Here is a 453873-nt window from a genome sequence, read left to right on the forward strand (position 1 = left end):
GCACCGCAGCAACGAGCGCTCCCCCACCTCACCGCTCCGTCCGTGTTTTTCCGTTTCCGAGGGGAATCCGACATGCAGGCCGCGCCCGGCGACCCGACAACGGCGACAGCCACCCGCGCCCCGTCCGCACTGCCTTCCACCCTCTTCGTACGGCCTCCCACGGTCAGCGGCGCGCTGCGCGCCCTCGAAGAGCTGCTGATGCGCCGGGGCCAGCGCACCGCCCGCCGCAACGCCTGGACGGCCGTGCTGGAGGACCGCCGCCGGGCCAGGGACCGCAGGGAGGCACAGCACCTGCTGGAGGCCGCGGCGGCCCCGGGCCCGCGGGCCACGTAAACTTCGCCTTATGGCGAGGAAGGAAACATCCGAGAACCCCGGGCGACTGAAGCAGATCGCCCTGACCTACAGGATGACCAAGAAGGTCGATTCCAAGGTCGGTCTTGTCGTCGCGGCTGTGGGCATTGTCACCTTCGGTGTCCTTCTCGCCATCGGCTTCTGGATCGATCACCCGATCTACCTGGGCATTCTGGGCTTCCTGCTGGCCTTCCTCGCGATGGCGATCGTCTTCGGACGACGGGCCGAGCGCGCTGCCTTCGGGCAGATGGAGGGCCAGCCGGGCGCCGCCGCCGCGGTGCTGGACAACATCGGCCGCGGCTGGACGACCACCCCCGCGGTGGCCATGAACCGCAACCAGGACGTGGTGCACCGGGCCGTCGGCAAGGCCGGCATCGTGCTGGTCGGTGAGGGCAACCCCAACCGGGTCAAGGGCCTGCTGGCCGCCGAGAAGAAGCGGATGGCGCGCATCGTCGCGGACGTGCCCGTCCACGACATCGTGGTGGGCGACGGCGAGGGTCAGGTGCCGCTGAAGAAGCTGCGCACGACGCTGCTCAAGCTGCCCCGGGTACTGCCGGGCGCGCAGGTCACCACGGTCAACGACCGGCTGCGCGCGCTGGGCGACCTGATGAGCAATATGCCCATCCCAAAGGGTCCGATTCCCGGAAAGGGCATGAGGATGCCCAAGGGCCGCTGAGCTCCGAGCAACCGAAACGAGTGCGGGGCGGGACCGGAAAAGGTCCCGCCCCGCACTCGTCTTCCCAGCCGCTCTCGGCCGCTCTCAGCCGCGCACCTGGACCGCCCGCGCCAGCCGGTCGTGCAGCCCCCGGGAGTCCCGGTCCCAGACCAGCGCCGGAATGGCCAGGGCCAGCAGCACACTGCGCAGCGCCGCCCGGGGGAACGGCAGCCTGCCCCCCGCCTCGCCGACCACCCGCAGGCCCAGCAGCCGCTTGCCGGGCGTACAGCCCACCGTGCCGACCGTCAGCAGACTGAGCACCAGGAAGATCAACAGGGCCCAGTTGCTGGCCCGTTGCATATTTCCGCCGGCGAACAGTCCAAAGCCGATGAGCAGGCACAGGGCCCAGTCGATGAAGATCGCTGCAAAGCGCCGGCCGAGCGGGGCGATCGAGCCCGGTCCGCTCTCCGGCAGCCCCAGGCGCTCGCCCCGGTAGCCGAACTCGACGCCCATCTGCTCCGCGGCCGCGCGGGGACCAGAGAGCCACGAACCGATTGCTTGCCTTTTGTCCACCCGACAACGGTACTGCGACCGCATACGTTCTCCGGCTCCCGGGTCGTCCTCCCCTCGCCCCGCCCACCTCCCGCTTAACCTCATGGAAACAATTGGGTCATGCCCGGGAAATCCGCTCTCTCTAGGGTCGGCCGCAGCACCACCGAAGCAATCCCCGGCCGATGGTGGCCGGGCTAGGAGGGTTGGATGTTCCAGAACGCCGACGACGCGAAGAAGTTCATCGCGGACGAGGACGTCAAGTTCGTCGATGTACGGTTCTGCGACCTGCCGGGCGTGATGCAGCACTTCACGGTGCCGGCCGAGGCGTTCGACCCGGCGGAGGAACTGGCCTTCGACGGATCGTCGATCCGCGGCTTCCAGGCCATCCACGAGTCCGACATGGCCCTGCGCGCCGACCTCTCCACTGCCCGGGTGGACCCCTTCCGCCGCGACAAGACGCTCAACATCAACTTCTTTATCCACGACCCGATCACCGGCGAGCAGTACAGCCGTGACCCGCGGAACGTGGCCAAGAAGGCCGAGGCGTACCTGGCCTCCACCGGCATCGCGGACACCGCCTACTTCGGCCCCGAGGCCGAGTTCTATGTCTTCGACAGCGTCCGCTTCGAGACCACCGCCAACCGCTCGGTCTACGAGATCGACTCCGAGGCCGGCGCCTGGAACACCGGTGCCCTCCAGGACAACCGCGGCTACAAGGTCCGTTACAAGGGCGGCTACTTCCCCGCCCCGCCGGTGGACCACTTCGCGGACCTGCGCGCGGAGATCTCCCTGGAGCTGAACAAGGCCGGCCTGCAGGTCGAGCGCCAGCACCACGAGGTCGGCACGGCCGGCCAGGCCGAGATCAACTACAAGTTCAACACCCTGCTCGCGGCCGCCGACGACCTGATGCTCTTCAAGTACATCGTGAAGAACGTCGCCTGGCGCAACGGCAAGACCGCCACCTTCATGCCCAAGCCGATCTTCGGTGACAACGGCTCCGGCATGCATGTCCACCAGTCCCTGTGGAACGGCGGCGAGCCCCTCTTCTACGACGAGCAGGGCTACGCGGGCCTCTCCGACACCGCCCGCTACTACATCGGCGGCATCCTCAAGCACGCCCCCTCGCTGCTGGCCTTCACCAACCCCACGGTGAACTCCTACCACCGCCTGGTCCCCGGCTTCGAGGCCCCGGTCAACCTGGTCTACTCGCAGCGCAACCGCTCGGCCGCCATGCGCATCCCGATCACCGGCGCCAACCCCAAGGCCAAGCGCGTGGAGTTCCGCGCCCCGGACCCGTCCTCCAACCCCTACCTGGCCTTCTCCGCCCTCCTCCTGGCCGGCCTGGACGGCGTCAAGAACAAGATCGAGCCCGCCGAGCCCATCGACAAGGACCTCTACGAGCTCGCCCCCGAGGAGCACGCCGGCGTCCCCCAGGTCCCGACCTCCCTCCCGGCCGTCCTGGAGGCCCTGGAGGCCGACAACGAGTACCTCCAGGCCGGCGGCGTCTTCACCGCCGACCTGATCGAGACCTGGATCGACTACAAGCGCGTCAACGAAATCGCACCGATGCAGCTGCGGCCGCACCCGCACGAGTTCGAGCTGTACTTCGACATCTAAAGGGTGGGGTCGGGTAGTTGGGGCGAGCCCCGGAAACCTGCTGTGACCTGGGAAAACACTGCTCGGCAGTTCTCACTGCTCCCGGCTGTTTTCCAGGGTCCTGTGCACCAGGTGTACACCGACCACAGCAATACCTGACTCATCATCAGATGCGAGCATGAGGGCCGCCGTCTCCGGGGAGGAGGCGGCGGCCCTTACTCGTGAAGGAAGGCTGAGGGTGCCGTCCATCGGCTCATCACGGCGATGGGGCAGGACAACGGGCCGTGCCGGGTGTGGCAGGTAGGGCGTTATCCGGCCCGTTCAGCCAGGAGCAGGGCGAGGTGGCCGGCCGGGAGGAGGAAACGGCCCTCGGCAGCGGCCGTGATGGCATCGACCAGAGGCCACCAAGAGAGCTTGAAGTCTTCTTCGGTGGGCGTGAGTTGCTGCGGGCCGAGGGTGAGGTCTCGGGCATCGTAGAGGTGGACACGGGCGGTGGACTCCAAGGTGATGGCATAGGCGCCCAGGGGCCGCCACTGCCGGGCGATGATCCCGGCCTCTTCCTGGAGTTCTCGCTGTGCGCACTGCTCGGGGCTCTCGCCGTCTTCGCGTCGGCCGCCGGGCAGAAACAGGAACTCGCCGCCGTGGCGCGGGAAGTTGGCGGTCAGGATGGCGACGAGGCCCTGCTTGTCACGGGCCACCACCACGGCGGCGTCGCGGGCCGGGCCTCGTCGGTGAACCTCATCGCTCATGGCGAGCGAGCCTAGCGGTGGCCTTTAGAGCACGGTGGCCGCATAGGGAACATTCATCACGACGGGGTGGGCGATGCCCCGGCCGTGATAGCCGTCGTCCCCGTAGGCGTCACCGTGGTCGGCGCACAGGATGACCAGCCAGGGGCACTTGGCGGTCAAGGTGGTGATCAGGCGGCCGAGGTGTTCGTCGGCATAGGCGAGCGCGGCCCGCTGCGACTTCACGGTGTCGGTGCTCTGGCCGAGATAGTGGCCGTGGGGCACGTGGGTGGCGGAGACGTTGAGGAAGAGGAACAGCGGTCGGCCTTGGTGCTTGTCGGCGACGTCGAGCGCGTGGTCCACCTGGTGGCGGGTGGAATCGGCCTCGGGGGAGCAGAACTCCGGCCGCCAGTAGTCCTCGTCGAACAATTCGGGCAGCACGCTGCCGAGCGGTGTCTGGCGGGAGAAGTAGGTGACGTCGCCGATGCACACCGTGCGGTAGCCGTGCTGTCCGAGACCGGTGAGGAGGTTGGGGGCGTCGAACATGAACGTCTCGGGCGGCACGGTCTTGAAGGCGGGGGGCCGGCACTCCCACAGGCGGGGCGGTTGCTGCGGCTTGGGGAGTTTGGGCAGGAAGCCGGAGAAGAACGCCATGTGGGCCGGGAGCGTGAACGATCCGGGCGTGTGCCGGCGTTCCCAGCCACCGCGCGGCAGGAGTGCTGCCAGGTGCGGTGTCCGGCCCATCTCGTAGGCGGTGCGGGCGACGTCGTAGCGCAGGGAATCCAGGGTGACGAACAGGATGTTCGTCCCGGAGGTGATGATGCCGGCTGCGCTGATCACTTCCCGGCTCCTTCCGGACGCCTGTAGTGCTCGATGTGCCCTCGGGCCTGCTCATTGACGGGAATGGGCACATGACCGTCGGCGATCATCTGCCGGATGCGGGCCAGGCCCGCATCCTCCGTCAAGTGCTGGCCGTGACGGTCATAGAGGGCGATACGAACGGTCTCGGCCTCATCGGTGACCGTTGTGGTGACCAAGGCACCGGGCACGCCGCCCAGCTCCTTCATGGCGGCCCGCAGCTGATGCTCGTCGGCGATGTGCAGGTCCGAAATGGTGCAGGCGAAGTGCTGGGCGTTCATCGCGCCGCGGCACAGGCAGCGGTAGAAGGAGGCGCTGGTGGCCCGACTGTCGTAGGCGACGGCGACGCGGGCCGCTTGGGTGACGACGACGAGGCAGGCGCCGACCCACCAGCCGACGCCCTCGTGGATCTGGTCCGGATACCGGCCGATGGCGCCGCCGTCGCGGATCACTTTCTCGGTGTCGATGGGGTTAAGCACGCAGAGCCTCCATGCGGGAGGTGATCCAATCGCCGAGTTCGTCGGTGTTCTTGTCGTCGGTGTCCACGACGATCGCGGTGGGATCTGCTTCGGCGACCGCATCGAAGTTGGCCACCAGCCGCCTCAGGCGGCCAGGGACACTGAACAGCTCCGCATCGTCGGCCGTGAGCTTGCCGTGCCGTTCCTTGGCCGCGAGCCGCCGCCGCAGCTCGTCCTCGCAGCAGCGCAGGTAGAACGTCTGATCCGGGGTCTCCAGGTAGGGCCGGTAGGGCTCCAGGAGCCGTGTGACCTCCTCCAGGGGAATGTCGTGGACGGCGGCGTGGCAGGCGGCCACGGAGGAGACGTACCGGTCGGCGACGACGGGGCCGTGCTGACGGTACTTGCGGACGATGTCGGAAGCGTGCAGGAGCCCGGAGAGGTAGAACGCGAACTGAGGCAGGGGCAGCAGCAGCTTGTTGACCAGCGCCGACCAGCCGGAGTGCGGGAAAAGCAGGGTGTGCAGGCTCCCAGCCGCCTGCCGGGTGGCGATGGTCTGCGTAATCGTGGTCTTCCCGACGCCGGACAGGCCCTCGAAGACGGTGAACGAGCCCTGTGCGCGGTCGTAAGTGAGCGGGGCGTACGCAGTCGGCCGGCTCATAGCGTCCCCTCGGTGAAAGCGGCGACGTGATCGGCGACGACGGCGGCAAGCCGGCCCGGGTCGTCGAGCACGTTCTTCAGGTCCATACGCAGGTCCCGGCGGAGCAGGCACGGCATCAGGCCGCCGTCGTGGTCCAGGCGCAGGGCCCAGAACCCTTCAACACACTTGGGGCGTTGGGGGCAGGTGCCGCACTGGCCCACATGGTAGCGGCCGAGATGACGGTGGATGACGTCGATCTCGATGCCGTCGATGCGAAAGACACGCCGACCCTGGCCGACGCCGGTGACCTCGGTGTGCTCCTGGCAGGTCAGGGTCCGCAGGTGGGTCACGATGTCCTCTGCCGAGACGGCCGAGACGGCCCGGTCCTCGTTGAAGTCGGTGCCGACCAGTTCGATGAACTGCACGGGCATCCGGCGGGCCAGGGCGAAGTCCAGGATGGAGCGGACCTCGTGGGCGTTGTCCTCCAACAGCAGACAGTTCAGCTCCACTTGCTCGAAGATCTCGCGGGCGGCCTCGATGCCGTCCAGCACCATCGCGATGCCCTGGTGGGTCGCGGCGATGGCACGGAAGGTGGCGTCGGAGAAGTAGTGCAGCGAGACCTTCACCTTGTCCAGCGGGACGGCGGCCAGCCAGCTCCGGCTGGCACGCACTCGGGTGCCGTTGGTGATCAGGGTGTAGGAGGCGTCCGGGCCCGGCTGCGGGAGCTGTTCCAGCACCGGCCGGGCCAGGGGCGAGGTGAGCGGTTCGCCGCCGGTGAAGTGGACCCGCTTCAGCCCCGCCTCCATCAGCGCGGTGATGACCGTGACGTAGTGCGCGGCGCACAGCGAGCGCGGTCGCTGCTTCTTCGACCGGTCACGGCGGGCCACCCCCGGCGGGATGTCGCCCTCGTCGTGGCAGAACCAGCACGCGATATTGCAGGCCGGGCCGAAAGAGATGCGCAACTGGCCCCGCAGAGCAGCAAAGTTGCGCAGGGCGGTCCAGTCGGTCTGGTCCCGGGCGGGTGATGGGGCGAGGGTGAGCGGGACTTCCATGGAAAGCCTCCAAGGCGAAGCGCCCGTCGATGACGGGCGGACCGGGCTGCGGCCGATCGGTTGGTCCCGCCTCTCCGGCGCGTCAGGTCGGCAGGAGCGGTGCCGAAGAGACGGGACGCCTGGGTCAGGCCGGGTCGTCCCCCTCCGGAGCCAGGGTGGCCAACGTGGTTGCCGGATACAACAGTTGCACCTCTGCCATCCCCGCCGTGGCCGTGAGTCCGGTCAGGGTGTTCACTGCCCACAGCCAGGTCAGGGCGGTCTCCAGCGGATCGACGACGGGCCGCCTCACAGCATGACTCCGGTGCGTTCGCGGTCCTTCTGGCGGAGCTCGATGGCCCGCTCGACCTGGATATGCAGCAGCTCGACCTGGCCGGGCTCCATCAGCAGCGTCTCCTCCGTGGAGCCGTCCCGGTGGTGCACTGTGACCGGCAGGACCGCCTGTTGAGCCCGGGAGTCATAGGTGAGGTCGCGTTTGATCAGCGTGACGTGGGAGATCATCATGGGGCCTCAGATCTATTCGGGGGTTGTTGGATCTGCCCAACCAGCGTGCTGCGGTGGTTCATTAGCCGGTAGTGAGAGCTGGCCGCACCCACAGTGCGGCGGTGCCTCACCGTTATGTGCTCGGGCGGCACCGGATGGCAGGCGGCTAGAGGAGGCAGTCCTTGACCAGACCGCAACCGCACCCCGTGTCCTGTGCACGAGCCCTGCGGGAACGCATCGTCGGCCGGGCAGAATCACCCGACCCGGTCCCTCTGAGCCTCATTGCCGTCATCGCCTCCCGGCTCCGGGAGCACTGCGGGCACCATCCGCTCAAGTGCCGACGCCTGGCCCATGGGCAGACCATCGCCCAGGCCGTGCAGGCTGCTCGTGAAGAGGCCGAGCAGTGCGGGATGGGCCGCATCGGGTTGAGCGAACGGTCGTGGAAAGAATGGGAAGTAGGGGGCAAGCCCAGCCCTGACTACCAGGATCTGCTGTGCCGTCTGTATCAGACCGACCCCGTTACCCTGGGCCTGGCCAAGGACTACTCGCCGCAGACGACCGGCGAGAGACCGGAGGAGGGGGAGACGAACCGGCGGGAGGTGCTCAAGGTCGCCGGGCTGGCTGTGCTGGACCCGGCTGCCGTCGCTGCCCTTCTCGACCGTGCCGCCGACGAAGTCGCCGAGTTCACACGGCAGGCCGAAGCCTCCGCCCTTGGCGCCGGTACCCTCGACCACCTTGATCTCGCCATCGCCGGTTTCAACGAGGCGTACTCCCTCAAACCCCCGCGCGATGTGTTCCCGGCCGTCATGGACTACCGCCGCAAGGTCAACACACTCTTACGCGGCCCCCACACCCACCCGCAGCAGCGCGATCTGCTCGCGTGTGCCGGGTGGCTGTCGGAACTGCTGGCCTGGCTCGCCCACGACCTGGGAAGCGCCCGCGCCGGCCTGGCCTTCGCCACCGACGCCTACACCCACGCAGAACACGCCGGACACGGAGAACTGTGCGGATGGGCGATGGACGCCGCCGCCTCCATCAACCTGTACGAACACCGCCCCCACAAGGCCCGCCAGGCAGCCGAACGCGGACTGTCCCAGACCTCCGCCGGCCATCCGCTGACCGTGCGACTTCACGCCCAGGCAGCCCGCGCAGCCGCCGCTGATGGCGACGGCAACGGCTTCACGACCGCCTTCAGTCACGCCCAGGACGCCTACAGGCTGCTGCCCTCGCGTCCGCGACAACGGTTCGGCATGGACACCCTGCCCTTGGCGGAATACGCCCTGACGTCCTATCCGGCCAGTGCCCACATCTGGCTCGGCAACGCAGTGCAGGCCCAACAGGCCGCGGAGTCCGCCCTTGCGGTGTACGAGGCGGCACCGGCCGCCTCGCGGTCGCCCAGTCGCGAGGCCATCGCTTGCATCGACCTCGCCTTTGCCCGTGCCCTGCTTGGCGAGCCGCAGGATGCGCTCGTCCTCGGCCACCAGGCTCTCGACAGCACCCGCGTCGTGGACTCCGTCCGCAACCGGGCTCGCGAACTCGCCTCGTTCCTCACTCGCCGCTATCCCCGGCTGGAAGCAGCGGAAGAGCTCCAAGAACGCCTGCTGACGACGGCTGGACAACCACAACTCCCGGAGAACACCTCGTGACTGAACGGCAAATCAACATCCGCGAGCCCTACCTGAAGCTGATCCAGGACGGCACCAAGACGATCGAGGTCCGCGTCGGCTACCCCAGCATGAAGAAGATCGCCGCAGGCCAGGTGCTGGTGTTCCAGTCCGGCGACGATACCTGCCGCACCCGGGTCGTCAAGGTAGCCGAGTACCCGTCTTTCGAAGCCATGGCCGACGCGGAAGACACCGCCGCCATCGGCGGCGACATGAACCGCGACGAACTCCTTGCCGCCTGCCGCGACATCTACCCACCCGAGAAAGAAGCCCTCGGCGTCCTGGCCATCCACCTCCACCGGCTCACCGGCGCCGGTTCGGTTGAGCGGTGATGCGCCAGTTGAGGACCTTGGCGGAGCGCTCGGCACTGTCGAGTTCTCGTTGGGCACCAAGCCGCTGGCCGTCCGACGGGCTGCCGGTCACTCCACCAGTGACCGGCAGCCCGTCGGCGTTGTGACTCCCGAACAGTCCGGGTCCATCGCCGAGGAAGTAGCGCGCCGGAACGTGACGCGCTGATCAGGCATACGGGTTCAGCCGGGAGAGGTCCGGGTCGAACCCGAAGGGCTCGGGGATGCGAACGCTCTCGCCGAACTTCCGGTCGGTGCGCGTGTGGTACCGATCGTGATTCGGCTCGGAGAAGAGCGTCACGGTCGAGTCGCGGGCGTCCACGATGAGGTAGAGCGGGATGCGCATGACCGCGTAGTCCCGTAGCTTGCCCACTCAGTCGTTCTCCGGGTTGGAGGACGAGACGATCTCCACCGCGATGAGCGCGAGGTCGGCCGGTGCCGTGTTCCCTTCCCCTTCCATGACCGCTTCGGGCAGATAAGTGAGGTCGGGGTTACGGAGCTTCGCTGCGTGGGGGGATTCCAGGTCCGTGTTCTCGGTCGGCATAAAGCCATCCGGCCGGTGTGCATCGAACTGCCGGCGCAGATGGAACAGGTTGCGCTGGTGCATCACTGTCGGCGCCGTCTGCATGATGACCGTGCCGTCGGTGAGGAGTGCACAGCCAGCGTATCCACCCGGACAGAACCCGAGGCCGCCTCAGCCCCCGCCCACCCCTACGATGACGTGGACGTATCAACGACAACACCGCGCCACAACAGGCACAGTGGGCACAACGGGGACTTTTATGAGCTTCATGGACCGCCTGCGCGGCGAGTTCATCGACATCATCGAATGGACCGACGACAGCCGGGACACCATCGTCTGGCGTTACCCGCGCTACGAGAACGAGATCAAGATGGGCGCCAAGCTCATCGTGCGCGAGTCGCAGGTCGCCGTTTTCGTCAACATGGGCCGGATCGCCGATGTCTTCGTGCCGGGCATGTACGAGCTGCAGACCGGGAACCTGCCGGTCCTCTCCACCCTGCAGGGCTGGAAGTACGGCTTCCACGCGCCGTTCAAGGCAGAGGTCTACTTCGTCACCACCCGGCAGTTCACGGACATGAAGTGGGGCACCCAGAACCCCGTCACGGTCCGCGACCCCGAGTTCGGCATGGTGCGGCTGCGGGCGTTCGGCGGCTACGCGGCGCGGGTCACCGACCCCGCCCGGCTGCTCACCGAACTCGCCGGCACCGACCCGCAGTTCCGCACCGAGGAGGTCGAGGACTACCTGCGGCAGCTGATCGTCGGGCGGCTCGGCACGCTGCTGGGCAGTTCGGGCATTCCCATGCTCGACCTCGCCACGCGCCAGGGCGAGTTGGGCGACCGGCTGGGCCAGGCGCTGACCGAGGAGCTGGCGGCGTCGCACGGTATCTCGATCCCGAAGTTCGTCATCGAGAACATCTCGCTGCCGCCCGAGGTCGAGCAGGCCATCGACGCCCGCAGCCGGATGGGCATCATCGGGAACATCGACAACTACGCCCGCATGCAGGCGGCGGACGCGATCCGGGACGCGGCCAACAACCCCGGCGGCGCCGGGGAAGGCGTCGGCCTGGGGCTCGGCATGGCCGCCGGCCGGCAGATGGCGCAGGCGTTCATGCCCCAGCAGGCGTTCACGCCCCAGCAGCCTTACGCGCCCGCCGCCCCGGCGCCCGGCGGTGCGGCCGTTCCGCCGCCGCTGCCCGGTCAGCACCAGTACCAGTGGTACGTGGCCGTGGGCGGGCAGCAGCAAGGACCCTACGACCAGGCGACATTCACCGGACACATCGGCTCCGGAGCGGTACGGCCGGGCATGCTCGTCTGGCGGGAGGGCATGGCGGCCTGGCAGCCGCTGGAGCAGATCTCCGAGCTCGCCCAGTACGTCCGTGCCACCCCACCGCCGCTGCCGCCGCAGGCGTGACCGACCGCCAGGACCCTGTGATCCCATGAACTACCAGCCACAACAGCCATATCAGCAGCCACAGTCGCAGCCCTACCCTCAACAGCCCTATCAGCCATATCAGCCCTACCAGCAGCCGCCACCCCAGCAGCCTTACCAGCAACAGCCGTACCAACAGCAGCCGCAGCAACCCGCCCCGCAGCAGTCCTACGCCTGCCCCTCCTGCGGCTCCACCGCCGAGTACGCCCCCGGCACCAACTCTCTCCGCTGCCCCCACTGCCGCTTCGAGCAGCCCATCGCGCCCGTCAACCGCGAGGTACGTGAGCACGCATGGGAGGAGCTGGCGAGCCTGCCGGCCAAGCCCCGGGGGGCCGGCGGGCAGATTCTGCAGTGCCCCGGCTGCGGCGCGTCCAACGAGACCAACGCCCTCTCCGGCCGCTGCCGGTTCTGCGCCACCCCCATGGTCGCCTCGGCCGCCACCGACCGGATCGTGCCCGAGGGCCTGGTCCCGTTCCGGGTGGACAAGCGGGATGTACACGACAACCTGCGCAAGTGGGCCCGCTCGCGCTGGTTCGCGCCGAACAGCCTGAAGAAGGTGAACTCGGCGGAGTCCCTGGACGGTACGTATGTGCCGCACTGGACATACGACGCCGCGACCGCGTCCTCGTACAGCGGCGAGCGCGGCGAGGAGTACACCGTCGGGAGCGGCAACAACAAGGAGACCAAGGTCCGCTGGCACTCGGTCCAGGGCACGGTCCAGCGGTTCTTCGACGATGTCCTCGTCCCCGGTGCCGGGCACCTGCCCGCCGACCGGCTGGAGGCGCTGGAGCCCTGGCCGCTGAAGCAGGCGCTGCCGTACCAGGAGGCGTATCTGGCCGGGTTCCGGACTCTGCGGTACGACGTCGAACCGGAGGCGGGTTTCCAGTGCGCCCAGCAGAAGATGGCCAAGGTCATCGAGAAGGATGTCAAGAAGGACATCGGGGGTGACCGGCAGCGGGTGCACGCGGTCAACACCAACTATGGAGCGGTGACATACAAGTTGCTGCTGCTGCCGGTGTGGTTCGCGTCGTATGTCTACAACGGCAAGCAGTGGCAGATCATGGTGAACGCCGAGACGGGCAAGATCACCGGTGACCGTCCCTACAGCCCCTGGAAGATCGCGCTCGCGGTCGCCCTGGTGACGGTGCTGGTGACGCTCGCGGTCGTGCTGGGCCGGCACCACCACCACTGAGGGCGCCAAGGCAAGCTCCTTGCGGAGCGCGGCTTTCGGGGCTGAGCCCCCGAGCATCAATGCGGCACCTCGCCAACCCGGTCGGCCGCGGCCCTCACCAGAATCGCCGAGGAACCGGTCACGGTCCCGGCCGGTCCCGCCGGCCCCGGCTCGGTGAGCACCGTGCGTTCACCGAGGAAGGCATAGGTACTCCGGTCGAAGATCCACTGGGTCTGCCGGCCACCTGCCGTACGGGCGACCGCAATGCCCTCGCGCCCCGCGGCGTCGGCGGCCGGTTACCTCGCTAGTGCCTGCCCGAGCCGCTCATGAGCCGCCCCGGTGAGCGCCCGATGCAGTGACTCGGCTCGGGTACGGACAAGGCCGCCCTGGTAGGCCATTGGAAGCTTTTCCCAGACGTCGATGGCCAGTTCGGCGGCGGCCGCCGGATCGCCGTCGGCATGAACGCAGGTCGCGCGATCCATGGCCAGGAGGGCCCGGACCATCACTGACGGGGAACTGGTCAGGGCGAGCGCAGCCTCTTGTTCCGCGTACGCCTGGCGAGTTCGTCCAAGGAGGGTGAACGCCTGGGAGAGGTGGACATGGTGTTTCTGGAGCGGGTAGCCGAACCAGGTATCTGCTGATTCGGTGCGGTCAAGGCCTTCGGCGATGCTGCGGGCGTCGGCGACCGCCTTGAGGGCACCCGGTTGGTTCCCCGTGGAGGCGAGGGCCCGGGCGGTAACGGCCGCGGCCAGGGCGGCGGCTCCAGAAGGGGCGTCGCCTGCCTCGGCACGGGCTCGTTCGGCGAGGCAGGCGGCGGCGCGCGGGGCTCCGTAGTTGAGGGGCACCATGGCGTGCCGGGCCAGCACCCAGGAGAGCATCCGCCGGTCCCCGGATTCCCTCGCCGCCTGTTCGGCGGTGGTGAACCAACCGTGAGCATCGCGTTGGTCGCCACGGTCATGCTGGATGATGGCGACCAGGCCCGAGATTCCGGCGGCTGTCCGGGCCAAGTCAGCCCGGGCTTGCGCTCGATGGGGACGGTTGAGCACCGAACGCAGCAGCTCCAGATCGTCCCGCATCTGTCCGAGTACGACAGCGGGAGGGCGCCCGCGATACCCGCCCCGGTGCCGCTCGAACGCACCGCCAAGGTAAGCGAGGTCACCGGCATCGGACCCGGTCAGCGCCGCGTTGATGCCCTCCCGTGCTTCCGCGATGCCTGGCAACGCAGTGACTCCTGTGGCCAGCGCTGCCGCACCCAGGAACTTCCGTCGGTTCACCGCCGTGTCCTCCTCTCGCTGGACGTCATGCCTCTGACGCTCGAGTCTGCGCCACCGCCGGGACGTTGCCACCGCCCGAACGATGTCTTCCACCGGTACGCCATAGCCCTTGGCCAACAGTTCGTGCCAGACGGGAATCGGCAAACGGCGTTCCGTCTCCCAGCGCTTGAGGTTTCTCGGCGTCGAACCACCTGCCGCCCTGGGCCTCCTGTAGGAGCAGGGCCTGCGCATCGCGGGTGAGCCCTGCCGACTCACGAAGCTCACGCAGCAGGGCTCCAATGCCGTCTGGTGCCATCATGCGCTGCCCCCAAAGTTTTTGCCTCTTCAGTGCCCCATCCTGCCCCCGCTAAGCGGCACCCCGGGCGAAAACGCACCCCTTCGTGGCACCAGAAGACCAGACCCGTACGGAAGTTGACTGTGCACATGAGGCAGAGAGGAGAGCAGCCGGTGAACCGACCCATCGAAGCGCCCGTGATCGGGGTGTCCTCGCGACCTGTCGATGACCGCGTCAAGCCGGAGTACTACATCGGCATCGACGCTGTAACCGATCCCATTGTGCGTGAACTGCTGCGCAGTTGCCCGACGGTCTTCGGCCTCAAGAGGGCCATAACCGAGCTGTTCTCCGGCGGCTCCGGGCGTGGACTGCCGGAGTCCGCAGGCCTGATCGAACCCGGTGCCACCGTCCGGGGCACCGTTATCGTGTGCGAGGGAGCGCTTATCCAGGCCGGCGCGTTCGTCGCAGGCCCGGCCCTGATCTGCCCGAGGGCGGTCGTCGGTGGCGGAGCGCTAGTACGCGATCACTGTGTGATCGGCCCCGGATGTCAGATCGGCTTCGGAGCAGAGGTCACTCGCAGCTTGCTGGCCGGACGGGTACTCATCAAGCACACCTCCTTCGTGGGTGATTCGGTACTCGGCCTGGGAGTGAGCGTCGGCGCCTTCGTCTCCACCACCAGCCTGCGGTGCATCAGCGGGCCCGTCACGGAACCCGCCACCGAAGAGATCACCATCCACCTGGACGGTCACCGGATCGGCACAGGACAGACCAAGTTCGGCGCGGTGATCGGTGATGGCGTGGTCGTTCCGGCGGGAACCATCCTGCAACCCGGCACCCTCGTCGGTGCGGGCACCCTGCTCTATCCGCGGACTCAGATCGGTGGCTTCTTCCCCACCGGATGCCAAGGGCGGTGACCGATGCCCCATGTATGGCAATGCCACGAGCATGTGGTACGCGTGACGGGAGGGCGCCCATTGACGGGCAGCGTGACCGTTCAAGGCAGCAAGAACATCGCTCTGCACCTCTACGCCGCAGCCCAGTTGGCCGACGAGCCGCTGACCCTGACGGGCACGCCGGAGATCCTGGACACCGTCGTCTGCACGGAGATCCTCAATCGAACCGGCACCGTGGCGAAGGCAAGCACCGACCGATTCGAGACCATGCCCGGTGTCGGCTGGCATCACGCCATTCCCGACGACCTCGGCCGAAGGGTGCGTACGACCGCCGTTATGGCCGCGGCCTTGCTCACCCGCACCGGTGAAGTGACGTTCCCGTTGCCCGGAGGCGATGCGTTCTGTCCCCGGTACATCGACCGTCACCTCGCTGCCATGGAGGCCGCCGGTGCCACGGTGGATGTCAACGGCGGGAGGGTCCGGGCCCGGCTCGACCGCGGCAAGCCCGCGCCGTTCACCATCGACACCGGCACTCGGTGGGGGCCGAGCCTTGGCGCGACGGTGACCGCCATGCTGCTGGCTGCCCGCGTTCATGGCACATCCACCATCTTTCGCCCGAGCATCGAACCCGAGGTGACAACGACCGCAGAGTTGCTGGCCCGCTCCGGTGTCGATGTGGAGTGGGAGGGCACGACAGCACTGCGCATCAACGGAAGCGACCGCATCGCCGGCGGAACTTTCGCCGTGCCGCCCGATCGCATGGAAGCCGCGACATTGGCACTCGCCGCCGCGATATCCGGTGGCCATGTACATCTCGCCGGCTTCCCGGTCAGCGGCTTCCCCGACGGCCTGCTGGCCGCGTTCGCCGACGCGGGCCTGGAGCTGGTGCCAGCAGCCGAGGGCACCATGGTGCGGTGTCCAGGAGGCCCCAGGGCGACACTGGCGGCGACCGGCCCGCACCCGGACTTCCCTACCGACGCACAGCCCCAATTCACCGCTTTGCTCACCCAAGCACCGGGCACATCCCGAATCCAGGAGCGCGTCTTCCCCAGCCGTGCCACACACACAGGACCACTGAGGGCACTCGGTGCGATCGTCAACGCCACCGGACCGGCCATCACTGTCCGTGGCCCCACACGGCTGATCGCCGCAGACATAGTGGGTAAGGACATCCGAGCCGCCACAGCCCTGGTGATTGCCGCCCTCGCGGCAGAGGGCACCTCTACCATTCGCGGCATGTACCACCTGCGGCGCGGCTACGCCGGGCTGCTGCCCAAGCTGGCCGCCCTCGGTGCGCGGCTGACGATCGACGAGGAGACGCCGTGACGACCAGCCCTGCTCTCTGGAACGACGCCGCGCTCACCGAACTGGCGGAGTGTCTCGAACTGTTGACTGCGGACGGCAGCGTGCCAGGCGGCGTAATCGCCTACGGCACCTGTGGCGGCCGACCGGGCTACCTGGCTTCCGGCCTGGTCGCCGCCGAATGCGGCGACACGCGCCCCGGGCCACAGACGCGCTACGACCTGGCCTCCCTGACCAAGGTCGTCGCCATCTGGCCACTGGTCGGCAAGACTCTGGCCGACCGGCTTCCTCTGGGCGCTCCCATCCGGCACGCTCTGCCCGGCCTGCCCGCCGACGCGCCAGGCGGATGGGTAACCGTACGGCAGATCCTCGCCCACACCTCCGGCCTGCGCGCCGACACCCGGCTCGACCAGTACCGAAAGAGCGGTAGCAATCTCGCCGAACTCATCTGCCGGGAGCCGCTCATCAGCACTCCCGGCACTCAACACCGCTACATCAACCGTGGCTTCATCCTCCTTGGACTCATCCTCGCCGCCATCACCGAACATCGCTTGGACGAACTCACCGACGCACTATGGCGGGACCTGGGCATGCGGCACACCACCTACGGTCCCCTGGGCCGTGCCACCGACGTCGCCCCGACCGAACAGCGCTTTCCCGGCGCCCCACGCCTATGGGGCCTTCCCCACGACGACAACGCCACCCTGCTGGGCGGAGTCGCGGGCCACGCCGGGGCCTTCTCCACCCCGGCCGACCTCGCCACATACGCCGACGCCCTGCTGCGAGCGCACCGCGCCCGGTCACCACTCGGACGCTGGCTGGCCGACAGCATGACCCCACAGGCAGCGATCGAACCAGGCCTGGACCGCGGCCTGGCGTGGATCCTGGCCGACAAGGGACAAGTCGCCTACCACCATGGCTTCACCGGCACCAGCCTGTACCTCTCCCCGGCAACCGGCCGGTACTTGGCCCTCTGCACCAATGCCGTCTACCACCACCAGGACAACCGGACTCGGCTCGCCCCGCTGCGTGCGCTGGCCTTGAAGGCCGTCGCCAACGGCGCCTGGTGATACCCGGCCGCATATCGCGCTGCTCTCCCGAGGAAATCCGGATGCACGCCCGCCCCCAACCCGAGCAAAATGCCCGCCCGGGGAAGGGAGTTCACCATGAACGATGCATCGGCACCCACCGTCTGATCCTCTCCGGCGCCCCCGGTGCCGGTAAAACCATCGTCTCCCCCTGGTGGCGGCCCGTTACCCCCGCTCGGCCCGGATCTCCGGGGACGACGTCGCGGACATGATTGTCAATGGCCGGGTCAGCGTGGTGCGGCTGCCCGAGCCGGAGGCGCGGCGCCAACTCCTGTTGCGCGCCCGGAACATCTGCACGCTGCGGCCCCGCGCGGCTGACGCCGGAGGAGACCGCCGAGGCCATCGTGGCTCAGGCCCGGGACCGGGCCGAGGTGTCCGCCGGATGAGGCGAGGGTGACTCATCCGCCCCGATGACCTGCCGCCAGTGCTCGGCGGCCTGGGCCAGGTCTTCTCCCACCTGGGACAGGAACCGGCCCATGCTCTCCAGCCGCACCGCCGCCGGCGTCCCGGCACCCATGACCCCGGCTCCCCACCGGACCTCGTCGGCGATCGCGGCGTTCAGCCGGGCGCTGGCCAGCATCGCCCGGAACCAGACGTCGTCGTCGATGACATAGCGGTCCCGCCGCCGGGGATCGCGTTCCCGCCGGATGAGCTCCTGCTCCTCCAGAAAGCCGACCGCCTTGGAGACCGAGGCCGGGCTGACCCGCAGCCGCTGGACCAGTTCCGCGGCGGTGAGGCTGCCGGTGTCGGTGGTGTACAGGCAGGCCAGCACCGCGGCCGTCATCCGCGGCAGGCCGGTGGCCACCAGCAGCCCGGTGAGCCGCTCCTCGAAGGCGCCCACCGCGCGGGGGTCGCGGCCACGGACGCGCGGCGGCGCCGGTGCCGCCGCCACCCGCCGCCCGCCGCGCCGCCGGGCGCGCCGTTCCGTCGCCTGCTGCGCGCGGTCGGCCCGGTAGTCATGGGGGCCACCGTTGCGCATCACCTCCCGGGTGACGGTCGAGGTCGGCCGTTCCAGCCGTCTGGCGATATCGGTGTAGGACAGGCCCTCGGCCAGCCCGGTCACGATCCGACGGCGCTCCTGAAGGGTGAGTCTGCCTCCCGGCATGGGTGTCCTCCTTCCGGGGTCGTGCCGGTCAGTGTGCTTTCACTCCCCGCTCATTGCAATAGGGCGGCCGGGCTATTTGCATTCACCATCACAGCCGTTGCAAAAATTTACCGCCTTTGACCAGCGGATATACATAGAGCACCAAAGTCAACGCATTGATGGATCCATAAATGCAACATAGCTTTCACCTCATCCTGAACGCCGCCGGAGCGCCGCCCGAGCAGCCCTGGAAGAGGAGCCGGAAATGATCGACGACCGCACCCGCCCCGCCCCCACCGCCGTTCAGCATCTGCTGGACCGGGCCGTGGCCGAGCAGGGCTATCCCGGAATGAGCGCCGCGCTCCGCGAGGGCGAACGGCTCCGGTTCGGCTCCGCCGGAGCGGCCGACCTGCACAGCGGCCGGACCTGGCGGCCGGAGGACCAGTTCCGGATCGGGAGCATCACCAAGACCTTCACCGCCACCGTGGTCCTGCAACTGGCCGCCGAGCGCCGGCTGAGCCTGGACGACACCGTGGACCGATGGCTGCCGGGCCTGGTCCGGGGCAATGGCCACGACGGAACGGAGATCACCATCCGGCATCTGCTGGCCCAGACCAGCGGGATCTTCGGCTACACCCTGGACCAGGACTGGCTGGACCGGTTCTGGAGCCCCAATCTGCTGGAGCACCGCTTCGAGAAGGTGGCTCCGGAGGAGCTGGTAAGGATCGCCATGGCGCACCCGGCCGAATTCCGGCCGGGCCAGGGCTGGGGCTACTCCAACACCAACTTCGTACTGGCCGCGCTGATCATCGAGCGGGTGACCGGCGCGTCCTATGCGCAGGCCATCGAGCACCGCATCGCCCGCCCGCTGAAGCTCGCCAACACCTATGCCCCGGGGTACCGGACCGGCTTCCACGGCCCGCATATCCGCGCCTACTCCCGGCTGTCGGTGCAGGACCCGCAGGCCCCCACCCATGACATGACCGAGCTGAGCACCTCCTGGTCCTTCGGCGCGGGTGACATCGTCTCCACCGCCGGGGAACTCACCGCCTTCCTCGCCGCCCTGCTGGGCGGACGGCTCCTGAAGCCCGCGCAGTTGGCGGAGATGCTGACCATGTGCCGGGTCCCGGACGGCAGTTGGCTGGACGGATACGAGTACGGCCTCGGCCTCTCCTCGTTCACCCTGCCCGGCGGCACCACGGTCTACGGCCATGGCGGCGCCACCATCGGCACCTGGTCCTATCTCTATGGCAGCCGGGACGGCGGCAAGGTGATGGTCCAGGCCGTCAACGGCGACTGGGGGCCGCTCTTCCCGCTGTTCACCGAGGGCCTGGACACGGCCTTCTCCTCAGGCGGCCGTCTCCCGTAGCGCCGCCAGCCCCCGCAGCGCCTGCTCGGTGAACTCGTCCAGCGGATAGAAGAGTTCAATGGCCAGCTCGGACAGGGTCACATCGGCCGGCGTCCCGAAGGTGGCCATGGTGCTGAACATCGACAGCTCCCCCAGCGGCGTACGGAAGCGCAGCGGGAACTGGATCGGGCCCGGGCGCCCCACCGGGGCCCCGCCCGGCTCGTCCGGCAGTACGGGATAGGCGCTCACCTCCTCGTACAGCGCCGCGGCCGCCGGTGCGCCGGTGGTGTTCACCTCGCGCCGCAACCGGTCCAGGAACAGGGCCCGGACCTCACTCCGGTTGGCCAGCCGGGAGATCAGACCCTCCGGGTGCAGCACCATCCGGTACACATTGGGCCGCGGTTCCAGCAGATGGGACGGGATGCCGTCAAGGAAGACGGACATGGCGCGGTTGGCGGTGAGGACGTTCCAGCAGCGGTCCACCACCACGGCGGGGTACGGCTCATGCGAGGTGAGCATCGTGTCGAGGGCGGACCGGATGGAGGCCATCTCCTCCTCGTCCAGGCTGGTCTCCCGGTAGGCGGGGGCGTAATCGGCCGCCAGCAGCAGGGAGTTGCGCTCCCGCAGCGGTACGTCCAGGGCGGCGGCCAGGCGGAGCACCATGGCCCGGCTGGGGCGGGCGCGGCCGGTCTCCACACAGGAGAGATGACGGGCCGAGGTATCCGCGAGCAGGGCCAGCTCCAGCTGGCTCAGCCTGCGGCGCCGCCGCCACTCCCGTAGCAGGGAACCCACCCGTGACGCCTGCCCCGTATCCATGGCCGGAGCATAGCCAGCCGTCGATCACAGCGGCCATGACCTGGGAGGTCATTGAGGCCGGGACCCGCCGGGTGACACCGTCGGCCGGGTCAGGGCCGGACCAGTCCACCGGCCCCCGGATCGAGGAGACCCCCATGCCCGCCACGGCCACCTCCCGCCCCGCGGTCCGCCGCACCGCCGCAGAACCGCTGCGCACCGCCCTGTGGATCGACAGCTGGAGCACCGGCGCCTTCGGGGTGCTGCTGCTGGCCGGAGCGCCCTGGCTGAGCGGGCCGCTGGGCCTGCCGGTGGTCTGGTCCGTCCCCTTCGGCGTCGCCATGCTCGCCGGGGCCGCCGCCCTCGCCCTGCTCGCCCGCCGGCCGCGGATCCCGGCCCAGCCGGCACTGATGGTGGTGGCGGGGAACGCGCTGTCCTGTGCGGGCATGCTGGTGCTGGCCGGTACGGACCTCATCGCGCTCACCGGCGAGGGGCGGGCCTTCCTGGTCGTGGGCGCGGTGGTGGTGGCGGTCTTCGCGGAAGCGGAATATGTGGGCTATCGCCGTATGCGCAACGGGAGTTGACCTCGCTGCGCCGCCCTGCCGCCGCCCGGCCATGGGAACGCCCGGCGGGCCGTACACCGCGCATACGCACACGATGTACGGCCCAACCGGGCGGAGGCGTCAGATCAGCGCCCGCACCAGCCGGCAGGTGGTCTCGGACGGCCGGTGCACCCCGATCTGCTCGGCGACCAGCCGTATCCGCCGGTCGGTGGCACGGTCGGGGGTGTAGACGCCGGAGTGCAGCAGGGCGATGGCCAGCCGCATCGCCTTCAGGCGGCGGTTGTGCGACTCGTACCAGTCGCGCGGCTGCCCGGCGGGCATGCGTTTCTTGGGCAGGGTGGGAAGGGCGGGAAGGTTCGGCAGGGGTGTTGCGGCTACGGCCATCGACATCCTCCAGACGCGGTCGTGCACGCTTGCTCAACTCCCTCCATTTTACTGCCGGGCACTGACAATCGGCCCAGCTCAGACGGCATTTGACGGAGGTACGCGGTACCGTTTGCGGCATGGAGATCTGGATCAACCCGGCCTGTTCCAAGTGCCGGAGCGCGCTGTCCCTGCTGGACGCCGAGGGTGCGGACTACACCGTCCGCCGCTATCTGGAGGAGGTGCCGAGCGCCGAGGAGATCCGCCTGGTGCTCGACCGTCTGGGTCTGGAGCCGTGGGACATCACCCGCACCCAGGAGGAGGAGGCCAAGGAGCTGGGACTGAAGGACTGGCCCCGGGAGGAGGCGGAGCGGGAGCGCTGGGTACGGGCGCTGGCCGAGCACCCCAAGCTGATCCAGCGGCCCATCATCACCGCCGATGACGGCTCGGCGGTGGTGGGGCGTACGGAGGAGGCGGTACGGGAGGCGTTGTCCCGGTCGCGGGACTGACTGCGGGGCGGCGCCCGGTGCCCCGACAGGGGCGCGGGCGGCCCTCCCCCCGCCCGGCTCCGGCATGTTTCAATAGGGGGCATGGCCAGCCTCCAGAACTCCGCGAAGGGTCACAGCGACCTTGAGCCCTTCTGGCCTTCACGCCAGCATCACGACTTCGACCGAGTGTGTTGTCGCGCGTCCTCCGCGCAGGCCCACTCCTCTCGCTGACCCCGTCGAAGTCAGCCGCCGGTAACGGGTACCGGCCAAGGGCCCGCGCCAGTACGTCTCCTCGACGGCCTTACGCGCGAAAGAGCTGAGCCCTCCATGACCAACCTCCGCACCCTGCCCGCCCCGTCCGCCGCGCCCGCCGACCGTGCTGCCGCTCACCGGCACCGGCTGCGAGCCGTCTCCCCGGACGAGAGCGCCGCCCCGGCCGTCGTGCCGCCGGTGGCCGAGCTGCTGCACTCCGGGGCCACCTGGCTGCCCGCCCCGCAGCACACCCTGCCCTCGCTGCCCGGCCAGCCGCCGATGGTCGGCTATCTGGTGCTGGTCCCGGCCGAGCAGTCCGCCCCCCGGCCCGCCGGACAGGGGGACGCCCTGGTGAGCATCGACCCCGAGCAGCGCACCGCCCGGGTGGCCGGACGCCTGCTGGACCTGACATATCTGGAGTTCGAACTGCTGGCCCACCTGGTGGCCAACCCCAACCGGGTGCACACCCGCGACCAGCTGGTGACCACGGTTTGGGGCTATGGGCATGTGGGCGACGGCCGCACCGTGGACGTCCATGTGGCCCGGCTGCGCCGGAAGATGGGCCCCGAGCACCGCTCCTCGATCGTCACCGTGCGGCGGGTCGGCTACAAGTACACCCCGCCGGCCGCCTCCTGAGCCATCGCCGGGGGGTGTTGCCAGGTACACCCCCCGGCCTGGGGCTGCGCCCAGTGACCGGCCCCCGGCCGTACCGCAGACTTGAGCCGGCGACGGGGGGCAGCGGGCCCGCCCGCAGAGCTGGGAGAATGACTGTGAAGAGGTTCCGCGAGGCGGGCCTGGCCGCCGCGCGCGGTCTATGGCTGTCGCTCTATGGGCCGATCGGTGCGGTGCTCGTCTACACCTTCGCGGTGGTGTCCATCGCGCTGATACCGGTGGGGATCGGCCTCCTGGCCACCCCGGTCGCGCTCCGGGCGGTACGCGGCTTCGCCGGTCAGCGCCGGGCCCAGGCCAGGGCGTGGTCCGGGGTGGAGATCCCCTCCCCCTATCTGCCGGCGCCCCGGCGGCGGCCCGGCGTGCCGGGCCAGGTGGAACTCTGCTGGGCGCTGCTGCGGGACAAGGCCACCTGGCGTGACCTCCAGTGGCTGCTGGTGGATATGACCGCCGGCTGTCTGCTGGCCGTACTGAGCATGATCGGCTTCCTCTACACCCTGTGGGGCCCGGTGCTGGCCCTGGGCGTATGGAAGCCGATCGTGCACCACGGCGGCAACGAGTGGTTCCTGTTCATCCATGTCACCGGCCAGACCAGCGCCAACTTCGCGGCCGCCCTGGGGGTTTCGCTGGGGGTGCTCAACCTCTTCACCGGCCCGGCCCTGCTGCGCGCCGACTTCCGGCTGGCCAAGTGGCTGCTGGGCCCCACCCCGGAGCGGGAACTCGCCCAGCGGGTGGAGCGGCTGACCGAGACCCGGCATGACGCGGTGGACACCTCGGCCGCCGAACTGCGGCGCATCGAGCGGGACTTGCACGACGGTGCGCAGGCCCGGCTGGTGGCGGTGGGCATGAGCCTGAGCACCGTGGAGGCGCTGCTCGAGAAGGACCCGGCCAAGGCGCGGGAGCTGCTGGCCGCCGCCCGTACCACCTCCGCCGAGGCGCTGGGCGAACTGCGCGACCTGGTACGCGGCATCCACCCGCCGGTACTGGCCGAACGCGGCTTCGCCGACGCGGTACGGGCACTGGCGCTGCGGCTGCCGCTGCCGGTGGAGGTGGATATGCGGCTGCCGGGGCGGGCCGCGGAACCGGTGGAGGCCGCGGCGTACTTCGCGGTCAGCGAGCTGCTCGCCAACGCGGTCAAGCACTCGGGGGCGCGCCGGATCCAGGTGGACGCCGAGCACTCCGGTGGGATGCTGCGGGTCACGGTCACCGATGACGGGTGCGGCGGGGCGGACCTGGCCGGCGGTACCGGACTGCGGGGAGTGGAGCGGCGGTTGGGGGCGTTCGACGGGGTGCTGGCGGTCAGCAGTCCGCCGGGCGGGCCGACGATGGCCACCATCGAGCTGCCCTGCGCGCTTGCCGGCTGAGGGACGCACCACGCCTTGCCCTCTCCGAGGGGCTGAGGTCTCCTGCGGCGGCCGAGCGCCATTGGCGGCTGGGGGCGCGCCTGTCACAGTGGTTGCCATGACCTCAGAACTCGTCACCCTGCTCGGCCTCCAGCCGCATGTGGAGGGCGGATGGTTCCGTGAGACCTGGCGCACCGCCGCCACCGCCCAGCCCGAGGACTATGGCGGCGACCGGGCCTTCGCCACCGGCATCTACTTCCTGCTGCACCCCGGGGAGTCCTCCCGCTGGCACCGGGTCCGCTCCGACGAGGTGTGGCTGTGGCACCGGGGCGGCCCGCTGCGGCTGCGGCTGGGGGGTGACGGGCCACGCCCGGACGCCGCCACGGAGATCACCCTGGGCCCGGGGGTGGAGCACGGGGAACGCCCTCAGTTCCTGATCCCCGGCGGCACCTGGCAGGCGGCCGAACCGGCGGGCCCCGAGCCGGTGTTGGTCACCTGTGTGGTCGCCCCGGGCTTCCATTTCGAGGACTTCGAGCTCGACGAGCGGTGAGCGCCGGTGAGGGGCGCGGTTGAACCGGGTGGCCGGCCCCGGCGCACCAGCGGCCGATGGCACGATGGGGCGATCGTCCCTCCCAGCCTGGAGCCAGTGTGCGCGTAGTCCTTGCCGAAGACCTCTTCCTGCTGCGTGACGGCCTGGTGCGCATGCTTGAGGCATATGACTTCGAGATAGCCGCCGCCGTCGAGAGCGGTCCCGAGCTCAGCCGGGCGCTGGCCGAACTCCGCCCGGATGTGGCCATCGTGGACGTCCGGCTGCCGCCCTCCTTCACCGACGAGGGCCTGCAGTGCGCCCTGGAAGCCCGCCGGGCCGTCCCCGGCCTGCCGGTGCTGGTGCTCTCCCAGCATGTGGAGCAGCTCTACGCCCAGGAGTTGCTGGCCGATGGCAGCGGCGGCGTGGGCTATCTGCTCAAGGACCGGGTGTTCGACGCCGGCCAGTTCATCGACGCGGTCCGCCGGGTGGCCGCCGGCGGCACCGCCATGGACCCCCAGGTCATCTCCCAGTTGCTGACCCGCCGTTCACAGGATGCCCCGCTGGCCCGGCTGACGCCGCGCGAGCGAGAGGTGATCGAGCTGATGGCGCAGGGCCGCTCCAATGCCGCCATCGCCGGTCAACTGACCGTAACCGAGCGGGCGGTGGCCAAGCACACCTCGAATATCTTCGCCAAGCTGGGCCTGGAGCCCTCCGACGACGACAATCGCCGGGTGCTGGCGGTACTGGCGTATCTGGACCAGGGCTGAGCCGGTGCCGCACCGGCGGGAACCGGGGCCGGGGCGTCCCCTGGTCGCGGGTTCCGCTACCCTTCGCCACAATAAAACCGAATAGCGGAATAAAACCCCCGAAAATCGTGAAAAGCGCCCGGCAAGGGAGATGCGCTTATGCCGCAGTTCGACGCCTCCACCATCAGCAACCTCCGCGACCTCGGCGGCGTCGCGCTGCGTGGCAATTCCGCCGTCCGGCCGGGTCTGCTGCTGCGTTCCGGGGCGCTGGACCGGCTGGACCCGGCGGCCGACCCGGCGGTGGCGGCGCTGGGCATCCGTACCGTGGTCGATCTGCGTACCGAGCATGAACGGCGGGAGCGGCCGGACCGGCTGCCGCCCGGGGCCCGGCTGATCGTCGCCGATGTGCTCCCCGACGGCGTCTCCGGCGAGGCGGTGCCGCCCACCCTGGCCTCGGTGCTGGGCAGCCCGGTGGCGGCCGAGGAGCACCTGGGCGGTGGCAAGGCGGAGAAGCTGATGTGCGAGTCCTACCGGGCCTTTGTCACCTCCGAGGCCGCCTGCCGGGCCTATGGCCTGCTGCTGACCACCCTGGCCGAGCCGGACTGCGGCCCGGTGCTCTTCCACTGCACCGCGGGCAAGGACCGCACCGGCTGGGCGGCCGCCGTGCTGCTGCTGTTGCTGGGCGCGGAGGAGGAGACCGTGGAGCGGGAGTACCTGGCCGTCGCCCCGGCGGTAAGGCTCGCCTTCGCTCCCCTGCTGGACCGCTTCACCGCGGCGGGCGGCGACCCGGCCATCGCGGACGCCGTCTTCGGGGTGAGGCCCGCCTACCTCGCCGCCGCCCTGGAGGAGATGCGCCACCACTATGGCTCGGTGGAGGGCTATGTCCGCCTGGGCCTGGGCGTCCGGGGCGAGGCGGTGGACCGCATCCGGGCCCGCTGCGTCGCCTGAGGCTCGTACCCCCAAAGCCCTGCGGCCCGCTCGCCTCAAGGCCCTGCGGGCCCGCGCATCCCCAGAGCCCCGAGGCGCGCACCCCCAAGGGTGAGGTGACCATCCCACGATTCACTCGTTCTACGGACGTGTCGCTTTCCCTAGTCGATGTCGAGCAGGCCGAGGCCGCGCTGATCGAGCACTACCCGCGCCTGGTCCGCCTCGGGTATCTGGTCCTGCCGCCGACCCTGGGCCGCAACCGCCGGGTGCTCACCGCCCACGCCCTGGTGCAGCGGGCCCTGCCGCGCAACCGGGCCGACGCCCCCGAGCAGCCACCGCTCCCCTCCCCCCGGGGTCCCGAGGACCCCGGTTACGCCTATGTCCGCCAGCGGGTACTCAGGGCCGCCCTGCTGGCGGCCCGCCCCCGCGGCCGCTGGCGGTTGCCCCGTCAGCTGCCGCCACTGCTGCCCCAGGTGTGGGGGCTGCGGCTGTTCCCCCGGTCCGGCGGCGCCGATGAACTCGCCCTGGACCAGGCGCTGTCCACCCTCTCCGCGCCCGCCCGCGCCGCCTTCGTCCTGCGCGCCCTGGAGGCCCCCACCGACCGCGATGTACGGCTGCTGCTGGCCGCCGCCGGGGTGGACGATCCCGGCGCGGCGGTGGCCGAGGCACAGGGCGTCCGCACCCCGCCCGGCAGCCGGGACGCCTGTCTGCTGGAGTCGGTGGAGTTCGACGCCTGCACCCTCCAGGCCCGGCCCACCGATCTGATGCGCCGCCGCCAGCACCTCCGGGCCGGTGCCGCCGTGGTGGCCGCCGTGGCGGTGTGCGGGGTGCTGCTCGGCCTGCCCGACGACGGCTGGGGCCCCGGCGGTGCCGCCGCGCCCTACGCCCGTAACCCCGCCGTCCAACAGGCCCTGGACCCGGGTCAGTTGACCCGGGCCACCGCCACCGCCTGGACCCATGCCGACCGTCCCGGCTTCGCCAGCTGGCCCGCCCGGGGCAACCGGGTGGACGACCAGGCGCTGCTGCGCCGGGCGCTGGCCGTCTGGGCCGCTCCCGGCAGCCGGGTCCAGGTCACCGCCACCCCCGGCACCCCCACCGGCCCGGCCGCCGGCCCCCCGCAGCTGCTCTACGCGGGCGAGGTGGACTCGGCGGTGATCGTGCTGTTCCACGACGGCCTGCGGGTGGTGCGCTATGCCGAGGCCAGAAGCGGCGACACCGCCGCCGCCGCGCTGGACTTCGCCCGTACCGACGCCGCCGACGCCGACACCGCCGGGGCGGTGGTGGTCAGCCGCACCGATGGCAACGCCCGCTTTCTGACCGCCCCTTGGGTGTCCTCGGCCGGCACCCGCGATCTGCTCAACCCCTCCGGTGAGGAGCAGCCGCTGCACCAGGGCTCCGACGGGGTCACCGACCCGGTGCCCGGTCCGGCCGCCGCCGGCACCTGCCACAGCTGGCCCGCCGTCCAGCTGGGCAACCGCCTGGTGACGGACCTGGGCGAGCTGGTCCCGGCCCGGCTCACCACCGGCACCCCCACGGCCGAGCACGACGTCAACTCCCCCGCCACACGGGCGGCTTGGGCGCACACCGCCTGCCATCTGCAGACCGTACGCTCCCAGGGCATGCGCGAGATCAATATCTGGCCCTATGACGGTCAGCGGCTGCCCGGCCAGCCGGGCCAGGCCCAGTGGTACTGCACCCGGGGCGAGACCTGGCGGGGCGCGGGCAGCCGGGTGCTGGCCCAGTTCCAGCCGCCGGGCATCCGCCCGGGGGCGCCCGCCGCACTGGTGGCCCATGCCTCGGACTCCCCGGCCTGCGGCGCCCATGACCCCCATGTGCTGGCCGGGGCGCTGTGGAAGTCCCCGGCCGGCAAGTGGTTCGCGCTGGGCGCGGGCAGCGAGGACGTCACCTCCATCACCGCCACCGGCGGTGCCCATGGCACCGTCCAGGGCCCCGATCTGGCGCTGCCCGCATCCCCCGGCGCCCATGTGCAGCTCGGCGCCCGGCTGCCGGACGGCCGGAAGCTCGGCACCCTCAAGTGACGTGCCAGTAAACCAAGTTGCATCCCCGGGGAGGCCGCTGAGGACCGCCGTCTAGGATGCCCCCATGACGACCGGGGCACGCCGCAGGATGGACGTCGAGCAGCGACGCGAGCAACTGACCGCCGTGGCACTGGAACTGTTCGCCCGCCGCTCCCCCGAGTCCGTCTCCCTCGATGACATCGCCGGTGCGGCCGGGATATCCCGGCCGCTGGTCTATCACTACTTCGCCGGCAAGCCGGGGCTGTACCAGGCCGCGCTGCGCCGGGCGGCGGACGAGCTGACCGGGCTGCTCACCCAGCCCTGCGAAGGACCGCCCGGCAAGCGGCTGTTGACCACGCTCGGCCGCTTCTTCGACTTCGTCGAGGCCTATGGCCCCGGGCTGGCCGCGCTGCGCGGATCCACCGCGGCGGAGGGCCTGCTGGCAGAGGTGCGGCACACCGCCTACCGGCAGCTGCTGGCACAGCTGGAGGTCTCCGCGCCCGGCGCCCGGCTGGAGGTGGCGCTGCGCTCCTGGCTCTCCCAGGTGGAGACCACCGCCGCGCTCTGGCTGGACGGGCGCCGAATACCGCGCCCCGAGCTGGAGTTGCAGCTGGTGCAGGGCCTTGCCGCGCTGACGGCGGTGGGCGCGGTCCATGACGACGGCATGGCGGAACTGCTGCGCTCCCTGCTGGCCAAGGAGCCCGAGGACACCCCCTTCGGCCTGCTGGCCGCCCGGTTGGCGCCGCTGGCCGTGGGCTGACAGCACCCACGCCGGCCGGTCCCGAAAGTTTCTTGCAAACCCTTTCGCAAGAGATTTCAGACTGTTAACTTCCTCCTCAGCCCGGGCCGCCCGCCCCACCAGGACGGCCTTCGTGAAGAGGAGATCCGTATGCGAAGAGGCATATCGGTCGCCGCCGTCGTCGGTGTGCTGGCCCTGACCGCTACCGCCTGTGGGGGTGACGGGGGCAGTGGCAGTGACGGCGCCAAGGCGGCGAGCGACCCGGGCAGTGTCAGCGGCACCATCACCTGGTGGGACACCTCGGACGCCACCAATGAGGCACCGGCCTTCAAAAAGCTGGTGAAGGACTTCGAGGCCAAGTACCCCAAGATCAAGGTGGATTACGTCAACGTCCCCTTCGACCAGGCGCAGCAGAAGTTCAAGACCGCCGCCGCCACCGGCAAGGGCGCCCCGGACGTCCTGCGTTCCGATGTCGGCTGGACGCCCGGCTTCGCCCAGCTCGGCTACCTCAAGGACCTCACCGGCACCCCGGCCCTGGAGCACACCGACGACTTCCTCCCCGGCCCGCTGAAGAACGCCGCCTACCAGGGCAAGACCTATGGCGTCCCGGAGGTCACCGACACCCTGGGCCTGCTGTGGAACAAGGAGTTGTTCGCCAAGGCGGGCATCACCAAGCCGCCCGCCACCTGGCAGGAGGTCAAGGACGCCGCCAAGAAGATCAAGGACAAGACCGGCGCGGACGGCCTGGGCCTCAATCCGGACGGCTACTACTCGCTGCCCTTCCTCTATGGGGAGAACAGCGATCTGGTGGATGTGGACAAAAAGCAGATCACCCTCGCCGACGCCGCCTCCCGCAAGGGCATTGAGACCGCCGTCGATCTGATCAAGTCCGGTGCCGCGCCCAAGCCGGCCGGCACCGACGGCTACAACACCCTCAAGACCGACTTCAAGAACGGCAAGCTGTCGATGCTGATCGACGGCCCCTGGGCGACCAAGGAGATCTTCGGCGGGGACGCCTTCAAGCAGCACGACAACCTGGGCATCGCCCCCGTCCCGGCAGGCTCCACCGGCACCGCGGGGGCGCCGGTGGGCGGGCACAATCTGGTGGTCTACGCCGGGTCCGGGAACTTCGACGCCTCCTATCTCTTCGTCCGCTTTATGACCGGCACCGCCCAGGAGGAGTCGGCCTCCAACGCCATCGGGGTGCTGCCCACCCGGAAGTCCGCCTACAGCCCGCAAGTTCTTGCCGACCCGGTGCGCAAGTCCTTCCGGGACGCGCTGGACAAGGCCCGTATCCGGCCCCAACTGCCGCAGGGCGGCGATCTGTTCACCGACTGGCTCAAGCACTACACCCAGATCCTCACCCTGCGCGAGGAGCCCAAGGACGGGCTGGACGCCACCGCCAAGGCCTGGCACTCCACCCTGCTCAAGGACTACTCGGTCCAGGAGTAGCCACCGATGACCGCCACCGCCGCGACCACCGCGCGCTTCAGCCCGCTCGCCCGGGCCAGACGCTCCTTCGACACCCACTGGTACGCCTGGGCCATGGTGCTGCCGGTGGTGCTGGTCCTGGGCGTCCTGGTGGGCTACCCCCTGGGCCGGGGCATCTACCTCTCCTTCACCGACGCCAATGAGGCCAATGTCGGCCGCACCATCGGCGTCAACCACATCCCGTCCACCTACCGCTTCGTGGGCCTGGACAACTACTGGAAGGTGCTCTCCGGCCAGGAGGGCCACTTCTACGGTCGGCTGGCCTGGACCGTCGTCTGGACCGCCTCCTGTGTCCTGCTGCACTACCTCCTGGGCCTGGGGCTGGCGCTGCTGCTCAACCGCAAGATGCGCTTCCGGGCGCTGTACCGGGTGCTGCTGATCCTGCCCTGGGCGGTGCCCGCCTTTGTCGCCACCTTCTCCTGGCGGCTGATGTTCAACGAGAAGTACGGCGTCTTCAACGCCCTGCTGGACAAGCTGGGCGTGGGCGCCGTGGACTGGCTCGGTGACTCCACCCTCCAGAAGATGGCGGCGGTGGCGGTCAATGTCTGGCTGGGCGTCCCCTTCATGATGGTGGCCATCCTCGGCGGACTCCAGGCGATCCCGGCCGAGTTGCATGAGGCGGCCGAGATGGACGGTGCCTCGGCCTGGCAGCGGTTCCGCCATGTGACCCTGCCCGGCCTGCGGCCGGTGAGCGGCACGGTGATCCTGCTGGGCACCATCTGGACCTTCAATATGTTCCAGGTCATCTATCTGCTGATCGGCGCCGGCGCGGACTCGGACTCGGAGATCCTGGTGACCTACTCCTACCGGCTCGCCTTCCAGGGCATCCGCGACTACGCGGGCTCGGCGACCTACGGCATTCTGATCCTCTCCCTGCTGCTGGTGTTCGCGGTCTTCTACCGCCGGATGCTGGCCCGCCAGGAGGCCGCCCGATGACCGCACGCAGCCGCGGGGAACGTTCCCGGGGCGCCTCGGTGGCCCTGCACACCACCCTGATCGCCGCCTCGGCCATGGCCGTCTTCCCCGTCCTTTTCATCGTCTTCGTCTCCCTCCGCGGCCGCGACGGCTGGCAGCAGCCCACCCGGCTGACCGGCTTCGGTATCGCCAACTACCGCCATGTGCTGGGCCAGACCGAGTTCCTCACCTGGTTCGGCAACTCGGTCCTGGTGGCCGTGGGCGCCACCGTGCTGGGCGTACTGATCGCGGCCACCGCCGGGTACGCGGTGTCCCGGATGCGCTTCCCCGGCCACCGGCCGCTGATGTGGACCTTCCTGGTGGTGCAGATGTTCCCGATGGCGGTGCTGATCGTGCCGCTGTACAACATCCTCGGACAGCTGCAACTGCTGGACAGCTATGCCGGGTTGATCCTCACCTACTGCTCCGTCTCGGTGCCCTTCTGCGCCTGGATGCTCAAGGGCTACTTCGACTCCATACCGGCGGAGATAGACGAGGCGGGCCGGGTGGACGGACTCACCCCCTTCGGCACCTTCTGGCGGCTGATCCTGCCGCTGGCCCGCCCCGGCCTGGCGGTCACCGCCTTCTACTCCTTTATCACCGCCTGGGGTGAAGTGGCCTTCGCCAGCCAGTTCATGAGCAGCGAGGAGCACTACACACTGGCGGTGGGACTGCAGACCTTCGTCGGCCAGCAGAAGGCGGAGTGGGGCCTGATGACCGCGGCCGCCGTCCTGATCACCGTCCCGGCCGGCATCGTCTTCTTCCTGGCCCAGCGGCACTTGGTGGCCCGGCCTCACCAGTGGCGGCACAAAGGGATAACCAGCGTGTGGGCAGTCGTTCCGCAGGGCGGAACGGGTGGGCACACGCCCCCCACCGGCCCGCACCCGGCACCGAAACCGCAAGCACCCACGAACAGGAGCCCCGTGACCCACCCGGTAACAGCGCAATCCACCGAGAACACCCGCGCGGACAGCGCATGGTGGCGCGACGCCGTCATCTACCAGATCTACGTCCGCTCCTTCGCGGACAGCGACGGCGACGGCATCGGCGATCTGCGCGGAATCCGTGGACGGCTGCCATACCTCAAGGAACTCGGCGCGGACGCCATCTGGCTCACCCCCTTCTATGCCTCCCCCCAGGCGGACGGCGGCTACGACGTGGCCGACTACCGCACCGTGGACCCCCTCTTCGGCACCCTCTCCGACGCCGACGACCTGGTCCGCGAGGCGCACCGCCTGGGCTTGCGGGTGATCGTGGACATCGTCCCCAACCACACCTCCGACCAGCACCCCTGGTTCCAGGCCGCGCTGGCCGACCCCGGCGCGCCCGAGCGGGCCCGTTATCACTTCCGCCCCGGCCGCGGCGCCGAAGGCGAACTCCCGCCCAATGACTGGGAGTCGGTCTTCGGCGGCCCCGCCTGGACCCGTACCGCCGACGGCGAGTGGTATCTCCACCTCTTCGCCCCCCAGCAGCCGGACCTCAACTGGGACAGCCCCGAGGTAAGGGCCGAGTTCGACTCGGTGCTCCGCTTCTGGCTCGACCTGGGCGTGGACGGCTTCCGGATCGATGTGGCACACGGCATGGTCAAGGCGCCCGGGCTGCCCGACATCGGCCGTAAGGAACAGGCCAAACTCATCGGCTCCCAGGTGCTGCCGTTCTTCGACCAGGACGGGGTGCACGAGATCCACCGTTCCTGGCGCGCGCTGCTGGACTCCTACCCCGGTGAGCGCATCGGCGTGGCCGAGGCCTGGGCCCCGGACGCCGGGCGGCTGGCCCGCTATGTCCGCCCCGACGAGCTGCACCAGGCCTTCAACTTCCACTTCCTCACCTGCGAGTGGGGCGCCGAGCCCATGCGCGCGGTCATCGACGAGTCACTGGCCGCCACCCGCTCGGTGGGCGCGCCCACCACCTGGGTGCTGTCCAACCACGATGTGGTCCGCCACCCCACCCGCTATGGCGGCGGTGAACTCGGCGGGCGCCGGGCGCGGGCCGCCGCGCTGCTGATGCTGGCGCTGCCCGGCTCCGCATATGTCTACCAGGGCGAGGAGTTGGGCCTGCCGGAGGTCACCGAATTGCCGGACGAGGTGCGCCAGGACCCGGCGTTCTTCCGGGGGGACGGCCAGGACGGCACCCGGGACGGCTGCCGGGTCCCGCTGCCCTGGTCCGGCGAGAGCGCCCCCTATGGCTTCGGGCCGGGCGGCAGTTGGCTGCCGCAGCCCGACTCCTGGCGGGAGCTGTCGGTGGCGGCCCAGTCCGGTGACCCGCGTTCCACTCTGGAGCTCTACCGTTCCGCGCTGGCCCTGCGCCGTCGGCTGCCGGGCCTCGGTGACGGCGAGATGACCTGGCTGGACGCCCCCGAGGGGGTGCTGGCCTTCGCCCGTCCCGGCTTTGTCTGCACCCTCAACACCACCGGCGCCCCCGCCGAACTGCCCGTACCGGGACGCCCGGTGCTGTCCAGCGCGGCCCTGGAGTTCACCGGGGGCGCGGTCCGGCTGCCCGCCGACTCCTGCGTCTGGTGGGAACTTTGAGATGCGCCCGGTACAGTCACCTCCCGTGACCGCCCGGCTAGCCGATATCGCAGCCCAGGCGGGTGTCAGCGAAGCGACCGTCAGCCGCGTCCTCAACGGCAAGCCGGGGGTGGCGGACTCCACCCGCCATCTGGTGCTGGCCGCGCTGGATGTGCTGGGGTACGAGCGTCCGGTCCGGCTGCGGCAGCGCAGCGCCGGACTGGTCGGGCTGATCACCCCCGAGCTGGAGAACCCCATATTCCCGGCCTTCGCCCAGGTGATGGGCCAGGCCCTGACCAGACAGGGCTATACGCCCGTCCTGGCCACCCAGACCCCGGGCGGCTCCACCGAGGACGAGCTCACCGAGATGCTGGTGGACCGGGGCGTGGCCGGGATCATCTTTGTCTCCGGACTGCACGCGGATACCTCGGCCGATATGCAGCGCTATGCCCGGCTGCGCGCCCAGGGGGTGCCCTTCGTCCTGATCAATGGCTTCTCCGCCGAGGTCAGGGCGCCCTTTGTCTCGCCCGACGACCGGGCGGCCATGCACCTGGCCGTCACCCATTTGGCCGCACTGGGCCACCGCCGCATCGGACTGGCCCTGGGCCCCCGGCGCTATGTGCCCGTACAGCGCAAGATCGAGGGCTTTCTGGCCGCCATGGAAGACCAGCTCGATACGGGCAAAGCGAGCGCGGGGCAACTGATCGAGCACTCACTGTTCACCCTGGAGGGTGGTCAGGCGGCCGCCGCCGCGCTGCTGGACCGGGGCGCCACGGCGGTGGTCTGCGCCAGCGACATGATGGCTCTCGGCGTGATCCGGGAGGCCCGCAGACGCGGACTTCAGGTCCCCCGGGATGTCTCGGTCGTCGGCTTCGACGACTCCCCGCTCATAGCCTTCACCGACCCTCCGCTGACCACCATCCGCCAGCCCGTGCAGTCCATGGGGCAGGCGGCGGTGCGGGCGCTGCTGGAGGAGATCGGCGGCGAGAGCGCCGCCCATGGCGAGTTTGTCTTCCTGCCCGAGTTGGTGGTTCGGGGTTCAACCGCCTCGGTGCCCAAGGCCGGACCGGCCGTGCCAAGGGCCGGTACGGGGGCCGGTACGGGGGCCGCGAATCCGGCCGAAAGCCATCAAGCCCCTACGTAGGGACGATCTGCGGACGTCCGCCGTCTGGCACACTCTTGGCCTATGGGTGAAGCGACAGCAAGGACCCTGCACGACCGGACGGCCGCTCCGCCACCCACCGAGGACCATGCGGACCGGCCGCCCACGCGGCGGCCCGTGCTCCGGAGACTGCGCACACCGCGCCGACCGAGGCTGTGGTTCGAGATCCTGCTCATCGCGGTCAGCTACTGGCTCTACTCCCTTGTGCGCAACGCCGTTCCGGAACAGCGGGACGCCGCGCTGCGCAACGCCGACTGGATCTGGCAGGCCGAGCGGACCCTGCACATCGCCGCCGAGTACAGCGTCAACCAGGCCATGAACTCGGTGACCTGGCTGATCGTGGGGATGAACTACTACTACGCCACCCTGCACTTCGTGCTCACCATCGGTGTGCTGGTGTGGCTCTACCGCTGGCACCCCGGCCGCTATGCGGCGGCCCGGCTGGCCCTGTTCGCCACCACCGGTGTGGCACTGATCGGTTACTATCTGTATCCGCTCGCTCCACCCCGGCTGATGAACGGGGTGGGCTTTATCGACACCGTGATGGTGCACCACACCTGGGGTTCCATGGCCTCGGGGAATCTGGCCGATGTCTCCAACCAGTACGCGGCCATGCCGTCCATGCACATCGGCTGGTCCACCTGGTGCGGCCTCACCATCGCCACCCTGGCCAGGCCGCTGTGGGTACGCGTCCTCGGCCTGCTCTACCCCGTGCTCACCCTGCTGGTGATCGTCTCCACCGCCAACCACTTCTGGCTGGACGCGGTGGGCGGCCTGCTCTGCCTGGCCTTCGGCTTTACGCTGTCCTACCTCTGGTACGGGGCCTTCCCCTTCCGCCTGGCCCGCCAGGTGAGCAGCCGAGCGGTGGCGAGCAACGCGAACGCGCCCCGCTAGGGGCGCGGGTCCGGCCTCCCGCGTCCGGAACCCCTACCCCCTCCCGTAAAACCACTCCTCCACCACACCCCGCGCCCGCCGCGTAACCCTCCGGTAGTCGTCCAGCATGTCGCCGACATGCCCGGGCTCGTACCCCAGATATCGCCCCACCGCCGCCAACTCCCGTGGATCACCCGGGAAGGTGTCCCCGGCCCGGCCGCGCACCAGCATCACCGCGTTGCGCACACTGGTCGCCAGCACCCAGGCCTCGTCCAGCATCCTGGCCTCCTCGGCCGGGATCAGCCCGGCCGCACGGGCCGCCGCCAGCGCCTCCCTGGTACGCGTGGTCCGCAGCCCCGGCTCCGCCCAGCCGTGCCGCAGCTGCAACAGCTGGACCGTCCACTCCACATCGGACAGCCCGCCACGCCCCAGCTTGGTGTGGGTGGTGGGATCGGCCCCGCGCGGCAGCCGTTCGCTCTCCATCCGGGCCTTCAGCCGCCGGATCTCGCGCACCGCGTCCTCGCCCAGCCCCTCCGCCGGATACCGCAGCGGATCGACCAGCTCCATGAACCGGCGGCCCAACTCCTCATCGCCTGCCACCGGTTCGGCCCGCAGCAGGGCCTGGCTCTCCCACACCAGCGACCAGCGCCGGTAGTAGGCCGCGTACGAGGCCAGGCTGCGCACCAGCGGCCCCGACTTGCCCTCCGGGCGCAGGTCGGCGTCGATCAGCAACGGCGGGTCGGTGGTGGGCAGTTGCAGCAGCCGCCGCATCTCATTGGCCACCGCGAACGCCGCCTTGGCGGCCTCCTGTTCGTCCACGCCCTCCCTGGGCTGGTGGACGAACAGCACATCGGCGTCCGAGCCATAGCCCTGCTCGCGCCCGCCGAAGCGCCCCATGCCGATCACCGCGAACCGGGTGGGCAGCGTCTCGCCCCACTGGCCCCGTACGGCGGCCCGCAAGGCACCCGCGATGGCGGCCGCGTTGAGATCGGAGACGGCCTGTCCCACCACATCCACCCGGGCTCCGTAGTCCCGTTGGCCGCCCCCGTTGCCATAGGCGCCGATGATGTCCGCCGCACAGGTACGGAACAGCTCCCGCCGGCGTACCCCGCGCACCGCGACGATCGCCGCCTCGGGGTCCTCGGCCCGGCCCACCGCGGCCAGCGTCTCCTGCTCCAGCGCCTGGCGGTCGCGGGGGCGCAGCCCCTCCTCGGCGCCGAGCAGCGCCACCGCCTCCGGGGCCCGCAGCAGCAGATCCGGTGCCAGCCGCCCGGCCGAGAGCACCCGGGCCAGATTCTCCGCGGCCGCCCCCTCGTCCCTCAGCAGCCGCAGATACCAGGGCGTTTTGCCCAGCGCGTCCGAGACCTTGTGGAAGTTGAGCAGCCCGGCGTCCGGGTCCGCGGAGTCCGCGAACCAGCCCAACAGCACCGGCAGCAGCGTCCGTTGGATGGCCGCCTTACGGGTCACCCCCGAGGCCAGCGCCTCCAGATGCCGCAGCGCGGCCGCCGGATCCGCGTACCCCAGCGCCTGCAACCGCTGCCCGGCCGCCTTGGGGCTCAGCCGGATCTCGCCCGGCTCCAGCTGGGCGACCGCGTCCAGCAGCGGCCGGTAGAACAACTTCTCATGCAGCCGCCGCACTTCACGAGCGTGCCGCCGCCACTCCTTGCCCAGCTCGGCGACCGGTTCGGTACGGAAGCCCAGCGACCGGCCCAGCCGCCGCAGTTCGTCCTCCGCCTCCGGCACCAGATGGGTACGGCGCAGCCGGTGCAGCTGGATCCGGTGCTCCATGGTGCGCAGGAATCGGTACGCGGCGTCCAGCGCGGCCGCGTCCGCCCGCCCCACATACCCGCCCGCCGCCAGTGCGGCCAGCGCCCCCAGGGTGCCCGGCTTCCGCAGCGTGGCGTCGCTGCGCCCGTGCACCAACTGGAGCAGCTGCACGGCGAATTCCACATCCCGCAGCCCGCCCGGCCCCAGTTTGAGCTCCCGCTCCACATGGGCGGCCGGAATGGAGGCGATCACCCTCCGGCGCATCTGCTGGACGTCCGCCACGAAGTTCTCCCGCTCCGCGGCCTGCCACACCAGCGGCGTCACGGCCTCCATATACCGCCGCCCCAGCTCCGCGTCGCCCGCCACCGGGCGGGCCTTGAGCAGCGCCTGGAACTCCCAGGTCTTGGCCCAGCGTTCGTAGTACGCCAGATGACTGGCCAGGGTGCGCACCAGCGGGCCATTGCGCCCCTCCGGCCGCAGATTGGCGTCCACCGGCCAGATGGTGCCCTCCGGTGTCACCTCCGAACACACCCGCATCATCCGCGAGGCCAGCCTGGTGGCGGCCCGCAGCGCGGCCCCCTCCTCCGTGCCCCCATTGGCCTCGGCCACAAAAATCACGTCCACATCCGAGACGTAATTCAGCTCCTGCCCACCGCACTTGCCCATCCCCACCACGGCCAGCCGGCACCGCGCAGCGTCCTGAGGCTGCTCCTCGGCGGCGATGGCCAGCGCGGCGCGCAGGGTGGCGGTGGCCAGGTCGGCCAGCTCCGCCGCGGTCTGGGCGATGTCGATGGTCCCCGTGACGTCCCTGGCCGCGATCATCAGCAGACAGCGCCGGTAGGCGGCGCGCAGCGCGTCCGCGGGCACCAGCCCGCACTCCCGCCCCAGGGCCGCCCCCTCGGCGAGGGCGCGCTCGAATTCCTCCGTACCCGGGTGGAGATCCTCCTGCTCGAAGGCGATCAGCGCCCGCCAGTCCCCCGGGTGCCGCGCCAGATGGTCCCCCAGCGCCTCCGAGGCGCCGAGCACCCCCAGCAGCCGGTCCCGCAGCGGCTTGGCCGACACCAGGGTGTCCACCAGCGCCCGCCGCTCTTCCGGCGGCAGCACCTCCAGCAGCCGCGCCAGCCCGCGCAGCGCGAGATCGGGATCGGCGGTGGCCCCCACCGCCTCCAGCAGCACCGGATCCTCCCGCACCGCCGCCAGCTCGTCGGCCGCCAGCAGCCGCTCGGCCGCCGTGAGATCGGCGAACCCGTACCGCACCAGCCGGGTGAAGGTGCTGCTCCTGCGTCCCGGCACCGTCATTCCGCCGCCTCCAGGCTGACCATGTCCGATCAAGGGCTTCGGCCCACCAGCCTATCCGGGACCGGGGCTAGTGGTAGCGGGGCAGGTCGCCGGTGTGGATGGACCACTCGCCGATGGCGACTTCCTCGCCGTAGCCGAAGTCCGTCCGGTGCGTATACCGGGGGCGACCGCATGAGTCCCGGCGGATACGGGAGAGGACGGCACCTTCACCGTGGTGTGGGTCGAAGATCGCGTAGACCGGGATACCGAGCAGCGGGTAGTCCCGCAGCTTGCCGACCCAGTCGTTGTCCGGTCTGGAAGCGGACACCACCTCGATGACGGCGAGAAGAGTGCGCGGATCGAAGGCACCCTGCCCCGCCATATCCGGCTCGGCGACGACGATGACATCCGGGCGGCGCAGCACGCCCTCGCGCACATTCTCCACGTCGGGCGACCCGGCATGGGCCACCAGCCCGCTGGGGAGAACCCGCTCCAGGCGGCGGCTGACCCGATGCACCGTCAGCGCATGGGCTCGTTGCGGCACTCCCAAGTCATGGACGATCCCTTCCGCGGTGATCTCCAACTTGCCGGGCACACTGCCCCGCACCCGCTCCACGGCGTCCCGCATCAGTGTGTAGTGACTGCGGCGCAGGGCCACGCGCTCGGCGTGCTCGGCGCGACCTGGGACGATCGCCATGACGCTCGCTCGCCCTTCCTCCTCAACGGCCTTGGCCGACAGGCGGTTTACCGGGCTCATGGTAGAGGCCCTGTGAGGACGCCTCCCACCACCGGACGGCCCCCGGCCGTCCGCCGCGCATACTGGTACGCCGCGATCAGCAGCCCCCCACCCCACACCAGAAACTGCGGAACCCCGTACACCACGATCCAAGGGCTGAAGATGCCGTCGTCCTCGAAGTCACCGAAGGTCTGCCAGGCGGCCCAGCCGGTGTAGACCAGCAGGAAGGCCGCCACGATGAAGGCCGTGGCCGCCAGGGTCCGGCGCGGTACGGGACGGCCCGCGAGAAGGGGCACCCAACCGGGAAACACCTGCCCCCAGGGCCGCACCAGGCTCAGCGCGAGGACTCCGGCCAGGAGGGCCATAACGCTCAGCACGGAAAGGTACGGTCCGCCGCCCTGCGCGTACCACTGATGGAACTTGTCCTTGTGGGCCCAGAGGGGAATGCCCATCGCCCATGCCGCGTGCAGGGGGATGAACCCCACGGTCGCCGAGAGGGCGGATGCGTAGGCGGCCCAGCGGGCCAGGCGCGACGGCGGCTGGGCGTCGCCGGTGAACTCTGCTGACATGGGGGAACGCTCTCACCGGCACCGGCCCGCCGCCCACCGTCCGCGGGCTGAAGCGGGCTCCTGCTCACCGGTGATTTCCGTGCCGAACTTCTCCGGCGAACGGGGGAGTTCATCATCCTGGCGCAGGATCCTCACAGGCCCAGCAGCTCGGCCAGCGTCCCCCCGAGGACCCGTTCACGCAACTCCCCCGACCCGGTGGCACGTTCAACGGTCAGCCGGGCCAGCACCGGGTCGCCATAAGGGGCGTCGGAGCCGAATATCGTCCGGTCCGGCACCTCGCTGATCGCCAGCCGTACCGAGAAGACGATATTGGCCGTGGACAGCTCCAGGAACACATTGGGAGTGGCCTTGGCCAGCTCAATGGCGTTCAGCCAGTGCACACCGCCGAGTTGGCTGATCACCAGGGGCACGGCCGGGTAGCGGCGGGCCAGTCCGCCCAGGGTCGCGAGGTCGTCCCCGGTGGTCGGCGCGGCCCCATGCACCACCACCGGCAGCCCGCCATGATCGGCGGCCGCCCGCAGCACCGGTTCGATCAAGGCCGCCTGGCCGGGCGGCGGGGTGAGTTCACCAATGCCCCGGTAACCCCGCCCGGCCACGTCCCGCTCCACCACCGACGCGATCTCCTCATCCCCCGGCCCCAGCCGGACCGAACGGAAACCGATGAACCGGTCGGGATGCGCGGCCAGCGCCTCGTCCAGTTCCCGCCATGCGGCCTCGTACCCGTCGGACTCCCCGGCCCGGCCGCCCATCGCCTTCGCCAGCACCCCCATCTCCCGCCGCAGCGAGGCCAGATCAACGGCCCGCTCCGGGTGCGGCCGGGTGGCGAACAGCACCGCCTTGTCCACCCCCGCCTCGTCCAGCAGCGCGAGGTGGCTCTCCACGGGGTCGTGGACATGGCTGTGAGCGTCGATGATCACTGGTTCTCCTCCTGGTCAACGGGGTCTGGACGCGGCCCGGAACCCCGGAATACTGCCGCGAGCCAAGTGTTGAACCCTGACACAGTGTCAAGGTCAACTCCTCACCCCCACCGAAACGAGAACCCCATGCTGATAGGCCAGCTGGCCCGCCGCACCGGAACCAGCGAGCGGCAGCTCCGCTACTACGAGCGCGTCGGACTGCTCACCTCCACCCGGCAGCCCAATGGCTACCGCACCTATGACGCCACCGCCGAACAGACCGTCGCCCGGATCCGCGCCCTGCTCGCGGCCGGCCTGCCGACCCAGCTGATCCGCCAAGTCCTGCCCTGCGCAAGCGCGGACGGTTCCCTGCGCCCCTGCCCCGGAGTGCTGAAGAATCTCCGCACCCAGCTGACCCGCCTGGACGAGCGCGCCGACGAACTGGCCCGCGCCCGGGAAACCCTGCAACGGGCCATCGCCCACGCGGAGACCGCCGGGTAGCCGCGCCGCTCGGAGGCGGATTTCCTTACCCTCCGGGCCGCCTTCCGGCACGGATTTCCAACTCCGAACGGCCCGCGCCATCAGGGCAGGGCGCGATTTCCGCTGACCGGCTGAGTCCATGGAGTACCCGGTGGGATGGCGGGTGCCCGGGTTGTACGGCGACTGTCCCGAGGGGACCCGGACTGTCCTGGCTGTCCACCGTGACATGCCGGTGGCCTACGGCGTTGGGGACGGGCACTGGGAGGTGGACGCGCATGAGCGCTGCGGAGCAGGGTGTTGACGAGCCGGGGTGGGAGCTGGACCCGGACGACGAGTCGGTGGTGATGGTCGCGGCGGTCGGCCGCCAGTTGCGGCTGTGGCGGGAGGCAGCGGGACTGCGGCCTGCGGAGCTGGGGGCGGTGATCGGGTACAGCGAGGCGCTGGTTTACAAGGTGGAGCAGGGGGTTCGGGTTCCTCAGCCCGAATTCTTGGACAAGGCGGACGAAGTCCTGGGGGCGTCGGGGAAGCTCTCGGCGATGAAGCAGGACATCGCGAGATCCCGTTACCCCAAGAAGGTGCGGGACCTGGCAAGGCTGGAGCAAGCAGCGAGCGAACTGGGCGCGTACAACAACTGCGTGATCGACGGGCTTTTGCAGACCGAGGGCTACGCACGCGCGGTCTTCGCCTCGCGGCGGCCACCCTTCACAGAAGACGAGCTGGAGCGACGTCTCGCCGCGCGCATGGCCCGTCAGGAGATCATCGGTGGCTCAGCGGGCCTTCCGGTCTTCAGTTACGTGCTGTGCGAAGCCACATTGCGCCGCCCGATCGGGGGCACAATGGTGATGCGTCACCAACTCGAACGCCTCCTGGAAGTGGGCAAGTTGCGCAACGTGGACCTCCAGGTCCTGCCGCTGAACCGCGAGGACAACTGTGGGATCCACGGGCCGTTCCGGCTGCTGAAGCTCAGGGACGGGACGAAGGTGGGACTGGATGAAGTGCAGCTCACCAGTCGCGTGATCACTGACCCCAAGGAGACGCAGATCCTGGACATGCGGTATGGGATCATCCGGGCGCAGGCTCTCACGCCACGGGAGTCGCTGGCCTTCATCGAGAAAGTGCGGGGAGAGACATGACCCTCAAGTCCCATGTCGGAAGCTGCGCTTCCCCGGAGTGGATAAAGAGCAGCTACAGCAATGGTGACGGACCTTCGTGTGTCGAAGTCGCGGCAACACCCGACACCGTGCACGTCCGCGACTCCAAGAACCCCCAAGGCCCCCAACTGGCCTTCGGCCCCGCCCCCTGGGCCGACTTCACCCGAACCCTGCCTGGCACAGGCCACCTTCGCCCGCACGCCTGAGACGCGGAGCGGGGACAGGTGCGGCATCTCATGGAGATGCCACACCTGCCTGTCTTTGGCCGTGACGCCCGCCGCCTGCGTGTCACGGCCAGGCGGAAGACGAACAGGATCACGCAACTGTGCGGCCAAGTCCGCCCGCCAGAAGGGGTGTCCTAGTAGCGGAGGTCCTTCTGTTCGGTGATCAGGCGGCCGGCGATTTGCAGGTTGCCGTCGGAGTCGAGCACCGCGATGATCTTCTTCGTGGAGCCGTGGTAGGTGGTGAAGTAGATCTTGTCCGCCTCTTGCGAGGAGGACCGGTTCGTATTCACGGACAGCTCGATGCTCACCGGGGAGCTGATAAGCACGTCCTTCTTCGGCGAGTTCGGGTAGACCTGGTTCTGCCGCAGCTGAATGCGGCCGTGAGTCTCTCCCTCCGCCCAGTCCGTTGCCAGCCCGAGATCGATGTCAGCCATGCGATTTCCCCCTCCAGATCCGGCGAAAGAGCTTTCGGTCCGGGCCGCCGCAGGGCCCCCGAACCGCCCCAGAACCTATACAGAGCGTTCACAAGGCGCCACAGATCGTTGCGAATGTGACTGGCTTTCCATCCAGTCAGTCCGGAATTGACCGCAAGGTGACAGGGGGCAAGAATGCCCGAAAAGCACCGTGACGGAACACCGGACACCGGTTTCACTGAAGCGCCCTCCCCAAACGCCCCACCACCCCTTCCGCCTCAGCGGCCATCGCTCGCACCAACTCCCCCGCCGGCCGCAGATCGGTGATGAGGTCCACCGCCTCCCCGGCCCACACCGGTACGACATCGGGGTCCTGGCGCGCGGCCGCCGCCCGGTACGCGGACAACGCCCCCGCATCCCCGCGTAGTTCGTCCTCTCTGCCGCGCCACTGCTCCAGGAAGCGGTTGGGCAGGGTGCGGGCGGTGTACCGGTCGGGCCAGTCGCCGCCGCGGGCGATGTCCAGGGCCCGGCCGCGTTCGGTGTCGTCGCCGCGCCCCTCGATCAGCGCCTGGCCCACGGCGTGGGCGTTCAGCGCCTCCCGGCTGGCCTGGAAGCGGGTGCCGGTCAGCGCTCCGGCGGCGCCGAGCGCGAGGGCCGCCGCCAGGCCGCGGCCGTCGGCGATGCCGCCGGCGGCCAGTACCGGGCGGGGTCCGGCGCGGTCCACCACTGCCGGAACGAAGGGCAGGGTGGCCCGGCCTCCGCCGTGTCCGCCCGCCTCCGTGCCCTGGGCGACCAGGACGTCCGCGCCCGCGTCCAGGGCCCGTTGAGTCTCGTCGAGGTCGGTGACCTGGACGATCAGCAGGGCCCCGGCGGCCCGTATCCGCTCCGCGTATGGCGCGGGGTCGCCGAAAGAGAGCATCACCGCGGCGGGGCGGCGCGCCAGCGCCCGGTCAACGGCCTCCGGGCCGATGGCCCAGGTGAGGAAGCCGACTCCCCAGGGGCGTTCGGTGTGCCGGGCGACCAGGGCCAGTTCGCGGTCGAGCCAGTCGGCCTCGCCCCGCCCGCCGCCCACCAGGCCCAGCCCGCCCGCGTTGGAGACGGCCGCCGCCAGGGCGCCGCCGGCGATGCCGCCCATCGGCGCCAGGGCGATCGGATGCCGGACGGCAAGGAGATGGGTGAACTCGGTTGTCAGTGGCATGAGTTCACTATCGCCAACAGGCGGGCCCGGAAACAGCTGGCGCTCCGGGTCCTCATTGGTAGGTTCTCGCCATGCCGTCAACACGCCTCACTCGTTCCCCCATCACCCCCGACGACCTGGAAGAAGTCCTCCGCCAGGCCGTCGCCGTCTGCCGTGCCGCACCCGCCGCCGCCTGGACCAACCCGGCCGGGGAGTTGGAGTGGGACTGCTGGGAGACCGTCTCGCACCTCGCCGATGACATGTTCTGCTATGCCCTGCAACTGGCCCCGCCCATGCCGCCCTTGGACGGATACGTCCCCACCGTGTTCAACCGGCTCCGCCCCGGCGGGCCCAATGAGACGGTGCACGCCGACCGGAACACCGGCCTGGAGGGCCTGCTTCAGGTGCTGGAGGGTTGTACGGGGCTGCTGGCGGCCGTGGTACGGACGAAGTCGCCGGAAACCCGGGCGTACCACACCTTCGGGGTCGCCGATCCGGAGGGTTTCGCCGCCATGGGGGTCGTCGAGGCCCTGGTGCACATGGAGGATGTGGCCCAGGGGCTCGGGGCCGTCTGGAAGCCGCCGCTCGGCATCTGTGAGCGGGTGATGGCGCGACTGTTCCCCGATGTGGCCATCGGGGAAGAAGGGGCCTGGCGCGCCCTGCTCTGGGCGACGGGGCGCATTGAGCTGCCGGGCAGGCCGCGCCGGACCTCCTGGCGATGGAACGGTGTTCCGGAAGGCGAGGCCAACGGCGCCTGAAGTGACTTCAAGTCACCTGAAGCCAGGAGACTTTGGCGCCGTCCGCCCTGGGTGCCTGTCCGGCAGGGGCTGATCGATGGGTTGATGGCCCTGAGACGTGTCCTGGCGATCAGGCGACGCCCGTCCTCGAAGCGTGCGGATCAGCCGCCCTGACCGGTGCTTCCGATCGGGCCGACCTTCACCTGGGAGCCGGAGCCGTCCGTCACGGGCAAGGTGGCGCCGCCCGGCCAGGGGAGGGAGACCGTCTTGGTCTCGTTCGGCGGGGTCACCAGAAGCCCCGTGATGCGAACGCCGGAGCCACCCGTCTTGTTGACCGGATAGCTGATGCCGAAGGCCGTCGATTGCCCCGCCTTGAGGATGATCGAGGGAGCCCGCTCACCGGTGCGCTTCGCGGACAGCGACCCCGCGTTGGTCTTCAGATCGACGCCCGCGTACCCGGAGATCGCGCAGCTGTGGCCGCCGCGGTTCTTCAGCTCCACCACCACGGTGCCCTCGGGGTCACCGTCGATGGTGCCGTCCTTCGCCGTTATCCGCAGTTCGTCGGTGCGGCAGTTGGCGGCCTTGCCGCTCTCCTTGGAGCCGGTCCCGGCGGCCGCGCCCTGTCCGCCGGAGCTCTTCCCCGCGGAGCCCTTTCCGCTGCCCTGATCCGAACCGCCCGCATCCGAACCGCCGGAGCCCGAGGAAGACGCGGAGCCCGGGGACGACGGAGCGCTTTGGCCCTTGCCGTCATCGTCGCTCTGGCAGGCCGTGAGCGTGAGACCAGCCGCGATGGCCAGGGCGGTGAGGGTTAACTTCTGAGCGCGCATCGTTTCTGCCTCAATATCGGTCGGTGACATCGGCCGCTCGGCACAAGGGGTATGAGCGAGCGTTTCTGATCACCACGATGCACCCGGCCGGGCCAACCGTTCCGCCCGGCCACGCCCTAATACATTCCTGTTACACGGACAGCCCTTACAGCACCGGCAGCATCTTGCGCAGCTCGAAGGCGGTGACCTCGGAGCGGTACTCCTCCCACTCCTGCTTCTTGTTGCGCAGGAAGAAGTCGAAGACATGCTCACCCAGCGTCTCGGCGACCAGTTCGCTGCGTTCCATCAGCTCGATGGCCTCGCCCAGGTTCTGCGGCAGCGGCTCGATCCCCATGGCCCGCCGCTCCGCGTCGGACAGGGCCCAGACATCGTCGTCGGCGCCCGCCGGGAGTTCATAGCCCTCTTCGATGCCCTTGAGGCCGGCCGCCAGCAGCACCGCGTAGGTCAGATAGGGGTTGGCGCCGGAGTCGATGGAGCGGACCTCGACCCGGGTGGAGCCGGTCTTGCCCGGCTTGTACATGGGCACCCGGATGAGCGCGGAGCGGTTGTTGTGGCCCCAGCAGATGTAGGACGGCGCCTCGCCGCCCGCGCCGGCGGTGCGCTTGGAGCCGCCCCAGATGCGCTTGTAGGAGTTCACCCACTGGTTGGTGACGGCCGAGGTCTCGGCCGCATGGCGGAGCAGGCCGGCGATGAACGAGCGGCCCACCTTGGAGAGTTGGTACTCGGCGCCGGACTCGTGGAAGGCGTTGCGGTCGCCCTCGAAGAGGGAGAGGTGGGTGTGCATGCCGGAGCCCGGGTACTCGGAGAAGGGCTTGGGCATAAAGGTGGCGTGTACGCCCTGTTCCAGGGCGACCTGCTTCATCACCACGCGGAAGGTCATGACGTTGTCCGCGGTGGAGAGGGCATCGGCATAGCGCAGATCGATCTCCTGCTGGCCGGGGGCGCCCTCGTGGTGGCTGAACTCCACGGAGATTCCCATGGATTCCAGCATGGTGATGGCCTGGCGGCGGAAGTCCATGCCGACATTGGTGGGGGTGTGGTCGAAGTACCCGGAGGAGTCGGCGGGCACCGGCCGGGTGCCGTCCACCGGCTTGTCCTTGAGCAGGAAGAACTCGATCTCGGGGTGGGTGTAGAAGGTGAAACCGAGGTCGGAGGTCTTGGCCAGGATGCGCTTGAGGACATAGCGCGGGTCGGCATAGGAGGGGGAGCCGTCCGGCATCAGGATGTCGCAGAACATCCGGGCGGTGCCGGGGGTCTCGGCACGCCAGGGCAGGATCTGGAAGGTGCCGGGGTCCGGCTTGGCGATCATGTCGGACTCATAGACCCGGGCGAAGCCCTCGATGGCGGAGCCGTCGAAGCCGATGCCCTCGTCGAAGGCCTGCTCCAGCTCTGCGGGGGCGACGGCCACGGACTTCAGGTAGCCCAGCACATCGGTGAACCACAGCCGCACGAACCGGATGTCGCGCTCTTCGAGCGTGCGGAGCACGAACTCCTGCTGCTTATCCATGGCTACCTATCCTCGCAGGTCAGACGGCTCGGGTCACCGGGTGCGGGCGGGACTGGGACCTTGAGTATCACGTCCGCGGGTTACCGAGGGGTTTCCGGCCGGTTCCACCGCCCCTCAGCCCCCTCCTGCATCGTACTTACGCTCGGACGGAGAGCGCTTCCCGCACTCGCGTACGGGACGGGGCGGGGCACACCCGGCCGGGGTGCACTTTACTCGCCCTTTACCTTGCGGAGGAGGCCGGGATCGGCGCACCCGCCGCCCCGGCCCCCTCCTCACGGAGCCCGCCGGGTGCCCCCGGGCCCCCTGCCGGGCGGGCCGGCCCCACCGGCGGGGGTCACCCGCCATCGTCGGCGAACGGTCCGCGGCCATCAACGGCGCGCGACCACCCGGGAGTTGGTCAACTCTTCGGCGGGGAACCGGCGCCGCACCCGGCGACGATCGCCGCCAGCGAGCTACGGCTCTCCCTCATCTCGGCGATCCGCCGGTCCATCCCCCGCAACTGCTCCCGCAGTTGCTCACCACGACAGGGATGGACCTCCATCCCGTCCCCCTCGATGCACGGCAGCACCTCCCCGATGACCCGCGTCGGCAGTCCCGCCTCCAGCAGCATCCGGATGCGCCGGACGACCAGCGGCGCGTCCTCGGCGTATGTCCGGTGCCCACCCGGCGTACGCCGGGAGACCAGCAACCCCTGTTCCTCGTAGTAGCGCAGCAGCCGGACACCGACCCCGGTGCGCTCGGCCAGCTCTCCGATCCGCATGTGATCCCCCTCACATCCACTTGAATCTCACATCGATGTGAGCTCTTAGCGTCCCTCGCATGGCAACGACAATGGACAACCCCACCATCTTCCCCATAGGCGGCGACCTCCCCGTCCGCCGGATCGGCTATGGCGCCATGCGCCTGGCGGGCGCGCCCGACGCCCGGCGCGGCCGGACCGCGCATATCTGGACCGCCCCCACCGACCGCGCCGCGTCCATCGCCCTGTTGCGGCGGGCCATTGATCTGGGCATCGATCTCATCGACACCGCTGACGCCTATGCGCTGGGCGCCAACGAGGAACTGATCGCCGAGGCCCTGCACCCCTATGCCGGCTCGGTCACGGTGGCCACCAAGGTGGGCGTGGTGCGGCCGAGTCCCACCGAGTGGGTCACCCATGGCCACCCCGCCTACCTCCGGCAGCAGACCGAACTGGCCCTGCGCCGGTTGCGGGTGGAGCGCATCGAGCTCCTCCAGCTCCACCGCATCGACCCGGAGTATCCGCTGGCCGAGCAGATCGGCGCCCTCAAGCAGCTCCAGGACGAGGGCAAGGTCCGGCACCTCGGCCTCTCCGAGGTATCGGTGGACGAGATCCGCGCCGCCTCCGAGATCGCGCCGATCGCCAGTGTGCAGAACCTCTACAACCTCGCCGACCGCAGCCATGAGCCGGTGGTGGACTTCACGGCCGAGCGGGGCATCGCCTTCCTCCCCTACTTCCCGGTGGCCATGGGCGAGCACGCGGGTGCGGAGGGTCCGCTGGCCTCGGTTGCCCGGGAGCTGGGGGCCACCCCCGCGCAGACGGCGCTGGCCTGGCTGCTGCACCGCTCCCCCACGGTGATCCCCATCCCGGGCACCTCTTCTCCGGACCATCTCGCGGAAAACGCGGCGGCGCTGCAACTCCGGCTCTCGGCGGAACAGTTCGCCCGTATCGCTTCTATCGCTCCTATCGCCGACACGGCCGTGTCGTCATGATGGAGGCGTCGAAGGCGGGGGCGGTGGTGACGGGGGCGGCGGGCAAGGCAGGGCTCGCCGGGGTCAATGCCAACCCCTTCAACCTGCGCGTCATCGAGGAGTTCCGCGCCAACGGGGGTTGGGTCGGCGGCGAGTTCGCCGGCAAGCCGCTGCTGCTGCTCACCACCAGGGGTGCCCGCACCGGCCGGACGCGCACCACGCCGCTGGTCTATCTGCCCACCGGGGACCGCTGGACGGTCTTCGCCCTCAACGGCGGCGCCCCGGCCCATCCGGCCTGGTACCACAACCTCCGTGCGCACCCCGGGGAGTTGACCGTCGAGGTGGGCGGCGACACCTTCCGGGCGGAGGCGGAGGAGGTCACGGAGGAAGCGGAGTACCAGGAGGCCTGGCGCCGCCAGATCGCCGCGGAACCGAAGTTCGCCCGGTTCCGGGAACGGGCCGGAGAGCGGGTGGTGCCGGTGGTGCGGCTGGGACGGTCACGGTGCGTAGGTCCGGAGGCCGCGCGGGAGGTGCCGCCTACGCGGGGTTAGGGCTTCCGGTGCGTATGCGCCGTCGGCGCCAGACGGCCCGCGGCCGCCAACGTCGCCAAGCCACCCACGAATTGGCTCAACCGACCCGGTTATCGCCACGGGTGGCGCGTGGGTGGGGGCAGCCCGCCGCAGGCGGAAACGCACCCGCAGGCGGAAACGGGCCCGCAGGCGGAAACGCACCCGCACCCGGCGAACACCCGGATCAGCAGCGCTCCAGCGCCCGGAGAACCGCCCCCGCCCCGTCCTCCTCCCCCATGGCAACCGCCACGCCCATCGCCGCCCGCGCGAAGGGGGACGGCTCCGCCGTCACCCGCGCAAGAGCCGCCGCCAGCCCCTCCACCGTGAGCGCGGCGAACGGAATCGGCGGAGTCGCCGCACCCAGCGCCGCCACCCGCGCCGCCCAGAACGGCTGATCGGCCGTGACCGGCACCGGCACCGAGGGGATCCCCGCCCGCAGGGCGGCGGCCGCCGTACCCGCCCCCGCATGGTGCACGGCCGCGACACAGCGCGGAAGCAGCAGCGCATGCGGAACGTCCCCGATGGTCAGCAGGTCGTCCCCCTCGACGTCCGCTGACAACCCCGCACTGCCCGCCTGCAACACCCCCCGCAGCCCGGCCTTCCGCAGCCCGGACGCGGCCAGCTCTCCCAGTCGTTCGCCCTCCCCCGTGGCCATGCTGCCGAAGCCGACGAACACCGGCGGTGGACCGGCCGCGAGGAAGTCCTCGATGTCGCAGGGGAGTTGGGACTCGGCGTGGTGCGGCCACCAGTTTCCGGTGACGGCCAGACCGGGCCGCCAGTCACGTGGCCGCGGTACCACGGCAGAACTGAAACCGTGCAGCACCGGCCAGCCGTCCGCCTCCAGCCGGCGCCGCACGGCGCCCGGAGCGGCCGGCGGCAGACCGAGGGAGCGGCGCAACTCATGGACGGCATCGGCGAACAGCCGGTCCACCATGCGCAGCGAGAACCGTCCCATGGCCCGGTTTCCCAGCCGCCCCAGCGAGCGCGTACCGCCCACAGTGGGCGGGAAGTCCCCGGTGGGTGTGGTGGGCTGGAGGTAGACGCCGAGCGAACGGACACCGGTGGCCTCGGCGAGGTGCCAGCCGAAGGGGGCGGTGCTGGTGGACAGCAGCAGGACTTCGGTGTCCTCCGGGACGGCGTCCGGCAGCCCGGCCGCCATTTTCCGGGCGAACGCGGCGGCCGTTGCCATCAGTTGACGGCGGTCACCGGCCGGCCCGCCGCGCGGATCGCCGGGCAGGGAGCGGAAGTCCAGCCCGGCGGCCCGTACCAGCGGGGCGAAGCCCTCATGAGTGGCGAGGGTGACCTCATGGCCGGCCTCCCGCAGCCGGGCCCCGAGCCCGGTGTACGGGGCGATGTCGCCGCGCGAACCTGCGGCGGTGATAACCAGCTTCACCGGGCCACCGCCCGGTCGGCGCCAACCTGACCCCCGTCGGCCGGGCCCGCGTCCGGCCGCCCCCCGTCACCCCGCACCGCATTGGCCCGCACCGCACGGTGCAGATAGTCGGCCAGACCCGGACGCTGCTGGGACGGTGGGACCAGCAGGGCGAAGGCCCGGGCGTCGGTGGCGAAGTCCGCTGCGATGCGCAGATGCATCTCATAGGGGCAGGGCGTGAACCAGCGGGCGATGTGCTGTCGGTGGCGCTCCGCGAGGTCCATGGCCCGTGCCCCGTCGGCCGGTTCGCCGTCGTCGAAGGCGGCGCAGACCTCCTCCCGCCAGTCGGCGGCCTCGGCCATCAGCCGCTGCCAGTCCTCCTTGCTGTGCGCGGCGGCGCTGGCCATGGACCGCTGGTGCCCCTCGCTGTGCTCCCACTTCAGCTGGGCCTCGGTGGCATAGCTGAGGTCGAAGCCGATCTCGCCGAAGACCTCGAAGCGTTCCCGGGCGGTGAGCCGGACGCCGGTGCGTTCCACCTCCATGGCGCGTTCGGCGACCTCGACCAGGCGTCTGAGTTTGGTGACCTGTTCGCTGAGCTGCCGGTGGCGGGCGCGCAGCAGATCCAGGGCGTTGGCCCGGGGGTCGTCCAGGATGGCGGCTATCTCGTCGAGGGGGAAGCCGAGTTCCCGGTAGAAGAGGATCTGCTGGAGGCGGGCCAGATCGGCATCGGAGTAGAGCCGGTAGCCGGCCGGGCTGCGCTCGCTCGGGCAGAGCAGTCCCATCCGGTCGTAGTGGTGCAGGGTGCGTACCGTGACACCGGCGAATCCCGACAGCTGGCCGACGGTGTGGCTCATGGCGTTCCTTTCGTCCGCGGATCACCTGGATCACCTGAATCACCTTGCTGCCTGACGTGAGGTGAGGGTCAAGCGGGGCCCACGGGGTGTGGGGTATCGGCGGCCATTGCCCGGCGCGGCCTGCCCAGCACGCCGATCGGATGCCGGTCCGGTGCCGACAAGGCGCTCTTCGCCGCCGACGGGGACCGCCTGCTCGCCCTGGGAAGGGACCGCACGCGTGCTGGGAGTTGAGCCCGGCGCACGCCAAGTCGCGTACGCGCGCCGCGAATTCCGGCGCCGTTCCGGCGCCATTCCCCGGCAGGAGTGGCGGGAGCCGGTTCCGGGCCGGCCCTACGCCCCCTTCCGCGGCTGACGCGGCCCGCCTCAGCGCCGGGACGGCCGTACCGCCAGCACCGCCGCCGCGATCGCCTGCGGCCGGTCGTACATCAGCAGATGCCCGGCGGGGGCGACCGCCTCGAAGCGGCCGTCCAGCCGCTCGGCGAGCGCCCGTTGGCGTTGCAGCCAGCGGCGCTCCAGCCAGGAGCCGGTGCCGGGCGAGGCGGCGAGCACGGTGACGGGGACCGGCGGCAGCAGATGCCGGGCCCGCAGCCGCTCCAGTTCCGCGGCCACATCGCGGTAGCGGGCGTTCTCCATCAGCACCGCGCGCACCACCCGGCCGGTGCCATAGGTGAGGCGCACCAGTTCCTCGGGGGCCGGGTCGCGGCGGCCCACCGAGGAGGCGCGTACGCTCAGCCGGCGCAGCGCCGGGCCCAGGGCTCTGGGCAGTCCGGCGGCGGCCACCACGCGGCCGCGTGCCCGGGCGGCGACGTGCCGCAGTTCACCGGCGGGCAGCGGGCGGGCGTTGTCCTCGACGCTGCCGTCCACCAGGACCAGTCCGGCGGTGCGCTCGGGGTAGAGCCGGGCGAATGCCTCCGCGTGGAATCCGGCCAGTGAGTGGCCCACCACCGTGGCGGGTTCGGCCAGGCCCAGGGCGTCCAGCACCCCGGCGATCCGGCGGGCCTCACCGACGGCGGTGGGCGGCTCCTCGGCGGGGGCGCTGAAGCCCAGGCCGGGACGGTCGAAGCGGACCACGGTGCGGTGCGGGGCAAGCAGCGGAACCACCGGTTCCCAGTCGAACCAGCCCATGCCCAGACCGCCGCTGAGCACACACACCGGCCCGGCGCCCTCGCGGACCACATGCAGCGGCACTCCGCCGACGCGCAGCATCTGCCCTGGCGGGCGGTGTTCGGATCGCATCCCGGTGGCTCCCCTTCGGTTAACGCAACGCTAGTCGAAGGCGGGGCCTTCCCGGTCCCCGGCGGATTCCGCTGCTCCGTCCCGCCCGGCCGTGATCCAGTGCGGTTTGCGGAACTTGAGGAAGGCGAGCGGGGTGAGGAAACCGAGGATGAGCAGTCCGCCGCCGACGATCAGCAGATAGCGCCACAGCGGCTGTCCGCCGAACTGCTCCGGCGGTACAAAGCCGATGCACATGGCGGCCAGCGAGGCGGCGAACCCGGTCCCGGCGACCAGGCGCACCGCGGGCACCCTGAAGCCGCGCGGCTGCCCGGGGCGCAGGCTGCGCAGCCGCACCACGGCCGCGAACATCAGCAGATAGACCACCAGATAGATCTGGGCGGTGATCACGGAGAAGATCCAGTAGGCGCTGGAGACATTGGGGATCACCGCGTAGAGCAGGGCGATCAGGGTGGTGAGCAGGCCCTGGGCGACCATGATGTTGCGCGGGGCGCCATGTTTGTTGAGCCGCTGGAGCACCGGCGGGAGATAGCCCTCCTGCCGGGCGACCAGCAGCAGTCCCCGGGACGGTCCGGCCAGCCAGGTGAGCATGCCGCCGAGGGCGGCGGCGACCAGCAGCACCCCGACCACCTTGGTGAGCCAGCCGATGTGGAAGTGGTCGAAGAAGCCCTGGAACGCCTGCATCACTCCGGCGGTGAGGCTGAGGTCCTTGCCCGGCATCACCCAGCTGATGGCCAGCGCGGGCAGGATGAAGATCAGCAGCACCAGGCCGGTGGCGGTGAACACGGCGCGCGGGAAGTCCCGTTCGGGCCTGCGCAGCGCGGAGACATGGACACCGTTCATCTCCATTCCCGCGTAGGAGAGGAAGTTGCCGACGATCAGCACCAGGGAGGCGATGCCGGTCCAGGGCGGCAGCAGGTGGCCGGTGTCCATGGGCGCGGCCGGGTGGTTGCCCTGGCCGAGGAAGACCAGGCCCAGAACGACCAGCACGGCGCCGGGTATCAGGGTGCCGATCACCAGCCCGATCCCGGCCAGTCCGGCCACCGCCCTGGTGCCGCGCGCCGAAACCAGCACGCCCGCCCAGTAGATGACCACGATCACCAGGGCGACATAGCGCCCGTTGTCCGCCAGTGCGGGATCCACGACATAGGCAAAGGTACTGGCCACATAGGCCAGCAGGCTGGGGTAGTAGGCGATGGTGAGCGCGAACTGGCACCACACGGCCAGAAATCCCAGCGGTTTGGACAGCCCCTCGCTGACCCAGCGGTAGATGCCCCCGCTCCAGCCGGAGGCCAGTTCGGCGGAGACCAGGGCCGTGGGCAGCAGAAAGACCACGGCGGGCACGAGGTAGAGGAAGACGGCGGCCAGTCCGTAGAGGGCCATGGAGGGGGCGGGGCGCAGATTGGCCACCGAGGCGGTGGTCATCAGGGCCAGCCCGGCCCAGGAGATCATCGGCGGCCGCGTCCGGGCGGCGGCGGGCGCGGCGGTGTCGGGACGTTCGTCCCTGACCTGTTCCTTGAGGGTCATAAGCGGGAGAAGCGTCCTTCGGGGCCGAGCGTTTTGCGTTTCGCCCCATCATCAACCCTTCGGCCCGCTCTGCGCACATCCGCCTCCGGCGGTGATACGGGGTGGGGGTATGGTGCTCCTCGGAGCGGAGGGGACCTGAGATGCGTCATGCGAGCAAGCCGGGCCGGTACGGCCGCCTGCTGCTGCTCGCCGCGCTGCTGCTGGGGATTGTCACCATGCATACGCTGGGGCATCCCAGCGGAGGAAGCGCCCATGGCGCGGGCATTGGCCCCGCCCACATGGCCCCGGGCCCGGCCCATCCGGCATCCGCCGCCGGAGCACCGGGCGGGGCAGGCCACCCGAGCTTCCCGTTCCACCTGCGGACGGACAACGACCGTGCTGCGGACCCGGCTACCGCCGCCATGGCATCGAACCGGGCGCCCGCCATGGACATCCGGCAGCAGGTGACCACGGACTCCGCCCGGCCCACGGCATCCGGCGAACTCTCGGGCCCGGCCGCGCGCAACGCGGCACTCGTTGCCGAACCACCGGGCCGGCCTGGGGGGTTGGCCGCCCAACCTCGGCCATCGACAGGCCGCGTACCGGAGTTGAGCGCCCCGCTCCCCGGTGGCATGGATCCGATGTCGGTCTGTGTGGCCGTGCTCGGCGGTGGGTGGGCCGCCCTGCTGATGGTCTTGCTCGGTGCGGCGCCGGCCGTTTGGGCCACCGCCGTCCCGCCCCGCCTCCCGGCCGTGTTCGCGGCATGGCCGCAGCCTCCGCCGGCACGGCAGAAGGCCCTCGCCCGGCTGTCGGTGCTGCGCGTATAGGAGCGAGCTCGCGCTCGTCATCCCCTTCGCGGACACCAACACACCATCGAGGTGCACCAACCATGCGTACGATCACCCGCCGCGCCCTGCTGGGCGCGGCAATCGGCACGGCCACGAGCGGTCTGCTCGCCGCCTGTTCCCGGGACCGGGGCCCCGCCTATGTGGCGCCGGACGGCAAGGAGGTGGCCGCGGCCGAGGCGCGGCGCCGGGGCAGCGGCACGGTTCGCCGGGTCCGGCTGACCGCGGGGCCGGCCCGGCTGGATCTGGGCGGGACCACCGTCGAGACCTGGGCGTACGGCGGCGCCCTGCCCGGTGAGGAGATCCGGGTCACTGCCGGGGACACCCTGGCCGCCACCCTCACCAACCAGCTTCCCCAGGCGACTTCGCTGCACTGGCACGGGCTGGCGCTGCGCAATGACATGGACGGTGTGCCGGGCGTCACCGGTCCCGCCGTGACGGCCGGGCAGAGCTTCACCTACCGCTTCACCACGGCCCGTCCGGGGACCTACTGGTTCCATCCGCACTCGGGGGTGCAGCAGGACCGGGGGCTGTACGCGCCGCTGATCGTGGAGGATCCCCATGAGCCACTGTCCTACGACAAGGAGTGGGTGGTCGTCCTCGACGACTGGGTGGACGGGGTGGAGGGAAGCACTCCGGATTCGGTGCTCACCGAGCTGAGCAAGGGCATGGGCATGGGCATGGGCATGGCCGATGGCGATGGCAAGGGCATGGACCATGGGACGCCGGGGATGCACGGGATGCATCGGACACACCAGACGCATCCCGCACACCGGATGCTCCAGGCCATGGCCGCGCCGGGCGGCGGCGGCCCGTCCCGGATGCTGATGGGTGCCACCAGCGCCGTTCTCGGCGGGGACGCCGGGGACGTGGCCTACCCGCACTATCTGGTCAACGGCCGTACCCCGCAGGCCCCGCGCACCTTCGCCGCCAAGCCCGGTGACCGGATACGGATCCGGCTGGTCAACGCGGGCGGCGACACCGCGTTCCGGGTGGCGCTGGGCGGTCACCGGATGACGGTGACCCACACCGACGGCTTCCCGGTGGAGCACACCGCCACCGACTCCCTGCTGCTGGGCATGGGCGAGCGCTATGACGTCCTGGTGACGGCCGGCGACGGCGTCTTCCCGCTGACCGCGCTGGCGGAGGGCAAGGGCCGTACCGCGCTCGCGCTGCTGCGCACCGGCGGCGGCACCGCGCCCGGCGCGGATGTACGCCCCCGGGAGCTGGGCGGCGAACCGCTCACCGCCGGCCGGCTGCGCGCCGACCGTACGGTGACGCTGCCGCGCCGGGAGCCGGACCGTACGCTCACCCTCCGGCTGACCGGCTCCATGGCCGGCTACGACTGGCGGATCAACGGGGAGAGGTACGACCCGGACCGGCGGCTGCCGGTGAAGGCCGGGGAGCGGGTCCGCCTGGTCTTCGACAACCGGACCACCATGTGGCACCCGATGCATCTGCACGGCCACACCTTCGCCCTGCCCGGCGGCGGCCCCCGCAAGGACACCGCCATTGTGCTGCCCGGCCGGCGGCTGGCGGTGGACTTCGACGCCGACAACCCGGGCCTGTGGATGGCGCATTGCCACAATGTCTACCACTCGGAGTCCGGGATGATGACGGTGCTCGGCTACCGCGCGTAGGGACCCGGAAACGAACCGGGCCCCCGCCGCGATGCGACGGGGGCCCGGCCGGGGACGGGAAAGCCGGAATCAGGCGGCCAGCGGGATCTGGGTGCCCGGGGGGACCTGGCCGTACTGGTCCACGACCTTGTTCAGCTCGCTCTGGTAGTAGACCGAGTGCGTGCCGAAGATGAAGACCAGGAACAGGCCCAGGCCGCCGCTGCAGGTCTGCGGCAGACCGGCCGCCCGCTGGGCGTCGGCGATCCGCTTGCCGGTGTTGTAGTAGGAGACAAACGGCGGGATCAGCAGGTACCAGCCGAACCAGATGGTCAGCATGGAGCCCGCCGGGCTGATCTTGCGGCGGCTGTCGAACTCCGCCATCTCCTTGTGGATCTTGAAGTACCAGACCAGGGAGTAGATCCCCAGCGTGATGATCACCAGGAACCAGACGGCCCAGGGGCCGCGCCGCTTCATGGCCAGGCCGTAGTGGGCGGGCGCCGGGTATCCGGCGGGGGCGGCGGGGGCCGGGTAACCGTATCCGGCGGGCATCTGCTGGTACGGATTGGGGGCGGGCTGGCCCCACCCCTGCGGCGGCGTGCTCAACGAGTCTCCTTGGCATGGACCCTGGCGGGTTTTCAGTCACCATGGCTGGTTCGCCATGGGCGATGGGCAAGGTTTTCACAAGATCGGACTCATACGCCACCGGAACCCCGGCATCCCCTCCCTCACCCCTGTCACTCCTGTGGCTCCCCTCACACCAAGATCGCGTCAGAAAGACGAATACACTGGCTGTGTGCCTCAGCTTCGTCTCGCCCTGAACCAGATCGATTCCAGCGTCGGCGACCTGGCCGGCAATGCCGAGTCGATGCTGCGCTGGACCCGGCACTCCGCCGAGCGCGGGGCCCATCTGGTGGCCTTCCCGGAGATGGCACTGACCGGCTACCCGGTCGAGGATCTGGCGCTGCGCTCGTCCTTTGTCGAGGCCAGCCGCGCCGCCCTGGCCGAGCTGGCCGCCCGGCTGCACCGCGAGGGCCTGGGCGAACTTCCCGTTCTGGTCGGCTATCTCGACCGCAGCGAGCAGGCCACCCCCCGGCTGGGGCGCCCGGCGGGCTCCCCGCTGAACGCGGCCGCGGTACTGCACCGCGGCGAGGCGGTGCTCACCTTCGCCAAGCACCATCTGCCCAACTATGGCGTCTTCGACGAGTTCCGCTACTTCGTGCCCGGCGACACCCTGCCGGTGCTGCGGGTGCATGGCATCGATGTGGCCCTGGCCATCTGCGAGGACCTCTGGCAGGAGGGCGGCCGGGTACCGGCCACCCGGACCGCCGGGGCCGGGCTGCTGCTCTCCATCAACGCCTCGCCCTATGAGCGGGAGAAGGACGACACCCGCCTGGAACTGGTGCGCAAGCGCGCCCAGGAGGCGGGCTGCACCACCGCCTATCTGGCCATGACCGGCGGACAGGACGAGCTGGTCTTCGACGGCGACACCATTGTGGTGGACCGCGACGGCCAAGTCATCGCCCGTGGCGCCCAGTTCACCGAGCAGTGCCTGCTGGTGGACCTGGACCTGCCGGCCGCCGCGGCCGAGGCGCCGTCGGGGGTGATCGACGACGGGCTGCGCATCGACCACCACACGGTCTCCGCCCGGCCGCTGCCCGCCTACCCGGTCGAGTTCCCCGGCGAGTGCGCCGGGCATCTGGACGACGACGAGGAGGTCTACACCGCGCTGGTGACCGGCCTGCGGGCGTATGTCACCAAGAACGGCTTCCGCAGCGTGGTGCTGGGCCTGTCCGGCGGCATCGACTCGGCGCTGGTCGCCGCCATCGCCTGTGACGCGGTGGGCGCGGAGAATGTCCACGCGGTGGCCATGCCCTCCCGTTACTCCTCCGAGCACTCCCTCGCCGACGCGGAGGAACTGGCGCGCCGCACCGGGCTGCACTTCCGCGTCCAGCCCATTGCCCCCATGTTCGACGCTTATATGGGGGAGTTGGGGCTGACCGGACTGGCCGAGGAGAACCTCCAGTCGCGGCTGCGCGGCACCATGCTGATGGCCATCTCCAACCAGGAGGGGCACATTGTGCTGGCGCCGGGCAACAAGTCCGAGCTGGCGTGCGGCTATTCGACGCTCTACGGGGACTCCGTAGGTGCGTACGGCCCCATCAAGGACGTGTACAAGACGGGCATCTTCCGCCTGGCGCGGTGGCGCAACCGGGCGGCCGGGCAGCGCGGTGAGACCCCGCCCATCCCGGAGAACTCCATCACCAAGCCGCCGAGCGCGGAGCTGCGGCCGGGGCAGGTGGACACGGACTCGCTGCCGGACTACGCGGTGCTGGACCGGATCCTGGAGCTGTATGTGGACCGCGACCAGGGCCTGGAGGCGATTGTGGCGGCCGGTTTCGAGGAGGAGCTGGTCGCCCGGGTGCTGCGGCTGGTGGACACGGCGGAGTACAAGCGCCGCCAGTACCCGCCGGGTACGAAGATCTCGCCCAAGGGCTTCGGCAAGGACCGCCGCCTCCCCATCACCAACCGCTGGCGCGAACGCCCCTGAAGGTTCCCGGTGCGCCGGCCGGCTACAGCTTTACGCGGGCCGCGACCGGCAGATGGTCGCTGCCGGTGTCCGGCAGGGTCCAGGCCGCCACCGGTGAAACCCCCCGCACCATGATCTGGTCGATCCGGGCCATCGGGAAGCTCGCCGGCCAGCTGAAGCCGAAGCCATCCCCCGCCGCGCCCTGGGCGGACCGCAGTTGGGAGGTGACCGGGGCCAACGACCGGTCGTTCATGGTGCCGTTGAGGTCACCGAGCAGCACCACCCGCTTGCCCCGTTCCCGAGCGATCGCCTGCCCCAGCGCCGCCGCGCTGTCATCGCGCTGCCCGGCGGTGAACCCGGCGTTGAACTTGACGCGTACCGAGGGGAGATGGGCCACATAGACCGCCAGCGGCCCCCGCGGTGTACCGACCGTGGCGCGCAGCGCCCGGGTCCAGCCCATCTTGATGTCCACCGGACGCGCCTCGCTCAGCGGGTACTTGCTCCACAGGCCGACCGTGCCCTGCACCGAGTGGTGCGGATAGGTGCTTGCCAGCGCCCGTTCGTACACCGGCACCGCGTCCGGCTTGAGCTCCTCCAGCGCCACCACATCGCCCCCGGCGGCCGCCACCGCCTTGGCGGTGTGCACCGGGTCGGGGTTGTCCGCGTTGACATTGTGGGTGACCACCATCAGGTCACCGCCGGAGTGCGACTTGGGCGCCAGCAGCCCGCCGAAGAGGTTGATCCAGACCAGCGCCGGCAGCAGCAGCGCGATCAGTGCGCTCGCCGAACGCCGCAGCACCGCAAGCGCCAGCAGCACCGGGATGAACAGCCCCAGCCACGGCAGGAAGGTTTCGGTGAGGCTGCCGAGATTGCCCACCCGGTTGGGGATCTCGGCATGCATCAGCATCAGCAGCCCCAGCAGCAGAGCCAGCGCCCCGATGACCAGGCCCCGGCGCCAGACGCCCGGGCCGCGCCAGCCGCTCAGAAAGCGCCGTACCGCCGAGTCCGCCGGCTTCGCGCCCGTTGCCTCGTGGCCGGTTTCCGCCATATACGCCTGTGGCATCCCGTTGTCCTCACCAAGGTCGTGCGCCATCACTCTCTCCCGACCGCCCCTGCCCTGGCGGGAGCGGTCGGGATGGAGGACGGGCGGCCGGCGGGGCCGGGTTCCGGACCGGCGGCCGTACCGGCGTGCTGTGACACAACGGGCACATTGGGAGCACATCAGGACGGTTCAGCCGGTGGCCGGGGGACCCGCCGCTCCGGCGCCAAAGAGCACGGTGTCCACGATCTCCTCGCAGAGCCCCTCCGGCAACTCCTTCCACTCATGCAGCACCGAGCGCGAGAGCAGCGGGCTGACCAGCAGATCCGTGAGGAGTTCCAGGTCCGCCCCGGGCCGGATCAGCCCCTCGGCGATGCCCCGCCGCAGCACCGACTCAAAGACCTGCCGACGGGCCTCCAGGATGGTGTCGTGATACTCCCGCCAGACCGCGGGGTGCGCCTTGACCTGGGCGATGACCGTCCGCAGCACGGCGGAGGAACGCTTGGCCAGCACCCGGCGGCGCATCAGCTCCAGCAGATGGACCAGGGCGTCGCGGACCGTGCTCCCGGCCGGCGGCGGGTCATAGGCGATGTCCAGGGAGCGCAGTACGTCCAGCATCAGCGCTTCCTTGCCCGGCCAGCGCCGGTAGACGGTGGCCTTGCCGACCCCCGCCTCCCGGGCGATGCGCTCCATCGACAGATCGCCGATGCCCACGCCCTCTTCCAGCAGCCGCACCACGGCGTCGATCACCGCGCAGTCCACCGCGCCACTGCGCGGCCGGCCGCGCTGGACGGCGGGGGGTACGACCTCGGTGCCGGTCATCGGCCCGCTCCCGTCTGTTCCTTCTCGGGCTCCGGACGGGAGGCGTCCCCGTCCCCGGCGGCGGAGTCCCGGCCCGGCAGGAAGAGCGTCACCACGATGGCGCCCAGCACCGCCACCGCCGAGGAGCACAGCGCGGTGATGTGCATGGCGTGCAGAAAGGCGTCATCGGCCGGGGCGACCAGCGCCCGTCCGGCGGGGCCGAGGCGCTGGGCCAGGCCCAGGGTGGCCTCCACGGACTCCCCGGCCGCGTGCTTGGCGGAATCGGGCAGCCCAGGAATCCGATCGAGGTTGCCGGAGATGCCGTCACGGTAGGTGGTGGAGAGCACCGAGCCCAGGACGGCGACCCCCAGCGCACCGCCGACCTGCCGGAAGGTGTTGTTGACCGCGGATCCGGAACCGGCCTTCTCACGCGGCAGCGACTGCATGATCGAAACAGTGGCGGGCGGCATGATGTGCGCCATCCCAGCCCCCTGCAGGAAGAAGATCACTTCCAGCACCCAGATCGGGGTGTCCCGGTCCAGCAGCAGGAAACCGGCCATGGTCACGGCCACCAGCAGCATGCCCCCGGCGCACACCGCACGGGCCCCGAACCGGTCCACCACCAGCCGGGCGCGCGGCGCAAAGCCCATCTGGGCGGCGGCCAGCGGAAGCAGCAGCAGACCGCTCTGCAGCGGGGTGTAGCCGCGCACGCTCTGGGTGTAGAAGACCACAAAGAAGGTCACGCCCATCAGCGCGAAGAAGACCAGCGCGATGGAGCCCACGGCGGCCGAGAAGGCCGGATTGCGGAAGTAGCGCACATCGATGGCCGGGTGGTCGCTGCGCCGCTCGTGCAGCACGAACAGCAGCAGCACCAGCAGTCCGCCGCCGACCGTGCCGAAGACCTCGGGCCGGGTGAAGTCGGCGAGCTGGCCGCCCTTGATGATGCCGTACACCAGCAGCACCAGGCCGATCACGGACAGCAGCACACCCAGCGGGTCCAGGCGGCCGGGGCGGGGGTCCTTGGAGTCCGGCACCAGCAGCACCATGGCGATCAGCCCGGCGATCACTATGGGGACATTGACCAGGAAGACCGAGCCCCACCAGAAGTGGGAGAGCAGCACCCCGCCGGTGATCGGGCCGATGGCGATGGCCAGGCCGACCGCGCCGGCCCAGATGCCGATGGCCTTGGGCTGCTCCTCGCGTTCGAAGACATTCATGATGATGGCCAGCGTCGCGGGCATCACAAAGGCGCCGCCGAAGCCCATCACCGCCCGGAAGGCGATCAGTTCACCGGGTGAGCCGGCCATCGCGGAGAGCACCGAGCCGATGCCGAACACGGTCATGCCGAAGAGCAGGACCTTCTTGCGGCCCAGCCGGTCGCCCAGCAGCCCGGCGGTGAAGAGTATCCCGGCGAACACCAGGGTGTAGGCGTTGATCGCCCACTCCAGCTCGCTCTGGGTGGCCCCCAGCCCGGCCGGTCTGGGGGAGGCGATGGTCTTCATCGCCACATTGAGGATCGAGTTGTCCAGCACCACCACCAGCAGGCTGAACAGCAGCACGGTGAGGATCGCCCAGCGCTTGCGGTGCACGGCCTCCGGAACCTGACGCGGTGAGCCGGACCCGACAGGAGAAGTCATGCCATCAGACTAAAACACTTTCGATACGAGACCGTCTCGTATCGAAAAGAGGTGTCAAGTCTTTGCCGTGCTTTCCGGCGATGGATTTTTGCCGGCCGAGGGTCCGGCCCCCGTCTTCCCCGTCCCCGGCGGCCGTGTCAGCATGGAACCGATCCGGGGACGCCGTCAGGGCGCCTCGAGACGACATCACAGGAGCCAGAGCAATGACGCATGCCGTGAAGACGTCCGACAGCAGCAAGGCGCTGTACGGCGGGATCACCTCCCGGCGCATCACCGTCCGCGACATCGCCGCCGCCAAGGAGCGCGGCGAGAAGTGGCCCATGCTCACCGCCTACGACGCAATGACCGCGTCAGTCTTCGACCAGGCCGGGATCCCGGTCCTGCTGGTCGGCGACTCGATGGGCAACTGTCACCTCGGCTATGAGTCCACGGTGCCGGTCACCATGGACGAGATCACCATGCTCTCGGCCGCGGTGGTACGGGGCACCAAGCGCGCCCTGATCGTCGGCGACCTGCCCTTCGGGGCGTACCAGGAGAGCGCCGTCCAGGCGCTGCGCAACGCCACCCGGCTGGTGAAGGAGGCGGGCGTCACCGCGGTCAAGCTGGAAGGCGGGGAGCGTTCCGCCCACCAGATCGAGCTGCTGGTGCAGGCCGGCATCCCGGTGATGGCGCATGTCGGCCTGACCCCGCAGTCGGTCAACGCCTACGGGGGCTACCCGGTCCAGGGCCGCGGCGAGGAGGCGGCCCAGCAGCTGCTGCGGGACGCCAAGGCGGTTCAGGACGCGGGCGCGTTCGCGGTGGTGCTGGAGCTGGTGCCGGCCGAGCTGGCCGCCGAGGTCACCCGCATCCTGCACATTCCGACGGTCGGCATCGGTGCGGGGCCGGAGTGCGATGCGCAGGTCCTGGTCTGGACGGACATGGCGGGCATGACCCAGGGACGGGTGCCCCGCTTCGTCAAGCAGTACGCCCAGCTCGGCGAGGCCTTGGGCAATGCGGCTCGTGACTTCGCCGCGGATGTGGTGGGTGGGGCGTACCCGACGGAGGCGCACTCCTTCCACTGATCCGCAACGGTTCACCGGGGCGCGGCCGACGACGAAGCGACAGCCGCTGACGGCACATTGCCGGCCGCGGGCCGTCGGCGGCTGGTCGCGCAGTTCCCCGCGCCCCTGAGGGGGCGCGGGGGATGTCGGTGGGATGTCGGTGGGTGTCGGTCGCTTGTCGGTGGGCGCTGACACTCTCGCTCGTATGCAACGCCAACAGACACCGCACGCCGCCGTCCAGGTCCGCGGCCTGGTCAAGCACTACGGCTCGACCAAGGCGCTGGACGGCATAGACCTGGACGTCCCCGAAGGCACCGTCCTCGGCGTCCTCGGACCCAATGGAGCCGGCAAGACCACGCTGGTCAGAGTGCTCTCCACGCTGATCAAGCCGGACGCCGGAACCGCCCGCGTCGGCGGCTACGACGTGCTGACCCAGCCCCGGCAGCTGCGCCGGGTGATCGGTCTGACCGGCCAGTACGCCTCGGTGGACGAGAAGCTCTCCGGCACCGAGAACCTCTACCTCATCGGCCGGCTGCTGGACCTCCCCCGCAAGGAGGCCCGGCGGCGGGCCGCCGAGCTGCTGGAGCGTTTCTCTCTCACCGAGGCCGCCAAACGCCCGGCGATGACCTACTCCGGCGGAATGCGGCGCCGGCTGGATCTGGCCGCCTCCATGATCGGCCGCCCGGCGGTGCTCTATCTCGACGAGCCCACCACCGGTCTGGACCCGCGCACCCGCAACGAGGTGTGGGCCGAGGTGCACAACCTGGTCCGGGAGGGCGCCACCGTGCTGCTCACCACCCAGTACATGGAGGAGGCCGAGCAGCTGGCCGACGAGCTGACCGTGATCGACCGCGGGCGGGTGATAGCCGGCGGCCGGATCGAGGAGCTCAAGACCAAGGTCGGCGGCCGCACCCTGCAGATCCGTCCGGCGGACCCGGCCGAACTGCCGCGGCTGGCCGGGGCGGTGGCCCAGGCCGGTCTGGACGGCGTCTCCGGGGCGACCGTGGACCAGGACGGGGGTCTGGTCAACGTTCCCATCGTCACCGATCAGCAACTGACGGCAGTGGTGGGCCTGTTGGCCGAGCGCGGCTTTGTACTGGCCTCCGTCAGCACCCATCTGCCCAGCCTGGACGAGGTGTTCCTGGCCATCACCGGCCAGAAGACCTCCTCCGGGGACAGCCACGCCGAAGAACTCCAGGAGGTGGCGGCATGAGCGCCGCGATCATCACCGCTCCCGCCGCCGACGGCCGCCTCGGTCTCCGCGACCATCTGCGGCACATCAGTGCGCTGGCCCGCCGCAATGCGCTGCAGATCAAGCAGAATCCGGAGGCGATGTTCGACGTCGTCCTGATGCCGGTGATCTTCACCCTGATGTTTGTCTATGTCTTCGGCGGCGCCATGTTCCCCGGCCACCGCGATGACTATGTCAACTATCTGGTGCCCGGCCTGATGGCAATGACCGGGCTGAACATCGCCATGGCGGTGGGCAGCGGCGTCAACGAGGACTTCAGCAAGGGGGTGATGGACCGGTTCCGCACCCTGCCGATAGCCCGCTCCTCCGTGCTGATCGCCAAGATCGTGGTGGAGGTCGGCCGGATGCTGGTGGCGGTGGCCATCCAGATCGGCATGGGTCTGGCGCTGGGCCTGGACATCAAGACCTCGGTGGTGGAACTGCTGGCCGCCGTGGGCCTGAGCGTGCTCTTCGGCGCCTCCCTGATGTGGATCTTTGTGCTGCTGGGCCTGACCGCCAAGTCGGCACAGGCCGTCCAGGGAATGGGGATGCTGATCATGATTCCGCTGCAGTTCGCCAGCTCCATCTTCGCCCCCACCAAGTCCATGCCCGGCTGGCTGCGGGCCTTCACCGACTACAACCCGCTGGCCAATCTGGCCGATGCGGCCCGTGGCCTGATCAACGGCGGCGCGGTGGCGCACTCGGTGTGGATGACCCTGGCCTGGTCGGTGGGGCTGACCGTGGTGGTGGCGCCGCTGGCGGTGGCCAAGTTCCGTCAGCGTGCCTGAGCTTGGGACGGGGGTGTGTCTCAGATGAGGGCGGTGGCCTCCGCCAAGGTGAGCCGGCCGCCCTCGGCATACGCCCGCCGGTAGGCCTCCTCGCCCAGCGCCGCGCGTGCCCCGGCCTCCGTCCGCTGCCGGACCTCCCGTTCCAGCGACTGCTCCTCGGGACCGCCGACCCGCAGCACGGCGGACGCGCCCAGCAGCCGGGCCGCCGCCAACGCGTGTTCCTCGCCGTCCAGATGGGCGTGGGCGTAGGCGGCGTGCATCAGCTGCATCACCGGCAGCTTGACCGCCACAAAGGCGGACATCGGATCGTCCAGCATCTCCAGGGCCTGGCGAACCCTGGGCAGCGCCTCCTCGGGCCGTCCCCCCAGTACATCCAGCCAGGACAGCAGCCCCAGCATCATGCCCTGGAACAGCCGGATGGACCGGTGCTTGAACTCCGCCAGCAGCTCCAGCAGGAGCTCCCGGCCCTCCGCCAGCCGCCCGGCGCGGGCGACCCTGATGGCGAGGGTGAGCCGGATGAGGAAGTCCACATCCGGAACGCCGCCCTCTGCCTCATCCTTCGCCTGCCGCAGCATCCGCTCGTTCTCGGCGGCGTCGATGATCCCGGCTTCCATCAGCATCTCCGCCAGCCGGGAGCGCATCAGCGCCACCTGGGTGATGGCCCCCACCGCGCGGGCGCTGTCCATGGCCTCCCGGTAGTCCTCGGCGGCGGCCTCGAACTCCCCCAGGCGCTCCCGGCTTTCACCGCGCCCGGCCAGCGCCTCGGCCACTCCCCAGGCGTCCCCGGTGCGCCGGAAGATCTCCAGGCTCTCGTCCGCGTCCCGCCGCGCCTGCTCGGCCCGGCCGGGCCACTCATTGCCCACCTTGGCGCGCTGCTGGAGGTGATAGGCCAGCTCCCACTCATAGCCCAGCTCCCGGCTCAGTGCCACGGCCCGGTCGAGGTCATCGAAGAGCAGGGCGAAGTCGCTGGTGAGCAGCCGGGCGTAGATCCACAGCATGCCGGGGGTACGCAGGGTCTGCGGCGGCCGGTGCCGGTAGACCGACAGCACGGCCCGCAACCGGGCCTGCATCTCGGGTGAGTTGAACACCCGCATATCGGACTCCGCGGTGGAGATGACGATCAGCCGCACCTGCCGCCGGGCCTCCTGGAACAGTTCCGGGCGCATCGGCGGCGGGGCGTCGATGCACCGCTCGGTGAGCGGCGGGGCGATCTCCACCGGCTCCTGGAAGGGGTCGGGCCCCATCTGGGCCACCGCCTCCGACCAGATACGGTTGTCGGCCAGCCGGGCGCGCAGGGTCCAGAACCAGTTGAGCGAGAGCACCAGGCACAGGGCCTCGTGTTCATCGCCCGCCGCCACGGCGTGCCGCAGCGCGGCCCGCATATTGTCCTGTTCCCGCTCCAGCCGGTCCACCCAGTGCCGCTGCTGCGGCCCGCGCAGCAAGGGGTCGGCGGTACGGGCCAGTTCGCGGTAGTGCACCAGATGCCGGCGCTCCACCTCGGGGCGCTCACCGGCCTCGTCCAGCCGCTCCCCCGCGTACTCGCCGACCGTCTCCAGCAGCCGGTAGCGCATCTCACCCCGGTCGTCGGGGGCCGCCACCATCAGGGACTTGTCCACCAACGAACCGACCACTACCGCCACTTCCGGGGCGGGCACCGACTCCGGATCCGCGCACACCGCCTCGGCGGCAGGCAGGTCGCAGCCGCCGGAGAACACCGAGAGCCTGCGCAGTACGGCGCGTTCGGGCTCGTCCAGCAGGTCCCAGGACCAGTCCACCACCGCGCGCAGCGTCTGCTGGCGGGGCAGCACGGTGCGGCTGCCCGAGGTCAGCAGCCGGAAGCGGTCGTCCAGGCGGTCGGCCAGGCCGCGCGGGGTGAGCATCCGCAGCCGGGCGGCGGCCAGTTCAATGGCCAGCGGCAGTCCGTCCAGCCGGCGGCAGATCTCGGCGCAGGCGGCGGGGTCGTCCTCGATACGGAAGCCGGGGCGGGCGGTGGCCCCCCGGTCGGCGAGCAGCCGCAGCGCGACCGGGTCCGGCAGCGGCTCCACCGGACGCACCAACTCCCCCGGCAGGGCGAGGGGTTCGCGGCTGGTGGCCAGTACGGTGACGCCGGGGCAGTGCGCCAGCAGCGTCTCCGCCAGCCGGGCAGCCGCGGTCACCAGATGCTCGCAGTTGTCCAGCACCAGCAGCATCCGGCGCTGGGCGCAGTGTTCGGCGAGCCGGGCCAGCGGGTCATGGGCGGTGGTGTCGGCCGCCACCCGCAGGCCCTCGGCGGTGCCGCGCACCACGGTCTCGCGGGCACCCAGGGCGGTGATCACCGCCTCGGGCACGGAGTCCTCATCCTCCAGCGGCGCCAGTTCGGCGAACCAGACGCCATCCGGCCAGGCGTCGGCCGCCGCCTCGGCGGCCTCCTGGGACAGCCGGGTCTTCCCCGCCCCGCCCGGCCCCAGCAGGGTGACCAGCCGATGCGTGGCCAAATCGGCCCGGATGCTGGCCACGTCCTGCTCGCGCCCGACGAAGGAGGTCAGCCGGGCGCGCAGATTCCCCCGCCGGGGCCGGGTCGTCGCGGCCCCGCCAGGACTGCGGGTCCCACCAGGCCCGCCGGGCCCGCCGGGTCCGCCGCGCCCGGTAGGCCTGGGCATGTCCGGCCCCCCGGCGATGCCCGGACGCGGCGCATGGGGCGACGGTGCCGGGGTGAGCAACTCCGCGTGCACGGAACGCAATTCGGGGCCCGGGTCGGCGCCGAGGCGGTCGGCGAGCATGGTGCGCAGTTGCTCATAGGCGGCCAGGGCCTCCGCCGGGCGGCCGGAGGCGCGCAGGGCTCGCAGGCGCAGCGCCTGGAGGGGCTCGTCCAGGGGGTGGCCGGTGCACAGCTCGGCCAGCTCCGGCAGGGCCTGTTCGGCCTGGCCCAGGGCGACGGCGGCGGCCAGCCGGTCGCGGCGGGCGTCCAGGCGGCGGGCCGCCAGCCGGGCGGCCTCGGCCTGGTGGCCGGGCAGGTCGGCCAGGGCGGGGCCGCGCCACAGGGCGAGCGCGTCCTCCAGCAGCACCGCCGCCTTGCCGGGGTCGCCGTCGGCCAGCGCCCTGGCCCCCTCCTCCGCCAGCCGCTGGAAGCGGTGCAGATCGACCTGGTCGGGTTCGGCGCACAGCCGGTAGCCGCCGGCCACCGACTCCACGGCGTCCCGGCCGATGGCCCGGCGCAGCCGCCCGACCAGCGCCTGGAGCGCCCCGGTCGCGTCCGCCGGGGGCTCGGCGCCCCAGACGGCGTCGGTCAGCGCTCCGGTGGTGCGGGTGCGGCCCGGGTGCAGGGCCAGGGCGCCCAGCAGGGCGCGCAGCCGGGCGCCGCCGAGGGCCACCGGCTGACCGTCGGGCGCATGGACCTGGGTGGTGCCGAGGATGCCGTAACGCACCGGCCCATTCTCCCCCGCCATTACGACATTCGGACCGCGACCAAGTACCGTCGCCCGGAACCCGTCCGTACGCCCGGTATCTCCCGGCACCCACCCCAGGAGCACTCAGATGGCATTCGACGCGACCCGCGGCGCGCGGCGCGTGAGCCCCGTCTTCCTCGCCCTTGTCGCCATCATGGCGGTCTCCCTGTGGGCGATCTGGACGGATTTCTCGGCCAGCCCCGGTTTCGCCGTCTTCCTCTTCGTGGTCTCGGCCTGGGTGGTGTCGCTCTGTCTGCATGAGTACGCGCACGCCCGTACCGCGCTGCACAGCGGGGACATCTCCATCGGGGCCAAGGGCTATCTGACCCTCAACCCGCTCGCCTACACCCACGCCCTGCTGAGCGTGGTGCTGCCGGTGGTCTTTGTGATCATGGGCGGGATCGGTCTGCCGGGCGGTGCGGTGTTCATCGAACGGCACCGCATCCAGGGCCGCTGGCGGCACAGTGCGATCTCGGCGGCCGGCCCGCTGACCAATGTGCTGTTCGCGGCGGTGTGCACCGCGCCGTTCTGGCTGCACGCCCTGGACGGGGTGCCGGAGCATGTCCGCTATGCCCTGGCCTTCCTGGCGCTGCTCCAGGTCTCGGCGGCCATCCTCAATCTGCTGCCGGTGCCGGGCCTGGACGGCTACGGGATCATCGAGCCCTGGCTGTCATACGGGGTACGGCGGCAGATCGAGCCCTTCGCGCCCTTCGGCCTGCTGGCGGTGTTCGGCTTCCTGTGGATCCCCTCGGTGAACGACGCCTTCTTCCATGTCATCGACTCGGTGCTGCGGGTGCTGGGGGTCAGTGACTGGGACACCTACTGGGGCCAGCGGCTGTTCCGCTTCTGGCAGGGGAACCCGGAGATCCCGGACCTCGGCGGCTACCTGATCACTCGCTGACGGCCGCGCGCTCCGCCCGCGCCCGGCGCACGTAGTACCAGGCCATATTGGAGGAGACGCCCAGCAGCAGCACCCAGATCACACCCAGCCAGCTGCCGCGTGCGAAGGAGACGACGGCGGCCACGGTCGCGAGGACGCAGACGGCGAGGGCGTAGAGGGCGAGGCGGGGCATGGGGGGCGGCTCCTGTCGGCAACGCGGTCGCGTACTGGACCCGCCCATTGTCCCCCATGCCCCGTTTGCGGCCGCGGGGTGTACCGGGCCCCGGTGCGGGATGCCGGGGCAATACGTCGCGTCACGCACCGGCGTCAGACGTCGGCTTCAAACGTCGGCGTCAGACGTCGGTGATCCGCAGGCCCGCGTGCGCCTTGTACCGCCGGTTCACCGAGATCAGATTGGCGACCAGCGACTCCACCTGGTGGGCGTTGCGCAGCCGCCCGGCGAACACCCCGCGCATCCCGGGGATACGGGCGGCCAGCGCCTGCACCAGGTCGGTGTCGGCCCGCTTGTCGCCCAGCACCATCACATCGGTGTCGATCTCGGCGATCTCCGGGTCGGAGAGCAGCACCGCGGAGAGGTGGTGGAAGGCGGCGGTCACCCGGGACTCCGGCAGCAGCGCCGCGGCCTGCTCGGCCGCACTGCCCTCCGCCGGCTTCAGGGCGTAGGCGCCCTGCTTGTCGAAGCCCAGCGGGTTGACGCAGTCGATCACCAGCTTTCCGGCCAGCTCCTCGCGCAGCGCCTCCAGGGTCTTGGCGTGTCCCTCCCAGGGCACCGCGACGATCACCACATCGCTGCGCCGGGAACATTCGGCGTTGTCCGCGCCCTCGATGCCCAGGCCCAGCTCGGCGGCGGCGGCCTCGGCCCGCTCGGCCGCCCGGGAGCCGATGATCACCCGCTGGCCCGCCTTGGCCAGCCGGTAGGCCAGGCCGCGTCCCTGGTCACCGGTGCCGCCCAGAACGCCGACCACCAGGCCGGAAACATCGGGGAGGGCCCAGGGGTCCTTGGCAGCGGGCTTGGTGGTCGCGGGGGAAGTCCCGGCAGAAGCGTCAGCAGAAGCAGTCATGACAGGGATACTGTCACGCCCGCTCAGAGCCCGGTCCGGTCCCCGGGGTCCGTTCCCTAACGGGTGAGGCAGGCCGCTTTCCCGTTCCCCGCCGCGCCGCGGTCGGCAGGATGGGGCCGTGGACGCGGTACGGGTCGCGCTGCTGCGCGAAGTGCTCGCCGGGGCCGAGTGGTTGCAGGCCACCCGCCGGTTCGCCGGCGCCCTGCGCAGGTCCGCCGGAGGCCGGGGCGGGGAGCTGCTGCTGCTGGGCAGTGCGGCGTACGAGCCCTGGCACCTGGCCGCGCATCTGGACGAGGAGGCGGCCCGGTCCGGGCTGCCGGAGCTGTCCCCCACCCTGGTGCGCCACCGGGTGCCGCCCGCTGCCCCGGCCCATCTGTCGGTCGGCCTGGACCGGCTGCGGGAGGCGGGGCGCGGCGAGACCCTGCTGGTGGTGCTCGGCCGGACCGGCCCGGACCCGGGCGCCGAGTTGCTGGAGCGGGTGCACCAGGTGCGGCGCGGCGGCGCCACCGTCCTCACCCTGGACGGCGCACCGGAGGGCGCGCACCGCGAGATGCGCGCCCTGGCCCATGAGGCGCTGTCCGTGCCCCCGGACCTGGAGCCGGACTTCGATCTGGTGCAGCACCTGCTCAGCGCGGCGGCGGGCGAACCGGTGCCGCCCGCCGCGCCGGGCCGCGGCCGCCGCTTCCGCGACCAACTCTCCCGGCTGGCCGAGCAGTTGACCGCTCCGCCGCCGGACCGCTGGTAGCGGACGGACGGAAATCCGGTTGCCCGTCCCCCGGGCCGGACCTGAGATGGCCACCCGTGACCGAGCACCATCCCCCTTCCCGCTCCTCCCGGCTGCGCGCCCTGCTGCCCGACCTCACCCCCTGGCACTCCTCCGCCGACTTCCGGCGGTTGTGGCCGGCCGGACCGGTGACGTCGTTCGGCAGCTTCCTGACCTTCGTCGCGCTGCCGGTGCAGCTGATGGAACTGACCGGTTCCACACTGGCGGTGGGCGCCATCGGGGCGGTGGAGCTGGTGCCGCTGATGGTCTTCGGGCTCTACGGCGGGGCGCCGGCGGACGCGCTGGACCGCCGCAAGCTGGTGCTGTGGACCGAGGCGGGGCTGGGTGCGCTCAGTGCGCTGCTGCTGGCCAACGCGATGCTGCCACACCCCATGGTCTGGCCGCTGTATCTGGTGGCCGCCCTGGTCAGCGCGCTGTCCGGGCGGCAGCGGCCGGCCCTGCAGGCGCTGCTGCCCCAAGTGGTGGCCCATGAGCAGCTGCCCGCCGGCATCGCACTGAACACCGTCCGCTGGCAGGCGGGTGCCATCGCCGGGCCCTCGCCGGCCGGAGTGATCATGGCCTATAGCCGCCCCGCACGGCGGTCGGGTCCCCGGCGCCCGGCACAGCGGGGCCACTGCCCATGCGCGGCGGAACGCGACGGGGTGGTGCCCCTGCGCCAGGGGCCGGCGTGCCCCCCGCCGGTCAGTCGTCCTTCCAGCGCGGGTCCTCGCGCCACTGCTCATTGCGCTCGCGCGCCGTTTCCATGGCGTGCCCGGCCTCCTCGCGGGTGCCATACGGGCCCATCCGGTCCGCCGCCCGGCACTCCGGCCCCTCCTCGACCACTTGATGCTTCAGGCAGTAGTACCACTCACCCGGCTTACCGGCCGGAGTCCGCTTGAACAGGGCCATCGTGCCCTCCTCTCCTCACCCACATGCTCCCCGAGAGCCGCTGACTACACTCGCTGACATGTCTGGCCAGTCACTTCTCGTCCCCGGGAGACTCTCTCCCACCCGCCCCGTCCCGCCCTCCATCCCCCGGCCCGAGTACGTCGGCAAGCCGGCCCCGACGCCGTACTCCGGCCCGGAGGTCCAGGACGCCGAAACCATCGAGCGCATGCGGATCGCGGGCCGTATCGCCGCCCAGGCGATGGCGGAGGCGGCCAAGCACATCGCCCCCGGTGTGACCACCGATGAACTCGACCGGGTGGCCCATGAGTTCATGTGCGACCACGGCGCCTACCCCTCCACCCTCGGCTACCGCGGCTTCCCCAAGTCGCTGTGTTCCTCGGTCAACGAGGTGATCTGCCACGGCATTCCGGACTCGACGGTGCTGCGCGACGGCGACATCGTCAACCTCGATGTGACGGCCTACATCGGCGGCGTGCATGGCGACAACAACGCCACCTACCTCTGCGGCGAGGTGGACGAGGAGTCGCGGCTGCTGGTGGAACGTACCCAGGAGGCGCTCAACCGGGCCATCAAGGCGGTCAAGCCGGGCCGCCGGATCAACATCATCGGCCGGGTCATCGAGTCCTACGCCAAGCGCTTCGGCTATGGCGTGGTACGGGACTTCACCGGCCACGGCATCAACTCCTCCTTCCACTCCGGCCTGATCGTCCCGCACTACGACAGCCCGCACCACGACACCCTGATCCAGCCCGGGATGACCTTCACCATCGAGCCGATGCTGACGCTGGGCACCCATGAGTACGACATGTGGGAGGACGGCTGGACCGTGGTCACCAAGGACCGCAAGCGGACGGCGCAGTTCGAGCACACCCTGGTGGTCACCGAGACGGGAGCGGAAATCCTGACCCTGCCGTGATCGGGTGCCCGGCGGTAAGGTCTTCCCGACAGCATGTCGGGAAGCCCGTCACCGGAGGTCCGCCTTGGACTCGCCCGCCGCGACACCCTTCTCCACGCTCATCCGCACCGCCTCGCACCAGCAGCATCTGGAGGCCGAGAACTCGTCGTTCATGAGCAACCTGCTCGGCGGGCGGCTCGGGGTGGCCGCCTACCGCGCCTATACGGAGCAACTCTGGTTTGTCTACCGGGCCTTGGAGTCCTGCTCGGCCGAGCTGGCCGGTGATCCGGTGGCGGGCCCGTTCCTCCGCCCCGAGCTGGCCCGCACCGCCCAGCTGGAGCGCGATCTGACGCACCTGGGCGGTCCGGGGTGGCGTACGGGCCTGGTTCCACTGCCCGCCACCGCGGCCTACGCGGCCCGTATCGAGGACTGCGCCCGCACCTGGCCGGCCGGTTATGTCGCCCACCACTACACGCGCTATCTGGGCGACCTCTCCGGCGGCCAGGTCATCCGCGGCACCGCGGAGAAGACCTGGGGCTTCGCCCGGAAGGGCGATGGGGTGCGGTTCTATGTCTTCGAGGGGATCGCCAACCCTGCCGAGTTCAAGCGGGAGTACCGGGGGCTGCTGGATGCGGTGCCCTTGGACGACCTGGAGAAGCGGCAGGTCATCGACGAGTGCCGACGGGCTTTCGCGCTGAACACGGCGGTGTTCCGGGAGCTGGGCGAGGCATTCCCGCTCAGCGCTTAGGGGGTTTGGCGCGTTGTCGGGTGCGGGTTGCGTGTGGCTGCTCGCGCAGTTCCCCGCGCCCCTCAAGGGGCCCGGCGCACCCGGCCGCCGATCTCGATCGTGCCGTCCGGGCGGGGCCGGGTCAGCAGTTGGGAGCCGGTGCCCTGGCGGATGTCCAGGGCGCGGCCCAGTTCCCCGGTGAGCAGCAGGGCCGCCGCGCCCGTGGCCTCGTCCTCGGTGATTCCGTCGCCACGGCGCGGGAAACCCCGGGCCCGTACCCGTCCCGCCGCCTCGTCCTCCCAGGCCCAGGCGTAGAGCCAGCCCTCGCCCGGCGGGGGCGCGGGCAGCGCGTCCACCTCGGCCGGGGAGGCGTAGCGCTCGGTACGGCGGCCGGTCACCCACTCCGGACGGGCGGTGATCCACACCAGCTCGCCCGCTCTGCGTACCGGCACCCGGCCGGCCGGCGGGCGCAGCTCCTCCACATCGCCGCCCAGCAGCCAGGCGACGCCGATCAGCGGGTGCCCGGCGAAGGGCAGCCGGGTGCCGGGGGTGTAGATGTCCACCGTGCCGCGCTCGGCGTCGTCCACGAACACCGTTTCACTGAGGCCGAGTTCGGCGGCCAGGGCCTGCCGCCGCTCGGGCTCCGGCAGGGCGGCACCGTCGGCGACCACCCCCAGGGCATTGCCGCCCCGCCCCTCCGGCCCGCAGAAGACATGGACTATGCGTACATCGGTCATACGGAGATCCTCTCGTAGCGGGCGCCTGCCATGGCCAGCGCCATCACCACCCATCACGCCGGGCGCTCGGTCCGCGCATTATGGCTGGGCCCCGGTCCGCCGCAGTGGCGGACCGGGGCGCAAGGGCCGTAAAGCGCCGGGTCAGTTGACGGTGACCGTGGCGTTCCACTGCTGCATCAGGTGCGAGCAGAAGTGGCCGGGGTCCGGCACACAGCCCTTGGTGGATGTGATCACCGTGGTGCCGTTGGAGTTCGCCTGGAAGGTGGCCGTCACACTGCCGTCCGCCAGGGACGCCGAATCGGTCTGGGTGAGCACATCCGTGCTGCTCGCCGTGGGGGTGCTCCAGGTCCAGGTCAGACCGTTGCCCCGGCTGCCGGTCAGCTGGACCTTGATCACATCGCCGGTGTGCACGGATACGGCGGTGCCGTTGTCGGTCTCCGTCAGCGTGACCGTGGCGGCGGAGGTGTCCGCGAAGGACGCGGGGGCGGACAGGGCGACGCCGGTGAGCGCCATACCCAGGGCGAAGGGAACGGCCAGAGCCTTGACTCGCATCATCATCACCTCGGAAATCGAGCGAATGGAAACGGCAATCGTTTACACGTTCGATGTTGCGAGGGCATCCGGGCTGTCCGATAGTCGAACTCATTTCGCCAACTACCGGAGGTAGCCATGCAGTTGGGGCATTAGGGCGCGACCTGAGGTGAACCACTCGCTCCACTATCACGGTCGGCTTGACGCGGGGCGGCCGGAGCGGCCTTGATCGTCCGGGACGACCCGGCCCGACCGCCCGTAAATGGCCGAGAGCGATGCCTTACCACCCTTGGGGGCAAAGGGATCGAAGGATGCGACAGTCCCCCATATGGAGCAGCAGGCCGGGCGGCGGCGGATGTGGGCGGCAACACTGAGCAGGCCATGTGTTCGACCGAAGAGGGAGGGATTCCCCATGCGAATACGTCAGGTATCCCGTGTCCTCGGGCCGCTGGCCCTGCTGCTCGCCACCTCCGGCCTGGGGGCCGCGTCCGCCACGGCGGCCCCGCGCCCGGCGCCCCAGCCCGTCACCGATGTGCAGTGCATCGAAGGCGGCGGGCAGCCCAAGGGCGTCACCTTCAACTGGGGCGCCTACACCGTCTGTTCCGGCGGGGTCTATGACGGCAAGGTCATCGTCAACGGTGATGATGACGACGACTGGTGGTGGTGGTGGGACCTGCCCTGAGGGAGCTCAGGGCCCGCCCACCGTGTAGCGGTCGAAGGCCTCGTAGAGGTCCTGGTCCTCGGGCAGCGAACCGTCGGTCGAGGGCCCGGCGGCGGTGCCCAGCAGGGCGGCCAGGCGGGCCAGGGCGGGATAGCGGTTCTCGGCGCCCCGGTGGACCGCGCTCGCACCGGCCAGGAAGGGAGCACCCGCCGCATCGCCCAGCGGACGGTCACCGGTGAAGTAGACGGTGCGCCGCTGACCGGCGAGTTCCTTGAGTGAGCTATTGGCGGCGAGGCCCGCCAGGCAGTCGGCCAGCGCCGAACTCCCAGGAGCCGCCGGGTCGTTGTGCTCGATATGGTCCGCCGCGTGGTGCGGCACGGTACGTACCCGGGCCACCAACTCCCGGCGCCGGTCCGGCTCCAGGTCCGCCCACCCGGCGCCCTCCGGCAGTCCGGCGAGGGCGGCCGAGGCACGTGCCTCGGCCTCCGCCAGGCGGTGGGCGGGCACGGTGAGTGCGGTGAGGCCGGACACCGGGCCGGTGGGCAGGCCGGTGACCGCCAGGAAGACGGCATAGTGGGTCATCGCTTCCGCCCGGTGTCCGAAGAGGAGCCGCTCAAGGGCTACTTGTGGATGCAGATCTCGCCCTGGCTGTGATTGGTCAGGGTGGTGGTGTGCGCATGGCCGTCCGCCGTGATGGTGTAGGTGGCGGTCGCCGAGTACTTGTGGCACTGCCCCTTGGGCGGCGGCCAGTTGGCGACCACACGCGCCTTGAACTTGTTCGCCCCGGAGCCGCTGTTGTGCGCGACCTGCTGGTTCTCCTTATAGAGAGTGACCGATATCGAGTAGTGGGGCATCTTCTTCTTACAGCCCTTGAGGTCCGCGTGGACGTTGATGACATCCGGGTTGGTGTGCGACTCATGGGGCGAGTCCAGCGCGGCCTGGCAGGTGTCCCACAGCGCCTGGGCGTTGGCGGGGGTGTGCGGCTGGGCCACGGCCGCCGCCTGGAAGGGGGCGCTCAGGCCGAGGGCGAGGATCGCGGCACCGAACATTCGCTTGCGCATGAAGTGCTCTCCTGTGCTGGGAAACAACATCAGCGGCGCCCACGCTATGCGCCGGGCCCCACGCCCCGACATGGACTATTCGGCCAGTTGCCACCAAGAGCCGCGACCGCGTACGCCCGGGGTGAAATCCGCACGATTGAGAGCCGGATCACACCTGCCCGGCCCCGCTCCGGTGGTGTTCTCCGCCCCGGGTAGGGTTGCCCGGAATTCAGCGGCACCCAAGGAGGCCACCCCCGATGCGACGTCGGCCGCGTCCCAGACTGTTCCCGTGGCTGGCGGTGCTGACCGTACCGCCGCTGCTGGTGGCGACCGGCTGTGTGACGGTGCACGGGGAGCGGGCGATCGTCCCCTCGCTGACCAGGGCCGAAGCCCCCAAGGTGCTACGGGAGTTCACCGCGGGCTACACCAGGGCGTACCGCACCCTGGACCCGGCCGAGGTGGACCGGGTGGAGACCGGGGCGCTGGCCGAGATAGGCAAGGCCGACCTGACGGCCCAGCGCGCGCTGACCCCCAAGGGCAACCCCGGCTACCCGGCACTGGTGCTGGACGACGCCCGGTTCACCGTGCCGCAGATGGCCGGGTGGCCCAAGTTCTTCCTGGCCGACACCCGCAGCAACCGGGACGGCAACCGCTGGCTGGTGGTCTTCGCCCGCAGCGGCCCCAAGGAGCCCTGGAAGGCGGCCTATCTGTCGCTGATGCCCAGGGAGCGGGTGCCCTCCTTCACCCTGGACAAGGACGGCTACGCGCTGCCGGTACCGGAGAAACCGGGCGCCGGCAGCGGGCTGGCGCTGGACCCCTCGGCGGTCAGCGGCGCGTACACCGCATACCTGGGCAGCGGTACGGGGGAGGTGTTCGCACCCAGCGGGGCCACCACCCAACTGCGTGCGGACCGGGCCAAGTTCGCCCGTACCCCCAGCTTCTGGACCGAGTACCTGGACACCCCGGACGGGGCCCCCGGCTTCCCGCCCTTCGCCCTGCGCACCAAGGACGGCGGGGCGCTGGTGTTCTTCACCGCGCACCACCGCGAGAAGCGCACCATGGCCAAGGGGCTGCGCCCGGCCGTCACCGACCAGCGCACCAAGGCGCTGCTCGGCGGGGACCTGCGTACCGCGGTGACCTACACCCGGGTCTCCGAGTCGGCGGTGACGGTGCCCGCCAAGCGGGCGGGCGGGCGCGTCACCTTCCTCAACCGCATCGAGCTGCTGATCGCCGCCAGGGGCGACTGACCCCGCTCGGCACCGGTATCAGCACCGGTTCACCGGCACCGGTAGAGCGTTTCGGCCGAGTGCGCGTCACCGCCGAAGGCCGCGGCCGGGACCTTGGCGCAGGAGGAACGGACCCAGTCGGTGATGCGGGTGACGGGCGTGGCGCCGCCGCCTCCCCCTCCGAACATGGCGGCCATGGCACCGAAGCCGTCGCGCTCGCCGCCGGTCAGGACATAGGTCAGCTTGCCGGTGCGCACCAGCTTCCGGAAGGCGGCCTCGGTGGGGAACGGCGCCCGGCCGCTGAACCCGCCCAGCGGCAGCACATCCGCCCCGGTGGCCAGGATGTAGGGCGATGCCTGGCTCCAGCCGGTGGTGGCGAAGAGGTACTCGGCGGAGCCGCGGTGGGCGGTGGTGTAGTCCAGCAGCTTGCGCTGTTCCGCGGTGAGCCGGCCGTCGCCCCGGCCGAAGCCGCCGCCTCCCGGCTTGCCGGGCCGGCCGCCGCCCTGGCCGCCCCAGGGCATCATCCGGTTCTGCTTACCGCCGCCGCGGTGGCCGCCGGTGCCGGTCGGACCGACCGCGCCCATGCCGGAGCTGCCGTAGCGGGGGTTGAAGACCTGCACCGCCCAGGCGCTGGGCGCGATCAGCACCGCCGCCAGCGAGGCGGCCAGGCCGGTGAGAGCCAGCCGCCGCCCGCCGGTTCCGGTCCGGGCTATCACCAGGGACACGGCGGCCGCGGCACCCAGCAGCGCCACGGTGGGCGCCAGCCAGGGCAGAAAGCCGGGGAACCGGCCGGCCAGATACGCGCTCCAGGCCGCGGTGGCCGCCACCGCGCCGGGCAGCGCCCAGGACCGGCGGCCGCGGGCCCGGTAGGCCCGCCACATCAGGGTGAGGCCACCGCCCGAGAGCGCGGCCAGCGGTACCGCGATCACACCCATGTAGTAGGTGTGGCCGCCCACGCTGCCGGCGCTGAAGGCCAGGAAGTACATGGCCAGCCAGGTGCCCCAGAGAATGAACCCGGCGCGGGTCCGGTCGGTGCGCGGCCTGCCCCGGCGCCACAGCAGCCCGCAGATCAGGGCGATGGCGCCGAGCGGGTACAGCCACCCGGTCTGCGCGGCCAGCGCCGGACCGAACATCTTGCCCCAGCCATCCTGCCCCCAGCCGCCGGGCCCGCCGGGTCCCCGGCCGCCTTGCCCCTGCGCGCCCGCGGCATGCCCGCCTGCGGCGTGGCCGTCCTGGGCGTAACCGCCCTGGCCGCCCTGATCCCGGCCGCCCAGGCCGTGGCCGTCAGGCGCCTGCCCGGTCGAGCCGTGACCGGCCTGTCCCTGCCCGGCCTGCCCATGACCGGCCGGCTGCTGCCCGTACGACCCGGCGGCGGCCTGCCCACGACCGGCGGACCCCTGCCCGGCGGACCGCGCCCCGGACTGCCCGGCGGACCGCTGCCCGTACGCCCCGTACGCGTCACCCGGCGCCGAAGGGGCACCCTTCGGCGCACCCGCACCCGCACCCGCACCCGCACCCGGCGCATGGTGCGCGCCCCCGCCCTGCGTCGCGCTGACGCTGCCCGTGGAGGCCGCGCTGATGCCCAGCGAGGAGAAGCGGTTGAGGAAGTTGTAGCCCACCACCATGCTCAGTGCGGAGTTGTTGGTGGTGCCGTCCACATAGGGCCGGTCCTTGGCCGGGATGAGGGTGACGGCGACCGTCCAGGACGCGGAGACCACAAGCGTCACCGCCGCCGCACCCGCCAGGTGCGTCAGTCGGCGGCGCAGCGGCACCGGGGCCGAGACCAGGTAGACCAGGGCAAGGGCGGGCAGCACCGCCCATGCCTCCAGCATCTTGGCCTGGAAGCCCACCCCGACCCAGACCGCGGCCATCAGCAGCGGGCGCAGCCGCCCGCTCTCGGCCGCCCGCTGGGTGGCCTCCGCGGCCAGCAGCAGGCAGAGGGTGAACATCGGGTCCTCGACGGCCGTGCGAAACAGGCCCACCGCCACCGGGGTCAGCAGGAACGCGGCGCAGGCGATCAGTGCCGCACCGGTTCCGGCCCAGCGGCGGACCACCCGGTGCAGCACCAGCAGGCTCAGCACTCCCTCGATCACCTGAGGGAGAGTCAGCGCCCAGGGGTGGAATCCGAAGATCCGGGCGGAAATCGCCTGGGGCCAGAGGAATCCCGGCAATTTGTCGAGGGTGATGGAATCGCGGGGGTCGAAGGAGCCGTAGAAAAAGGACTTCCAGCTCTGCGTCATGCTGCGGACGGCGTCCGCATAGAAGGCGTGGTACTGGCTGTGGTTGATCCCCCAGGCATAGAGCACGGCCGCCGCCGCGGTCATGGCCCAGAGCGCCGGTCGTGCGTATCCGGGCTGGTCCGCGGGTATTTTCCAGAGCACCCGGCGGGCAGTCACCCGCTCGGGGGCGGTGGGAGCGAGGGGAGTCGTAGCCATGCGCAGCAGTCTTGGCCACGGCCGGCGGAATCCCGTAGGGAATTCGGCCGCTTCAAGGAACTTCTCATGAGAAGCGGAGGAACCCTTTACGGTCCTGAGCTCCCCTTGGAATTACCCGGTGGAATTCATTACCGCCCGATCGGCCAGGCGGCGTGGTGCTCATGGTCGGGCCGCTCCCCCGCGTACTGGGCGCAGGCGTCGGTCAGCGCCTCCAGCAGGGTCAGCGGGTCGGGCAGCGGCCGCTCGGGGCCATGCAGCCAGGCGACCCGCTCGCCGTCACCCGGCAGCGTGGACGGGGGCAGCAGCACATAGCTGCCCCGGCAGTGCCAGCGCAGGCCCGGGTGCTCGTCCATGGTCTCTGGGTGGCAGTCCAGTTCGCAGGGCCACCACTCGTCCTCGTCGTCCGGGGTGCCGCGGGTGGCGGTGAAGAACAGCATCCGGTCCGGGGCGACCGTGGCCACCGGGCCGACCTCCACCCCGGCCGCGGCCAGCCGCTCCAGCGCCTGCCGGCCGGCCTCCGCCGGAACGTCCAGCACATCGTGGGCGATTCCGGTGGCGGTGATGAAGTTGGCCTCCGGCTGGCCGCGCAGCCATTTGGTGAGCTTCTCGGTGTCCGTGGTGGCCAGCGTCTGCCAGGCGAAGGAGACCGGGTGGCGGCCGGGGGTGGGACAGCCGATGCGCTCACAGGAACAGCCGTAGCCGGACGGGTGCGCGGCGGGCGCCAGCGGGAAGCCGGCGGCGGCCGCGGCCAGGAGCAGTTCCTCGCGGGCGGCCGCACTCGCCGCCCCCGTGCCCGAATCGCCCGACCCGTTTCTGGGGCGGCGCAACCACTGGGAGAACCTGCCCTTGCGTTCCATCTATCCCCTCACCGACCTCGACCGCGCTCTTCGCTCAATGCTGCCACCATCCGCGGGCCCGTGTGACCGCCGGGCGCACCCGGGGGTGTGACTCGGGCCGCTTCCACCGGGATTCGGGGCGGTTCAGCCGTGGGCGAGGCCGCGCAGGGTGAGTTCCACCACCGCGTCGGCGTACTCATGGGTCAGCGGGAGGGTGCGCAGCAGCCAGCGGTGGGTGAGCGGGCCGGTCAGCAGTTCCAGGGCGGTGCGCGGGTCGATGTCCGGGCGGATGTGCCCGGCTTGCTGGGCCCTGGCCAGCCGCTGGGCGTAGAGCCGCAGCTGGGGTTCGAGGATCCGCTCCACGAAGTGGGCGCAGACCTCCGGGTTGACGATGGACTCGGCGGCCAGTGCGCGGTACGCGGCGTCGAAGCGGGGGCTGTTGAGCTCGTCCACGGTCGTCCGGAGCACCAGCTTCAGATCGGCCTCCAGGTCGCCGGTGTCCGGGAGCTCGGTCTCCCCGGCGGCCGCCTCCTCGCCCAGCGCCGCGAAGGCGTCCAGCAGTACGGCCGCCTTGGAGGGCCACCAGCGGTAGATCGTCTGTTTGCCCACGCCCGCGCGGGCCGCGATGGCCTCGATGGTGAGCCGCTGGTAGCCGGTCTCGCCGACGAGTTCGAGGGCCGCATCGAGGATGGCGCGCCGGGAGCGCTCGCTGCGCCGGGAGGCGTCGGGGGCGGTCTTGGGGCTGGGGGTCATGCGGGACAGGGTAGCGGCGACTGAGCCGAGACGGTTCGTCTCGAACGCCACCGGCCGGAGCGATGCACGCGGCGAGCCGGGTGTAAACCACCCGTACGGTTCATGCGCACAGGTCGCCGACCGTGGACCATTTGGGCACGCACGAACCTCACATCCGTGCCCCAACGCCACTGGGAGGAGCGCTACTTGCGTACCGCAACCCCGCGCCGCTACCTGATGTGCCCGCCCACCCACTTCCGGGTCACCTACTCCATCAACCCCTGGATGGATCCGGCCAAGCCCGTCGATCTGCCGCTCGCCCTCACCCAGTGGGAAGAGCTGCGGGACCGCTACCGGGCGCTGGGCCACACCGTCGAGGAGCTCCGGCCGCGGCCGGACCTGCCCGACATGGTGTTCGCCGCCAATGGCGCCACCGTGGTGGACGGCCGGGTGCTGGGCGCCCGCTTCGCCCACCCCGAGCGGGTTCCCGAGGCCGCCGTGCACCTGGAGTGGTTCCGCGCCCATGGCTACCGCGAGGTGCGCGAGCCGGAACACATCAACGAGGGCGAGGGCGACTTCGCCGTCACCGCCTCCTATCTGCTGGCCGGCCGCGGCTTCCGCAGCAGCCCGCTCTCCCACCCCGAGGCCCAGGAGTTCTTCGGCCGCCCGGTGATCGGCCTGGACCTGATCGACCCCCGCTACTACCACCTGGACACCGCGCTGTGCGTGCTGGACGGCGACGAGGTGATGTACTACCCCGGCGCCTTCTCCCCCGGCAGCCGCGCCGTCCTGGCCCGGCTCTTCCCCGACGCCCTGATCGCCACCGAGGCGGATGCGGCGGCCCTGGGACTCAACGCGGTCAGCGACGGCCGCCATGTCCTGCTCCCCCAGGCCGCGGTGGGCCTGTTCGCCCCACTGCGCCAACGGGGCTTCGAGCCCATCGGAATGGACCTCGGCGAACTGCTGAAGGGCGGCGGCAGCGTCAAGTGCTGTACGCAGGAGCTGCGTTGAGAAAGCGGTGTTGAGCACGCTCGGGCGCCGCCGTGACGCCGCGGACGTCTGCGGGGGCGCGCCATCAGGGGCGCGGGGCGGCTGCACCATGCGGCTCCGCCGCGTGAGCGCGACCACATACGGACGGCCCGCGCCCGACAACGCACCACATGCGCCCGCACCCGCACGGCTGGGGACGGGGCCCGCGGGCCCCCTTCCGCCCGCACCGGCCCAGTGCGACGGCCGACAGCCCCAGCGCGAAGACACCACCGACAATCCCGGTGAAGTCCCAGCCGACGACCGGCTTGCCGTATATCAGGGCCACCAAGAGCACGGGCGAGCTGGGCAGCCACAGGGACACGGCCGTCAGCCATCCCGCCCGCCCGGGCCGGCTCCACCCCCAGTACAGGGCGAGAGCGCACATCAGCAGCCCGGGGAAGAAGAAGACCAGCGCCATCCCCGTGAAGCCCATGGCCAGGAGCACATACCCGCAGACCGGCAACCAGCACCCGGAAAGGATCAGCAGCCCCACCCGTGCCGCTATGCCCACGCATCCCCCCAGTCCGCATCCCGCGCCGCGCGGTAGCGCTCACCGTGCCGCTTGGTCACCGTCTCACGGACCAGGCCGTCCTCGGCGGTGCACAGCTCCAGCAGCACCTGCCCCTTGCGGATCTGCGGGCGGCGGACGATACGGGAAGCCGCTTCCGGCAGCGGCTCCTCCCGGATGGCCGCCACATAGGAGAACTTCTCGTCCTCATAGGCCAGCGAACCGCCCTTGACCTGCCGGTGCAGCGAGGACCTGCTGACCCGGGCGGAGAAATGGCACCAGTCGGTGCCCTCCGCTATCGGGCAGCCGGCGCTGTGCGGGCACGGGGCCACCACCCGGAACCCGGCCGCGATCAGCTGCTCGCGGGCCTGGATGATCCGGGCGTACCCATCCGGCGTGCCGGGCTCGACGATCAGCACCGCGCGGGCCCGGGCAGCCTGGGCGGTGAGCGCCCGGCGGCCGTCCTCGGTGAGCTCGTTGAGGACATAGGAGACGGTCACCAGGCCGGTGTCGTCCGGGATGCGCAGCTCATCGCCGATGGTCTGGCGCCGCCACTGGACCCCGGCCAACTCCGGGACATCCCGGGCCAGTTCGGCGCCCAGTTCCAGCGCGGGCGCGGCCCAGTCCACCACGGTGGTCTGCGGCCCGCCGGGCCAGGCGGCGGCGACCGCCCAGGTGGCGGCGCCGGTGCCGCCGCCGAGATCGACATGGGTGGCGGGCGCCCACTCCGGCAGCCGGGAGCGGAAGGCCGCCAGCGCGGACCGTACCGCTTCGAAGGTGGCCGGCATCCGGTACGCGGCGTACGCGGCCACATCGGAGCGGTCGCGCAGCACGGGCGTATGGGTGGGAACGCGCCCCCGGTAGTTGGCGATCAGCCGGTCAACGGCCTGGGCCGCCTGGGTGGGCGGCAGTCCGTCGAGCAGTCCGGCGAGCGCGGCGCGCAGCTTCTCACCGGTCGGAGCGGTGTGGGGGGCGTGCATTGGGCGAATTTTACGGGTTCGCCGACTCGGCCGGCTCCGCCCCGGCGCCGTCCGTACCCTCCCCGCGTCCCCAGGGCCGGCACAGCGCGCCGAAGCAGAGTACGGCCGCCAGCGCACAGCCCAGCTGGACGGCGGCCATCGGCACCGCCGTGCCCTCACCGGCGATCCCCACCAGCGGTGAGGCGACGGCGCCCAGCAGGAAGGTGGAGGTGCCCAGCAGCGCGGAGGCGGAACCGGCCGCGTCCTTGGCCCGCATCAGCGCCTGGGCGTTGGTGTTGGGCATGGCCAGGCCCATGGCGGACATCAGCACAAACAGGCCGGCGGCGATGGCGGCCAGCGGGGCCCGGCCGAGGATCCCGGAAGCCATCAGCAGCAGGGCGGCGGCGGCCAGGGTGATCACCGCCAGGCCGAAGCCCAGCGCCTTGTCCAGGCTGACCCGGCCGACCAGCAGCTTGCCATTGATCTGGCCGACCGCCACCAGGCCCACCGAGTTGAGTCCGAAGAGCAGGCTGAAGGTCTGCGGGGAGGCGCCGTAGATGTCCTGCACCACAAAGGGCGAGGCGGATATGTAGGAGAAAAGGGCGGCGAAGGCGAAGCCGCCGGAGAGCAGATAGCCCAGGAAGATCCGGTCGGCCAGCAGGCCGCCCATGGTGCGCAGCGCCTGCCCCACCCCGCCCGGCCGGCGCCGCTCGGGCGGCAGGGTCTCCGGCAGCCGGGCCCAGACCAGCAGGACCAGGGCGGCGCCCACGGCGGTGAGGACCACGAACACCCCACGCCAGTCGGTGAGTTTGAGGATCTGCCCGCCGATCAGCGGGGCAATCACCGGCGCCACGCCGGAGATCAGCATCAGGGTGGAGAAGAACCGCGCCATGGCCACCCCGTCATAGAGGTCGCGGACCATGGCCCGGGCGATCACGATGGCGGCGGCCCCGGCCAGCCCCTGGACCAGCCGGAAGGCGACCAGCGCTGCGGTGGTGGGCGCGAAGGCACAGGCGGCGGTGGCCAGGACATAGATCACCAGACCGGTCAGCAGCGGACGGCGACGGCCCCATTTGTCGCTCATCGGCCCCACCACCAGCTGGCCCAGCGCCATGCCCAGCAGACAGGCGGTCAGGGTGAGTTGGACGGTGGCGGCCGGGCTGCCCATGGAGTCGGTGACCTCGGGCAGCGCCGGCAGATACATATCCATCGACAGCGGTGGCAGCGCGGTCAGCGAGCCCAGTGCGAGGGTGACCAGCAGGCCGGTGCGCCGGGTCCGGTCGGGGACGTCCGGCGCCACCTCCCGGGGCCCGGCCTGAGTGCGGCCTATGTCCGTCATGTATTGCTCCTGGGTTGCGAGACCCTCATGCTGTCATGGGCACCGCCGAGAGACGGCTGTTACCCGGGCAATAGATCACCTCGGCCGGGCCCATTGCCGCTCCCGCCCGGACAAGGCCGCATCAACTTCCCATACGCATCAAAGAAATTCGTTCGAGAAACCTGCAACCAGAAGCCCACGTTGCTCGTGTTCCTCAACGAAGGCCCAAGAACGGGCCAGTCGGGCTTATAGGGAGGAATGCCATGAACCGTGCACACCGCCTCGCCATATCCGGTGCTCTCGCCGCCGCCCTGATCGGTGGCACGACCGCGGCCGCCGTCGCCGCTCCGGCCCCCGCCGCTGCGGCCGCCCACACCGCTCCGGCCGCCGCGAAGCCCGCCACCAAGCCCGCCCTCACCGCCCAGGCGAGCATGGGCACGGTCAAGGCCTGGCAGGAGTTCCGGGTCACCGGCAAGGCGTCCGGCATCAAGGCCGGCACCACGGTCACCCTGCAGCAGAAGCAGGGCACCAAGTGGGTCTCGCTGCCCGCAAAGGTCGCGGTCAACAAGAATCTGAGCTACTCGATGCGCGTCAAGCTGGGCATCAAGGGCAAGAACGCGCTGCGGGTGACCGGCGGGGGCGCGGTCTCCCCGGAGTTCACCGTCACCGTCCGCTGACCGGACGGCACGCCACCCGCCCAACCACCCGGCGCCGTACGCCGGTTGGCCCGTCCACGGCCGCGCGTGCGGCGCCGCGGCAGGCCGCCGGCCGCCCCGCCTAGGCTGTGCCTGATCCATATCGGGAGGTGGCGCATGACGACCTGGGGACTGATAGTCGAGGAAACCCTGGGCGGATCGAACGACAAGTACCAGGAAACGACCGTCCTGGCGCAGGTGGACGGTACGCGCGAGGAGGCGCTGGCGCAGCTGGAGCGGCGCGCCCGGCGCTATGTGCCCCGGCATCCCTGGAACGCCAGGCGCCGCCGGCTCTTCCGCCACAGCGACGGTTTTCTGCTGGTCGTCGAGGGTTCCCTGCATGACTTCGGCACCCGGTTCACGGTCGCCGAGCTGCTGGAGGACTCCGAGGCGCCACCCTCACCGGCCCCTGATGCCACACCGGTCTCTGACACCACACCGTCACCCGCCGCCGCACCGGCCCCCGCCGAAGAGCCCGCCGACGCGCCACCGCCCCGGCCGGCCCCGCCGGCCGGCACCGCGCGGGACGCGGACGGGATCCCGGTGAAACCGGCCTGGCTGGGCCGTACCGACCTGGCGTGACGGCCGCGGCAAAAACGATGCGGGCCCGGCCGGCTACCGGCGGGGCCCGCATGCGTCGGTGAACTCCAGGACGACCTGGCAGACGGCCTGGCAGGACGACTCGGCAGACGGCTTAGAAGAAGCCGCCCTCGTCGTCGTCCTCCTCGTAGTAGTTGTTGTTGACGACCGTGACCTGCTCGGGCTCGTCGTCGCTGAAGGCCTCGTTCAGCAGCGCGCCACCGACCAGGCCCGCCACGCCCGCGCCCACCAGGGCTCCGGTGCTGTGGCCGCCGCGCTGCGGGGGCTGCTGGGCCTGCGGGTAGCCGGCGGCCGGGTAACCCGGCTGCTGGGGGTAGCCGGCTTGCTGCGGGTAACCGGCCTGGGGGTAGCCCGCCTGCTGCGGGTATCCGGCCTGGGGGGCCTGCGGCGTGTAGAACGGCGGAGGCGTGGTCTGCACCCGCTGGGCGCAGGCCGGGCACGTCTGGATGGGCCTGGGGACGCCCCACTGGGGTGACCACTGCACGCTCATCGTCCCGACCCCGTGAGACGGGTCGAAGAAGCAGGTCATTGTGACTCCTTGTGATCAGCACTGCCGACGGACAGCATAACTCCCCGTCATGGACGAACCGTTGGTCCCGGCAGTTCCCTGACGGCCGTCATAGTTCGGTGACCACTACATCCAGTGCCCAGGGCCGGCCGGGCTTCGCAGGCGGTTCGCCTTCCACCCGGTAGCCCAGTTCCCGCAGCGCCCCGGCCAGCTCGGCCGGGCGGTCCGGCTCGGCCCCGGAGACCAGCAGATCGCGCACCAGGCGCCCCTTGGTGGCCTTGTTGAAGTGGCTGACCACCGACCGCTTCTCCACCCCGCCGACCACCCTGGACTGCACCACCCGCACCGTCACGGTCCGCTCGGCGAGCTCGCCCTTGGGCTTCCAGGCCGCCGCATACGCCGCCGAACGCAGATCCAGCACCAGCCGGCCCTCCGCCGCCTCGGGCAGCACCCGGGCCATGGGCTCCCGCCAGTACGCGGCCAGCGCGCCCAGTCCGGGCAGCTTGACCCCCATCGAGCAGCGGTAGGAGGGGATGGCGTCACCGATGCGCACCGCGCCCCACAGCCCGGAGAAGACCAGCAGCGAGCGCTCGGCGGCCCGTCGGGCCTTGCCCTCCAGGCTCGCGAGCTCCAGTGCGTCATAGAGAACGCCGGTGTAGATCTCCCCGGCGGGCGCGGTGGGCGCCCCGTACAGCCCCGCGTTCTTGGCGATCTCCCCGCGCAGCCCGGGACTCAGCCCCAGCACCTCGGCGGCCTTCTGCTCATCGCCCGAGCACAGCCCCACCAGCTCGTCCAGCACCGCCCGGCGCGCGTCCGCCAGCCCCGGCAGCGACAGCGACCCGATGTCCACCGGGGCCCCGGTCCCCCCGGCGGCCTTCCCCTCGGACGGCGGCAACAGCACCAGCACAGTCGATCTCCTTCGCGAACCGGTCGGATACGGAGCCTATCGCCGCACGCCGGACCCCCCGTCGAACCCCGTGGTGAACCCTTGGGTAACCGCCCGCTACCATGGTCGATACGGCGGACGAGCCGGCCGGGCGGCCGCGAGGGATCCTCTTCGATCCCCCGAGGAACGTCCGGGCTCCACAGGGCAGGGTGGTGGGTAACGCCCACCCGGGGTGACCCGCGGGACAGTGCCACAGAAAACAGACCGCCGGAGGCCGCGAGGCTTCCGGTAAGGGTGAAACGGTGGTGTAAGAGACCACCAGCGTCCGAGGTGACTCGGACGGCTAGGTAAACCCCACCCGGAGCAAGGTCAAGAGGGACCGCCGCTTGCGACGGTCCTGCGCGGACGCTTGAGGGCTGCCCGCCCGAGTCCGCGGGTAGACCGCACGAGCCCGCCGGCAACGGCGGGCCTAGATGGATGGCCGCCTCCCCCGGGGCCGCAAGGCCCCTGGGAGACAGAACCCGGCGTACAGGCCGACTCGTCCGCCCCCATCCCCTCTGACCTGCGGAAACGTTAGACGGAGGGGCTTCTTTTTGCCCCGTGGGGGTTGTCTGGGGAGTTTCGGCCTGCGCGCTCGCTGCCCTCGCGTGCGGCGAGGCAGCCACCGGTCGAGTGCGGCCGGTACGGGATCTTCCTGAGCTTGCGTTTGGTGACCCGCGCGAGATGGTCTCAGCGACCTGCCCCAAGAAAAGACCGTCGGCCCTGCTGGGCGGCGGCCTGCTCGCACACTACGCGGGCAATCGGCGCGAGCTTTCCGGGTTCACATGAACGAAGTTCGTCAATTCCTTTCCGGTCTCGCTACCCCGCCTCAAAGCGCTTCCGCCGGTCCACGAGCCGGACGGCCGGAATGTGCCACCGGCCCGGAACCGGTCAAGGCGACGGCACCGGCAGCCAATGCACGGTCGCACAGCGGGAGTTCACCCTTTGCCCAGCGGGCCGCGAACCGGCCCGGCAGCAAGCCGGGATGGGAACAGCCCTCACCCACAAGTGGTGCGTCGGGCCGATCAACGGCGCGGTGGACGATAGCCTGCTCCCCGCCATGAACGATTTCGCCGACGAAGCACGCTCACGAGTCGCACACCTGCTCAGGATGGCCAACACCAGTGACCATCAGGTGCGCGCCCGGCTCATCGAGTACGCCGACCGTACGCCGGAGCCACCGATCATGGATCAGGCCGGGATTGTCACCACCGGCTGCCCGCGCTGCCGGGGGACGGCCTGGCGGCGGCAGGATGCCGAGGGGCCGGTGTGGGTCTGCGGGTCCTGCGGTCATGTGGCCGAGGTGACCGTGCGGTGCCCGCACTGCGGGGTGGACATGGAGCCGCCGCCGCCCGGCGCTCCGGACCGCTGGTGCTGTCCCACCTGCCCGCGTACCGCCGCCACCGGGGAGCGGGCCCGGGACATCGAGGAGCGCGAGCGCCGGCGGCTGCGGGCGGTCGCATTGCTGGGCAAGGCGGTTGCCCGGAGCCGGGCCGAGGGCTGAGCGCCCAGGGCCCGGCCGTCAGCGTGTCATCTTCGGGTCCAGCGCTGGTCGTCGCCGCCGGTGCAGTCCTGGGCGTACACCGAAGTGCCGTCGGTGGCCACGCAGTTGCCGGTGGCGGCGTTCCGCAGCCGGTACGGGTTGGCCCCGTCCAGGAACCACAGCTGGTTGCCGCTGCCGCAGTCCCGCGGGTACACCGCCGAACCATCGGTGTCCAGGCACTTGTTGGCGGCGACATCGCGCAGCTGGAACGGGCCGGTGCCGCTGGCCACCCAACGCTGGCTGTAGCCGGTGGAGTTGCAGTCCTGGGGATAGACCGTGGTGCCGTCGGTCTCCAGACACTTGCCGGTGGCCACATTCTGGTACTGGTACATGCCGGGCATGGAGGGGCTGGCACCCGCGGCGGGGGCGAACGCGGTGAGGGCCGCGGTGGCCGCCAGGGCTCCGGCCGCCAGCAGTGAGCGGTGTTTCATCTGCGCCTCCTGGTGAGGACGTTGCGAGGAAACGGGCGCTCACAGACTGACGGCCGAATGCCGCGGTCAGTAGTACGAATACGGCCATGAAATCAGCCACCGTTACGGCGGCGGCCCGCTCAGCGCAGATGCGCGGTGTCGTTGAGCAGCCGCAGCGAGGCGTTGCCGTCCGCGTAGTACGCCACCGCCGACAGCGAGGCGGCCGAGAGCTCCATCCGGAACAGCGACTCGGGCGGGGCGCCCAGCGCCAGCCGTACCAGGGTCTTGATCGGCGTCACATGGCTCACCAGCAGCACCGTGCGTCCCGCGTAACGGGCCAGCAGCTTGTCCCGGGCGAGCGTCACCCGGCGGGCGACGGCCGCGAAGGACTCGCCTCCGGTGGGAGCCGCCTTGCTGGAGGTCAGCCAGGCGTCCAGGTCCTCCGGGTAGCGCTCGCGGACCTCGGCGAAAGTCAGCCCCTCCCAGGCCCCGAAGTCGGCCTCGCGCAGGCCCTCTTCGAGGCGTACCTCCAGGCCCAGCCGGGCCGCGATGGTCTCGGCGGTCTCCCGGCAGCGGCGCAGCGGGGAGCTGACCACGGCCTGGATGGTGCCGCGGGCGGCCAGGGCGGCGGCCACCGCCTCGGCCTGGCGGAGGCCGGCCGGGGAGAGCTGGGGGTCGTCACCGCCGCTGCCGGAGAAGCGCTTCTGCGGGGTGAGGGCGGTCTCGCCATGGCGCAGCAGGACAAAGGTGCTGGGGGTGCCCAGGTCGGCGGGGGCGGCCCAGCCGACCGGCGTGGCCCTGGGCTCCGAAAGCGGCTCGGTGAGCGGCTCGGTGAGCGATGCCGGAACCGGTTCCCCGAGCGGCTCCAACCGCGCCTGCGCGGAAGGCCGTTGACGGGCCTCCGGCACGGCCGCCCGCGAGGGCTCCCACTTCTCGCCGCGCTTGCCCGCGTCCATGGCCTCGTTGGCCAGCCGGTCCGCGTGCTTGTTCTTCTCGCGGGGGATCCACTGGTAACTGACCCGGCCCGCCGGGAAGATGGACGCGGCCCGGGCGGCCAGCGGCTTCATATCCGGGTGCTTGATCTTCCAGCGCCCGGACATCTGCTCCACCACCAGCTTGGAGTCCATCCGGACCTGGATGGCGGCCTCGGGGTCCAGGGCCTTGGCGGCCTCCAGGCCGGCGATCAGGCCCTGGTATTCGGCGACATTGTTGGTGGCGGTGCCGATGTACTCGGCGGCCTCGGCCAGCGCCTCCCCGGTGGCCGCGTCCAGGACGACGGCCCCGTAGCCGGCCGGCCCCGGGTTGCCCCGGGAGCCGCCGTCGGCCTCGACGATAAAGCGGTTGGCCATGGTGGTTACAGGCCGGACTCGGGGGTGCGGACCAGGATCCGGCGGCAGTTCTCGCACCGGACCACCGCGTCGGCGGCGGCCGCACGCACCTCGTTGAGCTCGGTGATGTTCAGCTCCAGCCGGCAGCCCTCGCAGCGGCGCTGGTAGAGGCGGGCGGCGCCGACGCCGCCCTCCTTCTCGCGCAGCTTGTCGTAGAGCTTCAGCAGGTCGGCGGGGACGGACCCGGCGACGATCTCCCGCTCCTTGGTGGTGGTGGCGATCTCGGCGTCGATGGCGGCCAGCGCCTCGTCGCGGCGGGCGACGGCGGCGTCCACCTTGGCCTGGACGGCCTCCACCCGGCCGGTCAGCTCGGTGACCCGCTCCTGGGCGGCCTCCCGGCGCTCCATGATCTCCAGGACCACTTCCTCCAGGTCGCCCTGGCGCTTGGCCAGCGAGGCCACCTCGTGCTGGAGGTTCTCCAGGTCCTTGGGGGACATCCCGGCGCCGGAGTCCAGCCGCTGCTGGTCCCGGGCGGCGCGCTGGCGGACCTGGTCCACGTCCTGCTCGGCCTTGGTCTGCTCGCGGGCGGTGTCGCTCTCCTCGGTCTGCGCGGCGACCAGCAGGTCGCGGTGCTGGGCGAGGTCGCCCTCCAGGGCGGTGATCTCGGCGTGCTCGGGCAGGCTGCGGCGCTTGTGGGCGAGCTGTCCGAGCCGGGTGTCGAGCGCCTGGAGGTCGAGGAGGCGGATCTGGTCGGCGGGCGCGGCGTTCAGTTGGGGGCTCCTAGGAAGGGTGGGAGGGGTTGGGGCGGGCGGACGCCGCGTGGGCGGTCCAGGGGTCGGTCACGATACGGGAGACATGGGTGCGCAGACCCCAGCCGTTACGGTCGGAGATCTCGTCCAGCTGGGCGGCGGCCTGCTCGCACCAGGGCCATTCGGTGGCCCAGTGGGCGGCGTCCACCAGGGCCAGCGGGCTCTGTTCGCGGGCCTCGGAGGCGGGGTGGTGGCGCAGGTCGGCGGTGACATAGGCGTCCACGCCGGCCGCCCGGACCTCGGCGAACAGCGAGTCGCCGGAGCCGCCGCAGACCGCGACGGTGCGGATCACCTGCTGCGGGTCGCCCGCGACCCGGATGCCCTGGGCGGTGGACGGCAGCCGCTTCGCGGCGCGTTCGGCGAACTCGGCCAGCGGCAGCGGAGGGTCCAGCTCGCAGATCCGGCCCAGGCCGCGGCACCCGGCCGGGTCGGCGGGGTCGGGCACCAAGGGGCCGGTGACCCTCAGGTCCAGGGCGCCGGCCAGGGCGTCGGAGACCCCGGGGTCGGCCCGGTCGGCATTGGTGTGCGCGATATGCAGCGCGATGTCGTTCTTGATCAGGGTGTGCACCGCCCGGCCCTTGAAGGTGGCGGCCGAGACCGTGGTGGTGCCGCGCAGATAGAGGGGGTGGTGGGCGACGATCAGGTCGGCGCCGAGCCCTACCGCCTCCTCGACGACCTCCTGTACCGGGTCCACGGCGAACAGCACCCGGCCGACCGGGCTGCCGGGGTCGCCGCAGACGGTGCCCACGGCATCCCACTGCTCGGCCCGCTCCGGGGGCCACAGGGCGTCCAGGGCGGCGATGACTTCAGACAGTACGGGCACGGGGAAAGGCTACCTGCACCCCGTACCCGGCCGGTCGGGAAGCGGTCGGCAAGCACAGTCACCGTCGTTTTCTCCGGTGAAAGCCCCAAGTTCCACCCATACGCGTGAAGCACCTCCCCACGGAGGGTTGGGAACGGAGGGCGAAAACTACGTTCTGTGCCGGAGGTGACGTTTCTCATGACGGTCTGTGCCCCCCAGAGCACTGCTGAGAGCGCTGTCCACCGCGCGCCGGTCCCGCTGCGGCGCCGCGCGTTCACGGTCACCGCGGACGGTTCGTACGCCGCCTGGCTGGCGCTGAGCCGCAGCACCGGCGGCTGGTTCCCGGAGCGCTGGACGCTGGACGGCCCCGAGCCCTACGCGGTGCCGCTGCCCGGCAGCCAGCCCGAGGAGCCGGACACCGAGGTGCTGCCGCTGGCGGACGGCCGGGTGCTGATCCGCCGCCGGGTGGCCGAGCGGTTCGCGCTCTCGCTGCTCTACCCGACCGGTCCGGGCACCGGCGAACTCCCGCTGGGCGCCATCGAGTGCCCTCATCTGTCGCTGCTGCCTCCCGCGCCGGACGGCCGCTCGGCCTACGCCCTGGTCCATGGCGACCTGGCCACCACCCTGTGGCGGGTGCACGGCGGCAGCCGCGGGCCGGAGCTGCTCGCCAAGGTGGCGGGGCGATGCTCGGGCGGCGCCTGGCTGGACCGCGGCGGCCGGCTGCTGGCCCTGGACCGGGAGCTGGAGGGGGTCACCAAGGCGGTGGTGGTGGACCTGGAGCGGGGCGAGACCAGCCCGCTGCTGCAGATCGCCGAGCACAGCGACGACCGGCTGGTGCTGGCCGATCCGGACAGTGGCCTGCTGCTGGTACGGTCCGACGCCCCCGGCGAGGACCGGCTGGGCTGGGGGGTGCTGGGCTCGGCGCGGCCGGTGCGGTTCCCCGAGTGCCTGCGGCTCGCGGACGCGGCCGTGGTGCCCTTCGCCACCCAGCCGGGGCAGCCGCTGACCCCGGAGACCTGCTCGGTGGCGTTTCTGATCGACCGGATGGATCCCGATCCGATGGATCCGGGCCCCGGCTGCTGGGTGGGGGTGTGGCGGCCTGCCGAGCGGCGGCTGCGCCAGTTCCCGGGGCCCGTCGGCTGGGTGGCCGGGGCCGGGCTGTGGACCGCCGACGGCGAGCTGCGGCTGCCCTGTGTCACCCCCCAGGTGCCCTGTGGTCTGGCCCGGTGGCGGCTGCCGGAGGAACCGGAGGAACGGCCGGAGGACGATCCGGGCGGCGCGTCCGCGCTACGGCCGGTGCCACTGCAGCAGGCGCCGCACGCCCGGGCCGCCGCCCTCAGGCCGCTTTAGGGGTTACCCATCTGACATACGTTCGAGACTGGGTGGCTGGCCGGATCAAGGTCCCGTTAGGATGGGGCGGGGGCTGCGCAGCGGTACTGGAGGGGCTTGCGCGGAAAGCGTGTCAACCGCAGGCGCAAGTGGCCCAAGTGGCCCCCGGTGCACGCAATTCCCACACCGACGGAGTGACCTTCCCCATGTCCGAAGCCCGAATCGACACGACCGAGGCGAGCCGTATAGAGGCTTCCGCCCAGGCCGCAGCCGCCGGCTACGGCAAGCACCGAGGCCCGGCGTCGCTCGCTGACGACCAGTCGGCCTCACCGCACGGAAAGCACCGCCGCCCGGCGGAGGCCAACTGACGCGTCCCCCAACGGGAGTGGGGCGGAGGCCGGGGTTGCCGGCCACCCGGTTCCGCCCCTTTTTCCGTTATTCCGGACTTGCGCCCCAATGGCGCTGCAAGGCCACTTCCACGCCATCTCCCGCTAAAGAGCGAGGAGTTCGGTCGCCGCGAAGGACTCCTCCTTGTGCTCCGCGAAGAACCGGCTGAACCCGCCCTCCAGATCGTCCAGGGCGAACCGGGCGGCGATCCGGGGCCGTTCCAGCACCGCCACCCGCCCCCCGTACACCACCAGCACCTGCCCGTTCACTCCGTCCGCCGCGGGCGAGGCCAGATGCCCCACCAGCGGTGCGACCTGCTCCACCGCCAGCGGATCGGGACCGGTCACCGGCGCCGCGCCGAAGACATCCTCGGTCATCCGGGTGCGGGCCCGGGGGCAGATGGCGTTCACCGTCACCCCGTATTTGCGCAGCGCATGGGCCGTGGACAGGGTCAGCCCCACGATCCCGCCTTTGGCGGCCGCGTAGTTGGGCTGTCCGGCGGCGCCCAGCAGAAACGCCTCCGAGGCGGTGTTGATCACCCGCCCGTAGACCGGCTCCCCACTGGCCTTGGCCCGCTCCCGCCAATGAGCGGCCGCAAAGCGGATGGTGTTGAAGTGGCCCTTGAGGTGGACCCGGATCACCGAGTCCCACTCCTCCTCGGACATGGCGAACACCATCCGGTCCCGCAGGATGCCCGCGTTGTTCACCAGGACATCCAGCGAGCCAAAGGTGTCCAGGGCCAGCCGCACCAGCTCCCGCGCCGTCTCGAAGTCCCCGATGTCCCCGGCGTGGGCGACGGCCCGGCCGCCCGCCGCGCGGATCTCGGCCGCCACCGCCTCGGCGGGGCCCCGCGAGGCGGCGCCGGAGCCGTCCCGGCCCGGCTGCCCATGGTCGTTGACCACCACCGAGGCGCCGCGCCGGGCCAGTTCCAGGGCCTCGGCCCGGCCCAGCCCCCGCCCGGCCCCGGTGACCACCGCCGTTCTGCCGTCCAGCATCGTCGTCATCGCCGCCGTCCCCTCACAGCTCCACACAGGTACGCAGCGCCACACCCGAACGCATCTGTTCCAGCGCGTCGTTGATGCCCGTCAGCGGCACCCGGTGAGTGATCATCCCGCTGAGGTCCACCCGCCCGGCCCGCCACAGCTCGATGGCCCGGCGGTAGGAACGCAGCACATCGCCGCCGCCGTAGAGGGAGGGCAGGATGCGTTTCTCGTTGAAGAACAGCTCGAACATATTGAGTTGCAGGGTGTCGTCCATGGCACCCGCGCCCACCACACACAGGGTGCCGCCGCGCCGGGTCATGTCATAGGCGGTACGGGCGGTGGCGGAGGTGCCCACCACCTCGAAGACATAGTCGAAGCCCTCGCCGCCGGTGAGCCGGTTTCTGGCGTCGGCCAGTTCCTCCGGCTCCACCGCCTCGGTGGCCCCGAACCGCAGCGCCGCCTCCCGCCGGGAGGCCACCGGGTCCACCGCCACGATCCGGGCCGCGCCCGCCACCCTGGCCCCCTGCACGGTGGCGATGCCCACCCCGCCGCAGCCGAGCACCGCCACCGAGGAACCGGCCGCCACCCGCGCGGTGTTGAGCGCCGCGCCCAGCCCGGTGGTCACCCCGCAGCCGATCAGCGCGGCGATATCGAAGGGCACATCGTCCGGGATCGGCACCGCGCATCCGGCGCCCACCACCGTCTCCTCGGCGAAGGTGCCGGTGCCGGCGAAGCTGAACACATCCGCGCCCGGACGGCGGAAGTTGGGGGTGGAGACGCTGAGGAAGCCGGACAGGCACAGCTGGGTCTGCCCGCGCCCGCAGGCGGAGCAGCTGCCGCAGGCGGGCAGCCAGCACACCAGCACCCGGTCACCGGGTTTGACACCGCTGACCCCCTCACCGGTCTCAAGCACCTCGCCCGCCCCCTCATGCCCGGGGACAAAGGGCGCGGGCTGCGGCAACACCCCGGACATCGCGGACAGATCGGAATGGCACAGCCCGGCGGCCCGCATCCGCACCCGGACCTTGCCGGGGCCGAAGCCCACCGCCTCGATGTCATCGACGACTTCGAGCTTGTCCTGCCCCTTCTCGTGCTGTACGGCGGCGCGCATGGCCGGCTCCCTTCCTACGGCTGTCAGGTACGGCTGTCGGGTGCGGCTGTCAGACACCGCTTCAGGTACCGCTGTCGGGTGCGCAAAGCTCAGCGGTGCTCGACGACCGTGTCCGCCAGCACCGTCGCATCCCGGCGCTCGGGCACCGTCACCGAGACCTGGATCCGTCCCGGCCCCGGGCAGTCCCGCCACATCCGCACCCGCAGCCGCTCCCCGGGGAAGACCACTCCGGTGAACCGGGTGCTGTACGAGCGGACGCGGCCGGCCTCGCCGCCGAGCAGACCGTCCACCACGGCCTTGAGGGCGATGCCATAGGTGCACAGACCGTGCAGGATCGGCCGGTCGAACCCGGCCCGCCGGGCGAACTCCGGGTCGGCGTGCAGCGGATTGAAGTCCCCGCTCAGCCGGTAGAGCAGCGCCTGGTCCTCCCGGACGAGCCGCTCCACGGTCAAGTACGGTGCCCGCTCGGGCAGTTCCAGCCGCATGGCGGTACCGCGCTCCCCGCCGAAGCCGCCCTCGCCCCGCACATAGATCTGGGCGTCACTGCTCCACAACGGCCCCTCGGCATCGGTCACATCACTGCGCAGCACAATCACCGCCGCCTTGCCCTTGTCATGGACGGCGGCGACCCGTGAGGTCTGGGTGGCCCCGGTGGCACGCACCGGGATCGGCCGGTGGACCATCACGGACTGGCCGCCGTGCAGCACGGCCGCCAGGTCCACCTCGATCCCCGGCGCGGACAGCCCGCCGGCCAGGGCCATTGCGCCACCGGCCACGGTGGCGAAGGAGGGCAGCACCTGCAACCGGCTCTCCAGGGTGTAGCGCAGCTCGCCCGGGTCGGTGGCCGGACGGCCCGCACCAATGCCCAGGTGATAGAGCTGGACATCCTTGTGGTCCCAGGACAGGGCGGTCACTCGCGGCTCGGCGGCGATGGCCTTGGCGGCGTCGATGGGCATGCAGGGCTGTATAGCCCGATCCGGATGGCATGGGAAGACAGCCGGCCCGGGCGGTCCGGCGGCCACCGGCATCTGCGCTGCTCACAGCGGGACAACGGGGTTTCGTAAGCTGTGCGATATGACGAGCACGGCAGCCGGGGAATCCGCGCAGTGGACGAGGATGCCCACCACCAAGACCTTCGTTCCCTTCCTCCTCGTCAACATCCATGACACCATCGCCGTGCTGACCGGCGGGATGCCGCTGCCCTGGCTCGGCGGCCTGGGCGAACTGGCCTTTGTCGCCCTGTATCTGGCGACCGTCTCAGCCGCCCTGGACGAGGACCGCCGGGACACCCGCACCCCCCGGCTGCTGCTGGCCGCGCTGGCCGTGGTCACCTACGCCCTGGCCGTCGGCTACTGGGACCACTGGCAGATGTGCTTCCCGCTGCTCTCCCTGGCCACCGGTGTGGTGCTGCGCCGCGACCCACGGCTGATCGCCTTGACGCTGGCTCTGCTGGGCATCACCTACGGGATCATGGCCTCGCTCCGGGGCGGCCATGACACCACCGGAACCATCGTCGCCGCGGGCTGGGGCACCGGCCTGGCCGGAATGCTGGTCGCCAACCTGCTCAACCTGGTGGAGAGCAATGCCGCCCTGCGCGCCACCCGCGAGCAGCTGGCCCACGCCGCGGTGGAACGCGAACGGCTGCGGTTCTCGCGGGACTTGCACGACCTGCTGGGCCACACCCTCTCGGTGATGGTGGTCAAGGCCCAGGCGGTGCGCCGGCTGGGCCCGCGCGACCTGGACGCCGCGCTCTCCCAGGCCGCCGATATCGAGGCGGTGGGCCGCCAGGCGCTGACCGAGATCCGGGAGGCGGTCACCGGCTACCGGGAGAGCAGCCTGGCCACCGAGCTGGACAACGCCCGTTCCCTGCTGGAGGCTTCCGGGATCACCGCCGAGATCAGCCACTCCGGCCCGCCGCTGCCCCCGCAGAGCGGCGCGCTGCTGGGCTGGGTGGTACGCGAGGGCGTCACCAATGTGGTGCGGCACAGCGGTGCGGCGCACTGTGCGATCGAGGTGCGGGGCGAGCAGGACCGCGTCCATCTGGAGATCACCGACGACGGCGTCGGCCCGTCCGCCGCGCCGGAAGCGGACCGGCCCCGGCCGAAGACCGGCGGCAACGGCCTCAAGGGCCTCGCCGAACGCCTCGCCACCGCAGGCGGCTCCCTGACCTCCGGCCCGTCCGGCCGCCATGGCTTCCGCCTGGTGGCGGAACTTCCGGTGGACGAGGAGGGGTCGGTGGCCCAGGCCACGTCCCGTCAGGGCCGCTCCGCGCACCGCTTACGCTGAGCGGTATGACAGAGACCGCCCCCGAGCAGCCCCCCAGCCCCATCCGCGTACTCCTCGCCGAGGACCAAGGGATGATGCGCGGCGCGCTGGCGCTGCTGCTCGGTCTGGAGGACGACTTCGAGATCGTCGGCCAGGTGGCCAATGGGGACGAGATCCTGCCCAAGGCCCTCGAAGTGCGGCCGGACGTGGCCCTGTTGGACATCGAGCTGCCGGGCCGCAGCGGGCTGGACGCCGCGGGCGACCTCAAGTCCGGGCTGCCCGAGTGCAAGGTGCTGATCCTGACCACCTTCGGCCGCCCCGGCTATCTGCGCCGGGCGATGGAGGCCGGGGCGGCCGGGTTCCTGGTCAAGGACGGCCCCGTGGAGGACCTGGCGGCCGCCATCCGCCAGGTGCTGGCGGGCAAGCAGGTCATCGACCCCGCCCTTGCCGCGGCCGCGCTCAGCACCGGCCCCAACCCGCTCACCCAGCGCGAACGCGAAGTACTGGCCGCGGCGGTGGACGGGGCGACGGTCGCCGACATCGCGGCCAAGGTGCACCTCTCCCCGGCCACGGTGCGCAACTATCTCTCCGCCGCGATCGGCAAGACCCAGACCCGCAACCGCATGGAAGCGGTCCGCACGGCCCGCCAGAACGGCTGGCTGTAGCCGGCCGCCGCCCACGGCGCCCAGCCCCCACCAGCAGCGTGCCCACGAACGACCGCAAGGACGAACGATGCCCCCAACCCCCGCCATCCTCAACGCCTTCGAAGAAGCCAAGGGCTTTATGCCCGTCCACGAGGGCCTGGCCCTCCATGAGGCGGCCACCGAAGCGGCCCGAACCGGCCTGCCCCTGCTGGAAGTCGGGACATACTGCGGCCGCTCCACCATCCTCCTCGCCGACGCCGCCCGCCAGGCCGGCACCACCGCCATCACCATCGACCACCACCGCGGCAGCGAGGAGCAGCAACCCGGCTGGGAGTACCACGACCCCACCCTGGTGGACCCGGTCGTCGGCCGCATGGACACCCTCCCCACCTTCCGCCGCACCCTGCACGCCGCCGGCCTGGAGGACCATGTCATCGCCATAGTCGGCCGCTCCCCCCAGGTGGCGAGAACCTGGCGCACCCCGGTCGGCCTGGTCTTCATCGACGGCGGCCACACCGATGAGCACGCCACCGCCGACTACGAGGGCTGGGCCCCGCACCTCGCGCCCGGCGGACTGCTGGTCATCCACGATGTCTTCCCCGACCCCGCCGACGGCGGCCAGGCCCCGTACCGCATCTATCTACGGGCCCTGGAATCCGGCGCCTTCACCGAGGTCTCGGTAACGCACTCGCTGCGCGTGCTGCGCCGGACCGCCCCCGGCCACTGAGCACAGGCGCTACCATCGCCCAGGTGTCCACCGGCAGCCTCCCCCGCATACTCCGCCCGCTCAGGGCCGCGGCACTGACCACGCTGCTCCTGGCGGGAGTCGCGGCTTGCGGCGGCGAAGGCCACAAAAGCAGCGCGAGCGACGCGAGCACCGCATCTCCCAAGTCGGCCGAGCCCAGGCCATCTTCGGCCGCCCCCGCCGACAAGGGGGCCGCCGGCAAGGGGTCCACCAGCAAGACCGCGCCCGCCGAAGAGCACCCCGGCGACGGCCCCCTCAAGGGCAAGGTCGTGGTCATCGACCCCGGTCACAACATCCACAACCAGGACCACCCCGCCGAAATCAACCGGCAGGTGGAGGCGGGCAACGGCCGCAAGGAGTGCGACACCACCGGTACCGCCACCAACTCCGGTTACGCCGAGGCCACCTTCAGCCTGGATGTCGCCCACCGCATCCGGCGCATCCTCCAGGCGCAGGGCGCCACCGTCACCCTCACCCATGACGGGGACCGGCCCTACGGCCCATGTGTGGACGAGCGCGCCGAGATCGGCAACAAGGCACACGCGGACGCCTCGGTCTCGGTGCACGCGGACGGCGCGGCGCCCGGCGACCGCGGATTCCATGTGATTCTTCCCGCATTGGTGAAGAACGAGCAGGCGGACACCTCCGCCATCGTCGGCCCGTCCAGGGAACTCGGCGAGCGGATCGCCGGGAACTTCGTCCGCGTCACCGGCAGTGCCCCGTCCAACTATGTGGGCAAGGGAACGGGGTTGGACGTCCGTGGCGATCTGGGCGGCCTCAATCTGTCCAAAGTCCCCAAGGTGTTCATCGAATGCGGCAATATGCGCGATCCCGATGATGCCGCCCAACTCACCGACGAGGCTTGGCGCGAGAAGGCGGCGCAGGGGATCGCGAATGGCATCAGTGACTTCCTTCACGGGTAACGGGAGGAAATAACGGCAGGCCACAGGCGTGTCACGAGGGCGAAACGAAGAGGCGCCCCGGACATGGGAGCGATAGGTTCCCCCGTACGATGGGGGGCCGTGTTTCCCCCGCGCCTCGCACCTCGCGAACTGGCATCGACACCAGCTGACAACTTCCCAACTGCACGGACAAAGGACTTCAGGTGAACATCCGCTCCCTCACTCGAGGCGACGGCGTGGTGATCGGAGCAGCGGTGTTGCTGTTCATCGCCTCGTTCCTCGACTACTACTCGGTCGACTGCAGCGGTCCTTACTGCGACTCGTCGAAGATCCCCAACCTCTGGGAGGGCAAGGTCTTCCCGGCGCTGCCGTCGATCGTGCTCGCCGGCCTTATCGCGGCCGCGCTCATCGTCGCCTCCCGTTTCCAGCAGGGCCGCAATGTGCTGGGGCTCACGCTGGAGCAGTGGGGGACGGCGCTCGCGGTCTTCGCGGCCTGGACCACGCTGTGGACGCTCTTCGACGGTCCGCTTGAGGACATGAACTCCAACATCGGGGTGGGCATCGGCCGCATCCTGGCGCTGATCGCCAACCTGGTGATGGCCGCGACCGCTCTGATCGCCCCCCGGATTCCCGCCCTCAAGGCCCCCCTGGTGGGCGCCCCGCGGCCGGCCGCCTCCCCCTACGGGGTCGGCCCCAACCCGGGCTATGGCTACCCCAACCCGGCCACCGGCCAGGCGGCCACCCCCTACGGGGCTCAGCAGGGTTCCCCCTACGGCGCCCAGGCCCCGTTTGTCCCGCAGGACCAGACCACGGTGCAGCCCGCCGCCTCCCAGCCGGACGGCGGTGCGGGTGCCGGGGCGGCCCAGGCGGAGTCCGGCCAGCCCTCCGGCGCCCAGGGCGGCGCCCCGGCCGCCGGGTTCACCCCGTTCTGGTTCGCCGTCCCGGTGAACCGGCCGCTGTTCCCGGAGGACGGCTCGGGGACCCCGATCGCCGAGCTGACCCCGGGCACCTGGTACCTGGCCGTGGACCAGCGCGGTCCGGCCCTGGTCGCCCAGACCCAGGACGGCCGCCGAGGCGTCCTCCAGGACACCTCCGGTATCCAGCGCGGCTGATTCACCGCCCCGCTCGCATCCACGCCAAGGCCCGCCGGTTCCCTCCGGCGGGCCTTCGCCGTACAGTGACCCGCCATGCGACTCGGTCTCGCCCTCGGCTACTGGGGCCGCGCCCCGGACCCCCGCCACCTTCAACTCGCCCGCACCGCCGAAGACTTGGGCTACCACTCCATATGGACGGCGGAATCCTGGGGCTCCGACGCCTTCACCCCGCTGGCCTGGATCGCCGCCCATACCCGGCGTATCGCGCTGGGCACCGCGGTGGCCCAGATGGCGGCCCGTTCCCCAGCCGCCACCGCCATGCACGCCCTCACCCTGGACCACCTCTCCGGCGGCCGGCTGCTGCTGGGCCTGGGACTGTCCGGCCCCCAGGTGGTGGAGGGCTGGTACGGACGCCCGTTCCCGGACCGTCCCCTGACCGCCACCCGCGAATACGTGGACGTCATCCGCCAAGTCCTACGCCGCGAAGCCCCGGTGACCCTGAACGGGCGCTATTACCGCCTCCCCTACGACGGCCCCGGAACCACCGGCCTGGGCCGTCCCCTCAAGCCCATCACCCACCCCCTACGCCCCGAACTCCCCATACTGCTGGGTGCCGAAGGCCCCAAAAACATCGCCCAGACCATCCGCATCGCCAACGGCTGGCTGCCGCTGTACTGGTCCCCCGCCCGCGCCGGTCTCTACACCGAACCCCTTGCCGCCGCCCCCGAGGGATTCCTGGTGGCCCCCCTCGCCCAGGCCCGCCTCTGCACAAATGTCACCGAGGGCCTGCGCCCGGTGAAGGCGATGCTCGCCTTCTATATCGGCGGCATGGGCCACGCCCGCCGCAACTTCCATGCGGAGCTGCTCTCCCGCTGGGGATACGGTGAAGTCACTGCCCGCATACAGGAGTTGTTCGCGGCCGGACACCGCGAGGCGGCAGTGGCGGCCGTACCTGACGAACTGGCCGACGAAATCTCCCTGGTCGGCCCGCGTGAACGAATTGCCGACCGCCTGGCGGCCTGGCGCTCCGGCCCCGTCACCGACCTCCTGATAACGGCCCCGGATCCGCCGACCCTCCGCCTCCTCGCCGAACTCAACGTCTAACGCCGGGACGCCTCAACTCCTCGGCGGTTTCCCCGCCATATACAGCCAGGTACGGAAGAAGTCCCCCAGCTCCTTCCCCGACTTCGCCTTGCAGAGCGCAAAGAACTCTCCCGCGTCCGCGTTGCCATGGCGATGCCCGCTCACCCAGCTCCGCAGGATGTCGAAGAACACCCGGTCCCCCACGATCTCCCGCAACCGCTGGAGCATCATCGCGCTGCGCCCGTACACCGGACGTCCGGATATCTGCTCCGCGTTCGGTGTGGCGGGCGGATAGGACCAGATGTCCTCGCCTGCCGGGCCCTTGCTCTCCGGGTCCTTGCCGTCGTAGTAGTCGTCGAAAGTCTGCCGCACCGTGCGGCCGCCCTGCTTCTCCTCCCACATCCACTCCGCGTACTGGGCGAAGGCCTCGTTGAGCCACATATCACGCCAGTCGCGCGGGGTGACCGAGTTGCCGAACCACTGGTGGGCCATCTCATGCACCACCAGTTTGTCGGAGGGCGGCTCCTGGTAATAGGGCTTGGTCTGGGTCTCCAGGGCGTAGTGCACCTCGGAATTGCGGTCGATTACCGCGCCCGCCGAGGCGAAGGGGTACGGGCCGAACAGCCCGGTCTCCCAGTCCAGTACCCGGGGCAGCAGTTGGCGCATTCGTCCGGCGGCCGCCTCCTCGCCGGGCACGGAGGCGATATAGAGCGGCAGCCGTCCGGCCCGGCCCCGGGTGACCTGGAACTCCCCCACCGCGACGCTGGCCACATAGCCGGCCATCGGTTCGCCGTTGTGCCAGACAAAGGTGGTCTTGCCGTCCTTGGTCTGCTGGTTGCGCAACTCCCCGTTGGCCACGGCGGTATAGCCCTTGGGCACGGTCACCGTGAAGTCATAGGCGGCCTTGTTGGAGGGGTGGTGGTTGCCGGGGAACCAGGCCATGGATCCTTCCGGTTCGCCCAGTCCGACCGCGCCATGCTCGGTCTCCACCCAGCCCTCGGTGGCGCCGTCCGCGTCCTGGACGGTCTGCGGAGTGCCCCGGTAGCTGATCTCGGTGGTGAACCGGGCGCCCTTGGCCACCGGATGACGCGGCCGGACGGTGAGTTTGGTGCCCCGGCGGGAGGTATGGGCCGGTTTCCCCTCCACCCGGGTGTCCCTCAGCCGCATCCCCTTGAAGTCCAGGCTGAAGGCGCTGAGATCCTGGGTGGCCCGGGCGGTGATCACGGCCTTGCCCGCCAGCAGATTGCCCTCCGGCCGGTAGTCCAGGGTCAGCCCGTAGTGTTCAACCCGGTAGCCCCCATTGCCCAGTCGGGGAAAAACGCTGTCCCCCGCACTCTGCGCTCCGGGGCGCCCCTGACCTCCGTCGGCGCCGGCGCAGGCCGTGACGAACACCAGGGTCAGGGGTATCGCGCACCGCGACAGCCTGCGGGGAAGCGCCCGTTGTGCCGGTCTTCGGAGAGTGTCTGCCATGCCCGCGATGCTCTCATTGCCGACGAGCGCGACAACGTCCCATACCGGACGGCCGGTTCAGCCGCCCGAGTGGGTCAGCTCGCTCGAGGAGGGCGTCTTGTCCTTGACCTCGGCACCGGCGCTCTTGCCGGCGTCCTTCACCTTGTTGATGACGTCCTGGTAGTTGTTGACGTCGCCGTCCACGGAGTCACCGTTCTTCAGCTTGCCGGGCAGGCCCTTGAGCGACTCGATGCCGGCGGCGACGGGCGCCAGTGCCTTGGAGAGGGTGGGGTCGCCCTCGGCGTTCTTCTTGGCGGCCTTGAGCCGGTTGTAGGTGAAGGTGCCGGCCAGGGCCGCCTTGGCCAGGGCCTTGACCCGGCCCTTCTCGCCCTTCTTGAAGGCGCCTTCCTTGTAGGGCTTGACGATCCATTTGTAGGTGGCGCCCGCGGCGAGCCCGGCGTTGGCGACAAACCGGGTCTTGGCGAACTTCTGCTTCTCCGCCGAGGTGGTGGGCGAGGCCTCGCTCTTGCTCTCCTTCTTGCCGCCGCCACCGCAGGCGGGGGCGACCAGGAGCAGGCTGCAGACCAGGGGCAGCGCTACGGCGGTACGGCGAACGCGGGCGCGACTGGACACGGTGGCCTCCGACGGCGCTTGGGGACAGTCCCGACAAGGCTTACCCAAAGCGGCGCTTCCCGCACTCCGGACCGTACCGTTCGGGCGACGCCCTCGTTCATGGGTCCGGCCCCGCCCGGCAGGCTATCCGCAGCAGTCGGGCTCCAGCCCCGTCGGCAGTCCCTCGCCGCCGAACACCGCCATGGTCGCCTCGTCACCGCCCAGCGCGGCCACCGCCAGCAGCAGGGCGCCCGCGGTCCAGCTGGTCTGCTCCTCCGGCCAGACCGCCTGGTCCGCGAAGACATAGCCGGTCCAGTACATGCCGTTGTCCGCCCGCAGATGGCCGATCCAGCGCAGGATCTCCACCGCGCGGTCGGACTCGCCCATCACCCAGAGCGCCAGGGCCAGTTCACAGCTCTCGCCACCGGTGACCCAGGGATTGGGCACCACACAGCGCACCCCCAGGCCCGGCACCACAAAGCGGTCCCAGTCCGCCTCGATGCGCCGCTTGGCGGCCTCGCCGGTGAGCGCGCCGGCCAGCACCGGGTAGTACCAGTCCATGGAGTAGCGGCTCTTGTCCAGGAAGCGCTCGGGGTGGTGGCGTATCGCATGGCCCAGCAGGCCCACCGCCAACTCCCAGTCGGGCTGCGGCTCTTCGCGGTGTTCGGCGATGGCCAGCGCGCAGCGCAGCGCCTGGTAAATGGAGGAGCATCCGGTGAGCAGGGCCTCGGGCACCGCCCGGCCGTCCGGCTCGCGCTTCCAGCCGATCTGCCCGCCGGGCTGCTGGAGGCCGAGGACGAACTCCATGGCCGCGTAGACCACCGGCCACATCCGGTCCAGGAAGGCGTCGTCGCCGGTGGCCAGGTAGTGGTGCCAGACGCCGACCGCCACATAGGCGGTGAAGTTGGTCTCCCGGCCGCGGTCGGTGACCTCCTCGGCGGCGCCGTCGGCATAGGCCGCGTACCAGGAGCCGTCGGCGTTCTGGTGCTCGGCCAGCCAGCGGTAGGCGGCCTCGGCGCGGCCGTGCTCACCGGCCGCGTCCAGCGCCATGGCGGCCTCGACATGGTCCCAGGGGTCGAGGTGGTGGCCGCGGAACCACGGTATGGCCCCGTCCTCGCGCTGGACGGCGGCTATCCCGGCGACGGTCTCGGCGGCCTCTTCGACCGTGAGCACTCCGGGCAGCACCAGGCGTTCGGTACGTCCCGGGCGGCGGCTGTAGGTGGTCACGCGCGCCCCTCCGTGGTGGCGTGCGAGCCGGTTGCGGGCGCCCCGTCCTCGCCCAACGCGCCCTGGGGAGCGTGCGGCTTGGTGGCATAGGCGACAAAGCTCTTGCCGATCACCGGGTTGAGCGCCTGCTCGGCCAGCCGGGTGGCCAGGGGCTTTTTCATGATGTCCCAGACCAGCAGCTTGTGGTACGCCCGCACCGGCAGCGCCTGGTCGTTGTCCACGCCGAAGGCGCACTTCAGCCACCAGTAGGGGCTGTGCAGACCGTGTGCATGATGGGTGCCGTACGGCCGGAGCCCGGCCTCCCTCATCTTGCCGAGCAGTTCATCGGCCTTGTAGATGCGGATATGGCCGCCCTCGACCTCGTGGTACGCGTCGCTGAGCGCCCAGCAGATCTTCTCCGGGCCATAGCGGGGCACGGTGACGGCGATCCGGCCGCCGGGCCGCAGCACCCGGACCATCTCGGCGAGCACTCCCTTGTCATCGGGGATGTGCTCCATCACCTCCGAGATGATCACTACATCAAAGCTCTCGTCGGGGAAGGGCAGCGCCAGGGCGTCGCCCTCCATGGCGGTGGCGGTGGCACCGGCCGGGGCCTCACCGGCCTCCTTCATGGCGGCGAACCACTTGGCGACCTCGCGGATCTCCTCGGCGTTGCGGTCCAGCGCCACCACCCGGGCGCCGCGCCGGTAGCACTCGAAGGCATGCCGGCCGGCGCCGCAGCCCAGGTCGAGGACGCGGTCGCCGGGGGCGAGCGGGAAGCGGGAGAAGTCGACGGTCAGCACGGTGTCTGCTTTCGTCCGGCGGAGCGGGTCGGTGGTGCGTGGTGGCCGGGTCTGCCCGGTGGGTCAGGTGAGCCCGCCCGGTGGTCAGACGGGTCTGCCGGGGCGGGCGGCGGTGCCCTCGCGCGCCCGGCGGGCCGCGGTCCAGCGGGCGAGGGAGGCCCGGTAGTGCTCGGCGGTGCCAATGGCCGCCTGCCGCCAGGTGAACCTCTCCAGCACCCGCTGCCGTCCGGCGGCGCCCAGCCGGCGGCGCAGTCCCCCGTCGTCCAGCAGCCGGCCGAGGGCGGCGGCCAGCGCGCCGGCGTCGCCCGGCGGCACGGCCAGGCAGGTCTCGCCGTCCGGGCCGGCCACCTCCGGGATGGCGCCGCCGGTGGTGGCGACCAGCGCGGTGCCGGTGGCCATGGCCTCGGCGGCGGGCAGCGAGAAGCCTTCGTAGAGCGAGGGCACACAGGCGACCTGGGCGCCACGCACCAGGTCCACCAGCTCGGCGTCGCTGATGCCCTTGACGAACTCGACCGCGCCCGCCAGCCCGAACCGTTCGATGGCCTGGGCCACCGGCCCGTCGTCGGCACGCTTGCCGACCACCACCAGATGGGCGTCCGGGTGCTCGGTACGGACCTTGGCCAGCGCCTCTATCAGGTGGATCAGGCCCTTGAGCGGGACATCGGCGCTGGAGGTGGTGACGATCCGGCCGGGGATCTCGGCTACGGCGGGGTCGGGGGCGAAGAGGTCGGTGTCGGCGCCGATGGGCACCACATGGATGCGCTCCGGGCGCACCCCCAGATGCTCGGTGATCTCCTGCCGGGAGGAGCCGGAGACGGTGAGCACCCGGGGCAGGCGGCGGGCGACCCGTTCCTGCATCCGGGTGAAGCCGTACCAGCGGCGGACGGACAGCCGGCGCCCGAGGTTGTCGGCGGCGTCCAGTTCCAGGCGCCGGTCCACGGTGACGGGGTGGTGAATGGTGGTCACCAGCGGGGCGCCCAGGTCGGCGAGCAGGCCATAGCCGAGGGTCTGGTTGTCGTGGACCACGTCGAAGTCACCGCGGCGGGCGGCCAGATGGCGCCGGGCGCGCAGCGAGAAGGTCAGCGGCTCGGGGAAGCCGCCGGTCCACATGGTGGCCACCTCCAGGGCGTCCACCCAGTCGCGGTACTCCTCGCGGCCCGGGGTGCGGAAGGGGTCGGGCTGCCGGTAGAGGTCCAGGCTGGGCAGCTCGGTGAGGGTGACCCCCTCGTCGAGCACCGGATAGGGCTGGGCGCCGATGACCTCCACCGAGTGCCCCAGACGGGCCAGTTCCCGGGAGAGGTGGCGGACATAGACCCCTTGACCACCGCAGAACGGGTTGCCCTTGTAGGACAGCAGCGCGATGCGCAGCGGGCCGTCACCGTCGGCGGCGGGCACCGCGCGGAGCGGTGGTGACCCGACTGCCCGGGCGGTCTCAGCGGTCACTCGCGGCCCCCTTCTTCCTGCAGTTCAGCGGGAGCGTAACCGCTGCCTATACCTAGAACAAGTTCCAACTATCGCCGGGCCCGGCAACTGCCGACCATACCGGGCGGGTTCAGAACACGTTCCAGTGATTCGCGTCACTGCGCGAAGCCCTGACATCATGCAGCGTGTCCGCCGCCGCAGCCGGTACGCACGGAACGGAACCCCCAGCCACAGATGACCGCATCCCCCAAGCCGGCCGCCGCGCCGCTCACCGAGCGCCAGGAGGCCCGCCGCCGCCGCATTCTGGCCACCAGTGCCCAACTGGCCGGCCGGGGCGGCTTTGACGCGGTGCAGATGCGGGAGGTGGCGGAGTCCTCCGGGGTGGCGCTCGGCACCCTCTACCGCTACTTCCCCTCCAAGGTCCATCTGCTGGTGGCCACCATGCAGGACCAGTTGGAGCGGCTGCACGACACCCTGCGCAAACGGCCGCCCACCGGGGAGGATCCGGCCGCACGGGTCGCCGAGACGCTGATGCGCGCCTTCCGCGCCATGCAGCGCGAACCGCATCTGGCCGACGCCATGGTGCGCGCCCTGACCTTCGCCGACCGTTCGGTCAGCGCCGAGGTGGACACCGTCTCCCGGCTGACCACCGCGATCATCCTGGACGCCATGGGGCTGACCGGCACCCCCACCCCCGAGCAGCTCTCGGCGGTCCGGGTGATCGAGCACACCTGGCACTCGGCCCTGGTCACCTGGCTGTCCGGGCGGGCCTCCATCGCCCAGGTGCGGGTGGACATCGAAACGGCCTGCCGGCTGATTTCCTGAGTCCTTTTCGCTCTTGCGTTTTCCCCGCCTGTCGTCAACTCCCGCAAGGTTCATGCCTCGCAGGTATGAAAGGAGCGGCCGGTGTTAAACGAACAAGGCTGTAGAAGTCCTGCGGGGAGGAACGGTTCGGTGATCCAGGTTCTGCTGGTCCATGACACCCGGCTGCTGCGCACCGCGCTGGCGGCACTGCTGGAGAAGGAGCCCGGTATCGAGGTGACCACGGCCGGGTGGGGGGAGGTCGCCGGACTCGAGGGACGGCCCCAGGTGTGTGTGGTCGATATGGACTCCCCGGAAGCCGCCAAACCCCATGGCGTAAGGGAGCTGGCCCGGCGATGTCCCGCCGGCGACGGACCGCACAGCGCACTGCTCGCCCTGGTCAGCCGGGGCCGTCCCGGCCCGCTGCGGCTGGCCTATGAGGCCCGTGCGCTGGGCTACCTGAGCAAGAACGCCGCCCCCGAGCACCTCATCGAGGGCATCCGCAAGGTGGCCTCGGGCGAGCGCTATATCGACGAATCCCTGGGCTTCGGCTTCCTCCAGGCCGCCGATATCCCGCTGACCACCCGGGAGCTGAACGTCCTCTCACTGGCCGCCGAGGGCGCCTCCATCGACGAGATCGCCTGCGGCCTGCACCTGGCCAACGGCACGGTACGCAACTATATGGCCGCCATCACCCGAAAAACCGGCGCCCGCAACAGAGTTGACGCCATACGTATCTCCCGCAGCGCCGGCTGGCTGTAAACAGGCGGACGGGCCCTCCCCTGAGGGAGGGCCCGCTTTACCGCTGTGACCGCTGCCTGGATCAGATGCAGAGCAGCACGCTGACCTGGCTGACACAGGACAGCAGGCTGACCGTGCTCTCGTGGGCGGTGGTGCCCAGGTCCTCGGACTCCATGCTCTGCAGGTCGAGAAGCGCCATGATGGTTTCCTTTCTCATGGGGACTGTTTGGTACTGCTGGGTACTGCTCATCACGGATCCGCGGTGCAGCGGAACCGGCTCATGGGGCCCGGTGCGTCCGGGCGTCGGGGGCGGTCAGAGGAACGGCAGCCGGACCGGGCGGTCGTCCAGCGCCGCGCCCAGGGCGAGCAGACAGCCCGCCGTTCCGGTGGCCAGATCCATGGACAGTCGCATCATCTGGTGTCCGGGGAAGGCCAGTTCGCCTCGGTAGGACATGCCGTACCAGCCCAGCGCCCCGACCTGCGCGGCCAGCGCCGCGCGGTGGTCGCCGGGGGTGGTGGTCCGGCTGAGGTGCAGGATCATTCCGGCGCGCCCCTGGAACAGCCCCGGCTGGGCGTAGAACCGGGAGCAGGCGGCGGGCAGGATCTCCGCCCGGGCACGGGCGAGTTCCTCGTCCTCGGTGTGGGCGAGCAGTTCGTCCAGCACCATGGCGATGCCCACGCTGCCGTCGCCCAGATAGGGCATGGTGCGCCACTTCTCGTCCACCTGGCGGCTGCCGCTGGGGGTCAGCACGGTGTGGGCCAGATCCAGCCGCAGCGCATTTTTGGCCAAATCCAGCAGCGCCGGGTCGGCGGTGCGCTCATACAGCCGCAGGAAGAGCAGGGCCGGCCCACTGGCCCCGCGCAGCAGCCCCGCCCGGCCGCGCCGCGCCCGCTCCCGATCGGCCAGGTCGGCCGCCTGCCGCTCGGCCAGCAACCGGGCTGCCTCCTCGGCCCGTTGGGCCAGCCGGCTCTCGCCGGTGGTGTGCGCCAGCCGCTCCAGCACCAGGCCGATGCCGGCCAGTCCGCCGCGCAGATCCGGGGTCAGCCGCTGCCACCGTTCGGCGAGCACCGACTCCACCAGTTCCAGGGCTCTTTCGCGGTGCCCCAGCCGGTCCAGCACCAGGGCGACGCCCGCCAGCCCGTCGTACAGCCCCAGCGGGGTGCCGGCCGGCGGCGGGGCGGTGTGCCTCAGCAGCCAGTCCTCGCCGGCCTCATAGCGCTCGGCGCCCACCTCGGCGAGGGCGTGGAGCACTCCGGCCGCGCCATGTGCCAGGCCCAGTCCGCCGCCGTCGGAGAACTGCTCCACATCGCCGGGGAACAGCCGGTCGTCCCGGTCCACGGTGGCCGAGGCGAGGATGCCGCGCACCATGGAGTCCCGGGCGGCGGGCCAGTCGGCGGTGTCCGGCAGCGCGGAGCCCGATGGCGGAACGATTGGCGGAACGATTCTGCCGGTGCCGTCCGCGGTACGCGTGATCTCCCGTACCGCCTCGTCCAGGAACTCCCTTGGCACCTCCGGGAATTCGGCGGCGATCACCTCCGCCAGATGCGCCGCCTTCTGCCGGTCGATCACCAGCAGGGTGGTCACCGGCAGGAACAGCGCCAGCCGCAGACAGGCCAGGGCATAACGGTCCACCTCCACGCCCCGGCGGTCCGGCGGGGCGAAGAAGCCGGGGTGGGCGACGACTTGACGCCCATTGTCCGCGGCGTCCGCGGCCGCCTCGAAGTCGATCAGCGCCACCGACTGCTCGTCCGGCGCCACCATCACATTGAACATATGCAGGTCGTTGAAGACCATGCCCCGGGAGTGGACGGCCGTCACGGCCTCCTCCACCGCCCGGTGCACCCGCAGCGCCCACCGGGTGTAGTCGGCCACCGCCTTCGGATCCGGGCGGGCCGCCAGCAGCGGATGCCGTTCCGCGAAGAAGGAGTTGAGCGCCCGTCCCTCGACAAAGTCCATCACCAGGAAGCGGTGGTCCCCCAGCTGGAACCAGTCCCGCACCTCGGGCGCCACACCCAGCCCCGACAGCCGCTCCAGCGCCGCCTTCTCCCGCTCCAGCCGGGCCACCGCGTCGGCGCCGTCCGAGGCCAGACCGGCGTAGGGCCGCCCCTCCTTCAGCACCACCTTGCGGCCGTTACGCCGGTCGGTACCGGTGTACACCCCGCCGCCGTTGGAGAAGTGCAGCGCCTTGTCGATGGTGTAGGGCAGCTCGCCCACCGTGGTCGCGTTGCGCGCGGCCAGCTGCGGCCGGAGGAACTCCGGCAGGGTCACCCACTCCGGCACCCGGAACGCCGGCTCCCGCCCGTCCGGCACCAGCTTCCCCTCGCCGTCCTCCACCGCCGGCACCAGCCGCCCGCGTTCATCCACACAGAACCGCCGGGCGAACGCGCCGTAGCGCACATACAACGGCCCCTCGTGCCAGCGCAGATCGGTGAGGATATACGGCCCTGGCCAGCCGCCGATCAGCTCCTGCAACTCATTGAGCGTGAGCTCCAGTTGCCGCTCATCCGACGGGTAGATGGTCACGGCCTTGCCGCTCATGTCCCGCCCCGCGTACTTGCTGTTCCTCAGGTGCAGCAGATGCGGCGCCGGTACGAACTTGAAGGGGATGCCCCGGGCCACGCAGTAGTCCCAGACCGTGGCCGCCGTCTTCTCGGCGGTGTCCGCGGTGGCCGCCACATGGATCTTCCAGCCCTGCGCGGGCAGTTCCTTGCCGCTGGGGAACAGATGCAGCCAGTCCCCGGTACGCGCGCTCTCCCACCCTCCGGGCACCGGCCGCCGCGCCGTCTCATACAGCGCGCTCCCCTGCTCCCCGATGCCGGCCAGCCGGTCCGGGGTCTCATAGAATTGCCCGTCCGCCAGGCAGTAGACCTCGTACCGCTTGTCCATTGTCTCCCCCGAGGTACGCCCCTGAATTGCGACGGAACGAGGCTGCCATGGGGTGCGGGGGGCGGAACAGTCACAGATGTCACTGAGTGACCGTGCGGAACGCACGAGTAACAAGGGTGAGTTGAGGACAGTGTACGCACCATGCGGGAAATCGGCGCAGACCGGTGCGGGGGGCCGTCCGGCCCGATGAACGGTGCGCCCCCGGGCGCTGAACGCGCAGGGCGCCCCTCCCCTACTCAGTGGCCCCCTCCACCCACCCCTCCCGCTCCTCCCTCAACTCGAACCACACCCGCTTCCCCATGAGTTGCAGCTCGTCCCAGATCCCGCTGACGCCGGACGCGTGAGCGATCTCTTGCACGAGCGCGAGCCCACGACCGCTCTCTTCGTCGTCCCGGGCCTGCCGGGGCCATGGCAGGCGGCGGATGTTGTCATCGCATACGGCCACGACCACGCCGTTGGTGTGCGCCGTCAACTCAATGCGCAGGCTGCGCACTCCGGCGTGCTGGACGACGTTGGTCACGACGTCGGAGACGCAGACGCAAGCGTCATCACTCAGGCCGAGGTGCCCCGTCGCCTCGAGTGCGCCAGCGACGAACCGCCTCGCCAGCAGGGGGGTACGGCGGTTTGCCGGGGCGGTCAACTCATAGTGGGACTGTGCTGCTTCTTCGCGGATGGTGCTCGTGGCAGCGGCCACTGCTGTGCCCATGGCGGTCTCCCCAACGCGATACCTGGCGGTCGGCACTCCTCGGGGCCATCCGTGGCCCGGCCAGCCATGGGCGAACGTCGCTGCGGCAGCTGCGCTTCGGTTCATTCCCTGGCAATGAGGTGCGCAGTTTGAGCAGACCACACTCAGCATCCGTAGCACGAGTTCTACTTCCACATCCAACCCGTTGGAGTGCTGTGTCGCTCAACTGACCAACGTGGCACCATGGGAGCACCCCGTGAGGAGGCAGGACGCACGTGCCACCGAGAGCAGCACCAACCGCACGGCAACAGCGACTTGGCGCCGAGCTACGCAAGCTGCGCGAGCACGCCGGGATGACCGCACCCCAAGCCGCGAAGCACCTTGGCACCAACCGAACCGGCATCAGCAACATCGAAGCCGGCCGCTTTGGGGTGAGCGCCGAGCGCGTCAGAGCGCTGGCCCGCATCTATGCGTGCCAAGACACGGCCTACGTGAACGCGTTGGCCGTCATGGCCGAAGAACGCGGCAGAGGCTGGTGGGAGGAGTACCGCGGCTCCATCGCGACCGGCGCCCTCGATGTGGCTGAACTTGAGCACCACGCCTGTCGGATTCGGACGGTCCAGATCCTCCATATGCCGGGCCTCCTGCAGACCGAGGACTACGCGAAGGCCGTACTTGCCACAGCCATCCCTTCCCCACCATCAGCTGTCCTGCGGCGCAGACTTTCCTTCCGCATGCGGCGCAGGGACGTTTTGGACAGTGCAGGGGCGCCTGACTGCACCTTCCTCATCCACGAGTCCGCGATGCGGATGCAGTTCGGCGGCCCGAAGGTTACCCGGCGGCAGCTGGAGCACGTGCTCGAAGCGACCGAGCGGGACAACATCACAGTTCGAGTCATCCCCTTCGCGGCAGGCGGCTTTCCCAACGCGGGGATCTCCACGCTTTACGCTGCCGGACCCGTTCCTCAACTGGACACCGTTCACCTGGACGTCGCCCAGGGCAGCGCCCTTCTGAATGACGAGCACTGTCTGGCAAACTACCGAGCAATCCTTGACAGGGTGGAAGACGTGTCGTTGTCAGCCTCAGACACCGGTGCACTGATGCTGGACCTTATCAAGTCTCTCTAAAGGCCTCTGACCATGACAGGCATATCCTGGAAAAAATCGCCGTTCTCGACAGACGGGAACGATTGTATCGAGCTGTCCCGAAACGGGGGTACGGCTTTCCTTCGGGAGAGCGCTGACCCCGAAGTCGTTTTGCGCATAGGGCTACGCGCCCTTCGAGCTCTCTTCGGCAGCATAGGTGCGGGCAGAGATTCAAGCACCCCATTGTGCGACGTCCCACACCGCTCTGAATTCTGCGCTTGAGATAGCGCTGGCCGAGAACTCCGGTTGCCGTGCGACGTCCTCGATATCGCCCACAGGGACCTCGCTCAGCCCCACCTCTCGCCCTTCATGAGATTCGTCGGCTTTCAACAGCCTGCCGTCCCGGAACCCTACAACTTTTCTGACCTCGTAACCGTCCGATCCGATCTCACTGTAGATGACGCTTGGCTCGTCATCGAAGTCGTGATGCCATACAAATTTCCAGCACTGCATATCAATTCTTTCCCGAGGCTGCCCTTCGCCCGCTATCAGGGACGTGACTGCACTCCGCCACAGCACCTAAGCGATTGAGAAGGCCCTCAAGCGCTTCCCTGAGATTGTCTTCTGTGAATGCTTCTCTGTGCTCGTGCCACAGTTCTCCAGTGGCGACTTCAGCACAGGCCAGCTCTATGGCACCGCTGCCCCAAAAGGTGAATTGACCCACGAATTGTTCATTGTCGATCGCCAGAGAGACGCTGCGCTCCTGCCACTCAACGCGCGTTACATCAAGTGTCACTTCCCAGCCGGCCTGGCGTAGGGTGGCCGAGTTATCGTCCACCCAGGCCCTCAAGACCTCCCCCTAGGTGGAAACTTTTCTGCATGCACCATCAAGCGTCTCTCACCGACCGTCCGCGGGAATGACGCTCTCACCCCTGCGACCGAATCGCCACTGGGTATAACGCCACCTCGCCGCCTTGCAGTGACCCCAGAGTCAATCGCCAAATTGATTTCTGATGGACTCTACTCGTGCATTGAGCAGCTGGATCCACATGTTGTCAGGGTTATTCGTATACTCGGCAGTCTGCGCCCCAGGCGCAGTTTCGATGAGGTGCAGCAGGGTCCAGGAGAGGCCAAAACAGTTGTCTTCGCCGAAGACAGTCGTGAGCGCTTGGGCCTCCTCGTCCGAGATCGGACCTTTGATTCGCTCCAGGAGACGCTGAGTCTCTGCGATCTCTTCAACAGATGCATCTTCAGATGGGAAGGGACCCGCCTCCAGCATGTCCTCTACCTCAGGCCTCAAGGTCATGAAATCTCCTTAAATCATGCCGATGCCTCGGTAATAGGCGAGTAGGTCTTGAATTCCGTGATTGAAGTACGACGGATCCCCGTAGTGTATCTCACCTATTCGCCGCACGTCCCAGATATCCTTTTGCGAGTACTTCACGGAAGGAGAGTCCAGCATCTTGACCCTTGATGATTCTACCTTTTGCGCCATACGTGCGCGTGAGGACGTGATCCTCATGCTTTATAACAATCGCTCCACCCTCGCGCCTGGACAGAAACCCGAGTCCGTCTTGTGGCATGTGGTGAGGCGTTAGTCCGTCGCCAGGGACGCCGGGCTCGAGATCACCGAATCGTCATGCACCGGTGTCAGCACTTCGGTACGGCGGAATTCGCCAATCAGCGCCCGCGGATTGCCCTGCCGGGCGTAAAGCGTTGTTAGTTCGTCAGTCAACGACATCTATAGGTCCCTCCCCGGTCAGAGAGGTTACCGGGGAGGAGTGACAGTGCGGGCTGAGGGGCGGGTGCGACGCCGTTTCGCGCCTGCGGCGCGGCTGCCCCCGACCGCGCACCACCCCTGACCGTTGTCCGAAGACGTCGGGCTCTCTCGTAGGGGCCAAGCGCCGTTGGCGGCGATCCCGAGACAAGTAGGGGTTAACGTCTCCCAAAAAGGAGAGGAAGACACTCTCGCCCCCGGTTACCGCCGGGAACTCACTCGCAGCCGCAGCCGGCGGCACCCCGCCCGCGCCAGCGACCACCCCGGCCGCCCGGCGTCCGGTCTCCTCAGAAAGCCCCGCCTCCTGATGCTCATCAGGCGGCGTTGCTTGTGAGTTGGCTGGTTGGTGTGACGGGCCGGGGTGGCGCTGGTCAGTCGATCAGGTCGGCTGTCCAGTACCGATGGACGATCTCACGGTAGGTGCCGCCGTGCTGTTGGTTGCGTCCGCTGTGGCTGAACGCCCAGTCGCGGCACCGCTCGAATTCCGGGTGCATGCCCGATCGTTCACCGCACCCCATGCACTCCAGCTCGTGCGAGACCAGCGGGGTGCCGGGCACCTTGGTGGACATGATTCGCCAGCGAGCAAAACGGAATGTGGTGCGGGTCATCGCCCCTCCCCTGACATCAGGTTGATGCCGTGGGCGGTGATGACGACTCGGACGCCGTCTCGTAGGGTGATGGGTGGCTGGGCGCATCCGCAGCGCCTTTGTGCGGGCCGTTGAGTGGATGACTGCGGGGCGGTGTGCGGGGGCGATGCAGGGGTGCTGGTGGCCGGATGGGATTGCCTGGCTCGGGTGAGCCATTGGCGGATACGGTTGAACATGTCGCGCTCCTTCGCAGCGTGGCCGTGCCCCGGGGCCGTGCTAGCGGTCGCCGGGGTCTGTCATCTTCCCGGCTCATGAGGCGAGTTGGGCCCTGTCAGGTGTTGACTACAGTGGGAAGTCAACAGACACACTCACGGCGGGATCACCAATGCCCGGTCAAACGTTCGGCGAGGCGGCCAAGGAAGCACTACGTCAGCGGGGAACGTCACTGAGAGCCGCCGCCCGCGATATGAAGTACGACCCCGCATACCTTTCACGCGTTCTGTCCGGGAAACAGCTTCCCTCGCCCCAACTTGCAAGGCACATCGATAAGTTGATCGGCGCCAATGGGACTCTGGCTGCCCTGGCATCTGCGACGAACGGGGACAGCATTTCACGCCTGGCCAAAGCGATTGAGAACCCCTCTCGCATCGACGCAGGAACCGTAAAAGCGCTTGCTGATGTCCTTTGGACCCAAAGGCAATTGGAAGATGCGGTAGGGCCCCGTGCGGTGCTTCCGGCCATGCGGGCCCCATTGGCCACAATCAAGGACTTGGCGCGTGGTGCGCGGGGAACACATCGCAGCGCCTTTGTGGCTGTTGCCGCTGAATGGGTCCAGTACACAGGGTGGCTGCATGCCGCCATTCGCAGGGATGAACGCGCGATTGATCTGCTCTCACGGGCCGAGGAGTTGGCCGACGAGGCCGACGATCCAACCATTGCCGCGATCGCGGTCAGCTTCAAAGGGTACGTGGCGCGCCAACAAGGAAGACACAGGGGTGTGGTACGCAACGCGATGGCGGCGCTGCACACGCCCGGGGTCCACCCGGCACAGCGCTGTTTCGACACACTTCAAGCGGCTCAGGGTTACGCCTCGGCTGGAGAGAAGCGGGAAGCCATCAAGATGCTTGATGAGGCTGTGCTTCTGACTCAGAAAGAAGTCGAGCCCCCACCCTCTCTTTACTGGTACCGCCCGCCGTTCTTCCAGATGAACATCGGTATGGTCTATCTCGGCCTGAACAAGTACACAGACGCCGTCGATTTCCTCAAAGAGGGCCTGGACGGACTGCCAGAGGATCAGCGTTCAGCCGAGTGGACAGGTGAATACCGCCAATCTCTGCAACAGGCTGTAGGTGCATGTTGAACACCCTGGCCACTGTCGCCATAACGGCGCACTGAGGTCCCTGCTGGGCCGGCCAGCAGGGACCTCAGTCGGCAGGTGTTAATCCGGCCCTTGTTGAGCCCGTCGTACATCACACCGTAGCTACGTCGGTGCTCGGACAGCAGCGTCAGCTCGACTGCCGAGTGCACCGCGCCAGGCGCACACAGCACCGCATCGGCAAGCTTGAACAGTCGCCGCCGCGTTAGTCAGGCACACGCACAACCCGTCCCGTCCCGGAAAGCATGACGCTTCCACGAACATGGGCGGATTCCGTGGGCCTGGGGAGCTCTGCACGGAACGGATTGAACGTTGGGGGCTTCATGGCCGCTTCGCTGCCTGGGCGGTCAACTCCACTCAGACGGCCGGGGCCAGGGTGCACAGCGAGGACGGATCAGCCATCCGCCCGGACCCGCTGCCGGATTTCCTCCGGCAGCGGGTAGTACCGCTCAGCCGGGAGCTTGCTTACCGCTTCTGCTGTACGCCCTTTTGTGACATCGGAGTGGACCTCGTGGACAAAATCGGTGATATCGGTGATGCCGGTGACCCAGTCGTCCACATAGCGGTCTACCGCCTCACCGGAGAGGCCGACCTGGATCGCCCGGGCGGTAAGAGGCTCCAGGGTGATGGAGCGTTCAGGATCCCACTGGATTCGCACCGGGCTCTCGCGCAGCTCGCTTCGCCACGTGCGCTCGTTGGGATGCAGCGTGTGGTCGAAGTGGCTCAAGGCGGCATGGCCCAGAGCCCATTCGAAACCTTCTCGGGTGATCTCGATGGCGAGCACACGCTCCTGGCCGGGCTTGGACGCCCACCCCGAGCGGTACATCATCCACAGGAACGACGGCTTGATCCAGGTCATCCGTTCCCGCTTGAACGGCGCCACGAACGTCCCGGCCCGGACCGCCCGTTCAGCGATCGCTTTTGGATATGCCTGGTAGACGGTGATGGCGGAGTCTCCATAGACGGCCCTCACCAGGCACTTCCGGGCCGTCGCCTTGTCATGGGCGAGCATTGAGCGATTCCTCTCCGGCCCATGCCTCACTTCCCCGGACCACGGGCCCTTCGACCCACACCGCACCTGCCGTGTACGCCGCCCATCGCAGTTCCTGGCAGCCGAAGGACGGTTCGCCCCAACTGTCCACCCACACATGGAGTTTGCCTCGGCCAGCCCGGGTGATGTCCCACCACTCCCAGCCCCGGGAGTCGTCATCGGAGTCGAACCGGTAGAGCCAGTTCTGGAGCTCCCAGGGGTTACCCCCCGTATAGCTCGTATATGCGTCGCGGCCGCTCCTCGCGAACTCCGGGACCTGGGCATCGTCGGTCGATCCGATGGCGGTGAACCAGTCCGGAACCTCGTCGACAGGAACGGTATCCTCCTCGAAGTCCGCGGTGGCGCCGAGGTTCACCGCGGCCGACAGCACCGAGCGCAGGCGCTGCGCATACTGCGCGGGATCACCGGCGACCTCCACGGAGAACTCGCAGAGGACCGGTGGGGCGGATTCGACATCGGGGCAGCGCCGAAGGCGCTCAAGTTCCGCTTCCAGGCTTTCCGCGCTATGCATCATCGAGGTGTGAATCAACCTTCCTGAACGACTCGTCCGGATCCGGGAATGATGGTCTTCCTGAGGTCTCCCAACAGCTTATTGGGTATCCCATAAGATCTGCCCCCTTTGTTGGGTCCCAGATTTCGGGATACTCCTTGAGTAGTTGCTTCCATTCCTGCCGGGTGAACGCGTCGCCGTCAATGTGGTCGTCCTTGTTCTGCGGCAGCGCATCGGACCGGACGGCGTCCCGGTACTCCTGGGAGATGTCGAAGGCGACGATCTGCCCGCCATCGCCCCGGCACTCAAGGGTGTGTCTGATGTCCCCGCTCATATTGAGGTACAGCTTCCCGGCGCCGGTGATCTTCACCTCGCCATTGTCTCAGCGGGAGGCCCCGCCCCCGGTTACCGTCGGGAACTCACTCGCAGCCGCAGCCGGCGCCACCCCGCCCGTAGCAGCAACCACCCCGGCCGCCCCAAGGCCAGCGCCAGTCCCGCGAGGGGCAGTGCCAGCAGCAGGATCTGGAGCCAGGCCGCCGCCAGGGCCACTGCTCCGTCGGCGTGAGCCAGCAGCACACCGGCCCGCCGCCAGTCGGACTGGAGCAGCTGCGGCAAGTTGACGGCCACCAGCCCCAGTTGAAGCGCCAGCGTGGGAATCAGGAACAGCACCCAGCAGGCCACCACAAGCTGCGGGCGCCGCTTGAGCGCGTCCAGCAGGCCGTCCTCGTCGCGGCGCCGGAGCAGCACTCGTCGCAGAATCGGGGCGATGTATTTGAAGAGGTCGGGGATGCCGACCAGGTCCGCGACGATGTAGTAGCCGTCGAACCGCAGGGTCGGGAGCAGCTGCTGGATGATCTCCAGGTTGACGGAGAGGATCGCCACCAGCAGTGGCTGGAAGCCGGTCAGCGCATAGCAGCCCAACAGCCCTACGGCGAACAGTGCGTTGAAGTAGACGCCGCCGAGGTCGGCCCGGATGCGGCCGGCCCGGCTCAGCCGGTAGGAGTTGGTGATGTCGGTGTAGAACGCGGGCCAGACCAGATAGATGCCGCAGCCCATCGCCCCGGGCCGCACTCCGCCGTACCGGCAGGCCGCCCCATGGCCCAGTTCATGGAAGGCACAGGAGGCGATGGCCAGCCCGATCACCAGCAGGATGAGGGCCGGTGAGGAGAACACCGACCGCAGCGCGGCGGCGGTGTCCTGGGTGGTCAGCAGCCAGGTCTCGCCCGCCAGGAACGCGCAGACGCCCAGGATCACCAGCACCGGCCGGAACAGCCAGGCGAACAGGCCGGAGAGAAACCAGGTGAGGTGCTCCGGCAGCACCGCCAGCCGGAATCGGAAGGCCAGGAAGGGGTCGCTTCTGGTCTGCGGTGGCGGGGGCGAGCCGTCGGCGCGGGTGGTGACGCCCAGGGGCGCGAGTTTGCGGTCGATGAGGAAGGTGATGTGGTCGGCGGTGAAGCACCGTCCCGTCTCCCGGCTGAGGTCGGCGGCCACCCGCTCGGTGACCGGCTCGTCGTTCCGGTCCTCCACCGTGTGCCGCTCCAGGGAGCGGACCAGCTGGTAGAGCAGGGCGGGCAGCCGGACCAGCTGTCCGTCCGGGCGGCAGACCAGCTGGGGCGGCTCCCGGTATCCGGAGCCCTCGAACTCGCCGACCAGTTCCGTACCGGCCACCAGGGACGGTCCCCCGGTCCGGCCGGTACGCGGGGCGGATGGCAGCGACATGGGCTCTCCGGAGCGTAGGGGGAGGAAGACGGGGAGGGACCGGATGTCTCCGGCCCCTCCCCGGACAACTGCGGCCGGCCGCCGCGGTCCGGTGCTGCCCGGTGTTATCCGGTGCTATCCGGTCAGTGGCTGGAGATGGCCGCCGGGACGCAGGTCACACCACCGGCCGGGTTCTGGGAGCCCAGGCCCAGGGAGCCCAGGAGCCCCGGGGTGCCCTGGTGGTCGATGGCCTGGCAGGCGGAGAGGGCGGTGGTCCCATGGTCGCTGGGGGCCGGGGCGAACACCCCGCCACCGGTGGCCGCGGCGGAGCTGCTGCTGGCGGCACCCGCACCGTCGCCGCCGGGGTTGTTGAACGGGGTGGCCACGATGCCCATGACGGTGCGCTCGGGCAGCACCTCGCCGGAGATCAGGTCGAGCTCCTCAAAGCTGATGACGTTTTCCATTGCAATCCCCTTTACTCGGTTTTTTCGCACCCGGAAGGCCCGTTCGGCGATCCGGAGATTTTTGGCGGGCGCCCGGTACGGGCGGCGCACCGTGAACTGTCCTGCGCCCACGCGGTATTGACGTGCTGACGTCAGAGGAAGTGGTCAGTGGCTGGAGACCGCCGCCGGAATGCAGGACATGGTGTAACCGGGAGTGCTGGAGGCCAGCCCCAGGGCGGCCAGCAGGCCGGGGCTCCCCGGGTCCTGCCGGTACTGACAGGCATAGGCCACGGTCGTGCCGTGCTCGCTGCGCACCAGCATCCGGTACAGCGGATGGTCGGCCCCCGGCGGCGCAACGGTTGACAGCACGGTGCGCGGAGGCAGGGGCTCACCGGCAATCCGGTCGAGTTCCCAGAAAGTAACGGCGGACCCCATCGTCAGTTCCCTCCCTCAGGGATGACACCGTCGCCATCACCCCTCCACACGGCCAACGCCTCATAGGAATACCGGACCCAAGGCCCATCCGGCGATCACTCAATAGGGTTGCGTTGCCTGGGAATTGCGATTCCCGGGGACGAGTTTTCCTTGCCTGCTACGTCCGTTCACGTTGCCGGTGGCTGTGATTCGCCCGGCCGCTGGGGATCAGCGGCCGCGCCGCGGGGGATGGCTGGACGCGGATGGCCGGGCGCGCGCCATGGGATTCGGCAACTCCCCGTGTGGTCGCCATGGTTAGGGCGTCTTGCGCCCCATACGTCAATGAGCGTAGGGGCGTTTGACGGACATCACCGTCCGGTACGGGCCCAGTGTCGTAGTAGTGGCCGCGAAACGCGGCGACCTGCGGCGAACTGCGGCGGACCGCCGCGCTCAGACGTCCGTCAGGCAGACCCTCTTCGGCTGTACGAGCGGGGAAGCGCTCACCTTGCCGCAGTCGTCGCAGTTGATGAGGAGAAGCGGCCTTCCGTGATCGTCGCTGATCGCATTGGGCCAGGTGCTCCTGCCATGGCACTCGACGCAGGGAGTCTGGTGGTACTGCTGGATGCCTCGCCAGATGGCGTTGATCTGCTGGGGGTTCATGGTGCTGTCCATCCGTGAGGTAGCCACAGCTGGAGCCCGGCGGAGTCCGCGCGGGTCCTTCAGGGTCCCATGCGGCAGTGATCGCTGTCCGGTGTTTCACCGTACGGCTCATGGTGTACGCGGCGGCGCAACCGCCTCTGCCGACGACCGCCGTCGCCCGCCCCATGGGCCGTGAGCAGCGGCTACGGGCCCGGGAACACCAGCTCGCCGGTGTCCGCCCGGCGGATGGTGATCGCCTCCACCGGGCACGCCTCGGCCGCGTCCAGCACCGCCCGCGAGGGCTCACTCTCGGGGGTGACGGGGTGCGACTTATGGGCGGCGTCCAGGCGGAAGGCACCGGGGGCCAGGGCCGCGCACTGGCCGGAGCCGACGCAGCAGCCGCGGTCCACGGCGAGCTGCCAGCGGCTCATGCTCATGCCCATGCTCATGTCCGCGCTCACGCCCCCGTCGGCAGGTGGATCATCTTGTGTTCCAGGTATTCGGCGAAGCCCTCCGGCCCGAACTCCCGCCCGATCCCCGAGGACTTGAAGCCGCCGAAGGGTCCCAGCACATCCAGGCTGAAGGTGTTGACACAGTAGGTGCCGGTGCGGATGCGCCGGGCGAAGGCCACCCCGCGTTCCATATCCGCCGTCCAGACGCTGCCGGAGAGGCCGTACTCGGAGTCGTCGGCGAGGCGTACCGCGTCCTCCTCGTCCTCGTAGGGGATCAGGCAGACCACCGGGCCGAAGATCTCCTCGCGGGCCACCCGCATGGTGTTGGCGGCCTCGCCGAGCAGGGTGGGCGCCACATACCAGCCGGGCCCGGCGGGGCATTCGCCGCCCGCCAGGACCTTGGCGCCCTCGCGCTGACCCAGGGCGATGTACTCCAGCACCTTCTCCCGCTGGCGTCGGGAGACCAGGGGCCCGATGCGGGTCACGGGGTCCAGCGGGTCGCCCACCGGCATCGCGTCCGCCGCGGCGGCGAAGCGCTCGGCGTAGTCGGTGTAGCGGGTACGCGGCACCAGGATGCGGGTCTGGGCCACACATGCCTGGCCGTTGTTCATCCAGGCGGCGGGGACGACTCCGGCCACCGCCGTGTCCGGGTCGGCGTCGGGGAGTATCACGGCCGCCGACTTACCGCCCAACTCCAGGGTTACGCGGGTGAGTTCACGGGCGGCCACGGCCATCACCCGCTTGCCCGCGGCGACCGAGCCGGTGAAGGAGACCTTGTCCACGCCGGGGTGGCCGACCAGGTACTCGCCGGTCTGGCTGCCGCCGGGCAGTACCGACAGCACCCCCTCCGGCAGCCCGGCCCCGGCGGCGATCTCGGCCAGCAGATAGGCGTCCAGCGGGGTCTCGGGGGCCGGTTTGAGTACCACCGGGCAGCCGGCCAGCAGCGCGGGCGCCAGCTTGGCGGCCGCGGCGAACTGGGGGACGTTCCAGGGCACCACCGCCGCCACCACGCCCACCGGTTCGCGCCGCACCAGCAGCGGGCCCAGCGCGCCGGTGCGGCGCTCCTCGTAGCACTGTTCGCGGGCGACCCTGAGCGCGCCGTCCCAGACCATCACCGCGCCCAGCGCCTGGGCGAGCAGGCTCCAGGAGCAGGGTGAGCCGTTCTGGGCGGAGATCAGCCGGCCGATCTCCTCATAGCGGGCGGCCAGGCCGTCCTTGATCCGGGTGACGATCTCGATCCGCTCCTCCGGCGGCCGGGCGGCCCAGCCGGGGAAGGCGGCCCTGGCGGCCGCCACCGCGCGGTCCACATCCGGGTACGAGGCGTGCGGCACCCGCCCGATGACCTGCTCGCTGTGCGGTGAGACGACCTCGATCACCTCGTCGGTGGCGGGGTCCGTCAGCACCCCGCCGATGAAGAGCTGCCGGTGCTCCAAAGCTGCCGAATCTGACGCCATGTCAGACGTGGTAGCACCGGCCGGGCCGCCCGGCAATGTCCCCGGCGGCCGGGATCACTCCGGAGTCGGTGGGCGGGATCACTCCGGGTCGGTGGGCGGGGCCACTGCGGGGCCGGTAGGCGGGACCAGTCCGTACCCGGCGGCCGGACCTGCTGACCAGCGGCCGCACCCGCTGACGCAACCGCCCGGTAAGTGCCCACTAAGCGCCCGCTAAAATGTCCGGAAACCCGGTAAAAACCCGGCGTCCGATGTCTGAGAGGCACCCCTAACCATGGCCCCCCGCTCCGCCACGCGCCGGACCTCCGCGATTCTGGGCGCGATCGCCCTGTTCGCCACCACCGGTGTGACCGCCGCGTCCGCCGACTCCTCCCCGGCACCCAAGGTGCCGGGCCTGTACGGCAGCTCGGACCCCAAGTTCGACGGCGTCTTCCGCCAGTCGCTGGCCTTCCTGGCGCAGAACGCGGCCGGGGTCAGCCCGGCCCCGCAGGCGGTGGACTGGCTGGCCGGACAGCAGTGCGCGGACGGCGGCTACCCGGGCTTCCGGGCCGACACCGGCAAGCCCTGCGATGAGCACAAGGGTGAGTTCACCGACAACACGGCCGTGGCCGTACAGGCGCTGGCCGCCGTGGGCGGGCGCGGTGAGCAGGTCAAGAAGGGCCTGGACTGGCTCACCGCGCACCAGAACGCGGACGGCGGCTGGGGCATGGGCCCCGGCGAGACCAGCAACTCCAACTCCACCGCCGCCGCCATCGGCGCCCTGGCGGCGGCCGGGAAGGACCCGGCCAAGGTCACCGCCAAGAGCGGCAAGAGCCCCTATGACGCCCTGCTCACCTTCCAGCTGGGCTGTGACGCCAAGGGCGATGACCAGGGCGCCTTCGGCTGGGCCCCGCAGAACGGGCAGCTGACCGCCGACAACTCCGCCTCCGCCGCCTCGGCGCTGGCCGCCCTGGGCAAGGGATACCTGGTGCCGCCGGCGGGCAAGGACGACAAGCCGGTCCAGCCGCTGGACTGCAAGCAGGGCAACGGGGTCAAGGGGGCCAAGGACCCGCAGGCCGCCTCCTCGGCCGCTTCCGCCTACCTGGTGAAGAAGCTCGACGCGACCGGTGACCACCTGGAGTCCTCCATGCCGGGCGCCCCCAAGGGCCCGGACTTCGGGGTGACCGCCGACGCGGTGACCGCCCTGGCCGCGGGCGGCCACCGGCAGGCGGCCGAAAAGCCGCTGAAGTGGCTGGAGTCCAAGGACGCCAAGGCCGTGCAGTGGGCCAAGGGCGACTCCGGCCAGGGCGACCCCGGCCGGCTGGCCAAGCTGGTGCTGGCCGCCCATGCGGCCGGTGCCGACCCGCGTGACTTCGCCGGCACCGACCTGGTGGCCCAGCTGAACGCCACCGGCCCCAAGCCCGCCGCCACGCCCACCCAGCAGGAGGAGAAGAAGAAGGAGAAGGGCACCACCTTCGGCGTCTGGTGGTTCGTCGGGGTCTGCCTGGTGGCCGGGATCGGCGTCGGCTTCCTGCTCAGCGGCCGCAAGAAGCAGCAGTCGTGACCAGGGCCCGCACAGCGGGCGCCCTGCTGATCGCCGGGCTGCTCGCCCTCCTCGGTGCCGCCCCGGCGCAGGCCGCCGGGTACCGCTACTGGTCGTTCTGGCAGAGCGGCGACGGCAAGAGCTGGACCTACGCCACCCAGGGCCCGGCCCAGGCCCGCCCGGCCGACGGCCAGAGCATCGGCTTCCGCTTCGCCGTCAGCCAGGACTCCGCCAACGCCGCCAAGCCGCGTACGGAGCCCGGCTTCGCGGCCGTCTGCCGGAACACACCCGCCCAGGCGGGCCATAAGCGGGTGGCCGTGGTGCTGGACTTCGGGACCGCCGAGGACGCCCCCGACAACGAGCGGCCGCCCGCCGGCCGTACCGCCTGTGCCCAACTGCCCGGTGACGCCAGTGCCGGTGACGCGCTGGCCGCGGTGGCCAAGCCGCTGCGGTACAACTCCGCCGCGCTGCTGTGCGCCATCTCGGGCTATCCCAGGGCGGGTTGTGGCGAGCAGGTCGAGGGCGGAAAGCACTCCGGCACCGAGAGCGGAGCCAAGAGCGAGGGCGGCGAGGGGCCGTCCGTGGGGATGATCGCCGCCATCGCGGCCGTGGTTCTGCTGGGCGCCGGCGCCCTGTGGCAGGCGCGCCGCCGGCGCGGATGAGCGCGGGGCAGGCGCGCCCCCGGGAGTTGCACGCGGGCGCGTGGTGGATATGGGCGCTGGGCCTGGCCACCGCCGCCTCCCGCACTACCAATCCGCTGCTGCTGTGCCTGCTGGTGGCGGTGGCGGGCTATGTGGTGGCGGCCCGGCGCACCGAGGCGCCCTGGGCCCGCTCCTATGGCGCCTTCCTCAGGCTGGGCCTGGCCGTGATCGTCATCCGGCTGGTGTTCGCGGTGCTGCTCGGCTCCCCCATCCCCGGTACGCACACCGTGCTCACCCTGCCGGAAGTCCCGCTGCCCGACTGGGCGCGCGGGGTGCGGCTGGGGGGCCGGGTCACCGCCGAGGGGCTGGTCTTCGCCCTCTATGACGCGCTCAAGCTGGCCGCCCTGCTGATCTGTGTGGGCGCCGCCAACGCCCTGGCGAATCCGGCCCGGTTGCTGAAGTCGCTGCCGGGCGCGCTCTATGAGGCGGGAGTGGCGGTGGTGGTGGCGATGACCTTCGCCCCCAATCTGGTGGCGGACGTCCAACGGCTGCGCGCCGCACGGCGGTTGCGCGGCCGCCCGGACCGGGGCCTCAAGGCCCTGCTCCAGGTGGGACTGCCGGTGCTGGAGGGCGCGCTGGAGCGTTCGGTGGCGCTGGCGGCGGCCATGGACTCCCGTGGCTACGGCCGTACCGCCCAAGTCCCGCGTGCGGTACGGCACACCACCTCGGCCCTGACCCTGGGCGGTCTGCTGGGGGTGTGCGCCGGAACCTACGGTCTGCTGGCCGACCAGGGCGCGGGGTACGGCATGCCGCTGTTGCTGGCCGGGGTGCTGGCGGCCCTTGCCGGGCTGCGCCTGGGCGGCCGCCGCTCGGTACGCACCCGCTACCGGCCGGACGCCTGGGGGTTGCGGGAGTGGCTGGTGGCCGGCTCCGGGGCCGGGGTCGCCGCGCTGATGATCGTGGCCGGTTCGCAGGCCCCCGGGGCGCTGCACCCCTCCGCCGTACCGCTGACCGCGCCCCGGCTGCCGCTGTGGCCGGCCGCCACGCTGCTGATCGGGCTGGCGCCGGCCTTCCTGGCGCCCGCACCGCCGCGCACGCGGGGCCGTACCGCGCCGCCTGCCCAGGCCCGTACCCAGCCGCATAACGAGGCCCGCACCGAGCCGCGCACCCAGGCCCCTACCGAGCCGCCTGCCCAGACCCGAACCCACCCGCATACCGAGGCCCGCGCCCACCCGCCTACCCAGGCCCGTACCCAACCGCGCACCCAGAAAGGAGACTCCGCCCGGTGATCCGCTTCGAGCAGGTATCGGTCAGCTATGACGGCGCCGCCGCACCCGCCCTGCGGGATGTGGAACTGACCATCCCCGAGGGCGAGTTGTGCCTGCTGGTCGGCCCCTCCGGGGTCGGCAAGTCAACCCTGCTGGGCGCGGTCGGCGGACTGGTGCCGCACTTCACCGGCGGCACCCTGCGCGGCCGGGTCACCGTGGCCGGGCGCGACACCCGTACCCATCGGCCGCGTGAACTCGCCGATGTGGTGGGCATGGTGGGCCAGGACCCGATGGCGCATTTCGTCACCGACACCGTGGAGGACGAACTGGCCTATGGCATGGAGTCGCTGGGCCTGCCCGCCGACACCATGCGCCGCCGGGTGGAGGAAACCCTGGACCTGCTGGGCCTGGAGGCCCTGCGCTCCCGGCCCATCGCCACCCTCTCCGGCGGCCAGCGCCAGCGGGTGGCCATCGGCTCGGTGCTCACCACCCACCCCAAGGTGCTGGTGCTGGACGAGCCGACCTCCGCCCTGGACCCGGCCGCCGCCGAGGAGGTGCTGGCGGTGCTGCAACGCCTGGTGCACGACCTGGGTACCACGGTGCTGCTGGCCGAGCACCGGCTGGAGCGGGTGGTGCAGTACGCGGACCAAGTCATCCTGCTGCCCGCGCCGGGCGCCGCCCCCGTGGCCGGCGACCCGGCCGAGATCATGGCCCGCTCACCGGTGCATCCGCCGGTGGTCGGCCTGGGCCGGATCGCGGGCTGGTCCCCGCTGCCGCTGTCGGTACGCGACGCCCGCCGCAAGGCTGCCCCGCTGCGTGAACGGCTCGCGGACCGTACCCCGCCGCCGGTGTCCCCGGCGCCCCCGGCGCCCCTGGTGCCGCAACAGCGCCCGCGTCCAAGGCTGTTGGGCCGACGCTCCATGGAGCCGTCCACCGCACCCGCCGCCGAGACCTCCGCCCTGGTGGTGCGGCATGGCAGCCTGGACGCGCTGCGCGGGGTGGACCTGCGGGTGGGCGCCGGGGAGACGGTGGCCCTGATGGGCCGCAACGGGGCGGGGAAGTCAACCCTGTTGAAGACCCTGGTCGGCATGCACGCCCCCGCCCGGGGTTCGGCCCGGGTGGGCGGCCTGGAGCCGCACCGCACCGGCCCGCGCCAACTGCTGCGCCGGGTGGGCCTGGTGCCGCAGGAGCCGCGCGATCTGCTGTACGCCGACACGGTGGCCGCCGAATGCGCGGCCGCCGACCGGGACGCGGAGGCCGCGCCCGGCACCTGCCGGGCGCTGGTGTCCGAGCTGCTGCCGGAGGTGGCCGACGCCACCCACCCCCGTGACCTCTCCGAGGGCCAGCGCCTGGCCCTGGCCCTGGCCGTGGTGCTCACCGCCCGTCCGCCGCTGCTCCTGCTGGACGAGCCCACCCGGGGCCTGGACTACGCGGCCAAGGCCCGCCTGGTGGAGATCCTGCGCGTGCTCGCGGCCGAGGGCCATGCGATCGTGCTGGCCACCCATGATGTGGAGCTGGCCGCGGAGCTGGCGCACCGGGTGGTGATTCTCGCCGAGGGCGAGGTGGTGGCCGACGGGCCGACCGCCGAAGTCGTGGTCTCCTCCCCCGCGTTCGCGCCCCAGGTGGCGAAGGTGCTGGCGCCCTCCCCCTGGCTCACGGTCGCGCAGGTGCGGGACGCGCTGGGGCTGGTGCCGTGATGAAGCTGCCCCGGCGCCGCCCTGGCACCGTTTCCCCGGCGGGCTCCGCGCCCCGCGAGGGGCGCCAGGCGGACGCGTATACGGCTCCGCCGAGTGGGCGCCATCAGCCGCAAACGGCCCGCACCGGACCCGGCACCGCGTCCCGCCCCAACCCCATCCGCCTGGGCCCCCGTTCCATCACCGCCCTGACCCTGATCACCCTCACCGGCATGGCCGCCTTCGCCTGGCCCCTGCTGGCGAGCGGCAACTCCGGCCTGGCGCACAGCCATGACGCGCCCTACCTGTTCGCCGCCCTTCTCCCCCTCCTCCTCGCCGTTGTCCTGGCGACCATCGCCGACACCGGTCTGGACGCCAAGGCCATCGCCATGCTCGGCGTACTGGCCGCCGCCGGCGCCGCCCTGCGCCCGCTGGGCGCCGGCACCGCCGGCATCGAGCCGATGTTCTTCCTGATGGTGCTCTCCGGCCGGGTCCTCGGCCCGGGCTTCGGTTTTGTCCTGGGCGCCCTGTCGATGTTCGCCTCCGCCCTGCTCACCGGCGGGGTCGGCCCCTGGATGCCGTTCCAGATGCTGGCCATGGGCTGGGTGTCCATGGGCGCGGGCCTGCTGCCCGGCCCCGGCCGGCTGCGCGGCCGCGCCGAACTGGCCATGCTGGCCGGGTACGGAGCGCTGTCCTCCGTCCTCTACGGCACGGTGATGAACCTCCAGGGCTGGCCCTATATCGGCTCGCTCGCCTCCGGGATCTCCTTTGTCCCCGGCGACCCGCTCTCCGCCAACCTGGCCCGCTTCACCGCCTACTGCCTGGCCACCTCCCTGGGCTGGGACCTGCCCCGCGCCGTGGTCACCGTGCTGGCCACCCTCACCCTGGGTCCCTTCGTCCTGCGCGCCCTGCGCCGCGCCACCCGCCGGGCGGCGTTCGAGGCACCGGTCACCTTCACCTCGACCTCGTAACGGAACCGCCATGAGCCATCCCATCGTCACCCGCAGCCCGGGCCAAATACGGGGCAGCATCGTCGCCTCGGCGGCATTGGGGCTCGCCCTCGCCATCGCCGCCGCCGTGCTGCTCCTCGTCCCCGTACCCCGGGCCCTCCACGAGCAGCGGGCCTTCGCCGCCGCGGCCGAGTGCCCGGCGAACTCCGGCTCCGGGGACTGCCTGCGCCGGATGCCGGCCACCGTGACCGGGACCGACAGCGAGTACGTGCACAAAACGACCGTTCACTGGCTGTCCCTCACCGAACGGAACGGCACCGCGCACCGCCTGGCGATGCGCAACACAGGCCCCGTCTACTCCTCGGTCTCCCCGGGCGACCGGGTCACCGTGACGTACTGGCGCGGCCGGATCCGCTCCGTCGGCTTCCACGGGTGGCGCCAGGCCACCGCCGAGAACCCGGCCGGCAGATACCGCACCTGGTCCGCGGCCGGTCTGGGCCTTCCCGGGCTCGCCGGTGTGTTCCTGTGGTGCGCCCACGCGCTGCGCCGGGCCTGGCACAGCCCCGATCCCGCCGTACGGCGGGGCCGGCGCATGTACGTTCCGGTGACGGCCGCGCTCGTCATCGGCGGCATCGGCTGCATCGCCCCGTTCGTCACCTCGAACCTGTCCGCGGCCCTCCAGCTCACGGCGCTCTGCGACGCACTCGTGCTGGTGGTCACCGCGGCGGTGATGTTCCTGCTGGGGCGGCGTACCTCCGACTCCCTCGCGGTCACCCCCCGGACGCCCGAGCGGGAGGAACGCTTCCCCGGCCTGGTCATCGGCCAGGTCCCCTATGCCGGCGGCGGCTTTCTGGTGGCCGCGCCCGGTCAACTGGCCGTGACCATCGACCCGGACGGCCGGATCCTGCGCAAGCCGCTGCCGCGCACACTGCTCGTCGAGCGGGTGCGCCACCTCTACCTCACCGACCCCGTCGATGCTCCCCAGCGCGGTTCCCGGGTGATCGAATGCCGGGACGGTGAGCAGCAGGTCCTCATCGTCACCGGGAAGAAGAACGTCCCCTGGGTGCTGGGCGCCCTGGCACCGGAAGCGGTCAGGACAGCCGCTGAATGATCGTCCCGGTCGCCAGCGCCCCGCCCGCGCACATGGTGATCAGCGCGAACTCCCCGTCCCGCCGCTCCAGTTCATGCAGGGCCGTGGTGATCAGCCGTGCCCCGGTGGCCCCCACCGGATGCCCCAGGGCTATGGCGCCGCCATTGACATTGACCTTCTCCAGGTCCTGGTCGAAGACCTGCGCCCAGGACAACACCACCGAGGCGAAGGCCTCGTTGATCTCCACCAGGTCGATATCGCGCAGCGCCATCCCCGCCTTGCCCAGCACCGCGCGGGTGGCGTCCACCGGCCCGTCCAGATGGAAGTGCGGGTCACAGCCGACCAGGGCCTGGGCGACGATCCGGGCCCGGGGGCGCAGCCGCAGGGCGCGGGCCATCCGTTTGGAGGCCCATAACAGGGCGGCGGCTCCGTCGGAGATCTGGGAGGAGTTGCCGGCCGTGTGCACGGCGGTGGGCATCACCGGCTTGAGCCGGGCCAGCGCCTCCATACTGGTGTCGCGCAGCCCCTCGTCCCGGTCCACCAGGCGCCACATGCCCTGCCCGGCCAGCTGCTCCTCCTCGGTGGTGGGCACCTGGACCGCGAAGGTCTCGCGCTTGAAGCGCTCCTCCGCCCAGGCGCGGGCGGCCCGTTCCTGGGAGCGGAGCCCCTGGGCATCCACATCGGCCCTGGTCAGTCCGCGCCGGCGGGCGATCCGCTCGGCGGCCTCGAACTGGTTGGGCAGGTCCACATTCCACTCGTCGGGGAAGGGTCTGCCCGGCCCGTGCCGGGAGCCGCTGCCCAGCGGCACCCGGGACATGGCCTCCAGTCCGCAGCCGATGCCTATGTCGATCACCCCGCAGGCGATCATGTTGGCCACCAGGTGGTTGGCCTGCTGGGACGAGCCGCACTGGCAGTCCACGGTGGTGGCCGCCGTCTCATACGGCAGCCCCATGGCCAGCCATGCCGTGCGCACCGGGTTCATCGACTGCTCGCCGGCGTGGGTGACCGTGCCGCCGACGATCTGTTCCACACAGTCGGGCTGGATGCCGGTGCGGGCGAGCACTTCCCGGTAGGTCTCCCCCAGCAGATAGGCGGGATGGAGATTGGCCAGCGCGCCGCCGCGCTTGCCGATGGGGGTGCGTACGGCCTCGACGATGACAGGTTCTGCCGCCATGACTCGTCCTCTCCCGGATGCCCGCGATCCCAGTCCTACGCGCTGCTACCGCCGGTACGCAAGGGTCGCGCAAAGCCGCGCCGGGCAACAGATGGCGTCGCCTTCATTGCCTTGTCCGGGGCCCGGAGTTAGCGTCGGGCCAGTTGGCTGACGCTGCGTCAGACGAAGCGTCGGCACCCCCCGAGGAGTGGTCGCCATGACCTGCCCCGCCCTGCCGGACGGCTTCGACTTCACCGACCCCGGCCTCTACCACCACCGTGTACCGTTCCCGGAGTTCGCCCTGCTGCGGCGTACCGCGCCGGTGTGGTGGAACGCCCAGCCGCCCGGCATCGCGGGCTTCGGCGACAACGGCTACTGGGTGGTGACCCGCCACGCCGATGTACGCGAAGCCTCGCTCCGCCCCGAGGATTTCTCCTCCGCCCGCAACACCGCCGTGATCCGCTTCCGTCCGGACATCCGGCCCGAACACATCGACGCCCAGCGGCTGATGATGCTCAATATGGACCCTCCGGAGCACACCCGGGTGCGCCAGATCGTCCAGCGCGGCTTCACTCCGCGCGCCATCCGCGCCCTGCGCGAGGCACTGCATGAGCGCGCCGGGGCCATTGTGGAGCGGGCGCGCGCCAGGGGCGGCGGTGACTTTGTCACCGATATCGCCTGCGAACTCCCGCTCCAGGCCATCGCCGAGCTGATCGGCATCCCCCAGCGCGACCGGGCGAAGATCTTCGACTGGTCCAACACAATGATCGCCTATGACGATCCCGAACTGGCCGCCGATCACCGGCCGGGCGTCGAGGCCGCCGCCGAACTGGTCGCCTACGCCATGGAGTTGGCCACTGCACGGACGGCCTGTCCCGCCGACGACATCGTCACCCGCCTGATGGCCGCCGAGGACCAGGGCAACCTCCGCTCCGATGAGTTCGGCCTGTTCGTCCTGCTGCTCGCCGTGGCCGGAAACGAGACCACCCGCAATGCCATCACCCATGGCATGCACGCCTTCCTCACCCACCCCGACCAGTGGGACCTCTACCGCCACTCCCGCCCCGCCACCACCGCCGAGGAGATCGTCCGCTGGGCCACCCCGGTCACCGCCTTCCAGCGCACCGCCACCCATGACACCGAACTGGGCGGCGTCCCCATCACCGCCGGCCAGCGCATCGGCCTCTTCTACGCCTCCGCCAACCGCGACCCCGAGGTCTTCGACTCCCCCGACACCTTCGACATCACCCGCGACCCCAATCCCCACCTGGGCTTCGGCGGCGGCGGCCCGCACTTCTGCCTGGGCAAGTCCCTGGCCATCCTGGAAATGGACCTCCTCTTCGCCGCCATCGCCGACACCATGCCCGACATCCAACTCGCGGGCGAGCCACGGCGGTTACGGTCGGCATGGCTGAACGGGATCAAGGAGATGCGGGTGCGGTACGGGGGCGGGTAGGGGGCCTCTTGGCGGGAAGCCCCCCGCAGGATCGCCCGTTCCTCCACCATCGGGTTCACCGCGGCCGCTGCCGTGCCGGCACAGGCGCAAGGCGTGATCGGCGGTGCTCTGGGAGGCGCTTGGCCGCCTGTTCAAGTGGGCAGTACCTGGACACCGCCCCGATGGCGCACCCGATGGCGGCTCTGCCCGGTCCTACTCGGTCCGCAGTGCGGTGGCGGTCCGGGTCCGTGCCGCCCAGCCGGCCGGCGGCAGTGCGCCGAGCAGGGCGATCACGATCCCGCCGGCCAGCAGGGGGATGAGCAGCCCGGCGGTGTAGACGTGGGAGACGCTCGGCGGCAGGTGCCGGCCGATCGCGTTCCCCATCGGGGTCAGCGTCGCCTTCTCCACCGCGGCCCCGAGCGGGACCCCGATCAGCCCGGCGATCAGGCCGGTGAGGGACACCGAGGTCAGCACCATCGCAATGGTCTGCTTGGGCGTCATCCCAAGGGCCTTGAAGATCCCCAGATCATGAACCCGCTCCCGGGTGTCCTGCACCACCATGCTCAGCACCCCGAGCGCGGCGACCGCCACCATCATCAGCGTGAGCGTGGCCACCAGGGTGCCCATGATGATCATCACGATGTTCTTGCCCCCGTCCGAGTGCGGCTGGACCGAGGCGTTCAGCGGGGTCAGCGCGGCGGCGGCTGAGGTGGACCAGTCCGGTCCGCTGACGTTCGAGGCCAGCTCGACGTTGAACTGCTCGATGTGCGGGGCCAGACCGGCGGCGGTGAAGGTGGCCGCGTCCGTCATGACCGTGTAGTCGCCCACGTTGGTGTCGAAGTTGATGCCGACGACCTTCAGCGGCAGTTGCTTGTTCTGCTGCACCACGGTGACGTTGTCACCGACGTGGATCCCCACCGTCGTGGCCAGCTTGTCGCCGACCACGGCCTCGCCGGGCGCCGAGAACCAGCGGCCGGACAGCAGCTCCATGTTCGTCCAGGAGAAGTCGCCGGTGACCGTGAACACCCTCGGCGGTTCGCCGCCGGGCGGGGCGCCGACGATGGTCGCGCCGCTCTCGCCCCAGCCGAAAGCGGCCTTTGTGCCCGGGGTCTTGGCGAGCGCGGCGGCGACCTTGGCGGCATCCAGGTGTGGCCTGCGCGGGTCGTTGGGGCCGTAGCGACCCCAGGGCACGCCTACGTCGGCGGTGGGTTCCACGAACTCCGACGCGACGTTGAAGCCTGAGGTACTGGTGTCCAGGTACTTGTTGAACGCGGACTCCAGCCCCACCGCGAACGTGGCACTCACCACGCCGAACAGCACCGCCGCACCGACCAGTACGGCCCGGGCCGGCCGGGCGAAGGGCTGGGCCAGCCCCAGCGACATGGCCCGGGGCAGCGGCAGCCGCGAGGCAAGGCGCTGCGCCGTCCGACCGGCCCCGGCCCTGGGGGCGCGGCCGGCCACCAGGGCCTGCACCGTCGGCATCCGGCCGGCCCGCAGTGCCGGGATCAAAGCCGTGGTGCCGACGATCAGCAGGGTGCCCAGCGGCACCACGGCGCTGACCCACCACGGAATCGTGGCACTGGCCGCGCCGAGCTGCTTGGTGGCCTCGTCCAGGATCGGCACAGCCAGGAGATTGCCGGAAACCGTGCCGAGCACCAGGCCGAGTGTCGCCGGGATCATGGCCTGCGCGGTGTAGGCGCGGGCCACCTGCGAGGGGGTGAAGCCCAACGACTTCAGAATCCCGATACGCCGGATTCCCGACGCCACAGCCCCGCTGACCACGATCGCGATGATCAGCACCGACATCAACAGCCCTAGGATCCCGAAGCCGATCAGGAACGGCACATAGGCCCTGGCGTTGCCGCCGGCCTGCTGCTTCGCGGTCAGGTACGACTGTCCGCTCTCGACCGCGCCGGCCGGCGCAGCGGCGGCCACCGCCTGCTTGTCGGTGGCGATGTCGGCGTCGGTCCCGGCCTTGGCGAACCGGTAGAGCATCTGCATGTCGGACCTGGCACCGGCGGCGGTGAGCCGCGCGAAACCGTCGGCGGTGGCGAAGGCGGTCGCGCTGTTGGTCACCGAGCCGCCGAAGCCGACGACCTTGAACGACGGCTTGCCCGGCAGGGAGGAGAACACCACCGAATCGCCGAAGCAGACGGTGGCATAGTGCTGCCACGGCAGGGCGATCTCGCCCCGGCCGGCCGGCCAGCGCCCCCGGGTCAGCACGAGTTGGTCCATCCCGGAGGTGCTGCCCAGGCCGGGCCGGGTGGTGACGGTGATCGGACCGTTGTCGTGACCGGCGAAATCCTTCTTGGGGCAGTCCGTGCCGACGGTCGTGTCCAGGGCCGCGGCGATCGGGTACGGCCCGGCCGCCTCGGTGACGCCGGCGGCGTGCGCGGTGGCGGCGGCCTGCGCGGCCGTGGCCTTCGAACCGTCGAACTGGACCGCCAGGTGCGCCCCGTTCCGGGCACTGAAGGCGTGGTCGAACGGGGCCTGCACAACGGCCAGCAGGCCGAGGGAGAGTACTGAGGACGTCACCGCGGCGAACGTCGTCAGGGCCATCACGATGGACTGGATCCGACGCCGGCCCACGCCGGAGCGTACGACCTTGCCGAGCGCGCTCACCGGCTCACCTCCGGCAACAGGCGGGCCACGGGCCGGAATCCGGCCTCGAAGAGGCGCCGGGGCATCAGGGGCTTGCGCAGTGTCATCCGACCGCTCCCGCCGGACGGGTCAGCGGCGTGCGGGCGGCCAGGCCGGTACCGCTGCCGTCGTTGACGACGTCCCGCTTGACCGCGCCGTCCACCAACTCGATCGTGCGGCGCGCGGTGCTCGCGGCCAACTGCACATCGTGGGTCACCAACACGATGGTCTGGCCCTCGCTGTTCAGGTCCAGCAGCAGCCGGCGCACATCCTCGGCCGAGCTCGAGTCCAGCGCGCCGGTGGGCTCGTCGGCCAGCAGCAGCGCCGGCTTGTTCATCAGGGCCCTGGCCACCGCCACCCGCTGCCGTTGCCCGCCGGACAGCCGCTGCGGGTAGGCCTTGGCATGCCGGTCGATGCCCAGCGAGCCGAGCAGCTCGATGGCCCGCCGCTTCGCCTCACCCTTGCCCATCCCGGCCAGCTGCGCCGGAACCATGACGTTGTCCAACACGGTCAGGTCATCGAGCAGATTGAAGAACTGGAAGATCATGCCGATCGAGGCCCGGCGGTACTTCGCCGAACCGGCCTCACCGAGCTGATCGACGCGGGTGCCGTTGACGGTCACGGTGCCACTGGAAGGCTTGTCCAGACCGGCGATCAGATTCAGCAGCGTGGACTTCCCGCTGCCGGAATGGCCGAGGATCGCCACGCAATCACCGGACGCCACGGACAAGGTCACACCGGCCAGCGCGGGCGGGCCGTCGTCGTACTTCTTTATCGCGTCCTGGAGAGCGATCATCGGCGGATTCGTCATGGCCATGAACCTAGGAACGGACCCTGATCCATCGCGTCGGCCGGCGGATGTCAGCTCTCCCCCAGGCCATCGGCCCGGCGGTGTACCCGGCGTACATCCCCGGGGCGACGCGCAGGGCCGACGCCGCTGAATACGATCTCCGGATGGAAGAGCTTCTCCAGCGTCTCTCGACATCGAAGCGCGTGACCTGGCTGATGTCACAGGCCGTGGTGCCGGCCACCGCCTGCTGCTACGCGATGCTGCTCCCCTGGACGATGCCGGCCCCTGCGGACGGCCTGTTCCGGTTCCCCGACCTCGAGCCCGTCGAGATGCTGGGTCTGTACGTCGTGCTCGCCCTTCCGGTTCTGCTGGTGCGCCGTCTGCCGGCGACCGTCTTCGCGGTGATCCTGGGCGAATCAGTCCTCGGCGACCTCTTCGGCGCGCAGCCCGTGATCGTGTTCGTCCTGCTCGTCGCCTTGGCCGGGTACCTCGCCGCCCGGCGGCCGAAGGCGGCCGCCGTCGGCTCCGTCGCAGGCGTCGCGGCCGCGTTCGTCAACGACCTCCACGGCTACCCCGGGAAGACCGTCAGCGACGCGGCCCAGTGGACCGGGGGGATCGCGTTGTGGTTCGCGGTCGCCTGGGTCTTCGGAGGCGTGTATCGCAAACGCCGTGAATACCTCGAAGCCCTGCACGAGCAGAGGGCGGCCCGCGCCGTCATGGCCGAGCGGCTGCGGATCGCCCGTGAACTGCACGACAGCGTCGCGCACAGCATCGGGATCATCACGGTGCTGTCGGGAGCGGCGGCGCGGGTCGTGGAGACCAAGCCCGAGCAGACGCGGCAGGCGCTGACCGGCATCGAGTCCACCAGCCGCCAGACGCTGCTCGAACTGCAGCGCATGCTCGGGGCGCTCCGCCGCGCCGAGCCGGACGACGCCATGCCGGGGGCCGCTCCGCTGGCGCCGGCCGGCAGCCTGGCCGACGTCCCGCAGCTCGCCGAACGCACGGCCGGCGCCGGGGTGCGGGTCCAGGTGACCTGGCGGGGCGAGCAGCGTCCGCTGCCGCCGGAGATCGAACTGTCGGCGTTCCGGATCATCCAGGAGTCGGTGACCAACGTGGTGCGGCATTCCGGGGCGCGAACGTGCCGGGTTGCGGTCGGTTACGAGCCGGAAAAGGTGACGATCGAGGTGGTGGACGACGGGGACGACGGTTCCGGCGGGCCGGGCCGTCCGAGGCACTCCGCGGCCGGCGGGAGCGGCTTCGGCCTGCTCGGCATGCGCGAGCGCGTCACATTGCTGTCCGGCCAGTTCAGCGCCGGCCGGCGTCCGGAGGGCGGATTCCGGGTGACGGCGAGCCTCCCGGCATGAGCGTGCGGGTGCTGCTGGTCGATGACCAACCCCTGATGCTGGTCGGGCTCCGGATCCTGATCGGCGACACCGACGACCTGAAGGTGGTCGGCGAGGCCGGCGACGGCCGCGAGGCGGTACGCCTGGTGCGTGAACTGCGGCCGGACGTCGTGGTGATGGACATCCGGATGCCCGGCATGGACGGGATCGAGGCGACCCGGCAGGCGACCGCCGAGCCGGACCCGCCCAAGGTGCTGGTGCTGACGACCTTCGACGACGACGAGTACGTCTATGGCGCACTGCGCGCCGGGGCCAGCGGATTCCTGCTCAAGAGCATGGCCCTGGACGCGATCCTGGACGCGATCCGCGTGGTGGCGGCCGGTGACGCGTTGCTCGCGCCGAGCGTGACCCGACGGCTGATCGCGGACTTCGCCGGAACGTCCGGCCCTGCGGCCCCCGAACCGGACGCCGAGCCCGCCGCGGACCCGAGTCCCATCGCGGGGATCACCGACCGGGAACGCGAGGTGCTGGCGCTGGTCGGACAGGGACTGTCGAACACCGAGATAGCCGAGCGGCTGGTGATCAGCGCGGCGACGGCGAAGACCCATGTCGCGCGGCTGTTCGCCAAGCTCGAGGCGCGAGACCGCGTCCACCTGGCGATCATCGCCTTCGACACCGGGCTCGTGCCGCGCAGACGGTAGGGCAGGATGCTCCGCCGGAGGTCACCTCGGGCAGCAGACCGAGCGCGTCGTAGCCCGCTTCGCCGCGGCCAGTTCGCCTCCCGCGGCCAACTGGCCGCGGCCATCGGCACCTTCGTCCTAGCCTACGACGAACGCCGAAGGGTCAACGCGGCGCCGCACTAGTGCTGGAAGAGCACTTCCGGATTGTTCGGCGAGGGGCCGTCCAGCAGCGGACTGTGGATCCCCTTCAGCGTCCGGTCGAAGAACGCCTTCACATACTCACGCGTGATCACGATTCCACGTTCGGGGTCGAGGGGCGGCGTCGGGAATCCGGCCTGCTCCTCGAGCAGGTCCACGTCGGTGAAGCTGGGGTGGTTGGCGCCGGTGACCGCCAGCCACTTCTTGTAGCCGCCGAGGGCGGCCCAGGTGTGCTCCCAATCGGTGTAGTCGTCGCCGGGCGCGGAGTCGGGCACCTCGCCCAGCATGAGGAACGGCCGGTTGATCTGGCCGGGCATCGGGACCGGGTAGAACGTGCCGTCCATGTTCACCCCGGCCCGTACTCGCGGGTCGGCGATCATCGTGGTGACGGCCGCCGCTCCGCCGATGGAGTGTCCGGCCATGCCGATCTTGTGCTTGTCGATGAGGTGTGCCAGGCGCCACGCGGTATTGCCATGCGTCAACTGGTCGATAACGAAGGACATGTCCAGCGCGCGGCTGGCGGTGACCGTGTTCATATCGCGGTGCGGGTCATCGCAGATCGCGCACGGCGGCGTCTGGCCGTTCGCCAGCGTTTCGCCGCTGTCCTCGTGGGTGGGGCCGACGAGCGCGACAACGTAGCCGTGACTGGCCAGGTCGGTCGCGAGCGAGGTGAGCACCATGCGCGGGTCCCCGAATCCGGGTGAGAGGAGCACCAGCGGATGCTTGCCCCTCTGCGGCCGCGCGCCGTCGAAGGCGTGAGTGGTGACGCTGGAAAGGTTCTGCGGGGTGATGCCGTAGTTCGCCGGTATCTTCGCGCGCTGGATGTGTCCGGCTGCCTCGGCGAGGGTCATATAAGGGGCCGGAGTCCCGGTCCCGGGCACGGCCGGGTAGACCATGGTGACGGTCAGTTGGCGGGGGCCGGATGACGGCACCCACGGGTCGGGGCGGTTCTCGTCGGTGAGGTGGATGATGTCCTCGCCTGCGGCGAATGGGCCGGTCGGCGCGGGGAGCCTGCCGTGGAAGGTCGGCGTGGGCGCGGTGGCCGTGGCCGGTCCGGCGTCGAACGCGTGCGTGGCCGACGGTGTGGTCGTGGCGGCGAACCCGGCGCCGGTTCCGGTGACGAGGGCGGCGAGCGCCAGCGCCGCGACGGCGCTGATACGGCGGTTGCGTTTCATGGGATCGACGCTAGGTTCCGCAGCTCCGCACCGAATCAGCCCGTCGATGCAAACATTCCGGTGTTGTTTGTGTCGTTCGTAGCCCCCGCGAGGTACCGGAGTAATCCGCCGGGAGTATGTCGTGCGGCGCGGGGTTCCCTTCACCGGCATCGTCGAGCGCCACCTTCGTCCTGGCCTACGACGAACACGACGCCAAGCCCTACCACTGGACCTACAACGGCAGCCCACGCCAAGCCGCATGAATCCCCGAAGGATCAACACGGCGCTGCACTAAGGGAGTCGTACGGCCTCAAGCCAGTCGTCCGCAAGTAGGTCCAAGATGAGTGACTGATCCCCGAAGACTTGGGTGGCACTCATGTCCCAGTCGGTCAGGACGTACCAGGACTGGTCCTTGGCCCACCACTGTGCAGGAAACTTCAGAGAGACTCCGGAGTGCGGGTCTTCGCAGATGTCATAGTGAGCCACCCCTTCCCGAAGAGCGCCCTCATGGGCTACGACGGTTGGGCGGACAAGGTCTTCCACATAGGCCTGAGCCCAATAGCACTCGGTGTCCAAGCCCTCGGCACTGTGCCTGGCAAGGACCTTGACCAGCCGGGCCAGACTCTGCCGGTCCGGTTGCCCTTCACTGGGAGCGATCGCCTCGGGCGACCGGAATCGCCCTTGGAGGACTCGCCAGTTCGGATTTCGCTGCCAGGCTTCCCAGCTCTGGCCCATGCTGGTCACTTCGTCACGCCAGAGAACTCGGTCAGCTCCCCGGTAGGCGGCGTGGAGAACCCAGCAATTGTCCGGATAGTTCTCCGGCTCGTAACCCGTCAAAGCATCATCCTGTTCCAGGAGCGGGCGCATTCCGCCCATCGGGTCGCTGTCCGGTACGGGTTTCAGCATGAGACCTTCTCGCAATGGGTGATTGGACACTCTGGAAATCGAGGGACCGCACGGGCAGTTGCCACAGTTGTGAGTGCGTTTCTTTGGCTTCAGAAGCCTCATCCCTGCCGGGTGGGTGGCGCCCCCTGTGTCAGGAGGCGCCACCACATTCACCGTCTGGGGCTCTTGGACCGGCCGGGGAGATGCTACTTCATCTGCTACTCCCCATGGTATTTCTCGAAGCCGAACTCCTGCTTCAGATCTCCGGTCACCTCGACGGTGGGATCGAAGTCCCTGCCTTTTTCCTTGCCGCTCTTACTGTAGCTGCGGTACTGCACGTTCCCGCTGTCCGTGGACCAGACCTCAATCTTTCCCTTGCCGGGAATATCCCTGGTGATGTCCGGCTTCCCCAGACTCTCGTGGAGACCCTTTCTCAGGTCCAGGACGTGGTTCTGCTCGATCATCCAGACGTCACCCTTGTCGTTCCAGCCGAAGGGCTTACCGTCCTTGCCGAGAAGGACCTTGCGTGCACCTTCGATGCGCTCCGCAGCCCGGCCGACCCTCGTCCCGTGGGCGATGTCATCGACGAGCTTGGCGTACTTCTTGCCCTTGAAGACCTTCCCCGGCCCGACGGCCGCCAAAGCCCAGAGGCACGGCGACCAGGCAGGATCCGAACCGCAGTCGGCAACGTCCCCGGCTCCGAAGAACTCGGCCAGGATGTAGTCCATGTCCTGGTAGCAGCGCGGATCGAGTTGACGCCAACCGGAGCACTTCTTCGCCTGCTCCTTGGCAAGCTTCTCGATCTCGTCGTTCAGCCGCCGCTCTGCTTCGGCTTGGTCCTTCTCCCTCTGCTCCCGTTCCGCGATCTCCTTGGCCCAGGCTTGGATGCGTTCCTTCTCGCGCAGTTCCGCAACGCGGGCTTTGGCCTTCGCCGCCTCGACTTTGGCGGCGGTAGCGTCCCTGCCTGCCTGCTCGGCGTAGGTGCGTGCCTCAGCGGATGCCGCGTAGGCATCGTTCGCCTGCTCGCGTGCCCACGCCGCCGATGCTTCGGCTTCGTCGGCGTACGCCTCGGCTGCCTCGGCATCCTTGGCAGCCGCCGAGGCTGCGTCACGGGCGGTCCTGGCCGACGCGGCGGCCTCAATTGCTGATGCCGCAGCCTCCTTAGCGGACTGGTTGGCCTGCGCAGCGTATTCCTTGGCCTTGCCCGCCTCAGACTTGGCCAGGTCAGCGGCTTGCTTTGCCTCTTGCTCGGCCTTTTTCGCGTTGGCCGCGGCGACTGCGGCTTCGGCCGAGTTCTTCTGCGCCATCGCTGCTGCGACAGCGACCTCTGCAATGAGTTTCTTGACCACAGCCACGTGAGTGGCGGTCAAGTGGTCGGCACGAGCAGTCATGTACTGCCCGACCTGGATGAAGTCGTGCAGTGATGCTGCTGTGCCCTCGAGCGCGACCTTCGCGGCAGCCATGGTCTCGGGACCGCCGTGGGCCATCAACTGAGTTGCGGTCAGGCGCTCGTCGGTCTGCGCGGCTATGTACTGACCCTCGCCGAGGAACTGGCGAAGTTTGGCCGCTGAGCCATCCTTGAGTGCGTCGCGAGCCGCCTCCTTGAGGTACTGTCCGCCGTTGTTACCGATCTGGGTGATCCGCAAGCGATAGTCGGTCAGCGCCGCCTCATGCTGACCAATGCTCAGGAACTCGCCAATCTGCTGAGCACTGCCCTTGAGAGCCTGTTCGGCGGCTTTCCTGATCGATTCGAGACCGCTCTCCCGGGCGAGGCGCTGTACCTCGGCGCGCTCGTCCTCTTCCGTCGCCAATTGCCAGCCGGCGAGGACGTATTCGCGGACATCGTTATCGGATCCGGAGAGAGCGGCCTTGGCGGCAGCCTGACTCCAGGGACCACGGGTCTTGAGAGCCAGGAGTGCAACTTTGCGGCCCTTGGTGACGACCTCGTTCTGATCGGTTCCTGGCTTGGCAGCCTCCGCTGCCAGGTGTGCAGCTTCGTCGTCCAGCTCCTTGCGCTCCTTGACAGCGACTTCCGCCGCCGCCTTGCGCTGTTCCTCATCGCGCTTGAGGGCCTTGGCCCGCTCCATCCTAGTTTCGGTCCGGGCCTGAAGCTCCTCGGCCTCAATCTTCCGTGCGACTTCCTGCACCTTGTTAGCGGTGATCACAGCCGTGTTCGCCGCATCGGCCGCTTCCTTGGCCTTCTGTGCGTGGACTTTCGACTCACCAGCCGCCTTGCTCGCCTCGCCGGCGTGCTTGGCTGCCTCTTCGGCTGCCTTCGCGGCGTTCTCGGCGTGCTGGGCAGAGGAGTATGCCGCCTGTCGTGCCGCCGCAGCCGCATCTGCGGCTTCGTAAGCCAGTGTCCGAGCCCGCTGTGCGGCGCGGGCCGCGGCCTTTGCCTGGCTTCGCGCTGTTGCCGCCCATTCCCTGGCCTCGGCAGCCTTGGCTCCGGCTTCACCGGCGTAAGCAGCGGCTTCGTCAGCTGCGTCGGCGGCTGCGTCAGCGCTGGCTGCCGCGTTCGCGGCCGCATCGACCGCGTTGCCAGCGGCGCGCGAGGCATTCTCTGCCTCCTTGGCTGCGTCACCGGACTTTTTCGCCGCCTCCGCGGCGTTGTGCGCGTCCTCGGCTGCTTTACGTGCGGTCGCGGCACTACCCGCGTCTATCGCGGCGTCCGCTGCGGCGCCACGTGCACGTGATGCCGCCTCGGCCGCGGCGGCAGCGGCTGCGGCTGCCTGTGCTGCGGCGTCGGCAGCCCTGCGTGCCGCGTAGTTGGCGGCCTGTGCGGCGCCAATGGCCTCCTGTGCTGCTGCCGCAGCGCTGGCAGCAGCGTTCGCCGCTTGCTTGGCGGCCCCGGCTGCACGGGCGGCATCCTTGCCCGCGGCCTGAGTCTCGGCAGCGGCAGTCTGCGCTGCCGTCTTGGCGGAAGCCGCCGCCCTTTCCGCCTTCTCGGAGGCCGCCTTGGCGGCCTCCGTCTGACGCTTGGCCTCCTCGCCCGCTTCCTTTGCCTGCTGGGCCAGTTGTCCGATGCCGGCACGCTCCTGGTCACGGTTTCGTGCGATGTACTGGCCGACCTCCAGGAATTCACGGATGCCGAGAATGGATCCGCGAAGTGCGGTCTTGGCGGCTTCCTTGGTCGCCGGACCGCCGGAGCTCATGATCTGCGTGACATGCATCCGGTCGTCGTTGTCACGGGCTGCATATCGTCCGTCGTCCAAGAACTTGCGGACGTCATCAATGGAGCCACGCAGTGCTGCATTAGCGGCTTCTTTGACGACCGGGCCGCCGGCGTTCCCGATCTGGGTGACCTGCATGCGCTGGTCGGTCTCCAGCGGCGCCTTCCACCCATCCTTGAGGAAGGAACGCAGTTCCTCGGGGTGCGCTGATGAACTGTTGAGAGCCTTCAGCGCTGCCTTGTGCAGTGAAGGACCGCCTACGGTTCCGAGCCGCGTTGCGTCCATGCGGTCATCGCTGATCTCAGCGAAGTCCTTCTCGCGTTCAAGGAAACGACGAACGTCAGCGTCAGTGCCCGTCAAGGCCACTTCTGCCATTGCTCTAACTGCGGGGCCACCCTTGGTCCAGAGCTGTACGAGACGCCCGCGGTCGGTGATCAGCGGAAGGTCAGCGCTGTCGTCTTCATCTCCCGAAACGTTGGCTGCAGCAGCCGGATGCGCTCCTAGCAGACCGGCCATTAGCGCCAAGGGAAGCAAACATAGGCACAGCAGACGCGTGCCAATCCGCCGCCCTTCATGGGTCAAGTATAGGTCAAGTCTCACTGCTCAGCTTTCCTCCGAAAATGGGCGCCAGTAGCTCGGCGCCGCGAGAGCATAGCCGGGAGGAAAATGATCTCGCCCGACGGGTTCCCGTCTCAACTGCCTTGCAGAACAGGCGGTTCGAAGAGGCGTCGCGGCATGTCGCTGGTCGGGCTGGTGCGTCGGCGACGCTGGCGCTGCCGATTCGAGATCGTGCCATTGGGTACGTTTCGATGGTCAAGATGTATCAAAGCACACGGGGTGGTAAGTTGCCCGGCGGCCGTTAACCTTTGCCAAGGCATTACGTGCTGCTTCCTGTCTGTGTCTTGAATCATGAAGGGACCCCCCCGGTGAGACTTCGCGCACGTAGGGCGCTTTTTGCCAGCGTCGTCGTGACTGGCTGTGCCGTCTTCGGCATCACGACACATGGAACTGCTGCTGCCATCGGTGGTGCCGCGGAGTCGGCATCGCCGCCTTTCGCGGTGGAGACCTTCGAATACCCGAACGCCGCCAAGATCCTTCAGGAGCAAGGCATCGCGCTCCGCTCGGGTGACGGTCACATCCTGCTGGCTGATTGCAAGGTGTCGGCTGACATCCAGGTCTTCACTTCGCAGGATCACCCGGGTCAGACGGATCGCGGCAAGTACTGCTTCAAGGTGACGGGCAGCGGTAAGAGCGGCTACCTCAAGTTGGAGATCCCCAAGGTCTTCAACGTTGCTACTGGGGATTACGCGGTGCGGGCCAGCGTCACCGCCGAAGGCAAGACGCAGACCGTGAATGTGGCCAAGAACGACTTCGAAGCCGTCGGTCAGGGTGTCGACCCCAAGGCCCAACCGACTGTTCTGGTCGAGCTGCGCGTTACTGGCTGATTCAGCCAGGGCTCGACGTGACGCACTTTCCAGCTCAACAGCACCGGGGTAAGCCCCAGAAGGATACAAACATGCCTGCCATACGTTCGCGCACAACGTGGGTGACCGGACTCCTCGCATCCGCTGTCGCGGCCAGCCTCATGACTGCTGCCCCTGCGAACGCCGTCAATGGCTCGACGGCCAAGGACGGCTCATACCCGTTCATGGTCAAGCTCGACATCGGTAGCGGCGAGCGCAGTTGCTCCGGTGCCCTGGTCGAGCAGCAGTGGGTGGTCACCGCCGCCAGTTGCTTCGCTGAAAAGCCGACCCAAAGCCTTGAGGTCCCTGCCGGTGCTCCCAAGCTGAAAACCACCGCCATCATTGGCCGGGCAGACCTCACCCGTGACACCGGTACTGTGGTCGACGTTGTGGAGCTCGTGCCACGCTCCGACCGCGACGTGGTGATGGCCAGGCTGGCGAAGCCGGTCATGGGCACCATGCCCGCCGGTGTCAGCACAAGTGCGCCACTCCCGAGCGAGGACCTCTGGGTCGCCGGTTACGGGCGCACCAAGGACGAGTGGGCGCCCGACCGGATCCACTACGGGAAGTTTGGTGTGGGCTCGGTACAGGGTTCCGACGTCACCCTGACCGGCAAGTCCGACGATGCTGTCGTATGCCAGGGTGACACCGGTGGCCCCGCGTTCCGCGAGATCGGCGGACGTTACGAGCTCGTTGGCGTCAACAGCCGCTCCTGGCAGGGAGGTTGCCTCGGTAGCGAGAGCGAGACCCGCAAGGGTGCTGTCGATGCCCGCGTCGACGACATCGCCGGGTGGATCCAGTCCGTCTCGTCCCGAACGCTCCTGGCACGCTCCCAGTGGAAGGACGCGACGTACCTGGCATCCGGGTACTTCACCGGGCCCGACAACGGCAAGCGGCGCATGGACCTGTTCGTCATCTGGAAGGACGGCAAGGCCAGCCTCTTCCAGGGTGCCGACCACGACGACCCCAAGCAGCCCTTCTCTGCTGAGCACCAGATCGAGAAGCCGGGCAGCTACTGGACCAGTGCCCGTGCCATCACGGGCGGCAAGTTCACCGAGAACGGTTCCGATGGCATCACCGTGCGCTGGGCCAACGGAAAGGTGTCGACGTACCTGCACGTGGACCAGACGGGCGTCCACGACGAGGTCACCCTCCGTGCGGGCGGCGGCGACAACCCGTTCTGGAAGAACGCCCGACTCATCACCGCTGGCCGGTACACAGAGAACTCCCTCCGCGACGACCTGCTCGTCATCTGGGAGGACGGCTCGACCTCCATGTACACGGACATCGGCACCAAGGGACTCAGCGGCTGGGTGCAGCTGACCAAGGCCGACAGCGGCTGGAAGAACGCCGTTCAGATCAGCGCCGGTGAGTTCGCAGGCAAGAAGACTGCCGACCTCGTCATCCGCTGGAACGACGGCCAAACCCAGATCTTCCCTGGTGTCGATACTGCCGGCTACCACGGCAGCCGCATCAGCATCCGACCCGTCGGCTCCGCATGGAAGAACGCCGAGATCCTGACCGTGGGTTCGTTCGTGTCCCGGTCCGACCACCCGAACGACGTCCTGGTTCGGTGGAACGATGGCAACCTGAGCTACTACCCGGGCGTTGACACGGCTGGCACCCATGGTGAGGTCCAACTCGTGGGTTGAGCCTGGCAGGTTCCTTATTTCGGCCGTCACCCGCCTTGACGGCGGGCGTGCCCCCACAAGATTGTGGGCAACGACTTGGAGCGGTGAGGGCATGGGCTGGGGGCGACGTGAACACGTCGCCCTCTTCCATGCCTCCGCCAACCGCGACCCCGAGGTCTTCGACTCCCCCGACACCTTCGACATCACCCGCGACCCCAACCCCCACCTGGGCTTCGGCGGCGGCGGCCCGCACTTCTGCCTGGGCAAGTCCCTGGCCATCCTGGAGATGGACCTCCTCTTCGCCGCCATCGCCGACACCATGCCCGACATCCAACTCGCAGGCGAGCCACGGCGGTTACGGTCGGCATGGCTGAACGGGATCAAGGAGATGCGGGTGCGGTACGGGGGCGGGTAGGGGGGGCTCCCCGAGGGGGCTGATCACTCAGCAGAGGTGAGACCTTGATACGCCTCTCGCAGGTCTGACGCCTCGGGCAGTTGCCGCGCCTCCACAGCCTTGACGACTTCCAGTGCGCGCCAGTGATTCGACGGGACAACCCGCCCGGACAGCATTGCTTTTTGCGCCGCATCACAGGCTTCGTCCAGGCGGTCGCCACCAAGAAGCGCCAACGCCAGGTCAATGTTGGCCGACGCCACCCGCCGGGGCCACTTGCGGATGTCATCGGCAGGAGCCAGGCGGGCAATCACTTCTCTCGCGTACGCTTCTGCGGCTGGATCACCCAGCCACGCGAGCGTTGTCGCCGTGTAGGACAGCAGCTTTCCGGGGTCGTACTGATAGTGGTGCTCGGTTCCCTTTCGAGGAACGAGAGAGGATGCCATGCGTTGGACCCGGTCAAGGACCGCATAGGTGGCTTTCTCCCCGAGCCGGGCCCTCGACCTTCCTTCCTGGGCGGTTGCCTGAATGGCGACTGAACTTCCCGCAGGGGCCAGCGCCTGCGCAGCCTGGGACAGTTCGACCGCACGGGAATAATCGCCGTCCGTCAGGACACGCCACGCCTCCGTCTCCAGACACCAAGCCTCGATTTCTCGGTGTTCGGCGTGCTGGGCAAGCGTTGCTGCGGTCCGCAGGCGCGCGGTAGCGGCTTGTTCCTGGCTGAGATCGATATGCAAGGTCGCACCAAAGAGCTGAAACCACCCCCCGACAATGAAGAGCCGGCGTTGTTCCGCAAGGGTCATCCGCGCATCCATCAAATGCGAGATGTATGCAGAGTGCTTTCGCACGCGCTCCATCAGCTCTTGCGGCGGAGATACCGGATACGCCATCGCCAGATCATCAAAGGCCTCTTCCAGCCGTCTGAGCGTTTCCGAACCCACGTCACTGGCAGCGACTCTCCGAGCCAACTCCAGGGCCTCGATTTCATCCTCAGTCTCACAGTGACCATTTGAGGTCCATGCGACAGGCGAATACGCCGCATTCAAGGCATCCGGAGCCAGCAACTCATCCAGTTCACCGGCTGCGAGGTCCAAAACCTTGATGATTTTGGGCCGTTGCCACGGCTGAGGGCCATATTCCCCGCTCTCCCAGCGCTGCACTGTTGAGCGATCCACGCCCACTGCTCCCGCAAAGGCCTCTTGGTTGTACCCGCACGCCTTCCGGCGTTCCGCGAATCTCCGCCTCCTGCTGAGGCTCGCCATGTTGGACCGTCCCTCCGCCGTTCGGACGCCACCGCCCTGGTCAGCGTAGCCAGTGCGGCAGGGCTGCGGCCCGACTGCGGCCTTTCTGCCGTGGCAGACCCCAACGCGGCGCGCTTACCTGTCGGTTGAGCCCGGCAACCGGGCGCACGTCGTGAGGAGTGAGCGGGAGATGAGCAGCAACGTTGCAACGCTCGTGGGTGAGCTGGTCAACGACGAGGCGACGGGGCGCATAGGCGTCCTCACGGCACTTGACGACGAGTGGACCGACCCCGCCGCGCCGCGCCACCAGCGCCGGGTACAGCGGGTCGCGTTCATCAGGCCCGTGGGTGGCGGCCGGGAGTGGACGACGCACCCGGAACTCGTGAGGCAGGCATGATGCGCACTGTGGCCTTCATCGGCATCGCCCTATCGGCAACCCATTGAGACTCCCGCCCCCTTGCTTGACGGCTCGGTTCCGCCTGCGCCACGGCGGGAGAAGACGGCAAGGGGGTGGGCACAGACCCGCCCAACGAGAGCGGGACCACATATGCGCACAACCGAAAAGGAGAGTGCGAAGTGAACGCCACACCTTCCCTGCCCGCACCTGAAAAGGTGGCGGGGCGAGCACAGGAGATCCTGTCGGCCATTCTGGCCGACCCGGAGTTCGATGCCTTCGCCGCTGCGTCCCTCAAGTACGACGAGGACTGGTCGTGCTTCGCCGGCGCCCCCGTCATCAGCAGGTACAACCAGGAAGCGGACAAGACCCCGCTTCTCAACGAGGGCCTTCGTGCCCTCTCCCTCAAGGCGGCTGTCTTCGAGATGACCGGCGACGAGCAGGCATCGGAGATTCCCATCGCGATTCCGGTGGACGAGATGACCCACGCAATGATCGCGCAACCGCGCCTGCTCGCACGCATCACACAGCGGGCCGGCATTCAGGTCATCCACCAGACCGACCAGGAGCACACGGACTACCAGACCGGCGACTACACACACCAGGCGTACAAGCTCGCATGGGGTGATCCACCTGAGCGCTACTGGATCGATCACGAAGAAGCACAGCGACGGCTGGACATCCTCCGCGAGAAGTACGAGGCTGCGGGCTTCCTGAACATGGGGCAAGCCCACGTCATCGACTTCGGGGAACTGGTCGCCGCGTAGCGACTAGGCAGTGTCTGATGGCTCTTGCCTGTGCGGTGGATCTGTCGCCGTTGCGGGCAGGAGCCTTGCATGGTGCGGCGGCATGAACTGACCAACGCTCAATGGGAACGTATCGCTCCGCTGCTGCCTGAAGTAGGTGGGCCGGGTGGGCGGTGGGCCGATCACCGCACGGTGGTCAACGGAGTGCTCTACCGAACCCGGACCGGGATTCCCTGGCGTGACCTGCCCGAACGCTACGGTCCCTGGCAGACCGTGTACGAGCGCCACCGCCGCTGGTCGGCCGACGGCACCTGGTCGAAGATCCTGCGCGCACTGCAAGCAGACGCCGACGCCACCGCCCGGGATGCGGACGGCTCCTGGGCCGTCAACGCCGATTCCACCACCTGCCGGGCCCACCAGCACGCGGCCGGGGCACCCCGCCGGCCCCCGGCCGACCACCCGCAAAAAGGGGCGGCGCCCGTGAGGATGCGGAGGGGCGTGAGGCCCTGGGACGCTCCCGGGGCGGACTGACCTGCAAGGTCCACCTGCTGGCCGACGACCGCTGCCGGCCCCTGGTCTGGCTGACCTCACCCGGCCAGCGCGGGGACAGCCCCATGTTCATCCCGCTGATGCAGGCCCTGAACGTGGCACGCACCGGGACCGGGCGCCCGCGCACCCGCCCGGACCGGGCCCGCGGCGACAAGGCCTACTCCAGCCGCGCCAACCGCAGTTACCTGCGACAACGCCATATCAAGGCCACGATCGCCGAACCGGACGACCAGCGGGCCAACCGCCTCCGGCGAGGCCGGGCCGGAGGACGCCCTCCGGCCTTCGACCAGGCCCAGTACCGCCTTCGCAACACCGTGGAACGCTGCGTCAGCAAACTGAAACAGCACCGGGCCGTCGCGACCAGATACGACAAACGCGACTACATCTTCCACGGCACTCTGGCCACCGCAGCCATCGTGATCTGGCTCCGCGACCTCACCAAAGAGCCATCAGACACTGCCTAGCTGAGTGCGCGGCGCAGCGCCGCGATGACGTCAACGTCCGGGAAGACGCGGGGAACCTCGACGGTGGCCTGCTCGATGAGCCCTTCGAGCAGTATCGGCGCTGCGCTATGCAGCAGTTCGCGCAAATACGGCACCAACTCGGCTTCGCTGGCAGGCCATTCGATCTCTGTCGTCAACGAGGCGTTTTCGCTCTGTACCGCCCGGCCGGAATCCCGACCTTCTCCGGGTGGACGCAGACCGGGACCCCCCCAGCGGTGTAACGGTGGCCATCCGCAGGGTTGAACGGGCACTCCTTCGTCGGCCGCTCGAACACGTCGAACTCGCCAAGAGGGAAGCGGCGTGAAGGGCAGATACCGCACGTCGAGTGCTCTGCGTCGGCGCTCACAAATGGCTCAGCCATGAGCCGAGCGTAACCCCGCCCACTACGCGGTCCGTCCCACACGAACAGACATGCCCAGGCCCCTGCCCGGTCGGCCCTTGAGGCCCAACAGCCGGGCGGACCGTACCGCCGCAGCTTCGACCGCTCCGGGCTCACCGTGGACGGCGACGGCGGGCCCGGCCGCCGGACAAGCCCATACGCAGAAGCCCTTCAGCAGCTGGCAGCAGGCCACAGAAAACGTCAGTCTCACTAACCCCCAGACGCCCCAACTACCCATAGACGCCCCAGAATTGGTCCGTACCCAACCCCTTGTCTTGGGCCATCCGCACACTTACTCTCGGGTACACCTTTCTGGGGCGGCATGTTCGCACAACGCACGTTCGGCCGCATCGAACCCCTGATGCGGCAATTGCAACCGGCATGCCGCTGGGCCGCGTTGTCGCACCGCTCATCAAGGGGACGGACGAGATGAAAGACGCTCAGGGCAGAGAAGTGACGGGTCGCGTCAGATGGCGGAAGTTCGCCGTGCTGGCGGTGCCGGGGTTCGCGGCGACGGCCGCGTTGGCCGTGGCGCTGGCACAAGGGGCGCTGGCGGCCTCGTTCGCCGTGTCGGGGCAGGAGTTCAAGGTCACCGCGAAGAGCCTGGACGGCGACGGCTTCGTCCAGTACGGCGGCGTGGACCGGACGGTGCGCAAGGAGCTCGTACCGGTGGCCGTCACCGCCATCAAGCACGCCAAGCTCACCGACATGTGCCAGTCGGTGGTGACCCACCTGGGCCCGCTCGGCGACATCACGCTCAAGCTGCACGCGGGCGGGGGCGGCAAGCCCGCCGAGGCCACCGATCTGTTCGTGGATGCCACCCAGCTCTCCGGTGACGCCTCCTTCGACGACCTCCAGCTCGGCCAGGACGCGTCCACCCTCAACAAGGGGCCCAAGACCGCCCAGGGCATGCAGGACGCCTTCGGCCAGCAGTCCACCCATGTGAGCATCACCGGCCTGCACCAGACAGCCCGGGCCACCAACGCCGGTAAGTTCACCCTCGCCGGGCTGAGTCTGAACCTGTCCAAGGGCGCCGACGAGTGCAAGTAAGCGCTGCCCCGGCCCACGGGCGGCGTCATCCATGGCGGGCCTGGCGGCAGTGGCGCAAGGGACGCCCCTTCTGGGGCGGGCTGTTCGCGGTCTTCGCGGGTACGGAGATCTGCTCACTGCCGCTGGCACCGCTGAAGATCATGCTCGCTCAGGGGATCGCCGGCATTCCCTCGGTCCTTATGGGACTGGTGATGATCCTGATGGGCCTGAGCGCCTGGTTCGCCCCCGGCTACCGGGTGTTCGCCGGGATCGTCACCGTGATGTGCGCGGCCGCCGCACTGGTGATGTCCAACCTGGGCGGCTTTCTGATCGGCACCCTGCTGGGCGTGATCGGCGGCAGCATGATCTTCGCCTGGCAGCCGTACCCTCCGCCGGAAGCCCAACCCGAAGGACCCGCACCCGGCCCCACCGGCCCCATTGAACAAGCACCGGACGACGACCGGCCCACGGCCAGTACGCAACACCCACAGCAGCAACTTCCCCCCAAGGAGTCGCAATGATGAGTGTGCACAGATCCCGCACCCGCGCCCTGCTCGCCACCGGCGCCGGACTGGCCGTCACCGCCGCGCTCACCCTGGCGGGCACCGCCAACGCCCGTACCGCCGACGCCGCTTCGACGACCGTCGGACCGGCCGGGCACTCCTTCGCCGCCACCCTCAATGGCACGGCCACCTTCACTGCCGGAAGCGTCACCGTCACCTGTAACACCTCCAGCACCGCGCCGGTCAGCGGCAGCAGCAACAACCAGATACCGGCGGCGCCGGGCAACAGCAACTCGGCCGGTCCGGTGGCCAGTTCGCTCAATCCACCGGTCTACTCCGACTGTTCCACCAATGTGCCCGGTGTGGATGCCTCGGTGACCACCTCCGGCACCTGGGGCATCTCCGTCCAGAACGGACCCTCGATCACCGCCACCTTCACCATGCCGTCCGGCAGCTTTGTGCTCCAGACCACCGGCCTGGCCACCTGCACGGTGACCGCGGCGCCGAGCGGACCGGCCAGCTTCGACTCGACGTTCACCAATGGCACGCCCTCGCAGATCAGCGTCTCCAACGCCACCATCCCGGTGTCCGTCACCGGCGGCTTCGGCTGCCCGACCGCGGCCACCACCTCGACCTTCAACGCGGTCTATGACGTCACGGATGTCACCGATCCCTCGCAGCAGATCACAGTGGGCAGCTGACGCCCAACCGCCGCGGCCAGGGCCCCGGTTGGCCGTTCAGCGGCCGGCCGGGGCCCGTACACACGTCTCAGCGGCCGGCCGGCAGCGGTTCCGCCGCGTCGCTGGGCTCGCGGGCCCCGGGCAGCTTGGCCAGGGCCTGCCGGCCGGGGCCGGTGAGGGCGTACTGGATGGCGAAGCCGCAGGCGACCACCGTCGCGCCGCCCAGCGCGTCCAGCACATAGTGGTTGGCGGTGCCGACGATCACGGTGAAGGTGAGCAGCGGGTAGAGCATGCCCAGCGCCTTCATCCACGGCTTGGGCGCCACCATGGCGATCACCACCCCGCACCACAGCGACCAGCCGATATGCAGCGAGGGCATGGCCGCGTACTGGTTGGAGAGCTCGGTCAGCGCGCCATAGTCCGGATTGTCCAGGTCCTGCGGCCCATTGGCGGTGTCGATAAAGCCATGGCCCGGCATCAGCCGCGGCGGGGCCAGCGGGTAGGCCCAGAAGCCGATCAGCGCCAGCAGGGTGGCCAGGGCCAGGGCGGTGCGCGCCCAGCGGTAGGTGGCGGGGCGGCGCAGATACAAAAAGCCCAGCAGCGACAGCGGCACCAGGAAGTGGAAGGTGCCGTAGTAGTAGTTCATGCCGTCGGTGAGCCAGTCCACCCCGGCCACAAAGTGGTTGAAGCCATGCTCGACGTCCACATGGAGAAACTTCTCGATACCGAGGATCTGCCGGCCGTGGTGCTCGGCCACGCTCCGCTCATCCGGGGCACTGCCGCGGATATACGAGTAGACGAAGTAGCCCACCCGTATCAGCATCAACTCCAGCAGGAGATTGGGCCGGTTGAGCGGGCGGCGCCAGAAGCCCAGCAGCGGGACCCAGGAGAACCTGCCGGGCTGCGGCTCGGCGAACGGGGTGGGCGTGGGGCGGTTCCAGGCCGCCGAGCGGCAGGAGAGGAAGGGCACCAGACAGGCGGCGGCCAGCGCCGCCAGCAGCGGGGCGTTGTCGCCGACCGGGCCCAGCACCGGGTTGTCCGGCACCAGCACCCGGCTGGTGAGGGTCATCACCAGGACGACCAGGACCGGCCAGACCATCCGGTCCGCCCGCCGCTTGCCCACCCGGCCGCAGACCGCCAGCAGGAGCCACAGCTGCTGGTGCTGCCAGGCGGTGGGCGAGACGGCCACCGCCACACAGCCGGTGATGGCGGTGGCCAGCAGCGGCTGGCCGTCCCTGGCGTAACGCACCGCCCGGCGCAGGCCGGTGACCGCGACGGCGGCGGCCAGCAGGAGGTAGAGCGTGACCTCCACGGGGCCGTGCAGGCCGATGCGCAGCAGCAGTCCGTGCAGTGACTGGTTGGCCAGGGAGTCGGGCTTGTCGCCCAGACCGGCACCGGCCAGATGGTGCACCCAGTAGGTCCAGGAGTCATCCGGTACGGCCGCCCAGGCCAGCGCGGTGAGCGCGGCAAAGGTGGCCCCGGTGGTGACGGCGGCGCGGCGGCGGCCGGTCAGCCAGAGCAGCGGGACAAAGAGCAGGACGGCGGGCTGGAGCGCCGCCGCCACACCGATCAGCACCCCGCCCGCGTGCCCGGAGCCACCCGCCAGGCGCGGCAGACAGCAGGCGAGCAGCACCAGCAGCACTGGAATGATGCTGGTCTGGCCCAAGTTGAAGGTGTTGCGTACGGGCAGCGAGAGTACGGCTAGGATCACCGCGACCGGTGCGGCCAGCAGTCCGGTGCGCCGGGACACCGGCCCCGGCAGGGCACGGGCGGCGACCAGGGCGAGGGCGACCACGAGTAACAGCGTGCCGAAGGTCCAGACGATGCCCAGACTGTGCTCGGCGGCGGCGGTGAGCGGTTTGAGCACCAGGCCGGCGAAGGGCGTGCCGGTGAACTGGTCGGTGTCATAGAAGGAGCCGCGTGCCCGTAGGACGCCGTGATCTCCTATCCAGGAGGCGAGATCGGTGAAGCGGCGCTCCGGCGGCCGCCGGAGTACCACCGCGGCCTGACGGGCGGCCAGCAGCACGGCGACGAGCCATAGCGCGGCCAGCGCCACAACGGTCCGCGAACCCGCCCTCGGCGGACTCGCCAGCCCGCCCCGCTCTGCATTCGCCACGCCCCGCCGCTCCTCCAGTCGCCCAGCTCGGTCGCACTCGTCGGGCCTTACGAGACCTTACTGAGTCCTCGGGGACAGACGCAGGTCACCCCCCGGTCACCTGACGCCGTTCGGCGGCGTGGCCGGAATGCGACGGCCCGGTATGCGGGGCGTCCGGCGCCCCTCACCCACCGGTCACCTGCGGCTCGTCCCGGCATCGGCTCACCCGGGCGTTCGAGGGGCGGTGTTGACGTTGGCCGGTACTGATCCCCGGCCGGGCGCCGGCTTCCACCGCTCTGCGGCAGGATGGGCCCCGCCCGGCGCCTCAGAGGAAGGCACACGGACGGGGCTGGGTGTCACACAGGTGGAAGAGCATCCGGCGGAATGATCGGCGTACCGCTCGTGTGCTCACCCAGGCAGGGTGGGCGCTGCTTGCAGAAGAACCCCCGCCCCCGGCAGGCGAGGCACTTGTGGGGCGCCATCATCTCGCCGGGCTGACCGGAGGCGTTGACGTAGAGCGTCGGGGACTCGTAGGTGCCCCTGCCCCTGCATCCCTTGCAGAGGTGATGGGGGCCGGGGCAGGGGCCGTCAGTCATGACCGGGTGTTGTCGTCAACCCAGCCAGAGCCCGCACACGTGCTGCACTGCTGCTCTTCGTACTCCGGGCCGCCGGGGTTGTCTTCCATGTTGTGGTGGCGCTCCACCTGGATGGTGCCCCGGCCGCCGCACATGCTGCATTGAGTGGCCACTGCTGGAACCTCGCATCTCTCATGTTGGTGATGATGCTCTTGCGGTCCGTGCATGTCCCTCGTTCGCGGATGGCTCCTCCTTTCTGCGTAGGAGCCCTTGGCGACTCGGCCGATCTCGGCGGCCTTTGCCGTGTCACCCCGGAGGGCGGCAGCCATCCTCGACGCCGCCGGCGTGGTGCAGGATTCACAATTCAACTTTTGAGGGGTGGAGTTGGCGCCGTCCAGCAGCGCTCGGCGGGCGTCAAGAGTGCGCCTCCCGCAGGTGCCTGCCCATCAACACAATGCAGTCGGTCACCCTGCTGACATCGCCCCGCTCCATCGCCTCCCGGCGTTCGGCCTTGAGCCGGTCACACTCGGCGCAGCGCCTCGTCTCGGTGGGCATGCCGTCGGGCGTCAGCACGTGTACCCCCGGCGGTTCAGCATCATTACGCGGGCTGCGAGGTGCTCGCTGGGAGTCGCGCGCCGGTACGTGGTGGTGTACCAGGGCGTGCCACCGTCCGGCGGGCACAGCGTGACCTCCGTGCCGTCCCAGCGCATGACCTGCCCCGTGCGTCCGGTGGACGTGTCGATGACCCACTCTCGGAGCCCCGGAACCCAGGTGGCGGCACTGTTCGGTCCGGCCGTGAACTGCCCTTGCTCGGGTCCACGCTGCGCGTTCACGAGACACACACCATGGGTGGTAGTCGGTGTCATGACGTTCTTGCCTCCATGTGTCCCGCTCATCCCGGGCGGGCATCAACCGTGAGGCTCAGCTTCCATCCACACTGCTGGCGCTGACCAGGCTATTTTGTAGTCCAACTGCGTTTGGAATGTGGGGAGTTGAACGTATGAGCGAACCAGAGCATCCAGCGGTGACCTTTGGCCAGGAGATCAGGTACGCCCGCGAAACGCGCGGTTGGTCACAGGCAACGCTTGCCGACAAGCTGTGCTGTCAACAGCCATACGTCAGCAAGGTGGAGCGGGGGGCTCAGCTGGCAAGTGCCACCTTCGCCGAACAGTGCGACAAGGTGTTCGGCACGCCAGGCGTGTACGCGCGCATGCGGGAGCGGGCGGCGGACGCGGGTAACCCAGCGTGGCTGGTCCCGTATCTCCAGTTGGAGCGGGAAGCGGCAACTGTCTGCGACTACTCGCCCGTTCTGGTGGCGGGCATACTTCAAACCCCGGAGTACGCGGAAGCTGTCTACCGCTCGGCTCGTCCGGACGACTCGGTACTCAGCATCAAGCAGCGCGTAGAAGACCGTATGCGGCGCAAGGAAGTGTTCGACAGGCCCAACCCTCCGTCGTTCTGGGTCATCCTGCAAGAGGCTGTGCTGTGGTCCGGCCTGGGCGGCGCTGACGTGATGCGGGGACAACTTGAGCATCTGGTCGCGGTGTCCGAGCATCCATCCATCACGGTTCAGGTGCTCCCCTTTGGCGGCACTCCTGTGAGGGGAACGCCGTTTATCTTGCTCAGGCAACAGGACGGGACCGAAGTCCTGTATGCGGAGAACTACGTGCAAGAACAGGTGCATGACTCGCCGGAGGCGATTGCCGAAGCACGGGCAACGTATGAGCGGCTACGTGCCAACGCCTTGTCCCTGCCCGATTCCCTCTCCCTCATTCGGCACGTCATGGAGGCATACAGACATGAACACCACCCCCGACCTCACCCACGCGATATGGGTGAAGTCCAGCTACAGCGACGGCAACGGCGGAACCTGCGTCGAATGGGCCCCCACATTCGCCTCTGGCATCGTCCCCGTCCGTGACAGCAAGGCACCACACGGCCCATTCCTGGCCTTTCCTGCGTCGTCTTGGTCAACCTTTGTGAACGGCGTCCAGAACGGCGAACTCCCCACTGCCTGACACTTGTTACCCCGGCCCCGTCCCCGCCGCACAAGGGCCACGGGGCCCCTCTACACCCGCAGGCACAGCCGGCGGGGGTCTTCACGACTCAGAGGCAGCGGTCACCGAAGCGCGGGCAGCATACGAACGCCTACGCGCGGATGCCCTGTCGCCTGCTGACTCTCCGGCCCTGATACGGCAAGTTATGGAGGCATACGCCCAATGAGCACCACCCCCGACCTAACTCGCGCGATATGGGTGAAGTCCAGCCACAGCCAAGGAAACAATGGGCAATGCGTCGAATGGGCCCCCACATTCGCCTCTGGCATCGTCCCCGTCCGTGACAGCAAGGCGCCGCACGGCCCCGCTCTGGTCTTCTCTGCGCTGTCCTGGTCGTCGTTCATAAACGGCGTCCAGAGCGCCGAACTCCCCACTACCTAACCCTCTCCCGCGCCACCCCGGCCCCGTTCGCGCCGTACAAGGGCGACGGGGCCCCTCTACGCCCGCAAGGGCCGGCCGGCATCGCGCTTCTTCGGTTGCCGGATGTAGGAGACTGCTCGCACGTGGTCCAGGTCATGGACCCCAGTCCCCAGAGGTGTCATGTGTCCAGTGTCGTAAAGATCAATGTGCTGACCGTTCCCGCCGAACAGCGCGAGGTGCTGGAGAAGCGCTTCGCCTCCCGCGCCGGCGCGGTGGAGAACTCGGACGGCTTCGAGTGGTTTGAGCTGCTGCGTCCGGTGGAGGGCACCGACCAGTACCTGGTCTACACCCGCTGGCGCAGCGAGGAGGACTTCCAGGCGTGGATGGAGGGCCCGATGAAGGCCGCCCACCAGGGCGGCGGCGAGGGTGCGCCCAAGCAGGCCCCGGCCGCCACGGGTTCCACCCTGTGGTCGTTCGAGGTGGTGCAGCAGGCGGCGCCCAAGCAGGGGTGAGTTCACAGATGCGGGGCTGAGCACCCCAGCGGGCCCGGGGCGGCGGAAACTTCCTGGCACGGCAAGGGAGTTCGGGGGAACATGCGCCGCATGACGCCGTCCCCCTGGGCCATCGCCCCGCGCCCCGTATCCGACCCCGTCTCCGCCGCCCTGCTGCGGGAGTACCTGGTGGATGTGGCCGACCGCTGGTACGTCCTGCACCATGGCCGCACCAGCACGGCCGAGGAGATCGAGCGGCATCTGGCCGAGGATCCGGGCGACGATCTGGAGCCGCCGCGCGGCGTGCTGCTGGTGGCCGAGTACGGCGGCCGGGTGGCGGGGTGTGCCGGGCTGCGGCGGCTGGACGCCGGGACGGCCAAGGTGACCCGGGTGTTCGTCCGCCCGGAGCGGCGTGGGCTGGGCGGCGGGCCGGCCCTGCTGGACGCCCTGGAGGCGGTGGCCCGTCAGTGGCGGGCGCGGCGACTGGTGCTGGACACCCGGCTGGATCTGGTCCAGGCCCGCGCGCTCTACGCCCGGCACGGCTTCACCGACATCCCGCCGTACCGGACCGGCCCCTATAGCGAGGTGTGGCTGGGCAAGGAGCTCTGAGCGGCCCTTGCCCGGTGGCTCAGGGGTGCCGGTGGTTGGCGGGCCTGGTCTCGCCCTCCCCGTCATGCGGCTGCTCTGCGTCGGATCCGCACAGCTCCCTGCACAGCTCCTTGACCAGTTTGTCGAGGTCCTGGGGGCGGTCCGGGGTCCACCAGTCGCCCAGCAGTTCGGCCAGCGACTCCTCCCTGGCCCGCAGCAGGCGCTGGGCCTGCTGGTCGCCCTCCTCGGTGAGACGGACCTGGAGGCCCTCGCGGATGACCAGGCCGCGGCTCTCCAGCTGCATATCGGCCTCCGTGATGGCCCTTAGGGGTACGTCCACCCGTTCGGCAAGCAGCGCCGGTTCCACCGACCCATAGCGCTTGGTGCGCACCAGCAGCCAGCTGGCGGCGGGCAGCAGGTCCAGTCCGGCCCGTGCGGTGATGTCCTGGTAGATCTTCTTGCGGCCCTCCCGGCTGCTGAGCACTGACAGCGCCCGGGCGACCTCGTCCCGGGAGGAGCGTTCCACCGGGTTGCTGGAGACCACCTCGCTGGCCTCGGGGGCGGTGACGCTGGCCCGCAGCGGCTCCTCGCGCAGCATCCAGGCCAGCAGAAAGGCCAGCACTCCCACCGGTGCCGCGTAGAGGAAGACATCGGTAATCGAGGTGGAGTAGGCGTCCAGCACCGCGCCCCGGACGGCGGGCGGCAGCTTGGCCACCGCGCGGGGGTCGGCGCTGAGGCTGCCGGGGGTGACGCCGGGCGGCAGCCGTACCCCGGCCAGGGCGTCGGCGATGCGCGGCCCCAGCTTGTTGCTGAAGATCGTGCCGAAGATGGACACGCCGAAGGAGGCGCCGATGGACCGGAAGAAGGTCGCGCCCGAGGTGGCCACGCCGAGGTTCTCGTAGCCCACCGAGTTCTGCACGATCAGCACCAGCACCTGCATCACCAGGCCCAGCCCGAAGCCGAAGACAAAGAAGTAGACGCTCATCACGGCGGTGCTGGTGGCGGGGGTGAGCTGGTGCAGCAGGAGCAGCCCGATGACCATCACTCCGGTGCCGGCGATGGGGAATACCTTGTACCGGCCGGTGCGGCTGACCAGTTGGCCGGAGGCGGTGGAGGAGATCAGCATCCCGGCCACCATGGGGAGCATATGCACCCCGGAGAGGGTGGGGGTGACCCCATGGACGACCTGGAGGAAGGTCGGCAGATAGGTCATCGCCCCGAACATCGCGAAGCCGACGATGAATCCGATCACCGAGCAGAGGGTGAAGGTGTGGATCCGGAAGAGGTTCAGCGGCAACACCGGCTCGGCGGCCCGCCGTTCGACCACGATAAAAGGCACCAGCAGCAGCATGCCCAGCACGCCCAGCAGAATGATCTGCCAGGACTCCCAGGGGTAACTCACCCCGCCCAGCGAGGTCATCAGCACCAGGCAGACGGCCACCGCGGCGATCAGGGCGGTGCCCGGGTAGTCGATACGGTGCGGGGTGCGGCGGACGGGTATGTGCAGTACGGCCGCGATCACGGCCAGGGCTATCACGCCGACCGGCACATTGACGTAGAACACCCAGCGCCAGCTGAGGTGGTCCACGAACAGCCCGCCGAGCAGCGGACCCAGCACACTGGTGCCGCCGAACACGGCGCCGAACAGGCCCTGGTAGCGGCCCCGGTCCCGGGGCGGCACGATATCGCCGACGATCGCCATGGACAGCACGATCAACCCGCCGCCGCCCAGGCCCTGGAGCGCCCGGAAGCCGATCAACTGCGGCATATTGCGGGCCACTCCGCACAGCACCGAGCCGATCAGGAAGATCACGATGGCGGTCTGGAAGAGCTTTTTACGGCCGTACTGGTCGCCCAGCTTGCCCCAGAGCGGGGTGGCGGCGGTGGAGGCCAGCAGATAGGCGGTGACCACCCAGGAGAGGTGGGACAGCCCGCCCAGGTCGCTGACGATGGTGGGCAGGGCGGTGGAGACGATCGTCTGGTCCAGCGCGGCCAGCAGCATGCCGAGCAGCAGGGCGCCGATGGCGACCCGGACCCCGCCCTGGGTCTGCCCCTCGCCGGGTGCGGCCTGCGCCGCCACCGCGCGGTCCGGGGTGTCCTTGGCCATGGGACCTCCTCAGTGCGGCCGGGTGCGCCCGTTGTATGAAGCGCGCCGGTGCGTGCGGGCGTGCGCTGTGCGACACCTCAGCTCCATCTCAGGTCCATCCTGAGACGCTCGCCTGCCCACGGCCCGCCGAGGTACGCCATCGGCCGTCCCCCCAGGCCCCGGAAACCGGCCTTGACCTGGTGCGTTGGCGCCGACCCCCGGATTTTTTGTATCGTGGAGAAACAAAGTGGCCCCGCCCGCACTCCCTGACCGGCGGTCGGGGCCGCTTGTTCTCTTTTTCCGGCCGCCTCCGGACCGCCCCCGGGCCACCCGGACCGCTCAGCGGCGCTTGGCCAGAACGACCTCGCGGACCCGCTCCGCCGGCTCCCGCACGGCCGGCCGGGCCGCTCGCCGGTTCCTATGCCGTGGCCGGCGCTAGCAGGTATGAACTGGCCGCCGGCAGTTCCGGATATGGCTCGGCCGCACGCGCGGCGGCCAGGGCCGCGTCGAACATGGGTGAGCCGATGAGGGATTCGCCGGAGTGCCGCTCGGCGGCCTTGAGCAATGACCAGGCGGGCCCCTCGATGCCGTGCACCGTCACCCCGCCGAACCCGGCGGCGCGCAGTTCGTCCGCGAGTTCCGCCGCCATATGGAAGTACACGGTCGTAAAACCCTTGCGGCCGGGCTCATGACGGCCGGTGGCCAGGATGTCCGTCACCGCCTCGCGCACGCTCTCGCGGGCCGGCCAGGTGGTCGCGGTGTGCTCGAAGAGGGAGGCATAGCGGTTGATCGCGGCTGCGGCGACCAGACCTCCGGGGCGTCCGTCAGCCTACGGGCGTCGCCCAACTCGGCGGAGCAACCGCGCGCTTGGGCCTGGACGATATGGCGCTCCACCGGGTCGATCAGATGCACCTGGTAGCCCTCGCCGGTCAGCCACTCGGCATGCACCCCTGGCCCGCCGCCCACATCCAGGACCCGCGCGGGCGCGGGCGGCAGGCGGCGGCGGAGCAGCTGATGCGCGATGCTCTTCGCTCACCGGTCGCCCTGTCCAGTCCGCGCCCCGCGCCGCATCGCGAAGAACTCACGCCCCCGCTCCTCCGTGAGCATCTCCGCGAAGGCGGGCTCGACGAGCAGGGAGACCGGGGCTATATGGTCCTCGTTGAGCGGGCGCCAGAGGCGCAGGGCCTCTCTCAACTCCGGCCAGGCCGCGTCCAGAAGCCGCTGTCGGCGTTCCTCGGGCGTGCCGGTGGGCACCGGCTCGGCGGGTTCGCCCGCATCGGCGGAGTCGATCGCGTGGAGAGTGGCCTGGACGCTCAGGGTGAACACCTGCCGCTCGGGGTCCCAGACCGGGGTGGCCGGCTCCGGTACATGGAAGGCCGGGTCGGCGGTGAGGCGGCCAAGGAGACGGTGTACGGCCGCGTCGAACTCGGGGTTGCCGAAGCTGGGCCGGAAGCCGGGGGCGCGGCGGCGGGAATCGTAATCGGCCAGCACCAACTGCAAGGACTGCGGACGGAGTTCGGCGAGGTGGGGGGAGATCTTCTCGGCGGCCAGCAGGGGCAGCAGTTCGGCGGCGAAGAGGGAGTTGCGCAGGAGCAGGCCGTCCTTGTCGTCATCGGTCAGCCGGCTCACCGGCAGTGTGTACCGGTCACCCAGCATGGCCAGCGCCTGGAAGCGCAGCAGGTCGGCCCGTTCATGGCCGAACCGGGACGCCTGCTCCAGCACCGCCAACGGCTCTTCGGTCTCGCCTGCGAGCAGGTCCAGGCGGGCCGATTCCACCTTGGCGTCCCACTCGTCCCGGGTCGCGCCCGAGGGGCGGCGCAGGGCGTGGAAGCCCGCGTACTGGTCGTACATCAGGTGGTAGAAGGAGTCGAAGCGCTCCGGTCCGTTCCCGGACCAGGAGCAGAGCCAGTAAGCGGCCCATTCGCCTTGCTCGTTCACATCCTCGGGGTCGAGGAGAACGACTCCGGCGTCCGCTTCGAGGGAGATGCGCAGGGAGCGGCGGAGGATGGCGGCCTCGGCGGCCTCGTCGGAGTCTTCGAAGTCGTCGGACTCCGCGATGTCGCCATCGTCATCGCCATCGTCATCGTCATCGGCGAGGTCGTCGGAGTCGTCCTCCCCCGCCAACTCCTCGTAGATCTCGATCCAGTGGGCCTCTTCCGTATCGGCCAGCCACGCCAACTCATCCGCTCCCGCGAGCCGGTAGATGAAGCATCCGGCGTCCCGCCAGCCGTCGGTGACCGCGAGGAACTCACGGAGGGACGACGGCAGCGGACGGCCCAGACGGGCCTCGGCGGCGGTGAGCCGGGCCTCGCTCGCCGGGGGGAAGCCGAGCCAGCCGTCCCGTACCACCGCATCGTCCAACGGGGCGTCCTGCTCCGGGTCATGAGCCCGGATCCACTCCTCGCTCCAGCGCTTGAGGAAGGGTTGCCACTGAGTACGGTGCATATGAGTACGGTTCATGGCACCACCCTGCCGCATGGCACTGAGCGATGTGTCCCGGCGGGCAGGCCGGAACCGGTGGACCGGTCGGGCGCGTCCTCATTGGGACGGAAACGAGTAGTGGGGGACGTGCATGAGCATGGGCAACGATCGGCCGAGCCGGCAGCAGTTGCGGGACAGCTTCCACCGTGGCGTGCTGAACGCGCTGGCGGGGGAGGTGTGCACCGCCACCCTGGTGGACATGGACACCGACGAGGCACTGTGGGCGATCGCCAGTGCAGAACCGGCCGACCGTGAGGAGCTGGTGGCGGCGGCCTACCGCGCCTTCGCCGGGCAGCTGGACGGCAGCAACGCGGCCCGCCGGGCCGAGGAGATGCAGCGCCGGTTCGATGCGTGGACGCAGCCCAAGAGCTGAGCGCACCTCGGGCCTCCCCGGGGGTGTCCCGGCTCACGACTGTGGGTGCCGCTTCAACTTCTGCGGAATCCTTGAGCATTGCAGCGTCACGAACCCGGAAGTCCCACGGCCGGGAGTCCGGCCGGATCAGCGCAAGTTGAGCCTTGGATCGGCGAGGCGGCCCGCTCAGCACCATGCGCATCGACATGCAGCCGGGAGCCGGTGCCGGCGGGACCGCCGCCTCGACACGCGGCACCCCGATCAACCCCAACGAGTAGCGGGACCCGGGCGGCGGCCGGGTTATCCGGCCGCACCCGTACGCCGCCCCTTGGCCAGCAGCGGGAGCAGGGCCAACAGCCCGGCGCAGAGGGCGAGATGGAAGCCCAGGGCCACCGCCAGCGCATGGCCGTAGGCGCCCGCGTCGCCATGCCGGGCGCCGCCCAGGGTTCCGTAGTAGAGCACGCCGACCACGGCCACTCCCACCGCGCCGCCGACCTGCTGGCCGGTGGACAGCACACCCGAGGCCATGCCCGCCTCGGCGGGCGGGACCCGGGAGAGCACGGTGTTGATCAGGGGGGTGACCAGCAGGCCGTTCCCCGCGCCGATCAGCAGGAAGGACGGGGCCAGGTCCCAGGCCGCCAGGGACGGTCCATGGTGGACGCACACCGCGATGGCCAGGGCGTAGCCCAGGGCGGCGAGCAGGGCGCCGGCCCGGAGGACCCGGGGGCCATGGCGGGTCAGCCGGCCGGCGGCCAGGCTGGCGGTGAAGAAGGCCGCCGCGAAGGGGATGTAGATCAGCCCCGCGCCCATGGTGTCCAGGCCCAGGCCGTCCTGCACGGTGAGGGAGAGGATCAGGAAGAAGGAGTTGATGCCGAAGTAGGCAAGCAGTACCAGGGCCATGCCGACCGCGAAGGACCGCCGGCGCAGCAGGCTCGGGCGTATCAGGGGCGCGCCGCCCCGTGCTTCCACGCGCCGTTCGACCCATAGGAATCCGGCCAGCGCGAGCGCGGCCGCGGCCAGGCTGAGCCAGGTCCACAGCGGCCAGCCGACCTGGCGGCCCTCCACCAGCGGGACCACCAGCAGCAGAAGGGCCAGGCTGAGCACCGCGGCGCCGGGCAGGTCCAGCCGCTGGGCGCCGGGGGCGCGGGACTCGGGTACAAAGGCGGCGGCCAGCGCCAGGGTGAGCAGGCCGACCGGGACATTGACCCAGAAGACGGGCCGCCAGGAGGTGCCGAAGAGGTCGGCGGAGACCAGTGCGCCGCCGAGCAACTGCCCGGCCACCCCGGCCAGTCCGATGACCGCGCCCAGGACACCGAAGGCGCGGGCCCGCCGCGACGCGGGCAGCAGCACCTGGATCATGGAGAAGATCTGCGGGAAGAGCGCCGCCGCGCCCAGCCCCTGGACCACCCGCGCGGCGATCAGCGCGCCGGGCCCGCCGGCGGCGGCACAGGCCACCGAGGCCAGGGTGAACAGGGCCAGGCCGGTGAGGAACATCCGCTTGCGGCCCCAGAGGTCGCCCAGCCGGGCGCTGGTGATCAGGGCCACGGCGTAGGCGAGTTGGTAGCCGGCCAGCACCAACTGGACGTCGGCGTCACTGGCGTTGAGGTCCTGCTGGATGGCGGGGGTGGCCACCAGCACGATAAAGGTGTCCAGGACGGCCATGAAGACCCCGGCCAGCATGATGGACAGGGCGCGCCAGGGGGAGGGGGCGGCGGCGGCCGGGGGTGCGGACACCGGGAGTTGTGTCTGGGTCATGAGTCGAGGTTCGGGCCGGACGCGGGGGTCATACAGGGGGTACTTATGCTGGTGGCCGCGGTACCCCCCTGAGGGAGCCCGCGACGCCCCCGAGGAGCGCCCCTGGGGCGCGTACCGCCGCACCGTCCGCCTATTCATCCGCCTATTCATCCGCGTACCGAGGAGCGCCGTGGCCGACCTGGAACACCGGCGCGCCCTGGCGCTGTTCCTGCGCTCGCGCCGGGAGCGGGTCACCCCGGACCAGGCGGGCATCCCGGCGGGGCCCCGGCGGCGTACCCCGGGGCTGCGGCGGGAGGAGGTGGCCCAGCTCTCGGGTGTCAGTGTCACCTGGTACACCTGGCTGGAGCAGGCACGGGACATCACCGTCAGCCGGCAGGTGCTGCACAGCCTGGCCCGGGTGCTGCTGCTCTCCCCGGCGGAGGCGCGGCATCTGTTCGCGCTGGCGGGCGAGGGGGCGCCGGTGCCGCCTGCGGTGCGCCGGGAGCCCGGTCCGGCCCTGCAACGGCTGGTGGACGCACTGGATCCGCATCCGGCGTATCTGGTGGCGCCCAACTGGGACTTGGTGGCGTGGAACCGGGCGGAGGCGGGGCTGATCGGTGACCCGGCGCGCTGGCCGGAGGGCGAGCGCAATCTGGTCCGGCAGGTGTTTCTGGATCCCGGGCTGCGGGAGCTGCTGGTGGACTGGCCGGGGCAGGCGCGGGCGCTGCTGGAGCAGTACCGGGCGGAGGCGGACCGGCATCTGGGAGATGTCTCCTTCGGCGCGCTGACCGAGGAGCTATGCGCCCGGAGCGAGGAGTTCCGGTGCTGGTGGGACACCCATGATGTGGCCGAATTCCGGTCCGCGCGGCGGGAGTTCGCACATCCCGGGGCGGGGCGGCTGGTCTTTGACTACCTCAAGCTGGCGGCGGTGGACGCACCGGGGCTGAGTCTGATCGCCTGCATGCCGGCGGACGAGGAGACGGCGGCACGGCTGCCGGAGCTGGCGGGGTACGCCGCCGGGCGCGGCTGACGCCTGACGGCCGGGCGCCCCCTGACACTGACGCCTGACGGCCCGGCGTCCCTTGGCCCGGGAGGGCCCGTTTTGTATCGTGGATGAACAAAGTGGATAAACCATAGGGCCGCGCCGAAGTACCGCGCGCCCGCCCCCGACACCTGGAGTACCGAATGCCCACCCTCGCCTGCCAGGCCGTACTCCTCGATATGGACGGCACCATCGTCAACTCCGACGCCGTGGTGGAACGCTGCTGGCGCGCCTGGGCCGCCGAACACGGCCTGGAGGGTGACGAGGTGATGAAGGTCGTCCACGGCCGCCAGGGCTACGCCACCATGGCCGTGCTGCTCCCCGACCGCCCCATGGAGCTCAACCACGCCGACAACCGGCGCATGCTGGCCGCCGAGACCGCCGATATGGCGGGCGTGGTGCCGGTGGCCGGCGCCCCCGCCTTTATGGACGCCCTGGCCCGGCTGCCGCACGCGCTGGTGACCTCGGCGGACGGCAAGCTGGCCGCGGCCCGGATGAACGCGGCCGGGCTGCCCATGCCGCCCGTCATGATCACCGCGGAGTGCGTAGGCGCCAGCAAGCCGGACCCGGAGGGCTTCCTCAAGGGCGCCGCCGAGCTGGGCTTTGCGCCCGGGGACTGTGTGGTCTTCGAGGACTCCGAGGCGGGCATCGCGGCGGGCAAGGCGGCCGGGATGCGGGTGGTGGGCGTGGGCCCGCGCGCCGCCGCGCACGCCCCGGACGCCCAGGTCGGGGATCTGACCGGGGTGCGGGTGGAGGCCACCGCGGACGGCGGCCTGCTGCTGCACCTCCCGTAGGCCCGCTGCACCTCCAGCAGGCCCGTCAACAGGCCCGCCGGCCTCAGCCGATGGCGGCCTCGTAGAGGCTGAACCCGGCCAGCGCCAGCATCACCAGCGCCGCCACCTTGGTGATCAGCGCCAGCGGTACGTACTTCATCAGGGTGCGGCCGCCCATGATGCCCAGGGCCGCGACCGCCCACAGGCCCAGCACCGCGCCCACGCCGACCGAGACCGGATCGTCGTAGCGGGCCGCCAGGTTGGCGGTCATGATCTGGGTGAGATCGCCGAACTCGGCGACCAGGATCAGCATGAAGCCCGCCCCGGACACCTTCCAGAAGGACTGGTCGGCGGGCTTGGTGATCTCTTCCTCGTCGTCGTCCTTCTTCAGCAGCAGCATGGCGGCGCCGAGCAGGAAGGCGGCGCCCACCAGCGCCTGCAGCAGCCGGTGCGGCAGCAGGGTCAGCAGGCTGCCCGCCGCGATGGCCAGCGCCACATGCACGGCGAAGGCCGCCGCCACTCCGGCGAACACATAGGAGGCGCGGTAGCGGGTGCCGAGCATCAGGGAGGCGAGCGCGGTCTTGTCCGGCAGTTCGGCCAGGAAGATCACGCCGAAGACCAGCGCGGCGACGGTGAAGCTGAACACGGGTTTCCTCTGTCGGTGGGGGCCGCCGCACCGAGTGTCCCGCTTGGATCAGGGGTCGCTTCGGCACGGCAGCGTCATGGACACTGCGGCCGAAGGTCTCGCTGGCGCACGGCCGTTGGCCGAGTGCCTCCGGGCGCCGGCCGAGCGGGGCTCGGCAGTATGTCGACGGTCCGGCGAAGAGCTACTCCCCTTCTGCTTCCCCCAGGGTACGTGACCGTATGAACGGCCGCCGCCGGGCGGCGTCCCGGTGCAGCCGCCCACGGGCGATCAGCTCCAGCACCACGGCCACCGCCACCGACTGCACCGCCAGCAGGGCCACCAGCACAAACAGCTGCACCGCGCCCGCCTGCACCGGCGAGGCGCCGCCCAGCAGCATGCCGACAAAGGCCCCGGGCAGGGTGACCAATCCCACCGTTCTGGTCTGGTCCAGGCCCGGCAGCAGGGCGTCCGAGGCGGCGGGCCGGGCCACCTCCAGCCGGGCGTCCCGCTCCAGCAGCCCCAGCGCCAGGCCCGCCTCCACCTCGCCCCGCCGGGTGCGCAGTTCGTCCAGGGCGCGCCGGCCGGCCAGCACGGTGGCGGTCATCCCGCCGCCGATAAGGATCCCGGCCACCGGGATCAGCGCCAGGCCCTGGAATGGCACCAGGCCGGTGAGCAGCAGCACCGCCACCACCGGGCCCACCCCGGCGGCGATCGGCAGCGCCGCCCAGACCCAGCTGCGGTTGTCGGTGATCCGGCGCCCCGCGGTCCAGGACGCCACCGCGAACATCAGCAGGACGAAGCCGGCCAGCGAGGCCGCCCGGTGCACCACCCAGCCGATCAGCGCCGAGACCACCGCCAGCTGGACGGCGGCGCGCAGCCCGGCCAGCGCCACGGCGCGGGCGTAGCCGCGCTCCCGGTGGTCGGCCAGGCGGGCCAGCGCGGTCACCGCCACGGCGGCGACCAGCAGTACGGCCAGCACCACGCCCAGGGTGCGGTTGACCGGCAGCAGGGTGGCGGCGAGGAGCACCCGGCCACCCTAGCCTCGCGCTCCCTCACCGGCCTTGCGCTCCGTCACCAAGAGAACGCAAAGCGAAAACGGTCAAGAAACTTGAACTTGCAAGCACTATGAGGGATACCTAACCTGTGAGACCGCTCGTTGTTTCCCGTCCCTGACACGAGGAGCCAGGCATGTCCCCCACCACCACCGGCACTCCGGCCACTGCCGCCCCCACCGGAGCGGCCATCCCGCTCGCCGAGCGGCTGGACGCCGCCCGTCCGTATGTCCTGTCCGCCTTCCGCGTCGTGGTCGGCCTGCTCTTCGCCTGCCATGGCGCGGCCTCGCTGTTCGGCGTCCTGGGCGGCGCGGTGGGCGGCGGCACCATCGCCGCCGGCACCTGGCCGGGCTGGTACGCGGCCGTGATCCAGCTGGTCGGGGGCGTCCTGGTGCTGCTCGGCGCCGCCACCCGCAGCGCCGCCTTCATCTCCTCGGGCTCCATGGCCTACGCCTACTTCGACGTCCACCAGAGCCACGCCCTGTGGCCGATACAGAACGGCGGCGAGGCCTCCGTGATGTTCTGCTGGGCCTTTCTGCTGCTGGTCTTCACCGGCGCCGGGCCGCTCTCCGTGGACCGTCTGATCTCGCGCTCCCGCCAGGGCTGAGCACCGCCGTCAAGGCGCCCCGGGGCACGTGATGCAGCTCGCATCCCGTGCCCCATGCACATTCCTCAGCAGCCCCAGGCGTACTGTGTACGGTTGTGAAGGCCGCTCCTGCCGCTCCCCTGCGACATCGCGGCGGGGGACCGTACCAGGAGATCGGGTCGTGCTGGAGCAGCTCGGGGCGTTGGCCAACACGCCCTGGATATACGTCGTGGTGGGACTCTCCGTCCTGCTCGACGTCTTCCTTCCGGTGCTGCCCAGCGGCGTACTGGTCATCACCGCGGCGACCGCGGCCGCCGGCTCGGCGGTCGGCGGCGACCATCCCCGTCCCGACCTGGCGGAGATGTTCGCGCTGGTGCTCTGCGCCGCCACCGCCTCGGTCGTGGGTGACCTGGTCGCCTACCGGCTGGCCTGGCGCGGCGGTGACCGCTTCGACCGCGCCATCGCCCGCTCCCGCCGGCTGACCGCCGCTCAGGAGAAGCTGGGCACCGCGCTGTTGCGCGGCGGCGGGGCGCTGGTGGTGGTGGCCCGCTTCGCGCCCGCCGGGCGTTCGGTGGTCAGCCTGGGCGCCGGGGTGATGCACCGCCGGGTCCGCGACTTCCTGCCCTGGTCCGCACTGGCCGGGCTGAGCTGGGCCGCCTACAGCGTGGGCCTGGGCTACTTCGGCGGCCGCTGGCTGGGCGCCACCTGGGTGGGTACGGCCGTCTCGGTGCTGGCCCTGTTCCTGGCCGGAGCGGGGGCGGCGTTCCTGATAAGGCGCCCGCGCGAGGCCGAGGCGGGCTGAGGCACAGCCGAAGAGATGCGGCTGCCCGCGCCGCCGACAGAGCGCGGGCAACCGCACCGGACTCAGCGGACCTTGGCCCTGACACCCTTGTCGGCCATGGCACTCAGCCCATTCGCCCACAGCGCGTCCACCCTGCGGCGCTCATTGGCGTCGGGGTAGGGGTTGGTGCAGGACGGGCCGGGGCCGCCGCCGGACATCAGCTCGCTGCACGGGCCCGAGTAGTGGTCCGGCAGGCCCAGCACATGGCCGGTCTCATGGGCGGTGACCCGGGTGGAGTTGAACTCCTGGTTCTGCTGGTAGTCCAGGAACACATAGCCATGGCCATGGCCGTCGGTGCTGGCATAGGAGCCATTGGGGTCGTCGCCCTCGTAGTACGTGAAGTCGGCGTTGCCGCCCGCCTGCAACCGTATGTTGTGCACCGAACTGTTCCAGATGCGGGCCGCGTTGGCTATCTCGCCCGCGAAGCTGGGCGCCTGGCTGGCGTCATAGGTGACGGTCACCGTACGCAGGCCGGGCGAGGCCTGCTGCTTGGCCAGCGCCGACTTCATCACCGCGGCGAAGAACGCCTTGTTGTTGGCGGCCTCCGCCTTCGATCCGGCGTACGCGGCTCTGGACCTGGCGGTGGAGACCTGGTGATGGTCCCCGGCCGCCTGGGCCGGTACGGCCGTGATGACCGCCGTCAGCCCAAGGCCGAGGGCGGCGGTCAGTACCATGGAAGAGCGCTTGAGCGCAGGGCGGAACGTGCTCATGGAGCGGTTCATGTGGGGGACTCCATTCGTACGGCGCCCCCGGCACCGCCGGGTGGGACCCGGGTGGGACCCGGGTGGGACCCGGGTGGGACGGCGGTCCGGAAGGCACCGGAGAACCTTTGGTTCCGCAGAGTGTGCGCCGGTCATCGCCGTGATGGATGATGCCAGTTGGTGATAGCGCCGTCGTATCACCCCGGGCGGGGCGGAAGTTACCGGGATGTGGCTGGTGTGACCAGCGAGGCGCGGTTATGCTCCCGCCGTGGAGCTTGAGGTCAGGCACCTCCGAGCGCTTTGCGCCATCGCCGACACCGGCAGCGTACGGAAGGCCGCGGTGCGGCTCGGCATGACCCAGCCCTCGCTCACCACCCAGCTGCGGCGCATTGAATCGGCCGTCGGCGGACCGCTGTTCACCCGCGACCGCACCGGCAGCCGGCCCACCCCGCTGGGCCAGACCGTGCTCTCCCGGGCCCGTCCCATAGTCGCCGAGATGACCGCCCTGGTGGCGGCCGCCAGGGATGCGGCGCCGGCCGGACTCGGCGGGTTACGGCTGCGCATCGGCGCCATCGGCAGCCGGGCGGTGGCGGGTTGGCTGCTACGCATCCACAAGCGGCTGCCGGAGGTGGACACCACCGTTCAGATAGAGGTCTCCTCCAGCGCTCTGGTGCAACTGCTGTGCGCCGGGCAGCTCGATGTGGCCCTGCTCCATGAACCGGCCGGGTTCCCGCTGCACCTCCCGGAGGGGTTACGGCGCTGTGTGGCGGTGCCGTACGAGCCCCGCTTCATCGCCTTGTCCGCGGCGCATCCGGCGGCCGAGGGGAACTCCGTCCCGCTGGCCCAACTGGCCGAGGACGCCTGGCTGATGGACCCGGCGGCCGACCATGACTGCGCCGCGCTGCGCCATGCCTTCACCCTGGCCGGGTTCAGCCCTCGGCTGCTGTCCGTCCGTGACCACTCCATCGCGGGTGACCTGGTGGCTTCCGGTGAGGCGGTACGTCCCTGCGGGCCACTGGACGAGCCCGGAGCGGGTACGGTCGTCCGCCCGCTGTGCGGCGACCCACTCACCGGCCGCCTCCTCCTGGCCGCCCGCCCCGGTGCACTTTCCGGCACCCAACTGGACGAACTCTGCGGGGACTTACGCGAGTGCTACGGGGAACTGGCGGGCGCGAACACGGCCTACCAGGCATGGCTGGAAGGGCGCGGGGGCTCGTCGGCCGGGGAGGAGTGAGCGGAGGCTCCTTCGCGGACGCGAATCGTTTACGGCCGGTATCAGTCACGCGCCGGAGCCGCATGGCCATCAGCGCGCCCGGCCCCCTGATGGGGCGCGCCAGAACAGCGCCCCTCCCACTGCTCGGCCGCGCACCCTGCATGGCTCTCCGTAATACCCACGCCGCTTGGTTATCAGCGCCGAGCCCCCTAAAGAGGAACAGGCGGCTCCAAGCCGGCAATGAGTGCGCCATAGTTGGTGAACCGCCGCACCCCGCAAGCCAGGCAGCTCTCCTCGCCCCGCTCCCCCGGCACCCAACCCGCCACCTCATGGCGGCAGTTCACTCGGGGTGGGACCACCACAGATGCCGCCCCATCGCGGCGATCGCGGACTCCCCCGCCCGGACCTCTCCCCGCCGCACGGCCTCGTCGTAGCCGCGCCCGAGTTCCCCGCAGCGTCCACAGGGAAGCGGCCGGACTTCCGCCCGTTGCGCCCGTTCGCCCTGCTCGGCGGCCTTTTTCTGCAATGCTCCTCACCATGCCCCCACCGTCTCTAGAGCCTGAGGTAAATTCAAGCAGACTGTCTCTATACAGGGCAAGAGGCACCCCCGCTTCCCTCTACGCTGTTCTCCTCCAGAGAGAGGTGATCGCTTCATGGCCAGTCCGGGCACCAGCCGCCGCCCCAAGTACCAGCGGATCGCGGCCGATTTGCGGCACGCGGTCCAGGCGGGCGAGTACCGCCCCGGCGACCGCCTGCCCGGCGAGAACGACCTGATGGCCGCCTACCAGGTGGCCCGGATGACGGCCCGCCAGGCGCTCGGCGTCCTGCAGAGCGAGGGCATCGCCGAGGCACGCAAGGGCGCCGGTGTCTTTGTCCGCTCCTTCCGGCCGCTGCGCCGGCGCGGCATCCCCTCCGGCCCGGACATCAACTCCGTTGGCCTGGAGCGGGCCGTGGAGGAGCGGCGCACTCCTCCGCCCCCCGTGGCCGACGCCCTGGCCCTGCCGCCGACCGCGGTCATCCCGGTGCGCGACCACCGCTTCATCCGGGAGGGCAAGCCGGTCCTGCTTTCCACCTGCTACCAGCCGGAGCCCGCGGTGACCCCGGTGCGCTTCCGGGAGGAGATCCGCTGCCGGATGCCCTCCTCCGAGGAGGTCCAGCAGCTCCGGCTGCCCCAGGGGACGCCGGTGATCCAGATCCGGCGCATCGGCTATGCGCCCGACGGGCGGGCGGTCGAGGTCAACGAGCTGACCATGGACTCAAGTTCCTATCTGCTGGAGTACGAGTTCCAGGCGTGACCCGCCCGGTCCGTTTGCGAGTGCGCGCCCGCCGGGTGACCGTGGGAGAGGACGGCCCTCAGAGCCCCTCGCTTCTCTTGGAGCGCCCGGGAGGTCCCCATGCCCACGCGCACCCTCAAGGACAAGGTGGTCGTCATCGGTGGCGCCTCCCGCAATCTGGGCGGTCTGATAGCCACCGAGATCGCCGCCGAAGGCCCCAAGCTGGTGGTCCACTACAACAGCGACTCCTCGCGGGACCAGGCGGAGCGGACCGCCGCCCGGTGCGAGGCCGCCGGAGCGGAGGCGATCACCCACCAGGGGGACCTCACCAAGGTCGCGGAAGTGGAACGGCTCTTCGACGCCGCGCACAAGTCCTTCGGCAAGGTGGACTGCATGGTCAATACGGCCGGCATGGTGATCAAGAAGCCGATGACGGAGACCTCCGAGGAAGAGTTCGACCGGATGTTCGCCGTCAACACCAAGGCGGCCTACTTTATGATGCGGGAGGCCGCCAAGCGCCTGGAGGACGGCGGCAAGATCATCACGGTGGTGACCTCGCTGCTCGCCGCATACACCGGCCTGTACTCCGTCTACGCCGGCAGCAAGGCGCCCGTGGAGCACTTCACCCGGGCCCTGTCCAAGGAACTCTTCGGCCGCCGGATCTCGGTCAACAACATCGCCCCCGGCCCCATGGACACCCCCTTCTTCTACCCGGCCGAGACCGAGGACTCCATCGCGTACCACAAGTCCTCATCGATGAACGGTGAGTTGACCAGGATCGAGGACATCGTCCCCTGGGTGAGATTCCTCCTCACCGACGGCTGGTGGCTCAACGGCCAGACCCTCTTCATCAACGGTGGCTACACCACCCGCTGATCCGCCGCGGCCCACTCGGCGTCGGGTTTCCGTTGCCCGCCACGGCGTGTCGGGTACGGAAACCCGACCCGGAACGGCCGGTGCGCGGTGCGGCTACGGTTGATGACCATGCCTCGTATCCGCCGCGCCCTGAGCGCTGCCGCCATAGCCCTGGCCATGACCGCGGGCCTGGTGTCCTGCGGCCATGGCCACGACTCTCCGGCCGCCCGCCGCTCGCCCCGGTCCCCCGCCGTGCCGGCCCTGCAGGCCTGGGTGCACCCCGGTTCCGCGGGCGACCCCGTCTGCAGCGCGCCCGCCGAGTACCGGGACGGGCGGCTGCGCAAGGGCACCCTCAAGGCGGAGTACTGGGAGGTGGACCTGCATGGCGAACTGGCCCTGCAATCCGCCGGTGAACTGCCCTGCAATGGCTTCAGCGAGGCCAACGCGGCCGAGGTGAAACGGAATTCGGCCTACCAGTACACCACCGTCTCCGCCATGGACCATGGCGCGGTCGCCGCCCTGGTCAACGACCCGGCGCGCCGCACCAGGGCGGCCGGCCGGCTCACCGATCTGGCCAAGCGCATTGGGTTCACCGGTGTGGACATCGACTTCGAGGACTTCTGGAGCTGGTCGGCGCGGGACGAGCGGGGCTTTGAGGCGTTCCTGGCCGAACTGGCCCGCGGCCTGCACTCCGCCGGGCTCAGGCTCCAGGTGGACGCCCCGGCCCAACTCCACGACGGCGACTCGCCGTTCAGCTTCAAGGGCGCGCTCGGCGCGGGCGCCGACCAGCTGGTGGTCATGGCCTATGGCCGGGTCTTCGCCTCGTCCGGCGACGAGCGCTGCCTGGCCATCGCACCGGACGACTGGGTACGGGACGCGGTGCGCTATGCCCGGTCACAGGTTCCGGACCCGGAACGGCTGGTCATCGGGCTGCCCTCGTACGGGGTCAGCGCGCCGGACCCCTGCGACCCCAAGCGCGTCCAGGACAGTCAGCCGCTGACCGTGACCCGCCGCCGGCCCGGCTACTCCGAGGACCCGGAGGTGATACGCCGCCGCCGCGACCCCGGCTCGGGCGAGGTGCGCTGGGTCGATCAGGGCACCCTCTACGACTACGCGGACCAGACCACCATGGACGCCCGGCTGGCCCTGCTGACCCGGCTCGGGGTACGCCATGTCTCGGTGTGGGTGCTGGGCGGCGGCAATCCCTGGTTCTCGGCGAAGGCACTGAGCGGCGGGTAGGCCGTGCGGGTTTGCGGGTTACGGCCTGCCTGATGGCTCTTGGCCGACCGCTGGGCCCCGTAAGGGGCGCGGGGCGCTGGACCGTGCGGCTCCGCCGCGTGGGCGCGACCAGCCACAGACGTCCCGCACGTGACAAGTGACCAACACTATGGGGCCGCTCACCGCAGGAACCGCACCCGGCGATGGCCCGGCCCTTGAGCCGTCAAACACCGCCTAGCCGTGCGGGTTTGCGGATGGGCCGTGTGGGTTTTCGGTGCGACGGCCCTCGGGGCAGCGGCGCAGCCGGGGGCGACAGGCCGTTGTCCGACCCCTCTGCCAGCATGGGCACATGCTCCAGGTATGCCTCAACGGCCCTCGTACCCGCGCGGATCACGATCGTCTCCCCGTCACCCCGGAGGAACTCGCCGCTGCCGCCCGGGCGGCGGTGGCGGCCGGGGCGGAGGATGTCCATCTGCACCCCAAGGATGCCCAGGGGCGCGACTCCCTGGCCCCCGGCCCGGTCGCGGCGGCGGTGAGCGCCGTCCGGGCCGCCGTGCCCGGAGTCGCGGTCGGGGTCACCACCGGGGCCTGGGCGGTGCCGGACCCCGGGGAGCGGGCCCGGCTCGTCCGGTCCTGGACGGTGCTGCCGGACCACGCCTCGGTCAACTGGCATGAGGACGGCGCCCGGTTGGTGGCCGAGGTCCTGCTGGACCGGGGCATAGGCGTCGAGGCGGGGATCTTCTCGGGTACGGACGCGGCCCGCCGCTTCCTCGCCTGGCCCCGGGCGCATCAGGTGCTGCGCGTCCTGGCCGAGATTCAGGATCCGGATCCGGACACCGCCCCGCGGGCCGCCGAGGATTTGCTGCAGCTGTTGGGCATACGGCCGGAGTTGCCGCTGCTGCTGCATGGCGAGGGTGCGGCGGCCTGGGCGGTGCTGCGGATGGCCGTGGCACGCGGACTGCACACCCGGATCGGGCTGGAGGACGCGCTGCACCTGCCCGATGGGGCGGCCGCGCCGGACAACGCGGAGCTGGTGCGTACCGCGCGGTGCTATGCGGGGTCCGGAACGTAGGAGTCCAGGGCGGCGGCCAGCCGGTCGATGGCCGCCCGTGCCTGGTCCTCCGCCAGGGCCCTGATGGCCGATCCGGCCACCACGGGGGCCTGGTCGCCGGGGTAGCCGGCCTCGGTGAGGGCCGCCCGGATCTCCGTCTCCACCACGTCCAGCATGCCCTCGTCGGCCAGGTCGGTCTTGTTGAGGAAGGTCACCACCCGCGGGATGCCGATCTCCCGGGCGAGCCGGAGGTGTTCACGACCCTGGGCGGTCACCCCGTCCGGGGCGGCGACCACCAGGATGGCGGCGTCCAGCCGGGCACCGGCCTCGGCCAGGCCCTTGAGGTCCTCGGGCTTGGGGCAGTCGATGTGCACATAGTGGCGGGCCGCGGTGTCGTACTCGACATGGCTGGCGTCCACGGCGCCCTCGCGGGCCTGCTCCTCCGGGGCGCGGTCCACGGCCTGGAAGTGGCCGTGCCCGGTGTCGTTCTCCTTGGCCAGCACTCGGGCGAGGGCCACCGTGACCGTGCTCTTGCCATGGCCCATATGGCCAAGGGTGCACACATTCACGGTGGATCTGGTGCGCTCGGACTGCTGCTCGGCCATGGGGTTCCTCGATTCCTCTTTACGGCGGCTGGTCCATGGCCAACGATGCAAAGCCGGACCGGGTCACGTACCGCCCCTGGGTCCGGCAGCGGCTCCGTACCGGGCTCGTCAGCGGTGGTGAGCCGCGCCCCTGGCGCCACCGCTTCCCACGACGGCGCGTTCCGGTACACCGGCCCCGCTGCACGGGACCGTCACCAGCGCGGGAAAGCCACTGCCGCACGCCTATGTGAGGCGTACGGGAACTGGGGCACGCCTCCGCCGGCGCGGACGGGTTCCGGCTCCGGCCCTCCTCGCGCACGGGCTCTGTGCTGTATGCCGAGGCCGCACCCGCCGGGAACCGGTCGTTGCTGCTGCGCTCGGTGGTGGGAGTCGGTCCGGGCGGTGGTGTGCCACAGCGCTCCGGATCGGCCGTCACAGTCAATGACTTCACCACCGCTGCCGTCGGCTACGCACTCCGTCCTGCGCGATGTGAACACCGGCGCCTGCCCGGCCGGTTTGGCCACCGGCTCTGTGCTGTCATCGCCCCACGGCTACCGCAGCAACTCCATTCAGCACCACACAGCCGTCCAGCTCGACCAGTCCGACAATGTCTGGCCGGCCAACAACTGGTCCCGGCTCGCCCCGCCCACCGGCGGCAATGGCCTGGCCGAATCATCGGAGTCGCCACACCCGTGTGCACGCCCCTGCCCCCGGCACCCGCCCGCCCGGCGACGACAGGCTCCACCGCCTGCTCCACCCAGACCAGCACGCAGCCCGGATGACCACGGCTGCCGCTGCCGCCCGCGTGGTCATCCGCTCATATCGGGCTCGTGCAGCGCGACAAGCTCTTTCAGATCATTGGCGACCATGACCTGAGCCAGGCGCCCGGCCACGGCGACGACCCTCGGCCACGAGGGCGAGCACAGATATTCCTCGTCGGCACCGCTGGGGGCCTGGGCCGCCGCATTGAGCGCGACGCCCAACTCGCCCATAAGCGAGACCTCTTCCCCGGTTCTCAGGCTGACGCCGAGGTATCGCTCGGGCTCGTCCGCGTCACAGAAGTCATCGAAGAGCGTGTGAAAGACGTGGTCGAGGTTCTCGAACTCCGAAGGGTCGAGCCATATGTCCCGCCGCCACGGTGGATTGGCCAGGGCCAGGACCACAGGCAGGACATGGACCCGGTGGTTCGCCAGGAGACGGGCGTCTTCGCTCATGGCGCCGAGCCTGATGCGGGCCCAATGCGGGGTTGCTGCGGGCTACTTGGCGCGTGCCTTACGGCCCTTGGGCGGCTCGCATTCCCTCGCGGCCGCGATAAAGGGCTTGAGCGCATCATGGAGCCTGTTCAGCGAGTCGGGCCCAAGCTCGATCTGGTAATACTGGACGGAGGGCACCAGCCTGGTTTCGAATTCGCCGCTTCCGTCCTCATCATCCCTTGCGGCTCCGGCCCGTACTTCCATGCCCGGCACTGCGAACGTGTGCAGATGGACATCCCTGGTAACAGTCGGGTCGAGGTCGTCATAGGCCTCGACCCGCACCCATGTCTCCTGAGTAATGGACTGGTCGCCCACCGTCAATATCCTGTCCCCCTTCCGCACACCCGGCTCGTCCCGCCGCGATTCGTCCACCTCGATAAACCTGGTACCCATCAGCGCCCCTTCCCAAGAACGTCCAAAGCGTAGCCGTTGCTGGGGAGTTGCATTCTCGCCGCCCTCGGTAACGGGTGGTCAGGTCGCTGTCCGCGACTCACTGTCCCCGTCGTGCTGCAATTGAGCCGGACCGGCCGGCGTCTTGATGGGCAGGGGCGGACAGCCCTCCTGCTGCCGGGTGAGAGCCACCAGCTCTTCCGGAGGTTCGGTCCCGTCTCGCACAGCCATGACGTATGCCTTCGCCCTCTGTGGTCCCAACAGCGGAGCCTGCTTGCGCAGCTGGCGTATCGCAGCCATGGAACCTTCGGACTCCACCGGTAGAACTCCTCCCAGCCACCGGCCACGTATGTCGTGACCGGGATGTGGTGGATGCTCCCGTCCTGCCGGTCCACCGGATAAGGGCCACGCCCCACCAGCATCTTCTCGGGATCACGACTTCGGATGTACTCCACCGACTGCCGGATGACCAGCCACCCGAGAGCGTGCTCCTTCACCTCGAGGACAGCCAGGTCGCGCAAGCGCGCCCGGGGCGACTCCTGCTGCTCTTTGGACAGCAGGCCCTCAACCAGTTCGACGGCGCGCTCCTTGGCTACGCCTCGGAGGAACCCTCTCCCCCCTCCGCCGAGGGGCCGTCCGCGGCGGCACCACGGCCCGGGCCCAGCTCACCGCCGTGTGCACCGCCGTCCGGCAGTACCCGGTTGGCCAGCTGCCCGGGGTCGGGGTTGACCCCCAGCGCCCGCATGGCGGTCATGGCATTGAGCCGGTCGCGCAGCGCCCGGTCCTCGACCCGGTCGATCACGGCACGGGCGTTCTCCAGCTTGTGGTCCTCCTCGATCTGCACATCGAGCCGCTTGGCCTGCTCCGTCAGATGCTTCCGGGCCCGGTTGGAATGGACCGCCAGCGCACCGCCCCCGGTGGTGATCAGAGCACCGATCAGGCTGGTCATCACCGAGACATAGCCATGGTTGGGCGCTCCGGCGTGCACCAGGGCCAGGCCGCCGCCGACCAGGACGATGGCCGCCCCACAGGACATAAAGATCACGCTAAGCCGGAAGGTGGCGTCCGCCTGTCTGAGCGCCTGGCGGATGAAGTCGAAGAACAGCTTCTGCCGCTGGCCCGCCAGGCTCGGCTCCGGCTCACCGCTGGGATTGAACGGCGCCGGAGGCAGAAACTGCTGGTTGACGGTGACCGTTTCACCATGGACCACGGCACCGTAAGAGGCCCCGCTGATCCCGTACTCGTTCTTGGCCTCGCCGCCGGCGTCCGGCCTCTCGTCCTCGTCACCGCCATGGATCCGGTTGGCCGCCATCGAAACCCCCGATCGCCTGGCACCTCAAGTGCCCCGGATCGAGAGTAGCGCCGCCAACTCACCGGCGCCGCCGCCCGGTTCACCGGCCCCTCCCGTCATCCGGGGAGTGAAGGGCCCTTCGGCCCGAGGGCGCACGCCGGAGCATGCCGGTCCGGCGTCTGCCCGGCCGGCCCCCTGTGCGCCCTGTCCCGTGCGGGTGACACGCGTGCCTGCGCCTCGTGGGCTGGAAAACCTCCTGGTGATCCAGGCGGCGTTCGTTGTCTGTCCCCACTTCGGAGGTGTCCGGTGAACCCTGTCCGTCGTGTCCTCACCGCTGTGCTGGCAAGCGCCTTGCTCTTCGTGGGGGGTACGGCCCTTGCCGCACCGGCGCAGGCACAGCCCAATGCTCACGAGCAGCTTGACCTCCCGCCCTTGGACAAGGTCCTCGACAAGATCACCTCGTCCGTCAATCAGCTCCTTGACTGAGGCCGATGGATCATCCGCCGACGTCAAAGACCCCCAGCCGATCACGTCTGGGGGCCTTCTCCCTGGTGGGCGCAGCTGGGATCGAACCAGCGACATCTGCTTTGTAAGTTCGTCCGAACCCCTTTCTAGGCAGAGGACAGGCGGGTACCTCCGCACGCGGAGCATCGATCTGTGTCTCCTCATGTCCAGCGACGTCCGAGCACGTTGCCGTCAACTCTTGCCGTCAGGGAGCGACCGGAGCATGAGCGCTCTCCTGGCGGCATCCGCTCGCCGCCTCAGGCTCCGACAGTCAACCGCTTGGCCACACGTTGGCCAGGCGGGCCCATAGATCGCGGCAGGGGCACCTACTGAAATCAGTGGGTGACCTACGCTGGGCACAGTCGAACCTGTCGGAGGGAGACACGTGACCGAGGGCGGCAGCACCGGCTACCAGGAGATGGCGGGCACTCTGAGATCCCAGATCGCAAGTGGCTCTCTGCGTACGGGGGATCGCTTGCCGTCTGAGGCAGAGCTCAGCAAGACGTTCGGTGTCGCCCGCGACACCGCCCGTCGTGCCCTCCTCGCACTGGAGGCTGACGGGCTAGCTCGTGTTGTGAAGGGCCGGGGGCGCTTTGTGCAGGACCCCAAGCAGCGGAGCCTCCCAGCGACCACGAAGCGCGAAGAGGTTGCGGCAGCTCTTCGCGCCAAGATCAGAAGCGGACAGCTGACTGTGGGTGCCTTGCTGCCCTCCGAAGCAGGACTGTGCAAGGAATACGGCGTCTCCCGCTCAACCGCGCGCCAGGTGTTCGCGGACCTGGAGCGGGAGGGGCTGGCCAGTGGCTCACAGGGGGCGCGCCGCGTGGTTACGGCGCCGGCTGACTTTCACGACGATGGGGACCGGTCCACGGCTTGGAAGGTCTATGGCGAGCGACCCATCTATGAGAACCAGTGGGTCACCGTCGCCATGGCCGACATCGAGACGCCAGACGGTGAACGCTTCGAGCATCACAAGGTGTACCTGCCGGCCGCAGCAATGACCGCCATGCTCGATGACCAGAACCGCGTATTCCTGATGTGGCGTCACCGATTCGTCCCTGATAAATGGAACTGGGAACTGCCGGGCGGGTTGATTGACGAGGGGGAGGACCCGGCCGTCACTGCCGCTCGCGAAATCCTGGAGGAGACCGGGTACCGCCCCAAGGGAGAGCTGGAGCATGTAGCCAGCTTCGAGCCCATGATTGGCACGGTCACCAGCCCGCATCACGTCTATGTGGCGAGGGGTGTGGAATACGTGGCCGAGCCAACGGAGGTCAATGAATCCCAGCGCACCGCTTGGATTCCACTCTCCAAAGTGCCCGAGCTGATCAAAGCCGGAGAAATCGCGAACTCAGGGACGCTGGTGGCTCTTCTCCACCTATTGGCGACGACAGAGCACAGGTCACGCGCTGCCTAGAAGCTTCTCGATGCGGCGGCGCTGACGGCAGGACCCAGTCAGCGCCGCCAACCTACGCGCCGCTTCGGCCTGCTTCCTCGCCTCGCTGACGTCTCCCTGCTTGATCAGAGCCCCGGCCAAGTCGCAGCGCAGTCCTGCCTCCGCTCGGTTGAACCCGGCAGCTTCCATGGTGGAAAGTGCCTGGCTGAGATCTTCCACTGCTTCGTGGGCGCCCAGGCTGGCCAGGCAGTTCCCCCTCCATCTGACCAGGTGGGGGCCTGCTAGGAACAGGTATGGCAACTCCGGGTCGGTGGCGTCCGCCGGCAAGGAGCGGTCCGCCTCCTCCAAGGCGCGGCGGCATTCCAACTCATTGCCTGCCATCGCGTGTGCCTCTGCCTCTGCCGCGCTCAGCCATGCCGTCATAAGGGCAGGAATGCGTGTCCCGCCTAGTTGCCGTGCCTGACAGATCAGTTGGACTGCTTCAGATGGCTGATCCAAGTCCAGCAGAACGTAGGCCTGTTGGGCGGTCGCGTGCACGAGAAGGCTGGCACTTTCTGCCTCTCTGGCTGCCGCCTTTGCCACCTCATGCAGATTCCATGCATCGCGGAACCTGCCGAGGTCGAGCGCCTGCCAACCTGCCAGGGCCGCAGCATCCGATAGGGCCCGGGCCGTTAACTTGCGGGCGTTGAGTGTCGCCCCGTGCTTCAGCAAGCCCTCCATATGGCTCACATGCGCCTCGATTTGGGGGAGGAGAGCTGACGCCCCAAGTCGCCGGTCCATCTGCCGCAGGTTTTCCGTCTGTGCCTCAAGCAGGCAAACAAGCGACTCGTCAGCGCTGGCAGCTGCAAGCAACTCGCGCTTGAGGAACGTCACTTCATCGGCGTCACTATCACCAACATCTTCTGGAAAGCACCCCAACTCGGCCGCGCTGCACTGGTAGACGTCGCAGAAGAGAGTCAGGTAGTCGCCAACCAAAGGACGCCGTCCCGATTCCCACTCCCGGATCATCCGGTCAAGGCTCTCGTCGGAGGCCACACTGAAGCCACGGACGGTCGCCGCGCGCTTCAACTCCAGTACGAGGCGCGCCTTCTTCCAGACGGCCTGAGCGCGGCGATCGGCAAGCGCGGTCATGGCCACACCCCCTGATGACCGAGGACGGGCCGCCATTGTGGCCCGTCCATGGACCGGTGCAACAGGGGCGGACAGTCCGCCCCTGTCCGCCTCGCTCCTCTGCCGTCCCCGGCGCCTCAGGCCGCACTCTCGAAGCACGGCGAACACAGCCGAACGAAATCCGCGGACCGCCTTGACGGGCAGTCCGACAACACCCAACATGTATCTGGACGCCGACATACAAGTTGGCTCTGTAGGACCTGCCTGCCCGCGGCCTCGCCCGGTTCGGCAGTAGTCCGGTTCAGGTCCCATCCCTGACTCGGACTGGCGGCCCTGAACAGGCCGGAGGGCACCGGATCCCTTGGCAACCGGATGGCTTAGACCGAAAGGTCACGTCTCCATACGCCTACCAACGGAAGCGCGCTTCCGGGAGGAGACCTGTCCACGTCCACTCTCCAGTCAGGGAGGGATCGTGCACACCCAACGACGACTTCAGGCGCTGCCGTGATCGACCGGCATGGCGGCGCCGTTCGGCAATCCGCTCGGTGGCCGGCAAGACCAGGCCCGCGTGAGCGACCGGTCATCTCCTGGTTTCGCGGCGGTTAGCGCTGCGGCCGGTTGCCTCCTCCGCCCGTCCGGCGCGCTGTGCGCGGCGTCGTACGGGCGGGGTGGTGGGGAGCCGGATGGACCGACTTCAACGGCGGGCGGCTCCGGTGCTGGGACACCGGAGCCGCTGTTCAGGGCCGTTTGGATCTCACAGGAGCAACGACCCATGAAGCACATCGGTGCACTTCGGGCGGTTGTTACCGCCTATGAGCACGACCGCGGGCCCACGGCCGCGGAGCTGGATGCCATCGGCGCTGAGATGCCGCTGATTGAGGCGGAAGTCGCGTTGCTGGACGTTCAGATCGCCCTGTTGGACCGGCCGGTGTCAGAGCTGGACGAGCGGCGGTTGCGCCGGGCTCGGCGGCGGGTGCTGGCCGCGCGGCGCCAGTTGGCCAACCGGACGTTCGTGGTGCCGGGGGTGGGGGCGTGAGTGACGCGCTGACCTTCGCCGAGATGGCCGGGCCGCTGGCTGCGCTGCGGGTGCTGGCTGCGGACTTCGGGGAGCTTCCGGCGCCGACCGTGAGCGTCTCGGCCGTCTTCCCGAACCGCCTGGAGCTGGCGTTTCACTCCGGCTTCGCCGACTTTGAGCGGTGGCGTGAGGCGCTGGGCATCGCCCCGGCGAACGTCGGCTACCGCGTATTGGACAACGGCCGTACGGGCGTTGTGCGAGTGCTTGTTCCGTGCGGGGGCGCGGAGTTGGAGCTGGTGGGCTACGCCGACATCTCCCCTGCCGTACTGGTGGGGGGTGCGGCATGACTACGCCTGCCGCAAGGTCCCTGAGCTGGGGGCAAGTCCTAGTCCTGGGCGCCGCGGCGGTGCCCGTGGTGGCGTTCGGTGCCCTGGGTGCGCTCGGCACTTACAGCAACATCGTCAGTGTCTTCCGGCGGTCGGCCACCGCGCTGGGCGTAGTGGCCGCGGGCGAGGGTGCCACGCTCGTTCTGGCCCTGGTGCTGGTGGGCCTGACCTCGCTGGGGCAGTCCTCGCCGGCGGCCGTTCGCTTCGGTCTGTGGGCGCTTCCTGCGGTCGCGTCCCTGACCGGGGCCGTCATCGCGCCGACCATGGTGGAGATGGTGGTGTTCGCCGTGACTCCGCTGGCCATGTGCGTGTCGGCGGAGGGCATGGGTCTGCTGGCCCGCCGGATCGTGGTCTACCGCACCGGCGTGGACACCGAGGCTCAGCGTCGTGACGCGGCGGTTGTGCGCAGGCTGGCCTACCACCGGGCCCGCGCGGCGAACCATCCCGGCGAGCGGGCCCGTGAGCGCTCTGAGCGGGCGTCCTGGCGGCTGGCCCGGCAGATCGGTATCGGGGATGCGTCGCTGGGCGGGCGGCTGTTGGAGGTACAGCGGGAGCGGGTGGCGGCCGGTGCGGATGCCGCGCTGGCGGACATGTTCTCGGTGCCCGTCACGTCCGTGACGGCACCCGTGACGCCCGTGACGGCCCCTGTGACGTCGAGCGTGACGCCGGATGACGAACCGACTTCCGCGCCCGGCAGTGGCCTTCCCGTGTGGGGCGAAGTCCCTGCGGATCCGGGGGGCGTCACGGATGACTGTGACGCGGAAGGCACGCAGGTCAGCGGGTCTTTCCCGGAGGGTGTGACGGCTTGGGACGATCCGGTGCCGTTCTGGCCGGAGCCTGCCGTCACGGCGCCCGGCGCCGCTGGTGATGAGCCGGACGGGGCCGAGCCGGACGACGATGAGGCGGAACCCTTGTGGGAGCCGCGTCGGCAGACCGTGACGCTGGCGGACGTGGCCGCCGTGGCGGGCGTGCCCACGCCCGAACCCGGCGAGTCACTGAGTGACCTTCAGCTGATCGTGGTCATGCGGTATCTGCGGTACTCCGCCGAGCCGCCCCTGTCCTACCGTCACGCCGTCATGGCGTTCCGGGAAGCCGGGTTCGTCGGCGGTGAAGCGCGTGTGCGGGCCGCGTGGGGCGCTGTGATGTCCCATGAGGAGAGCGCGCCGTGAGCGGGGTGTTCGGCCGGTGCTGGGACCCTTCCGGCGCCTTGCATGGGATACCGACTTTCCCATGGCGGCTGGCGCCGGAGGGTCTGGCGACTCGCCGACAGCTGCGGGCCCGTGGGCTGCGCCCTGGTGGCCAGCCCATCGCGGCCCAGATCATGCGCTGCTCCCGCCGCCGCAGGGCGGGGGTGGCCGTCGCCTACCTCTACCGCATCGACCAGGCCCAGCCGGTCAGGCCGATGACCCCGGCCCGGCGGGCGGCGCTGGAGCGTGCCATGACCGCCCGCCGCACCTGCCCGGCCTGCCGAACGGACGCCGGGTACTGCATCCCGCGCTCGCTCGGCATGTGTGTCACCTGCGCCTACCCGGACGGACAGAGCCACTGACCTGGCAAGGAGCCGCGTCCTCATGCGCAAAGACCGCACGCTGCGCCTGCTGTCCCTCGCCGCGTCCTTCGGGACCGGCACCTGGACGGCCACCGACATCGGTATCGAGCTCGCCGGTTACGGAGTGCCGTTGACCTTGACGGTTGGCTGTGCCCTCACGGTGTGCGCGTCCGTCACCACCTTTGGAACCTCGGTGGCCGACGCGTTGACCACCGCCACCTACCGGTGCCCCGCGCCCGGGTGCAGCTTCAAGGCCCAGGTCCGCCACGCCAGCCCCGGCATGAGCCGACGCTGGCAGGAGATCGCAGCCGCGCACCCGGGGCACGAACTGAGCCGCCGCGGCACCTGAACAGGCACTACGGGCCTGCCGCTCACCGCCGGCGGGTGGCAGGCCCCATTCCTCGCTTCTCCCGCTTTTCGATTGGGAGGTTTCCCCTTGTCCAGCCGTATGCGCGTGCGGAGGGGGTTCACCACCGTCCGTATCCCGCGTCAACGTGGGCGCACCACTGCGCCGTTCGTGGTGGTGGTGCCTGAACGGTCCTCGCTGCTGTGGGGGCTGCTGGGTTTCCTCGGCGGGGCGGTGTGGGCCCGTCGCCGGGGTTTCGTCCCGCTCGTTCTCGCCTTGCTCGCCCTGGTCGGCACGGCGCTGCTGCACACCGTGGCGCCGTGGTCCGGCTTCTTTCTCGCTGCGCTGGCCGCCGTGCCGATGGTGTGGCTGGTGGTCGTCCAGCAGCGGCATCCGGCCGCCCGCCGCTCGGTGTTGGGGTGGCGTCTGGCTCTGGCCCTGCTGGCGACATCCGTCCTGGCCTGGCTGGCGCTGGCCGTCTGTTTCGGGCCGCTCGCCGAGCCGCTGGGCCTGTGGCTGCTGGCCACCGCCCTTGCCGCGCAGGCCGCTTGGCTTCTCGTCCGCCGCCCGCACTGACCAAGGAGAGTCCATGTCCCCTCAGGACAACGGTGTTCGGTTCGCCAAGGGCAACGGCACCAAGGTCAACAGCAAGACACTGTTCGCACCCGGCATCACGCTCAACGTCAACTCCGGCAACCGCAACAGCGGCGGCGGCTCGATGGGCGCCGCTCACGGGGGCCGTCCGCACGCCGAAGCGCTGCTTCCCGCCCCGGAGTTCACCTCCCCGGCTCAGGTGCGGCACTACTGCAACAGCCTGCGGGCCGCGGCTGTCACCTTGTCCATTGAGGTGGCCATGGGCGCGGAAATCCTCAAGGGCGTCCTCGGTGCGGTGCCCGACCCGGAAGGCCGCATCGGTGGGTCCCGCATGCGTGCCGCGAAGGTCAGCCGCAAGCTCCAGAAGTGCGCGGACGCGCTGAGGGACGCGGCGAAGAACGCGGCGGCCACCTACGCCCTGTTCCAGCAGCAGTACGAGGAGGAGATCAACCGTGTCCGCCACCGTGCCCGGCGCCCGCACGCGCCGCGCATGGACTGGGCCCAGCAGTAGGGAGGCTCGGTGATGAGCGAGCGCAACGCCGTTGAGCAGCAGTACGAGGAACAGCTCCGGGGCCCTTCCGGCTCCTCCGGGGCCACCAGTTATGTGCTCCACCGGGCCAAGCCCCACCTGCCGCCCTGGTGCGGTGTTGCGGCCACCGGTCTGGCCGGGGTGTTCGGCCATGCGCGGTGGGCCAACAGCGCGGCGGCGGGCGTCGGTCTGACCCTGGCCTCTGTCGCGCTGACCGGGGTGACCTGGTGGGCGGGCAAGGCGGGCAGTCAGCAGCGCCGTCTGCACTCCGCCATCACCGTGGCCGCCGCCACTTCGTGGTGCACCGCCGCCTGCCTGGCCGGACCGGCCACCGGCCCGTTGCCGGACTTGTACCTGATGGGCGGCCCGGCCGTGGCCTTGTCCTGGAACGTCCGTGTGGTCATGCGCCGCAACCCCGACGCGGCAGGCCACGGCTCGGACAGCGGGTTGCTGGAGAAGGTGGGGCTGGCCCGGGCGCAGATCGGCGCGGCCAAGGTCGAGCCCAACCGCGTCACCGCACCGGTCACTTTGGAGGCCGGCAGGCAGACCAACAACGATGTGACCAAGAGCCTGCCGTTGATCGCATCCGCGCTGGACCTGCCGGCCACCGCCATCCGCTACACGCCCAATCCGGCGTCGGCTCGGCGCGGTGAGCTGGTCATCGTGCCAGAAGACATGCTGGCCGAGGTCATCGAGTGGGAAGGGCCCTCCCGGCTGGGCGGATCGATTGCGGAACCGCTGGTCATCGGGCGTTACGACGATGGATCGCCGCTTCGCCTCTGGCTCCCCGGTGACCCGGAAGCCGGGCGTAACTCCACTCACCTGCTGATCGCGGGTGTGTCCGGCTCCGGCAAGGGTGACACCGCGCTCAACGTGCTGACGGAGATCCTGTCTCGTCAGGACGTGGTGGTGTGGATGTCCGACCCGAAGGCGTTCCAGGACTTCGCCCCGCTCAGGCCGGGCCTGGACTGGGCCGTTGAGGGCGGCACCGGCACGGAAGTCATGGTGGAGGCCGTCAAGGCAGCCATTCCGGCGCGCACGCGCTGGCTGGGTGCCCACAGCTACCGCCAGTGGGTCCGTGAGGCGGCCGAGACCCAGACCAGCCGGGATCACACCTGCCGCCCCGATGGGCAGCCCTGTGGCTGCCCGGGGATGCCGTTCCTGGTGGCGTGGATGGAGGAGGGGGCCAACACCCTCCGGGCGCTGGGCGACGATGCGTTCACCGGTATCGCCCAGGAAGCCCGCTCGGCGGGTATCGCGCTGGTGGTCTCCCTTCAGCGGCCGTCGTACGACCAGATGTCCACCAGCACCCGCGCATCGCTGCCGTCCGTGATCGCGCTGGGCTGCGACCCGCGCGACGAGGGGTTCTCTCTGCCGGAGGCGGTGCTGGACGCGGGCGCCCATCCCGGCGCGTGGGGCAACCGGCGGCCCGGCTACTGCTACCTGGTCAGCCCCGGGGTCCCTGACGACCGCTACCCCTCCCCGGGCCGGACCTGGCACTTCTCCTCCCGGGCTATCTCCGCCATGGAAGTGCTGGCCTCCTGGGCCCAGCGCAACGGCGCCAGTGCCGGGCCCGTCACCGCCCAGGCGGCCGCCGGCGTCGCCGGGCAGCTCTACACCGGCCGGGCGGCCCCCGGCACCCCGGCGGCGGCACCGGCCACCGCGGAGGAGGACGACATGGACCACGGGCTTCTGGTGGACCCCGAGGACGCAGACCTTGACCCGGAAGCCGAGCTGCCGGAGTGCGAGCCGGGTGACGACGCCCCCCTGTTCGGTCGGGAAACGGGCCGGAAGCCGTCCCCGGAGGAGGCACGGCGCCTGTTCGCCAAGGCGCTGGAGGAGTTCGAGACCGAGGGCCGGATGGTGGTGGGTCCGAAGGACTTCACCGACTGGTGTGACGCCCACGGCTACAGCCGCCCCTGGGTCTCCGAACGGCTCAAGGAAGCCGCCCTTGAGGGGCGCCTGGAACCGACCAGCAAAACCGGCCGCTGGCGCATCGTCCCGGCTCTCGCCGACGCCTGACACTTCCTGACAGTCACGACCGCCTGACACCCAAACCCCTAGGCAGACGCGCTGTCACGCGGCCCTGACACCGCCCGCTGACGCCACCTGACACCTACGCCTGACACCTGCGCGGGCCCGCGCCACCTTCCTGGTGCGGGCCCGCCGCCTATCTCCGAGGAGGACGGCATGCCCCGCGCCCAGTCGCCCGAGCCCATCGAAGTCCACCACCCGGTACCCCTCCCCCCGCCGCACGCCGCCGCACTCACGCCCGTCCAACCGGGGGCGCAGCCCGCGGTGCAAAGCGTCCAGCTCCCGGACGGCCGCATCGTCACCGGCTACACCCTCACCCCCACCCCACCGCCCGCGACCGCCCACCAGCCGGCCGTCTCCCGCACGGCGGTGAACGTCGCCCTCGGCGGTATCGGGTTCGCCGCGGTCTGCGGCGGCCTGCTGCTGCTGGCCTCGTTCCTCGCCGCGCTGGCTGCCCTCGTGCACCAGCTCATCATCCTGGCCGCCATCGTCTTCGGCGGCTGGATCGCCGCCCAAGTCCTCCACCCTCGCCGCCCCGACAGCGGCGGCACGGTCGTCAACATCCGCCGCGCCATCTTCAAACGCAACCACTTCCACCACTGAAGGAAGCCAACCCTCGTGATCCGACTGCGAATCCACCGCACCACATGGCCCCGCCATGCGCTGGTGCTCACCGACACGCCCCGCCCCGACTGCCGTCGCTGCGACGGTGACGGAGGCATGACGCACGACTACGGCGACCCCGTGACCGGCGAGTACGCCGGAACGGACTGGGAGCCCTGCACCTGCTGGAACGAACACCGCCGCTGGATTCTCCTGCCCCTGCCGCGCCCGCCGCGCCGACTCCGCACCAGCCGCACCCCCGCCGCTGTCTCCGACCCGTGGGCTGCCACCGGGCACAGCGAGGAACCCCCCTTCTGACACCAACTCGAAGGAGAACCAATGTCGTTCGGAGAAACCCCGATCACCGTCATCGGCAACCTGACCGCGGACCCGGAGCTGAAGTTCACCAACTCCGGCCACGCACTGGCGAAGTTCACCCTCGCGGCCACCCCGCGCGTCTTCGACCGCGAGAGCAACCAGTGGAAGGACGGCACATCCACCTTCTTCCGCTGCTCCGCCTGGCGCGCCCTCGCCGAGCACATCGCCGGAAGCCTGGCCAAGGGCTCCCGCGTGGTGGCCTACGGCCGTATCCGCCAGCACAACTGGCAAACCCCCCAGGGCGAGAACCGCTCCATGCTCGCCCTGGAAATCGATGACATCGGCGCGTCCCTGCGCTTCACCACCGTCGCCATCGACGGCAAGCACACCACCAGCACCGCCCCGTCCGCCGACACGTGGAACACCGCGGACACCTCCACCGAGGCGGGCAACGAGCCGCCGTTCTAGACCCGCCCGGGGCGACCGCCCGATCTCGCCAAAGACACACGGTCGCCCCGGCCAACCAGTCGCTACACGACCTGTTGGAGGCATCCAGCATGACCCACCGCTCCTTAGCGCTGCCGGAGGGCGGCAACATCAGCTTGTGCACCGGGTCCGGTGCGCTGGACCTGGCCGTGGAAGCCGTCACCGGTCTGCCCACGGTCATGGTCGCGGAGAAGGACCCGGCCGCCTCTCGGCTGCTGGCCGCCCGCCTGCCCCATGCCCGCAACCTGGGCGACATCAAAGCCGTGGACTGGGCGGTCCTGTCCGCCTCGCTGCCGCGTCCGGCGGCGCTGACCGCCGGCTTTCCCTGCCAGGACATTTCCAACGCCGGGCCTCGGGGAGGGATCGCCGGTGACCGCTCAGGACTGTGGAAACACGTCGCCCACGCCATTCGCCGTCTTCGACCCCGGCTCGTGTTCCTGGAAAACGTCGCCGCCATCCGCAGCCGGGGACTCGACGTCGTCGCCGCGGACCTGGCCGCGTGCGGGTATGACGCGCGATGGATGTGCCTACGAGCTTCAGACCCCGAAATCGGGGCCTGTCACCGGCGGGACCGCTGGTTCGCCCTCGCCTATCCGGCTGCTGAAAACCCCCACCTCCCAACTGGGACGCAACGGCGGACCCCAGCACCCGGACAAGCGCCGCGCCGGCGGGCACGGGCCCACGCTGGAGGACGAAGTGGTCTTCTTGCTGCCCCCGACGGACGCATGACCCTGCTGCCCACCCCGGCCGCCGCCGACGGAACCGGCGGACCCGGAACCTCCCCCAAGCGCAAGGGCGGCATGAACCTGCGTACCGCCGTCACCCTGCTGCCCACCCCAGCGGCCCGCGACTGGAAGTCCGGCGCCTCCAACCTGCTGGAGACCAACTCCCGTCCACTGAACGAAGTGGTGGTCAATCTGCTGCCCACCCCCAAAGCATCGGATGGCCCGCACGGCGGCCCCAACCAGCGCGACAAAACCGGGAATTACTACCTTCCCGGACAGGCCGTCCGCCTGGACGGGCGGTGGGTGGCCACCAACGGCACCGACTACGGGCCCGCCATCCGCCGCTGGGAGGCAGTGCTGGGACGCCCCGCACCCGAACCCACAGAACCTGGGACCAAGGGCAACCGCCGGCTGTCCCCGGCGTTCGTGGAATGGATGATGGGCGCCGAACCCGGCTGGGTGACCAGCCCGGACCTGGGACTCTCCCGCTCCGACCAGCTCAAAATCCTCGGCAACGGCGTGGTCATCCACCAGGCCGTCCACGCCTACCGCGCACTGCTCGGCACCCTCGCGCCCGAAACAGCAGGCTCCACCCCGGCCCAACTCGCCCTGGACATCGCCTAAAACACGCCCGGGGCGACCGCCCGATCTCGCCAAAGACACGCGGTCGCCCCGGCCAACCAGTCGCTACACGACCCGTTGGAGGCACCAGCATGACCCAACACGCCCCCGAACGGCGAGCGTCAACCAGCCAAACGCGGCTGCTTGACGCCGCCCTGCGCGCCGCCCGGAACCGCTGGCACGTCCACCCCCTCCGCCCCGGCCAGAAGAGCCCTGCCCTGCACGGGGAGCGCACCTGCCCCCGGACCGGCGAATGCCAGGACGGGCACCGTAAGTGGGAAGACCGAGCCACCACCGACCCCGCGCGCATCCGCCGCGCCTGGGCCGCCGGCCCGTTCAACATCGGTATCGCCACCGGCCCGTCCAACCTGCTCGTAGTCGATCTGGACGTGCCCAAGGACAAGGGCAGTTCGGACGCGCCTGACGGCGCGACATCCTTCAAGGCGCTCTGCGAGCGCGCCGACCACCGCTGGCCCCGCACCTACACGGTGCGGACGCCCAGCGGCGGTCTCCACCTGTACTTCTGGGTCTGGCTCCCCGAGCGTCTTCCCTGCACCGCCGGCACCCTCGCCCCGCACATCGACACCCGCGCCTGGGGCGGAAACATCGTCGCCGCAGGCAGTACCACCCCCGAGGGCACCTACACCGTGGTGACGGACCTGCCACCGGCCAGCCTGCCCTACTGGCTGCTGGAACTCCTGCACACCCCGCCCAAACCCCCTGCCACACCGGCCGCGCCCCGGCTTGTCGCGCCCGGATGTGCCACCCCGCGGGCCAAGGCGGCCCTGGCGCGGGAAACGGCCGAGGTGGAGGCAACAGCCGAGGGCGGGCGTAACGCGCGGCTGCTGGCGGGCGCCCGCGCCATGGGCCGGTTCGTCGCCTGGGGCGAAGTCCGGCGAGATCAGGTGGAGTTGGCGTTTCAGGCGGCGGGTGAGGCGGCCGGGCTGTCTGCGGCCGAGTGCCGCGCCACCATCCGCAGCGCCCTGGACTGGTCCATCCGCACCTGCCGCCCCAGGGAGGCAGCGTGAGCGCCACTTCTCCCCGCCCCGCCCCTGAAAAGCCCCTGTGGGGCCCCGGCTCCGCCAACTGCGGCCAGGGGGCAGCTTCGCCGTGCGACGGAGAAAGGGCCGCCCGTCAGGGCGCCCTTTCAGCTCTTCCCACCGCCTCCCGCGGAACCCCCGCGGCGGCGGGTGACGGTCGGTGGCCCGTGGCCTGGCTCCACATCCGTGCGCCCAGGGCCGCTATCCCTACCGCCACTTCGATCTGCGCGTGCGGCCGGAGCCGCCACGCTGCGGGCCAACGCAGGGTGCTGGCGCTCATCGAAGACCACCAAGCCCACCGCGCCCACTGCCCCCTGCGCACCACCGAGGAAAGGAGGAACGCCGCATGACCAGCGCCGCCGAGCCCGCACCGTCCATCGACGGCGCGGCCCTGCTTGACGAAGTGGAAGCGTTCCACCGCCGCTTCAACGTCTTTCCCACCGAAGCCGCCTATGTGGCCGTGACGCTGTGGGACGCCCATGCTCACCTCATCGATGCCTTCGACAGCACAGCCCGTCTGGCGTTCCTCTCACCGGAACCCGGATCGGGCAAGTCCCGCGCCCTGGAGATCGTGGAAACCCTCACCCCACGCGCGGTCACCACCGTCAACGCCTCCGCCAACGCACTGTTCCGGCTCGTGGAAGCCGGCGGCGGGACACCCACGCTGCTCTTCGATGAGATCGATACCGTCTTCGGTCCCAAAGCCGGCGGCAACGAGGAGGTGCGGGGGTTTTTGAACTCCGGCTACCGGCGCGGGGCCAAGTCTCTGCGCTGCGTCGGGGACGGCTCGAACCAGAGCACCGAGTGGTTCTCCTCGTTCTGCGCGGTTGCCATGGCCGGGCTTGGCTCCCTGCCGGACACCATCCTGACCCGCTCGGTCATCATCCGCATGCGCAAGAAGGCCCCCAACGAGAAGGCCGAGCCCTACCGCCGACGCGTCCACGAAAAGCAGGGCCACGTCCTGCGGGACCGGCTCGCCGACTGGGCCGCCACCGTGCGCCACCAAGTCGCCGAAGCCTGGCCCGAGATGCCCGAGGGGGTCACCGACCGGCCCGCCGACGTCTGGGAACCACTACTCGCGGTCGCAGACGCGGCCGGCGGCCACTGGCCGGACCGGGCCCGTGCCGCCTGCATCGAACTCATCAAGGCAGCCCAGGAAGGCGACGAAGCCTCCCTCGGCGTACGTCTGTTGACCGACCTGCGCGACCGGGTGTTCGGCGGCGCCGACCGCATGCCCACCGCCGCCATCCTCGAAGTCCTCCTCGGACTGGACGACGCCCCCTGGGCCGACCTGAACGACGATGGCAAACCGCTCACCGCCCGCGGTCTGTCCAAGCTCCTCAGCCAGTACGTCCGCCCCGACAACTCCCCTATCCGGCCCCGGGGCATCCGCGTCGGCAGCGGCACCCCCAAGGGCTACTACGCGGACGACCTCACCGACGCCTGGGCCCGCTACTGCCCCCCTCCCCCTGGAAAGTCCGCAACATCCGCAACAGCCGCAACACCGCAGGTCAGAGAGGGTGAATCCGTGGCGGAAGCCCCCGCCGAAAGCCGCCACATGCTCGCGGAAAACGGCACACCCCAACTGCGTCTCGCAGGCTGACCAGTCCCACCCCCTCCGGTGCGGGCGCGCCGCAGCGTGCCCGCACCTATCCGCAACACAACCGCCATCCGCCACACATCCAAGCCGCTGACCAGCAATGTTGCGGCGTGGCGGATGTTGCGGACTTCCCAGAAGGGGCCACGGGGCCCCGACGCTCGCCTAGGAGGCTGTCCCGGATGAGCACCGCCCTCCCCACCACCCATGAAGCACTGACCGTCCCGGAAGTCATGAAAGCCCTGCGCTACAGCCGGTCGCGGGTCTACGACCTGATTCGCTCGGGCGTCCTGCCCTCCTTCAAGGAAGGGCACCTCCGACGCGTTCCCGCCGACGCCCTCAGCGCCTACCTGCGAGCCAAGCTCCTTGAGGAGATTGCCTGATGGCACGCAAGCGGAACCCCAACGGTGCCGGCAGCATCTGGCAGCGCAAGGACGGGCGGTTCGAGGCCCGTGTGTACGTACCTCAGCCGGACGGCACCCGTAAGCGGAAGACCGTGTACGGCGCGACCTGGGCCGAGTGCGACGCCAAGCGCCAGGAGTTGATCCGACGCGATCGTCAAGGAATTCCGACCCCAACCCGCTCGGCGAAGCTCTCGGAGTGGCTGCCGTACTGGTTGGAGGAGTTCGTCAAACCCGAGCGCAAGAAGACTACTTACGCGAAGTACGAGACGCACATCCGGCGATACCTCGTCCCGCTGCTCGGCACGAAGCGGCTGGAGAACCTTGGCGTGCCGGACGTTCGGCGCATGCTCTCCGCCGTGGCGTCTCAAGCGTCCCCGGCGACGGCGAAGGAGTCGCACCGGGTGCTGCGAAGTGCTCTCACGGCCGCCTGCCGCGAGGAGTTGATCAGCCGCAACGTGGTGCAGCTCGTCCCGGCGCCGCGCGTCCAGCCGCGGGAGCTGACGCCCTGGAACCTGGACGAGACGCTGCTGTTCCTGGAACAGGCCAGAGGGGATGCTCTCTATGCCGCGTTCGTCCTGGCTGTCGCGCTGGGGCTGCGGCGCGGCGAGATTCTGGGGCTCCGGTGGTGTGATATCGACCTGGACCGCCGGATGCTAACCGTGCGGAACCAACTCCAGCGGGTGCAGAAGGAGTTGTACGCGGATACCACCAAAAACCGGCGCACGCGCACGATCCCGGTACCGCTGATGTGCATTGCCCCACTCCGTTGGCAGCGTTTGCGCCAGCGTGAGCAGTGCCGGGAAGCCAAGCGGGCGTGGGACGAGACGGGCTATGTGTTCACCACCCGGACCGGCCGGCCGGTCGAGCCCAGAAACCTCAGCCGGTCATTCGAGCGGATCGCGGCCGCAGCCGGGCTGCCGAGAATCCGGCTGCACGACGCCCGCCACGGGTGCGCCACCCTGCTGTTCGCCGCCGGGGTCCGGCCGCGGGTGGTGATGGAGATTCTGGGTCACTCCCAGATCGCGGTGACCATGAACACCTACACCCACGTTTCGGACGACACCCGCCGTGAGGCCATGGGTCACATGGACCGGCTGTTGAAGCGGCGGCGGCACTCCGCGTAGGGCCACTGCCGTCGATCCCTGCCGTCAAAAGACCCCGCAGCAGATCGCTACGGGGTCTTTCGGCTGGTGGGCGCAGCTGGGATCGAACCAGCGACATCTGCTTTGTAAGAGCAGCGCTCTACCGCTGAGCTATGCACCCGGGGTGGAGAGGACAGCGTACATGGCCGCGCCCGCTTCCCCGCAATCCCGTCGGGTGGGGGGTTATCCCCACCCCCGATGCGGTAGCGAGTGGGATCGTGCCGGGCTTGATCGGGTTTCTAGGGTGAGGGATGTGTCCGATGCCCTGCCGCCGAAGATGGAGATGATCATGGCTCGCTTTGCCCGTGCCGCCCGACTGTCGCTGCTGGCCGGGGGTGTCGTCATCGCGGCGGTGGCCGTTGCCGGGTGTGGGTCGGCCGATCTGGACGATGCCAAGGCGGAGCACCGGGCGTTTGCCTTCAGTGGGCGGACGCTCACCGTGGACTCGGACAACTCGCAGCTGGAGCTGGTGCCGGGCAGTGGGAAGGATGTGCAGGTCACCCGGTGGTTCGCCGGGTGGTCGGTGGGTGGGGAGACCAAGGCGTCCTGGGAGCTGGAGCAGGGGACGCTCAAGCTGCGGGAGCACTGCGGCGGGATCAGCAGCGACTGCCGGAGCAAGCACCGGGTGGAGGTGCCGCGCGGGGTGGCGGTGGTGGTGAAGGACGGCAATGGGCAGGTCACGGTGCGGGACCTGACCGAGGACGTCCAGGTGAGCTCCGGCAATGGGCGGATCGTGGCCCAGGGCCTCAAGGGCGAGGTGCGGCTGCGGTCCGGCAATGGTGAGGTGACGGGCGAGGGCCTGGCCGGACGGAAGGTGCGGGCGGAGTCCGGCAATGGGCGGATCCGGCTGTCGCTGGACAAGCCCGCGGAGCAGGTGACGGCCGAGAGCGACAACGGGGAGGTCAAGATCACCGTGCCGGAGGCGAAGTACAAGGTGGACGCGGGCAGTCACAACGGACAGGTGCATATAGGCGTCAAGCGGGACGACGACAGCCGGTACGCCCTGTCGGCGCACAGCGGCAACGGCGCGGTGCGGCTGGAGACCGCCGGCTGACCGTCCCGCCGGCTCTTCCCGGGCGGATGGGAGAATGGGCCTTCGAGCCTGGGGAGAGCAACCGGAGAGGCAGGGCGGCGCGTGACGGCTACCACGGCGCGGTCGGCGGGGGCGGTACGGGCGGTAAGGGAGACTCTCGCCCTGGTGCTGCTGCCCTTGCCGCTGCTGGCGGTGGCCTCCTCGGCCGCCTTCGCCGGCGGCGGGACGCGCCGCTGGGGGCGGGGGCGCGGCGAGGGGCAGCGGGCCCAGGCCCAGGCGGCCAAGGACGCGGCGGCCGCGGCCTTCTATGAACTGGACACCGCCCAGCGGGAGCTGCGGATCACCATAGAGACCATCACGGCGGTGGACGGTTCGCCGGCGGCCCGCAAGGCGGCCGCGGACTTCGAGGCGTACGGGGCACGGATCGACCAGGTGTCCGGCGCCTATATCGATACCGTGGACGCCCACGATCTGGACCGGGAGGACCTGGACGGGGTCACCGCGGCGCGGGCGAGTGCCGAGCTGAGCCGGGCCCGGGACGAGCTGGCCGGGGTCAGGGCGGACCTGGAGCGGTTCGGGCGGAGTCTGGCGCCGCTGCTGGCCCGGGCCGAGGCTGAGCTGGCCCGGGTGGCGCCCGCGGTGGAGCGGGCCCGGCAAGGGCTGCTGGCGGCCACCAACGCCCTGGAGACGGTGCGTGGTTCGGGGCTGCGGGCCGATGAGCCGGCGGCCCGGCTGGCCGCGCTGGCCCCGGAGCTGACCAAGCTCAACCAGGGGGCCGGGCAGCACGGGGTACGGCAGACCCTCGCCCGCGCCGAGCGAGTGCTGCGGGAGGCCCAGGCGATCGCCGCCGAGGCGGAGCAACTGCCCGTACGGGTGGCCGAGATCGACAAGCGGCTGGTGTCCCTGGCCACCCGGGCCCAGGCGATCAGCACCCGGGCGGCGGGTGTCGCCCCCATCCTCAGTGAGCTGCGCCGCCGTTACAGCCTGGCCTGCTGGCAGGACCTCCAGCAGGTGCCGGAGGAGGCCGAGCGGGCGGTGCGGGAGGCGGAGGAGAAGCTGCGCGAGGCCCGTACCGCGCGGCAGGAACAGCGCTGGGCGGACGCCACCTCGCTGCTGGCCATGGTGCGGGCGCTGCTGGCGGACACCGATACGGCGGTGTCGGCGGCCGGTGACCGGCTGCGGCGGCTGGACGAGGTGTCCGCGGACCGGCAGCGGGAGATCGAGCGGACCCGGTTCGCCCTGCGGGACGCCCAGCGGCTGGCGATGACCGGCCGCAGCACCCCCGATCCCCGCCATGCCGCCCCGCTGGACCAGGCGGTGGCCCGGCTGGAGGCGGCGGTGGCGGCCCTGGAGGGACGGCATCCGGACTGGTGGCGCTTCCTGATGGAGATGGAGGGGGTGCGGGAGACGGCGGCCGAGGTGGTGGGGCGCATACGGGCGGAGCGTGGGGGCTCCGCCCGGTAGGGCCGGTTTTGCGGGGTGCGGGCCGTGTGTGGCCTGTCCGGGACCCGCGCCCCCGACGCGGCCCCCGGTTCGCTGGTTATGCTGCCTGGCATGCCCCGTTACGAATACCGCTGCAAGGCGTGTGGTGACACCTTTGAGCTCAACCGGCCGATGGCCGAGTCCTCGGCGCCCGCCGAGTGCCCCCAAGGGCACCCGGACACCGTGAAGTTGCTGTCCACGGTCGCGGTCACCGGCACCAGCGGCCCGGCCAAGCCCGCGCCCTCCGGCGGGGGTTGCTGCGGCGGCGGCTGCTGCGGCTGAGCCGTCGGCGTGCAGCCGCTGGGCTCGGCCGCCGGGTTCAGCCGCGCTTGCGCGCCAGGGTCAGCCCGTCCGCGACGGTGAGCAGCACGCTCTCCATCCGGTCGTCGGCCGTGGCGTGCTCATTGAACGCCCGGACCGCGGCGCCCATCGGGTGGCCGCCCGAGGGGTCCAGGACGGTGCCGCCGAACAGGACGTTGTCCACCACCAGCAGTCCGCCGGGCCGCAGTCTGGGCACCAGCTCCTCCCAGTAGTCGATATAGCCGTCCTTGTTGGCGTCCAGGAAGGCCAGGTCGATATGCGGCTCGGCGGGCATGGCGCGCAGCGAGTCCAGGGCGGGTGCGATCCGCAGCTCGATGCGGTCGGCCACCCCGGCCTTGGCCCATGCCTCATGGGCGGGGCCGGTCCACTCCTCGGAGACGTCCAAGGTGATCAACTTGCCGTCCGCGGGCAGCGCCTGGGCCATGGCCAGGGCGGACAGGCCGGTGAAGGTGCCCACCTCGACAAGGTGACGGGCACCGGTGAGCCGTACCAACAGGGCCAGCAGCGGCCCCTGTTCCACCGGAATCTGTTTGCCCGCGGCATCCGGGAAGCGGGCCCGGGTGGTGTCGATCAGCTCGCGCTGCACCGGGTCCGGCTCGGGGTTGTGGGCGAGTACATAGGCGTAGAGCTCGGGGTCGAGCCAGTGGCTCTTTCCTGCGGCCATTGAAACCTCCTCGGTTCCCAACCGGTCTGTGGCTCCTTGAGGTTACGTCTCAGCGAGCCGCCGCCAGCAGGCACCGGAGGATCTCCTCCCCCGCCAGGACACCGCGGGTGTCCAGTGCGGTGACCCGGGGCGCGGTCCAGCCGGTGGCCGCCAGTTCGCCATGGCCCGGGCGCCAGCCCTGGTCGGCGGCGAGCAGCAGTTCCGCGTCCAGCAGTGAATCACCGGCCGCCAGCAGCCGGGTGGCGCCGGTGCGGCGGGCCACCTCGGCGACGGCGGCGCTCTTGGTGAGCGGCCGGGGCACGGCATAGACCTTGCGGCCCTGGAGGGAGACGGTCCAGCCGCGTTCCCCGGCCCACTCGGCGAGTTCGGCCGGCCAGGCGGCGGGCAGCCGGTCCCGGTCCACGACCAGATAGGCGAAGAGGTCCTCGGCGGTGCGCTCCTTGAGCAGCCAGGCCGGGTCCGCATGGCGCAGCAGCCGGGCGCGTACCTCCGCCAGCGGGGCGCAGTTCTCGGCCAGCGCGCCCCGTACCCGGGCCCGCCAGGTGAGGTCGGGTTCGCCGTGCACCAGCAGTTCCCCGCCATTGGCGCAGACCGCGAACTCGGGCGCGGGGCCGGGCAGATGGAGGCGGGCGTACTGCTCGCGGGTGCGGGTGGTGGCCGGGACGAAGCAGGCGGTACGGGCCAGTTCGGCCAGCAGGGCGGCGGCCGTCTCGGTGAGGTAGGACAGCGGTCGCTGTTGGTAGGTCTCCACACACAGCAGGCGCGGCGCCCGGGTGTCGGGCATGGTCAGCCCCAGGGCGGCGGCCGAGTAGACCAGGGTGCGGTCCAGGTCGCCGGCGACGAGCACACTCACCGGGCTTGCACCGCCTGGCCGTTGGCGCCGGTGGCGCCCCGGGTGTAGCGGGGGTGGATCAGGCCGACGCAGTTGTACGGCAGTTCGTCCACCTCGGCGACGGGGACGCCGCGCTGTTCGGCGAGCAGCCGGATATGGGCGAGTTCGGCTCCGGCGCCGCGCCGGGCGAGGATCTTCCAGGGCACCCGGCGCAGCAGCACCCGGGTGGTCTCGCCCACGCCGGGTTTGACCAGGTTGGTATCGCCGATGCCGTACTCCGCGCTGATCCGCTCCATGGCGGCCCAGCCGCTCCAGGTGGGGGTGCGGTCGGTGTCGGCGAGTTCCTTGGCGGCCAGGGTGGCCTCCTCATGGACGTCCGGGAAGCGGGCGCCCACGGTGTCCAGGAAGGAGCGGGAGACATCGGCGGCGGCCAGCTCCCGGTAGAACTTGGCGCCGTGGAAGTCCTCCGGCCCCACCAGGTCGGCGCGGAGCACGGTGCGCGATATCAGGCCGGAGACGGTGGAGTTGAGGCAGGCGGAGGGGATCAGGAAGTCGTCGCGGGTGCCGAAGGTGTCCACACAGTGGCCGGGGTCGGCGAGGACGGCCGGGCGGGGGTCGAAGGGGGTGCCGCGCAGGGCCTGGTCCAGTTCGCGGGTGATGGCGCCCTTGCCGGTCCAGCCGTCCACGAAGACCACATCGGCGGGGTCATGGTGGTCGGCGAGCCAGCGCAGGGCCGCGGTGTCGATGCCCCGGCCGCGGACGATGGAGAGGGCGTAGTGCGGCAGGTCCAGGCCATGGGCGTACCGGGCCCAGCGCCGCATCAGAATGCCGACGGGGGTGCCGGCCCGGGCGAGGGAGACCAGGACGGGCCGGGGGGAGCGCTCGGCCAGCACCAGATTGGTGACGGTGCCGACGGCCCGGGCGACGCGGGCGGCCGAGGCGTCCAGGGCCGTCCGGTAGAGCTCCTGGTAGCGCTCGCTGGGCTGGTACTCCTGGGGCAGCGACTCGGCGTAGTGGGCGCCGCCGCGCTGGATGGCCTCCTCCCGTTCCTCGGTGGGTGCCTCCAGGGTGACGGCCGAGAGGTCCTGGAGCAGCCAGCCGACGTCCTCGGGGGCATAGGAGGAGAAGGCGGGGCCGCGCAGGGGCTCGCGGCGCTCCCGGGCGCCGGGCCGATGGGAGGGGATCACTGCCAGCAGTGCCCTTTCGGTGTGGGCGGAGAGCTGGTGCAGAAGGCCGCCGGGGGCGTGCAGCCGGGGGGTGTCGGCGGTGTCGTCGATGACGCTGACGATCACGTCGAAGCGGCCGTCCGCGATGTTGTAGGCGTAGCGGTCGCCTTCGCCGGAGCCGTCATGGGCGGGGAAGGTGAGGCGGGAGCGGATGGCGTAGCCAGGGTGGTCCATGGCGACGACCGGTGAGCGGGTGGTGGTGGAGAACCGTATCTCCGTGTGCGGGAGCCGGTTTTGGAGCTCCTCCGCCAGGCGGAGGGGGGCGTACATCAGCTCTTCGGTGCCGAGGACGAGGATGCGGGCGGGTGGTCCGCCCTTGCCGGGCGCGATCCGGGCGGCCAGTCGCTCCGCCATGGCGGGCAGGGCGGCTTCCAGTCGCTCGCGGTGTGCGGGGGTGAAGCCATGGCGGCCGCCGTCGGGGAGGCCGGCGGGCCAGCCGAGGTCCACTCGGGGGATTTCCCCGGCCGCGGCCCTCACCGGAGCGGGGGGCTCCGCCTGGGCACCCCCGGAAGCCGCACCGTCCTCAAACGCCTTAGGGGCTGGACCAGTTGGCGGGTAACCCGGACCCTCCAGCTCCGCCACCAGCGCGCTGCCGCGCTCCAGCACATCAGGGGGGAGAGCGACCTCACCGGTGGCGAGGGCGACCACATCGATCCGTATGCCCAGCTCCGCGGCGAACGCGGCCAGTCCGGCGCGGTCCGCGGACGACCGTACGTCCACCAGCGACGCGACCACATAGCGCCGGCGCGGGGCCCTCGTATGCAGCGCGGCGATCGTATTGCGCACCGTACGGCCCGTGGACAGCTCGTCGTCCACCAGCACCAAGGGCCCCGGGGTGGTCAGCAACCCCGCGTCGGAGGGCAGCAGCAGATGCGAGGTCGCATGGCTGTGCTCCTCCTCGAAGCCACCGGCCGGCGTCATCCCCGGCACCGCCCGCCGGGTGGAGTGCAGACAGGACACCGGCCCCAGGCCGTCCGCCACACAGTGCCCGAGGCCGGTGGCGGTCTCGGCGTAACCGAGGACCACCGCCCCCTCGGCGCTGCCCAGCAAGTCCCTTACCCGGCGGCCGAGTTCCAGCCCGGCGCCCCGGACCACGCCCGGCCGCTGCGGCATATGCTTGCCCAGCACCGTGGAGACCAGCAGATGGGCCCGCCGGGGGTTGCGGCGCAGGGCCAGGCCCAGCAGCTCCGGCAGCCGGGCGTCCCCGGTCAGCCGGACACCGAGCCGGTCCGCCACCCACTGCCCCGGCCACACCATGTCCTCGCTCCTCCTCATGCCGGCTTCCCGACGCTCGCCGCCAGCAGTTCCACAAAGCCCACGTCCTCGCGGGCCACGCCGAAGACCTCGGCGCGCCGCAGGGTGCGTTCGGCCCAAGCGCGGTGCGGCTTGGCCTCGTTCATCTTGTTGGTGTAGGCGGAACGCAGCACTCCGCCGCCGTCCCGTACCGAGCGCAGGATGTCCCGTGCATCGCTGTATTCCTCATGGCTGACCACCGACAGCGCATGGACCGGTGCCACATGCGAGGGGTGGATACAGGTCTTGCCCTGGAGCCCATTGGCCCGGTCCAGCTCCAGCTCGCGGAGCAGGCCGTCCAGGTCATGGGCGATCAGGGCGGTGCGCAGCGCGTCGGCGGGCCCGGCGAAGGGGCTGCGGCGCAGCTGGGGTTTGAACATCCGCTCATGGGGGCGGAAATACTCCCAGACCGGACCGGTGATGGTCAGGCCGCTGTCATCCGCGCGGCCCAGCACATTGACCACATCGGCGATCACCGAGGCCACCAACTGGACGTCATAGGCGGTCATATCGGGCGCCCGGCGCAGTCCATAGGCCGCGCAGAAGTCGGTGACCCCAAGCCTGAGCGCCAGCACTCGCTCGCGGTATTTGGCGACGGCCCGGGCGATCCCGGCCAGGGTCTCGGCGCGGGTCTCCAGGTGGAGCAGTTCGGGCGACTCCAGGACGGGCATGGCCAATAGCCGCCGGCCATGGGCCACTTCGGCCTCGGTGAGCGCCTCCAGGAAGGGCAGCCCCCGGTCCTCGGTGAACTTTGGCAGGACGAATCCGGACAACAGCCGCAGTGCGGGGCCGAGCCGCCGGGCCAGACCGCCGATCTGCTCCGGCTCACGGACTCTGATAAAGAGCAGCGGCGGGGTGGCCCCGGCCGTGGACAGCTCGATGAGCTGGCGTATCAGGTTGCGCTCGGCCTCGGCGACCTCCTGGTCGGCGATGGAGTCCTCCAGGCACAGGACCATGGACACCACCCCGCGCGCCCGCTGCCGCAGGATGTCCCCGGCCAGACCGGGCCGGGTGGCGGGGCTGTAGAGCGTGGCACCCAGGGCGACGGCGAGGGTGGGCAGCTCGGATTGGGGGCCGAACTCCCCTGGTTCGCTATGGAAGAGATCCTTCCGCACCTCGGGTGCGAGATGGTCGAAATGCCGCACATTCTCCCCGTTCACTGTGCCGTTTGCCTGGTCCCGCAGACCCGTCCGGATGCCAAGGTGGCCGCTTATGGTACGTGCGGCGGACGGTCAAGAGTTCCCCAAGTCACGGAAAAAGCGGCCTCATAGTGGAGTTGTATCCGCTAAGGGGCAAGCGGACGGCCGGGCCCCGCGTTGTCCGGGGGCGGGCGGGGAGTGCAGGATTGCGGCATGACGCACGCCATGCAGAAGGGGTCCAATATCCCGCTTACGGCCCGGGCCGTACGGGCGGTACTGCGCTGGACCCCGGGCCCGGGCATTCCGGATGTGGACGCCTCCGCCCTGCTGCTGGCCGAGGACGGGCGGGTGCGCTCGGACGAGGACTTTGTGTTCTACAACCAGCCCCGGCACCCCTCGGGCCTGGTCCGTCATCTGCCCAAGGCGCGGCTGACCGAGGGGCTGACCGACTCGCTGGAGGTCGATCTGTCGGCCCTGGACGGCGGGGTACGGCGGGTGGTGCTGGCCGCCTCCGCGGACGGTGGTCCGTTCGGTCTGGTCAAGGACCTGTGCGTACTGCTCTATGACACCGCGCGGGCCGGGTCGGGGGACGAGCCGGTGGCACGCTTCGAGGTGCGTCCGGAGACCGGGAAGGAGACCGCCATGATCTGTGGCGAGCTCTACCGGCGGGGCGAGGGCTGGAAGTTCCGGGCACTGGGGCAGGGCTATGTGTCCGGACTGGAGGGGCTGGCCACGGAGTTCGGGATCTCGGTGGAGGATTCGGAGCAGGAGTCGGATTCCGGTTCCGGTCAGCCGGGCGGGACGGGCGCGGGCGCGGTGCCGGGGGCCGCAGGCGGAGTGCCGGGGGCCGCGGCCGGAGTACCGGCGGCTGCGGGCGCGGTGCCGGGAGCCGCAGGCGGAGTACCGGCGGCCGCGGCCGGAGTACCGGACTATCCGCCGCCGCCCTCCGTGCCGCCGGTGGTTCCGGCGTCGGTGCCGCCCGCGATACCGGCGGGTGCGCCCGCGCCACCGCAGGGCGCCGCAAGCGTGCCCGCGCCGCCGCAGAGCGCGCCCGCGGCCGGGTACGGGTACCCGCATCCCGCTTACGGGTACCCGCAGCCCGCGTATGGCTATCCGCAGCAGCGGACGGCGCCCGATCCGGCGTTCCGACTGCCGCCGCAGGGACCGCAGTTCCTGCCGGGGTGAGTTTCGGGTGCGGGTTGGATGTGGCTGGTCGCGCCCACGCGGCGGAGCCGCATAGTGAAGTCGCCCCGCGCCCCTCACGGGGCACCCCTGCCGGGGTGAGTTTCGGGTGCGGGGAGTTCTGGGCTGAGCGCGCAGTTCCCCGCGCCCCTGACGGGGCCCTACGGCGCTAGACCTTGCTCTTGTAACCCCTGCCCCATTGCAGGCCCCAGCCGTAGAGGCGGTCCAACTCGGCCTGGAAGCCGTAGACATACTTCATCTCACGGCGGACGACGATCTCCTTCTTGTTGTTCTCGATCATCACCACCGCGCAGGAGCGCGCCTCCGGGGCCCGTTCATGGAGCGGGATCTCTATCCGCGGGCCATTGCCGGGATAGAGGGTGACCGTCGCATGGGTACGCTCGAAGGCGGGGGTGCCGTCATAGATATAGACGAAGATCAGCAGTCGCTTGATCTCGTCCCGGTGGTCCATATTGATGTAGATGTCCTCACCGGCCCCGGACCCGAACCGGTCGTCCCCGCTGAGCTGAACATACGGCGGGGAGTTGATGCTGCCCAGTATGTTTCCCAGCGGCTGCACCACGCCCTTTGACCCATCCCAGAGCTCATACATACAGGCGAGGTCGAGGTCCACCGAGACCATGGCGGTGCCCTGGGCGGCCACCACCTCGGGGGTGAACTTGCGGAAGAGGCCGCTCATCCCGGCCGTCTTGGGGCGCTCACCGAAGTCCGAAGTGCGCATCCGCCAGGACAGATTGACCCGCAGGTTCCCGGTGACGGCACCCTGCTTGGTCAGCGAATACACCGAGTGACGCTTTGTCAGCTCTATGGCACCGCTCATATGCGGACTGTCGAACTGCCAGCCCGCGCCGCGCCCCCGGTTGCCGAACAGCCTCTCCCACGCGGTCATCTGCGGATCCCCACCCTCTTTGTCGTGGCCCAACTGCCGCGGGGCGGCCCGGGGATGGTGCCCCATGGCCGCCCCGATCAGAGGGTTCCGCAAATGTGCCGGGGTCACACCCCGGATGTCACTTCCTGCTTGGCCGCCGGGTCCGCCTCCACCGCGGCGAGCCTGTTGCGCCGTACCGAGGAGAGGAAGGCCAGCCCGATCAGCACCACACCCACCAGGCCGGTGATGACCTCATTGATCTCGTACTTGATGGTGGCGAGCAGGATGACGGCCAGCGCACCGATCGCATAGTGCGCCCCGTGCTCCAGATAGACATAGTCGTCCAGGGTGCCCTTGCGGACCAGGAAGACCGTCAGCGAGCGGATGTACATCGCGCCGATGCCCAGGCCCAGGGCCATCACAAAGATGTCATTGGTGATGGCGAAGGCCCCGATGACGCCGTCGAAGGAGAACGAGGCGTCTATGACCTCCAGATAGAGGAAGGTGAAGAAGGCGGCCTTGCCGGCCAGTCCGAGCGCCGCGCCGGTGCTCTTCCCCGGCCGCGGGGCGCCGTCCGCCTCGTCATCGTCCTCGTCACCCTCAAGCCGGTCCTCGAAGAAGCCGGAGACACCGCCGACGACCAGATAGGTGACCAGCCCCCCGATGCCCGCCAGCAGCACCGTGGACGCCTTGTCCACCGTGCCCGAACCGCCGTGCAGCGGAACGGCGGTGGCCACGGTGGTGGCCGCGATGATCAGCACCACCAGGGAGACGATCACCGAGAGGGCGTCCACCTTGCCCAGCTTGCCCAGCAGGCGCTCCACCGGGCCCAGCCACTGGATCTCCCGCTCCTCGAAGAGGAAGTCAAGGAAGATCATCAGCAGGAACATCCCGCCGAAGGCGGCAATGGCCGGGTGGGCACTGGTGACCAAGTGCTCATAGCGCTCATGGTCGTTGAGGGCGACCCGGACCGCCTCGATCGGTCCGAGTTTGGCGGTGATGGCCACAATGACCACCGGGAAGACCAGCCGCATGCCGAAGACGGCGATCAGGATGCCCACCGAAAGGAACATCCGCTGCCAGAAGGGGTTGAGCTTGCGCAGGATTCCGGCGTTGATCACCGCGTTGTCGAAGGAGAGGGATATCTCCAGGATCGACAGGATCGCGACGATCGCCAGCCCCTGCCACCCCCAGAGCAGGCCGGCGGCGGCAAGGCCGGCCGCCGTCACGGCGAACGACCAGCCAAAGGTTTTCAGGAGCACAGGTTGAACCAATCCTTCACTGTCCGAGGGTTTTTACCCTGAACAGTAACCGGCTTTAGGAAACGTTGACCCCGAAGTCCAGGGCGATACCCCGGAGTCCGGATGCGTACCCCTGGCCGACGGCGCGGAACTTCCACTCCCCGCCATAGCGGTAGACCTCGCCGAAGATCATGGCCGTCTCGGCGGAGGCGTCCTCGCTGAGGTCATAGCGGGCCAGCTCGCTGCCGTCGGCCTGGTTGACCACCCGGATATAGGCGTTGCGCACCTGGCCGAAGTTCTGCCCGCGGAGATCGGCCTCATGGATGGAGACCGGGAACACGATCTTGTCGCAGGCGGCGGGCACCTTGGTGAGGTCCACCAGGATGGTCTCGTCGTCACCCTCACCCTCACCGGTGAGGTTGTCACCGGTGTGCTCCACCGAACCCTCCGGGCTGCGGAGGTTGTTGTAGAAGACGAAGTACTGGTCGCCCAGCACCCGGCCCGAGGCACAGAGCAGCGCACTGGCGTCCAGGTCGAAGTCCGCACCGGTGGTGGTGCGGGCGTCCCAGCCGAGCGCGACCACAATGGCGGTCAGATTCGGCGCGGACTTGGAGAGGGAGACATTGCCTCCCTTGGCGAGCGTGACGCCCATGGTGTTGTTCCTCCCCGGGATTGGTGACGGTGCGGCGGCCGGCGGCCGCCATGCGCCCGGCGCCGCGCCTTTACGGAACACCGGAGGGCGAACGCCGGAAGGCGAACACCGGAGGGCGAAATCCCGGAAGGCACGGCGCCGGACCGGGACCGTCAGAACGCTCCTGACGATCCGTCAGGCAAATTGGGCGTCCTCAGACGTTGACCCCGAAGTCCTGGGCGATGCCGCGCAGACCGGAAGCGTAACCCTGGCCGATGGCCCGGAACTTCCACTCCCCGTTGTTGCGGTAGAGCTCGCCGAAGACCATGGCGGTCTCGGTGGAGGCGTCCTCGCTGAGGTCATAGCGGGCCAGCTCGGTGTTGTCGGCCTGGTTGACCACCCGGATATAGGCGTTGCGCACCTGGCCGAAGCTCTGCTGGCGGGCCTCGGCGTCATAGATGGAGACCGGGAACACGATCTTGTGCACCTCGGCCGGCACGGCCGCCAGGTTGACCTTGATGACCTCGTCATCGCCCTCGCCGTCACCGGTGAGGTTGTCACCGGTGTGCTCCACCGAACCATCGGGGCTCTTGAGGTTGTTGAAGAAGACGAAGTGCTGGTCGGAGACGACCTTGCCCTGTTCGCCGGTCAGCAGCGCGCTGGCGTCCAGGTCGAAGTCCGTGCCGGTGGTGGTGCGCGCGTCCCAGCCGAGACCGACTATGACGGCGGTCAGGTTAGGGGCGCTCTTGGTCAGCGAGACGTTGCCGCCCTTGCTGAGACTGACTCCCACGGATCCTCCACTGGTTCAAAGAGGGCGGACGGGAACCGCGCCCCCTGTTGTTGCGATGGCCTCCGATCAACGCGTGGAGACCGGGCGGGGGTTCCCGCCGCCGGGGAACGTCCTGCCGGCGAGGGAGCCGTCGGGGGGCTGGGCGCACTCGGCGGCTGCCGCGGCGCGTCAGAGGGCGCCGAGCGCCTTGACGTACTCGTTCAGGTCACGCGCGTCGGGCAGGCCGTTGACGACCGTCCAGCGCACCACGCCGTCCTTGTCGATGATGAAGGTGCCGCGCAGCGCGCAGCCCTTCTCCTCGTCGAAGACGCCATAGGCACGGGCGGCCTCGCCGTGCGGCCAGAAGTCGGAGAGCAGCGGGTAGCCGAGGTTCTCCTGCTCGGCGAAGACGCGCAGCGAGAAGGGCGAGTCACAGGAGACGGCCAGCAGCTGCACCTCGTCATTGACGAACTTGGGCAACTCATCGCGCAGCGCGCAGAGTTCACCGGTGCACACCCCGGTGAAGGCGAAGGGGTAGAAGAGCAGCACCACGGCCTTCTCCCCATGGAAGTCGGAGAGCCGGACGGTCTCGCCGTGCTGGTTCCTCAGCGCGAAGTCCGGTGCCTTTTCGCCTGCGGCGACAGCCATGGGTCAACACCCTCTCTGGTCACGGAGCTCTCGTCATGGAGCTCTGGTCACGGACGCTCCGGGCACGGAGCCCGGTCGGCGCGCCCAGTGTGTCACCCATGCCGAACGCCCCCGGCGACAGGGTCGCCGGGGGCGCTGGCGGGTGACTGGAGGCGGCGCTACCGGAGCGGCGTCACCGCTTGGGGGTGGCCATCTTGGTGCCGGACCAGTCCTTGGCGACGCTGATGCTCTTGGTCTGGGAGAGCCCGGCGGTCTGCGCGGCGTCCTGGATGTCGCTGGGCTCGATATAGCCGTCGCGGCCGGTCTTGGGGGTCAGCAGCCAGACCACGCCGCCCTCGTCGAGGAACCCGATGGCATCCACCAGCGCGTCCGTGAGGTCTCCGTCCTCGTCCCGGAACCACAGCAGGACGACGTCGGCCACGTCGTCGTAATCCTCGTCCACGAGGTCCTGGCCGATGACGGACTCGATGCCTTCACGGAGATCTTGGTCGACGTCGTCGTCGTAGCCGATCTCCTGGACCACCTGTCCGGGCTCGAAACCCAGCCTCGCGGCCGGGTTGGTCTGCTCCTCCGCGTGGCCCGCGGTCGCGCTCACGGATTGCCTCCTGTCGTCCTTCAAAGAATGCGATTGTGGCCTCGCGCACGCGAGGCATGGGGCGTAGTCCACACGTGCCGGACGGATCGCGCAAGTACCCGCTCAGCGATCCCGCCCAAACGTTGACGTCTCATGGCATCTCCAACCACGGAAGGGGGGCGGCCAGTGATTCAGGACACAGTGTTTGCCGGGTTTATGAAGTTACTCCCCGGGATTACCACCCCCGGGGCCGAACGGCCGTACGCAGAGGACCCCCATAGGGGGCGTAAGGTTGCGATTTGGCCGCCGTAAGGAGGCCACCCTCCGGCACTTCGTCTCACGAGTGGTGGTTACCGCCCAGTAGAGATGACGTTTGCGTCGCCGCGGTCCACGATGGGAGCCGGTGCGACATCAGCGGAGACAGTTTTGACCGCGTGCGCAGCAACATTCGCGTGCAGAGCACGACACGACCGAACAGCGAAGGAACAGCGTGGCTTCCGGATCCGATCGCAACCCGATCATCATTGGCGGCCTTCCCAGCCAGGTCCCGGACTTCGATCCCGAAGAGACCCAGGAATGGCTCGACTCGCTCGACGCAGCCGTCGATGAGCGAGGCCGGGAACGTGCCCGCTACCTCATGCTTCGCCTGATCGAGCGGGCCCGCGAAAAGCGCGTCGCCGTTCCCGAGATGCGCAGCACGGACTACGTCAACACCATCGCGACCAAGGACGAGCCGTTCTTCCCCGGCAACGAGGAGATCGAGCGCAAGATCCTCAACGCGACCCGGTGGAACGCCGCCGTGATGGTCTCCCGCGCCCAGCGCCCGGGGATCGGCGTCGGCGGCCACATCGCCACCTTCGCCTCCTCCGCCTCGCTGTACGACGTGGGCTTCAACCACTTCTTCCGCGGCAAGGACGCGGGCGACGGCGGCGACCAGATCTTCTTCCAGGGCCACGCCTCCCCCGGTGTCTACGCTCGCGCCTTCCTGCTGGACCGCCTGAGCGAGCAGCAGCTGGACGCCTTCCGCCAGGAGAAGTCCAAGGCCCCCTACGGCCTGTCCAGCTACCCGCACCCGCGGCTGATGCCGGACTTCTGGGAGTTCCCCACCGTCTCCATGGGCCTCGGCCCGCTCGGTGCGATCTACCAGGCCCGGATGAACCGCTACCTCCAGGCCCGTGGCATCGCCGACACCTCCAAGTCGCACGTCTGGGCGTTCCTGGGCGACGGCGAGATGGACGAGCCGGAGTCGCTCGGCCAGCTGTCCCTGGCCGCTCGTGAGGGCCTGGACAACCTGACCTTTGTGGTCAACTGCAACCTGCAGCGCCTGGACGGCCCGGTCCGCGGCAACGGCAAGATCATGCAGGAGCTGGAGTCGCAGTTCCGCGGCGCCGGCTGGAATGTGATCAAGCTGGTCTGGGACCGCTCCTGGGACCCGCTGCTGGCCCAGGACCGCGACGGTGTCCTGGTCAACAAGCTCAACAGCACGCCGGACGGCCAGTTCCAGACGTACGCCACCGAGACCGGTGCGTACATCCGCGAGCACTTCTTCGGCGACGACCACCGCCTGCGCAAGATGGTCGAGAACATGACCGACGACCAGATCCTGCACCTGGGCCGTGGCGGTCACGACCACCGCAAGATCTACGCGGCCTACGCGGCGGCCAAGGCGCACAAGGGCCAGCCGACCGTGATCCTGGCCCAGACGGTCAAGGGCTGGACGCTCGGCCCCAACTTCGAGGGCCGCAACGCGACCCACCAGATGAAGAAGCTGACCGTCGAGGACCTCAAGCGCTTCCGCGACCGGCTGCACATCCCGATCTCCGACAAGGAGCTGGAGTCCGGCCTGCCGCCGTACTACCACCCGGGCCGGGACTCCGAAGAGATCCAGTACATGCACGACCGGCGCAAGTCGCTGGACGGCTATGTACCGTCCCGGGTGGTGCGCGCCAAGCCGCTGAACCTGCCCGGCGACAAGGTCTACGCCCCCATCAAGAAGGGCTCCGGCCAGCAGTCGATCGCCACCACCATGGCCTTCGTCCGCCTGCTGAAGGACCTGATGCGGGACAAGGAGATCGGCAAGCGCTTTGTGCCGATCGCCCCGGACGAGTACCGCACCTTCGGCATGGACTCGCTGTTCCCCTCGGCGAAGATCTACAACCCGCTGGGCCAGCAGTACGAGGCCGTGGACCGCGAGCTGCTGCTGGCGTACAAGGAGTCGCCGAACGGCCAGATGCTGCACGACGGCATCTCCGAGGCGGGCTGCACCGCCTCGCTGATCGCGGCCGGCTCGTCCTATGCCACGCACGGCGAGCACATGATCCCGATCTACGTCTTCTACTCGATGTTCGGGTTCCAGCGCACCGGTGACCAGTTCTGGCAGATGGCCGACCAGCTGGCGCGCGGTTTTGTGCTGGGTGCCACCGCGGGTCGTACCACCCTGACGGGTGAGGGCCTTCAGCACGCTGACGGCCACTCGCACCTGCTGGCATCGACCAACCCGGCCGTGGTCGCCTACGACCCGGCGTTCGGCTACGAGATCGCGCACATTGTGCAGGACGGTCTGCGCCGGATGTACGGGGAGAACCCCGAGGACATCTTCTACTACCTCACCGTCTACAACGAGCCGATCCAGCACCCGGCCGAGCCGGAGAATGTGGACGCCGAGGGCATCCTCAAGGGTCTGTACCGCTACAAGGCGGCCGAGCAGGGTGCCATCCCGGCGCAGATCCTCGCCTCCGGTGTGGCCGTGCCGTGGGCCGTCGAGGCCCAGAAGATCCTCGCCGAGGAGTGGAACGTCAAGGCCGATGTCTGGTCGGCGACCTCCTGGAACGAGCTGCGCCGGGACGCCATCGAGGTGGAGGAGCACAACCTGCTCCACCCCGAGGAGGAGCAGCGTGTTCCGTATGTCACCAGGAAGCTCGCCGGTGCCGAGGGCCCGAAGGTGGCCGTGTCCGACTGGATGCGGGCGGTTCCGGACCAGATCGCGCGCTGGGTGCCCGGTACGTACCAGTCGCTGGGTGCGGACGGCTTCGGCTTCGCGGACACCCGTGGTGCGGCCCGGCGCTTCTTCCACATCGACGCCCAGTCGATCGTGGTCGGGGTGCTGACCGAGCTGGCGAAGGAAGGGAAGGTGGACCGGTCGGTGCTGAAGCAGGCCATTGACCGGTACCAGCTGCTGGATGTCGCGGCCGCCGACCCCGGTGCGGCCGGTGGTGACGCGTAGTCGCCTGCGCTGACGCGCACGCTTGACGCCCGGGCCCTTTGGGGCCCGGGCGTTCGTCGTGTCCGGGACTGCCGGCGCTCGTCAGATATGGCCGCCGGGGGCCACGGCCGCGTGCTCGCCTCGCTTGGTCAGCAGGGCCACCAGGGCGGCGCCCACCGCCACCCAGCCGGCGACAAAGAACGAGGTGCTCATCGCGGAGACAAAGGTGTGATGGGCCACGTCGGTGATGGTGGCCGCCACCGGGGCCGGGGTGTGCGGCGGGACCGGGGCGACGCCCAGTTCGGTCACCTTGGCACCCTTGTCCATGATCTCCGGCGGCTGTGGCGGCAGGCCCGCCGCCGCCCAGCGGCCGGGCAGCAGATGGCTCACCCGGGAGGCGACCACCGCGCCCAGCACGGCCGTCCCCAGCGAGCCGCCCACCTGCATGGCGCCCTGCTGGAGGCCGCCCGCCAGGCCGGCGTGCTCCAGCGGGGCATTGCCCACGATCACATCGGTGGCGCCGACCAGCACCGGGGCCAGGCCCAGCCCGAAGAGCGCGAACCACAGGGACACCAGTGGGGTACCGGTGTCCGTCTTGAGGGTGGACATACCGAAGCAGGCGGCGGCGGTGCAGACCATGCCCAGCACCAGCGGTATCCGCGGCCCGAACCGGGTGATGGCCGCCCCGGCCAGCGGCGAGGCGACGATCATCATGCCGGTGAGCGGCAGCAGATGCAGACCGGCGTTGACGGGCGACATCCCATGGACGTTCTGCAGGTAGAAGGTGACATAGAAGATCCCGCCCATAAAGGCGAAGGCCATCAGCACCATCAGCACGGTGCCGGCCGACAGCGGCACCGAGCGGAACAGCCGCAGCGGCAGCAGCGGTTCGCGGACCCTGGTCTGCCAGAGGACGAAGAACACGAAGCACAGCAGCGCGCCGCCCAGGAAGGCGAGGGTGCGGGTGCTGCCCCAGTGCCAGTCGGGCACCTTGATCAGCGCCCAGATCAGGCAGAACATCCCGCCGGAGAGCAGCGCGATGCCCAGCAGGTCGAAGGAGCGCGGGGCGTTCTTGCTGCGCGGGTCGGCGAGGAAGAACAGCGAGAGGACCACGGCCAGCGCGCCGACCGGCACATTGATGTAGAAGACCGACTGCCAGTTGACATGCTCCACCAGCAGACCGCCGACGATCGGGCCGCCCGCGGTGGAGGCGCCGATCACCATGCTCCACAGGCCCAGCGCCATATTGAGCTTCTCGGCCGGAAAGGTGGCGCGCAGCAGGCCCAGCGCGGAGGGCATCAGCAGCGCCCCGCACAGGCCCTGCAGCACCCGCAGGCCGATGACGGCCGACACATTGCCGGACAGCGCGATGAGTCCCGAGGAGGCGGCGAAGCCGGTGGTACCGATAAGGAAGACCAGCCGGTAGCCGAAGCGGTCGCCCAGCTTCCCGGCGGTGATCAGAACGACGGCGAGGGCCAGCAGATAGGCGTTGGTGATCCATTGGACGTCGGCGAGCGAGGCGCCCAGATCCTTCTGGATGGCGGGGTTGGCGATGGCGACGATGGTGCCGTCCAGCGCGACCATCATCACGCCGATGGCGACGGTGAGCAGGGTGAGCCAGGGATGGCCCCGGAGTCCCTTCCGGGGCGCCAGTTCCGTGGTCGCGTCCGCGACGTTGGTCTCAGGCGTCATGGACCGAGATTATGGCAGCCGCTGACAATTGACAAAGGGATTCATGAGTCATTACCTGACAAGTTGCGCCCAACTATTCTGAGCTGCCAGAACACTTGCGAAAGAGGCACCGGCCATGGCCATCGACAACGCGACGGATCCCGCCGCGCCCCCGGGGCTGCGCGAACGCAAAAAGCAGCGGACCCGCAACACCCTGATCCGCTGCGCCCTGGAGCTGTTCACGGCCAAGGGCTACGAGGCCACCACCGTGGATGAGATCGCGGCCGCGGCCGATGTGTCACAGCGCACCTTCTTCCGCTACTTCGCCAACAAGGAGGAGGTGGCACTCTCCCTGCAGGCCGTGGAGGAGGAGTACGCCCTGGCCGCGCTGCTCGCCCGGCCGGCCGCGGAGGGGCCGCTGACCGCGGTACGCAACGGCGCCACCGCCTCCTGGGGGCCGATCCGCCGGGCCATCGCCGAGGTGGTCCCGGTCACCTTGCATCTGCGTATGCAGCGCGTCATCGAGTCCACCCCCCAGCTGCTGGCCGCCCGGCTGCGCCGGCTGGGGGCGCTGGAGGAGCGGCTGGCCGCCGAACTCGCCCGCCGGGAGGGCCTGGACCCGGCCCTGGACCCCCGGCCCCGGGTGCTGGTGGCCGCCTGCTGCGGAGTGATGCGGGCCGCGGCCCGGGTCTGGAGCGAGGACGAGAACGCGGGCCTGGACGACCTGGTGGAGCTGATGACCCGCCATCTCGACCAGCTGGCACCGGCGTTGGCGGACGACTGGCGCACGGGGCGATAGCCGGCACTCGTCAGAGGTGCCGTACACGTGTCCGGTATCACGCCCTTTGAAACGTGAGTTGCGTCACCGATTTGGCGGACGCGCTCAGGTTTCTCCTAGGGTGTTCGGCGGTGACTTCCTTCTCGGAGCTCGACTCCCCCTCCCTTCCGTGGACGAACTGGACCACGGTCTGGCGCACTCTGCTCGCGCTGGCCGTGGTGTTCGTCATGCTCGCCACCACCGGGTGGACGGCCGTCCGGGGGCAGAAGGCGGCCGGCGACCCGTACACCGTCGCCCTGACCGCCTGGAAGCACGGCAGCCTGGCGGGCCACCCGCTGCCCTCGCCGTACGCGGCCCCCTCCGTGCTGGCCGGCTTCTTCGGCTCGCTGACCGGCGCCGAGCGCAGCGGCCTGGCCCAGCGCTATCCGCTGGTGGTCGGCAACCTGGCGGGCGCCCCGGCGGAGCTGCGCTACCAGGCCAACCGGATCGCCCTGACCCAGGCGCGGGCCGTGGAGCGGCACCGCGGCAAGGACTCCGGGCTCACCCCGGCCGGCCGCTATGAGGCCACCCGCCGGATGCACCGCCTGGACTCGCTGCTCGCCGACCACCGGCAGATCCTCGCCTTCGACCCCACCGGCGACGGCCGGGTGGCCGAGGTCTTCGGCGACCTCGACCACGCCCAGCGGGTCTCGGTGGTGGTCCCGGGCGTGGACACCAATCTGCTGACCTTCGAGAAGAGCAACCGCGCGTACACCGCCCCGGTGGGCATGGCCGAGTCGCTCTACGACGCCGAGCGCAAGGCCGCCCCCGCCACCCGTACCGCCGTCATCGCCTGGGCCGACTACACCTCGCCGGTGGGCGTCGGGCTGGACGCCGCCACCGGCCGACTGGCCGCCGAGGGCGCGCTGCGGCTGCGCACCCTGGTCAAGGGCCTGCCCGGTGACTCCTCGGTGGCGCTGTTCTGCCACAGCTATGGCTCGGTGGTCTGCGGGGTCGCCGCCCGCGACCTGGATCACCGGGTGAGCGATGTGGCGGTGGCCGGCAGCCCCGGGATGCGCGCCGAGCATGTCTCCGAGCTGCGCACCACCGCCCGGATATGGGCCATGCGCGACCCCGGCGACTGGATCCACACGGTGCCCCACCTGGAGGTCGGCGGCCTCGGCCATGGCGCCGACCCGGTCTCCGCGGACTTCGGGGCCCGGGTGCTGTCCTCGGCCGGCGCCCAGGGGCACACCGGCTACTTCGCCCCGGGCACCACCAGCCTCGCCAACTTCGCGGACATCGGCGTCGGCCGCCCCGCCGAGGTGCGCTGCGCGGACGCCGACGGCCGGTGTGCCGATGACACCACCCCGGCTGCGTCCTCGGCCGCTTCCCCGGTCGCATGACGCGCGTAGCTCCTTGAGGGGGGACGCGGAAGCGGCCGCCGCATACGATGAGCCGCATGGGTGATGTACTGACGGGTTTCCACACCGTCTGGGAGTTCGACACCGACTCCTTGCTCATCCGCTTCGAACGGGGGATCCGCACTCCGAAGCTGCTCCAGACGCTCGGTGAACGGCGCATCCCCTACGAAGCGCTGGCGGCCGTGGAGCAACTGCCGGGCAGACGCGGGACGGTGGTGCTGCGCGCCGTTCCCAGAGCGGGCGCCGACCCGCTGATGGACGCGGCCGACGGGCAGCTGCGCGAGGGCTGCGACCCCTACCGGCTGACGCTGCCGGCCGAGCGGGAGGGGCTGGCCGCGTACTACGCCGAGGAGATACGCGCGGCCCTGGGGCCGCGGGCCGGTGAGCCGGCCGAGCGGCACCTGGTGGCCGCGCCGGAACCGCCGCTGTCCTTCAAGGGCTATGACGGCAAGGCCTCCTTCGACGGCAAGGTCGTCTCCTACCGCTGGTCCTGGACGGGCGCCTCCTCCGCCAAATGGAAGGGCGGGGACCGGCGGTTCGCCGTGGAGGAGCTGTCCGGGGTGCAGTGGCGCTCCCCGGAGGGCCCCGGCGGGCATCTGCGGCTGCTGCCCCGTACGGCGGACGGTCACCGGCCCGGTGAGGCGGACCAGGATCCGGCAGCGGTGGTCTTCGGCATGGGGTACGGGCTGGTGCATGAGTCCCTGCCCTTCGCGGCCTCGGTACTGGCGGCGGTACGGGCCGCCTCGCCGGCGGCCGTCCCGGCTGCGGCGGGCGCGGTCGCCCGCCCTGACCCCGGCGCGATCGCGGAACGCATCCGGCACTTGGGGGAGCTGCATTCGGCGGGGCTGCTGACGGATGACGAATTCGGGGCGAAGAAGGCGGAGTTGCTGGCTGAGCTTTAGGTTTTTGGGGTGGGGGTGGATTCCCTGGTTGGGTTCCGGCTTTTCGGCTGCGGGCTGTCCATGGCCGGTCGCGCAGTTCCCCGCGCCCCTGGGCGGGGCCCGGCCCCGAAAGCGCACCCCCACCCGAGGCCGGGTGCCGCGGCTGCGATTCTCCTGCAGGCCGTCCCCGGTCGGTCGCGCAGTTCCCCGCGCCCCTGGGTGGGGCCCAGGGCCGAAAGCGCACTCCCCCCGAGGTGGCCGGGTGGGCGGGAGTCCATACCCCGGTATGACGCCATGGCGGCAGCCACCCGCATAGGCTGAGGCGATCATGCTCGACGCACTGCGCAGAACGCTCACGGCCGGGCCGCCGGATCCGTTGCTCGGGTCGGCCAAGCGGCCGTTTGTCCGGAAGCTGCCCTATGTGGTGGCGCTGATCCTTATCGCGGCGCTGCTGCCCTCCTCGGCCCGTCTGATGGTGCGTGACTACCGGCTCGACACGGGGCTGGCACTGGTGCTGGCCGTGGGGCAGGCGGGGCCGCTGCTGCTGGCGGTGCGCAGGCCGTTGCCGGCCTGGGGCATCTCCTTCGCCGCGGGCTTTCTGGGCGCCTGGTTTACGCGCCAGATGTCGCTGCCGCCGGACAATCCCTGGCCCTGGTCCGCCCCGGTGACCATCGAGCTGGTGATCCTGATGCTCGCGCTGGGGCTGCGGGAGCGGCCCCGCGTGCTGGTCCTGGTCTGGCTGCTGATGACCGCCGGGACCGTCATGTTCCAGACCGGGGTGCACCCGCCCGGCAATGGCAGTTCGGCAGTGGTGCTGGTCCTCGGCGGCCTGCTGATGGCGATGGGCGTCGCCCTGCGCGACCGGGCCCGGGCCCGGCGGGCGCTGGCCGAGCAGGAGACCATCAGCGAGGCCGAACGGGCCCAGCGCACCCTGCTGGAGGAGCGCGCCCGGATCGCCCGTGAGCTGCACGATGTGGTCGCCCACCATATGTCGGTGATCACGGTGCAGGCGGACAGCGCCCCGTACCGCATCGCCGGGCTGCCGCCCCAGGCGAGCGAGGAGTTCGGCGCCATCGCCGCCACCGCCCGCGAGTCGCTCGGCGAGATGCGCCGGCTGCTGGGCGTGCTGCGCAGCGACGGCAGGGGGTCCTCGGCGGCCGAGCGGGCGCCGCAGCCGGGTCTGGACCGGATCCAGCAGCTGGTGGAGGCGACGGTGCGGTCCGGGCTGCCGGTGGAGCTGTCGCTGGCCGCCGAGGCGCTCGCCGCGGACCTGCCGCAGGCGGTGGACCTGTCCGCGTACCGCATCGTCCAGGAGGCGCTGGCCAATGTGGTCCGGCACGCCCCGGGGGCGCTCACCCGGGTCTCGGTCACCACCGACGGCAGCGGCCTGACCATCCTGGTCGTCAACCAGCCCGCCGACCGCCCGCACGCCCCGCTGGAGACCTCCGGCACCGGGCACGGCCTGGTCGGCATGCGGGAGCGGGTACGGCTGGTCGGCGGCACCCTGGACACCGGCCCGCTGCCGGACGGCGGTTTCCGGGTCGCCGCCCGGCTCCCCCTCGGCGAAGACGCCGGCGCCGGCAGCGGCACCGACGGCAGCGCATCCACCCCTCCCACAGAGAAGGACTCCCCCGCCGCATGACCATCAAGGTGATCATCGTCGATGACCAGGCGATGGTGAGGGCCGGTTTCGCCGCCCTGCTCGCCGCCCAGAGCGACATCGACGTCATCGGTGACGCCCCGGACGGGCGGCAGGGCGTCGAGCTGAGCCGCCGCACCCACCCGGATGTGGTGCTGATGGACGTCCGGATGCCGGAGATGGACGGCTTGGAGGCCGCCCGGCGGCTGCTGGACCCGCCCAAGGGGGTGACGCACCGGCCCAAGGTGCTGATGCTCACCACCTTCGACGTGGACGACTACGTCTACGAGGCACTGCGGGCCGGTGCCTCCGGCTTCCTGCTCAAGGACGCCCCGCCCGCCGACCTGATCTCCGCGGTGCGGGTGGTGGCGGCGGGCGAGGCCCTGCTGGCCCCCTCGGTCACCCGCCGGCTGATCGCCGACTTCGCCCGGCAGCGGCCGGCGCCGCGCCGTAACCGCTCGCTGCGTCTGAACGGGCTGACGCCCCGGGAGACGGAGGTGCTGGAGCTGATCGCCCGCGGCCTGTCCAACCAGGAGATCGCCGCCGGCCTGGTGCTGGCCGAGCAGACGGTCAAGACCCATATCGGGCGGGTCCTGGCCAAGCTCGGCCTGCGCGACCGGGCCCAGGCGGTGATCTTCGCCTATGAGTCGGGCCTGGTACGGCCGGGCGACGACGGCTGAGCCGCTGATCGCTCCCGGCCGGCCGGCTACCCCTGGCCGCTGCTCACTCCCGGCCCGCCGAGGTGAAGGACATGTCGCCGTACCGGTTGCCGGACACCTGCCCGGCGATCGGCTCCAGCGCCGCCAGCTCCTCGGCCCCGAGCACCAGCCGGGTGGCGCCCACATTCTCGGCCAGCCGGGAGCGCTTGCGGGTGCCCGGGATCGGCAGCACGGACATCCGGTGCACCTCGGCCCGCTGCTGCACCCAGGCCAGCGCCACCTGCGCCAGGGTGACCCCATGCCGCTCGGCGATCACCCGGAGCGGCTCCAGCAGGGCCGCGTTGGCGGCCGCGTTCTCACCGGTGAACCGGGGGTGGGTGCTGCGCCAGTCGTCCGCGCCCAGCTCCTTCTGGGCGTCCACGAAGGCACCGGTCAGAAAGCCGCGGCCGAGCGGCGAGTACGCCACCAGGGTCACACCCAACTCCCGTGCGGCAGGCACCACTTGGGACTCGATGTCCCGGCTGAACAACGACCACTCGGACTGCACCGCCGCGATCGGGTGCACCGCGTGCGCCCGGCGCAGCTCCTCGGCGGTCACCTCGCTCAGCCCCAGCTGCTTCACCTTGCCCTCGGTCACCAGCTCGGCCATGGCGCCCACCGTCTCCTCGATGGGGACACCCGGCTGGAGCCGGTGCATGTAGTAGAGGTCGATCTGCTCGACGCCCAGCCGCCGGAGGCTGGCCTCCACGGCCTGGCGGAGGTATGGCCGGTCGTTGCGGATGGTCCGCTTCCAGAGGTCCTCGGGGTCGTTGACGATCCCGAACTTGGTGGCGACCCGCACCTCCTCCCGGTGCGCCTGGATGAAGGGCGCGATGAACTCCTCGTTGTCACCGTTGCCATAGGCGTCGGCGGTGTCGTAGAGCGTCACGCCCAGCTCCAGGGCCCGCTCCAGGGTCGCCCGCGCCTCGTCGGTGTCGGTGGTCGGACCGTAGGCGAAGCTCATGCCCATGCAGCCCAGGCCCTGGACGCCCACCTCGGGGCCGTTTTCGCCGAGCCGCGTGGTCGGTATCTTCTCGTTGCTCATCTGAGGATCAGGCCCCTTCGGACGCCCTGATCCGGGCGCCATAGATGTCGATCTTGTAGTCGAGTACCCCGAGCGTTCCCTGCAGTTCGGCGATCCGCTGCCGGACCTCCTCGCGGTGCCGGCGCAGCAGCCGTTCACGCTCGACGAGCGTGTGGTCGCCCTCGCGGACCAGCTGGGCGTAGCGGACCATGTCCGCCACCGGCATCCCGGTCAGCCGCAGCTTGCCGACCAGGTCCAGCCAGTCCAGATCGCGGTTGGTGTAGCGGCGCTGCCCGGTGTGCGAACGGTCCACATGGGGCATCAGCCCGATCCGCTCGTACCAGCGCAGGGTGTGCGCCGACAGGCCCGCGTAGTCCGCCACTTCGCCGATGGTGTAGCGCTCCCGCCCCTCGGGACGGCGCCGGCGCTCCCGCTCCAGGGGGGTGCAGTCCTGCGTCCTGACCGGTACGGCATCCATCACGCTCATCCGAATCCCCCTGTGGCGTCCCTTGGCGACGGCGTCAACGCTAATGACTTGGAGTGCACTCCAAGCAAGCGGATACCTGCGGATATCCGGGGAACGTGGGGGTCGTCCGGGATATCTGAGGTGATCCCGTCCGGGATAGGCTCGCTGCCATGCAGAGCCTGCGGATGATCGAGAACTGGCCGGTGACGACCGCGGCCGCGGCGGTGGTACGCGCGGACGGCACCCACGCGGGATCGTACGGCCCGACCGGGCACCGTTTCCCGCTGGCGTCCGTCACCAAGCCGCTGGCCGCCTATGCCGTGCTGATCGCGGTCGAGGAGGGCGCGGTGGAGCTGGACGAGCCGGCCGGCCCGCCCGGCTCGACGGTCCGTCATCTGCTGGCCCACGCCTCCGGGCTGGCCTTCGACGAGCCCCGGCCGATGGCCGAGCCGGGCACCCGGCGGCTGTACTCCAACGCCGGGTTCGAGGTGCTCGGCGACCACCTCACCAAGGCGACCGACATCCCCTTCGCCGAGTATCTGCGCCAGGCGGTGCTGGAGCCGCTGGGGATGACCGCCACCGAGCTGCCGGGCTCGCCCGCGAAGGACGCCGTCTCCACGGTCGAGGACCTCGCCCGGTTCGCCGCCGAACTGCAGGCGCCGCGGCTGCTGTCGCGCTCCACACTGGACGAGGCGACCTCGGTGGTCTTCCCGGGGCTGACCGGGGTGCTTCCGGGGTACGGGCATCAGCGCCCCAACGACTGGGGGCTGGGCTTCGAGCTGCGCGACGCCAAGTCGCCGCACTGGACGGGGAGTTCGTCCTCGCCCCGGACCTATGGCCACTTCGGCCAGTCCGGCACGTTCTTGTGGGTGGACCCGGAGGCGGGGCTCGCCTGCGTGGCACTGACGGACCGGGCGTTCGGGCCCTGGGCGATCGAGGCCTGGCCACTGCTGACGGATGCGGTCCTGGCCGAACTCGGCTGACCGCCGGGGCCTTTCCGGCGCTCCGCGCCGGGTTTCCCCCACCCGCCCACCCGTCACCCTGATACACGACCGGTCCGCGCCCGCCCACCCGCCCGCCCGCTGAGCTCAACGGGCGGGCGGGTGGGCGAAATCCCCGGCGCGCAGCGCCGGGGTCACGGATAACGCGGCTCCGCGTGCATCTCCCAAAGCAGCAACTCCGCGTCCTCCAGCGCTTCCGCCCCCATGTCCATCGCATCCAGGATGCGGGCCGCGTCCCCCTCGCCCAGTTCCTCGTCGCCCAGCGCCAAGCGCCCCCGCACCACGTGCACATACAGCCAGGGCGCCCCCGGCAACGCCAGCCGCGCCCCGCACGCCGGACGGCGCACATGCAATACGGCCTCCGCACGCCGCAGCGTGTACGGCGCGTCATCGGCGACGTTGCGCACCACCTCGTACGCGGGCGAACCCCCCGGTTCAGAAGGCGTCACCCACATCTGAACAAACCGCAACGGCACAGCGCCGGCGTTCCGCTCCACATGGCGAACCCCGGACCCCGCGCTCAGCCGCTGTACATCCCCCGCCCGCACCACGGCCGTATGCCCCGTGGAGTCCTCATGGGTCAGCTCGCCCTCGATGACCCAGGTGACGATCTCCACATCCCGGTGCGGATGCTCCGCGAACCCCGCCCCCGGCGCCAGCCGCTCCTCATTGCACGCCGCCAGCGGCCCGAACCGCACATTGTCGGGGTCGTAGAACCCGGAGAAGGAGAAGGCGTGCCAGGTCTCGATCCCGGCCGCCGGATCCCCGCCCCGGTAGCGCTGCCCGGCGCGCTGCACGTAGATCACCACTGGGCTACCGTAGCCCGCCGACCCCGCACCGCACCCGGATAGGGCAGGCTTGTCCCGTGCCTGAACCCGCCGCTCACACCCCGCATCCGCACAGCGCCACCCTGCGCAACCTGGAGAAGTCCTCCGGGACCCTGGCCGCCGCCGCCATCGCCCGGATGGACGCCCAGCTGCCGTGGTACCGGGCGATGCCTCCGGAGAACCGGTCCTGGATCGGCCTGGTCGCCCAGGCCGGTATCGCCGCCTTCACCGAGTGGTTCCGGCACCCGGAGACGCCCCAGGCGATCAGCACCGATGTCTTCGGCACCGCGCCGCGCGAGCTGACCCGGGCGATCACCCTGCGCCAGACCGTGGAGATGGTCCGCACCACCATCGAGGTGATGGAATCGGCCATTGACGAGGTGGCCGCCCCCGGTGACGAGTCCGCGCTGCGCGAGGCGCTGCTGGTCTACGCCCGGGAGATCGCCTTCGCCACCGCCCAGGTCTACGCCCAGGCCGCCGAGGCACGCGGCGCCTGGGACGCCCGGCTGGAGTCGCTGGTGGTCAACGCGGTGCTCTCCGGCGAGGCGGACGAGGGCGCGCTGTCCCGGGCGGCCGCGCTGGGCTGGAACTCCCCCGCGCATGTCTGTGTGGTGCTGGGCACCGCCCCCGACGGGGACAGCGAACTGACCGTGGAGGCCATCCGCCGCGCCTCCCGGCACGCCAAGCTCCAGGTGCTCACCGGGGTGCTGGGCAAGCGGCTGGTGGTGATCGCGGGCGGCTCCGAGCAGCCGCTGCAGGCGGCCAAGGCGCTGATCGGCCCGTTCGCGGCCGGTCCGGTGGTGGCCGGCCCGGTGGTGCCGGATCTGCTGGCCGCCACCCGCTCCGCCCAGGCCGCGGCCGCCGGACTGCGGGCCTGCGCGGCCTGGCCGGACGCTCCCCGTCCGGTGCTGGCGGACGATCTGCTGCCGGAGCGGGCGATGGCCGGGGACCCGGCGGCCAAGGAACAGCTGGTGGAGGAGATCTACAGACCGCTGGAGGAGGCCGGATCGGCTCTGCTGGAGACTCTGAGCGTCTATCTGGAGCAGGCGAGCAGCCTGGAGGGCGCGGCCAGGATGTTGTTCGTCCACCCCAATACCGTGCGGTACCGGCTCCGACGTGTGACGGACGTCACCGGATGGTCTCCGTCCGATGTGCGGTCGGCCTTCACCCTGCGCATCGCGCTGATCCTGGGGCGTCTGGCCGAGGCCGACTGAGCGACGTAGGCTTTTGTGGAACGTTGACAATTCCCCTGACGGTTCTTGGTCCCTGTCCCCACGGGTGGGCCAAGCCGTACACGAGAGAGAGTGTGAGGGTGCTCGTACTCGTCGCTCCCGGCCAGGGCGCTCAGACGCCCGGCTTCCTGACCCCCTGGCTCGACCTCCCCGGCGTTGAAGACCGTCTTCGCCGCTGGTCGGCGGCCATCGACCTGGACCTGGTCCACTACGGGACCAAGGCCGACGCGGACGAGATCCGTGACACCGCGGTGGCTCAGCCGCTGCTGGTGGCGTCGGCGCTGCTCTCGGCCGGACAGCTTTTCGAGGACTCCGAGGACTTCACCCGCCTGGTGGGCGCCACGGCCGGCCACAGCGTCGGCGAGCTGGCCGCCGCCGCGCTGAGCGGGGTGCTCACCGAAGAGGCGGCGATGGAGCTGGTCCGCAAGCGCGGTCTGGCCATGGCCGAGGCCGCGGCGGTCACCCCCACCGGGATGTCCGCGCTGCTGGGCGGCGAGGCCGAGGTGGTCCTGCCGCACCTGGAGCGGCTCGGGCTGACCCCCGCCAATGTCAATGGCGCCGGGCAGATCGTGGCCGCGGGCACCCTGGAGCAGCTGGCCGCGCTGGCCGAGGACAAGCCGGAGGGCACCCGTCGGGTGGTGCCGCTGAAGGTGGCCGGCGCCTTCCACACCGTGCATATGGCCCCGGCGGTCTCCGCCCTCCGGGCCGCGGCCGGTGAGCTGACCGTGCGCGACGCGCACACCCGCTTTGTCTCCAACCGCGACGGCGCCGTGGTCACCTCCGGCACCGAGCTGGTGGAGCGGCTGGTCGGCCAGGTAGCCAACCCGGTGCGCTGGGACAAGTGCATGGAGACCTTCCAGGAGCTGGGGGTCACCGCGATCATCGAGGCGGCGCCGGGCGGCACCCTTACGGGCATCGCCAAGCGCGCCCTGCCGGGTGTCAAGACGCTCGCCCTCAAGACGCCGGACGACCTGGCGGCCGCCCGCGAGCTCATCGCCGAGCACGCCGGTGCCCCCGTCTCCCCGGCCGAATAAGGAGCCCGAGACCATGACTGCGAAGATCAGGCCCGGCAAGGGCGCCCCGCACGCCCGGATCCTGGGCGTCGGCGGCTACCGCCCGACCCGGGTGGTCCCCAATGAGGAGATCCTCAAGCGGATCGATTCCTCGGACGAGTGGATCCGGTCCCGCTCGGGCATCGCCACCCGGCACTGGGCGGGCCCGGAGGAGACCGTGGCCGCCATGTCGGTGGAGGCGGCGGGCAAGGCCATCGCCGCGGCCGGCATCGCGCCGGAGCAGATCGGCGCCGTGGTCGTCTCCACGGTGTCGCACTTCAAGCAGACCCCGGCGGTGGCCACCGAGATCGCCCACAAGGTGGGCGCGGGCAAGCCGGCCGCCTTTGACATCTCGGCGGGCTGTGCCGGCTTCGGCTACGGCCTGACCCTGGCCAAGGGCCTGGTGACGGATGGCTCCGCGGAGTACGTCCTGGTCATCGGCGTGGAGCGGCTCTCGGACCTGACCGACCTGGACGACCGTTCCACCGCCTTCCTGTTCGGCGACGGCGCGGGCGCCGTGGTCGTCGGCCCGGCCGAGGAGCCCGGCATCGGCCCCACCGTGTGGGGTTCGGAGGGCGACAAGGCCGAGCACATCAAGCAGACCCTGCCCTGGGACGTCTACCGCGAGGAGACCGAGGTACGCTTCCCGGCCATCACCCAGGAGGGTCAGGCGGTCTTCCGCTGGGCCGTCTTCGAGATGGCCAAGGTCGCCCAGCAGGCGCTGGACGCGGCCGGGGTGGCACCCGAGGACCTGGATGTCTTCGTCCCCCACCAGGCCAACATGCGGATCATCGACTCAATGGTCAAGACCCTTAAGCTGCCGGAGAGCGTCGTGGTCGCCCGCGACGTGGAGACCACGGGGAACACCTCCGCGGCCTCCATTCCGCTGGCCATGGAGCGGCTTCTGGCCACCGGAGCGGCCAAGAGCGGTGACACCGCGCTCATCATCGGGTTCGGGGCGGGTCTCGCGTACGCCGCGACGGTCGTTACCCTCCCCTAGGCGAGATCCCCGTACGGTCCGGCATCGTCCGGCCACCGTCCGGGACCTCTCCGCACCAGCAGTTTCCTTACTCCAGTTCCACCGCAATATCGAAGGAGCGCCGCAATGGCCTTCACCCAGGAAGAGATCGTCGAGGGTCTCGCCGAGATCGTCAACGAGATCGCCGGTATCCCCGTCGAGGACGTCCAGCTGGACAAGTCCTTCACCGATGACCTGGACGTGGACTCGCTGTCCATGGTCGAGGTCGTCGTCGCCGCCGAGGAGCGCTTCGAGGTCAAGATCCCGGACGAGGACGTCAAGAACCTGAAGACCGTCGGCGACGCCGCGGACTACATCCTCAAGCACCAGAGCTGACCCGGCGTTTGTCGCCACCCTGCGGTGGCGGAACCAGCACCTCTACTCGTGGAGACAGAATTCCTGTGAACTCGACCAATCGCACCGTGGTCGTCACCGGTATCGGCGCAACCACACCGCTGGGTGGCGACAGCGCAAGCACCTGGGAAGGGCTGCTCGCCGGGCGTTCCGGCGTCAAGCCCCTGGAGGGCGAGCGGTTCGCCGACCTCCCGGTCCGTATCGCCGCCGTGGCGGCGGTGGACCCCGAAGACGTCCTGCCCCGTCCGCTGGCCCGCAAGCTGGACCGCTCGGCGCAGTTCGCGCTGATCGCGGCCCGCGAGGCCTGGGCGGATGCGGGCTTCACCGGCAAGGCCGGCGAGGACACCACCGTCGCTCCCGAGCGGCTGGGCAGTGTCATCGCCTCCGGCATCGGCGGGGTGCAGACCCTGCTGGACCAGTACGACGTGCTCAAGGACAAGGGCGCCCGCCGGGTCTCCCCGCACACCGTGCCGATGCTGATGCCCAACAGCCCCTCCGCCAACGTCGGCCTGGAGGTGAACGCCCAGGCGGGCGTGCACACCCCGGTCAGCGCCTGCGCCTCCGGCGCCGAGGCCATCGGCTACGCGGTGGAGATGATCCGCACCGGCCGCGCCGATGTGGTGGTCGCGGGCGGCACCGAGGCGGCCATTCACCCGCTGCCGGTGGCGGCCTTCGCCAATATGATGGCGATGTCCAAGAACAACGAGGAGCCCGAGAAGGCCTCCCGCCCCTACGACAAGAAGCGCGACGGCTTCGTCCTCGGCGAGGGCGCCGGTGTGGTCGTGCTGGAGTCGGCGGAGCACGCCGCCCGGCGCGGCGCCCGGGTCTACTGCGAGGTGCTGGGCCAGGGCCTGTCCGCGGACAGCCACCACATCGCCCAGCCGGAACCCACCGGCCGCGGCATCGCCGCCGCCATGCAGAACCTGCTGGAGTGCAGCGACCTCAAGGCGGCCGAGATCGTGCACCTCAACGCGCACGCCACCTCCACCCCGCAGGGTGACCTGGCCGAGGTCAAGGCGCTGCGCAAGGTCCTCGGCGAGGACCTGGACCATGTGGCCATCTCCGCCACCAAGTCGATGACCGGCCATCTGCTGGGCGGCGCCGGCGGCATCGAGACGGTCGCCACGGTGCTGGCCCTGCACCACCGGACGGCCCCGCCGACCATCAACGTCGATGAGCTGGACGACGAGATCGACGCGGACATCGTCCGCGGCGAGCCGCGCAAGCTGCCGGAGGGCACCATCGCGGCGGTCAACAACTCCTTCGGCTTCGGCGGCCACAATGTGGTGCTCGCCTTCCGGACGATCTGATCGCCCGTCAACTCATGTCGCTGCCCGGTCACTTGGTGACCGGGCAGCGTCGTTTTCCGGCCCGGACGGCCTGAGCCCGGATGTCCTGCCCGGCCAAGTACGCGGCCGGTAGCACCGGTTGCGCCCTACGGCCGCCCCCGCCGGCCGGCGGTCTCCGGGCGGCTACCCCGCCTCGCCGGAACCGTCCGCGTCACCCTGGAAGCTGGCGAAGTACGAGGCCGCCATGTCCTCGCCCCCGTGCCCCTGCCCGACCGCCCGCCGGAACCGCTCCAGCCCGGCCGCAGCCACATCCAGCCGCACCCCGGCCCGCTCCGCGGCCGCCACGATCAGCTCGGCGTCCTTGGCGGCGGTGGCGGTGGCAAAGCTCGGCGGGGTGAGCGAGTCCTCCATCAGCAGCCGGGACTTGACCCGCAGATAGCCCATGTCCAGCGGTCCGCCCTCGACCACCGCCAGGAAGTCCCGGGGGTCCGTCCCCAGCCCCTCGGCCAGCGCCAGCGCCTCGGCCACGCCATGGGTGGCGGTCAGCACCCAGCTGTTGACCACCAGCTTCAGCCGGGTGGCGGCGCCTGAGGCGGCATCCTCGCCCACCCATACGGTGCGGCTGCCGATCGCCTCGAAGACCGGCGCGATCCGCTCCCGCACCGTCCGCGGCCCGGCCGCCAGCACCACCAGGGTGCCCTGCTCGGCGGGCTGCCTGGTGCCGGAGACCGGGGCGTCCACCAGCACCAGCCCCCGCTCCCCGGCGAAGGCGGCCAGCTCGGCCAGCCCGTCCAGGCCCGCGGTGGAGGACTGTACCCACACGGTGCCCGGCCGCAGCTCCGGAGCCGCCCGCTCCATCACCTCCAGCGCGGCCGAGGCGTCATGGAGCATGGTCAGCACCACATCGGCGCCGCGCACCGCCTCCCCGGGCGTCCCGGCCACGGCCACTTGATCGGCGGCCAGCGGCTCGGCCTTGTCCCGGCTGCGGTTCCAGGCGCGTACATCCAGCCCGGCCCGGGCGAGGTTACGGGCCATCGGGGCGCCCATGGTCCCCGTACCGAGGACGGCTACTGAGAGAGTGTCAGACATAACGGCCACGCTAGGTGCTCGAGCCCGCTCCAGGGCAAACCCCGCACCCGTCCCGGCGGGACAACGCTAAACAACCTGGTGCAACCACCGCACCGGCGCACCCTCCCCCGCATAGCGGAAGGGCTCCAGCTCGTCGTCCCATGGCTTGCCCAGCAGCTTGGCGACCTCGCCCGCCAGCTCGGTCTCCCCCCGCGCGGCCCGGTTCATGGCCGCCCGCAGCCGGTCCTCGGGGATGAGGATGTCCCCGTGGATACCGGTGACCGCATGGAAGATGCCCAGGTCGGGAGTGGAGCTATAGCGCTCGCCCTCGGCCGTGGCGCAGGGCTCGGCGGTCACCTCGAAGCGCAGCAGATGCCAGCCGCGCAGTGCGGAGGCCAGCTTGGAGGCGGTGCCTACGCGGCCCTGCCAGGAGAACTCACAACGCCAGGTGCCGGGCGCGGCCGGCTGCCGGATCCAGTCGAGGGTGACCCGCCCGCCCATGACGCCGGCCACGGCCCATTCGACGTGCGGGCACAGCGCACGCGGCGCGGAGTGCACATACAGAACTCCACGTGTCGTCACCGGGACCTCCCGTGCGTTCGAGGTTCGCCTTCCCCAGCGGCCTCGCACCCGTACATTCTGCCCCAATGGTCACTCACGTACCAGGTGAACGAGGTTACCAACAGTAAACACCATCGGGAGCAAATCTCCCGAAATGGGACAGGCCTGATGTCCTGTGAGATGACGGTACGGCATGCGAACGCTGCCCGGACCGGTTGGGCCGCTCCGGAAAGCTATCGTGCAATGGATCCCCCGGGGTGACGTACCGTCGGTCCCGGACAGATATCACCCGGCCGGAGGGGGAAGTCCATGCGCATCACTCGGTGGCGGCGGCCAGCCGCCCGGACCGCCGTGGCGGCGGTGTCGGCCGCACTGTCGGCGGCCCTGCTGCTGACCGGCTGCGACGACCGTACGGCCGCCACCGGCGAGCCCCGGGCCAAACCGACGCCCGGCCCGGTCTGGAACACCCACCCCCAGTCCATCGCCTCGCTCGGCGACTCCATCACCCGCGGCTATGACGCCTGCTCCCTGCTCGCCGACTGCCCCGAGGTCTCCTGGTCCACCGGTACCGAGGTGGACAGCCTGGCCGTCCGGCTGCTGCCGGCCCCGCAGGGGCACAGCTGGAACTACGCCCGCACCGGCGCCCGGATGGCCGACCTGCCGGGCCAGATGCGCGCGGCCATCGCCCACCGGCCCCAGCTGGTGACGGTGCTGCTGGGCGCCAATGACGCCTGCCGCACCGAGGTCGGCGCCATGACGCCGGTGGCCGACTACCGCCGCGACTTCGAGCGCTCGCTGGCCGAACTGCGCCGCGCCCTGCCCAGCACCCAGGTCTATGTGGCCAGCGTCCCGGACCTCAAACGGCTGTGGTCCCAGGGCAGCCGCAATCCGCTGGGCCGGCAGATCTGGAAGCTGGGCATCTGCCCCTCGATGCTGCGTGACGCCGAGGCCCAGGACGCCGCCAGCCGGCAGCGGCGGGCCGCGGTGGACCAGCGGGTCGGCGAGTACAACACGGTGCTCCGCCAGGTCTGCGAACGGGACCGGCTGTGCCGCTATGACGGCTCGGTCCATGAATTCGCCTTCGGTGACGACGAGTTGAGCCGCTGGGACTGGTTCCACCCCAATAAGCAGGGGCAGCGGGAGCTGGCCGAACTGGCCTACCGCCGGGTCACCGCGAGCTGAGCACGGACTGAGCCCGCCCTTGAGCACGGCGGGGCAGGGGAAGGACCCGTCAGGTGGTCCCGCCCCTGCCCAGCCGCACGTTATCGGATGAACCCGCCGGATTCCCAAGCGAGTTCACCCGGCGGCCTCACTCCGTGCTGTCGTGGTGGGTACGCAGGCCCACCCCCAGGATGCCGTCCCAGTCGGTCAGTTCCTCCACCAGCGGATGGGCGGAGACTCTGCCCTCCAGATTGAGCACCACATCCGCCTCCCGCACCTTCCCCTTCTCCTGGGCCTCCGACTCGATATGCACCCCCGTCACCCGGAACCCGCTGGTGGTGCACAGCTCCAGCACCCGGCCCAGCAGCCCGCGCCGGGTGCGGTAGGACAGCCGCAGCTCTATGCGCTCCACGGCCGGGGCACCGGCCAGCCGGCGGGATATCACCGGGAAGCCGCGCACCACCAGGAAGTGGACCAGCGTCGCCGCCACGCCCAGCAGCGGCAGCCCGCCCCCGCAGGCCATGCCGACCGCGCAGGTCAGCCAGATGGTCGCGGCCGTGGTCAGGCCGCGTACCGCGTCCCGGCGGACGAAGATCAGTCCGCCGCCGATAAAGCCGATGCCGGAGACGATCTGCGCCGCCACCCGCGAGGGATCCAGGGCCGTCCCCTGGAGCCCCACCACGGCACCGAAGCCATGGATGGAGACCTCCATGAACAGCGCGCTGCCCACCCCGACCAGGGTGTGGGTGCGCAGACCCGCGCTCTTCTGCCGCCACTCGCGCTCCAGACCGATCAGCGAGGACATCAGCAGGGCGAGGCCCAACTCGGTGAACTGACGGACTCCTTGGCCGCTGCCCGGGGTGAAGAGCGGCGGCGCCGACGCGAACTCCACTGTAGCCATACGGCCATTGTGGCCGGAAAGCTACGGCCCTGACAGAGCGTCCGCTCCGGCCCTACCGTTTGTTCCGGCGCGGTGATTTCATGCGGCCCCATGAGAATCAGCACGCTCACCCCGGGCCTGCGGGGCGCCCTCCTCGCCGCCACCATCCTGCTGCTGTCCCCGCTCGCCGCGCCCGCCCAGGCGGCGCCCGGCACCCCCTCGCCCACCGTGGAGGAACAGCGGCTCGGCGGCCGCATACCGCAGGAGATTCTGCGGCGCAGCGGCTTCGACCGGGTCGGCGCCGATTTCGCCCGCGCCCTGGCCGGCGTCCACAGCCTGGACCAGGCCGACCGGCTGGCCACCGAGCAGGGGCGGCGGCTATGGCGCCGGGCGGTGGACCGGGTCCAGGGGCGGGGGCCCTCCGGTGGTGATCTGAGCCGGGACGACGACCGTCCGCTGTACTGGGCCCGGCTGGAGCTGACCGGCCAACTGCGCCGCTGGCAGCCGGAGTTCGCCCTGGACGACCGGCACCGGGCGGCACTGATGGAGCGGGTGGAGCGGGCCTCGCGGGGCCAGGATTCCATCACCTTCCCGGCCGGTCACCGCGTCAAGCGCATCCTGGTGACCGGCTTCGACCCCTTTGAACTCGACGACGACGCACGGCGGTCCAACCCCTCGGGCGCGGCCGCGCTGGCGCTGGACGGCACCACGGTCAACACCCCCTCGGGTCCGGCCCGCATCGAGACCGTGCTCTTCCCGGTGCGCTGGGACGACTTCGCGGCCGGCACGGTGGAGCACACCCTGCTGCCGTACTTCCGCCCCGGGCCGCGGCAGGTGGACATGTTCACCACCATCAGCCAGGGCCGCCCCGGCCGCTTCGATCTGGAGCGCACCAACGGCGCCTGGCGGGGCGGCTTCGAGGACAACGCCCGGATCTCCCGGGAGGGCATGGTGCCGGTGCCGCCCGGGGTGCCCAGCGTCCATCCGCAGCCGCAGTGGACGGTGACCACCCTGCCGTACGCGGCCATCACCACCGCCAAGACCGGCTCCTACCCGGTGTACGACCACACCGATGTCACCGAGATCCCGGCGGGCGGCACCGAGCCGGTCGAGCGGCCGGACGGACCGACGCCCGGCTCCACCGCCCGGGCCGGGGGCGGCGGTGACTACCTCTCCAATGAGATCGCCTACCGGGCGACGCTGCTGCGGGACGCGGTGAAGCTCCGGGTTCCGGGCGGCCATCTGCACACCCCGGTGCTGGAGTTCGGCGCCGGCAACACCTCACCGGACGGGGCGGTGACCGATCCGGACTTCGTCCGCAACCGGCTGGCCATCGTGGCCCAGGTGCGGTCGGTGCTCATGGTGGCGGCGGGCACCCTGCGCGGGTGATGATGGGCCAATGATCATCGCAGCTGCCCAGTTCACCGCCCGCCCCCTGGACATCGGGGTCAATGTGGCGGTGATGTCCGAATTGCTGGCCGAGGCGGCGGAGCGCGGTGCCTCGCTGGTGGTCTTCCCCGAGCTGGCGGTGAGCGGCTATGAACTCGACGCGATCGTGGCCGGTCAGGACCGGCTGACCCTGGAACCGGACGACCCCCGGCTGCTTCCGCTGCGCGAGGCGTGCCGGGCGGCGGGGGTCACCGCGGTGGTCAACTGCGCCGGGCGCGGGCCGGTGATCCAGTCCCTGGTGTACGGGCCGGACGGGGAACTGCTCACCCGCTATCTCAAGCGGTGTGTAACGGACACCGAGCGGGCCGCGGGCTTCACGGGCGGTACGGAGGACGGCCGGTTCACGGTGGACGGGGTCCGGGTGGGGCTGCTGATCTGTTACGACGCCCACTTCCCGGAGCTGACCGCGGCCGCGGTGGCCGACAACTGCTCGCTGGTGGTGGCGAGTTCGCTGTACGGGCGCGGCGGCGGCGTGGAGGAACGGGCCGAGCTCTTCCCCCGGCTCGCCAAGGAGCACGGGATGCCGGTGCTGCTCGCCAACCATGTGGGGCCGGCCGGGAGTTATGTGGGGTGCGGGCTGAGTGCGGTGTGGGGGGTGGACGGGTCGGTGCTGGCCGAAGCGCCGGGTGAGGCACCCGGGTTGGCGCTCGCCGAGATCTGACCCGCCCGCCTTTACTCACCGGGCAATCGGGCGGGTGGGTGGGCGGAACACGCCCCGAAGGGGCGTGCCCACCCACCAACGGTCAGCCGATGACGCTCAGCGTCACCTCGACATTCCCCCGCACCGCCCGCGAGTACGGGCACACCTGATGCGCCTTCTCCACCAGCGCGGTGGCCACCGCCTGGTCCACACCGGGGATGCGGGCGGAGACCGCCACCGCGAGCCCGTACCCGCCATCGGCCGTCTTCCCCAGCCCGACCTCCGCGGTCACCGTGGACCCGGAGACATCGGCCCCCTCGCGCCGGGCCACCACTCCCAGCGCACTCTGGAAGCAGGCCGCGTACCCGGCCGCGAACAGCTGCTCGGGGTTGGTCCCGGCCCCGCTGCCGCCCAGCTCCTTCGGCGGATTGACCACCACATCCAGCTTGCCGTCGTCGCTGGCGACCCGTCCGTCCCGCCCGTTCTCGGCGGTGGCCACCGCGGTGTACAGCACGTCCATGGACATCACTCGGCCCCCAGGTTCACGATCATCTTGCCGGTGTTGTCGCCGCGCAGCAGGCCCAGGAAGGCCTCCACCGCGTTGTCGATTCCATTGACCACCGTCTCGTCGTACTTCAGCTCGCCGGACCGGATCCAGCCGCCGACCTCGTCCACGAACTGCTGCCGCAGATGCCCGTGGTCGCTGACGATCATGCCCTGGAGCCGCAGCCGCTTGCCGATGGCCTGGACCAGATTCCGCGGGCCGGGCGTGGGCTCGGTGGCGTTGTACTGGGCGATGGCCCCGCACAGGGTGACCCGTCCATGGACGTTCAGCGCCCCGATCGCCGCCTCCAGGTGCTCCCCGCCGACATTGTCGAAGTAGACGTCGATGCCCTCGGGCGCGGCCTCGGCCAGCTGCTCGGCGACCGGGCCCTTCTTGTAGTTGAAGGCGGCGTTGAAGCCGTACTCCTCGATCAGGCGGCGCACCTTCTCGTCCGAGCCGGCGCTGCCGATCACCCGGGAGGCGCCCTTGAGCCGGGCCATCTGCCCGACCTGGCTGCCCACCGCGCCGGCCGCACCGGAGACGAACACCGCGTCGCCCTCCTTGAAGGAGGCGACCTCGAACAGGCCGGCGTAGGCGGTCATTCCGGGCATGCCCAGCGCGCCCAGATAGGCGGAGAGCGGCGCGGCACCGGCGTCGGCCTTGACCGCCCGGGTGGCGTCCACCACCGCGTACTCGCGCCAGCCGAGGTCGTGCAGCACATGGTCGCCGACCGCGAAGCCCGCGGAGCGGGAGGCGATGACCTCGCCGATGGCGCCGCCGCTCATCGGACGGTTCAGCGAGAAGGGCGGGACATAGGACTTGCTCTCGTTCATCCGGCCCCGCATATAGGGGTCCACGGACATATAGAGGTTGCGGACCAGGATCTGGCCCTCACCGGGCTCGGTCACCGGCTCCTCGCGCAGGGCGAAGTCCTCCGGCTTGGGCCAGCCCTGCGGGCGGGCGACCAGGTGCCAGGCGCGGCCGGCGGCGGGTGTGACGGACATGGTTCGACCCTCTCCGGGTTAGTTCAGTACCTGAAACAACCCTGCACCTAGATATTTTATGTTGTCAAGCAACTGGGTAGGCTGTCCCCATGCCCCGATCCGTTCCCCGCTCCGATCCGCTCACCGTCGAGGTGGTCGAACTCATCGCGACCATCGTGGCGCGCTATCACGAGGAGTACGAGGCGGTGGCCGCCCGGCACTCGCTGACCGGCGCCCAGGCCAAGCTGCTGGCCCTGCTGTCCCGGGAGTCGCTGCCCATGCGGCAGATCGCCCAGCGGCTGAAGTGCGAGCCCTCCAATGTCACCGGCATCGTGGACCGGCTGGAGACCCGGGGGCTGGTGGAGCGCCGCCCGGCCCCGGACGACCGCCGGGTGAAACTGGCCGCGGCCACGGAAGCGGGCCGGGAGACGGCCCAACTCCTGCGCGCCGAGCTGGACTTCGCCCGGGAGCCGCTGGCCGCGCTGTCCCAGGACGAACGCACGGTGCTGCGGGATCTGCTGCGCCGGATGGTGGGTGAGTCCCCCGTATGAGCTCCGCGTCCGGCAAGGATTCCGCCGCCTTCGGCCCCGACGACTTCCAGCTCGTCCTGCTGCGCCGGATGGCCGACTTCCAGCCACATCTGGTCGAGGACGCCCTGCGCCGGCTGGGCGTGGGCCGGGGCGAGCTGCGCGAGGCCAACCGGCGCTGGCAGGCCATGGTGCGCTCACCGCGGTCGCGGGCCGCCGGGGCCCGCTACCGGTCGGTGCTCGGGCCGCCGGAGAGTACGGGCAGCCGGCGGATCGGCGATCTGACCTTCGAGGCGGCCCTGTGGCCGGTGCCGCTCTGGCCGGATCTGCGCTTCGAGGTCCTCACCGCGCCGGGCGGCGCGGTCTTCAATGAGTGGCTGGTACGGGCGCCGGGCGCGGCCCCGCCGGTGCCGCATACGGTCGAGGAGCTGACGCCCTGGAGCCACACGGTGGATGAGGTGGCCCGGGCCTTCGCCCCGGCCCGTCCCATGGAGGGCACCGCGCCGACCCGCTGGCGGCTCTCCTTCACGGCCGACGACGCGGCCGGGGGCAGGGGTGAGTATGTGGCGGACTTCACCTGGGGGTTGCTGCAGGAGGTCACACCGGCCGCCGGCGGGTAATGGGCTCGCCCATCCGACTCATCCTTCAGGTGGACCCGAACCGTCCGTTTGCCCGATGAGCGGCCCGTAAAGCCGCACCTACGGTGAAGGACATGCCCCGCACCCGCGTCATCCTCTTCGCCCTGGCGGCCTTCGCGGCACTGGCCCTGCCGGCCGTCCTGGTGACCAGCCAGAACGACGCCGGAAAAGCCATCGGCACACCCGCCTCCGCCGAGGAACCCCAGCGGCTCACCATCCCCTCCATCGATGTGAACAGCCCCCTGCTCCGTCTGGCCCCCGACAAGGCGCCCCCGCCCGAGAATGGCATGACCGCCGGCTGGTACACGGCCAGCGCCCGCCCCGGAGAGCCCGGCGCGGCCGTGATCATCGGCCATAAGGCCCCTGACGGCCGGGCGGTCTTCCGCGACCTGCACAGGGTGGGCAAAGGCGAGGCCATCGAGGTCGAGCGCGGCGACGGCAAGGTGCTGCGCTTCACCGTCACCGCGACCCGGACCCTGGACAAGCCCGCCGACTTCCCCGCCGCCGAGGTCTTCCACGCCCCCGGGGAACGGGCGCTGCGCCTGGTCACCTGCACCGGTGAGCGGGACGCCCGGGGCCACCCGGTCCATGACCTGGTCGTCTACGCCACGCTGCGTTCCTGACGGCCCGCCCCGCCGGCGGCCCCGGGAGCCCGGCCTTAGGCGGTGTCCGACGACTCGTGGACCGTGCCAGCGCCGGGTGCCGTTCCTCCGGTGAGCGGCCCCATGACCCGCGGTCATGTGTCACGTGCGGGCGCATGTGGCTGGTCGCGCAGTTCCCCGCGCCCCTTAGGGGCGCCCCAAGAGCCGTCGGACAGCCCCTCTAGGCCAGCTCGGCCGTCAGCGTGATGGTGGTACCGGCCAGCGCCTGGCTGACCGGGCAGTTCTTCTTGGCCTCCTCGGCCGCCGCGGCGAAGCCCGCCTCGTCCAGGCCGGGCACCTCGCCCCGTACCGAGAGATGGATGCCGGTGATGCCCTCGCCCGGCTGGAAGGTGACCTCGGCCTTGGTCTCCAGCCGGGTGGGCGGCGTTCCGGCACCGGTCAGACCGTGTGAGAGCGCCATGGCGAAGCAGCTGGAGTGAGCGCCCGCGATCAGCTCCTCCGGGCTGGTTTTGCCATTGGCCTGCTCCGCCCGGGAGGGCCAGCTGACCGGCTGGCCGGGGATGCCGGACGAGTCGAAGGTGACGGTGCCACTGCCCTTGAGCAGCTCGCCTTCCCACACGGTGTGCGCGACGCGGTTGGTTGCCACGATGGTCCTCTCGAAAGCCGGTTGCGAAGATCGGGACTCCCCGACCCTCTCGTTCCGTTCCCGCGCGGGACGCCTCCCCAACCCCGGAACGCCTGGCCGGGCCCGGGCTCAGACCGAGGCGTCCCCGCCCTCCGCGCCGTCCCCGCCCGTGGCCCGGGCGACCGAGGCCCGTACCTCGTCCATGTCCAGCGCCCGCGCCTGCCGGATGACGTCCTCCAGCGCGGGCTCGGGCAGTGCCCCGGGCTGGGCGTAGACCGCGATGTTGTCCCGCACGATCATCAGCGTGGGAATGGAGCTGATCTCGAAGGCGGCGGCCAGCTCCGGCTGGGCCTCGGTGTCCACCTTGGCGAACACCAGGTCGTCATGGCGCGCCGCGGCGCCCTCGAAGACCGGCGCAAACCGCCGGCAGGGGCCGCACCACTCGGCCCAGAAGTCGATCAGGACGAACGGGCTGTCCGCCACGACCGCGTCGAAGTTGTCCTTGGTGAGTTCCACGGTGCCGCCGGCCATGCCGCGCACCTCGCTTTCCGTCTCTCGTCCGGTTCGGTCCGGTGGGCGTGCGATGGGTCACGGGCGGCAACCGGGCCGCGGCGGCCGGTATTCCGGCTCCCGCCGGGCAGGCACCCGATGGCCTACACGCACCTCCCGGCCCAGCCGATGTGACCGTGGTTACATCCTCCCTGGAGGTGATTTCGTATGACCGGTATGACCGGTGACAGGCGGCCGGAGGACAGACAGCCGGACGAGGACAGACAGCCGGACAACGACAGAGAGCCGGACAGCGAAAAGCGGGCGAGCTCCTCAAGGCGCCGGCTGGTGACCGTCGCCGCGCTCACGCCGGTGCTGGCCGGCGCCGGGGCCATGGGCTTCCGGGCGGCGCGCGGGCCGAAGCCCGGCGAGCGGCCCCTGATCAAACCGGTCACCACCACCCCGGCCGACTGGCGGGAGATCGACCGGACGCTCAACGCCCAGGGCCGGGTGGCCGGAAAGACGGTCTACCGAGTGGGCTTCCCCCGCCATGACCTCAAGGTGAGCTCCCAGGGCATCAAGGTGGACCCCAATATCGGCATCGGGTCCTATCTCTCCTTCATCCGCTACGCCGACGACCGCACCATGCTGATGGGCGATATGGCCGTCACCGACGGCGAGCTGGAGTGCCTGATCGACACTCTGCAGGAGCATGGCATCGGCCAGACCGCCATCCATAAGCATCTGCTCGCCCATGAGCCCGCGGTGTGGTGGACGCATGTGCACGCCGTCGGCTCCGGCACCGCGCTGGCCCGGGGTATCCGGGCGGCGCTGAAGACCACCGGCACCCCGGCCTGGTCCAAGCTGAAGCGGCAGCCCCCCGGCGACCTGGACACCACAGGCATCAGCGAGGCGATGGGCGCCCGGGGCGGCAATGAGGGACGGATCTTCAAGTTCACCTTCGCCCGCCGGGAGACCATCGTCGATCACGACCGGCTGCTCCCCAAGGGCACCGGCGCCACCACCGCCATCTCCTTCCAGCCGCTGGGCGGCCAACGGGCCGCGATCAACGGGGACTTCGTACTGATCGCCGATGAGGTGCAGGGCGTCATCCGGGCGCTGCGGCGGGGCGGCATCGATGTGGTCTCACTGCACAGCCATATGCTGCACGAGCGCCCAAGGCTGTTCTATCTGCACTACTGGGGCGTGGGTGACGGCGTAAAGCTGGCCCGGGGACTGCGCTCCGCGATCAAGGTCACCAATGTGGCACCCTCCGGCCTCTCCGACCCCGCTTAGTTCCCTCTGATTCCTTCCGGCTCTCCCCTTTCCCTCCCCGTTACCCATCGGTCTACGAATAGTTCGGTTACCGACGTATCCTTCCGGGTGTCACGGAATCCAGGGGAAGGGGAGCCATGCCCGCCACCGTGCTGGTCCGGGAGCGGCCCCGGCCGCGGGTGATACGCGAGAGCCCGTACGCCTGGCGGCTGGCGGTGGCCACGGTGTGCTTCGGCGCGTTTATGGGCCAGCTGGACGCCTCCATAGTGACCCTGACCTTCGGCAGCCTGCGTACCGAGTTCGGTGCCTCGGCGGCCGCGGTGGAATGGGTCTCGCTCGGCTACCTGCTCACCCTGGTCGCCCTGCTGGTGCCGGCCGGGCGGCTCTCCGACGCCCATGGGCGCAAGCTGCTCTACCTCTATGGCTTTCTGCTGTTCACCCTCGCCTCGGCCGCCTGCGGACTGGCCCCCTCGCTGGCCGCGCTGACCGGCTTCCGGGTGGTCCAGGCCGGTGGCGCGGCCCTGATGCAGGCCAACAGCGTCGCCCTGGTGACCACCAGCGCACCGCGCGGCCGGCTGCGCGCCGCGCTGGGCGCGCAGGCCGCCGCCCAGGCGCTGGGCCTGGCCCTGGGCCCCACCGTGGGCGGCGCGCTGGTGACCACCCTGGGCTGGCGCTGGGTGTTCACCATCAATGTCCCGATAGGCGCGGTGGCGCTGCTGGCCGGGCACTATCTGCTGCCGCGCAGCCGCACCCGGGACCGCTCCCCCGGCTTCGACTGGCCCGGCCTGGCCTGGCTGGCCACCGCGACCACCACCCTGCTGCTCGGGGTGTCCGCCGCCTCCGCACCGGCCGTGCCGCGCTGGGCGGCCCCGGTGCTGCTGCTGGCGGCCGCCGCGGCGGGCCGGGGCTTTCTGCTCCGCCAGCGCCGGGCCGCCCACCCGCTGGTGGACCTGGCGGTGCTGCGCGGACGGGCGGTGGCCACCGGACTGTCCGCGGCGCTCTGCGGCTATCTGGTGCTCTTCGGGCCGCTGGTGCTGGTCCCCGTGGTGGTCACCTCCTCCGGCGCCTCGGAGCTGACGGCCGGGACGGTGCTGACCGCCCTGCCGGCCGGGTTCGCGCTGGGCGCGGTGGGCGGGGACCGGATGGTGCCCCGGCGGCTGGGCGACCGGAGCCGCTGCCTGCTGGGCGCCGCCCTGGCCGCCGCCGCCCTGGCCGTACTGACCGTCCTCACCCCGCACCGGGACGGGCTGGTGCCGCTGCTCGCCCTGCTGGGCCTGGGCCTGGGCATCTTCACCCCGGCCAACAACGCCCTGGTCATGAGCGCCATGCCCACCGGCCGCTCGGGCACCGGCGGCGGGCTGGTCAATATGGCCCGAGGACTGGGCACCGCACTGGGCGTAGCCCTGGTCACCCTCGCCCTGGCCCCGGGCCTCGCCCCGGGCGAACCGGCCGCACTGCTGATCCTGCTGGCCGTCGCCCTGACCGGCGGCACCCTCTCCTGGCTGGGACCGCGCGACCGCCGGGGCGCGTGAAGGCCTGGGGCCCGTGAGGGCCTGGGCCTCCGAGCCGTCGGGCGGCGTCCGGACGGTGGGTAGAGTCCCGCCATGCCCCCCAAGTCACCCCCCTCCACCGGCACCGACGCCCGGCTGCTCACCGAGGCCGTCACCCGGCTGCGCCGGGCCCTGCGCACCTCCATCCGCACCGACTACCCATGGGAGCAACTGCCCGTCGCCCAGGTGGAGTTGCTCCAGGCGCTGGCCGATCACTCGCCCGTCCGGATCGGTGACCTGGCCGCCCGGCAGCGGCTGGCCACCAGCACCGTCAGCGGTCTGGTCGGCCAGATGATGACCGCCGGGCTGGTCGCCCGGGCGGTGGACCCGGCCGACCGGCGGGCCTCCGCCGTCACCCTCACCGACACCGGTCGCGCCCAGCTCACCGCCTGGGCCGAGGCCCATGAACGCCGTCTGGGCGCCGCCCTGGACGCCCTGCCGCCCGCCGACCGCACCGCCCTGCGGGCGGCCCTGCCCGCCCTGCTGCGCATCGCCGAACTGCTGGGCGACGACGACCAGGACTGACCCGGCTCACTCCGGGGCGGCCCCGCCCTCGTCGAGGGCGTACTCCTCGGGAGCCGCCTCATAGGAGTACAGCTCGGCATAGCGGCCCCAGTCGGTGGCCGTCTCCAGCTGCCGGACCGCCTGCTCGCTGGTGTAGTGGTGGGCGAGCAGGTCCCGGAAGAAACCGGCCCGCAGACTGCCGCCGGTGCGCCGCAGACTGGTGACGACCAGCTTGACCAGCGGCGCGCACCTCAGCACCGCATCGGCGAAGATCTTCTTCGACTCCTGGACATCGGCCCTGGCGAATGCGGCACCGCGCTCGGTGAGCAGCAGGTCGCCGTCCCGGATGACCGCGAAGCCCAGCAGGTCCAGGGCGTCCACCTGGGGCAGCAGGTCGTCCACCTCCAGGCCCAGTTCCTCGGCCAGATCCGCCAGGTCACAGCGGTCGCCGTGCTGGGCGAGGATCTCGGCCAGACCGGACAGCCCGTCCACGCTGGCCTCCGGCAGCGGGGTGTTGGCGATGGTGCGTTTGGCGAGGTCGGAGGGCTGGGCGGGGCCCCGCCCGGCCACCGGGGCGGCGCCCTCCTTCTCCCGCCCGGTCATCACCTGGTAGACGGCGTCGATCAGGGCGTCGAACTCCGGGGCGTTGCGGTCCCGGGGGCGGGCGAAGGGCACCTCGAAGGTGGCCCGGAGGCTGCCGGGGCGCGAGCCCAGCACCACCACCCGGTCCGCCATCAGCACCGCCTCCTCGATGTTGTGGGTCACCAGCACCACGGCCCGGGTGGGGAACTGGCCCGAGGCCCACAGCTCCATCAGCTCACCGCGCAGGTTCTCGGCGGTCAGTACGTCCAGCGCGGAGAAGGGCTCGTCCATCAGCAGCACATCGGGCTCCACCACCAACGCCCTGGCGAATCCGACGCGTTGCCGCATTCCGCCGGAAAGCTCCTTGGGATAGGCGGACTCGAAGCCGTCCAGACCGATCAGGTCGATGGCCCCGATGGCCGCCTCGGCCCGCTCGGCGGCGGGCATCCCCCTTGCCTCCAGGCCGAGTTCGACATTCTGCTGGACGGTCAGCCAGGGCAGCAGGGCGAAGGTCTGGAAGACCATGGCGGTGCCCCGGTTGGCGCCGGTCAGCGGGGCGCCCCGGTAGCTGATGGTGCCGGAAGTGGGCGGGATCAGCCCGGCCAGGCAGCGCAGCAGGGTGGACTTGCCGGAGCCGGAACGGCCCAGCAGGGCGACGATCTCCCCGGCCCGGATCTCCAGATCGACCCCGGCCAGCACCGGCAGGGCACCGTCCGCTCCCGCGTAGGACTTGGTGACCTCCCGGGCGGCGAGCAGCACCTCGCCCCCGGGGCCTGCGGTCGGGGCCATCATCGGACCTCCCCTTCCTCTCTAGGCGCTCTGCAGCGAGTAACGGGTCTCGGCCAGGCGGTAGAGCCTGCGCCACAGCAGGCGGTTGAGGGCCACCACATAGCAGGCCATCACCGCGATCCCGGCGACCAGTTGCGGATAGTCGCCGTGCGAGGTGGCCTTGGCGATATAGGCGCCCAGGCCGGTGGCGGTCAGGGTGGTGCCGCCGAAGGTGACCACCTCGGAGACGATGGAGGCGTTCCAGGCGCCGCCGGAGGCGGTGATCCCGCCGGTGACATAGGCCGGGAAGATCCCGGGGATGATCAGACGCTTCCAGCGCTGCCGGCCCCGTACCCCCAGGTCGTCCATGGCCTCGCGCAGATCGGTGGGCACGGCGGCGGCCCCGGCGATGGTGTTGAACAGGATGTACCACTGGGCACCCAGCGCCATCAGCAGCACACCGCCGACGTTCAGCGACAGGCCGCTCCACAGGAAGAACCAAGTGGCCAGCGGGAAGAGGAAGTTGGCCGGGAAACTGGCCAGCAGCTGGACCACGGGCTGGGCGATCCTGGCCAGCCGGGGCGAGAAGCCGATCCGTACGCCCACCGGGACCCACACCACGGTGGCCACGGCGACCAGTACCACCACCCTGGCCAGGGTGGCCAGCCCCAGCAGCAGCGGTTCGGCGAAGACGCCCAGCCCGGTGCTGCGGTGCAGATAGCCCAGCAGACCGGCCAGGCCCCAGCCGATCAGCCCGCCGGCCACCAGCGCGAAGACCAGGTCGCCGGTGCGGCGGCGGGCCCGGCTGACGGTCAGCGGCCGGTCGTCGGTGCCCAGCACCCTGGCCGCCCGGCCCATGACCTCGGCGGCCCACCGGGCCGGCCGGCCCAGCAGCCGGGGCCAGGAGGAGCGGCGCAGAAAGTCCAGCACCAGGGACCGCTGGATGTCGGCGGCCTCGGACTGCTCGTTCTTGAACCGCTCGGTCCAGGCGGTCAGCGGCCGCCAGAAGACAAAGTTCACCCCGAACACCAGCACCGCCATGGTGGCCACCGCCCAGCCGACCTTGCCCAGGTCGCCCTCGGCGATGGCGGTGCCCGCGTACGAGCCCAGGCCCGGCAGCGCGTACTGGTGGCCGCCCACGCTGATCGCCTCGGAGGCCACCAGGAAGAACCAGCCGCCGCCGAAGCTCATCATCCCGTTCCAGACCAGCCCGATGGCGCCGTTGGGCAGCTCCACCTTCCAGAACCGCATCCAGCGGGTGAAGCCGAAGGAGCGGGAGATCTCGTCCAGCTCCCGGGGCAGGGTGATCAGCGAGTGATAGAAGCCAAAGGTCATGTTCCAGGCCTGGGAGGTGAAGATCGCGAAGATGGCGGCGAGCTCCAGGCCCAGTACCGAACCGGGGAACAGCGAGAGGAACCAGGCCACCGCCACGGTGAGAAAGCCCAGCACCGGCACCGACTGCAGGATGTCCAGCGCCGGGATCAGCACCCGTTCCAGCCGCCGGCTGCGGGCCGCCGCATAGGCGTACCCCAGGGTGAAGACCACCGAGGCGGCCAGCGCGACAAACATCCGCAGCAGGCTGCGCGCCGCGTAGTACGGCAGCCTGGCCGGGTCGGTGTCCACCTTCACCACCCGGGCCGGGTCGAAGGAGACCGTGGCCCCCTTGCCCACCCTCAGCAGCAGATAGATCCCCACCAGCACGGCGACGGCCACCACCAGATCCACCCAGGACAGCCGGGACAGCCGCCCGGTGACCCGGGCGGGCAGCGAGGCCCGCGAGGCGGCTGATCGGGAGGGGTAGACCATGGACAGCTCCTGTCCCCAGTCGATCACACCCCCGCCGAGTTCGCCCCGTCAGAGGGGCGCCCGCGCGGGCGCGACGGCCTACCGGCGCTGACGCGCCGCCGCCTCCCCCAGCACCCGCGTCAGCTCCACCGGCAGTCCCAGATGCTGAGCGACCCACACCGCGTCATGCCCGTGCCGGACCAGCACCCAAGCCGTATAGACCTCGCCCGGGCTCGGCGCTCCCGCCCCCGACAGCAGTGGACGTACCGCCTCCGCCGGAAACCCGTCCAGCGTCTCCGGCGTGAACCAGCTGTCGTCCACCGGCCCCGCCGGCAAGGTCTCGTGCTCCACCCGGAGCCGGACCCGGTGCTGGTACGCCGAGAGGACAAGCAGGGCGAGGGCCAGGGCGGCGGCCCCGGCCAGCGCACCGGCGGCCATCGGCCGGTCCTGGCCGGCGGCGGCCTTGACCGCCACCACCGCCAGCACTCCAATGGCCACGGCGGCCACCGCCGCCAGCCCCTCGCCGGGGTGCGGATGCGATGCTTTCACGGCACGGCCTCCCTGCCTCGGCCCCCGCTCCCATCCTGCGACGCACAACGCCCCGGCCGGAAGGCACCGGCCGGGGCGTGAGACAAGCAGAACGTTTCTGCACTGCTGCCGCAAAGTGGGGCGGGTGGGACTCGAACCCACGGCCGACGGATTATGAGTCCGCTGCTCTAACCGGCTGAGCTACCGCCCCGTTCACGGCGCGTCGCGCACATCTGTGCGCGCCGTCTGCCGCAGCATAGCCGCTCATACGATCTGTTGCCCCGGCGGGGGCGCATCGTGTGACCAGCCTGACCTTGAGGACTTCGGCCGGGGCGGTTTGGTTCCCGCCGGGCATAAAAAAGGACCCCCGAGGGGGTCCTTCTCTCTGCTCCTCCGACTGGACTCGAACCAGTAACCTGCCGGTTAACAGCCGGCTGCTCTGCCAATTGAGCTACAGAGGATCGCGCTCCCCCGACTGGACTCGAACCAGTAACCTGCCGGTTAACAGCCGGCTGCTCTGCCAATTGAGCTACAGGGGATTGGCTTGTGCCTCGAATGCCGCCTCCCCGGGTCTCCCGGGCGGCGTGCGCTCGCTGCGAGACATACATTAGCGCAAGCAGGGGGGTGCTCCGCCAATCGGTATCCCTGGAGTGACCTTCGGGGCCGCCGGGTAGGCGCCGAGCAGGGGTTTTCGACGGAAGGATGGGCGCGATGCGCTACCGGCTGACGTTCATCGCCGGGCTGGCTGTCGGGTATGTACTCGGCACCCGGGCCGGCCGGGAGCGGTACGAGGAGCTGCGCAAGGGGGCACAGCGCATCGCGCAGAATCCGGCGGTGCGTAATACCGCCGAGTCCGCCGCGCAGAACGCCCGGTCGCTGGCCGGGCGGGGGCTGGACCGGCTGGGCAACCGCATCCCGGCCCCGGTGGCCGAGCGGGTGCGCTCGCTGCGCGAGCAGCGCGGGGCGGACGAGGACGAGTGGGGTACGAGCAATACCTGAGCAGGGATTTGGCATCATCTCCGCATGGGGATAGTCGCCGGGCTGGACAGTTCCGCCGAGAGCACACGCATTGTCGTCTGTGACGCGGAGACGGGCGCCGTGCTGCGCCAGGGTTATGCGCCGCACCCGCCGTCCGCCGCCGAGGGCGACCCTCAGGGGTGGCTGATCTCCCTGGGCGACGCCGCCGCCGGAGGGGTGCTGGAGGGCGTAGAGGCCATCGGCGTCTCGGCGCAGCAGCACGGGCTGCTGACGCTGGACGCCGGAGGGGTGCTGGTACGGCCCGCGCTGCTGGGCAACGACAAGCGGATGCAGGCCGCGGCGGCCGATCTGATCGACGCGCTGGGCGGCCGGGCCGCCTGGGCGGAGGCGGTCGGTTCGGTGCCGCAGGCCGCGCTGGCGGTGGCCAAGCTGCGCTGGCTGGCCCGTAACGAGCCGGAGTCGGCGAACCGGGTGGCGGCGCTGCTGCAGGCGCACGACTGGCTGGTCTGGCAGCTGCTGGGGCGGCCGATGCGCCGTACCACCGACCGCGGTGACGCCTCCGGCACCGGCTTCTGGTCGGCGGCCACCGGCTCCTGGCGGCCGGATCTGGTGGAGCTGGCGCTGGGGCGGCAGGCGGCGCTGCCGGAGGTGCTGGGCCCGGCCGAGCCCGCCGGGCACACCCCCGAGGGCCTGCTGATCTCGGCCGGCACCGGGGAGACCATGGCCGCCGCCTTCGGCCTGGGCGTGGGTCCGGGCGACGCGGTGGTCTCGCTGGGCGCCTCCGGCTCGGTGTTCGCCGTCCACCACCAGGCGCTGACCGACCCGGGCGGCACCATCACCTCCTTCGCCGACGCCACCGGGATGCATCTGCCGGTGGTGCACACGCTCAACGCGGTACGGGTGCTGCGCGGCACCGCCGAGCTGCTGGGTACGGACCTGGCGGGGCTGTCCGAGCTGGCGCTGCGCTCCTCCCCCGGCTCCTACGGGCTGGTGCTGCTGCCCTATCTGGAGGGCGAGCGGACCCCGTATCTGCCGCACACCGCGGGCACCCTGACCGGGCTGCGGCGGGAGAGCATGAAGCCGGAGCACCTGGCCCGGGCGGCGTTCGAGGGGATGCTGTGCGGGCTGGCGGACGCGCTGGACGTACTGCGCGGGCGCGGCGTGATGGTGCGTCGGGTGTTCCTGCTGGGCGCGGCGGCGGAGCTGCCCGCGGTGCGGGCGCTGGCGCCCCAGCTGTTCGGCACCCCGGTGGTGGTGCCGCAGCCCGCCGACTACGCGGCCCTGGGCGCGGCGCGGCAGGCCGCCTGGGCGCTGGGGGCGCACCAGGGCACGCTGTCCCCGCAGGAGCCGCCGCACTGGCCGGCCCCGGCCGGCCAGGTCTTCGAGCCGGGCGAGGAGCTGGCGGCGGGTCAGGCGGTGCGCCAGCAGTACGCCACGGTGCGCGAGCAGACCCACCCGGGGGCGTTCCAAGCGGCACCCCAGTAGCGGGAGTTCAGTCCAGATAGCCGCGCAGCTGGTCGGCGAAGGCGTGGTCGCGGAGCTTGTTGAGGGTCTTGGACTCGATCTGCCGGATGCGTTCCCGGGTGACGCCGAAGATCCGGCCGATCTCCTCCAGGGTGCGGGCCCGGCCGTCCACCAGCCCGTAGCGCAGCTGCACCACCTTGCGTTCCCGCTCGCCCAGGGTGGAGAGCACCGCCTCCAGGTGTTCGCGCAGCAGCAGGAAGGCGGCCGACTCCACCGGGGAGGCGGCGTCACCGTCCTCGATGAGGTCGCCGAGGGCGACGTCGTCCTCCTCGCCGACCGGGGCGTGCAGCGACACCGGCTCCTGGGCCAGCCGCAGCACCTCGCTGACCCGTTCCTCGGAGAGGTCGAGGTAGGCGGCGACCTCCTCGGCGGTGGGTTCGGTGCCGCGTTCCTGGAGCATCCGGCGCTGCACCCGGACCACGCGGTTGATCAACTCCACTACATGGACCGGGACTCGGATGGTGCGTGCCTGGTCGGCCAGGGCGCGGGACATGGCCTGGCGTATCCACCAGGTCGCATAGGTGGAGAACTTGTAGCCGCGGGCGTAGTCGAACTTCTCAACTGCCCTGATCAGTCCGAGGTTTCCCTCCTGGACCAGGTCCAGCATGGTCAGTCCGCGGCCTATGTAGCGCTTGGCCACCGAGACCACCAGCCGCAGATTGGCCTCGATCAGCCGGCGCTTGGCCATCCGGCCGAGCACCACCAGCCGGTCCAGGTCCATGGCCAGCTGGGTGTCCAGGTCGGGGGTACGGGCCAGTTTCTCCTCGGCGAACAGCCCGGCTTCCACCCGGCGGGCGAGCTCCACCTCCTCCTCGGCGGACAGCAGCGGGATGCGGCCGATCTCCCTGAGGTACTGGCGGAAGAGGTCGGAGGACGGACTGCCGGTCTCCGAGCGCCGTTCGTCCTCGCGGGCCGGCTCTTCGGGGAGGGTCTCGGCGGCCGGCGGCCCGGGCTGGTGCGGCACGGCCGGGGCGGGGACGGGGGCGGCCGGGTCGTGCTGGAGGATGGGGGTCCGGGTCTGCACGGGGGCGACCTCCAGATGATCGCTGCTGGGGCAGAGAACGCGGGCGCGGCGGCGGAGGTCCGCCGTCCGTCCCGGCATCGAGAGCGGCTTCGCGGAGGGTTCCCGGCCCTGTAATCGCTCCGGAGGACTCAGGCACCGCCCACCAGTGTGGGGCACGACGCGGGCCCGCCACGAGGGGCTTGCGGCCACTTTCTGCGGTCGGGCAGTGACCGGCTGGTTACGGGGCCCGGTCGCGGCGTTACAGCGCCGCCGCGCCCCGGTCCTTCAGCGCGCGGCCGTACTGCTCCAGGACCCACAACTCGTTCTGTACGGCGGCCAGATGGTCCGGCGCGGCCTGGGCGCCCAGCCGCACCAGGCTCGCCTGCACCTGGCTCACCCGGCGCTCCACCGCCCGCAGCCGGACCTGGACCAGCTGGGTGCCGGCGTAGACCTCGTCCACGGTACGGGCGTGCAGCGGCTCCACGGCCAGCTCGGTGACCATCGAGCGGACGGTGTCGTCGGGGGCGGCCTCGCGGACCCGGGCCAGATAGGAGTCATCGGCCTGGGCCACTCCGCCCGCCTCCTCGATGGCCCGGCGGACCACCGCGTAGGGCGGCGCGGTGAACTCGTCCTCGCCGTAGGCGTCAAAGGCGGGAGAGACCAACTCGGGCCGCTGGAGGGCGAGTTTGAGCAGTTCGCGCTCGGTGCGGTGGGCCGGGCTGCGCAGGTTGAGCGCCGGGCCGCGGGGGCCGGCGGGCCGTTCGGCGGGAGCGGCGGCGGCCTGGCGGGGGGCGGCGGGGGCGGGGCGGTTACGGCCGTCGGGGCGCTCGGCGCGCTCCCGGGCCCAGCGGGCCAGCTGGCTGACCCGCATCACCACGAACTGGGTGTCCAGGATGCCCAGCAGCCCGGCCAGCCGCACCGCGTACTGGTGGCGGATGGAGCTGTCCTTGATGCCGGCCACGATGGGCGCGGCCTCCTCCAGGGCGGCCGCCTGGCCCTCGGGGGTGTCCACCTCATGGCGGCCGACCACCGAGCGCAGGGCGAACTCGAACAGCGGGGTGCTGGTCTCCACCAGCTGGCGCACCGCCTCGTCGCCGCGGTCCAGCCGCAGCTCACAGGGGTCCATTCCGCCGGGGCTGACGGCGATATTGGTGTGCGCGGCGAACTTCTGGTCGTCCTCGAAGGCACGCAGGGCGGCCCGCTGGCCGGCGGCGTCCCCGTCGAAGGTGAAGATCACCTTGGCCCGGGAGTTGTCCATCAGCAGCCGGCGCAGGATCTTGATGTGGTCACCGGCGAAGGCGGTGCCACAGGTGGCGATGGCGGTGGTGACCCCGGCCAGGTGGCAGGCCATCACATCGGTGTAGCCCTCGACGACCACTGCCCGGTTGCCCTTGGCGATGTCCTTCTTGGCCAGGTCGATGCCGTAGAGCACCTGGGACTTGCGGTAGATGGGTGTCTCGGGGGTGTTGAGGTACTTGGGGCCGTTGTCGTCCTCGCGGAGCTTACGGGCGCCGAAGCCGATGACATCACCGGTGATGTCGCGGATGGGCCACATCAGCCGGCCGCGGAAGCGGTCGATGGGGCCGCGGCGGCCCTCCTGGGAGAGGCCGGCCAGGACCAGCTCCTTGTCGGTGAAGCCGCGGCCGCGCAGAAAGCGGGTGAGGTGGTCCCAGCCGGCCGGGCTGTAGCCGACCCCGAAGTGCTCGGCGGCGGCCTGGTCGAAGCCGCGCCCGGCCAGGAAGGCGCGGGCGATCTCGGCCTCGGCGCTCTGCAGCTGCTCGGCGTAGAACCGCGCGGCGGCCTTGTGCGCCTCGACCAGGCGGGTGCGCTCGCCCTGCTGGCGGCCGGGGGTGTAGCCGCCCTCCTCATAGCGCAGAGTGATCCCGGCCTGGGCGGCCAGCCGCTCGATGGTCTCGGTGAAGGAGAGGTGGTCGATCTTCATCACGAAGTCGACGGTGTCGCCGCCTTCCTGGCAGCCGAAGCAGTGGTACAGCCCCTTGGCCGGGCTGACGTGGAAGGACGGCGACTTCTCGTCATGGAAGGGGCACAGGCCCTTGAGGTTGCCGCCTCCGGCGTTGCGCAGCTGGAGGTACTCGGATACGACGGCGTCGATCGGGACAGCGTCCCGGACCGCCTTTACATCGTCATCGTTGATCCTGCCTGCCACGGGTGAATTCTACGGGGAGGCTCGGACACCTCAGCCGGCCAGGGATTCCAGGGGCACCGTGGGGTCGGCCAGGGCGGCCGGATCGACCACCGCGCCGGTGCGGATCAGGTGCTGCACCCGCTCGGCGACCTCCCACACATTGACGTTCATCCCGGCCAGCACCCGGCCCTCGCGCAGCCAGAAGGCGATGAACTCCCGCTTGGCCACATCGCCCCGGCAGACCACCTGGTCATAGCTGCCGGGCGGGGCGTAGCCGTGGTACTCCAGGCCCACCTCGTACTGGTCGGAGAAGAAGTAGGGCACCCGGTCGTAGGAGACGGTACGGCCCAGCATGGCCCGGGCCGCGGCGGGGCCGCTGTGCAGGGCGTTGGCCCAGTGCTCCACCCGCAGCCGGGTGCCCAGCCAGGGGTGCTCGGCGGCGGCGACATCGCCGGCCGCGAAGATATCGGGGTCGGAGGTGCGCAGCGAGGCGTCCACCGCGATGCCGCCGCCGTCGGCGCGGTCCACCAGGGCCAGTCCGGCGGCCTCGGCCAGGGCGGTGCGCGGGGCGGCGCCGATGGCGGCCAGCACGGCGTGCGCGGGGTGTTCCTCGCCGTCGTCGGTGCGTACGGCCAGCACCATGCCGTCCTGTCCGGTGATCTCGGTGAGCCGGGCGCCGAAGTGGAAGCGGACGCCATGCTCGCGGTGCAGCTCGGTGAAGAGCTGGCCCAGCTCGGGGCCGGTCACGGTGTGCAGCGGGGTGGGCTGGGGTTCGACGACGGTGACCTCGGCGCCATAGCCGCGGGCGGCGGCGGCCACCTCCAGGCCGATCCAGCCGGCCCCGGCGATCAGCAGATGGCCGTTGTCCCGGCCGAGGGAGGCCAGCACTCCGCGCAGCCGCTCGGCGTGGGCGAGCCGGCGCAGGTGGTGGACGCCGGCCAGCGAGGTGCCGGGGATGTCCAGGCGGCGGGGTTCGGCGCCGGTGGCCAGCAGCAGGCGGTCGTAGTGGACGCGGGTGCCGTCGCCCAGGCGGACCGACTTGGCGGCCCGGTCCAGGTGGACGGCGGGCTGGCCGAGGTGCAGCTCGATATCGGCCTGGGCGTACCAGGCCGGCTTGTGGATGAAGACGCTCTCCCGCTCGTCGCTGCCGGTGAGGAACCCCTTGGACAGCGGCGGCCGCTCATAGGGGTGGTCCCGCTCGTCACAGATGAGGATCACCCGGCCGGTGAAGCCCTCGGCGCGGAGGGTCTCGGCGGCCTTGGCGCCGGCCAGCCCCCCTCCGACGATGACGAACGTCTGGTCTGCGTCCACCACTTGCTGCCTCCTCGCTGCGGTTACGGGTGTGTGCCCGTCGGATCGCCAGTGCCGAGCGTCCCGCACGTGGCCTGCCGCCGAAAGGGGGACTGCCCCGGACGGGTCAGCTACCCGGGCCGGGCCCGGGGACTCCTCGGGGCGCCGGGGCACCGGATCACCGGCTCAGCCGCGGGGCGCGTACGGCACCCCGGTGAGCCGGGCGTGCAGGGAACGGGCCGAGGCGTCGGTGAGCGCGGCTATCTGGTCGATCACCGCGCGCAGCCGCCCGGCGTCATCGGCGGCCGCGGCGAACAGCGAGCGGAACTGGGGGTCCAGTCCGTCGGGCGCACGGGCGATCAGCGCCTCGGTCAACTCCCTGATGATGATGCGCTGTTCGGCGCGGATCTTCTCCTGGTCGGGGCGCTGCATCACATAGCGGTCGGCCACCGCCTTGAGCACCGCGCACTCCAGCCGGGTCTGCCGGGGCACCACCAGCCGGGCCCGGTAGCGGGTGAGCCGGCCGGGGCCGTGGCGCTCGCGGGTGGCGTGCTCGGCGGCCAGACAGAACCGGCCGATGAGCTGGCTGGTGGCGTCCTTGAGCCGGGCCTGGGCGACGGCGGAGCCGTCATAGCCGTGCGGCCACCACTCCTGCTCCAGCAGCCGGTCCAACGCCTCGGCGAGCTCCGCGGCCTCGGCGCCGGGGGCGTAGCGGCGGGCGGCCACCGCGAAGACCTCGCGGCGCTCGGGCTCGGCCAGCAGCACATTGGGGTCCAGGTGGCCGGCGTGCAGGCCGTCCTCCACATCGTGCACCGAGTAGGCCACATCGTCGGCCCAGTCCATCACCTGGGCCTCGAAGCTCTGCTGCTGCCCGGGGGCGTCCTGCCGGGACCAGCGGTGCACGGCCAGGTCGTCGGGGTAGACGCCGAACTTGCGGGAGGCCGGGTCGGTGGGGTGACCGCCGCGCGGCCAGGGGTATTTGGTGGCGGCGTCCAGGGCGGCGCGGGTGAGGTTGAGGCCGACGCTGACCGGCTCGCCGGTCTGCGGGTCGGGGATGAAGCGCTTGGGCTCCAGGCGGGTCAGCAGCCGCAGGGACTGGGCGTTGCCCTCGAACCCGCCGCAGGGCGCGGCCAGTTCGTCGAGCACCTGCTCACCGTTGTGCCCGAAGGGCGGGTGGCCCAGGTCGTGCGCCAGGCAGGCGGTCTCCACCAGGTCGGGGTCGCAGCCCAGGGCGGCGCCCAGCTCCCGGCCGACCTGGGCGCACTCCAGGGAGTGGGTCAGCCGGGTGCGCGGGGTGGCGTCCCAGCCGTGGTCGCTGGCGCCGGGGGTGACGACCTGGGTCTTGCCGGCCAGCCGGCGCAGCGCGGCGGAGTGCAGCACCCGTGCGCGGTCGCGCTGGAAGGCGGTGCGGCCCGGGCGCTTGTCGGGCTCGGCGGCCCAGCGCTCCAGGTCCGCCGCCGTGTATCCGGCGACGACGGGCTGTTCCCCTTGGGCGGCTTGGGTGGTGCCTGCGGTGCCGTTCATACCCCTGACGGTAACCGGAGGGTGTGACAGCGGCAGGGGCCGTACCGGGAGCACCGGAACCACGGCTCGGGCCAATGCGTCACTCACTGCGACAACGGGGGCGTGAAGGGGGAGCGTCATGAGACTGCCGGGCACCCGGCGCGGCAAGCGGCGGGCGCTATGGGCCGTGATGGCCGCCTGTGTACTGGCCCTGCTGCCGGTCACCTGGGTGTGGGCAAGCACCGGCGACCGGCTGCGGACAGTGGCCGACGCACCCCAGGCCCCGGTGGCGATGGTCTTCGGCGCCGGGCTGTGGCAGGGCAGACCCTCCCCCTATCTGGCCGACCGTCTGGACACCGCCATCGACCTCTACCGCCGGGGCAAGGTCCGGGTGCTGCTGGTGACCGGCGACAACGGCCGGGAGTCCTATGACGAGCCGGACGCCATGCGCGACTATCTGGTGGCGCACGGCGTTCCCGGGCAGCGCATCGTCCGGGACTACGCCGGTTTTGACACCTGGGACTCCTGCGCCCGTGGCCGGCGCGTTTTCGGGGTGCGCCGTGCCCTGCTGGTCAGCCAGGACTTCCATATCCGCCGGGCGGTGGCGCTCTGCCGGGCGGCCGGCATCGACTCCTACGGGGTGTCCGCCGCCGTCCCGCACGATATGACCCGGCTGGCGGGCGGCGCCCGGGAGGTCCTGGCCGCCGGCAAGGCTGTCTTCAGCGCGGCCTTCCGGCCCGACCCCACCTGTCTGGGCCCGCACGAGCCGGGTGTGCAACGGGCGCTGGCCGCCCGGTGAGCGGTACTCAGCCGAGCGGTGCTCAGCGCTTGGGCTCGCGGTTGTTGATGGCGTCCAGATAGAGCTTGAAGATCTCGTCGTCATTGACCGGGCTATAGGAGACATCGGCCGACTTGTCCCCGTCCGGGCCGCCGCCGTTGAGGCCGCCCAGCACCCCCACCAGGTCGCCGGTCCTGGTCTTCTCATTGAAGCGCACCAGCCAGGGGCTGCCGGAGGTGCCGGAGAAAAAGCCGTCACAGCGCATCTTCAGCTGGTTGTAGTCCTCCAGCCGGCTGGTCATGGCGGTACAGCGGATGGCCTCGTCGGCCGGGTCCTCGTCCGCGCTGGGGTAGCCGATGACGGTCACCCGGTTGACGAAACCGGGGGTGCGGATGAGCCGGTTGGCACCGGTCACCTGCTCGATCTGCCGCCCCTTGTCATCGGGCTTGACGGTGGCGAAGGCGAAGTCCAGATTCGAACCCTCACCGGTGTCCGAGCGCCGGGGGTCGGTGAAGGTGCGGGTCAGCGGCCATACACCGTAGGGCTGTTTGTCCGCGCCCTGCTGGTAGTCGGGGACAAAGGCGGCGTCGTCGCCTATCGAACAGTGCCCGGCCGTCACAATCAGATTGCCCTTGGGGCTGTGCACCACGCTGGCCGTGCAGTGGTGGCTCTTCATGTCGTCGCCGGTGTAGAAGATCACGCCGACCGAGGGGACGCCACCGAAGTGCCGGGCGCTCCCGGTGATCCGCTGGGCCTCGCTCCCGGCATCCGCGTCGTCGTCCTGCTGGGCGGTGCGGGACGGACCCCAGAAGCGCTGCGCCTGCTCGCTGGACCAGCTGCGCTCCTTGTGGTTTCCGCCGGCCCCCCGGGGTACCACCGCCGCCAGGGCCACCACATACAGCCCCGCGAGCACGGCCCGGGCCCACCGGGCCCGGCTCCACCGGGAGAAACGCACCAGGCACCCCCACCACGTTCGGAAGGTCGTCGAAAGGCTAACCGCATCATCCGGGACCGGGACCACTCCGGAGTGTTCTCCGTACAGTCCGACGACGGACGCCTCGGCGTATGACCAGCGTACGAATGCTCAACAAACCCTCGCCGAATTTGGCATCCGGCGTGGCGCAGGGTGCCCGGACCACGGCTCCGCCCGCCCGGACGATTCCGCGAAAGCCGAGGTTATCGGGGTTGTGAACCGCTGTGCACCCCTTGGTCCCGGCCGGTCCCGGCCGCCGCCTCAGCCACCCCACTGGTCAAAGGCCAGCTTGCAGACCAGGGAGACGACGACCACCACCAGCACCCCGCGGACAAAGCCGGTACCGCGCTTGAGCGCCATCCGCGCCCCGGTGGCACCGCCCGCCAGATTGAACACGGCCATGGGCAGCGCCACTTGCCAGAGCACGGTGCCCTGCACGGTGAAGGTCACCAGCGCCCCCACATTGGTACAGGTGTTGACGATCTTGGAGGTGCCGGAGGCCGCCACCAGGTCCATGCGCAGGATCCCGGCCAGGGCCAGCACCAGGAAGGTGCCGGTGCCGGGCCCGATGAGGCCGTCATAGAAACCGATACCCAGCCCGGCCACGCCGATCGCGGCCAGCACCCGCCGCCGTGAGGGCGGCAGGGCCGGCACGGTGGCGGCGGCACCGAAACCCGGCCGGAACAGGACAAAGGCCAGCACCGCCAGGAGCACGGCCATGATCAACGGGCGGAGCACCGAGCTGTCGATACCGGCGGCGAACAGCGCCCCGCCCAGCGAACCGGCCATCGCCGCCAGGCCGATGCGCACCGCGGTGCGTACATCCAGCGCGGCCCGGCGGGTGTAGGCGACGGCGGCCGCACTGGTGCCGCAGATGGCCACCGCCTTGTTGGTGCCCAGCACATAGGCGGGTGCCGCATGCGGCAGACCGACCAGCAGGGCCGGGAGTTGCAGCAGCCCGCCGCCTCCCACCACGGCGTCGATCCACCCGGCCGCCGCGGCGGCGACACAGAGCACCAGCAGAGTTGTCAGGGATATGTCGTGGGTCACCCGGGCGATCGTACGGAACGCGCGATCGCGGCGAAGCGGGGCCCGAAGTCACCGGTCCTGTTGCCGCGGAACTGCTGCCCGCCGGGCTGGGAGCGGACGTTGTGCAGGGTGACATCCCCGCCCGGGGTGGCCGCCCTGTCGCAGGGTACGGGGCCGTTGGGGCCGGGGTAAGGAGAGGGAACCGGTCCGATTCAGCGGGGTGTTGGGCCTGGGCTATCGAGGACTGCTGTGCCAGCGCCAGGAGTTGAGCTTCTCCCGGCCCGGCAGTGCCGACCGCCCCGTACACCACAGCAGTGCCGGCCAGGGTTCGGCCTCCTGTGGTGCGTCCGGGAACAGCCGGGCCAGCGCCCGCTCGCAGGGCCCGGCCGGCGGGGTGAACTCCACTCCCAGCCCGGCGGCTATGTCGTACCCGTGCACCAGGGCCTCCACCACGCCCATGGCCCCGAAGCCGGCCGGATCCGACCGCCCGGCGGGGTGGTAGGCCATGACCTCGGCCGGCGTGGTCCGGACCATGGCCGTCAGCAGCCCACCACCGGCCTCCACCAGCTGCAACAGCCCGTCCGGGCCCGCCTCCCGGTCGGCGAAGACCACATTCCGCGGACCGCCCGGCCGTCTGCCGACCCGGAGGGAGGGGAGGTACCGCTCCAACGACGGGGCGCGCGGCCCCAGTTGGGCGGCATAGCCGAACAACGCGTCCACCAGGTGCTCGGCGGTCTCCCAGCAGTCCCAGTCCAGCCCGGCGGCGGGCCTGCCCCAGCGCGCCTCCGGCACGCCGGTCAGCGCGTCCACCGTCAGATGCACCGCCGTCTGGACGTCTTCGGCGGTCACCGGGCCCGCCGGCCTCTGTGAATTCAGCATGGCGGGACCGTATCAACGGCCACTGACAATGCGGTGAGTTGAGGTTCGGGCACGAGGGGTGAGCGAAGCGGAATCTCTTGCTCGGGTGTCGGGTCCGGACCGGGTTCGGCGTGGCCTGACAGCCCTGCGCCGGGTCGCCTACGCTGAAGGCATTACCGGCTACCACGCGCGGCGTATGCGCCCCGGGGCGCGTACGAAGGCGTGTGCAGATCACTGAGGAGCGCCGCGGAGTGAACGGCTGGACTGTGCACGACATCCCCGACCAGAGCGGCCGCACCGCCGTGGTGACCGGCGCCAACAGCGGGATCGGCTATGTCACCGCCCGCGAGCTGGCCCGGCGCGGGGCGCGGGTGGTGCTGGCCTGCCGGGACCGGACCCGGGGCGACGCGGCCTTGGAACTGCTGCGCACTCAGGTTCCCGGGGCGGAAGCGGAGTTGGCCCTGCTGGATCTGGCCGACCTGTCGTCGGTGCGTACATTCGCCGCGGAGCTCAAGGCCGACCGGGTCGATCTGCTGGTCAACAACGCGGGTGTGATGGCACTGCCGCAACTGCGCACGGTGGACGGCTTCGAGATGCAGTTCGGCACCAACCACCTGGGGCACTTCGCGCTCACCGGGCTGCTGATGCCGCGCATCCGGGAGGCGGGGGACGGGGCGCGGGTGATCAGTGTCTCCAGCGGGCTGCACTTGCTGGGTACGGTCGATCCGCGGGATCTCCAGATGGATGGCCGCTACCGGCGGTGGATCGCCTATGGGCGCTCCAAGAGCGCCAATCTGCTGTTCATCCATGAGCTGGCGCGCCGGCTGGCGGCCGTGGGCTCACCGGTGGTGGCGGCCGCCGCGCATCCCGGCTATGCGGCGACCAATCTGCAGACCGCGGGCGGGCGGCTGGAGCAGCGGCCGGTGGCGAAGCACGCCATCGAGCTCACCAACCGGCTGGTGGCGCAGAGTGCGGAGGATGGTGCGCTGCCCACGCTGTACGCCGCCACGGCGCCGGGTGTCCGCCAGGACGACTTCTTCGGGCCCCGGGTGCAGTTTTGGCGGGGGGCGCCGGTGCGGTCCTTGCGGGCGGGGTGGACTCGGGACGACCGGGCGAGTTCGGGGTTGTGGGATGTGTCGGAGCGGTTGACCGGCGTCCGCTATGGGTGGCCACCCAGGGTGTGAGGGCGCCCCTCGGGGCTCGCCCGGTTCCCCTGCGGGCCGTGCATGGTTGCTCGCGCGGTTCCCCGCGCCCCCGAAAGGGCGCCCGGCGCTGGGCCGGTGAGGTCGGAGCTCCGGCTCGCTCTGAGGGGGCGCCCCTACGAGCCGGCGTCCATGCCTGATGCCTGGAGGATTCCACGGGCGGCGTGGGAGTCGATGTGTTCCGCGAGGGCGGTGAGCAGTGCGGTGCCCTCGTGGAGGGTGCCGTGTTCGCGGGAGCGGCGGGCGCCGGTTTCCAGGTGGTGCCATAGGAGGGGGTTGGCGCGGAGCACTGCCAGCTCCAGTTCGACCCGGACGCCGGAGGCGTCCCGTAACACCAGCCGGGGGGACACCCCGTCCAGCCTGCGCAGCCGGGTCAGCCGGTCGGTGCGTACCCGGCGTTCGCGCAGCAGGCCGCGTACCGCCAGCCAGTCCTCGCCCGCACTCACCCGGGCCGGGCGCAGGACCAGCAGCAGGGTGGCGCCCAGCACCGTCCAGCAGCCGCCCCGGGGCCAGTCGAGGGTGCCCCGGGCGGCGTCGGCGCCGGTCAGCAGTCCGGTGAGCCCCAGTCCGAAGCACCAGGCGGACCTGGCCTCCCGTCGCCATCCCCGGTCCCGGACGATCGTCCGGGATGCCGGGCGCGGATGTGTCCCGCGCGCCTTCGCGCGGACCCGTAACGCCAGTCCTCGCCGTGCCATGGGCCGTCCCATGGTCGTGACGGTAGAACCGGTACTTCCTCCTCCCGCCGCACATTGACGCCACACTGACGCAAAGTCAGCGAAATATGACGCGGTCCTGACACGCGGGGGCTCCTGGCAGCCAACAGGCGTCAAGAAGGCGTGAAGATCCGTAGGAAACCCGCCAAGAGAGCGCCAACACCGGCCACCGACCGGTCAGTACGGGCGCACGCTGGCCCTCCCACGTCACGGAGGTACGACAAGAGATGTCCATGCTGGCCAATACGGACAACCGGCCCGGCGGACAGGGCGAGGAACCGCCGGATACCGGCGCCGCGCAGGCCGACGCCGAGGAACGGCACCGGCTTACGGCCACCCAGGGGCTCGCCGCGCTGTCCCTGGACGCCATGGCCTCGGTCGCCTACGGACCCGAGTCCATCGTGCTGGTGCTGGCCGCGGCCGGTGCGCACGGCCTCGGTTTCACCCTGCCGGTCACCCTGGCCATCGCCGCCCTGCTGGCCGTACTGACCGCCTCCTACCGGCAGGTGATCGCCGCCTTCCCGGACGGCGGCGGGTCCTACGCGGTCGCCAAGCGGCATCTGGGCCGGCGCACCAGCCTGGTCACCGCGGCCTCCCTGATCCTGGACTACGTCCTGAACGTGGCCGTCTCGGTCACCGCCGGAGTGGCCGCCCTGACCTCCGCCTTCCCCTCGCTCTATCCGCACCGGCTATGGCTCTGCCTGGCGGTGCTGACCCTGGTGACCTGCGTCAATCTGCGCGGCATCGTGGAGTCGGCGAGGGCCTTCATCGTTCCCACCGCCGTGTTCGTGGGCTCCATCCTGGTGCTGATCGTGGTGGGTCTCTTCCGTGACGGACCCGTCAGCACCCATGCCGCCCAGGGGCATGCCTCGGTACTGAGCTCCAACGCCACCTCCGTGGGCGCGCTGCTGCTGCTCAGGGCCTTTGCCGCCGGCTGTTCCGCGCTCACCGGCGTGGAGGCGGTGGCCAACGCCGTCCCTTCCTTCCGCGCACCGCGCGCCAGGCGGGCCCAGCGCACCGAGGTCGCCCTGGGCGCCCTGCTGGGGGTGATGCTCATCGGCCTCTCCGTCCTCATCGGCCGCTTCCACCTCCAGCCGGTGGAAGGGGTGACCGTGCTGGCCCAGCTCGCGGACGCCTCCCTGGGCCACAACTGGGCTTTCTATGTGGTCCAGTTCGCCACCGTGATCCTGCTGGCACTGGCCGCCAACACCTCCTTCGGCGGACTGCCGGTGCTGATGAGCCTGCTGGCCCGGGACAACTATCTGCCGCATGTCTTCGCCCTCAAGGCCGACCGCCAGGTGCACCGTCATGGGGTGCTGGCGCTGGCCCTGGTCTCGGCGCTGCTGCTGGTCTTCTCCGGCGGGGACGTCAACACCCTGGTGCCGCTGTTCTCCATCGGCGTCTTTGTGGGCTTCACCATCTGCCAGGTCGGCATGGTCCGGCACTGGCGGCAGGAACGATCCGCCGGGTGGCTGGGCAAGGCGCTGATCAATGGCTTTGGCGCGGTGCTCACCGGGGTGTCGGCGGTGGTCGTCACCGCCACCAAGTTCGCGGAGGGCGCCTGGCTGATCGTGCTGGCCCTGCCCGTGCTGGTGATCGCCTTCGAGATCGTCCACCGGGCGTACGGACGGATCGGCGAGCGCCTGGGGCTGGGCCGGATCCCCGAGGCCCCGCGCCGCTGCCACTCGGTGGTGGTGGTCCCGGTCGCCTCCCTCTCCCGGCTGACCAGCAAGGCGCTGACCGCGGCGGTCTCGCTCGGCGACGAGGTGGTGGCGGTGACCGTGACCCCCTCGGACACGGAGGGGCAGCGGGCGGCGGAATCCCTGCGCCGCGACTGGGAGTTGTGGAACCCGGGCGTGGACCTGGTGGAACTTCCCTCCCCCACCCGGGCGTTGGGCCGTCCCATCGCCGACTATGTCCGCGAACTGGCCGACCGCCACCCGGACAACCGGGTCACCGTCCTGATACCGGAGGTCGAACCCGCCCACTTCTGGCAGCGCCTGCTGCAGAACCAGCGCGGCGCGGTGATGGCCCACGCGGTACGGCGGGACACGGACGCGGTGATCTGCCGGCTGCGGTTCCGGCTGGGGGCACCGATGGCGTAGGGCGGCGTGTCCGCCGGCGGGAGCCCCGCCGCCCGGTACGGGCGACGGGGCTCCCCTGAGGGGATCAGCCGTAGTGGCAACGGGCCTGCAGAACGATGACCTCGCCGTCCTTGGGCAGGCACACCAAACGGTGTTCGCCGGTGATCCGCCGGGACCGGGCGCCGGCCAGAGCATGCTTCAGCGGCTCGGGTTTGCCCATGCCCGCATAGGGGTCGCGCAGGGTGTCATCGATGAGCCGGTTGAGGCGCTCGAGGATCTGCGGGTCCGCCGTCTGCCAGTGGACGCAGTCCTCTGAGCGCCCAGTACTGGTCGGTACGGCGTCGGGGGCAACCGGCCCACTGATGGCGCCCTCGGTGGTGCGCCAGGCCCTCCCCAACTCTAGGCGTCCCGCCGCCCGATGAGGAACAGTGCCAGTGCGAGGGCGACGGCCGCGTACCCCGCGCAGAGCAGGATCGACACCGTCGGCGAGAAGGTGTCGGCCTGCGGATGGAGCGACACGGCGGCGGCCGCGGCCCGTTGGAGGCCGAAGCGCATCAGGTGGTGGCGCAGTTCCTGCGGGAGGTGGTCCAGCACCTGGGGCACCAGGAAGACCAGGGTGAACAGCACGGCGATGGCACCGGCGGTGGACCTCAGGATCGCGCCCAGCGAGGTGGCCAGCACCGTGACGGCCACCAGGTACAACACCGCATAGCCGACTGCCCGCAGGACGCCGGGATCGCCCAGCGACACTCCACCGTGGCCATGGGCCATCACCGCCTGGCTCAGCAGGAAGGCCGCGCCGAGGATGACCGCGCCCGCGGCCAGCGCGAGTGCCGTGGTGACCGTGACCTTGGCCAGCAGCACCTTCCGGCGCTGCGGCGTCACCGCGAACGTCGTCCGGATCAGCCCGGTGGAGTATTCGGAGCTGACCACCAGCACCGCCAGCACGCCGATCACCAACTGGGCGAAGAGCGCCCCGAACAGCGGGGCGGAGACCGGATCGAAGGACGAACGGTCGCGCGGGCTCATCGTCGGCCAGTTGTCCGCGGTCGTGCCGGCGACCGAGAGGGCCACGATGATGACCAGCGCGGCGGCCGCGGCCAGGGACAGATAAGTCGACCGTACCGAACGCAACTTGATCCATTCGGCCTTGAGCAGCTCAGTTCCCATCACACATCCCCTGATATTCGACCGAGTCCCTGGTCAGATTCATAAAGACGTCCTCCAACGAGGCCTGTCGGGCGGCCAGTTCATGCACCGGCAGCCCGTTGCGGGCGGCCAGGTCGCCGATCCGGTCCACTGTCAGGCCGGTGACCAGCAGTTCCTGGGAGCCTTGGTACTCAACGCCCGCGCCATGCTCCCGGAGCACTCCGGCCAGCGAGCCGCGGGCGGGCGAGCGGACCTGCACCTGGCCCGTACCGTGCTCCGCCAGGAAGGCTTTGACGCCGGTGTCGGCGATCAGCCGGCCACGGCCGATCACAACCAGGTGATCCGCGGTCAGCGCCATCTCGGACATCAGATGGCTGGAGACGAGGACCGTACGGCCCTCCGCTGCCAGCGACTTCATCAGCTGCCGGACCCACCGGATGCCCTCGGGGTCCAGGCCGTTGACCGGCTCGTCGAACATCACCACGGGCGGATCGCCGAGCAGCGCGGCGGCAATGCCCAGCCGCTGCCGCATCCCCAGCGAGAACCCGCCGGCCCGCTGATCCGCCACCTGCCCCAGGCCCACCTGCTCCAGTACCTCGCCCACGCGCCGCCTGCCGACTCGGCCGGCCACGGCCAGCGCCATGAGATGTGCCCGCGCCGAACGGCCAGGGTGGACGGCGCCCGCGTCGAGCAGCGCTCCGACCTGGTGCAACGGGTGACGCAGGTCCCGGTACGGCAGCCCGCCCACGAGGGCCGTGCCACGGTCCGGCGCCTCCAGGCCGAGGATCGCCCGCAGAGTGGTGGACTTGCCCGAGCCGTTGGGCCCGAGGAATCCGGTGACACGGCCCGGCCGGACCGTGAAGGTGAGGCCGTCAACCGCGGTGACCCTGCCGAACCTCTTGGTGAGTTCAGTGACTTCGATCATCATCTCTCCCTTCGGCGTCCAAGGTGTCAGCCGCCCGCCCGCCCCGGCGTCGGAGCACGGGCGGTTTCCGGGGGTGCGGCCATGGCATGACCCGGCGGTGTCAAGTACGCCTGGGGGATGACGGCCCGGGGGGCGATGTCCCGCACCATGGCCCCCGGCTACCTTCGCCGCATGACCGCCGCTGCCATACCGCCCCTCAACCGACGCCTGCGGGCCCGCGACCTGGTCGCCATCGACGCGCTGACCGGCGCCGTGCTGTGCGTTCTCACGCTGCTGCACGGATTCGGCCCGCCCGAGGCGGTGGTTGCGTTCCCGGCCGTGGCCATCGTCGCGGCGGCCCTGGTGCTCGGTGCCGCGGTCGCGCTGCGGCGGGTGCTGCCCTGGCCGTCGCTATGGGCCGTGGCGCTGGCCTCGCCGGTCGTGGCGCAGGAGTCGCTGTCCTTCCCGGTGCCCGTGCCGGTGGCGATGGGGCTGGTGCTGTACACGCTCGCCGTCCAGGTGCCGCGCAGGGAAGCCGCACGGGGCCTGGGTCTCCTACTCGGCGGTACGGCCCTCGGCGTGGCCGCCGGGCGGTTCGGTCTGCTCGGGCCGAGGCTCGCCAACCCGGTCGAGTTCCATCACGCCTTCCGCCAGGAGGTCCTGGGCCTGATGCTGTGCGCGTTGCCGCTGTGCGGAGTGTGGATGACCGGTGTGGCGGTGGGCGCCAACCGCGCGTACACGGCCGGGCTGCGGGCGCAGGCCGAGCAGCGCGCCCGTGAACTGGTCGCCGCCGAACGCCTGCGCATCGCCCGCGAGTTGCATGACATCGTCGCGCACAACCTTTCATTGATCACCATGCAGGCATCGGTCGCCGGCTATGTCGCCGAAGACCGCCCCGAAGAGGCCGTCAAGGCCCTGGTGTTGATCGAGCGGACCGGGCGCGGTGCGCTGACCGAGATGCGCCGGCTGCTGGGTATGCTGCGGGACGGCGAGGGGAACCGGCGGGATCCCGAGCTGGTGCCGGCCCCCGGTCTGGCGGACCTCGACCAACTCCTCGCGCGGACGGCCGAGTCCGGGCTGCGGGCGGAGCTGAGGATCTCCGGTGACCGGCGCGAACTGCCCGCCCCGCTGGAACTCGCCGTGTACCGGATCGCCCAGGAGGCGCTGACCAACGTGATCAAACACGCCGCTGCCCGGCGCGTCCGGGCCGTTCTCACCTATGGCGAGGACTCCATCGGGATCGAGGTCACCGATGACGGGCGCGGCGCGGCCGGCCCGGCCGGTGTGTCGCCCGGCCATGGGCTGGTCGGCATGCGCGAACGGGTCGCCGTCTACGGCGGTGAGATCGAGGCCGGATCGCTGCCCGGCGGCGGCTTCCGGGTCAGCGCCCGGATCCCGCTGGAGGCCGCCCGGTGATCAGGGTGTTGATCGCGGACGACCAGACGCTGCTGCGCGGGAGCCTGCGCCTGCTGCTCGACTCCCAGCCCGACATGGTGTGCGCCGACGAGGCCGCCGATGGCAGCCAGGCGGTCGAGCTCGCCGCACGGGAACTTCCCGATGTCGTGCTCATGGACATCCGGATGCCGGAGCTCGACGGGCTGGAGGCCACCCGCCGGATCGTCCCCGCCCATCCGGCCGTGCGGGTGCTCGTTCTGACGACCTTCGATCTGGACGAATACGTCTATGGCGCCCTGCGCGCCGGAGCGAGCGGCTTCCTCCTCAAGGACACCCCGCCGGGCGAACTGGTCGCTGCGATCCGGGTGATCGCGAGCGGCGAGGCCCTGCTGGCACCGGGGATCACCAGGAGGCTCATAGCGGAGTTCGCCCGGCTGCCCGAGCCGGGGCGCCGCCCGACCACGGGGCTCACGGCCATCACCGGCCGGGAACGGGAGGTGCTGGAACTCATCGGACGCGGCCTGTCCAACAAGGAGATCGCCGACCGTCTGGTCGTCAGCCAGGCGACGGTGAAGACCCATGTCGGGCGACTGCTGGCCAAACTCGACGCCCGGGACCGGGCCCAACTGGTCATCGTGGCCTATGAGAGCGGCCTGATTGTGCCGGGGTGACGGTGCCTGTGTGAGGGTGCCGCGCTCTGCGACGCATCCTGCGCCGCATCGGTACCAGTGATCCCGGCCATCCGAAGAGCGGCCATGGAGCCCGGTGCTTGTGACACCCTCTTCCCCGGCATCCACTGGCCAAAGGCCATCAACGGGGGACGGACTCCATGAACGACACCACACGCATAGCCCTGGCCCTGGCCATCGTGGTCCTGATCGTCCGCCGCCGGCTCCGCACCCGGCCCGTCCGGGAGACCGCCCCGCTCATCTGGCTGGGCGTGCTGGCCGCGCTCGGGGGTGCCGCCCTCACCTTTGGCGCCAAGTCGGTGACCCTGAGCGCCCAGTACTGGTCGGTACGGCGCCGCGCGGCAACGAGCCTTACGCTCCAGCGGAGTTGACGCGGAAGCCCCGCCCTCCATGAAGGAAGGCGGGGCTCGTCATAGGTCAGCCGTTGTACCAGAGCTGGTCGGAGTTGCCGTTGCAGGGCCACTGCATGACGTCGTCACCGTCCTTGACGCCGCCCTTCCAGACCCCCAGGCACATGCCCGAATTGGCGTTGATCAGGCGGAACTTGCCGGAGCCCTGGTAGTCGTACTTCCACAGCTGGTCGGAGTTGCCATTGCAGCTCCACTGAACGGCGGACTCGCCCTTCCAGTTGACGCCGCCCTGAATGCCCAGGCACTTGCCGTAGGCGTTCTTGATGTGCCGGTAGCCGTTACCGGCGTCCTCGAAGGACCAGCGCTGGTCCGGGTTGTAGTTGCAGCCCCACTGGATGGCATCGACGCCTGTGCCCATCCAGATGCCCAGGCACTTGTTGGAGTGGGCGTTCTGGATGCTGTAGGAGATGTCCGCGGACGCGGCCGGCGCGGTGGCGATGGCGGCACCGACCACCACAGCCGCACCGGCGGCCACGGCGGAGCCACGGCTCAGGAGATTCTTCAGGATTGTCACGGTATTCCCCCGTTGATGTGCTCATGCGGAATATTGGCCAGGCGTGATCATGAAGCACGAGCTGTCGTCCAGTCAAAATCCGGCCAGATTTCATGTCATGACGGCCTGTGGCCGTGCTCCGTTCGTGCGGACACCCTCAGGGGTGGGCCACCCGAAGATGGACCCCCATGGCTTCCGTCATCGCCATGGCAACGCCCCGGTCACCGGCTGCCGGCGCCTCGGCTCGCCTGCGCTTGATGTCCAGGCACTCTTCGCACACTGAGCGGACGAGCACCGCATTCCCGGACGTCGCGTTCCTGCTCTGGTAGTTGGCGGCGGCGACTCGCGCCCGGAGCGCATCCTGCGCCGTTGCGGGGCGTACGTCGCAGAGGTACGCCTCCCAGCGCTGCCCTCCCGCCGGGGACCTGAGCGTCACCCGACCCTGGCTGCTGCCTACGACCTCACCAACCCGCTCCCGCCTTGCGTCGAAGAGCAACTCCCCTTGCTCCGGCCCCGGCAGAGATCCGCCCATCGCAGTCACCTGGCACCCCCAGTCATCACAGCTCCGCATTCGACAGCCCCTTGGTGGACCGCCTTGCAGGAGCATGCCGGTCCATCAGAGACACCACGGTGGCAATGAGCGGACAGCTGGGCCGTCCAGCAGCTACCGTTGAAGAACGCCCAAACGTCCGCTGGGGGACCCTTGAACTCGGCTCGACGATCGGCTATGAACTCCGCCGGCCTGTCACCCAGGCAGCTCACTCTGCGAGTAGGCGTTTCCGGCAAGACCGTAGAACGGTGGGTTGCCGATGAAGAGTTGATTCCGCACGCCAGAAACCGAGAAGACGCCTCCATGGCGTTGGGAGTGGAGGCCGGGATGTTGTGGCCCAAGGCGGTCAGGGGCAGGCTCAAGACCGGAACGGATCAGGAGATCATCCAGAGCTACCCCTACCGTTCCGCCTGTCCGTCCACCCTATGGGGCGAGTTGATCGGCGCATCCGCCGAGGAGTTGTTCTTCGGCGGCTACACCTCGTACTTCCTGTGGACCCAGGTGCCCGCTCTGCCGGAGACACTGCGGCGAAAGGCCGCACAGGGATGCCGGGTCCGCTTCCTGCTGGGGGACCCCGAAGGGCCCGCCACCCGCCAGCGCGAAGAGATCGAGGACGTGGCCCTCACCGTCTCCGCCCGTATCAGGATGACCTTGCAACAGCTGGACAGACTGGGCCGGATCGAAGGCGTGGAGACACGGTTCTCCTCGCCTGCCGATGCCGCGAATCACGTCTCGCTGTCCGTCTTCCGGTTCGACGGCGAGGCACTGGTCACCCCGCACCTCGCCAGGCTGGCCGGCCATGACTCACCGCTGCTCCATCTGCGGCGGCGCGGCGAGGGCGGGATGTTCGCGCGGTTTGCGGAACACGGCGAGGAGTTGTGGACGCGCGGGGTCCCCGTTTCCGCGGGCTGACGCCCCCAGCACACCGGCAACTGCTCGATCCCGTCCGGAAAGCCGGCCCTCAACCGCTCCGGCTCGCCCGCGAGTCGCAGCTCCCCCCGCCCCCGATGGCGCCCCCTACGGACCCCGCTCACCCCCGACCCGCCAGCCTCCCCCGTACCGCCTTCAGCAGTTCCACCCGTCCCACCCTCAGGGTGAGCGCATCCTTGCCCGGTACCGGCTTGGCGTACCAGGGCATGCCCAGGCGCTGCCAGCGGGCCACCGCCAGGCCGGGCTGCGGGGGTACGGGTACGGACCATTCCGCGCCGGCGGCGGCCAGGCGCAGGGAGAGGCGCCACTCGCCCGCCGTGGTGCAGGGCAGCAGGGTGGTGAAGCTGCCGTCGTCGGATGCCTCGACCGGAGCGGTGAGTTCGGTGCCGTCGGGGCCGAGGGCCCGTACGGTCAGTGCCCCCGCGGGCCAGGAAGCCAGCGTACAGCGGCCGTTGACGGCCAGTGTGGCGGGCGCGTCCGGGGACCAGGCGGCACCGGTGACCTTCAGATGGGGCGGCACCCGGTGCCGGGTCTCGCCCAGGTCCAGGCTGAGGTTGCCATAGGGCTTGGTGGTGTAGAGCGCGACGGCGGTGCCGTCCCCGGTGACCAGGGTGGTGGTCCGGGTGCTGACGGTCTCGGCGCGGCGGCTGCCCAGGCGGGCTTCCTTGGTGATGCCCTGGGCGCCCACTGCCAGGGACAGATCCCACAGTCCGGCGGACAGCGACGCCGGCTCGATGGTGACCTCGAAACCGGCGGCGGAGTAGTCGAACTGGCCGCCGTCCTCCTCGGCGCCCAGGCCGGGGGTGGGTATCCGCCGTACCGGAAGCCGGAGTTCGGTGTCCGAGCCACGGCGGCGCAGGATCAGCTCGGTGCTGACCTCATCGGCCGCTGTGGCGGATATTCGGTGGATATAGGCGTGTCCGGTCAGGCGGAGGCCGCTGGGGGTGAGCTCGGCGGACTCCACCAGGTGGCGGGCGCGCAGCTCGGCGGTGATGTCGTAGCAGTCGTCGGGGAGGTTGAGGGTGGAGTCGCGGAAGTACGGATACTCGGCGTAGGCCCGGCCGTTCTCGGCCAGGATCTCCGGGCCGGAGGCGGTCGCGGACAGGGTGGTGATGCCATAGCTGGCGGCGCCCCGGTCCAGTTCCCAGCGGACCAGGGTGAGCAGTTCATCCAGCAGTCCGCGCCGGATCAGCTCACAGCGCAGCCGGACCACGGCGGGCAGCCGGGCGGCCAGGCCGTCGCCGTAGTGGGGGGCGATCAGATCACCCAGTTCGCGCAGGTATTTGTCCTGTACATCTCGGTGCGGCTCGCGGAACAACTGCAATACGGCATCGCGCAGTTCCACCGCATAGTGCCGGTGCAGCAGGATGTCGCGCCGCTCCCCCGCCGGGACCTTCGCCGCCACCAGCTCGGTCATCTTCCGGAAGAGATCGATCCGCATCCGGGTGCCATGCGGCTGGGCGGTGATGTTGTTGCCGTCCTCCCGGGCCACCCAGTACAGGCAGTCATAGTCGGCGACCACCGAGATCGATGCCGCCTCCAGATAGGCGGTGGCGGTGAAGGGCTGGTCCTCGCCGATGGACAGCCCGGTGTCGAAGCGCAGCCCCAGCCGGTCGATCAGCTCCCGGCGGAAGAGCTTCATGGGGTTGAGCGTCCAGTAGACCCGGGAGGCGAAGACATCGGTGGCCGGCTGGTTGCGGCCGAACATCGACGTCGGGGCCCGTCGGCCGCCCTCGCCGACGATCCGGCCCAGCACCACATCGGAGCCGTTGTCATCCGCCGCGGCCACCATCCGGGCCAGCGCCTCGGGGCCCAGATGGTCGTCGGCGTCCAGGAAGAAGACATGACGGCCGGTGGCCAGATCCAGGCCGCGGTTGCGCGGACCGGCCGGTCCGCCGGAGTTCGGCTGGTGGATCACCCGCATCAGCGGCGCCCCGGCCGCCAGACGGTCCAGCTCCCCGGCCGTGCCGTCGGTGGACCCGTCGTCCACCACGATCAGCTCGATCCGCTCCGCGCCCAGGGTCTGCTCCAGCACGGAGGTGACACTGCGGGTCACATACGGCATGGCGTTGTACGCGGCGATGATCACCGTGACATCCGGGCCGGGCATGGCGCACTCCGTTCCTGCGGTCCCAGGGTGGGTCGGTGTGGTGTCCGGGAACCCGGCACAGTTCATTTCAGGATATTACGAGCATCAGCCGGCGAACCCGAACCGATGTTTGTGATCGAGGGGGGTCCTGCCGGAATCCCCCTTCCCCGCCCCGGGTTGATCCGTACGATCACAGGCGACCGGAAACCGCCAACCCAGGCAAGGGGGCAGCGACATGCCGATCAACCGCAGAGGGCTTCTGACCGCCGGGGCCAGTATGGCCCTGCTGGCCGGATGCGGCTCCAACACCGGCCGGAACGAGGGAAGTTCCGCCCGTATCCCGCATCTCTCCCATTGGTACCACCAGTACGGCGAACCGGGCACCGAGAAGGCCGTACACCGCTACGCCGAGGCCTACCGCAAGGCCGACGTCCGGGTGCAGTGGCGCCCGGGCGGCAACTACGACCAGCAGACCGCCGCCGCACTGCTCACCGCCTCCGGGCCGGATGTCTTCGAGGTCAATGGCCCCACCCTGGACCAGATCCGGGGCGGCCAGGTGCTGGACCTCACCGATCTGATCAAGGACGTCCAGGGGGACTTCAACCAGGCGGTGCTGGCCCCCAAGATCCATGAGGGGCGGGTCTGGGGCATTCCCCAGGTCATCGACACCCAGCTGCTCTACTACCGCAAGAGCCTGCTGGACGCCGCGGGCGTACGGCCACCGGCGACCCTGGACGAACTGGTGGACGCGGCCCGCAGACTCACCGGCAAGAAGACCAAGGGGCTGTTCCTGGGCAATGACGGCGGGGGCGGGGCGCTGGCCGGAACCCCGCTGTACGCCGCCGGGCTCAGCCTGATCACCCCGGACGGCAAGGTGGGCTTTGACGACCCCGCCGCCGCCCGCGCCCTGGCCAAGCTCCGGCAGCTGTACACGGACAAGTCCCTGCTGCTGGGCGCCCCCAGCGACTGGGCCGATCCGGCCGCGTTCATCCAGGGGCTCACCGCCATGCAGTGGTCGGGTCTCTGGGCGCTGCCACAGATCAAAAAGGCGCTGGGCGACGACTTCGGGGTGCTGCCCTTCCCCGCCGACGGGCCGGGCGGCAGGCCCGCGGTGCCGGTGGGCGCCTATGCGGCGGCGATCAGCTCGCGCAGCGGAAACCATACGGCGGCCCGGGACTATGTGCGCTGGCTATGGGTCGAACGCACCGATTTCCAGACCGACTTCGCGCTCTCCTACGGCTTCCATATCCCCGCCCGCACCTCGCTGGCCGCCAAGGCCGACAAGCTCAAGGACGGTCCGGCCGCCGACGCCGTGCGCTTCACCAGCCAACACGGCTACGCCCAGCCGCTGTTGTGGACGGACGCCGGCCGGCTGGCCTACCAGGACGCGCTCAGCCGGATCATCAAGGACGGGGCCGACCCGGAGAGCCAGCTCAAGGCGGTGGTGCGCAGAACCCGGGCCGAGCTGGACCGCGTAGGGAAGAAGCCCTGAGTGCCCTCCGCCAGCCGCCGCCGGCGGCGCCACCATGCCCTGTGGTTCTGGGTGTTCACCGGGCCCTTTGTCGCCGGGCTGGTGCTGTTCACCTATGTCCCGCTGGGCTGGAGCGTCTTCCTCAGCTTCCATGACGCCCACAACACCGTCACCCCCAGCCACTTCACCGGGCTGGCCAACTACCGGCAGATCCTGGGCGATCCGGCCTTCCGCTCGTCGCTGGCCACCTTCGCCGTGTTCACCGCCTTTATCGTCCCGGCCACCTATGCGCTCTCCCTCGCCCTGGCGCTGGCGGTCAACCGGCTGCGCTTCGCACGGGCCTTCTTCCGCTCGGTGTTCTTCCTGCCCACCGCCTGCTCCTATGTGGTGGCCGCCCTGATCTGGAAGATGTCCCTGTTCAACGGGGTGCGCTTCGGGCTGGCCAATACGGTGCTGGGCTGGTTCGGCGCGGAACCGGTGGCCTGGCTGTCCACCACCCATCCGCCCTGGTACTGGCTGGTCATCGTGACCGTACGGCTCTGGCTGCAGACCGGGTTCTATATGATCCTTTTCCTGGCCGGACTCCAGCGCATCCCCGCCCGGCTCTATGAGGCAGCCGCGCTGGACGGCGCCCGGCCCGGCTGGCAGACCTTCCGCCACATCACCTTTCCCGCGCTGCGCAGTACCTCGGTGGCGGTGGTGCTGCTGCTGGTGATCAATGCCTTCCAGGCCTTCGACGAGTTCTTCAACCTGCTCTCCAACGCCCAGGGTTACCCGCCCTACGCCCGGCCGCCGCTGGTCCACCTCTACTACACGGCGCTCGGCCAGGGACAGGACCTGGGCCTGGGCAGCGCCGGGGCGGTGGTGCTGGCACTGATCATCGCGGTGGTGACGGTGGTGCAGGGGCGCTGGTTCGGACTGGGGCGCAAGGAGGAGTGAGCCATGCATGATGCACTGACCCGGCTGGGCCGGGCGCTGCGGCTGGTGCTGCTGACCGCACTGGCCGTGCTGTTCCTGATCCCCTTCTATCTGCTGCTGCGCAACGGCCTGGCCGACGAGGCGGATATCACCGCCCCCGACTGGACCTTCTTCCCCCACCGGCTGCACTGGTCCAACCTCCGGGAACTGTTCGACGATCCCGGGGTCCCGATGGCGCACGCGCTGTTGAACTCCACCCTGATCGCGGTGCTCACCACGGCCGGCACCCTGCTGCCGGCCTCACTGGCCGGCTATGGCCTGGCCCGTATCCCCTACCGGCACGCCAACGCGGTCTTCTACGCCATCCTGGGCACCCTGCTGGTCCCGGCGGCGGTCACCTTTGTCCCCTCCTTCGTCCTGGTCTCCTCGCTGGGCTGGGTCTCCAGCCTGCGCGGGCTGATTGTGCCCACCCTGTTCAGCGCCTTCGCCTGCTTTGTCTTCCGGCAGTACTTCCTGGGCTTTCCACGGGAGTTGGAGGACGCGGCGCAGGTGGACGGGCTGGGGTACTGGCGCACCTACTGGCGGGTGGTGGTGCCCAACTCGGCCCCGGTGTTCGCCGCGGTGGGCGTGATCGTCTTCATTGGCGCCTGGAACGCCTTCCTCTGGCCGCTGGTCATCGGGCAGGACCAGGACGCCTGGACGGTACAGGTGGCGCTGTCGGCGTTCACCACGGCGCAGACGGTCAATCTGCATGAGCTCTTTATCGCGGCGGCCGTCTCGATTCTGCCCTTGCTGTTGGTGTTTCTGCTGCTACAGCGCTACATCGTGGCGGGCGTAGAGCGTTCGGGCATCGACGACTGAGGGCTGCGGCAGCGCCCCAAGGGGCGCGGGGCGGCTGTACCATGCGGCTCCGCCGCGTGGGCGCGACCAGCCACCGAGCGCCCGCAGACGACGTACCGGACATCAAGCGGAGCTCTCTCTCCGCCGGGCGGAAACACCACTCCGCCCGGCGCTACATCGACGCCGATGCGGAGTGGCCCGGCAGCGAGGACTTCGTACGACGGCCCTGCGGGCCCCGGTGGCCGCCGCGCAGTAAGGCGGCGCCCAGCGGGGTCAGGGTGTGCATCACCGCGCTGCCATGGCGCAGGGTCAGCACCAGTCCCGCCTCGCGCAGCACCCCCGCGTGCTGGCTGGCGGAGGCGGCCGACACCCCTACCCGGCGGGCGAGTTCACTGGTGGTGCAGCCGCCGCCGATGGAGCCCAGCACCGCCGAGCGGGTCTGCCCCACCAGCTTGCCCAGCGAGCGCGGGGCCTCCTGCACCACCGGGGCCGACTCCGAGGTGTGCCTGGCCGGATAGACCAGCACCGGGGTGAGTTCGGGGTTCTGCAGCGCCACCGGGTTGCCCCGGCAGAAGAAGGAGGGGACCAGCAGCAGGCCGCGGCCGTTGAGGTAGAGATCGCGGTCCACCGGGTAGTCGGCCTCCAGCACCGGCGCGTTCCAGCGCATGGTGGGCGGCAGCGAGGACAGCAGCGCGTCCGCCCCGCCGTCCAGCAGGGCCCGTCCCCGTACCGCGCGGTCCGCCTCTATCTGCGCCTGGATATGCGGCCAGTAAGGGGCTATGGCCGCCTCGTGGTAGGCCAGCAGCGCGCCGATCAGCTTGCCGAAGGCGCGGGCGTCGCCCTCGGCCAGCGATCGTATCCAAGCGGGCAGCGTACGCACCGTGGACAGCCGGCCCAGCTCCTGGTGCACCCGGCCGGGCGGGGTGGCCCGCAGCGCGGCCACCCCGGCCTGAAGTCCATGCACGCCTTCGGGCGGAGTCAGGAAGTCCGGGAAATAACCACGAGGCGGAACCAGCGGCGCCAGCAGCCGCGTTTCACTATTCAACCGAGTACGGGTTTCGGAGCGCCAATCGCCGAAGATCGACTCCCCTTGTTTGTCCCGCAGTCGATGCAGACTCAATACGGTTTCCCAGAGCACGTCCGGGTCTCCGGCCAGTCGCAACCGGGCCAGATCGAGTCCAGTGAAATGGACACGCAGCACCAAACCCCCACATGAGACATCCGCCGTCACCCCCCGCCCACTGAGTATGCACACCGATACGTGCTGTTACCACGCCCTTTTGGCCACAGTTGAAAGGACTCGCGGCGAACACCCCCCAAGCGAAATCCTATTCAGGCACTCAGGGCCGCCCGGGCTCGTTCCCGTGGGGGGTGGCGAGCGGAAAAGCGGCCGCTGAGTATGCGAGTTGCCGCCCGAGCCGATGCGGGCGGCAACAACTCCCGGTGGGGGAGTAATGAGGGGCGGCGCTCCCGCACGGGCGCCGCCCCTTCGCCGGTTTCCCGGCGCCGGAGCCGCCCTCGGGGCTGAGGGTTGAGGTCCCCTCGGGACGGCTTCGGTGACTGTTGTGTGGAACTTGTGTTACGCGAGGGTTACCGGCCCCCGACGCAACGGCCCTCGCCTCAGCGGCTGTCGCTTCCGTTGGCCAGCGCGGCCGCCCGGCCCGCCTCCAGCCGCGCCACCGGGACGCGGAACGGGGAGCAGGAGACGTAGTCCAGGCCCACCTCATGGAAGAAGTGCACCGACTCCGGGTCGCCGCCGTGCTCGCCGCAGACGCCCAGCTTGAGGTCGGGCCGGGTGGCCCGGCCGGCCTCGGCGGCAGCCCGCACCAGCGAGCCCACGCCGTCCCGGTCGATGGTCTCGAAGGGGCTGACCCCGAAGATGCCCTTCTCCAGGTAGGCGGTGAAGAAGCTGGCCTCCACATCGTCCCTGGAGAAGCCCCAGACGGTCTGGGTGAGGTCATTGGTGCCGAAGGAGAAGAACTCGGCGGCCTCGGCGATCTGACCGGCCGTCAGAGCGGCCCGGGGCAGCTCGATCATGGTGCCCAGGGTCAGGCCCAGCCGGACGCCACTGGCCTGCTCGACCTCGGCGATGACCCGCTCCGCCTCCTCGCGGACGATCTCCAGCTCCTGGACCGTGCCCACCAGCGGGATCATGATCTCCGCACGCGGGTCGCCCTTGGCGTTGCGGCGCTCGGCGGCGGCCTCGGCGATGGCCCGTACCTGCATGGCGAACAGGCCGGGGATCACCAGGCCGAGACGCACCCCGCGCAGACCCAGCATCGGGTTCTGCTCATGCAGCTTGTGCACCGCCTGGAGCAGCCGCAGATCGTTCTCATGCGGTTCCTGGCGGGCCTCGGCCAGCGCCACCCGCACCGACAACTCGGTGATGTCGGGCAGGAATTCATGCAGCGGCGGGTCCAGCAGGCGGACGGTGACCGGCAGTCCGTCCATGGCCTCGAAGAGCTCCACGAAGTCGGCCTTCTGCAGCGGCAGCAGGGCACCCAGTGCCTGCTCCCGCTCGCTCTCGGTGTCGGCCAGGATCAGCCGCTCCACCAACTCCCGCCGCTCGCCCAGGAACATGTGCTCGGTGCGGCACAGACCGATGCCCTGGGCGCCGAACCGGCGGGCACGGGAGGCGTCTTCGGCGTTGTCGGCGTTGGCCCGTACCCGCAGCCGGCGCATCTGGTCGGCGAAGGCCATCATCCGGTGCACCGACTGCACCAGATCGTCGCCCGCCGCGGCAGCGGCCTCATGAGACACAGCATCGGCACCGGCGTGCATCCGGCCCTCGAAGTACTCCACCACCGGGGACGGGACCACCGGGACCTCGCCCAGGTAGACCTTGCCGGAGGAGCCGTCGATGGAGATGACGTCGCCCTCCTCGATCACCGTGCCGTCCGGGGCCACCATCCGGCGGCGCTTGGTGTCCACATCCAGTTCCTCGGCGCCGCAGACACAGGTCTTGCCCATGCCGCGGGCCACCACGGCGGCGTGCGAGGTCTTGCCGCCCCGGGAGGTGAGAATGCCCTCGGCGGCGATCATGCCATTGAGGTCATCGGGGTTGGTCTCCCGGCGGACCAGGATGACCTTCTCGCCCGAACGGGACCACTTGACGGCGGTGTAGGAGTCGAAGACCGCCTTGCCCACCGCGGCGCCCGGGGAGGCGGCAATGCCCCGGCCCAGCAGCTCCGTTGTGGCCTTCTCGTCGAAGCGGGGGAACATCAGCTGGGCCAGCTGGGCGCCGGTCACCCGCTGGAGCGCCTCGGCCTCACTGATCAGGCCCTGGTCCACCAGCTGGGTGGCGATGCGGAAGGCGGCACCGGCGGTGCGCTTGCCCACCCGGGTCTGCAGCATCCACAACTTGCCGCGCTCAATGGTGAATTCGATGTCGCACAGATCGCGGTAGTGCGTCTCCAGCGTCTCCATGATCTGCATCAGCTGGTCGTAGGACGCCTTGTCCAGCGCCTCCAGCTCGGCCAGCGGAACGGTGTTGCGGATGCCCGCCACCACATCCTCGCCCTGGGCGTTCTGCAGGTAGTCGCCGTAGACGCCCTGGTGGCCGCTGGCCGGGTCGCGGGTGAAGGCGACGCCGGTGCCGGAGTCCGGGCCCAGGTTGCCGAAGACCATGGAGCAGATGTTGACGGCGGTGCCCAGGTCACCGGGGATGCGCTCCTGGCGGCGGTAGAGCTTGGCGCGCTCGCCGTTCCAGGAGTCGAAGACCGCCCTTATCGCCAGGTCCATCTGCTCCCGGGGGTCCTGCGGGAAGTCCCGGCCGGTCTCCCGGGCCACGATCTCCTTGAACTCCCCGACCAGAGTGCGCAGATCGGCGGCGTCCAGCTCCACATCGGTGGTGACGCCCTTGGCGCGCTTGGCCTCCTCCAGGGCCTCCTCGAAGAGTTCGCCGTCCACGCCCAGCACGGTCTTGCCGAACATCTGGATGAGGCGGCGGTAGGAGTCCCAGGCGAAGCGCTCGTCACCGGCCTGGGCGGCCAGCCCGGCCACCGAGGCGTCGGAGAGGCCGATGTTGAGGACGGTGTCCATCATCCCGGGCATGGAGAACTTGGCGCCCGAGCGGACCGAGACCAGCAGCGGGTCGTCGGCCTGGCCGAGCTTCTTGCCCATCCGCCGCTCCAGCGCGTCGAGGTGCCCGGAGACCTCGTCGCGCAGGGCCGGGGGCTCCTGGCCCTCGGCGAGGTAGACCTTGCACGCCTCGGTGGTGATGGTGAAGCCCGGAGGGACGGGCAGACCGAGGTTGGTCATCTCGGCGAGATTGGCGCCTTTTCCACCGAGAAGGTCCTTGAGGTCCTTATTGCCCTCGGTGAAGTCGTAGACGAACTTCTGGCGATCTTCGTTTACCGGCACGGGACTCGACTCCTCACTGGGGCCTCCCGGACGCAGGTGGGGAGGGCTGCCCTGACGGCGGGGAGCGTACCCAGATCGAAGGCTTCTGAGGAGGTCCACTCCATCGTCATGGGGCCTTAACCGCCCGTCTGCCAACAGATCGAAAGTCTTCGACCGGGCAGGGCCCTGAACAGGGGTCGTTCATTTCTTGTACACATGATCACCGGGCTCGACCGGACGATCACTCAGGGTCGATAAATCGGCACCTTCGTCGCCATCTTGTGAACACAAGAAGGGTGGCACCCAGTGCCACCCTTTGGAAGGTGGACCCCCCTGGAAAGCGCTCATCTGAGCACACCTTCTATCAGAGGTGGCGAGAATCACGCCCCGGGGGGTCCCCCGAACGGCCCATTCCGGGCGCCGCTCAGCCCCCGGAAGTGTCCAGCTCCGCATCGGCGCTCACCGCCGCACAGTCATAGGGATCGTCCAGCCAACCGTCCGGCAGGACCACCCGGTTACGGCCCGAGGTGCGCCCGCGCGGGCCATCGGCACCCGCCGGCCAGGGCTGGTCCAGATCGAGCTCGCTCAAAAGAGCGTCCAGCTCGGCCAGCGAGGAGGCGACGGCCAGCTTTTTGCGCGCCTCGGAGCCCACCGAGAAGCCCTTGGTGTACCAGGCGACATGCTTACGGAAGTCGATGACGCCGCGCTCCTCGCTCTCCAGCCACTGGCCCAGCAGCTCGGCATGGCGCAGCATCACCCGGGCCACCTCGCGCAGGGTGGGCGCGGCGGGGCCGGTGCCGGTGCCGTCCGGCTGCTCCGGCGCGAAGGCGGCCACCAGATCCCCGAACAGCCAGGGCCGGCCCAGGCAGCCGCGGCCGACCACCACTCCGTCACAGCCGGTCTCGCGCATCATCCGCACCGCATCCTCGGCCGACCAGATATCGCCGTTTCCGAGCACCGGGATCTCCGGGACGGTCTCCTTGAGGCGGGCGATGGCCTCCCAGTCGGCGGTGCCGCCGTAGTGCTGGGCGGCGGTGCGGCCATGCAGCGCGATGGCGGTGACGCCCTCCTCCACCGCGATCCGGCCGGCGTCCAGATAGGTGAGGTGCTCGTCGTCGATGCCCTTGCGCATCTTCATGGTCACCGGCAGCTGCCCGGCGTTGCCCACCGCCTCGCGCAGGATGGAGCGCAGCAGATTCCGCTTGTAGGGCAGGGCGGAGCCGCCGCCCTTGCGAGTGACCTTGGGGACGGGGCAGCCGAAGTTGAGGTCGATATGGTCGGCCAGATCCTCGTCCACGATCATGCGGACGGCCTTGCCCACGGTGACCGGATCGACGCCATAGAGCTGGATGGAGCGCGGCTTCTCGGTGTCATCGAAGTGGATCAGCCGCATGGTCTTGGCATCCCGCTCCACCAGCGCCCGGGTGGTGATCATCTCGCTGACGAACAGCCCCTTGCCGCCGGAGAACTCCCGGCACAGCGTGCGGAAGGGGGCGTTGGTGATGCCCGCCATGGGCGCCAGCACCACCGGCGGCTGCACCGAGTGCGGACCGATCCTCAGCTGGGCGGGCTGCGTCGGCTGCGTGATGCTCGGCTGCTTCATCAAGGGGCTTCCTCGGTCATACGGACGGGAGGGACGACCCTCAATTGTCCCTCATCCGGCGGAGGCGGCGGCCGGGCGGCGGCTCAGGGCCAGCCGGTGCAGCCGCTCCAGCCGCTCGCGGCTCTCCTCGTCCACCGGGGTGTAGGTGCTCAGCCGGGAGCCGGGGTTGGGGCCCAGCCACAGGCTGCTGTGGCAGACCCGTATCAGGCCGATCTCGGGGTGCTGGAAGGCCTTGGTGCGGTTGCCGACATCATTGACGACCTCATGCCGCGCCCAGATCTCCCGGAACTCCGGAGAGGCCTCGTGCAGCCGCTTGACCAGGCACTTCCAGGCGGGCTCCGCCACATGCTCGGCCATCGCGGCCCGGAACCTGGCGGTCATCAGCCGGATGGTCTCCTCGCGCTGCACTATCCGGGCCCGCCACTCGGCGTTGGTGAAGGTCAGCCAGAGGCAGTTGCGGTCGGCGGCGGGCAGGGCGTCCAGGTCACAGAGCAGCTGTCCGTAGGAGCGGTTGTAGGCCAGGATGTCGTAGCGGGAGTTCTGCACACAGGCGGGGAAGGGCTCCAGCTGCTCCAGCATCTGCAGCAGCGCCTCGGGCACCCCGGTGCAGGCGGTGTCCGGCATCGGGTCGGCCACATTGGCCAGGGCGAAGAGGTGGGAACGCTCGCCGCGGTCGAGCATCAGCGCCCTGGCCACCGAATCCAGCACCTGCACGGAGGCCTGTATGTCACGGGCCTGCTCCATCCACGTGTACCAGGTGACCCCCACGGCGGCGAGCTGGGCGACCTCCTCCCGGCGCAGGCCGGGGGTGCGGCGCCGGGCGCCGCGCGGCAGACCGACCTGCTCCGGCGTTATCCGCTCACGGCGGCTGCGCAGGAAGGCGGCGAGCTCGCTGCGGCGGATGCTGTCGGCGGCCTCGCCGCTCATGCCGGAGGGGGCGGACGGGGCGTCCGCGGCGGTGCGGGCGGTGCCGGATCGGCCGGAGAGCCCGGTGAAGGCGGCCGAAGCTTCGGGGGCCATGGTGGTCATGTCTCCAAGGGTGCGGGACGGTTCAGCGGGTTGCCAGGTAGTGCTGGTACCAGGATAAAGAGACTCTGGTACCAGGCTGTGGGGAGCGGGATCGTCGTACCCGTGAGCGAAATCCGTACCGCCTCCGCGCCCGCGCCGGCCCCCGCCCCGCAACGGGTGGGCCCCCGGTCCGCCGACCGTTCCCCCGCTTCCTCCGCATCCCCCGCGTCCGCCGCCTCCCCCGCTCCGGCGCTGAGCGCGCTGGGTCTGCTGACCGTGCTGCTCGGCGCCGCGCTGCCGATGCTGGACGCCTTTATCGTCAATGTCGCCCTGCCCACCATCGACCACGACCTGGACGCCGGCCCGGCGCTGCTGGAGATGGTGGTCGGCGGCTATGGCGTCGCCTATGCGGTGCTGCTGGTGCTGGGCGGCCGCCTCGGTGACATGCTCGGCCGCCGACGGCTGTTCCTGTGGGGCACGGCCGCCTTCGGCCTCACCTCGGTGGCCTGCGGCCTGGCGCCGGACGCCTGGACCCTGGTGGCCGCCCGGGTGGCCCAGGGCGCGGCCTCGGCCCTGATGATGCCCCAGGTGCTGGCCACCATCCAGGCCACCACCAGCGGGGCCAAGCGGGTCCGCGCCATGAGCTACTACAGCTCCACCGCCGGGGTGGCCAGCGCGCTCGGCCAGGTGCTGGGCGGAGTGCTGGTCTCGCTGGACATAGCGGGCACCGGCTGGCGGTCCATCTTCCTGGTCAACGCCCCGGTGGCGGTGGCCGCCCTGCTGCTGGCGCTGCGCACGGTGCCCGAGACGCGCTCCGAGCAGCCGACCCGGGTGGACGGCCCGGGCACGGCGCTGCTCTCGCTGACCCTGGTGTCGCTGCTGCTGCCGCTGACCGAGGGCCGGGCCACCGGCTGGCCGCTGTGGTCCTGGCTGCTGCTGGCGCTCTTCCCGGTGGCCACGGTGAGCTTTGTGGTGGTCGAGCGGCGGGCCGAGCGCCTGGGGCGCACTCCCCTGGTGCCGCCCTCGCTGCTGCGGATCCCCTCGATGCGCAGCGGGCTGCTGGTGCTGGTCCCGTTCTGCCTGGGCTGGGGCGGCTTTATGTTCATGATGGCGGTGGCCTTGCAGGAGGGGCTGCGGCTGGGCCCGATGGCGGCGGGGCTGGCGCTGGTGCCACTGTGCGCGGCGTTCTTCGCCGCCTCGATGGCCGGTCCGCGCCTGGCGGCCCGTCATGGCCGGCGGGTGGTGACGGCCGGGGCGCTGCTGCAGGCGATCGGCCTGCTGGCCGGGATAGCCACCTTCCACTGGGGCTGGGACGGGCTGAACGCCTGGGGCCTCGCGCCCGCGCTCACCATCCAGGGTCTGGGCCAGGGCCTGCTGTTCCCGCTGACCATGCGGACCATGCTGAGCGAGGTGCCGGTCGCCCAGGCCGGTGTCGGCGGCGGGGTCACGGTCACCGCCCAGCAGTCCTTTATGGCCCTGGGTGTGGCCACGCTGGGCACTCTCTTCCTCTCACTGGCCTCCTCGGCGGGGATGGCCGACGCCCTGACGGCCACGCTCGGCGTGCAGCTGGCGGCCTCGGCGGCCACGGTGGGGCTGAGCTTGCGGCTGCCGCGCCGGATGCGGTGAGGGGCTGTGGCGAGGGGCCGTCGTCCGCGGTTCGCCCTATGGGCTGACAGATATTGAAATCTGTCAGCCCATAGGGCACGCTGGAGGCACCGCACCGTATCCATGTCCCGAGCCTCCGAGGAGTCCCCGTGCAGCAGCGCACTCTTGGCACCACCGGCCCCCAGGTCTCCGCCCTCGGCCTGGGCTGCATGGGCATGTCCGCCCTCTACGGTCACGCCGACCGCGGCGAGTCCATCGCCACCATCCATGCCGCCCTGGACGCCGGCATCACCCTGCTGGACACCGGCGACTTCTACGGCATGGGCCACAACGAAATGCTGATCGGCGAGGCCCTGCGCAGCGCGGGCGCCAACCGGGAAAAGGCGCTCCTCAGCGTCAAGTTCGGCGCCCTGCGCGGCCCGGACGGCGGCTGGTTGGGCTATGACGGCCGCCCCGCCGCGGTGAAGAACTTCGCCGCCTACTCCCTGCAGCGCCTGGGCACCGACCACATCGACGTCTACCGCATCGCCCGGCTCGACCCGGCCGTGCCCATCGAGGAGACGGTGGGTGCCATCGCCGAGCTGGTCCAGGCCGGGTACGTCCGCCATATCGGCCTCTCCGAGGTGGGCGCGGAGACCATCCGCCGGGCGGCCGCCGTGGCCCCCATCACCGATCTGCAGATCGAGTACTCACTGATCACCCGGGGCATCGAGGAGCAGATCCTGCCCGTCTGCCGGGAGCTGGGCATCGGCATCACCGCCTATGGGGTGCTCTCCCGTGGCCTGATCAGCGGACACTGGAGCCGTGAGGCGCGGCCCGCCCCCGATGACTTCCGGACGCTGAGCCCGCGCTTCAGCGGTGCCAACCTTGAGCACAACCTCGATCTGGTGGATGCCCTGCGCAAGATCGCCGAGGCCAAGGGGGTCAGCGTGGCGCAGATCGCCATCGCCCGGGTCCTGGCCCGGGGCGAGGACATCGTGCCGCTGGTCGGCGCCCGCCGCCGGGACCGGCTGACCGAGGCGCTGGGCGCGCTGGAGGTCACCCTCAGCGCGGCGGACCTCTCCGCCATCGAGAAGGCGGTGCCTCCGGGGGCGGCGGCCGGTGAGCGCTATCCCGCCGCGCAGATGTCCAGCCTGGACAGCGAGCGGTGACCGGGTGAGTGGGCGCCCTCTCGGGTCCGGGCCCATCGGCGGGTACGGTCCCTTGGAGGAGCCGCCCACGTACGCCCGCCGAGCAGGAAAGGACCAGCGCAGCGCCATGCCGCCCGAGACTCTCACCCCCCAGCGCATTCTTGAGGCCACCGAGGAGGTGCTGCGCCGCTTCGGCCCGGCGAAGGCCACGGTGGTCGATGTGGCGCGGGCGCTGGGCGTCAGCCATGGCAGTGTCTACCGGCACTTCGGCAGCAAGGCGGCGCTGCGGGAGGCTGTCACCGACAGGTGGCTGGACCAGTCGCACACCCGGCTGTCCGCCATCGCCGGTGCGGAGGGCCCGGCCGGGCCCCGGCTGCGGGAGTGGCTCGGCGCCGTGTTCGCCGCGAAGCGGCGCAAGGCTGGTGAGGATCCTGAGCTGTTCGCCACTTATCTGGTGCTGGCGGCGGAGAACAGTGCGACGGTGGAGCGGCATATTGCGGTAATGCTGGGGCAGCTTGCCGGGATTGTCCAAAGTGGGGTAGAGCGGGGAGAGTTCGCCTCGGCTGACCCCATGACCACCGCTCGCGCGGTGTGGGATGCGACGGTTCGCTTCCATGACCCCGCTCATGCGGCGGAGTGGGGGCGCGCCGGGATCGACGCGGCCTTTGACGAGGTGTGCGAGCTGATCCTTCGGGGTTTGCGGGTCTGAGGGTGCGTTCGCTTTGTCCGCGGGTTGAGTTCGGCTGATCGCGGGTTCCTCGCGCACCCGCCGCGTTGTGGGCAGTCGTTCCGCAGGGCGATGGGGGTGCCCCCGCGCCGTTCAGGCGTGGGGGAGGGTGGGCACAACGCGACCACCGGGCCGCACCCGGCGACGAAAGCAGCGTTCATTGCCGGGTGCGGGCCGTGGGTGGCTGATCGCGCAGTTCCCCGCGCCCCTGACGGGCGCGCCCGTGCCGCTAGGCGACGCCGAGGAAGCGGAGTACGGCCAGGACGCGGCGGTGGTCCGCATCCGCCTTGGGGAGGTCCAGCTTCGCCAGAATGCTGTTGATGTGCTTGGCCACCGCACTCTCACTCACCACCAGCCGCTCCGCGATCCCCGCATTGGAGCGGCCCTCCGCCATCAGCTCCAGTACCTCCCGCTCCCGCGCGGTGAGCCGTTCCAGCGGGTCGCTGTGCCGGCGCACCAGCAACTGGGAAACCACCTGCGGGTCCAGAGCCGTACCCCCGGCGGCCACCCGGCGCAGCACCTCGATGAACTCCTCGACGTCCGCGACCCGTTGCTTGAGCAGATAGCCCACCCCCCGGGTGTCACCGGTCAGCAGATCGGTGGCGTACCGCTCCTCCACAAACTGGGACAGCAGCAGCACCGCCGTGTCCGGCCACTGCCGCCGGATGAGCAGTGCGGCCCGTACCCCCTCGTCGGCGAAGCCCGGCGGCATCCGCACATCGCTGACCACCAGGTCGGGCCGGTGTTCCTCAACCGCCGTCAACAGGCCCTGGGAATCGCCCGTTTCGGCCGCCACCTCGAAGCCGGCGGCTTCCAGGACCTTCACCAGCCCCACCCTCAGCAGTACGGAATCCTCGGCGATCACGGCGCGCACGGCAGCTCCACAGTCACAACGGTCGGGCCCCCCACGGGGCTGCTGATCGAGAAGGTGCCGTCCACCGAGGCGACGCGCTTGGTCAGCCCGGCGAGTCCGGTGCCGCCCGACGGGTCGGCGCCGCCGACTCCGTCGTCGGAGACGACGACCAGCAGTATCCCCCCGAACCGTTCCACGGTGACCTCCGCCCTGGACGCCTGGGCATGCTTGACCACATTGGCCAGCGCCTCGGAGACCACGAAGTAGGCGACCGCCTCCACCGCCGGGGCGGGCCGGGACGCCATGTCCACCCGGACCCGCACCGGCAGCGGCGCCCGCTCGGCCAGGCCGGACAGCGCCGCGTCCAGCCCCCGGTCCTCCAGCACCGCCGGGTGCAGGCCGCGTACCAGGTTGCTCAGTTCCTCGATGGCCTCCTTGGCCTCCCGGTGCGCCTCGTCGATCACCTTGCGGGCGTCCGGCGGCAGATCGGTCAGCGTGGCCTTGGCCAGGCCCAGGTTGACGGCCATGGACACCAGCCGTTGCTGGGCGCCGTCATGCAAGTCCCGCTCGATCCGGCGGCGTTCGGCGTCCGCCGCGTCCACCACCGCGGCCCGGCTCTCGGTGACCTCCGCCACCCGCCGGGTCAACTGCTCGGCGCGGCTGGGGCCCAGGCGGCCGGCCGCAGCGCGGGTGTCCAGCCGGGCCAGGGCGGTGGACAGCCAGGCGGCCAGATACAGACCGCACACCCCGAGCGCGGTGACATACCCGGCCTGTACGGCATAGCGGGCGAACTTCAGCCGTTCCTCGACCGGTACGGCCCACATCCAGACGTAGATGGTGGTCGCCCACAGCGAGGCGGCCCACAGCAGCAGAACGCCCACCGCGGCCAGTGCGCACAGCGGCCCGGCCACCAGGTGGTAGGCCACCTGCCGCCAAACCGCCTCGCCACGCAGCCAGTTGGCCGCCCGCTCACGGCGGGAGGCACCCGGGGTGCGCGACAGACGCGGGATCTCCACCCCCAGCCGCGCCCGGAAGCGGGCCCGCTGCGCCGCGGTGAGCAGCGGCGCCGCCGCCACCAGCGCGGCCAGCGGCAGGAACACCGCGAGCAGCACGCTCAGCACCCGGGTGGGCCCGCCGGGCAGCCAGGGCAGCGCCAGGACCAGCAGCGCGCCGATCTGCACCAGGATGCCGGTGGCATGGAAGGCGACGGCGCGCCCGGCGTTTTCAAAGGGGCGCAGCAGGGGCCGCAAGGGCGTGGGAATGTGCATGGACACAAGGTAGGTCCGCAGGTCAGCCCGGACCATCTCGCTGCCGCCCGGCTCGGGGGTATAGCCAGTGCCACCCCAGGACGGACATCCGCGCTACCGACTTCCGTCCCGCGCCCGGCGATGCTGAGGGTGCCCGATCAGCCCGTCCCGCCGAGGAGCCTTCGATGTCCGTCGTCCATATCCCGCGCCGCGTCCAGGAGTTCGGTCACGGTCAGGAACTGGCCGAGGTCATCCCGCTGCACGGCGAGGTCCGGCCGGCCCGCGCCCGGCGCCCCTGGCTGGGGTATCTGCTGCTGGGCAGCGGGCTGCTTCTGCTGCCCTGGCTGTCGCTGCTGGCGGCGGGCCTGACCGGCCCGGCGAACACCCCGGAGGCCTGGGTGGGCCTGGACCTCCTGGAGGCCCTGGCCCTGGTCACCACCGGCCTGTTGATCATCCACCGGGACCCCCGCCAGATCCTGGCGGCCGCCGCGACGGCCCCGCTGCTGGTGGTGGACGCCTGGTTCGACGTGGTGACGGCGGCGCCGGGCACGGACCTGATCTCGGCCGTGGTACTGGCCTGTTGCGCGGAACTGCCGATGGCGGCGGTGTGCGGGGCGGTGGCGGTACGGGGGTTCGCGCGGCGGGGGTGAGTGTCAGTGGGTGTGAGTGTGAGTGGGTGTGAGTGTCGGTGCCGGCCGGTATATGCACCAAGGGCCCCGGCCCCGCCGCAAAAGCGGCGGAACCGGGGCCCGGCCCAACTACAGGATCAGCAGCCCAGCAGGCGCGCGCCCAGGTAGGACTGGATCTGGTCCAGCGAGACCCGCTCCTGCTTCATGGTGTCGCGCTCGCGCACCGTCACCGCGTTGTCCTCAAGGGTGTCGAAGTCAACGGTGACGCAGAACGGCGTGCCGATCTCGTCCTGGCGGCGGTAGCGGCGGCCGATGGCGCCCGCGTCGTCGAACTCGATGTTCCAGTGCTTGCGCAGGTCCGCCGCCAGGCCCTTGGCCTTGGGGGAGAGCTGCGGGTTGCGGGACAGCGGCAGGACGGCGACCTTGACCGGGGCCAGGCGCGGGTCGAGGCGCATCACGGTGCGCTTCTCCATGACGCCCTTGGCGTTGGGCGCCTCGTCCTCGTTGTAGGCGTCGAGCATAAAGGCGAGCATGGCGCGGTTGAGGCCCGCCGCCGGCTCGATGACATAGGGGAACCAGCGCTCGCCGGCCTCCTGGTCGAAGAAGGACAGGTCCTGGCCGGAGCCCTTGGAGTGGGCCTGCAGGTCGTAGTCCGTGCGGTTGGCGATGCCCTCCAGCTCGGAGTACTCGGTGCCGCCGAAGTTGAAGCGGTACTCGATGTCAACGGTGCGCTTGGAGTAGTGGGAGAGCTTCTCCGCCGCGTGCTCGTACCACCGCATGTTCTCCTCGCGCATGCCGAGGTCGGTGTACCAGCTCCAGCGCTGCTCCATCCAGTACTCGTGCCACTTCTCGTCCTCGCCCGGCTTGACGAAGAACTCCATCTCCATCTGCTCGAACTCGCGGGTGCGGAAGATGAAGTTGCCCGGGGTGATCTCGTTGCGGAAGGACTTGCCGGTCTGGGCGATGCCGAACGGCGGCTTCTTCCGCGAAGTCTGCTGCACCTGGGCGAAGTTGGTGAAGATGCCCTGCGCGGTCTCGGGGCGCAGGTAGGTCACCGAGCCGGTGTCCTGGGTGGGGCCGAGGTGGGTGGAGAGCAGGCCGGAGAACTGCTTGGGCTCGGTGAAGCCGCCCTTGTTGCCGCAATGCGGGCAGTTGACGTCGGCCAGGCCGTTCTCGGGGAGCTTGCCGTGCTTGGCCTCGTACGCCTCCTCCAGGTGGTCCGCGCGGAAGCGCTTGTGGCAGGAGGTGCACTCGGTCAGCGGGTCGGTGAAGGTGGCGACGTGGCCGGACGCCTCCCAGACCTCACGGGCCAGGATCACCGACGAGTCGAGACCGACCACGTCGTCGCGCGAGGTGACCATGGAACGCCACCACTGGCGCTTGATGTTCTCCTTGAGCTCCACGCCGAGCGGTCCGTAATCCCAGGCGGCGCGCTGGCCACCGTAGATCTCACTGCACGGATAGACAAAGCCACGGCGCTTGCTCAGGCTGACGATGGTGTCGATCTTCTCGGCGGCCACGGTGCTCTCTTCATTGCGACGATGAACAGCGAATGCTTCAGGTTACCGGCGTGGATACCCCCTGAATCAAATCGGTTCCCGGGCCCGGGGGGACGCTCTCCGGCCACCCAGCTTGTTGACAATCGTTTCCAGTTTTGTTGAAAATGACTGTCATGAACGTCTGCCGGGCTCGCGCCTTCCGAATAACCACGCCTGCCGTCGCCGTGGCCCTCGCGCTGGGCCTGGCCACCCTCACGGCCTGCTCCCCCGACAGCCCGGCGAAGTGGGACAAGGACGGCAAGCTCAAGGTCACGGCCTCGTTCTACCCCCTGGAGTTCCTCGCCGAGCGAATAGGCGGGGACCACGTCCATGTCACCGGTCTCACCAAGCCGGGGCAGGAACCGCACGACCTGGAACTCAAGCCCCGCCAGATCACCGAGCTCGGCAAGAGCGGCGCCATCGTCTACCTCAAGGGTCTGCAGCCCGCCGTGGACGACGCCGTCAAGCAGTCCGGCGTCCGGCATATCGCCGACGCGGCCTCCCTCACCAGCCAGGAAGTCCATGGCACCGAGGTGGACGGCCGCCACCACACCACCGGCGACAACGACTCCCACTCCGAGAACGAGCACGGCGCCGACCCGCATATCTGGCTGGATCCGGTGCGTTACGCCCAGGTCGCCCAGGGCGTGGGCAAGACCCTCGCCGAGGCCGACCCCGGCCACCGGGCCGACTACCTCAACAACACCCACGCCCTGGTCAAGCAGCTGGACGAGCTCAACCAGAAGTTCGCCACCGGGCTGAAGAACCGCGCCTCGGACACCTTCATCACCACCCATGCCGCCTTCGGCTACCTCGCCGAGCGCTATGGCCTGGTGGAGGAGGCCATCAGCGGACTGGACCCGGAGTCCGAGCCCAGCGCCGCCCGGATCAAGGACCTGCACAAGCTGGCCGCCGAACACCATGTCAACACCGTCTTCTTCGAGACCCTCGCCAGCCCCGCCGCCGCCAAGGCCCTCGCCGGTGACCTGCACCTGAAGACCGATGTCCTGGACCCGCTGGAAGGCATCACCGACGCCTCCCGCGGCCGGGACTACTTCGAGGTCATGAACGCCAACCTCACCGCCCTGCAGAAGGCGCTGGGCACCAAGTGACCGACCACACACCGCCGGAGGCAGCCATGGAGCAGCCCGTCATATCCCTGCGGAGCGCCACCGCCTCGCTGGGCTCGCGCCCCGTCCTGCGCGGCATCGACCTGACCGTGCGCCGCGGCGAGGTGGTGGCCCTGCTGGGCGCCAATGGCTCCGGCAAGTCCACCGCGGTCCGCGCCATCGTCGGCCAGGTGCCGCTCACCGGCGGCGAACTGGAACTCTTCGGCGTCCCCCGGCGCCGCTTCAGGCAGTGGGCACGGGTCGGCTACGTACCCCAGCGCACCACCGCCGCGGGCGGGGTGCCCGCCACCGTGCGCGAGGTGGTCTCCGCCGGGCGGCTGGCCCGTACCCGGCTGGGCCCGGTGCGCAAGGCCGACCGGGAGGCCGTGGTCCGGGCCCTGGACCTGGTGGGCATGGCCGACCGGCTCAAGGACTCGGTGAACGCGCTCTCCGGCGGCCAGCACCAGCGGGTGCTGATCGCCCGCGCCCTGGCCGGTGAACCGGAACTGCTGATCATGGACGAGCCGATGGCCGGGGTGGACCTGGCCAGCCAGGAGGTCCTGGCCAAGGCGCTGCGCGCCCAGGTGGATCGGGGCGCCACGGTGCTGCTGGTGCTGCATGAACTGGGCCCGCTGGAGCCGCTGATCGACCGCGCGGTGGTGCTCCGCGACGGCTGTGTGGTCCATGACGGACCACCGCCCGAGGCCGTGGGGCAGCACGCCCTGCCCGGCCATGACCATGTACACCCGCACGCCGATCCGGCCGCGGAACCGACTCGGACGGGACTGCTCAGCTGATGGACATCCTCGACGCCGCCTTTATGCAACGGGCGCTGCTGGCCGCTCTGCTGGTCGGCATCACCGCCCCGGCGATCGGCATCTATCTGGTCCAGCGCCACCAGGCGCTGATGGGCGACGGCATCGGCCATGTCGCCCTCACCGGCGTGGGCCTGGGCTTTCTGCTCAACACCAGCCCGGTGTGGGTGGCGGCCGCGGTCTGTGTCGGTGGTGCGGTGGCCATGGAGCTGATCCGCTCCTATGGCAAGGCCCGCGGTGACATCGCCCTGGCCATGCTCTTCTACGGCGGTATGGCCGGCGGGGTGATGCTGATCAACCTCTCCTCCTCCGGCTCCAACGCCAACCTGGTCAGCTATCTCTTCGGCTCGCTGACCACCGTCTCCCGCCAGGACATCGTGGCCATCTGCCTGCTGGCCGCCTTTGTGATCGCGGCCACCCTGGGCCTGCGCCGGCAGCTGTTCGCCATCTGCCAGGACGAGGAGTTCGCCCGGGTCACCGGACTGCCGGTGCGGCTGCTGAACCTGCTGGTGGCCATCACCGCCGCGCTGACCGTCACGGTCGCCATGCGCGTGGTGGGACTGCTGCTGGTCAGCGCGCTGATGGTGATCCCGGTGGCCGCCTCCCAGCAGATCTCCCGCAGCTTCGCCACCACTCTGGCGCTGTCCGTCACCATCGGCGTCCTCGTCACCCTCTCGGGCACCGCCACCTCGTACTACGTGGACGTGCCGCCGGGCGCCACCATTGTGCTGCTGGCCATCGGCGTCTTTATGGTGCTCACCGCGCTGGCCGCCCCGCTGGCCAGGAAGCGGGCACGCAGCACCGCCGACCAGGAACGCTGCACCCTCGCGGACACCGCGGACGAGGTCGAGGTGTAAGGGCCGCCACGGCGGTCCGCACCGGACGGGCCCCTCCTCCGGGCCTGGCACAATTGGCCGCGTACGTGCGTTGGGTGTGCAGCCGAGTTTGAGGAGGCAACTGTGGCGACCGCCGGTCCCCCGGTACGCGGCCGATCCACCAAGCAGCGGGCCGCGGTGGCGGCCGCGCTGGACGAGGTGGATGAGTTCCGCAGCGCGCAGGAGCTGCACGACATGCTCAAGCACCGCGGCGCCTCCGTCGGCCTGACCACCGTCTACCGCACCCTGCAGTCGCTCGCCGACGCCGGTGAGGTCGATGTGCTGCGCACCAGCGACGGGGAGGCGGTCTACCGCCGCTGCTCCAGCGGGCACCACCACCATCTGGTGTGCCGGGTGTGCGGCAAGGCCGTGGAGGTCGAAGGCCCGGCCGTGGAGACCTGGGCCGATGCCATCGCCCGGGAACACGGCTTTGTGGACATCGCCCACACCGTGGAGATCTTCGGCACCTGCGGGGATTGTGCGGTCAAGGGCTGACTTCGGCAGCGCATGGACCAAGCCGCCCCGGGCATCGCCCGGGGCGGCTTCTCCTATGCGCCATCTCAGGCGCGCGGCAGCCGTGACTCCAGCAGCGCCCGGAGCCGCTCCTCGTCGGCCGGGCCGGCCAGCCCGCGCTTGGGGAGGATCACCATGCACTGCCGGTCCGTGGACAGCAGCACAAAGAGGTCCCGGCGCTCCAGATAGCAGCCGAACTGCATCCACGCCTGCCGGGTGGTGGACTCGGCACCGGCGCAGATCACCGCCTGCTCGTCCACCGTCACCTGACGCGGTCCTTCCCGCCGCAGCCGGCCCCGGTGGAACAGGGCCTGGTAGCCCAGGACTTGCAGGGCGAAGAAGTAGCAGGCCGCGACCAGCAGCGCCCACTCCCTGAGGCCCACCGCGCCCACCCCGCTGCGGTGGATGTGCAGCGCCAGTCCCGCCGGGGCCAGCACCAGCAGCAGCACCGAAGCCCAACTGGTCAGCCGGGCCTTGGTGACCACCCGGTTCCGGGCCCGGATCGCGGCCCGGAAGTCCTCCACGGTCAGCTGGAAGGCCAGCGACACGCTCCCGGTGGAAACGGTCAACGGACCTCCCCCTTGACCTCGTTGGGGATCGCCCCGCCGAAGCGCCGGTCGCGCTGGGCGAATTCCAGGCAGGCCCGCCACAGGTCACGCCGGTCGAAGTCCGGCCACAGCACGTCCTGGAAGACCATCTCGGCGTAAGCGCTCTGCCAGATCAGGTAGTTGGAGGTGCGCTGCTCACCGGAGGGGCGCAGGAACAGGTCCACATCCGGCATGTCCGGGTAGTACATGTACTTGGCGAGGGTCTTCTCGTTGACCTTGCCCGGGTCCAGCCTCCCGGCCGCAACTTCCTGGGCGATGGCGGCCGCCGCGTCCGCGATCTCGGCGCGGCCGCCGTAGTTCATGCAGAAGTAGAGGGTGAGCCTGTCGTTGTCCTTGGTCTGTTCCTGGGCGACCTGGAGCTCCTTGGCCACCGACTTCCACAGCTTGGGCATCCGGCCCACCCAGCGCACCCGGATGCCGAGTTCATCGAGCTGGTCGCGGGTCTTGCGGATGAAGTCGCGGTTGAAGTTCATCAGGAACCGCACCTCGTCCGGCGAGCGGCGCCAGTTCTCGGTGGAGAAGGCATAGAGCGAGATATTGCCGACGCCCATCTCGATGGCGCCCTGGAGCACGTCCAGCACGCGCTCGGCACCCACCTTGTGCCCCTCGGTGCGCGGCAGGCCCCGCTCCTTGGCCCAGCGGCCGTTGCCGTCCATGACGATCGCCACATGCTCGGGGACCAGCTCACCCGGGATCTTGGGCGGCCGGGCCCCGGAGGGATGCGGCTCGGGGGTGCGGTACTCGCGTCGGGGACGGCCCAGAATCCCGCGTCGTGCCATGGGTGCCACTTCTCCTAGTTGCTGTTCTCGACATAACGGAGGGAGCGCAGCCCCCGTTCCAGGTGCCAGTGCAGATACGCCGCCACCAGGCCGCTGCCCTCCCGGACATAGCGCGGCTCGCACGCGTCCGCCGTCGCCCAGTCCCCGGTGAGCAGCGCGCCGAGGAGCTCGATCGACTCCGAGGAGGGTACGACGCTTCCGGGCACCCGGCATTCCCCGCAGACCACTCCGCCCGCGGCGGTGGAGAAGAACCGGTTCGGCCCGGGCATGCCGCAGCGGGCGCAGGCGTCAAAGCTGGGTGCGTAGCCGTTGACCGCCAGCGAGCGCAGCAGGAAGGCGTCCAGGATCAGGTTGGGGGCGTGCTCCCCGGCGGCCAGGGTGCGCAGGCCGCCGACGAGCAGCAGGTACTGCTGTACGGCCGGTTCGCCCTCGTGGTCGGTGAACCGCTCGGCGGTCTCCAGCATGGCGGTGCCGGCGGTGTAGCGGGCGTAGTCGGTGACGATGCCGCTGCCGTAGGCGGCGATGGTCTCGGTCTGGGTGCACAGCGGGAGGCCGCGGCCGACCAGTTCTCCGCCGCGGGCGAAGAACTGCACATCCACATGGGAGAAGGGTTCCAGGCGGGCGCCGAACTTGGACTTGGTCCGCCGTACGCCGCGGGCTACGGCTCGGACGCGGCCGTGCGCTCGGGTGAGGAGGGTGATGATCCGGTCCGCCTCGCCCAGTTTTTGGGTGCGCAGCACGATGCCGTCGTCGCGGAACAGAGTCATGTCACTCATTGTCCCGCACTGGCGGGACGTCTCTTCGCCCACGGTTGCCCTGCGGCTGCCGGGCGCGCCCGGCGAGGGCAGGGCGTCGCGCTTCGGCCGCAGGCCGTGGGTGGCCGGTCGCGCAGTTCCCCGCGCCCCTGGCGGGGCGCCCCCAGCAGGGGCGTGCGCTACGACGGCGTGCGGGTCGCCGCGGTGAGGAGGCGGGCCGTGTCGTCGGGGCAGAGGGAGAGGGCGCGGCCCACCGTGGACAGGACTTCCCGCTCCGCGGGGCGGTAAGGCCCGTCCGCCAGGGCGATCCGCGCCCCCTGGAGCAGAATCGACTCCCGGCCGGCCGGAGCGAGATGCGGAGCCAACGGCTCCAGCGCCTCATGGAGCTCAATCGCCAGCGCCGTACCCCGCGCGTCGAACCCGCTGCCCGACGCGGCCCGCAGCCCCGGCAGCCGCCCCGTGTCCGCCGCCAGCGCCTCGATCAGGGTGACCAGCTGCTCCTCGCTGCAGTCGGCGAACCCCGCGGCCCGTACCGCGCCGACCGCCGCCCGGCGCACCGTACGCGCCTCGGTGCCCCCCGCCGCCAGCACCGCCAGCGCCACCGTGTGCACCGCGTCCCGCAGCATCGCGGAGAAGCGGGTGGTGGTGGGGTGGTCCAGGATGTCCATGCCATAGCGCGCCCCGCAGGCGGTGCACTCCACGACCGGCCCCACCGGCCCGCGCGCGAGCAGCGGCAGCCCGAACACCACAAGACGGCGGCGGCCGACACGGCGGTGGTAGTTGCGGTCACCGCCACAGCCGGGGCAGAAGAACTCGCCGTCACCGACGGTGCGCCACACGGTGCGTACGCCCAGCACACACCAGTCGGGGCTGCGTCGGCCTTGCGCGTGCATCACCGGGCACCTCCATAACGCCACGGCATTGTCGCCGCGTTGACGTGATGTTAGCCACATCGACAATGTGCCGTCAGTACCCCGTACGCAGAGTTGCGCGGAGTTGGGAGAAGTGCCGCTCGAACACGCCACCGATCCCACCGGATCCAGTGGTTTCGGTGGCGCGCTCTTGACAACTCCCTTACGGGGCAGGGCATTCAGCCCCGGTAGGCCCGGTTGACCGCCGACACCAGCGCCTTCAGCGAGGCCCGGGTGGTGTTGCCGTCGATGCCGATGCCCCACAGCACCCGGCCGTCGATCACGCACTCGATGTACGAGGCGGCCTGGGCGCTGGCGCCCTCGCTCATGGTGTGCTCGGTGTAGTCCAGCACTCGCGCGTCCACCCCGATCGCGGCCAGCGCGTCCACAAACGCGGAGATCGGGCCGTTGCCGGTACCGGTGAGCACCGTGGGCGTCCCGTCCACCACGGCCTCCACGGTCAGCGCGTCGGTGCCCTCGCCACCGGTGGTGGTCTGCGCCGAGCGCAGCTGGATCCGGCCCCAGGGCCGCTCCCCGTCCGGCAGGTACTCGTCCCGGAATACCGCCCAGATCTCCTGCGGGCTGACCTCACCGCCCTCGGCGTCGGTACGGGCCTGGATGATCCGGGAGAACTCGATCTGCATCCGGCGCGGCAGGTCCAGCTTGTGGTCGTTCTTCAGCACATAGGCGATTCCGCCCTTGCCCGACTGGGAGTTGACGCGGATGACCGCCTCATAGGACCGTCCGACGTCCTTGGGGTCGATGGGCAGATACGGCACCGCCCACTCCATCTCCGACACATCCTTGCCCGCCGCCCGGGCCCCGGCCTCCATGGCCTCGAAGCCCTTCTTGATGGCGTCCTGGTGGGAGCCGGAGAAGGCGGTGTAGACCAGGTCGCCGGCGTAGGGGTGGCGCGGATGCACCTCCATCTGGGTGCAGTACTCCACGGTCCGCCGGACCTCGTCGATCTGGGAGAAGTCGATCTGCGGGTCCACGCCCTGGGAGAACAGGTTCATCCCCAGCGTCACCAGGTCCACATTGCCGGTGCGCTCGCCCTGGCCGAACAGGCAGCCCTCCACCCGGTCCGCCCCGGCCATCACTGCCAGCTCGGCCGCCGCCACCGCCGTACCCCGGTCATTGTGCGGATGCGCCGACAGGCACACCCACTGCCGCCGGGACAGGTTCCGCGACATCCACTCGAAGCGGTCCGCATGGGTGCTGGGCGTCGAACGCTCCACCGTGGCAGGCAGGTTGAGGATGATCTCGCGGCCGTCCTCCGGCTGCCAGACGTCCATCACCCCCTCGCAGACCTCCAGCGCGAAGTCCAGCTCGGTGTCGGTGAAGATCTCCGGGCTGTACTGGTAGCCGAAGACCGTCTCCTCGCCCAGCAGCTTCTCCGCGTACTCCATCACCAGCCGGGTGCCGTCCACCGCGATCTGCTTGACCTGCTCGCGCGAGCCCCGGAAGACCACCCGGCGGAACAGCGGCGCGGTGGCGTTGTAGAGGTGCACGGTGGCCCGGTGCGCCCCGCGCAGCGACTCCACGGTGCGGGCGATCAGCTCCTCACGGGCCTGGGTGAGGACGGAGATGGTCACATCCTCCGGTACCGCGCCCTCCTCGATGATCGACCGGACGAATTCGAAGTCGGTCTGGCCGGAGGAGGGGAAGCCGACCTCGATCTCCTTGTAGCCCATCCGCACCAGGAGATCGAACATCTCCCGCTTCCGGGCCGGGGACATCGGGTCGATCAGTGCCTGGTTGCCGTCCCGCAGATCGGTGGAGAGCCAGCGCGGCGCGGCGGTGATCCGCCGGTCCGGCCAGCTGCGGTCGGGCAGGTCCACGGCCTCGTACCGGCCGTAGCGGTGCACGGGCATACCGGACGGCCGCTGGGTGACGGTGGCGGCGGTGAGGGGAGTGGGACGGCCTACGGACTGGAAGGTCTCGGGCATGGTGCGCGGCGCTCCTCGGATATCCGCTGAGGGGACGGCCGACGGGGTGGCTGCGGGGCAGCACCTGACTCCGCGGGGAGGGGGTCGGCCTATCGACTACAGGCCCTCACCGCGGCAGCTAAGCAGGAGCATCCCGGAACGCATGGTGCGCAGCACCCTAACCGAGTCCCCCGGCCCCCGCCCGTCCGTTCCAGCATGCGGGACGGACGCCCGTATCGGACCGGCGCCACCCATCTTTGTGAATCCGCACCGGACGCGCTGACAGCCCCGTACCCCGGTGCGACATTGCGTCCATGAACCCCACCGAGAGGCCATACGTCCACCACGGCATCGTCCCCCCACACCTGCTCGACCGGCTGGCCCGCTCCGAGGATCCCCGCCACCATGAGCCCGCCCTGCGCACCCTGGAGCATGACTCCACCCTGCGCACCCGCCGCCTGCTGACCGCCTCCCGTACCACGGCCGCCGCCCCCTCCCCCGCCCCGGCCGATCACCCCCAGCGCACCATCTATGACTCCGGCCACCAGCAGGACCTGCCCGGCCGGCAGGTGCTCGCCGAGAGCGACCAGCCCTGCAAGGACGCCACCTGCAACCGGGCCTATGCCGGGCTGGGCGCCACCTTCGACTACTACCTGCACGTTCATGACCGGCACTCCATCGACGGCGCCGGTCTGCCGCTGATCGCCTCGGTCCACTACGGCGAGAACTATGACAACGCCTTCTGGGACGGCGAGCAGATGGTCTTCGGCGACGGGGACGGCGAGGTCTTCGGCGACTTCACCGGCTGTGTGGATGTGATCGGCCATGAGCTCACCCATGGCGTCACCCAGCACACCGCCAACCTGGAGTACTACGGCCAGTCCGGCGCGCTCAACGAGTCCCTCTCGGATGTCTTCGGCTCGCTGATCAAGCAGTACTCGCTGGGCCAGACCGCCGACCAGGCCGACTGGCTGATCGGCGCCGGCCTGCTGGGCCCGGACATCCATGGCGTGGCCCTGCGCTCCATGAAGGCCCCCGGCACCGCCTATGACGATCCGCGCCTGGGCCGCGACCCCCAGCCGGCCACCATGTCCGGCTATCTGCACACTCCCCGCGACAACGGCGGGGTGCATCTCAACTCCGGCATCCCCAACCACGCCTTCTATCTGCTGGCCACCGCGCTGGGCGGCCATGCCTGGGAGCGGGCCGGCAAGATCTGGTACGCCACCCTCACCGGCGGCGACCTGCCCGCCGACGCCGACTTCGCCACCTTCGCCCGGCTGACCGCGGCCACCGCCCGCTCGCTGTACGGCGAGGGCGCCGAGACCGGGGCCGTGCTCAAGGCGTGGGCCCAGGTGGGCGTCCCCACCTCGTAGCCACGGCCCGTACGGGCCACAATGAGCCCATGCGGATCGTCATCTCGCGCACCGGGGGCTTCGCGGGCATTGAGCGCCGGGCCGAACTGGACACCACCGGCCGGCCCGACGCCACCCACCTGGAAGCCCTGGCCCACCGCGCCCTGGCCCCGGGCCGCGACGCACCCGGCGGCCGGGGCGTGCCGGACGGCTTCCACTACGAAATCACCGTGGACAACCGCAAGGTGCACCTCGCGGATCCCCATCTCACGGACGACCAACGGGAGTTGATCCGGACCATTCTGCGCGAAGGCGCCTAGCCAAGTCCCCGGAATGCCTGGCCGAAGACCTCTCGCGCCCGGTCCAGCACGGCCTGGCACCATGTGGCGTCGTCGAGGGGGGCGAAGGCGGCCTTGAGAGCCTGTTTTTCCGGGGCCGCGACGGCCTGGTGAGCGGGGCGCCGGAGGTGCAGCAGGTTGTAGAACAGGCCGTCGGCCGCGCTGCCCTGGGACGGACCGCGGATAACGCCCGCACCCTGATCACCGCAAACCCGTCCGGGCACCGGGGCGTGTGCCGGACACCTTCCACTACCCATCTCAGCGCCGCTCCACGGAAGTTGATCCCAACCGTCCTGCGCAAAGGCGCCTCGAACTCCCTTTCACCCAAGTAGGGTTTGTCCCCCCTCCTCCCTACACACAGGGCCGGTGTCCAATGAACACAGCAACCGCTCCCGCTCTGCCCCCGCGAAGATTCACGGACCGCCGAATACCCGCTCTCCTCGCCGCAGTTACCCTCCTCCTCTCCGCCCTCACCGTCATCCTGGGCACGGGCGCGGGCGCCGCCCATGCCGCCACCGCCGGACGCTCGTCCAGCGGCTGGTCCTGCTCCGGGGCACCCGTCCCCGCCGGGTATGTCATCACCAACTACGACCGCAACGGCTGCAACGGCCAGGGCTCCTGGTTCCACCAGCCCGTCCGCGACGGCATCTGGACCTGCTCCGGTTCGCCCATCGTCCCCGGCTATGTGATCGCCAACTACGACCGCAACGGCTGTAGCGGCATCGGCGCCTGGTACCACCGGCTGGCCCGCAACGGCCTCTGGACCTGCTCCGGTTCGCCCATCGTCTCCGGCTATGTCATCACCAACTACGACCGCAATGGCTGCAATGGCATCGGCGCCTGGTACCACCAGCTCGTCCGCAACGGCATCTGGACCTGCTCGGGCTCACCCATCCCGCCCGGCTACCGCAGCATCTCCTTCAACAGCGGCGGCTGCAACGGCATCGGCTCCTGGTACACGGTACGCAAGTAAGCCCCTGGGCTCAGCGCACGCCGGGCCCACCGGCCGAGCGCCGCTCCCGGACCACGGCACGTAGTCGGTCCACCCGGTGCCGGATCTCGGCGGCGTGCGCGGGGTCCATGGCGGCGGCCGGTCCCTCACCATGACAGGTGCGGCAGAGGCCGCCGGAGAGTGCCTGGGGTGTGCCGGGGATACCACAGCCGGTGCACTCCAGGATGCGGGCCTGGCTGACCGGAACGCTCACTTCGGGCGGCAGTTTGTCGATCAGCCGCCTGCGGATGAACGCACCCGGGCAGTGAATCGGTTCCCCCGGCAGCCCAAGCCCCAGCAGGCGCGCGAACTCGCCTTCTCCCACACCCCGTTGGAACCATTGCTCGGCCAGTGGGGCCAGGGCCGCGCACTCGGCGGCGGAGAGGGCCAGGCGCGGCTGGCTACGCCCGAGCGCGGCCAGCGCGCGATAGGCCCGCGACGGCCCGGCTTGCGGCCTCTCGGCCACCTCTTTCGGGGTGTCCCCCGCAAGGAAGGTTGACCACCACTGGTCATCGCGCGGCGTCCGGCTGAAGAAGGTGCGGGTCACCCACTGGGTACGCCCCTCTGCGGCGGGCTCCTGCACTCGCCTCAAATGACCTGCCCTGGCGAGGTTGTTGAGCGCGGTACGCACCGCTTGCTGCCCATACGCCGCGAGCTGCTTCGCCAGCGTCTTGGCGTCCATGGCGGCGCCGTCCGGCAGCCGGTCGATATACGCGGCGATGGCCGCCTCGCGGGCGGGGAGATGCGCGAAGTCGCGGGCGGTGCGAGGACCTTGATCCGGAGCGGAGCGTTTGCCGTACCCGGGGGCGGCCATGGGGGTAACCTGGGCAGTAGCCATGAGATCGACCTCGCAGTCTGGGATCTTGTGGTCAGGCCCTCGGAGGTGTTGCCACACCGACCGGGGGCCGTTTGCTTTCTCAGCACGCTATACGGCCTCGGCGGCCTCTCCGCCACGGATTCCGAAAAGTCATCCGTTCGAGTGCGCAAGGCAGTTGGCGGGCCAGGACGCCTGGGTGGGTGGGCGGGTCAAGCCCGCCACCCATTCCTTGGAAAGAGCGCTCGGGGTCCGGGGGCCGGAGCTCGGGAGTATGCAGTCGAAGGTGGCCCCAGGAGAGCGCCACAGAAAGCGCAGGGGCACTCCGCACCTTGATCTTTAGTCCATGACGGGAATATCTCCGAGGCGGCATGGACGCCTCATGCCCGACCTGCATACGGTCAGATGCAGGAGACCCAACCGGGGTCAGCCTCCAAGGGAGTTGGCACATGGCGCTTACGCGGCTCACGGGCAGCGGACAGGGCGACTGCGGCAAGAAGGACTGCCCGAACGTCTACCTCGACGACTCCGACGGCGGCTTCGTCGTCCAGGGCGAGACCTCCAACGCGTTCCAGCCCCCAGCCGGTGAAGCGTTGGTCAAGATCCCTGAGAGGGTGTTGAGGGAGGCATTCCGTGCTCTTGGCTGGTGACGCCTGGGACGCCAAGTTCCGGGACTTCGCAAAGGAAGCGTGGCGACTTGAAACGCTGCCCCAGTACATCGTCCCGCAGGAAGCGGAACAATTCTCCCGGTTCCTCTCCGGCCAACCAGTGGTTCCCGAAGACGATGACGAATGGATCGACCTGATCCAGAAGCACCGGGAGACCGGCGGAAGCATCGGACGGGTCCACATCGTCACGCGGCCGCTCTCGGACTATCTCCGGTTTGAGTTCGCACAGTACTATGCCCCGCAGTTCGACGCCGGGGAGGACATCCGAATTCTTGACGTAACGGACCGGCCCAACCCGCTGGCAGACGTTCAGGATTTCTGGATGTTCGACCGGTCCACGGTCGTACTCATGAACTACGAGCCGGACGGTAAGCAAATCAATCGGGAACTATTCAATGGGGACCCCACACCGTTCCTGGAGTACCAGCGAATCGCCCTCGCCGAGGCTGTGCCGTTCTCGGAGTACGTGAAACAGCTTGACACTTGAACCCGCAGAGCTGGGCCAGAGCAAGGCTGACCTGGCGGAGACGCTGAGAGAACTACGCAAGCGAGCCGGCCTTACGGGGGACCGGCTCGCTCAGCGTTGTTCCATGAGCCAATCCAAAATCAGCAAGATTGAAACGGGTAAACGAACCCCGTCGCTCATGGACGTAGAACGGATCTTGAGGGCACTGAAGGCGCCTCCTGGCCTCATCGCCGAAGTAACAGCCCTGGCCCGAATCGCTAACACCGAGTGGCAGGACTACCGGTCGCTCCTCCGCAAGGGGCTCGACAAAGGGCAGGTCGAGCTAGCCGAGGTAGAGAAGATCACCACCGAGTTCCGGTTCTTCCTGTTGTCGATGATTACCGGCCTGCTCTCGACGCCTGAATACATCAAAGCCAGCCTCGACGACGTCGAGGGCGACCTAGGGAAAGTGATAAGCAAGAAGCTGGAGCGACAGGCTGTACTCTATGACCAATCGAAGTCGTTTACATTCATTCTTACCGAGCAAGCCGTGCGGTTTACGAAGATCCCGCCACACGCCATGGCCATCCAGATCGATCACCTGGTGTCACTTTCTCATCTGCCCGCGGTGAGGCTTGGGGTCATTCCCGTGGATACATATCTGCCGGGATGCCCGCTGACAACGTTCACGGTATATGACGAATGCATGGCAACCGTGGAAGCGTCTACTGGAGTGATGATGTTCCGCGACCCCCCGCGATGTATCCGCGTACCTCGACGAATTCGCCGGATACGAGGAGAGGGCACTGTTCGAGGATCACGCACGAGAACGCCTGTCCGCATGGGCCAATGCTTACCGTTCATGATCTTTAGTCCATCACGGGAATGCAGGTCATATCCGCTCGCTTAACGGTCCACAATCTCTCCATGACCACCGAAACCGATACTGCCGCACAGCAAGCCGACGCTTTCATGGCGGGAAAGAAGAAGGCCGATGACACGGCCTTCATGCTGGGTCGTGTACTGGCTGAGATGGGCATCAAAGTCGGGGACGTGGACTCGTGGCCGCTGCTGACGGGCCGCGCATCCCTCAGCGGTGAGCCGTCCGTCTACCTCGGGACGGTGCCGTTGCCGACGGCACGCAAGCTGATCAACGCCCTGGTCTTCGCGGAGTCCAGGAGGCGGAACCCGCCGGAACAGTGCGACTGCCGTTACGACGCCTAGCTCGGTATCCGCACCCACCTCAATCAGGAAGGCACGGCCATGACCGGCCTGTACAGCCTCACTCTTGACGGCGCCCAGTTCTCCAAGGCGTGCGGAGGCAACACCCACCCCGACGGCGAGGCGTGCGTAACCCTCGCCCGTATTGGAGAAGACGCCTGGGCTCTGGGCGACAGCAAGCGCCCGCATGCCGCACCCCTGCGATTCACCACGGCGAAACTGAACGCGGCGGGGATCAGTCCGTCCCGCTTCGGTCTCTCGGTCTGACCGACAACGGCTCCCGCCCTCCCGTACTCCAGGGCGGCGGGAGCCCTTCACCTACAACTGGACGGGAACCGTGCACTTCCACGGCTACCTATGGGTCGGCGACAAGGCCGTCTTCGACAAGGAGAGCCTGCGCCGCCCGCCCCCGGCGGACGAGCCGCCGGCAACCTGCCCACCGGACGTCATCCAGCGCTACCGGGAAGCCGTCGCCCAATGGCGCACCACCGATGTACCACCGCTCCAGACCGCCCACTTGTTGCTGAAGCCGGCCAAGGCAATCCGGGGAACCTGGAACGATCCAGCGCAAGCCGCGCAATGGGTGAGTGGCCAACTCGCCCACTACACAAGACACATCAACAGTTCCCACAACCGGCATGCCGTCACTTCCGCCTACGCGGCCGAAACCCTGGCCCGGGGCGACGACGTCTCGTTCGGGTTCTACCTCGGACGTCCCCTGTTCCTCAGCATCGCCGTGGTGACATGCTCGCCGAACCGGTCGGCACCTGAACTCCACTGCCCCGCATGACGCCCCTCAAGGAGGCTGAACATGTTCCTGGACGACGAAGAGTGGAAGGCCAAGTTCCAAAACTTCCAGGCCGAGGCGTGGAGGCTCGAAAGGCTTCCTGAATACCGCGTACCCCAAGAGACGGAAGAGTTCGCCCGCTTCCTGGCCGGGGAGAGGCCCGCCGTCACATACGACGACGACTGGCAGAGGCTCATCCGCTCACACACGGCATCCGGCCGCGCGATGGGGCGGGTCCACATCGTCACGCGCCCGCTCTCGGACTACCTCCGCTTCGCGTTTCAGTACTACGCATACAGCGTCAAGGCAGGCGAGGACGTCCGCGTCCTGGACGTGACCGACCGGGAGAACCCTCTCCCGGACTTCCAGGACTTCTGGATCTTCGATCACTCGACGGTCGTGCTGATGCACTTCGACGCGGAGGGCAGGCCCGTCAGTCGCGAACTCTACGAGGGTGACCCGGAACCCTTCCGGCAAGCCCAGCGGATCGCCATGGCCGAGTCCGTACCGCTCTCCGAATACCTGAAGGGGACCGCGTCCGAAACCATCTAAAAGCCCAGCGTCCCCGGGGAGTTGATATCGACGGTGACCACACCGGGCGGGTAGGCGCCCTCATCGCCGGTCAGCGGAATCGTCATGGCGGCAAGCACACGGCGGGAAACGCTCTCCTCTTCCGACTCCGCCTGTATCGGACGGCAGCACCAGCCATATTGCCGACCAGCACATTGAGCGCCTAATGCCGGTCGGCGCTGGCTTTGACGGCTCCGGCGTCAACAGTGGTCACGCGCGCATTGCCCGGGCCGCCCGTGCCTTTCTCGCAGCCATCTCGTAGATGTTGCCCAGGACATCGGGAGCCCGCTCGAACTCCTCATCACTGATGTCAACGCCGATCACGTTCCGGACGACTTCCCGGTCAGCGGCAAGGCGCTCGGCGCGCTGCGCGGCGGTAAGGTGCTCCGCCGCCAGCATCTCGACCAACCGGCCGATGCTCATATCGCGTTCCATGGCCAACTCGGCCAGGTGCTCACAAGCCCGCCGCCCGTCTCCGGTACAGCCCCCGCATCCGCCGTGCCATCACCCCCGGCGCATGCCGTTGCAGCCACTCCCCCACCCGGTCACGGGCCGGGAAGACGATGACCGGGCGGTTGCGGGCGACTCCGGCGAGGATGATGGCCGCCGCCCGGTCGGCGGGGACGGAGCCGGGCGGGGCGGGGACATCGCGCTTGCGCTCGCCGAGGATCGGTACGCCGAAGATGCCGGTGTCCACCATGCCGGGGCAGACCACCGAGACCCGTACCCCATGCGCGGCCGCCTCCGGGCGCAGGGAAGTGGAGAGGCCGACCACCGCGTATTTGGTGGTGTTGTAGAGCGTCTGCATCGGCACCGGGATCAGGCCGGAGATGGAGGCCGTATTGACGATATGGCCCGAGCCCCGGGCGCGCATATGCCCATACGCGGCGCGGGTGCCATGGATCGCGCTCCAGAGGTTGACGGAGATGATGCGTTCCCAGTGGGCGGTGGTGGCCCGGTGAAAGGGCAAAGTGCCGCCGATTCCGGCGTTGTTGAACATATGGTCAAGGCGTCCGTGCCGCTCCACGGTCTCGTCCACCAGGGCGGTGACCTCCGCCTCCCGGGTCATATCCACGGTGTACGGGTGCGCCGACTCGCCCAGCGAGGCGGCGAGTTGGGCGACCCGCTCCCCGTCGATATCGGCCATCACCACCTTCGCCCCGGCTGCCAGGAGCCGGCGGCTGAGTGCCAGGCCCATTCCGGAAGCCGCACCGGTCACTATGGATACTTGGTCATTGAACATGGGCGGGTTTCCTTCCCGTAACCCGCCTTCCCGCTGCGGAAACCGGGCCAGTTCAACCCCGTACCAATCAACCGACGGCCGCAAACGCCTCGTTGCTCAACTCACGCAACAGGGCCAGCCGTTGTACCGCCTCCGAACCGGGCGGCGGGGTCAGGATGATGACGCGCTGGTCGCCGGAGGGGGCGAGGAGGACCTGGCAGTCGAGGACCAGGGGCCCGGTCTCCGGGTGCAGCACCCGCATCCGGGACCGGCGGCGGACGGCCACCTCGTGGAGCGCCCATAGCCGGGTGAACTCCTCGCCGGTGGACAGCAGGCGGGCCAGCAGACGGGCCGCGGCCGGGTCATCGGGGCGGCGGGCCATGGCGGCGCGCAGGTCGGCGATGTGCAGACGGCTGTAGTGGTCATGCTCCTCCGGCGGGTACGCGGCCCGGGCAGCCGGGTCGGCGAACCAGCGCCAGACCACATTGCGGCCGTGTTCGGAGACGGTGCAGACGCCCCCGAGGAGGGCCTCGGCAATGGGGTTCTGCGCCAGGACATCACCCAGGGCGCTGAGGATCTGGACGGGTGTGGTGGGCAGTTGGCCGAGCAGATGCAGCAGGCCGGGGGCGATGTGGTCGCCGGAGGCGGCCCCGGCGGGCGGCTGGTGGCCGGCGAGAAGACAGAGGTGGTCGTGTTCGTCGGAGGTCAGCCGCAGGGCGCGGGCCAGGGCGGCCAGTATCTGCGGGGAGGGCTGGGGGCCCCGGGCCTGTTCCAGGCGGATGTAGTAGTCCGCCGACATGCCCGCCAGCTGCGCGACCTCCTCGCGCCGCAGGCCGGGGGTGCGACGCCGGGGCCCGGCGGGCAGCCCCGCGTCCTGCGGACGTATCCGCTCCCGGGAGCGGCGCAGAAAGTCGGCGAGTTCCGGGCGGTTGATCGTCATGCGGACATCCTGCCCGGCCGCGGACCGTATCCAGGGACTGCCGGTCCCAGGTTGATCAGGTCTCTGCCGGGCGAGGGCGGGCGGCGGCAGTGTTGCCGGGGACGGGCCAAAGGGGCCCGTAGCCCGTAGCCCGCAGCAGCGAGACAGCCGAAGGAGAGCGACCATGGCCACCGTGACCGTCGCCGACGCCCTTGTTCACTACGACGTCCACCGCGACGTCCACCACGACCGGACCGGAGAGGGCGGCGGCGAACAGCCCGCGCTGCTGCTGGTCCATGGAACCGGCTCCGCGGGCGCCGGGCTGACCTGGGGGCAGATCGCGCCGGTGCTGGCGGGCGAGGACCGCACCGTGATCACAGCGGATCTCTCCGGCACCGAGCGCACCACCGACGGCGGGGGCCCGCTGACTGTCGAGGGCCTGGCCGCCCAGGTGATCGCCGTGATCGAGGACGCGGGCGGCGGGCCCGTGGATCTGCTGGGCTTCTCCATGGGCGCGCCGGTGGCCGCCGCCGCGGCCGCCCTGCGGCCGGACCTGGTACGGCGGTTGATCCTGGTCGCGGGCTGGGCGCACACCGAGGGGGACGAGTATCTGCGCAACAACTTCGCGCTCTGGCAGCAGTTGGGCGAGAGCGACCCGGCCGCCTTCGGCCGCCTCGTCGCCATGACCGGCTTCAGCCATGGCTTCCTCAACGCCATCGGGCGTGCGCAGGTCGAGCAGCTGGTCGCCAATATGCCGCCCACGCCCGGCACTTTGCGCCATGTGGACCTCGACACCCGGGTGGACATCCGCCGTCTGCTGCCGCGCGTTCAGGCGGAGACCCTGGTCATCGGGGCCACCCAGGACGCCACCGTGCCCGTGGAGCACAGCCGCGCCCTGCATGCCGCCATCGGCGGCAGCCGGTACGCCGAGATCGACGCCGGGCATGTGGCCTTCTTCGAGAAGCCGGAGGAATTCGCCAAGCTGGTACGGGAGTTCATCACCGGCTGACCGGCTCGCCGGCTGACCAGTCCGGTCGTAGCGGTCAGAAGCCCAGTCTGCGCAGCTGCTTGGGGTCGCGCTGCCAGTCCTTGGCGACCTTGACATGCAGGTCCAGGTAGACCGGCGTGCCCAGCAGCGCCTCGATGTGCTTACGGGACTTCATGCCGACCTCCTTCAGCCGGGCGCCCTTGGGGCCGATGATGATCCCCTTCTGGCTGGGGCGCTCGATATAGAGGTTGGCGTGGATGTCCAGCAGCGGCTTGTCCGCCGGGCGGTCCTCGCGGGGGAGCATCTCCTCGACCACCACGGCGATGGAGTGCGGCAGCTCGTCGCGGACGCCCTCCAGCGCGGCCTCGCGGATCAGCTCGGCGACCATGACCTGCTCGGGCTCGTCGGTGAGCTCGCCCTCGGGGTAGAGCGGGGGGCTCTCCGGGAGCAGGCCGACCAGCAGGTCGGCGAGCAGCGAGACCTGCTTGCCGGCGGTCGCCGAGACGGGGATGATCTCCGCCCACTCGATGCCCAGCTCCTGGCCCAGCTTCTGGACGGCCAGCAGCTGCTCGGCCAGCGCCTTGGAGTCCACCAGGTCGGTCTTGGTGACCACGGCCACCTTGGGGGTCTTCTTGATCGCGGCCAGCTCGGTGGCGATAAAGCGGTCACCGGGGCCGATCTTCTGGTCCGCGGGCAGGCAGAAGCCGATCACATCGACCTCGGCCCAGGTGGTACGGACCACATCGTTGAGCCGCTCGCCCAGCAGGGTGCGTGGCTTGTGCAGACCGGGGGTGTCCACCAGGACCAGCTGGGAGTCCGGGCGGTGCACAATGCCGCGCACGGTGTGCCGGGTGGTCTGCGGACGGTTGGAGGTGATCGCGACCTTCGTCCCCACCAGTGCGTTGGTCAGGGTCGACTTGCCCGCGTTGGGGCGGCCGACGAAGCACGCGAAGCCCGCGCGGAAGGGCTGCTGGGAGGAAGAGGGGGCCTTGTCCATGTCACATATTCTCCCTGATCGCCCCGGCGGCGCAGACCAGCGGGGCGATCAGGGGGCGATCAGCCACATCGAGGGGCTCAGCCGGCGGTGATCGCGGAGAGCGGGGTGCCGTCCGGCCCGGCCAGTATCACCGGGGTCCCGGGGCCGCCCAGGTCACTGACCGCCGCCCGGTCCTCCTCCGGCACCCCGGCCGCCTCGGAGACCACCGCCGCCGCCTCCAGGGACTTCGCACCGCTGGCCACGGCCATCGCCACCGCGGTCCGCAGGGCGCTCAGCCCCAGGGAGGGCAGGGCGACCGTCCCGGCGACATAGGTGCGCCCGGTCTCGTCCCGTACCGCCGCGCCCTCGGGGACGGCGTTACGGGCCCGGGTGGCGCGGGCGAGCGTGATCAGCTTGCGGTCTTCGGGGCCGAGCGCGGTGATGTCCGTCATGGGGTGAGGATAGTGAAACCGCTGGTTCACCCGGCCACCGAGTACATCCCGCCCCGGCGGCCCTCCGGGCTGGTGAGCCACTCCAGCTTGGCGGCGGTGCCGGAGTCCGGGACCGGGTTGTGGAAGACCAGCGCCAGGTCCGGGCGGGCCGGGACGCGCAGCTGGGTGGCCTCCAGATACAGGACACCGACCAGCGGGTGGCTGTACTCCTTGGTCAGCTGCCCGGCGGGACGCACATCGTTACGGGCCCACAGCTCGGCGAACTCCGGGCTGGTGGTGGCGAGTTCGGCGATGATCTCGGCGAAGCCCTCGTCCTCCGGGCGCTCGGCGCAGGCGGCGCGGTACTGGGCGACCACATGTTCCGCGTTCTCCCGCCAGTTGTTGGCGCGCGAGCGGTAGAAGGGGTCGGTGAAGAAGTCGATCAGGCAGTTCTGCCGGGTCTCCGGGCGGAAGCCCAGCACCAGACCGGCCGCCTCGTTGTAGGCGACGATGTTCCAGTAGGGGTCCATGATGTGCGCCGGGTAGGGCATCCAGCCGTCGATCAGCCGGTGCAGGCCGTCACAGAGGTAGTCCTCCGGATAGGCGGCGTCCGGCAGCGGCGGGTTGAGCCCGGCCAGTACATAGAGGTGGCGGCGCTCGGTGCCGTCCAGCTTGAGCACCCGGGCCACCGAGTCCAGGACCTGCGGGGAGACGGTGATGTCCCGGCCCTGCTCCAGCCACTGGTACCAGCTGGCGCCCACGCCGGCGAGCACCGCGACCTCCTCCCGGCGCAGGCCGGGGGTACGGCGGCGGGCGCCGCCGTCGGGGAGGCCGGCCTCGGCCGGGGAGACCCTGGCCCGGCGGCTCATCAGGAACTCCCGCAACTCCGGCCGCCGGCGCGACTGCCGCGCGGATGCCGTGGGGCGTGCGGACGCTGTGGACGGAGTGGTCCTTGTGGACGGAGTGGTCAAGGCTTCCCCCTGCTGCCTGGTGGTGCGGCCACCACCATAAACGCCTTCTCCCCATGGGTATTCCGGAAACCGGAGGGTGGGGGCATGGCGATCGACACCTCTCCCGCCCCACCGGTGGTGGCCGCGGCACCCGACCCCTCCCTCTCCGCCCGCGCAAAGCTGGTCCTGCTGGTGCTGTGCGCCGCCCAGTTCATCGTCGCGCTGGACTTCTCCATCCTCAACGTCGCACTGCCGGTGCTGGGTTCGGACCTCGGCATGGGCCAGGCCGATCTCCAGTGGGCGGTGACCGCCTTCGCCCTGCCCTCCGGCGGCTTTCTGCTGCTCTTCGGCCGGATCGGCGATCTCCTGGGCCGCAAGCGGCTGTTCCTGGCCGGGATGGCACTGTTCACCCTCGCCTCGGTGCTGGCCACGCTGGCCTGGGACCCGGCCGCCTTCCTGGCCGGGCGGACGCTCCAGGGGCTGGGCGCGGCGGTGATCGTCCCGACCGGTATGTCCCTGCTGACCACCACCTTCGCCGAAGGACCGCAGCGGGAACGGGCGTTGGGCGTCAGCGGCACCGTACTGTCGCTGGGCTTCACCGTCGGCATGGTGCTGGGCGGGGTGATGACGGACGCCCTCGGCTGGCGTTCCACCATGGGACTGCTGGCGGTGGCCGGGGTGGCGGTGCTGGCCCTGGCGCCCGGGCTGCTGCCGGAGTCCCGGCATCCGCAGCGGCCCCGGATCGACATACCGGGCGCGGTGACCGTGACCGGTGGTCTGCTGGCCCTGATCTACGCCCTGTCCAGCGCCGCCCAGCGCGGCTTCGGCGGCGCCGATGTGCTGGTCTCGCTGGTGGCCGGGGTGCTGCTGCTGGCCGCCTTCGTCCTGGTGGAATCGCGGGCCGCCCAGCCGCTGGTCTCGCTGCCGATGCTGCGGCGGCGCACGGTCGCCTGGGGGAACCTGGGCGGACTGGTCACTTTCTCGATGATGACCACCGTGGTCTTTCTGCTCACCCTGTATCTGCAGGAGGTGCTGAGGCTCTCCGCCTTCCGTACCGGCCTGGTCTTCGGGGTGCAGGGGGCGTTCGCGGCGGGGGCCGGGATTGTGGCGCCCCGGGTGATCGCCCGGTTCGGGGCCCGTAACACCCTGGTGACCGGGCTGGCGGTGCAGGCGGTGTGCACCGCGGTACTGCTGGGGCTGGGAGTGCGTTCCGGTGCCTGGCTGGCTCTGGTGGCGGCGGCCATCGCCTGCGTCGGCCATATGTGGGCCATCGTCGCCTATGGCGTCACCGTCACCTCCGGACTGCCGGACCATGAACAGGGCCTGGCCACCGGCCTGGTGACCAGCTCCCAGCAGCTGGGCATCACGGTGGGCATCCCGCTGCTGAGCGCGGTCTCCTCGGCGCGCACCGCGGACCTCAAGGACGGCGGCGCCTCCTTCGCCGAGGCCACCCTGGGCGGCGTACGGCTCGGCCTGGGCGTGGACGCGGCGGTGGTGGCCGTGGTGGCGGTGCTGATCGCGCTGGGGCTGCGGGGGCGGCGGGCGGGACGCTGAGGTGCCGCCGGGCTCAGCCCGGCCCCTCCGGCCCCGGGCCGCGCAGCCGGACCTGCTCCTCCAGCCGGGCCAGGCTCTGCTCCAGCGCCTCCTCGATGGCGCTGGGCTCGGGGGCGTGCGACTCGTCGAAGAAGGTCAGATGCACGGTCACCTGGCTGACGCCGCCGTTGTGGGCGCTCACCTGGAGCCAGCCGGTGTAGCGGCCGGCCTCCTTGGTGCCCCACTCCATGCGCAGCCGGTCCGGCTCGGTGCGCACCAGGGCGGCGGCGTCCTCGCCGGTACGGTCCTCATGGACGGTGACCGAGGGCGGATTCTGCGGGCGGACATGTACATCGCCGGGCAGCCAGCTGCCCAAGTGGCCTAGGTCGCAAGCCTCGTTGAAGACCACCTCGGGCATCGCGGGCATGGCCCGGGTGCGTTCGAACTCGCTCATCGATGGCTCCCCTGCGGCCGGTGCCGGGGGTGGCACCGGGACCGGTTCCGGGTCTTTCCGCCCGTGGCGGCGGTGATCAGCAGGCCGCCCATGATGGATGCGTTCTTCATGAAGTGGATCTTCTGCTGCATCCGTTTGAACTGGTCCTCCTCCTGCCAGAAGGCGTGACCGGCCAGGGTGGTGGGGACCAGGCTGGCGGCCAGGGTCAGCGCGGCGATCCTGGGAAACCGGCCGAGGGCGAGCATGGTTCCCGCCACGACATGGACCGCCCCATTGAGGCGGACCAGCGTACGGGCGTCCCTTGGCAGGCCGGGTACGCGCTCGGCGACGGCCAGGGCGACGGGGGCGGCGGCCTTGACCAGCGGTTCGGGTGGGTTGAGCGTCTGTAGGCCGCTGGAGAGGAACGAGGCGGAGAGCAGCGGTCTGGCAATGGCTTTGAGCAGGACCATTGCCCCCGGGTATCCCCAGTGCGCGGCGCTATGCGCGACTTCCCCCACTTGGCGGTGCGGGGCGCCCCTCTCAGCGGCGCGGGGAACTGCGCGACCAGCCCAATCCGGCCCGCAGCCGAACTCCGAGCGTCTTTGGCAGACGCCCGCCCCATCGCCGGGTGCGCCCCCGTTGGGGGCGCGGGGAACTGCGCGACCAGCCCAATCCGGCCCGCGCCGGCGACGATACGGCGTCTGCCAAGGGCGGTCGCCGTTCGGCCGCGGGCCGGTGGGTGGCTGGTCGCGCAGTTCCCCGCGCCCCTGAGGGGGCACCCGGCGACGTGTGGCGTCTGCCGAGGGCCGTTGCCGTTCGGCCGCAGGCCGGTGGGTGGCTGGTCGCGCAGTTCCCCGCGCCCCTGGCGGGGGCACCCGGCGGCGTATGGCCTCCCCGCGCCCCCGGTGGGGCGCACCCGGCAGCGGGAAGCCGGGGCTGGCTCAGACGGTTCGGACTGGCTCGACGAGTACCGTCACAATGCGGTTGCGGCGCCCCGCTGCCGCCTCGGCCGTGAGCCGGAGTGCGGACAGCGTGGGATCGGGACCCGGCGTGGCGAGCGGAACCTCCGCCACCGCCCCCGCGATCGGCACCCTGCCCAGCCGCTTGGCCAGCAGGCCCCCGACCGTCTCCACGTCCTCGTCGTCCAGCTCCAGGCCGTACAGCTCGCCGAGGTCTCCGATGTCCAGCCGGGCGGTCACCCGGTAGCGCTCGTCGCCCAGTTCCTCCACCGGCGGCAGCTCCCGGTCGTACTCGTCGGTGATCTCGCCGACGATCTCCTCCAGGATGTCCTCGATGGTGACGATGCCGGCCGTACCGCCGTACTCGTCGATCACCACCGCACAGTGCGTCCGCTGCTGCTGCATCTCGCGCAGCAGATCGCCCGCGTTCTTGGTGTCCGGCACAAACACCGCCGGCCGCATGGCCGTGGAGACCAGCTCGCTCTCCGCGTCCCGGCTGATATGCGTCTTACGGGCCAGGTCCTTGAGGTAGACGATGCCGACGATGTCGTCCTCGTTCTCCCCGGTGACCGGGATCCGGGAGAACCCGGAGCGCAGCGCCAGGGTGAGCGCCTGCCGGATGGTCTTGCCGCGTTCTATGACCACCAGGTCGGTGCGCGGCACCATCACCTCCCGCACCAGGGTGTCGCCCAGCTCGAACACCGAGTGCACCATCCGGCGCTCGTCGTCCTCGATCAGCGACTCCCGTTCGGCCAGGTCCACCATGGCCCGCAGCTCCGCCTCGGAGGCGAAGGGGCCCATCCGGAACCCCTTGCCGGGGGTGAGGGCATTGCCCAGCAGGATCAGCAGCCGGGGCACCGGGCCCATGATCCGGGCCAGCGGCAGCAGAACATAGGCGGCCGCGATGGCGGTGCCCAGCGGATGCTGGCGGCCGATGGTGCGCGGCGATACGCCGACCGCCACATAGGAGACCAGCACCATCAGCGCCATCGCGGCCAGCAGCGCCTGCCAGGTCTCGGCGAAGGAGTGCAGACAGACATAGGTGACCAGCACCCCGGCGGCCATCTCGCAGGTGATGCGCACCAGCAGCGCCACATTGAGGTAGCGGGTGGGGTCCGCGGCCACCGCCATCAGCTTGGCGCCACCACGCCGCCCGGAGCGCAGCACTTCCTCGGCGCCATAGCGGGTGGTCACCGAGAGGCCGGTCTCGGCGCAGGCGGCCAGCCAGGCCACCATCAGCAGCAGGACCGCGGCGGCGATCAGCTGGCCGGTCACGTGATCGTCGGAGCCGGGGAGGCCCCTTCGATGCCGCGCTCGGCTCGCCAGCCGTCGATGATCGCGGCCTGCAGGCCGAACATCTCGGCCTTCTCGTCGGGCTCCTCGTGGTCGTAGCCCAGCAGGTGCAGCACTCCATGGACGGTGAGCAGCTGGAGCTCCTCGTCCATGGAGTGCCGGGTCGGCGCCGCCTCGCCCTGCTGCTTGGCGACCTCCGGGCAGAGCACGATGTCACCGAGCAGGCCCTGCGGGGGCTCCTCGTCGTCCTTGGCCGGCGGACGCAGCTCGTCCATCGGGAAGGACATCACATCGGTCGGCCCGGGCAGATCCATCCACTGGATATGCAGCTGCTCCATCGCTTCGGCGTCAACCACGATGACCGACAGCTCGGAGAGCGGGTGAATGCGCATCCGGGCCAGGGCATAGCGGGCGACATCGAGGATCGCCTGTTCATCGACCTCGGTGCCGGATTCGTTGTTGACGTCGATCGCCATGGTGCTGGGTGGCTCCTGCTTCTCGATCACTGCGCCGGTTACTGCGCGGCGCGGCTGTCGTACCTGTCGTACGCATCGACAATACGGCCCACCAGCTTGTGCCTCACCACATCATTGCTGGTGAGGATGGAGAAGTGGACGTCGTCCACACCCTGGAGGATCTCCTGGACCTGGCGCAGACCGCTCTTGGTGCCGCCCGGCAGGTCGATCTGGGTGACATCACCCGTGATCACGATCTTGGAGTCGAAGCCGAGCCGGGTGAGGAACATCTTCATCTGCTCGGGGCTGGTGTTCTGGGCCTCGTCGAGAATGATGAAGGCGTCATTGAGCGTCCGGCCGCGCATATAGGCCAGCGGCGCCACCTCGATCGTCCCGGCGGCCATCAGCCTGGGGATGGAGTCGGGGTCGAGCATGTCGTGCAGGGCGTCGTAGAGCGGCCGCAGATAGGGGTCGATCTTCTCGTAGAGGGTGCCGGGCAGGAAGCCCAGCCGCTCCCCCGCCTCCACCGCGGGCCGGGTCAGGATGATCCGGTTGACCTGCTTGGACTGGAGCGCCTGCACCGCCTTGGCCATGGCCAGATAGGTCTTTCCGGTACCGGCGGGGCCGATGCCGAAGACCACGGTGTGCTTGTCGATGGCGTCCACATAGCGCTTCTGGTTGAGCGTCTTGGGACGGATGGTGCGGCCCCGGCTGGAGAGGATGTTCTGGGTGAGCACCTCGGCAGGCGTCTCGGCCTGGCTCTCCTCGTCGCGCAGCATGGCGATCGAGCGTTCCACCGCGTCCTCCGTCATCGGCGCACCGGTCCGGAGCACCAGCATCATCTCGTCGAACAGGCGCTGAACCAGGGCGACTTCATGCTGCTCGCCGGTAGCGCTGACCTCATTGCCGCGGACATGGATGTCCGTGGCCGGAAAAGCCTTCTCGATCACGCGCAGCAGCGCATCGCCGGAGCCCAGTACGGTCACCATGGGGTGCTTGGCCGGGACGGTGAAGCGGGCCTGTGCCTGCGGTCGTGTGGGTGTCTGAGTCATGGGCCGGCTCTCTGGCCTGCTCAACCCCTCTTTCTCTGTCGAGAACCCTGGATGACTCCAGGGTACGACGCCCTCCGGGCCCCCTCCGAGGGGTTTTACGAGCCGGGGCCGCCCCCGCACGGATCCGGTTACCGCCCCCGCAGGGATCCGGCTACCGCCCGCGGAAGCCCAGTGTCGGCACCGCCCGCCGCAGCGGCCAGGGCCGGGCCGCCGAGGGCAGCACCCCGTCCAGGAAGGAGTAGCGGCGCAGCGCGTCCCCGGCCTGGTCGTCATAGGAGCGCAGGTGCTGCCACCAGGCGGCGATCTCCACCCAGCCGGGGGCGGAGAGCGAGCCGCCGAACTCCTGGACGGAGAGGGCCGAGGTCAGACAGGCGAAGGCCAGCCGGTCGGGCAGCGGCCAGTCGGCCAGGGTGCCGGTGACAAAGGCGGCCACAAAGACATCCCCGGCGCCGGTGGGGTCCAGGGCCTCCACATTGATCGCCGGTACCTCGGCGGTCTCCCCGGTGCGCGAGTCGGCCGCGTACGCCCCCTTCTCCCCCATGGTCACCACGGCCAGCGGCACCCGCTCGGCCAGCGCCCGGGCCGCGGCCCGCGGGCAGTCGGTGCGGGTGTAGCGCATGGCCTCCTCGGCGTTGGGCAGAAAAGCCTCGCAGTGCTCCAGGCCGGCCAGGTCGTCAGGATCCCAGCGGCCGGTGTCGTCCCAGCCCACATCGGCGAAGACCCGGCTGCCGCGCCGGGCCGCCCTGGCGATCCACTCCTCCCGTTTGCCGGGCTCCAGCAGGGCCACCGCGGCCCGGGCCGGGCCGGGGCACTCGGGTCTGGGCGTCTCGGGCGCCTGGTGGCCGTGCGAGACCATGGTGCGCTCGCCCTCATAGGCCATGGAGACGGTGACCGGAGAGTGCCAGCCGGGCACCACCCGGGACTGGCTGAGGTCGATGCCCTCGCCCCGGGAGAGCGCCTCCCAGCAGTACTCGCCGTACATATCGTCGCCGAAGGCGGCGGCCAGCGAGGTGCGCAGGCCCAGCCGGGCCAGCGCGGTGGCCATATTGGCGATGCCGCCGGGGCTGGAGCCCATGCCCCGGGCCCAGGACTCGGTGCCGCGCACCGGGGCGGAGTCCAGGCCGGTGAAGATGATGTCCAGGAAGACGGTTCCGGTGAGGAAGACATCGGTGGCCGGATCGTCCCCGGAGCGGACCTCGGCGAGCGGGTCGAGGACCGGTGCCGCACCCTCGAAGGCGGGCTGCGCGGGCTCCCGGCACACGGGCGAGGGCCCTTGGCACGAGGAAGCGGAAGAGGAAGCGGAAGAGGACGGATTCGGCATCTGGGCTCGTGGCTCCTCTCGCGGATGCGGTTCCGGACAGTCTGCCCGATGCTGCGGTACGTTCCGGCCATGAGGCTGACAATTCTCGGCGGCGGTGGTTTCCGGGTGCCCCTGGTCCACCGGGCTCTGCTGGACGACGCGCGGCGCGACGCGCCGGGTCGCGTCACCGAACTCGTGCTCTATGACACGGATTCGACCCGTGCTGATGTGATCTCCTCGGTGCTGGCGGCCCAGGAGCAAGGGGTGCCGGGCGCGCCCTCGGTAAGAATCGCCCGCACCCTGCAACAGGCCCTGGGCGGGGCCGACTTCGTATTCTCGGCGATCAGAGTGGGGGGCACCGCGGGACGCGCCCGGGATGAACGGATCGCCCTGGGCGAGGGGGTGTTGGGCCAGGAGACGGTGGGCGCCGGCGGGGTGCTCTACGGGCTGCGGACCGTACCGGTGGCCATGGAGATCGCCGAACTGGTGGCGGAACGGGCCCCGGACGCCTGGGTCATCAACTTCACCAATCCGGCCGGGATGGTGACCGAGGCGATGTCCTCGGTGCTGGGCGACCGGGTGATCGGGATCTGTGACTCCCCGGTGGGCCTGGTGCGCCGCGCCGCCCGGGCGGCGGGCATCGACGCCGAGCTGGCCGAATACGACTATCTCGGGCTCAACCACCTCGGCTGGCTGCGGTCGTTGCGCCATGACGGCCGTGAACTGCTGCCCGGTCTGCTGGCGGACGACGCGGCGCTGGCCGGCATCGAGGAGGGCAAGCTCTTCGGCGGCCGCTGGCTGCGGGCGCTGGGTGCGCTGCCCAATGAGTATCTGCACTACTACTACTTCCGCCGGGAGACCCTCGCGGCCGCCCGGCAGGCCGCGCAGACCCGGGGGGAGTTCCTCCAGGAGCAGCAGGGCGGCTTCTTCACCGCGGCGGCCGCCGACCCCGAGCGCGCCCATGAGCTCTGGGAGCGCGCCCGGCTCCAGCGCGAGGAGACCTATATGGCCGACAGCCGGGCGGCCAGCGGCGGCTGGCAGCGCGACTCCTGTGACCTGGAGGGCGGCGGCTACGACCGGGTGGCGCTGGCGCTGATGCGGGCGGTGTCCCGGGATGAGCGCACCCGGCTGATCCTCAATGTCCGCAATGGCGGCGTCGTCCCGGAGCTGGACCATGAGGCGGTCATCGAGACGGTCTGCGAGGTGAGCGCCAAGGGCGCCCAGCCGCTGCCCGGCGCCCCTTTGCGGGAGGACCAGCTGGGGCTGATGTTCCAGCTCAAGGCGGTGGAACGGGCCGTGATCGAGGCGGCCTTGGGCCAGGACCAGGACCTGGCGCTAAGGGCCCTGGCGCTGCATCCGCTGGTGGACTCCCCAGCGGTGGCCGCCCGCATTCTCGACCGAGCGGTGGCGTGAGAAGAGTGACATTGACCGGGTGCGGCGCCAAGCCCTAGCTTTCGCGCTGCACCCACCTTTGCTTATCAGGAGCTGACACGTTGTCTACGCGCGTCCGTATCGCCGCAGCCACCGCCGCCCTCGCCGTCGGGGCCGGCCTGTACGCCGCCGGGGCGGCCACCGCCGGCCACTCGGTCCCGGTCACCGACAAGGAGATCCCGAACCTCACCCAGGTCCAGGACAAGATCAAGGCGTACTACGGCGACACCGTGGACTCCAAGGGCCGGCACTGGGCGTCCGCCAACAGCAACTACGCCAAGCAGGTCGAAGGCGTGGAGGCCAAGGCCAAGCAGCAGCTGGAGCAGGTCGTCAAGAACGCCAAGCACAACAAGGTCAAGCCGGCCATTGTGCTGGACGTGGACGACACCACGCTGCTCACCTACAACTACGAGCTCCAGCAGGGCTTCGCCTTCACCCCGCAGTCCCAGGACGCGTACCTGAAGTCCACCGACATGCCGGCCGTCTTCGGCATGCCCAAGCTGGTCAACTGGGCGCAGTCCAAGGGCATCACGGTCTTCTATGTCACCGGCCGGGACGAGCACCAGCGGGCCTGGAGCGTGCGCAACCTGAAGAACGCGGGCTACAAGCCGGTGGCCGACCGGGCCCACTTCTTCCTGAAGAACAAGAAGACCCCGCCGGCCTACCTGGCGTGCGGTGCCAAGTGCACCACCATCGAGTACAAGTCGGGCACCCGCAAGCACATCGAGTCCGAGGGCTACCGCATCGTCGCCAACTTCGGCGACCAGTACAGCGACCTCAAGGGCGGCTACAGCGAGCGCACTTACAAGCTGCCGAACCCGATGTACTACCTGCCGTAACCGGGTGCCCCGGTTTCGGGGCGCCCCCCTCAGGGGCGCCCTACGCCCGCTTGGGGACCGGCACCGTCATAAGGTCCCGGGCGACGGTCAGTTCGCCCGCGAACCCAGCCGCCCGGGCCTGCCGCTCGAAGATCTCCGGGTCGTCATAGCGCTGCGAGAAGTGCGTCAGCACCAGATGCCGGACGCCCGACTCGGCCGCCACCCGGGCCGCCTGGCCCGCCGTGAGGTGGCCGTGCTCGGTGGCCAGCACCCGGTCCTCGTCGGTGAAGGTGGACTCGATCACCAAGAGGTCGCAGCCCTCGGCCAGTTCGAAGACGCCCTCGCAGAGCCGGGTGTCCATGATGAAGGCGAAGCGCTGGCCGCGCCGCTCCTCGCTCACCTGGTCAAGGGTGACGCCGCCCAGCGAGCCCTGGCGCTGGAGCCGGCCGATGTCCGGCCCGGCGATGCCGAGTTCGGCCAGCCGCTCGGGGAGCATCCGCCGGCCGTCCGGCTCCACCAGACGGTAGCCATAGGACTCCACCGGATGCGACAGCCGCCGGGCACTCAGCTCATACCCCTTGGTACGGGCCAGCATCTGCCGCTCGCCGGAGACCGGCTCGGGCGCCAGCTTGACCATCTCCTTGTAGGCGGTGGCATAGCGCAGCCGCTCGAAGAAGCGCCGGCCGCTGGCCGGGTAGTGCGCGGTGACCGGGTGCGGCACCCGGTCAAGATTGATCCGCTGGATCACCCCGGCCAGCCCCAGTGAGTGGTCGCCATGGAAGTGGGTGACACAAATCCGGTTGAGGTCATGGGCCGCCACCCCGGCGCGCAGCATCTGCCGCTGGGTGCCCTCGCCGGGATCGAACAGCAGGCCCTCGCCGTCCCAGCGCAGCACATAGCCGTTGTGGTTGCGGTGGCGGGTGGGCACCTGGCTGGCGGTGCCCAGGATCACCAGTTCACGGACGGACAAGGCGACTACCCGGGCGGCCAGTTGAGCCCGCGCCCGCCGAGCACATGCAGGTGGGCGTGGAAGACGGTCTGCCCGGCGCCGGAACCGGTGTTGAAGACGACCCGGTAGCCCTTCTCGGCCACGCCCTCCAGGGCGGCGATCTCGCCGGACTCACGCAGTATGTCCGCGATCACCTGGGGCTCGGCGGCGGCCAGCGAGGCGGCGTCGGGGTGGTGCACCTTGGGGATCACCAGGACATGGGTGGGCGCCTGGGGGTTGATGTCGCGGAACGCGACGGTGGTCTCGGTCTCCCGGACGACGGTCGCCGGCACCTCCCCCGCGACAATCTTGCAGAACAGGCAGTCCGCCTGCGGTTCTCCCGCCACCGCTCAGCTCCTTAAAGGGTCGTCGGCTCACTGTTTATGCGGATGTTACCGGGCAGGGCCCCAGGCCCCGGCAGAGGTATTTGTGAAACAAGGTTTTATAGGTTTCACACCCAAGCTTCACCTTCCCCCCTTACTCTCTCCTTGGGGGAACGCGCGTACAGGGGAGCGCGTGTGTGATGCCCCGGCGTGCCGGGGCAGTTCCAAGGGGGGCCGTTGTTCATCTCCGCCGTTGTCTGTCTGGTGTCACTGGCCCTGTTCTGGATGGCGGCCTTCACCCTCTGGTGGCAGATGCACGCCTGGCGCACTCCCGAGACGCTGGCCGCCACCCGCTTCCATCCGCCCAGCGGCGAGGGGGCGTTGAGCTTCTCGCTGCTGGTCCCGGCCCGCCATGAACAGGCCGTGCTGGAGCACACCGTCAACCGGCTGCTGGAGTCCACCCATGGCGACTTCGAAGTGCTGGTGATCATCGGTCATGACGACCCGGAGACCGCCGAGGTCGCCCGGCGGGTGGCCGCCACCGCGCCGGACCGGGTGCGGGTGATCACGGACACCCATGAGAAGAAGAACAAGCCCAAGGCGCTCAACACCGCGCTGCCGCACTGCCGGGGCGAGGTGGTGGGCGTCTTCGACGCCGAGGACCAGGTCCACCCGGAGCTGCTCAGCCATGTCGATCACGCCTTCCGCTCCACCGGGGCGGATGTGGTGCAGGGCGGCGTCCAGCTGATCAACTTCCACTCCAGCTGGTACAGCCTGCGCAACTGCCTGGAGTATTTCTTCTGGTTCCGCAGCCGGCTGCATCTGCACGCGGCCAAGGGCTTTATCCCGCTGGGCGGCAACACCGTCTTCGTCCGCACCGAGGTGCTGCGCGAGGCCGGCGGCTGGGATCCCGACTGCCTTGCCGAGGACTGCGATCTGGGGGTGCGGCTGTCCAGCCGGGGCAAGCGGGTGGTGGTCGCCTATGACTCGGAGATGGTCACCCGGGAGGAGACCCCCGGCAGCCTGATGAGCCTGCTCAAACAGCGAACCCGCTGGAACCAGGGCTTCCTTCAGGTCTACCGCAAGCGGGACTGGCGCCAACTGCCCAGCCTGCCGCAGCGGATGCTGGCCCGCTACACCCTGATGACGCCCTTTATGCAGGCGTTCACCGGCGTCATCATCCCCATCGACATCGGCATAGCGCTGCTGCCCGATGTGCCGGTGGGGGTCACCATCGTGGCCTTCCTGCCCGCCATCACCGCCCTGGTCACCTTCGCCTTCGAGGTTGTCGGGCTGCATGACTTCGGCGTCCAGTACGGGCTGCGGGTACGGCCGGTGCACTACGCCAAGCTGGTGGCCGGCGGCCCCTTCTACCAGTTGCTGCTCGCCGGGGCCGCGGTGCGCGCGGTCTGGCGGGAGCAGCGCGGCCGCAGTGACTGGGAGCTCACCCGGCATGTGGGCGCACACCTCACCGGCGAGGATGTGCCCGCGTGACCACCACCCTGCCCACCGCGCCCAGACGCGAACGCATACCGCCGCCGGCGCCCCGCCCGCCGGTGCTCGGGCTGCGCACCTCCCGCCCGGATCTGCTGGTCTGCGCGGCGGTGCTGGCCGCGATCGTCTGCGTCCAGGGCTGGAACATCACCGGCTTCCCGGCGCTCAGCGATGACGAGGGCACCTATCTCGCCCAGGCCTGGGCCGTACAGCAGGACAAGGGCCTGGCGCACTACACCTACTGGTACGACCATCCGCCGCTGGGCTGGCTGCAGTTGGCGGTGGTCACCTGGCTGCCCTCGGTGCTGGCCCCGGCCACCCTCTCGGTGGCCCCGATGCGGCCGGCCATGCTGCTGGTGACCGCGGTGAGCGCGGTGCTGCTCTTCGCACTGGCCCGGCGGCTGGGCCTGCCGCGCTGGGCGGCCGCCCTGGCCATGGCCCTGTTCGGCCTGTCCCCGCTGGCGGTGGTGCTCCAGCGGGAGATCTTCCTGGACAACATCGCGGTGCTGTGGATGCTGCTGGCCTTCTTCCTGGCGGCCTCGCCACGGCGGCACCTCTGGCACCACTTCGGGGCCGGGCTGGCGGCCGCGGTGTCGGTGCTGTCCAAGGAGACCATGCTGGTGGTGCTGCCCGCGCTGCTGGTCACCATGTGGCGGCACAGCCACCGTGACACCCGCAAGTTCGCGGTGACCGGGGCGGTCACCGCCTGCGGCCTGATCGGCCTGACCTATCCGCTCTATGCGCTGCTCAACAACGAGCTGTTCCCCGGCCCCGGCCATGTCTCGCTGATCGACGGCATCAAGTACCAGCTGAACCGGGCCGGTTCGGGCTTCATCCTGGATCCGCACTCCGGCGCGCACGCCGCCCTGCACTCCTGGCTCTACTACGACACGGTGCTGCCACTGGGCGGGCCGGCCGCCACGGTGCTGCTGCTGGCCTCGGCCCGCTGGTCGGTCACCGGCCGCGCCCTGGCCGGTCCCGCCCTGGCCGCCGCCATCCTGGCCCTGGTCGCCCTGCGCCCCTCCGGCTACCTCCCGGCCATGTACATCATCCAGGCCCTGCCCTTCCTGGCCCTGTCCCTGGCGGGGGTTGCCGCCTCGGTGACCCATGCGGTGCTGCGGGGGCGCCTGCCGATGCGGAGACCGGCGCGGCGCCTCGCGGTGCCGGGCGCACCCTCGCCCCAGCGGCCGGTGGGACGGCTCCTGGGCCGGGCCTCGGGCGACGCGCAAGCGGTTGCCGGTGCGGTGCCGGGCGGCGTCCTGGCGGGGACTACCGGAACCTCGCCCCGTGCCGCCGGGCTCGCCCGGACCGGTCTTCAGCCCGTACGCCGGGGCGGCACCCGGAATGCGCCGGCCCGCCGTACCGTGGTGGCCGCCCTGGCCGCCGGATGCGCGCTGCTGGTCGTCCCCCGCTGGTATCACGGGGACCGGATCGCATTGACGGCCGACGCCAACTCGCCCTATCGGCAGGCCGCTTCCTGGCTGGGTGATACGGCCCGGGTGCCGCGGCCGGCCCGTACCAGGGTCCTCGCCGATGACGCCATCTGGCTGGACCTGGTGCACTCCGGCTACCGGCCCGGCACCGGGGTGATCTGGTTCTACAAGGCCGATCTGGATCCGGCGGTCGGCAGCACCCTGCCGCATGGCTGGCGGGACCTGGACTATGTGGTCGCCTCACCGACCGTACGCCGGGACGCGGCCACCCTCCCCCTGGTGCGGGCCGCCCTGCGCAACTCCCGGGCCGTGGCCGTCTTCGGCGCCGGGGTGGACCGGATCGAGATCCGCCGGGTCAACCGGGCGGGCCGATGACCGTACCCGACACCCTGCGGGCCGAGGCCGCCGCCACCGCGCCCACCGCCACGCCCGGCAACCGGCTGGGGCTCCCGCTGGCCCGGCTGGTCACCTTTGGGCTGATCGGCCTCACCGGCTTTCTGCCCAACCTCCTGGGCCTCAAGTTGCTGATCTCCGCCGGGATGTACTACCTCCCGGCCGAGATCGTGGCCAACCAGTTCGGCGTGCTGTGGAACTTCGTTCTCACCGAGGCCCTGCTCTTCCGCCAACGCCGGGGCCACCGCCACTGGGCGGACCGGGTGCTGCGCTTCGCCCTGCTGGCCAATGCCGATCTGCTGCTGCGCATTCCGCTGATCGCCCTCCTGGTCGGCGTGGGGCACCTGGGAGCCTTGTCCGCCACCGCGCTCGCCCTGCTCACCACCTTTGTCCTGCGTTTTGTGGCCACCGAGGCCCTGGTCTATCTCCCCCGCAAGCGCCCCGGGCGCCACCGCCGAAGCAGAAGGGATCATTAGTGGCCCTGCGCACCCCCTTTCTCAGAGCCAGACGCACCAGGGCCGCGAGCGCCCTGCTCCTCGCCACCGGCGCCTCCATGGGACTGCTGCTGGCCACTCCCCATCCGGCCAGGGCCGGATCCAATCTCGTGGTCAACCCGGGCTTTGAGTCCACCGGTTCGGATGGCATGCCCACCTGCTGGGAGAAGGCCGGCTGGGGCGACAATGACTTCACCGTCACCACCACCGGCCCCGAGCAGGCGCACAGCGGCAGCAAGGCGCTGTCCATCACCCTCACCCGCCGGGTGAACGGCGACCGCAAGGCGATGATGCTGGAGAACACCTCCTGCGCCCCGGGAGTGACGCCGTCCCGGCAGTACGACCTGTCGCTGTGGTACAAGTCCACCACTCCGGACGCGGCCATCACGGTCTTCCGGCATGACGTCCAGCAGGGCTGGCAGTACTGGACCGACCTCAAGTCGCTGCCGGTGAGCCAGGGTTATACGCAGGCAGCGGTCCGTACCCCCGTGGTTCCGCCCAACACCGACCAGCTCACCTGGGGCGTATCGGTCTATGGACCGGGCACCGTGGTCTCCGACGACTACGACATGGAGGACGCCACCCAGCCCGCCACCGGCGCGGTCTGCACCGCGGGGGACGCCTGCACCAAGGGCAGTTGGCAGGTGATGCCGTTCCGCAACCCGGTGCGCAGCATGCACTCGGTAGTGCTGCGCAATGGCAAGGTGCTGCTGGTGGCCGGCTCCGGCAATGACCCCGGCCTGTTCAAGGCGGGCACCTTCTCCTCCGCCGTCTATGACCCGAAGACGGGCTCGTTCAAGACCGTTCCCACCCCGGTGGACATGTTCTGCGGCGGCCATGTCCAGCTCTCCGACGGCCGGGTGCTGATCATGAGCGGCAATAAGTCCTATCCGGCGGCCGATGGCAGCCATGGCTATGAGGGCCTCAAGGACAGCTATCTCTTCGACCCCGACACCGAGTCGTACACCAGGGTCAACGACCTGGACGACGGCCACTGGTACCCCTCCGCGACCGAGCTGGGCAATGGCGATGTGATCACCTTCGGCGGCCTCAAGCAGGACTCCAGCGGCAATGTCACCGCCCAGAAGTTCTCCGCCGCCCAGCAGAAGTGGCTGCCCGGCAACCAGGTCAACCAGACCTGGTCGTACTGGGGCCTGTATCCGTCCATGATCCTGATGCAGGACGGGCGGCTCTTCTACTCCGGCAGCCATGTCTTCGGCAATGGCACCCCCGGCACCGGCGCCTCCATCTACGACTACAACGCCAACACCATCACCGATGTACCCGGCCTCCAGGACAAGGACCACCGCGACCAGTCGATGAGCGTGCTGCTGCCGCCCGCCCAGGATCAGCGGGTGCTCACCATGGGCGGCGGCAATGTCAATGACAACCCGGAGGCGAGCCGGCTCACCGATCTGATCGACCTCAAGCAGGCCAGTCCCCGTTATCTGCCCGGGCCCTTGCTGCCCCAGGGCACGGTGGACATGGGGCAGGGCCCGAAGCCGGAGAGCGGCGCCCAGGGCAAGATGTATGTCTCCGCGGTGCTGATGCCGGACGGCCAGGTGCTGGAGACCGGCGGCGGTCTGCACGACCGGGCCGACCCGGTCTTCGAGGCGTCCATGTACGACCCGGCGAGCAACTCCTTCAAGCCCGGCATGGCCACCGACCCCATTCCGCGGACGTATCACTCCTCGGCCTTTCTGCTGCCGGACGGCCGGGTGATGGCGGTCGGCGACAACCCCGGCAACGGCACCTTCGACGAGCATGTCTCCATCTACACCCCGCCCTATCTCTTCAAGGGGGCGCGGCCGCAGATCACTTCGGTGGCCAATGACAAGTGGCAGTACGCAAGCACCCAGCGCATCACGGTGGACCGCCCGGTGGTCAAGGCCGAGCTGATCCGCCCGGCGGCGGTCACCCACTCCTCCGACCCCAACCAGCGCTTTGTGGACCTGCCGATGACGGTGGGCTCCGATGGCACCACCATCGACCTCAATGTCACCAGCAACCCCAACTTGGCGCCGCCCGGCTGGTACATGCTCTTCGCGGTGGACGCGGCCGGGGTGCCCTCGGTGGCCTCCTGGGTGCACCTGGGCGGGCCGGACGCACTGGCCTCCCCCATGACGCACGACTTCGCCCGCCATATGTCCCATGACCCCAAGTCGCCCATGAAGCAGCGGAGTTCACAGCCGGTATCCCCGCAGATCTCCGGCTGCGACCGCCACTACGGCACGGCCGGTGTCTGTGTTCCCACCGTCTTCCCGCAGTCGGTGGCCCCGACCACCGAGGGCCGGTGTTCCTGGCTGAAGTCCCATGGCTATGGGAAGTTGCGGGTCAATGGCACCGCCGACCCGCTGCGGCTGGATCCCCGGCGGACCGGAACGGCCTGCGGCTGACCGCCCCGGCCGCCGGGCACACCGCCCTAACGCCCGGCGGCCTCCTCCTCGGTTTCCGTCTTCGGCCAGTTCTCCAGCGCGAGATGCAGCGCCTCGACCGTCCGCCGCCAGGACAGCTCCACCGGGCGGGCGTGCCCGAAGCCGCCGCTGGCCTCCAGGCTGATAAAGCCATGGAAGGTGCTGCGCAGCAGGCGCACCGCGTCGGTGAGGTCCGGTTCGGCCAGGCCGTAGCCGCGCAGCATGCCGTAGGTGATCTCCGCGGTACGGGCGAGGGCGGGGGCCTCGGCCACCACGGCCGGGTCCATCCGGATCTGGGTGGCCGCGTACCGGCCGGGGTGGGCCAGGGCGTACTCCCGGTAGGCATCGGCGAACGCCACCAGGGCGTCCTTGCCCGCCCGTCCCGCGACGGCGGCCCCGATCCGGTCGATCAGCTCTCCACCGGCCAGCAGGGCCAGGCGCACCCGCAGATCCTGAAGGTTCTTGACATGGGAGTAGAGGCTGGCGTCCTTGACCCCGAAGCCGCGGGCCAGCGCGGAGATGGTCACCTTCTCCAGGCCGACCTCGTCCGCCAGGTCGGCCGCCGCTCTGGTGAGGCGCTCGGCGGAGAGTCCCGCACGTGCCATGGTTACCTCGCTTCCTAATTGAATTAATAGTTTGCCTAGACAGTCTAGGCATGATTGGCTCCCTCTTATGAAGCCCGTCACCGAGAAGGACATCCGCACCTCCTTCATCAACTGCTCCAAGGGCGAGGCCAAGCGCCTCTCCCTGCCCCGTGACCTCACCGAACAGCCCTGGGACGACCTGGACTTCCTGGGCTGGCGCGACCCCGCCGCGCCCAACCGCAGCTATCTGGTGGCGGAGCGCGAGGACCGCCTGGTCGGCGTCGCCCTGCGCTTCCCCGCCCAGCAGCGCGGCTTCCTGCACCGCAGCATGTGCTCGCTGTGCCTGACCACCCACCCCGGCAACGGTGTCTCCCTGCTCACCGCCCGCAAGGCCGGCGCCGCGGGCCGCGAGGGCAACTCGGCCGGTGCCTATATATGCACCGACCTGGCCTGCTCCCTCTACCTCCGGGGCCTGAAGACCGTGGACGGCATAGGCGCCCGCCTCCATGAGTCGCTCTCCCTGGAGGAACAGACGGCACGGCTGAGGGCACGGCTGACGGAGTTCATCGACAAGCTGTACGAGTGAGCCGCCCTCATCACCCGATCCGGGAACTTCCTTCCCTCGTGGGCACGTTGACCTGATGTGATGATGCTGACGAGCCTGCTGCTGATGACGGTTCTGGTGATCGTCCCCTTCACCGTGGCCTCGGCCCGGTACCTCCTGCGGCGCCCCGGCCGCGCCGGCCTCGGCCCGGGCGCGGCCGCCACCGAGGAGCTGCACGCCTTCTTCAACGCCAACAAGCGGGTGCAGCAGGAACAGCGCCGGGTTGATCTGCTGCGCCGCGACAACACCGAGGACGGCGCGCCGCCCCGGATGGGCATCGACCTCGAAGCGGGCACCGCGCGAATCCGGCGCGGCTGAGCCGCCTTCGCCCTCTGCCATCCTGTACGCATGCGGTGGAAGACCTACGGCGAGCGCGAGATCTACACCAACCCCTGGGTCAACCTCTGCCTGGTGGACGTCGAACAGCCCGACGGCTACCGCGAGGAGCACCATGTACTGCGGCTGCGGCACCTGGCCGTCGGCGCGGTGGTCAACGACCACCGCGAGATCCTGATGATGTGGCGGCACCGCTTCATCACCGACGCCTGGGCCTGGGAGCTGCCCATGGGCCTGATCGAACCCGGTGAGACCCCGGCCGAGACCGCGGCCCGCGAGGTCGAGGAAGAAACCGGCTGGCGCCCCGGCCCCATGCGCCCCCTGATCTACGCCGAGCCGGCCAATGGCATCACCGACTCCCAGCACTTCGTCTTCCGCGCGGACGGCGCCACCCATATCGGCCCGCCCACCGAGAAGAACGAGTCCGACCGCATCGAGTGGATTCCGCTGACCCGGCTCCGCAGCATGATCGACCGCCGCGAGATCGTCAGCAGCGGGTCGCTGGTGGGGCTGCTGTATGTCCTGATGGACGAGGGGATCCGCTGAGGGCGTAGCGCACGACTGGGCAGGCCCCGCTCAGCCCCACCGCCCCGTCCGCCCCAGCAGCAGTGCCGCTGCCGCCGTGCCCGCGGTGGAGGTGCGCAGGACGCTGGGGCCCAGGCGGTACGGCCGGGCGCCGGACTGCTCGAAGGTGGCCAACTCCTCTGGGGAGACGCCGCCTTCGGGGCCGACGATCAGGATGATGTCGCCGGTCTCGGGGAGGGGGGCGGTGGCCAGGGGGGTGCTGCCCTCCTCGTGGAGGACGGCGGCGAAGGCGGCGGTGGCCAGGAGGGGGGCCAGCTGCTTGGTGGTGGCCAGGTCGGCCACCGCCGGGAAGCGGAGGCGGCGGGACTGCTTGCCCGCCTCGCGGGCGGTGGAGCGCCACTTGGTGAGGGACTTCTGGCCGCGGTCGCCCTTCCACTGGGTGACACAACGGGACGCCGCCCAGGGGACGATGGCGTCCACCCCGGTCTCGGTCATGGTCTCCACGGCCAGTTCACCGCGGTCGCCCTTGGGCAGGGCCTGGACGACGGTGATGCGCGGCCGGGGCTCCGGCTCGGAGCGGATGGAGGTGACGGCGACATCGAGACGGTCCTTGCCCTCGATGGCGGCGACGGTGCCGAAGGCGCCCGTACCGGCGCCGTCGGTGAGGACGATCTCCTCGCCGACGCGCAGCCGGCGGACCGAGACCGCATGGCGGCCCTCGGGGCCGTCCAGGGGGAAGACCGTGCCGGGGAACACACCCGTGAGGGAGTTCTCTTCGACCAGGAAGACCGGGGCTGTCATGATTCGCTCCCTCGGGTGGGGTGGTGCAACGACGCACGGGCGGCGTCGAGTTCGGCGGCCAGGACCGCCACCAGGCGGGCCGCCGGAAGTTCACGGGCCAGGCGGTGGCCCTGCCCCGCCCAGAGGTTGAGCCCCTGGGGGTCGCCCGCGGCCGCGGCCGCCCTGCGCAAGGGGGCGGTGAGGTAGTGGAGTTGGGGATAGGCGGCCGGGGCGTAAGGGCCGTGTTCCTGCATAAAGCGGTTCAGCAGGCCGCGGGCGGGGCGGCCGGAGAAGGCCCGGGTGAGTTCGGTGCGGGTGAACAGGGGGTCGGTCAGGGCCGCCTTGTGCAGGGGGTGCGCACCGGACTCGGGGCAGGGCAGAAAGGCGGTGCCCAGCTGGGCGGCGACCGCGCCGGCGGCCAGCACGGCCGCGATCTGGGCGCCGCGCATCAGACCGCCCGCCGCGAGGACGGGCAGATCGACGGTCTCCACCACCTCGGTGAGCAGGGCCAGCAGGCCGGAGCCGGCGTGGTCGGCATAGGGGTCGTCATGGTGGGTGCCCTGGTGGCCGCCGGCCTCGATGCCCTGGGCGCACACCGCGTCCGCGCCCGCCGCCCGCGCGGCCAGCGCCTCGGCGGCCGAGGTCACGGTGACCACGGTGAGGGAGCCGGCGCGGGAAAGGGCGGCGAGGTCCTGGGAGGAGGGGCAGCCAAAGGTGAAGGAGACCACCGGCACCGGATCCTGGAGCAGAATGGCCAGCTTGGCCTCATAGGCGTCGTCGGCGGGCCGGTCCCAGTCGCCCAGCGGGGTCTCGTACCAGGTGGACTCGCCCGCCAGTTGCTCCGCGTAGACCTCCACCGCGGCCGGATCGGCGGCGGGCGGCTGCGGCATAAAGAGGTTGACGCCAAAGGGCCGGGAGGTGGCGGCGCGCAGCTGCTTGATCTCCTCGTACATCGCCGCCGGGGTCTTGTAACCGGCGGCCAGGAAGCCCAGGCCCCCGGCGTCGGAGACGGCCGCGGCCAGGGCCGGGCAGGAGGCGCCGCCCGCCATCGGAGCCTGCACGATCGGATGCCGGAGCAGGCCGGTCAGCGCGGCCGTCCGCCGGGGGTCAGAAGCCATGGCCACATCGTGGCACGGGTGACGCCGGGTGCCGAATCGGGCGGCGGTGGTACGGGCCGGGCGGCCGGTCCGTACCACCGTTCAGCGGGCGAACGGCGGGCGTTTCAGGGGCACTTGCCGGAGCCCGGAGCGGTTCAACGGCCGTTGAACGCGTCCTTCAGCCGGGAGAACAGCCCCTGCTGCCCCGGCTTGAACTCGCCCATCGGACGCTCCTCGCCGCGCATCTTGGCCAGCTGGCGCAGCAGTTCCTCCTGCTGCGGGTCAAGCTTGGTGGGCGTGGTCACCTCGACATGGACGATGAGGTCACCCCGGCCGCCGCCGCGCAGATGCGTGACACCGCGCTGGTGCAGCGGGACGGACTGGCCGGACTGGGTGCCCGGGCGGATGTCGATCTCCTCGACGCCGTCCAGGGTCTCCAGCGGCACCTTGGTGCCCAGCGCGGCCGCGGTCATCGGGATGGTGACCGTGCAGTGCAGGTCGTCGCCGCGGCGCTGGAAGACCGGGTGCTTCTTCTCGTGGATCTCCACATAGAGGTCACCCGCCGGGCCGCCGCCGGGGCCGACCTCGCCCTCACCGGCCAGCTGGATGCGGTTGCCGTTGTCCACACCGGCCGGGATCTTCACGGTCAGGGTGCGGCGGGAGCGCACCCGGCCGTCGCCCGCGCACTCCGGGCAGGGAGTGGGGACCACGGTGCCGAAGCCCTGGCACTGCGGGCAGGGCCGGGAGGTCATGACCTGGCCCAGGAAGGAGCGGGTGACCTGGGAGACCTCACCGCGGCCGCGGCACATGTCACAGGTCTGCGCGGAGGTACCGGGGGCGGCACCCTCGCCGCTGCACGTGGTGCAGACGACGGCGGTGTCCACCTGGATCTCCTTGGTGGTGCCGAAGGCGGCCTCGTCCAGGGTCACCTCGATCCGGATCATGGCGTCCTGGCCGCGGCGGGTGCGCGAGCGGGGCCCGCGCTGGGCCGCCTGGCCGAAGAAGGCGTCCATGATGTCGGAGAAGTTGCCGAAGCCGGCGCCGAAGCCGGCTCCCGCGCCGCCCCCGGAGGAGGACAGCGGGTCGCCGCCGAGGTCGTAGACCTGCTTCTTCTGCGGGTCGGAGAGCACCTCGTAAGCGGCGTTGATCTCCTTGAACCGCTCCTGCGTCTTGGGGTCCGGGTTCACATCCGGGTGCAGCTCGCGTGCGAGACGGCGGAAGGCCTTCTTGATCTCGTCCTGCGAGGCATCACGCCGTACGCCGAGGACCGCGTAGTAGTCCGTGGCCACTTACGACTCCGCCAGGATCTGTCCGACGTAACGTGCCACTGCGCGTACCGCTCCCATCGTTCCGGGGTAATCCATGCGGGTCGGTCCGACCACGCCGAGTTTGGCGACGGCCTCGCCGCCCGAACCGTAGCCGACCGCGACGACCGATGTGGAGTTGAGCCCCTCGTGGTCGTTCTCATGACCGATGCGCACCGTCATCCGGGAGTCGGTGGCCTCGCCGAGCAGCTTGAGCAGCACCACCTGCTCCTCCAGCGCCTCCAGCACCGGCCGGATGGTCAGCGGGAAGTCATGGCCGAAGCGGGTGAGATTGGCGGTGCCGCCGATCACCAGACGCTCCTCGGTCTCCTCGACCAGTGTCTCCAGGAGCGTGGACAGGACCGTAGAAACGGTTCCTCGGTCGTCCGGCTCGAAGGACTCGGGCAGGTCCTGCACCAGGCGCGGCACCTCGGTGAAGCGCTGGCCCACCACCCGGCTGTTGAGCCGGGCGCGCAGATCCGCCAGGGTGTTCTCGCCGACCGGGGCCGGGCAGTCCACCATGCGCTGCTCGACCCGCCCGGTGTCGGTGATCAGCACCAGCATCACCCGGGCCGGGGCCAGCGCCAGCAGCTCCACATGACGCACCGTGGAACGGGTCAGCGACGGATACTGCACCACCGCGACCTGCCTGGTCAGCTGGGCCAGCAGCCGGACCGTGCGGCCCACCACATCATCGAGATCGACCGCGCCGTCCAGAAAGCTCTGGATGGCCCGGCGTTCGGCGCCGGACAGCGGCTTGACGCCGGCCAGCTTGTCCACGAAGAGGCGGTAGCCCTTGTCGGTGGGGATCCGGCCGGCGCTGGTGTGCGGCTGGGCGATAAAGCCCTCGTCCTCCAGGGCGGCCATGTCATTGCGCACGGTGGCCGGGGAGACTCCCAGCCGGTGCCGCTCGGTCAGCGCCTTGGAGCCGACCGGCTCCTCGGTGCCCACATAGTCCTGGACGATGGCGCGCAGTACCTCGAGCCTGCGTTCGCTCAGCATCTCGCGCACCTCCAGTCCAGCGACCTACAGCCGTCTTACGGGTCTTACCAGGGCTCCGTCTCTTGGCACTCAATGGTCACGAGTGCCAGAACCCTTCCGTAAGTGTACGGCCGGGCCCCACGGCCACGGCAAGGGCCGCTGCTGTGACATGGGCTCCGGGCGGGCAACCGTACCGCGACACCACTAGGTTCCTGCCATGGGAAGCAGCGGAGAAGACCGTCAGGAGCAGCATGCGGGGGCGCACTGGGAGCATCTCGCGCCGGGCGTAGTCCGCCGCAGGCTGCCGGGCTGGGACGCCACCGTCGGCGCCATCGCGGGAACCGCCGGCGTGCTGCTGGTGGACACCGGTTCCACCCCGCGGGAGGGGGACGGGATCCGCCGCGAGGTGACGGACCTGTTCGGACTGCCCGTGACGCATATCGCACTCACCCACGCTCATTTCGATCATGTGCTGGGCACGGCGGCCTTTCCGGGGGCGCGGGTGTACGGGGCGGTGGGGCTGGCCGAACTGCTGCGGCACTCACCGGAGGCGCTGCGGGCGGACGCCATGCGGTATGGAATGCCCGCCGGGGAGGCGGCCGCGGCGGTGGACGCCCTGGTGCCGCCCGGGCATCCGGTCTCCGGGGAGCTGACCGTCGATCTGGGCGGCGGGCGGCGGGTGCTGCTGGCCAATGTGGGGCCCGGGCACTCCCCGCACGACCTGGCCGTGCTGGTGCCGGGCGCGGACGGCACCCCCGAGGTGGTGTTCTGCGGCGACCTGGTGGAGGAGTCCGGCGAACCCCAGGCCGGACCGGACGCCCTTCCGCACGCCTGGCCGGCGGCGCTGGACCGGCTGCTGGCCCTGGGCGGCGAGGAGGCGCTGTATGTCCCGGGGCATGGCGCGGTGGTCAATGCCCGCTTTGTCCGTGAGCAGCGCAACGCCCTGGCCCGCCGCTTCGGCGTGTCGTAACCGGGTGGGGCCGGTTTTTCCTATCGTCTCGGGGTGCGCAGCAGACAGTACGGACCCGACCTGACCCCGCCATGGAAGCGGAGTGCTCCGGTTCCGGAGGTGCCCGCCGAGGTGGATCTGGTGGTGGAGGAGATCTCCACCGGCTTCTGCGGCGCGGTGATCCGCTGTGAGAAGACCGCCCAGGGGCCGACGGTCACCCTGGAGGACCGCTTCGGCAAGCACCGGGTCTTCCCCATGGAGCCGCGCGGTTTCCTGCTGGAGGGCCGGGTCGTCACCCTGGTACGCCCCCAGTCCCCCGCCCCGGCCGCACCGCGCCGCACCGCCTCCGGCTCCCTCGCCGTGCCGGGCGCCCGGGCCCGGGTGGCCCGTGCCGGGCGCATCTATGTGGAGGGCCGGCACGACGCGGAGCTGGTGGAGCGGGTCTGGGGGGACGACCTGCGGATCGAGGGCGTGGTGGTGGAGTACCTGGAGGGCATCGACGACCTCCCGGCCATCGTCCGCTCCTTCGCCCCGGGGCCGGACGCGCGCCTGGGCGTGCTGGTGGACCATCTGGTGCCGGGTTCGAAGGAGTCCCGGATCGCGGCGGAGGTCACCGGTGAGCATGTGCTGGTGGTGGGCCACCCGTTCATCGATGTATGGGAGGCGGTGAAGCCGTCATCGCTGGGCATCGCCGGGTGGCCCCGGGTACCGCGTGGGCAGGACTGGAAGACGGGGGTGTGCCGGGCACTGGGCTGGCCGCCCAACACGGGGGCCGCCTGGCAGCGGATTCTGGGGGCGGTGTCCTCTTACAAGGACCTGGAGCCGGAACTGCTGGGCAGGGTCGAGGAGTTGATCGACTTTGTGACGGTGGGGAATTAGCGCGGCTTGCCGGGCAGTGTCCTGAACTCGGACGTGTCCAGGGTCTGTTCCAGCACCTCAATATGCACGGGGTCGCCGAACTTGCTGACATGCTGGTTCGCATAGTCGGCGTCCTCGCCTGCGCCAACCGGTTGGGTCAACAGCACGCACTTGGCGGCGAACGGATCGACGATCAAGTAGGCGGGCACCTTCCCCGCCGCGTACACCGAGCGCTTGACGTGATAGTCGTGGTGGGCGCTGTTCTTGGAGACAACCTCCAGAAGCAGGGCGACGGCTGAAGCGGGCACAACTCGCCCAGGGCCCTCGAACGCACCGCGCTCGATAACCAAAAGGTCCGGCTGGGGTTCGCTCTTCTCCCCTGGAATCGCGATGTCCTGCGTTGTCATCCGATTCCAGCGGCTGCGGGGAATCTGATCCATCACAGACTCGACAATCGCGTTGTGAACCCAGTCGGGCCCCGCCATCATCACGATGTCCCCCCGCAGCAGCTCCGCCTTGTAGCCCTCCGGAACCTCCAGGTTCGCGAAGTACTCCGAGACGTCGGTAATCAGCCGGTCATCCACAGCGGTCATCTCCGTGGCCCTCCACATCGCGCCGCGCACATTGCGCAACAGCCTATGAACAGCCTAGGCACGGCGGGGCCATCTCGTCACCGATTCACCCCTGCGGGTGATCAGTCCACCAGATCCCTGACCACCGCGTCCGCCAGCAGCCTGCCTCGCAGGGTCAGTACCGCCCGTCCGGCCGCGTAGGGCTCGGGCTGGAGCAGCCCATCCGCCAGGGCCCGCTCGGCGGCGGCCGTACCGGCCGGCTTGAGGAGCGACAGCGGGCAGCCGTCCACCAGCCGCAGCTCCAGCAGGATCCGCTCCACCCGGCGGTCCTCCGCCGACAGGATCTCGCGGCCCGCGCCGGGCGACCGGCCCTCGCCCAGGGCCTGGGCGTAGGCGCCGGGGTGCTTGACGTTCCACCAGCGCACTCCCCCGACATGGGAGTGCGCGCCCGGCCCCGCGCCCCACCAGTCCGCGCCGCGCCAGTAGAGCTCGTTGTGGCGGCAGCGGGCGTCCGGAGTGGTGGCCCAGTTGGAGACCTCGTACCAGTGGAAACCGGCGGCGGCCAGCCGCTCCTCGGCGATCAGATAGCGGTCGGCGTGGACGTCGTCGTCGGTCATCGGGACCTCGCCCCGGCGGATCCGGCGGGCCAGCTGGGTGCCCTCCTCGACGATCAGCGCATAGGCGGAGACATGGTCGGGACCGGCGCCCAGGGCCGCGTCCAGGGAAGCGCGCCAGTCCTCGTCGCTCTCACCCGGGGTGCCATAGATCAGGTCCAGATTGATGTGCTCGAAACCGGCGGCGCGCGCCTCGGCCACACAGGCTTCGGGCCGGCCGGGGGTGTGGGTGCGGTCCAGGATCCTCAGGACATGCGGGCGGGCGCTCTGCATGCCGAAGGAGATCCGGTTGAAGCCGGCCGCGCGCAGTTCGTCCAGGTAGCGGGGGTCCACGGAGTCCGGGTTGGCCTCCGTGGTGATCTCGGCACCGGGGGCCAGGCCGAACTCCTCGCGGATCGCGGCCAGCATCCGGCCCAGGTCGGCGGCGGGCAGCAGGGTGGGGGTGCCGCCGCCGATGAAGACGGTCTCCACCGGGCGCGGGTCCGCGCCGAGGACCTTGCGCGCCAGCCGGACCTCCTCGGCCAGGGTGTCGGCGTAGTTCTCCCTGGAGGCCAGGGCTCCGCCGGAGCCGCGCAGCTCACTGGCGGTGTAGGTGTTGAAGTCGCAGTAGCCGCAGCGGGTGGCGCAGTAGGGGACATGCAGATAGAAGGCGAGCGGCCGCTGCCCGGAGGCGGCCAGGGCCTGCGGGGGCAGCGCCCCGTCCTCGGGCATGGGCTCACCATCGGGCAGTACGGAAGGCATGCCCCCCATTGTCCGGCATCGGCGCCGGGACCCCGGCCTCAGTCCTCCCGGGTGCCCTGGTACATGGCCTCGATCAGGTCCTTGTACTCGCGCTCCACCACCGGCCGCTTGAGCTTGAGGCTGGGGGTGAGCTCGCCGTGCTCCACATCCAGGTCCCTCGGCAGCAGCCGGAACTTCTTGATCGTCTGCCAGCGCTGCAGCCCCTCGTTGAGGCGCCGTACATAGCCGTCGATCAGTTCCACGGTGTGCGGGTCGGCCACCACCTCGGCGTACTCCTTGCCCTCCATGCCGCGTTCGGCGGCCCATTTGAGGATGGCGGGCTCGTCCAGGGCGATCAGGGCGGTGCAGTAGTTGCGGTCCGCGCCATGCACCAGGATGTTGGAGACAAAGGGACAGACGCCCTTGAAGCGGCCCTCGATCTCGGCGGGCGAGATGTACTTGCCGCCGGAGGTTTTGATCAGGTCCTTTTTGCGGTCGGTGATGCGCAGAAAGCCGTCGGGGGACAGCTCGCCGATGTCACCGGTGTGGAACCAGCCGTCCGGCTCCAGCACTTCGGCGGTGCGCTCGGGCTGGCCGTGGTAGCCGGCCATCACACCGGGGCTGCGCAGCAGGATCTCGCCGTCGTCGGCGATCCGCACCTCGGTACCGGGCAGCGGCTTGCCCACGGTGCCGGTGCGGTAGGCCTCGCCGGGGTTGACGAAGTTGGCGGCGCTGGTCTCGGTGAGGCCATAGCCCTCCAGGATGTGGATCCCGGCGCCGGAGAAGAAGTAGCCGATCTCCGGGGCGAGCGAGGAGGCGCCGGAGACACAGGCCCGCAGCCGTCCGCCGAAGGCCTCCCGGATCTTGGCATAGACCAGGACATCGGCGGCCTTGTGCTTGGCCGCCAGCTTCAGCGGGACCGAACGGCTGCCGGTACGGCGGTAGTTGTCCTGGGCCGTCCTGGCGTACTCGCGGGCGATCCCGGCGGCCCACCGGAAGATCTTGTACTTGGCGGCGCCGCCCTCCCGGGCCTTGGCCGCCACTCCGTTGTAGACCTTCTCGAAGATGCGGGGCACGGCCGCCATATAAGTGGGCCGCACCACCGGCAGGTTCTCGATGATCTTGTCCACCCGCCCGTCCACGGCGGTGACATGGCCGACGCTGATATGGCCGGTGGTGAGCACCTTGCCGAAGACATGGGCCAGCGGCAGCCAGAGGTACTGGACGTCATCGGGCCGCACCAGCTCGGTCGCCGCTATCGCCCGGGACATATACGACCAGGAGTCATGGAGCAGTCTGACTCCCTTGGGACGCCCGGTGGTTCCGGAGGTGTAGATCAGCGTGGCCAGTTGCCCGGCGCGCAGCGCGCGGACCCGGTCGCGGACCACCTCCGGGGTCTTCTCCAGGCGCTCGGCACCGCGCCGTTCCAGCTCGGCCAGGGAGATCACCCAGCCCTCGGGGTCGTCCTCGGCGGGCCGGGCGTCGGCCGCTTCGATCACCACCACATGGGCCAGCGCGGGGAGTTCGGCCCGGTGCTCGCGGGCCTTGGCCAGCTGGGCGGCGTTCTCCGCGATCAGCACCCGGCTCTCGGAGTCGCCCAGGACAAAGGCCGTCTCATCGGCGTTGGTGCTGGGGTAGATGGGGGTGGTGGCGGCACCGGAGCACATGATGCCGAGGTCGGCGAGGATCCAGTCCAGCCGGGTGTTGGAGGCGAGGGCGACCCGCTGCTCGGGCTCGATGCCCAGCTCCACCAGGCCGGCCGCGATGGCGAACACCCGCTGGGCCGCTTCTCCCCAGGTCAACGAGGCCCAGTCATCGGGACCTTGACCGGAGGCGGGCGGCACGGGGTACCGGTACGCCTCCGCGTCCGGTGTGGCCTCCACCCGCTCGAGGAAGAGGGTCGCCACGGAGGGCGGCCGGCTCTCGATCAAGGTCTGCGTCTCGCTCACGGCATCCTCCGGGGCCCGCCTCGTTGCTGGTGACTCGCGAGTAACCTTCCAAGCAGTGATCAGAGTAGAGCCGATGGGCCCTGTGCGTAAGAGCACCAGAGCACCGAAAAGGTGCCCACTCGCCGTCGAGTGGACACCTTTCGGTAACGGACCGTGCGCGGGCTACTTCTTGCCCTTCTCGCCCCCGCTGTCGTCGGTGGACAGCACGGCGATAAAGGCCTCCTGCGGGACCTCCACGCTGCCGACCATCTTCATCCGCTTCTTGCCTTCCTTCTGCTTCTCCAGCAGCTTCCGCTTACGGGAGATGTCACCGCCGTAACACTTGGCGAGGACGTCCTTGCGGATGGCGCGGACGGTCTCCCGGGCGATGACCCGGGAGCCGATGGCGGCCTGGATGGGCACCTCGAAGTTCTGCCGGGGGATGAGCTCGCGCAGCTTGGCGACCAGCCGCACGCCATAGGCGTAGGCCTTGTCCTTGTGGGTGATCGCCGAGAAGGCGTCCACCTTGTCGCCGTGCAGCAGGATGTCCACCTTCACCAGGTCGGAGATCTGCTCACCGGTGGGCTCGTAGTCCAGCGAGGCATAGCCACGGGTCTTGGACTTCAGCTGGTCGAAGAAGTCGAAGACCACCTCGGCCAGCGGCAGGGTGTAGCGGATCTCCACCCGGTCCTCGGAGAGGTAGTCCATGCCCATCAGCACACCGCGCCGGGTCTGGCAGAGCTCCATGATGGCGCCGATGAACTCGCTGGGCGCCAGGATGGTGGCCCGTACCACCGGCTCGTGCACCTCGGCGATCTTGCCGGTGGGGAACTCGCTGGGGTTGGTGACCTCGTGCTCGGTCCCGTCCTCCATCAGCACCCGGTAGATCACATTGGGCGCGGTGGCGATCAGATCCAGACCGAACTCGCGCTCCAGGCGCTCACGGATGACCTCCAGGTGCAGCAGGCCCAGGAAGCCCACCCGGAAGCCGAAGCCCAGGGCGGCGGAGGTCTCCGGCTCATAGACCAGCGCGGCATCGTTGAGCTGGAGCTTGTCCAGGGCCTCGCGCAGCTCCGGATAGTCCGAGCCGTCCAGCGGATACAGACCGGAGAACACCATCGGCTTGGGGTCCTTGTAACCGCCCAGCGCCTCGGTGGCCCCGCCCTGGTGCTGGGTGATGGTGTCACCGACCTTGGACTGGCGGACGTCCTTCACACCCGTGATCAGATAGCCCACCTCACCGACCGAGAGGCCGTCGGCCGGGAGCATCTCCGGGGAGTTGGTGCCGATCTCCAGCAGCTCATGGGCGGCGCCGGTGGACATCATCTTGATGCGCTCGCGCTTGGACAGGGTGCCGTCCACGACCTTGACATAGGTCACCACGCCCCGGTAGGCGTCATAGACCGAGTCGAAGATCATCGCGCGGGCGGGGGCGTCCTTGACGCCGACCGGGGCCGGGACATCGCGCACCACACGGTCCAGCAGCTCGGGAACGCCCACGCCGGTCTTGGCCGAGACCCGCAGCACATCCTCCGGCTCACAGCCGACCAGGTTCGCCAGCTCGGCGGCGAACTTCTCCGGCTGGGCGGCCGGCAGGTCGATCTTGTTGAGCACCGGGATGATGGTGAGGTCGTTCTCCATGGCCAGGTAGAGGTTGGCCAGGGTCTGCGCCTCGATGCCCTGGGCGGCGTCCACCAGCAGGATGCAGCCCTCGCAGGCGGCCAGCGAGCGGGAGACCTCATAGGTGAAGTCCACATGGCCCGGGGTGTCGATCATGTTGAGGATGTGGGTGTTGCCCTTGTCGCTGGAGGGCGCCCACGGCAGGCGGACCGCCTGGGACTTGATCGTGATGCCGCGCTCGCGCTCGATGTCCATCCGGTCGAGGTACTGCGCGCGCATCTGCCGCTGGTCAACCACGCCGGTCAGCTGAAGCATCCGGTCGGCGAGCGTCGACTTGCCATGGTCGATGTGCGCGATGATGCAGAAGTTACGGATCAGAGCCGGGTCGGTACGGCTCGGCTCGGGCACGTTGGTAGGGGTCGCGGGCACGCAGGATCCATTCGGTGACTTCGGCGTTTGCACGCCAGTCTCGGCGGGAGTCGGGTATACGACCTCTCCATGGTCCCATGAGCGGCGGGTGAGGTCCGGTTTGGGAGGGTCGAGTTCCTGCTGGTAGCCTGGTCCACTGTGCTTCGCGACCCTCTCATGCGCGGGCACACCTTCAGCAAACCAACGAACCTGAAAAGGCTCTTTCGTGGCGAACATCAAGTCCCAGATGAAGCGGAACAAGACCAACGAGAAGGCGCGCCTGCGTAACAAGGCCGTCAAGTCCTCGGTCAAGACCGCCATCCGCTCGGCCCGCGAGGCCATCGCCTCCGGTGACGCCGAGAAGGCCGTCGCCGCCGTGCGCCTGGCCGGCAAGAAGCTCGACAAGGCCGCCAGCAAGGGTGTCCTGCACAAGAACGCCGCCGCCAACAAGAAGTCGGCGCTGGCCAAGCTGGTCGCCGCCAAGTAAGGCAGCTCCCGTCGGTACGGGCTAGCGGACCCTCTCAACCGCTCCGTCCGGCACCTTTTCCCGCCGCACGCGGTCGTTCGCCACGCGGGTGCGGCATGAGCCTTCCGGCTCGCTGAACGTCTCAAGGGCCCCGTGTCCGTCCTTTCCCCAGGACGGGCCGGGGCTCTTGTGCGTTCAGATGCGTTTTCGAGTGCGGGTTGTCGGTGGCTGGTCGCGCAGTTCCCCGCGCCCCTTACGGGGCGCTGCGGCGGGCGGCTCGGGCCACCGTGACCACGGCCTTTTCCAGGGCGTACTCGGGGTCGTCACCGCCGCCCTTGATGCCGGCGTCGGCCTCGGCGATCGCCTGGAGGGCCAGGGCCACGCCATCGGGGGACCAGCCGCGCATCTGCTGCCGCACCCGGTCGATCTTCCAGGGCGGCATGCCCAGATCGCGGGCCAGATCGCCGGGACGGGCGCCGCGCGGGGCGGAGGCCAGCTTGCCGATGGACCGCACCCCCTGGGCCAGCGCGCTGGTGATCAGCACCGGGGCGACCCCGGTGGCCAGCGCCCAGCGCAGTGCCTCCAGTGCCTCGGCCGCCCGGCCCTCCACGGCGCGGTCGGCCACCGTGAAGCTGGAGGCCTCGGCGCGGCCGGTGTAGTAGCGGGCGACCACGGCCTCGTCGATGACGCCCTCGATGTCGGCCATCAGCTGGGCGCAGGCGCTCGCCAGCTCGCGCAGATCGCTGCCGATGGCGTCCACCAGCGCCTGGCAGGCCTCGGGCGTGGCGGAGCGGCCGCCGGAGCGGAACTCGGTGCGGACAAAGGCCAGCCGGTCGGCGGGCTTGGTCATCTTGGCGCAGGCGACCTCCCTGGCCCCGGCCTTGCGGGCCGCGTCCAGCAGGCCCTTGCCCTTGGCGCCGCCCGCGTGCAGCAGCACCAGGGTGATCTCCTCGGCGGGGGCGCCGAGGTACGCCTTGACGTCCTTGACGGTGTCCGCCGACAGGTCCTGGGCGTTGCGGACCACCACCACCTTGCGCTCGGCGAACAGCGAGGGGCTGGTGAGCTCGGCAAGGGTGCCGGGCTGGAGGGCGTCCGGGGCGAGGTCGCGGACGTCGGTGTCCGCGTCGGCGGCCCGGGCCGCCGCCACCACCTGCTGCACGGCACGGTCCAGCAGGAGTTCTTCCTGGCCCACGGCGAGCGTCACGGGGGCGAGGAGATCGTCGGAAGCAGTCTTTCTGGGCATCGCGTCCAGCATCCCACGCGCTACCGACACCCCCGTTCCGGCCGCCGGAGGCGTACCGCACAATATGCGGGTGACCAGTGTTTTCCGTCCTTCGACTCCCATGCGCCACCTGTTGGTGCTGCCCGACCGCGAGACCGCCGAGGAGGTGGCCGAGGAAGCCGGGCAGCGCTTCGTCCTGGACGACGACCCGCAGGTCGTGCGGGAGGCGCTGGCCGGGGAGGACGATGCCGAGGACGCCCAGTGGCTGGTGGTCCTGGAGGACCCGGACGGCGAGCTGAACGCCCGGGCGCTGCGCGAGCTCGCCGAGGAGTACGACGGCTGGCTGGAGACCGAGAGCGAGTGATCCGCCGCCGCCCGGCGGTGACGGCGGTGGCCGCCCCGGTCACCGCGATCGGTCCGTCGGTGTCGGTGCGCAGCACCACCGCGCCCGCCGAGCGCAGCGCCGCGACCGTGCCCGGGGCGGGGTGCCCGTAGGGGTTGTGGGGGCCCGCCGAGATCAGCGCCAGCCGGGGGTTGAGCCGGCGCAGCAACTCCGGTTCCTGGTAGGCGGATCCATGGTGGGCGACCTTGAGGACATCCACCGTGGAAAGCTCCGGGTGGGTGAGCAACAGCTCGCGCTGGGCGGGTGGTTCAAGGTCCCCGGGGAGCAACAGGCTGATTCCGCCGGTGTGTACCAGCAGGGTGACGCTGGCGTCATTGGGCCCGTCCTCGGCCGCCGGCGAACCGCCGTCCGGGGGCCAGAGCACCTCCCAGGACAGCGGGCCCACCCGCCCGTGCTCGCCCTGCCGGGCGGTGACCACGGGGACGCCCGCCCGGGCGGCCTGCTGCCGGACGAAGGCGGCCTGGCCCGGCGGCCGGGCCAGCAGGGTGGTCTCCACCGCCCCGACCGAGCGGCCGTGCAGCACTCCCGGCAGCCCGTCCACATGGTCGGCGTGGAAGTGGCTCAGCATCAGCAGCGGCACCCGGTCGATACCGAGGCCGCGCAGACAGCGGTCCACGGCCCGGGGCTCCGGCCCGGCGTCCACCACCACGGCGGTGCCCTCCCCCGCCGCCAGCACCAGGGCGTCGCCCTGGCCCACATCGCAGGCCACCAGCCGCCAGCCGGGCGGCGGCCAGCCGGTGACCGCCCTGGTCAGCGGGGCCGGGCGGAGGACAGCCAGCAGCAGGAGCAGAGCGCAGGCCGCGCAGAGCCAGGGGTGGCGGACCAGGCGGCGGGCGGCCGCCACCACGGCCACCGTGACGGCGGCCAGCAGCAGCGCCCCGGGCCAGCCGCCGGGCCAGCCCAGCTGTGCCCCGGGCAGGGCGGCTCCGGTACGGGCCACGGCGGCCGTCCAGACGGCGGGCCAGCCGGCCAGCCAGGCCAGGCCGTATGCGGCCCAGGGGGCGAACGGGGCCATGGCCAGGGCGGCGAAGCCCAGCACGGTGGCCGGGCCGATGGCCAGTTCGGCGAGGAGATTGCAGGGGATGCCCACCAGGCTCACCCGCTCCGACAGCAGCACGATCACCGGTGAGCACACGGCCTGGGCGGCCGCGGCCGCCGCGATGGTCTCGGCGGCCCTGGCCGGCACCCCGCGTCCGCGCAGGGCGTCGCCCCAGCCCGGGGCGAGGGTGAGCAGGGCTCCGGTGGCCAGCACCGACAGCGTGAAGCCATAACTGCGCGCCAGCCAGGGGTCGTGGAGCACCAGGACCAGGACCGCGGTGGCCAGGGCGGGCAGCAGGCCGCGGCGGCGGCCGGTGCCAATGGCCAGCAGGGTGATCAGCCCGCAGGCGGCCGCCCGCAGCACACTGGGGTCGGGGCGGCACACCACCACAAATGCCGGCACCAGGGCGGCGCCCAGGACGGCAGTGAGCCGCAGCGGGATGCCCAACCGGGCGGCCAGGCCCCGGCGTTCGGCGCGGGCGGCCAGGTGCGGCGGGCCGATGAGGACCGCCAGCAGAATGGTGAGGTTGCTGCCGCTGACCGCCAGCAGATGGGTCAAGTCGGTGGCCCGGAAGTCCTCTTCGAGTTCGGGCGGGACGCGTGAGGTGTCGCCGACGACCAGGCCGGGCAGCAGGGCCCGGGCGTCCGGGTGAAGGCCGTCGGTGGCGGTGCGCAGACCGGCCCGCAGCCGGGCGGCGGTGACCTGCCACCAGTTGGGCGGTTCGATGACCTTGAGCGGCCCCCGGTCGTCGATCCGGACCACGGCCGCGATCCGGCCGTCGTCCTGGTGCGGCGGGGCCAGCCTGCCGGTCACCCGCAGCCGGGTGGAGGGCAGCAGGCCCAGCCAGTTCTGATGGGCCATCAGCAGTACCGGGGTGCGCAGGGCGGTGGCGCCCCGGCGGCCGGTCAGCCGAGTGGCCTCCGCCTCGGCCAGCACCGCCTGCGGGGCCTGGGCGGCGCCCCGCACCTTGGGCCGGGCGGCCCAGGGGTCCTTGGTGAGCCTGACCTCCAGGGTCACCGTGGCGAACCCTTCGGCCAGGGCGGGCAGCGGCCCGCCGCGGGCCTCGGCCGCACTCAGCGCACCCGAGGCCGCTCCGGCCGCGCCGCAGAGCAGCACGGCCGCGGCCGCGGCGGCGGTACGGCGCCGGCTCGCCCCGGGCGCCGGGCCGGAGTTGGCGCCGGGGGCGGGGGCGCGGCCGGGGGCGGGGGCGGGCTGTCCGGGGCCGGGGGGCGGTGCGGCCGGGGCGCGGTGAGCGACCAGGGCCAGCGCGCCGGCCAGCAGCACGGCCAGGGCGCAACCGGTGGCGGCGACGGTGCCGTTGGCAGTCAGAGCGATGGCAGCCCCGGCCCAGGCGGCCAGCGCCGGGGCCACCAGCCGCAGATCCGGGGCGGACGGGGCGGGGTGCGTGCCCTCCGGCCGGGGTGTGGTGACGCTCATGGCTGAACCAGGGAACGCAGCTCACCGAAGCGGCGGGCGCCGATGCCATGGACCTGGCGCAGCTCGTCCACCGAGCGGAATCCGCCGTGTTCGGTGCGGTAGTCAATGATGTGCCGGGCCAGCGCCGGGCCGATGCCGGGGAGGGTGGCCAGCTGCTCGGCGGTGGCGGCGTTGAGACTGACCGGCGAGCTGGGCACCGCCTTCCCCCGGCCCGCAGGTACGCCGGGTGCGGGCGGTGCGCCGGGCGGGGGCGGGAGGGCGCCCGAACCACCCAGGCCCGCCTGGCCGTTGGGGGCGCCGGTGGGCTGGGGGGCGCCCACCACGATCTGTTCGCCGTCGGTCAGGATCCTGGCCCGGTTGAGCCCGGTGAGGTCCACTCCCGGGCGGGCTCCCCCGGCCGCCTCCAGGGCGTCGGCCACCCGGGAGCCGGCGGGCAGGCGCTGCACGCCGGGATGCCACACCTTGCCGCTGACATCCACCACCACGGCTCCGCCCGCACCCCCGGGGCGTACGACAGCCGGGGCGGCGCCCGGGGCAACGGCGGGTGGCGGCAGCACCGCCGGGGCGCGGACCGGGGCGGGGGCGGAGGCCGTTGGGGTCTCCCGCTCGGGCGCCCGTACCTCCGACGGCCGCCCCGCCCAGAAGTGCCAGACGGCGAGGAGCACGGCGAGCGCCAGGGCGGCGCCGATGGCGGCAACGGTTCTGGGCTCCATTCCGCAGCGGAGCCGCACCCACATCGGCAGTCGCTCACCCATAAGCTGCCGCCAACGGGCGGGCGGCGCGGGCGGTTTGGCGATACCCGGACGCCCGGGGCCACCGGGCGCCGGGTACGCGGAGAATTCGGCACCCGGCACACCCTCGCCCCCATCGGCACCCGGCGAACCGTCCTGTTCACCGGCCCGAGTCGGCCCGTCGAACCCGGAACGCGCCACCGCTTCGGGCCGCGCGGGGCCGGCGGAAGCAAGGCGGAGCAGCCTCTCGGTCCGCCGCGCCGGGCCGTCGGCCGTGGGGCGCACGGCGGCCCGTCCCGGCCCGGTGCCGGCGCGGCAGCCGCCACGGACGCGGCGGCCGGGCCCGCCCGGGGGCCGTCCGCGCGCCGGTGGCCCGGCCGGTGACCCGGCGCGCCCGCCGGAGGTCTCCCCCGGCACCTCCGGGGCCTCCGGGGCCTCCGGGGCCTCCGGGGCCTCCCCCAACAGCAGGGCAGCGCGCGGAGCATTGGTTACCGTCAGTGTCTTTTCCGTCATGACAGGCGACGATAGCCAGCCCCGGCCCAACCAGCTGATCTTGGTCAAATCCCGTGGATGACCAGGGAGTTGTGGATAACTTCATCACTCCGACGAGGGATTGACCGTCAGGAGATTTCCGGGACCCGGCAACCGACGGTGACCACCACCAGTCCGCCGACAGCGGCCAGCGCCGCCAGCACTCCGGCGAAGACCGTCGCCCCGGTGGTGAGTCCGGCGGCATCGCTGAGGAATCCGGCGGCCACCGGCAGCGAGCCGGCCAGCAGATAACCACCCATATTGAGCGCGGAGTTGGCCTCGGCCGGCCGGTGCGGGGCGACGGTGGCACTGAGCAGCGACAGTCCGCCCAGCTGGCCCATGCCCTGCCCCGCGCCCGCCAGCACCGCGGCGGACAGCAGGGCCACCACCGACGAGGCATGCACCGCGCCGACCAGCGCAACGGTAGCGGACGCCGCCGGGCGGGGCGCCGGCATCCGCACCATGACCAGCAACGCGGTCGCCGGCAGGGCCATCTCCACCAGGAAGACGGTGACGGTGGGCGCGGGCAGCGCCTCGGACAGCAGACCGGAGAGGAACGGCCCCAGGCCCGCGCCCAGGACCATCGCACAGGAGGCGAGCAGGGCGCCCAGCCGCCGTCGCCGCTCGCCCGCCATATCGGTCACCGCCGCCATGCCCGCGGAAACGGCCGCACCCACCGCCACCCCGGTCAGCAGCCGGGCCACGATCAGGGCGGTTACCGAGGAGGCGGTGGCGAAAACCGCGCGCGCCACCAGGGCCAGACCGAGCGCGGGCAGCAGCACCGGCTTGCGCCCCAGCCGGTCGGAGAGCACTCCACAGACCAGCAACGAGCCCAGCAGGCCCACGATAGAGAAGGCGAACACCACGGTGAGCGCACCCTTGGAGAAGCCGATGTCCCGCTGCCAGAGCACATAGAGCGGGGTGGCCGCATTGGAGAGCGCAAAGACCGCGGTGACCGGCCAGGCCGCCAGCCACACCCACCACAGGGGAGCCTCGGCGGCGGGCGGCGGGGCCACCGGGGCCGGTGCGGTGCGCCGCTCAACCGGCGCTGCTCCAAGGTCGCCCACCGTGCCGCCGGGACCGTCCATCGTTGTACTGCCCCAACCGCCCGGCCTGCCGGAACCCCTGCCGGAACCGGATGCCCAGACCCTTCGCCTGGAGACCGTGCTGGGGACGCTGAACGATCCCCTGCGGCTGACCATCGTGCGCAAACTCCTGCTGGAGCGAGCGGAGTTCGACCATCCCTGCGGCTGGTTCGGGCTGGACCGCCCCAAGTCCTCGCTCACCCATCACTTCCGCGCACTGCGCGAGGCGGGTGTCCTCCGGCAGCGTCAGTACGGACTGGAGCGCCGCAGCGAGGTGCGCATCGACGACCTGCGGGAACGGTTCCCCGGCCTGCTGGAACTGGTCGCCGCCTGGACCCCGGAGACCTGACCGGCAGGGGCCGGTGGGCGGCCTCGTTCACCGGTCATGGGGCTAGCGGGGAGAGACCACCACTCCCAGCAGTCCCGGACCGGTGTGTGCCCCGATCACCGCGCCGACCTCGCTGACATGGAGCTCCCCCAGCGCCGGGAGGCGGTCGCGGAGGCGGTCGGCGAGCAGGGTGGCGCGCTCGGGGGCGGCCAGGTGGTGGACCGCGATGTCCACCGGGGCGCTGCCGGCGCGTTCCACGGCGATCTCTTCCAGGCGGGCGATGGCCTTGGTCGCGGTGCGCACCTTCTCCCGCAACTCAATGCGCCCGCCCTCCAGCTGGAGCAGGGGTTTGACGGCGAGGGCCGAGCCCAGCAGGGCCTGGGCGGCACCGATCCGGCCGCCCCGGCGCAGATAGTCCAGGGTGTCCACATAGAAGTAGGCGGCCGTGGCCTCGGCGCGCTTCTCGGCGGCGGCCACCGCCTCATCCAGGGTGCCGCCGGCCCGGGCGGTCCCGGCGGCGGCCAGGGCGCAGAAGCCCAGGGCCATGGCGACCATGCCGGTGTCCACCACCCGCACCGGGACGGGTGCCTCGCGGGCCGCCAGCACCGCCGCGTCATAGGTGCCGGAGAACTCGGCGGAGAGGTGGAGCGAGACGATGCCCTCGGCGCCCTCCTCGGCCGCCGCCCGGTAGGCGGCGGCGAAGACCTCGGGGCCGGGCCGGGAGGTGGTCACCGGCTTGCGCTTCTGCAGGGCCTGGGCGACCGAGCGCGCCGAGATCTCGGTGCCCTCCTCCAGGGCCCGGTCGCCCAGGACGACCGTCAGCGGCACTGCGGTGATCCGGTGCCGCTCCATCGTCTCTGCTGGCAGATAGGCCGTTGAATCGGTGACGATCGCGACATGGCGGGACATGCCCCGGAGGTTACCCGCCGGAGGCCGGGGGCCGCAGTCCGCCCCCGTCAGCCCGCGCTCTCCGGGCGCCGGGCGGCCTGCTGCCGCTTCTCCCAGGACAGATCGGACAGCCAGGACGGGCGGCCCGGTATCGCCGAACGCTGCCGCTCAGGCCGTTCGGGCTGTCCGGGCTGTCCGGGCTGTCCGGTGCGTTCCGCTCCGGAAGGGCCGGACGCGGACTTCGGGGAGGCTGCCGCGCCGGGAGCGCCCTCCTCCTCCACCGCCGTCCAGTGCCGCAGGGCGCTGGCCTCCATCCGGATCTGCTCGCCGAGGTCCGCCAGATCCTCGTGCTGGAACTGGCGGGCGCGGTCCTGGGCGGCCCAGCGCAGGGCGTCCGCCGACTCCCGGATGGCATCGGTGCGCTTGCGCAGCTCCGGCAGGCTCTGGGCGATCCGGCTCTGGCTGGGCTCGCTCTCCAGGCGGCGGAGCTCCTCGTCCAGCTCCCGGCCGTGGCCACTGAGGCGCTGGAAGAGGGCCAGCGACTCGGAGAGCGACGCATCCTCGGCGGAGCGCTCACGCAGTGCCTCCTGGGTGGCGCGCATCGAGGTGCGAAGGGAGAGCCGCAGCTGGGCGACCTCGCCGGCCGGGCCGGGCCGGGCGAACTGCATGGCCTTGAGGCGGGTGTCCTCCACGGTGCGGCGGGCCTGGGTGACGGTGTGGTCCACCCCGCGCTTGACGGCCTTGACGGCCTTGACCGTGGCCAGCACCGCCAGCGTGACAAACAGCGCGACGGTGAGGGCGATTATCACGGCCACGGCTTCCATGGGGCGCTCCTCGGGCAGGCTCTCCGGTTTCACATCCGGCCGGGTTGGTGTCCGGCGGTGTCGTCCCTTCCACGGTAAACGGCAAGGGCAGGCCGTGGGTTCCTTTCGAACCCCCAACCTGCCCTTAGGGGAGATCCCAGGGGTGGCGCCCCCGGGACCCCGGCGGGCCTCAGCGGATCCCGTCCGCTTCAGGCCCCAACTCGCTTACGCCGGAACGATGTTGACCAGCTTGGGCGCCCGCACGATGACCTTGCGGATCCCCGCGCCGTCCAGCGCGGCCAGCACGGCCGGGTCGGCCAGCGCGACCCGCTCCAGCTCCTGCTCGCTGATGGCCGGCGGCACCTCCAGGCGCGCCTTGACCTTGCCCTTGACCTGGACCACGCAGGTCACGGTCTCGTCCACCACATAGGCCGGGTCGGCCACCGGGAAGTCCCGGTGCACCACCGAGCCGGTGTGGCCCAGACGGTGCCACAGCTCCTCGGCGATATGCGGGGCCAGCGGAGCGATCAGCAGCACCAGGGTCTCGGCGACCGGGCGGGGCACCTCGCGCAGCTTCACCACATGGTTGTTCAGCTCGGTGATCTTGGCGATGGCGGTGTTGAACCGCATATTCGCCAGGTCCTGGGTGACGCCGTCAATGGCCTTGTGCAGGGCCCGCAGCGTCTCCTCGTCGGGCTCGGCGTCCACCACGGTGACCTCACCGGTGGTCTCGTCCACCACATTGCGCCACAGCCGTTGCAGCAGCCGGTACTGACCGACCACGGCACGGGTGTCCCAGGGGCGGGAGACATCCAGCGGGCCCATGGCCATCTCGTACAGGCGCAGGGTGTCGGCCCCGTACTCGGCGCAGATCTCGTCCGGAGTGACCGCGTTCTTCAGGGACTTGCCCATCTTGCCCAGCAGCCGGGAGACCTTCTCGCCCTGGTAGTAGTAGGCGCCGTCGCGCTCCTCCACCTCGGCGGCGGGCACCGCGATGCCCCGGGCGTCCCGGTAGACATAGGCCTGGATCATGCCCTGGTTGAACAGCTTGTGGAAGGGCTCGGCCGAGGAGACATGACCCAGGTCGTACAGCACCTTGGACCAGAAGCGGGCGTACAGCAGGTGCAGCACCGCGTGCTCGGCGCCGCCGACATACAGGTCCACACCGCCGTGCGGCTTGTCCTCGCGCGGGCCCATCCAGTAGCGCTCGGCCTCGGGGGAGACCAGCCGCTCGCTGTTGTGCGGGTCCAGGTAGCGCAGCTCGTACCAGCAGGAACCGGCCCAGTTGGGCATGGTGTTGGTCTCGCGGCGGTACCGCTTCGGTCCGTTGCCCAGGTCCAGCTCGACATTGACCCAGTCCTCGTTGCGGGACAGCGGGGTCTCCGGCTCGGTGTCGGCGTCGTCCGGGTCGAAGGTGCGCGGCGAGTAGTCCTCGACCTCGGGCAGCTCCAGCGGCAGCATCGACTCGGGCAGCGCATGGGCCACGCCGTCCTCGTCGTAGACGATCGGGAAGGGCTCGCCCCAGTAGCGCTGGCGGCTGAACAGCCAGTCGCGCAGGCGGAAGTTGACGGTTCCCTCGCCGATGCCGCGCTCGGTCAGCCAGGCGATGACGGTGCGCTTGGCCTCGTCAACTCCCATGCCGTTGATGTCCAGTTGGTCGTTGGCGGAGTTGATCGCCGGGCCCTGGCCGCCGTAGGCCTCGCCCTCCCAGCCCTCGGGCGGCTGGACGGTACGGACGATGGGCAGCTCGAAGGCGGTGGCGAACTCCCAGTCGCGCTCGTCCTGGCCGGGCACCGCCATGATGGCGCCGGTGCCATAGCCCATCAGCACATAGTCGCCGACGAACACCGGGATGCGCTCGCCGGTGACCGGGTTGACGGCGTGGGCGCCGGTGAAGACCCCGGTCTTGTCCTTGCCCTCGGTCTGCCGCTCGACATCGGTCTTGGTCTGGGCCTGCTTGCGGTAGGCGGCAATGGCCTCGGCCGGGGTGGCGGCACCGCCGGTCCAGGCCGGCTTGGTGCCCTCGGGCCAGGCGGCCGGGACGATGGCGTCCACCAGGCCGTGCTCCGGGGCCAGCACCATATAGGTGGCACCGAACAGGGTGTCGGGGCGGGTGGTGAAGACGGTGATCTTCTCGTCGTGGCCGTCCACCGCGAAGTCCACCCGGGCGCCCTCGCTGCGGCCGATCCAGTTGCGCTGCTGCAGCTTGATGGCCTCCGGCCAGTCCAGCGCGTCCAGGTCGTCCAGCAGACGGTCGCCATAGGCGGTGATGCGCATATTCCACTGGCGCAGCTTGGACTTGAAGACCGGGAAGTTGCCGCGCTCGGAGCGGCCGTCGGCGGTGACCTCCTCATTGGCCAGCACGGTGCCCAGGCCGGGGCACCAGTTGACCGGCGCGTCGGAGGCGTAGGCCAGGCGGTACTCGCCCAGCACGGCGTCGCGTTCGGCGGCGCTCAGCTCGTTCCAGGGGCGCCCGTCGGGGGTCGCGCGCTCACCGCTTTCGAACTGTGCCACCAGCTCGGCGATGGGGCGCGCCTTGCCCGCCTGCTCGTCGAACCAGGAGTTGAAGATCTGCAGGAAGATCCACTGGGTCCACTTGTAGTAGTCCGGGTCGATGGTGGCGAAGGAGCGGCGCTTGTCGTGGCCCAGGCCCAGCCGGCGCAGCTGGGCCTTCATGTTCTCCATATTGGCCTCGGTGGAGACCCGGGGGTGGGTGCCGGTCTGCACCGCGTACTGCTCGGCGGGCAGGCCGAAGGCGTCGAAGCCCAGGGTGTGCAGGACGTTGTGGCCGGTCATCCGGTGGAAGCGGGCGGTGACATCGGTGGCGATATAGCCCAGCGGGTGGCCGACGTGCAGACCCGCGCCCGAGGGGTACGGGAACATGTCCATGATGAACTTGGTGGGCTTGGCGACCGTCTCCGGGTCGCCCCCCAGCTCGCCCCCGGGGTTGGGGGCCGCATAGGTGCCCTCGGCGTCCCAGAAGTCCTGCCAGCGTGCCTCGATGTCGGCGGCCAGCGCGGCCGTATAGCGGTGCGGGGCAGCCACCTCGGCGGCGGTAGTGGTCTCGCTCATCGTCCTCAATGCTCCATCGATCGTCGTCTCTGCCTGCGTCGCGTGCGCTCCGGGGCGGCCCCGGAGATCTCCGGGCGGGCCCGGAAATGAAAAATCCCCTCGCACAGGAGGGGTCGCCGCGCCGATGCCGGTCCTTTGAGGACCGGGACTGATCAGCGCGGCTCGCTAAGCAGGAGGCGTACGGCACGCATGCGGTCAGGTTACCGCAGGGGTGCCGGGGCCCGCACCGAGGTACGGGCTCCGGCGGGGGCGTCAGTGCCGGTGACCGGGGATGTACGAGGTCACATAGTCGGCGCCGGGCGAGCCGACACCGGTGACGTTGTCGTAACCGACGGTCGCGGAGAGCGAGCTGTCATTGCCGAAGGTGCGCAGCGAGGTCAGCACGCCGTCCTTGGCGTCCGCGCCATTGGCGAAGTCCCTGCGCACCACACCGATGCTCTGGCCCTTGCCCAGCGGGTGGTCGGTGACATCGTGGTAGGCGGAGGTGCCATAGCGGTCGTAGATGGCCGGGTTGGCGAAGCCGAGCGGCACACCGTGGCGGGCCTGCTGGGCCAGCACCTGGATGGCGGCGATCACCGGGCAGGAGAGCGAGGTGCCGCCGATGCGGTACTCGCCGTACTTCACCGACTTGTCGGGGAAGGTCTGGGTCTGCCCGACCAGGAAGCCGGTGTTGGGGTCACCGATGGCGGAGATGTCCGGGGCGACGCGCATCGGCTTGGTGCTGCCGTTGATCTTGGACAGTGCGTCCGGGACCACACCGCGCTGGTAGAAGGGCTGCTCGACCAGGGTGCTGGTGCCGCCGCCCGCGCCGCCGTTGAAGGCGCCGGGGAGGTTCTCCCAGTTCTGGCCGTCCTTGGACAGCGAGGCCTTGTGGGTGCCCCAGCCGGTCTCCCAGAGGTACTTGTCACCCTTGCCGACGGCCAGCGAGGTGCCGCCGACGGAGGTGGCCCAGGCGGAGTTGGCCGGCGAGTCGATGGTCTTCTGGCCGTACTTGGCGGCGTTGTCGCCGTCGTCACCGGAGGAGAAGTAGAAGCCGATGCCCTCGACCGCGCCGGTCTGGAAGAGGTGGTCGTAGGCGGCCGCGGCGTCCGGGGTCTCCTGGGACTCGATGCTGCTCCAGGAGTTGGAGACGACGTCCGCCAGCCGGTTGTCCACGACCTTGTTGAGGGCGTCCATCAGGTCGGGGTCCTGGCAGGAGGCGCCGCCGACGTAGACGATGTTGGCGTCCGGGGCCACCGCGTGCGCGGCCTCGACGTCCAGGGTCTCCTCGCCGTACCAGCCGGAGGCGTCACAGGCGTCGGGGCCGGTCTGGGTGTAGTCGCTCGGCAGCACCTGGCTGAGCTGGCCCTTGCGGTAGGGCTTGTCGCCGTTGCGCTTGGCGTACTCCTGCGCGTCCTTGACGATCGTCGGCGAGGCGTAGGCGTCGGTGATGGCGATGGTGGCGCCCTTGCCGGTGAAGCTCTTGGCGCCGTACGCGGCCCGCAGCTGCTTGCCGGTGTAGCCGCGGATGGCGTAGGGGGCCTGGCTGCCGTAGGCCGGCGGAAGGTCCTTGTCGACCTTGGAGCCGTAATAGGTGGAGAACGGGCCGGAGTTGACGAACGCCTTGCCGGGGCCGGGCAGGGTGTCGGCCGGGCGGTTGAGCTTGGGGGCGTTGTTGAGGCCGGTGACCGTGAGCACCGCGCCGTCCAGGGAGGCCGGGACGGAGGCGGTCTTGGCGGGGGCGACGAGGGTCTTGCCGTCCTTGGCGTACTTGTGCAGCTCGGCGCCGAACGCCTTCTTGACCGCGGCGGCGTCACCGGTCACCGAGATGTAGTGGTCGTTGCTGCCGGTCACCTTCAGGCCGGAGGACTTCAGCCAGGCGGTGACCTTGGCTATCTGGTCCTTGGTGGGGGCGAACCGGCTCTTGGCCTGCTTGGCGGTCAAGTACTTGCCGTAGTGCGGAGACTTGGGGTCCGAGACGGCCCGTGCGTAGTCGGCGAGGCCCTTGGCGTCCCGGCCGGCCAGGTAGACCCGGGCGCTGATCTCCTTGGACTCGGGGGCGGCGCCCCGGTCGGCCCTGGCGGTGGCCCAGGCGGGCTTGGTGCCGGCCAGCGACTGCCGGTCGTGCGGGCCGCTGTCGGCGCCGGCGGTCGGCGCGGTGAGCGCCAACGCCCCGGCCACCAGCGGCAATGCCGCCGCCAGAGACAGGCCGGCGCGCATTCTGGAACCTCTTGCTCTCATGAAACCCCCTGCGATGCGCATGGTCGCGAATGTTCGCGTGGTCGCCTATGCGGGGGCGGTGAATGCCGTCCGCATATGGGACGTCACTCTGTCGATGAACTGTTCATTTATGGGGCATGAGTTCGCCAAGAAGAGACCAAAGAAATCTCATGTTCCGGCTGAGCAAGGGGCGTTGAGGGAGCAACAGCGCAAAACCGGCGAGGGAAGGGACCAAATGGACCGACGTTAGCAGCGGTGCTGCCGTCCCGGGCGGGGTTGCGAGAAGCGGTGGTGGCGCCTCGCCGGGCGCCTAGGGTCGCGCGGCATGAGCCCGCACGCCTCGCTCTTCCTTGACCGCACCGCCGGCGTCCTGGCCCTGGTGGCGCTCACCGCCACCGTGGTCTGGGGGCTGATCGCCGCCGACTGTCTGGCCGTGGTGCCGCTCACCGCACGGGCCCGGCTGCTCGCCCAGGCCGTCCACCGGGCGCTGGGCGTTGGCGCGTTGGGCTTCCTGGCCGTGCATATCGCGGTGAAGACGGCCGAGGGGCACGCCGGAGCGGCGGCGGCACTGCTCCCCTTCTCCTCCGGAGCACTGCTCGGCCTGGGCGCGCTGGCCGGATATCTGCTGGTGCTGGCCGCGGCAACTGGAGCGCTGCGTTCCGCATTTGTGGGACGCGGACGGCTGGCCCGGCGCTGGCGGGTTGTGCACTCCTGCGCATACCCCGCCTGGTGCGCCGCCCTCCCCCACGGCCTCAAGGCGGGCCGCGCACCGGCGACTTGGGTGACCGTCTGCTACGCGCTCTGCCTGGCCGCGGTGGCGGCGGCCCTGGCCTTCCGGGCACTGGCCGCCGCCCCGGCCGGGAGGCGGGTACGGAACGGGGTACGGGCGGCTATGCGCCCCGGCACGCGCCCGGGGCGCGGCAGGCGGGCGGCACGACCGGTGCGTGCCGGGTCCGCGCTGGGCCGGTATGTGACAGGGTCCACGCGAGCCCGGCGCGGCCGGAACGCACGGGGAGTACGGGGCGCGGGCAACCGGAAAGCGGGCGGGCGGGCAGGAGTGCCCGGTGAGGTACTCGCGGCACCGCCGCGTCCGGGGAGGCACGGATGAATGAACCACTGCCCGAGCTGCCGCCGGTGGTGGCGCTGGGGCCGGCGCGGGTGACGGCCGGGCTGGCCGATGCCGAACGGCTGGACCGGCGGGCCCACTTGGCCGTGCACGGCGGACCGCCCCGGCTGACCGAGTCCCAACTGGCGCTGCTGGCCCAGGCCGTAGCACTGCGCGGGCGCGGCGGTGCGGGCTTCCCGTTCGCCCGGAAGCTGCGGGCGGTGGGGGACGCGGTACGACGGCGCGGAGTGCGGCCGGCCGTGGTGGTCAATGGGTGCGAGGGGGAACCGGCCTGCCGCAAGGACACCGTGCTGCTGGCCCGGGCTCCGCACCTGGCCCTGGACGGGGCGCTGCTGGCGGCCTCGGCACTGGGGGCCCGGACCCTGGTGGTCGCGGTCACCCGGGCATGCACCGAGTCCTCGGTACGGGCCGCGCTGGCCGAACGGGGACTGTCCGACCGGCGGGGGCGAGCGGTACGCGCCCGGGTGGTACGGCTTCCGGAACGGCTGGTCTCCGGGGAGTCGGCCGCCTTGCTGCGGGCCGCCGACGGCGGGCCGGCGCTGCCGCCCGGGCACCATCCCCGGGCCGCCGAGGCCGGGCTGGCGGGGATGCCCACCCTGCTGTCCAACGCCGAGACCTTCGCCCAGCTCGCCCTGGCGGCCCGGCTGGGCGCACCCGGCTATGCCGCGACCGGTTTCCCCGGGGAGCCGGGCACCCTGCTGCTCACCGTCTCCGGGGCGGTGCCCGCCCCCTGTGTGGTGGAGGCGCCCGGCGGGGTGCCGCTGCCGGAGGTGCTGCGGTGGTGCGGGGCACCGGGCGCGGTGCAGGGGGTGCTGGTGGGCGGCTACCACGGCGCCTGGCTGGACGCCGCCGCTGCCGGGCGGGCCGTGCTGGCCCGGGACGCGCCGGCCGCGCTGGGCGGCACCCTGGGCGCGGGTGCGCTGCTGCCGCTGCCGCTGGACAGCTGCCCGCTGGGCGAGGCGGCCCGGGTGGCGCGCTGGCTGGCCGGAGAGTCCGCCGGGCAGTGCGGGCCCTGCCGGGTGGGGCTGCCCGCGCTGGCCGGGGCGCTGGAAGAGCTGGCCGGTGGCGGGGCCGCGGGTGAGGCGGCCCTGCGGCAGATGGCCGGAGCGGTACGCGGACGCGGCGCCTGCGGGCACCCGGACGGCGCGGCCCGCTTCGTCCTCAGCGCCCTGGACGCCTTTCCGGACGACCTGGCAGCGCACCTCGGCGGTGGCGGCTGCGGGCGGCCGACGGCCGGAGTGCTGCCGCTGCCCGCCACCGGGGCGGAGCCGGAGGCGGCCGAGGAGCGGCTGGCGGTGGACTGGACGCTGTGCGAGGGCCACGGTCTGTGTGCCGGGCTGCTGCCGGAGCTGGTGCGGATGGGAGCGGACGGCTATCCGGCGCCGGCGGACACCGCCGTGCCCCGGCGGCTGCGCGGCCGGGCCCAGCGGGCGGTGAGCCGCTGCCCCGCCCTGGCCCTGCGGCTGGAACGGCACCAAATGCACTGAGCGGGCCGCCCGTTACCGGACGACCCGCTCAATTCACTGTGGAGCTAAGGAGAATTGAACTCCTGACCTCCTGCATGCCATGCAGGCGCTCTACCAACTGAGCTATAGCCCCTTGTTCTGTTTTCCGCCCGGTTCCCCCGGCGACATCGACTACATTACACGGCCCCACCCGCCATCTGCCAAATCGAGGGCCTGCTCGATCAACAGTGATTTCGCTTTGCCCGATTTGCCCCCTTGTCAGGGGCAGTCAGGCCGTGGCGAAGGAATAGAACCGCTTGAGCGCGCAGTGCTCATCGAGCAGCCGGCCATAGATCGGCTCGCCCTCCAGCTCCCGATAGGTCTCGATCGGGTCGCCCTTTATGATCAGCGCCCGCGCGCACTCGACGCACCAGTACTGGTAGTCGGGATTGATCGGCTCCATATCGCGGACGATCGGTGTCCCACTGCCACACCAGTCGCATTTCCGGCTGTGTGCACCCATTCACTCAGCTCCAGCTGTGGCCGCAGGCGGTACAGACATAGGAGACACCGCCGTTGTCGCCAAGCACCTGGGCCACATGAGCGGATCCGCATGCCGGACACTGAATCGACGCCGTCAGAGGGAGGGCATCGGACTCCGCGAGGATGCGCATCGGCATAATGCCTTCCCTCCCCTTCGGCCCCGTCCGCTCCCGGCTGTCCGATTCTGCCATGCGACGGGCGCCAGGTCAGCGCCGCGGCCGCACCAGGCCCGTACCCACCGCGGCCACGGCCGTACCCCCCAGGGCGAGGCAGGTGATCCAGAGCGAATGCGCCGCCATATGCGCCCCCGCGCCCCCGGCGCCGCCCAGGTACACCGCCCCGAAGACGGCGATACCGGTGAGCATGCCGATCTGCGAGGTGGTGGCCAGCAGCCCGCTGGCGTCCGCGGCGTGCTCCGGATCCACGGTGGCCAGCGCCCGGGTCAGCGTGGGGCTGAAGGCCATGCTCACCCCGGCCCCACAGGCGGCCGTCAGCACATAGAGCGCGGCACCGCCATCGCCCCCGCCCCGGAGCAGCAGTCCCAGCCCCAGATAGCCGGCCGCCGCCAGCACCAGGCCCACCGGCGCCAGCGCACCATGCCAGCGGGCGGGCAGACGCTGCCAGTTGAGACCTATGACGCCGAACAACGCGGCCATGGGCACAAACGCCAGGCCCGTCTGCTGGGCGCTGAACCCCAGGGCGCTTTGCAGATGGAGCGAAAGCACCAGCAGAAAGGCCCCGTTGACCGCCATGGACAGCCCGATCCGGGCCACCGCCCGGGGCATTCCGGGCGCCCGCAGCACCACCGGCGATATCAGCGGCGCTCCCCCGCGCCGGGCCAGCCGGGACTCATAGGCCCCGAACACCACCGCCAGCACCGCGCTCAAGGCGAAGGACGCCCAGCACCACAGCGGCCAGCCCTGGTCCTGCCCCAGCACCATCGGCACCGTGAACAGGGTGACCGCCGCCGCCAGCAGCAGCAGGCCCGGCAGATCCAGCCCCCGGGAGCCCTCGCCCGCCTGCCGCCGGTCACGCGGCATCAGCCGCAGGCCCAACGCCACAAGCAGCACGCCTATCGGCACATTCACCAGGAACACCGGCCGCCAGCTCAGCCCATAGAGATCCGCGCTGACCAGCACCCCGCCCACGATCATGCCCGCCGCCGCGCCGGAGGCCAGCACCGCCGAGTAGGCACCCAGTGCCCGGGTGCGCGAACTACCGGTATACGTACGCTGGATGAGGCTGAGCACCTGCGGCAGCATCATCGCGGACCCGGCGCCCTGAACAAACCGGAACGCTATCAACTGCCCCGTATCCGCGGCGAGTCCACAGCTGAGCGAGGCCAGCGTGAACAGCGCCACGCCCAGCAGGAACAGCCGCCGGTGGCCATGGCGGGCGCCCAGCCGGGCGCCGGTGATCAGCAGCACGGCATAGGCGATGGTGTAGCCCGCCACTATCAGCTGCATCCCGGCTCCCGAGGCATGCAGCTCGGTGCGGATGGTCGGGGCGGCCACATTGACGATGAACACATCGAGCAGCGCCATGAATTGGCCGGTGAGCACGATCGCCAGCAGCCAGGCCGGTCTCGGCGGGCGGCCCCGGGCACCCTGGGCGGCGGCGTTGTCAGTGGCACCCGCTTTACTGACGGAACGAGTGGGGGAGGCTTCGGCGAGGATCTCGGTCATGGCAACCAGCCTCGGGCAGGCGCTGCACGGGTACCGAGAGCCCACGGATGCTGGTACCGACAGCACCTGGCAACCCCCCGGGCCGACGATGACGATGGGGGAATGACCACCATGGCGACGACCAACGGACGCAAACGCCCGGAGCTGGCCGCCTTTCTGCGCAGCAGAAGGGCCCGGGTGACCCCGGCCGACGTCGGTATGCCCGGCGGGCTGCGGCGCCGTACCCCCGGGCTGCGCCGGGAGGAGGTCGCCCAGCTCTCCGGCGTCGGCGTCACCTGGTACACCTGGCTGGAGCAGGGCCGTCCGATCAATGCCAGCGTGCAGGTGCTGGACGCCATCGCCCGCACCCTCCGGCTGGACCAGGCGGAGCGCGAGCACCTCTACCAGCTCGCCGAAGTCCCCTACGCCCCGGAGCGGGTGGCCGACGCGGAGTTCGTCGGCCCGGAGGTGCTGGGCATCGTGGAGAGCCTCCATCCGCTGCCCGCCGTGGTCTACAACGCCCGTTACGACGTGCTGGCCGCCAACACCGCCTATGGGGCCATGTTCCCCTTCATCCACCTCACCCCGGAAGGCAAGGGCAATGTCCTGTGGCAGCTGTTCACCGTGCCTCCCTGCTGCTGCCCCTTTATCGACCGGGAGGCCGAACTGCCCCTGCTGGTGGCCGCGTTCCGCGGTGCCTATGGCCGTCATGTGGGCGAGCCCGCCTGGGAAAGCCTGATCGAGCGGCTGAGTACGGCCAGCGAGGACTTCCGCCGGCTGTGGAACGCGGGGGATGTACTGCCGCCCGGCCACCGGATAAAGCATGTGCACCATGTCTCGGTGGGCGAACTCCGGCTGACCTCCACCTCGCTGGCGGTGGGCGGCGTTCCGGAGACCCGGATCGTGGTCTACACACCCAATGACGAGGAGAGCCGCGAGCGGATACAGCGGCTGTGCGCCGAGGGGGACCCGGTCATCGGCTGCTGTGTGCACGCCCGCCGGCTCTCCGAGATACGCGCCCTGCAGGCGGAGACCCGGGAGCCGGAGAAGGTGGGCTGAAAACGAAGATCCCGCCCTTCTCCTCAAGAGAAGGGCGGGATCATCAGGACTGTGGAGCTAAGGAGAATTGAACTCCTGACCTCCTGCATGCCATGCAGGCGCTCTACCAACTGAGCTATAGCCCCGCTGCTCTCGGTTCCCCCGGAGGTTTTCCCCCGCGTTCCCCGCGAACAAGAAGAACTTTAGCCTGCGACCTGGCCAAATGTGAAATCGGGCGGAGGCCGCCCCCGGCGGCGCTCAGTCGTCGTCGCCGAGGACGGGCTCGGGCAGGGTGCCGGCGTTGTGCTCCAGCAGCCGCCAGCCGCGGGCGCCCTCGCCCAGCACCGACCAGCAGCAGTTGGTGAGGCCGCCGAGCGCCTCCCAGGAGTGCGGCGCCAGGCCCAGCAGCCGGCCGATGGTGGTGCGGATGGTGCCGCCATGGCTGACCACCACCAGGGTGCCGCCGTCCGGCAGCTTCTCCGCGCCGGAGAGCACCACCGGGGCGGCCCGGTCGGCCACCTCGGTCTCCAGCTCACCGCCGCCGCGCCGCACCGGTTCACCGCGCTTCCACGCCGCGTACTGCTCGCCGTAGCGCTCGATGATCTCCTCATGGGTGAGGCCCTGCCACACCCCGGCATAGGTCTCCCGCAGTCCGGCGTCACTGGTCACCGGCAGCCCGGTGAGCGAGGACAGCTCGGCGGCGGTGGCGGTGGCCCGCTTGAGGTCGGAGGCCAGGATGGCGTCCGGCTTCATTGCGGCCAGCAGCCGGGCGGCCCGGCGGGCCTGGGCCACCCCGGTCTCGGTCAGCTCGATGTCCGTGGAGCCCTGGAAGCGGCGCTCGACGTTCCAGGCCGTCTGGCCGTGCCGCCACAGCACTATGCGGCGGCCCCGGCCGCCGCCGCTGCCGTTCAGCTGAGCTCCCCGTGCGGGGCGCCCTCACCGGCCTGGGTCCGGGCGTACTCCTCGGCCTTGCCCTTGGTGGCCACCGCGTCGGCGGGCAGCTGGATCTCCGGGCAGTCCTTCCACAGCCGCTCCAGTGCGTAGAAGACGCGCTCCTCGCTGTGCTGGACGTGCACCACGATGTCCACATAGTCCAGCAGCACCCAGCGGGCGTCGCGGTCGCCCTCGCGCCGCACCGGCTTGGCGCCCAGCTCCTTCAGCAGCCGCTCCTCGATCTCGTCAACGATCGACTTGACCTGGCGGTCGTTGGGGGCCGAGGCCAGCAGGAAGGCGTCGGTGATCGACAGCACATCGCTGACGTCATAGGCGATGATGTCGTGCGCGAGCTTGTCGGCAGCCGCCTGGGCGGCGGCCTGGATGAGCTCGATGGAGCGGTCCGTGGCGGTCACAAGCCATGCTTTCGCTAGGGGTCGGTACGCCTCAAGGGTCTCATGACCCGCCGGTGCCCTCCCCTGGCTTTTCGGCCCCGCTCAGCTCCGGTAGTCCTTGCCGAGCACCACCGTGATGTCGGCGTTGGCCGCGCCCTGTCCCTTCTTCACCGCGCTCACCGGCAGCCCCAGCGTCTTGGCTGCCTCCCGGGCGTCCCCGGCCCGCTTGTCGTCGGTGTAGACCACCGAGGAGGCGTGCTGGACCGGGACGGTGCCGCCGTCGAGGTAGGTGTAGCCGCCGTTGACCAGCGCCACCTGGGCCGACTGGGCCGCGGCCGGGCCGCCTGTGGCGTTCCTCACGCTCACCCGGGGGGTGCTGTCCTGGCCGGCGCTCTTCACCGCGCCGCCCAGTACGTCCTTGACCACCCGGTCGGCGGCCGCTCCGTCCAGGGTGCCGTCCGCCCGTACCGGCAGCAGCGCGGTGTCATAGGCACCGGCCCGGGCCCGGGCGGCCAGCTGGGCCAGTGAGGCGCCCAGTTCCTTGACCGACAGCGAGGGGTCGGGGATCTGGGCCAGCTGCTCCACGGTGTTGGTGGCCGCACCGGTGTCGGTGGAGAGCTTCTTCAGTACGGCCTGCATCACCTGTCCGAAGCGGGCCAGCTGCTGGTTCTGGTCCTCGCGGGCGCCCCGGTAGGTGGCATAGGCGACCGCCGTCTGCCCATTGAGGTTCTGGCCGCTGCCGCGGTGCACCTGGGGCTGGTCGCCGGGCTTGGCGCCCGGGACATCGGTGTCCGCGTCCAGGGTGATGCCGCCGACCAGCTGGACCAGGTTCTCCAGATAGGGGGTGTCCAGCCGCCAGCTGCCCTTGATCTGCGAGCCCAGCAGGGTGTTGAGGGCGTCCCTGGTGGCGCCGGTACCCGCGTCGGTGACCGATTTGCCCAGAGTGGTGGCGCCGCCGCCCTCCTTGGCCACGGCCAGCGAGTTGGGCAGCAGGACGGTGGTGGCCTTCTGGGTGGTCCGGTTGTCCACCAGCAGGGCGGTGGAGCTGCCGCCGCCCTTGATCTGGCGCAGATGGACCACGATCACATCGCGCTGCTGGGCACCGGCGGCCGCGCCGCCCTTCTTCTGGTCCGTCCCGGCCAGGAAGAACCAGGCCAGGCCGCCGGCCAGGACCAGCACCAGGGCCACGCCCAGCGCCAGATAGCGGTTGCGGCCCTTGCGCTTGCGCTCATCGCGGCGTTCGGTGCGGCTCTCGCTGAACTTCAGCCAGTCGATGACGTCCTCGGACTCCTCGTCCGGGGTCTCGACAAAGGAGAACTGCTCGGTGCGGTAGACCGGCGCCTCCTCGCCGCCGGCGGCCTGGTCCGGTGCCTGGCGCGGCTCGGGGATCTGCGGCTCCGCCGGGGCCGCGGGCTCGGCCTGCCAGTCGGCCTGCCGCTCGGTCTGCCGGGGGACCCGCTCCTGCTGCCGGGTCTGCGACTGCGGCTGGAACTGCGGCTGCGGCTGGGGGGCGGCGGGGTCCTGGCCGGGGTGCTGGAACTGCTGCTGGGAGGCGGCGGCATAGGGGTCGTAGCCCTGGGCCTGCTGCGCAGCGGGGTACTGCTGGAGGGGCCGGCCATAGACGTCATAGACCCGCTCCGGCGCGTCCGGGTGGTACACCGGCTGCCCATAGGCGTCATAGCCGTAGACCTGCGGCTGGTACGCGTAGGGATCGTGCGGGTACGGGTCCTGGCGGTCGTTCAACGGTGCCCCTCGAATGGCCCTCGAGCCGGGATCGGCCGGTTGTCAGCCGTCGTGACGGTACAGCTTGCGCTTGTCGATGTAGCGCACCACACCGTCGGGCACCAGATACCAGACCGGCTCCCCGGCCGCCACCCGGGCCCGGCAGTCGGAGGAGGAGATGGCCAGGGCCGGGACCTCCACAAAGGAGACCCGGTCGTCGGGCAGCCCGGGGTTGGCCAGTATGTGGCCGGGCCGGGTCACCCCGATGAAGTGGGCGAGCTGGAAGAGCTCGTCGGTGTCGCGCCAGGTGAGGATCTGGGAGAGCGCGTCAGCGCCGGTGATGAAGAACAGGTCCGTGTCGGGGTTGAGGTCCCGCAGCTCACGCAGGGTGTCCGTGGTGTAGGTGGGACCGCCGCGGTCGATGTCGATGCGGCTGACCGAGAACTGCGGGTTGGACGCGGTGGCGATCACCGTCATCAGATAGCGGTCCTCGGCGGGCGAGACCCGGCGGTGGCTCTTCTGCCAGGGCTCCCCGGTCGGCACAAAGACCACCTCGTCGAGGTGGAACTGTGCCGCCACTTCACTGGCGGCGACCAGGTGGCCGTGGTGGACCGGGTCGAAGGTCCCGCCCATCACGCCGAGCCGCCGCTTGACGGGCTCCGTCTGCTGTCCCATGCGTGCAGACCCTACTGGGCGCCGTGCGGCACCGGCCGTCCGGGGACGCTCCCGGCTCAGCGGTCCCGGTTGAAACGGGTGGTGATCCAGAGCAGCAGAAGCAGGATGACCAGCGCGGCGCCACCGGTCATAAAGGGGCTGATGCTCTTGTGGGTGTCCACATGCTCGCCCTCGGAGGCGAGGGTGACCAGGGCGGCGTGGGCAGATGCGATGTTCACGTCGGCAGGAACCTATCCGGGAGGGATCGGGTGGAGACTTCGGCCACATCGTATGCGGGGACTTATCCGAAGCTCACGCCGACTCCGGGCACGGGCGTACCGGACGGTCACTTCCGGTAGCCGCGCAGCAGGAGCCAGGCGGTGAGCGGGACGCCCACCAGCAGCACCAGCAGCACGGTGCGCAGCATCGTGCCGGGGCCCTGGTCGTGGGCGTTGACGGCGAGCACCTCGGTGAGGGCGGGGTGGGCGGCGAATTCCTGGATAGCGGGCATGTCTCCACGGTAGCCATGTCAGTGACACGGCCTAGGGTGGGGTCCATCAGCCAAGGGGGACGGCCGAGCCGAGGGGGTTTTCCATGGGTTCCATGAGCGAGGACACGGTGGGCGGCGAGCGGTCGCCCGCCCGCGACCGCAGGCGGTTCCCGGGCATCTCGTCCCGGGCCTATGAGCACCCGGCGGACCGTTCGGCGCTGGTGGCGCTGCGCAAGCTCAGCGGCTTCGACACGGTGTTCAAGGCGCTCAGCGGGCTGCTGCCGGAGCGCAGTCTGCGGCTGCTGTTCCTGTCGGACTCCGTGCGGGTGAGCGAGCAGCAGTTCCCGTATCTGCACACCATGCTGCTGGACGCCTGCCAGATCCTGGACCTGCCCCGGGTTCCGCCGATGTATGTCACCCAGGATCCGCAGCCGGGTGCCATGTGCGTCGGGCTGGACGAGCCGGTCCTGGTGCTCACCACCGGGCTGCTGGAGCTGCTGGACGAGGAGGAGATGCGGGCGGTCGTGGGCCACGAGGTGGGCCATGCGCTCTCCGGGCACGCGGTCTACCGCACGATACTGCTGTTCCTGACCAATGTGGCGGTCAAGGTGGCCTGGATCCCGCTGGGCAACATAGCGGTGATGGGCCTGGTGACCGCCCTGCGGGAGTGGTTCCGCAAGTCGGAGCTGTCGGCGGACCGGGCGGGGCTGCTGGTGGGGCAGGATCCGCAGGCCTCGCTGCGCGGGCTGATGAAGATCGCGGGCGGCAACCATCTGCACGAGATGAACGTGGACGCGTTCCTGGCCCAGGCCGAGGAGTACGAGGCCGGGGGTGACCTGCGGGACTCGGTGCTGAAGATCATGAATCTGCTGCCTCGGAGCCATCCCTTCGCGGTGGTAAGGGCGGCCGAGCTCAAGCGATGGGCGGAGAGCAGGGATTTTCAGCGGATCATGGACGGGCACTATCCGCGGCGGTCGGAGGACGGGGAGGCGTCGGTGTCCGGCTCCTTCCGGGAGACGGCCGGGCACTACGCGGATTCGGTGCGCTCCAGCAAGGATCCGCTGATGGGGCTGGTGCGCGATATCGCGGGCGGCGCGGGGGACTTGGGCAGCAGGCTGCGGGATACGTTCCGGGGGGCGAAGGGGGGTTCCGAGGGGCCCTCGGAGGGGCCGGGCAAGGATGCTTCGTAGGCCGTTTTCGGGTGCGAGTTGTTTGTGGCTGGTCGCGCCCACGCGGCGGAGCCGCATGATGAAGCCGGCCCGCGCCCCTGAGGGGTGCCCCTTGCGGGGCCCCTCAGGGGGCGCTTGGCTGTGCTGAAGGAGCCAGTACGCCGCAGAGGGCGGCGGTCGGGGCATCGGTGGCGTAGGGGTCGGTGCCGGGGCGGCGGTCCTCGCCGGGGCGCTGGCCTGCCAGCAGCGGGTGCAGATAGGCCGCGTCATCCGTGGAGCAGGTCTCCGGGCCGGCCTGGACATAACTCTGCAGTACCTGGAGCCGGTTGCCCTGGAGATCGTCGCGGTCGAAGCGGAAGCGCATCACCCGGCGCACGGTGAACAGTGAGGCCGGTGCCGACTGCGGGGCGTTGGCCGGGCGTACGGCGTAGACGAAGGTGTGGTCGGCCGAGACCTCCAGGGCCGCGGGCGAGACCTCGGTGACGGTGAAGGCGCCCGAGGTGCGGACCACCGGGTCCGCCAGCGCGATCCGGGCGGGGTCGAAGCGCACCATCCAACCGGTCGCCGCATGCAGCCCGTCGGCGGCCGGTTTGGCCAGACTCCGGTCGAACTGGGCCAGTTGAGAGGGCGCCAGCAGCAGCCGGACGGCGCGCGGGTCGGCGCCCAGCAACACCCCCCGGTCCAGGGCGGATTTGCGGGTGTACTCCTTGGCGGTGGCCAGCGCGGCCATCACCAGGCCCTCGGAGAAGTTCTGGGTGCGCCGTACCGCCGGCAGATTGATGCCGTCCACTCCGTCGCGCAGATGGGCCGCCGGGCTGTCGGCGAACAGCCGGGCGGGCGGGCCGCCGGGCACCGGGTCGCGCGGCACCAGTGGCACCACGGTGCTGCGCAGCGGCTCGGCGGCGGGCGGCCGGGGTTCCTTGTAGGGGTGGCGCAGGCCCATATAGACGGCCGTGCCGAAGGCCAGGGTGATCAGCACCACCAGGAGCAGCAGCTGGCGGGAGGCGCCCAGCCGGGCCCAGGCGTGCCGGGTACGGACGGCGGGCGCGTGATCGGTCATCCGCTCCTGGGCGGAGGATTCCTGGAGCCGGGCAGCGCGGACGAACGATTCGTCGAAGACGACGGATCGGTACTCCTCGTCGCCACCTCCCGGAACGCCCTCGGGGGTCCCCTCAGGTGGGTCTCCAGGCCCGTCCATACCTCAAGGGTAGGTCTCCCGGCGCTTTGGTAAACGCGCTGGTACGCGACAACTTCCCCGGGTGGCGGCGGTCAGCCCCGGCGTGTTGCGGCGGAGGCGGCCGGGGCCCTTGAGCCGGCCGGGACCGAGGGCAGGGCGCCCGGCTGCCCGGTCGCGGCGGTGTCCAGGCCGGTGGTGGCGGGTGGCGGGGAGGGGTCGCGGCGCTCCCCGGAGGAGGCGCTGCGGTAGACGGCCGCGAAGGCCAGCGCGATCACTCCGATGCCCATCACCATGGCCAGCACCCAGGCCACCGGGCGGTGCCAGCGGGCCCGGCCTCGGTAGGGGCGGCGCCAGGAGCCGTACCGGCCGTAGGGGCCATAGGCGTCGTCGGGATCGAGGTCATGGGTCAGGCCGGGCAACTCGCCCGCGCCCAGGGGGCCTTGGTGCGGCTCCTGGCAGAGGTCGTCCTCGGCGGAGCCGGCGGCCGGGCGGGCGCGGGCGGCGTCCGCCTCGGCACGGGCCCGGTCGGCGGCCAGTATCCGCTCGGCCGCGCTGGGTTCGTGGATCACGGCGGACCGCACGAAGTCCTCGTCGAAGACCACGGAGGCGAACGGGTCGTCCGCGCCCCCGTGGCCGTGGCTGTCGGGCTCCTCGCCGTCCGGGAACGGCTTGCCCCCCACGTCGTCCGGCACCCGTCCAGCGTAAACCCGAAGCGGTCAATCCGCGCGTGCGGGACGGGAATTCGGTCCGCCGCCGGCCCCGGTGCTAGCGCCGGGTGTGGCCGTCGCCGGTGACGATGTACTTGGTGGAGGTGAGTTCCGGCAGGCCCATGGGCCCCCGGGCGTGCAACTTCTGGGTGGAGATGCCGATTTCGGCGCCGAAGCCGAACTGGCTGCCGTCGGTGAACCGGGTGGAGGCGTTGACGGCCACCGTGGTGGAGTCCACCAGCTGGGTGAAGCGGCGGGCGGCCGCCTGGGAGGTGGTGACAATGGCCTCGGTGTGCCCGGAGGACCACAGCCGGATATGCGCCACCGCCGCGTCCAGCGAGTCCACCACGGCCGCCGCGATGTCATAGGAGAGGTACTCGGTCTCCCAGTCCTCCACCACCGCCGGGACCACGGTGGCCGGGGAGCCCTTGGCCAGTTCCTGTACCCGCTCGTCGCCGTGCACGGTCACCCCGGCCTCGGCCAGCACGGCCAGGGCCCGGGGCAGGAAGCGCTCGGCGATGTCCTGGTGCACCAGCAGCGTCTCGGCGGCGTTGCAGACGCTGGGGCGCTGGGCCTTGGAGTTGAGCAGGATCTGCACCGCCATGTCGAGGTCGGCTTCGGCGTCCACATAGACATGGCAGTTGCCGGTGCCGGTCTCGATCACCGGGACCGTGGACTCCTGGACCACGGTGCGGATCAGGTCGGCGCCGCCGCGCGGGATGAGGACGTCCACCATGCCGCGGGCGCGCATCAGCTCGCGGACCGACTCCCGGCTCTCCCCCGGCACCAGCTGGACGGCGTCGGCGGGCAGCCCGGCGCCGCCCACCGCGTCCCGGATCACCCGGACCAGTGCGGTGTTGGAGGCGTACGCGGAGGACGAGCCGCGCAGCAGCACGGCGTTGCCGGACTTCAGGCAGAGCGCGGCGGCGTCCACGGTCACATTGGGGCGGGCCTCGTAGATGATGCCGACCACCCCGAGCGGGACCCGGACCTGGCGCAGGTCGATGCCGTTGGGGAGGGTGGAGCCGCGGACCACCTCGCCCACCGGGTCGGGCAGCGCCACCACATTGCGGACATCGGCGGCGATGGCCCGGACCCGCTCGGGGGTGAGGGTCAGCCGGTCCACGGTGCTCTCGGGGGTGCCCGCGGCGCGGGCCTTGGCCACGTCCTCGGCGTTGGCCTGGAGGATCTCCTTGGTACGGACCTCCAGGGCGTCCGCGATGGCGAGCAGCGCGTCGTCCTTGGCCGAGCGTGGCAGCGGCGCCAGGTCGGCGGCGGCGGCGCGGGCGCGGTAGGCGGCGCGCAGCACGGCGGACTGGGGCATGGGGTCGGCCAGGGGGGAGGGGAACTCGCTGCTCATGGCTGGCAGGGTAGTCGCCCGGCGGGCGATGGTTCACCACGTTTCAGGGGGTGGACAGCGCGGTCGGCCAGGGGCCGTGGCAGGGCGTCCCGGTCAGAAGGGGTGGACGCCCACGGGGGTGGCCGGGAGCGGGCCATAGCCCTCGGCGACGCGCTGCTGGTAGGTCTCCCGGTCGATGACCTCCAGGCCGACGATCTCCCAGGGCGGCAGCCGGGCCGTGGAGCGGTGCTCGCCCCACAGCCGCAGGGCCACGGCGGCGGCGTCATGGAGGTCGCGGGCCTCCTCCCAGTACCGGATCTCGGCGTGGTCGCCCGCGTAGCGGCTGGTCAGCAGGAAGGGGTGGTCATGGGCGAGCTGCTCCAAGGCCCGCCGGACCTCCGCCGGGGGTGCCTCGGCGCCGGAGACGCTGAGGGTGATGTGCCACAGCCGGGAGGTCTCCCCGGCGGCCTCCCCGGCGGATTCCACCGGGCCGGTCTCCCCGACGCTGGTCAGCGTGCGCTCCTCCTCCGCAGCCCTGCGGGCGTGCGGCAGGGCCCCTGGGCGCCCTCGTCTCACCGGCGGCCTCCTGTTGTCGCCGGCCCCGCGCGGCGCGCGGCGGAGCCGTGTCGTGCTGGTCTGGCCCTGCTCTCGGCACCGCCCGCCCGCGACGGCCCCGCACATCAAAGTTGACCAGCCCGACGGCGGCCGCGGGGCGGTTTTCCGGAAAGGTTCCGAGGAAAGCCTGGGCTCACCTGGGGCGGGGCCCGCCGGGGTTGACGCCCGTCGGACACCCGTCGCACGCCCGTCGGACGCCCGTCAGGGGTGCAGCACCACCAGGTCGTCCCGGTGCACGACCTCCCGCTCGTACTCGGGCCCCAGCTCACGGGCCAGATCGCGGGTGGAGCGGCCGAGCAGCCGGGGGATCTCCCCGGCGTCGTAGGACACCAGGCCACGGGCCACCGCCCGGCCGGTGACATCCCGCAGTTCCACCGGGTCGCCCGCGGAGAACTCGCCGTCCACCGCCGCGATGCCCGCGGGCAGCAGCGAGCCGGTGCCCTGGACCACGGCCCGTACCGCGCCCTCGTCCAGGGTGAGCGAGCCGCGCGGGGTGGAGGCGTGGGCCAGCCAGAGCAGCCGGCCGTCGGGGCGGCGGCCGGTGCGGTGGAAGAAGGTGCCGGTGGGACGGCCCAGCAGGGCGTCGGCGGCGCGGCTGGCGGAGGTGAGGACCACCGGGATGCCCGCGGCGGCGGCGATCCGGGCGGCCTCCACCTTGGTGACCATGCCGCCGGTGCCCACCCCGGCCTTGCCGGCGCTGCCGATGGAGATGCCGTCGAGGTCGCGCGGGCCGGTGACCTCGGGGATGCGCGAGGTGCCGGGGGTGCTGGGGTCGCCGTCGTAGAGGCCGTCCACATCGGAGAGCAGCACCAGCAGGTCGGCCCGTACCAGGTGGGCGACCAGGGCGGCCAGCCGGTCGTTGTCACCGAAGCGGATCTCGTCGGTGGCCACCGTGTCGTTCTCGTTGACCACCGGGACGGCGCCCATGGCCAGCAGCTGGTCCAGGGTGCGGCGGGCGTTGCGGTAGTGCGCCCGGCGGCTGGTGTCGTCGGTGGTCAGCAGGACCTGGCCGACCCGGCGGCCGTAGCGGGCGAAGGAGGCGGTGTAGCGGGCCACCAGCAGCCCCTGTCCGACGCTGGCGGCCGCCTGCTGGCGGGCCAGGTCGCGGGGGCGCCGGTCCAGCCCCAGCGGGGCCAGGCCGGCCGCGATGGCGCCGGAGGAGACCAGGACGATCTCCTTGTCCCGGGTGTCCCCGAGCACTCTGGCGATCACATCCACCAGGGCGTCCACCCGGTCGGCGTCCAGTCCGCCGACCGCGGTGGTCAGCGAGGACGAGCCCACCTTGACCACGATCCGGCGGGCCTCGGTGACCTCGCGCCGCTCCCCTGCCCCTGACACCCCTGTCAACGTGGATACTCCCCTGTGCTCGCCGGGCCTGTCGCGCTTTCGAAGCGGCCAATCTACCCTCTGTGGATTGTGGTCGTTCGACCCTATTTCGCGGCTATTGCCATGACGGAAGATTGCTCCTGGCCCAGCGGGCGTCATACGGTCGGTTGCGGCCGTTGTCCGAACGTTGCCGTTTGACGTGTCCACCACGGTCTCTTAGACCCCTCAGTTCCTCCTGCCAGGAGCCCGCCCAGTGCCTTCTGCCGGAAATGTCTCCCGCCGAGCCGTACAGGCCGCGGCGCTACTCGCGATGCTGGTGTTCTTCGCACTCCAGCTCACGGGAGCGCTGCTGCCCAGTGCGCCGCTTCTGATCGCCACCTCGGCGGCGGGCCTCGCGCTCGATCTCTATCTGCAGCACCGCGACCCAGGTCTGCTGGCGCTGCTCGGCAAGATCCGCTTCGACGTCATGGTGCGCCAGCTGCTGCGCGACATGCTCGTCCTGGTCGGACTGCTGCGGCTGCACGGCGACGGCTCGCTCAGCGGCTATGCGCCGCTCTTCATCGGCCTGGTGCTGTTCTACGGCGCCCATCTGGCCTGCCAGGCGGTGGCCATCCTGGTCCGCCGCACCCGCACCCTGCCGTTTGTCACCCGCAATATCGACGCCTCCGGCCTGCGGCTGTGCGCCGCGCCGCCGCGCATCCTGGCCCGCCAGCACGGCCGGCGCCTGGTGCGCTTCGCGGTCCCGGTGACGGCCGGCCTGCTGGCCGCGGCCGGCACCGGCAAGGCCCGCTACGGCACCATCGGCGTCGCCCTCGGGCTGCTGCTGGCCCTGGGCGGCACCGTCTATCTGGCGAGCTGGCTGCGCCGCGGCAAGCGGGTGGCCAATGAGCAGCAGGCCATGGAGTGGCTGGACAAGTGGCTGGCCGACTACCGGCCCACCGTCGGCATGTACTTCTCCGGCGGCACCAGCTCGGCCTACCAGGCCAATATGTGGCTCTCCACCCTCGCCCAGCTGGACGGGCGGCCCATCATCGTGCTGCGTGAGCGCTTTATGGTGAAGAAGATCGAGGCCACCGACGTCCCGATCATCTGCATCCCCAAGGTCCACCATCTGATGGCCCTGGAGAAGTCCACCCTCAAGCTGCTGCTGCACCCGGCGAACTCCGGCAAGACCTCGCAGGTGCTGCGGATGCCGTCGATCAAGCACGCCTTCATCAACCACGGCGAGAGCGACAAGCTCTCCAGCTGCAACCCCTACTCCAAGGCCTACGACGAGGTGTGGGTGGCCGGTCCGGCCGCGCGGGAGCGCTACCAGCTCGCCGACATCGGCGTGGAGGACAAGGACGTGGTGGAGGTCGGCCGCCCGCAGCTGGCACCGATCAAGCCCTACGCGGGTGCTCCCGTCCATCCGTACACCACCGTGCTGTACGCCCCCACCTGGGAGGGCTGGGACGGCAACCCGGGCAACACCTCGGTGATGCTGGCCGGCGAGAACATCGTCCGGGAGCTGCTGGCCGACCCGGCCGTCCGGCTGGTCTACAAGCCGCACCCGATGACCGGCTCGGTCGATCCGCGGGCCGGTGCCGCCAATGAGCGCATCATGCGCATGATCCGCGAGGCCAATGAGCGGCGCGACGGCGCCCGGCCGGGCCCGGAGGCGCTGGCCGAGCTGGAGCGGCGCACGGTGGAGCTGGACCGGCTGACCACCGCGGTCTTCCGCAACAGCGCGGACGAAACCGAGCGGATGCTGCTGCAGACCGCCCCGGAGCCGGGCCGCGCGGCGGCGGTGGACGCGGCCACCGCGGCCTGGGAGGCCGCCTACTGGGCCTCGCTGCCCGAGTGGGAGCACCAGATCATCACCGGGCCGCGCCCGGCGCTCTACAGCTGCTTCAACGAGGCCGACCTGCTGATCAGCGATGTCTCCAGCGTGGTCTCGGACTACCTGATCAGCGAGAAGCCCTATGCGGTGGCCAACACCAGCGGGATGAGCGAGGAGGAGTTCCTGGCGAACTTCCCGACCGTCACCGCGGCCACCATCCTCACCCCGGACGCCGCCCAGGTCCCGGCGCTGCTGGCGGCGGTGCGCGACCCGCGCCTGGACAAGCTGGGCCCCGCGCGTGCGGAGCTCAAGGGCCGGCTGCTGGGCCCGTCCGACCCGCCGTCCCTGGTGCGCTTCAACCAGGCGGCGCTGGAACTGGCCCGTAAGGCGGACGAGCGCAACGCCCGGGTGGCGGCGCGGATGGCCGCCTCGGAGATCCCCGGCCAGCGCGGGGACCTCTCGGAGGTCGCCGGGCGCTGACGCCCGTCCGGGCCCGGGGCTCCTCCCCTGGGCCCGAGGGCATCGGAAACACGAAGAGGGGCGGCCTTGACGGCCGCCCCTCTTCGTATGCCCGCCCCTTACGCGAAGGGGTCGAAGCCCTCGTACTCCTGGTCCGCCTCGTCGCGCTCCGCCTGCCGGTCGCGGCGGCGCTGGGCCGCGGGGCGCGGGGCCTCGAGGCGGTGGTCCTCACCACGGCGGCCCAGCATCTCCGCACCGGCGGCCATCGACGGCTCCCAGTCGAAGACCACCGCGTCCTCCTCGGAACCGATGGCCACGCCGTCGCCCGCCCGGGCACCGGCCTTCATCAGCTCCTCCTCGACACCGAGGCGGTTGAGGCGGTCGGCCAGGTAGCCCACGGCCTCGTCGTTGTTGAAGTCGGTCTGGCGCACCCAGCGCTCCGGCTTCTCGCCGCGCACCCGGTAGATGCCGTCGTGCTCCAGGGTCACCGTGAAGCCGGCGTCGTCCACCGCCTTGGGGCGGATGACGATCCGGGTCGCCTCCTCCTTGGGCTTGGCGGCCCGCGCCTCGGCGACGATCCCGGCCAGGGCGAAGGACAGCTCCTTGAGGCCCTCCCGGGAGACGGCCGATACCTCGAAGACCCGGTAGCCGCGGGCCTCCAGATCGGGGCGGATCATCTCCGCCAGGTCCCTGCCGTCCGGGATGTCCACCTTGTTGAGCACCACGATGCGCGGCCGGTTGTCCAGGCCGCCGTACTCCTTGAGCTCGGCCTCGATCACATCCAGGTCGGTCAGCGGGTCGCGCTCGGACTCCAGGGTGGCGGTGTCCAGCACATGCACCAGCACCGAGCAGCGCTCGACATGCCGCAGGAACTCCAGGCCCAGGCCCTTGCCCTGGCTGGCACCGGGGATCAGACCGGGGACGTCGGCGATGGTGTAGACGGTCGAACCGGCGGTCACCACGCCCAGGTTGGGCACCAGGGTGGTGAACGGGTAGTCGGCGATCTTCGGCTTGGCCGCCGAGAGCACCGAGATCAGCGAGGACTTGCCCGCACTGGGGTAGCCGACCAGCGCCACATCGGCGACCGTCTTCAGCTCCAGCACGATGTCCTGGACGTCACCGGGCTCGCCCAGCAGGGCGAAGCCGGGGGCCTTGCGGCGGGCCGAGGCCAGCGCGGCGTTGCCCAGGCCGCCGCGGCCGCCCTGGGCGGCGATGAAGCGGGTGCCATGGCCGACCAGGTCGGCGAGCACATTGCCGTGCTTGTCCTGGACCACGGTGCCGTCCGGGACGGGCAGCACCAGGTCCGTACCGTCCTTGCCGGAGCGGTTGCCGCCCTCGCCGGGCTTGCCGTTGGTGGCCTTGCGGTGTGGGCTGTGGTGGTAGTCCAGGAGGGTGGTGACCGACTGGTCCACGACCAGGATCACATCACCGCCACGGCCGCCGTTGCCGCCGTCCGGCCCGCCGAGCGGCTTGAACTTCTCACGGTGTACGGAGGCGCAGCCGTGGCCTCCGTTACCCGCGGCGACATGCAGCTCGACGCGGTCCACGAAGGTGGTCATAGCGGTGTGCCTCCAGATACATACGGGGTGATGTCTGTTGTAACGCAGCGAGGGCGGACCCGCTTCCCCGGCCGGGGAAGGGAGGTCCGCCCTCGCTATCGCTCTACGGGGCCTGGATCAGCTGATCAGGCGACCGGAACGATGTTGACGACCTTGCGGCCACGGTGGGTGCCGAACTGCACCGCACCGGCGTTCAGCGCGAACAGGGTGTCGTCGCCACCGCGACCGACACCGGCGCCCGGGTGGAAGTGGGTGCCGCGCTGGCGGACCAGGATCTCACCGGCGCTGACGACCTGACCGCCGAAGCGCTTCACGCCGAGCCGCTGAGCGTTGGAGTCGCGACCGTTCCGAGTGGACGATGCGCCCTTCTTGTGTGCCATGTCTTCTCAGTCCCTTACTTCGCCGGGGCGTCGATGCCGGTGATCTTCAGCGCGGTGTGCAGCTGACGGTGACCGATGCGCTTCTTGTAGCCGGTCTTGTTCTTGTACTTCTGGATCCGGATCTTGTCGCCCTTGTGGTGGTCGACAACCTCGGCCTGAACCTTCACGCCGGCCAGGACCCACGGGTCACTGGTGACCGCGTCACCATCGACGACCAGCAGCGTGGAGAGCTCGACGGTGTCGCCGACCTTGCTGGTGGAAATACGGTCAACTTCGATGACGTCGCCGACAGCAACCTTCTGCTGGCGACCACCGGTGCGCACGATCGCGTACACGCGGAACTCTCTCTCGCTAGGTTTCGAACCTCTGATGCCAGCCGCTCGCACGGGCGGGAAGCCCATGACTGTCCGAGTGGATGAGCGGCCTCTTCCGGCCCGGCCGGAAGGTATTTGCTCAGAAGCAGGCGTACAGACGCCGAGGAACGAGCTTACGGGGCCTGACCGAGGGGGTCAAACCGGGCCCCGTGGCGGGGCGCCGTGCGGACACGGCGCCCCTGCCGGGCAACCCCTACTCGTCGGCCGCCGCCGGCTCCGCCTTCTTGGCGGGGGCCTTCTTGGCGGGGGCCTTCTTGGCGGGGGCCTTCTTGGCCGTCGTCTTCTTGGCGGCGGCCTTCTTGGCGGCGGCCTTCTTGGCGGTGGCGGTCTTGGCGGCGGTGGTCTTCTTCGCCGCCGTCTTCTTGGCCGCGGCCTTCTTGGCGGGAGCCTTCTTGGCCGCCGTCTTCTTGGCCGCGGTCTTCTTCGCCGCCGTCTTCTTGGCGGGCGCCGCCTCCTCGGCCTGCTCCGGCCCGGCAGCCTCGACGGCCTCGGCCGGCTCGGCGGCCTCGGCCACCGGGGCGGGAGCCACCACGACCACCGCGGCCTCCGCGGCACCCGCCGGAGCGGACGCCCGCCGGGTCACCCGGCGGCGCGGACGGGCCGGCGCCTCGGCCTCGGTCTCGGCCACGGCCGGGGCCTCGGCGACGGGCGCCGGCTCCGGCTCGGGCTCCGGCCGCACCGGTGCCGGGGTCTCCACCACGATCTCCGGCTCGGCCTCGGCCGCCTTGGGCGGACCGGCCGGCGCGGACACCTTGCGGGTGGCCCGGCGACGGGTACGCCCGCCGCGCCCGGCGGCCCGCATGGCCTCCGCCTCGGCCTCGCCCGGGCTGCCGAACCAGTCCTCACCACTGCTGATGGCGGGCACCAGCTGGGCCTCGGTCACCGCGACCGGCTCCAGCACGGGAGCCTCCTCGGCCTCCGGAATCTCGGCAGCCTCGGGGGCCTGCACGGCCTCCTCCGCCTCCGGGACCTCCACGGCCTCCGGCGCCGCGCCCTTGCCCTTCTTCCGGCCGCGCTTGCCGCCGCCACCGCCACCGGTGGTCGCCGCCTGGTCCATATGCACGACCACGCCACGGCCGTTGCAGTGGACACAGGACTCGGAGAAGGACTCCAGCAGGCCCTGGCCGACCCGCTTACGGGTCATCTGGACCAGCCCCAGCGAGGTCACCTCGGCGACCTGGTGCTTGGTGCGGTCCCGGCCCAGGCACTCCAGCAGTCGGCGCAGCACCAGGTCCCGGTTGGACTCCAGCACCATGTCGATGAAGTCGATCACGATGATGCCGCCGAGGTCACGCAGCCGCAGCTGGCGCACGATCTCCTCGGCCGCCTCCAGGTTGTTCCTGGTGACCGTCTCCTCCAGGTTGCCGCCCTGGCCGGTGAACTTGCCGGTGTTGACGTCGATGACGACCATCGCCTCGGTCCGGTCGATCACCAGCGAGCCGCCGCTGGGCAGCCAGACCTTGCGGTCCAGCGCCTTCATCAGCTGCTCGTCGATCCGGTAGGTGGCGAAGACATCGACGTCCGAGGTCCACTTCTGCAGCCGCTCGACCAGGTCGGGGGCGACATGCGAGACATAGCCGTGGATGGTCTCCCAGGCGTCGTCACCGCTGACGATGACCTTGGAGAAGTCCTCGTTGAAGATGTCGCGGACCACCCGGACGGTCATGTCCGGCTCGCCGTAGAGCAGGCTGGGCGAGCTGGTGGAGATCATCTTGGACTTCTTCTGGATGTCCTCCCACTGCGCCTGGAGCCGCTGGACATCGCGGGCCAGCTCCTCCTCGCTGGCGCCCTCGGCCGCGGTGCGCACGATCACACCGGCGTCCTCGGGGACGATCTTCTTCAGGATCTGCTTCAGCCGGGCCCGCTCGGTGTCCGGCAGCTTGCGGCTGATACCGGTCATCGAGCCCTCGGGCACATACACCAGGTAGCGGCCGGGCAGCGAGACCTGGCTGGTCAGCCGGGCGCCCTTGTGCCCGATCGGGTCCTTGGTGACCTGCACCAGCACCGACTGGCCGGACTTCAGCGCCGACTCGATCCGGCGCGGGCCATTGCCCATGCCCAGCGCGTCGAAGTTGACTTCACCGGCGTAGAGCACGGCATTGCGGCCCTTGCCGATGTCAACGAAGGCGGCCTCCATCGACGGCAGCACATTCTGCACCTTGCCCAGGTACACATTGCCGACGTAGCTGGTGGCCTGCTCCTTGTTGACGAAGTGCTCGACGAGGACGTTGTCCTCCAGCACTCCGATCTGGGTGCGGTCGCCCTGCTGGCGGACCACCATCACCCGCTCCACCGCCTCGCGGCGGGCCAGGAACTCGGCCTCGGTGATGATCGGCACCCGGCGGCGGCCCTGCTCACGCCCCTCGCGGCGGCGCTGCTTCTTGGCCTCCATCCGGGTCGAGCCCTTGATGGACTGCACCTCGTCGAAGCCGGTACCGGCCTCGGCCTTGCGCTCGCGCGGCTCGCGGACCTTGACGACCGTACGCTCCGGCTCGTCCACGCCCGCCTCGACCTCCAGCGGCTCCCCGCTGCGGCGGCGACGGCGGCGACGGCGACGGCTGCCGGCGGTGGAGACGGCCTCCCCGGCGGGCGCCTCGGCGGCCTCCGGCTCCTCGGCCTCCTCGGCCTCTTCCGGCTGCTCCTCCTCGCCGGCCTCCAGCTCGGCCTCGGCGGCCTCACCCCGGCGGCGGCGACGGCCACCCCGGCGACGGCGCCGCGAGGGACGCTCGCCCTGCTCCTCCTCGGTCACCTGGGCCTCGGCGGCCTCGGGCTCCTCGGCCTCTTCCTCCGGCTCCTCGGCGACCACACCGGGCGCGGCCACGGCGGCCTCGGTGACCTCCGCGGCCTCACCGCGACGACGACGGCGGCGACGCGGCGCGGGCTGCTCCTCGGCCTCCTCGGCGGCGGCCGGACGGGGCTCGCCCGCCGCGAAGGCGGCGGCAGCGGTCTCCGGCGTCTGGAACATCGGCTCGGTGAACACCGGCGCCTGGAACACCGCGGTGGGCGGCAGCTGGGCGGCCCGGCGGCGGCCCCGGGCGGGCGCCTCCTCGGCGGGCTGCTCCACCGGCGCGGCCGCCGCGGCCTCGGCACGACGGCGGGTACGGCGCGGACGGGCCTCCTCGGCGGGCGCCTGCTCCGGCTCCACGGCCTCGGCGGTCGCCTTGCGGGTGGCACGACGGCGGGTACGGGCCGGCTTGGCCTCCTCCTCGGCCTCCTCGGCGGCGGGCGCCGCAACGGCCTCGGGCTCGCTCACCGGGGCCTCGGCCTGCCGGGTGGCACGACGGCGGGTACGAGCGGGGGCTGCCTCCTCGGCAGCGGCCTCCTGGGCCTGCGCGGCGGGCTCCGGCGCGGACACCGCACGGGTCGCCCGACGACGCGGACGCGCGGGCGCGGCCTCCACCGTCTCCTCGGCCTCCACGGCCTCCGGCTCGCTCACCGGCGCGGCCTCGGCCTGCCGGACGGCACGACGGCGAGTACGGACAGGCGCCGCCTCCTCGGCAGCAGCCTCGGGCGCGGACACCGCACGGGTCGCCCGACGACGCGGACGCGCCGGAGCGGCCTCCACCGTCTCCTCGGCCTCCACGGCCTCCGGCTCGCTCACCGGCGCGGCCTCGGCCTGCCGGACGGCACGACGGCGAGTACGGACAGGCGCCGCCTCCTCGGCAGCAGCCTCGGGCGCGGACACCGCACGGGTCGCCCGACGACGCGGACGCGCCGGAGCGGCCTCCACCGTCTCCTCGGCCTCCACGGCCTCGGCCTGCTCCTCGGAAGCCTCTGCCTTGGGAGCCTGCTCCTCGGGAGCCTCCGCCTTGGGCGCCCCGGCCGGGGCGCTGGCCCGCCGGGTGGCCCGGCGGCGCGGCCGGGCCGGGGTCTCGGCGGCGGCCTCGGCGACCGGCTCCGGCTCCGCGGCGGCGGCCGCGGCCGGCTCGGCGGCAGGGGTCCGGACGCTCGCCGGGGCCTCGGCCGCGGCGGCGGTCACCGGCGGTCCGGCCGGACGCGAGGCCGCACGACGGCGGCGGCGCGGCGGCAGGGTGTCGCTCGGGCTGTTCTCGTTGTTGTTCCCGGCGGTGCCGGGCTCGCTGGGCTCATTGGTTTCGAGCATGCGGGCGGTTCTCCCGTCACGCTCCCGGGCGCCACGCCTGGATCCGGTCCGCCGCCCCGCGTGATGAGCGCGGGGCCGCCGTCCGGGGCGCGGTCGCCGCACGGGAGCTGTCGTCTCGCTCGCCGGGTCCGTTGCCTAGGCACCGGCGAAAGTCTCCTGGTCAGTGCGTCTGCCGGACCCGGGTGGCTCCCTGGCGCGGCGGCAGCGCGGCGACGGCCGTCTTTACGCCGATCCTCCCGGCGCCGTGACTGCCCCGGCGGCCGTTGATGTGGCGGCTGCGGTGGCGTCGCGGTCAAGCGCGAGCGGGTCGGTCACCGTTCCGGACTCCTCATCGAGCAGCCCCTGCGCCAGCCTGGTCACCGCTGCGGGGACCGGCGGCGCCAGGTCGGCCACAGCGCGGAGACCGGACAGGACGTCGTCGGGTCGAACGGCGGGTGTCTCATGCCGAACAACCAGCCGCAGTATCGCACAGGGACCGTCGCCGGGCCTATCGGCCGGAGCGGCGGTGGCTTCCAGCCGGAGCACCGCGCCCCGGGCATCGAAGCTGCGCAACCCGTTTTTCGTCCGGCGTTCCACCTGGACGCTCTCCGCCGCGAGGAAGGCTTCCACTGCCTTCTCCGCCTCGGCGAGCGGTACGCCGTCCAGCCGCAGCTCCCAGACGGAAGCCTCCAGCCGGTCGGCGAACGAGGAGGTCCGGGCCTCCACCGCGTCGATGATGTCCAGCCCGGCGGGCAGCGACTCATCGAGCAGCTCCCGCAGCCGCGCGGGGTCGCGCGTCTCGGTGAGCTGGATCTCCAGGTACTCGGCCTCGCTCCCGGTCCCGGTGGGTGCGGCGTTGGCGTACGACACCTTGGGGTGCGGGGTGAAGCCCGCGGAGTAGGCCATCGGCACCTCGGCGCGGCGCAGGGCCCGCTCGAAGGCGCGCTGGAAGTCACGGTGGCTGGTGAACCGGAGGCGGCCGCGCTTGGTGTAGCGCAGTCGGATGCGCTGCACCGCCGGTGCGGGCGGCGGGCCTTCGGGCTGTCGCTTGCCCAGTGGTCTCGTCCTTCGTGAGTGCGGTCGTACTGCTACCAAGAGTACGTGCCGCACGGAGTTGCGCGCTCCGGCGGGTGAGACTCAGTCGGTGACGAGGACGTCCTTGTCGTTGAAGACCTCGACGATGAAGACCAGCAGCCGGCCCATGCTGACGGTGTACTCGACCATGATGTTCTGGGTCAGCCGGATGGTCCGGTCGTCGCCGGTGGCGCTCATCGGGCGCGACAGCTCAAGGAACGGGTCCCGGGCCAGCAGGGAGATTCCCTTGTCGAAGGCGGCGCGCTGCTGGTCGTCCAGCCGGTCACGGGCGGCCGCGGCCTGCTCGGTGAAGTGCACCTGGTACGTGTGCGGCACGTCGTCTCCCCTTCGCGAGTAAGCCCTACGGGAGGGCCCGGAGGCCCTCCCGTAGCGTCAGGTTATTGCTTAACGACCGTCAGGGGCAGCAGCTTCTTACCAGTCGGACCGATCTGAATGGAAGTGTCCATCTGAGGACACACCCCACAGTCGAAGCACGGCGTCCACCGGCAGTCCTCGACCTCGGTCTCGTCCAGCGCGTCCTGCCAGTCCTCCCAGAGCCAGTCCTTGTCCAGGCCCGAGTCCAGGTGGTCCCAGGGCAGGACCTCCTCGTAGGAGCGCTCGCGGGTGGTGTACCAATCGACGTCCACGCCCTGCGGCGGGAGCGTCTCGGCGGCGCAGCGCATCCACTGGTCGTAGCTGAAGTGCTCGCGCCAGCCGTCGAAGCGGCCGCCGGACTCGTAGACGGCCCGGATCACCGCGCCCACCCGGCGGTCACCGCGCGAGAGCAGGCCCTCGACGATGCCGGGCTTGCCGTCGTGGTAGCGGAAGCCGATGGAGCGGCCGTACTTCTTGTCGCCGCGGATCTTGTCGCGCAGCTTGGCCAGCCGGGCGTCGGTCTCCTCGGCGGACAGCTGCGGCGCCCACTGGAAGGGGGTGTGCGGCTTGGGGACGAATCCGCCGATGGAGACCGTGCAGCGGATGTCATTGGAGCCGGAGACCTCGCGGCCCTTGGCGATGACATTGACCGCCATGTCGCCGATCTGGAGCACATCCTCGTCGGTTTCGGTGGGCAGGCCGCACATGAAGTACAGCTTCACCTGGCGCCAGCCGTTGCCGTAGGCGGTGGCCACGGTGCGGATCAGGTCCTCTTCCGAGACCATCTTGTTGATGACCTTGCGCATGCGCTCGGAGCCGCCCTCGGGGGCGAAGGTCAGACCGGAGCGGCGGCCGTTGCGGGTCAGCTCGTTGGCCAGGTCCACATTGAAGGCGTCCACCCGGGTGGACGGCAGGGAGAGGCCGATCTTGTCTTCCTCGTACCGGTCGGCGAGGCCCTTGGCGATGTCGCCGATCTCGGTGTGGTCGGCGGAGGACAGCGACAGCAGGCCGACCTCCTCGAAGCCGGTGGCCTTCAGGCCGCGGTCCACCATCTCGCCGATGCCGGTGATGGAGCGCTCCCGCACCGGGCGGGTGATCATGCCCGCCTGGCAGAACCGGCAGCCGCGGGTGCAGCCGCGGAAGATCTCCACGGACATCCGCTCGTGCACGGTCTCGGCCAGCGGCACCAGCGGCTGCTTGGGGTAGGGCCACTCGTCGAGGTCCATCACGGTGTGCTTGGACACCCGCCACGGCACGCCCGAGCGGTTGGGGACGACGCGGCCGATCCGGCCGTCGGGCAGGTACTCCACGTCGTAGAACTTGGGGACGTACACCCCACCGGTCTTCGCCAGCCGGAACAGCAGCTCATCGCGGCCGCCCGGGCGGCCCTCGTTCTTCCAGGCCCGGATGATCTCGGTGATCTCCAGCACGGCCTGCTCGCCGTCGCCGATGACGGCGCAGTCGATGAACTCCGCGATCGGCTCGGGGTTGAACGCGGCGTGCCCGCCGGCCAGCACGATCGGGTGGTCCTCGGTGCGGTCCGCGGCGTCCAGCGGAATGCCGGCCAGGTCCAGCGCGGTGAGCATATTGGTGTAGCCGAGCTCGGTGGAGAAGCTCAGGCCGAGCACATCGAAGGCGGACACCGGGCGGTGCGCGTCCACCGTGAACTGCGGCACACCGTGCTCGCGCATCAGCGCTTCCAGGTCCGGCCAGACGCTGTAGGTGCGCTCGGCGAGCACACCCGGCTGCTCGTTGAGGACCTCGTAGAGGATCATGACGCCCTGGTTGGGCAGGCCGACCTCATAGGCGTCCGGGTACATCAGAGCCCAGCGGACATCCGTTTCGTCCCAGTTCTTAACGGTGGAGTTCAGCTCGCCACCGACGTACTGGATCGGCTTCTGTACGTGCGGAAGGAGGGCTTCCAGGCGCGGGAAGACCGACTCAACAGGCATTCGCGATGACGTCTCTCATGAGCGGACAGGGAGTGACCCTCAAGGGTAACGTGACCGGGACGGCCCCTTTCGCGTTAGCCGGATCACGCCCACCCCTCACGCCACCGCTCCTGGGAGGCCCGCGCCCAGACCTGGGGCAGCTCCCGCTCGTCCGCCGCCGCCCGCTGCTCCTCGCGCCCGTAGAGCAGCCCATAGGTGAAGCCCGGCTCGCCCGCCGCCTGGGCCTCCTCGGCCAGCTCGCGCAGGGCCGAGCGGGCCAGCACGCTGTCCTGGTGGTCGCCGAGCAGGGTCTGTACGGACTTCATCCGCCTGGCGAACCGGGCGGCGTCCCCGCCCAGCACCTCCGCGGCATAGCGGACCCGCTTGGCCGCCTTGCGGGCCTCGTGCAGCGCGGTGTCCCGGCCGGGCCCGGGGCCGGTGTCCAGGGCGCGCTCCATCCGCCCGGCCAGCCGCCGGTAGTCGCGCAGCACCGCCTTGGCCAGCACGCGTTCCGGCGGGCGGGCGGCGGCCTTGCCCAGCGGGGGGTCGGCGAGCAGGGCGTCCAGGGAGTCCAGCAGGGCGAGGTAGCGCTCGCCGTTCAGGACGGCGGTCAGCCGCCGCCGGGAGCCGGTGCGCCGGGCCGCGGACCAGGCGCGGACCCGGGCCCGGACCGGTCCCCGGACCAGGCTGCGCGGCAGTTCGTCCAGCCGGGCGCGCAGCCGCTCCACCAGCACCTCACGGTCCCGGTCCAGGCCCAACTCGGCTGCCAGCCATTTGAGTTCAGCGGCGATCGGGTCGGTGGCCCGGCGGTCCACCACCTTGCCGTAGGAGCGGAAGGCGCTGCGCAGCCGCCGGGTGGCCACCCGCATCTGGTGGACGGCGTCCTCGGTGCCCAGCCGCGCCCCGGGGTCCAACTCCACCAGCAGCGCCACCTGTTGGCGCAGATGGTCCAGTACGGTCCGGCCGGCGCCGGACCCGCCGGGCCGCTCCCCGGCGGGGCCGTCGGGCGGCTGCGGCTCCAATTCGGCCAGGGCGCGGGCGAGTTTGGAGGGTGAGCGGGCGGGGCGCAGCCCGGCGGCCAGCAGCCGGGGTTCCAGGGCGTCCAGCAGGGCGGGGCCGGCGCCGGGGGCCAGTTCGATCTCGGCCTCGGTCCAGCGGGCGGTGCCCAGTACGCCGTCCAGCCGGGTGGCGGTGACGGTGTCGGTGCTCGCCTCGGCGAGCAGGGCGCCGTCCGCGTCCAGCAGGTGCTCCACCCGGCGCCGGGTGGCGATGCGCATCAGCGGGAGCAGTGGGGCGTCCCTGGTCCGGGAGCGGACCAGGGCGGCCAGGGGGCGGGGCACCGCCCGGCGGGTCAGCGGGGCGCGCACCTCGTCGCGTACGCCGGGGGCGACGGGCAGCTTGAGGTGCCAGCCGGCGTCGGGGCCGCCGGTGCGGCGGCGCAGGGTGATCCCGGCCGCGAGCAGCCGGCGGTCGGCGGTGTCGTAGTAGACGGCGTCCAGTTCGGCGGTCCCCCGCTGGACGGTCTCCGCCACCGGCCCGGCTCCGTTCAGCACGGGATACAGCGGCGCCCCGGGGAACAGCGGTGCCCGGCCGTCGGCCCGGTGGTTGCGCTCGGCTTCGTATTTACGCTCGATCTCCCGCAGCGTCTCCGCCATGCCGCCGAATCTAGTCCGCGCCGGGCGCGAGCGGCAGACCTTATGCCGCCACGGCCCTTATGCCGGTACAAGCCCTTGTGCCGCCGCCGGCGGCGCGCTATGCCGGGGCCAGGGGGCGCCGGGCCTTGACGGCCTGGAGCAGGCCGAGGGCGGTCCAGGCGGCGAAGGCGGAGGAGCCGCCATAGGAGACAAAGGGCAGCGGCAGGCCGGTGACCGGCATGATGCCCAGGGTCATGCCGATGTTCTCGAAGGACTGGAAGGCGAACCAGGTGATGACCCCGGCGGCCACCATGGCGCCGTACCGGTCGGTGGCCTCCCGGGCGATCCGGCAGGCGCGCCAGAGCACCACGCCCAGCAGCAGGATGATGGCGCCGGCCCCCAGAAAGCCCAGCTCCTCACCGGCCACCGTGAAGACGAAGTCGGTCTGCTGCTCGGGGACGAACCGGCCGGTGGTCTGGGGGCCGTGGAAGAGCCCGGCACCGGTGAGGCCGCCGGAGCCGATGGCGATCCTGGCCTGCATGGTGTTGTAGCCGATGCCGGAGGGGTCGAAGGCGGGGTTGGCGAAGGCGGCGAAACGATTGATCTGGTAGGTGTCGAGGATGCCGAGCTGCCAGATCAGTACGCAGCCCAGCACGCCCCCGCTCAGCAGGCCCAGGATCCAGCGCCGGGCGGCGCCGGAGGCCAGCAGCACGGCGAGCACGATCACCGCCAGGACCATCACCGAGCCCAGATCCGGCATCAGCAAGATGACCAGGACGGGCACCGCGGCCACGCCCAGCGCCTGGAGCACGGCGCGGTGACCGGGGCGGGAGCGCTCCCCGGAGTCCACCTGCCGGGCCAGCAGGACGGCCATCCCCAGGGTGATGGTGATCTTGGTGAACTCGGAGGGCTGGACGGAGAACCCGCCGCCCAGCTGGATCCAGGACCGGGCGCCGTTGATGGTGGCACCCAGCGGGGTGAGCACCGCGGCGGTGGCCAGGACGGACAGTATGTACAGCACCGGCACCGCGCCGCGCAGCGCCCGGTGACCGGCCCGGACGGCCCCGGCGGCCAGGGCCAGGCCGATGACGGTGTTGAGGATGTTGCGCTTGAGGAAGTAGTAGGGGTCGCCATGGGTGAGCCCGGTGCGGCCGCGGGTGGCCGAGTAGACCAGCAGACAGCCGAGTACGGACAGCGCCAGGGCGGCGAGCAGCATCGGCCAGTCCAGCCGGCGCAGCGCCCCGTCGCGGCCGGTGAGCCTGGACCAGGTTGAGCGGGGCGGGGCGAAGCGGCGGAGCGGCAGGCTCCCGGCGGCACTCACTGGGGCCTTTCGTCCTCTCTCCGGGTGGCGGAGGGGGAGGGAGCCGGGTCGATGTGCGCCGCCTCGATGCTGCCGTCCTTGTCGATCCTGGGCAGCCCGTTCTGGGGGGCGGGCAGCAGTGCCTTGGCCGGGTCGATCTTGCCGTTGCCGTCCACGCCATAGATGGCGTTGTAGATGTTGCGGACGGCCGGACCGGAGGCGCCGGAGCCGGTGCCACCCTGGGAGATGGTCATCACCACCGTGTAGTCCTTGGTGTAGGTGGCGAACCAGGAGGTCGTCTGCTTGCCGGCGACCTCGGCGGTGCCGGTCTTGGCGTGCATCGGGATCTCCTTCTGCGGCCAGCCGGTGAACCGCCAGGCCGCGCTGCCCTCGGTGGCCACCCCGGCCAGCGCGCCGTCCAGCTGGTCCCGGGTCTTGGCGTCGAACGGCAGCCGGCCGTGCGCCTGGGGCTTGATCTGCTCGATGCGCTTGCCGTCGGGGCTGACGATCGCCTTGCCCACGGTCGGGTTGTACAGGGTGCCGCCATTGCTGATGGCCGCGTAGATGGTGGCCATCTGGATGGGGGTGACCAGGGTGTCGCCCTGGCCGATGGAGTAGTTGACCGAGTCACCGGCACGCATCCGGTAGAAGGACTCGCAGTTCTCCTTGGCGATCTGGCCCGCGTAGTCGCCGGGCTGCGCCTTGGCGCCCTGTTTGCACCAGGTGTCCTTGTTGGCCTCCCAGTACCGCTTCTTCCAGTCCCGGTCCGGCACCCGGCCGCGGACCTCGCCCGGCAGGTCGATGCCGGTCTCCTTGCCCAGGCCGAACTGGCGGGCGGTCTTGTAGAACCAGTCCTTGGGGTTCTTGGGGTTGTTGCCGCCGTCCTTCTGCCACTGCTTGTAGGCCAGGTCGTAGAAGACGGTGTCGCAGGAGACCTCCAGCGCCCGGCCGATGTCGATGGGGCCGTAGCCCTTGGACTCGAAGTTGGTGAAGACCTGGCGGCCGATGTTGTACGAGCTGGAGCAGTTGTATTTGTCGGTGAAGGAATAGCCCGCCTTGACGGCGGCGGTGGCGGAGATGACCTTGAAGATGGAGCCGGGCGCGGCCTGGGCCTGGATGGCCCGGTTGAGCAGCGGGTAGTCGGAGTTGTCGCCGGTGAGCGCCTGGTAGTCCTTGCCGGAGATGCCGCCCACCCAGACATTGGGGTCATAGGTGGGATTGGAGGCCATGGCCACCACCCGGCCGGTCTTGGACTCCATCACCACCACGGCGCCCGCGTCCGCCTTGTAGTTGACGCCGGTGTTCCGGTCGAGCTCCTGGCGGGCGTCCTTCATCGCCTGGTCCAGCTCGCGTTCCGCTATGGCCTGCACCCGGGCGTCGATGCTGGTGATGAGGTTGGAGCCGGGCTCGGGCTTGTCGCTCTTGGCCTTGCCGATGACCCGGCCCAGATTGTCCACCTCATAGCGGGTCACCCCGGCCTTGCCGCGCAGCTGGGCGTCGTACTGCCGCTCCAGACCGGAGCGGCCGACCTGGTCGGAGCGGACCAGCGGGGAGTTGGACTGCTTGGCCTTCTGCATCTCGTCGCTGGTGACCGGCGAGAGATAGCCCAGCACCTGGGCGGCGTTGGCCCCGCCGGGGGCGCCATAGCGGCGCACCGCCTGGGGCTCGGCGGTGATGCCGGGGAAGTCCTCGGCGCGCTCGCGGATCTGCAGGGCCTGCTGGGGGGTGGCCGCGTCGGTGATGGGGATGGGCTGGTACGGGGAGCCGGACCAGCAGGGCTTGGGGGTCTTGGCGTCGCACAGCCGCACCTTGACCGCCACATCCTCGGGCTTCATGCCGAGCACCGAGGCCAGCCGGGCCAGCACGCCGTGGCCCTTGTCCTTCATCTTCATCAGGTCGGTGCGGTTGGCGGAGACCACCAGCCGGGTCTGGTTGTCGGCCAGCGGCACCCCGCGGGCGTCCAGGATGGAGCCCCGGGTGGCGGGCGCGATCACCTGCTGGATGTGGTTGTTGGCGGCCTCCGCGGTGTACTGGTCGCCATTGCGGATCTGCAGGTACCACAGCCGGCCGCCCAGGGTGACCAGCAGCGAGACCACCAGGATCTGGATGACGATCAGCCGGATGTTCACCCGTGAAGTACGGCCGCTCTCCGGGATGTTGCTCATAGCCGCTTGCCCCCCTTGCCCCAACCGCCGTTGCGCGCGGCCCCCTTGACCAGCAGCCCGCGCCGGCCGCCCAGCCGGCCGCCGCGGCCGCCGCGGGCGCTGACGCTGGTGAGCCAGCCGTACGGGCCGTCGCCACCGCCGGCCACCGGGGTGCCCTCGGCCAGCGGATCGCTCTCGCCGCGCCGGGCCAGCGCCATGATCAGCGGCACCGTGAACGGCGCCAGCAGCAGGTCGTAGAGGGCGGCGGTGAACACCAGCCCGGTCAGGCCCACATGGCGGGCGGCGGTGTCCCCGACCAGCGAACCCACCCCCGCGTACAGCAGCGTGGAGCCAATGGCCGCGCCCAGCACCACCAGCATCGGCAGGGTGGCCGAGCGCAGCCGCCCGGTCTCCGGCCGAGCCAGCCCGACCGCATAGCCCACCAGGCAGAGCACCAGGGCGTAGCGCCCGGCGGCATGGTCGGCGGGCGGCGCCAGGTCGGCCAGCAGCCCGGCGCCGAAGCCGACCAGGGCGCCGCCGGAGTGCCCGTAGACCAGGCCCAGCGCGACCACCACCAGCAGCAGCAGATCGGGCACCGCGCCCGGCAGATGCAGTCGCGCGAAGACGCAGATCTGGAGCACCAGGGCGATCACCACCAGCGCGGTGGAGAGCAGAATCCGGTTGAGGCGCATGGGCATCGGTTTCAGTCCCTGGGGTTGGCGCTCGCGGAGGCTGAGGGGCTCGGGGTGGCGGTGACGGTCACGGTGGGCGTCGGCTGGACGGCTGGCCGGGGCGGCAGCACGGTGTCCCGGGGGTCCTCGCGGGGCGGCTGGACGACCACCCCGACCAGGTCGAGCTTGCTGAATCCGACAAAGGGCCGCACCTGCACGGTGCGGGTCAGCCGGCCGCCGGCCGGCTCCACCCGGACCACCTCGCCCACCGGGACGCCCGGGACGAAGGGCTTGTCCTGGGCGGAGCCAAAGGTGACCAGCCGGTCCCCGGGGTGCACGGCGGCCTTGCCGTTGAGCAGCTCCACCTTCAGGGTGCTGTCGCCCTGGCCGTTGGCGAAGCCGATCTCGCTGCTCTTCTCCAGCCGGGTGCCCACGGTGAACTTGGGATCGCTGGCCAGCAGCACGGTGGAGGTGGACGGGCCGACGGTGGTCACCCGGCCCACCAGGCCGTCCCCGTTGAGCACGGTCATGTCCCGCTTGATGCCGTCATGGCTGCCCACGTCGATGGTCACCGTCCAGGAGAAGCCCTGGGCCGCTCCTATGGCGATGACCTGGGCGCCCTTGATCCCGTACTGGCCGCGGCCGGCCGTCTTGAGCATGGTGTCCAGCTCGCGGACCCGGGCCCGGTTGCGGTCATTGCTGCCCAGCCGCTGCTTGAGCAGGGTGTTCTCATGCTCCAGCTCGGTGATCTTCTTGCTGCGGTCCCCGGAGTCCCGGACCGCGGCGACCGCGCCCGCCACCGGGTCCACGGCCGCGGCGACGCCCTCCTCCACCGGCCCGAAGGCCGAGGCGGCGGCGCGCCGCACACCGTCCAGAGGGGACTGCTCGCCGCCGCGGATATCGATGGTGATCAGCGCGAACGCGATGGCGACCAGCAGTACCAGTAGCAGCCGGCTCTCTCGTGTGTCCCTCACGTGCGGCGGCATGCCCTTCTCGTCGGACCGGCCGTGCTGCGCGCCGGAACCGGTCATCGGCAGCGTTGTGCCTGTATATCAGGCCGGGGCCCTAGCGGCGGGGTTGGGCGTCCAGCACCTGCTGAAGCGCCTCGAACTCCTCCACACACTTGCCGGAACCCAGCGCCACCGAGTCCAGCGGGTCCTCCGCGATATGGATGGGCATCCCGGTCTCCCGGCGCAGCCGCTCATCCAGGCCGCGCAGCAGGGCGCCGCCGCCGGTGAGCACGATGCCACGGTCCATCACATCGCCGGAGAGCTCCGGCGGGCACTTGTCGAGGGTGGTCTTGACCGCGTCCACAATGGAGTTGACCGGTTCCTCGATGGCCTTGCGGACCTCGGCGGCCGAGATCACCACGGTCTTGGGCAGGCCGCTGACCAGGTCGCGGCCGCGGATCTCGGTGTGCTCGTCCTGTTCCAGGTCGTACGCCGAGCCGATGGTGATCTTGATCTGCTCGGCGGTGCGCTCGCCCAGCAGCAGGCTGTACTCCTTCTTGATGTGCTGGATGATCGCGTTGTCCAGCTCATCACCGGCCACCCGGATCGACTGCGCGGTGACGATCCCGCCCAGCGAGATCACGGCCACCTCGGTGGTGCCGCCGCCGATGTCCACCACCATGTTGCCGGTGGCCTCGTGCACGGGCAGGCCGGAGCCGATCGCCGCGGCCATCGGCTCCTCGATGATGTGCACCTGGCGGGCACCGGCCTGGGTGGACGCCTCGATGACAGCACGGCGCTCGACGCCCGTGATGCCCGAGGGCACACAGACCACCACCCGGGGACGGGCCATCCAGCGCCGCTTGTGGATTTTCAGGATGAAGTAGCGGAGCATCCGCTCGGTGATCTCGAAGTCGGCGATCACGCCGTCCTTCAGCGGCCGCACCGCGACGATGTTCCCCGGCGTCCGCCCGATCATCTTCTTCGCCTCGGCGCCCACCGCGAGGATGCCGCCGGTGTTGGTATTGATGGCGACGACTGACGGTTCGTTGAGAACGATCCCGCGACCTCTGACGTACACCAGCGTGTTGGCGGTCCCGAGGTCGACAGCCATGTCACGGCCGATGAACGACATGTTGTTCCCCATGAGGATACGTCTGGCCTTCCCAGCTGGAGCGATTGCTTACATGAGGTCGGCAGGTGGTACTGCTGCGCTGCGGGGCGCGGAAACTTCATCGTAGTCTCGCCCGGCCGAACGCGCCGCGACAGTTGCTCCGCCATTGTGGGCGGAACGCAAGCCCTCCCCTGTAATGGTGACGTCGTGTCGGAGTGAGAGGTTCCCCCGTTCGCCACGCATATGTCATAGGGCGACCGAAAGGAAAATCGGTCGCCCCTGATCAGAATAGGTGCGCGCCTGATCCCGTATCAGACAAGGCCCGGAAAGAAAATCTTGATTTCCCGCTCGGCGGACTCCTCGGAGTCCGAGGCATGGATGAGGTTCTCGCGCGTGATGGTGCCGAAGTCACCACGGATGGAACCGGGAGCGGCCGAAATCGGGTCGGTCGGCCCGGCCAGCGCCCGGACGCCCTCGATGACCCGCTCGCCCTCGACCACCATGGCCACCACCGGGCCCGAGGACATAAAGCCCATCAGCGGCTCATAGAAATCCCGGCCCACATGCTCGGCGTAGTGCTGTTCCAGAGTGGCCCGGTCCAGGGTGCGCAGCTCCAGTGCGCCGATCGTCCAGCCCGCCTTGCGTTCGATCCGGCCGATGATCTCGCCGACCAGACCGCGCCGGACGGCATCCGGCTTGAGGAGGACGAGGGTGCGCTGGCTCATACTGCGGCTCCTTGCGGGGCGATCGACTGTGGTGGGCCAGAGGGTACAGGGGCCTGGCCACCGCTTTGCACCACGGGGTTAACCGGCCTCGGCCGCCTCGGCGGCAAACCGGGCCTTGGCCACGTCGATCTTCCGTCCGAAGTGCACCGAGGCCCACCACAGACCGGCGAAGACCAGCCCCAGGAAGAACATCACCGGGACCACAAAGCCACTGAGCACCAGGCCGATCTGCAGGGCCCAGCCCAGTGCCACCCCGCCGGGGCGGGTGAGCATCCCGCACAGCAGCACGCTCAGCAGCATGGCGATGCCGCTGACCGTCCAGACGGTGCCCATGGACAGATCCGACAGCCGCATGGCCACCAGCCCGGCAAATCCGATGACAAAGAATTCACCGATCAGAGTGCTCGCGCACAGGGTCCGCATGGTCAGCTCCTCCTCAACAGCAGCCGGGCCTCGCCCACCGTGATCACCGAACCGGTCACCAGCACTCCGGCTCCGGCGTACTCGCCCTCCTCCTCGGCCAGGGTGATGGCCGCCTCCAGGGCGTCGTCCAGCCGCGGCTCGACCTGCACCCGCTCGGCGCCGAACACCTCCACGGCCACCGCGGCCAGCTCGTCCGGATCCATCGCCCGGTGGCTGGAGTTACGGGTCACCACCAGCTCGGCGAAGACCGGCTCAAAGGCTTCCAGCAGGCCGCGTACATCCTTGTCGTCGCTGGCGCCGACCACGCCGATCAGCCTGCTGAAGCCGAAGGCCTCGCTCACCGCCTCGGCGGCGGCCTGGGCGCCGGCCGGGTTGTGCGCGGCGTCCAGCACCACGGTGGGGCTGCGGCGCACCACCTCCAGGCGACCCGGCGAGGTGACCGAGGCAAAGGCCCGGCGGACGGTGTCGATGTCCAGGGTGCGGGCGTGCTGGGAGCCGATGCCGAAGAACGCCTCCACCGCCGCCAGCGCCACCGCGGCATTGTGCGCCTGGTGCGCGCCATACAGCGGAAGGAAGACCTCCGGATACTCCCCGCCCAGGCCGCGCAGGGTCAGCAGCTGGCCGCCGACCGCCACCTCCCGGCCGGTCACACCGAACTCCATGCCCTCCCGGGCGACCGTGGCATCCACCTCGACCGAGCGCTTGAGCAGCACCTGGGCCGCGTCCACCGGCTGCTGGGCCAGCACCACGGTGGCGTCCGGCTTGATGATCCCGGCCTTCTCGCCCGCGATCTCACCGGGGGTGGCGCCCAGCCGGTCGGTGTGGTCCAGCGCTATCGGGGTGACCACGGCGACCGTGCCGTCCACCACATTGGTGGCGTCCCAGGTGCCGCCCATGCCGACCTCGACCACGGCCACATCCACCGGGGCGTCGGCGAAGGCGGCGAAGGCCATGCCGGTGAGCACCTCGAAGAAGGACAGCCGGAACTCCTCCGCCTCGTCCACCATCCGCACATAGGGCTCGATATCGCGGTAGGTCTCGATAAAGCGCTCGGCGCTGATCGGGGCGCCGTCCAGGCTGATCCGCTCGGTGACGGACTGCACATGGGGGCTGGTGTAGCGGCCGGTGCGCAGATCGAAGGCGGCCAGCAGCGCCTCGATCATGCGGGCGGTGCTGGTCTTGCCATTGGTACCGGTGATGTGAATGGCCGGGTACGCCCGCTGCGGCTCACCCAGGACGTCCATCAGCTTCTGGATGCGCACCAGCGAGGGGTCCAGCTTGGTCTCGCCCCAGCGGCCGGCCAGCTCGGCCTCCACCTCGCGCAGCGCCCGGTCCACCTCCGGGTCCTCCGGGCGGCCGGGCACCTCGGCCTGCGGCGGGGCCGCCTGGGTGCGCAGCGTACGGCTGCCGGCCTCGATGACGGCCAGGTCTACGTCGCGAGTGGTCTCGGTTTCGACGATCTCCTCGAACCGGTCGTTATCGCCGGATTCGTGCTCGCCGGGGTGGTCGTTCTGGGGGCGCTCGGTCACGCGGACCAGTCTACGGAGCCGGTCCGACAGCCGGGCCCAGGGCCGGTCCGGGCCGCGCCGACCAGGAGCACTATGTTCCGCTTTGGCATACCGTTTTGTTGGGTTATCTCCACTGTTGGGTGGTGACCGCTTGTCTGCCGGCCGCCGCCCAAGTGCCACCCGAGCGCCCGGAGAGCTGGTGAGGCCCATGGCCACCGAGGACCGGGACCGGCTCCAGGCCGTCGTCCAGGCCCTGCCCGCCGGTGCGGTGCTGCAGGGCCCGGCCGACGAGGTGCTGGCGGTCAACGACCGGTTCATCCGGATGTTCGACCTCGCCGGGCGCGTCGAGCTGTCCCCCGGCGCCCCCATGGCCCCCCTGGTCCCGCTGGTCCGCGCCTTCTTCCCGCCCGACCCCGGCGGACCGCACTCCCCCGAGGAGATCCTGGCCCGCCGCCATGGACACCGGGTGGCCGAGATCCCGCTCACCGACGGCCGCACCATCCGCCGCGAGGTGGAGCCACTGCGCCAGGGAGACGCCTACCTGGGCGCGCTCTGGCTCTTCACCGATGTCACCGAACGGCGCCGCCGCGAGCACGACCTGGAACGCGACAACCGGGCGCTCACCGAGCTGGCCCGGCAGCGCAACGCCTTCACCGCCGCCGCCAGCCATGAGCTGCGCACCCCGCTCACCACCGTGATCAGCTTCGCCGAGCTGCTCACCGACCCGGCCTTCGGCGCCCTCACCGCCGAGCAGCGCGGCTTTGTGGACGCCATCCGGCGCAACGGCGAGCGGATGCAGCGCGTCATCTCCGACCTGCTGTTCACCACCCGGGCCCGGGCCACCGGCCTGGAGCTGGAATTCGGCACGGTGGACGTCCCGGCCATGCTCCAGGACGCGGTGCTGGAAGCCCTGTGCGCATCCCCGGTCTTCACCGTCCTGCACTGCTCCCCCGGCCCGCCGCTGCGCGGCGACCGGCACCGGCTGCACCATGTCCTGGGCAATCTGCTGGAGAACGCGGCCAAGTTCACCCCGCCGGACGGGCAGATCACGGTCACCGCCCGGCCGGGCCCCGAGCACTGGCTGATCGAGGTCGCCGACACCGGCATAGGCATCCCCGAGGACGTCCGCGACAAGATCTTCAACGGCTTCTACCGGGCGCCCAACGCCCGCACCGGCGGCTACCCCGGCACCGGCCTCGGGCTGGCCATCTGCCGCACGGTCGTCGAGCTGCACGGCGGCACGCTCTCGGTGAGCGGCGCGGAGGGCGAGGGCGCCGTCTTCACCATCCGGCTGCCCCTGGCGGGCCCGCCGCCCGAGCCGGAGGAGCCGCTGCCGTGACCCGCGTCCTGCTGGTCGAGGACGACCCCGACCTGGCGCTCGCCCTGCGCACCCTGCTGGACCGCGCCGGTCATGAGGTGGTACGCGCCGACAACGGACGGGAGGCGCTGCGCCTGCTGTTCGCCGAGCGGCCCGGGCTGCTCATCCTGGACATCGGGCTGCCCGAGCTGGACGGCTGGGAGGTCCTGGAACGCACCCGGGACCTCAGTGACCTGCCGGTCCTGCTGCTGACCGCGCGTGGCGCGGAGACCGACCGGGTACGGGGCCTGCGCTCCGGCGCCGACGACTATCTGCCCAAGCCCTTCGGCAACGAGGAGCTGCTGGCCCGGGTGGAGGCCCTGCTACGGCGCAGCGCGCCCGGCCGCTTCGCCGGCGAATCCTTCGACACCGGCCTGCGGCTGGTGCCGGAACGGCGCTCGGCGGTCTGGCAGGGGCAGGAGGCGCGCCTCAGCGACATCGAGTACCGGCTGCTGCAGCTGCTGGTGCGCAACCGGGGGCGGGTGCTGACGACCGAGCAACTGCTCGACCGGGTCTGGGACGATCCGGATGGGACGGGGCGGGAGCGGGTGAAGTTTGCGGTGCTGCGGTTGCGCAGGAAGCTCCGCCAGGCGGCGGGCGACGAGGCCGCGGACCCCCTGGAGGCCGTCCGCGGCCTCGGCTACCGCTACCGCGCGGCGGACGAATAGGTTTCCGGTTGTGGGCAGTCGTTCCGCAGGGCGATGGGGGTGCCCCCGCGCCGTTCAGGCGTGGGGGAGGGTGGGCACAACCGCCACCGGGCCGTACCCGGCGACGAAACCGCGTCTGCCGACCACCGCTGCCGCTCGGGCGCGGACCGCCCGTGGCTGATCGCGCAGTTCCCCGCGCCCCTGACGGGGCGGGGCCATGCGGGGCGGCAGCCCCGCAGAGAAACGGCGAAAGGGCGGGTCCGGGGCCCCCTTCCGCGGCAGCCACCCCCACCGGGCCGCACCCGGCGAGGAAACGGCGTCCGCCGACAGCCGTTGCCGTTCGGCCGCGGACCGTGCGTGGTTGCTCGCGCAGTTCCCCGCGCCCCTTACGGGGCGCACCCCGCACCGCGGCCGGGCGGGCCCGAAGTCCCGGGGCGGAAGTCCCGGGCAGCCCCCCGCGGGGGATCCGCAACCGTTGGGCAACCGACGCTCAGCCGGGTGCGCAACCGACGACCCGGAGGGTCGGAGCCGTACCCGGAACCCCGACGGCCCAGGAGCGCACCCCGCATGCACCAGCCCACCCGCGTCGCCATAGTCCTCGGCACCCGCCCCGAGCTGGTCAAGCTCACCGACCTGATCCGCCTCCTGGGCCCGGCCGCCCACCTGGTCCACACCGGCCAGCACTACGACGAGGCCCTCTCCGGCCGCTTCCTGGACGAGCTCGGCCTCCCCGAGCCCACCTTCCTCACCGGCGTCGGCGGGCAGCCCCGCGCCGTGCAGATCTCCGCCGCCCTCGCCCAGCTCGACGAGCTGTTCACCGCCGAGCCCCCGGCGGCCGTGGTGGTCCAGGGCGACACCAACGCCGCCCTCTCCGGCGCGCTGGCCGCCAACGCCCGCGGCATCCCGCTGCTGCATGTGGAGGCCGGCCTGCGCAGCCATGACCGCGCCATGCCCGAGGAGCACAACCGCGTCCTCATCGACCGCATCGCCGACGTTCTGTGCGCCGCCACCCCCGAGAACCGGGCCAACCTGCTGGCCGAGGGCATCGACGAGGCCCGGATCGCGGTCACCGGCAACACCGTGGTGGAGGCCGTCCGCAACCAGCTGCCCGCCCAGCCGGAGCGCACCGCCCTGCTCGCCCGGCACGGCCTGACCGCCGACTCCTACCTCCTGGCCACCATCCACCGCCCGGAGAACACCGACTCCCCCGCCGCCCTGAGCGCCATCCTCACCGAACTGGCGGCGCTGGCCGAGGAGTTGCCCGTGCTTCTGCCGCTGCACCCGCGCACCCGGGCCCGTATCGAGGCCGCGGAGCTCACCCCGCTGCTCGCCCCGCTGAGCGTCACCGCCCCGCTGGGCTACTCCGAATTCCTGGCGCTGGCCCGGCACTCCGCCCTGCTGGTGTCCGACTCCGGCGGCATCCAGGAGGAGTGCACCGTACTGGGCCGCCCGCTGGTGGTGGTACGGCGCTCCACCGAACGCCCCGAGGCCATGGCCGAGTTCGCCGACCTGGTGCCGCCCGGCCCGGAGATCGGCCGCGCCGCCCGCCGCCGGCTGGCCTCCGGCGCCGCCGGGCTGGCCCGCCTGGCCGCGCTGCCCAGCCCCTTCGGCGACGGCCTCGCCTCCGACCGCATCGTCGGCCTGCTCGCCCGGCTCACCACCCCGGCCCAGCCGGTCGCCGCCTGATCCACCACCCCACCGCACCCAGCCCGACAGCCACTCAAACCCCAAGCGCACACTCCATGTTCAATCACCCTGCCCTCCTCGCCTTCCCCTTCGCCCTCCTCGCCTGCTTCCTGCTCTACTGGGCCGGCGCCCGCCACGCCTACCTCCGCCGCCCCACCGCCACCCCCGGTGACCCCGGCGACTTCGGCTGGCACTTCTTCGTCCCCTGCCGGGACGAGGAGGCGGTGGTCGGCACCACCGTCGCCCGCCTGCGCGCCGACCACCCGCGCGCCCATGTCTGGGTCATCGACGACGACAGCGACGACCGCACCGGCGCCATCGTCGCCGAACTCGCCGAGGACGACCGCCGGGTGCATCTGGTCCGCCGGCACCGGCCCAACGCCCGCCAGGGCAAGGGCGCCGCGCTCAACGCCGCCTATGACGAGCTCAACCAGTTCCTGGCCGGGGGTACCGACCGCGAGCGCGTGATCGTCTGTGTCATCGACGCCGACGGGCAGCTGGACCCCAATGCGCTCAATATCGTCAGCGGCCCGGCCGGGTTCGCCGCGCCCGAGACCGGCGGCGTCCAGGTCAGCGTCCGGATGCGCAACACCGGCGATCCCCGCCCGCTCCCCGGGCACGGCCGCCTGCGCAATGCCTTCGCCCGGCTCCTGGTGCGCATGCAGGACATGGAGTTCTCCGTCTCCAACGCCGGAATGCAGTTGCTGCGCGGCCGCACCGGCTCGGTCGGCCTGGGCGGCAACGGCCAGTTCACCCGGCTCTCCGCGCTGGACCGGATAGCCGAGCACGAGCGCCGCCCGTGGAAGCACGGTGCACTGCTGGAGGACTACGAGCTGGGCCTGCACATGATCCTCGGCGGGGACCGGATAACCCACCTCACCGACACCTGGGTCTCCCAGGAGGGCCTGCCACACACCCGCCGCTTTCTCACCCAGCGCACCCGCTGGGCCCAGGGCAATCTGCAGTGCGTCCGCTACGCCCCGCGCATCCTCGGCTCCCGCCACTACAGCGGCAAGGGCGTCCTGGAGACCCTCTACACCTTCCTCCAGCCGGTCGCCCACCTGGTCACCCTGGCGCTGTGCGCGGTGCTGTTCACCCTGCTCGGGCTGCACGCCGCCGAGGACGGCCCGGCCGAGGCGTTTTCCGGCATGATCGCCCTGTGGCCGCTGGTGCTGGTCCTGGCGGTGGTCTCCGTACTGCCCTTCGTCCTCTGGGGCCCGGTCTACCGGCGTGACCGCGCCGCCGACCGCTCACTGCTGACGGCTCTGCTGTGGGGAGTGGCACTGTGGCTGTACGCGTACCACCTCTTCCCGGTGTCGGCCCGCGGCTTCCTGCGGATGCTGCGCGGCCGCAATGGCTGGGCCAAGACCCGCCGCAACGCGGAGCGCACCGGTTCCGGCCCGACCGCGATTGAGGCGTAAGTCACAGCCAACTCGGGCAACCCCGGCTAGCGTTCCTCCCTCTCACCGCCGGTGACAGTTGTGCCCGGAACCAACAGGGGTTCCGGGCGGTGGAACGGGAGCATTGTGCGGATACCGGTACTCAGCAATCGGATGCACTTGTTGCTGCTCACCGCATGGGCCCTGCTCTGGTTCATGGTGGTCGAGCCCAGTGGCGGATTCTCCTGGCACTACCTGCGCACCGGTGGCGAACTCATCTACCAGGGCGGCGCGTCGGGCGACGGCGGTCTCAACCTCTATGCCCGGCACCCCGAGTTGCAGATGGGCCCGATCAGCTTCCTGGTCGCCGGCCTGTTCAACCCCTTCCCCACCGAGGTCGGCCAGGTCATGGCCGAGGCCCTGATGTCCGCCCTGGGCCTGGTGATCCTGGTACTGGCCGGCCGCAGCGCCGCCATGCACTTCCTGGGCACCGGCACCAACCACCAGCGGCTGCGCCAGCGGGTGCTGATCGCCGGACTGGCCTTTGTCCCCATGTGGACCGAGGTCGCCGTCCGCTTCGCCCACCTCGATGACGTCCTGGCGCTGTTCTGCACCGCCTGCGCCGTCTACTCCCTGACCCGCTGCAACGCCGCCGCCACCGGCATCTGGATGGCCCTCGCCCTGGACTCCAAGCCCACCGCGCTGGCCTTCCTCCCCCTGCTGCTGGCCCTGCCCAGGGAGCGCTGGCTGCGGGCCGGACTGTGGTGCGTGGGGCTGGTGGCCGCCGCGTGGCTGCCGTTCTTCCTGGTGGACGTGCACTCCTTCGCCGCCGCGAAGTTCACCATCCCCAACAGCCCGGCCTCCGCACTGCGCTGGCTGGGCGGCAACACCCCCGTGACCCCCGACTGGGCCCGCCCGGCCCAGGCCGCACTGGGCCTCAGCCTGGGCGCGGTGGCGGTCTGGCGCGGCCGCTGGGCCGCGGTGGTACTGCTGGGCGCCAACGCCCGCATCCTGCTGGACCCCAGCGTCTACACCTACTACACGGCCTCGGTGCTGCTGGGCACCCTGGTGTGGGACGTCTGCGGGCAGCGGCGCCTGGTCCCGCTGTGGAGCTGGCTGGCGCTGACCGTGCTCTACGGCAGCGTGTTCCTGGTCCATGACGACCCCACCCGGGGCCTGATCCGCCTGGCCTTTGTGGCCGTCTCCACGGTCTATGTCCTGTTCTGGCCGCAACGCGACCGCCGGGGCCGCAACAGCCGCCGCTCCGTGGACCGGGTGGAGGAGCAGCCCCTGGAAGGCCCCTGGGGCCCCATGTGGGACCCGGGCCGCTCCCGCCCCTGGGAAGCGAGGCCCGTCAACCCGGCCCCGTAGGGGCCCGCAAGGGGCGCGGGTGCCCCGTAAGGGGCGCGGGGAACTGCGCGACCAGCCCACAACGACCCGCACTGTGCAGGCAACGGGGCGCTCCCCGGCCCCATTTCGACTGCGGGCCGCCCGTGGCTTCTCGCGCAGTTCCCCGCGCCCCTAACGGGGCGCCCCAACCGGCCCAAAGCAGCCGTATCAACCCTGCGGCAGCGCCGCCAGCTGAGCCGTGATCCGCGCGATATCAGCCTCCGCAGCAGCCTTGCGCTGGCGAATCCCCTCAACCACCTTCTCCGGCGCCTTGCCCAGGAACTTCTCGTTCCCCAACTTCGCATCGGCCTGGGCCAGTTCCTTCTCGGCCAAGCCGAGATCCTTGGTCAACCGCTTCCGCTCCGCCGCGAAGTCGATCGCACCGGAGAGGTCCAGCTCCACCGTGGCGCCCGCCACCGGCAGGGTGGCCGTGGCGTGGAAGCCCTCCTCGGCCGGCTGGAGGCGCAGCAACTGCCGGATCGCGTCCTCATGCGCGGCCAGCGAGGTGCCCGCCAGGTCCAGCCGGGCCGGAACCCGCTGGCCCGGCTGCAGGCCCTGGTCGGACCGGAACCGCCGGACCTCGGTGATGACCCGCTGCAGTTCCTCGATCTCCCGCTCCGCGGCCGCGTCCCGGAAACCGGAGTCCTTCGGCCACTCCGCGATGACCACCGACTCCTTGCCGGTCAGGTTGGTCCACAGCGTCTCGGTGACAAACGGAACCACCGGATGCAGCAGCCGCAGCAGCACATCCAGCACCTCGCCCAGCACCCGGCCGGAGACCCGCGCCTGCTCGCCGCCCGCCATAAAGGTGGTCTTGGACAGCTCGACATACCAGTCGAAGACCTCGTCCCAGGCGAAGTGGAACAGCGCGTCACTCAGCTTGGCGAACTGGTAGTCGTCATAGAGCGCATCCACCTCCGCGACCACACTGTTCAGCCGCGAGAGGATCCACCGGTCGGTCGCCGACAGCCGCTCCACCGGCGGGAGTTCGCCCTCCACCGTGGCACCGTTCATCAGCGCAAAGCGGGTGGCGTTCCAGATCTTGTTGGCGAAGTTGCGCGAGCCCTGGACCCAGTCCTCGCCGATCGGCACATCCACACCCGGGTTGGCCCCACGCGCCAGCGTGAACCGCACCGCGTCCGAACCGTACTTGTCCATCCAGTCCAGCGGATTGACCGCGTTGCCAAAGGACTTGGACATCTTCTTGCCGAACTGGTCGCGCACCATGCCGTGCAGGGCGATGGTGTGGAACGGCGGGGTGCCATCCATGGCGTACAGCCCGAACATCATCATCCGGACGACCCAGAAGAAGAGGATGTCGTAGCCGGTGACCAGCACCGAGTTCGGATAGAACTTCGCCAGGCTCTCGGTCTTCTCCGGCCAGCCCAGCGTGGAGAACGGCCACAGACCGCTGGAGAACCAGGTGTCCAGAACGTCCGTCTCCTGGCGCCAGCCCTCACCGCTCGGCGGCTCCTCGTCCGGACCGACGCAGACCATCTCGCCATTGGGCCCGTACCAGACCGGAATCCGGTGGCCCCACCACAACTGCCGGGAAATGCACCAGTCGTGGAGGTTGTCCACCCAGCCGAAGTAGCGGGACTCCATCTCCTTGGGGTGGATCTTCACCTCACCCTTGCGCACCGCCTCGCTGGCCGCCTGGGCCAGCGGCGCCACCTTGACCCACCACTGCATCGACAGCCGCGGCTCAATGGTGGTCTTGCACCGGGAGCAGTGGCCCACCGCATGGGTGTACGGCCGCTTCTCGGCCACGATCCGGCCCTCGGCCCGCAGCGCGCCGACGATCGCCGATCGCGCCTCGAACCGGTCCAGACCCTGGAACGGGCCGTGCGCCGTGATGACCCCATGGTCGTCCAGCACGGTCAGGCTGGGCAGGTCGTGCCGCCGCCCGATCTCGAAGTCATTGGGGTCATGCGCCGGCGTCACCTTGACGGCACCCGTGCCGAACTCCGGGTCCACATGCTCGTCCGCGACCACCGGAATCCGCCGCCCGGTCAGCGGCAGCTCGATCTCGGTGCCGACCAGGTGCTTGTACCGCTCGTCCTCGGGGTGCACGGCGACCGCCGTGTCACCCAGCATGGTCTCGGCGCGGGTCGTGGCGACCACGATCTCCGCGTCCCCGCTGCCATAGCGGATGGAGACCAGCTCGCCGTCGTCGTCCTGGTACTCCACCTCGATGTCCGAGATGGCGGTCAGACAGCGCGGGCACCAGTTGACGATGCGCTCGGCGCGGTAGATCAGCTCGTCCTCGTAGAGCTTCTTGAAGATGGTGCGGACGGCCTTGGACAGGCCCTCGTCCATGGTGAACCGCTCGCGGCTCCAGTCCACCCCGTCACCGAGGCGGCGCATCTGCCCGGAGATCTGCCCGCCGGACTCGCCCTTCCACTGCCAGACCCGCTCCACAAACGCCTCGCGGCCCAGGTCGTGCCGGGACTTGCCCTCCTTGGCCAGCTCCCGCTCCACCACGTTCTGGGTGGCGATGCCGGCGTGGTCCATGCCCGGCTGCCAGAGCACCTCAAAGCCCTGCATCCGCTTACGCCGGGTGAGGGCATCGATAAGCGTGTGCTCGAACGCGTGTCCGAGGTGCAGAGAGCCGGTGACATTCGGCGGCGGGATGACGATCGTGTACGGCTCCTTGGCGCTCTTGGCGTCCGCCTCGAAGTAGCCCCGCTCTACCCAGCGCTCGTACAGCGGCCCCTCTACTTCGGCCGGCGCGTACTGGGTCGGCAGTTCCGGGGCGCTGTTCTGCTGCTGCTGAGTGTTATCGGTCACGCACGGAATTCTACGGGGCGGCACTGACAGCCCTCGAACCGATTAGGCCCTCCGATCCGGCCCTCCCCTCCGCGCCCCCGGCGATCGGACCGGCGGCATGATCGCGACAGCGCGTCACCCCGCCACGGCCCCTCGTCCAGCCGGAACCGGGCGGCCTCACCTCCGGCCCGCTCACCCCCGACCTGACAATGACGGCCCGGGAACTGGCCATGGCTACGCCAAACCTCCGTCAAGAGACCGGCCCACATCGGCGACAAATAGGGCCTACCGCCCAGGATTTGGCCACTGTTCCAGAACCGTTGCGGCCCCGAGCTAAAGCCGGGATAAGCCATCGGGGAGTATGGCGCGACATACAGCGCCGCTCCCCACAGCGAACCAAAGAGAGACAGCACCCACCATGAGCTTCAACCAGCCGGGCCCCTACGGCCAGCCGCCGCAGCCGCCCCAGGGCCCCACTCCCTACGGCCAGGGCGGCGCCCCCGGCCAGCCCGGCTATGGCTACCCGCCCGTCGGCGCCCCGCCGGTGGGCCAGCCGAACCCCTACGGCGCTCCGCCCCAGCAAGCCCCCTACGGCCAGCCGCCGGCCGCCCCCTACGGCGCCCCGCCCCAGCCGGGCCCCTACGGCCAGCCGGGCATGCCCGGCGCCTACCCGCCCCCGCCGGTTCCGCCGCAGAACGGCGGCGGCAAGGGCAAGACGGTCGGCATCGTCATCGGCGCGGTGGTCCTGGTGGGCGCCATCGCGGGCGGCGCCTTCGTCTTCCTCAAGGGCGGGGGCGGCAGCGACGGGAAGGTGAAGCCTTACACCATCGTGCTGCCGGACACGCTGCTGGACGGGAAGTACACCAAGGACGCCGGCAGCGACAAGTCGCGGTCCGTGGCGGGCGATTCCGACACTGTGAAGCACGGCATCAAGAACGGTACAAGCGTTTTCGCCGGGTACACGAGCAGCGCCGACAAACTCAAGCTGAGCGTCGCGGGCGTCTACGGTGAGCTGTCCGACCCGAAGAAGACGGTCGATGACATGATCGCTGACATCGATAAGAAGCAGCAGTCCGCCACCGCCACCGGGGCGAAGATCGAAACCGTCACGCCGTGGACCGAGTTCCACCCCGGCGGATTCGACGGCGCGGTGATGAAGTGCAGGCTGCAGAAGGTGACCATCACCGTCATGAGCACCTCCGCCGAAACCCAGAACAGCTCCTGCATCTGGGCCGACTCCAGCGCCTTGGCGATCGTCCAGCACCAAGCCTCCAAGAGCAACTCGCCGCTGGGCGCCTCCACCTCCTCCACCGCCGACGCCATGTCCGCCAAGGACCTCGCCGACGCGACCGCAAAAATCCGCACCGCCGTCCGCAAGGACAAGTAGCAACCACCCCAAAGCAATTGGCCCGGAGGGACGACACATGAGCCAGGACCAGCCCAACCCGTACAGCCAGCCGGGCCAGCCCAACCCCTACGCCCAGCCGGGCCAGCCGGGCCAGCAACCCAACCCTTACGGCCAGCCCCCACAGCCGGGCCAGCCCCCGCAGCCCAACCCCTACGGGCAGGGCGGCAACCCCGGCTACGGCTACCCCCAGGCGGGCCAGCCGCCCCAGCCCAACCCCTACGGGCAGCCGGGCCAGCCGCCTCAGCAGCCCGCCCCCTACGGGGCGTACCCCCAGCAGCCCCAGGGCGCACCGGGGATGTACCCGCCCCCGCCCATGCCTCCGCAGCCCGGCAGCAAGCGCACCGGCAGGACGATCGGCATAGCCATCGGCGCGCTGGTGGTCGTGGGCGCCATAGTCGGCGGCGTCCTCTACTTCACCGGAGGCGGCGGCTCCAACTCCGTTGCGGACGACGGCAAGCGCTACAAGCTCACCACCCCCGACACGGTGGCCGGCGACTTCACCAAGGACGCCGCCCAAAGCGACGACTCCCCCTTCAGCTCCTCCGACAAGGCCGATTTCGAGAAGCTGGGCGTCAAGAACCCCCAACAAGTCAGCGCCACCTATAAGTCAGGCGCGGCTCTGACCATGAAGCAGCTGCATTTCGGCGGAATGTGGGGCGACATCAAGGACCCCCAGGCGGTGGTCGATGGCATGTTCAAGATGATGTCCGAGAAGTCGAAGGACGGAAAACTGATCGGCTCCCCGCAGAAGATGTCACCCAGCGGCCTCGACAACGCGGTCATGAAGTGCCAGTACATCCAGGCGAACGACGACTCCGCCCCGGCCCCCATGAAGAACGCCAAGATGCCGCTGTGCATTTGGGGCGACCACAGCACCGTGGGCCTCACCTTGTATGTGGATGCCGCCACCATGCTCGCGGGCAAGGACACCCCCATCGACCAGGCCGCCGACGCCTCCGCCAAGCTGCGCCACGACGCACGCGTCGAGGTCAAGTAGCGCGGGCCGGCCACGCAGTGGAAACCGGGCCACCGGACCTGTTCGCCGACGGCCCGGCCGGTGTCCAGTCCACCAGCAACCCCCGTGCTGACGACCGCCAACCACTACCATCCGGACCATGGTTGAGCAAGAGACGGCATTCCGATCGCTGGACGGGACCGCTCTGGCGGGCACGATGACTCTCCCCAACGGCCCCACCAACGGGTTGGCCGTACTGGTGCACGGCGCCGGTGTGACGCGCGAGGAAGGCGGGTTCTTCTCCCGGCTCGCAACCGGCTTGGCGTCATCCGGCCTCAAAACTCTTCGGTTTGACCTGCGCGCTCATGGAGTCAGCGGCGGTCGGCCGGAAGAAGTGACGATCTCCGGAGTCGCCAACGACATCAGGGCCGCCTGTGATCACCTACGGAGCGCCAGCGAAATCGACGTCCCCGTACATGTCATCGCCGCCTCGTTCTCCGGAGGCGCGGCCGCACTGCACGCGGCGTTCCGACCACAAGACGTCAAACGGTTGGTTCTGCTCAATCCCCGACTCGATTACCGCGAGCGGTACATCACCAGCCGTTTGCACTTCAATGGCGACTACATCTCCGCGAAGGGCGCCAAGGCGCTCGACGAACAGAACTTCACCGAGCGCAGCCCGTTCGAGCTGGGCCGGGCGCTGCTCAACGAGGTTTTCTACCTGGACCCCGAGGCTTACCTCGGCAGGGTCCGGGCCCCAGCGCTGCTGGTCCACGGAACGAAGGACACCTTTGTCCCGGTCGAGTCCTCCCGGAAGTACGTGAACGCCTTCGGCGGCCCAGCCGAATTGATGGAACTCGAAGGCGCCCAGCACGGATTCGCGGTGCACGAGGACCCTCAGTACCTTCAACCCCAGTCGCGGGCCTGGCAGGCCGAGGTCATCAAGCGGGTGAGGGCGTTCCTCACGGACTAGCCGGGCAAAGCTGTAAAAGCTCGCCGCAGCTCCCTGACCGCCGGTCGCCTGGCCTGCGGCCGAAGTAGCGCAATTGTGCGGCGAAGCTCACCCAGGGCCTGCCCAAAGCCAGGTGCGGCGGCGAGCCGGAGAACCTTCATGCCGACGGCGGCGGCCTCATCGGGTGCTCCGGCGGCGGCCAGCGCACCAGCCAGATGGGCGGTAAAGAAAGCCCTGTCCCTGGGCGCGAAACCGCCCCCGGCGAGACATTGGCGCAGCAGGGTTACGGCCAGTTCAGGCCGCCCGATTTCCCGGTGGCAGATCGCGCTCTGCGCCGTCAGCCTGTCGGCGTTGTAAGCAGCGCACAATGGCCCGGTGCAAGTGGCTGGTTGTGCGGGTGGGGCATCGGCAAGGGCGTCCTCGGCTTGATCAAGAGTACGTGCCACCACATCCGGTGCAGCCCCGGTGAAAGCCATGGCTCGGGCCTGCTGCTGAAGCGCTTCGGCCTTGGCACGCGGTGGCAGGGTCCACGGTCCATGGACGGCGGCTTGTGCCAGATCACACATACGGGAGGCGTCATCGCGCTCAGTGGCCTGTGCCTTGCGCAGCAGGACATAGGCGTGCATTGCACCGTCTCCGCTGAGGGTTGCCCATTCGACAGCCCGATCGTGGAAGAAAGCGGTGGTCTGCGGCGGCGCACCGGCGTCACGGTGAAGCCAGGCAGTGAATTCCGCGGCCCGAGCGCCGACCATGAGCAGTTCTCGACGCACTGCGGGGGCGGCGTCGCGGGCAAGGGTGTCGATGGCACCAAGGATGCCCAGGGCTGCGGGAAGCGCCTGGCGTGGTCCGGCCCGGCCGTCCGCCCTGGCAGCCTCGTCCAAAGCCGCGCGCAGATAGCTGACGACGTGTTGGTCCGAATAGCGACGGGCTCTGGTGAGTGCGGCTGCTAGGTGATCCGTGGCAGCCGCATCGAGCACTGGCGTGACACCGGCCAGAACTCCGCCGAGGAACCTTCGTCGGAGCACGGGGTTCTCCAGGTCGTCGCAAGCCGGATCGATCGCCTCGGGTTGGGTTGAGTGAGGCTGAGGCGGCAAGAAACCCAGCTGCTCCAGCGGAACGTCACCGAACATCGAACGCAGGACCCGGCGGGCAACGCGGTTCGGCCAGCCCGGTGTTGAGGACTCCCACCTACGTACCTGCCGGACTGTGATCGTCGCCGACTCGCCCAGCCGTCGAGCGTGCTGAGCGTATGCCTCGGCGAGGTCGGCTTGCGTATGCCAACCCCGCCCCAGGCGAGCGGCGATGAACCTGGTGTTGCCCTGACTGCGGGACATGAACACCCCTAGCGACCTGCCACTTACGGAACGTGGAGGACAGACGGTACCGTGCGCGGTCGCGATACGGCGATGTGTCCTCCGATATGACCTCGATACCGCTCCACAGACGCGATGGACTCAGCTCAGCGAAGCCCCGGCTCGACAGCCGGCTTCCCAGCAAACGTTCCGCGCCAGGAGTTCGCCATGCGTCCCGACCACCGAAGCCAACCACTGCCACCCACCCCCCTGATGAACGGCGACAACACCCCCCTCGACCTGGTCACCATCCGCGCCACCATCCGCCGCGCCCTCCAGGAGCGCATCACACCCCCGCCCGCCCGCGAGGTCGATGAACTCATCCGCGCCCTCCGAGAACATCTGGAGCGCATGCTCGCCGAAGCCGCGTCCCGGGCCACCGAAGTACCGCCCGGCACCGTGGCCCGGGACCGCTGGGACGCGCTCATCGGGCACGTACGCTTCGACCTCGACTTCGGCGCGGGCGAGGAACGCCCCATCCGCTGCGCCGCCCGCGCCTATATGCAGATCCTCGCCCGCGACGCCCGCTTCCTGGCCGACTGCCTGGACGAGTGAGCTCCGGGCAGCCGGCCGCAGCGGCGTCAGGGACGGACGTAAGTCCGCGTCAGCATCTCCATGTTGTGCCCATCCGGGTCACAGAAGTACGCACCCCGGCCCCCGAAGAGATCATTGGTACGCCCGGGCTCCGTGTGCCGGGGATCCGCGAAATACGCAACCCCGTGCTCCTCCAGCCACGCGATCCCCGCATCGAACCGCTCCTCCGGCACCAGAAACGCATAGTGCTGCGACTGGATGGGCTCATCGCGCTTCTCGTAGTAGTCCAGGGTCACACCATTGCCCAACTCAACGGGCAGGAACGGCCCGAACCGGCTGCCGACCGTCAGCCCCAGCACTCCGGCGATGAACTCCGCCGAGGCCTGCTGGTCGCTGGCATAGATGGCGATGTGGTCCAGCTGAACGACCGTGCTGGACGTCGTCTCGTACTGCTGCATCTGCGCTGATTCTCCTGGGTCTGTTGAAGTCAACTGATCACTGAGGAAAGACGCAGCAGAACGGCGGGCTTCTCGCCCGCCCCGGCCTCAAAGCGAGGCCGGGTACCCGACTCGTGAATGGCCCATGGCCGACCCGGCAGTCACGATCGCGATCCTACGGGCGCCCGGCGAGGACGAGCAACCAAAGAAGCCGCCAAAGGGGCAACCGAAGGAGCAACTACCCACCCAGCACCCGCACATCCGCGAATGCCGCGCCCGCCGGCTGCCCGCACACCTTCCCCGCCGTCTCCCCCGCGAAGCTGAACCCCCCGGCCGGCTACGGCCGTCCGCCGCGCACCGCACATGGGTGCGGACGACCCAGGTCGCCCCGGCGCAGCACATCACCCCGCATCTCCCGCCCCGGCCGGGCCGGATCCGGTGCGGCGGTGGTGCCATGTGCGTAGAGGGAGGGACACGGGTGTACCAGGACGCGGCCGGTGAGCCGCCAGGGGCAGCGGCCTGACGCCGCGTACCGGCGCGGTGAGCCGGATCTCGGCCAAGTCGTGGGCAGCGGCGGGCAGTTCCACCCGTGAGGGGTCCACCGGCGAGGGCAGCAGCTTGTAGCGGCGGTCCGGCCGCCCCCAGCACACAGGCCATGGCGGCCCCCAGCACCCACACCTCATCCTCCGGGCTACCCGGGGCCAAGGACGTTCCGTGTCGGGAAACCTTTGCCGCCGAGGGCCAACCGGCAAAGGTTTCCCGCCAAGGTTGATGACGCAACAAAGCCCCCGCCCCGCCCCGGAGAAGCCATCGGGGAGCCATCGGGGAGCCATCGGAGAGGATGGTCCGATGCGCGGCGCGCTGCATTCGCTTGAGCGCGAACTCCACACACCCAAGGGGGACTCCACACACATGGGCTTCAACCAGCCGGGCCCATACGGCCAGCAGCCACCGCAACCGCCCCAGCAGCCCAACCCCTATGCCCAGGGCGGCCCGCCTCCCCAGCCCCCGTACGGCCCGCCTCCCCAGCAGCCCAGCCCCTACGGGCCCTACGGGCAGCAGCCGGGGGTGCCCAACCCGTACTACCCGCCGATGCCCCCGCAGCAGCCCCAACAGAGCGGCTCACGCACCGGCAAGGCGGTGGCCGTGGGCATTGGCGCGGTGGTCCTGGTCGGGGCGCTGATCGGGGGTGCGGTCCTCGTACTTGGCGGCAAGGACTCCGGGGCGTCCGGCAAGCACGGCGAGAACGGCAAGGGGGGCAAGCACGCCGCGGCCGAGGGCGGGCAGCCCACGCCCACGCCCACCGTCACCTCGGACGGCAACTCCGGTACAGGCAAGCGCTACAAGCTCACCAATCCCGACACGCTGGCCGTGGAGTTCCACAAGCTCAACGACCGGGGGTCCAAGGACTTCGACTCCGGGGACAAGGCCGACTTCGAGACCATGGGCGTGCACAACCCGGACGGGACCAGCGCCGACTACCGGGCCGGCGTGGCCGGCAGCAGCGGCCAGAAGCAGCTCCACTTCATTGGCGTCTGGGGCGAGATCAAGGACCCGGGAAAGGTGGTGGACAATGTGCTCGGTTCGCTGCAGCGGCGGCTCGGCGACGGCAAGGGCCAACTGGTGGGCAGCTCCCAGAAGTTCACCCCGAGCGGGCTGGATGACGACGCCGTTGTGAAGTGCCAGTACTACAGGCTTCCGCTGGACAGCAAGGACTACAAGATCCCCCTCTGTGTGTGGGCCGACCACAGCACCACCGGCGTGACCATGCTCACCGAGAGCGCTTCCCTGCTCGCGGGCCAGGACACTCCCCTGGACCATGGCGCCGACGTGGCCGCAAAGATCCGGCACGACGCCCGGGTCGAGATCCACTGAGCCAAGGTGCCGGGGAGTCCGGACCCTTCCCAGAGCTCCCCCGGGACCTTCCCAGGAGCTCCCCGGCGCACCCGTCCCGCTAAGCGCCCACGTTCACATAGAAGTTGTCGCCGGGGAGGATGTGGTAGGCATCGTAGAAGTTCTTGAGGATGGCGCCCTGCGCATTGTTCTCCGAGAGCGGCACCCATTTGATGGCGCGGTTCGGCGGGGCGTAGGCCGTGCCGCCCTGGGTGGTCGAGGCGAAGGGGTACTCATCGCAGGACGGCTGGGTGCCCTTGTCCTTGGGGTTGACCTTCCACCAGATGTCACCGGGCCCGGGCTTGACGTTGGGGCCGCAGACGGCGTTGCGGTTGGCGTTCTTCTGGGCCTCGGTGGCGCGGGTCAGCGGAATGCTGGAGCCGGGCTTGCCAATGTGCAGGCCGGCCCGCTGAACGCCTCGGATGCTGTCCACGATGCCGGGCAGGGAGGCCATCTTCGACTGGCCCTTGTCGGAGTCGACCACCACACGCCGGGGGTCGGAGTAGACGCATCCCGGGGCGCTGCCCACATAGTCACAGCGCCATGCGGACCCCGAGGTCATGCTGCCCGCGCTGAAGGTGTCCCCGGGCTTGTAGTAGGTCAGGCCGTAGACGGTGCGGCCGGTGATCTGCTGGTCCTTGGCGACCGAGGCGCTGTAAGTGAAGGAGCCGGAGTACGAGTTGGAGCCCAGGTAGAACGGCGCCTTCAGCGCCCCGCCCGGTGTCGAATGGCAGGAGGTGCCGCAGGCGGAGAGGAGGGTGGCACGGATTCCCACGCCCTCCCCCCAGGTGGCGGCGGGGCCGACGGTGACCTTTTCCGTCCAGGTGGTGGAGCGGAGTTCCAGGCTGGTCTCGTGGTAGGTGTGGAACCGCGCCTGCCCGACCAGGACTTTCTCGGGGCTCCACACCGAGACGGTGACCAGGCCCCGCTCGCAGAGATGTGTGCGGAGAAAGGCATTGGTCATGGGGTTGGGTATGTCGGTACAGAACCCGGGCGGGTCGCCGGGTATCCCTGCCAGACGTGAGTTCGCTTCCGCCGCGCGGGAGTTGTGGAGCGTGGGCTTCTCGGCCGCTCTCAGATCGGTTTTGACCGTGAGTCTGTAGCGTGCCGGTGCCGGCTTGGCCGCCGCCTGCGCCATGCCCGTACCGGACACCAGGAGCGCCAGCGCCGCCCCGGAGGCCATCACGGCGCGTCTTGTCGTTCCCTTCACGATGGGCTTCTCCCAATCGCCGCCGCGCGTCCATCAGGGCCCCTTGCCCATGCCGGGGCGGCAGGCTGGGGCGAAGCTAGGGCAGCCGGTCGTCAACGGCTTTCAAAGAGCGGTGGATTGGCGGGTTCGGGTCCCGGTATGGCCGATTCCGGGAAGTGGCCCTTGGCGCAAACGTCAAAGGCGCCCGGCACTGCATCGGCCGGGCGCCCTCCCTGAAACAGCGGAGCGCTACGCGCTCTTCTCGTGCCGCTCACCCGGCTCCGTGCCCCGAGTCCTCGGCACCAGCGTGGGGTTGACATTGGACTGCACCACATCGGCGGTGATGACCACCCGGGCCACATCCTTACGGGAAGGCACCTCGTACATCACGGACATCAGCACCTCCTCCATGATGGCGCGCAGCCCGCGCGCACCCGTGCCGCGCAGAATGGCCTGATCCGCGATGGCCTCCAGCGCGGGACGGTCGAAGTCCAGCTCCACACCGTCGAGTTCGAAGAGCCGCTGATACTGCTTCACCAGGGCGTTGCGCGGCTCGACCAGGATCTGGAGGAGCGCGGCGCGGTCCAGGTTGTGGACCGAGGTAATCACCGGCAGGCGGCCGATGAACTCGGGAATCATCCCGAACTTCACCAGGTCCTCCGGCATGACCTCCTGGAACTGGTCGCTGGCCTCGATCTCCCGCTTGGAGCGGATGGTGGCGCCGAAACCGATGCCCTTGGCGCCGGCCCGGGCCTCGATGATCTTCTCCAGACCGGAGAAGGCACCACCCACGATGAACAGCACATTGGTGGTGTCGATTTGGATGAATTCCTGGTGCGGGTGCTTGCGGCCGCCCTGCGGCGGCACGGAGGCGGTGGTGCCTTCCAGAATCTTCAGCAGGGCCTGCTGAACGCCCTCACCGGAGACGTCCCGGGTGATCGACGGATTTTCGCTCTTTCGGGCGACCTTGTCGATCTCGTCGATGTAGATGATGCCGGTCTCGGCCTTCTTGACGTCATAGTCGGCGGCCTGGATCAGCTTCAGCAGGATGTTCTCGACGTCCTCGCCGACATAACCCGCCTCGGTCAGCGCGGTGGCGTCCGCGATGGCGAAGGGCACATTGAGCATCCGGGCCAGCGTCTGCGCGAGCAGCGTCTTGCCGGAGCCGGTGGGGCCCAGCAACAGGATGTTGGACTTGGCGAGTTCAATGCCGTCGTCGCGGTTGTGCGCACCGGTCTCGCCGGCCTGCACCCGCTTGTAGTGGTTGTAGACGGCGACGGACAGGGCCTTCTTGGCGGCCTCCTGGCCGACGACATAGCCCTCGAGGAATTCGTAGATCTCACGGGGCTTGGGGAGTTCCTCCCAGCGCACCTCGGAGGTCTCCGCGAGTTCTTCCTCGATGATCTCGTTGCAGAGATCGATGCACTCGTCGCAGATGTACACACCAGGACCCGCGATGAGCTTCTTCACCTGCTTCTGGCTCTTGCCGCAGAACGAGCACTTGAGCAGATCGCCGCCGTCACCGATGCGTGCCACGAGGTGCTTCCCCTTCGCCTGGGATCCGCCTTGTTCTGCGAACCCGAGTGCTTGTCTATCGACGGTACCTTGCCGGGCCCCCCGTGCGGGCCCCCCTTGTACCTACTCGGGCCAAGGGGGGTACCGGCGGCACTGTGTCCGAGAATGAATCCCCGGCGGGATTCAGACCGACACGGACGACTTTCGCGTGGACACGATCTGATCGACCAGGCCGTAGGCGAGCGCGTCCTCGGCGGTCAGGATCTTGTCGCGCTCGATGTCGTCGCGGATCTTCTCAATGGGCTGGGTGGAGTGCTTGGCCAGCATCTCCTCCAGCTGGGTGCGCATCCGCAGGATCTCCTGCGCGGCGATCTCCAGGTCGGAGAGCTGCTCGCGGCCGGTCTGGCTGGACGGCTGGTGGATCAGCACCCGGGCATTGGGCAGCGCCATCCGCTTGCCGGGGGTGCCGGCGGCCAGCAGGATGGCCGCGGCGGAGGCCGCCTGGCCCATACAGACCGTCTGGATGTCGGGCTTCACAAACTGCATGGTGTCGTAGATCGCGGTCAGCGCGGTGAACGAGCCGCCCGGCGAGTTGATGTAGATCGAGATGTCCCGGTCCGGGTCCATCGACTCCAGGCAGAGCAGCTGCGCCATGACGTCATTGGCGGAGGCGTCGTCGATCTGGACGCCGAGGAAGATCACGCGCTCTTCGAAGAGCTTGGCGTAGGGGTCGTACTCACGGACGCCCTGGGAGGTGCGCTCCACAAAGCGCGGGACCACATAGCGCGCTTCGGCCTGCGGGCCGGTGTAGAGGCCACTGAGGCCGCTGGCGGCGGAGAAGTTGTTCATGCGGGTGTTCACCATCCTGATGGCGATCGGTGGGCTGGGATGACGGCTGTGGAGCGGTGTGCCGGGGGTCAGGCCCCGGTGCCGCCGCCGCCCGGAACGCCGGAGGCGTGGGTGATGATCTCGTCGATGATCCCGTACGCCTTGGCCTCCTCCGCGGTGAACCAGCGGTCGCGGTCACCGTCGCGGATGATCGTCTCGACGGTCTGGCCGGTGTGCTCGGCGGTGATCTCCGCCATCCGCTTCTTGGTGCGGAGCAGCTGCTCGGCCTGGATCTTGATGTCCGAGGCGGTGCCGCCGAGGCCGGCGGAGCCCTGGTGCATGAGGATGTCGGTGTTCGGCAGGGCGAAGCGCTTGCCCGCGGTGCCGCCGGTCAGCAGGAACTGGCCCATCGAGGCGGCGAGGCCCATGCCGATGGTGACCACGTCGTTCGGGATGTACTGCATGGTGTCGTAGACCGCCATGCCGGCCGTCACCGAGCCGCCGGGGCTGTTGATGTAGAGGTAGATGTCCTTGTCCGGGTCCGCGGCCAGGAGCAGCATCTGCGCCGTGATCTTGTTGGCGATGTCATCGTCCACCTGCTGGCCGAGGAAGATGATCCGCTCGTCGAGCAGTCGGCTGTAGACCTGGTCGCCGAGGCCACCACCGATGGAAGGTCCGCCGGCGGCGGAAGGCATCAGATTCGTCACGTGATCCACCTGCTCGTCTCTGACGGCAACGGGCCGTCTCCGCGTCTTCACTCGCGGGCCGGGGTTCGCATGGGCCGGTACGGTTCCGGCGCGCTCCAAGTCTTCCCCTGCCCTCGTATCTACGGACCCTAACGCGCTGGTCGGCGGGCGCCATCCCGCATTCGGAACTGTTCGCTCTGAGCGCAGGTTCGGTTGGGCCCGCGGTGCGCGTACGGGCCCGGCCGCGGCCCCGTGACAGGGGTGCGACCGGGCCCGTACCAGCGACTACCGGGTGAGGGCTCAGGCCTCGGTGGAGGTCTCCGCCTCGGCGGAGGTCCCGGCCTCGGTCTCCTCGTCCTCGTCGTCCAGGTTGACGACCTCGCCGTTGGAGTCCTTGACGGTGGCGGCCTCGACCACGGTGGCCAGCGCCTTGCCGCGGGCGACCTCGCCGACCAGCATCGGGACCTGGCCGCCCTCGACGACCGCCTGGGCGAACTGGTCGGGGGACATGCCGGAGGACTGGGCGCGGCGCATCAGGTGCTCGGTGAGCTCGTCCTGGGCGACCGACAGCTTCTCCTTGTTGACGATCTCGTCCAGGATGAACTGGGTCTTGATGCCCTTCTCGGCCTGCTCCTTGAGCTCGGCGTCGAACTCCTCGGCGGACTTGCCCTGGATCTCCAGGTACTTCTCCAGGGTCAGGCCCATCTGCCCGAGCTGGTGGTGCTCCAGGTTGTGCTTGCGGGTGTTGACCTCGTCCTCGAGCAGCTTCTCCGGCATCGGGACCTCGACCAGCTTCAGCAGCTCGTCCAGGACCTTCTCCTGAGCCTGGGTGGCCTGGTCGAACTTCTTCATCCGGGCCAGCCGCTCACGGCTGTCCGCCTTGAGCTCCTCCAGGGTGTCGAACTCGCTGGCCAGCTGGGCGAACTCGTCGTCCAGGGCGGGCAGTTCACGGGTCTTGACCGCGGTGACGTCCACCTTGATCTCGGCCTCCTTGCCCTCGGCGGAACCGCCCTTGAGCTCGGAGGTGAAGGTGGCGGAGCCGCCGGCCTCCAGACCGGTGACGGCCTCGTCGATGCCGTCCAGCAGCTCGCCGGAGCCGATGGTGTAGTCGATGCCCTTGGCGACGCCGTCGGCCAGCACCTCGCCATCGACCTTGGCCTCGAGGTCCACGGTGACGATGTCGCCCTCGGCGGCGGCGCGCTCGACCGGGGTGGTGGTGGCGAAGCGCTCACGCAGCTGCTCGACGGACTTCTCGACGTCCTCGTCGGTGACCTCGACGGCGTCAACGGTGACCTCGATGCCGGAGTAGTCCGGGATCTCCAGGGCCGGACGGACGTCCACCTCGGCGGTGAAGGCCAGCAGCTCGCCGTCCTTCAGCTCGGTGATGTCCACCTCGGGCTGGCCCAGCGGGTTGAGCTCACCCTCGTTGACGGCCTCGGTGTAGAACTTCGGGAGCGCGTCGTTGACGGCCTCCTCCAGCACGGCGCCACGGCCGAAGCGCTGGTCGATCACGCGGGCGGGGATCTTGCCCTTGCGGAAGCCCTTCACCGTGACCTGCTGGTTGATCTTCTTGTACGCCGCGTCGAGGCTGGGCTTGAGCTCCTCGAAGGGCACCTCGACAGTGAGCCGAACCCGGGTCGGGTTCAGGGTCTCCACGGCGCTCTTCACGGTTCGGTCTCCTTGGGGCTGACTTCTGGGTTTCTGCTGAGGTCCTCAGCGGATCGCGCCCGGTAGAGAGACACACAGACGCGCAGCTTGCATAGTAACCGCACGCACGATGAGGCCCACAAGGTGATCTTGCTGGTCGGGGTGGCCGGATTCGAACCGACGACCTTCCGCTCCCAAAGCGGACGCGCTACCAAGCTGCGCCACACCCCGTCGGTGCGAGAGGTAGGGTACATGTCCGCGCGGGGCCCGGATGCCCGAACGGCCCAGGAGCCGGGATGGTGCGCGGGGGGTGTGCGGTGAGGCCGCCGGACCCGCTACGATGCACGTCAGTGCCGCGCACCCCACAGGGGTTCGAACGGTGCACGCGGGCGTAGCTCAATGGTAGAGCCCCAGTCTTCCAAACTGGCTACGCGGGTTCGATTCCCGTCGCCCGCTCCAGTACGCCTCCGGCTCCGGCCGGAGGCGTTTCGTTTCCTCGCATCGTTTCTTCGCGAGGGCCGCCTCCGGGGCGGCCTCAGATCTTGACGTTCTGGATGGTCCGGGCGATCGAGTCCAGGAAGTTGTGGATCGACGGGGCCAGGCCGCTGGAGGCCAGGAAGAAGCCGAAGAGCATCGCGATGAGCGCCGGGAAGCCGCTGATCTTCCCGTTGCGGGTCATCACCACGAGGATGATCCCCAGCAGCAACACCGTGGACAGTGAGATGGCCACAACTGATCACACCCTCGGTCAAAAGCACCTGCCCGGCCCACCGCGGGCCCCCTCGGCACTTATGGTGCCACCAACTCGCCCTATGTAGGGGCGCAGTGACGATTCATCGAGCAGGTGCTCCGGTCAACAAAGGATCGATTTCGGCCGCTGAGGCGGAAGTCCGTTGCCGGGCAGGCGATTTGGGTGGACTTCTGCCCCGCCACTAAGGTGCCTGGGGTGTCCCCCACCACCAAGGCGCAGACCGCGCCGTCCGTGCCGTCCCAGGTATCCGGCGGCGGCCGGCCCCGGGGCGAAGGCGCCGCCGGGCAGCGCGATCCCTTCTTCGACAACGCCAAGTACCTGGCGATCGTGCTGGTCGCGCTCGGCCACTCCTGGGAGCCGCTGACCGACAGCAGCCGGGCGGCGATGGCGCTCTACCTCACCGTCTACGCCTTCCATATGCCGGCCTTCATCCTGATCTCCGGCTACTTCTCCCGCGGCTTCGACCTCGGCCCGGCCAAGCTCAAGCGCTTGGTCAGCGGGGTGCTGGTGCCGTATTTGATCTTCCAGGTGCTCTATGTCGGTTTTCAGCGGTGGCTGGAACCCGACGCCCGGCCGGACGCCTTCTCGCTGCTCAATCCCTGGTACCTCAACTGGTTCCTGGCGGCGCTGTTCCTATGGCGGCTGACCACGCCCATCTGGCAGCTTGTGCGTTGGCCGGTGGCGGTGTCCTTCCTGGTCGCGGTGGTGGCCTCGGCCACCCGGGAGGTGGGCAGTGATTTCGATCTCATGCGGGTGCTGCAGTTCCTGCCGTTCTTTGTGATCGGCCTCCAACTGCGGCCGGAGCACTTTGCGCTGGTCCGCCGGCGGTGGGTGCGGATCGCGGCGGTGCCGGTGTTCGCGGCCGCGCTGTTGGCCGCGTACTGGCTGGCGCCCCGTCTGGACAGCGGCTGGCTGTACCACAACTCCTGTGTCCAGGACCTGCACCGGCCCGCCTGGACGGCCCCGTTCAGCACCCTGGCGCTGTTCCTGGCCGCCGCGGTGCTCATCATCGCCTTCCTGGCCTGGGTGCCCCGCCGCCGGACCTGGTTCACCGCGCTGGGTGCGGGCACGCTCTACGGCTATCTGCTGCACGGCTTCGTGATCAAGATCTCCCGCTGGTACGAGTGGTACGACGCGGCCGCCTGGATCCGCCGCCCGCTGGGCGAACTCCTGGTCACCCTGCTGGGTATCGCGATGATCACAGCGCTGTGCAGCGCGCCGGTACGGCGGGTGTTCCGTCCCCTGATGGAGCCGCGGATGAACTGGGCGTTCCGCAAGGTCACCTGACCACCGCTCACAAAGCCCGTAGGGCGCGGCCGATGTGGGCCACCCCTTCGGTGATGGCGGTGGAGGGGGTGGCGGCATAGCCCAGCACCAGCCCCGGCGGGCCGGGGCGCTGCCGGTGCCAGGACAGCGGCTGCACCTTCACTCCCCGCTCCAGCGCGGCGGCGGCCAGCTCGGTGTCGCAGAAGCCCGCCGCGAAGGTGACCGTCAGATGCAGCCCGGCCGCCGCGCCCTGTACCACGGCGCCGGGCAGCGACTTGGCTACCGCCCGCACCATGGCGTCGCGCCGGGCACGGTGGCGGCGGCGCAGCAGACGTGATTGCCGTTCCAGTTCACCGGATTCCATCAGATGGGCCAGCACCAGCTGGGGCAGTGCGGCATTGCCCAGGTCGGTGCACCGCTTGGCCTCGATGACGGCGTCCCGATGGGCGGACGGCACCAGCAACCAGCCGGTGCGCAGAGCGGGGGCCAGCAGCTTGGAGACGCTGCCCGTGTAACAGACCCGCTCCGCCAGCATCGACCGCAGCGCGGGGACCGGGGGCCGGTCATAGCGGTGCTCGGCGTCATAGTCGTCCTCGATCACCAGCCCGCCCTCCGCCGCCCAGCCCAGCAGCGCCCGGCGCCGCTCGCCGCCCAGCACCACCCCGCTGGGGAACTGGTGAGCCGGGGTGAGCAGAACGGCCGGGGCGCCGCAGGCCCGTAGCGCGGCCACATCCACGCCTTGTTCGTCCACGGCGACCGGTGGGGTGTCCATCCCCCAGTGGGCCAGGTGCTGACGGGCGCCCATCGAGCCCGGGTCCTCTACGGCCACCTGCCGGATGCCGTCCGCCGAGAGAGCCTGGGCCAGCAGTCCCAGGGCCTGTGCGGTGCCGGCGGTGATCAGCACCTGGTCCGGGCCGGCCCGGAAGCCCCGGTAGCGGGCCAGCCGGTCGGCGACCGCCCGGCGCAGTTCCACGGCGCCCCGGGGATCGGCGTAGCCGAAGGCGCAGGGGGTGAGTCCGGCGAGCACCGCGCGTTCGGCGCGCAGCCAGGCCGCCCTGGGGAACGCGGCCACATCCGGCAGTCCGGGCGAGAGGTCGATCCGGGCCGGTGCGGTGCGCAGCACATCGAAGGCGTCCGTGCCAGGGGTCGCCGGGAACGGCGAACGGGCCCCCACTGCCGGGTGGTTGGGCGTCGGGGGCGCGGGTGCGGTCAGGGGTGCGGCGACCACAATCGTGCCCCCACGGCCGCGTCCGGCGATCTGCCCGTCCTCCCCGAGCCGCCGGTACGCCTCGGTCACCACGCCCCGGGAGACCCGGAGTTCGGCAGCGAGCACCCGGGTGGCGGGCAGCCTGCTGCCCACCGGGAGCCGACCGTCGGTGATCGCCTGGCGCAGCCGGGCGGCCAGCCAGTCGGTCCGGCCGCCGGGCGGCGCCTGGCCGATGTCCAGCTGAAGGAAGTCGGCGCCGGCGGTTGCGGATCCGCTTATGGACCCGTTGGCATGCGCTCCATTGGATCTGTCCACCGGGCCATTCTGCCGACACGCTGGGATCATGAACACGGGATATGTACACGGGTATTCGGCCGTCGAGGCGCGACGGCTGGACGACCAGGCGGGTGTGCTGGCCGATCTGCTGCACTCGGACACGGCCTTCGCGCCGGGCAGCCGGGTATTGGAGGTGGGCTGCGGGGTCGGCGCCCAGACGGTGCGGCTCGCCCAGGCCGGGCAGGGGGTGCGGATCACCGCCGTGGACTCCTCGGCCCGTTCCCTGGAGCTGGCCCGGGAGCGGGTGGCGGCCGAGGTGCCCGGTGCCCAGGTGGAGTGGCTCCAGGCCGACCTGCACCAACTCCCGCTCGCCGAGGGCTGCTTCGATCACCTCTTCATCTGCTTCGTCCTGGAGCACCTGCCGGACCCGCTGGCCGCCCTGACCGCGCTGCGGCGGCTGCTGCGCCCCGGCGGCTCGGTCACCGTGATCGAGGGTGACCACGGTTCGGCCGTCTTCCACCCCGACAGCCGCTATGCGCGGGCCGCCATCGGCCATCAGGTCCGGCTGCAGTCCGCGCACGGCGGGGATGCCCTGATCGGCCGCCGGCTGGGACCGCTGCTGCGCGAGGCCGGCTACCGGCGGGTGGTGGTCACTCCGCGCACGGTCTACGCGGACGACGGGCGCCCCGCACTGGCCAGGGGCTTCACCCGGAACACCTTTGTCGCCATGATCGAAGCCGTCCGGGAGAAGGCCCTGGCGGCGGGCCTGACCACGGCCGCCGACTGGGACCGGGGGATCGCGGACCTGCGCCGTACGGCAAGGCCCGGGGGCACGTTCCACTACACGTTCTTCAAGGGCACGGCGGTCCGTCAGGTGGTGTCCGGCGGTCTCGGCCAATGCCACCGGCCGGCCGCCCAGCCGCTCAGTCGCGGCAGATCAGCAGCAGCGCCCGGTCGTCGTTGACGTCCTTGGCGACCGCCTCGATCAGATGCCAGGCGGCGCCCGCGAAGCCGGAGGAGACATAGCGGTCGGCCGCGCCGGTGAGCCGGTCCATGCCCTCGGTGAGTTCGCGTTCCGCGGTCTCCACCAGGCCGTCGGTGAACAGCATCAGCACATCGCCGCGCCGCAGCGTGCCCTTGACCGAGTCGAACTGGGCGCCGTCATAGACGCCGAGCAGCGGACCCTCGGCGGACTTCTCCTCCCAGCGGCCGGTCCCGGCGCACAGATGGAGGCCGGGCACATGCCCGGCGGAGAAGAGTTCGTAGTCGCCGCTGTCCAGGTCCAGCACCAGGTGGACGGAGGTGGCGAAGCCCTCGTCCCAGTCCTGGCGGAGCAGATAGCCATTGGCGGCGGGCAGGAAGGCATGCGGCGGCAGCGAGCCCAGGAGGCCGCCAAAGGCGCCGGAGAGCAGCAGGGCGCGGGAGGCGGCGTCCATGCCCTTGCCGGAGACATCGGTGAGGACGACCTCCAGGGTGCGGCCGCCATTGGTACGGGCGCCGACCACGAAGTCGCCGGAGAAGGACTGGCCGCCGGCCGGGCGCAGCGCCATCTCCCGGTGCCAGCCGCGCGGCAGTTTGGGCAGCTTGCTCTGGACGCGGATGCGTTCGCGCAGGTCGAAGAGCATGGTGCCGCCGCGCCGCCAGGGCACTCCGACCCGGCTGCGGAACTGGGCGATCAGCAGGCCGAAGAAGCCCACCGCGGCCACCACCAGGATGGTGCCGGGGGTGACCCGGTCGGCGCCGTAGGCATAGGGGTCCAGGACGGCGGACTCCACGATCAGCGCGGTGGCGGCGGTGGCGTAGAGGCCGAGCAGGCTGGCCGGGCGGAGCAGCAGTCCGCCGGCCACGATGGGCAGCACCAGGGCGGCAGGGGCGCACCATTCGGGCTGGGCAATGGTGCCCAGGGCCAGGGCCGGGACGGAGAGCAGCAGGGCGGTGAGGGCCAGCCAGTCGGAGCCGTCGCCGCGGAAGTAGTCCACGCCGGACTTGCGCACACTGGTGCGGACCCGGTGCAGTGCTTTGCGCATCCGGGCCGTCGGGGTCTCCGCACCGCCAGTCATTGCTTCGGGACCTTATCCACCCATTCGGCGGTGCGTCGATTCACGCCGCGCCGACACGACAGCCTGGGCGCGGCCGGCCGGACGCCCCGGAAGCAACCCTATGCGAAAGTCGTTCGGCCGCACGGGTATACGGCGCTTGGCATGGGTTTCGGCGGGTGGCCGGCGTGGCAACGGCGCGCCGTCCAGGGCGTGAACGCCGGGGAGGGCGCGCGGGGGCGCTCGTGGAAGCCCGGGGAAGCGCGGGATGAGCGGGGGCGGGGTACGCGCGCCGGTGGCCACCCTCCCGGTGCCCACCGGGCCCTGTTCTCAATGGCGTTGGCAGTCCGGGCACCAGAAGAGGTTGCGGGCGGCCAGTCCTGCGGTGCGGATCTCGCCGCCGCAGATATGGCAGTGCTGTCCGGCGCGGCGGTAGACGTACACCTCGCCGCCGTGGTCGTCCACCCGGGGCGGGCGGCCCATGGCCTCGGGGGTGTGCTCGGGACGTACCGTGTCGATCCGGTTGTTGCGTACGCCCTCGCGCATCAGCGCCACCAAGTCGGCCCAGATCACGTCGAATTCGGACCGGGTGAGATCGCGTCCCGTTCGGTATGGATCGATGCCATGCCGGAAGAGGACCTCGGCGCGATAGACATTGCCCACTCCGGCGATCACCTTCTGGTCCATCAACAGCGCGGCGATGCTGCTGCGGCTGCGGGATATCCGGGCGAAGGCGGGGGCGGGATCCGCGTCCGGGCGGAGCGGGTCCGGTCCCAGACGGTCGTGTATCGCCTGCTTCTCCTCATCGGTGATCAGCGCACAGGCGGTGGGACCGCGGAGGTCGGCATGGGCTTCGGGGGTGGCCAGGCGCAGCCGCACGGTGTCGGTGGGCGGCGGGACGGGGGCCCGGCCCAGGGTGTACTTGCCGAACAGGCCCAGGTGGACATGGATCCAGCCGGTCGGCCGGAAGTCCAGGAACAGGTGCTTGCCATGAGCCTCGGCGCCGGCCAGCGGCTGTCCGTCCACCAGGGCGGCGCCATCGGCGAACTTCCCCTGCGGGCTGGTGACCCGCAGTGGCCGGCCGGCCGGGAAGAGGGCGCGATGGTCCGCGGCGAGGCGGTGAATGGTGTGCCCTTCGGGCAAGGGGATGCCTCCGATGCGTCGGCCCGCGGCCGGGGCTGGGCCACCGGGACCGCGGGCCGTCCGGGCTGGGTCAGCCCTGCTGCGGGTGGTGGGCCGGGATCGGGGGGAGCTCGCCGGTGGTCTCGTAACGGCTGAGCATCTCGATACGGCGGGTGTGACGCTCGTCACCGGAGTAGGGGGTGGTGAGGAAGATCTCCACAAACTTCACCGCCTCCTCCTGGGAGTGCATCCGGGCGCCGACCGAGATCACATTGGCGTTGTTGTGCTCCCGGCCCAGCGCCGCCGTCTGCTCGCTCCAGGCCAGGGCCGCCCGGACGCCCTTGACCTTGTTGGCGGCGATCTGCTCGCCGTTCCCGGAGCCGCCGATCACAATGCCCAGGCTCTCCGGGTCGGCGGCGGTCCGCTCCGCGGCGCGGAGGCAGAAGGGGGGGTAATCGTCCTGGGCGTCGTAGATGTGGGGCCCGCAGTCCACCGGCTCATGGCCATGGGCCTTGAGCCATTCGACGAGGTGGTTCTTGAGTTCGTAACCGGCATGGTCGGAGCCGAGGTACACGCGCATGCGTGCAGTCTGACATGCCCGGGCAGCCGTCACTCTCCAGGGACGAGTGCGCACACTCGGTGAAGACAACGATACGGATTCGGGTCTTCCGAAATACCGCCCGGGAAAGTTCTAATGCCCAGGACTCGTACCCCGAGTAATCCCAGAACCAAAGGAATCCTGTTCATGAGCGCGATACCGCCGACCATGACAAAGGCGTCCTCGGGTGATCCCGCGGACGCCGCGTCGGGCACCCAGGACGGCCTCAAGGCCGGGCTCAAGAACCGGCATTTGTCCATGATCGCCATCGGTGGCGTCATCGGTGCCGGTCTCTTTGTGGGCTCCGCGTCCGGTATCGCCGCGGCCGGTCCCGGCATCCTGATCTCCTATGCGCTCGTCGGCGCCATGGTCGTCTTTGTGATGCGCATGCTCGGCGAGATGGCCGCGGCCAACCCGACCTCCGGCTCCTTCTCCGCCTATGCGGACCGGGCGCTGGGCCGCTGGGCCGGCTTCACCATCGGCTGGCTGTACTGGTTCTTCTGGGTCGTGGTGCTGGCGGTCGAGGCGACCGCCGGTGCCAAGATCCTTCAGGGCTGGATCCCGGCCGTGCCGCAGTGGGGCTGGGCCCTGATCGTGATGCTGGTGCTGACCGCCACCAACCTGGCCTCGGTCAGCTCCTACGGTGAGTTCGAGTTCTGGTTCGCGGGCATCAAGGTGGTCGCGATCGCCGCCTTTATCGTCATCGGCGGACTGGCCGTCTTCGGTGTGCTGCCGGGCTCGCACAGCGACACCGCCGGACTGTCCAACCTGACCTCGCACGGCGGCTTCCTGCCCCATGGCCCCGGGGCGATCCTCACCGGTGTGCTGATGGTCGTCTTCTCCTTTATGGGCAGCGAGATCGTCACCCTGGCCGCCGGTGAGTCGGAGGACCCGCAGCGCGCGGTCCGCCAGGCGACCAACAGTGTGATCTGGCGGATCGGCGTCTTCTACCTGGGCTCGATCCTGGTGGTCGTCTCGCTGCTGCCGTGGAACTCCAAGGCCATTGCCGACAAGGGCAGTTATGTGGCGGCGCTGGACTCGATCGGCATTCCGCACGCCGGGCAGATCATGAATGTGATCGTGCTGACCGCGGTGCTGTCCTGCCTCAACTCCGGCCTCTACACGGCCTCCCGGATGGCCTTCTCGCTGGGTCAGCGCGGTGACGCGCCCAAGGCGTTCTCGGTGACCAACAAGCGGGGCGTGCCGCAGACCGCGATCCTCGCCTCGGTGGTCTTCGGATTCGTCGCGGTGGCCTTCAACTACTGGTGGCCGGACACCGTGTTCAAGTTCCTGCTCAACTCCTCCGGTGCGATTGCCCTGTTCGTCTGGCTGGTGATCTGCTTCACCCAGCTGAAGTTCCGCGGGATCATCCGGCGCGAGATGCCGGAGAAGCACCTGGTGAAGATGTGGCTCTTCCCCTATCTCACCTGGGCGACCATCGGCATGATCCTCTTCGTCCTCGGCTACATGGTGGTGGACGGCGGCGACAACCGTGACCAGGTGCTGGCCTCCAGCCTGGTCGGGGTGCTGGTGCTGGCCCTGGGTGTGATCCTGGGCCGCCGCCACAAGAAGGCGGAGATCGCCGAGTAGTTCTCGGTAAGTACGGGCCGGGCCCGCGTTTCCCTCCGGGGGGCGCGGGCCCGGCGTCGTTTCCGTGGTCGCTGACCGGTCAGCCGATGGGCGGCAACGGACACGTCCGCACCAGAACCGGTCTCCCCCCGCGGGCAGTTGGGATCTGCCCGTACGGTCGCACCGGTCCAGACAGCGGAAGGACGCCCGTTGGCCACGCGACTTGTGAAGATCCCCGCTGCTCGCGGCAGACTGCGGGAAGCCGCCGAGCAGATCCAGCTCGCCACCGGGCGGCGGATCGAGATCATCAGGGGCACGCTGCTGATGCCCCCCGCTCCTCCCGTTCACCATATGGCGGCCCTGAACGACCTGCGCCACCTCCTGGACGACCGGCTCCCCGAAGGTCTCGGCGACTTCGAGAACGTCGCCGTACCGTTGCCGGGCGACCCGGACGACTACGCGGTACCCAGCCTGCTGGTGTGCCGGACCGCCGTCCTGGCGGCCGAACCCCAGGAGTGGCTGCTGCCCGGCGAGGATGCCGAACTCGCCGTCGAGGTGACCTCGCCCTCCGAGCGCCCCGTGGGCGTCGCCGACAAGATCGCCTGGTACGCGGAGGCCCGGGTACCGCGACTGCTCTATCTGTTTCCGGCGAAGGGGAGCTGGAGCCTCCATTCCCGTCCCTCGGACGAGGGCTACCGCACCGTGTCGTACGGCAAGTACGGCGACGCCGTGCCGCTGCCCGATGAGCTGGGCGGCGAGCTGCCCACCGGGGACCTGCCGCGGTACGAGGCATAGACGAACGGGCCCGCATCCCCTGACAGGGAACACGGGCCCGCGGCGTACCGGAAAGGGTCAGCGACGGCCCACCAGCCGCCAGGCGGACGGCAGTACGCCCATGGCCAGCGCCGCCTTGAGCGCGTCGCCGATCAGGAACGGGGTCAGGCCCGCCGCCACGGCCTGGGACAGCGACAGATGAGCGGCGAGTGCCAGATAGGGCACGCCCACCGCGTAGATGATGGCCGAGCCCAGAGCCATCGTGCCCGCCGTCCGCAGTGCCGAGCGGTCGCCCCCGCGACGGGCCAGGGCACCGGCCACCGTGGCGGCCAGCAGCATGCCCAGGACATAGCCGAAGGAGGGGAAGGCCGCACCGGAGCGGGCCTCGGCGAACCACGGCATGCCCGCCATACCGGCCACCGCGTAGAGGGCCAGCGAGAGGAAGCCCCGGCGGGCGCCCAGGGCGGTGCCCACCAGCAGGGCGGCGAAGGTCTGCCCGCTGACCGGAACCGGCGAGCCGGGAACGGGCACCGTGATCTGCGCGGTGACCCCGGTCAGCACCGCGCCGCCCAGGATCAGGGCGGCGTCCCGGACCCGGGCCCGGGCGGCCGAGGAGGCGGGCAGGAGATCGGCGAGGACCGTACCGGTCCCAGTCACTGACGTTGCGGCGGTGGCCATCGGAACTCCCCGAGAGGTGCGTGGATAAGGCATGAATAAGAGGACAGGCTGACGTTAGTCCAGCCCGGTCCATTCGGCACGTAGTCACCTTTGACAAAGCCCGGCCCATAGCCTTTGGCGGGTTTCGCCCGAGTGATGCTGGTCACCTGCCACCCGGCCCGGCTTGGCCGGAAGGCCCGGCTCGGGAGATTGTGGACGCGCGCATACCTTGCGCCCCCGTCGCAAGCCCCGCGCTCCCGCACGACACCTGAGAGTACGAACCGCATGCACGACGCACCTCCGGCCGCCGAGCCGCTCGCCGGCGAGCAGGAACCTCTGTCCGCGGGACTCAAGCAGCGGCATCTGACGATGCTGGGGCTGGGCGGAGTGATCGGTGCCGGGCTGTTTGTGGGCTCGGGCGCCGGGATCGCGGTCGCCGGGCCCGGGATCATCGTCTCGTATCTGATCGCCGGTGCGCTGGCGATGCTGGTGATGCGGATGCTGGGCGAGCTCTCCTCGGCGATGCCCGCCTCGGGCGCCTTCTCGGTGCACGCCGAGCGGGCACTGGGCCGCTGGGCCGGGTTCACGGTGGGCTGGCTCTACTGGTTCCTGCTGGTGATCGTGCTGGCCGTGGAGGCCACCGCCGCCGCGCAGATCGCCCATGGCTGGGTGCCGGGGATGCCGCAGTGGGCCTGGGTGCTGGTGTTCATGGTGGTGTTCACCGCCGCCAACCTCTCCGCGGTGAAGAACTTCGGTGAGTTCGAGTTCTGGTTCGCCGCGCTCAAGGTCGGCGCCATTGTGCTGTTCCTGGGCCTGAGCCTGCTGGCCGTCTTCGGTCTGCTGCCGGACACCCATCCCGTGGGCTTCACCAACCTCACCGGCCAGGGCGGCTTTCTGCCGCGCGGCTGGAGCGGGGTGATCTCCGGAGTGCTCGCCGTGGTCTTCTCCTTCGGCGGCCTGGAGGTGGTCACCATCGCCGCCGCCGAGTCCGAGGACCCGGCGCGGGCGGTGGGCCGGGCGGTACGCAGCGCGGTGTGGCGCATCCTCTTCTTCTATGTGGGCTCGATGCTGGTCATCGTCACCCTGCTGCCCTGGTCCTCGCTGAAGCCGGGCGAGAGCCCCTATGTGGCGGTGCTGGACCACATCGGGGTGCCGGCGGCCGGCCAGATCATGCAGATCGTGATCTTTGTGGCCCTGTTGTCGGCGCTCAACGCCAACCTCTACGGCTCCTCGCGAATGGTCTTCTCGCTGGCCGAGCGGGGCGAGGCGCCGCGCTCGCTGCTGACCGTCTCCGGCGGCGGGGTGCCCCGGCGGGCCGTACTGGCCTCGGTGGCCTTCGGCTTCGCCTCGGTCATCCTCAATCTCAAGTGGCCGGACTCGATCTTCCACTATCTGCTCAACGCGGTGGGCGCGGTGCTGCTCTTCGTCTGGGGCCTGATCGCCGCCTCCCAGCTGCGGCTGCGGCGGCGGATCGAGCGGGAGACGCCGGAGCGGCTGTCCCTGAAGATGTGGGCCTTCCCTTATCTGACCTGGCTGGCGCTGGCCGCCATGGGCGGGGTGCTGGTCCTGATGCTCACCGACGCCGGCTCCCGGCCGCAGCTGCTGTGGTCGGCGGCGGCCACCGGTGCGGTGCTGGCGGTGGCGGGCCTGCGCGAGCTGCGGCTGCGCCGCGCGTCCTGACGCCGGCCGGTTCGGGCGCCATGCTCGTCCCCGGCGAAGAGCCTGGATGAAAAGCCCGGAGGAAAAAGCCCGAGCAAAAAGCCCGGTTTCTGACGATCCGCCAGTCGCGGAGAGTCACCCCGGTGTCTGAATAACGGACACCTCTGTCAGAAGTGTTGTCCTGAGCGAACATCGCCCCCACACTGAGGCAACTTTTCAGCGCTGATTCACCTTCCTTAACTCATGTCACGGGGACGGACACCACCATGACTCGCATAACCGCGACCTCCGCGACCGAGCGCGAAGCCAGCGATACAACGCCGCACTCGGCCGACGGCGCCCTGTCACACGGCCTCAAACAACGCCATCTGTCGATGATCGCCCTCGGCGGGGTGATCGGCGCCGGACTGTTCGTGGGCTCCGGCACCGGCATCGCGGCCGCCGGACCGGGGATTGTGCTCGCCTATGCGGTGTCCGGGCTGCTGGTGATGCTGGTGATGCGGATGCTGGGTGAGATGGCCGCGGCCAACCCCGCCTCCGGCACCTTCTCGGTGCACGCGGAGCGGGCCATAGGCCCCTGGGCGGGCTTCACCGCGGGCTGGATGTTCTGGATAGAGCTGTGTGTGGGCATCGCCGTGGAGGCCATCGGCGCCGCGTCCATCATGGTGAAGTGGTTCCCCTCCACGCCCTCGTGGATGTGGGTGCTGCTGTTTATGGCCGTGTTCTGCGGGACCAATCTGGCGGCGGTCGGCAACTTCGGCGAGTTCGAGTTCTGGTTCGCCGCGCTGAAGGTGGCCGCCATCGGCACCTTCCTGGTCATCGGGGTGCTGGCCATCCTGGGCCTGCTGCCGGGCACCTCCGCCCCGGGCACCCACAACCTCACCGGACGCGGCGGCTTCCTGCCCAATGGCACCGACGGACTGGTGGCCGGACTGCTGGCCTCGGTGTTCGCCTATGGCGGCCTGGAGACGGTGACCATCGCGGCGGCCGAGTCCGAGCAGCCGGTCAAGGGCGTGGCCAAGGCGGTGCGCACCGCGATGTGGCGGATCGCGCTGTTCTACGTGGGCTCCATGCTGGTGGTGGTCACCCTGCTGCCGTGGACCGACAAGTCGGTGGTCACCGACGGCCCCTATGTCGCGGTGCTCAACTACCTCGACATCCCGGCGGCCGGCCGGATCATGGATGTGATCGTGCTGGCCGCCCTGCTCTCGGCGATGAACGCCAATATCTACGGCGCCTCCCGGATGTCCCACTCGCTGGTCCAGCGCGGCGAGGGCCCCCGCTTCCTGGCCAAGGTCAGTAACGGGGTGCCGCGCCTGACCGTACTGGCCTCCTCGGCCTTCGGCTTCCTGGCGGTGCTGTTCAGCTACTGGTGGCCCACCACCGTCTTCAAGTGGCTGCTCTATATGACCGGCGCCGCCGTGCTGGTGGTCTGGGGCTTTATCGCCGCCACCCAGCTGCTGCTGCGGCGCAAGCTGGAGCGCGAGGAGCCGGAGAAGCTGGTGGTACGGATGTGGGCCTTCCCGGTGCTCACCTGGGTGGCGCTGGCCGGGATCGTGGCCACCCTGGGTCTGATGCTGCGGGAGCAGGACACCGCCGAGCAGCTGTACGCCACCGCGGGGCTCACCGTGGCCCTGGCGCTGACCGGCTATCTGCGCCAGCGCTCGGCCGCCGCCAGGCGGAACTGACGCACTGACAACTCTCCGCTCTCCGGGCGGGGTGGGACCTGATTCTCAGGTCCCACCCCGCCTTACGTCTTTGGGCCGAGAATGCCCCCTCGTTCCGCCAGCGCCGGGCACTTGCTGATAGCGTCTACCTGCAAGTTAATTGCAATAAGCAGTCGGAGGGCTCGGCATGGCCATCTACACACTTCCTGAACTCCCGTACGACTACGCGGCGCTCCAGCCCGTCATCGACGCGAAGATCATCGAGCTGCACCACGACAAGCACCATGCGGCCTATGTCAAGGGCGCCAATGACACCCTGGAGCAGCTGGCCGAGGCCCGTGACAAGGACCAGTGGGGGGCCATCAACGGCCTGGAGAAGAACCTCGCCTTTCATCTCTCCGGCCACATCCTGCACAGCATCTACTGGCAGAACATGACCGGTGACGGTGGCGGCGAGCCGCTGGAGAAGGACGGCGTGGGCGAGTTGGCCGACGCCATCGCCGAATCCTTCGGCTCCTTCGCCAAGTTCAAGGCCCAGCTCTCCAAGGCGGCCGCCACCACGCAGGGTTCGGGCTGGGGTGTGCTCGCCTATGAGCCGCTCAGCGGCAAGCTGATCGTGGAGCAGGTCTACGACCACCAGGGCAATGTGGGCCAGGGCTCCACCCCGATCCTGGTCTTCGACGCCTGGGAGCACGCGTTCTATCTGCAGTACAAGAACCAGAAGGTGGACTTCATCGAGGCCATGTGGCAGGTGGTCAACTGGCAGGACGTGGCGAAGCGTTACGCGGCCGCGAAGGAGCGGGGCAACGCGCTGCTGCTGGCGCCCTGACCTCCGCCCCCCAGCCGCCTGCTCGTGATCGTCTTCTCACCCGTGTCACGCGGCAGGCACGGTGGAGGCCCCCGCGCGGTCGAGTCGCGCGGGGGTCTTCCCCATGGTCCCAGGCTCAGGCGTGTCCGAACGCCTCGCCGGTCACGGTGAATTCACGGGCCAGCCCGGTCTCATGCAGCCGGGCGAAGGGGGCGAAGGGCACTCCGCACTCCGACTTGCCACGGTCGAAGTTCCAGCTCTTCGCCACGGCGAAGCGGTAGTCGATGACGATGGAGCCATCGGCAGCCACCCGGACGGTGCCGGTCAGCCGGAACTCCACACAGCGCAGGGCCAGCCACCAGTCGGGGCTGACCCGCCGGGTGATCAGGGCGTCCCGCCAGCCGCTGTCGGCGGGGTACGCGGCGGGGGCGCGCGGTCCGGCGTTCCACCGGCGCAGTGCCTCTTCCCGCCAGCGCCGGAGCTGTTCGTCGGCGGCGGCGCGGACGGCCGGCAGGGCGAGCAGCGCCTCGGCGTCCACCCGGCGCGGGGTACCGGTGGCGCCGAGGTAGTGCCGCAGCATCCCGGCCGCCTGCCGCAGGCCGAGGGCGTGCCACAGGGCGGCCAGGGTGCGGCAGACCGCGACGGTGAGCAGGTCGTACGGGCGTACGGGCAGCTCGGCGAAGGCGGCGTTGGTGCAGGGTGGCTCCGCCTCCGCCCAGCCGCCGTCGCGGCCCAGGGGCTCGCTGAGGTCGGTCTGGCCCATGGCGCGACCCTACGATGTGAGCCCGTCCCGCGCCCGCCCACCGGGTTCCCCCGGGGGACACGGTGCGCCCCCTTGGGGGCGCGGGGAACTGCGCGACCAGCCACGGACGGCCGTGCAGCCGAACGACTTCCGGCGCCACCCCAAGGGGCGCGGGGAACTGCGCGACCGGCCGAGGACGGTTCGCACCCGGCGACGAAACGGCGTCTGCCAACAACCCCTGTCGTCCGGCCGCAGGCCGTGCGTGGCCGGTCGCGCAGTTCCCCGCGCCCCTGGTGGGTGCCCGGCGACGAAACGGCGTCTGCCGACAACCCCCGTCGCCCGGCCGCAGGCCGTGCGTGGCTGGTCGCGCCCACGCGGCGGAGCCGCATATGTGGCCGCCCCGCGCCCCTGACGGGGCACCCTCAGTCGAAGATGGGGCCCTCGGTCCTGGTGCGCTTGATTTCGTAGAAGCCCGGCGTGGAGGCGACCAGCAGCGTGCCGTCCCACAGGCGGGCGGCGGCCTCGCCCTTGGGGGCGGGGGTGACCACCGGGCCGAAGAAGGCCACCTCGCGGCCCTCGGGCCCGGGCACCGCGATCACCGGGGTGCCGACCTCCGTACCCACCTTCTCGATCCCCTCCGCATGCGACTTGCGCAGCGCCTCGTCATGGGCGTCGGAGTCGGCCGCGTCCGCCAGCGAGGCCGGCAGCCCGGCCTCCTCCAGGGCGGCGATGATCGTCGCCCGCTCCCGCGGCAGCCCCTGGTTGTGGAAGCGGGTGCCCAGCGCCGTGTAGAGCCGCCCCAGCACCTCCTCGCCATGCTCCTGCGCCGCTGCGATGCACACCCGCACCGGCCCCCAGGCGGAGCGCATCGTCTCGGCGTAGTCCTCCGGCAGCTCGTCCAGCCGGTTCTCATTGAGCACGGCCAGGCTCATCACATGCCAGCGCACCCGCACCGGACGCTGCTTCTCCACCTCCAGCATCCAGCGGGAGGTCATCCATGCCCACGGGCACAGCGGGTCGAACCAGAAGTCGGCGGTGGTCTTCTCGTCTGTGGTCACCCTTGGCTCCTGCTCCTCGTACGCAATGAACGGTCAGCCTTTCAACAACCGCCCCCATGCCATGATTCCTCAAGCTCGAAAGTCCAGCCGATCCGAGGGAGCCCGCACGTGCCCGGCGAGAATCTGACCCGTGAGGAGGCCCGGCAGCGGGCCGCGCTGCTGACCGTGGACGCCTACGACGTGGCACTGGACCTGCGTTCCGCGGTGGGTGAGGCCAATGGCGAGCCCCGCACCTTCCGCTCGGTGACCACCATCCGCTTCCGCTGCGCCGAGCCCGGCGCCGCCACCTTCGCCGACCTGCTGGCGCCCGCCGTCACCTCGGTCACCCTCAACGGCCGCGAGCTGGACCCGGCCGCCGTCTTCGACGGCTCCCGGATCGCGCTGGACGGCCTGGAGGCCGACAACGTCCTGGTGGTGGACGCCCAGTGCGCCTACAGCCGCACCGGCGAGGGCATGCACCGCTTTGTCGATCCCGAGGACGGCGAGGTCTACCTCTACACCCAGTACGAACCGGCCGACGCCCGCCGGGTTTTCGCCAACTTCGAACAGCCCGACCTCAAGGCCCCGTTCACCTTCGCGGTCACCGCCCCCACCGGCTGGACCGTGCTCAGCAACGGCGCCCAGGACGGCGAGTGCGCCCCCGTGGACGCCACTTCCTCCGCCTGGCGCTTCCAGCCCACCCGCCCCATCTCCACCTATATCACCGCCGTGGTCGCCGGTCCGTACCATGTGGTCCGCGACCACTACCGGCGCCAACTGCCCGACGGCGGAACCCTGGAGATCCCGCTGGGCGCCCTCTGCCGCAAGGGCCTGGCCAAGCACTTCGACGCCGAGGACATCTTCACCGTCACCAAGCAGGGCTTCGACTTCTTCCATGAGCACTTCGGCTACCCGTACCCCTTCGGCAAGTACGACCAGGCCTTTGTCCCGGAGTACAACCTGGGCGCCATGGAGAACCCGGGCTGTGTCACCTTCCGCGAGGAATTCGTCTTCCGCGGCAAGGTGACCCGGGCCGCCTATGAGGGCCGGGCCAATGTGATCCTTCATGAGATGGCCCATATGTGGTTCGGCGACCTGGTCACCATGGAGTGGTGGGACGACCTGTGGCTCAAGGAGTCCTTCGCCGACTTCATGGGCTCCTTCTCCCAGGTGGAGGCCACCCGCTTCGACAACGCCTGGGTCACCTTCGCCAACCGGCGCAAGGCCTGGGCCTACCGCGCCGACCAGCTGCCCTCCACCCACCCGGTCACCGCCGACATCCGCGATCTGCAGGACGCCAAGCTCAACTTCGACGGCATCACCTATGCCAAGGGCGCCTCGGTGCTCAAGCAGCTGGTGGCCTATGCCGGACGGGACGCCTTCCTGGAGGGCGCCCGCCGCTACTTCGCCCGGCACGCCTATGGCAACACCCGCCTGGCCGACCTGCTCTCGGTGCTGGAGGAGACCTCCGGCCGGGACATGACCACCTGGTCCCGGGCCTGGCTGCAGAGCTCCGGCGTCAACTCCCTCACGCCCGAGGTCACTTGTGACGCGGACGGCCGGATCACCGAACTGGCCGTGCTCCAGGAGGCGGACGGCGAACAGCCGCTGCGCCCGCACCGGGTGGCCATCGGCCTCTACCGCCGCGAGGGCGCGGAACTCGTCCGCTACGCCCGCGCCGAGACCGATGTCACCGCGGCCCGCACCGTGGTCACCGAGCTGGCCGGGGCCCAGGCCCCGGAGCTGGTCCTGGTCAATGACGAGGACCTGACCTACTGCAAGGTCCGTTTCGACGAGCGTTCACTGGCCACCCTGCGCGCCCACCTGGGCGACCTCACCGACCCGCTGGCCCGCGCCCTGTGCTGGTCCGCGCTGTGGAACCTCACCCGGGACGCCCTGCTGCCCGCCCGGGACTTCCTGGACCTGGTCCGCCGCTTCGCGGGCGACGAGAGCGACATCGGTGTGCTCCAGACCGTCCAGGGGCAGGCCGCCACCGCGCTCACCCACTACACCGTGCCCGCCTCCCGCGAGGCGGCCGGGCGGCTGCTGGCCCAGAGCGCGCTGGCCGAGCTGCGCCGGGCCGAGCCGGGCAGCGGCCACCAGCTGGCCTGGGCCCGCTTCTTCGCCCAGCTGGCCACCGACGAGGACGAACTGACGCTGCTCCAGGACCTGTTGGCGGGCAGCGCACGGATCGAAGGGCTGGAGGTGGACCAGGAACTGCGCTGGGCCTTTCTGCTCACCCTGGCCGCCCGGGGCGTGGCCGGGCAGGACGCGCTGGACGCCGAGCTGGACCGCGACAACACCGCCTCCGGCAAGCGGCACCAGGTCCGCTGCCTGGCCGCCCGCCCGCTCGCCGAGGTCAAGGCGCGGGCCTGGGCGGATGTGGTGGAGTCCGACCGGCTCTCGAACGCCCTGGTCGAGGCCACCATCTCCGGCTTCGACCAGCCGGACCAGCGGGAGCTGCTGGCGCCCTACGCCCCGCGCTACTTCGAGGTGATCGAGAGCGCCTGGCGGGAACGGTCCATCGAGATCGCCCTGTCCATCGTCCGGGGCCTGTTCCCGATGACCCAGGGCGACCGGGCGACCCTGGACGCCACCGACGCCTGGCTGGCCGCCCACCCCGACGCCGCGCCCGCGCTGCGCCGGGTGGTGCTGGAGTGCCGTGACGACCTGGCCCGCGCCCTGCGCGCCCAGGACTGTGACGCCGAGGTGATCGGCTAACAACCCTCCGTATACAGGGGCGTTGGGCCTTTCGAAGGTCGAACGCCCCTGCATTGGTCCGCTGTTGTCCGCATTTGTCAACGGGCCTGTAACAGCGGTTAAAGGACCGTCGGACGACGGGAATGGCCGGGACATGAGCTACGACACCCCGCTTTCGCCTCGTCCGCTGCACCACCTCACCGACATCCGGCACCGGGTGATGACCTCGCGTCAACTCCGGGAGCACGGAGTGACCTCCACAACCGTCAACGAGCGTTGCCGGCCCGGCGGTCCCTGGCAGCCGCTGCTGCCCGGGGTCTATCTGCTGCACTCCGGTCCGGCCAGCGGCGAGGAGCGGCTGCACGCCGCCCTGCTGTACACCCTGGCGCGCACCCAGGGCGTCCCCCGGCAGCCCGGCCCGCAGGAGGACCCGGCGGCGCCCTACGGCCAGGCGATGATCACCGGGCTGGCCGCGCTGGCCCTGCATGGCTTCGCCACCGCTCCCCCGCCGGCCGCCCTGGACCGGATCGAGGTCCTGGTGCCCAGCACCCGCCGGCTGCGCCCGGCCGGGTTCGTCCGTCCGGTGCGGGCGCACACCGTGCCCCGCCCCCGGCTGCTGGCCGGGGTACCGGTGGCGCCGGTGGCCCGGGCGGTCGCCGACGCGGTGGCCGCCCTCACCCAACCCGCCCCGGTGCGCGCCCTGTTGGCGGAGGCGGTGCGCGGCGGCCACTGCGAGCCCTCCCAGCTGGTGCGCGAGCTGTCCCGGTCCCGGGTGCTGCACCGGCCCGCGGTGCAGTCCGCGGTGGACGGCCTGCTGGCGGAGAGCCGGGCGGCGGCCGAGGGCCGGCTGTACGCCCTGGTGGCCGAGCATGCCCTGCCCGCCCCGCTGTGGAATGTGGAGCTTTGGCTGCCGGGCGGCCCCTGTCTGGGCGCGGTGGACGCCTTCTGGCCGGACCATGGCGTGGTGGTGGAGATCGACACCCGGGCCCCGCACACCGAGGAGGGTATGCACTGGTCCGAACCGGCCCGGCGCGGCGAGCGGCTGGAGCGGCTGGGGGTGGCGGTGGTGCACCTCACCCCGCGGCAGCTGGCCGGGGACGCCGGGGAGACCGAGCGGCATGCCGCGGTGGTACGGACCGCGCTGGCGTCCTCCGCCGAGCGCGACCCGGCCGCGTATCTGGTGGTGCTGCCGAAGTGATCAGCGCTTGAGGAGCAGTTCGGTGTTGCGGTCGGTGGCCTCGCCGACCAGGGAGGGGTCCGACCCCGGTGCGTTGAAGGCCAGTTCGCGGTAGAGCGAGGCCAGCCCGGTCTGCGAGAGGTCGTGGAAGTCGGTGCGGTACGGAGCCGCGGACTCGATGAGGGTGGTGAACAGCGAGATGGTGCCGTCGTGGTTGTCAGTGATCTCGATGACCCGGGCCAGCTGCGGATAGTCGATATGGGAGGCGGTGGCGATCTCCCAGAAGGTGCCGCGCGGCCGGATCCGGTTGCGGTGGCTGTGACCGTTGATCCAGGCCAGGACGTTCTTGTGGCGCTGCAGCAGATCGATCAGCTCATCGCCGCCGTACCGCTTGTCCTGGGGGTGGGCGGGGTCGGGGGTGGTGTTGTCCATGCTCCAGCTGGGATGGTGGCTGAAGATCAGGACATAGTCGTCCTTGTGGTCCGCCAGGACCTTCTCCAGCCAGCTGAACTGGGCGCTGCCCAGGGAGCCCTGGTAGTGGCCGCCGGGCGAGGTGGAGTCCAGGCTGACGCCCAGCACCCGGTCGGAGACCCGGAAGGTGTAGTAGAGGTTCCCGGAGTCGAGGTTGGCCTTGGTGTAGCCGTGGCCGGCCGGGCCCTTGCCGGTGTAGGCGGGGTCCAGATGCATGGCCATGTACTGATGTTGCGTCAGCGGTACCCGGCGCGGGTCGGGGGTGACCCGGCGCAGTTCCTTCTTGTGCCGGCGCAGCAGGTCCTCTATGCGCTTGCCGCGGGGATCGACGCCGTGCAGTTCGCCGTCCATCAGCCACTTGGCCTCTTTGGCCGGGATGGAGTAGAGCTTTTTGCCGCCCACCGCGACCTCGGCGATAAAGGAGCCGACGGCCGGGTAGCAACCGCCGGACAGCAGATCGTGGTTGCCGAAGGTGGAGTACCAAGGGATGTTCAGGCCGGGGCTGTTGACGCGGCGCATGGCGGCGTCCAGATAGCCGTGGATGCGCGGGTAGCCCACCGCCTTGTCCTGGTCGCGCAGTGAACTCTCCGGGTGCCAGTAGAGCTTGAGGTTGCTGTTCTGGACGCCCTCGTAGTGGCGGGGGTCACCGGTGTTGGGGGTGAGCCGGCCGCCGCTCATGGCGGTGAGGAACCACTCGGCCTCGATCTTGGCGTTCTCGTCGCCGTTGTCGCCGGTGGTGATGACAAAGCGCAGCGGGGAGCCGGTGGCCGGGCCATGGCGGAGCTTGTTGACGCGCTCGATCAGGGAGACCACGCCGGGCAGGGTGAGCGCCTCATGCGGGCGCCAGGCGCCGGGGCCGCCGGAGCGGAAGAACTCATAGCGCAGCGGGTGCTGTACGTCCGTCAGATGCAGATCGGTGAACTGGACGAAGGAGGCCAGGGTGGTGCGGCGGCGGTCCCGGGTGGCACGGGCGGCGGAGAGCTCGGTGCGTACCCGGCGGGGCCAGCCGGGCCCTTCGCCCAGGCGGCGGTAGCCGCCGCTGCCGCGGGGGGCGGCCACCGAGGCGAGGGTGGTGCCGGCGCCGGAGGGGGCGGCCTCGGCGAGGGTGCCGGTTTCGGGCGCGCCGGCGGCCGGGTGGGTGCCGGGGTCCGGGGTGTCGGCGGCGGCGGAACCGGCCAGGGTCAGGGTCAGTCCGGTGCCGACGGCGCCCGCCGCCGCCAGGAAGCCGCGGCGGTCGAGGTGCGGGGCTGCGGATCTGGTGGATCTGCGGTGCATGGCGGTCTCCCCGAGTGCGAAGGCGATGACGTGCTTCTCTGGCAGGTGGGCTGCGGCTGCCGTCAGTGAGGATGGTTGGCAGCGCGGATGACCTCGGCGTTAACGCGGCAGCAACGGCCGCCGCCGATCACCTCACATCGATCTTGGCGACTGCGAACCGACATATCTCACTCGTCCCCTGGAGCGCTGACGCTCACTCAGCGTTCACCCAGCTGGGAACGCCCCTGGCGGAACCTTAAAGGCCGTCAGGTGATGTTGTAGTCCGTTTGCCCTAGGCCACCACGGCGGTTCATCCGCTAGATCCGGCTTCATCCGGCTCTGCCCCTGGCGGGTTTACGCCATCTTTATGTTTCCTGGCCGACAACTCTCCCCAAATCGCTGCCAGTTACATAAAAGTGAGCGGTCAACCACTACTCACTCAAGGCACAGGGACCTCCATGACCTCCCCCACCTCCGGCGGCAGACGTACCGGCCGAATAGCCGTCGCGGCCGCCATCGCGGCCGCGCTCACCGCGGCGGGCCCGCTGCCCGCCTTCGCCGGCCAGCCGGTGACCACCGCCAACCCGGCCCCGGACAAGCTGGGTTCACAGGGCGCGGGCCTGCTGGCCAAGGCCAAGGCCGACGGTGACAAGACGGTCACCATGATGTTCTCCACCACTCCGGGCGAGACCGGCCGGCTCGCCGGCAGGCTCGGCGCCATCAAGGGCGCCTCGGTGGGCAAGGTCTACGACAAGCTGGGCTATCTCCGGGTCACCGTCCCCACCGCCAAGGCCGATGCCGCCATCGCCCAGGCCGAGCGGCTGTCCTCGGTGGAGAGCATCGACCTCAAGGAGCAGATCAGGCTCCCCGACCCCACCCCGCACGGCGACACCGTCCCGGGCGCCGGAGCGGGAGCGGGAGCCGGGGCCGGCAAGGGCCGCTACCCGGCGCCGGGCAAGGACACCCCGGCGAAGAACCCCTACCAGCCGGCCTTCGAGACCGGCGCGGTGGACTTCGTCAAGGAGCACCCCAAGGCCGACGGCCGGGGGGTGACCATCGGCATCCTGGACTCCGGCGTCGATCTGGCCCACCCCGCGCTGCAGAAGACCACCACCGGTGAGCGCAAGATCATCGACTGGGTGACCGCCACCGACCCGCTGCTGGACGGCGACGGCACCTGGCTGCCGATGACCACCGACGTCCATGGCCCCTCCTTCACCTTCAACGGCCGCACCTACACCGCCCCCGAAGGGGACTACCGGGTGGCGCTGTTCAAGGAGAGCGCCACCCTCGGCGGCGATATGCAGGGCGACCTCAACCGGGACGGTGACACCACCGATTCCTGGGCGGTCCTCTACGACCCGAAGAAGGGCACCGTCCGCGTCGATCTGGACGACGACGGGGACTTCCGCCACGCCACCGAGATGAAGCCCTACAAGGACGGCTTCCAGGTGGGGTACTTCGGCAAGCAGGACCCCAAGTCCCAGGTGGCCACCCGGATTCCGTTCACCGTGCAGATCCGCAAGGACGTGCCGATGGACCCCAAGGGCGGCGACTGGGTCGGCAAGAAGGCCGACTTCGTCAATATCGGCGTCATCGAGTCCGAGCACGGCACCCATGTGGCCGGGATCACCGCGGCCAACGGCCTGTTCGGCGGCCGGATGAACGGCGCGGCCCCCGGCGCGAAGATCGTCTCCTCCCGGGCCTGCACCTGGAGCGGCGGCTGCACCAATGTCGCGCTCAAGGAGGGCATGATCGACCTGGTCGTCAACCATGGCGTGGACATCATCAATATGTCCATCGGCGGGCTGCGCGCCCTCAACGACGGCAATGACGACCGCGACAAGCTCTACACCCGGCTGATCGACCAGTACGGGGTGCAGCTGGTGATCTCCGCGGGCAATGACGGCCCCGGCGCCAACACCATCGGCAACCCCGGGCTGGCCGACAAGGTGATCAGCGTGGGCGCGGCCGTCTCCAAGGAGACCTGGGCCGCCAACTACGGCTCCCAGGTGACGACCCCCTACGCGATGATGCCCTTCTCCTCCCGCGGCCCGCGCGAGGACGGCGGCTTCACCCCCACCCTCACCGCCCCCGGCGCCTCCATCAACACCACGCCCACCTGGGAGCCGGGCGCCCCGGTCGCCGAGGCGGGCTATCAACTGCCCGCCGGATACGGCATGTTGCAGGGCACCTCAATGGCCTCCCCGCAGGCCGCCGGTGCCTCGGCGCTGCTGATCTCGGCCGCCAAGCAGCAGCGGATGCACCTCACCCCGGCCGACCTGCGCACCGCGCTCACCAGCACCGCCCGGCAGATCAAGGGCGTCCAGGCCTATGCGCAAGGCGCCGGCCTGATCGACATCCGGGCCGCCTGGAAGTCGCTGCGCCATGGCGCGACCGCCCATGACTACCAGGTCAAGGCCCCGGTGGACACCGTGCTCTCCGGCCGCCTGAAGACCCCCGGCTTCGGCACCGGGATCTATGACCGCGAGGGCGGCCTCCAGACGGGCCGGAGCAAGACCTATCCGGTCACCCTCACCCGCACCTCCGGCCCCGCCGGGGCGGTGTGGCACGAGCTGAAGTGGCGCAACAACGACGGCACCTTCAGCCTGGCGGGCCCCGGCCGGGTACGGCTGCCGCTGAACAAGCCGGTGACCGTCAAGGTCAAGGCCAAGCCCCGCACGGCCGGTATCCACACCGCCATCCTGGCCGTGAACGACCCGCACACCGAGGGCATCGACCTCCAGCTGATGACCACCGTGGTGGTCTCCGAGCCGCTGGGCGGGCAGCACTCCGGCACGGTGCAGCGCAACGCCACCCGCTCGTACTTCGTCACCGTTCCCAAGGGCACCAAGACCCTCCAACTGCGGATGGACGGCCTGCGGCCGGGCAGCCAGACCCGGTTCATAGCCATTGACTCCCGGGGCATGACCATGGACCCCACCAGCACGCCCAACTGCTACCCCAACTACTCCAACCCCAAGAACACCTGCCGCCCCGACCAGCGCTCCTACGCCGACCCCACCCCCGGCGTCTGGGAAATCGAGGTCGAGGCCCGGCGCACCTCGCCGCTGCTGGACAACCCTTATGTCCTGACGGCGACGGCGCAGGGCGCCCAGTGATCAGCGTCTAGCCACGGGGCGGGTGTCCATGACGGGCACCCGCCCCACCGGCCCCGCCGCGGGACCGGTTCCGGATCACCCACCATGGCCCTGGGCCGCCGGCCCCCGTCCCGCCCCTCGGACAACGGATTGGACTTTTGGTACCGGTCGCCCCGCATCATGGAACCGTCCACCCTGGACATGCCGTAAGAGAACGTACGAACCAGTACGTGAACGAGCAGGGAGTCCCCATGCGGATCGGAATCGTCGGAGCCACCGGTCAGGTCGGCGCGGTCATGCGCAAGATCCTTGCCGAGCGGAAATTCCCGGTCACGCAGCTGCGCCTGTTCGCCTCGGCCCGGTCCGCCGGTTCCACGCTGCCCTGGGAGGGCCAGGAGATCACCGTGGAGGACGCGGCCACCGCCGACTACTCCGGGCTGGACATCGTGCTCTTCTCCGCGGGCGGCGCCACCTCCAAGGCGCTGGCCGAGAAGGTCGCCGGCCAGGGCGCCGTGGTGATCGACAACTCCTCGGCCTGGCGCCGCGACCCCGAGGTCCCCCTGGTGGTCTCCGAGGTCAACCCGCACGCCATCGCCCACCGCCCCAAGGGCATCATCGCCAACCCCAACTGCACCACCATGGCCGCGATGCCGGTGCTCAAGCCGCTGCACCTGGAGGCCGGCCTGACCTCGCTGGTGGCCACCACCTACCAGGCGGTTTCCGGTTCCGGCCTGGCCGGGGTCGCCGAGCTGGACGGCCAGGTCCGCAAGGCGGCCGAGCACGGCCCCGAGCTGGTGCACAACGGTGCGGCGGTGGACTTCCCGGAGCCGGGCGTCTACGCCCGTACCATCGCCTTCAATGTGCTGCCCATGGCCGGGTCCCTGGTCGATGACGGCAGCTTCGAGACCGACGAGGAGCAGAAGCTCCGCAATGAGTCCCGCAAGATCCTGGAGATCCCGGACCTCAAGGTCTCCGGCACCTGTGTCCGGGTACCGGTCTTCACCGGCCACTCCCTCCAGGTCAACGCCCGCTTCGAGCGCCCGCTGTCCGTGGCGCGCGCCTATGAGCTGCTGAAGGACGCCCCCGGTGTGGAGCTCTCGGAGATCCCCACCCCGCTCCAGGCGGCCGGGCAGGATGCCTCCTATGTGGGCCGCATCCGCGCCGATGAGACCGTGGAGCACGGCCTGGCCCTGTTTGTCTCCAATGACAACCTGCGCAAGGGCGCGGCCCTGAACGCGGTCCAGATCGCGGAGCTGGTGGCCGAGGAGCTGGGCGCCTGAGACGCCCGTTGAGATTCCGGGGTAGCCGGCGCCTGGCTACCCCGGTGGTCCTCCGGCCCCGGACTCCTGGTCGCGCTCAACGCCATCTTGACCGGCGAAGGCTCACGCCTCGACCGGGAAGCCGCTGGTGTCGATCACGAACTTGCGGCCATCCACCAGGTCCACCTCCACCACCTGACCGTAGGCGTACTCCGAACGCTTCGCGTACCCGGTCGGCAGAGCCCCTTCATACAGCGTGCAGACCCTCTTGAACGGGTCGATGATCAAGTACGTCTCGATGCCGAACCGACCGTACTTGGCCACCTTGGTCACATAGTCCTGGTCATCCGAATCCGATGAGACAACCTCAATGGCGGCGACCACGTCCTGGCACACGTAGCGCTTGCCCCGAGGCTGGGCGTCCAGGTCGAGGATGCTCACGTCCGGCGCCGACGAAGTCTCCCCCGGGAAATCAATCGCCACATCGAAAACCAGCGGCACATCTTCGCCCAGTGCCCGCTCAGCCTGCCGCGTGATACTGCGGATGGTGTTGGACTGCGTCGGACTCTGCGGCGTCATGATCACCCTCCCATCGATGATCTCAACCACGTAGCCCTCCGGCGGGGTCATGGTTTCGACCTCGCGCCAGAGCCGATCGAGCACCGCCATGGCTCGCACCTCCCTGCGCTCATTGCGTGTGCCGCCAGCGTACCCACCGGCACCGACAACGCCTTGCGTGGAAGGATGACCGGCAACGTCCAGTTGAGCGTGAATGTGAAGGAGAAGCCCAGGTGCCTGGCACGAATCTGACCCGGGAAGAGGCCGAGCGGCGGGCGCGGCTGCTCACCGTGGACTCCTATGAGATCGAGCTCGACCTCTCCGGGGCGCAGCAGGGCGGCAGGTTCCGCTCGGTGACCACCGTGCGGTTCGACTCGGCCGAGGCCGGGGCGGACACCTTTATCGACCTGGTGGCGCCCGAGGTGCGCCAGGTGGTGCTCAACGGCGAGGCCCACCAGCCCGCCGAGGTCTTCGCGGACAGCCGGATCGTGCTGCGCGGGCTGCGCGCGGGGCGCAATGAGCTGCGGGTGGTGGCGGACTGCGCGTACACCAACACCGGTGAGGGACTGCACCGGTTCGTCGATCCGGTGGACAACCAGGCCTATCTCTACACCCAGTTCGAGGTGCCGGACGCCCGCCGGGTCTTCGCCTCCTTCGAACAGCCCGATCTCAAGGCGACGTTCACCTTCACCGTCAAGGCTCCCCAGGGCTGGACGGTGATCTCCAACTCGCCCACCCCGGAGCGTCCCGAGGACGGCGTCTGGCGGTTCGCGCCCACCCCGCGGATGTCCACCTACATCACCGCGCTGATCGCGGGCCCGTACCACAGCGTGCACAGCAGCTACCAGAAGGACGGGCGGACCGTCCCCCTCGGCATCTACTGCCGTCCCTCGCTGGCCGAGTTCCTGGACGCGGACGCCATCTTCGAGGTGACCCGGCAGGGCTTCGACTGGTTCCAGGAGAAGTTCGACTACGACTACCCCTTCGCCAAGTACGACCAGCTCTTCGTCCCGGAGTTCAACGCCGGCGCCATGGAGAACGCGGGCGCGGTGACCATCCGCGACCAGTATGTCTTCCGCTCCAAGGTGACGGACGCGGCCTACGAGCTGCGGGCCGAGACCATCCTGCACGAGCTGGCCCATATGTGGTTCGGTGACCTGGTCACCATGAAGTGGTGGAACGACCTGTGGCTCAACGAGTCCTTCGCCACCTACACCTCCATCGCCTGCCAGGCCGCCGCGCCCGGCTCCAGGTGGCCGCACTCCTGGACCACCTTCGCCAACTCCATGAAGACCTGGGCCTACCGGCAGGACCAGCTGCCCTCCACCCACCCGATCATGGCGGAGATCAACGACCTGGAAGACGTGCTGGTCAACTTTGACGGCATCACCTACGCCAAGGGCGCCTCGGTGCTCAAGCAGCTGGTGGCCTATGTCGGCCAGGACGAGTTCTTCCGCGGCGTCCAGGCGTACTTCAAGGAACACGCCTATGGCAACACGCAGTTGAGCGATCTGCTGGGCGCCCTGGAGAAGACCTCCGGACGCGATCTGCGCACCTGGTCCAAGGCATGGCTGGAGACGGCCGGGATCAACACCCTGCGGCCGGAGCTCACCACCGACGGCGCGGGAGTGATCACCTCCTTCGCGGTGCGGCAGGAGGCCAACCCGCTGCCCGAGGGCGCCAAGGGCGAACCCACCCTGCGCCCGCACCGGATCGCCATCGGCTGCTATGAGCTGACCGATGGCCGCCTGGTGCGCACCGAGCGGGTGGAGCTGGACATCGACGGCGAGCTGACCGAGGTACCGCAGCTGGTGGGCAAGGCCCGCCCGGCGGTGGTGCTGCTCAATGACGACGACCTGTCCTACGCCAAGGTGCGCCTGGACGAGGAGTCGCTGAAGACGGTCACCGCGCATCTGGGCGACTTCGCCGAGTCGCTGCCGCGCGCCCTGTGCTGGGCCTCGGCCTGGGACATGACCCGCGACGGCGAGCTGGCCACCCGGGACTATCTGGAGCTGGTGCTCTCCGGCATCGCCAAGGAGTCCGACATCGGCGTGGTGCAGTCGCTCCAGCGCCAGGTCAAGCTGGCCCTGGACCTCTATGCGGCGCCCGAGTGGCGGGAGACCGGACTGGCCCGCTGGACCGAGGCCACCCTGGAGCAGCTGCGGGCGGCCGAGCCGGGCAGCGACCACCAGCTGGCCTGGGCGCGGGCCTTCGCCGCCACCGCCCGTACCGCGCCCCAGCTGGATCTGCTGGCCAGCCTGCTGGACGGCAGCGAGGTCATCGAGGGTCTGACGGTGGACACCGAGCTGCGCTGGGACCTGCTGATCCGGCTGGCCGCCACCGGGCGGGCGGACGAGCAGGCGATCGAGGCCGAGCTGGAGCGGGACCGTACCTCGGCGGGCGAGCAGCACGCCGCCTGGGCGCGGGCGGCCCGGCCGACGGCTCAGGCCAAGGCGGCCGCCTGGGAGCTGGTGGTGGAGCAGGGCAAGCTGCCCAACGCGGTCCAGGAGTCGGTGATCGGCGGCTTTGTCCAGGCCGACCAGCGCGAACTGCTGGCCCCGTACACCACCAAGTACTTCTCGGTGATCAAGCGGATCTGGGAGACCCGGGACCATGAGGTCGCCCAGCAGATCGTCACCGGTCTCTACCCGACGCTCCAGATCTCCCGGGAGACCCTTCAGGCCACCGACGCCTGGCTGGAGAGCGCCGAGCCCAACCCCGGTCTGCGCCGGCTGGTGACCGAGGCCCGGGCGGGCATCGAGCGGGCGCTGAAGGCCCAGGCCGCCGACGCGGCGGGCGCCTGACGCACATAAGGGGCCGGGGCGGTACGCCCCGGCCCCTTACTGCTCAGCCGGCCACCGGGCCGCACCCGGCAATGAAACGGCGAGTTGCGACGACGGCAGCCGCTCGGCCACAGGCTGCGGGTGGCTGGTCGCGCCCACGCGGCGGAGCCGCATATCGCAGCTGCCCCGCGCCCCTGAAGGGGCGCTCCGCGTCAGCGCGAGGTGCGCGGGTAGTGGGTGTCGTGCGTCATGACGTTGTCCGACTTGCGGGACAGCACCATCACCAGCCCGGCGATCACCAGGAACAGCACGATCGGCGCGGCGACAAACAGCCCCAGGGTGTTGATCAAGCTCAGGCCCGGGCCCGGGTCGTCACCGTCGTCGCGGGTGAGCGCGAACGCGGGGGACGACATCAGCAGCAGCATCAGCGTGCCGGCGGAGACCGCTCCAGCGCGCACGGCGTTCATCTTCTTATTGCTCACGAGCTTAAATTAACCGACCCCTCCGGACCCCGCGCGTCCGGGGTGGCCTCCATGGCCCCGGCCCCCGGGCAGAGCCGCCGGACCTCCTCCATCAGGGCGTGCAGCCGGGGCGAGGCGGCCAGCTCCTCCAGGGACAGCGGCCGTCCCCCGGCGTCCGCGACCGGCAGCCGCCAGTTGGGGTACTCGTCCCAGGTGCCGGGCAGATTCTGCGGCCGCCGGTCGCCCACCGCGTCGGGCAGCCAGATGCCCACCATCCGGGCGGGGGTGCTCAGCAGGAACCGGTGCACCGCCCGTACCGCCGCCTCCTCGTCGCCCGGCCCCTCCGGCAGCAGCCCCAGCCGGCCGAACAGGGCCAGCCACTCGGCCACCGCCTTGGCGTCCTCCCGCTGCTCCACCGCCAGCGGCCTGGCCAGCAGCCCCAGCCGGTGGCGCAGCACCACATGGTCGCCGGTCAGCCGGGCGGCGGTGCTGGGCAGGTCATGGGTGGTGGCGGTGGCCAGACAGCCCGCCCGCCAGCGGTGCGGCGGTAGCGGGGCCGGGTGGCGGGGCTGCTGGTAGTCGCGCTCGAACCACAGCACCGAGGTACCCAGCACCCCCCGCCCGTCCAGCGCCTCCCGCACCCCCGGCTCCACCGTCCCCAGGTCCTCGCCGATCACCGCCGCGCCCGCCCGGTGCGCCTCCAGGGCCAGCACGCCCAGCATGGCCTCGGCGTCATAGCGGACATAGGTGCCCCGTCCGGGCTCCTGGCCCTCGGGCACCCACCACAGCCGGAACAGGCCCATCACATGGTCGATACGCAGCGCCCCGGCATGCCGGAAGAGTGACCGCAGCAGCTCGCGGTAGGGGGCGTAGCCGGTGGCCCGCAGGGCGTCCGGCCGCCAGGGCGGCAGCCCCCAGTCCTGGCCCCGGGAGTTGAAGGCGTCCGGCGGCGCCCCCACCGACATCCCGGCGGCCAGCGCGTCCTGCTGGGACCAGGCGTCCGAGCCGCCCGGGTGCACCCCCACCGCCAGGTCGTGGACCAGGCCGGTGCGCATCCCGGCGTCCCGGGCGGTGCGCTGGGCGGCGGCCAGCTGGGCATCGGTGAGCCAGGCCAGCCGGCAGTGGAAGTCCACCCGCTCCAGCAGTTCGCCGCGGGCCCGGGCGGTACGGGCCGAGCGGGGGTCCTTCAGGGCGCCGGGCCAGCGGCGCCAGTCGCCGCCGTGCACCTCGGCGAGCGCATTGAAGGTGGCGTGGTCGTCCAGGGCCTGGCCCTGGGCGGCCAGGAACTCGCAGTAGGCGGCGCGCCGTCCGGGGCTCAGCGGCACCGTGTGCACCAGCTCCAGCGCCCGCAGTTTGAGCGCCCATACCGCGTCCCGGTCGATCAACTCGCCGCGGCGCAGCACCGATTGCCGCAACTCGGCCGCCTGCGCCAGCAGTTCACCCGCCGCCCGGCGCTCCGCGCCGCCCAGATAGCCGTACTCCGGGATGTCCTCGATCCGCAGATGGACCGGATCGGGGAAGCGGCGGGAGGACGGGCGGTAGGGCGAGGGGTCGGTGGGCGCCGTGGGCAGGGCGGCGTGCAACGGGTTCACCTGAAGGAAGTCCGAGCCGAACTCCCGCCCGGCCCAGGCCGCCAGTTCGGCCAGATCACCCAGGTCCCCCATGCCCCAGGAGCGTTCGGAGAGCAGGGAGTAGAGCTGGACCAGGAAGCCATGCCCGCGCTCGGGCGGCTGGGGCAGCCGGCGGGGCGCGACGATCAGCGGCGCGCTCCCGGAGCGGCCGTCGGGGGCGTGCGCCCGCAGCAGATGGCCGCCCAGCGGCAGCGGCCCGTCGCCGGGCAGGCTCCGGCCGTCCTCGGTCTGCACCCTCAGCACGGCGCCCTCCGGCAGGCCCTCCAGGGCGGGCCGGGCCGTACCGTCCTGGACGCGCCCGGCCGTACCGTCCTGCGTGAGCCGGGCCGTACCGTCCTGTGCCGTCAGCACCACCACCGGCGGCAACAGCCGTCCCTCCGCAGCCCGTTGACGTGCCTGGAGCGCATCCCGCACCGCCCGGGGCGTGGAGGCGTCCACCCCCAGTGCGGCCAGCACCGCGACCACGGTGTCCTCCGGCACCGGGACGCTCTGGCCGGGCGCGGGCTGGTACGAGGTGGCGACACCGTGCAGTTCGGCCAGGCGGGCCCGGTCCATGGCAAGCCTCCCAGGGCGGTGGCGGGGTCACCCCTGCCCTACCCGGCGGCGGGCCCCGGGAAATCCCCCGGGGTCCCCCCGGGAATTCCCCTGCCCACCCGACTCCCCAGGGCAATACCGGCACTTCGGTCAGCTGCGTTGACACACCCAGCGGCTGGTGATGGGCTCAACGCTCATTCACCGTCAGGAGGGGCTAAAAGAAGGCCGTGCGCACCATGGGCAACGACCTCTCATCCGACAGCCGGGCCGACGGGCGGCGGCCGCGCCGCTCCCTGGGCATCGGCTCCCTGACTCCCCGCCCCCGGCGTGCCGGGGTGACGGTGCTGGCCGCCGCGCTGCTGGGCGGGCTGCTGGCGGGCACCCCGGAGGCGATGGCCGCGCCCCGGCCGGAGGATCCGGCGGCCACCGCTCCGGACGGCGGCGAACAGGACGGCACCGGCGGTCTGCCGCCGGTCTGGCCGCGCCCCCAGTCCGGCCGGGCGCAG

Annotated in this window: 436 protein-coding genes, 8 tRNA genes, 1 other RNA gene and 7 pseudogenes (1 of these 452 only partly in view); 213 read left to right on the plus strand and 239 right to left on the minus strand. The window is 70.5% G+C overall.

Annotation, left to right across the window (positions count from 1 at the left end):
- Positions 1-72: 72 nt before the first annotated feature.
- Together CV755_RS15390 and CV755_RS15395 are read left to right on the plus strand one after the other, a co-directional pair.
- A complete protein-coding gene (locus CV755_RS15390; RefSeq protein WP_109280813.1) occupies positions 73-333 on the plus strand; it encodes an SCO2195 family GlnR-regulated protein in 261 nt (86 codons plus the stop codon).
- 10 nt (positions 334-343) lie between these two features.
- Positions 344-1027, plus strand: a complete 684-nt coding sequence (locus CV755_RS15395; protein ID WP_109280814.1) for a DUF4191 domain-containing protein — start codon at positions 344-346, stop codon at positions 1025-1027.
- Positions 1028-1111: 84 nt separating this feature from the next.
- On the opposite strand, the gene CV755_RS15400 is transcribed toward CV755_RS15395, so the two are convergent.
- On the minus strand, positions 1112-1579 hold the full coding sequence (locus CV755_RS15400; protein ID WP_109280815.1) for an RDD family protein: 468 nt from the start codon (positions 1577-1579) through the stop codon (positions 1112-1114).
- Positions 1580-1765: 186 nt separating this feature from the next.
- On the opposite strand from CV755_RS15400, the gene glnA (CV755_RS15405) reads away from it, so the two are divergent.
- A complete protein-coding gene (glnA, locus tag CV755_RS15405; protein WP_109280816.1) occupies positions 1766-3175 on the plus strand; it encodes a type I glutamate--ammonia ligase in 1410 nt (469 codons plus the stop codon).
- 287 nt (positions 3176-3462) lie between these two features.
- On the opposite strand, the gene CV755_RS15410 is transcribed toward glnA (CV755_RS15405), so the two are convergent.
- The 7 genes from CV755_RS15410 to CV755_RS15435 all read right to left on the minus strand — a co-directional run bounded on the left by CV755_RS15410 (position 3463) and on the right by CV755_RS15435 (position 7385).
- On the minus strand, positions 3463-3903 hold the full coding sequence (locus tag CV755_RS15410; RefSeq protein ID WP_109280817.1) for an NUDIX hydrolase: 441 nt from the start codon (positions 3901-3903) through the stop codon (positions 3463-3465).
- Positions 3904-3927: 24 nt separating this feature from the next.
- Positions 3928-4719 carry an STM4013/SEN3800 family hydrolase gene (locus CV755_RS15415; RefSeq protein WP_109280818.1) on the minus strand — a complete coding sequence of 264 codons (792 nt, stop codon included), beginning with the start codon at positions 4717-4719 and terminating at the stop codon, positions 3928-3930.
- Positions 4716-5216, minus strand: a complete 501-nt coding sequence (locus tag CV755_RS15420) for a hypothetical protein (RefSeq protein ID WP_109280819.1) — start codon at positions 5214-5216, stop codon at positions 4716-4718. Before CV755_RS15420 ends, CV755_RS15415 begins: the two co-directional genes overlap by 4 nt.
- Positions 5209-5853, minus strand: a complete 645-nt coding sequence (locus CV755_RS15425) for a nucleoside/nucleotide kinase family protein (RefSeq protein WP_109280820.1) — start codon at positions 5851-5853, stop codon at positions 5209-5211. Before CV755_RS15425 ends, CV755_RS15420 begins: the two co-directional genes overlap by 8 nt.
- Positions 5850-6884, minus strand: a complete 1035-nt coding sequence (locus CV755_RS15430) for a radical SAM protein (RefSeq protein ID WP_109280821.1) — start codon at positions 6882-6884, stop codon at positions 5850-5852. Before CV755_RS15430 ends, CV755_RS15425 begins: the two co-directional genes overlap by 4 nt.
- Positions 6885-7008: 124 nt before the next feature.
- Positions 7009-7173, minus strand: coding sequence for a hypothetical protein (locus tag CV755_RS34690; RefSeq protein ID WP_161968702.1), 165 nt, complete (start codon positions 7171-7173; stop codon positions 7009-7011).
- Positions 7170-7385 (minus strand): hypothetical protein, encoded by a 216-nt coding sequence (locus CV755_RS15435; RefSeq protein ID WP_241561222.1) that lies wholly within the window; start codon positions 7383-7385, stop codon positions 7170-7172. The genes CV755_RS34690 and CV755_RS15435 overlap by 4 nt, the downstream gene beginning before the upstream one ends.
- Before the next feature lie 161 nt (positions 7386-7546).
- On the opposite strand from CV755_RS15435, the gene CV755_RS15440 reads away from it, so the two are divergent.
- Entirely contained in the window at positions 7547-9010 is a 1464-nt protein-coding gene (locus CV755_RS15440) for an NsdA family TPR-like regulatory protein (protein WP_241561223.1), read from the plus strand.
- The gene (locus CV755_RS15445) at positions 9007-9360 is read left to right on the plus strand and encodes an ASCH domain-containing protein (RefSeq protein ID WP_109280822.1); all 354 of its coding nucleotides are present in this window, start codon (positions 9007-9009) and stop codon (positions 9358-9360) included. Before CV755_RS15440 ends, CV755_RS15445 begins: the two co-directional genes overlap by 4 nt.
- Before the next feature lie 184 nt (positions 9361-9544).
- On the opposite strand, the gene CV755_RS36150 is transcribed toward CV755_RS15445, so the two are convergent.
- Positions 9545-9748 carry a Uma2 family endonuclease gene (locus CV755_RS36150; RefSeq protein WP_241561224.1) on the minus strand — a complete coding sequence of 68 codons (204 nt, stop codon included), beginning with the start codon at positions 9746-9748 and terminating at the stop codon, positions 9545-9547.
- Positions 9749-10003, minus strand: a complete 255-nt coding sequence (locus tag CV755_RS36155; RefSeq protein ID WP_241561225.1) for a Uma2 family endonuclease — start codon at positions 10001-10003, stop codon at positions 9749-9751.
- Positions 10004-10157: 154 nt separating this feature from the next.
- On the opposite strand from CV755_RS36155, the gene CV755_RS15455 reads away from it, so the two are divergent.
- Together CV755_RS15455 and CV755_RS15460 are read left to right on the plus strand one after the other, a co-directional pair.
- On the plus strand, positions 10158-11309 hold the full coding sequence (locus CV755_RS15455; RefSeq protein WP_109280823.1) for an SPFH domain-containing protein: 1152 nt from the start codon (positions 10158-10160) through the stop codon (positions 11307-11309).
- A 25-nt stretch (positions 11310-11334) separates the two neighbouring features.
- Complete coding sequence (locus CV755_RS15460; protein WP_206608436.1) at positions 11335-12519, plus strand: TFIIB-type zinc ribbon-containing protein; 1185 nt, start codon at positions 11335-11337, stop codon at positions 12517-12519.
- A 275-nt stretch (positions 12520-12794) separates the two neighbouring features.
- Here CV755_RS15460 and CV755_RS15470 read toward each other — a convergent pair whose 3' ends face one another.
- A complete protein-coding gene (locus CV755_RS15470) occupies positions 12795-13772 on the minus strand; it encodes an NsdA family TPR-like regulatory protein (RefSeq protein ID WP_241561226.1) in 978 nt (325 codons plus the stop codon).
- 447 nt (positions 13773-14219) lie between these two features.
- Between CV755_RS15470 and CV755_RS15475 the strand changes: the two genes are divergently transcribed.
- The 3 genes from CV755_RS15475 to CV755_RS15485 are packed head-to-tail and all read left to right on the plus strand — an operon-like array spanning position 14220 to position 17311.
- Positions 14220-14960: an LbetaH domain-containing protein gene (locus CV755_RS15475; RefSeq protein WP_161968703.1), complete on the plus strand. Its 741-nt coding sequence runs from the start codon at positions 14220-14222 to the stop codon at positions 14958-14960.
- A 3-nt stretch (positions 14961-14963) separates the two neighbouring features.
- The gene (locus CV755_RS15480) at positions 14964-16265 is read left to right on the plus strand and encodes a UDP-N-acetylglucosamine 1-carboxyvinyltransferase (protein WP_109280825.1); all 1302 of its coding nucleotides are present in this window, start codon (positions 14964-14966) and stop codon (positions 16263-16265) included.
- On the plus strand, positions 16262-17311 hold the full coding sequence (locus CV755_RS15485; protein WP_109280826.1) for a serine hydrolase domain-containing protein: 1050 nt from the start codon (positions 16262-16264) through the stop codon (positions 17309-17311). Before CV755_RS15480 ends, CV755_RS15485 begins: the two co-directional genes overlap by 4 nt.
- A gap of 367 nt (positions 17312-17678) precedes the next feature.
- On the opposite strand, the gene CV755_RS15490 is transcribed toward CV755_RS15485, so the two are convergent.
- Positions 17679-18434 (minus strand): helix-turn-helix domain-containing protein, encoded by a 756-nt coding sequence (locus tag CV755_RS15490; RefSeq protein ID WP_109280827.1) that lies wholly within the window; start codon positions 18432-18434, stop codon positions 17679-17681.
- A 244-nt stretch (positions 18435-18678) separates the two neighbouring features.
- On the opposite strand from CV755_RS15490, the gene CV755_RS15495 reads away from it, so the two are divergent.
- On the plus strand, positions 18679-19782 hold the full coding sequence (locus CV755_RS15495; protein WP_109280828.1) for a serine hydrolase domain-containing protein: 1104 nt from the start codon (positions 18679-18681) through the stop codon (positions 19780-19782).
- On the opposite strand, the gene CV755_RS15500 is transcribed toward CV755_RS15495, so the two are convergent.
- Entirely contained in the window at positions 19762-20577 is an 816-nt protein-coding gene (locus CV755_RS15500; RefSeq protein WP_109280829.1) for a helix-turn-helix transcriptional regulator, read from the minus strand. The two genes, CV755_RS15495 and CV755_RS15500, sit on opposite strands and share 21 nt — an antisense overlap.
- Positions 20578-20612: 35 nt before the next feature.
- On the opposite strand from CV755_RS15500, the gene CV755_RS15505 reads away from it, so the two are divergent.
- A complete protein-coding gene (locus tag CV755_RS15505; RefSeq protein ID WP_241561227.1) occupies positions 20613-21137 on the plus strand; it encodes a hypothetical protein in 525 nt (174 codons plus the stop codon).
- A 99-nt stretch (positions 21138-21236) separates the two neighbouring features.
- On the opposite strand, the gene CV755_RS15510 is transcribed toward CV755_RS15505, so the two are convergent.
- Positions 21237-21506, minus strand: a complete 270-nt coding sequence (locus tag CV755_RS15510) for a hypothetical protein (RefSeq protein WP_109280830.1) — start codon at positions 21504-21506, stop codon at positions 21237-21239.
- A gap of 113 nt (positions 21507-21619) precedes the next feature.
- Between CV755_RS15510 and CV755_RS15515 the strand changes: the two genes are divergently transcribed.
- The 14 genes and pseudogenes from CV755_RS15515 to CV755_RS15575 all read left to right on the plus strand — a co-directional run bounded on the left by CV755_RS15515 (position 21620) and on the right by CV755_RS15575 (position 36198).
- Positions 21620-21988, plus strand: a complete 369-nt coding sequence (locus CV755_RS15515) for an arsenate reductase family protein (RefSeq protein WP_109280831.1) — start codon at positions 21620-21622, stop codon at positions 21986-21988.
- Between the two features lie 306 nt (positions 21989-22294).
- Positions 22295-22855 (plus strand): winged helix-turn-helix domain-containing protein, encoded by a 561-nt coding sequence (locus CV755_RS15520; protein ID WP_109280832.1) that lies wholly within the window; start codon positions 22295-22297, stop codon positions 22853-22855.
- Positions 22856-22983: 128 nt separating this feature from the next.
- A complete protein-coding gene (locus CV755_RS15525) occupies positions 22984-24252 on the plus strand; it encodes a sensor histidine kinase (RefSeq protein ID WP_109280833.1) in 1269 nt (422 codons plus the stop codon).
- A gap of 97 nt (positions 24253-24349) precedes the next feature.
- Positions 24350-24781, plus strand: coding sequence for a cupin domain-containing protein (locus CV755_RS15530; RefSeq protein WP_109280834.1), 432 nt, complete (start codon positions 24350-24352; stop codon positions 24779-24781).
- 98 nt (positions 24782-24879) lie between these two features.
- The gene (locus tag CV755_RS15535) at positions 24880-25527 is read left to right on the plus strand and encodes a LuxR C-terminal-related transcriptional regulator (protein ID WP_109280835.1); all 648 of its coding nucleotides are present in this window, start codon (positions 24880-24882) and stop codon (positions 25525-25527) included.
- Positions 25528-25665: 138 nt separating this feature from the next.
- Positions 25666-26454, plus strand: coding sequence for a tyrosine-protein phosphatase (locus CV755_RS15540; RefSeq protein ID WP_109280836.1), 789 nt, complete (start codon positions 25666-25668; stop codon positions 26452-26454).
- A 128-nt stretch (positions 26455-26582) separates the two neighbouring features.
- Positions 26583-28472, plus strand: a complete 1890-nt coding sequence (locus CV755_RS15545; protein ID WP_338323663.1) for a hypothetical protein — start codon at positions 26583-26585, stop codon at positions 28470-28472.
- Positions 28473-28536: 64 nt separating this feature from the next.
- Entirely contained in the window at positions 28537-29211 is a 675-nt protein-coding gene (locus tag CV755_RS15550) for a TetR/AcrR family transcriptional regulator (protein WP_109280838.1), read from the plus strand.
- Positions 29212-29340: 129 nt separating this feature from the next.
- Positions 29341-30642, plus strand: a complete 1302-nt coding sequence (locus tag CV755_RS15555) for an extracellular solute-binding protein (protein WP_109280839.1) — start codon at positions 29341-29343, stop codon at positions 30640-30642.
- 6 nt (positions 30643-30648) lie between these two features.
- Positions 30649-31617 carry a carbohydrate ABC transporter permease gene (locus CV755_RS15560; protein WP_109280840.1) on the plus strand — a complete coding sequence of 323 codons (969 nt, stop codon included), beginning with the start codon at positions 30649-30651 and terminating at the stop codon, positions 31615-31617.
- A 74-nt stretch (positions 31618-31691) separates the two neighbouring features.
- Positions 31692-32414: pseudogene (locus tag CV755_RS36715) on the plus strand (sugar ABC transporter permease); the annotation flags it as partial.
- Between the two features lie 144 nt (positions 32415-32558).
- Positions 32559-34163 (plus strand): glycoside hydrolase family 13 protein, encoded by a 1605-nt coding sequence (locus tag CV755_RS36165; RefSeq protein ID WP_241561330.1) that lies wholly within the window; start codon positions 32559-32561, stop codon positions 34161-34163.
- Positions 34164-34188: 25 nt separating this feature from the next.
- On the plus strand, positions 34189-35286 hold the full coding sequence (locus CV755_RS15570) for a LacI family DNA-binding transcriptional regulator (protein ID WP_241561228.1): 1098 nt from the start codon (positions 34189-34191) through the stop codon (positions 35284-35286).
- Between the two features lie 42 nt (positions 35287-35328).
- Positions 35329-36198 (plus strand): phosphatase PAP2 family protein, encoded by an 870-nt coding sequence (locus CV755_RS15575; protein WP_109280843.1) that lies wholly within the window; start codon positions 35329-35331, stop codon positions 36196-36198.
- Between the two features lie 33 nt (positions 36199-36231).
- Here CV755_RS15575 and CV755_RS15580 read toward each other — a convergent pair whose 3' ends face one another.
- From CV755_RS15580 to CV755_RS15595, 4 genes are all read right to left on the minus strand, one after another.
- Positions 36232-39243, minus strand: coding sequence for a bifunctional [glutamine synthetase] adenylyltransferase/[glutamine synthetase]-adenylyl-L-tyrosine phosphorylase (locus CV755_RS15580; RefSeq protein ID WP_109280844.1), 3012 nt, complete (start codon positions 39241-39243; stop codon positions 36232-36234).
- A gap of 67 nt (positions 39244-39310) precedes the next feature.
- Positions 39311-39919 carry a Uma2 family endonuclease gene (locus CV755_RS15585; RefSeq protein WP_109280845.1) on the minus strand — a complete coding sequence of 203 codons (609 nt, stop codon included), beginning with the start codon at positions 39917-39919 and terminating at the stop codon, positions 39311-39313.
- 56 nt (positions 39920-39975) lie between these two features.
- Complete coding sequence (locus CV755_RS15590) at positions 39976-40527, minus strand: hypothetical protein (protein ID WP_109280846.1); 552 nt, start codon at positions 40525-40527, stop codon at positions 39976-39978.
- 131 nt (positions 40528-40658) lie between these two features.
- On the minus strand, positions 40659-41444 hold the full coding sequence (locus CV755_RS15595) for an amidohydrolase family protein (RefSeq protein WP_109280847.1): 786 nt from the start codon (positions 41442-41444) through the stop codon (positions 40659-40661).
- 126 nt (positions 41445-41570) lie between these two features.
- Here CV755_RS15595 and CV755_RS15600 point away from each other — a divergent pair, with 126 nt between their 5' ends.
- The 3 genes from CV755_RS15600 (at position 41571) to CV755_RS15610 (ending at position 43260) form a co-directional block, all read left to right on the plus strand.
- On the plus strand, positions 41571-41924 hold the full coding sequence (locus CV755_RS15600; RefSeq protein WP_109280848.1) for a MerR family transcriptional regulator: 354 nt from the start codon (positions 41571-41573) through the stop codon (positions 41922-41924).
- 254 nt (positions 41925-42178) lie between these two features.
- Positions 42179-43036, plus strand: a complete 858-nt coding sequence (locus CV755_RS15605; protein WP_109280849.1) for a helix-turn-helix domain-containing protein — start codon at positions 42179-42181, stop codon at positions 43034-43036.
- Entirely contained in the window at positions 43033-43260 is a 228-nt protein-coding gene (locus CV755_RS15610; protein ID WP_109280850.1) for a DUF397 domain-containing protein, read from the plus strand. The genes CV755_RS15605 and CV755_RS15610 overlap by 4 nt, the downstream gene beginning before the upstream one ends.
- 152 nt (positions 43261-43412) lie before the next feature.
- On the opposite strand, the gene CV755_RS15615 is transcribed toward CV755_RS15610, so the two are convergent.
- On the minus strand, positions 43413-43712 hold the full coding sequence (locus tag CV755_RS15615) for a DUF6342 family protein (RefSeq protein WP_109280851.1): 300 nt from the start codon (positions 43710-43712) through the stop codon (positions 43413-43415).
- A 214-nt stretch (positions 43713-43926) separates the two neighbouring features.
- The gene (locus tag CV755_RS15620) at positions 43927-44889 is read right to left on the minus strand and encodes an NAD(P)H-dependent flavin oxidoreductase (protein ID WP_109280852.1); all 963 of its coding nucleotides are present in this window, start codon (positions 44887-44889) and stop codon (positions 43927-43929) included.
- Positions 44890-44960: 71 nt separating this feature from the next.
- Between CV755_RS15620 and CV755_RS15625 the strand changes: the two genes are divergently transcribed.
- Positions 44961-45626 (plus strand): maleylpyruvate isomerase N-terminal domain-containing protein, encoded by a 666-nt coding sequence (locus CV755_RS15625; protein ID WP_109280853.1) that lies wholly within the window; start codon positions 44961-44963, stop codon positions 45624-45626.
- Positions 45627-45766: 140 nt separating this feature from the next.
- Here CV755_RS15625 and CV755_RS15630 read toward each other — a convergent pair whose 3' ends face one another.
- The 3 genes from CV755_RS15630 to CV755_RS15640 form a co-directional block, all read right to left on the minus strand.
- On the minus strand, positions 45767-46432 hold the full coding sequence (locus CV755_RS15630) for a DUF4232 domain-containing protein (protein WP_109280854.1): 666 nt from the start codon (positions 46430-46432) through the stop codon (positions 45767-45769).
- Between the two features lie 145 nt (positions 46433-46577).
- On the minus strand, positions 46578-47939 hold the full coding sequence (gene glnA, locus CV755_RS15635; protein WP_109280855.1) for a type I glutamate--ammonia ligase: 1362 nt from the start codon (positions 47937-47939) through the stop codon (positions 46578-46580).
- 397 nt (positions 47940-48336) lie between these two features.
- Complete coding sequence (locus CV755_RS15640; protein ID WP_109280856.1) at positions 48337-48699, minus strand: MerR family transcriptional regulator; 363 nt, start codon at positions 48697-48699, stop codon at positions 48337-48339.
- A gap of 59 nt (positions 48700-48758) precedes the next feature.
- Between CV755_RS15640 and CV755_RS15645 the strand changes: the two genes are divergently transcribed.
- Together CV755_RS15645 and CV755_RS15650 are read left to right on the plus strand one after the other, a co-directional pair.
- Positions 48759-49670: an aldo/keto reductase gene (locus CV755_RS15645; protein ID WP_241561229.1), complete on the plus strand. Its 912-nt coding sequence runs from the start codon at positions 48759-48761 to the stop codon at positions 49668-49670.
- Positions 49667-50200: a nitroreductase/quinone reductase family protein gene (locus tag CV755_RS15650; RefSeq protein ID WP_241561230.1), complete on the plus strand. Its 534-nt coding sequence runs from the start codon at positions 49667-49669 to the stop codon at positions 50198-50200. The genes CV755_RS15645 and CV755_RS15650 overlap by 4 nt, the downstream gene beginning before the upstream one ends.
- 202 nt (positions 50201-50402) lie before the next feature.
- On the opposite strand, the gene CV755_RS15655 is transcribed toward CV755_RS15650, so the two are convergent.
- The 4 genes from CV755_RS15655 to gadC form a co-directional block, all read right to left on the minus strand.
- Positions 50403-51611 (minus strand): glycosyltransferase, encoded by a 1209-nt coding sequence (locus CV755_RS15655; protein WP_109280859.1) that lies wholly within the window; start codon positions 51609-51611, stop codon positions 50403-50405.
- The gene (locus tag CV755_RS15660) at positions 51608-52444 is read right to left on the minus strand and encodes a MerR family transcriptional regulator (RefSeq protein WP_109280860.1); all 837 of its coding nucleotides are present in this window, start codon (positions 52442-52444) and stop codon (positions 51608-51610) included. Before CV755_RS15660 ends, CV755_RS15655 begins: the two co-directional genes overlap by 4 nt.
- 363 nt (positions 52445-52807) lie before the next feature.
- Positions 52808-53680, minus strand: a complete 873-nt coding sequence (locus tag CV755_RS15665; protein WP_193553409.1) for an alpha/beta fold hydrolase — start codon at positions 53678-53680, stop codon at positions 52808-52810.
- Between the two features lie 30 nt (positions 53681-53710).
- A complete protein-coding gene (gene gadC, locus CV755_RS15670; RefSeq protein ID WP_109280862.1) occupies positions 53711-55204 on the minus strand; it encodes a glutamate/gamma-aminobutyrate antiporter GadC in 1494 nt (497 codons plus the stop codon).
- Positions 55205-55344: 140 nt separating this feature from the next.
- Here gadC and CV755_RS34960 point away from each other — a divergent pair, with 140 nt between their 5' ends.
- Entirely contained in the window at positions 55345-56010 is a 666-nt protein-coding gene (locus tag CV755_RS34960) for a hypothetical protein (RefSeq protein WP_109280863.1), read from the plus strand.
- A gap of 62 nt (positions 56011-56072) precedes the next feature.
- Complete coding sequence (locus tag CV755_RS15680; RefSeq protein ID WP_109280864.1) at positions 56073-57668, plus strand: multicopper oxidase family protein; 1596 nt, start codon at positions 56073-56075, stop codon at positions 57666-57668.
- A gap of 69 nt (positions 57669-57737) precedes the next feature.
- On the opposite strand, the gene CV755_RS15685 is transcribed toward CV755_RS15680, so the two are convergent.
- Complete coding sequence (locus CV755_RS15685) at positions 57738-58250, minus strand: DUF4234 domain-containing protein (RefSeq protein WP_241561231.1); 513 nt, start codon at positions 58248-58250, stop codon at positions 57738-57740.
- A 190-nt stretch (positions 58251-58440) separates the two neighbouring features.
- Here CV755_RS15685 and CV755_RS15690 point away from each other — a divergent pair, with 190 nt between their 5' ends.
- Positions 58441-60195: an NAD+ synthase gene (locus CV755_RS15690; protein WP_241561232.1), complete on the plus strand. Its 1755-nt coding sequence runs from the start codon at positions 58441-58443 to the stop codon at positions 60193-60195.
- A gap of 22 nt (positions 60196-60217) precedes the next feature.
- Here the strand turns inward: CV755_RS15690 and CV755_RS15695 are convergent, their stop codons facing one another.
- The 3 genes from CV755_RS15695 to CV755_RS15705 form a co-directional block, all read right to left on the minus strand.
- Positions 60218-61237: an endonuclease/exonuclease/phosphatase family protein gene (locus CV755_RS15695; protein ID WP_109281892.1), complete on the minus strand. Its 1020-nt coding sequence runs from the start codon at positions 61235-61237 to the stop codon at positions 60218-60220.
- A 168-nt stretch (positions 61238-61405) separates the two neighbouring features.
- Positions 61406-62035 (minus strand): TetR/AcrR family transcriptional regulator, encoded by a 630-nt coding sequence (locus tag CV755_RS15700; RefSeq protein ID WP_109280866.1) that lies wholly within the window; start codon positions 62033-62035, stop codon positions 61406-61408.
- Positions 62032-63651: an MFS transporter gene (locus tag CV755_RS15705; protein ID WP_109280867.1), complete on the minus strand. Its 1620-nt coding sequence runs from the start codon at positions 63649-63651 to the stop codon at positions 62032-62034. Before CV755_RS15705 ends, CV755_RS15700 begins: the two co-directional genes overlap by 4 nt.
- Positions 63652-63854: 203 nt before the next feature.
- Between CV755_RS15705 and panB the strand changes: the two genes are divergently transcribed.
- From panB to CV755_RS15720, 3 genes are all read left to right on the plus strand, one after another.
- Positions 63855-64712, plus strand: coding sequence for a 3-methyl-2-oxobutanoate hydroxymethyltransferase (gene panB / locus CV755_RS15710; protein ID WP_109280868.1), 858 nt, complete (start codon positions 63855-63857; stop codon positions 64710-64712).
- Positions 64713-64896: 184 nt separating this feature from the next.
- Positions 64897-65904: an ATP-binding cassette domain-containing protein gene (locus CV755_RS15715; protein ID WP_109280869.1), complete on the plus strand. Its 1008-nt coding sequence runs from the start codon at positions 64897-64899 to the stop codon at positions 65902-65904.
- Positions 65901-66710 carry an ABC transporter permease gene (locus CV755_RS15720; protein WP_109280870.1) on the plus strand — a complete coding sequence of 270 codons (810 nt, stop codon included), beginning with the start codon at positions 65901-65903 and terminating at the stop codon, positions 66708-66710. The genes CV755_RS15715 and CV755_RS15720 overlap by 4 nt, the downstream gene beginning before the upstream one ends.
- Before the next feature lie 20 nt (positions 66711-66730).
- Here CV755_RS15720 and CV755_RS15725 read toward each other — a convergent pair whose 3' ends face one another.
- Entirely contained in the window at positions 66731-70135 is a 3405-nt protein-coding gene (locus CV755_RS15725) for an AfsR/SARP family transcriptional regulator (RefSeq protein ID WP_193553410.1), read from the minus strand.
- 88 nt (positions 70136-70223) lie between these two features.
- Here CV755_RS15725 and CV755_RS15730 point away from each other — a divergent pair, with 88 nt between their 5' ends.
- Positions 70224-71036: a site-2 protease family protein gene (locus CV755_RS15730; RefSeq protein ID WP_109280872.1), complete on the plus strand. Its 813-nt coding sequence runs from the start codon at positions 70224-70226 to the stop codon at positions 71034-71036.
- On the opposite strand, the gene CV755_RS15735 is transcribed toward CV755_RS15730, so the two are convergent.
- Both CV755_RS15735 and npdG read right to left on the minus strand, forming a co-directional pair.
- The gene (locus CV755_RS15735) at positions 71026-71208 is read right to left on the minus strand and encodes a hypothetical protein (protein ID WP_109280873.1); all 183 of its coding nucleotides are present in this window, start codon (positions 71206-71208) and stop codon (positions 71026-71028) included. The two genes, CV755_RS15730 and CV755_RS15735, sit on opposite strands and share 11 nt — an antisense overlap.
- Positions 71209-71368: 160 nt before the next feature.
- Positions 71369-72097 (minus strand): NADPH-dependent F420 reductase, encoded by a 729-nt coding sequence (npdG, locus tag CV755_RS15740; protein WP_109280874.1) that lies wholly within the window; start codon positions 72095-72097, stop codon positions 71369-71371.
- 118 nt (positions 72098-72215) lie between these two features.
- Here npdG and CV755_RS15745 point away from each other — a divergent pair, with 118 nt between their 5' ends.
- Both CV755_RS15745 and CV755_RS15750 read left to right on the plus strand, forming a co-directional pair.
- Positions 72216-72842: a hypothetical protein gene (locus CV755_RS15745; RefSeq protein WP_109280875.1), complete on the plus strand. Its 627-nt coding sequence runs from the start codon at positions 72216-72218 to the stop codon at positions 72840-72842.
- Positions 72843-72898: 56 nt separating this feature from the next.
- Positions 72899-73447, plus strand: a pseudogene (locus CV755_RS15750) (MFS transporter); the annotation flags it as partial.
- 115 nt (positions 73448-73562) lie between these two features.
- Here CV755_RS15750 and CV755_RS36170 read toward each other — a convergent pair.
- Complete coding sequence (locus CV755_RS36170; RefSeq protein WP_109280876.1) at positions 73563-73769, minus strand: hypothetical protein; 207 nt, start codon at positions 73767-73769, stop codon at positions 73563-73565.
- Positions 73770-73827: 58 nt separating this feature from the next.
- On the opposite strand from CV755_RS36170, the gene map reads away from it, so the two are divergent.
- Together map and CV755_RS15765 are read left to right on the plus strand one after the other, a co-directional pair.
- Positions 73828-74685, plus strand: a complete 858-nt coding sequence (gene map, locus CV755_RS15760) for a type I methionyl aminopeptidase (RefSeq protein ID WP_109280877.1) — start codon at positions 73828-73830, stop codon at positions 74683-74685.
- 64 nt (positions 74686-74749) lie between these two features.
- Complete coding sequence (locus CV755_RS15765; protein ID WP_109280878.1) at positions 74750-75412, plus strand: biliverdin-producing heme oxygenase; 663 nt, start codon at positions 74750-74752, stop codon at positions 75410-75412.
- A gap of 62 nt (positions 75413-75474) precedes the next feature.
- On the opposite strand, the gene CV755_RS15770 is transcribed toward CV755_RS15765, so the two are convergent.
- Both CV755_RS15770 and CV755_RS15775 read right to left on the minus strand, forming a co-directional pair.
- Entirely contained in the window at positions 75475-76128 is a 654-nt protein-coding gene (locus CV755_RS15770) for a PhzF family phenazine biosynthesis protein (protein WP_109280879.1), read from the minus strand.
- Positions 76129-76269: 141 nt separating this feature from the next.
- A complete protein-coding gene (locus CV755_RS15775) occupies positions 76270-76680 on the minus strand; it encodes a hypothetical protein (protein ID WP_109280880.1) in 411 nt (136 codons plus the stop codon).
- Positions 76681-77071: 391 nt separating this feature from the next.
- Between CV755_RS15775 and CV755_RS15780 the strand changes: the two genes are divergently transcribed.
- Positions 77072-77341 carry a hypothetical protein gene (locus tag CV755_RS15780; RefSeq protein ID WP_109280881.1) on the plus strand — a complete coding sequence of 90 codons (270 nt, stop codon included), beginning with the start codon at positions 77072-77074 and terminating at the stop codon, positions 77339-77341.
- 6 nt (positions 77342-77347) lie between these two features.
- Here the strand turns inward: CV755_RS15780 and CV755_RS15785 are convergent, their stop codons facing one another.
- Together CV755_RS15785 and CV755_RS15790 are read right to left on the minus strand one after the other, a co-directional pair.
- Entirely contained in the window at positions 77348-77902 is a 555-nt protein-coding gene (locus CV755_RS15785; protein ID WP_109280882.1) for a hypothetical protein, read from the minus strand.
- 38 nt (positions 77903-77940) lie between these two features.
- Positions 77941-78381 (minus strand): hypothetical protein, encoded by a 441-nt coding sequence (locus CV755_RS15790; RefSeq protein WP_109280883.1) that lies wholly within the window; start codon positions 78379-78381, stop codon positions 77941-77943.
- 236 nt (positions 78382-78617) lie between these two features.
- Between CV755_RS15790 and CV755_RS15795 the strand changes: the two genes are divergently transcribed.
- Positions 78618-79607 carry an SCO2278 family lipoprotein gene (locus tag CV755_RS15795; RefSeq protein ID WP_109280884.1) on the plus strand — a complete coding sequence of 330 codons (990 nt, stop codon included), beginning with the start codon at positions 78618-78620 and terminating at the stop codon, positions 79605-79607.
- 29 nt (positions 79608-79636) lie between these two features.
- Here CV755_RS15795 and CV755_RS15800 read toward each other — a convergent pair whose 3' ends face one another.
- The 3 genes from CV755_RS15800 to CV755_RS15810 form a co-directional block, all read right to left on the minus strand.
- A complete protein-coding gene (locus CV755_RS15800) occupies positions 79637-82021 on the minus strand; it encodes an ArnT family glycosyltransferase (protein WP_109280885.1) in 2385 nt (794 codons plus the stop codon).
- A 128-nt stretch (positions 82022-82149) separates the two neighbouring features.
- Positions 82150-82878 (minus strand): bifunctional DNA primase/polymerase, encoded by a 729-nt coding sequence (locus CV755_RS15805; RefSeq protein ID WP_109280886.1) that lies wholly within the window; start codon positions 82876-82878, stop codon positions 82150-82152.
- Between the two features lie 123 nt (positions 82879-83001).
- On the minus strand, positions 83002-83610 hold the full coding sequence (locus CV755_RS15810) for a TetR/AcrR family transcriptional regulator (protein ID WP_109280887.1): 609 nt from the start codon (positions 83608-83610) through the stop codon (positions 83002-83004).
- Between the two features lie 186 nt (positions 83611-83796).
- Between CV755_RS15810 and ddaH the strand changes: the two genes are divergently transcribed.
- On the plus strand, positions 83797-84600 hold the full coding sequence (gene ddaH, locus CV755_RS15815) for a dimethylargininase (protein ID WP_338323664.1): 804 nt from the start codon (positions 83797-83799) through the stop codon (positions 84598-84600).
- 64 nt (positions 84601-84664) lie between these two features.
- Here the strand turns inward: ddaH and CV755_RS15820 are convergent, their stop codons facing one another.
- From CV755_RS15820 to CV755_RS15830, 3 genes are read right to left on the minus strand one after another with little or no spacing between them, the layout of a single operon-like run.
- Complete coding sequence (locus CV755_RS15820; protein WP_109280888.1) at positions 84665-85129, minus strand: hypothetical protein; 465 nt, start codon at positions 85127-85129, stop codon at positions 84665-84667.
- Positions 85120-86106 (minus strand): small ribosomal subunit Rsm22 family protein, encoded by a 987-nt coding sequence (locus tag CV755_RS15825; protein ID WP_109280889.1) that lies wholly within the window; start codon positions 86104-86106, stop codon positions 85120-85122. Before CV755_RS15825 ends, CV755_RS15820 begins: the two co-directional genes overlap by 10 nt.
- Positions 86107-86116: 10 nt before the next feature.
- On the minus strand, positions 86117-87424 hold the full coding sequence (locus CV755_RS15830; protein ID WP_109280890.1) for a multidrug effflux MFS transporter: 1308 nt from the start codon (positions 87422-87424) through the stop codon (positions 86117-86119).
- A gap of 242 nt (positions 87425-87666) precedes the next feature.
- Between CV755_RS15830 and CV755_RS15835 the strand changes: the two genes are divergently transcribed.
- Positions 87667-88080, plus strand: coding sequence for a hypothetical protein (locus CV755_RS15835; RefSeq protein ID WP_109280891.1), 414 nt, complete (start codon positions 87667-87669; stop codon positions 88078-88080).
- A gap of 135 nt (positions 88081-88215) precedes the next feature.
- On the plus strand, positions 88216-88680 hold the full coding sequence (locus CV755_RS15840) for a hypothetical protein (RefSeq protein ID WP_109280892.1): 465 nt from the start codon (positions 88216-88218) through the stop codon (positions 88678-88680).
- Between the two features lie 112 nt (positions 88681-88792).
- Here CV755_RS15840 and CV755_RS15845 read toward each other — a convergent pair whose 3' ends face one another.
- Together CV755_RS15845 and yaaA are read right to left on the minus strand one after the other, a co-directional pair.
- The gene (locus tag CV755_RS15845) at positions 88793-89227 is read right to left on the minus strand and encodes a hypothetical protein (protein ID WP_109280893.1); all 435 of its coding nucleotides are present in this window, start codon (positions 89225-89227) and stop codon (positions 88793-88795) included.
- 88 nt (positions 89228-89315) lie between these two features.
- On the minus strand, positions 89316-90113 hold the full coding sequence (yaaA, locus tag CV755_RS15850; RefSeq protein WP_109280894.1) for a peroxide stress protein YaaA: 798 nt from the start codon (positions 90111-90113) through the stop codon (positions 89316-89318).
- 118 nt (positions 90114-90231) lie between these two features.
- Between yaaA and rnpB the strand changes: the two genes are divergently transcribed.
- Together rnpB and CV755_RS36175 are read left to right on the plus strand one after the other, a co-directional pair.
- Positions 90232-90637, plus strand: an RNA gene (gene rnpB, locus CV755_RS15855) — RNase P RNA component class A.
- 554 nt (positions 90638-91191) lie between these two features.
- Positions 91192-91635: a hypothetical protein gene (locus CV755_RS36175; RefSeq protein ID WP_241561233.1), complete on the plus strand. Its 444-nt coding sequence runs from the start codon at positions 91192-91194 to the stop codon at positions 91633-91635.
- A 26-nt stretch (positions 91636-91661) separates the two neighbouring features.
- Here the strand turns inward: CV755_RS36175 and CV755_RS15865 are convergent, their stop codons facing one another.
- From CV755_RS15865 to CV755_RS15880, 4 genes are all read right to left on the minus strand, one after another.
- A complete protein-coding gene (locus tag CV755_RS15865) occupies positions 91662-92105 on the minus strand; it encodes an RICIN domain-containing protein (RefSeq protein ID WP_109280895.1) in 444 nt (147 codons plus the stop codon).
- A 119-nt stretch (positions 92106-92224) separates the two neighbouring features.
- On the minus strand, positions 92225-93433 hold the full coding sequence (locus tag CV755_RS15870) for a bifunctional RNase H/acid phosphatase (protein ID WP_109280896.1): 1209 nt from the start codon (positions 93431-93433) through the stop codon (positions 92225-92227).
- Positions 93434-93438: 5 nt separating this feature from the next.
- Positions 93439-94182, minus strand: a complete 744-nt coding sequence (locus CV755_RS36720) for a CT398-like coiled coil hairpin domain-containing protein (RefSeq protein ID WP_109280897.1) — start codon at positions 94180-94182, stop codon at positions 93439-93441.
- Between the two features lie 10 nt (positions 94183-94192).
- On the minus strand, positions 94193-95044 hold the full coding sequence (locus tag CV755_RS15880; protein ID WP_109280898.1) for a Nif3-like dinuclear metal center hexameric protein: 852 nt from the start codon (positions 95042-95044) through the stop codon (positions 94193-94195).
- 177 nt (positions 95045-95221) lie between these two features.
- On the opposite strand from CV755_RS15880, the gene CV755_RS15885 reads away from it, so the two are divergent.
- Both CV755_RS15885 and CV755_RS34695 read left to right on the plus strand, forming a co-directional pair.
- Complete coding sequence (locus CV755_RS15885; RefSeq protein WP_109280899.1) at positions 95222-96373, plus strand: hypothetical protein; 1152 nt, start codon at positions 95222-95224, stop codon at positions 96371-96373.
- A gap of 185 nt (positions 96374-96558) precedes the next feature.
- Complete coding sequence (locus CV755_RS34695) at positions 96559-96720, plus strand: hypothetical protein (protein ID WP_161968705.1); 162 nt, start codon at positions 96559-96561, stop codon at positions 96718-96720.
- Between the two features lie 123 nt (positions 96721-96843).
- Here CV755_RS34695 and CV755_RS15890 read toward each other — a convergent pair whose 3' ends face one another.
- The 3 genes from CV755_RS15890 to CV755_RS15900 all read right to left on the minus strand — a co-directional run bounded on the left by CV755_RS15890 (position 96844) and on the right by CV755_RS15900 (position 99789).
- Entirely contained in the window at positions 96844-97743 is a 900-nt protein-coding gene (locus CV755_RS15890; RefSeq protein WP_109280900.1) for a 3-oxoacyl-ACP reductase, read from the minus strand.
- A 13-nt stretch (positions 97744-97756) separates the two neighbouring features.
- Positions 97757-98833, minus strand: coding sequence for a Zn-dependent alcohol dehydrogenase (locus tag CV755_RS15895; protein ID WP_109280901.1), 1077 nt, complete (start codon positions 98831-98833; stop codon positions 97757-97759).
- 89 nt (positions 98834-98922) lie between these two features.
- A complete protein-coding gene (locus tag CV755_RS15900) occupies positions 98923-99789 on the minus strand; it encodes a MaoC/PaaZ C-terminal domain-containing protein (RefSeq protein WP_109280902.1) in 867 nt (288 codons plus the stop codon).
- Between the two features lie 118 nt (positions 99790-99907).
- On the opposite strand from CV755_RS15900, the gene CV755_RS15905 reads away from it, so the two are divergent.
- The 6 genes from CV755_RS15905 to CV755_RS15930 all read left to right on the plus strand — a co-directional run bounded on the left by CV755_RS15905 (position 99908) and on the right by CV755_RS15930 (position 105587).
- Positions 99908-101119: a sensor histidine kinase gene (locus CV755_RS15905; protein WP_109280903.1), complete on the plus strand. Its 1212-nt coding sequence runs from the start codon at positions 99908-99910 to the stop codon at positions 101117-101119.
- A 5-nt stretch (positions 101120-101124) separates the two neighbouring features.
- Positions 101125-101763, plus strand: coding sequence for a response regulator transcription factor (locus tag CV755_RS15910; protein ID WP_109280904.1), 639 nt, complete (start codon positions 101125-101127; stop codon positions 101761-101763).
- Between the two features lie 67 nt (positions 101764-101830).
- Positions 101831-102469, plus strand: coding sequence for a class I SAM-dependent methyltransferase (locus tag CV755_RS15915; protein WP_109280905.1), 639 nt, complete (start codon positions 101831-101833; stop codon positions 102467-102469).
- A gap of 23 nt (positions 102470-102492) precedes the next feature.
- Entirely contained in the window at positions 102493-103410 is a 918-nt protein-coding gene (locus CV755_RS15920; RefSeq protein ID WP_109280906.1) for an N-acetylmuramoyl-L-alanine amidase, read from the plus strand.
- 182 nt (positions 103411-103592) lie between these two features.
- Entirely contained in the window at positions 103593-104501 is a 909-nt protein-coding gene (locus CV755_RS15925; protein ID WP_109280907.1) for a DUF5336 domain-containing protein, read from the plus strand.
- Between the two features lie 75 nt (positions 104502-104576).
- Positions 104577-105587, plus strand: a complete 1011-nt coding sequence (locus tag CV755_RS15930) for an LLM class F420-dependent oxidoreductase (protein WP_109280908.1) — start codon at positions 104577-104579, stop codon at positions 105585-105587.
- Positions 105588-105599: 12 nt separating this feature from the next.
- Here CV755_RS15930 and CV755_RS15935 read toward each other — a convergent pair whose 3' ends face one another.
- The 5 genes from CV755_RS15935 to CV755_RS15955 form a co-directional block, all read right to left on the minus strand.
- The gene (locus CV755_RS15935; protein WP_109280909.1) at positions 105600-107036 is read right to left on the minus strand and encodes a M1 family metallopeptidase; all 1437 of its coding nucleotides are present in this window, start codon (positions 107034-107036) and stop codon (positions 105600-105602) included.
- 57 nt (positions 107037-107093) lie between these two features.
- Positions 107094-107648, minus strand: coding sequence for a hypothetical protein (locus tag CV755_RS15940; RefSeq protein ID WP_109280910.1), 555 nt, complete (start codon positions 107646-107648; stop codon positions 107094-107096).
- 123 nt (positions 107649-107771) lie between these two features.
- Positions 107772-108854: a prenyltransferase/squalene oxidase repeat-containing protein gene (locus CV755_RS15945; protein WP_109280911.1), complete on the minus strand. Its 1083-nt coding sequence runs from the start codon at positions 108852-108854 to the stop codon at positions 107772-107774.
- Positions 108851-109636 (minus strand): class I SAM-dependent methyltransferase, encoded by a 786-nt coding sequence (locus tag CV755_RS15950; RefSeq protein WP_241561234.1) that lies wholly within the window; start codon positions 109634-109636, stop codon positions 108851-108853. The genes CV755_RS15945 and CV755_RS15950 overlap by 4 nt, the downstream gene beginning before the upstream one ends.
- Positions 109637-109720: 84 nt before the next feature.
- Complete coding sequence (locus CV755_RS15955; RefSeq protein ID WP_109280912.1) at positions 109721-111079, minus strand: glycosyltransferase family 4 protein; 1359 nt, start codon at positions 111077-111079, stop codon at positions 109721-109723.
- Positions 111080-111292: 213 nt separating this feature from the next.
- Here CV755_RS15955 and CV755_RS15960 point away from each other — a divergent pair, with 213 nt between their 5' ends.
- Both CV755_RS15960 and CV755_RS15965 read left to right on the plus strand, forming a co-directional pair.
- On the plus strand, positions 111293-111883 hold the full coding sequence (locus CV755_RS15960) for a TetR family transcriptional regulator (protein WP_109280913.1): 591 nt from the start codon (positions 111293-111295) through the stop codon (positions 111881-111883).
- 129 nt (positions 111884-112012) lie between these two features.
- Positions 112013-112621, plus strand: a complete 609-nt coding sequence (locus CV755_RS15965) for a response regulator transcription factor (protein ID WP_109280914.1) — start codon at positions 112013-112015, stop codon at positions 112619-112621.
- A gap of 61 nt (positions 112622-112682) precedes the next feature.
- Here the strand turns inward: CV755_RS15965 and CV755_RS15970 are convergent, their stop codons facing one another.
- The 3 genes from CV755_RS15970 to CV755_RS15980 all read right to left on the minus strand — a co-directional run bounded on the left by CV755_RS15970 (position 112683) and on the right by CV755_RS15980 (position 116193).
- The gene (locus CV755_RS15970; protein WP_109280915.1) at positions 112683-112799 is read right to left on the minus strand and encodes a SapB/AmfS family lanthipeptide; all 117 of its coding nucleotides are present in this window, start codon (positions 112797-112799) and stop codon (positions 112683-112685) included.
- A gap of 114 nt (positions 112800-112913) precedes the next feature.
- Positions 112914-115487: a class III lanthionine synthetase LanKC gene (gene lanKC, locus CV755_RS15975; RefSeq protein WP_109280916.1), complete on the minus strand. Its 2574-nt coding sequence runs from the start codon at positions 115485-115487 to the stop codon at positions 112914-112916.
- Positions 115488-115719: 232 nt separating this feature from the next.
- On the minus strand, positions 115720-116193 hold the full coding sequence (locus CV755_RS15980) for an ATP-binding protein (RefSeq protein WP_153068676.1): 474 nt from the start codon (positions 116191-116193) through the stop codon (positions 115720-115722).
- Positions 116194-116447: 254 nt separating this feature from the next.
- Here CV755_RS15980 and CV755_RS15985 point away from each other — a divergent pair, with 254 nt between their 5' ends.
- Positions 116448-117299 (plus strand): Scr1 family TA system antitoxin-like transcriptional regulator, encoded by an 852-nt coding sequence (locus tag CV755_RS15985; protein ID WP_109280918.1) that lies wholly within the window; start codon positions 116448-116450, stop codon positions 117297-117299.
- Positions 117300-117311: 12 nt separating this feature from the next.
- Positions 117312-117539 (plus strand): DUF397 domain-containing protein, encoded by a 228-nt coding sequence (locus CV755_RS37195; protein WP_109280919.1) that lies wholly within the window; start codon positions 117312-117314, stop codon positions 117537-117539.
- Here the strand turns inward: CV755_RS37195 and CV755_RS36940 are convergent.
- From CV755_RS36940 to CV755_RS16005, 5 genes are all read right to left on the minus strand, one after another.
- Entirely contained in the window at positions 117489-117770 is a 282-nt protein-coding gene (locus CV755_RS36940; RefSeq protein ID WP_109280920.1) for a DUF6881 domain-containing protein, read from the minus strand. The two genes, CV755_RS37195 and CV755_RS36940, sit on opposite strands and share 51 nt — an antisense overlap.
- Position 117771: 1 nt before the next feature.
- A complete protein-coding gene (locus tag CV755_RS34225) occupies positions 117772-118095 on the minus strand; it encodes an immunity protein TriTu family protein (RefSeq protein ID WP_153068677.1) in 324 nt (107 codons plus the stop codon).
- 153 nt (positions 118096-118248) lie between these two features.
- Positions 118249-118563 (minus strand): hypothetical protein, encoded by a 315-nt coding sequence (locus CV755_RS16000; protein WP_109280921.1) that lies wholly within the window; start codon positions 118561-118563, stop codon positions 118249-118251.
- 288 nt (positions 118564-118851) lie between these two features.
- Positions 118852-118998 (minus strand): hypothetical protein, encoded by a 147-nt coding sequence (locus CV755_RS34700; protein ID WP_161968706.1) that lies wholly within the window; start codon positions 118996-118998, stop codon positions 118852-118854.
- Positions 118999-119405: 407 nt separating this feature from the next.
- Complete coding sequence (locus CV755_RS16005; RefSeq protein WP_109280922.1) at positions 119406-119642, minus strand: DUF7848 domain-containing protein; 237 nt, start codon at positions 119640-119642, stop codon at positions 119406-119408.
- A 364-nt stretch (positions 119643-120006) separates the two neighbouring features.
- Here CV755_RS16005 and CV755_RS16010 point away from each other — a divergent pair, with 364 nt between their 5' ends.
- Complete coding sequence (locus tag CV755_RS16010; RefSeq protein WP_109280923.1) at positions 120007-120981, plus strand: helix-turn-helix domain-containing protein; 975 nt, start codon at positions 120007-120009, stop codon at positions 120979-120981.
- A gap of 409 nt (positions 120982-121390) precedes the next feature.
- Here CV755_RS16010 and CV755_RS16020 read toward each other — a convergent pair whose 3' ends face one another.
- The 9 genes from CV755_RS16020 to CV755_RS16060 form a co-directional block, all read right to left on the minus strand.
- Positions 121391-122008 carry a DUF4291 domain-containing protein gene (locus tag CV755_RS16020; protein WP_109280924.1) on the minus strand — a complete coding sequence of 206 codons (618 nt, stop codon included), beginning with the start codon at positions 122006-122008 and terminating at the stop codon, positions 121391-121393.
- Positions 121995-122576 (minus strand): hypothetical protein, encoded by a 582-nt coding sequence (locus tag CV755_RS16025; RefSeq protein ID WP_338323665.1) that lies wholly within the window; start codon positions 122574-122576, stop codon positions 121995-121997. The genes CV755_RS16020 and CV755_RS16025 overlap by 14 nt, the downstream gene beginning before the upstream one ends.
- Positions 122551-122907: a hypothetical protein gene (locus CV755_RS16030; RefSeq protein WP_241561235.1), complete on the minus strand. Its 357-nt coding sequence runs from the start codon at positions 122905-122907 to the stop codon at positions 122551-122553. Before CV755_RS16030 ends, CV755_RS16025 begins: the two co-directional genes overlap by 26 nt.
- Before the next feature lie 35 nt (positions 122908-122942).
- Entirely contained in the window at positions 122943-124256 is a 1314-nt protein-coding gene (locus CV755_RS16035) for a zinc metalloprotease (protein WP_109280926.1), read from the minus strand.
- Positions 124257-124378: 122 nt separating this feature from the next.
- Positions 124379-124699 carry a hypothetical protein gene (locus tag CV755_RS16040; protein WP_109280927.1) on the minus strand — a complete coding sequence of 107 codons (321 nt, stop codon included), beginning with the start codon at positions 124697-124699 and terminating at the stop codon, positions 124379-124381.
- A gap of 144 nt (positions 124700-124843) precedes the next feature.
- A complete protein-coding gene (locus CV755_RS16045; protein WP_109280928.1) occupies positions 124844-125113 on the minus strand; it encodes a hypothetical protein in 270 nt (89 codons plus the stop codon).
- Between the two features lie 429 nt (positions 125114-125542).
- A complete protein-coding gene (locus tag CV755_RS16050; protein WP_153068678.1) occupies positions 125543-125752 on the minus strand; it encodes a hypothetical protein in 210 nt (69 codons plus the stop codon).
- Between the two features lie 182 nt (positions 125753-125934).
- Positions 125935-126168 (minus strand): ferredoxin, encoded by a 234-nt coding sequence (locus tag CV755_RS16055; RefSeq protein WP_422070554.1) that lies wholly within the window; start codon positions 126166-126168, stop codon positions 125935-125937.
- A 20-nt stretch (positions 126169-126188) separates the two neighbouring features.
- A complete protein-coding gene (locus tag CV755_RS16060) occupies positions 126189-127637 on the minus strand; it encodes an aldehyde dehydrogenase (RefSeq protein WP_109280930.1) in 1449 nt (482 codons plus the stop codon).
- A 271-nt stretch (positions 127638-127908) separates the two neighbouring features.
- Here CV755_RS16060 and CV755_RS16065 point away from each other — a divergent pair, with 271 nt between their 5' ends.
- The 6 genes from CV755_RS16065 to CV755_RS16090 are packed head-to-tail and all read left to right on the plus strand — an operon-like array spanning position 127909 to position 134799.
- A complete protein-coding gene (locus tag CV755_RS16065) occupies positions 127909-129177 on the plus strand; it encodes a prenyltransferase/squalene oxidase repeat-containing protein (protein WP_109280931.1) in 1269 nt (422 codons plus the stop codon).
- Positions 129174-129818: an SCO2322 family protein gene (locus tag CV755_RS16070; protein WP_109280932.1), complete on the plus strand. Its 645-nt coding sequence runs from the start codon at positions 129174-129176 to the stop codon at positions 129816-129818. Before CV755_RS16065 ends, CV755_RS16070 begins: the two co-directional genes overlap by 4 nt.
- Positions 129815-131086 carry an energy-coupling factor transporter transmembrane component T gene (locus tag CV755_RS16075; RefSeq protein WP_109281895.1) on the plus strand — a complete coding sequence of 424 codons (1272 nt, stop codon included), beginning with the start codon at positions 129815-129817 and terminating at the stop codon, positions 131084-131086. Before CV755_RS16070 ends, CV755_RS16075 begins: the two co-directional genes overlap by 4 nt.
- The gene (locus CV755_RS16080) at positions 131083-132762 is read left to right on the plus strand and encodes an ABC transporter ATP-binding protein (RefSeq protein ID WP_109280933.1); all 1680 of its coding nucleotides are present in this window, start codon (positions 131083-131085) and stop codon (positions 132760-132762) included. Before CV755_RS16075 ends, CV755_RS16080 begins: the two co-directional genes overlap by 4 nt.
- Positions 132762-133709, plus strand: coding sequence for an ECF transporter S component (locus tag CV755_RS16085; RefSeq protein WP_109280934.1), 948 nt, complete (start codon positions 132762-132764; stop codon positions 133707-133709). Before CV755_RS16080 ends, CV755_RS16085 begins: the two co-directional genes overlap by 1 nt.
- A 10-nt stretch (positions 133710-133719) precedes the next feature.
- Positions 133720-134799, plus strand: a complete 1080-nt coding sequence (locus CV755_RS16090; protein ID WP_109280935.1) for a hypothetical protein — start codon at positions 133720-133722, stop codon at positions 134797-134799.
- Here the strand turns inward: CV755_RS16090 and CV755_RS16095 are convergent.
- A complete protein-coding gene (locus CV755_RS16095; protein WP_109280936.1) occupies positions 134780-135952 on the minus strand; it encodes a steroid 3-ketoacyl-CoA thiolase in 1173 nt (390 codons plus the stop codon). The two genes, CV755_RS16090 and CV755_RS16095, sit on opposite strands and share 20 nt — an antisense overlap.
- 196 nt (positions 135953-136148) lie before the next feature.
- Between CV755_RS16095 and CV755_RS16100 the strand changes: the two genes are divergently transcribed.
- On the plus strand, positions 136149-137387 hold the full coding sequence (locus tag CV755_RS16100) for a cytochrome P450 (RefSeq protein ID WP_109280937.1): 1239 nt from the start codon (positions 136149-136151) through the stop codon (positions 137385-137387).
- 192 nt (positions 137388-137579) lie between these two features.
- Here the strand turns inward: CV755_RS16100 and CV755_RS16105 are convergent, their stop codons facing one another.
- Together CV755_RS16105 and CV755_RS16110 are read right to left on the minus strand one after the other, a co-directional pair.
- The gene (locus CV755_RS16105; protein WP_109280938.1) at positions 137580-139988 is read right to left on the minus strand and encodes an ABC transporter permease; all 2409 of its coding nucleotides are present in this window, start codon (positions 139986-139988) and stop codon (positions 137580-137582) included.
- A gap of 82 nt (positions 139989-140070) precedes the next feature.
- Positions 140071-140817 carry an ABC transporter ATP-binding protein gene (locus tag CV755_RS16110; RefSeq protein WP_109281896.1) on the minus strand — a complete coding sequence of 249 codons (747 nt, stop codon included), beginning with the start codon at positions 140815-140817 and terminating at the stop codon, positions 140071-140073.
- Between the two features lie 143 nt (positions 140818-140960).
- Here CV755_RS16110 and CV755_RS16115 point away from each other — a divergent pair, with 143 nt between their 5' ends.
- Together CV755_RS16115 and CV755_RS16120 are read left to right on the plus strand one after the other, a co-directional pair.
- Positions 140961-142160 (plus strand): sensor histidine kinase, encoded by a 1200-nt coding sequence (locus tag CV755_RS16115; protein WP_193553411.1) that lies wholly within the window; start codon positions 140961-140963, stop codon positions 142158-142160.
- A complete protein-coding gene (locus CV755_RS16120; protein WP_109280940.1) occupies positions 142157-142840 on the plus strand; it encodes a response regulator in 684 nt (227 codons plus the stop codon). The genes CV755_RS16115 and CV755_RS16120 overlap by 4 nt, the downstream gene beginning before the upstream one ends.
- A gap of 158 nt (positions 142841-142998) precedes the next feature.
- On the opposite strand, the gene CV755_RS16125 is transcribed toward CV755_RS16120, so the two are convergent.
- From CV755_RS16125 to CV755_RS16135, 3 genes are all read right to left on the minus strand, one after another.
- Positions 142999-144192 (minus strand): alpha/beta hydrolase family protein, encoded by a 1194-nt coding sequence (locus tag CV755_RS16125; RefSeq protein ID WP_164503294.1) that lies wholly within the window; start codon positions 144190-144192, stop codon positions 142999-143001.
- A 270-nt stretch (positions 144193-144462) separates the two neighbouring features.
- The gene (locus CV755_RS16130) at positions 144463-145077 is read right to left on the minus strand and encodes a hypothetical protein (protein ID WP_153068679.1); all 615 of its coding nucleotides are present in this window, start codon (positions 145075-145077) and stop codon (positions 144463-144465) included.
- A gap of 197 nt (positions 145078-145274) precedes the next feature.
- Positions 145275-148742, minus strand: a complete 3468-nt coding sequence (locus CV755_RS16135) for an ALF repeat-containing protein (RefSeq protein WP_153068680.1) — start codon at positions 148740-148742, stop codon at positions 145275-145277.
- 410 nt (positions 148743-149152) lie between these two features.
- On the opposite strand from CV755_RS16135, the gene CV755_RS16140 reads away from it, so the two are divergent.
- The 3 genes and pseudogenes from CV755_RS16140 to CV755_RS16150 form a co-directional block, all read left to right on the plus strand.
- Positions 149153-149671 carry a hypothetical protein gene (locus CV755_RS16140; RefSeq protein ID WP_241561236.1) on the plus strand — a complete coding sequence of 173 codons (519 nt, stop codon included), beginning with the start codon at positions 149153-149155 and terminating at the stop codon, positions 149669-149671.
- 101 nt (positions 149672-149772) lie between these two features.
- Positions 149773-151341: a S1 family peptidase gene (locus CV755_RS16145; RefSeq protein WP_161968707.1), complete on the plus strand. Its 1569-nt coding sequence runs from the start codon at positions 149773-149775 to the stop codon at positions 151339-151341.
- 109 nt (positions 151342-151450) lie between these two features.
- Positions 151451-151735 (plus strand): annotated as a pseudogene (locus tag CV755_RS16150) (cytochrome P450); the annotation flags it as partial.
- 23 nt (positions 151736-151758) lie between these two features.
- Here the strand turns inward: CV755_RS16150 and CV755_RS16155 are convergent.
- Positions 151759-152973, minus strand: a complete 1215-nt coding sequence (locus CV755_RS16155; protein WP_109280944.1) for a helix-turn-helix transcriptional regulator — start codon at positions 152971-152973, stop codon at positions 151759-151761.
- 169 nt (positions 152974-153142) lie between these two features.
- Between CV755_RS16155 and CV755_RS16160 the strand changes: the two genes are divergently transcribed.
- The 3 genes from CV755_RS16160 to CV755_RS16170 all read left to right on the plus strand — a co-directional run bounded on the left by CV755_RS16160 (position 153143) and on the right by CV755_RS16170 (position 155105).
- Positions 153143-153349: a hypothetical protein gene (locus CV755_RS16160; protein WP_109280945.1), complete on the plus strand. Its 207-nt coding sequence runs from the start codon at positions 153143-153145 to the stop codon at positions 153347-153349.
- Between the two features lie 179 nt (positions 153350-153528).
- On the plus strand, positions 153529-154113 hold the full coding sequence (locus tag CV755_RS16165) for a hypothetical protein (RefSeq protein ID WP_109280946.1): 585 nt from the start codon (positions 153529-153531) through the stop codon (positions 154111-154113).
- Positions 154114-154182: 69 nt separating this feature from the next.
- A protein-coding gene (locus tag CV755_RS16170; RefSeq protein ID WP_422070496.1) for an IS5 family transposase occupies positions 154183-155105 on the plus strand; the annotation gives its coding sequence in 2 pieces (ribosomal slippage) (positions 154183-154578 and positions 154581-155105; 921 coding nt in all).
- Here the strand turns inward: CV755_RS16170 and CV755_RS36185 are convergent.
- On the minus strand, positions 155102-155281 hold the full coding sequence (locus tag CV755_RS36185) for a hypothetical protein (protein WP_241561237.1): 180 nt from the start codon (positions 155279-155281) through the stop codon (positions 155102-155104). The genes CV755_RS16170 and CV755_RS36185 overlap by 4 nt on opposite strands.
- A gap of 671 nt (positions 155282-155952) precedes the next feature.
- Here CV755_RS36185 and CV755_RS16180 point away from each other — a divergent pair.
- The 3 genes from CV755_RS16180 to CV755_RS16190 are packed head-to-tail and all read left to right on the plus strand — an operon-like array spanning position 155953 to position 157756.
- Positions 155953-156573 carry a DUF6230 family protein gene (locus tag CV755_RS16180; protein ID WP_109281899.1) on the plus strand — a complete coding sequence of 207 codons (621 nt, stop codon included), beginning with the start codon at positions 155953-155955 and terminating at the stop codon, positions 156571-156573.
- Positions 156564-157073 carry a DUF6114 domain-containing protein gene (locus CV755_RS16185; RefSeq protein ID WP_241561238.1) on the plus strand — a complete coding sequence of 170 codons (510 nt, stop codon included), beginning with the start codon at positions 156564-156566 and terminating at the stop codon, positions 157071-157073. The genes CV755_RS16180 and CV755_RS16185 overlap by 10 nt, the downstream gene beginning before the upstream one ends.
- Positions 157073-157756, plus strand: coding sequence for a hypothetical protein (locus tag CV755_RS16190; RefSeq protein ID WP_109280947.1), 684 nt, complete (start codon positions 157073-157075; stop codon positions 157754-157756). The genes CV755_RS16185 and CV755_RS16190 overlap by 1 nt, the downstream gene beginning before the upstream one ends.
- 67 nt (positions 157757-157823) lie before the next feature.
- Here the strand turns inward: CV755_RS16190 and CV755_RS16195 are convergent, their stop codons facing one another.
- Together CV755_RS16195 and CV755_RS35155 are read right to left on the minus strand one after the other, a co-directional pair.
- Positions 157824-159851, minus strand: coding sequence for a bifunctional glycosyltransferase 87/phosphatase PAP2 family protein (locus CV755_RS16195; RefSeq protein ID WP_193553412.1), 2028 nt, complete (start codon positions 159849-159851; stop codon positions 157824-157826).
- A gap of 968 nt (positions 159852-160819) precedes the next feature.
- Entirely contained in the window at positions 160820-160960 is a 141-nt protein-coding gene (locus CV755_RS35155; RefSeq protein WP_164503295.1) for a hypothetical protein, read from the minus strand.
- Positions 160961-161405: 445 nt separating this feature from the next.
- Between CV755_RS35155 and CV755_RS16205 the strand changes: the two genes are divergently transcribed.
- The 5 genes from CV755_RS16205 (at position 161406) to CV755_RS16225 (ending at position 163922) form a co-directional block, all read left to right on the plus strand.
- On the plus strand, positions 161406-162326 hold the full coding sequence (locus CV755_RS16205; RefSeq protein ID WP_241561239.1) for a helix-turn-helix domain-containing protein: 921 nt from the start codon (positions 161406-161408) through the stop codon (positions 162324-162326).
- Positions 162241-162423, plus strand: coding sequence for a DUF397 domain-containing protein (locus CV755_RS36190; RefSeq protein WP_241561240.1), 183 nt, complete (start codon positions 162241-162243; stop codon positions 162421-162423). Before CV755_RS16205 ends, CV755_RS36190 begins: the two co-directional genes overlap by 86 nt.
- Positions 162424-162624: 201 nt before the next feature.
- Complete coding sequence (locus tag CV755_RS16215) at positions 162625-162843, plus strand: DUF397 domain-containing protein (protein WP_109280951.1); 219 nt, start codon at positions 162625-162627, stop codon at positions 162841-162843.
- A gap of 161 nt (positions 162844-163004) precedes the next feature.
- On the plus strand, positions 163005-163334 hold the full coding sequence (locus CV755_RS16220; protein ID WP_241561241.1) for an antibiotic biosynthesis monooxygenase family protein: 330 nt from the start codon (positions 163005-163007) through the stop codon (positions 163332-163334).
- Between the two features lie 81 nt (positions 163335-163415).
- On the plus strand, positions 163416-163922 hold the full coding sequence (locus tag CV755_RS16225) for a GNAT family N-acetyltransferase (RefSeq protein ID WP_193553413.1): 507 nt from the start codon (positions 163416-163418) through the stop codon (positions 163920-163922).
- Positions 163923-163941: 19 nt separating this feature from the next.
- On the opposite strand, the gene CV755_RS16230 is transcribed toward CV755_RS16225, so the two are convergent.
- From CV755_RS16230 to CV755_RS16240, 3 genes and pseudogenes are all read right to left on the minus strand, one after another.
- Complete coding sequence (locus CV755_RS16230; protein ID WP_109280952.1) at positions 163942-166008, minus strand: MDR family MFS transporter; 2067 nt, start codon at positions 166006-166008, stop codon at positions 163942-163944.
- Between the two features lie 397 nt (positions 166009-166405).
- Positions 166406-167010, minus strand: a pseudogene (locus CV755_RS36195) (SAM-dependent methyltransferase).
- A 9-nt stretch (positions 167011-167019) separates the two neighbouring features.
- Positions 167020-168447, minus strand: coding sequence for an SMI1/KNR4 family protein (locus tag CV755_RS16240; RefSeq protein ID WP_153068682.1), 1428 nt, complete (start codon positions 168445-168447; stop codon positions 167020-167022).
- 112 nt (positions 168448-168559) lie between these two features.
- Here CV755_RS16240 and CV755_RS16245 point away from each other — a divergent pair, with 112 nt between their 5' ends.
- The gene (locus tag CV755_RS16245) at positions 168560-168841 is read left to right on the plus strand and encodes a hypothetical protein (RefSeq protein WP_153068683.1); all 282 of its coding nucleotides are present in this window, start codon (positions 168560-168562) and stop codon (positions 168839-168841) included.
- A gap of 279 nt (positions 168842-169120) precedes the next feature.
- Here the strand turns inward: CV755_RS16245 and CV755_RS16250 are convergent, their stop codons facing one another.
- Positions 169121-170575, minus strand: coding sequence for an MFS transporter (locus CV755_RS16250; RefSeq protein WP_241561242.1), 1455 nt, complete (start codon positions 170573-170575; stop codon positions 169121-169123).
- A 169-nt stretch (positions 170576-170744) separates the two neighbouring features.
- Here CV755_RS16250 and CV755_RS16255 point away from each other — a divergent pair, with 169 nt between their 5' ends.
- Together CV755_RS16255 and CV755_RS16260 are read left to right on the plus strand one after the other, a co-directional pair.
- Complete coding sequence (locus tag CV755_RS16255) at positions 170745-171584, plus strand: helix-turn-helix transcriptional regulator (RefSeq protein ID WP_109280956.1); 840 nt, start codon at positions 170745-170747, stop codon at positions 171582-171584.
- Positions 171585-171739: 155 nt separating this feature from the next.
- The gene (locus tag CV755_RS16260) at positions 171740-172390 is read left to right on the plus strand and encodes an HAD-IA family hydrolase (protein WP_109280957.1); all 651 of its coding nucleotides are present in this window, start codon (positions 171740-171742) and stop codon (positions 172388-172390) included.
- 43 nt (positions 172391-172433) lie between these two features.
- On the opposite strand, the gene CV755_RS16265 is transcribed toward CV755_RS16260, so the two are convergent.
- Positions 172434-173015 (minus strand): TMEM165/GDT1 family protein, encoded by a 582-nt coding sequence (locus CV755_RS16265; protein ID WP_109280958.1) that lies wholly within the window; start codon positions 173013-173015, stop codon positions 172434-172436.
- Between the two features lie 181 nt (positions 173016-173196).
- Positions 173197-174021, minus strand: coding sequence for an ABC transporter permease (locus CV755_RS16270; protein ID WP_241561243.1), 825 nt, complete (start codon positions 174019-174021; stop codon positions 173197-173199).
- Positions 174022-174182: 161 nt separating this feature from the next.
- Between CV755_RS16270 and CV755_RS16275 the strand changes: the two genes are divergently transcribed.
- Entirely contained in the window at positions 174183-174653 is a 471-nt protein-coding gene (locus tag CV755_RS16275) for a DoxX family protein (protein ID WP_109280959.1), read from the plus strand.
- A 160-nt stretch (positions 174654-174813) separates the two neighbouring features.
- Positions 174814-175434 carry a DedA family protein gene (locus CV755_RS16280; RefSeq protein ID WP_109280960.1) on the plus strand — a complete coding sequence of 207 codons (621 nt, stop codon included), beginning with the start codon at positions 174814-174816 and terminating at the stop codon, positions 175432-175434.
- A gap of 62 nt (positions 175435-175496) precedes the next feature.
- Here CV755_RS16280 and snpA read toward each other — a convergent pair whose 3' ends face one another.
- Positions 175497-176183: a snapalysin gene (gene snpA / locus CV755_RS16285; protein WP_241561245.1), complete on the minus strand. Its 687-nt coding sequence runs from the start codon at positions 176181-176183 to the stop codon at positions 175497-175499.
- Between the two features lie 259 nt (positions 176184-176442).
- Here snpA and CV755_RS16290 point away from each other — a divergent pair, with 259 nt between their 5' ends.
- A complete protein-coding gene (locus CV755_RS16290; protein ID WP_193553414.1) occupies positions 176443-177408 on the plus strand; it encodes a LysR family transcriptional regulator in 966 nt (321 codons plus the stop codon).
- A gap of 188 nt (positions 177409-177596) precedes the next feature.
- Here CV755_RS16290 and CV755_RS37200 read toward each other — a convergent pair whose 3' ends face one another.
- Both CV755_RS37200 and CV755_RS34230 read right to left on the minus strand, forming a co-directional pair.
- Entirely contained in the window at positions 177597-177749 is a 153-nt protein-coding gene (locus CV755_RS37200; protein ID WP_364851929.1) for a DUF6255 family natural product biosynthesis protein, read from the minus strand.
- On the minus strand, positions 177728-177913 hold the full coding sequence (locus tag CV755_RS34230) for a hypothetical protein (protein ID WP_153068684.1): 186 nt from the start codon (positions 177911-177913) through the stop codon (positions 177728-177730). The genes CV755_RS37200 and CV755_RS34230 overlap by 22 nt, the downstream gene beginning before the upstream one ends.
- Positions 177914-178040: 127 nt before the next feature.
- Between CV755_RS34230 and CV755_RS16295 the strand changes: the two genes are divergently transcribed.
- From CV755_RS16295 to CV755_RS16310, 4 genes are all read left to right on the plus strand, one after another.
- Positions 178041-178682, plus strand: a complete 642-nt coding sequence (locus tag CV755_RS16295) for a GntR family transcriptional regulator (RefSeq protein ID WP_109280962.1) — start codon at positions 178041-178043, stop codon at positions 178680-178682.
- Positions 178683-178781: 99 nt separating this feature from the next.
- Positions 178782-179537 (plus strand): SDR family oxidoreductase, encoded by a 756-nt coding sequence (locus CV755_RS16300; protein ID WP_109280963.1) that lies wholly within the window; start codon positions 178782-178784, stop codon positions 179535-179537.
- Positions 179538-179645: 108 nt separating this feature from the next.
- Positions 179646-180755 carry a glycosyl hydrolase family 18 protein gene (locus CV755_RS16305; RefSeq protein WP_161968708.1) on the plus strand — a complete coding sequence of 370 codons (1110 nt, stop codon included), beginning with the start codon at positions 179646-179648 and terminating at the stop codon, positions 180753-180755.
- A 328-nt stretch (positions 180756-181083) separates the two neighbouring features.
- Positions 181084-181806, plus strand: a complete 723-nt coding sequence (locus tag CV755_RS16310; protein WP_109280965.1) for a 3-keto-5-aminohexanoate cleavage protein — start codon at positions 181084-181086, stop codon at positions 181804-181806.
- Here CV755_RS16310 and CV755_RS16315 read toward each other — a convergent pair.
- The 5 genes from CV755_RS16315 to CV755_RS16335 form a co-directional block, all read right to left on the minus strand.
- Entirely contained in the window at positions 181785-182390 is a 606-nt protein-coding gene (locus tag CV755_RS16315; protein WP_109280966.1) for a GTP-binding protein, read from the minus strand. The two genes, CV755_RS16310 and CV755_RS16315, sit on opposite strands and share 22 nt — an antisense overlap.
- 788 nt (positions 182391-183178) lie before the next feature.
- Complete coding sequence (locus tag CV755_RS16320; protein WP_109280967.1) at positions 183179-183583, minus strand: SCO4402 family protein; 405 nt, start codon at positions 183581-183583, stop codon at positions 183179-183181.
- A gap of 42 nt (positions 183584-183625) precedes the next feature.
- Positions 183626-184015, minus strand: coding sequence for a hypothetical protein (locus tag CV755_RS16325; protein ID WP_109280968.1), 390 nt, complete (start codon positions 184013-184015; stop codon positions 183626-183628).
- On the minus strand, positions 184015-184509 hold the full coding sequence (locus tag CV755_RS16330; RefSeq protein ID WP_422070578.1) for a YrhB domain-containing protein: 495 nt from the start codon (positions 184507-184509) through the stop codon (positions 184015-184017). Before CV755_RS16330 ends, CV755_RS16325 begins: the two co-directional genes overlap by 1 nt.
- A 95-nt stretch (positions 184510-184604) precedes the next feature.
- Positions 184605-185324 (minus strand): TRADD-N-associated membrane domain-containing protein, encoded by a 720-nt coding sequence (locus CV755_RS16335; protein ID WP_109280969.1) that lies wholly within the window; start codon positions 185322-185324, stop codon positions 184605-184607.
- A gap of 868 nt (positions 185325-186192) precedes the next feature.
- On the opposite strand from CV755_RS16335, the gene CV755_RS16340 reads away from it, so the two are divergent.
- Entirely contained in the window at positions 186193-187221 is a 1029-nt protein-coding gene (locus CV755_RS16340; protein ID WP_109280970.1) for a GntR family transcriptional regulator, read from the plus strand.
- On the opposite strand, the gene CV755_RS16345 is transcribed toward CV755_RS16340, so the two are convergent.
- The gene (locus CV755_RS16345) at positions 187207-188331 is read right to left on the minus strand and encodes an NsdA family TPR-like regulatory protein (RefSeq protein WP_241561247.1); all 1125 of its coding nucleotides are present in this window, start codon (positions 188329-188331) and stop codon (positions 187207-187209) included. The two genes, CV755_RS16340 and CV755_RS16345, sit on opposite strands and share 15 nt — an antisense overlap.
- Positions 188332-189082: 751 nt before the next feature.
- Here CV755_RS16345 and CV755_RS16350 point away from each other — a divergent pair.
- From CV755_RS16350 to CV755_RS16430, 16 genes are all read left to right on the plus strand, one after another.
- A complete protein-coding gene (locus tag CV755_RS16350; RefSeq protein ID WP_109280971.1) occupies positions 189083-189346 on the plus strand; it encodes a DUF6284 family protein in 264 nt (87 codons plus the stop codon).
- Positions 189343-189672: a hypothetical protein gene (locus tag CV755_RS16355; protein ID WP_109280972.1), complete on the plus strand. Its 330-nt coding sequence runs from the start codon at positions 189343-189345 to the stop codon at positions 189670-189672. The genes CV755_RS16350 and CV755_RS16355 overlap by 4 nt, the downstream gene beginning before the upstream one ends.
- A 68-nt stretch (positions 189673-189740) precedes the next feature.
- Entirely contained in the window at positions 189741-190880 is a 1140-nt protein-coding gene (locus tag CV755_RS16360; protein WP_338323666.1) for a hypothetical protein, read from the plus strand.
- Entirely contained in the window at positions 190877-191260 is a 384-nt protein-coding gene (locus tag CV755_RS16365; RefSeq protein WP_109280974.1) for an RRQRL motif-containing zinc-binding protein, read from the plus strand. The genes CV755_RS16360 and CV755_RS16365 overlap by 4 nt, the downstream gene beginning before the upstream one ends.
- Before the next feature lie 22 nt (positions 191261-191282).
- Positions 191283-191609, plus strand: a complete 327-nt coding sequence (locus tag CV755_RS16370; protein ID WP_109280975.1) for a hypothetical protein — start codon at positions 191283-191285, stop codon at positions 191607-191609.
- Between the two features lie 177 nt (positions 191610-191786).
- Entirely contained in the window at positions 191787-192182 is a 396-nt protein-coding gene (locus tag CV755_RS16375) for a hypothetical protein (RefSeq protein WP_241561248.1), read from the plus strand.
- Between the two features lie 13 nt (positions 192183-192195).
- A complete protein-coding gene (gene traA / locus CV755_RS16380; RefSeq protein ID WP_241561250.1) occupies positions 192196-192711 on the plus strand; it encodes a plasmid transfer protein TraA in 516 nt (171 codons plus the stop codon).
- Between the two features lie 12 nt (positions 192712-192723).
- On the plus strand, positions 192724-194751 hold the full coding sequence (gene traB / locus CV755_RS16385) for a plasmid transfer protein TraB (RefSeq protein WP_109280977.1): 2028 nt from the start codon (positions 192724-192726) through the stop codon (positions 194749-194751).
- A 168-nt stretch (positions 194752-194919) separates the two neighbouring features.
- Positions 194920-195366: a hypothetical protein gene (locus CV755_RS16390; protein ID WP_109280978.1), complete on the plus strand. Its 447-nt coding sequence runs from the start codon at positions 194920-194922 to the stop codon at positions 195364-195366.
- Between the two features lie 15 nt (positions 195367-195381).
- Positions 195382-195684: a hypothetical protein gene (locus CV755_RS16395; RefSeq protein WP_109280979.1), complete on the plus strand. Its 303-nt coding sequence runs from the start codon at positions 195382-195384 to the stop codon at positions 195682-195684.
- A 21-nt stretch (positions 195685-195705) separates the two neighbouring features.
- Positions 195706-196152, plus strand: a complete 447-nt coding sequence (gene ssb / locus CV755_RS16400) for a single-stranded DNA-binding protein (RefSeq protein ID WP_109280980.1) — start codon at positions 195706-195708, stop codon at positions 196150-196152.
- 89 nt (positions 196153-196241) lie between these two features.
- Positions 196242-197519 (plus strand): DNA cytosine methyltransferase, encoded by a 1278-nt coding sequence (locus CV755_RS16405; protein WP_109280981.1) that lies wholly within the window; start codon positions 196242-196244, stop codon positions 197517-197519.
- 89 nt (positions 197520-197608) lie between these two features.
- Positions 197609-198544 carry a bifunctional DNA primase/polymerase gene (locus tag CV755_RS16410; protein WP_109280982.1) on the plus strand — a complete coding sequence of 312 codons (936 nt, stop codon included), beginning with the start codon at positions 197609-197611 and terminating at the stop codon, positions 198542-198544.
- Positions 198545-198902: 358 nt separating this feature from the next.
- A complete protein-coding gene (locus CV755_RS16420) occupies positions 198903-200159 on the plus strand; it encodes a DUF3631 domain-containing protein (RefSeq protein WP_109280984.1) in 1257 nt (418 codons plus the stop codon).
- 176 nt (positions 200160-200335) lie between these two features.
- Complete coding sequence (locus CV755_RS16425; protein WP_109280985.1) at positions 200336-200536, plus strand: helix-turn-helix domain-containing protein; 201 nt, start codon at positions 200336-200338, stop codon at positions 200534-200536.
- Positions 200536-201681, plus strand: a complete 1146-nt coding sequence (locus tag CV755_RS16430; protein ID WP_109280986.1) for a tyrosine-type recombinase/integrase — start codon at positions 200536-200538, stop codon at positions 201679-201681. Before CV755_RS16425 ends, CV755_RS16430 begins: the two co-directional genes overlap by 1 nt.
- Before the next feature lie 64 nt (positions 201682-201745).
- Here CV755_RS16430 and CV755_RS16435 read toward each other — a convergent pair.
- A tRNA-Val gene (locus CV755_RS16435) sits at positions 201746-201820 on the minus strand.
- A gap of 132 nt (positions 201821-201952) precedes the next feature.
- On the opposite strand from CV755_RS16435, the gene CV755_RS16440 reads away from it, so the two are divergent.
- The 3 genes from CV755_RS16440 to CV755_RS16450 all read left to right on the plus strand — a co-directional run bounded on the left by CV755_RS16440 (position 201953) and on the right by CV755_RS16450 (position 204496).
- The gene (locus tag CV755_RS16440) at positions 201953-202753 is read left to right on the plus strand and encodes a DUF4097 family beta strand repeat-containing protein (RefSeq protein ID WP_161968709.1); all 801 of its coding nucleotides are present in this window, start codon (positions 201953-201955) and stop codon (positions 202751-202753) included.
- Positions 202754-202834: 81 nt separating this feature from the next.
- Complete coding sequence (locus CV755_RS16445) at positions 202835-204196, plus strand: coiled-coil domain-containing protein (protein WP_241561251.1); 1362 nt, start codon at positions 202835-202837, stop codon at positions 204194-204196.
- Between the two features lie 90 nt (positions 204197-204286).
- A complete protein-coding gene (locus CV755_RS16450) occupies positions 204287-204496 on the plus strand; it encodes an FmdB family zinc ribbon protein (protein WP_193553415.1) in 210 nt (69 codons plus the stop codon).
- A gap of 37 nt (positions 204497-204533) precedes the next feature.
- On the opposite strand, the gene CV755_RS16455 is transcribed toward CV755_RS16450, so the two are convergent.
- From CV755_RS16455 to CV755_RS16470, 4 genes are read right to left on the minus strand one after another with little or no spacing between them, the layout of a single operon-like run.
- Positions 204534-205199 carry an O-methyltransferase gene (locus CV755_RS16455; RefSeq protein ID WP_109280989.1) on the minus strand — a complete coding sequence of 222 codons (666 nt, stop codon included), beginning with the start codon at positions 205197-205199 and terminating at the stop codon, positions 204534-204536.
- A gap of 49 nt (positions 205200-205248) precedes the next feature.
- On the minus strand, positions 205249-206052 hold the full coding sequence (locus CV755_RS16460; protein ID WP_109280990.1) for an HAD family hydrolase: 804 nt from the start codon (positions 206050-206052) through the stop codon (positions 205249-205251).
- Entirely contained in the window at positions 206049-208532 is a 2484-nt protein-coding gene (locus CV755_RS16465; protein ID WP_109280991.1) for a phosphoribosyltransferase, read from the minus strand. The genes CV755_RS16460 and CV755_RS16465 overlap by 4 nt, the downstream gene beginning before the upstream one ends.
- Entirely contained in the window at positions 208529-209695 is a 1167-nt protein-coding gene (locus tag CV755_RS16470) for an HpcH/HpaI aldolase/citrate lyase family protein (RefSeq protein ID WP_109281907.1), read from the minus strand. Before CV755_RS16470 ends, CV755_RS16465 begins: the two co-directional genes overlap by 4 nt.
- Before the next feature lie 207 nt (positions 209696-209902).
- Here CV755_RS16470 and CV755_RS16475 point away from each other — a divergent pair, with 207 nt between their 5' ends.
- Complete coding sequence (locus CV755_RS16475) at positions 209903-210874, plus strand: TerD family protein (RefSeq protein ID WP_109280992.1); 972 nt, start codon at positions 209903-209905, stop codon at positions 210872-210874.
- Between the two features lie 166 nt (positions 210875-211040).
- Here CV755_RS16475 and CV755_RS16480 read toward each other — a convergent pair whose 3' ends face one another.
- The 6 genes from CV755_RS16480 to CV755_RS16505 form a co-directional block, all read right to left on the minus strand.
- The gene (locus tag CV755_RS16480; protein ID WP_109281908.1) at positions 211041-211781 is read right to left on the minus strand and encodes a TerD family protein; all 741 of its coding nucleotides are present in this window, start codon (positions 211779-211781) and stop codon (positions 211041-211043) included.
- 104 nt (positions 211782-211885) lie between these two features.
- A complete protein-coding gene (locus tag CV755_RS16485; protein ID WP_109280993.1) occupies positions 211886-213022 on the minus strand; it encodes a DUF475 domain-containing protein in 1137 nt (378 codons plus the stop codon).
- A gap of 55 nt (positions 213023-213077) precedes the next feature.
- Positions 213078-213653 carry a TerD family protein gene (locus CV755_RS16490; protein WP_109280994.1) on the minus strand — a complete coding sequence of 192 codons (576 nt, stop codon included), beginning with the start codon at positions 213651-213653 and terminating at the stop codon, positions 213078-213080.
- 193 nt (positions 213654-213846) lie between these two features.
- Complete coding sequence (locus CV755_RS16495) at positions 213847-214422, minus strand: TerD family protein (protein WP_109280995.1); 576 nt, start codon at positions 214420-214422, stop codon at positions 213847-213849.
- A 168-nt stretch (positions 214423-214590) separates the two neighbouring features.
- Complete coding sequence (locus tag CV755_RS16500; RefSeq protein WP_109280996.1) at positions 214591-215049, minus strand: peroxiredoxin; 459 nt, start codon at positions 215047-215049, stop codon at positions 214591-214593.
- Between the two features lie 172 nt (positions 215050-215221).
- Positions 215222-215644, minus strand: coding sequence for a DUF3052 domain-containing protein (locus CV755_RS16505; RefSeq protein ID WP_109280997.1), 423 nt, complete (start codon positions 215642-215644; stop codon positions 215222-215224).
- A gap of 469 nt (positions 215645-216113) precedes the next feature.
- Between CV755_RS16505 and aceE the strand changes: the two genes are divergently transcribed.
- Positions 216114-218846, plus strand: coding sequence for a pyruvate dehydrogenase (acetyl-transferring), homodimeric type (gene aceE, locus CV755_RS16510; RefSeq protein ID WP_109280998.1), 2733 nt, complete (start codon positions 216114-216116; stop codon positions 218844-218846).
- An 81-nt stretch (positions 218847-218927) separates the two neighbouring features.
- Here aceE and CV755_RS16515 read toward each other — a convergent pair whose 3' ends face one another.
- Complete coding sequence (locus tag CV755_RS16515; RefSeq protein ID WP_109280999.1) at positions 218928-220517, minus strand: MFS transporter; 1590 nt, start codon at positions 220515-220517, stop codon at positions 218928-218930.
- 115 nt (positions 220518-220632) lie between these two features.
- Here CV755_RS16515 and CV755_RS16520 point away from each other — a divergent pair, with 115 nt between their 5' ends.
- The 5 genes from CV755_RS16520 (at position 220633) to CV755_RS16540 (ending at position 225877) form a co-directional block, all read left to right on the plus strand.
- Positions 220633-221295 (plus strand): TetR family transcriptional regulator, encoded by a 663-nt coding sequence (locus tag CV755_RS16520; RefSeq protein WP_109281000.1) that lies wholly within the window; start codon positions 220633-220635, stop codon positions 221293-221295.
- A gap of 110 nt (positions 221296-221405) precedes the next feature.
- Entirely contained in the window at positions 221406-222659 is a 1254-nt protein-coding gene (locus CV755_RS16525; RefSeq protein ID WP_241561252.1) for an alpha/beta hydrolase, read from the plus strand.
- Between the two features lie 56 nt (positions 222660-222715).
- Positions 222716-223579, plus strand: a complete 864-nt coding sequence (locus CV755_RS16530; protein WP_109281001.1) for a DUF4429 domain-containing protein — start codon at positions 222716-222718, stop codon at positions 223577-223579.
- Positions 223580-223886: 307 nt separating this feature from the next.
- Positions 223887-225200 carry a sensor histidine kinase gene (locus CV755_RS16535; protein ID WP_109281002.1) on the plus strand — a complete coding sequence of 438 codons (1314 nt, stop codon included), beginning with the start codon at positions 223887-223889 and terminating at the stop codon, positions 225198-225200.
- Positions 225197-225877, plus strand: coding sequence for a response regulator (locus CV755_RS16540; protein WP_109281003.1), 681 nt, complete (start codon positions 225197-225199; stop codon positions 225875-225877). The genes CV755_RS16535 and CV755_RS16540 overlap by 4 nt, the downstream gene beginning before the upstream one ends.
- A gap of 43 nt (positions 225878-225920) precedes the next feature.
- Here CV755_RS16540 and CV755_RS16545 read toward each other — a convergent pair whose 3' ends face one another.
- Positions 225921-226940 (minus strand): aldo/keto reductase, encoded by a 1020-nt coding sequence (locus CV755_RS16545; protein ID WP_109281004.1) that lies wholly within the window; start codon positions 226938-226940, stop codon positions 225921-225923.
- A 7-nt stretch (positions 226941-226947) separates the two neighbouring features.
- Positions 226948-227406: a MerR family transcriptional regulator gene (locus tag CV755_RS16550; protein WP_109281005.1), complete on the minus strand. Its 459-nt coding sequence runs from the start codon at positions 227404-227406 to the stop codon at positions 226948-226950.
- Positions 227407-227555: 149 nt separating this feature from the next.
- Between CV755_RS16550 and CV755_RS16555 the strand changes: the two genes are divergently transcribed.
- The gene (locus CV755_RS16555) at positions 227556-228368 is read left to right on the plus strand and encodes a serine hydrolase domain-containing protein (RefSeq protein WP_109281006.1); all 813 of its coding nucleotides are present in this window, start codon (positions 227556-227558) and stop codon (positions 228366-228368) included.
- 152 nt (positions 228369-228520) lie between these two features.
- Here the strand turns inward: CV755_RS16555 and CV755_RS16560 are convergent, their stop codons facing one another.
- Positions 228521-229189: a pirin family protein gene (locus tag CV755_RS16560; protein WP_422070579.1), complete on the minus strand. Its 669-nt coding sequence runs from the start codon at positions 229187-229189 to the stop codon at positions 228521-228523.
- Positions 229190-229251: 62 nt separating this feature from the next.
- Between CV755_RS16560 and CV755_RS16565 the strand changes: the two genes are divergently transcribed.
- The 5 genes from CV755_RS16565 to fabF all read left to right on the plus strand — a co-directional run bounded on the left by CV755_RS16565 (position 229252) and on the right by fabF (position 234179).
- Entirely contained in the window at positions 229252-230427 is a 1176-nt protein-coding gene (locus CV755_RS16565; RefSeq protein WP_109281007.1) for a PucR family transcriptional regulator, read from the plus strand.
- 98 nt (positions 230428-230525) lie between these two features.
- Positions 230526-231479, plus strand: a complete 954-nt coding sequence (locus CV755_RS16570) for an ACP S-malonyltransferase (protein ID WP_193553416.1) — start codon at positions 230526-230528, stop codon at positions 231477-231479.
- A 13-nt stretch (positions 231480-231492) separates the two neighbouring features.
- Positions 231493-232497 carry a ketoacyl-ACP synthase III gene (locus CV755_RS16575; protein ID WP_109281009.1) on the plus strand — a complete coding sequence of 335 codons (1005 nt, stop codon included), beginning with the start codon at positions 231493-231495 and terminating at the stop codon, positions 232495-232497.
- A 105-nt stretch (positions 232498-232602) separates the two neighbouring features.
- Complete coding sequence (locus CV755_RS16580; RefSeq protein WP_109281010.1) at positions 232603-232851, plus strand: acyl carrier protein; 249 nt, start codon at positions 232603-232605, stop codon at positions 232849-232851.
- Positions 232852-232916: 65 nt separating this feature from the next.
- Positions 232917-234179: a beta-ketoacyl-ACP synthase II gene (fabF, locus tag CV755_RS16585; protein WP_109281011.1), complete on the plus strand. Its 1263-nt coding sequence runs from the start codon at positions 232917-232919 to the stop codon at positions 234177-234179.
- Between the two features lie 162 nt (positions 234180-234341).
- Here fabF and CV755_RS16590 read toward each other — a convergent pair whose 3' ends face one another.
- A complete protein-coding gene (locus CV755_RS16590; RefSeq protein ID WP_109281012.1) occupies positions 234342-235247 on the minus strand; it encodes an NAD(P)-dependent oxidoreductase in 906 nt (301 codons plus the stop codon).
- 66 nt (positions 235248-235313) lie between these two features.
- Positions 235314-235808, minus strand: a complete 495-nt coding sequence (locus tag CV755_RS16595) for a DUF3145 domain-containing protein (protein ID WP_109281013.1) — start codon at positions 235806-235808, stop codon at positions 235314-235316.
- A gap of 288 nt (positions 235809-236096) precedes the next feature.
- On the opposite strand from CV755_RS16595, the gene CV755_RS16600 reads away from it, so the two are divergent.
- Entirely contained in the window at positions 236097-236969 is an 873-nt protein-coding gene (locus CV755_RS16600; RefSeq protein WP_109281014.1) for an SGNH/GDSL hydrolase family protein, read from the plus strand.
- Positions 236970-237096: 127 nt separating this feature from the next.
- On the opposite strand, the gene CV755_RS16605 is transcribed toward CV755_RS16600, so the two are convergent.
- Positions 237097-237849: an MgtC/SapB family protein gene (locus CV755_RS16605; RefSeq protein ID WP_109281015.1), complete on the minus strand. Its 753-nt coding sequence runs from the start codon at positions 237847-237849 to the stop codon at positions 237097-237099.
- Between the two features lie 90 nt (positions 237850-237939).
- Here CV755_RS16605 and CV755_RS16610 point away from each other — a divergent pair, with 90 nt between their 5' ends.
- Both CV755_RS16610 and CV755_RS16615 read left to right on the plus strand, forming a co-directional pair.
- On the plus strand, positions 237940-239217 hold the full coding sequence (locus CV755_RS16610) for a pyroglutamyl peptidase (protein ID WP_109281016.1): 1278 nt from the start codon (positions 237940-237942) through the stop codon (positions 239215-239217).
- A 10-nt stretch (positions 239218-239227) separates the two neighbouring features.
- Entirely contained in the window at positions 239228-239938 is a 711-nt protein-coding gene (locus CV755_RS16615; RefSeq protein WP_109281017.1) for a carbon-nitrogen hydrolase family protein, read from the plus strand.
- 82 nt (positions 239939-240020) lie between these two features.
- Here the strand turns inward: CV755_RS16615 and CV755_RS16620 are convergent, their stop codons facing one another.
- Together CV755_RS16620 and CV755_RS16625 are read right to left on the minus strand one after the other, a co-directional pair.
- On the minus strand, positions 240021-240443 hold the full coding sequence (locus CV755_RS16620; RefSeq protein WP_109281018.1) for an organic hydroperoxide resistance protein: 423 nt from the start codon (positions 240441-240443) through the stop codon (positions 240021-240023).
- A complete protein-coding gene (locus tag CV755_RS16625) occupies positions 240443-241465 on the minus strand; it encodes an NADP-dependent oxidoreductase (protein ID WP_109281019.1) in 1023 nt (340 codons plus the stop codon). Before CV755_RS16625 ends, CV755_RS16620 begins: the two co-directional genes overlap by 1 nt.
- A gap of 89 nt (positions 241466-241554) precedes the next feature.
- On the opposite strand from CV755_RS16625, the gene CV755_RS16630 reads away from it, so the two are divergent.
- The 3 genes from CV755_RS16630 to CV755_RS16640 all read left to right on the plus strand — a co-directional run bounded on the left by CV755_RS16630 (position 241555) and on the right by CV755_RS16640 (position 243232).
- Entirely contained in the window at positions 241555-241995 is a 441-nt protein-coding gene (locus CV755_RS16630) for a MarR family winged helix-turn-helix transcriptional regulator (RefSeq protein ID WP_109281020.1), read from the plus strand.
- Complete coding sequence (locus CV755_RS16635) at positions 241992-242591, plus strand: hypothetical protein (RefSeq protein WP_109281021.1); 600 nt, start codon at positions 241992-241994, stop codon at positions 242589-242591. The genes CV755_RS16630 and CV755_RS16635 overlap by 4 nt, the downstream gene beginning before the upstream one ends.
- A 92-nt stretch (positions 242592-242683) precedes the next feature.
- Entirely contained in the window at positions 242684-243232 is a 549-nt protein-coding gene (locus CV755_RS16640) for a class F sortase (protein WP_109281022.1), read from the plus strand.
- 199 nt (positions 243233-243431) lie between these two features.
- Here the strand turns inward: CV755_RS16640 and CV755_RS16645 are convergent, their stop codons facing one another.
- Together CV755_RS16645 and trxA are read right to left on the minus strand one after the other, a co-directional pair.
- On the minus strand, positions 243432-243857 hold the full coding sequence (locus tag CV755_RS16645) for an OsmC family peroxiredoxin (protein WP_109281023.1): 426 nt from the start codon (positions 243855-243857) through the stop codon (positions 243432-243434).
- 108 nt (positions 243858-243965) lie between these two features.
- Entirely contained in the window at positions 243966-244367 is a 402-nt protein-coding gene (gene trxA, locus CV755_RS16650; RefSeq protein WP_109281911.1) for a thioredoxin, read from the minus strand.
- A 186-nt stretch (positions 244368-244553) separates the two neighbouring features.
- Between trxA and CV755_RS16655 the strand changes: the two genes are divergently transcribed.
- The 3 genes from CV755_RS16655 to CV755_RS16665 all read left to right on the plus strand — a co-directional run bounded on the left by CV755_RS16655 (position 244554) and on the right by CV755_RS16665 (position 247675).
- Entirely contained in the window at positions 244554-245621 is a 1068-nt protein-coding gene (locus tag CV755_RS16655) for a DUF1259 domain-containing protein (protein WP_241561253.1), read from the plus strand.
- Positions 245622-245737: 116 nt separating this feature from the next.
- The gene (locus CV755_RS16660; RefSeq protein ID WP_193553417.1) at positions 245738-247132 is read left to right on the plus strand and encodes an MFS transporter; all 1395 of its coding nucleotides are present in this window, start codon (positions 245738-245740) and stop codon (positions 247130-247132) included.
- A gap of 72 nt (positions 247133-247204) precedes the next feature.
- The gene (locus CV755_RS16665; RefSeq protein WP_109281024.1) at positions 247205-247675 is read left to right on the plus strand and encodes a MarR family winged helix-turn-helix transcriptional regulator; all 471 of its coding nucleotides are present in this window, start codon (positions 247205-247207) and stop codon (positions 247673-247675) included.
- A gap of 6 nt (positions 247676-247681) precedes the next feature.
- On the opposite strand, the gene CV755_RS16670 is transcribed toward CV755_RS16665, so the two are convergent.
- From CV755_RS16670 to CV755_RS16695, 6 genes are all read right to left on the minus strand, one after another.
- A complete protein-coding gene (locus tag CV755_RS16670) occupies positions 247682-249028 on the minus strand; it encodes an ABC transporter ATP-binding protein (protein ID WP_109281025.1) in 1347 nt (448 codons plus the stop codon).
- Positions 249029-249046: 18 nt separating this feature from the next.
- Complete coding sequence (locus tag CV755_RS16675) at positions 249047-250810, minus strand: ABC transporter permease (protein WP_109281026.1); 1764 nt, start codon at positions 250808-250810, stop codon at positions 249047-249049.
- Positions 250811-250888: 78 nt separating this feature from the next.
- Positions 250889-251338, minus strand: a complete 450-nt coding sequence (locus CV755_RS16680; RefSeq protein ID WP_109281027.1) for a hypothetical protein — start codon at positions 251336-251338, stop codon at positions 250889-250891.
- A 116-nt stretch (positions 251339-251454) separates the two neighbouring features.
- A tRNA-Ile gene (locus CV755_RS16685) sits at positions 251455-251528 on the minus strand.
- A 177-nt stretch (positions 251529-251705) separates the two neighbouring features.
- Positions 251706-251778: transfer RNA gene (locus tag CV755_RS16690), tRNA-Asn, on the minus strand.
- Between the two features lie 5 nt (positions 251779-251783).
- A tRNA-Asn gene (locus CV755_RS16695) sits at positions 251784-251856 on the minus strand.
- A 172-nt stretch (positions 251857-252028) separates the two neighbouring features.
- On the opposite strand from CV755_RS16695, the gene CV755_RS16700 reads away from it, so the two are divergent.
- Positions 252029-252316 (plus strand): hypothetical protein, encoded by a 288-nt coding sequence (locus CV755_RS16700; RefSeq protein WP_109281028.1) that lies wholly within the window; start codon positions 252029-252031, stop codon positions 252314-252316.
- Positions 252317-252340: 24 nt separating this feature from the next.
- Positions 252341-253780, plus strand: a complete 1440-nt coding sequence (locus CV755_RS16705; protein ID WP_109281029.1) for an FGGY family carbohydrate kinase — start codon at positions 252341-252343, stop codon at positions 253778-253780.
- Between the two features lie 7 nt (positions 253781-253787).
- Here CV755_RS16705 and CV755_RS16710 read toward each other — a convergent pair whose 3' ends face one another.
- The 4 genes from CV755_RS16710 to CV755_RS16725 form a co-directional block, all read right to left on the minus strand.
- A complete protein-coding gene (locus CV755_RS16710) occupies positions 253788-254921 on the minus strand; it encodes an RNA polymerase sigma factor (protein WP_109281030.1) in 1134 nt (377 codons plus the stop codon).
- Between the two features lie 160 nt (positions 254922-255081).
- Entirely contained in the window at positions 255082-256989 is a 1908-nt protein-coding gene (gene dnaG / locus CV755_RS16715; RefSeq protein WP_109281031.1) for a DNA primase, read from the minus strand.
- A gap of 30 nt (positions 256990-257019) precedes the next feature.
- Positions 257020-258282 carry an NAD(P)/FAD-dependent oxidoreductase gene (locus tag CV755_RS16720; RefSeq protein ID WP_109281032.1) on the minus strand — a complete coding sequence of 421 codons (1263 nt, stop codon included), beginning with the start codon at positions 258280-258282 and terminating at the stop codon, positions 257020-257022.
- A 162-nt stretch (positions 258283-258444) separates the two neighbouring features.
- Complete coding sequence (locus CV755_RS16725; RefSeq protein WP_109281033.1) at positions 258445-259782, minus strand: deoxyguanosinetriphosphate triphosphohydrolase; 1338 nt, start codon at positions 259780-259782, stop codon at positions 258445-258447.
- Positions 259783-259900: 118 nt separating this feature from the next.
- Between CV755_RS16725 and CV755_RS16730 the strand changes: the two genes are divergently transcribed.
- On the plus strand, positions 259901-260560 hold the full coding sequence (locus CV755_RS16730; protein ID WP_109281034.1) for a SanA/YdcF family protein: 660 nt from the start codon (positions 259901-259903) through the stop codon (positions 260558-260560).
- Positions 260561-260582: 22 nt separating this feature from the next.
- Here CV755_RS16730 and CV755_RS16735 read toward each other — a convergent pair whose 3' ends face one another.
- From CV755_RS16735 to CV755_RS16745, 3 genes are all read right to left on the minus strand, one after another.
- On the minus strand, positions 260583-261494 hold the full coding sequence (locus tag CV755_RS16735) for a trypsin-like serine peptidase (RefSeq protein ID WP_241561254.1): 912 nt from the start codon (positions 261492-261494) through the stop codon (positions 260583-260585).
- A 279-nt stretch (positions 261495-261773) separates the two neighbouring features.
- Entirely contained in the window at positions 261774-262562 is a 789-nt protein-coding gene (locus CV755_RS16740; protein WP_109281035.1) for a sulfite exporter TauE/SafE family protein, read from the minus strand.
- Positions 262563-262775: 213 nt separating this feature from the next.
- On the minus strand, positions 262776-263420 hold the full coding sequence (locus CV755_RS16745) for a maleylpyruvate isomerase N-terminal domain-containing protein (RefSeq protein ID WP_109281036.1): 645 nt from the start codon (positions 263418-263420) through the stop codon (positions 262776-262778).
- A gap of 230 nt (positions 263421-263650) precedes the next feature.
- On the opposite strand from CV755_RS16745, the gene CV755_RS16750 reads away from it, so the two are divergent.
- Positions 263651-264583, plus strand: coding sequence for an oxidoreductase (locus tag CV755_RS16750; protein ID WP_109281037.1), 933 nt, complete (start codon positions 263651-263653; stop codon positions 264581-264583).
- A gap of 134 nt (positions 264584-264717) precedes the next feature.
- On the opposite strand, the gene CV755_RS16755 is transcribed toward CV755_RS16750, so the two are convergent.
- A complete protein-coding gene (locus CV755_RS16755) occupies positions 264718-265308 on the minus strand; it encodes a hypothetical protein (RefSeq protein WP_241561255.1) in 591 nt (196 codons plus the stop codon).
- Between the two features lie 239 nt (positions 265309-265547).
- On the opposite strand from CV755_RS16755, the gene CV755_RS16760 reads away from it, so the two are divergent.
- The gene (locus CV755_RS16760) at positions 265548-267419 is read left to right on the plus strand and encodes an APC family permease (RefSeq protein WP_422070555.1); all 1872 of its coding nucleotides are present in this window, start codon (positions 265548-265550) and stop codon (positions 267417-267419) included.
- Positions 267420-267483: 64 nt separating this feature from the next.
- Here CV755_RS16760 and CV755_RS16765 read toward each other — a convergent pair whose 3' ends face one another.
- From CV755_RS16765 to CV755_RS16775, 3 genes are read right to left on the minus strand one after another with little or no spacing between them, the layout of a single operon-like run.
- Positions 267484-267762: a Txe/YoeB family addiction module toxin gene (locus CV755_RS16765; protein WP_109281916.1), complete on the minus strand. Its 279-nt coding sequence runs from the start codon at positions 267760-267762 to the stop codon at positions 267484-267486.
- Positions 267763-267797: 35 nt separating this feature from the next.
- Positions 267798-268568 (minus strand): ABC transporter permease, encoded by a 771-nt coding sequence (locus CV755_RS16770; RefSeq protein ID WP_109281039.1) that lies wholly within the window; start codon positions 268566-268568, stop codon positions 267798-267800.
- A complete protein-coding gene (locus CV755_RS16775; protein ID WP_109281040.1) occupies positions 268558-269472 on the minus strand; it encodes an ABC transporter ATP-binding protein in 915 nt (304 codons plus the stop codon). Before CV755_RS16775 ends, CV755_RS16770 begins: the two co-directional genes overlap by 11 nt.
- A 171-nt stretch (positions 269473-269643) precedes the next feature.
- On the opposite strand from CV755_RS16775, the gene CV755_RS16780 reads away from it, so the two are divergent.
- From CV755_RS16780 to CV755_RS16790, 3 genes are all read left to right on the plus strand, one after another.
- The gene (locus CV755_RS16780; protein WP_153068685.1) at positions 269644-270867 is read left to right on the plus strand and encodes a sensor histidine kinase; all 1224 of its coding nucleotides are present in this window, start codon (positions 269644-269646) and stop codon (positions 270865-270867) included.
- Entirely contained in the window at positions 270864-271517 is a 654-nt protein-coding gene (locus tag CV755_RS16785; RefSeq protein WP_109281042.1) for a response regulator, read from the plus strand. The genes CV755_RS16780 and CV755_RS16785 overlap by 4 nt, the downstream gene beginning before the upstream one ends.
- Positions 271518-271675: 158 nt before the next feature.
- The gene (locus CV755_RS16790) at positions 271676-271906 is read left to right on the plus strand and encodes a hypothetical protein (protein WP_109281043.1); all 231 of its coding nucleotides are present in this window, start codon (positions 271676-271678) and stop codon (positions 271904-271906) included.
- Between the two features lie 46 nt (positions 271907-271952).
- Here the strand turns inward: CV755_RS16790 and CV755_RS16795 are convergent, their stop codons facing one another.
- Positions 271953-272459, minus strand: a complete 507-nt coding sequence (locus tag CV755_RS16795) for an RICIN domain-containing protein (protein ID WP_109281044.1) — start codon at positions 272457-272459, stop codon at positions 271953-271955.
- An 856-nt stretch (positions 272460-273315) separates the two neighbouring features.
- Between CV755_RS16795 and CV755_RS16805 the strand changes: the two genes are divergently transcribed.
- Positions 273316-273900, plus strand: a complete 585-nt coding sequence (locus CV755_RS16805) for an XRE family transcriptional regulator (RefSeq protein ID WP_241561334.1) — start codon at positions 273316-273318, stop codon at positions 273898-273900.
- Between the two features lie 118 nt (positions 273901-274018).
- On the opposite strand, the gene CV755_RS16810 is transcribed toward CV755_RS16805, so the two are convergent.
- Positions 274019-276028, minus strand: coding sequence for a glycosyltransferase family 2 protein (locus tag CV755_RS16810; RefSeq protein WP_161968710.1), 2010 nt, complete (start codon positions 276026-276028; stop codon positions 274019-274021).
- Between the two features lie 214 nt (positions 276029-276242).
- Here CV755_RS16810 and CV755_RS16815 point away from each other — a divergent pair, with 214 nt between their 5' ends.
- The 3 genes from CV755_RS16815 to CV755_RS16825 are packed head-to-tail and all read left to right on the plus strand — an operon-like array spanning position 276243 to position 279257.
- A complete protein-coding gene (locus CV755_RS16815; protein WP_193553418.1) occupies positions 276243-277499 on the plus strand; it encodes an ABC transporter substrate-binding protein in 1257 nt (418 codons plus the stop codon).
- On the plus strand, positions 277500-278417 hold the full coding sequence (locus CV755_RS16820; RefSeq protein ID WP_109281047.1) for a carbohydrate ABC transporter permease: 918 nt from the start codon (positions 277500-277502) through the stop codon (positions 278415-278417).
- 3 nt (positions 278418-278420) lie between these two features.
- Positions 278421-279257, plus strand: a complete 837-nt coding sequence (locus CV755_RS16825) for a carbohydrate ABC transporter permease (RefSeq protein ID WP_109281048.1) — start codon at positions 278421-278423, stop codon at positions 279255-279257.
- A gap of 151 nt (positions 279258-279408) precedes the next feature.
- Here the strand turns inward: CV755_RS16825 and CV755_RS16830 are convergent, their stop codons facing one another.
- From CV755_RS16830 to CV755_RS16845, 4 genes are all read right to left on the minus strand, one after another.
- Positions 279409-280437: an ArsR/SmtB family transcription factor gene (locus CV755_RS16830; RefSeq protein ID WP_109281918.1), complete on the minus strand. Its 1029-nt coding sequence runs from the start codon at positions 280435-280437 to the stop codon at positions 279409-279411.
- A 419-nt stretch (positions 280438-280856) separates the two neighbouring features.
- Positions 280857-283598, minus strand: coding sequence for a pyruvate, phosphate dikinase (gene ppdK / locus CV755_RS16835; RefSeq protein ID WP_109281049.1), 2742 nt, complete (start codon positions 283596-283598; stop codon positions 280857-280859).
- Between the two features lie 403 nt (positions 283599-284001).
- Positions 284002-285180 carry a tRNA dihydrouridine synthase DusB gene (gene dusB / locus CV755_RS16840; RefSeq protein ID WP_109281050.1) on the minus strand — a complete coding sequence of 393 codons (1179 nt, stop codon included), beginning with the start codon at positions 285178-285180 and terminating at the stop codon, positions 284002-284004.
- A gap of 51 nt (positions 285181-285231) precedes the next feature.
- Entirely contained in the window at positions 285232-286209 is a 978-nt protein-coding gene (locus CV755_RS16845; RefSeq protein WP_109281051.1) for a helix-turn-helix transcriptional regulator, read from the minus strand.
- 102 nt (positions 286210-286311) lie between these two features.
- Between CV755_RS16845 and CV755_RS16850 the strand changes: the two genes are divergently transcribed.
- The 3 genes from CV755_RS16850 to CV755_RS16860 all read left to right on the plus strand — a co-directional run bounded on the left by CV755_RS16850 (position 286312) and on the right by CV755_RS16860 (position 289632).
- Complete coding sequence (locus tag CV755_RS16850) at positions 286312-287814, plus strand: MFS transporter (protein ID WP_109281052.1); 1503 nt, start codon at positions 286312-286314, stop codon at positions 287812-287814.
- Between the two features lie 128 nt (positions 287815-287942).
- Positions 287943-288944: an aldo/keto reductase gene (locus CV755_RS16855; protein ID WP_109281053.1), complete on the plus strand. Its 1002-nt coding sequence runs from the start codon at positions 287943-287945 to the stop codon at positions 288942-288944.
- A gap of 106 nt (positions 288945-289050) precedes the next feature.
- Positions 289051-289632, plus strand: coding sequence for a TetR/AcrR family transcriptional regulator (locus tag CV755_RS16860; protein WP_109281054.1), 582 nt, complete (start codon positions 289051-289053; stop codon positions 289630-289632).
- 247 nt (positions 289633-289879) lie between these two features.
- On the opposite strand, the gene CV755_RS16865 is transcribed toward CV755_RS16860, so the two are convergent.
- The gene (locus CV755_RS16865; protein ID WP_109281055.1) at positions 289880-290524 is read right to left on the minus strand and encodes a response regulator; all 645 of its coding nucleotides are present in this window, start codon (positions 290522-290524) and stop codon (positions 289880-289882) included.
- Positions 290512-291771 (minus strand): sensor histidine kinase, encoded by a 1260-nt coding sequence (locus CV755_RS16870; RefSeq protein ID WP_109281919.1) that lies wholly within the window; start codon positions 291769-291771, stop codon positions 290512-290514. Before CV755_RS16870 ends, CV755_RS16865 begins: the two co-directional genes overlap by 13 nt.
- Before the next feature lie 164 nt (positions 291772-291935).
- Between CV755_RS16870 and CV755_RS16875 the strand changes: the two genes are divergently transcribed.
- Complete coding sequence (locus CV755_RS16875) at positions 291936-292400, plus strand: hypothetical protein (RefSeq protein ID WP_109281056.1); 465 nt, start codon at positions 291936-291938, stop codon at positions 292398-292400.
- 116 nt (positions 292401-292516) lie between these two features.
- Here the strand turns inward: CV755_RS16875 and CV755_RS16880 are convergent, their stop codons facing one another.
- Positions 292517-293899, minus strand: coding sequence for a glycine--tRNA ligase (locus CV755_RS16880; protein WP_109281057.1), 1383 nt, complete (start codon positions 293897-293899; stop codon positions 292517-292519).
- Between the two features lie 152 nt (positions 293900-294051).
- Here CV755_RS16880 and CV755_RS16885 point away from each other — a divergent pair, with 152 nt between their 5' ends.
- From CV755_RS16885 to CV755_RS16900, 4 genes are all read left to right on the plus strand, one after another.
- Positions 294052-295029 (plus strand): metal ABC transporter substrate-binding protein, encoded by a 978-nt coding sequence (locus CV755_RS16885; protein ID WP_109281058.1) that lies wholly within the window; start codon positions 294052-294054, stop codon positions 295027-295029.
- A gap of 26 nt (positions 295030-295055) precedes the next feature.
- The gene (locus tag CV755_RS16890; RefSeq protein ID WP_109281059.1) at positions 295056-295823 is read left to right on the plus strand and encodes a metal ABC transporter ATP-binding protein; all 768 of its coding nucleotides are present in this window, start codon (positions 295056-295058) and stop codon (positions 295821-295823) included.
- Positions 295823-296698 carry a metal ABC transporter permease gene (locus tag CV755_RS16895; protein WP_109281060.1) on the plus strand — a complete coding sequence of 292 codons (876 nt, stop codon included), beginning with the start codon at positions 295823-295825 and terminating at the stop codon, positions 296696-296698. Before CV755_RS16890 ends, CV755_RS16895 begins: the two co-directional genes overlap by 1 nt.
- 102 nt (positions 296699-296800) lie before the next feature.
- Positions 296801-297211, plus strand: coding sequence for a Fur family transcriptional regulator (locus CV755_RS16900; RefSeq protein WP_109281061.1), 411 nt, complete (start codon positions 296801-296803; stop codon positions 297209-297211).
- A gap of 65 nt (positions 297212-297276) precedes the next feature.
- On the opposite strand, the gene CV755_RS16905 is transcribed toward CV755_RS16900, so the two are convergent.
- The 5 genes from CV755_RS16905 to leuA all read right to left on the minus strand — a co-directional run bounded on the left by CV755_RS16905 (position 297277) and on the right by leuA (position 302231).
- Entirely contained in the window at positions 297277-297798 is a 522-nt protein-coding gene (locus CV755_RS16905) for a YcxB family protein (protein ID WP_153068686.1), read from the minus strand.
- Positions 297795-298616, minus strand: coding sequence for an isoprenyl transferase (locus CV755_RS16910; RefSeq protein ID WP_109281063.1), 822 nt, complete (start codon positions 298614-298616; stop codon positions 297795-297797). The genes CV755_RS16905 and CV755_RS16910 overlap by 4 nt, the downstream gene beginning before the upstream one ends.
- Before the next feature lie 14 nt (positions 298617-298630).
- Positions 298631-299383: a DNA repair protein RecO gene (recO, locus tag CV755_RS16915; protein ID WP_109281064.1), complete on the minus strand. Its 753-nt coding sequence runs from the start codon at positions 299381-299383 to the stop codon at positions 298631-298633.
- Positions 299384-299550: 167 nt separating this feature from the next.
- Positions 299551-300264: a TerB family tellurite resistance protein gene (locus CV755_RS16920; protein ID WP_109281065.1), complete on the minus strand. Its 714-nt coding sequence runs from the start codon at positions 300262-300264 to the stop codon at positions 299551-299553.
- Positions 300265-300461: 197 nt separating this feature from the next.
- A complete protein-coding gene (leuA, locus tag CV755_RS16925) occupies positions 300462-302231 on the minus strand; it encodes a 2-isopropylmalate synthase (RefSeq protein ID WP_109281066.1) in 1770 nt (589 codons plus the stop codon).
- A gap of 293 nt (positions 302232-302524) precedes the next feature.
- Between leuA and CV755_RS16930 the strand changes: the two genes are divergently transcribed.
- Together CV755_RS16930 and CV755_RS16935 are read left to right on the plus strand one after the other, a co-directional pair.
- Positions 302525-303586 (plus strand): M4 family metallopeptidase, encoded by a 1062-nt coding sequence (locus CV755_RS16930; RefSeq protein ID WP_109281067.1) that lies wholly within the window; start codon positions 302525-302527, stop codon positions 303584-303586.
- Positions 303587-303615: 29 nt separating this feature from the next.
- A complete protein-coding gene (locus CV755_RS16935) occupies positions 303616-303885 on the plus strand; it encodes a protealysin inhibitor emfourin (RefSeq protein ID WP_109281068.1) in 270 nt (89 codons plus the stop codon).
- Here CV755_RS16935 and CV755_RS16940 read toward each other — a convergent pair.
- Positions 303882-304127, minus strand: coding sequence for a hypothetical protein (locus CV755_RS16940; RefSeq protein ID WP_109281069.1), 246 nt, complete (start codon positions 304125-304127; stop codon positions 303882-303884). The genes CV755_RS16935 and CV755_RS16940 overlap by 4 nt on opposite strands.
- A 149-nt stretch (positions 304128-304276) precedes the next feature.
- Here CV755_RS16940 and CV755_RS16945 point away from each other — a divergent pair, with 149 nt between their 5' ends.
- Positions 304277-304876, plus strand: a complete 600-nt coding sequence (locus CV755_RS16945; protein WP_109281070.1) for a hypothetical protein — start codon at positions 304277-304279, stop codon at positions 304874-304876.
- Between the two features lie 10 nt (positions 304877-304886).
- Here the strand turns inward: CV755_RS16945 and CV755_RS16950 are convergent, their stop codons facing one another.
- On the minus strand, positions 304887-305732 hold the full coding sequence (locus CV755_RS16950) for a hypothetical protein (protein ID WP_241561257.1): 846 nt from the start codon (positions 305730-305732) through the stop codon (positions 304887-304889).
- Between the two features lie 425 nt (positions 305733-306157).
- On the opposite strand from CV755_RS16950, the gene CV755_RS16955 reads away from it, so the two are divergent.
- From CV755_RS16955 to CV755_RS16985, 7 genes are all read left to right on the plus strand, one after another.
- On the plus strand, positions 306158-306358 hold the full coding sequence (locus CV755_RS16955; RefSeq protein WP_109281072.1) for a hypothetical protein: 201 nt from the start codon (positions 306158-306160) through the stop codon (positions 306356-306358).
- Positions 306342-306863, plus strand: coding sequence for a DUF6879 family protein (locus CV755_RS16960; protein ID WP_109281073.1), 522 nt, complete (start codon positions 306342-306344; stop codon positions 306861-306863). The genes CV755_RS16955 and CV755_RS16960 overlap by 17 nt, the downstream gene beginning before the upstream one ends.
- Positions 306853-307731, plus strand: coding sequence for a Scr1 family TA system antitoxin-like transcriptional regulator (locus CV755_RS16965; RefSeq protein ID WP_338323667.1), 879 nt, complete (start codon positions 306853-306855; stop codon positions 307729-307731). Before CV755_RS16960 ends, CV755_RS16965 begins: the two co-directional genes overlap by 11 nt.
- 17 nt (positions 307732-307748) lie before the next feature.
- A complete protein-coding gene (locus CV755_RS16970; protein ID WP_153068687.1) occupies positions 307749-308045 on the plus strand; it encodes a hypothetical protein in 297 nt (98 codons plus the stop codon).
- A 39-nt stretch (positions 308046-308084) separates the two neighbouring features.
- Entirely contained in the window at positions 308085-308309 is a 225-nt protein-coding gene (locus CV755_RS16975) for a DUF397 domain-containing protein (RefSeq protein WP_109281075.1), read from the plus strand.
- Positions 308310-308379: 70 nt separating this feature from the next.
- Positions 308380-308832, plus strand: a complete 453-nt coding sequence (locus CV755_RS16980) for a hypothetical protein (protein WP_109281076.1) — start codon at positions 308380-308382, stop codon at positions 308830-308832.
- A gap of 21 nt (positions 308833-308853) precedes the next feature.
- Positions 308854-309381 carry a DUF6879 family protein gene (locus CV755_RS16985; protein WP_109281077.1) on the plus strand — a complete coding sequence of 176 codons (528 nt, stop codon included), beginning with the start codon at positions 308854-308856 and terminating at the stop codon, positions 309379-309381.
- Between the two features lie 228 nt (positions 309382-309609).
- Here CV755_RS16985 and CV755_RS16990 read toward each other — a convergent pair whose 3' ends face one another.
- The 3 genes from CV755_RS16990 to CV755_RS17000 all read right to left on the minus strand — a co-directional run bounded on the left by CV755_RS16990 (position 309610) and on the right by CV755_RS17000 (position 311561).
- Positions 309610-309822, minus strand: a complete 213-nt coding sequence (locus CV755_RS16990) for a hypothetical protein (protein ID WP_241561259.1) — start codon at positions 309820-309822, stop codon at positions 309610-309612.
- 31 nt (positions 309823-309853) lie between these two features.
- Positions 309854-310642: an SDR family NAD(P)-dependent oxidoreductase gene (locus CV755_RS16995; RefSeq protein WP_109281079.1), complete on the minus strand. Its 789-nt coding sequence runs from the start codon at positions 310640-310642 to the stop codon at positions 309854-309856.
- Between the two features lie 67 nt (positions 310643-310709).
- Positions 310710-311561, minus strand: coding sequence for a helix-turn-helix transcriptional regulator (locus CV755_RS17000; protein ID WP_109281080.1), 852 nt, complete (start codon positions 311559-311561; stop codon positions 310710-310712).
- Positions 311562-311724: 163 nt separating this feature from the next.
- Between CV755_RS17000 and CV755_RS17005 the strand changes: the two genes are divergently transcribed.
- Entirely contained in the window at positions 311725-312549 is an 825-nt protein-coding gene (locus CV755_RS17005) for an alpha/beta fold hydrolase (RefSeq protein WP_109281081.1), read from the plus strand.
- Between the two features lie 34 nt (positions 312550-312583).
- On the opposite strand, the gene era is transcribed toward CV755_RS17005, so the two are convergent.
- The 3 genes from era to CV755_RS17020 form a co-directional block, all read right to left on the minus strand.
- Complete coding sequence (gene era / locus CV755_RS17010) at positions 312584-313525, minus strand: GTPase Era (RefSeq protein ID WP_109281082.1); 942 nt, start codon at positions 313523-313525, stop codon at positions 312584-312586.
- A gap of 77 nt (positions 313526-313602) precedes the next feature.
- Positions 313603-313956 carry a cytidine deaminase gene (locus CV755_RS17015; RefSeq protein ID WP_109281920.1) on the minus strand — a complete coding sequence of 118 codons (354 nt, stop codon included), beginning with the start codon at positions 313954-313956 and terminating at the stop codon, positions 313603-313605.
- A 26-nt stretch (positions 313957-313982) separates the two neighbouring features.
- Complete coding sequence (locus CV755_RS17020) at positions 313983-314804, minus strand: helix-turn-helix transcriptional regulator (protein ID WP_109281083.1); 822 nt, start codon at positions 314802-314804, stop codon at positions 313983-313985.
- 186 nt (positions 314805-314990) lie between these two features.
- Between CV755_RS17020 and CV755_RS17025 the strand changes: the two genes are divergently transcribed.
- A complete protein-coding gene (locus CV755_RS17025) occupies positions 314991-316439 on the plus strand; it encodes an MFS transporter (RefSeq protein WP_109281084.1) in 1449 nt (482 codons plus the stop codon).
- 13 nt (positions 316440-316452) lie between these two features.
- On the opposite strand, the gene CV755_RS17030 is transcribed toward CV755_RS17025, so the two are convergent.
- From CV755_RS17030 to CV755_RS17055, 6 genes are all read right to left on the minus strand, one after another.
- Positions 316453-316872 carry an SRPBCC family protein gene (locus CV755_RS17030; protein ID WP_109281085.1) on the minus strand — a complete coding sequence of 140 codons (420 nt, stop codon included), beginning with the start codon at positions 316870-316872 and terminating at the stop codon, positions 316453-316455.
- A complete protein-coding gene (locus CV755_RS17035; protein WP_109281086.1) occupies positions 316869-317321 on the minus strand; it encodes a DoxX family protein in 453 nt (150 codons plus the stop codon). The genes CV755_RS17030 and CV755_RS17035 overlap by 4 nt, the downstream gene beginning before the upstream one ends.
- Positions 317322-317792: 471 nt before the next feature.
- On the minus strand, positions 317793-319085 hold the full coding sequence (locus CV755_RS17040; protein WP_109281087.1) for a hemolysin family protein: 1293 nt from the start codon (positions 319083-319085) through the stop codon (positions 317793-317795).
- Entirely contained in the window at positions 319082-319579 is a 498-nt protein-coding gene (gene ybeY / locus CV755_RS17045) for an rRNA maturation RNase YbeY (RefSeq protein WP_109281088.1), read from the minus strand. The genes CV755_RS17040 and ybeY overlap by 4 nt, the downstream gene beginning before the upstream one ends.
- A 38-nt stretch (positions 319580-319617) precedes the next feature.
- Positions 319618-320610, minus strand: coding sequence for a PhoH family protein (locus CV755_RS17050; protein WP_109281089.1), 993 nt, complete (start codon positions 320608-320610; stop codon positions 319618-319620).
- 151 nt (positions 320611-320761) lie between these two features.
- Complete coding sequence (locus CV755_RS17055; RefSeq protein ID WP_109281090.1) at positions 320762-321931, minus strand: PfkB family carbohydrate kinase; 1170 nt, start codon at positions 321929-321931, stop codon at positions 320762-320764.
- Positions 321932-322000: 69 nt separating this feature from the next.
- Between CV755_RS17055 and CV755_RS17060 the strand changes: the two genes are divergently transcribed.
- Together CV755_RS17060 and CV755_RS17065 are read left to right on the plus strand one after the other, a co-directional pair.
- On the plus strand, positions 322001-323323 hold the full coding sequence (locus CV755_RS17060) for a family 4 glycosyl hydrolase (protein WP_109281921.1): 1323 nt from the start codon (positions 322001-322003) through the stop codon (positions 323321-323323).
- A gap of 80 nt (positions 323324-323403) precedes the next feature.
- Positions 323404-324180, plus strand: coding sequence for an HAD family acid phosphatase (locus tag CV755_RS17065; RefSeq protein ID WP_109281091.1), 777 nt, complete (start codon positions 323404-323406; stop codon positions 324178-324180).
- 40 nt (positions 324181-324220) lie between these two features.
- On the opposite strand, the gene CV755_RS17070 is transcribed toward CV755_RS17065, so the two are convergent.
- The gene (locus tag CV755_RS17070) at positions 324221-325129 is read right to left on the minus strand and encodes a ribonuclease Z (protein ID WP_109281092.1); all 909 of its coding nucleotides are present in this window, start codon (positions 325127-325129) and stop codon (positions 324221-324223) included.
- A 5-nt stretch (positions 325130-325134) separates the two neighbouring features.
- Positions 325135-325494, minus strand: coding sequence for a histidine triad nucleotide-binding protein (locus CV755_RS17075; RefSeq protein WP_109281093.1), 360 nt, complete (start codon positions 325492-325494; stop codon positions 325135-325137).
- A 261-nt stretch (positions 325495-325755) separates the two neighbouring features.
- Here CV755_RS17075 and CV755_RS17080 point away from each other — a divergent pair, with 261 nt between their 5' ends.
- The 4 genes and pseudogenes from CV755_RS17080 (at position 325756) to CV755_RS17100 (ending at position 331680) form a co-directional block, all read left to right on the plus strand.
- Positions 325756-326964, plus strand: coding sequence for a glycosyltransferase (locus CV755_RS17080; protein ID WP_109281922.1), 1209 nt, complete (start codon positions 325756-325758; stop codon positions 326962-326964).
- Positions 326961-328772, plus strand: coding sequence for a glycosyltransferase family 39 protein (locus CV755_RS36200; RefSeq protein WP_422070556.1), 1812 nt, complete (start codon positions 326961-326963; stop codon positions 328770-328772). The genes CV755_RS17080 and CV755_RS36200 overlap by 4 nt, the downstream gene beginning before the upstream one ends.
- Before the next feature lie 62 nt (positions 328773-328834).
- Positions 328835-329266 (plus strand): annotated as a pseudogene (locus CV755_RS17095) (GtrA family protein); the annotation flags it as partial.
- 77 nt (positions 329267-329343) lie between these two features.
- Entirely contained in the window at positions 329344-331680 is a 2337-nt protein-coding gene (locus CV755_RS17100) for a galactose oxidase early set domain-containing protein (protein ID WP_109281923.1), read from the plus strand.
- Between the two features lie 26 nt (positions 331681-331706).
- Here the strand turns inward: CV755_RS17100 and CV755_RS17105 are convergent, their stop codons facing one another.
- Positions 331707-332303 carry a TetR/AcrR family transcriptional regulator gene (locus tag CV755_RS17105; RefSeq protein WP_109281094.1) on the minus strand — a complete coding sequence of 199 codons (597 nt, stop codon included), beginning with the start codon at positions 332301-332303 and terminating at the stop codon, positions 331707-331709.
- Between the two features lie 67 nt (positions 332304-332370).
- On the opposite strand from CV755_RS17105, the gene CV755_RS17110 reads away from it, so the two are divergent.
- Genes CV755_RS17110 through CV755_RS17120 form a run of 3 tightly spaced genes read left to right on the plus strand, consistent with a single transcriptional unit; the run spans position 332371 to position 333768 of the window.
- Entirely contained in the window at positions 332371-332868 is a 498-nt protein-coding gene (locus CV755_RS17110) for an FBP domain-containing protein (RefSeq protein ID WP_109281095.1), read from the plus strand.
- Positions 332869-332928: 60 nt separating this feature from the next.
- Entirely contained in the window at positions 332929-333204 is a 276-nt protein-coding gene (locus tag CV755_RS17115; RefSeq protein WP_109281096.1) for a DUF6191 domain-containing protein, read from the plus strand.
- Positions 333205-333234: 30 nt separating this feature from the next.
- Positions 333235-333768: an NUDIX hydrolase gene (locus CV755_RS17120; RefSeq protein WP_109281097.1), complete on the plus strand. Its 534-nt coding sequence runs from the start codon at positions 333235-333237 to the stop codon at positions 333766-333768.
- Between the two features lie 30 nt (positions 333769-333798).
- Here CV755_RS17120 and CV755_RS17125 read toward each other — a convergent pair whose 3' ends face one another.
- The 4 genes from CV755_RS17125 to hrcA all read right to left on the minus strand — a co-directional run bounded on the left by CV755_RS17125 (position 333799) and on the right by hrcA (position 337930).
- Positions 333799-334548: a 16S rRNA (uracil(1498)-N(3))-methyltransferase gene (locus CV755_RS17125; protein WP_109281098.1), complete on the minus strand. Its 750-nt coding sequence runs from the start codon at positions 334546-334548 to the stop codon at positions 333799-333801.
- Entirely contained in the window at positions 334545-335645 is a 1101-nt protein-coding gene (locus CV755_RS17130; protein ID WP_109281924.1) for a nitronate monooxygenase, read from the minus strand. Before CV755_RS17130 ends, CV755_RS17125 begins: the two co-directional genes overlap by 4 nt.
- 134 nt (positions 335646-335779) lie before the next feature.
- The gene (gene dnaJ / locus CV755_RS17135; RefSeq protein WP_109281099.1) at positions 335780-336913 is read right to left on the minus strand and encodes a molecular chaperone DnaJ; all 1134 of its coding nucleotides are present in this window, start codon (positions 336911-336913) and stop codon (positions 335780-335782) included.
- A complete protein-coding gene (gene hrcA / locus CV755_RS17140) occupies positions 336914-337930 on the minus strand; it encodes a heat-inducible transcriptional repressor HrcA (protein ID WP_109281100.1) in 1017 nt (338 codons plus the stop codon).
- Positions 337931-338126: 196 nt separating this feature from the next.
- Between hrcA and CV755_RS17145 the strand changes: the two genes are divergently transcribed.
- Positions 338127-338879 carry an MBL fold metallo-hydrolase gene (locus CV755_RS17145; protein WP_109281101.1) on the plus strand — a complete coding sequence of 251 codons (753 nt, stop codon included), beginning with the start codon at positions 338127-338129 and terminating at the stop codon, positions 338877-338879.
- A gap of 33 nt (positions 338880-338912) precedes the next feature.
- The gene (locus CV755_RS17150) at positions 338913-339737 is read left to right on the plus strand and encodes a DUF3097 domain-containing protein (protein ID WP_109281102.1); all 825 of its coding nucleotides are present in this window, start codon (positions 338913-338915) and stop codon (positions 339735-339737) included.
- Here the strand turns inward: CV755_RS17150 and CV755_RS17155 are convergent.
- From CV755_RS17155 to lepA, 4 genes are all read right to left on the minus strand, one after another.
- Positions 339734-340309 (minus strand): Uma2 family endonuclease, encoded by a 576-nt coding sequence (locus tag CV755_RS17155; protein WP_109281925.1) that lies wholly within the window; start codon positions 340307-340309, stop codon positions 339734-339736. The two genes, CV755_RS17150 and CV755_RS17155, sit on opposite strands and share 4 nt — an antisense overlap.
- Before the next feature lie 101 nt (positions 340310-340410).
- Positions 340411-341643, minus strand: coding sequence for a radical SAM family heme chaperone HemW (gene hemW / locus CV755_RS17160; RefSeq protein WP_109281926.1), 1233 nt, complete (start codon positions 341641-341643; stop codon positions 340411-340413).
- Between the two features lie 38 nt (positions 341644-341681).
- Positions 341682-343571 (minus strand): AMP-dependent synthetase/ligase, encoded by a 1890-nt coding sequence (locus CV755_RS17165; RefSeq protein ID WP_109281103.1) that lies wholly within the window; start codon positions 343569-343571, stop codon positions 341682-341684.
- 162 nt (positions 343572-343733) lie between these two features.
- Positions 343734-345599 (minus strand): translation elongation factor 4, encoded by a 1866-nt coding sequence (gene lepA / locus CV755_RS17170; protein WP_109281104.1) that lies wholly within the window; start codon positions 345597-345599, stop codon positions 343734-343736.
- A gap of 205 nt (positions 345600-345804) precedes the next feature.
- Between lepA and rpsT the strand changes: the two genes are divergently transcribed.
- A complete protein-coding gene (rpsT, locus tag CV755_RS17175) occupies positions 345805-346065 on the plus strand; it encodes a 30S ribosomal protein S20 (RefSeq protein WP_109281105.1) in 261 nt (86 codons plus the stop codon).
- 232 nt (positions 346066-346297) lie between these two features.
- Here rpsT and holA read toward each other — a convergent pair whose 3' ends face one another.
- On the minus strand, positions 346298-347287 hold the full coding sequence (gene holA / locus CV755_RS17180; protein ID WP_109281927.1) for a DNA polymerase III subunit delta: 990 nt from the start codon (positions 347285-347287) through the stop codon (positions 346298-346300).
- A gap of 100 nt (positions 347288-347387) precedes the next feature.
- Between holA and CV755_RS36945 the strand changes: the two genes are divergently transcribed.
- Positions 347388-347630 (plus strand): hypothetical protein, encoded by a 243-nt coding sequence (locus tag CV755_RS36945; RefSeq protein WP_109281928.1) that lies wholly within the window; start codon positions 347388-347390, stop codon positions 347628-347630.
- A gap of 241 nt (positions 347631-347871) precedes the next feature.
- On the opposite strand, the pseudogene CV755_RS17190 reads toward CV755_RS36945, so the two are convergent.
- The 3 genes and pseudogenes from CV755_RS17190 to CV755_RS17200 all read right to left on the minus strand — a co-directional run.
- Positions 347872-350145, minus strand: a pseudogene (locus CV755_RS17190) (ComEC/Rec2 family competence protein); the annotation flags it as partial.
- A complete protein-coding gene (locus CV755_RS36950) occupies positions 350142-350858 on the minus strand; it encodes a ComEA family DNA-binding protein (RefSeq protein ID WP_338323668.1) in 717 nt (238 codons plus the stop codon). The gene CV755_RS36950 and the pseudogene CV755_RS17190, both read right to left, overlap by 4 nt.
- Before the next feature lie 638 nt (positions 350859-351496).
- The gene (locus CV755_RS17200; protein WP_109281107.1) at positions 351497-352495 is read right to left on the minus strand and encodes an MFS transporter; all 999 of its coding nucleotides are present in this window, start codon (positions 352493-352495) and stop codon (positions 351497-351499) included.
- Between CV755_RS17200 and CV755_RS17205 the strand changes: the two genes are divergently transcribed.
- Positions 352476-352841: an ArsR/SmtB family transcription factor gene (locus CV755_RS17205; RefSeq protein ID WP_109281108.1), complete on the plus strand. Its 366-nt coding sequence runs from the start codon at positions 352476-352478 to the stop codon at positions 352839-352841. The two genes, CV755_RS17200 and CV755_RS17205, sit on opposite strands and share 20 nt — an antisense overlap.
- A gap of 42 nt (positions 352842-352883) precedes the next feature.
- On the opposite strand, the gene CV755_RS17210 is transcribed toward CV755_RS17205, so the two are convergent.
- From CV755_RS17210 to CV755_RS17225, 4 genes are all read right to left on the minus strand, one after another.
- Complete coding sequence (locus CV755_RS17210) at positions 352884-353729, minus strand: DegV family protein (RefSeq protein ID WP_109281109.1); 846 nt, start codon at positions 353727-353729, stop codon at positions 352884-352886.
- 47 nt (positions 353730-353776) lie between these two features.
- A complete protein-coding gene (locus CV755_RS17215) occupies positions 353777-354532 on the minus strand; it encodes a hypothetical protein (protein WP_109281110.1) in 756 nt (251 codons plus the stop codon).
- A gap of 204 nt (positions 354533-354736) precedes the next feature.
- Entirely contained in the window at positions 354737-357583 is a 2847-nt protein-coding gene (leuS, locus tag CV755_RS17220) for a leucine--tRNA ligase (protein ID WP_109281111.1), read from the minus strand.
- A gap of 252 nt (positions 357584-357835) precedes the next feature.
- Complete coding sequence (locus tag CV755_RS17225; RefSeq protein ID WP_109281112.1) at positions 357836-359803, minus strand: S53 family peptidase; 1968 nt, start codon at positions 359801-359803, stop codon at positions 357836-357838.
- A 304-nt stretch (positions 359804-360107) separates the two neighbouring features.
- On the opposite strand from CV755_RS17225, the gene CV755_RS36955 reads away from it, so the two are divergent.
- A complete protein-coding gene (locus tag CV755_RS36955) occupies positions 360108-360890 on the plus strand; it encodes a hypothetical protein (protein WP_109281113.1) in 783 nt (260 codons plus the stop codon).
- Positions 360887-362395 carry an NADH-quinone oxidoreductase subunit NuoF family protein gene (locus CV755_RS17235; RefSeq protein WP_109281114.1) on the plus strand — a complete coding sequence of 503 codons (1509 nt, stop codon included), beginning with the start codon at positions 360887-360889 and terminating at the stop codon, positions 362393-362395. Before CV755_RS36955 ends, CV755_RS17235 begins: the two co-directional genes overlap by 4 nt.
- Positions 362396-362434: 39 nt before the next feature.
- Here the strand turns inward: CV755_RS17235 and CV755_RS17240 are convergent.
- From CV755_RS17240 to CV755_RS17250, 3 genes are all read right to left on the minus strand, one after another.
- Positions 362435-362507: transfer RNA gene (locus CV755_RS17240), tRNA-Ala, on the minus strand.
- A gap of 135 nt (positions 362508-362642) precedes the next feature.
- A complete protein-coding gene (locus CV755_RS17245) occupies positions 362643-362876 on the minus strand; it encodes a hypothetical protein (RefSeq protein WP_109281115.1) in 234 nt (77 codons plus the stop codon).
- 226 nt (positions 362877-363102) lie between these two features.
- Entirely contained in the window at positions 363103-364581 is a 1479-nt protein-coding gene (locus tag CV755_RS17250) for an MFS transporter (RefSeq protein WP_193553420.1), read from the minus strand.
- A gap of 111 nt (positions 364582-364692) precedes the next feature.
- Between CV755_RS17250 and CV755_RS17255 the strand changes: the two genes are divergently transcribed.
- Entirely contained in the window at positions 364693-365619 is a 927-nt protein-coding gene (locus CV755_RS17255; protein ID WP_364852024.1) for a helix-turn-helix transcriptional regulator, read from the plus strand.
- A gap of 52 nt (positions 365620-365671) precedes the next feature.
- On the opposite strand, the gene CV755_RS17260 is transcribed toward CV755_RS17255, so the two are convergent.
- The 7 genes from CV755_RS17260 to CV755_RS35165 form a co-directional block, all read right to left on the minus strand.
- Positions 365672-365744, minus strand: a tRNA-Ala gene (locus CV755_RS17260).
- Positions 365745-365856: 112 nt separating this feature from the next.
- Positions 365857-366510, minus strand: coding sequence for a histidine phosphatase family protein (locus tag CV755_RS17265; RefSeq protein ID WP_109281117.1), 654 nt, complete (start codon positions 366508-366510; stop codon positions 365857-365859).
- Entirely contained in the window at positions 366507-366947 is a 441-nt protein-coding gene (gene rsfS / locus CV755_RS17270) for a ribosome silencing factor (protein WP_109281118.1), read from the minus strand. Before rsfS ends, CV755_RS17265 begins: the two co-directional genes overlap by 4 nt.
- 81 nt (positions 366948-367028) lie before the next feature.
- On the minus strand, positions 367029-368669 hold the full coding sequence (locus CV755_RS17275) for an LCP family protein (RefSeq protein ID WP_109281119.1): 1641 nt from the start codon (positions 368667-368669) through the stop codon (positions 367029-367031).
- A 42-nt stretch (positions 368670-368711) separates the two neighbouring features.
- The gene (nadD, locus tag CV755_RS17280; protein ID WP_109281120.1) at positions 368712-369323 is read right to left on the minus strand and encodes a nicotinate-nucleotide adenylyltransferase; all 612 of its coding nucleotides are present in this window, start codon (positions 369321-369323) and stop codon (positions 368712-368714) included.
- A 56-nt stretch (positions 369324-369379) separates the two neighbouring features.
- Positions 369380-369541, minus strand: a complete 162-nt coding sequence (locus tag CV755_RS35160) for a hypothetical protein (protein WP_164503296.1) — start codon at positions 369539-369541, stop codon at positions 369380-369382.
- 107 nt (positions 369542-369648) lie between these two features.
- Complete coding sequence (locus tag CV755_RS35165; protein WP_164503297.1) at positions 369649-369813, minus strand: hypothetical protein; 165 nt, start codon at positions 369811-369813, stop codon at positions 369649-369651.
- A gap of 92 nt (positions 369814-369905) precedes the next feature.
- On the opposite strand from CV755_RS35165, the gene CV755_RS17285 reads away from it, so the two are divergent.
- A complete protein-coding gene (locus CV755_RS17285) occupies positions 369906-370982 on the plus strand; it encodes a M48 family metallopeptidase (protein WP_109281930.1) in 1077 nt (358 codons plus the stop codon).
- A 103-nt stretch (positions 370983-371085) separates the two neighbouring features.
- Here CV755_RS17285 and CV755_RS17290 read toward each other — a convergent pair whose 3' ends face one another.
- The 5 genes from CV755_RS17290 to proB all read right to left on the minus strand — a co-directional run bounded on the left by CV755_RS17290 (position 371086) and on the right by proB (position 376137).
- Positions 371086-372159, minus strand: coding sequence for an SCO2583 family membrane protein (locus CV755_RS17290; protein ID WP_109281121.1), 1074 nt, complete (start codon positions 372157-372159; stop codon positions 371086-371088).
- Between the two features lie 71 nt (positions 372160-372230).
- Positions 372231-372830 (minus strand): SCO2584 family spore wall biosynthesis protein, encoded by a 600-nt coding sequence (locus tag CV755_RS17295; protein WP_109281122.1) that lies wholly within the window; start codon positions 372828-372830, stop codon positions 372231-372233.
- 73 nt (positions 372831-372903) lie between these two features.
- Complete coding sequence (locus CV755_RS17300; RefSeq protein ID WP_422070557.1) at positions 372904-374205, minus strand: glutamate-5-semialdehyde dehydrogenase; 1302 nt, start codon at positions 374203-374205, stop codon at positions 372904-372906.
- A 93-nt stretch (positions 374206-374298) separates the two neighbouring features.
- On the minus strand, positions 374299-374760 hold the full coding sequence (locus CV755_RS17305) for a hypothetical protein (RefSeq protein WP_109281123.1): 462 nt from the start codon (positions 374758-374760) through the stop codon (positions 374299-374301).
- 240 nt (positions 374761-375000) lie between these two features.
- Complete coding sequence (gene proB, locus CV755_RS17310) at positions 375001-376137, minus strand: glutamate 5-kinase (RefSeq protein WP_109281124.1); 1137 nt, start codon at positions 376135-376137, stop codon at positions 375001-375003.
- 241 nt (positions 376138-376378) lie between these two features.
- Between proB and CV755_RS17315 the strand changes: the two genes are divergently transcribed.
- Complete coding sequence (locus tag CV755_RS17315) at positions 376379-378424, plus strand: hypothetical protein (RefSeq protein WP_109281125.1); 2046 nt, start codon at positions 376379-376381, stop codon at positions 378422-378424.
- A 98-nt stretch (positions 378425-378522) separates the two neighbouring features.
- Here CV755_RS17315 and obgE read toward each other — a convergent pair whose 3' ends face one another.
- The 16 genes from obgE to folC form a co-directional block, all read right to left on the minus strand.
- Positions 378523-379962, minus strand: coding sequence for a GTPase ObgE (gene obgE / locus CV755_RS17320; RefSeq protein WP_109281126.1), 1440 nt, complete (start codon positions 379960-379962; stop codon positions 378523-378525).
- A 125-nt stretch (positions 379963-380087) separates the two neighbouring features.
- Positions 380088-380342 (minus strand): 50S ribosomal protein L27, encoded by a 255-nt coding sequence (gene rpmA / locus CV755_RS17325; protein ID WP_004950923.1) that lies wholly within the window; start codon positions 380340-380342, stop codon positions 380088-380090.
- A 14-nt stretch (positions 380343-380356) separates the two neighbouring features.
- Positions 380357-380677 carry a 50S ribosomal protein L21 gene (rplU, locus tag CV755_RS17330; RefSeq protein ID WP_018538042.1) on the minus strand — a complete coding sequence of 107 codons (321 nt, stop codon included), beginning with the start codon at positions 380675-380677 and terminating at the stop codon, positions 380357-380359.
- A 232-nt stretch (positions 380678-380909) separates the two neighbouring features.
- Positions 380910-384818 (minus strand): Rne/Rng family ribonuclease, encoded by a 3909-nt coding sequence (locus tag CV755_RS17335; protein ID WP_109281127.1) that lies wholly within the window; start codon positions 384816-384818, stop codon positions 380910-380912.
- Positions 384819-385040: 222 nt separating this feature from the next.
- Positions 385041-385811 (minus strand): TIGR03936 family radical SAM-associated protein, encoded by a 771-nt coding sequence (locus CV755_RS17340; RefSeq protein ID WP_109281128.1) that lies wholly within the window; start codon positions 385809-385811, stop codon positions 385041-385043.
- Positions 385812-385934: 123 nt separating this feature from the next.
- The gene (locus tag CV755_RS17345) at positions 385935-386207 is read right to left on the minus strand and encodes a type II toxin-antitoxin system RelE family toxin (protein ID WP_109281129.1); all 273 of its coding nucleotides are present in this window, start codon (positions 386205-386207) and stop codon (positions 385935-385937) included.
- A gap of 62 nt (positions 386208-386269) precedes the next feature.
- Positions 386270-388198 (minus strand): TIGR03960 family B12-binding radical SAM protein, encoded by a 1929-nt coding sequence (locus tag CV755_RS17350; RefSeq protein ID WP_109281130.1) that lies wholly within the window; start codon positions 388196-388198, stop codon positions 386270-386272.
- Positions 388199-388281: 83 nt separating this feature from the next.
- The gene (locus tag CV755_RS17355; protein WP_109281131.1) at positions 388282-389832 is read right to left on the minus strand and encodes a CYTH and CHAD domain-containing protein; all 1551 of its coding nucleotides are present in this window, start codon (positions 389830-389832) and stop codon (positions 388282-388284) included.
- A 97-nt stretch (positions 389833-389929) separates the two neighbouring features.
- Positions 389930-391132, minus strand: coding sequence for a rod shape-determining protein RodA (gene rodA, locus CV755_RS17360; protein WP_109281132.1), 1203 nt, complete (start codon positions 391130-391132; stop codon positions 389930-389932).
- Positions 391129-393276, minus strand: coding sequence for a penicillin-binding protein 2 (gene mrdA / locus CV755_RS17365; RefSeq protein WP_109281133.1), 2148 nt, complete (start codon positions 393274-393276; stop codon positions 391129-391131). Before mrdA ends, rodA begins: the two co-directional genes overlap by 4 nt.
- Positions 393273-393947: a rod shape-determining protein MreD gene (mreD, locus tag CV755_RS17370; RefSeq protein WP_109281134.1), complete on the minus strand. Its 675-nt coding sequence runs from the start codon at positions 393945-393947 to the stop codon at positions 393273-393275. Before mreD ends, mrdA begins: the two co-directional genes overlap by 4 nt.
- Positions 393948-393958: 11 nt before the next feature.
- Positions 393959-394900, minus strand: coding sequence for a rod shape-determining protein MreC (mreC, locus tag CV755_RS17375; protein ID WP_109281932.1), 942 nt, complete (start codon positions 394898-394900; stop codon positions 393959-393961).
- 91 nt (positions 394901-394991) lie between these two features.
- Positions 394992-396011 (minus strand): rod shape-determining protein, encoded by a 1020-nt coding sequence (locus CV755_RS17380; RefSeq protein ID WP_004950903.1) that lies wholly within the window; start codon positions 396009-396011, stop codon positions 394992-394994.
- 290 nt (positions 396012-396301) lie between these two features.
- Positions 396302-396715, minus strand: a complete 414-nt coding sequence (ndk, locus tag CV755_RS17385) for a nucleoside-diphosphate kinase (protein ID WP_109281135.1) — start codon at positions 396713-396715, stop codon at positions 396302-396304.
- Between the two features lie 78 nt (positions 396716-396793).
- Entirely contained in the window at positions 396794-397138 is a 345-nt protein-coding gene (locus tag CV755_RS17390; RefSeq protein ID WP_109281136.1) for a DUF4233 domain-containing protein, read from the minus strand.
- A gap of 2 nt (positions 397139-397140) precedes the next feature.
- Positions 397141-398667 (minus strand): bifunctional tetrahydrofolate synthase/dihydrofolate synthase, encoded by a 1527-nt coding sequence (gene folC, locus CV755_RS17395; protein WP_109281137.1) that lies wholly within the window; start codon positions 398665-398667, stop codon positions 397141-397143.
- 187 nt (positions 398668-398854) lie between these two features.
- Between folC and CV755_RS17400 the strand changes: the two genes are divergently transcribed.
- From CV755_RS17400 to CV755_RS17420, 5 genes are all read left to right on the plus strand, one after another.
- Entirely contained in the window at positions 398855-399985 is a 1131-nt protein-coding gene (locus CV755_RS17400; protein ID WP_109281138.1) for a sensor histidine kinase, read from the plus strand.
- Complete coding sequence (locus CV755_RS17405; protein WP_109281139.1) at positions 399982-400671, plus strand: response regulator transcription factor; 690 nt, start codon at positions 399982-399984, stop codon at positions 400669-400671. Before CV755_RS17400 ends, CV755_RS17405 begins: the two co-directional genes overlap by 4 nt.
- A gap of 546 nt (positions 400672-401217) precedes the next feature.
- Positions 401218-402336 (plus strand): non-hydrolyzing UDP-N-acetylglucosamine 2-epimerase, encoded by a 1119-nt coding sequence (gene wecB, locus CV755_RS17410; protein WP_109281140.1) that lies wholly within the window; start codon positions 401218-401220, stop codon positions 402334-402336.
- A gap of 56 nt (positions 402337-402392) precedes the next feature.
- Entirely contained in the window at positions 402393-403757 is a 1365-nt protein-coding gene (locus tag CV755_RS17415) for a glycosyltransferase (protein WP_109281141.1), read from the plus strand.
- A 132-nt stretch (positions 403758-403889) separates the two neighbouring features.
- Positions 403890-405086, plus strand: a complete 1197-nt coding sequence (locus tag CV755_RS17420) for a hypothetical protein (protein ID WP_109281142.1) — start codon at positions 403890-403892, stop codon at positions 405084-405086.
- A gap of 186 nt (positions 405087-405272) precedes the next feature.
- Here the strand turns inward: CV755_RS17420 and CV755_RS17425 are convergent, their stop codons facing one another.
- Positions 405273-407894 carry a valine--tRNA ligase gene (locus CV755_RS17425; RefSeq protein WP_109281143.1) on the minus strand — a complete coding sequence of 874 codons (2622 nt, stop codon included), beginning with the start codon at positions 407892-407894 and terminating at the stop codon, positions 405273-405275.
- Between the two features lie 397 nt (positions 407895-408291).
- Between CV755_RS17425 and CV755_RS17430 the strand changes: the two genes are divergently transcribed.
- From CV755_RS17430 to CV755_RS17440, 3 genes are all read left to right on the plus strand, one after another.
- Positions 408292-409260: a hypothetical protein gene (locus tag CV755_RS17430; protein ID WP_109281144.1), complete on the plus strand. Its 969-nt coding sequence runs from the start codon at positions 408292-408294 to the stop codon at positions 409258-409260.
- 37 nt (positions 409261-409297) lie between these two features.
- Positions 409298-410278, plus strand: coding sequence for a hypothetical protein (locus CV755_RS34705; protein ID WP_109281145.1), 981 nt, complete (start codon positions 409298-409300; stop codon positions 410276-410278).
- A gap of 118 nt (positions 410279-410396) precedes the next feature.
- Positions 410397-411209: an alpha/beta hydrolase gene (locus CV755_RS17440; RefSeq protein ID WP_109281146.1), complete on the plus strand. Its 813-nt coding sequence runs from the start codon at positions 410397-410399 to the stop codon at positions 411207-411209.
- On the opposite strand, the gene CV755_RS17445 is transcribed toward CV755_RS17440, so the two are convergent.
- Positions 411206-412522, minus strand: coding sequence for an NsdA family TPR-like regulatory protein (locus CV755_RS17445; RefSeq protein WP_109281933.1), 1317 nt, complete (start codon positions 412520-412522; stop codon positions 411206-411208). The genes CV755_RS17440 and CV755_RS17445 overlap by 4 nt on opposite strands.
- Before the next feature lie 186 nt (positions 412523-412708).
- Between CV755_RS17445 and CV755_RS17450 the strand changes: the two genes are divergently transcribed.
- Positions 412709-413095 carry a DUF6415 family natural product biosynthesis protein gene (locus tag CV755_RS17450; RefSeq protein ID WP_109281147.1) on the plus strand — a complete coding sequence of 129 codons (387 nt, stop codon included), beginning with the start codon at positions 412709-412711 and terminating at the stop codon, positions 413093-413095.
- A gap of 26 nt (positions 413096-413121) precedes the next feature.
- On the opposite strand, the gene CV755_RS17455 is transcribed toward CV755_RS17450, so the two are convergent.
- Positions 413122-413532 (minus strand): VOC family protein, encoded by a 411-nt coding sequence (locus tag CV755_RS17455; RefSeq protein WP_109281148.1) that lies wholly within the window; start codon positions 413530-413532, stop codon positions 413122-413124.
- An 828-nt stretch (positions 413533-414360) separates the two neighbouring features.
- On the opposite strand from CV755_RS17455, the gene CV755_RS17465 reads away from it, so the two are divergent.
- Positions 414361-415386 (plus strand): hypothetical protein, encoded by a 1026-nt coding sequence (locus CV755_RS17465; protein WP_241561262.1) that lies wholly within the window; start codon positions 414361-414363, stop codon positions 415384-415386.
- A gap of 79 nt (positions 415387-415465) precedes the next feature.
- On the opposite strand, the gene CV755_RS17470 is transcribed toward CV755_RS17465, so the two are convergent.
- From CV755_RS17470 to CV755_RS17495, 6 genes are all read right to left on the minus strand, one after another.
- Positions 415466-416614: a NucA/NucB deoxyribonuclease domain-containing protein gene (locus tag CV755_RS17470; protein ID WP_153068688.1), complete on the minus strand. Its 1149-nt coding sequence runs from the start codon at positions 416612-416614 to the stop codon at positions 415466-415468.
- Positions 416615-416842: 228 nt separating this feature from the next.
- On the minus strand, positions 416843-418129 hold the full coding sequence (clpX, locus tag CV755_RS17475) for an ATP-dependent Clp protease ATP-binding subunit ClpX (protein ID WP_109281150.1): 1287 nt from the start codon (positions 418127-418129) through the stop codon (positions 416843-416845).
- 162 nt (positions 418130-418291) lie between these two features.
- Positions 418292-418972: an ATP-dependent Clp protease proteolytic subunit gene (locus CV755_RS17480; protein ID WP_277751825.1), complete on the minus strand. Its 681-nt coding sequence runs from the start codon at positions 418970-418972 to the stop codon at positions 418292-418294.
- Between the two features lie 53 nt (positions 418973-419025).
- Positions 419026-419631: an ATP-dependent Clp protease proteolytic subunit gene (locus CV755_RS17485; protein ID WP_109281935.1), complete on the minus strand. Its 606-nt coding sequence runs from the start codon at positions 419629-419631 to the stop codon at positions 419026-419028.
- Positions 419632-419922: 291 nt separating this feature from the next.
- Positions 419923-421290 (minus strand): trigger factor, encoded by a 1368-nt coding sequence (gene tig, locus CV755_RS17490; protein WP_109281152.1) that lies wholly within the window; start codon positions 421288-421290, stop codon positions 419923-419925.
- Positions 421291-421423: 133 nt separating this feature from the next.
- Positions 421424-421500 (minus strand) — tRNA-Pro (locus CV755_RS17495).
- Between the two features lie 154 nt (positions 421501-421654).
- On the opposite strand from CV755_RS17495, the gene CV755_RS17500 reads away from it, so the two are divergent.
- Positions 421655-421728: transfer RNA gene (locus CV755_RS17500), tRNA-Gly, on the plus strand.
- Positions 421729-421804: 76 nt separating this feature from the next.
- On the opposite strand, the gene CV755_RS17505 is transcribed toward CV755_RS17500, so the two are convergent.
- Positions 421805-421999 (minus strand): hypothetical protein, encoded by a 195-nt coding sequence (locus CV755_RS17505; RefSeq protein WP_109281153.1) that lies wholly within the window; start codon positions 421997-421999, stop codon positions 421805-421807.
- Positions 422000-422215: 216 nt separating this feature from the next.
- On the opposite strand from CV755_RS17505, the gene CV755_RS17510 reads away from it, so the two are divergent.
- The gene (locus CV755_RS17510; RefSeq protein WP_422070558.1) at positions 422216-423307 is read left to right on the plus strand and encodes an acyltransferase family protein; all 1092 of its coding nucleotides are present in this window, start codon (positions 422216-422218) and stop codon (positions 423305-423307) included.
- A gap of 7 nt (positions 423308-423314) precedes the next feature.
- Here CV755_RS17510 and pdxR read toward each other — a convergent pair whose 3' ends face one another.
- Positions 423315-424838, minus strand: coding sequence for a MocR-like pyridoxine biosynthesis transcription factor PdxR (pdxR, locus tag CV755_RS17515; RefSeq protein ID WP_109281936.1), 1524 nt, complete (start codon positions 424836-424838; stop codon positions 423315-423317).
- Here pdxR and CV755_RS17520 point away from each other — a divergent pair.
- On the plus strand, positions 424837-425733 hold the full coding sequence (locus tag CV755_RS17520) for a methyltransferase domain-containing protein (protein ID WP_109281154.1): 897 nt from the start codon (positions 424837-424839) through the stop codon (positions 425731-425733). The genes pdxR and CV755_RS17520 overlap by 2 nt on opposite strands.
- Here the strand turns inward: CV755_RS17520 and CV755_RS17525 are convergent.
- The 3 genes from CV755_RS17525 to CV755_RS17535 form a co-directional block, all read right to left on the minus strand.
- On the minus strand, positions 425693-426829 hold the full coding sequence (locus CV755_RS17525; protein WP_109281155.1) for a PP2C family protein-serine/threonine phosphatase: 1137 nt from the start codon (positions 426827-426829) through the stop codon (positions 425693-425695). The two genes, CV755_RS17520 and CV755_RS17525, sit on opposite strands and share 41 nt — an antisense overlap.
- 306 nt (positions 426830-427135) lie before the next feature.
- Entirely contained in the window at positions 427136-427948 is an 813-nt protein-coding gene (locus CV755_RS17530; protein WP_109281156.1) for an Fpg/Nei family DNA glycosylase, read from the minus strand.
- A 70-nt stretch (positions 427949-428018) separates the two neighbouring features.
- The gene (locus CV755_RS17535; RefSeq protein ID WP_109281157.1) at positions 428019-428507 is read right to left on the minus strand and encodes a ribose-5-phosphate isomerase; all 489 of its coding nucleotides are present in this window, start codon (positions 428505-428507) and stop codon (positions 428019-428021) included.
- A gap of 165 nt (positions 428508-428672) precedes the next feature.
- Between CV755_RS17535 and CV755_RS17540 the strand changes: the two genes are divergently transcribed.
- Positions 428673-430115, plus strand: coding sequence for an amino acid permease (locus tag CV755_RS17540; protein WP_193553421.1), 1443 nt, complete (start codon positions 428673-428675; stop codon positions 430113-430115).
- Between the two features lie 189 nt (positions 430116-430304).
- A complete protein-coding gene (locus CV755_RS17545; protein WP_109281159.1) occupies positions 430305-430889 on the plus strand; it encodes a Uma2 family endonuclease in 585 nt (194 codons plus the stop codon).
- Between the two features lie 57 nt (positions 430890-430946).
- Here CV755_RS17545 and CV755_RS17550 read toward each other — a convergent pair whose 3' ends face one another.
- Complete coding sequence (locus CV755_RS17550; protein WP_109281160.1) at positions 430947-431546, minus strand: biotin transporter BioY; 600 nt, start codon at positions 431544-431546, stop codon at positions 430947-430949.
- A 264-nt stretch (positions 431547-431810) separates the two neighbouring features.
- Here CV755_RS17550 and CV755_RS17555 point away from each other — a divergent pair, with 264 nt between their 5' ends.
- From CV755_RS17555 to CV755_RS17565, 3 genes are all read left to right on the plus strand, one after another.
- A complete protein-coding gene (locus tag CV755_RS17555; protein ID WP_109281161.1) occupies positions 431811-433205 on the plus strand; it encodes an amino acid permease in 1395 nt (464 codons plus the stop codon).
- Between the two features lie 245 nt (positions 433206-433450).
- Complete coding sequence (locus CV755_RS17560) at positions 433451-434872, plus strand: amino acid permease (RefSeq protein ID WP_109281162.1); 1422 nt, start codon at positions 433451-433453, stop codon at positions 434870-434872.
- Between the two features lie 166 nt (positions 434873-435038).
- Positions 435039-435680 carry a superoxide dismutase gene (locus tag CV755_RS17565; RefSeq protein WP_109281163.1) on the plus strand — a complete coding sequence of 214 codons (642 nt, stop codon included), beginning with the start codon at positions 435039-435041 and terminating at the stop codon, positions 435678-435680.
- A 115-nt stretch (positions 435681-435795) separates the two neighbouring features.
- Here the strand turns inward: CV755_RS17565 and CV755_RS17570 are convergent, their stop codons facing one another.
- Entirely contained in the window at positions 435796-436422 is a 627-nt protein-coding gene (locus tag CV755_RS17570; protein ID WP_109281164.1) for a hypothetical protein, read from the minus strand.
- A 401-nt stretch (positions 436423-436823) separates the two neighbouring features.
- A complete protein-coding gene (locus CV755_RS17575; RefSeq protein WP_109281165.1) occupies positions 436824-437459 on the minus strand; it encodes a DsbA family protein in 636 nt (211 codons plus the stop codon).
- 108 nt (positions 437460-437567) lie between these two features.
- Here CV755_RS17575 and pepN (CV755_RS17580) point away from each other — a divergent pair, with 108 nt between their 5' ends.
- Together pepN (CV755_RS17580) and CV755_RS17585 are read left to right on the plus strand one after the other, a co-directional pair.
- Positions 437568-440159, plus strand: a complete 2592-nt coding sequence (gene pepN / locus CV755_RS17580; RefSeq protein WP_109281166.1) for an aminopeptidase N — start codon at positions 437568-437570, stop codon at positions 440157-440159.
- A gap of 133 nt (positions 440160-440292) precedes the next feature.
- Positions 440293-441336 (plus strand): hypothetical protein, encoded by a 1044-nt coding sequence (locus CV755_RS17585; RefSeq protein WP_109281167.1) that lies wholly within the window; start codon positions 440293-440295, stop codon positions 441334-441336.
- On the opposite strand, the gene CV755_RS17590 is transcribed toward CV755_RS17585, so the two are convergent.
- Positions 441337-443061 carry a TIGR03767 family metallophosphoesterase gene (locus CV755_RS17590; RefSeq protein WP_109281168.1) on the minus strand — a complete coding sequence of 575 codons (1725 nt, stop codon included), beginning with the start codon at positions 443059-443061 and terminating at the stop codon, positions 441337-441339.
- A 437-nt stretch (positions 443062-443498) separates the two neighbouring features.
- Between CV755_RS17590 and CV755_RS17595 the strand changes: the two are divergent.
- Both CV755_RS17595 and CV755_RS17600 read left to right on the plus strand, forming a co-directional pair.
- Positions 443499-446156, plus strand: a pseudogene (locus CV755_RS17595) (S8 family serine peptidase); the annotation flags it as partial.
- A 236-nt stretch (positions 446157-446392) separates the two neighbouring features.
- Positions 446393-447421, plus strand: coding sequence for an aspartate-semialdehyde dehydrogenase (locus CV755_RS17600; RefSeq protein ID WP_109281170.1), 1029 nt, complete (start codon positions 446393-446395; stop codon positions 447419-447421).
- Between the two features lie 102 nt (positions 447422-447523).
- Here CV755_RS17600 and CV755_RS17605 read toward each other — a convergent pair whose 3' ends face one another.
- A complete protein-coding gene (locus tag CV755_RS17605) occupies positions 447524-448069 on the minus strand; it encodes a Uma2 family endonuclease (RefSeq protein ID WP_241561264.1) in 546 nt (181 codons plus the stop codon).
- A 122-nt stretch (positions 448070-448191) separates the two neighbouring features.
- On the opposite strand from CV755_RS17605, the gene pepN (CV755_RS17610) reads away from it, so the two are divergent.
- A complete protein-coding gene (gene pepN / locus CV755_RS17610) occupies positions 448192-450762 on the plus strand; it encodes an aminopeptidase N (RefSeq protein ID WP_109281171.1) in 2571 nt (856 codons plus the stop codon).
- Positions 450763-450953: 191 nt separating this feature from the next.
- On the opposite strand, the gene CV755_RS17615 is transcribed toward pepN (CV755_RS17610), so the two are convergent.
- Together CV755_RS17615 and malQ are read right to left on the minus strand one after the other, a co-directional pair.
- Positions 450954-451208 (minus strand): hypothetical protein, encoded by a 255-nt coding sequence (locus tag CV755_RS17615; RefSeq protein ID WP_109281939.1) that lies wholly within the window; start codon positions 451206-451208, stop codon positions 450954-450956.
- Between the two features lie 11 nt (positions 451209-451219).
- Positions 451220-453388 (minus strand): 4-alpha-glucanotransferase, encoded by a 2169-nt coding sequence (gene malQ, locus CV755_RS17620; RefSeq protein ID WP_109281172.1) that lies wholly within the window; start codon positions 453386-453388, stop codon positions 451220-451222.
- A gap of 215 nt (positions 453389-453603) precedes the next feature.
- Here malQ and CV755_RS17625 point away from each other — a divergent pair, with 215 nt between their 5' ends.
- On the plus strand, positions 453604-453873 hold the 5' portion of the coding sequence (locus CV755_RS17625; protein WP_109281940.1) for a glycoside hydrolase family 84 protein. The gene runs 2799 nt beyond the window's last position; the window shows 270 of its 3069 coding nt (coding positions 1-270); its start codon is at positions 453604-453606; its stop codon lies off the right edge, out of view.

It is taken from the genome of Streptomyces orinoci (assembly GCF_003121295.1).
GTDB lineage: Bacteria > Actinomycetota > Actinomycetes > Streptomycetales > Streptomycetaceae > Streptomyces > Streptomyces orinoci.

Excerpts from the sequence above, each read along its gene's own strand:
- CV755_RS16205 (WP_241561239.1), top strand. The coding sequence starts at position 161,406 with ATGAGCGAACCAGAGCATCCAGCGGTGACCTTTGGCCAGGAGATCAGG.
- CV755_RS16540 (WP_109281003.1), top strand. The coding sequence starts at position 225,197 with ATGACCATCAAGGTGATCATCGTCGATGACCAGGCGATGGTGAGGGCC.
- CV755_RS16725 (WP_109281033.1), bottom strand. The coding sequence starts at position 259,782 with ATGAACGGCACCGCAGGCACCACCCAAGCCGCCCAAGGGGAACAGCCC.
- CV755_RS15715 (WP_109280869.1), top strand. The coding sequence starts at position 64,897 with ATGCAACGCCAACAGACACCGCACGCCGCCGTCCAGGTCCGCGGCCTG.
- CV755_RS17605 (WP_241561264.1), bottom strand. The coding sequence starts at position 448,069 with ATGGCGGTGCTCGATCGGCTCTGGCGCGAGGTCGAAACCATGACCCCG.
- CV755_RS17350 (WP_109281130.1), bottom strand. The coding sequence starts at position 388,198 with ATGCCTGTTGAGTCGGTCTTCCCGCGCCTGGAAGCCCTCCTTCCGCAC.
- glnA (WP_109280855.1), bottom strand. The coding sequence starts at position 47,939 with ATGGATAAGCAGCAGGAGTTCGTGCTCCGCACGCTCGAAGAGCGCGAC.
- CV755_RS16475 (WP_109280992.1), top strand. The coding sequence starts at position 209,903 with ATGACGCACGCCATGCAGAAGGGGTCCAATATCCCGCTTACGGCCCGG.
- CV755_RS17570 (WP_109281164.1), bottom strand. The coding sequence starts at position 436,422 with ATGGGCCAGACCGACCTCAGCGAGCCCCTGGGCCGCGACGGCGGCTGG.
- CV755_RS16875 (WP_109281056.1), top strand. The coding sequence starts at position 291,936 with ATGTCCGTCGTCCATATCCCGCGCCGCGTCCAGGAGTTCGGTCACGGT.
- CV755_RS15600 (WP_109280848.1), top strand. The coding sequence starts at position 41,571 with ATGCTGATAGGCCAGCTGGCCCGCCGCACCGGAACCAGCGAGCGGCAG.
- malQ (WP_109281172.1), bottom strand. The coding sequence starts at position 453,388 with ATGGACCGGGCCCGCCTGGCCGAACTGCACGGTGTCGCCACCTCGTAC.
- CV755_RS16860 (WP_109281054.1), top strand. The coding sequence starts at position 289,051 with ATGCCGCCCGAGACTCTCACCCCCCAGCGCATTCTTGAGGCCACCGAG.
- CV755_RS34960 (WP_109280863.1), top strand. The coding sequence starts at position 55,345 with ATGCGTCATGCGAGCAAGCCGGGCCGGTACGGCCGCCTGCTGCTGCTC.
- CV755_RS16115 (WP_193553411.1), top strand. The coding sequence starts at position 140,961 with ATGGAAGAGCTTCTCCAGCGTCTCTCGACATCGAAGCGCGTGACCTGG.
- CV755_RS16775 (WP_109281040.1), bottom strand. The coding sequence starts at position 269,472 with ATGATCGAAGTCACTGAACTCACCAAGAGGTTCGGCAGGGTCACCGCG.
- CV755_RS15625 (WP_109280853.1), top strand. The coding sequence starts at position 44,961 with ATGCCGTCAACACGCCTCACTCGTTCCCCCATCACCCCCGACGACCTG.
- CV755_RS17055 (WP_109281090.1), bottom strand. The coding sequence starts at position 321,931 with ATGCCGAATCCGTCCTCTTCCGCTTCCTCTTCCGCTTCCTCGTGCCAA.
- CV755_RS16500 (WP_109280996.1), bottom strand. The coding sequence starts at position 215,049 with ATGGCTGTCGCCGCAGGCGAAAAGGCACCGGACTTCGCGCTGAGGAAC.
- leuA (WP_109281066.1), bottom strand. The coding sequence starts at position 302,231 with ATGCCCGAGACCTTCCAGTCCGTAGGCCGTCCCACTCCCCTCACCGCC.
- CV755_RS16245 (WP_153068683.1), top strand. The coding sequence starts at position 168,560 with ATGAGCATGGGCAACGATCGGCCGAGCCGGCAGCAGTTGCGGGACAGC.
- CV755_RS15775 (WP_109280880.1), bottom strand. The coding sequence starts at position 76,680 with ATGCGAGTCAAGGCTCTGGCCGTTCCCTTCGCCCTGGGTATGGCGCTC.
- CV755_RS16760 (WP_422070555.1), top strand. The coding sequence starts at position 265,548 with ATGCTGGCCAATACGGACAACCGGCCCGGCGGACAGGGCGAGGAACCG.
- CV755_RS17050 (WP_109281089.1), bottom strand. The coding sequence starts at position 320,610 with ATGACTCAGACACCCACACGACCGCAGGCACAGGCCCGCTTCACCGTC.
- CV755_RS15960 (WP_109280913.1), top strand. The coding sequence starts at position 111,293 with ATGACCGCATCCCCCAAGCCGGCCGCCGCGCCGCTCACCGAGCGCCAG.
- CV755_RS16615 (WP_109281017.1), top strand. The coding sequence starts at position 239,228 with ATGATCATCGCAGCTGCCCAGTTCACCGCCCGCCCCCTGGACATCGGG.
- CV755_RS16515 (WP_109280999.1), bottom strand. The coding sequence starts at position 220,517 with ATGACGCCTGAGACCAACGTCGCGGACGCGACCACGGAACTGGCGCCC.
- CV755_RS15915 (WP_109280905.1), top strand. The coding sequence starts at position 101,831 with ATGCCCCCAACCCCCGCCATCCTCAACGCCTTCGAAGAAGCCAAGGGC.
- CV755_RS16345 (WP_241561247.1), bottom strand. The coding sequence starts at position 188,331 with ATGACCGCGCTTGCCGATCGCCGCGCTCAGGCCGTCTGGAAGAAGGCG.
- CV755_RS16450 (WP_193553415.1), top strand. The coding sequence starts at position 204,287 with ATGCCCCGTTACGAATACCGCTGCAAGGCGTGTGGTGACACCTTTGAG.
- gadC (WP_109280862.1), bottom strand. The coding sequence starts at position 55,204 with ATGACCCTCAAGGAACAGGTCAGGGACGAACGTCCCGACACCGCCGCG.
- CV755_RS15560 (WP_109280840.1), top strand. The coding sequence starts at position 30,649 with ATGACCGCCACCGCCGCGACCACCGCGCGCTTCAGCCCGCTCGCCCGG.
- CV755_RS17455 (WP_109281148.1), bottom strand. The coding sequence starts at position 413,532 with ATGCAGCAGTACGAGACGACGTCCAGCACGGTCGTTCAGCTGGACCAC.
- CV755_RS16660 (WP_193553417.1), top strand. The coding sequence starts at position 245,738 with ATGCCCGCCACCGTGCTGGTCCGGGAGCGGCCCCGGCCGCGGGTGATA.
- CV755_RS17210 (WP_109281109.1), bottom strand. The coding sequence starts at position 353,729 with ATGTCCCGCCATGTCGCGATCGTCACCGATTCAACGGCCTATCTGCCA.
- CV755_RS16655 (WP_241561253.1), top strand. The coding sequence starts at position 244,554 with ATGACCGGTATGACCGGTGACAGGCGGCCGGAGGACAGACAGCCGGAC.
- CV755_RS17615 (WP_109281939.1), bottom strand. The coding sequence starts at position 451,208 with ATGAACGCCGTGCGCGCTGGAGCGGTCTCCGCCGGCACGCTGATGCTG.
- CV755_RS15505 (WP_241561227.1), top strand. The coding sequence starts at position 20,613 with ATGACCTGGGAGGTCATTGAGGCCGGGACCCGCCGGGTGACACCGTCG.
- traB (WP_109280977.1), top strand. The coding sequence starts at position 192,724 with ATGAGCGAGCGCAACGCCGTTGAGCAGCAGTACGAGGAACAGCTCCGG.
- CV755_RS16730 (WP_109281034.1), top strand. The coding sequence starts at position 259,901 with ATGAGACTGCCGGGCACCCGGCGCGGCAAGCGGCGGGCGCTATGGGCC.
- CV755_RS16095 (WP_109280936.1), bottom strand. The coding sequence starts at position 135,952 with ATGGCGGCAGAACCTGTCATCGTCGAGGCCGTACGCACCCCCATCGGC.
- CV755_RS16590 (WP_109281012.1), bottom strand. The coding sequence starts at position 235,247 with ATGTCTGACACTCTCTCAGTAGCCGTCCTCGGTACGGGGACCATGGGC.
- CV755_RS16480 (WP_109281908.1), bottom strand. The coding sequence starts at position 211,781 with ATGACCGCGTGGGAGAGGCTGTTCGGCAACCGGGGGCGCGGCGCGGGC.
- CV755_RS15785 (WP_109280882.1), bottom strand. The coding sequence starts at position 77,902 with ATGACCCACTATGCCGTCTTCCTGGCGGTCACCGGCCTGCCCACCGGC.
- CV755_RS15865 (WP_109280895.1), bottom strand. The coding sequence starts at position 92,105 with ATGAAACACCGCTCACTGCTGGCGGCCGGAGCCCTGGCGGCCACCGCG.
- mreD (WP_109281134.1), bottom strand. The coding sequence starts at position 393,947 with ATGCGCCTCAACCGGATTCTGCTCTCCACCGCGCTGGTGGTGATCGCC.
- CV755_RS16630 (WP_109281020.1), top strand. The coding sequence starts at position 241,555 with ATGCCCCGATCCGTTCCCCGCTCCGATCCGCTCACCGTCGAGGTGGTC.
- CV755_RS17200 (WP_109281107.1), bottom strand. The coding sequence starts at position 352,495 with ATGGACGGTCCCGGCGGCACGGTGGGCGACCTTGGAGCAGCGCCGGTT.
- CV755_RS16970 (WP_153068687.1), top strand. The coding sequence starts at position 307,749 with ATGACCACCGAAACCGATACTGCCGCACAGCAAGCCGACGCTTTCATG.
- CV755_RS15900 (WP_109280902.1), bottom strand. The coding sequence starts at position 99,789 with ATGCCCATCGACGCCGCCAAGGCCATCGCCGCCGAGCCGCGAGTGACC.
- CV755_RS36170 (WP_109280876.1), bottom strand. The coding sequence starts at position 73,769 with ATGGCCCTGTTCAAGCGGACTCCGGCCGGTAAGCCGGGTGAGTGGTAC.
- CV755_RS17430 (WP_109281144.1), top strand. The coding sequence starts at position 408,292 with ATGAGCTTCAACCAGCCGGGCCCCTACGGCCAGCCGCCGCAGCCGCCC.
- CV755_RS16975 (WP_109281075.1), top strand. The coding sequence starts at position 308,085 with ATGACCGGCCTGTACAGCCTCACTCTTGACGGCGCCCAGTTCTCCAAG.
- CV755_RS16060 (WP_109280930.1), bottom strand. The coding sequence starts at position 127,637 with ATGGCGTCAGATTCGGCAGCTTTGGAGCACCGGCAGCTCTTCATCGGC.
- CV755_RS15525 (WP_109280833.1), top strand. The coding sequence starts at position 22,984 with ATGACTGTGAAGAGGTTCCGCGAGGCGGGCCTGGCCGCCGCGCGCGGT.
- CV755_RS17400 (WP_109281138.1), top strand. The coding sequence starts at position 398,855 with ATGGCCACCGAGGACCGGGACCGGCTCCAGGCCGTCGTCCAGGCCCTG.
- holA (WP_109281927.1), bottom strand. The coding sequence starts at position 347,287 with ATGCCCAGAAAGACTGCTTCCGACGATCTCCTCGCCCCCGTGACGCTC.
- CV755_RS16700 (WP_109281028.1), top strand. The coding sequence starts at position 252,029 with ATGCGCTACCGGCTGACGTTCATCGCCGGGCTGGCTGTCGGGTATGTA.
- hrcA (WP_109281100.1), bottom strand. The coding sequence starts at position 337,930 with ATGCTGAGCGAACGCAGGCTCGAGGTACTGCGCGCCATCGTCCAGGAC.
- CV755_RS36950 (WP_338323668.1), bottom strand. The coding sequence starts at position 350,858 with ATGGAGCCCAGAACCGTTGCCGCCATCGGCGCCGCCCTGGCGCTCGCC.
- CV755_RS16490 (WP_109280994.1), bottom strand. The coding sequence starts at position 213,653 with ATGGGCGTCACGCTCGCCAAGGGAGGCAATGTCTCCCTCTCCAAGTCC.
- CV755_RS17060 (WP_109281921.1), top strand. The coding sequence starts at position 322,001 with ATGAGGCTGACAATTCTCGGCGGCGGTGGTTTCCGGGTGCCCCTGGTC.
- CV755_RS16620 (WP_109281018.1), bottom strand. The coding sequence starts at position 240,443 with ATGTCCATGGACGTGCTGTACACCGCGGTGGCCACCGCCGAGAACGGG.
- CV755_RS17485 (WP_109281935.1), bottom strand. The coding sequence starts at position 419,631 with ATGCCTTCCGCCGCCGGCGGACCTTCCATCGGTGGTGGCCTCGGCGAC.
- CV755_RS16665 (WP_109281024.1), top strand. The coding sequence starts at position 247,205 with ATGCCCCCCAAGTCACCCCCCTCCACCGGCACCGACGCCCGGCTGCTC.
- CV755_RS17155 (WP_109281925.1), bottom strand. The coding sequence starts at position 340,309 with ATGACCGCTGTGGATGACCGGCTGATTACCGACGTCTCGGAGTACTTC.
- CV755_RS16625 (WP_109281019.1), bottom strand. The coding sequence starts at position 241,465 with ATGTCCGTCACACCCGCCGCCGGCCGCGCCTGGCACCTGGTCGCCCGC.
- CV755_RS15910 (WP_109280904.1), top strand. The coding sequence starts at position 101,125 with ATGACAGAGACCGCCCCCGAGCAGCCCCCCAGCCCCATCCGCGTACTC.
- CV755_RS16050 (WP_153068678.1), bottom strand. The coding sequence starts at position 125,752 with ATGAACCCCCAGCAGATCAACGCCATCTGGCGAGGCATCCAGCAGTAC.
- glnA (WP_109280816.1), top strand. The coding sequence starts at position 1,766 with ATGTTCCAGAACGCCGACGACGCGAAGAAGTTCATCGCGGACGAGGAC.
- CV755_RS15840 (WP_109280892.1), top strand. The coding sequence starts at position 88,216 with ATGACGACCTGGGGACTGATAGTCGAGGAAACCCTGGGCGGATCGAAC.
- ssb (WP_109280980.1), top strand. The coding sequence starts at position 195,706 with ATGTCGTTCGGAGAAACCCCGATCACCGTCATCGGCAACCTGACCGCG.
- CV755_RS16000 (WP_109280921.1), bottom strand. The coding sequence starts at position 118,563 with ATGACCTTGAGGCCTGAGGTAGAGGACATGCTGGAGGCGGGTCCCTTC.
- CV755_RS15890 (WP_109280900.1), bottom strand. The coding sequence starts at position 97,743 with ATGACGACGATGCTGGACGGCAGAACGGCGGTGGTCACCGGGGCCGGG.
- era (WP_109281082.1), bottom strand. The coding sequence starts at position 313,525 with ATGGACAAGGCCCCCTCTTCCTCCCAGCAGCCCTTCCGCGCGGGCTTC.
- CV755_RS15695 (WP_109281892.1), bottom strand. The coding sequence starts at position 61,237 with ATGCCACAGGCGTATATGGCGGAAACCGGCCACGAGGCAACGGGCGCG.
- CV755_RS16065 (WP_109280931.1), top strand. The coding sequence starts at position 127,909 with ATGGCCCCCCGCTCCGCCACGCGCCGGACCTCCGCGATTCTGGGCGCG.
- CV755_RS15615 (WP_109280851.1), bottom strand. The coding sequence starts at position 43,712 with ATGGCTGACATCGATCTCGGGCTGGCAACGGACTGGGCGGAGGGAGAG.
- CV755_RS15930 (WP_109280908.1), top strand. The coding sequence starts at position 104,577 with ATGCGACTCGGTCTCGCCCTCGGCTACTGGGGCCGCGCCCCGGACCCC.
- CV755_RS17020 (WP_109281083.1), bottom strand. The coding sequence starts at position 314,804 with ATGAGCCGCCGGGCCAGGGTCTCCCCGGCCGAGGCCGGCCTCCCCGAC.
- CV755_RS17130 (WP_109281924.1), bottom strand. The coding sequence starts at position 335,645 with ATGGCTTCTGACCCCCGGCGGACGGCCGCGCTGACCGGCCTGCTCCGG.
- CV755_RS16275 (WP_109280959.1), top strand. The coding sequence starts at position 174,183 with ATGTCCCCCACCACCACCGGCACTCCGGCCACTGCCGCCCCCACCGGA.
- CV755_RS17465 (WP_241561262.1), top strand. The coding sequence starts at position 414,361 with ATGCGCGGCGCGCTGCATTCGCTTGAGCGCGAACTCCACACACCCAAG.
- CV755_RS15590 (WP_109280846.1), bottom strand. The coding sequence starts at position 40,527 with ATGTCAGCAGAGTTCACCGGCGACGCCCAGCCGCCGTCGCGCCTGGCC.
- CV755_RS16805 (WP_241561334.1), top strand. The coding sequence starts at position 273,316 with ATGTTGTGGCCCAAGGCGGTCAGGGGCAGGCTCAAGACCGGAACGGAT.
- CV755_RS15555 (WP_109280839.1), top strand. The coding sequence starts at position 29,341 with ATGCGAAGAGGCATATCGGTCGCCGCCGTCGTCGGTGTGCTGGCCCTG.
- CV755_RS16390 (WP_109280978.1), top strand. The coding sequence starts at position 194,920 with ATGCCCCGCGCCCAGTCGCCCGAGCCCATCGAAGTCCACCACCCGGTA.
- CV755_RS34700 (WP_161968706.1), bottom strand. The coding sequence starts at position 118,998 with ATGTCGTTGACTGACGAACTAACAACGCTTTACGCCCGGCAGGGCAAT.
- CV755_RS16710 (WP_109281030.1), bottom strand. The coding sequence starts at position 254,921 with ATGCCGGGACGGACGGCGGACCTCCGCCGCCGCGCCCGCGTTCTCTGC.
- CV755_RS17005 (WP_109281081.1), top strand. The coding sequence starts at position 311,725 with ATGGCCACCGTGACCGTCGCCGACGCCCTTGTTCACTACGACGTCCAC.
- CV755_RS15845 (WP_109280893.1), bottom strand. The coding sequence starts at position 89,227 with ATGACCTGCTTCTTCGACCCGTCTCACGGGGTCGGGACGATGAGCGTG.
- CV755_RS17420 (WP_109281142.1), top strand. The coding sequence starts at position 403,890 with ATGCACTTGTTGCTGCTCACCGCATGGGCCCTGCTCTGGTTCATGGTG.
- CV755_RS36175 (WP_241561233.1), top strand. The coding sequence starts at position 91,192 with ATGAACGATTTCGCCGACGAAGCACGCTCACGAGTCGCACACCTGCTC.
- traA (WP_241561250.1), top strand. The coding sequence starts at position 192,196 with ATGTCCCCTCAGGACAACGGTGTTCGGTTCGCCAAGGGCAACGGCACC.
- CV755_RS16035 (WP_109280926.1), bottom strand. The coding sequence starts at position 124,256 with ATGTCGCTGCCATCCGCCCCGCGTACCGGCCGGACCGGGGGACCGTCC.
- CV755_RS16155 (WP_109280944.1), bottom strand. The coding sequence starts at position 152,973 with ATGGCGAGCCTCAGCAGGAGGCGGAGATTCGCGGAACGCCGGAAGGCG.
- CV755_RS35155 (WP_164503295.1), bottom strand. The coding sequence starts at position 160,960 with ATGCCCACCGAGACGAGGCGCTGCGCCGAGTGTGACCGGCTCAAGGCC.
- CV755_RS16075 (WP_109281895.1), top strand. The coding sequence starts at position 129,815 with ATGAGCGCGGGGCAGGCGCGCCCCCGGGAGTTGCACGCGGGCGCGTGG.
- CV755_RS17450 (WP_109281147.1), top strand. The coding sequence starts at position 412,709 with ATGCGTCCCGACCACCGAAGCCAACCACTGCCACCCACCCCCCTGATG.
- CV755_RS15575 (WP_109280843.1), top strand. The coding sequence starts at position 35,329 with ATGGGTGAAGCGACAGCAAGGACCCTGCACGACCGGACGGCCGCTCCG.
- CV755_RS16225 (WP_193553413.1), top strand. The coding sequence starts at position 163,416 with ATGCGCCGCATGACGCCGTCCCCCTGGGCCATCGCCCCGCGCCCCGTA.
- CV755_RS16010 (WP_109280923.1), top strand. The coding sequence starts at position 120,007 with ATGCCCGGTCAAACGTTCGGCGAGGCGGCCAAGGAAGCACTACGTCAG.
- CV755_RS16120 (WP_109280940.1), top strand. The coding sequence starts at position 142,157 with ATGAGCGTGCGGGTGCTGCTGGTCGATGACCAACCCCTGATGCTGGTC.
- CV755_RS17550 (WP_109281160.1), bottom strand. The coding sequence starts at position 431,546 with ATGGCCACCGCCGCAACGTCAGTGACTGGGACCGGTACGGTCCTCGCC.
- CV755_RS17030 (WP_109281085.1), bottom strand. The coding sequence starts at position 316,872 with ATGAGCGAGTTCGAACGCACCCGGGCCATGCCCGCGATGCCCGAGGTG.
- CV755_RS15795 (WP_109280884.1), top strand. The coding sequence starts at position 78,618 with ATGCGACGTCGGCCGCGTCCCAGACTGTTCCCGTGGCTGGCGGTGCTG.
- CV755_RS16160 (WP_109280945.1), top strand. The coding sequence starts at position 153,143 with ATGAGCAGCAACGTTGCAACGCTCGTGGGTGAGCTGGTCAACGACGAG.
- CV755_RS15390 (WP_109280813.1), top strand. The coding sequence starts at position 73 with ATGCAGGCCGCGCCCGGCGACCCGACAACGGCGACAGCCACCCGCGCC.
- CV755_RS34705 (WP_109281145.1), top strand. The coding sequence starts at position 409,298 with ATGAGCCAGGACCAGCCCAACCCGTACAGCCAGCCGGGCCAGCCCAAC.
- CV755_RS16920 (WP_109281065.1), bottom strand. The coding sequence starts at position 300,264 with ATGCACGCGCAAGGCCGACGCAGCCCCGACTGGTGTGTGCTGGGCGTA.
- CV755_RS16600 (WP_109281014.1), top strand. The coding sequence starts at position 236,097 with ATGCGCATCACTCGGTGGCGGCGGCCAGCCGCCCGGACCGCCGTGGCG.
- ybeY (WP_109281088.1), bottom strand. The coding sequence starts at position 319,579 with ATGGCGATCGACGTCAACAACGAATCCGGCACCGAGGTCGATGAACAG.
- CV755_RS16605 (WP_109281015.1), bottom strand. The coding sequence starts at position 237,849 with ATGGCTACAGTGGAGTTCGCGTCGGCGCCGCCGCTCTTCACCCCGGGC.
- CV755_RS16250 (WP_241561242.1), bottom strand. The coding sequence starts at position 170,575 with ATGACCCAGACACAACTCCCGGTGTCCGCACCCCCGGCCGCCGCCGCC.
- CV755_RS16930 (WP_109281067.1), top strand. The coding sequence starts at position 302,525 with ATGAACCCCACCGAGAGGCCATACGTCCACCACGGCATCGTCCCCCCA.
- CV755_RS16945 (WP_109281070.1), top strand. The coding sequence starts at position 304,277 with ATGAACACAGCAACCGCTCCCGCTCTGCCCCCGCGAAGATTCACGGAC.
- CV755_RS36940 (WP_109280920.1), bottom strand. The coding sequence starts at position 117,770 with ATGCAGTGCTGGAAATTTGTATGGCATCACGACTTCGATGACGAGCCA.
- CV755_RS15495 (WP_109280828.1), top strand. The coding sequence starts at position 18,679 with ATGATCGACGACCGCACCCGCCCCGCCCCCACCGCCGTTCAGCATCTG.
- CV755_RS36945 (WP_109281928.1), top strand. The coding sequence starts at position 347,388 with ATGCGCCACCTGTTGGTGCTGCCCGACCGCGAGACCGCCGAGGAGGTG.
- CV755_RS15905 (WP_109280903.1), top strand. The coding sequence starts at position 99,908 with ATGACGAGCACGGCAGCCGGGGAATCCGCGCAGTGGACGAGGATGCCC.
- CV755_RS15725 (WP_193553410.1), bottom strand. The coding sequence starts at position 70,135 with ATGGCGGGGGAGAATGGGCCGGTGCGTTACGGCATCCTCGGCACCACC.
- CV755_RS16635 (WP_109281021.1), top strand. The coding sequence starts at position 241,992 with ATGAGCTCCGCGTCCGGCAAGGATTCCGCCGCCTTCGGCCCCGACGAC.
- CV755_RS36955 (WP_109281113.1), top strand. The coding sequence starts at position 360,108 with ATGAGCCCGCACGCCTCGCTCTTCCTTGACCGCACCGCCGGCGTCCTG.
- CV755_RS16310 (WP_109280965.1), top strand. The coding sequence starts at position 181,084 with ATGCTCCAGGTATGCCTCAACGGCCCTCGTACCCGCGCGGATCACGAT.
- CV755_RS15540 (WP_109280836.1), top strand. The coding sequence starts at position 25,666 with ATGCCGCAGTTCGACGCCTCCACCATCAGCAACCTCCGCGACCTCGGC.
- CV755_RS17560 (WP_109281162.1), top strand. The coding sequence starts at position 433,451 with ATGACTCGCATAACCGCGACCTCCGCGACCGAGCGCGAAGCCAGCGAT.
- CV755_RS16040 (WP_109280927.1), bottom strand. The coding sequence starts at position 124,699 with ATGGAAAACGTCATCAGCTTTGAGGAGCTCGACCTGATCTCCGGCGAG.
- CV755_RS15645 (WP_241561229.1), top strand. The coding sequence starts at position 48,759 with ATGGCAACGACAATGGACAACCCCACCATCTTCCCCATAGGCGGCGAC.
- CV755_RS17110 (WP_109281095.1), top strand. The coding sequence starts at position 332,371 with ATGAAGCCCGTCACCGAGAAGGACATCCGCACCTCCTTCATCAACTGC.
- CV755_RS15640 (WP_109280856.1), bottom strand. The coding sequence starts at position 48,699 with ATGCGGATCGGAGAGCTGGCCGAGCGCACCGGGGTCGGTGTCCGGCTG.
- CV755_RS16315 (WP_109280966.1), bottom strand. The coding sequence starts at position 182,390 with ATGGCCGAGCAGCAGTCCGAGCGCACCAGATCCACCGTGAATGTGTGC.
- CV755_RS17300 (WP_422070557.1), bottom strand. The coding sequence starts at position 374,205 with ATGAGCAGCGAGTTCCCCTCCCCCCTGGCCGACCCCATGCCCCAGTCC.
- CV755_RS17600 (WP_109281170.1), top strand. The coding sequence starts at position 446,393 with ATGCGGATCGGAATCGTCGGAGCCACCGGTCAGGTCGGCGCGGTCATG.
- CV755_RS16705 (WP_109281029.1), top strand. The coding sequence starts at position 252,341 with ATGGGGATAGTCGCCGGGCTGGACAGTTCCGCCGAGAGCACACGCATT.
- CV755_RS17335 (WP_109281127.1), bottom strand. The coding sequence starts at position 384,818 with ATGCTCGAAACCAATGAGCCCAGCGAGCCCGGCACCGCCGGGAACAAC.
- lanKC (WP_109280916.1), bottom strand. The coding sequence starts at position 115,487 with ATGGACAAGCGGTACGAGGTCTACTGCCTGGCGGACGGGCAATTCTAT.
- CV755_RS16325 (WP_109280968.1), bottom strand. The coding sequence starts at position 184,015 with ATGGGTACCAGGTTTATCGAGGTGGACGAATCGCGGCGGGACGAGCCG.
- CV755_RS15665 (WP_193553409.1), bottom strand. The coding sequence starts at position 53,680 with ATGCGATCCGAACACCGCCCGCCAGGGCAGATGCTGCGCGTCGGCGGA.
- CV755_RS16240 (WP_153068682.1), bottom strand. The coding sequence starts at position 168,447 with ATGAACCGTACTCATATGCACCGTACTCAGTGGCAACCCTTCCTCAAG.
- pdxR (WP_109281936.1), bottom strand. The coding sequence starts at position 424,838 with ATGATCCCAGCGTGTCGGCAGAATGGCCCGGTGGACAGATCCAATGGA.
- CV755_RS16885 (WP_109281058.1), top strand. The coding sequence starts at position 294,052 with ATGAACGTCTGCCGGGCTCGCGCCTTCCGAATAACCACGCCTGCCGTC.
- panB (WP_109280868.1), top strand. The coding sequence starts at position 63,855 with ATGACGCATGCCGTGAAGACGTCCGACAGCAGCAAGGCGCTGTACGGC.
- CV755_RS16110 (WP_109281896.1), bottom strand. The coding sequence starts at position 140,817 with ATGACGAATCCGCCGATGATCGCTCTCCAGGACGCGATAAAGAAGTAC.
- CV755_RS16745 (WP_109281036.1), bottom strand. The coding sequence starts at position 263,420 with ATGCTGAATTCACAGAGGCCGGCGGGCCCGGTGACCGCCGAAGACGTC.
- CV755_RS15870 (WP_109280896.1), bottom strand. The coding sequence starts at position 93,433 with ATGGCCAACCGCTTTATCGTCGAGGCCGACGGCGGCTCCCGGGGCAAC.
- CV755_RS15630 (WP_109280854.1), bottom strand. The coding sequence starts at position 46,432 with ATGCGCGCTCAGAAGTTAACCCTCACCGCCCTGGCCATCGCGGCTGGT.
- CV755_RS16780 (WP_153068685.1), top strand. The coding sequence starts at position 269,644 with ATGACCGCCGCTGCCATACCGCCCCTCAACCGACGCCTGCGGGCCCGC.
- CV755_RS15620 (WP_109280852.1), bottom strand. The coding sequence starts at position 44,889 with ATGCCACTGACAACCGAGTTCACCCATCTCCTTGCCGTCCGGCATCCG.
- CV755_RS15425 (WP_109280820.1), bottom strand. The coding sequence starts at position 5,853 with ATGAGCCGGCCGACTGCGTACGCCCCGCTCACTTACGACCGCGCACAG.
- CV755_RS16995 (WP_109281079.1), bottom strand. The coding sequence starts at position 310,642 with ATGTTCAATGACCAAGTATCCATAGTGACCGGTGCGGCTTCCGGAATG.
- CV755_RS15395 (WP_109280814.1), top strand. The coding sequence starts at position 344 with ATGGCGAGGAAGGAAACATCCGAGAACCCCGGGCGACTGAAGCAGATC.
- CV755_RS16935 (WP_109281068.1), top strand. The coding sequence starts at position 303,616 with ATGCGGATCGTCATCTCGCGCACCGGGGGCTTCGCGGGCATTGAGCGC.
- CV755_RS15770 (WP_109280879.1), bottom strand. The coding sequence starts at position 76,128 with ATGACCGATGTACGCATAGTCCATGTCTTCTGCGGGCCGGAGGGGCGG.
- CV755_RS16910 (WP_109281063.1), bottom strand. The coding sequence starts at position 298,616 with ATGGCACGACGCGGGATTCTGGGCCGTCCCCGACGCGAGTACCGCACC.
- CV755_RS15705 (WP_109280867.1), bottom strand. The coding sequence starts at position 63,651 with ATGACTTCTCCTGTCGGGTCCGGCTCACCGCGTCAGGTTCCGGAGGCC.
- wecB (WP_109281140.1), top strand. The coding sequence starts at position 401,218 with ATGCACCAGCCCACCCGCGTCGCCATAGTCCTCGGCACCCGCCCCGAG.
- CV755_RS16370 (WP_109280975.1), top strand. The coding sequence starts at position 191,283 with ATGCGCAAAGACCGCACGCTGCGCCTGCTGTCCCTCGCCGCGTCCTTC.
- CV755_RS15435 (WP_241561222.1), bottom strand. The coding sequence starts at position 7,385 with ATGATGATCTCCCACGTCACGCTGATCAAACGCGACCTCACCTATGAC.
- map (WP_109280877.1), top strand. The coding sequence starts at position 73,828 with ATGTCTGGCCAGTCACTTCTCGTCCCCGGGAGACTCTCTCCCACCCGC.
- CV755_RS17035 (WP_109281086.1), bottom strand. The coding sequence starts at position 317,321 with ATGGTCCTGCTCAAAGCCATTGCCAGACCGCTGCTCTCCGCCTCGTTC.
- CV755_RS16055 (WP_422070554.1), bottom strand. The coding sequence starts at position 126,168 with ATGAGCATGAGCCGCTGGCAGCTCGCCGTGGACCGCGGCTGCTGCGTC.
- CV755_RS16575 (WP_109281009.1), top strand. The coding sequence starts at position 231,493 with ATGACTGCGAAGATCAGGCCCGGCAAGGGCGCCCCGCACGCCCGGATC.
- CV755_RS15780 (WP_109280881.1), top strand. The coding sequence starts at position 77,072 with ATGCGAATACGTCAGGTATCCCGTGTCCTCGGGCCGCTGGCCCTGCTG.
- CV755_RS16675 (WP_109281026.1), bottom strand. The coding sequence starts at position 250,810 with ATGGTCTACCCCTCCCGATCAGCCGCCTCGCGGGCCTCGCTGCCCGCC.
- CV755_RS17355 (WP_109281131.1), bottom strand. The coding sequence starts at position 389,832 with ATGGCGGAGACGCTGCGGGAGATCGAGCGTAAATACGAAGCCGAGCGC.
- CV755_RS16755 (WP_241561255.1), bottom strand. The coding sequence starts at position 265,308 with ATGGGACGGCCCATGGCACGGCGAGGACTGGCGTTACGGGTCCGCGCG.
- CV755_RS16305 (WP_161968708.1), top strand. The coding sequence starts at position 179,646 with ATGCCTCGTATCCGCCGCGCCCTGAGCGCTGCCGCCATAGCCCTGGCC.
- CV755_RS16085 (WP_109280934.1), top strand. The coding sequence starts at position 132,762 with ATGAAGCTGCCCCGGCGCCGCCCTGGCACCGTTTCCCCGGCGGGCTCC.
- CV755_RS16825 (WP_109281048.1), top strand. The coding sequence starts at position 278,421 with ATGCATGATGCACTGACCCGGCTGGGCCGGGCGCTGCGGCTGGTGCTG.
- CV755_RS16260 (WP_109280957.1), top strand. The coding sequence starts at position 171,740 with ATGCCCACCCTCGCCTGCCAGGCCGTACTCCTCGATATGGACGGCACC.
- CV755_RS16845 (WP_109281051.1), bottom strand. The coding sequence starts at position 286,209 with ATGACCACCATGGCCCCCGAAGCTTCGGCCGCCTTCACCGGGCTCTCC.
- CV755_RS15500 (WP_109280829.1), bottom strand. The coding sequence starts at position 20,577 with ATGGATACGGGGCAGGCGTCACGGGTGGGTTCCCTGCTACGGGAGTGG.
- CV755_RS17215 (WP_109281110.1), bottom strand. The coding sequence starts at position 354,532 with ATGGAAGCCGTGGCCGTGATAATCGCCCTCACCGTCGCGCTGTTTGTC.
- CV755_RS15980 (WP_153068676.1), bottom strand. The coding sequence starts at position 116,193 with ATGGGCACAGCAGTGGCCGCTGCCACGAGCACCATCCGCGAAGAAGCA.
- CV755_RS17100 (WP_109281923.1), top strand. The coding sequence starts at position 329,344 with ATGGGACTGCTGCTGGCCACTCCCCATCCGGCCAGGGCCGGATCCAAT.
- hemW (WP_109281926.1), bottom strand. The coding sequence starts at position 341,643 with ATGCCTTCCGTACTGCCCGATGGTGAGCCCATGCCCGAGGACGGGGCG.
- CV755_RS15605 (WP_109280849.1), top strand. The coding sequence starts at position 42,179 with ATGAGCGCTGCGGAGCAGGGTGTTGACGAGCCGGGGTGGGAGCTGGAC.
- CV755_RS15790 (WP_109280883.1), bottom strand. The coding sequence starts at position 78,381 with ATGCGCAAGCGAATGTTCGGTGCCGCGATCCTCGCCCTCGGCCTGAGC.
- CV755_RS15610 (WP_109280850.1), top strand. The coding sequence starts at position 43,033 with ATGACCCTCAAGTCCCATGTCGGAAGCTGCGCTTCCCCGGAGTGGATA.
- CV755_RS16640 (WP_109281022.1), top strand. The coding sequence starts at position 242,684 with ATGCCCCGCACCCGCGTCATCCTCTTCGCCCTGGCGGCCTTCGCGGCA.
- CV755_RS15510 (WP_109280830.1), bottom strand. The coding sequence starts at position 21,506 with ATGTCGATGGCCGTAGCCGCAACACCCCTGCCGAACCTTCCCGCCCTT.
- CV755_RS15810 (WP_109280887.1), bottom strand. The coding sequence starts at position 83,610 with ATGACCCCCAGCCCCAAGACCGCCCCCGACGCCTCCCGGCGCAGCGAG.
- CV755_RS16670 (WP_109281025.1), bottom strand. The coding sequence starts at position 249,028 with ATGATGGCCCCGACCGCAGGCCCCGGGGGCGAGGTGCTGCTCGCCGCC.
- CV755_RS15830 (WP_109280890.1), bottom strand. The coding sequence starts at position 87,424 with ATGACGGACATAGGCCGCACTCAGGCCGGGCCCCGGGAGGTGGCGCCG.
- CV755_RS15660 (WP_109280860.1), bottom strand. The coding sequence starts at position 52,444 with ATGAGCCACACCGTCGGCCAGCTGTCGGGATTCGCCGGTGTCACGGTA.
- snpA (WP_241561245.1), bottom strand. The coding sequence starts at position 176,183 with ATGAGCACGTTCCGCCCTGCGCTCAAGCGCTCTTCCATGGTACTGACC.
- CV755_RS17080 (WP_109281922.1), top strand. The coding sequence starts at position 325,756 with ATGGCGGCCTTCACCCTCTGGTGGCAGATGCACGCCTGGCGCACTCCC.
- CV755_RS16410 (WP_109280982.1), top strand. The coding sequence starts at position 197,609 with ATGACCCAACACGCCCCCGAACGGCGAGCGTCAACCAGCCAAACGCGG.
- CV755_RS15530 (WP_109280834.1), top strand. The coding sequence starts at position 24,350 with ATGACCTCAGAACTCGTCACCCTGCTCGGCCTCCAGCCGCATGTGGAG.
- CV755_RS15730 (WP_109280872.1), top strand. The coding sequence starts at position 70,224 with ATGGCATTCGACGCGACCCGCGGCGCGCGGCGCGTGAGCCCCGTCTTC.
- CV755_RS15430 (WP_109280821.1), bottom strand. The coding sequence starts at position 6,884 with ATGGAAGTCCCGCTCACCCTCGCCCCATCACCCGCCCGGGACCAGACC.
- CV755_RS16455 (WP_109280989.1), bottom strand. The coding sequence starts at position 205,199 with ATGGCCGCAGGAAAGAGCCACTGGCTCGACCCCGAGCTCTACGCCTAT.
- CV755_RS15580 (WP_109280844.1), bottom strand. The coding sequence starts at position 39,243 with ATGACGGTGCCGGGACGCAGGAGCAGCACCTTCACCCGGCTGGTGCGG.
- CV755_RS16895 (WP_109281060.1), top strand. The coding sequence starts at position 295,823 with ATGGACATCCTCGACGCCGCCTTTATGCAACGGGCGCTGCTGGCCGCT.
- CV755_RS15410 (WP_109280817.1), bottom strand. The coding sequence starts at position 3,903 with ATGAGCGATGAGGTTCACCGACGAGGCCCGGCCCGCGACGCCGCCGTG.
- CV755_RS15835 (WP_109280891.1), top strand. The coding sequence starts at position 87,667 with ATGAACCGTGCACACCGCCTCGCCATATCCGGTGCTCTCGCCGCCGCC.
- CV755_RS17285 (WP_109281930.1), top strand. The coding sequence starts at position 369,906 with ATGAGCGAGGACACGGTGGGCGGCGAGCGGTCGCCCGCCCGCGACCGC.
- CV755_RS16100 (WP_109280937.1), top strand. The coding sequence starts at position 136,149 with ATGACCTGCCCCGCCCTGCCGGACGGCTTCGACTTCACCGACCCCGGC.
- nadD (WP_109281120.1), bottom strand. The coding sequence starts at position 369,323 with ATGGGACAGCAGACGGAGCCCGTCAAGCGGCGGCTCGGCGTGATGGGC.
- CV755_RS17015 (WP_109281920.1), bottom strand. The coding sequence starts at position 313,956 with ATGACGGACATCACCGCGCTCGGCCCCGAAGACCGCAAGCTGATCACG.
- CV755_RS16955 (WP_109281072.1), top strand. The coding sequence starts at position 306,158 with ATGGCGCTTACGCGGCTCACGGGCAGCGGACAGGGCGACTGCGGCAAG.
- CV755_RS17125 (WP_109281098.1), bottom strand. The coding sequence starts at position 334,548 with ATGACAGCCCCGGTCTTCCTGGTCGAAGAGAACTCCCTCACGGGTGTG.
- CV755_RS16215 (WP_109280951.1), top strand. The coding sequence starts at position 162,625 with ATGAGCACCACCCCCGACCTAACTCGCGCGATATGGGTGAAGTCCAGC.
- CV755_RS16130 (WP_153068679.1), bottom strand. The coding sequence starts at position 145,077 with ATGCTGAAACCCGTACCGGACAGCGACCCGATGGGCGGAATGCGCCCG.
- CV755_RS16870 (WP_109281919.1), bottom strand. The coding sequence starts at position 291,771 with ATGCACATTCCCACGCCCTTGCGGCCCCTGCTGCGCCCCTTTGAAAAC.
- CV755_RS16430 (WP_109280986.1), top strand. The coding sequence starts at position 200,536 with ATGGCACGCAAGCGGAACCCCAACGGTGCCGGCAGCATCTGGCAGCGC.
- CV755_RS16230 (WP_109280952.1), bottom strand. The coding sequence starts at position 166,008 with ATGGCCAAGGACACCCCGGACCGCGCGGTGGCGGCGCAGGCCGCACCC.
- CV755_RS15460 (WP_206608436.1), top strand. The coding sequence starts at position 11,335 with ATGAACTACCAGCCACAACAGCCATATCAGCAGCCACAGTCGCAGCCC.
- CV755_RS16990 (WP_241561259.1), bottom strand. The coding sequence starts at position 309,822 with ATGAGCATCGGCCGGTTGGTCGAGATGCTGGCGGCGGAGCACCTTACC.
- CV755_RS17555 (WP_109281161.1), top strand. The coding sequence starts at position 431,811 with ATGCACGACGCACCTCCGGCCGCCGAGCCGCTCGCCGGCGAGCAGGAA.
- CV755_RS17390 (WP_109281136.1), bottom strand. The coding sequence starts at position 397,138 with ATGCGGACCCTGTGCGCGAGCACTCTGATCGGTGAATTCTTTGTCATC.
- CV755_RS17440 (WP_109281146.1), top strand. The coding sequence starts at position 410,397 with ATGGTTGAGCAAGAGACGGCATTCCGATCGCTGGACGGGACCGCTCTG.
- CV755_RS17535 (WP_109281157.1), bottom strand. The coding sequence starts at position 428,507 with ATGCGCGTGTACCTCGGCTCCGACCATGCCGGTTACGAACTCAAGAAC.
- CV755_RS17225 (WP_109281112.1), bottom strand. The coding sequence starts at position 359,803 with ATGAGAGCAAGAGGTTCCAGAATGCGCGCCGGCCTGTCTCTGGCGGCG.
- CV755_RS16295 (WP_109280962.1), top strand. The coding sequence starts at position 178,041 with ATGGCCAGTCCGGGCACCAGCCGCCGCCCCAAGTACCAGCGGATCGCG.
- CV755_RS17105 (WP_109281094.1), bottom strand. The coding sequence starts at position 332,303 with ATGGCACGTGCGGGACTCTCCGCCGAGCGCCTCACCAGAGCGGCGGCC.
- CV755_RS15680 (WP_109280864.1), top strand. The coding sequence starts at position 56,073 with ATGCGTACGATCACCCGCCGCGCCCTGCTGGGCGCGGCAATCGGCACG.
- CV755_RS16190 (WP_109280947.1), top strand. The coding sequence starts at position 157,073 with ATGAGTGTGCACAGATCCCGCACCCGCGCCCTGCTCGCCACCGGCGCC.
- CV755_RS16420 (WP_109280984.1), top strand. The coding sequence starts at position 198,903 with ATGACCAGCGCCGCCGAGCCCGCACCGTCCATCGACGGCGCGGCCCTG.
- CV755_RS36155 (WP_241561225.1), bottom strand. The coding sequence starts at position 10,003 with ATGCAGACGGCGCCGACAGTGATGCACCAGCGCAACCTGTTCCATCTG.
- CV755_RS16020 (WP_109280924.1), bottom strand. The coding sequence starts at position 122,008 with ATGCTCGCCCATGACAAGGCGACGGCCCGGAAGTGCCTGGTGAGGGCC.
- CV755_RS17565 (WP_109281163.1), top strand. The coding sequence starts at position 435,039 with ATGGCCATCTACACACTTCCTGAACTCCCGTACGACTACGCGGCGCTC.
- CV755_RS16950 (WP_241561257.1), bottom strand. The coding sequence starts at position 305,732 with ATGGCTACTGCCCAGGTTACCCCCATGGCCGCCCCCGGGTACGGCAAA.
- CV755_RS16530 (WP_109281001.1), top strand. The coding sequence starts at position 222,716 with ATGGGTGATGTACTGACGGGTTTCCACACCGTCTGGGAGTTCGACACC.
- CV755_RS15800 (WP_109280885.1), bottom strand. The coding sequence starts at position 82,021 with ATGGCTACGACTCCCCTCGCTCCCACCGCCCCCGAGCGGGTGACTGCC.
- CV755_RS15970 (WP_109280915.1), bottom strand. The coding sequence starts at position 112,799 with ATGGCGCTTCTCGACCTGCAGAGCATGGAGTCCGAGGACCTGGGCACC.
- CV755_RS15490 (WP_109280827.1), bottom strand. The coding sequence starts at position 18,434 with ATGCCGGGAGGCAGACTCACCCTTCAGGAGCGCCGTCGGATCGTGACC.
- CV755_RS15895 (WP_109280901.1), bottom strand. The coding sequence starts at position 98,833 with ATGCGCGCCGCCGTACAGCACGAGAAGGGGCAGGACAAGCTCGAAGTC.
- CV755_RS16580 (WP_109281010.1), top strand. The coding sequence starts at position 232,603 with ATGGCCTTCACCCAGGAAGAGATCGTCGAGGGTCTCGCCGAGATCGTC.
- CV755_RS17380 (WP_004950903.1), bottom strand. The coding sequence starts at position 396,011 with ATGTCGTTCATCGGCCGTGACATGGCTGTCGACCTCGGGACCGCCAAC.
- CV755_RS17245 (WP_109281115.1), bottom strand. The coding sequence starts at position 362,876 with ATGGGTGCACACAGCCGGAAATGCGACTGGTGTGGCAGTGGGACACCG.
- CV755_RS17525 (WP_109281155.1), bottom strand. The coding sequence starts at position 426,829 with ATGACTGGCGGTGCGGAGACCCCGACGGCCCGGATGCGCAAAGCACTG.
- obgE (WP_109281126.1), bottom strand. The coding sequence starts at position 379,962 with ATGACCACCTTCGTGGACCGCGTCGAGCTGCATGTCGCCGCGGGTAAC.
- CV755_RS16610 (WP_109281016.1), top strand. The coding sequence starts at position 237,940 with ATGAGAATCAGCACGCTCACCCCGGGCCTGCGGGGCGCCCTCCTCGCC.
- CV755_RS17145 (WP_109281101.1), top strand. The coding sequence starts at position 338,127 with ATGGGAAGCAGCGGAGAAGACCGTCAGGAGCAGCATGCGGGGGCGCAC.
- CV755_RS16810 (WP_161968710.1), bottom strand. The coding sequence starts at position 276,028 with ATGCCCGGCCCGGATGTCACGGTGATCATCGCCGCGTACAACGCCATG.
- CV755_RS16985 (WP_109281077.1), top strand. The coding sequence starts at position 308,854 with ATGTTCCTGGACGACGAAGAGTGGAAGGCCAAGTTCCAAAACTTCCAG.
- CV755_RS35165 (WP_164503297.1), bottom strand. The coding sequence starts at position 369,813 with ATGCCCGCTATCCAGGAATTCGCCGCCCACCCCGCCCTCACCGAGGTG.
- CV755_RS15455 (WP_109280823.1), top strand. The coding sequence starts at position 10,158 with ATGAGCTTCATGGACCGCCTGCGCGGCGAGTTCATCGACATCATCGAA.
- CV755_RS16425 (WP_109280985.1), top strand. The coding sequence starts at position 200,336 with ATGAGCACCGCCCTCCCCACCACCCATGAAGCACTGACCGTCCCGGAA.
- CV755_RS15885 (WP_109280899.1), top strand. The coding sequence starts at position 95,222 with ATGACGGTCTGTGCCCCCCAGAGCACTGCTGAGAGCGCTGTCCACCGC.
- CV755_RS17000 (WP_109281080.1), bottom strand. The coding sequence starts at position 311,561 with ATGACGATCAACCGCCCGGAACTCGCCGACTTTCTGCGCCGCTCCCGG.
- CV755_RS16125 (WP_164503294.1), bottom strand. The coding sequence starts at position 144,192 with ATGAAACGCAACCGCCGTATCAGCGCCGTCGCGGCGCTGGCGCTCGCC.
- CV755_RS17255 (WP_364852024.1), top strand. The coding sequence starts at position 364,693 with ATGGCGACGACCAACGGACGCAAACGCCCGGAGCTGGCCGCCTTTCTG.
- CV755_RS16890 (WP_109281059.1), top strand. The coding sequence starts at position 295,056 with ATGGAGCAGCCCGTCATATCCCTGCGGAGCGCCACCGCCTCGCTGGGC.
- CV755_RS16815 (WP_193553418.1), top strand. The coding sequence starts at position 276,243 with ATGCCGATCAACCGCAGAGGGCTTCTGACCGCCGGGGCCAGTATGGCC.
- CV755_RS16045 (WP_109280928.1), bottom strand. The coding sequence starts at position 125,113 with ATGGGGTCCGCCGTTACTTTCTGGGAACTCGACCGGATTGCCGGTGAG.
- CV755_RS16350 (WP_109280971.1), top strand. The coding sequence starts at position 189,083 with ATGAAGCACATCGGTGCACTTCGGGCGGTTGTTACCGCCTATGAGCAC.
- CV755_RS16790 (WP_109281043.1), top strand. The coding sequence starts at position 271,676 with ATGAACGACACCACACGCATAGCCCTGGCCCTGGCCATCGTGGTCCTG.
- CV755_RS16405 (WP_109280981.1), top strand. The coding sequence starts at position 196,242 with ATGACCCACCGCTCCTTAGCGCTGCCGGAGGGCGGCAACATCAGCTTG.
- CV755_RS17415 (WP_109281141.1), top strand. The coding sequence starts at position 402,393 with ATGTTCAATCACCCTGCCCTCCTCGCCTTCCCCTTCGCCCTCCTCGCC.
- leuS (WP_109281111.1), bottom strand. The coding sequence starts at position 357,583 with ATGAGCGAGACCACTACCGCCGCCGAGGTGGCTGCCCCGCACCGCTAT.
- mrdA (WP_109281133.1), bottom strand. The coding sequence starts at position 393,276 with ATGAGCAACATCCCGGAGAGCGGCCGTACTTCACGGGTGAACATCCGG.
- CV755_RS17445 (WP_109281933.1), bottom strand. The coding sequence starts at position 412,522 with ATGTCCCGCAGTCAGGGCAACACCAGGTTCATCGCCGCTCGCCTGGGG.
- CV755_RS34695 (WP_161968705.1), top strand. The coding sequence starts at position 96,559 with ATGTCCGAAGCCCGAATCGACACGACCGAGGCGAGCCGTATAGAGGCT.
- recO (WP_109281064.1), bottom strand. The coding sequence starts at position 299,383 with ATGACTCTGTTCCGCGACGACGGCATCGTGCTGCGCACCCAAAAACTG.
- CV755_RS15515 (WP_109280831.1), top strand. The coding sequence starts at position 21,620 with ATGGAGATCTGGATCAACCCGGCCTGTTCCAAGTGCCGGAGCGCGCTG.
- CV755_RS17540 (WP_193553421.1), top strand. The coding sequence starts at position 428,673 with ATGAGCGCGATACCGCCGACCATGACAAAGGCGTCCTCGGGTGATCCC.
- ndk (WP_109281135.1), bottom strand. The coding sequence starts at position 396,715 with ATGAGCCAGCGCACCCTCGTCCTCCTCAAGCCGGATGCCGTCCGGCGC.
- CV755_RS17025 (WP_109281084.1), top strand. The coding sequence starts at position 314,991 with ATGGCGATCGACACCTCTCCCGCCCCACCGGTGGTGGCCGCGGCACCC.
- CV755_RS15825 (WP_109280889.1), bottom strand. The coding sequence starts at position 86,106 with ATGCACGCCCCCCACACCGCTCCGACCGGTGAGAAGCTGCGCGCCGCG.
- CV755_RS16090 (WP_109280935.1), top strand. The coding sequence starts at position 133,720 with ATGAGCCATCCCATCGTCACCCGCAGCCCGGGCCAAATACGGGGCAGC.
- CV755_RS16135 (WP_153068680.1), bottom strand. The coding sequence starts at position 148,742 with ATGGCCGGTCTGCTAGGAGCGCATCCGGCTGCTGCAGCCAACGTTTCG.
- CV755_RS16300 (WP_109280963.1), top strand. The coding sequence starts at position 178,782 with ATGCCCACGCGCACCCTCAAGGACAAGGTGGTCGTCATCGGTGGCGCC.
- CV755_RS16555 (WP_109281006.1), top strand. The coding sequence starts at position 227,556 with ATGCAGAGCCTGCGGATGATCGAGAACTGGCCGGTGACGACCGCGGCC.
- CV755_RS16535 (WP_109281002.1), top strand. The coding sequence starts at position 223,887 with ATGCTCGACGCACTGCGCAGAACGCTCACGGCCGGGCCGCCGGATCCG.
- CV755_RS16335 (WP_109280969.1), bottom strand. The coding sequence starts at position 185,324 with ATGGCGGCCAACCGGATCCATGGCGGTGACGAGGACGAGAGGCCGGAC.
- CV755_RS16180 (WP_109281899.1), top strand. The coding sequence starts at position 155,953 with ATGAAAGACGCTCAGGGCAGAGAAGTGACGGGTCGCGTCAGATGGCGG.
- CV755_RS16545 (WP_109281004.1), bottom strand. The coding sequence starts at position 226,940 with ATGAGCAACGAGAAGATACCGACCACGCGGCTCGGCGAAAACGGCCCC.
- CV755_RS15700 (WP_109280866.1), bottom strand. The coding sequence starts at position 62,035 with ATGACCGGCACCGAGGTCGTACCCCCCGCCGTCCAGCGCGGCCGGCCG.
- CV755_RS16320 (WP_109280967.1), bottom strand. The coding sequence starts at position 183,583 with ATGAGCGAAGACGCCCGTCTCCTGGCGAACCACCGGGTCCATGTCCTG.
- CV755_RS15480 (WP_109280825.1), top strand. The coding sequence starts at position 14,964 with ATGCCCCATGTATGGCAATGCCACGAGCATGTGGTACGCGTGACGGGA.
- CV755_RS17585 (WP_109281167.1), top strand. The coding sequence starts at position 440,293 with ATGAGCTACGACACCCCGCTTTCGCCTCGTCCGCTGCACCACCTCACC.
- CV755_RS17590 (WP_109281168.1), bottom strand. The coding sequence starts at position 443,061 with ATGCACCGCAGATCCACCAGATCCGCAGCCCCGCACCTCGACCGCCGC.
- dusB (WP_109281050.1), bottom strand. The coding sequence starts at position 285,180 with ATGAAGCAGCCGAGCATCACGCAGCCGACGCAGCCCGCCCAGCTGAGG.
- CV755_RS15550 (WP_109280838.1), top strand. The coding sequence starts at position 28,537 with ATGACGACCGGGGCACGCCGCAGGATGGACGTCGAGCAGCGACGCGAG.
- CV755_RS15720 (WP_109280870.1), top strand. The coding sequence starts at position 65,901 with ATGAGCGCCGCGATCATCACCGCTCCCGCCGCCGACGGCCGCCTCGGT.
- npdG (WP_109280874.1), bottom strand. The coding sequence starts at position 72,097 with ATGACTGCTTCTGCTGACGCTTCTGCCGGGACTTCCCCCGCGACCACC.
- CV755_RS16005 (WP_109280922.1), bottom strand. The coding sequence starts at position 119,642 with ATGACCCGCACCACATTCCGTTTTGCTCGCTGGCGAATCATGTCCACC.
- rpmA (WP_004950923.1), bottom strand. The coding sequence starts at position 380,342 with ATGGCACACAAGAAGGGCGCATCGTCCACTCGGAACGGTCGCGACTCC.
- CV755_RS16770 (WP_109281039.1), bottom strand. The coding sequence starts at position 268,568 with ATGGGAACTGAGCTGCTCAAGGCCGAATGGATCAAGTTGCGTTCGGTA.
- CV755_RS17115 (WP_109281096.1), top strand. The coding sequence starts at position 332,929 with ATGATGCTGACGAGCCTGCTGCTGATGACGGTTCTGGTGATCGTCCCC.
- CV755_RS17250 (WP_193553420.1), bottom strand. The coding sequence starts at position 364,581 with ATGACCGAGATCCTCGCCGAAGCCTCCCCCACTCGTTCCGTCAGTAAA.
- CV755_RS37195 (WP_109280919.1), top strand. The coding sequence starts at position 117,312 with ATGACAGGCATATCCTGGAAAAAATCGCCGTTCTCGACAGACGGGAAC.
- CV755_RS17120 (WP_109281097.1), top strand. The coding sequence starts at position 333,235 with ATGCGGTGGAAGACCTACGGCGAGCGCGAGATCTACACCAACCCCTGG.
- CV755_RS15520 (WP_109280832.1), top strand. The coding sequence starts at position 22,295 with ATGACCAACCTCCGCACCCTGCCCGCCCCGTCCGCCGCGCCCGCCGAC.
- CV755_RS15735 (WP_109280873.1), bottom strand. The coding sequence starts at position 71,208 with ATGCCCCGCCTCGCCCTCTACGCCCTCGCCGTCTGCGTCCTCGCGACC.
- CV755_RS17480 (WP_277751825.1), bottom strand. The coding sequence starts at position 418,972 with ATGGTGAACACCCGCATGAACAACTTCTCCGCCGCCAGCGGCCTCAGT.
- CV755_RS17235 (WP_109281114.1), top strand. The coding sequence starts at position 360,887 with ATGAATGAACCACTGCCCGAGCTGCCGCCGGTGGTGGCGCTGGGGCCG.
- CV755_RS16550 (WP_109281005.1), bottom strand. The coding sequence starts at position 227,406 with ATGAGCGTGATGGATGCCGTACCGGTCAGGACGCAGGACTGCACCCCC.
- CV755_RS17520 (WP_109281154.1), top strand. The coding sequence starts at position 424,837 with ATGAACACGGGATATGTACACGGGTATTCGGCCGTCGAGGCGCGACGG.
- CV755_RS15805 (WP_109280886.1), bottom strand. The coding sequence starts at position 82,878 with ATGGAACGCAAGGGCAGGTTCTCCCAGTGGTTGCGCCGCCCCAGAAAC.
- CV755_RS16465 (WP_109280991.1), bottom strand. The coding sequence starts at position 208,532 with ATGAGGAGGAGCGAGGACATGGTGTGGCCGGGGCAGTGGGTGGCGGAC.
- CV755_RS15585 (WP_109280845.1), bottom strand. The coding sequence starts at position 39,919 with ATGGCGATCGTCCCAGGTCGCGCCGAGCACGCCGAGCGCGTGGCCCTG.
- CV755_RS15935 (WP_109280909.1), bottom strand. The coding sequence starts at position 107,036 with ATGGCAGACACTCTCCGAAGACCGGCACAACGGGCGCTTCCCCGCAGG.
- CV755_RS16520 (WP_109281000.1), top strand. The coding sequence starts at position 220,633 with ATGGCCATCGACAACGCGACGGATCCCGCCGCGCCCCCGGGGCTGCGC.
- CV755_RS17290 (WP_109281121.1), bottom strand. The coding sequence starts at position 372,159 with ATGGACGGGCCTGGAGACCCACCTGAGGGGACCCCCGAGGGCGTTCCG.
- trxA (WP_109281911.1), bottom strand. The coding sequence starts at position 244,367 with ATGGCCGGCGGCACCGTGGAACTCACCAAGGACAACTTCGACGCGGTC.
- CV755_RS15650 (WP_241561230.1), top strand. The coding sequence starts at position 49,667 with ATGATGGAGGCGTCGAAGGCGGGGGCGGTGGTGACGGGGGCGGCGGGC.